General features: G+C 72.6%; 419 protein-coding genes, 6 tRNA genes and 5 pseudogenes (1 of these 430 only partly in view). 160 read left to right on the top strand and 270 right to left on the bottom strand.

Annotated features, from left to right (window positions below):
* The 7 genes from SM611_RS09710 to SM611_RS09740 all read right to left on the bottom strand — a co-directional run.
* On the bottom strand, positions 1-555 hold the 5' end (the start) of the coding sequence (locus SM611_RS09710; RefSeq protein WP_371948897.1) for a cysteine protease StiP family protein. 558 nt of this gene lie to the left of the window's left edge; 555 of the gene's 1113 nt are visible here — the first part of the coding sequence; its start codon is at positions 553-555; its stop codon lies beyond the left edge, outside the window.
* Positions 552-1904, bottom strand: coding sequence for a phosphoribosyltransferase family protein (locus SM611_RS09715; RefSeq protein WP_371948898.1), 1353 nt, complete (start codon positions 1902-1904; stop codon positions 552-554). Before SM611_RS09715 ends, SM611_RS09710 begins: the two co-directional genes overlap by 4 nt.
* A complete protein-coding gene (locus SM611_RS09720; RefSeq protein ID WP_371948900.1) occupies positions 1901-3058 on the bottom strand; it encodes an HpcH/HpaI aldolase/citrate lyase family protein in 1158 nt (385 codons plus the stop codon). Before SM611_RS09720 ends, SM611_RS09715 begins: the two co-directional genes overlap by 4 nt.
* A 17-nt stretch (positions 3059-3075) precedes the next feature.
* Entirely contained in the window at positions 3076-3660 is a 585-nt protein-coding gene (locus SM611_RS09725; RefSeq protein ID WP_371948901.1) for a TerD family protein, read from the bottom strand.
* A 52-nt stretch (positions 3661-3712) separates the two neighbouring features.
* The gene (locus SM611_RS09730; protein ID WP_371948902.1) at positions 3713-4831 is read right to left on the bottom strand and encodes a DUF475 domain-containing protein; all 1119 of its coding nucleotides are present in this window, start codon (positions 4829-4831) and stop codon (positions 3713-3715) included.
* A gap of 62 nt (positions 4832-4893) precedes the next feature.
* Entirely contained in the window at positions 4894-5472 is a 579-nt protein-coding gene (locus SM611_RS09735) for a TerD family protein (RefSeq protein ID WP_371948903.1), read from the bottom strand.
* Positions 5473-5503: 31 nt separating this feature from the next.
* Entirely contained in the window at positions 5504-6079 is a 576-nt protein-coding gene (locus SM611_RS09740) for a TerD family protein (protein WP_371948905.1), read from the bottom strand.
* 194 nt (positions 6080-6273) lie between these two features.
* Between SM611_RS09740 and SM611_RS09745 the strand changes: the two genes are divergently transcribed.
* Positions 6274-7524 carry a molecular chaperone DnaJ gene (locus SM611_RS09745; protein ID WP_371948906.1) on the top strand — a complete coding sequence of 417 codons (1251 nt, stop codon included), beginning with the start codon at positions 6274-6276 and terminating at the stop codon, positions 7522-7524.
* Positions 7525-7528: 4 nt separating this feature from the next.
* Here SM611_RS09745 and efeB read toward each other — a convergent pair whose 3' ends face one another.
* The 8 genes from efeB to SM611_RS09785 all read right to left on the bottom strand — a co-directional run bounded on the left by efeB (position 7529) and on the right by SM611_RS09785 (position 17767).
* Positions 7529-8761 (bottom strand): iron uptake transporter deferrochelatase/peroxidase subunit, encoded by a 1233-nt coding sequence (gene efeB, locus SM611_RS09750; protein WP_371948908.1) that lies wholly within the window; start codon positions 8759-8761, stop codon positions 7529-7531.
* 25 nt (positions 8762-8786) lie between these two features.
* Positions 8787-9917, bottom strand: coding sequence for an iron uptake system protein EfeO (efeO, locus tag SM611_RS09755; RefSeq protein ID WP_371948910.1), 1131 nt, complete (start codon positions 9915-9917; stop codon positions 8787-8789).
* Between the two features lie 133 nt (positions 9918-10050).
* On the bottom strand, positions 10051-10515 hold the full coding sequence (locus SM611_RS09760) for a YbjQ family protein (protein ID WP_371948911.1): 465 nt from the start codon (positions 10513-10515) through the stop codon (positions 10051-10053).
* Between the two features lie 109 nt (positions 10516-10624).
* Positions 10625-11770, bottom strand: a complete 1146-nt coding sequence (gene rpoD / locus SM611_RS09765) for an RNA polymerase sigma factor RpoD (protein WP_371949470.1) — start codon at positions 11768-11770, stop codon at positions 10625-10627.
* 71 nt (positions 11771-11841) lie between these two features.
* A complete protein-coding gene (gene dnaG / locus SM611_RS09770) occupies positions 11842-13806 on the bottom strand; it encodes a DNA primase (protein ID WP_371948912.1) in 1965 nt (654 codons plus the stop codon).
* A 96-nt stretch (positions 13807-13902) separates the two neighbouring features.
* The gene (locus tag SM611_RS09775; protein ID WP_371948914.1) at positions 13903-15441 is read right to left on the bottom strand and encodes a M20/M25/M40 family metallo-hydrolase; all 1539 of its coding nucleotides are present in this window, start codon (positions 15439-15441) and stop codon (positions 13903-13905) included.
* Between the two features lie 80 nt (positions 15442-15521).
* Positions 15522-16163: a Rid family hydrolase gene (locus tag SM611_RS09780; RefSeq protein ID WP_371948915.1), complete on the bottom strand. Its 642-nt coding sequence runs from the start codon at positions 16161-16163 to the stop codon at positions 15522-15524.
* On the bottom strand, positions 16160-17767 hold the full coding sequence (locus SM611_RS09785) for an FAD-dependent oxidoreductase (protein ID WP_371948916.1): 1608 nt from the start codon (positions 17765-17767) through the stop codon (positions 16160-16162). Before SM611_RS09785 ends, SM611_RS09780 begins: the two co-directional genes overlap by 4 nt.
* Positions 17768-18017: 250 nt before the next feature.
* Between SM611_RS09785 and SM611_RS09790 the strand changes: the two genes are divergently transcribed.
* On the top strand, positions 18018-19289 hold the full coding sequence (locus SM611_RS09790) for an ABC transporter ATP-binding protein (RefSeq protein WP_371948918.1): 1272 nt from the start codon (positions 18018-18020) through the stop codon (positions 19287-19289).
* Between the two features lie 112 nt (positions 19290-19401).
* On the opposite strand, the gene SM611_RS09795 is transcribed toward SM611_RS09790, so the two are convergent.
* Complete coding sequence (locus tag SM611_RS09795) at positions 19402-19782, bottom strand: MerR family transcriptional regulator (RefSeq protein WP_371948919.1); 381 nt, start codon at positions 19780-19782, stop codon at positions 19402-19404.
* A 142-nt stretch (positions 19783-19924) separates the two neighbouring features.
* Between SM611_RS09795 and SM611_RS09800 the strand changes: the two genes are divergently transcribed.
* A complete protein-coding gene (locus SM611_RS09800; RefSeq protein ID WP_371948920.1) occupies positions 19925-20794 on the top strand; it encodes an LLM class F420-dependent oxidoreductase in 870 nt (289 codons plus the stop codon).
* Positions 20795-20806: 12 nt separating this feature from the next.
* On the opposite strand, the gene SM611_RS09805 is transcribed toward SM611_RS09800, so the two are convergent.
* The 6 genes from SM611_RS09805 to ppdK form a co-directional block, all read right to left on the bottom strand.
* Positions 20807-21268, bottom strand: a complete 462-nt coding sequence (locus tag SM611_RS09805; protein WP_371948921.1) for a GtrA family protein — start codon at positions 21266-21268, stop codon at positions 20807-20809.
* A gap of 72 nt (positions 21269-21340) precedes the next feature.
* Positions 21341-22513: an MFS transporter gene (locus SM611_RS09810; RefSeq protein ID WP_371948923.1), complete on the bottom strand. Its 1173-nt coding sequence runs from the start codon at positions 22511-22513 to the stop codon at positions 21341-21343.
* A 25-nt stretch (positions 22514-22538) separates the two neighbouring features.
* The gene (locus tag SM611_RS09815) at positions 22539-23765 is read right to left on the bottom strand and encodes an NAD(P)/FAD-dependent oxidoreductase (protein ID WP_371948924.1); all 1227 of its coding nucleotides are present in this window, start codon (positions 23763-23765) and stop codon (positions 22539-22541) included.
* 171 nt (positions 23766-23936) lie between these two features.
* Positions 23937-25211 carry a deoxyguanosinetriphosphate triphosphohydrolase gene (locus SM611_RS09820; protein ID WP_371948926.1) on the bottom strand — a complete coding sequence of 425 codons (1275 nt, stop codon included), beginning with the start codon at positions 25209-25211 and terminating at the stop codon, positions 23937-23939.
* Positions 25212-25243: 32 nt separating this feature from the next.
* The gene (locus SM611_RS09825) at positions 25244-26059 is read right to left on the bottom strand and encodes a YdcF family protein (RefSeq protein WP_371948927.1); all 816 of its coding nucleotides are present in this window, start codon (positions 26057-26059) and stop codon (positions 25244-25246) included.
* A gap of 128 nt (positions 26060-26187) precedes the next feature.
* Positions 26188-28884, bottom strand: a complete 2697-nt coding sequence (gene ppdK, locus SM611_RS09830; RefSeq protein ID WP_371948929.1) for a pyruvate, phosphate dikinase — start codon at positions 28882-28884, stop codon at positions 26188-26190.
* Between the two features lie 316 nt (positions 28885-29200).
* Between ppdK and SM611_RS09835 the strand changes: the two genes are divergently transcribed.
* The 4 genes from SM611_RS09835 to SM611_RS09850 all read left to right on the top strand — a co-directional run bounded on the left by SM611_RS09835 (position 29201) and on the right by SM611_RS09850 (position 34097).
* A complete protein-coding gene (locus SM611_RS09835) occupies positions 29201-31087 on the top strand; it encodes a glycoside hydrolase family 15 protein (protein WP_371948930.1) in 1887 nt (628 codons plus the stop codon).
* Positions 31088-31234: 147 nt separating this feature from the next.
* Positions 31235-32398 carry a DUF4190 domain-containing protein gene (locus SM611_RS09840; RefSeq protein ID WP_371948931.1) on the top strand — a complete coding sequence of 388 codons (1164 nt, stop codon included), beginning with the start codon at positions 31235-31237 and terminating at the stop codon, positions 32396-32398.
* Positions 32395-33495, top strand: coding sequence for a septum formation family protein (locus SM611_RS09845; RefSeq protein ID WP_371948933.1), 1101 nt, complete (start codon positions 32395-32397; stop codon positions 33493-33495). The genes SM611_RS09840 and SM611_RS09845 overlap by 4 nt, the downstream gene beginning before the upstream one ends.
* An 11-nt stretch (positions 33496-33506) precedes the next feature.
* On the top strand, positions 33507-34097 hold the full coding sequence (locus SM611_RS09850; protein WP_371948935.1) for a class I SAM-dependent methyltransferase: 591 nt from the start codon (positions 33507-33509) through the stop codon (positions 34095-34097).
* A gap of 62 nt (positions 34098-34159) precedes the next feature.
* Here SM611_RS09850 and secD read toward each other — a convergent pair whose 3' ends face one another.
* Positions 34160-36430, bottom strand: coding sequence for a protein translocase subunit SecD (gene secD / locus SM611_RS09855; protein ID WP_371948936.1), 2271 nt, complete (start codon positions 36428-36430; stop codon positions 34160-34162).
* Between the two features lie 63 nt (positions 36431-36493).
* A complete protein-coding gene (locus tag SM611_RS09860; protein ID WP_371948938.1) occupies positions 36494-36943 on the bottom strand; it encodes a hypothetical protein in 450 nt (149 codons plus the stop codon).
* A 299-nt stretch (positions 36944-37242) separates the two neighbouring features.
* Here SM611_RS09860 and SM611_RS09865 point away from each other — a divergent pair, with 299 nt between their 5' ends.
* A complete protein-coding gene (locus SM611_RS09865; RefSeq protein WP_371948939.1) occupies positions 37243-37905 on the top strand; it encodes a hypothetical protein in 663 nt (220 codons plus the stop codon).
* A gap of 145 nt (positions 37906-38050) precedes the next feature.
* Here the strand turns inward: SM611_RS09865 and SM611_RS09870 are convergent, their stop codons facing one another.
* The 3 genes from SM611_RS09870 to SM611_RS09880 all read right to left on the bottom strand — a co-directional run bounded on the left by SM611_RS09870 (position 38051) and on the right by SM611_RS09880 (position 41336).
* Complete coding sequence (locus SM611_RS09870) at positions 38051-39439, bottom strand: glycine--tRNA ligase (RefSeq protein ID WP_371948940.1); 1389 nt, start codon at positions 39437-39439, stop codon at positions 38051-38053.
* A gap of 170 nt (positions 39440-39609) precedes the next feature.
* The gene (locus SM611_RS09875; protein WP_371948941.1) at positions 39610-40929 is read right to left on the bottom strand and encodes a glycoside hydrolase domain-containing protein; all 1320 of its coding nucleotides are present in this window, start codon (positions 40927-40929) and stop codon (positions 39610-39612) included.
* 122 nt (positions 40930-41051) lie between these two features.
* Positions 41052-41336 carry an antibiotic biosynthesis monooxygenase family protein gene (locus tag SM611_RS09880; RefSeq protein WP_371948943.1) on the bottom strand — a complete coding sequence of 95 codons (285 nt, stop codon included), beginning with the start codon at positions 41334-41336 and terminating at the stop codon, positions 41052-41054.
* Between the two features lie 29 nt (positions 41337-41365).
* Between SM611_RS09880 and SM611_RS09885 the strand changes: the two genes are divergently transcribed.
* The 7 genes from SM611_RS09885 to SM611_RS09915 all read left to right on the top strand — a co-directional run bounded on the left by SM611_RS09885 (position 41366) and on the right by SM611_RS09915 (position 47058).
* Positions 41366-41683, top strand: a complete 318-nt coding sequence (locus SM611_RS09885) for a DUF6703 family protein (protein ID WP_371948945.1) — start codon at positions 41366-41368, stop codon at positions 41681-41683.
* 32 nt (positions 41684-41715) lie between these two features.
* The gene (locus SM611_RS09890) at positions 41716-42666 is read left to right on the top strand and encodes a metal ABC transporter substrate-binding protein (RefSeq protein ID WP_371948946.1); all 951 of its coding nucleotides are present in this window, start codon (positions 41716-41718) and stop codon (positions 42664-42666) included.
* On the top strand, positions 42663-43412 hold the full coding sequence (locus SM611_RS09895) for a metal ABC transporter ATP-binding protein (RefSeq protein WP_371948947.1): 750 nt from the start codon (positions 42663-42665) through the stop codon (positions 43410-43412). Before SM611_RS09890 ends, SM611_RS09895 begins: the two co-directional genes overlap by 4 nt.
* Positions 43409-44329 carry a metal ABC transporter permease gene (locus SM611_RS09900; protein WP_371948948.1) on the top strand — a complete coding sequence of 307 codons (921 nt, stop codon included), beginning with the start codon at positions 43409-43411 and terminating at the stop codon, positions 44327-44329. Before SM611_RS09895 ends, SM611_RS09900 begins: the two co-directional genes overlap by 4 nt.
* Positions 44326-44712 carry a Fur family transcriptional regulator gene (locus SM611_RS09905; protein WP_371948949.1) on the top strand — a complete coding sequence of 129 codons (387 nt, stop codon included), beginning with the start codon at positions 44326-44328 and terminating at the stop codon, positions 44710-44712. The genes SM611_RS09900 and SM611_RS09905 overlap by 4 nt, the downstream gene beginning before the upstream one ends.
* A 182-nt stretch (positions 44713-44894) precedes the next feature.
* Complete coding sequence (locus tag SM611_RS09910) at positions 44895-46508, top strand: M4 family metallopeptidase (RefSeq protein WP_371948950.1); 1614 nt, start codon at positions 44895-44897, stop codon at positions 46506-46508.
* A 124-nt stretch (positions 46509-46632) separates the two neighbouring features.
* Positions 46633-47058 carry an OsmC family protein gene (locus SM611_RS09915; protein WP_371948951.1) on the top strand — a complete coding sequence of 142 codons (426 nt, stop codon included), beginning with the start codon at positions 46633-46635 and terminating at the stop codon, positions 47056-47058.
* A 152-nt stretch (positions 47059-47210) separates the two neighbouring features.
* Here the strand turns inward: SM611_RS09915 and SM611_RS09920 are convergent, their stop codons facing one another.
* Entirely contained in the window at positions 47211-48017 is an 807-nt protein-coding gene (locus tag SM611_RS09920; protein WP_371948952.1) for an isoprenyl transferase, read from the bottom strand.
* The gene (recO, locus tag SM611_RS09925) at positions 48014-48790 is read right to left on the bottom strand and encodes a DNA repair protein RecO (RefSeq protein ID WP_371948953.1); all 777 of its coding nucleotides are present in this window, start codon (positions 48788-48790) and stop codon (positions 48014-48016) included. Before recO ends, SM611_RS09920 begins: the two co-directional genes overlap by 4 nt.
* A 185-nt stretch (positions 48791-48975) precedes the next feature.
* Here recO and SM611_RS09930 point away from each other — a divergent pair, with 185 nt between their 5' ends.
* Together SM611_RS09930 and SM611_RS09935 are read left to right on the top strand one after the other, a co-directional pair.
* Complete coding sequence (locus tag SM611_RS09930) at positions 48976-50016, top strand: M4 family metallopeptidase (protein ID WP_371948955.1); 1041 nt, start codon at positions 48976-48978, stop codon at positions 50014-50016.
* Positions 50017-50020: 4 nt separating this feature from the next.
* Entirely contained in the window at positions 50021-50275 is a 255-nt protein-coding gene (locus SM611_RS09935) for a protealysin inhibitor emfourin (protein ID WP_371948957.1), read from the top strand.
* A gap of 106 nt (positions 50276-50381) precedes the next feature.
* Here SM611_RS09935 and leuA read toward each other — a convergent pair whose 3' ends face one another.
* The 3 genes from leuA to SM611_RS09950 form a co-directional block, all read right to left on the bottom strand.
* Positions 50382-52094: a 2-isopropylmalate synthase gene (gene leuA / locus SM611_RS09940; protein ID WP_371948958.1), complete on the bottom strand. Its 1713-nt coding sequence runs from the start codon at positions 52092-52094 to the stop codon at positions 50382-50384.
* Between the two features lie 243 nt (positions 52095-52337).
* Positions 52338-53129 carry a dimethylargininase gene (ddaH, locus tag SM611_RS09945; protein ID WP_371948959.1) on the bottom strand — a complete coding sequence of 264 codons (792 nt, stop codon included), beginning with the start codon at positions 53127-53129 and terminating at the stop codon, positions 52338-52340.
* Between the two features lies 1 nt (position 53130).
* Positions 53131-53742 (bottom strand): hypothetical protein, encoded by a 612-nt coding sequence (locus tag SM611_RS09950; RefSeq protein ID WP_371948960.1) that lies wholly within the window; start codon positions 53740-53742, stop codon positions 53131-53133.
* A 100-nt stretch (positions 53743-53842) separates the two neighbouring features.
* Between SM611_RS09950 and SM611_RS09955 the strand changes: the two genes are divergently transcribed.
* Positions 53843-54649, top strand: coding sequence for a hypothetical protein (locus tag SM611_RS09955; protein ID WP_371948961.1), 807 nt, complete (start codon positions 53843-53845; stop codon positions 54647-54649).
* Positions 54650-54652: 3 nt separating this feature from the next.
* On the opposite strand, the gene era is transcribed toward SM611_RS09955, so the two are convergent.
* The 3 genes from era to SM611_RS09970 are packed head-to-tail and all read right to left on the bottom strand — an operon-like array spanning position 54653 to position 61165.
* Positions 54653-55576 carry a GTPase Era gene (era, locus tag SM611_RS09960; protein ID WP_371948962.1) on the bottom strand — a complete coding sequence of 308 codons (924 nt, stop codon included), beginning with the start codon at positions 55574-55576 and terminating at the stop codon, positions 54653-54655.
* Between the two features lie 43 nt (positions 55577-55619).
* Complete coding sequence (locus SM611_RS09965; RefSeq protein ID WP_371948963.1) at positions 55620-58955, bottom strand: ATP-binding protein; 3336 nt, start codon at positions 58953-58955, stop codon at positions 55620-55622.
* Positions 58956-59008: 53 nt separating this feature from the next.
* On the bottom strand, positions 59009-61165 hold the full coding sequence (locus SM611_RS09970; RefSeq protein WP_371948964.1) for an MMPL family transporter: 2157 nt from the start codon (positions 61163-61165) through the stop codon (positions 59009-59011).
* A 103-nt stretch (positions 61166-61268) separates the two neighbouring features.
* Between SM611_RS09970 and SM611_RS09975 the strand changes: the two genes are divergently transcribed.
* On the top strand, positions 61269-61601 hold the full coding sequence (locus tag SM611_RS09975) for a cytidine deaminase-like protein (protein WP_371948966.1): 333 nt from the start codon (positions 61269-61271) through the stop codon (positions 61599-61601).
* Between the two features lie 421 nt (positions 61602-62022).
* Here the strand turns inward: SM611_RS09975 and SM611_RS09980 are convergent, their stop codons facing one another.
* The 6 genes and pseudogenes from SM611_RS09980 to SM611_RS10005 all read right to left on the bottom strand — a co-directional run bounded on the left by SM611_RS09980 (position 62023) and on the right by SM611_RS10005 (position 66489).
* Positions 62023-63354 carry a hemolysin family protein gene (locus SM611_RS09980; protein WP_371948967.1) on the bottom strand — a complete coding sequence of 444 codons (1332 nt, stop codon included), beginning with the start codon at positions 63352-63354 and terminating at the stop codon, positions 62023-62025.
* Positions 63354-63830, bottom strand: a complete 477-nt coding sequence (gene ybeY, locus SM611_RS09985; protein ID WP_371948968.1) for an rRNA maturation RNase YbeY — start codon at positions 63828-63830, stop codon at positions 63354-63356. Before ybeY ends, SM611_RS09980 begins: the two co-directional genes overlap by 1 nt.
* Positions 63827-64177, bottom strand: a pseudogene (locus tag SM611_RS09990) (PhoH family protein); the annotation flags it as partial. The pseudogene SM611_RS09990 and the gene ybeY, both read right to left, overlap by 4 nt.
* Positions 64178-64435: 258 nt before the next feature.
* Positions 64436-65263: pseudogene (locus SM611_RS09995) on the bottom strand (LAGLIDADG family homing endonuclease); the annotation flags it as partial.
* A pseudogene (locus tag SM611_RS10000) lies at positions 65252-65983 on the bottom strand (PhoH family protein); the annotation flags it as partial. The pseudogenes SM611_RS10000 and SM611_RS09995, both read right to left, overlap by 12 nt.
* Before the next feature lie 161 nt (positions 65984-66144).
* On the bottom strand, positions 66145-66489 hold the full coding sequence (locus tag SM611_RS10005) for a histidine triad nucleotide-binding protein (RefSeq protein ID WP_371948970.1): 345 nt from the start codon (positions 66487-66489) through the stop codon (positions 66145-66147).
* A gap of 291 nt (positions 66490-66780) precedes the next feature.
* On the opposite strand from SM611_RS10005, the gene SM611_RS10010 reads away from it, so the two are divergent.
* Together SM611_RS10010 and SM611_RS10015 are read left to right on the top strand one after the other, a co-directional pair.
* Positions 66781-67368 (top strand): SigE family RNA polymerase sigma factor, encoded by a 588-nt coding sequence (locus SM611_RS10010; RefSeq protein ID WP_371949471.1) that lies wholly within the window; start codon positions 66781-66783, stop codon positions 67366-67368.
* Positions 67365-68054: a hypothetical protein gene (locus SM611_RS10015; RefSeq protein ID WP_371948971.1), complete on the top strand. Its 690-nt coding sequence runs from the start codon at positions 67365-67367 to the stop codon at positions 68052-68054. The genes SM611_RS10010 and SM611_RS10015 overlap by 4 nt, the downstream gene beginning before the upstream one ends.
* A gap of 22 nt (positions 68055-68076) precedes the next feature.
* Here the strand turns inward: SM611_RS10015 and SM611_RS10020 are convergent, their stop codons facing one another.
* The 3 genes from SM611_RS10020 to hrcA all read right to left on the bottom strand — a co-directional run bounded on the left by SM611_RS10020 (position 68077) and on the right by hrcA (position 71049).
* Positions 68077-68808, bottom strand: a complete 732-nt coding sequence (locus SM611_RS10020) for a 16S rRNA (uracil(1498)-N(3))-methyltransferase (protein WP_371948972.1) — start codon at positions 68806-68808, stop codon at positions 68077-68079.
* An 88-nt stretch (positions 68809-68896) separates the two neighbouring features.
* Positions 68897-70033: a molecular chaperone DnaJ gene (gene dnaJ, locus SM611_RS10025; protein ID WP_371949472.1), complete on the bottom strand. Its 1137-nt coding sequence runs from the start codon at positions 70031-70033 to the stop codon at positions 68897-68899.
* Positions 70034-70035: 2 nt separating this feature from the next.
* Positions 70036-71049, bottom strand: a complete 1014-nt coding sequence (hrcA, locus tag SM611_RS10030) for a heat-inducible transcriptional repressor HrcA (RefSeq protein WP_371949473.1) — start codon at positions 71047-71049, stop codon at positions 70036-70038.
* Positions 71050-71255: 206 nt separating this feature from the next.
* Here hrcA and SM611_RS10035 point away from each other — a divergent pair, with 206 nt between their 5' ends.
* On the top strand, positions 71256-72068 hold the full coding sequence (locus SM611_RS10035; protein ID WP_371948973.1) for a DUF3097 domain-containing protein: 813 nt from the start codon (positions 71256-71258) through the stop codon (positions 72066-72068).
* Here the strand turns inward: SM611_RS10035 and hemW are convergent.
* Positions 72065-73273 (bottom strand): radical SAM family heme chaperone HemW, encoded by a 1209-nt coding sequence (gene hemW / locus SM611_RS10040; RefSeq protein ID WP_371948975.1) that lies wholly within the window; start codon positions 73271-73273, stop codon positions 72065-72067. The two genes, SM611_RS10035 and hemW, sit on opposite strands and share 4 nt — an antisense overlap.
* A gap of 30 nt (positions 73274-73303) precedes the next feature.
* On the bottom strand, positions 73304-73696 hold the full coding sequence (locus SM611_RS10045) for an antitoxin YezG family protein (RefSeq protein ID WP_371948976.1): 393 nt from the start codon (positions 73694-73696) through the stop codon (positions 73304-73306).
* A gap of 208 nt (positions 73697-73904) precedes the next feature.
* Between SM611_RS10045 and SM611_RS10050 the strand changes: the two genes are divergently transcribed.
* The 3 genes from SM611_RS10050 to SM611_RS10060 all read left to right on the top strand — a co-directional run bounded on the left by SM611_RS10050 (position 73905) and on the right by SM611_RS10060 (position 77002).
* The gene (locus SM611_RS10050) at positions 73905-74816 is read left to right on the top strand and encodes a hypothetical protein (protein WP_371948977.1); all 912 of its coding nucleotides are present in this window, start codon (positions 73905-73907) and stop codon (positions 74814-74816) included.
* A gap of 108 nt (positions 74817-74924) precedes the next feature.
* On the top strand, positions 74925-76325 hold the full coding sequence (locus tag SM611_RS10055; protein WP_371948978.1) for a hypothetical protein: 1401 nt from the start codon (positions 74925-74927) through the stop codon (positions 76323-76325).
* 158 nt (positions 76326-76483) lie between these two features.
* Positions 76484-77002, top strand: coding sequence for a magnetosome magnetite crystal formation protein family (locus tag SM611_RS10060; RefSeq protein WP_371948979.1), 519 nt, complete (start codon positions 76484-76486; stop codon positions 77000-77002).
* Positions 77003-77041: 39 nt separating this feature from the next.
* Here SM611_RS10060 and lepA read toward each other — a convergent pair whose 3' ends face one another.
* On the bottom strand, positions 77042-78916 hold the full coding sequence (gene lepA, locus SM611_RS10065; protein WP_371948980.1) for a translation elongation factor 4: 1875 nt from the start codon (positions 78914-78916) through the stop codon (positions 77042-77044).
* A gap of 204 nt (positions 78917-79120) precedes the next feature.
* Here lepA and rpsT point away from each other — a divergent pair, with 204 nt between their 5' ends.
* Together rpsT and SM611_RS10075 are read left to right on the top strand one after the other, a co-directional pair.
* On the top strand, positions 79121-79390 hold the full coding sequence (gene rpsT / locus SM611_RS10070) for a 30S ribosomal protein S20 (RefSeq protein WP_371948982.1): 270 nt from the start codon (positions 79121-79123) through the stop codon (positions 79388-79390).
* Between the two features lie 57 nt (positions 79391-79447).
* On the top strand, positions 79448-79990 hold the full coding sequence (locus SM611_RS10075; RefSeq protein ID WP_443112131.1) for an RNA 2'-phosphotransferase: 543 nt from the start codon (positions 79448-79450) through the stop codon (positions 79988-79990).
* Here the strand turns inward: SM611_RS10075 and SM611_RS10080 are convergent.
* Positions 79932-80435 (bottom strand): hypothetical protein, encoded by a 504-nt coding sequence (locus SM611_RS10080; RefSeq protein WP_371948984.1) that lies wholly within the window; start codon positions 80433-80435, stop codon positions 79932-79934. The genes SM611_RS10075 and SM611_RS10080 overlap by 59 nt on opposite strands.
* Positions 80436-80529: 94 nt before the next feature.
* Between SM611_RS10080 and SM611_RS10085 the strand changes: the two genes are divergently transcribed.
* Positions 80530-81450, top strand: coding sequence for a LysR family transcriptional regulator (locus SM611_RS10085; RefSeq protein ID WP_371948985.1), 921 nt, complete (start codon positions 80530-80532; stop codon positions 81448-81450).
* Positions 81390-81803, top strand: coding sequence for an SRPBCC family protein (locus SM611_RS10090; RefSeq protein ID WP_371948987.1), 414 nt, complete (start codon positions 81390-81392; stop codon positions 81801-81803). The genes SM611_RS10085 and SM611_RS10090 overlap by 61 nt, the downstream gene beginning before the upstream one ends.
* Before the next feature lie 82 nt (positions 81804-81885).
* Here the strand turns inward: SM611_RS10090 and holA are convergent, their stop codons facing one another.
* The 7 genes from holA to hflX form a co-directional block, all read right to left on the bottom strand.
* Positions 81886-82839 (bottom strand): DNA polymerase III subunit delta, encoded by a 954-nt coding sequence (holA, locus tag SM611_RS10095; RefSeq protein WP_371948989.1) that lies wholly within the window; start codon positions 82837-82839, stop codon positions 81886-81888.
* Positions 82840-82997: 158 nt separating this feature from the next.
* The gene (locus tag SM611_RS10100) at positions 82998-84266 is read right to left on the bottom strand and encodes an IS256 family transposase (protein ID WP_371949476.1); all 1269 of its coding nucleotides are present in this window, start codon (positions 84264-84266) and stop codon (positions 82998-83000) included.
* Positions 84267-84439: 173 nt separating this feature from the next.
* Positions 84440-86830 (bottom strand): ComEC/Rec2 family competence protein, encoded by a 2391-nt coding sequence (locus tag SM611_RS10105; RefSeq protein ID WP_371948991.1) that lies wholly within the window; start codon positions 86828-86830, stop codon positions 84440-84442.
* The gene (locus SM611_RS10110; RefSeq protein WP_371948993.1) at positions 86827-87549 is read right to left on the bottom strand and encodes a helix-hairpin-helix domain-containing protein; all 723 of its coding nucleotides are present in this window, start codon (positions 87547-87549) and stop codon (positions 86827-86829) included. Before SM611_RS10110 ends, SM611_RS10105 begins: the two co-directional genes overlap by 4 nt.
* Before the next feature lie 77 nt (positions 87550-87626).
* Positions 87627-88472 (bottom strand): DegV family protein, encoded by an 846-nt coding sequence (locus SM611_RS10115; RefSeq protein WP_371948994.1) that lies wholly within the window; start codon positions 88470-88472, stop codon positions 87627-87629.
* A gap of 30 nt (positions 88473-88502) precedes the next feature.
* Complete coding sequence (gene hutI, locus SM611_RS10120) at positions 88503-89717, bottom strand: imidazolonepropionase (protein ID WP_371948995.1); 1215 nt, start codon at positions 89715-89717, stop codon at positions 88503-88505.
* Between the two features lie 463 nt (positions 89718-90180).
* Positions 90181-91617 carry a GTPase HflX gene (gene hflX, locus SM611_RS10125; RefSeq protein WP_371948996.1) on the bottom strand — a complete coding sequence of 479 codons (1437 nt, stop codon included), beginning with the start codon at positions 91615-91617 and terminating at the stop codon, positions 90181-90183.
* A 268-nt stretch (positions 91618-91885) separates the two neighbouring features.
* Between hflX and aceB the strand changes: the two genes are divergently transcribed.
* From aceB to SM611_RS10150, 5 genes are all read left to right on the top strand, one after another.
* Positions 91886-93493, top strand: coding sequence for a malate synthase A (gene aceB / locus SM611_RS10130; protein WP_371948998.1), 1608 nt, complete (start codon positions 91886-91888; stop codon positions 93491-93493).
* 48 nt (positions 93494-93541) lie between these two features.
* Entirely contained in the window at positions 93542-94990 is a 1449-nt protein-coding gene (locus tag SM611_RS10135) for an FAD-linked oxidase C-terminal domain-containing protein (RefSeq protein WP_371948999.1), read from the top strand.
* Positions 94990-96186 (top strand): FAD-binding oxidoreductase, encoded by a 1197-nt coding sequence (locus tag SM611_RS10140; RefSeq protein WP_371949001.1) that lies wholly within the window; start codon positions 94990-94992, stop codon positions 96184-96186. Before SM611_RS10135 ends, SM611_RS10140 begins: the two co-directional genes overlap by 1 nt.
* On the top strand, positions 96186-97472 hold the full coding sequence (locus SM611_RS10145; protein WP_371949003.1) for a (Fe-S)-binding protein: 1287 nt from the start codon (positions 96186-96188) through the stop codon (positions 97470-97472). Before SM611_RS10140 ends, SM611_RS10145 begins: the two co-directional genes overlap by 1 nt.
* A gap of 120 nt (positions 97473-97592) precedes the next feature.
* Complete coding sequence (locus SM611_RS10150; RefSeq protein WP_371949004.1) at positions 97593-98312, top strand: hypothetical protein; 720 nt, start codon at positions 97593-97595, stop codon at positions 98310-98312.
* Here SM611_RS10150 and SM611_RS10155 read toward each other — a convergent pair.
* Genes SM611_RS10155 through SM611_RS10170 form a run of 4 tightly spaced genes read right to left on the bottom strand, consistent with a single transcriptional unit; the run spans position 98299 to position 103557 of the window.
* Positions 98299-99954, bottom strand: coding sequence for an ABC transporter family substrate-binding protein (locus tag SM611_RS10155; RefSeq protein ID WP_371949006.1), 1656 nt, complete (start codon positions 99952-99954; stop codon positions 98299-98301). The two genes, SM611_RS10150 and SM611_RS10155, sit on opposite strands and share 14 nt — an antisense overlap.
* A 38-nt stretch (positions 99955-99992) precedes the next feature.
* The gene (locus tag SM611_RS10160) at positions 99993-101765 is read right to left on the bottom strand and encodes a dipeptide ABC transporter ATP-binding protein (RefSeq protein ID WP_371949477.1); all 1773 of its coding nucleotides are present in this window, start codon (positions 101763-101765) and stop codon (positions 99993-99995) included.
* A gap of 20 nt (positions 101766-101785) precedes the next feature.
* A complete protein-coding gene (locus SM611_RS10165; RefSeq protein ID WP_371949008.1) occupies positions 101786-102580 on the bottom strand; it encodes an ABC transporter permease in 795 nt (264 codons plus the stop codon).
* Entirely contained in the window at positions 102577-103557 is a 981-nt protein-coding gene (locus SM611_RS10170; protein WP_371949009.1) for an ABC transporter permease, read from the bottom strand. Before SM611_RS10170 ends, SM611_RS10165 begins: the two co-directional genes overlap by 4 nt.
* Before the next feature lie 413 nt (positions 103558-103970).
* Here SM611_RS10170 and SM611_RS10175 point away from each other — a divergent pair, with 413 nt between their 5' ends.
* Entirely contained in the window at positions 103971-105935 is a 1965-nt protein-coding gene (locus tag SM611_RS10175) for a sensor histidine kinase (protein ID WP_371949010.1), read from the top strand.
* 254 nt (positions 105936-106189) lie between these two features.
* Here SM611_RS10175 and dapF read toward each other — a convergent pair whose 3' ends face one another.
* The gene (dapF, locus tag SM611_RS10180) at positions 106190-107047 is read right to left on the bottom strand and encodes a diaminopimelate epimerase (RefSeq protein WP_371949011.1); all 858 of its coding nucleotides are present in this window, start codon (positions 107045-107047) and stop codon (positions 106190-106192) included.
* Positions 107048-107068: 21 nt separating this feature from the next.
* The gene (gene miaA / locus SM611_RS10185; RefSeq protein WP_371949012.1) at positions 107069-108004 is read right to left on the bottom strand and encodes a tRNA (adenosine(37)-N6)-dimethylallyltransferase MiaA; all 936 of its coding nucleotides are present in this window, start codon (positions 108002-108004) and stop codon (positions 107069-107071) included.
* 101 nt (positions 108005-108105) lie between these two features.
* On the opposite strand from miaA, the gene SM611_RS10190 reads away from it, so the two are divergent.
* Positions 108106-108348, top strand: coding sequence for an antitoxin (locus SM611_RS10190; RefSeq protein ID WP_371949013.1), 243 nt, complete (start codon positions 108106-108108; stop codon positions 108346-108348).
* 36 nt (positions 108349-108384) lie between these two features.
* Here the strand turns inward: SM611_RS10190 and SM611_RS10195 are convergent, their stop codons facing one another.
* A complete protein-coding gene (locus SM611_RS10195) occupies positions 108385-109086 on the bottom strand; it encodes a class III extradiol ring-cleavage dioxygenase family protein (RefSeq protein WP_371949015.1) in 702 nt (233 codons plus the stop codon).
* Positions 109087-109135: 49 nt separating this feature from the next.
* Positions 109136-110662, bottom strand: a complete 1527-nt coding sequence (miaB, locus tag SM611_RS10200; RefSeq protein ID WP_371949017.1) for a tRNA (N6-isopentenyl adenosine(37)-C2)-methylthiotransferase MiaB — start codon at positions 110660-110662, stop codon at positions 109136-109138.
* 300 nt (positions 110663-110962) lie between these two features.
* Between miaB and SM611_RS10205 the strand changes: the two genes are divergently transcribed.
* The 5 genes from SM611_RS10205 to SM611_RS10225 all read left to right on the top strand — a co-directional run bounded on the left by SM611_RS10205 (position 110963) and on the right by SM611_RS10225 (position 116871).
* Entirely contained in the window at positions 110963-111685 is a 723-nt protein-coding gene (locus SM611_RS10205) for an amino acid ABC transporter ATP-binding protein (protein ID WP_371949478.1), read from the top strand.
* Positions 111686-111723: 38 nt separating this feature from the next.
* Positions 111724-112593, top strand: a complete 870-nt coding sequence (locus SM611_RS10210) for a glutamate ABC transporter substrate-binding protein (RefSeq protein ID WP_371949019.1) — start codon at positions 111724-111726, stop codon at positions 112591-112593.
* 187 nt (positions 112594-112780) lie between these two features.
* The gene (locus SM611_RS10215) at positions 112781-113464 is read left to right on the top strand and encodes an amino acid ABC transporter permease (RefSeq protein WP_371949021.1); all 684 of its coding nucleotides are present in this window, start codon (positions 112781-112783) and stop codon (positions 113462-113464) included.
* 229 nt (positions 113465-113693) lie between these two features.
* Positions 113694-114686, top strand: coding sequence for an amino acid ABC transporter permease (locus tag SM611_RS10220; protein WP_371949023.1), 993 nt, complete (start codon positions 113694-113696; stop codon positions 114684-114686).
* 154 nt (positions 114687-114840) lie between these two features.
* Positions 114841-116871, top strand: a complete 2031-nt coding sequence (locus tag SM611_RS10225; protein ID WP_371949024.1) for a S9 family peptidase — start codon at positions 114841-114843, stop codon at positions 116869-116871.
* 72 nt (positions 116872-116943) lie between these two features.
* On the opposite strand, the gene rny is transcribed toward SM611_RS10225, so the two are convergent.
* From rny to recA, 3 genes are all read right to left on the bottom strand, one after another.
* Positions 116944-118515 carry a ribonuclease Y gene (rny, locus tag SM611_RS10230; RefSeq protein WP_371949026.1) on the bottom strand — a complete coding sequence of 524 codons (1572 nt, stop codon included), beginning with the start codon at positions 118513-118515 and terminating at the stop codon, positions 116944-116946.
* Positions 118516-119062: 547 nt separating this feature from the next.
* Complete coding sequence (recX, locus tag SM611_RS10235; RefSeq protein ID WP_371949028.1) at positions 119063-119608, bottom strand: recombination regulator RecX; 546 nt, start codon at positions 119606-119608, stop codon at positions 119063-119065.
* Between the two features lie 218 nt (positions 119609-119826).
* Positions 119827-120945: a recombinase RecA gene (gene recA, locus SM611_RS10240; RefSeq protein WP_371949030.1), complete on the bottom strand. Its 1119-nt coding sequence runs from the start codon at positions 120943-120945 to the stop codon at positions 119827-119829.
* A 244-nt stretch (positions 120946-121189) separates the two neighbouring features.
* Here recA and SM611_RS10245 point away from each other — a divergent pair, with 244 nt between their 5' ends.
* Positions 121190-122059 carry an ATP-grasp domain-containing protein gene (locus SM611_RS10245; protein ID WP_371949032.1) on the top strand — a complete coding sequence of 290 codons (870 nt, stop codon included), beginning with the start codon at positions 121190-121192 and terminating at the stop codon, positions 122057-122059.
* Positions 122060-122077: 18 nt separating this feature from the next.
* Here SM611_RS10245 and SM611_RS10250 read toward each other — a convergent pair whose 3' ends face one another.
* Positions 122078-122272 (bottom strand): DUF3046 domain-containing protein, encoded by a 195-nt coding sequence (locus SM611_RS10250; protein ID WP_371949034.1) that lies wholly within the window; start codon positions 122270-122272, stop codon positions 122078-122080.
* 10 nt (positions 122273-122282) lie between these two features.
* The gene (locus SM611_RS10255; protein ID WP_371949035.1) at positions 122283-123563 is read right to left on the bottom strand and encodes an alpha/beta hydrolase fold domain-containing protein; all 1281 of its coding nucleotides are present in this window, start codon (positions 123561-123563) and stop codon (positions 122283-122285) included.
* 119 nt (positions 123564-123682) lie between these two features.
* Here SM611_RS10255 and SM611_RS10260 point away from each other — a divergent pair, with 119 nt between their 5' ends.
* Entirely contained in the window at positions 123683-128461 is a 4779-nt protein-coding gene (locus SM611_RS10260) for an Lhr family helicase (RefSeq protein WP_371949036.1), read from the top strand.
* Between the two features lie 20 nt (positions 128462-128481).
* Here SM611_RS10260 and secA2 read toward each other — a convergent pair whose 3' ends face one another.
* The gene (gene secA2 / locus SM611_RS10265; protein ID WP_371949038.1) at positions 128482-130824 is read right to left on the bottom strand and encodes an accessory Sec system translocase SecA2; all 2343 of its coding nucleotides are present in this window, start codon (positions 130822-130824) and stop codon (positions 128482-128484) included.
* Positions 130825-131059: 235 nt separating this feature from the next.
* Between secA2 and SM611_RS10270 the strand changes: the two genes are divergently transcribed.
* Positions 131060-131203, top strand: a complete 144-nt coding sequence (locus tag SM611_RS10270; protein WP_371949040.1) for a hypothetical protein — start codon at positions 131060-131062, stop codon at positions 131201-131203.
* A 102-nt stretch (positions 131204-131305) separates the two neighbouring features.
* Here the strand turns inward: SM611_RS10270 and SM611_RS10275 are convergent, their stop codons facing one another.
* Positions 131306-132529 carry an ROK family transcriptional regulator gene (locus SM611_RS10275; protein WP_371949041.1) on the bottom strand — a complete coding sequence of 408 codons (1224 nt, stop codon included), beginning with the start codon at positions 132527-132529 and terminating at the stop codon, positions 131306-131308.
* Between the two features lie 253 nt (positions 132530-132782).
* On the opposite strand from SM611_RS10275, the gene SM611_RS10280 reads away from it, so the two are divergent.
* The 7 genes from SM611_RS10280 to SM611_RS10310 all read left to right on the top strand — a co-directional run bounded on the left by SM611_RS10280 (position 132783) and on the right by SM611_RS10310 (position 139902).
* On the top strand, positions 132783-134054 hold the full coding sequence (locus SM611_RS10280; protein ID WP_371949043.1) for an extracellular solute-binding protein: 1272 nt from the start codon (positions 132783-132785) through the stop codon (positions 134052-134054).
* A gap of 21 nt (positions 134055-134075) precedes the next feature.
* On the top strand, positions 134076-135047 hold the full coding sequence (locus tag SM611_RS10285; RefSeq protein ID WP_371949045.1) for a carbohydrate ABC transporter permease: 972 nt from the start codon (positions 134076-134078) through the stop codon (positions 135045-135047).
* Positions 135044-135937 (top strand): carbohydrate ABC transporter permease, encoded by an 894-nt coding sequence (locus SM611_RS10290; protein ID WP_371949046.1) that lies wholly within the window; start codon positions 135044-135046, stop codon positions 135935-135937. Before SM611_RS10285 ends, SM611_RS10290 begins: the two co-directional genes overlap by 4 nt.
* Positions 135934-137412, top strand: coding sequence for a glycoside hydrolase family 3 protein (locus tag SM611_RS10295; RefSeq protein WP_371949048.1), 1479 nt, complete (start codon positions 135934-135936; stop codon positions 137410-137412). Before SM611_RS10290 ends, SM611_RS10295 begins: the two co-directional genes overlap by 4 nt.
* 119 nt (positions 137413-137531) lie before the next feature.
* The gene (locus SM611_RS10300) at positions 137532-137996 is read left to right on the top strand and encodes an RrF2 family transcriptional regulator (RefSeq protein ID WP_371949049.1); all 465 of its coding nucleotides are present in this window, start codon (positions 137532-137534) and stop codon (positions 137994-137996) included.
* A 3-nt stretch (positions 137997-137999) separates the two neighbouring features.
* Positions 138000-138797 carry a DNA-formamidopyrimidine glycosylase family protein gene (locus tag SM611_RS10305; RefSeq protein ID WP_371949050.1) on the top strand — a complete coding sequence of 266 codons (798 nt, stop codon included), beginning with the start codon at positions 138000-138002 and terminating at the stop codon, positions 138795-138797.
* 196 nt (positions 138798-138993) lie between these two features.
* Positions 138994-139902 (top strand): LysR family transcriptional regulator, encoded by a 909-nt coding sequence (locus SM611_RS10310; protein WP_371949052.1) that lies wholly within the window; start codon positions 138994-138996, stop codon positions 139900-139902.
* 68 nt (positions 139903-139970) lie between these two features.
* On the opposite strand, the gene SM611_RS10315 is transcribed toward SM611_RS10310, so the two are convergent.
* The 5 genes and pseudogenes from SM611_RS10315 to SM611_RS10335 all read right to left on the bottom strand — a co-directional run.
* Complete coding sequence (locus tag SM611_RS10315; RefSeq protein ID WP_371949053.1) at positions 139971-140438, bottom strand: Dps family protein; 468 nt, start codon at positions 140436-140438, stop codon at positions 139971-139973.
* Positions 140439-140566: 128 nt separating this feature from the next.
* On the bottom strand, positions 140567-140920 hold the full coding sequence (locus SM611_RS10320) for a helix-turn-helix domain-containing protein (protein WP_131937264.1): 354 nt from the start codon (positions 140918-140920) through the stop codon (positions 140567-140569).
* 111 nt (positions 140921-141031) lie between these two features.
* Complete coding sequence (locus SM611_RS10325; protein WP_371949056.1) at positions 141032-142327, bottom strand: CinA family nicotinamide mononucleotide deamidase-related protein; 1296 nt, start codon at positions 142325-142327, stop codon at positions 141032-141034.
* A gap of 449 nt (positions 142328-142776) precedes the next feature.
* Positions 142777-142932 (bottom strand): DUF1990 family protein, encoded by a 156-nt coding sequence (locus SM611_RS10330; protein ID WP_371949057.1) that lies wholly within the window; start codon positions 142930-142932, stop codon positions 142777-142779.
* A gap of 43 nt (positions 142933-142975) precedes the next feature.
* Positions 142976-143170 (bottom strand): annotated as a pseudogene (locus SM611_RS10335) (DUF1990 family protein); the annotation flags it as partial.
* A 14-nt stretch (positions 143171-143184) separates the two neighbouring features.
* Here SM611_RS10335 and SM611_RS10340 point away from each other — a divergent pair.
* Positions 143185-143970: an MOSC domain-containing protein gene (locus SM611_RS10340; RefSeq protein ID WP_371949059.1), complete on the top strand. Its 786-nt coding sequence runs from the start codon at positions 143185-143187 to the stop codon at positions 143968-143970.
* Here SM611_RS10340 and SM611_RS10345 read toward each other — a convergent pair.
* From SM611_RS10345 to SM611_RS10380, 8 genes are all read right to left on the bottom strand, one after another.
* Positions 143967-144563 carry a CDP-alcohol phosphatidyltransferase family protein gene (locus SM611_RS10345; protein ID WP_371949060.1) on the bottom strand — a complete coding sequence of 199 codons (597 nt, stop codon included), beginning with the start codon at positions 144561-144563 and terminating at the stop codon, positions 143967-143969. The two genes, SM611_RS10340 and SM611_RS10345, sit on opposite strands and share 4 nt — an antisense overlap.
* Positions 144560-145987, bottom strand: a complete 1428-nt coding sequence (gene rimO / locus SM611_RS10350) for a 30S ribosomal protein S12 methylthiotransferase RimO (RefSeq protein ID WP_371949062.1) — start codon at positions 145985-145987, stop codon at positions 144560-144562. The genes SM611_RS10345 and rimO overlap by 4 nt, the downstream gene beginning before the upstream one ends.
* Before the next feature lie 87 nt (positions 145988-146074).
* Complete coding sequence (locus SM611_RS10355; protein WP_371949063.1) at positions 146075-146827, bottom strand: helix-turn-helix domain-containing protein; 753 nt, start codon at positions 146825-146827, stop codon at positions 146075-146077.
* A 172-nt stretch (positions 146828-146999) separates the two neighbouring features.
* Positions 147000-149660 carry a DNA translocase FtsK gene (locus tag SM611_RS10360; RefSeq protein ID WP_371949065.1) on the bottom strand — a complete coding sequence of 887 codons (2661 nt, stop codon included), beginning with the start codon at positions 149658-149660 and terminating at the stop codon, positions 147000-147002.
* A 109-nt stretch (positions 149661-149769) separates the two neighbouring features.
* The gene (locus tag SM611_RS10365) at positions 149770-151455 is read right to left on the bottom strand and encodes a ribonuclease J (RefSeq protein ID WP_371949066.1); all 1686 of its coding nucleotides are present in this window, start codon (positions 151453-151455) and stop codon (positions 149770-149772) included.
* Positions 151452-152390 carry a 4-hydroxy-tetrahydrodipicolinate synthase gene (gene dapA, locus SM611_RS10370; protein WP_371949068.1) on the bottom strand — a complete coding sequence of 313 codons (939 nt, stop codon included), beginning with the start codon at positions 152388-152390 and terminating at the stop codon, positions 151452-151454. Before dapA ends, SM611_RS10365 begins: the two co-directional genes overlap by 4 nt.
* A 142-nt stretch (positions 152391-152532) precedes the next feature.
* Complete coding sequence (locus SM611_RS10375) at positions 152533-152754, bottom strand: hypothetical protein (RefSeq protein WP_371949070.1); 222 nt, start codon at positions 152752-152754, stop codon at positions 152533-152535.
* A gap of 139 nt (positions 152755-152893) precedes the next feature.
* Positions 152894-153949: a glycoside hydrolase family 18 protein gene (locus SM611_RS10380; RefSeq protein WP_371949071.1), complete on the bottom strand. Its 1056-nt coding sequence runs from the start codon at positions 153947-153949 to the stop codon at positions 152894-152896.
* A gap of 217 nt (positions 153950-154166) precedes the next feature.
* Here SM611_RS10380 and SM611_RS10385 point away from each other — a divergent pair, with 217 nt between their 5' ends.
* Complete coding sequence (locus SM611_RS10385) at positions 154167-154364, top strand: hypothetical protein (protein WP_371949072.1); 198 nt, start codon at positions 154167-154169, stop codon at positions 154362-154364.
* Here SM611_RS10385 and SM611_RS10390 read toward each other — a convergent pair.
* Positions 154354-155298 (bottom strand): DMT family transporter, encoded by a 945-nt coding sequence (locus SM611_RS10390; protein WP_371949074.1) that lies wholly within the window; start codon positions 155296-155298, stop codon positions 154354-154356. The two genes, SM611_RS10385 and SM611_RS10390, sit on opposite strands and share 11 nt — an antisense overlap.
* Here SM611_RS10390 and SM611_RS10395 point away from each other — a divergent pair.
* On the top strand, positions 155297-156706 hold the full coding sequence (locus SM611_RS10395) for an aminotransferase-like domain-containing protein (RefSeq protein ID WP_371949076.1): 1410 nt from the start codon (positions 155297-155299) through the stop codon (positions 156704-156706). The two genes, SM611_RS10390 and SM611_RS10395, sit on opposite strands and share 2 nt — an antisense overlap.
* A gap of 50 nt (positions 156707-156756) precedes the next feature.
* On the opposite strand, the gene SM611_RS10400 is transcribed toward SM611_RS10395, so the two are convergent.
* Positions 156757-157107: a VOC family protein gene (locus SM611_RS10400; RefSeq protein ID WP_371949078.1), complete on the bottom strand. Its 351-nt coding sequence runs from the start codon at positions 157105-157107 to the stop codon at positions 156757-156759.
* On the bottom strand, positions 157104-157391 hold the full coding sequence (locus SM611_RS10405) for a hypothetical protein (protein ID WP_371949080.1): 288 nt from the start codon (positions 157389-157391) through the stop codon (positions 157104-157106). The genes SM611_RS10400 and SM611_RS10405 overlap by 4 nt, the downstream gene beginning before the upstream one ends.
* Before the next feature lie 125 nt (positions 157392-157516).
* Between SM611_RS10405 and SM611_RS10410 the strand changes: the two genes are divergently transcribed.
* From SM611_RS10410 to SM611_RS10425, 4 genes are all read left to right on the top strand, one after another.
* Entirely contained in the window at positions 157517-158074 is a 558-nt protein-coding gene (locus SM611_RS10410) for a CGNR zinc finger domain-containing protein (protein WP_371949082.1), read from the top strand.
* 90 nt (positions 158075-158164) lie between these two features.
* A complete protein-coding gene (locus SM611_RS10415) occupies positions 158165-158701 on the top strand; it encodes a GNAT family N-acetyltransferase (protein WP_371949084.1) in 537 nt (178 codons plus the stop codon).
* 48 nt (positions 158702-158749) lie between these two features.
* Positions 158750-160405 carry an MFS transporter gene (locus tag SM611_RS10420; protein ID WP_371949086.1) on the top strand — a complete coding sequence of 552 codons (1656 nt, stop codon included), beginning with the start codon at positions 158750-158752 and terminating at the stop codon, positions 160403-160405.
* 34 nt (positions 160406-160439) lie between these two features.
* Positions 160440-161306, top strand: coding sequence for a 1,4-dihydroxy-2-naphthoate polyprenyltransferase (locus SM611_RS10425; protein ID WP_371949088.1), 867 nt, complete (start codon positions 160440-160442; stop codon positions 161304-161306).
* On the opposite strand, the gene SM611_RS10430 is transcribed toward SM611_RS10425, so the two are convergent.
* Positions 161270-162277 carry a hypothetical protein gene (locus SM611_RS10430; protein WP_371949090.1) on the bottom strand — a complete coding sequence of 336 codons (1008 nt, stop codon included), beginning with the start codon at positions 162275-162277 and terminating at the stop codon, positions 161270-161272. The genes SM611_RS10425 and SM611_RS10430 overlap by 37 nt on opposite strands.
* Positions 162278-162376: 99 nt before the next feature.
* Entirely contained in the window at positions 162377-163069 is a 693-nt protein-coding gene (locus SM611_RS10435; RefSeq protein ID WP_371949092.1) for a uracil-DNA glycosylase, read from the bottom strand.
* A gap of 112 nt (positions 163070-163181) precedes the next feature.
* Here SM611_RS10435 and modA point away from each other — a divergent pair, with 112 nt between their 5' ends.
* On the top strand, positions 163182-163961 hold the full coding sequence (gene modA / locus SM611_RS10440) for a molybdate ABC transporter substrate-binding protein (protein WP_371949093.1): 780 nt from the start codon (positions 163182-163184) through the stop codon (positions 163959-163961).
* A gap of 206 nt (positions 163962-164167) precedes the next feature.
* Here modA and SM611_RS10445 read toward each other — a convergent pair whose 3' ends face one another.
* The 17 genes from SM611_RS10445 to rimP form a co-directional block, all read right to left on the bottom strand.
* Positions 164168-164617 carry a GNAT family N-acetyltransferase gene (locus SM611_RS10445; protein ID WP_371949094.1) on the bottom strand — a complete coding sequence of 150 codons (450 nt, stop codon included), beginning with the start codon at positions 164615-164617 and terminating at the stop codon, positions 164168-164170.
* Positions 164618-164627: 10 nt separating this feature from the next.
* A complete protein-coding gene (locus SM611_RS10450) occupies positions 164628-165179 on the bottom strand; it encodes a transglutaminase-like domain-containing protein (RefSeq protein WP_371949096.1) in 552 nt (183 codons plus the stop codon).
* 20 nt (positions 165180-165199) lie between these two features.
* Positions 165200-165937, bottom strand: coding sequence for a 4-hydroxy-tetrahydrodipicolinate reductase (gene dapB, locus SM611_RS10455; RefSeq protein ID WP_371949097.1), 738 nt, complete (start codon positions 165935-165937; stop codon positions 165200-165202).
* A gap of 37 nt (positions 165938-165974) precedes the next feature.
* Positions 165975-166598, bottom strand: coding sequence for an FMN-dependent NADH-azoreductase (locus SM611_RS10460; protein WP_371949099.1), 624 nt, complete (start codon positions 166596-166598; stop codon positions 165975-165977).
* 177 nt (positions 166599-166775) lie between these two features.
* A complete protein-coding gene (locus tag SM611_RS10465) occupies positions 166776-168092 on the bottom strand; it encodes a M16 family metallopeptidase (protein ID WP_371949100.1) in 1317 nt (438 codons plus the stop codon).
* Positions 168093-168228: 136 nt separating this feature from the next.
* Entirely contained in the window at positions 168229-170553 is a 2325-nt protein-coding gene (locus tag SM611_RS10470) for a polyribonucleotide nucleotidyltransferase (RefSeq protein WP_371949480.1), read from the bottom strand.
* A gap of 282 nt (positions 170554-170835) precedes the next feature.
* The gene (gene rpsO / locus SM611_RS10475) at positions 170836-171105 is read right to left on the bottom strand and encodes a 30S ribosomal protein S15 (protein WP_021599383.1); all 270 of its coding nucleotides are present in this window, start codon (positions 171103-171105) and stop codon (positions 170836-170838) included.
* Between the two features lie 234 nt (positions 171106-171339).
* Positions 171340-172284, bottom strand: coding sequence for a bifunctional riboflavin kinase/FAD synthetase (locus SM611_RS10480; RefSeq protein WP_371949102.1), 945 nt, complete (start codon positions 172282-172284; stop codon positions 171340-171342).
* A 96-nt stretch (positions 172285-172380) separates the two neighbouring features.
* Positions 172381-173049, bottom strand: a complete 669-nt coding sequence (gene trhA, locus SM611_RS10485) for a PAQR family membrane homeostasis protein TrhA (RefSeq protein WP_371949104.1) — start codon at positions 173047-173049, stop codon at positions 172381-172383.
* Positions 173050-173166: 117 nt separating this feature from the next.
* The gene (truB, locus tag SM611_RS10490; RefSeq protein WP_371949105.1) at positions 173167-174039 is read right to left on the bottom strand and encodes a tRNA pseudouridine(55) synthase TruB; all 873 of its coding nucleotides are present in this window, start codon (positions 174037-174039) and stop codon (positions 173167-173169) included.
* Positions 174040-174054: 15 nt separating this feature from the next.
* Positions 174055-175215 carry a DHH family phosphoesterase gene (locus tag SM611_RS10495; RefSeq protein WP_371949107.1) on the bottom strand — a complete coding sequence of 387 codons (1161 nt, stop codon included), beginning with the start codon at positions 175213-175215 and terminating at the stop codon, positions 174055-174057.
* A complete protein-coding gene (gene rbfA, locus SM611_RS10500; protein ID WP_371949109.1) occupies positions 175212-175736 on the bottom strand; it encodes a 30S ribosome-binding factor RbfA in 525 nt (174 codons plus the stop codon). The genes SM611_RS10495 and rbfA overlap by 4 nt, the downstream gene beginning before the upstream one ends.
* A gap of 104 nt (positions 175737-175840) precedes the next feature.
* Positions 175841-176149: a DUF503 domain-containing protein gene (locus tag SM611_RS10505; RefSeq protein WP_371949110.1), complete on the bottom strand. Its 309-nt coding sequence runs from the start codon at positions 176147-176149 to the stop codon at positions 175841-175843.
* A gap of 230 nt (positions 176150-176379) precedes the next feature.
* On the bottom strand, positions 176380-179430 hold the full coding sequence (infB, locus tag SM611_RS10510) for a translation initiation factor IF-2 (RefSeq protein WP_371949111.1): 3051 nt from the start codon (positions 179428-179430) through the stop codon (positions 176380-176382).
* Positions 179431-179538: 108 nt separating this feature from the next.
* Positions 179539-179880 carry a YlxR family protein gene (locus tag SM611_RS10515; protein ID WP_371949112.1) on the bottom strand — a complete coding sequence of 114 codons (342 nt, stop codon included), beginning with the start codon at positions 179878-179880 and terminating at the stop codon, positions 179539-179541.
* Positions 179846-180895, bottom strand: coding sequence for a transcription termination factor NusA (nusA, locus tag SM611_RS10520; RefSeq protein WP_371949481.1), 1050 nt, complete (start codon positions 180893-180895; stop codon positions 179846-179848). Before nusA ends, SM611_RS10515 begins: the two co-directional genes overlap by 35 nt.
* Before the next feature lie 25 nt (positions 180896-180920).
* Positions 180921-181619, bottom strand: a complete 699-nt coding sequence (gene rimP, locus SM611_RS10525; protein ID WP_371949114.1) for a ribosome maturation factor RimP — start codon at positions 181617-181619, stop codon at positions 180921-180923.
* Between the two features lie 236 nt (positions 181620-181855).
* Here rimP and SM611_RS10530 point away from each other — a divergent pair, with 236 nt between their 5' ends.
* The 3 genes from SM611_RS10530 to SM611_RS10540 all read left to right on the top strand — a co-directional run bounded on the left by SM611_RS10530 (position 181856) and on the right by SM611_RS10540 (position 184568).
* Positions 181856-182806, top strand: a complete 951-nt coding sequence (locus SM611_RS10530; RefSeq protein ID WP_371949116.1) for a ferritin-like domain-containing protein — start codon at positions 181856-181858, stop codon at positions 182804-182806.
* A gap of 96 nt (positions 182807-182902) precedes the next feature.
* Entirely contained in the window at positions 182903-183370 is a 468-nt protein-coding gene (locus tag SM611_RS10535; protein ID WP_371949117.1) for a hypothetical protein, read from the top strand.
* A gap of 97 nt (positions 183371-183467) precedes the next feature.
* Positions 183468-184568 (top strand): TRM11 family SAM-dependent methyltransferase, encoded by a 1101-nt coding sequence (locus SM611_RS10540; RefSeq protein ID WP_371949118.1) that lies wholly within the window; start codon positions 183468-183470, stop codon positions 184566-184568.
* Between the two features lie 30 nt (positions 184569-184598).
* Here SM611_RS10540 and SM611_RS10545 read toward each other — a convergent pair whose 3' ends face one another.
* Positions 184599-185297: an HAD family hydrolase gene (locus SM611_RS10545; protein WP_371949120.1), complete on the bottom strand. Its 699-nt coding sequence runs from the start codon at positions 185295-185297 to the stop codon at positions 184599-184601.
* Positions 185298-185400: 103 nt separating this feature from the next.
* Here SM611_RS10545 and SM611_RS10550 point away from each other — a divergent pair, with 103 nt between their 5' ends.
* The 3 genes from SM611_RS10550 (at position 185401) to SM611_RS10560 (ending at position 188635) form a co-directional block, all read left to right on the top strand.
* Positions 185401-186945, top strand: coding sequence for a hypothetical protein (locus SM611_RS10550; protein WP_371949122.1), 1545 nt, complete (start codon positions 185401-185403; stop codon positions 186943-186945).
* Positions 186946-187058: 113 nt separating this feature from the next.
* Positions 187059-187328, top strand: coding sequence for a hypothetical protein (locus SM611_RS10555; protein WP_371949124.1), 270 nt, complete (start codon positions 187059-187061; stop codon positions 187326-187328).
* A gap of 113 nt (positions 187329-187441) precedes the next feature.
* On the top strand, positions 187442-188635 hold the full coding sequence (locus SM611_RS10560) for a lysylphosphatidylglycerol synthase transmembrane domain-containing protein (protein ID WP_371949126.1): 1194 nt from the start codon (positions 187442-187444) through the stop codon (positions 188633-188635).
* Between the two features lie 7 nt (positions 188636-188642).
* Here the strand turns inward: SM611_RS10560 and SM611_RS10565 are convergent, their stop codons facing one another.
* From SM611_RS10565 to SM611_RS10590, 6 genes are all read right to left on the bottom strand, one after another.
* On the bottom strand, positions 188643-189869 hold the full coding sequence (locus tag SM611_RS10565) for an ROK family transcriptional regulator (RefSeq protein ID WP_371949483.1): 1227 nt from the start codon (positions 189867-189869) through the stop codon (positions 188643-188645).
* Positions 189869-190627: an ATP-binding cassette domain-containing protein gene (locus tag SM611_RS10570; RefSeq protein ID WP_371949127.1), complete on the bottom strand. Its 759-nt coding sequence runs from the start codon at positions 190625-190627 to the stop codon at positions 189869-189871. Before SM611_RS10570 ends, SM611_RS10565 begins: the two co-directional genes overlap by 1 nt.
* Before the next feature lie 222 nt (positions 190628-190849).
* Positions 190850-192133 carry a sugar ABC transporter permease gene (locus SM611_RS10575; RefSeq protein WP_371949129.1) on the bottom strand — a complete coding sequence of 428 codons (1284 nt, stop codon included), beginning with the start codon at positions 192131-192133 and terminating at the stop codon, positions 190850-190852.
* A gap of 12 nt (positions 192134-192145) precedes the next feature.
* Positions 192146-192931 (bottom strand): ATP-binding cassette domain-containing protein, encoded by a 786-nt coding sequence (locus tag SM611_RS10580; protein WP_371949130.1) that lies wholly within the window; start codon positions 192929-192931, stop codon positions 192146-192148.
* A gap of 116 nt (positions 192932-193047) precedes the next feature.
* Positions 193048-194130: a sugar ABC transporter substrate-binding protein gene (locus SM611_RS10585; protein ID WP_371949132.1), complete on the bottom strand. Its 1083-nt coding sequence runs from the start codon at positions 194128-194130 to the stop codon at positions 193048-193050.
* Positions 194131-194563: 433 nt separating this feature from the next.
* Complete coding sequence (locus SM611_RS10590; RefSeq protein ID WP_371949134.1) at positions 194564-194857, bottom strand: hypothetical protein; 294 nt, start codon at positions 194855-194857, stop codon at positions 194564-194566.
* Positions 194858-195043: 186 nt separating this feature from the next.
* Between SM611_RS10590 and SM611_RS10595 the strand changes: the two genes are divergently transcribed.
* Both SM611_RS10595 and SM611_RS10600 read left to right on the top strand, forming a co-directional pair.
* On the top strand, positions 195044-195781 hold the full coding sequence (locus SM611_RS10595; protein ID WP_371949136.1) for a hypothetical protein: 738 nt from the start codon (positions 195044-195046) through the stop codon (positions 195779-195781).
* Between the two features lie 54 nt (positions 195782-195835).
* Entirely contained in the window at positions 195836-198343 is a 2508-nt protein-coding gene (locus SM611_RS10600; RefSeq protein ID WP_371949137.1) for a M14 family zinc carboxypeptidase, read from the top strand.
* A 47-nt stretch (positions 198344-198390) separates the two neighbouring features.
* Here SM611_RS10600 and SM611_RS10605 read toward each other — a convergent pair whose 3' ends face one another.
* Positions 198391-199059 carry a hypothetical protein gene (locus SM611_RS10605; protein ID WP_371949139.1) on the bottom strand — a complete coding sequence of 223 codons (669 nt, stop codon included), beginning with the start codon at positions 199057-199059 and terminating at the stop codon, positions 198391-198393.
* A 102-nt stretch (positions 199060-199161) separates the two neighbouring features.
* Between SM611_RS10605 and SM611_RS10610 the strand changes: the two genes are divergently transcribed.
* The gene (locus SM611_RS10610; RefSeq protein ID WP_371949141.1) at positions 199162-200232 is read left to right on the top strand and encodes an Rv1352/Rv1906c domain-containing protein; all 1071 of its coding nucleotides are present in this window, start codon (positions 199162-199164) and stop codon (positions 200230-200232) included.
* Positions 200233-200709: 477 nt separating this feature from the next.
* On the top strand, positions 200710-201540 hold the full coding sequence (locus SM611_RS10615; protein WP_371949142.1) for an SAM-dependent methyltransferase: 831 nt from the start codon (positions 200710-200712) through the stop codon (positions 201538-201540).
* A gap of 41 nt (positions 201541-201581) precedes the next feature.
* Here SM611_RS10615 and SM611_RS10620 read toward each other — a convergent pair whose 3' ends face one another.
* Positions 201582-202169, bottom strand: coding sequence for an HAD family hydrolase (locus SM611_RS10620; protein WP_371949143.1), 588 nt, complete (start codon positions 202167-202169; stop codon positions 201582-201584).
* 128 nt (positions 202170-202297) lie between these two features.
* On the opposite strand from SM611_RS10620, the gene SM611_RS10625 reads away from it, so the two are divergent.
* Together SM611_RS10625 and SM611_RS10630 are read left to right on the top strand one after the other, a co-directional pair.
* The gene (locus SM611_RS10625) at positions 202298-202966 is read left to right on the top strand and encodes a TetR/AcrR family transcriptional regulator (RefSeq protein WP_371949144.1); all 669 of its coding nucleotides are present in this window, start codon (positions 202298-202300) and stop codon (positions 202964-202966) included.
* 180 nt (positions 202967-203146) lie between these two features.
* Positions 203147-203377, top strand: a complete 231-nt coding sequence (locus SM611_RS10630; RefSeq protein WP_371949145.1) for a hypothetical protein — start codon at positions 203147-203149, stop codon at positions 203375-203377.
* A gap of 129 nt (positions 203378-203506) precedes the next feature.
* Here SM611_RS10630 and SM611_RS10635 read toward each other — a convergent pair whose 3' ends face one another.
* Both SM611_RS10635 and SM611_RS10640 read right to left on the bottom strand, forming a co-directional pair.
* The gene (locus tag SM611_RS10635) at positions 203507-203806 is read right to left on the bottom strand and encodes a Dabb family protein (RefSeq protein ID WP_371949146.1); all 300 of its coding nucleotides are present in this window, start codon (positions 203804-203806) and stop codon (positions 203507-203509) included.
* A gap of 24 nt (positions 203807-203830) precedes the next feature.
* The gene (locus tag SM611_RS10640; protein WP_371949148.1) at positions 203831-204286 is read right to left on the bottom strand and encodes a flavodoxin family protein; all 456 of its coding nucleotides are present in this window, start codon (positions 204284-204286) and stop codon (positions 203831-203833) included.
* Positions 204287-204412: 126 nt separating this feature from the next.
* On the opposite strand from SM611_RS10640, the gene SM611_RS10645 reads away from it, so the two are divergent.
* The 5 genes from SM611_RS10645 to SM611_RS10665 all read left to right on the top strand — a co-directional run bounded on the left by SM611_RS10645 (position 204413) and on the right by SM611_RS10665 (position 209508).
* Entirely contained in the window at positions 204413-206062 is a 1650-nt protein-coding gene (locus SM611_RS10645) for a bifunctional lysylphosphatidylglycerol flippase/synthetase MprF (protein WP_371949150.1), read from the top strand.
* A gap of 68 nt (positions 206063-206130) precedes the next feature.
* Positions 206131-207291 (top strand): serine hydrolase domain-containing protein, encoded by a 1161-nt coding sequence (locus tag SM611_RS10650; protein WP_371949152.1) that lies wholly within the window; start codon positions 206131-206133, stop codon positions 207289-207291.
* A 21-nt stretch (positions 207292-207312) separates the two neighbouring features.
* Entirely contained in the window at positions 207313-208011 is a 699-nt protein-coding gene (locus SM611_RS10655) for an endonuclease V (protein ID WP_371949153.1), read from the top strand.
* 83 nt (positions 208012-208094) lie between these two features.
* The gene (locus tag SM611_RS10660) at positions 208095-208673 is read left to right on the top strand and encodes a TetR/AcrR family transcriptional regulator (protein ID WP_371949484.1); all 579 of its coding nucleotides are present in this window, start codon (positions 208095-208097) and stop codon (positions 208671-208673) included.
* A gap of 73 nt (positions 208674-208746) precedes the next feature.
* The gene (locus tag SM611_RS10665; RefSeq protein ID WP_371949154.1) at positions 208747-209508 is read left to right on the top strand and encodes a glucose 1-dehydrogenase; all 762 of its coding nucleotides are present in this window, start codon (positions 208747-208749) and stop codon (positions 209506-209508) included.
* A gap of 57 nt (positions 209509-209565) precedes the next feature.
* Here the strand turns inward: SM611_RS10665 and SM611_RS10670 are convergent, their stop codons facing one another.
* Entirely contained in the window at positions 209566-210942 is a 1377-nt protein-coding gene (locus SM611_RS10670; RefSeq protein ID WP_371949155.1) for an amidase, read from the bottom strand.
* A gap of 71 nt (positions 210943-211013) precedes the next feature.
* Here SM611_RS10670 and SM611_RS10675 point away from each other — a divergent pair, with 71 nt between their 5' ends.
* The 3 genes from SM611_RS10675 (at position 211014) to SM611_RS10685 (ending at position 212794) form a co-directional block, all read left to right on the top strand.
* Complete coding sequence (locus tag SM611_RS10675) at positions 211014-211571, top strand: TetR/AcrR family transcriptional regulator (RefSeq protein WP_371949156.1); 558 nt, start codon at positions 211014-211016, stop codon at positions 211569-211571.
* A 409-nt stretch (positions 211572-211980) separates the two neighbouring features.
* Complete coding sequence (locus SM611_RS10680; RefSeq protein ID WP_371949158.1) at positions 211981-212202, top strand: hypothetical protein; 222 nt, start codon at positions 211981-211983, stop codon at positions 212200-212202.
* Positions 212195-212794, top strand: coding sequence for a DUF2637 domain-containing protein (locus SM611_RS10685; RefSeq protein ID WP_371949159.1), 600 nt, complete (start codon positions 212195-212197; stop codon positions 212792-212794). Before SM611_RS10680 ends, SM611_RS10685 begins: the two co-directional genes overlap by 8 nt.
* A 59-nt stretch (positions 212795-212853) precedes the next feature.
* Here SM611_RS10685 and SM611_RS10690 read toward each other — a convergent pair whose 3' ends face one another.
* Positions 212854-213585, bottom strand: a complete 732-nt coding sequence (locus SM611_RS10690) for a DUF5919 domain-containing protein (RefSeq protein ID WP_371949160.1) — start codon at positions 213583-213585, stop codon at positions 212854-212856.
* Between the two features lie 168 nt (positions 213586-213753).
* Between SM611_RS10690 and SM611_RS10695 the strand changes: the two genes are divergently transcribed.
* The 8 genes from SM611_RS10695 (at position 213754) to SM611_RS10730 (ending at position 220815) form a co-directional block, all read left to right on the top strand.
* Entirely contained in the window at positions 213754-214032 is a 279-nt protein-coding gene (locus tag SM611_RS10695) for a hypothetical protein (protein ID WP_371949161.1), read from the top strand.
* 95 nt (positions 214033-214127) lie between these two features.
* On the top strand, positions 214128-214475 hold the full coding sequence (locus SM611_RS10700; RefSeq protein ID WP_371949162.1) for a hypothetical protein: 348 nt from the start codon (positions 214128-214130) through the stop codon (positions 214473-214475).
* 2 nt (positions 214476-214477) lie between these two features.
* A complete protein-coding gene (locus tag SM611_RS10705; protein WP_371949163.1) occupies positions 214478-214933 on the top strand; it encodes a winged helix-turn-helix domain-containing protein in 456 nt (151 codons plus the stop codon).
* 49 nt (positions 214934-214982) lie between these two features.
* On the top strand, positions 214983-215540 hold the full coding sequence (locus SM611_RS10710; RefSeq protein ID WP_371949164.1) for an HD domain-containing protein: 558 nt from the start codon (positions 214983-214985) through the stop codon (positions 215538-215540).
* 215 nt (positions 215541-215755) lie between these two features.
* On the top strand, positions 215756-217291 hold the full coding sequence (locus tag SM611_RS10715; RefSeq protein ID WP_371949165.1) for an AAA family ATPase: 1536 nt from the start codon (positions 215756-215758) through the stop codon (positions 217289-217291).
* A 79-nt stretch (positions 217292-217370) separates the two neighbouring features.
* The gene (locus tag SM611_RS10720) at positions 217371-218144 is read left to right on the top strand and encodes an HNH endonuclease (RefSeq protein WP_371949167.1); all 774 of its coding nucleotides are present in this window, start codon (positions 217371-217373) and stop codon (positions 218142-218144) included.
* Positions 218145-218300: 156 nt separating this feature from the next.
* A complete protein-coding gene (locus SM611_RS10725; protein WP_371949168.1) occupies positions 218301-220370 on the top strand; it encodes a GNAT family N-acetyltransferase in 2070 nt (689 codons plus the stop codon).
* Complete coding sequence (locus tag SM611_RS10730; RefSeq protein WP_371949170.1) at positions 220339-220815, top strand: ASCH domain-containing protein; 477 nt, start codon at positions 220339-220341, stop codon at positions 220813-220815. The genes SM611_RS10725 and SM611_RS10730 overlap by 32 nt, the downstream gene beginning before the upstream one ends.
* A gap of 81 nt (positions 220816-220896) precedes the next feature.
* Here the strand turns inward: SM611_RS10730 and SM611_RS10735 are convergent, their stop codons facing one another.
* A complete protein-coding gene (locus SM611_RS10735) occupies positions 220897-221370 on the bottom strand; it encodes an NUDIX domain-containing protein (protein WP_371949171.1) in 474 nt (157 codons plus the stop codon).
* The gene (locus SM611_RS10740; protein WP_371949173.1) at positions 221370-222116 is read right to left on the bottom strand and encodes an XRE family transcriptional regulator; all 747 of its coding nucleotides are present in this window, start codon (positions 222114-222116) and stop codon (positions 221370-221372) included. The genes SM611_RS10735 and SM611_RS10740 overlap by 1 nt, the downstream gene beginning before the upstream one ends.
* 177 nt (positions 222117-222293) lie before the next feature.
* On the opposite strand from SM611_RS10740, the gene SM611_RS10745 reads away from it, so the two are divergent.
* The 8 genes from SM611_RS10745 to SM611_RS10780 all read left to right on the top strand — a co-directional run bounded on the left by SM611_RS10745 (position 222294) and on the right by SM611_RS10780 (position 228190).
* Positions 222294-222503 carry a hypothetical protein gene (locus SM611_RS10745; RefSeq protein WP_371949175.1) on the top strand — a complete coding sequence of 70 codons (210 nt, stop codon included), beginning with the start codon at positions 222294-222296 and terminating at the stop codon, positions 222501-222503.
* Positions 222504-222664: 161 nt separating this feature from the next.
* Complete coding sequence (locus SM611_RS10750) at positions 222665-222853, top strand: hypothetical protein (protein ID WP_371949177.1); 189 nt, start codon at positions 222665-222667, stop codon at positions 222851-222853.
* 29 nt (positions 222854-222882) lie between these two features.
* Complete coding sequence (locus tag SM611_RS10755; protein ID WP_371949178.1) at positions 222883-223227, top strand: hypothetical protein; 345 nt, start codon at positions 222883-222885, stop codon at positions 223225-223227.
* A gap of 59 nt (positions 223228-223286) precedes the next feature.
* Positions 223287-225014 carry an FtsK/SpoIIIE domain-containing protein gene (locus SM611_RS10760; RefSeq protein ID WP_371949179.1) on the top strand — a complete coding sequence of 576 codons (1728 nt, stop codon included), beginning with the start codon at positions 223287-223289 and terminating at the stop codon, positions 225012-225014.
* A 162-nt stretch (positions 225015-225176) separates the two neighbouring features.
* Positions 225177-225365, top strand: a complete 189-nt coding sequence (locus tag SM611_RS10765) for a helix-turn-helix domain-containing protein (RefSeq protein ID WP_371949485.1) — start codon at positions 225177-225179, stop codon at positions 225363-225365.
* 123 nt (positions 225366-225488) lie between these two features.
* Entirely contained in the window at positions 225489-226631 is a 1143-nt protein-coding gene (locus SM611_RS10770) for a tyrosine-type recombinase/integrase (protein ID WP_371949180.1), read from the top strand.
* Positions 226632-227158: 527 nt separating this feature from the next.
* Positions 227159-227620: an SH3 domain-containing protein gene (locus tag SM611_RS10775; protein ID WP_371949181.1), complete on the top strand. Its 462-nt coding sequence runs from the start codon at positions 227159-227161 to the stop codon at positions 227618-227620.
* A gap of 72 nt (positions 227621-227692) precedes the next feature.
* Positions 227693-228190 (top strand): DinB family protein, encoded by a 498-nt coding sequence (locus SM611_RS10780; protein WP_371949182.1) that lies wholly within the window; start codon positions 227693-227695, stop codon positions 228188-228190.
* A gap of 91 nt (positions 228191-228281) precedes the next feature.
* Here SM611_RS10780 and SM611_RS10785 read toward each other — a convergent pair whose 3' ends face one another.
* The 3 genes from SM611_RS10785 to SM611_RS10795 form a co-directional block, all read right to left on the bottom strand.
* Positions 228282-228461, bottom strand: coding sequence for a hypothetical protein (locus SM611_RS10785; RefSeq protein ID WP_371949183.1), 180 nt, complete (start codon positions 228459-228461; stop codon positions 228282-228284).
* A 76-nt stretch (positions 228462-228537) separates the two neighbouring features.
* On the bottom strand, positions 228538-229890 hold the full coding sequence (locus tag SM611_RS10790) for a sensor histidine kinase (RefSeq protein ID WP_371949185.1): 1353 nt from the start codon (positions 229888-229890) through the stop codon (positions 228538-228540).
* Complete coding sequence (locus tag SM611_RS10795; protein WP_371949187.1) at positions 229887-230573, bottom strand: response regulator transcription factor; 687 nt, start codon at positions 230571-230573, stop codon at positions 229887-229889. The genes SM611_RS10790 and SM611_RS10795 overlap by 4 nt, the downstream gene beginning before the upstream one ends.
* Positions 230574-230612: 39 nt before the next feature.
* Here SM611_RS10795 and SM611_RS10800 point away from each other — a divergent pair, with 39 nt between their 5' ends.
* Genes SM611_RS10800 through SM611_RS10815 form a run of 4 tightly spaced genes read left to right on the top strand, consistent with a single transcriptional unit; the run spans position 230613 to position 232757 of the window.
* Positions 230613-231125, top strand: coding sequence for a hypothetical protein (locus SM611_RS10800; protein WP_371949189.1), 513 nt, complete (start codon positions 230613-230615; stop codon positions 231123-231125).
* Positions 231126-231149: 24 nt separating this feature from the next.
* Positions 231150-231749, top strand: coding sequence for a sulfite oxidase-like oxidoreductase (locus tag SM611_RS10805; RefSeq protein ID WP_371949190.1), 600 nt, complete (start codon positions 231150-231152; stop codon positions 231747-231749).
* Positions 231719-232474, top strand: a complete 756-nt coding sequence (locus tag SM611_RS10810; protein WP_371949191.1) for a ferredoxin reductase — start codon at positions 231719-231721, stop codon at positions 232472-232474. The genes SM611_RS10805 and SM611_RS10810 overlap by 31 nt, the downstream gene beginning before the upstream one ends.
* 1 nt (position 232475) lies before the next feature.
* Complete coding sequence (locus SM611_RS10815; protein ID WP_371949193.1) at positions 232476-232757, top strand: DUF6510 family protein; 282 nt, start codon at positions 232476-232478, stop codon at positions 232755-232757.
* Positions 232758-232804: 47 nt separating this feature from the next.
* Here the strand turns inward: SM611_RS10815 and SM611_RS10820 are convergent, their stop codons facing one another.
* Entirely contained in the window at positions 232805-233434 is a 630-nt protein-coding gene (locus SM611_RS10820; RefSeq protein ID WP_371949194.1) for a PaaI family thioesterase, read from the bottom strand.
* Positions 233435-233624: 190 nt separating this feature from the next.
* Between SM611_RS10820 and SM611_RS10825 the strand changes: the two genes are divergently transcribed.
* On the top strand, positions 233625-234116 hold the full coding sequence (locus SM611_RS10825) for a DUF4870 domain-containing protein (RefSeq protein ID WP_371949195.1): 492 nt from the start codon (positions 233625-233627) through the stop codon (positions 234114-234116).
* A gap of 1 nt (position 234117) precedes the next feature.
* Here the strand turns inward: SM611_RS10825 and SM611_RS10830 are convergent, their stop codons facing one another.
* The gene (locus SM611_RS10830; protein ID WP_371949196.1) at positions 234118-234867 is read right to left on the bottom strand and encodes a hypothetical protein; all 750 of its coding nucleotides are present in this window, start codon (positions 234865-234867) and stop codon (positions 234118-234120) included.
* Between the two features lie 62 nt (positions 234868-234929).
* A complete protein-coding gene (locus SM611_RS10835) occupies positions 234930-235613 on the bottom strand; it encodes a cyclase family protein (RefSeq protein WP_371949197.1) in 684 nt (227 codons plus the stop codon).
* A 45-nt stretch (positions 235614-235658) separates the two neighbouring features.
* Between SM611_RS10835 and SM611_RS10840 the strand changes: the two genes are divergently transcribed.
* Both SM611_RS10840 and SM611_RS10845 read left to right on the top strand, forming a co-directional pair.
* Positions 235659-236486 carry a HipA family kinase gene (locus SM611_RS10840; protein ID WP_371949199.1) on the top strand — a complete coding sequence of 276 codons (828 nt, stop codon included), beginning with the start codon at positions 235659-235661 and terminating at the stop codon, positions 236484-236486.
* The gene (locus SM611_RS10845) at positions 236483-236884 is read left to right on the top strand and encodes a DUF3037 domain-containing protein (RefSeq protein WP_371949200.1); all 402 of its coding nucleotides are present in this window, start codon (positions 236483-236485) and stop codon (positions 236882-236884) included. Before SM611_RS10840 ends, SM611_RS10845 begins: the two co-directional genes overlap by 4 nt.
* Here the strand turns inward: SM611_RS10845 and SM611_RS10850 are convergent.
* The 14 genes from SM611_RS10850 to SM611_RS10915 all read right to left on the bottom strand — a co-directional run bounded on the left by SM611_RS10850 (position 236881) and on the right by SM611_RS10915 (position 256212).
* Positions 236881-237789, bottom strand: a complete 909-nt coding sequence (locus SM611_RS10850) for a hypothetical protein (RefSeq protein WP_371949202.1) — start codon at positions 237787-237789, stop codon at positions 236881-236883. The two genes, SM611_RS10845 and SM611_RS10850, sit on opposite strands and share 4 nt — an antisense overlap.
* A 135-nt stretch (positions 237790-237924) precedes the next feature.
* Entirely contained in the window at positions 237925-238851 is a 927-nt protein-coding gene (locus SM611_RS10855; RefSeq protein ID WP_371949203.1) for a helix-turn-helix domain-containing protein, read from the bottom strand.
* A gap of 78 nt (positions 238852-238929) precedes the next feature.
* Positions 238930-239772 (bottom strand): GNAT family N-acetyltransferase, encoded by an 843-nt coding sequence (locus tag SM611_RS10860; RefSeq protein ID WP_371949487.1) that lies wholly within the window; start codon positions 239770-239772, stop codon positions 238930-238932.
* Positions 239773-239907: 135 nt separating this feature from the next.
* Entirely contained in the window at positions 239908-241500 is a 1593-nt protein-coding gene (locus SM611_RS10865) for an alpha/beta hydrolase (protein WP_371949205.1), read from the bottom strand.
* Positions 241501-241652: 152 nt separating this feature from the next.
* Positions 241653-243254, bottom strand: coding sequence for an alpha/beta hydrolase (locus SM611_RS10870; RefSeq protein ID WP_371949206.1), 1602 nt, complete (start codon positions 243252-243254; stop codon positions 241653-241655).
* A 286-nt stretch (positions 243255-243540) separates the two neighbouring features.
* Positions 243541-245202, bottom strand: coding sequence for an alpha/beta hydrolase (locus SM611_RS10875; protein WP_371949207.1), 1662 nt, complete (start codon positions 245200-245202; stop codon positions 243541-243543).
* 291 nt (positions 245203-245493) lie between these two features.
* Positions 245494-246687: a flavodoxin-dependent (E)-4-hydroxy-3-methylbut-2-enyl-diphosphate synthase gene (gene ispG, locus SM611_RS10880; protein ID WP_371949208.1), complete on the bottom strand. Its 1194-nt coding sequence runs from the start codon at positions 246685-246687 to the stop codon at positions 245494-245496.
* A gap of 115 nt (positions 246688-246802) precedes the next feature.
* A complete protein-coding gene (locus tag SM611_RS10885; RefSeq protein WP_371949210.1) occupies positions 246803-248002 on the bottom strand; it encodes a M50 family metallopeptidase in 1200 nt (399 codons plus the stop codon).
* A 39-nt stretch (positions 248003-248041) separates the two neighbouring features.
* Positions 248042-249259 (bottom strand): 1-deoxy-D-xylulose-5-phosphate reductoisomerase, encoded by a 1218-nt coding sequence (dxr, locus tag SM611_RS10890; RefSeq protein WP_371949212.1) that lies wholly within the window; start codon positions 249257-249259, stop codon positions 248042-248044.
* Between the two features lie 93 nt (positions 249260-249352).
* On the bottom strand, positions 249353-250399 hold the full coding sequence (locus SM611_RS10895) for a sensor histidine kinase (protein ID WP_371949214.1): 1047 nt from the start codon (positions 250397-250399) through the stop codon (positions 249353-249355).
* Between the two features lie 680 nt (positions 250400-251079).
* Positions 251080-252339, bottom strand: coding sequence for an ABC transporter substrate-binding protein (locus tag SM611_RS10900; RefSeq protein WP_371949215.1), 1260 nt, complete (start codon positions 252337-252339; stop codon positions 251080-251082).
* 468 nt (positions 252340-252807) lie between these two features.
* Positions 252808-253176 (bottom strand): hypothetical protein, encoded by a 369-nt coding sequence (locus tag SM611_RS10905; protein ID WP_371949217.1) that lies wholly within the window; start codon positions 253174-253176, stop codon positions 252808-252810.
* A 235-nt stretch (positions 253177-253411) separates the two neighbouring features.
* A complete protein-coding gene (locus tag SM611_RS10910) occupies positions 253412-254911 on the bottom strand; it encodes a CoA-acylating methylmalonate-semialdehyde dehydrogenase (protein WP_371949219.1) in 1500 nt (499 codons plus the stop codon).
* Complete coding sequence (locus SM611_RS10915; protein WP_371949220.1) at positions 254908-256212, bottom strand: aspartate aminotransferase family protein; 1305 nt, start codon at positions 256210-256212, stop codon at positions 254908-254910. The genes SM611_RS10910 and SM611_RS10915 overlap by 4 nt, the downstream gene beginning before the upstream one ends.
* 107 nt (positions 256213-256319) lie before the next feature.
* On the opposite strand from SM611_RS10915, the gene SM611_RS10920 reads away from it, so the two are divergent.
* From SM611_RS10920 to SM611_RS10935, 4 genes are all read left to right on the top strand, one after another.
* Positions 256320-257936 carry a PucR family transcriptional regulator gene (locus SM611_RS10920; protein WP_371949222.1) on the top strand — a complete coding sequence of 539 codons (1617 nt, stop codon included), beginning with the start codon at positions 256320-256322 and terminating at the stop codon, positions 257934-257936.
* 62 nt (positions 257937-257998) lie between these two features.
* Positions 257999-258787: an alpha/beta fold hydrolase gene (locus tag SM611_RS10925; protein WP_371949223.1), complete on the top strand. Its 789-nt coding sequence runs from the start codon at positions 257999-258001 to the stop codon at positions 258785-258787.
* 120 nt (positions 258788-258907) lie between these two features.
* Positions 258908-260038: a carboxylate-amine ligase gene (locus SM611_RS10930; RefSeq protein ID WP_371949225.1), complete on the top strand. Its 1131-nt coding sequence runs from the start codon at positions 258908-258910 to the stop codon at positions 260036-260038.
* Positions 260039-260055: 17 nt separating this feature from the next.
* Positions 260056-260679, top strand: coding sequence for a class I SAM-dependent methyltransferase (locus SM611_RS10935; protein ID WP_371949226.1), 624 nt, complete (start codon positions 260056-260058; stop codon positions 260677-260679).
* A gap of 1 nt (position 260680) precedes the next feature.
* Here the strand turns inward: SM611_RS10935 and SM611_RS10940 are convergent, their stop codons facing one another.
* Complete coding sequence (locus SM611_RS10940) at positions 260681-261172, bottom strand: helix-turn-helix transcriptional regulator (RefSeq protein WP_371949227.1); 492 nt, start codon at positions 261170-261172, stop codon at positions 260681-260683.
* 232 nt (positions 261173-261404) lie between these two features.
* Here SM611_RS10940 and SM611_RS10945 point away from each other — a divergent pair, with 232 nt between their 5' ends.
* The 8 genes from SM611_RS10945 (at position 261405) to SM611_RS10980 (ending at position 272234) form a co-directional block, all read left to right on the top strand.
* On the top strand, positions 261405-262607 hold the full coding sequence (locus SM611_RS10945; protein ID WP_371949228.1) for a coiled-coil domain-containing protein: 1203 nt from the start codon (positions 261405-261407) through the stop codon (positions 262605-262607).
* Positions 262604-265054: a tetratricopeptide repeat protein gene (locus SM611_RS10950; RefSeq protein ID WP_371949229.1), complete on the top strand. Its 2451-nt coding sequence runs from the start codon at positions 262604-262606 to the stop codon at positions 265052-265054. Before SM611_RS10945 ends, SM611_RS10950 begins: the two co-directional genes overlap by 4 nt.
* The gene (locus tag SM611_RS10955; RefSeq protein WP_371949231.1) at positions 265051-266301 is read left to right on the top strand and encodes a protein phosphatase 2C domain-containing protein; all 1251 of its coding nucleotides are present in this window, start codon (positions 265051-265053) and stop codon (positions 266299-266301) included. Before SM611_RS10950 ends, SM611_RS10955 begins: the two co-directional genes overlap by 4 nt.
* Complete coding sequence (locus SM611_RS10960) at positions 266301-267638, top strand: vWA domain-containing protein (protein ID WP_371949232.1); 1338 nt, start codon at positions 266301-266303, stop codon at positions 267636-267638. The genes SM611_RS10955 and SM611_RS10960 overlap by 1 nt, the downstream gene beginning before the upstream one ends.
* A gap of 2 nt (positions 267639-267640) precedes the next feature.
* A complete protein-coding gene (locus SM611_RS10965; protein ID WP_371949233.1) occupies positions 267641-268522 on the top strand; it encodes an FHA domain-containing protein in 882 nt (293 codons plus the stop codon).
* On the top strand, positions 268519-270033 hold the full coding sequence (locus tag SM611_RS10970) for a GlnX family signal transduction membrane protein (RefSeq protein WP_371949235.1): 1515 nt from the start codon (positions 268519-268521) through the stop codon (positions 270031-270033). The genes SM611_RS10965 and SM611_RS10970 overlap by 4 nt, the downstream gene beginning before the upstream one ends.
* Positions 270030-270872 carry a glutamate ABC transporter substrate-binding protein gene (locus tag SM611_RS10975; RefSeq protein WP_504230278.1) on the top strand — a complete coding sequence of 281 codons (843 nt, stop codon included), beginning with the start codon at positions 270030-270032 and terminating at the stop codon, positions 270870-270872. Before SM611_RS10970 ends, SM611_RS10975 begins: the two co-directional genes overlap by 4 nt.
* Before the next feature lie 174 nt (positions 270873-271046).
* Positions 271047-272234 carry a hypothetical protein gene (locus SM611_RS10980; RefSeq protein ID WP_371949237.1) on the top strand — a complete coding sequence of 396 codons (1188 nt, stop codon included), beginning with the start codon at positions 271047-271049 and terminating at the stop codon, positions 272232-272234.
* Here the strand turns inward: SM611_RS10980 and SM611_RS10985 are convergent.
* The gene (locus SM611_RS10985) at positions 272198-272770 is read right to left on the bottom strand and encodes a hypothetical protein (RefSeq protein ID WP_371949238.1); all 573 of its coding nucleotides are present in this window, start codon (positions 272768-272770) and stop codon (positions 272198-272200) included. The genes SM611_RS10980 and SM611_RS10985 overlap by 37 nt on opposite strands.
* A 136-nt stretch (positions 272771-272906) precedes the next feature.
* Between SM611_RS10985 and SM611_RS10990 the strand changes: the two genes are divergently transcribed.
* Positions 272907-273425, top strand: coding sequence for a PH domain-containing protein (locus SM611_RS10990; protein ID WP_371949240.1), 519 nt, complete (start codon positions 272907-272909; stop codon positions 273423-273425).
* 215 nt (positions 273426-273640) lie between these two features.
* Here SM611_RS10990 and SM611_RS10995 read toward each other — a convergent pair whose 3' ends face one another.
* From SM611_RS10995 to SM611_RS11020, 6 genes are read right to left on the bottom strand one after another with little or no spacing between them, the layout of a single operon-like run.
* Positions 273641-275053, bottom strand: coding sequence for an NAD(P)/FAD-dependent oxidoreductase (locus SM611_RS10995; RefSeq protein ID WP_371949242.1), 1413 nt, complete (start codon positions 275051-275053; stop codon positions 273641-273643).
* 1 nt (position 275054) lies between these two features.
* Positions 275055-275882 (bottom strand): ABC transporter permease, encoded by an 828-nt coding sequence (locus tag SM611_RS11000; RefSeq protein WP_371949244.1) that lies wholly within the window; start codon positions 275880-275882, stop codon positions 275055-275057.
* The gene (locus tag SM611_RS11005; protein WP_371949246.1) at positions 275879-276739 is read right to left on the bottom strand and encodes an ABC transporter permease; all 861 of its coding nucleotides are present in this window, start codon (positions 276737-276739) and stop codon (positions 275879-275881) included. The genes SM611_RS11000 and SM611_RS11005 overlap by 4 nt, the downstream gene beginning before the upstream one ends.
* The gene (locus SM611_RS11010) at positions 276739-277983 is read right to left on the bottom strand and encodes a polyamine ABC transporter substrate-binding protein (protein WP_371949248.1); all 1245 of its coding nucleotides are present in this window, start codon (positions 277981-277983) and stop codon (positions 276739-276741) included. The genes SM611_RS11005 and SM611_RS11010 overlap by 1 nt, the downstream gene beginning before the upstream one ends.
* On the bottom strand, positions 277980-279134 hold the full coding sequence (locus tag SM611_RS11015) for an ABC transporter ATP-binding protein (RefSeq protein ID WP_371949249.1): 1155 nt from the start codon (positions 279132-279134) through the stop codon (positions 277980-277982). The genes SM611_RS11010 and SM611_RS11015 overlap by 4 nt, the downstream gene beginning before the upstream one ends.
* Before the next feature lie 35 nt (positions 279135-279169).
* Positions 279170-280603: a gamma-aminobutyraldehyde dehydrogenase gene (locus tag SM611_RS11020; protein ID WP_371949250.1), complete on the bottom strand. Its 1434-nt coding sequence runs from the start codon at positions 280601-280603 to the stop codon at positions 279170-279172.
* Between the two features lie 164 nt (positions 280604-280767).
* Between SM611_RS11020 and SM611_RS11025 the strand changes: the two genes are divergently transcribed.
* The 3 genes from SM611_RS11025 to SM611_RS11035 all read left to right on the top strand — a co-directional run bounded on the left by SM611_RS11025 (position 280768) and on the right by SM611_RS11035 (position 281960).
* On the top strand, positions 280768-281229 hold the full coding sequence (locus SM611_RS11025) for an Lrp/AsnC family transcriptional regulator (protein WP_371949251.1): 462 nt from the start codon (positions 280768-280770) through the stop codon (positions 281227-281229).
* 95 nt (positions 281230-281324) lie between these two features.
* A complete protein-coding gene (locus SM611_RS11030; RefSeq protein ID WP_371949252.1) occupies positions 281325-281579 on the top strand; it encodes a type II toxin -antitoxin system TacA 1-like antitoxin in 255 nt (84 codons plus the stop codon).
* The gene (locus SM611_RS11035) at positions 281580-281960 is read left to right on the top strand and encodes an NUDIX hydrolase (RefSeq protein WP_371949254.1); all 381 of its coding nucleotides are present in this window, start codon (positions 281580-281582) and stop codon (positions 281958-281960) included.
* Between the two features lie 38 nt (positions 281961-281998).
* Here SM611_RS11035 and SM611_RS11040 read toward each other — a convergent pair whose 3' ends face one another.
* On the bottom strand, positions 281999-282430 hold the full coding sequence (locus SM611_RS11040) for an HIT family protein (protein ID WP_371949256.1): 432 nt from the start codon (positions 282428-282430) through the stop codon (positions 281999-282001).
* A gap of 144 nt (positions 282431-282574) precedes the next feature.
* On the opposite strand from SM611_RS11040, the gene SM611_RS11045 reads away from it, so the two are divergent.
* Together SM611_RS11045 and SM611_RS11050 are read left to right on the top strand one after the other, a co-directional pair.
* Positions 282575-283243, top strand: coding sequence for an ATP-binding cassette domain-containing protein (locus tag SM611_RS11045; protein ID WP_371949257.1), 669 nt, complete (start codon positions 282575-282577; stop codon positions 283241-283243).
* Positions 283240-283929, top strand: coding sequence for a hypothetical protein (locus SM611_RS11050; protein WP_371949258.1), 690 nt, complete (start codon positions 283240-283242; stop codon positions 283927-283929). The genes SM611_RS11045 and SM611_RS11050 overlap by 4 nt, the downstream gene beginning before the upstream one ends.
* An 18-nt stretch (positions 283930-283947) precedes the next feature.
* Here SM611_RS11050 and SM611_RS11055 read toward each other — a convergent pair whose 3' ends face one another.
* From SM611_RS11055 to rlmN, 3 genes are read right to left on the bottom strand one after another with little or no spacing between them, the layout of a single operon-like run.
* A complete protein-coding gene (locus tag SM611_RS11055) occupies positions 283948-284775 on the bottom strand; it encodes a DUF1963 domain-containing protein (protein ID WP_371949259.1) in 828 nt (275 codons plus the stop codon).
* A gap of 59 nt (positions 284776-284834) precedes the next feature.
* On the bottom strand, positions 284835-285338 hold the full coding sequence (locus SM611_RS11060; RefSeq protein ID WP_371949260.1) for a DivIVA domain-containing protein: 504 nt from the start codon (positions 285336-285338) through the stop codon (positions 284835-284837).
* A 56-nt stretch (positions 285339-285394) separates the two neighbouring features.
* Complete coding sequence (gene rlmN, locus SM611_RS11065; RefSeq protein ID WP_371949261.1) at positions 285395-286540, bottom strand: dual-specificity RNA methyltransferase RlmN; 1146 nt, start codon at positions 286538-286540, stop codon at positions 285395-285397.
* Positions 286541-286654: 114 nt separating this feature from the next.
* Between rlmN and SM611_RS11070 the strand changes: the two genes are divergently transcribed.
* Positions 286655-287800, top strand: a complete 1146-nt coding sequence (locus tag SM611_RS11070; protein WP_371949263.1) for a suppressor of fused domain protein — start codon at positions 286655-286657, stop codon at positions 287798-287800.
* On the opposite strand, the gene SM611_RS11075 is transcribed toward SM611_RS11070, so the two are convergent.
* The 5 genes from SM611_RS11075 to rpsB all read right to left on the bottom strand — a co-directional run bounded on the left by SM611_RS11075 (position 287797) and on the right by rpsB (position 292245).
* Positions 287797-288864 (bottom strand): phosphatidate cytidylyltransferase, encoded by a 1068-nt coding sequence (locus tag SM611_RS11075; protein WP_371949265.1) that lies wholly within the window; start codon positions 288862-288864, stop codon positions 287797-287799. The genes SM611_RS11070 and SM611_RS11075 overlap by 4 nt on opposite strands.
* Positions 288864-289421, bottom strand: coding sequence for a ribosome recycling factor (gene frr / locus SM611_RS11080; protein ID WP_371949267.1), 558 nt, complete (start codon positions 289419-289421; stop codon positions 288864-288866). The genes SM611_RS11075 and frr overlap by 1 nt, the downstream gene beginning before the upstream one ends.
* A 74-nt stretch (positions 289422-289495) precedes the next feature.
* Complete coding sequence (gene pyrH / locus SM611_RS11085) at positions 289496-290197, bottom strand: UMP kinase (protein WP_371943654.1); 702 nt, start codon at positions 290195-290197, stop codon at positions 289496-289498.
* Between the two features lie 152 nt (positions 290198-290349).
* A complete protein-coding gene (tsf, locus tag SM611_RS11090; protein ID WP_371949269.1) occupies positions 290350-291186 on the bottom strand; it encodes a translation elongation factor Ts in 837 nt (278 codons plus the stop codon).
* Between the two features lie 84 nt (positions 291187-291270).
* Entirely contained in the window at positions 291271-292245 is a 975-nt protein-coding gene (gene rpsB / locus SM611_RS11095; RefSeq protein WP_371949270.1) for a 30S ribosomal protein S2, read from the bottom strand.
* 383 nt (positions 292246-292628) lie between these two features.
* Between rpsB and SM611_RS11100 the strand changes: the two genes are divergently transcribed.
* On the top strand, positions 292629-293330 hold the full coding sequence (locus SM611_RS11100; protein WP_371949272.1) for a murein hydrolase activator EnvC family protein: 702 nt from the start codon (positions 292629-292631) through the stop codon (positions 293328-293330).
* Positions 293331-293406: 76 nt separating this feature from the next.
* Here the strand turns inward: SM611_RS11100 and SM611_RS11105 are convergent, their stop codons facing one another.
* Entirely contained in the window at positions 293407-294318 is a 912-nt protein-coding gene (locus SM611_RS11105) for a tyrosine recombinase XerC (RefSeq protein WP_371949273.1), read from the bottom strand.
* 158 nt (positions 294319-294476) lie between these two features.
* On the opposite strand from SM611_RS11105, the gene SM611_RS11110 reads away from it, so the two are divergent.
* Genes SM611_RS11110 through dprA form a run of 3 tightly spaced genes read left to right on the top strand, consistent with a single transcriptional unit; the run spans position 294477 to position 297573 of the window.
* A complete protein-coding gene (locus SM611_RS11110; RefSeq protein WP_371949275.1) occupies positions 294477-294830 on the top strand; it encodes a YraN family protein in 354 nt (117 codons plus the stop codon).
* The gene (locus SM611_RS11115) at positions 294830-296383 is read left to right on the top strand and encodes a YifB family Mg chelatase-like AAA ATPase (protein ID WP_371949277.1); all 1554 of its coding nucleotides are present in this window, start codon (positions 294830-294832) and stop codon (positions 296381-296383) included. The genes SM611_RS11110 and SM611_RS11115 overlap by 1 nt, the downstream gene beginning before the upstream one ends.
* Positions 296380-297573: a DNA-processing protein DprA gene (gene dprA / locus SM611_RS11120; protein WP_371949278.1), complete on the top strand. Its 1194-nt coding sequence runs from the start codon at positions 296380-296382 to the stop codon at positions 297571-297573. Before SM611_RS11115 ends, dprA begins: the two co-directional genes overlap by 4 nt.
* Positions 297574-297807: 234 nt before the next feature.
* Here the strand turns inward: dprA and SM611_RS11125 are convergent, their stop codons facing one another.
* The 28 genes from SM611_RS11125 to SM611_RS11260 all read right to left on the bottom strand — a co-directional run bounded on the left by SM611_RS11125 (position 297808) and on the right by SM611_RS11260 (position 326567).
* Positions 297808-298122, bottom strand: coding sequence for a DUF2469 domain-containing protein (locus SM611_RS11125; protein ID WP_371949279.1), 315 nt, complete (start codon positions 298120-298122; stop codon positions 297808-297810).
* Positions 298119-298844: a ribonuclease HII gene (locus SM611_RS11130; RefSeq protein ID WP_371949281.1), complete on the bottom strand. Its 726-nt coding sequence runs from the start codon at positions 298842-298844 to the stop codon at positions 298119-298121. Before SM611_RS11130 ends, SM611_RS11125 begins: the two co-directional genes overlap by 4 nt.
* Positions 298845-299135: 291 nt before the next feature.
* Positions 299136-300020, bottom strand: coding sequence for a signal peptidase I (gene lepB, locus SM611_RS11135; RefSeq protein ID WP_371949282.1), 885 nt, complete (start codon positions 300018-300020; stop codon positions 299136-299138).
* A 165-nt stretch (positions 300021-300185) separates the two neighbouring features.
* Positions 300186-300536: a 50S ribosomal protein L19 gene (gene rplS / locus SM611_RS11140; protein WP_067632127.1), complete on the bottom strand. Its 351-nt coding sequence runs from the start codon at positions 300534-300536 to the stop codon at positions 300186-300188.
* Positions 300537-300654: 118 nt separating this feature from the next.
* Positions 300655-301599 carry a tRNA (guanosine(37)-N1)-methyltransferase TrmD gene (gene trmD / locus SM611_RS11145; protein WP_371949283.1) on the bottom strand — a complete coding sequence of 315 codons (945 nt, stop codon included), beginning with the start codon at positions 301597-301599 and terminating at the stop codon, positions 300655-300657.
* Positions 301596-302108, bottom strand: a complete 513-nt coding sequence (gene rimM, locus SM611_RS11150; RefSeq protein WP_371949285.1) for a ribosome maturation factor RimM — start codon at positions 302106-302108, stop codon at positions 301596-301598. The genes trmD and rimM overlap by 4 nt, the downstream gene beginning before the upstream one ends.
* Before the next feature lie 11 nt (positions 302109-302119).
* The gene (locus SM611_RS11155; protein ID WP_371949287.1) at positions 302120-302362 is read right to left on the bottom strand and encodes an RNA-binding protein; all 243 of its coding nucleotides are present in this window, start codon (positions 302360-302362) and stop codon (positions 302120-302122) included.
* A 2-nt stretch (positions 302363-302364) separates the two neighbouring features.
* Entirely contained in the window at positions 302365-302814 is a 450-nt protein-coding gene (gene rpsP / locus SM611_RS11160; protein ID WP_371949288.1) for a 30S ribosomal protein S16, read from the bottom strand.
* A gap of 547 nt (positions 302815-303361) precedes the next feature.
* Positions 303362-304939, bottom strand: a complete 1578-nt coding sequence (gene ffh / locus SM611_RS11165; RefSeq protein WP_371949289.1) for a signal recognition particle protein — start codon at positions 304937-304939, stop codon at positions 303362-303364.
* Positions 304940-305076: 137 nt separating this feature from the next.
* A complete protein-coding gene (locus SM611_RS11170; RefSeq protein ID WP_371949291.1) occupies positions 305077-307476 on the bottom strand; it encodes a [protein-PII] uridylyltransferase in 2400 nt (799 codons plus the stop codon).
* Positions 307477-307484: 8 nt separating this feature from the next.
* Positions 307485-307823, bottom strand: a complete 339-nt coding sequence (locus tag SM611_RS11175; protein WP_371949293.1) for a P-II family nitrogen regulator — start codon at positions 307821-307823, stop codon at positions 307485-307487.
* A gap of 2 nt (positions 307824-307825) precedes the next feature.
* Positions 307826-309157 (bottom strand): ammonium transporter, encoded by a 1332-nt coding sequence (locus SM611_RS11180; RefSeq protein ID WP_371949295.1) that lies wholly within the window; start codon positions 309155-309157, stop codon positions 307826-307828.
* A gap of 170 nt (positions 309158-309327) precedes the next feature.
* Positions 309328-310482 carry a signal recognition particle-docking protein FtsY gene (gene ftsY, locus SM611_RS11185; protein WP_371949297.1) on the bottom strand — a complete coding sequence of 385 codons (1155 nt, stop codon included), beginning with the start codon at positions 310480-310482 and terminating at the stop codon, positions 309328-309330.
* A gap of 46 nt (positions 310483-310528) precedes the next feature.
* Positions 310529-311191 carry a DivIVA domain-containing protein gene (locus tag SM611_RS11190; protein WP_371949298.1) on the bottom strand — a complete coding sequence of 221 codons (663 nt, stop codon included), beginning with the start codon at positions 311189-311191 and terminating at the stop codon, positions 310529-310531.
* Between the two features lie 5 nt (positions 311192-311196).
* A complete protein-coding gene (locus SM611_RS11195; RefSeq protein ID WP_371949299.1) occupies positions 311197-311439 on the bottom strand; it encodes a ferredoxin reductase domain-containing protein in 243 nt (80 codons plus the stop codon).
* A 103-nt stretch (positions 311440-311542) separates the two neighbouring features.
* Positions 311543-311956, bottom strand: a complete 414-nt coding sequence (locus tag SM611_RS11200) for a globin domain-containing protein (RefSeq protein WP_371949489.1) — start codon at positions 311954-311956, stop codon at positions 311543-311545.
* Between the two features lie 322 nt (positions 311957-312278).
* On the bottom strand, positions 312279-315932 hold the full coding sequence (gene smc, locus SM611_RS11205; RefSeq protein WP_371949301.1) for a chromosome segregation protein SMC: 3654 nt from the start codon (positions 315930-315932) through the stop codon (positions 312279-312281).
* A gap of 619 nt (positions 315933-316551) precedes the next feature.
* A complete protein-coding gene (locus SM611_RS11210; RefSeq protein WP_083946295.1) occupies positions 316552-316749 on the bottom strand; it encodes a hypothetical protein in 198 nt (65 codons plus the stop codon).
* Positions 316750-316926: 177 nt separating this feature from the next.
* Positions 316927-317220, bottom strand: a complete 294-nt coding sequence (locus SM611_RS11215) for an acylphosphatase (RefSeq protein WP_371949303.1) — start codon at positions 317218-317220, stop codon at positions 316927-316929.
* A gap of 11 nt (positions 317221-317231) precedes the next feature.
* On the bottom strand, positions 317232-318110 hold the full coding sequence (mutM, locus tag SM611_RS11220) for a bifunctional DNA-formamidopyrimidine glycosylase/DNA-(apurinic or apyrimidinic site) lyase (RefSeq protein ID WP_371949305.1): 879 nt from the start codon (positions 318108-318110) through the stop codon (positions 317232-317234).
* Positions 318103-318906: a ribonuclease III gene (gene rnc, locus SM611_RS11225; RefSeq protein WP_371949307.1), complete on the bottom strand. Its 804-nt coding sequence runs from the start codon at positions 318904-318906 to the stop codon at positions 318103-318105. Before rnc ends, mutM begins: the two co-directional genes overlap by 8 nt.
* Before the next feature lie 287 nt (positions 318907-319193).
* Entirely contained in the window at positions 319194-319373 is a 180-nt protein-coding gene (gene rpmF / locus SM611_RS11230) for a 50S ribosomal protein L32 (protein WP_067632153.1), read from the bottom strand.
* A 1-nt stretch (position 319374) separates the two neighbouring features.
* A complete protein-coding gene (locus SM611_RS11235; RefSeq protein ID WP_371949308.1) occupies positions 319375-320022 on the bottom strand; it encodes a YceD family protein in 648 nt (215 codons plus the stop codon).
* 104 nt (positions 320023-320126) lie between these two features.
* The gene (gene coaD, locus SM611_RS11240; protein WP_371949309.1) at positions 320127-320609 is read right to left on the bottom strand and encodes a pantetheine-phosphate adenylyltransferase; all 483 of its coding nucleotides are present in this window, start codon (positions 320607-320609) and stop codon (positions 320127-320129) included.
* Between the two features lie 107 nt (positions 320610-320716).
* The gene (locus tag SM611_RS11245; RefSeq protein ID WP_371949310.1) at positions 320717-322168 is read right to left on the bottom strand and encodes a penicillin-binding transpeptidase domain-containing protein; all 1452 of its coding nucleotides are present in this window, start codon (positions 322166-322168) and stop codon (positions 320717-320719) included.
* A complete protein-coding gene (rsmD, locus tag SM611_RS11250; RefSeq protein WP_371949312.1) occupies positions 322165-322767 on the bottom strand; it encodes a 16S rRNA (guanine(966)-N(2))-methyltransferase RsmD in 603 nt (200 codons plus the stop codon). The genes SM611_RS11245 and rsmD overlap by 4 nt, the downstream gene beginning before the upstream one ends.
* Entirely contained in the window at positions 322764-324962 is a 2199-nt protein-coding gene (gene recG, locus SM611_RS11255; RefSeq protein WP_371949314.1) for an ATP-dependent DNA helicase RecG, read from the bottom strand. The genes rsmD and recG overlap by 4 nt, the downstream gene beginning before the upstream one ends.
* Positions 324963-324995: 33 nt before the next feature.
* Entirely contained in the window at positions 324996-326567 is a 1572-nt protein-coding gene (locus SM611_RS11260) for a DAK2 domain-containing protein (protein WP_371949491.1), read from the bottom strand.
* A 203-nt stretch (positions 326568-326770) separates the two neighbouring features.
* Here SM611_RS11260 and rpmB point away from each other — a divergent pair, with 203 nt between their 5' ends.
* On the top strand, positions 326771-326965 hold the full coding sequence (rpmB, locus tag SM611_RS11265) for a 50S ribosomal protein L28 (RefSeq protein WP_067632165.1): 195 nt from the start codon (positions 326771-326773) through the stop codon (positions 326963-326965).
* A gap of 92 nt (positions 326966-327057) precedes the next feature.
* Here the strand turns inward: rpmB and thiD are convergent, their stop codons facing one another.
* The 3 genes from thiD to SM611_RS11280 form a co-directional block, all read right to left on the bottom strand.
* A complete protein-coding gene (gene thiD, locus SM611_RS11270; RefSeq protein ID WP_371949315.1) occupies positions 327058-327870 on the bottom strand; it encodes a bifunctional hydroxymethylpyrimidine kinase/phosphomethylpyrimidine kinase in 813 nt (270 codons plus the stop codon).
* 66 nt (positions 327871-327936) lie between these two features.
* Positions 327937-328818 (bottom strand): cellulose binding domain-containing protein, encoded by an 882-nt coding sequence (locus tag SM611_RS11275; RefSeq protein WP_371949317.1) that lies wholly within the window; start codon positions 328816-328818, stop codon positions 327937-327939.
* Between the two features lie 101 nt (positions 328819-328919).
* On the bottom strand, positions 328920-329834 hold the full coding sequence (locus SM611_RS11280) for a thiamine-phosphate kinase (protein ID WP_371949318.1): 915 nt from the start codon (positions 329832-329834) through the stop codon (positions 328920-328922).
* A gap of 134 nt (positions 329835-329968) precedes the next feature.
* On the opposite strand from SM611_RS11280, the gene SM611_RS11285 reads away from it, so the two are divergent.
* Together SM611_RS11285 and SM611_RS11290 are read left to right on the top strand one after the other, a co-directional pair.
* Positions 329969-330202 carry an Lrp/AsnC family transcriptional regulator gene (locus tag SM611_RS11285; protein WP_371949319.1) on the top strand — a complete coding sequence of 78 codons (234 nt, stop codon included), beginning with the start codon at positions 329969-329971 and terminating at the stop codon, positions 330200-330202.
* A 97-nt stretch (positions 330203-330299) separates the two neighbouring features.
* On the top strand, positions 330300-330755 hold the full coding sequence (locus SM611_RS11290) for a DUF3515 domain-containing protein (protein WP_371949320.1): 456 nt from the start codon (positions 330300-330302) through the stop codon (positions 330753-330755).
* A 35-nt stretch (positions 330756-330790) separates the two neighbouring features.
* Here SM611_RS11290 and SM611_RS11295 read toward each other — a convergent pair whose 3' ends face one another.
* From SM611_RS11295 to SM611_RS11340, 10 genes are all read right to left on the bottom strand, one after another.
* The gene (locus SM611_RS11295; RefSeq protein ID WP_371949322.1) at positions 330791-331345 is read right to left on the bottom strand and encodes a Cif family virulence factor; all 555 of its coding nucleotides are present in this window, start codon (positions 331343-331345) and stop codon (positions 330791-330793) included.
* Positions 331342-331536, bottom strand: a complete 195-nt coding sequence (locus SM611_RS11300; RefSeq protein WP_371949323.1) for a ferredoxin — start codon at positions 331534-331536, stop codon at positions 331342-331344. Before SM611_RS11300 ends, SM611_RS11295 begins: the two co-directional genes overlap by 4 nt.
* On the bottom strand, positions 331533-332873 hold the full coding sequence (gene cyp51 / locus SM611_RS11305) for a lanosterol 14-alpha demethylase (RefSeq protein ID WP_371949324.1): 1341 nt from the start codon (positions 332871-332873) through the stop codon (positions 331533-331535). The genes SM611_RS11300 and cyp51 overlap by 4 nt, the downstream gene beginning before the upstream one ends.
* Entirely contained in the window at positions 332870-333649 is a 780-nt protein-coding gene (locus SM611_RS11310; RefSeq protein WP_371949326.1) for an SDR family oxidoreductase, read from the bottom strand. Before SM611_RS11310 ends, cyp51 begins: the two co-directional genes overlap by 4 nt.
* Positions 333650-334861 carry a cytochrome P450 gene (locus SM611_RS11315; protein WP_371949327.1) on the bottom strand — a complete coding sequence of 404 codons (1212 nt, stop codon included), beginning with the start codon at positions 334859-334861 and terminating at the stop codon, positions 333650-333652.
* Positions 334862-334871: 10 nt separating this feature from the next.
* Complete coding sequence (locus SM611_RS11320) at positions 334872-335459, bottom strand: TetR/AcrR family transcriptional regulator (RefSeq protein ID WP_371949328.1); 588 nt, start codon at positions 335457-335459, stop codon at positions 334872-334874.
* A 93-nt stretch (positions 335460-335552) separates the two neighbouring features.
* Positions 335553-335639: transfer RNA gene (locus SM611_RS11325), tRNA-Tyr, on the bottom strand.
* A 26-nt stretch (positions 335640-335665) separates the two neighbouring features.
* Positions 335666-335738, bottom strand: a tRNA-Leu gene (locus SM611_RS11330).
* 5 nt (positions 335739-335743) lie between these two features.
* Positions 335744-335817: transfer RNA gene (locus SM611_RS11335), tRNA-Leu, on the bottom strand.
* A 254-nt stretch (positions 335818-336071) separates the two neighbouring features.
* Positions 336072-337448: a protein kinase domain-containing protein gene (locus SM611_RS11340; RefSeq protein ID WP_371949330.1), complete on the bottom strand. Its 1377-nt coding sequence runs from the start codon at positions 337446-337448 to the stop codon at positions 336072-336074.
* Between the two features lie 107 nt (positions 337449-337555).
* Between SM611_RS11340 and SM611_RS11345 the strand changes: the two genes are divergently transcribed.
* Genes SM611_RS11345 through SM611_RS11360 form a run of 4 tightly spaced genes read left to right on the top strand, consistent with a single transcriptional unit; the run spans position 337556 to position 341031 of the window.
* Positions 337556-339016: an aldehyde dehydrogenase gene (locus SM611_RS11345; RefSeq protein WP_371949331.1), complete on the top strand. Its 1461-nt coding sequence runs from the start codon at positions 337556-337558 to the stop codon at positions 339014-339016.
* Positions 339013-339747 (top strand): SDR family oxidoreductase, encoded by a 735-nt coding sequence (locus tag SM611_RS11350; protein ID WP_371949332.1) that lies wholly within the window; start codon positions 339013-339015, stop codon positions 339745-339747. The genes SM611_RS11345 and SM611_RS11350 overlap by 4 nt, the downstream gene beginning before the upstream one ends.
* Positions 339744-340637, top strand: coding sequence for an NAD(P)-dependent oxidoreductase (locus SM611_RS11355; RefSeq protein WP_371949334.1), 894 nt, complete (start codon positions 339744-339746; stop codon positions 340635-340637). Before SM611_RS11350 ends, SM611_RS11355 begins: the two co-directional genes overlap by 4 nt.
* Positions 340630-341031, top strand: coding sequence for a carboxymuconolactone decarboxylase family protein (locus SM611_RS11360; RefSeq protein WP_371949336.1), 402 nt, complete (start codon positions 340630-340632; stop codon positions 341029-341031). The genes SM611_RS11355 and SM611_RS11360 overlap by 8 nt, the downstream gene beginning before the upstream one ends.
* Here the strand turns inward: SM611_RS11360 and SM611_RS11365 are convergent.
* Positions 341028-341588 carry an acetamidase/formamidase family protein gene (locus SM611_RS11365; RefSeq protein ID WP_371949337.1) on the bottom strand — a complete coding sequence of 187 codons (561 nt, stop codon included), beginning with the start codon at positions 341586-341588 and terminating at the stop codon, positions 341028-341030. The genes SM611_RS11360 and SM611_RS11365 overlap by 4 nt on opposite strands.
* 161 nt (positions 341589-341749) lie before the next feature.
* Here SM611_RS11365 and SM611_RS11370 point away from each other — a divergent pair, with 161 nt between their 5' ends.
* Positions 341750-343567 carry a beta-propeller domain-containing protein gene (locus tag SM611_RS11370; protein ID WP_371949339.1) on the top strand — a complete coding sequence of 606 codons (1818 nt, stop codon included), beginning with the start codon at positions 341750-341752 and terminating at the stop codon, positions 343565-343567.
* Here SM611_RS11370 and SM611_RS11375 read toward each other — a convergent pair.
* From SM611_RS11375 to SM611_RS11385, 3 genes are all read right to left on the bottom strand, one after another.
* Positions 343564-344685 carry a D-alanine--D-alanine ligase family protein gene (locus SM611_RS11375; protein ID WP_371949340.1) on the bottom strand — a complete coding sequence of 374 codons (1122 nt, stop codon included), beginning with the start codon at positions 344683-344685 and terminating at the stop codon, positions 343564-343566. The genes SM611_RS11370 and SM611_RS11375 overlap by 4 nt on opposite strands.
* A gap of 68 nt (positions 344686-344753) precedes the next feature.
* The gene (locus SM611_RS11380; RefSeq protein WP_371949492.1) at positions 344754-345743 is read right to left on the bottom strand and encodes an NAD(P)H-dependent glycerol-3-phosphate dehydrogenase; all 990 of its coding nucleotides are present in this window, start codon (positions 345741-345743) and stop codon (positions 344754-344756) included.
* Between the two features lie 17 nt (positions 345744-345760).
* Positions 345761-346609, bottom strand: a complete 849-nt coding sequence (locus SM611_RS11385; RefSeq protein ID WP_371949341.1) for a lysophospholipid acyltransferase family protein — start codon at positions 346607-346609, stop codon at positions 345761-345763.
* A 101-nt stretch (positions 346610-346710) separates the two neighbouring features.
* On the opposite strand from SM611_RS11385, the gene cofC reads away from it, so the two are divergent.
* Positions 346711-347388 (top strand): 2-phospho-L-lactate guanylyltransferase, encoded by a 678-nt coding sequence (cofC, locus tag SM611_RS11390; protein WP_371949342.1) that lies wholly within the window; start codon positions 346711-346713, stop codon positions 347386-347388.
* Between the two features lie 10 nt (positions 347389-347398).
* Positions 347399-347602 carry a hypothetical protein gene (locus tag SM611_RS11395; RefSeq protein WP_371949343.1) on the top strand — a complete coding sequence of 68 codons (204 nt, stop codon included), beginning with the start codon at positions 347399-347401 and terminating at the stop codon, positions 347600-347602.
* Between the two features lie 64 nt (positions 347603-347666).
* On the opposite strand, the gene SM611_RS11400 is transcribed toward SM611_RS11395, so the two are convergent.
* The 4 genes from SM611_RS11400 to leuC all read right to left on the bottom strand — a co-directional run bounded on the left by SM611_RS11400 (position 347667) and on the right by leuC (position 350720).
* The gene (locus tag SM611_RS11400; protein WP_026403810.1) at positions 347667-347945 is read right to left on the bottom strand and encodes an HU family DNA-binding protein; all 279 of its coding nucleotides are present in this window, start codon (positions 347943-347945) and stop codon (positions 347667-347669) included.
* A 158-nt stretch (positions 347946-348103) separates the two neighbouring features.
* Complete coding sequence (locus SM611_RS11405) at positions 348104-348337, bottom strand: SCO5555 family protein (RefSeq protein ID WP_504230277.1); 234 nt, start codon at positions 348335-348337, stop codon at positions 348104-348106.
* 388 nt (positions 348338-348725) lie between these two features.
* A complete protein-coding gene (gene leuD, locus SM611_RS11410; RefSeq protein WP_371949347.1) occupies positions 348726-349313 on the bottom strand; it encodes a 3-isopropylmalate dehydratase small subunit in 588 nt (195 codons plus the stop codon).
* 9 nt (positions 349314-349322) lie between these two features.
* On the bottom strand, positions 349323-350720 hold the full coding sequence (leuC, locus tag SM611_RS11415) for a 3-isopropylmalate dehydratase large subunit (protein ID WP_371949349.1): 1398 nt from the start codon (positions 350718-350720) through the stop codon (positions 349323-349325).
* Between the two features lie 106 nt (positions 350721-350826).
* Here leuC and SM611_RS11420 point away from each other — a divergent pair, with 106 nt between their 5' ends.
* The 6 genes from SM611_RS11420 (at position 350827) to SM611_RS11445 (ending at position 356718) form a co-directional block, all read left to right on the top strand.
* On the top strand, positions 350827-351546 hold the full coding sequence (locus SM611_RS11420; RefSeq protein ID WP_371949351.1) for an IclR family transcriptional regulator: 720 nt from the start codon (positions 350827-350829) through the stop codon (positions 351544-351546).
* 21 nt (positions 351547-351567) lie between these two features.
* A complete protein-coding gene (locus tag SM611_RS11425; RefSeq protein WP_371949353.1) occupies positions 351568-353910 on the top strand; it encodes a beta-glucosidase in 2343 nt (780 codons plus the stop codon).
* A 59-nt stretch (positions 353911-353969) separates the two neighbouring features.
* Positions 353970-354599, top strand: a complete 630-nt coding sequence (locus tag SM611_RS11430; RefSeq protein ID WP_371949355.1) for a MerR family transcriptional regulator — start codon at positions 353970-353972, stop codon at positions 354597-354599.
* 94 nt (positions 354600-354693) lie between these two features.
* Positions 354694-355083, top strand: a complete 390-nt coding sequence (locus tag SM611_RS11435) for a YidH family protein (RefSeq protein ID WP_371949357.1) — start codon at positions 354694-354696, stop codon at positions 355081-355083.
* Entirely contained in the window at positions 355080-355388 is a 309-nt protein-coding gene (locus tag SM611_RS11440; RefSeq protein ID WP_371949359.1) for a DUF202 domain-containing protein, read from the top strand. Before SM611_RS11435 ends, SM611_RS11440 begins: the two co-directional genes overlap by 4 nt.
* Positions 355389-355467: 79 nt before the next feature.
* The gene (locus SM611_RS11445) at positions 355468-356718 is read left to right on the top strand and encodes an NAD(P)-binding domain-containing protein (protein WP_371949361.1); all 1251 of its coding nucleotides are present in this window, start codon (positions 355468-355470) and stop codon (positions 356716-356718) included.
* Positions 356719-356721: 3 nt separating this feature from the next.
* Here SM611_RS11445 and SM611_RS11450 read toward each other — a convergent pair whose 3' ends face one another.
* Entirely contained in the window at positions 356722-357633 is a 912-nt protein-coding gene (locus SM611_RS11450; protein WP_371949363.1) for a LysR family transcriptional regulator, read from the bottom strand.
* Positions 357634-357671: 38 nt separating this feature from the next.
* Between SM611_RS11450 and SM611_RS11455 the strand changes: the two genes are divergently transcribed.
* Both SM611_RS11455 and SM611_RS11460 read left to right on the top strand, forming a co-directional pair.
* Entirely contained in the window at positions 357672-358481 is an 810-nt protein-coding gene (locus tag SM611_RS11455) for an SAM hydrolase/SAM-dependent halogenase family protein (RefSeq protein WP_371949365.1), read from the top strand.
* 5 nt (positions 358482-358486) lie between these two features.
* Positions 358487-358888, top strand: coding sequence for an NUDIX hydrolase (locus SM611_RS11460; RefSeq protein ID WP_371949367.1), 402 nt, complete (start codon positions 358487-358489; stop codon positions 358886-358888).
* Here the strand turns inward: SM611_RS11460 and SM611_RS11465 are convergent.
* The 9 genes from SM611_RS11465 to SM611_RS11505 all read right to left on the bottom strand — a co-directional run bounded on the left by SM611_RS11465 (position 358878) and on the right by SM611_RS11505 (position 366888).
* Positions 358878-360251 (bottom strand): NADH-quinone oxidoreductase subunit N, encoded by a 1374-nt coding sequence (locus SM611_RS11465; protein WP_371949369.1) that lies wholly within the window; start codon positions 360249-360251, stop codon positions 358878-358880. The genes SM611_RS11460 and SM611_RS11465 overlap by 11 nt on opposite strands.
* A 12-nt stretch (positions 360252-360263) precedes the next feature.
* Positions 360264-361745 carry a complex I subunit 4 family protein gene (locus SM611_RS11470; RefSeq protein WP_371949371.1) on the bottom strand — a complete coding sequence of 494 codons (1482 nt, stop codon included), beginning with the start codon at positions 361743-361745 and terminating at the stop codon, positions 360264-360266.
* A gap of 4 nt (positions 361746-361749) precedes the next feature.
* On the bottom strand, positions 361750-363339 hold the full coding sequence (locus tag SM611_RS11475; protein ID WP_371949373.1) for an NADH-quinone oxidoreductase subunit 5 family protein: 1590 nt from the start codon (positions 363337-363339) through the stop codon (positions 361750-361752).
* 160 nt (positions 363340-363499) lie between these two features.
* Positions 363500-363805 (bottom strand): NADH-quinone oxidoreductase subunit NuoK, encoded by a 306-nt coding sequence (gene nuoK, locus SM611_RS11480; protein ID WP_371949375.1) that lies wholly within the window; start codon positions 363803-363805, stop codon positions 363500-363502.
* Positions 363795-364301: an NADH-quinone oxidoreductase subunit J gene (locus tag SM611_RS11485; protein ID WP_371949377.1), complete on the bottom strand. Its 507-nt coding sequence runs from the start codon at positions 364299-364301 to the stop codon at positions 363795-363797. Before SM611_RS11485 ends, nuoK begins: the two co-directional genes overlap by 11 nt.
* 13 nt (positions 364302-364314) lie before the next feature.
* A complete protein-coding gene (locus SM611_RS11490; RefSeq protein ID WP_371949379.1) occupies positions 364315-365178 on the bottom strand; it encodes a complex I subunit 1 family protein in 864 nt (287 codons plus the stop codon).
* Positions 365171-366007, bottom strand: coding sequence for a hypothetical protein (locus SM611_RS11495; protein WP_371949381.1), 837 nt, complete (start codon positions 366005-366007; stop codon positions 365171-365173). Before SM611_RS11495 ends, SM611_RS11490 begins: the two co-directional genes overlap by 8 nt.
* Positions 365998-366342 carry an NADH-quinone oxidoreductase subunit A gene (locus SM611_RS11500; RefSeq protein WP_371949382.1) on the bottom strand — a complete coding sequence of 115 codons (345 nt, stop codon included), beginning with the start codon at positions 366340-366342 and terminating at the stop codon, positions 365998-366000. Before SM611_RS11500 ends, SM611_RS11495 begins: the two co-directional genes overlap by 10 nt.
* Positions 366343-366426: 84 nt before the next feature.
* A complete protein-coding gene (locus tag SM611_RS11505) occupies positions 366427-366888 on the bottom strand; it encodes a hypothetical protein (protein WP_371949384.1) in 462 nt (153 codons plus the stop codon).
* Between the two features lie 93 nt (positions 366889-366981).
* Here SM611_RS11505 and SM611_RS11510 point away from each other — a divergent pair, with 93 nt between their 5' ends.
* The gene (locus tag SM611_RS11510; protein WP_371949386.1) at positions 366982-367512 is read left to right on the top strand and encodes an MMPL family transporter; all 531 of its coding nucleotides are present in this window, start codon (positions 366982-366984) and stop codon (positions 367510-367512) included.
* On the opposite strand, the gene SM611_RS11515 is transcribed toward SM611_RS11510, so the two are convergent.
* From SM611_RS11515 to SM611_RS11575, 13 genes are all read right to left on the bottom strand, one after another.
* Positions 367490-368299 (bottom strand): SAM-dependent methyltransferase, encoded by an 810-nt coding sequence (locus tag SM611_RS11515; protein ID WP_371949387.1) that lies wholly within the window; start codon positions 368297-368299, stop codon positions 367490-367492. The two genes, SM611_RS11510 and SM611_RS11515, sit on opposite strands and share 23 nt — an antisense overlap.
* A 149-nt stretch (positions 368300-368448) precedes the next feature.
* Positions 368449-369138: a phosphatase PAP2 family protein gene (locus SM611_RS11520; RefSeq protein ID WP_371949388.1), complete on the bottom strand. Its 690-nt coding sequence runs from the start codon at positions 369136-369138 to the stop codon at positions 368449-368451.
* Positions 369139-369173: 35 nt separating this feature from the next.
* On the bottom strand, positions 369174-370196 hold the full coding sequence (locus tag SM611_RS11525; protein ID WP_371949493.1) for an NAD(P)-dependent alcohol dehydrogenase: 1023 nt from the start codon (positions 370194-370196) through the stop codon (positions 369174-369176).
* A gap of 125 nt (positions 370197-370321) precedes the next feature.
* Positions 370322-370394, bottom strand: a tRNA-Glu gene (locus tag SM611_RS11530).
* 67 nt (positions 370395-370461) lie between these two features.
* A tRNA-Glu gene (locus SM611_RS11535) sits at positions 370462-370534 on the bottom strand.
* Positions 370535-370558: 24 nt separating this feature from the next.
* Positions 370559-370630: transfer RNA gene (locus SM611_RS11540), tRNA-Gln, on the bottom strand.
* Between the two features lie 102 nt (positions 370631-370732).
* Positions 370733-371371 (bottom strand): DUF2461 domain-containing protein, encoded by a 639-nt coding sequence (locus SM611_RS11545; protein WP_371949390.1) that lies wholly within the window; start codon positions 371369-371371, stop codon positions 370733-370735.
* 3 nt (positions 371372-371374) lie between these two features.
* Positions 371375-372142, bottom strand: coding sequence for a fumarylacetoacetate hydrolase family protein (locus SM611_RS11550; protein ID WP_371949392.1), 768 nt, complete (start codon positions 372140-372142; stop codon positions 371375-371377).
* A 22-nt stretch (positions 372143-372164) separates the two neighbouring features.
* Positions 372165-373457, bottom strand: a complete 1293-nt coding sequence (locus tag SM611_RS11555; protein WP_371949393.1) for a cellulose binding domain-containing protein — start codon at positions 373455-373457, stop codon at positions 372165-372167.
* A 91-nt stretch (positions 373458-373548) separates the two neighbouring features.
* The gene (locus tag SM611_RS11560) at positions 373549-373920 is read right to left on the bottom strand and encodes a tetratricopeptide repeat protein (RefSeq protein ID WP_371949395.1); all 372 of its coding nucleotides are present in this window, start codon (positions 373918-373920) and stop codon (positions 373549-373551) included.
* Positions 373921-374102: 182 nt separating this feature from the next.
* Entirely contained in the window at positions 374103-374507 is a 405-nt protein-coding gene (locus tag SM611_RS11565) for a DUF6292 family protein (protein ID WP_371949396.1), read from the bottom strand.
* 153 nt (positions 374508-374660) lie between these two features.
* The gene (locus SM611_RS11570) at positions 374661-375044 is read right to left on the bottom strand and encodes an ATP-binding cassette domain-containing protein (protein WP_371949397.1); all 384 of its coding nucleotides are present in this window, start codon (positions 375042-375044) and stop codon (positions 374661-374663) included.
* A 44-nt stretch (positions 375045-375088) separates the two neighbouring features.
* Complete coding sequence (locus tag SM611_RS11575; RefSeq protein WP_371949399.1) at positions 375089-375283, bottom strand: hypothetical protein; 195 nt, start codon at positions 375281-375283, stop codon at positions 375089-375091.
* Positions 375284-375529: 246 nt separating this feature from the next.
* On the opposite strand from SM611_RS11575, the gene SM611_RS11580 reads away from it, so the two are divergent.
* From SM611_RS11580 to SM611_RS11590, 3 genes are all read left to right on the top strand, one after another.
* On the top strand, positions 375530-376417 hold the full coding sequence (locus tag SM611_RS11580) for a GntR family transcriptional regulator (RefSeq protein WP_371949400.1): 888 nt from the start codon (positions 375530-375532) through the stop codon (positions 376415-376417).
* Positions 376418-376547: 130 nt separating this feature from the next.
* Entirely contained in the window at positions 376548-377165 is a 618-nt protein-coding gene (locus SM611_RS11585; RefSeq protein WP_371949402.1) for a GNAT family N-acetyltransferase, read from the top strand.
* A gap of 37 nt (positions 377166-377202) precedes the next feature.
* Positions 377203-377451: a GntR family transcriptional regulator gene (locus SM611_RS11590; RefSeq protein ID WP_371949403.1), complete on the top strand. Its 249-nt coding sequence runs from the start codon at positions 377203-377205 to the stop codon at positions 377449-377451.
* Positions 377452-377525: 74 nt separating this feature from the next.
* On the opposite strand, the gene SM611_RS11595 is transcribed toward SM611_RS11590, so the two are convergent.
* A complete protein-coding gene (locus SM611_RS11595; protein ID WP_371949405.1) occupies positions 377526-377816 on the bottom strand; it encodes a hypothetical protein in 291 nt (96 codons plus the stop codon).
* Positions 377817-378159: 343 nt separating this feature from the next.
* Here SM611_RS11595 and SM611_RS11600 point away from each other — a divergent pair, with 343 nt between their 5' ends.
* Positions 378160-379473, top strand: coding sequence for a Crp/Fnr family transcriptional regulator (locus SM611_RS11600; RefSeq protein ID WP_371949406.1), 1314 nt, complete (start codon positions 378160-378162; stop codon positions 379471-379473).
* Here the strand turns inward: SM611_RS11600 and SM611_RS11605 are convergent.
* The 11 genes and pseudogenes from SM611_RS11605 to SM611_RS11655 form a co-directional block, all read right to left on the bottom strand.
* Positions 379470-379757 (bottom strand): annotated as a pseudogene (locus SM611_RS11605) (GNAT family N-acetyltransferase); the annotation flags it as partial. The gene SM611_RS11600 and the pseudogene SM611_RS11605 overlap by 4 nt on opposite strands.
* A gap of 123 nt (positions 379758-379880) precedes the next feature.
* Positions 379881-381458 carry a citramalate synthase gene (cimA, locus tag SM611_RS11610; RefSeq protein WP_371949407.1) on the bottom strand — a complete coding sequence of 526 codons (1578 nt, stop codon included), beginning with the start codon at positions 381456-381458 and terminating at the stop codon, positions 379881-379883.
* 235 nt (positions 381459-381693) lie between these two features.
* The gene (locus SM611_RS11615) at positions 381694-382797 is read right to left on the bottom strand and encodes a branched-chain amino acid aminotransferase (protein ID WP_371949409.1); all 1104 of its coding nucleotides are present in this window, start codon (positions 382795-382797) and stop codon (positions 381694-381696) included.
* 164 nt (positions 382798-382961) lie between these two features.
* Complete coding sequence (locus SM611_RS11620) at positions 382962-384011, bottom strand: 3-isopropylmalate dehydrogenase (RefSeq protein WP_371949410.1); 1050 nt, start codon at positions 384009-384011, stop codon at positions 382962-382964.
* A 43-nt stretch (positions 384012-384054) separates the two neighbouring features.
* Positions 384055-384735: a (2Fe-2S)-binding protein gene (locus SM611_RS11625; protein WP_371949411.1), complete on the bottom strand. Its 681-nt coding sequence runs from the start codon at positions 384733-384735 to the stop codon at positions 384055-384057.
* A 603-nt stretch (positions 384736-385338) separates the two neighbouring features.
* Positions 385339-386928, bottom strand: a complete 1590-nt coding sequence (gene serA / locus SM611_RS11630) for a phosphoglycerate dehydrogenase (protein ID WP_371949413.1) — start codon at positions 386926-386928, stop codon at positions 385339-385341.
* A gap of 208 nt (positions 386929-387136) precedes the next feature.
* The gene (locus tag SM611_RS11635; protein ID WP_371949414.1) at positions 387137-387775 is read right to left on the bottom strand and encodes a thymidylate synthase family protein; all 639 of its coding nucleotides are present in this window, start codon (positions 387773-387775) and stop codon (positions 387137-387139) included.
* A gap of 336 nt (positions 387776-388111) precedes the next feature.
* Entirely contained in the window at positions 388112-389647 is a 1536-nt protein-coding gene (locus tag SM611_RS11640; protein WP_371949415.1) for a DUF2079 domain-containing protein, read from the bottom strand.
* 106 nt (positions 389648-389753) lie between these two features.
* Positions 389754-391724: an FtsX-like permease family protein gene (locus SM611_RS11645; RefSeq protein ID WP_371949416.1), complete on the bottom strand. Its 1971-nt coding sequence runs from the start codon at positions 391722-391724 to the stop codon at positions 389754-389756.
* The gene (locus SM611_RS11650; RefSeq protein WP_371949418.1) at positions 391721-392437 is read right to left on the bottom strand and encodes an ABC transporter ATP-binding protein; all 717 of its coding nucleotides are present in this window, start codon (positions 392435-392437) and stop codon (positions 391721-391723) included. Before SM611_RS11650 ends, SM611_RS11645 begins: the two co-directional genes overlap by 4 nt.
* Complete coding sequence (locus SM611_RS11655; RefSeq protein WP_371949419.1) at positions 392434-393042, bottom strand: PadR family transcriptional regulator; 609 nt, start codon at positions 393040-393042, stop codon at positions 392434-392436. Before SM611_RS11655 ends, SM611_RS11650 begins: the two co-directional genes overlap by 4 nt.
* A gap of 139 nt (positions 393043-393181) precedes the next feature.
* On the opposite strand from SM611_RS11655, the gene SM611_RS11660 reads away from it, so the two are divergent.
* Positions 393182-393994, top strand: a complete 813-nt coding sequence (locus SM611_RS11660) for a hypothetical protein (protein ID WP_371949421.1) — start codon at positions 393182-393184, stop codon at positions 393992-393994.
* A 136-nt stretch (positions 393995-394130) separates the two neighbouring features.
* Here the strand turns inward: SM611_RS11660 and ilvC are convergent, their stop codons facing one another.
* The 4 genes from ilvC to SM611_RS11680 form a co-directional block, all read right to left on the bottom strand.
* Complete coding sequence (ilvC, locus tag SM611_RS11665) at positions 394131-395114, bottom strand: ketol-acid reductoisomerase (RefSeq protein ID WP_371949494.1); 984 nt, start codon at positions 395112-395114, stop codon at positions 394131-394133.
* 42 nt (positions 395115-395156) lie between these two features.
* Positions 395157-395681: an acetolactate synthase small subunit gene (gene ilvN, locus SM611_RS11670; protein ID WP_371949423.1), complete on the bottom strand. Its 525-nt coding sequence runs from the start codon at positions 395679-395681 to the stop codon at positions 395157-395159.
* A gap of 5 nt (positions 395682-395686) precedes the next feature.
* On the bottom strand, positions 395687-397558 hold the full coding sequence (locus tag SM611_RS11675; protein WP_371949425.1) for an acetolactate synthase large subunit: 1872 nt from the start codon (positions 397556-397558) through the stop codon (positions 395687-395689).
* 141 nt (positions 397559-397699) lie between these two features.
* Entirely contained in the window at positions 397700-400531 is a 2832-nt protein-coding gene (locus tag SM611_RS11680) for a putative bifunctional diguanylate cyclase/phosphodiesterase (RefSeq protein WP_371949426.1), read from the bottom strand.
* 433 nt (positions 400532-400964) lie between these two features.
* Between SM611_RS11680 and SM611_RS11685 the strand changes: the two genes are divergently transcribed.
* On the top strand, positions 400965-402065 hold the full coding sequence (locus tag SM611_RS11685) for a PQQ-dependent sugar dehydrogenase (protein WP_371949428.1): 1101 nt from the start codon (positions 400965-400967) through the stop codon (positions 402063-402065).
* 27 nt (positions 402066-402092) lie between these two features.
* Here the strand turns inward: SM611_RS11685 and gatB are convergent, their stop codons facing one another.
* The 5 genes from gatB to gatC are packed head-to-tail and all read right to left on the bottom strand — an operon-like array spanning position 402093 to position 407163.
* Positions 402093-403577 carry an Asp-tRNA(Asn)/Glu-tRNA(Gln) amidotransferase subunit GatB gene (gatB, locus tag SM611_RS11690; RefSeq protein ID WP_371949429.1) on the bottom strand — a complete coding sequence of 495 codons (1485 nt, stop codon included), beginning with the start codon at positions 403575-403577 and terminating at the stop codon, positions 402093-402095.
* A gap of 14 nt (positions 403578-403591) precedes the next feature.
* Complete coding sequence (locus SM611_RS11695) at positions 403592-404194, bottom strand: hypothetical protein (RefSeq protein WP_371949430.1); 603 nt, start codon at positions 404192-404194, stop codon at positions 403592-403594.
* Positions 404191-405351: an AAA family ATPase gene (locus SM611_RS11700; RefSeq protein WP_371949431.1), complete on the bottom strand. Its 1161-nt coding sequence runs from the start codon at positions 405349-405351 to the stop codon at positions 404191-404193. Before SM611_RS11700 ends, SM611_RS11695 begins: the two co-directional genes overlap by 4 nt.
* 23 nt (positions 405352-405374) lie before the next feature.
* Positions 405375-406862: an Asp-tRNA(Asn)/Glu-tRNA(Gln) amidotransferase subunit GatA gene (gene gatA / locus SM611_RS11705; RefSeq protein ID WP_371949433.1), complete on the bottom strand. Its 1488-nt coding sequence runs from the start codon at positions 406860-406862 to the stop codon at positions 405375-405377.
* A 1-nt stretch (position 406863) separates the two neighbouring features.
* Positions 406864-407163 carry an Asp-tRNA(Asn)/Glu-tRNA(Gln) amidotransferase subunit GatC gene (gene gatC / locus SM611_RS11710; RefSeq protein WP_371949434.1) on the bottom strand — a complete coding sequence of 100 codons (300 nt, stop codon included), beginning with the start codon at positions 407161-407163 and terminating at the stop codon, positions 406864-406866.
* A gap of 164 nt (positions 407164-407327) precedes the next feature.
* Here gatC and SM611_RS11715 point away from each other — a divergent pair, with 164 nt between their 5' ends.
* Positions 407328-407576, top strand: a complete 249-nt coding sequence (locus tag SM611_RS11715; RefSeq protein ID WP_371949436.1) for a DUF6458 family protein — start codon at positions 407328-407330, stop codon at positions 407574-407576.
* On the opposite strand, the gene SM611_RS11720 is transcribed toward SM611_RS11715, so the two are convergent.
* From SM611_RS11720 to mnmA, 6 genes are all read right to left on the bottom strand, one after another.
* A complete protein-coding gene (locus tag SM611_RS11720) occupies positions 407570-407914 on the bottom strand; it encodes a hypothetical protein (protein WP_371949437.1) in 345 nt (114 codons plus the stop codon). The genes SM611_RS11715 and SM611_RS11720 overlap by 7 nt on opposite strands.
* Before the next feature lie 423 nt (positions 407915-408337).
* Complete coding sequence (locus SM611_RS11725; RefSeq protein WP_371949438.1) at positions 408338-410431, bottom strand: putative bifunctional diguanylate cyclase/phosphodiesterase; 2094 nt, start codon at positions 410429-410431, stop codon at positions 408338-408340.
* A gap of 256 nt (positions 410432-410687) precedes the next feature.
* Positions 410688-412856 carry an NAD-dependent DNA ligase LigA gene (gene ligA / locus SM611_RS11730; RefSeq protein WP_371949439.1) on the bottom strand — a complete coding sequence of 723 codons (2169 nt, stop codon included), beginning with the start codon at positions 412854-412856 and terminating at the stop codon, positions 410688-410690.
* 83 nt (positions 412857-412939) lie between these two features.
* A complete protein-coding gene (locus SM611_RS11735) occupies positions 412940-413944 on the bottom strand; it encodes a methionine synthase (RefSeq protein WP_371949440.1) in 1005 nt (334 codons plus the stop codon).
* Positions 413945-413969: 25 nt separating this feature from the next.
* Entirely contained in the window at positions 413970-414788 is an 819-nt protein-coding gene (locus SM611_RS11740; protein WP_371949442.1) for an LLM class F420-dependent oxidoreductase, read from the bottom strand.
* Positions 414789-414994: 206 nt separating this feature from the next.
* Positions 414995-416071, bottom strand: a complete 1077-nt coding sequence (gene mnmA, locus SM611_RS11745) for a tRNA 2-thiouridine(34) synthase MnmA (protein ID WP_371949444.1) — start codon at positions 416069-416071, stop codon at positions 414995-414997.
* A gap of 67 nt (positions 416072-416138) precedes the next feature.
* Between mnmA and SM611_RS11750 the strand changes: the two genes are divergently transcribed.
* Positions 416139-417221 carry a DUF695 domain-containing protein gene (locus SM611_RS11750; protein WP_371949445.1) on the top strand — a complete coding sequence of 361 codons (1083 nt, stop codon included), beginning with the start codon at positions 416139-416141 and terminating at the stop codon, positions 417219-417221.
* Here SM611_RS11750 and SM611_RS11755 read toward each other — a convergent pair.
* Complete coding sequence (locus SM611_RS11755) at positions 417209-418045, bottom strand: DUF1206 domain-containing protein (RefSeq protein ID WP_371949447.1); 837 nt, start codon at positions 418043-418045, stop codon at positions 417209-417211. The two genes, SM611_RS11750 and SM611_RS11755, sit on opposite strands and share 13 nt — an antisense overlap.
* A gap of 44 nt (positions 418046-418089) precedes the next feature.
* Complete coding sequence (locus SM611_RS11760; protein WP_371949496.1) at positions 418090-419265, bottom strand: cysteine desulfurase family protein; 1176 nt, start codon at positions 419263-419265, stop codon at positions 418090-418092.
* 131 nt (positions 419266-419396) lie between these two features.
* Between SM611_RS11760 and SM611_RS11765 the strand changes: the two genes are divergently transcribed.
* The 3 genes from SM611_RS11765 (at position 419397) to SM611_RS11775 (ending at position 423192) form a co-directional block, all read left to right on the top strand.
* Complete coding sequence (locus SM611_RS11765) at positions 419397-419930, top strand: TetR/AcrR family transcriptional regulator (RefSeq protein ID WP_371949449.1); 534 nt, start codon at positions 419397-419399, stop codon at positions 419928-419930.
* A 158-nt stretch (positions 419931-420088) separates the two neighbouring features.
* Complete coding sequence (locus SM611_RS11770; protein ID WP_371949450.1) at positions 420089-421294, top strand: MFS transporter; 1206 nt, start codon at positions 420089-420091, stop codon at positions 421292-421294.
* A gap of 77 nt (positions 421295-421371) precedes the next feature.
* A complete protein-coding gene (locus SM611_RS11775) occupies positions 421372-423192 on the top strand; it encodes a serine/threonine-protein kinase (RefSeq protein ID WP_371949451.1) in 1821 nt (606 codons plus the stop codon).
* A gap of 49 nt (positions 423193-423241) precedes the next feature.
* On the opposite strand, the gene SM611_RS11780 is transcribed toward SM611_RS11775, so the two are convergent.
* From SM611_RS11780 to SM611_RS11815, 8 genes are all read right to left on the bottom strand, one after another.
* Positions 423242-424192 (bottom strand): electron transfer flavoprotein subunit alpha/FixB family protein, encoded by a 951-nt coding sequence (locus SM611_RS11780; RefSeq protein ID WP_371949452.1) that lies wholly within the window; start codon positions 424190-424192, stop codon positions 423242-423244.
* Positions 424193-424213: 21 nt separating this feature from the next.
* A complete protein-coding gene (locus tag SM611_RS11785) occupies positions 424214-424993 on the bottom strand; it encodes an electron transfer flavoprotein subunit beta/FixA family protein (protein WP_371949453.1) in 780 nt (259 codons plus the stop codon).
* A 275-nt stretch (positions 424994-425268) separates the two neighbouring features.
* A complete protein-coding gene (locus SM611_RS11790) occupies positions 425269-426567 on the bottom strand; it encodes a serine/threonine-protein kinase (protein ID WP_371949454.1) in 1299 nt (432 codons plus the stop codon).
* 15 nt (positions 426568-426582) lie between these two features.
* Positions 426583-428544, bottom strand: a complete 1962-nt coding sequence (locus SM611_RS11795; RefSeq protein ID WP_371949455.1) for a serine/threonine-protein kinase — start codon at positions 428542-428544, stop codon at positions 426583-426585.
* 51 nt (positions 428545-428595) lie between these two features.
* Complete coding sequence (locus tag SM611_RS11800) at positions 428596-429423, bottom strand: serine/threonine-protein kinase (RefSeq protein WP_371949456.1); 828 nt, start codon at positions 429421-429423, stop codon at positions 428596-428598.
* Between the two features lie 54 nt (positions 429424-429477).
* Positions 429478-430428 carry an acyl-ACP desaturase gene (locus SM611_RS11805; protein ID WP_371949458.1) on the bottom strand — a complete coding sequence of 317 codons (951 nt, stop codon included), beginning with the start codon at positions 430426-430428 and terminating at the stop codon, positions 429478-429480.
* A gap of 215 nt (positions 430429-430643) precedes the next feature.
* Positions 430644-431426: an SDR family NAD(P)-dependent oxidoreductase gene (locus SM611_RS11810; protein WP_371949459.1), complete on the bottom strand. Its 783-nt coding sequence runs from the start codon at positions 431424-431426 to the stop codon at positions 430644-430646.
* 130 nt (positions 431427-431556) lie between these two features.
* On the bottom strand, positions 431557-432339 hold the full coding sequence (locus SM611_RS11815) for an enoyl-CoA hydratase/isomerase family protein (protein WP_371949460.1): 783 nt from the start codon (positions 432337-432339) through the stop codon (positions 431557-431559).
* 138 nt (positions 432340-432477) lie between these two features.
* Between SM611_RS11815 and SM611_RS11820 the strand changes: the two genes are divergently transcribed.
* Positions 432478-435492 (top strand): DEAD/DEAH box helicase, encoded by a 3015-nt coding sequence (locus SM611_RS11820; RefSeq protein ID WP_371949461.1) that lies wholly within the window; start codon positions 432478-432480, stop codon positions 435490-435492.
* Positions 435492-436262 carry an SWIM zinc finger family protein gene (locus SM611_RS11825; RefSeq protein ID WP_371949462.1) on the top strand — a complete coding sequence of 257 codons (771 nt, stop codon included), beginning with the start codon at positions 435492-435494 and terminating at the stop codon, positions 436260-436262. The genes SM611_RS11820 and SM611_RS11825 overlap by 1 nt, the downstream gene beginning before the upstream one ends.
* Positions 436263-436325: 63 nt before the next feature.
* On the opposite strand, the gene SM611_RS11830 is transcribed toward SM611_RS11825, so the two are convergent.
* Both SM611_RS11830 and SM611_RS11835 read right to left on the bottom strand, forming a co-directional pair.
* Positions 436326-437198: an alpha/beta fold hydrolase gene (locus SM611_RS11830; RefSeq protein WP_371949464.1), complete on the bottom strand. Its 873-nt coding sequence runs from the start codon at positions 437196-437198 to the stop codon at positions 436326-436328.
* 51 nt (positions 437199-437249) lie between these two features.
* Positions 437250-438416, bottom strand: a complete 1167-nt coding sequence (locus SM611_RS11835; protein ID WP_371949465.1) for a sensor histidine kinase — start codon at positions 438414-438416, stop codon at positions 437250-437252.
* A gap of 210 nt (positions 438417-438626) precedes the next feature.
* Here SM611_RS11835 and SM611_RS11840 point away from each other — a divergent pair, with 210 nt between their 5' ends.
* Positions 438627-438887, top strand: coding sequence for a helix-turn-helix transcriptional regulator (locus tag SM611_RS11840; protein ID WP_371949466.1), 261 nt, complete (start codon positions 438627-438629; stop codon positions 438885-438887).
* Complete coding sequence (locus SM611_RS11845; protein WP_371949468.1) at positions 438884-439429, top strand: hypothetical protein; 546 nt, start codon at positions 438884-438886, stop codon at positions 439427-439429. The genes SM611_RS11840 and SM611_RS11845 overlap by 4 nt, the downstream gene beginning before the upstream one ends.
* Here SM611_RS11845 and glgP read toward each other — a convergent pair.
* Entirely contained in the window at positions 439426-442020 is a 2595-nt protein-coding gene (gene glgP / locus SM611_RS11850; RefSeq protein ID WP_371949469.1) for an alpha-glucan family phosphorylase, read from the bottom strand. The genes SM611_RS11845 and glgP overlap by 4 nt on opposite strands.
* A gap of 276 nt (positions 442021-442296) precedes the next feature.
* On the opposite strand from glgP, the gene SM611_RS11855 reads away from it, so the two are divergent.
* Positions 442297-442440 (top strand): maltotransferase domain-containing protein (locus SM611_RS11855; RefSeq protein ID WP_371949498.1); only part of this gene is annotated, 144 nt, incomplete at its 3' end.

A 442440-nucleotide genomic window follows, 5' to 3' on the forward strand; every position in this document is an offset into this window, starting at 1 on the left:
GAGGACGGCGAGGTCGGGCGGGAACGGGGACCCGGCGACGGCGGCGGCCAGCTCCCGCGTGATCGCGCCCTTGCCCGTCCAGCCGTCGACGAACATCACGGACGCGGGGTCGTGGTGCTCGGCGAGGTAGCGCAGCGCCGCGGTGTCGATGCCACGGTCGCGGACGATGCTGACCGCGTAGTGCGGGAGGTCCAGGCCGCGGGCGTGGCGGGCCCAGCGCCGCATCAGGATCCCGACCGGGGTCCCGGCGCGCGCCAGCGACACCAGGACGGCGTCCGGGCCGCGCTCGGCGAGGATCATCTCGGTGACCAGCCCGGTCGCGTACGCGAGCCGCTCCGCCGACGCCTCCAGGGCGCGGTGGAACAGCCGCCGGTACTCCGGGCCCGGCTGGTACTCGACCGGCAGCGACTCCGAGTAGTGGGCGCGGCCCGCCTGGATCGCCGCCTCACGCTCCTCGGTGGGCGCCTCCAGCCGCGCATGCGAGAGGTCCTTGAGCAGCCACGCGACGTCCTCCGCCGGGTAGCTGCCGAAGGACGGCCCGTACAGCGGCTTCACGCGTCCCTCCCGTAAGCGGGGACGGTGGCGACCAGCACGGGCGCGAGTGCCCGCAGCCGTCCCAGGAGGCCGTCCGCCAGTGCGGCCGTGTCGCCTGCGTCGTCCACGACGAAGACGATCCGGTCGAACCCGCGCCGGCCGGACCCGGGAGCGACGTTGTAGGCGTACCGCTCCCCCGGCCCATCGGCGGGGTCGTCATGTGAGGGGAACACCAGGCGCGTCCTTATCGCGTACCCGGGGTCGTCTACGGCGAGGACGGGTGAACGCGTGGTCGTCGAGTATCGGACGTCCACGCCTGGCAGCGCGTCAGCGAGCGCCTCCGCCAGGCGCAGCGGCGCGTACATCAGCTCCTCGAACCCCAGTACGAGGACGCGCGACGCGTCGCCGAGCCCCGCGACGAGGACGTCGCCCATCCGGGCGAGGTCCTTCTCCAGCCGCGCACGGTGTTCGGGGAGGAACCCGTGGCGTCCTCCGTCCGGCAGCCCGGCCGGCCACTCCAGCGAAGCGCGCGCCACCTCGAACGACCCTTCGCCCACGGCGGAGGAACCGCCGGAGAGGCCGGCGACGAGCGCCTGGCCCGCCTCCAGGATCCCTTCGGGGAGTTCGACGTGCCCCCCGGCCAGCGCCACCGCGTCGATGCGGGTGCCGAGCCGGTCGGCGAGAGCGTCCATCCGCGCCCGGTCGGCGGAGCCGCGCAGGTCGACGAGGGCCGCCAGGACGTAGTGGCCCCTCGGACGGACGGCGTGCAGGGCCTCGATGGTGTTCAGCACCGTCCGGCCGGTGGAGAGCTCGTCGTCCACCAGCACCACCGGCACGTCCCGGTCGAGCGTGGCCGGGTCGGCGGGCAGCAGCAGATGGCTCGTGGCGTGGCTGTGCTCCTCCTCGAAGCCGCCGTAGGTGGCGAACCCGGGCACGGGACGCCGTGTCGAGTGCAGGTAGTAGGCGCCGCCCAGAGCGTCCGCCACCGAATGGCCCAAGGCGGTCGCGGTCTCGGCATAGCCCAGGACGATCGCGTCCACGGGCACGCGGGGTGCGCGCATGAGGTCGCGCAGCCCGGCGGCGGCCCCCGGCGCACCGTCCAGGGCGTCCGCGAGAAGCGAACCGGGACGGGACGGCTCCTCGCCCCGCAGGCGCGCGCGCACAAGCTCGCCTAGCAGCAAACCCGACCCGTACACGAGCCGAGGATCCGTCGGGACGTGCTTGCCCAGCACGGCCGACACCAGCAGATGCGCCCGCCGCGGATTGCGCCGCACGGCGAGCCCCACCAGAGACGACAGCCCGGCCCCCACCGGGCGGGGACCGTCCACGAGCCGCACCCCGAGGCGCGACGACACCCACGAAGCGGTCACCGGCTGCCCGCCGCTTCCAGCAGCTCCACGAACGTGACGCCCTCCGCCGCGACCCCGAAGACCCGCGCCCGCAGCATCAGCCGCTGCGCCCACGCGCGGTGCGGTTTCGCCTCGTTCATCTTGTTGGCGTAGGAGCTGGCCATCGCGCCGCCCCCGGCGACGCCCAGGATGTCGGCGGCGTCGCAGTACTCCTCGTGGGTCACCACCGACAGGGCGTGGACGGCCGCGACATGGCTCGGATGGATCACCGTCTTGCCGGTGAGCCCGTTCGCCTTGTCCAGGTGCACCTCGCGGATCAGCCCGTCCAGGTCGGAGGTGATCAGCCGCTGCCGCAGCGGCGCAGCCTGCTGCGCGTCGAACGGCGACTGGCGCAGCTGCGGCTTGAACATCCGCTCCCCCGCCGAGAAGTACTCCCACACCGGGCCCGTCACCACGTACCCGGTGCCGTCGGCGCGGCCGAGGACGTTCACCACGTCGCAGATCACGCCCGCGACCGGCCGGATGTCGTAGATCGTGAGGTCCGGCGGGCGGCGCAGCCCGTACGCGGCCGACATGTCCGTCGCGCCCAGCCGGACGGCGAGGATCCGCGGCCGGTGCTTGGCCAGCAGCCGCGCCACGTCGTCCAGCATCTCCGCGCGGGTCTCCGCGTACACCGCCTCCGGGCTCTCGATCACCGGCATCGCCAGCAGCCGCAGCCCGGTGCGGGCGGCCGCGTCCTCCAGCGCGTCGAGGAAGGGCCCGCCGTCCGCCGGGGTGAACTTCGGCAGCACGAACCCGCTGACCAGCTCGGCGGCGCCGCCGAGCCGGCCGATCAGGTCGCCGATCTGCCGGGGGTCGCGGACCCGGACGAACAGCAGCGGCACCTCCGCGCCGCCCTCGCGCAGCGCGCGCAGCTGCGCCACCAGGTTCGCCTCGCCGGCCTCGACCTCGTCGTCGGCGATCGCGTCCTCCAGGCACAGGACCATGCTCATCACGCCGCGCCGCGCGGCCCGCTCGACGTCGGCGGCGAGCTCCGGCCGGGTGGCGGGGCTGTACAGCGTCGCGCCGAGCGCCACCGCCAGCACCGCCGGGTCGTCGTGCCGGTCGAACGGGCGCGGGTGCCGGTAGAACAGGTGCTTGCGACGCGCGGCGTCGATGTGGTCGAAATGCCGCATTGACCCGCTCGTCGGGCTCAGAGGTGGGACGACACGGCGGGCAGCAGGTGCTGGAACGTGCGCCCGGTCGCGGTCGCGCCGATCGCCGTCATCGACCAGCCCTGCCCGTCCCGCGACACCTTGGCCATGATCTGCGCGTTGTGCTGGCCGGCGCCGCTCAGGTCGTAGCGGGCGATCTCCTGTCCGGTGCTCTCGTCCACGAGCCGGCAGAACGCGTTCGCGATCTGCGAGAAGTCCTGCCCGGTGAAGGAGTTCACCGTGAACACCAGCTGGGTGACGTTGGCGGGCAGGCCCTGCAGGTCGACGTTGATGACCTCGTCGTCGCCCTCGCCCTCGCCCTCGCCGGTCAGGTTGTCGCCGGTGTGCTGGACCGATCCGTCCTTGCTGCGCAGCTGGCGGAACCACACCTGGTCGGCGAGGTTCCCGGCGGCGTCGAACAGCAGGCAGGACGCGTCCAGGTCGATCGACTGCGCCTTGCCCTTGCCGAACAGGCCCTTCTTGGCGACGGCGTCCCAGCCGAGCCCCATCCTGACCCGGCTGAGCGTCCCGCCGCCGGGTTTGGCGAGCGAGACCTTCTGCCCTTTCTGCAGCGAGATTGACATCGTTCGGCTCCTTTGGTGAATCGATGCTGGTCGCGGGGACGGGACGCGCCGGTCAGACGTTGCTGGAGTGCAACTGCTTGTCGCCGCCGGACGGCGTCCCGGACGCGCCCCCGTCCTCGCCCCGGTTGCGGACGACGGAGCTGACGAACGCCGCGATGATCAGGCCGGCGCCGAGCCCGCCGGTGATCCACTCGGGCACGTGGTGCCCGATGCTGATCAGCATGCAGGTCGCGAGCGCGCCGATCGCCCAGTGCGCGCCGTGCTCCAGGTAGACGTACTCGTGCAGGGTCCCCTTGCGGACCAGGAAGACCGTCAGGGACCGGATGTACATGGCGCCGATGCCGAGCCCCAGCGCGATGACGATCGGGTCGGTGCTGATCGCGAACGCGCCGATGACGCCGTCGAAGCTGAACGAGGCGTCCAGCACCTCCAGGTAGAGGAACAGGAAGAACCCGGCCTTCCCGGTGGCCAGCGCCAGCGGGCTGGGGCCGGACCGCCCCGCCGGGGCCTCGGCCGCCTCCTCGCCGTCCTCGTCCCCGTCGTCCTCGCTCGCCTCCGAGAACAGCTCGCCCAGCCCGTTGACCAGGATGTAGGTCACCATGCCGAGCACGCCCGCGATCATGACGTTGCCCGGGTCGTCCGCCGACAGCCACGCCACGAGCGCCAGCGAGCCGCCCGCGACGACCACCGACAGCTGGTCCAGCTTGCCGATGCGGGCGAGCGGCTTCTCCAGCCACGGCAGCCACTTGTCGGCGCGCTCCTGGAACACGAAGTCCAGGAACAGCATCATCAGGAACATGCCGCCGAACGCCGCGATCATCGGGTAGGCGTCGTTCATCAGCTCGTGGTAGCGGTGCGAGTTGTTGAGCGCGAGGTCGAACGCCTCGACGGGCCCGAGCTTGGCGGTGATGCCCACGATCAGCAGCGGGAAGACCAGCCGCATGCCGAACACCGCGATCGCGATGCCGACGGTGAGGAAGATCTTCTGCCAGAAGGGGCTCATCCTGTCGAGCACCTTGGCGTTGACCACGGCGTTGTCGAACGACAGCGAGACCTCGAGGATCGCCAGCACGGCCACCAGGGCCAGCCCGGTCGGCCCGTCGTAGAAGAAGGCGGCCACCAGCCCGAGAGCGGTGATGCCGAAGGACCAACCGAAGGTGCGAAGAATCATGCGCGTATTTCTGCTAGTGAGGACGGCCGGGCGAGGCGGCCGAGGTGCGGGGTGGCCGGCCTTCAGCCGACGTTGACGCCGAAGTCCATCGCGATGCCCGCCAGACCGGAGGCGTACCCCTGTCCGACGGCCCTGAACTTCCACTCGCCGCCGTGCCGGTACAGCTCGCCGAAGACCATGGCCGTCTCGGTGGACGCGTCCTCGGTCAGGTCGAAGCGGGCGAGCTCGTTGCCGTCGGTCCGGTTGACGATCCGGATGAAGGCGTTGCGGACCTGGCCGAAGCTCTGGTGCCGGTTGTCGGCGTCGTAGATCGAGACCGGGAACACGATGCGCTCGCACTCGGCGGGCACCGCGGTGAGGTCCACGTTGATCGACTCGTCGTCGCCCTCGCCCTCACCGGTCAGGTTGTCGCCGGTGTGCTCCACCGAGCCGTCCGGGCTCTTCAGGTTGTTGAAGAACACGAAGTGCTGGTCGGACATGACCTTGCCGGTGGAGGCCAGCATCAGCGCGGACGCGTCCAGGTCGAAGTCGGCGCCGGTGGTGGCGCGGACGTCCCAGCCGAGGCCGACGGTGACCGCGGTGAGGTTGGGCGCGGCCTTCGTCAGCGAGACGTTGCCGCCCTTGGCGAGTGAAACTCCCATGTTCGGGCCGTTCCCTTCCCTGTGTGCGTGTTCAGAGGTTGACGCCGAAGTCCGTCGCGATGCCCGCCAGCCCGGACGCGTAACCCTGGCCGACCGCGCGGAACTTCCATTCCGTCCCGTTGCGGTACAGCTCGCCGAAGACCATCGCGGTCTCCATCGAGGCGTCCTCGGACAGGTCGTAGCGCGCCATCTCGGCCCCGCCGGCCTGGTTCAGCACGCGGATGTAGGCGTTGCGGACCTGCCCGAAGTTCTGCCCCCGGCTGTCGGCGTCGTAGATCGACACCGCGAACGCCACCCGCTCGGCGGCGGCCGGCATCGCACCGAAGTTCACCTTGAGCTGCTCGTCGTCGCCCTCGCCCGCGCCGGTGGTGTTGTCGCCGGAGTGCTCGACGGCGCCGTCGGGGGTGCGGAGGTTGTTGAAGAACACGAAGTGCTGGTCGGTGATGATCTTGCCGGAGGCGTCCAGCACCATGGCGGAGGCGTCGAGGTCGAAGTCCGTGCCGGTGGTCGTGCGGAGGTCCCAGCCGAGACCGACGGTCACCGCGGTCAGTCCGGGCGCCTGCTTGGTGAGCGAGACATTGCCGCCTTTGCTCAGGCTGACGGGCACGATGGGCCTCCAAGATCGCATGCCTACCGGACGCCGACCCGGCGCCCAGCCTTATCGACGTAGCAGCGATGCTATCCGTTCCATCCGTTGTCAACCCGTGATGCCGACCGATATGCCCGAGAAGCGGTGGCGCACCCGGGGCGCGAACATCCGGCCGTCTGGGCCAGACTGGGCAGGGACGAAGGGAGGCAGCGTTGCGCGGACCGGGCGACCAGCGCCGCCGGGGCGGCGGCAGGGGGGCGCAGGCGGCCGCGGCGGCCGTCGAGGCGAGGGAGGCGGCGGCGGCCGCCTTCTACGACATGGACCAGGCGCAGAAGTTCATCGACGGCCGGGTCACCGTGTTCGAGGACCTGGACGCGGCGGCCGCCGCGCCCGTCCGGCGCGAGTTCGCCGGGCTGTCGGAGTCCGCCGACGCCGCGTCCGTCGCCTACATCTCGGTCCTGGACGCGCACGACCTCGATGACCGGGACCGGTCACCCGCCGAGTACGACGCTGCCCGCCGCGCGTTCATCGCGTCCACCGAGCGGCTGCAGCAGATCACCCGGAACCTGAACGGCTTCGCCGAGCGGCTCGCCCCGCGGATGGCCCGGCTGGAGGCCGCGCTCGACCAGCTCCCGCCCCGGCTGAGCGCCGCCCGCGCCGCGGTGGGCGCCGCCGACGCCGCCGTCACCGCGGCCAGTGACGCGGGGATGGACGCGTCCGAGCCCGAGGCCGAGCTGGCCCGCGCCCGCCAGGTCCTCGCGCAGCTCGGCTCCAAGGGGCTCGGCGGCCTCGGCCTGGACGGCGCCATCCGCAAGGCCGAGGAGGTCCGCGAGATCGCCGAGCGGGCCCGGGAGGCCGCGGCGGAGCTGCCGCAGCTCGCGCAGAAGGTCCGCAACTCGCTCGCCTCCGTCCGGACGCGGGCGGACGCCGCGGCGAACCGCGTCGGGCTCGTCCAGGAGGCGATGCGGGTGCTGGTGCGCGGCTACTCGCAGGCGTGCTGGCAGGACCTCAAGGGCGCGCCGGAGTCCATCGAGGCGGCCGTCACCCGGGCCCGGGAGCGGCTGAACGAGGCGTCCGCGCACATCGCCCGCACCGAGTGGAAGGACGCGCAGCGGGCGCTCACGGCCGCGCGCACCGAGCTGAACGCCGCCGACCGCCGGGCCGGCCAGGTCACCGGGCGGGTGGAGGAGCTGAAGGCGGTCGCCGCCGACCCGGCGCGGCCCGCGGAGAGCGCCCGGTTCGCCGTGCGGGACGCGCAGCGGCTCGCCATGGCCCAGCCCGGCGGCGCCGCGCCGCAGCACGCCCGGGTGCTGGACGCGCTCGTCGGGCGGCTGGAGGACGCGCCGAAGCGGCTCACCGGCGCCCACCCCGACTACTGGGCCTACCTCCAGGAGCTGGAGTCGATCAAGACGGCCGCGGGCGACGTCGTGGCCCGCATCCGCTCGGAGCGGGCGCAGGGCTGAGGCCCTAGGCGAAGAGGGTCTCGCCCCAGTAGCCGCCCTCGCCGACCCCGGGCGGGCACGCGTAGACGCCCGACCCGACGTGCTGGATGTACTCGTTCAGCGCGTCGGTGGCCAGCGACTCCTGGACGGGGATGAACCCCTTGCGCGGGTCGCGCTGGAACGCGATGAAGAACAGGCCCGCCTCCAGCCGCCCGAGGCCGTCGGACCCGTCGGTGAAGGAGTAGCCCCGCCGCAGGATCCGGGCGCCGTGGTTGGAGTCGGGATGCGCGAGCCGGACGTGCGCGTCCGGCTTCATCCGCGCCAGGACGGGCTTGTCGCGCTCCTTCTTCCGCCCGACCGGGGCGCCCTCGCCCTTGCTGCGGCCGAAGATGTCCTCCTGCTCGCGCAGCGACGTGCGGTCCCAGGTCTCGATGTGCATCCGGATGCGGCGGGCGACGAGGTAGGAGCCGCCCGCCATCCACGCGGCGCCGTCGCCCTTCCCCGCCCACACGTGCTCGTCGAGCAGCGCCCCGTCGTCCGCGCCGATGTTGTTGGTGCCGTCCTTGAACCCGAACAGGTTGCGCGGGGTCTGCGCGTCCGGCGTCGTCGAGGACGTCTTGCCGAACCCGAGCTGCGACCAGCGGACCGAGACCGTCCCGAACCCGATCCGCGCCAGGTTCCGGATCGCGTGCACCGCGACCTGCGGGTCGTCCGCGCACGCCTGGACGGCGATGTCGCCGCCGCCGCGGTCGGGGTCGAGGTTGTCGCCGGGGAAGTGCGGCAGGTCGACCAGGGCGGCCGGGCGGCGCGCCTTGAGGCCGAACCGGTCCTCGCCGTCCTTCTCGAACAGGGTCGGGCCGAACCCGATCGTCAGCGTGAGCCGGGACGGCGGCAGGCCGAGGGCCTCGCCGGTGTCGTCCGGCGGGGCCACCGCCGGCCCGCCGACCGCGCCGTCCCCGACCGGCCTCCCGGCGGTCATGGCGGCGGCCGCGGCCGTCCACTCCCTGAGCATCCGGACGAGCCGGCCGCGGTCGCCGGTCGTCACGTCGAACGCGGCGAAGTGCAGCCGGTCCTGGACGGGGGTGGCGATGCCCGCCTGGTGCGCGCCGTGGAACGCGACGGCCGCGCCGGCGTCGGCGTCCTCCTCGGCGAGCGCCACCCGGTCCAGGCCCGCGCCGGCGGCGGCGCCGACCACCAGGCTCGCGCCGGAGAAGCCCAGCATCCTGCGCCGGGACATCCCCGGCCGCACCTCGGTCATCTCGCCGCCACCCTTCCGTTCCCGTTCACTTCGCGACGACTTCGGCGAGCCTGGACAGCGGCTCGCCCAGCGCGTTCACCGCGTCGGCCAGGTCCTTGCGGTCGTCCTTGCCGACCTTGTCGTAGGACACGTAGCCGTCGCCCTCCTCGTGCTTCTTCAGCAGCTCCTCGACCTTGGCGAAGTTGCCGTCGAGGTCCTTGGCGAGCTGGGCGTCCCGCTCCTGGACGACCGGCCTCAGCAGCTCGTGGATCTTCTTGGCGCCGTCGACGTTGGCCTTGAAGTCGACGAGGTCGGTGTGGCTGAACGCCTCCTCCTCGCCGGTCACCTTGCCGGTGGCGACCTCGTCCAGCAGCTCCTTCGCGCCGCCCGCCATGTCGTTGACGGGGTCGAGGGTGAGGCCGGGCAGCCGCGACTTCAGCGTCTCCAGGTCGGCCAGGAGCCGGTCGCCGTACTCCGCCTTGCCCTTGACGGAGCCGTCCTCCCAGAGGGCCTTCTCCAGCAGGTGCCAGCCGGACCAGTCCTTCTTCTCCTCCGGCTTGAGGTCGGCCTCGCGGGCGTCGACCTTCGGGTCGATGTCGCCGAACTTCTCCGCGACCGGCTCGATCGTCTCCCAGCCGACGCGGGACGGCGCGTACAGCTCCTTGGCCTTCTTCACGTCGTTCGCCTTGACGGCGTCGACGAACTCGCGGGTCTTGGCGATCGTGTCGTCGAGCCGGACGATGACGAACGCCTTGTAGTCGGCGGCGGCCTTGGCCAGCCGCGCGTCGCCGCCGCCCGCGGAGGCGCCGGTGACCGTCACGTTCTGGGTCGGGCCCTTGCCGGTCTGCCCGGCACTGCACAGCAGCGTGAACTGGCCCGCCGGCAGGTTCACGACGAAGTCGACGCTGGTGCCGGGGCCGATGTTCTCCCGCTCGGCGAGGATCTTGCCGTCGGCCTTGAGGACCTCGAACTCGTTGACCTTCGAGCCCTTGTTGGTGACCTTGAAGGTGGTCTTGCCCGCGGTGAGGTCGGTCTTGGCCACCTCGCAGGTGTCGTCGGTCGCCGTCACCGGGATGGCGCCCGCGGCGTCCGCCTCGTCGTCACCGCCGCAGGCCGAGAGCAGGGACATCGACACGGCGGCGGCGCCGGCGAGCGCGAGGACGGACACAGGACGCATCAGGGACTCCAGAGGGCGAGCAAATGGTTAGGCTTACCTAAATTAGCGAAGCCTCTCCTCACCCCGTCAAGTGGCCCCCCCGGCCAGTGCGTCGGCGCCGTCCGTGCCGCCGTGCCGCCGGGCCGCCGCGCCGTCAGCGCGGGCGGTCCTGGAGGCCCATCGTGAGGTTGCGCGCGGCCATCGGCGGCCCGCCGGGCTGCGGCTCCCCGTAGGGCGGGACGTGCCCTGGCTGCGCGGGCCGCTGCTGCTGGTACTGCGGCGCCTGGTCGCGCTGCTGGCCCGCCGGCTCCGCCCAGACGGCCGTCCCGTACGCGCAGACCTCGAAGCCCCCGCCCACCTGGGCGGTGTCGAAGCGCATGCCGACGACCGTGTTGGCGCCCTTGCGGCGCGCCTCCTCGCCGAGCCGGTCCATGGCCTCGCGGCGCGCCGCCGCGAGGCTGGCCGCCGGCCGCTCCCCCGTCACCCGGAACGTCGCGCTGCTCCCGCCCCCGGGCTGCGGCGCCGGCGCCTGGTCGGCCTGCAGGGCCGTCCCGAGGACCTCCCCGAGCACGCTCCTGATCTCGTACCCGGGCACGCCGTCAGTCGTCACGATCAGCATGCCACCACGGTAGATGACCGCTCGGACGAAAAGCGACGAAAACGCCAGGAGTCGCCCGTCCTCGCCCGTCCTCCCGGCGATGCGGCCGGGGGGACGGGCGGACCGGCCGTCACTCCAGGTATTCGCGGAGCATCTGCGCGCGGGACGGGTGGCGCAGCTTCGCCAGCGTCTTGGACTCGATCTGGCGGATCCGCTCCCGCGTCACGCCGAACTCGCGGCCGACCTCCTCCAGCGTGCGCGGATGGCCGTCGGCCAGGCCGAAGCGCAGCTGGATGATGCGCTGCTCCCGGTCCGACAGGGTGCCGAGGATGTCCTCCAGCTGGTCCTGGAGAAGGATGAACGCCGCGGCCTCGATCGGCACGACGGCGTCCGCGTCCTCGATGAAGTCGCCGAGATCGGAGTCCTCCTCACCGATCGGCGACTGCAGCGAGACCGGCTCCTGGGCGATGCGCTGGATCTCCACCACCCGGACGGGCGACAGGCCCATCTCCAGGCCGATCTCCTCGGGGCTCGGCTCCCGGCCGAGGTCCTGGTGCATCTGCCGCTGCACCCGGACCAGCTTGTTGATCGTCTCCACCATGTGGACCGGGATGCGGATCGTCCGGGCCTGGTCGGCGATCGCCCGGGTGATCGCCTGCCGGATCCACCAGGTGGCGTAGGTCGAGAACTTGAACCCTTTCGTGTAGTCGAACTTCTCGACCGCGCGGATGAGTCCGAGATTTCCCTCCTGGATCAGGTCGAGGAAGAGCATTCCCCGGCCGACGTAGCGTTTCGCGATCGAGACCACCAGCCGCAGGTTGGCCTCGATCAGGCGTTGCTTCGCCCGCATGCCTTCGCGGGAGAGCTGTTCGAGGTCGAGCAGCTCGCCGCGGGCGAGGACGGCGGTACGCGCCATCTTCTCCTCGGCGAACAGGCCCGCCTCGATCGATTTCGCGAGTTCTACTTCATCTTCTGCCGTGAGAAGCGGTACGCGACCGATCTCTCTCAGGTAGATCCGAACCAGGTCGCTCGTCGGCGCCCGCTTGCCGAGGTCTCCCTCATCCGCTCGCGCGACGTCCTCGGTCTCCTGCTGAGACTCGAGGACCTCCACCCCCTGCTCTGCGAGCATCCGGACGACCCGCTCCAGGGAGTCGTCCGGCAAGTCCGAGCGATCGAGTGCGGCAGCAACGTCCTCGACGGTCACACCGCCGCGTTCTCTGCCACGTGCGACGAGGTCCGCCACCTGATCAACCGATGGCGCCTCGCTTGGCAGCACCGAAGGGCCCACGCAGACAGTCTGCGTCAAAGGAGGCCTAGATCACAGGACCCATTTTGCGGTCTCTTGACTTACTGTGATCCAAGCCCTCGCTCCCGCAACACCCGTCTCTGCTGCTCAAGCGCGACAAGATCGCCGAAGAGCTTGTGGTACTCCTCCTGCGCCTCGACCGGATTCAGCCGCCCGAGTTTAGATTTCGCCTCGGCGATCATGCGGGTGAGCTGGCGTTCCTGTATCCGGGCCAGCAATTCCCCGGCATAACGGTCATCCGATTCCTGGGCGGACCGGACCGGCTCCACGCCAAGTTTGGTGATCAGGTCCCTGAGCTGGTCGTTCGGCGCGCTCTCCAGGAGGAGCGCGACCCACTCGGCGACGCCCCCGGCCGCCGTCACGCCGCCGGCCGCCGCGATCACCGCGCGCACGCCCGCGTGCGGCGGCGCGATGAACGCCTCCGCCGGGACCTCGTCGAACGCCGGCCCGAGCAGCGCCGGCCGCTGCACGGCCAGTTTCAGCAGCTCCCGCTCGCGCTGCACCTCCGGGTCGGACGGGTCGAACGCCGGCCGCGGCGGCGCCTGCGGTTCGCCGTGCCCGTTCCCGGGCCGTCCGTTCCCGGGCCGTCCGTTCCCGGGCCGTCCGTTCTCGTGGCGCCCGTTGCCGTCGTGGCGGTCGTGGCGCCCGTTGCCCGCCTGGGCGCGGGCGTGCCGCCGGTTCGCGAGCTCCCGGACGCGGCGCAGCACGAACTGCTCGTCCATGATGCCGACCCAGCGGTCGAGGTTGACGGCGTACATGTGCCGGCGGGACCGGTCCTTGATGGCGGCGACGACCGGGGCCGCGGCGTCCAGCGCGGCGAGCCGCCCCTCGACGGTATCGAGGTCGTGCTGCTCGATCGCGCTGCGCACCGCGAACTCGAACAGCGGCAGCCGGGCCGCGATCAGGTCGCGCACCGCCGCGTCGCCGTGCCGGATGCGCAGGTCGCAGGGGTCGAGCCCGTCCGGCTGGACGGCGACGAACGTCTGCGAGACGAACTTCTGCTCGTCGTCGAAGGCGCGCAGCGCAGCCTTCCGGCCGGCCGCGTCGCCGTCGAAGGTGAAGATCACCTCACCGCGGAACTCGTCCTGGTCCATGAGGAGGCGGCGCAGCACCTTGATGTGGTCGTCGCCGAACGCCGTCCCGCAGGTGGCGATCGCCGTCGGGACGCCCGCGAGATGGCAGGCCATCACGTCGGTGTAGCCCTCGACCACCACGGCCTGCCGGCGCCGCGCGATCTCCTTCTTGGCGAGGTCGGCGCCGTACAGCACCGAGCTCTTGTGGAAGAGCGGAGACTCGGGGGTGTTCAGGTACTTGGGGCCGTCGTCGTCCTCGTAGAGCCGGCGCGCGCCGAACCCGATGACGTCGCCGGACAGGTCGCGGATCGGCCACATCAGCCGGCCGCGGAACCGGTCCATCGGGCCGCGCCGCCCCTCCTTGGCGAGGCCGCCGGCGACGATGTCGCGGTCGGCGAACCCGCGGCCGCGCAGGTGCCGGACGAGGCCCTCCCACTCGCGCGGCGCGAACCCCACGCCGAAGCGGTCGGCGTCGGCGGCCTCGAAACCGCGCTCGGACAGGAACGTGCGCCCGATCGCCCCCTCGGGGGACTGGAGCTGCCCGGCGTAGTACTCGGCCGCGGCCCTGTGCGCCTCGATCAGCCGGGCGCGCTGCCCGCCGTCCTGCCGGGGGCCGCGCCCGCCGCCCTCCTCGTAGCGCAGCTGGATGCCGGCCTGCGCGGCGAGCCGCTCCACCGCCTCGGAGAACGACAGGTGCTCGATCTCCTGGACGAACTTGATGACGTCGCCGCCCGCCTCGCAGCCGAAGCAGAAGTACAGGCCGCGCGAGGGCGTCACGTTGAACGACGGCGACTTCTCGTCGTGGAACGGGCAGAGGCCCTTGAGGTTGCCTCCGCCCGCGCTGCGGAGCTGCAGGTACTCGCCGATCACGGCGTCGATCGACGCCCGCTCCCGGACGAGCGCGATGTCCTCATTGCGAATCCTGCCTGCCACGACAAGGGAGTCTACGGCGGCCCCGTGACACCGGAGCCATCACAGCCGCACCGGCATCGGCGGCGGACGGCGCCCGTGCCGGATCTGCCCGTGCCGTCAGCGGACCCTGAACCGGTCGAAGAGCCGGTACATGAACTCCGTCCCCCGGCCGAGGGCGGCGACCGAGATGCGCTCGTCGTTGCCGTGCATGCCGATCAGCTGGTCGTTGTCCAGGACATACGGGTAGACGCCGTAGCCGGGCACGCCGCGGGACGTCCAGGGGGACAGGCTCGTCCCGGCCTCGAACAGCGCGGGGGCGAAGACGGCCTCGGGGTAGGTCTTCCGAGCGGCGGTCTCGATCGCGGTGAACAGCGGGGAGTCGATGCTGGACGGTGGCTTCGCGAAGGTGTCGTCGAGGCGTTTCAGGGCGTCCGCCTCGCTCTCGCCCGCCGCGCCGACCAGCCTGACCTCCACATCCCGGTCGGCGAGCAGTTCCCGGACCTCGGCGAGGAAGTCCCGCGGGCGCTGGCCCCCCGGGACTCCGCGGCAGTTGACGCGGGCGGTGGCCGTCGAGGGGATGACGTTCTCCTTGTAGCCCGCGTCCTCGATCACGAAGGCATGGGTGGTGCGCAGCAGGGCGCGGTGGAGCCAGGGATACGAGCTGCGCCGGACGACGACGGCCGCGGCCCGTTCGCGGGCCGCGGCCGATTTCGCGTCCAGCAGCAGCCCGATGGCGCGTTCGAACGGACGGTCCTCGGTGGCCTCGGCCAGGGCGGAGAAGTACTCGCGGGTCACCGGGGTCAGGGTGACCGGGGCCAGCCAGCCGTCGAGCTCGGCGATCGCGCGCGACAGCCTGGCGATCGCGGACCCGGGGGCGGGCTTGGACGAGTGCGTGGCGGTGCCGCCGGCGACGAGGTCGAGGTTGAAGTAGACCTTGTCCTGGCGGGTCACCGTGATGAGCATCGGGGTCGTCCGGTCCTTCTGCGCGAGGAACCAGCCGCCCTCGGTGAGCACCATCCCCGCGTCGATCTTGTCCCAGTGGTTCTGGGCGAGCCAGCGGGAGCCGTACTGCCCGGCCTCCTCGTCGCAGTCGGTGAGGACGATGATGTCCCGGTCGAACCGTCCGTCCTCCTTGAGGTGGCGCAGGAGCGCGGCGACGAACGCGGCGTTGGCGCCCTTCATGTCCAGGGCGCCGCGGCCGTAGATCTCACCGTCCTGGACGACCCCGGCGAACGGGTCGACCGACCACTTGGCGCGCTCGACCGGCACGACGTCGGAGTGGCCGAGCACGAGCAGCGGCGGCGCCGCGGTGGTGCCCTTGATCCGGGCGATGAGGTGGACGTTGTCGGCCTTGGGCGTGGGGACGATCTCGGCGGAGACGCCCGCCGACTCCCAGACCGCCTTGAGCATCTCGGCGTGCGGGCGGGTGACGCCGCCCTCGCCGAAGTTCTGGGTGTCGAACGACAGCATCTTCTTGAGCAGGGCGAGCGGGTCGAGATCGGGCGCGGCGATCCGCCGGGCGCGCGCCGGAGTCCCGCGGGCGGGCGCGGCGGCGGCGGTGCCGCCGGCGAGGACGCCGCCCGCGAGCAGGACGGCGCCCGCGCCGGTGCGGTACAGGAAGTCGCGGCGGGAGACGGGGGACGGGGAGTCGGACAAGGGGCTCCTCCTTCGACGGACGGGAGCGCCCGGCGGAGGGCCCGCAGGACGCTCCCGGACCTTGGACGGACGCGGCCGCGCTACCGGAAGGCGGCCACGACCTCCACCTCGACGAGCCAGCCCCGCACCGGGAGGTTCTCGATCTCCAGGGTGACCCGTGACGGCCGTGCGGGGTTGACGTACATGGGCGGGGCGGGCGGCGCGGTGCCGAGCGGGACGTTCACGGGCGCGCCGGTGGAGAGGTCGGTGTTGGCGAAGTACTGCCGGTAGGCGCGGTTCCATCCGGCGAAGTCCGCCGTGTCGGTGCCGGGGGCGTTGGCGAGGTAGGCCCGCATGGAGATCACGTCCCGGAGCGTGAGGCCCTGCGCCTTGAGGTTGCCGGTGATCTCTTTGAGGACGTTGAGCGACTGGGCCTCGGTGATGGTGACGCCGGGCGGCGGCGTCGGGTACTCGCTGTAGCGCTCGGGGCTGCCGGCCGGGGCGGAGGTGTCGGCCTCCCTGGGGCCGAGGCCGCTCGCGGTGTAGGTCGCGACGCCTCCCCCGACGGCGACGCCGCCGGCGATGGCCGGGTTGTTCTGCCCCGCGGGGAGCGCGGGGCGCACCTCGTGGGGGCGTGGCGGCTTCACGGGGCGTTCGGGCGCGGCGGACGCGACCCCCGTGGCCCCGACGAACGCGGCGACGAGGAACCCGCCGACGAGAATCCTGCTTGAACGCACGGTCATCCCTTCAGTACGCGCTGGTGGAGCTCGGTCACGACCTTGCGCGCGGACTCGAAGGAGCCGTGCTGCCAGGCGATCTCATAGCTGAGCCAGTCACCGGCGTAGTAGACGTTCCCCTGGGGCTGGTTGAGGAGCTTGTACTCGGCGCCGCGGGACGGCCAGCCCACCCAGCCGCCCTCGATGTGCGGCTGCCGGATCCAGGCGATGGACGCGGACGAGGCGAGGCCCTTGCGGTAGCGGTCGCCGTGGATCTTCGCCCCCTGGTCGAGGGCGCGGGCGAGGCGTCCGGCGTGCCCCATCTTGGCGTAGGTGTCGGCCTGCGCGCCGAAGTTGTAGTAGCCGACGACCAGGCCGGAGCGGCCGTGGTAGTCGTACGAGGGGTACCAGATGGTGGAGAGGTCCAGATCGGTGTTCGTGATGCCGCCGTAGATCTTCTCCTCGGTCTCCCACCAGCGGTTCCGGTACTCCAACCCGATCTTGCCGGTGGAGACCGGGACGGGCGTTCCCAGCGCGGACTGCACCGCCGCGCCCAGGTTGTGCGGGATCTTCGCGAGCACCTGCGGCGGCAGGGTGGCGATGCAGTAGTCCGCCTCCAGCACGCGGGTGCGCCCGGCCGCCTCGTACTGGATCCGCACGCCCGCGGCGAGGTTCGTGATCTCGGTGACCTTGGCGCCGGTGCGGATCCGGTCCGGCCCGACGGCCTTGGCCAGCGCGCGCGGGATGGCGTCCATGCCCCCGACGGGCTGGAACATCAGCATCGCCTGGCTGTAGCCGAACTCAAAGGAGAAGTAGCGGCCCACGCCGCTGGCCAGGACGTCCGAAAGCGAGGGCGGGGGGCCGAGGATCGTCCCCTCCACGTCGCCCGCGCCGGGGTCGACGGTGAAGCCGCGCCGGTCGCTGCCCTTGTACGCGTATCCGTCGGTCTTGGCGCCGATGGCGCCGAAACCCGACAGGAACGACAGCAGCCTCTCCTTGTCGGTCGCGGTGAGCCGCTCGTTGAGGGCGCCCTGGTCGGTGGCCTTGGCGAGCAGCTCGGAGATGTACCCGTAGACGTCGGCCTTCGCGGTGCGCCACCGGACGGGGGACTTCATCCCGGCCGACTCGTTGTAGAGATATGCCTGGGCGTTCTCGTTGGTGAAGACCTCCAGCGGGACGCCCAGTTCCCGGCAGTAGTCCATGGTCGTCATCCACTGCGCGATGCGAGCCGGGCCGGCGTTCATGTAAGTGCCGTCGCCGAACCCGACCCGCTGGGTCTCGCCGCCCGTCTCCGTGAGGCGGTCGCCGCCGCGCAGCGTGCGGTTGCGCCCGCCCACCCGGTCCTGTGCCTCCAGCACGGTGACCCGGTAGCCGGCCTTGCCCAGTTCGTACGCGGTGGCCAGCCCGGCGACGCCGGCGCCGAGCACCACGATCTTGGCGGCCGCACGGCCGCGCAACCGGAAGTCCGATTCCTGCGGGGGCTGGAAGGCGAACCGGGTGCGCGCCTCCGCGCTCGGGGCGAGGCCCAGCGCGCCCATGGTGGCGAACATGGCGCCCGCCCCGCCGGTGGCCCCGACCCTGGTGAGGAAACCACGTCTGCTGACACCCGTCGGCTCTGCCGAAGTCGCCAAGGAGCACCTCCAAGATCTTGTCGTCCGGGAAGTCTGGGACCGTTCCATTTCGGCTGGCGCCGCGAGGTGTTAGAGGCGTGTTGCCGACCGGCTCCGCCGGTAATCAACCGGTTTCGCAACCCTCACCGGCGACCCCCATGGCCGGACCCGGCCTGGCCGGCGATCGGTGACTCCCGGGGGGGTATGGACAAAGGCGCCATCGCGCGGTGTGATGACGGACCGAGATTTTGCTCACACCCAGGCGGACGCGATGACGGATGTTGTGCTCGACGGCGTCGACAAGGTGTATCCCGGCGGGCAGGTCGCCGTCCGGAAGGTCCGCCTGCGCATCAACGACGGTGAGCTGTTCGTCCTGCTCGGGCCGTCCGGCTGCGGCAAGTCCACCATCCTCCGCATGATCGCCGGGCTGGAGGAGGTCAGCGGCGGGGACCTGTGGCTGAACGGGTCGGTGGCCAACGACCTGCCGCCGCGCGAGCGGAACGTCGCCATGGTGTTCCAGGAGGGCGCGCTCTACCCGCACCGCACGGTCAAGGGCAACATGATGTTCCCCCTGGAGGTGTCCGGCGACGACCGCGCCGAGGCCAGCGCGAAGGTCGTCGAGCTGGCCCGCGCCCTCGGCCTCAACACGATGATCGACCGGCTGCCGCGCACGCTGTCCGGCGGCCAGCGGCAGCGCGCCGCGATCGGGCGGGCCCTCATCCGCGAGCCGTCCCTGTTCCTGATGGACGAGCCGCTGTCCAGCCTGGACGCGGGGCTCCGCGCCGAGCTGCGGGTCGAGATCGCCGCGCTGGTCCGCTCCACCGGCACCACCACCGTCTACGTCACGCACGACCAGGTCGAGGCCATGACGATGGCCGACCGGATGGCGGTGCTGCGCGACGGCGTCCTGGAGGACGTCGGCACCCCCGAGCAGATCTACGAGGACCCCGCGACGGTGTTCGTCGCCGCGTTCCTCAGCTCCCCGCCGATCAACCTGCTGCAGGCCACCCTGTGGGCCATCGAGGGCGAGGGGCTGCTGCTCGACTTCGGGTCGCAGCGGCTCATCGTCCCCTGGGAGGACCCCCGCGCGTCCGCGCTGATCAGCCATCACGGCCGGTCGGTCATCGTCGGGATCCGCCCGGACACCCTCGTGCCGATCTCCCCGGGCCACCCGGCGCCGCACGGGACGGTGCTGTCCGGGCAGGTCCGGGCGCTGGAGTTCCACGGGCACGAGTGGCTCGCCTACGCCGGGGCGGGCATCCCCACGATCGACGCGACCGAGGTCGGGCGCCCGCCGGCGCCGCCGCACGAGGCGGAGCGTTCCGGCTGGCGCGACCGGATGCGGGAGATGCTCGGCAGGCCGTCCCGCGAGGAGGACGTCGCCGAGGAGCACGCCGGCCACCACCGGCGGTCCGACCTGGTGTTCCGCATCGCGCCCGGCGACCGCCCGAACCGCGGCGACCACGTGGCGCTGACCGTCGACTTCGGCCGCGTGCTGTTCTTCGGCGCCGACGGCCGCCGCATCACCCCCGTCCAGCGCTAGCCGCGGCGCCCGTGAGTCGTTCGCACGAAGGCTGGAGCCGGCGCGGGCGGCGCGGAGCCCCGGGAGCGGCTGCCGGCGCTGCTCGGCCGCGATCCGGCCTGGCGGTGACCGCTCATACGGGGGCGATCTCGCAGGCGGTCATGTCCTGGTAGTAGGCGATCTTCATCCGGATCTGCTCCTGCTGGACGCGCAGGGCGGCGATCTGCTCCTCGACGCGGCGGTCGTGGTCCTGCAGCAGTTCGAGGCGCTCCTGGAACGTCTCGCCGCCGCCGCGGGCGAGTTCGGAGTAGCGGAGCATCTCCGCGATCGGCATGCCGGTGCCGCGCAGGCAGCGGAGCATGTGCAGCCAGGCCAGGTCGTCGTCGCTGAAGACGCGCCGGCCCGACGCGTTCCGGGCGATGTCCGAAAGCAGCCCGATCTTTTCGTAGTAGCGCAGGGTGTCGATGCTGAAACCGCTCTTCTCGGCGGTCTCTGCCGGGGAGTAGGAGCTCACGCCCACCAGGATTCCACCTGGAGCGCACTCCAGGTCAACATCCGCCCGGCGGGGCCGCTTGACCTGGAGCGCGCTCCAGGTCGCAGAGTGGAGGGGACGGCCTATCACGACGGCGCACCACGAGGGACAAGAGGGATTCGCCATGCGCATCGGACTTCAGGTTCCCAGTTTCACCTTTCCCGGCGGGCCGGAGCAGATCGCCCCGGTGTTCGGCCGGATGGCCCGCGAGGCCGACCAGGCGGGGCTGCACTCGTTCTGGGTGATGGACCACTTCTTCCAGATCCGCGGCGTCGGCCCATCCGAGGAGCCGATGCTGGAGGGGTACTCGGCGCTGGCGTACGCGGCGGCGCTGACGGAGCAGATCACCCTCGGGACGATGGTCACCGGCGTCACGTACCGGCACCCCGGCATCCTGGTCAAGACCGTGACCACGCTGGACGTCCTGTCCGGAGGGCGGGCGTGGCTCGGCATCGGCGCGGCGTGGAACGAGGAGGAGTCGCGCGGTCTCGGCGTCCGGTTCCCGCCGGTGGCCGAGCGGTTCGAGCGGCTGGAGGAGACGCTGCGGATCGCCCACCGGATGTGGAAGGGGGACGAGTCGGCGTTCGAGGGCGAGCACTACGCGCTGGAGCGCCCGCTGAACTCGCCGCCGGCGCTGCGGACCCCGCATCCGCCGATCCTGATCGGCGGGGGCGGCGAGAAGAAGACGCTCCGGTTCGTCGCGGAGTACGCCGACGCGTGCAACCTGTTCGACGGCGACGACCTGCCGCGCAAGCTCGACGTCCTGCGGGGGCACTGCGAGCGCGCCGGACGCGACTACGCCGAGATCGAGAAGACGTCGCTGAGCCTGTTCACCGGCGAGCCGTCCGTGGACGAGGCCGTGGAGACGATCGGGCGGCTGGCCGAGCGCGGCATCGACCACGCGATCTTCTCCCAGGGCACCGGGCAGGACCTCGCGGGCGTGCTGGCCGAGGCGCTGCCGCAGGTCGAGAAGATCGTCCCGGCCGGACGCTGACGGGCGCCCCCGTCAGGCCGTGGCGGGGGTGAACACCCACTTCTTGTAGGACCAGTAGCGGAACGCCGAGCCGAGCCCGACTCCGGCGAGCAGCCCGAGGTTGTAGGCGACCCCGCCGTGCAGGCCGAGGCTGTAGTAGGTGAAGCCGGTGCACAGCACCTGGATGAGCAGCCCGACGCCGTTCAGCGCGAAGAAGATCGCGACCTCCCGGCCGGAGCCGTCGCTGTCCCGGTGCCGGAACGTCCAGTGCCGGTTGAGCAGGTAGGACGTCAGCGTCGACACGACGGTCGGCACGACGACGCTGGTGACCGGGCTGCCGCCGAGCCACGCGCGCATCAGGTTGGCGCCGAAGATCATGATGAGCGTGCCGACGCACCCCACGAAGCCGAAGCTCAGCAGTTCGCGGATGAATATCCGGTAGGCCGGGGCGGACGGGACCGATTCGACTGGTCTCGTCCGCTGCAAAGTGCTCACTCGCCCAGACCTTACCTGAGTAGGACATATGCGAAAGTCACAACCGCGCTAAAAGATCAGCGTCCGTTCCGGTCACCGCTCGGCGGTGGCCGCGGCCGGGGCCAGCAGGACGATCAGGCCGACCAGCGCGACGGGCACGGCCAGCGCCCACCCGAGCCCGACGCCCTGCGCGACGAACCCGATGACGGGCGGGCCGCCGAGCAGCCCGGCGTACCCGATCGCGGTGACCCGGGAGATGCCGGCCGCGGCGGGCACGCCGGGCAGGTTGCCGGCCGCGCTGAAGGTGACCGGCGCCACGAGCGCGGCACCGAGGCCGAACAGCGTGAACCCGGCCACGGCCGCCGCCGGGTGCCCGGCGGCGAGGCCGAGCCCGAGGCCGGCCGCGGCGGCCAGCGACCCCGCGCGCAGCACTTGGACGGGCCCGAACCGGGCGACGACCCGGTCCCCGCCGAGCCGCCCGGCGGTCATCGCCACCGCGCAGCCGGCGTAGCCGAGGCCGGCCGCGCCGGGGCCCGTGCCGAGGTCCTCCCGCAGGTAGACCGCGCTCCAGTCGGCCATGGCGCCCTCGCCGACGAAGGAGCAGAGCCCGATGACGCCGAGCATCGTCAGCGGCCACCGGGACGAGGAGCGCGCGGGCCGCGCCTCCCCGGCGTCCGTCCCGGGCATGGCGTCGGCGGACCGGTCCAGCAGCCCGCGGAAGCCGGCCAGGACGAGGACGCACAGCAGCAGGGCCGCGGCCGACAGGTGCAGCGGGACGGGGACGCCCGCGTGCGCGGCCGCCGCCCCGGCCAGCGCCGAGAGCAGCGTCCCGACGCTGTAGGCGCCGTGCAGGCCGGACATCAGCGGGCGCCCGTAGCCGCGCTCGACGGCCACGCCCTGGGCGTTCATCGCGACGTCCATCAGCCCGAGCGAGCCGCCCATCAGCAGCAGGGCGGCGACCAGCGCGGGCAGGTTCCAGGCGAGGCCGAGCGGGACCAGCGACAGCGCGGCGGCGAGCCCGGCGGCCACGGTGGTCGCCCGGCTGCCCCACCGCGCGACGGCCCGGCCCGCGAGCTGGACGGCGGCCACGACGCCGACCGGGGCGCCGAGCAGCGCGACGCCCATCGCGCCCTCGCCCAGCCCGAGATGCTCCTTGATCTGCGGGATGCGGGCGACCCACGCGGCGGCGACCAGACCGTGCGCGGTGAACGCCGCCGTCACCGCCGCGCGCGCCCGGCCGGGCGCCGCGATCTCCTCCGTGGCCATCCGGCCGACTGTACGTGGCCCCGGCTCAGGCGAGGTCGGCGAGCGGCGCCTTCGGGTCGGTGAGGCGGGCGGCGTCCACGGGGCGGCCGGAGCGGATCAGCGCCTGGACGTCACCGGTGACGTCCCACACGTTGACGTTCATCCCGGCGACGACCCGGCCGCCGGACAGCCAGAACGCGACGAACTCGCGGGACTCGCGGTCGCCCCGGTACACGACCTCGTCGTACTCCCCCGGCGTGGCGACGCCGGACATCTCCATGCCGAGGTCGTACTGGTCGCTGAAGAAGTACGGAATCCGGTCGTAGACGACGTCCCGGCCGAGCATGGCGCGGGCGGCGGCGGGCCCGCCGTTCAGCGCGTTCGCCCAGTGCTCGACGCGGATCCGGCGCCCGAGCAGCGGGTTGAAGGCGTTGGCGACGTCGCCGGCGGCGAAGATGTCGGGGTCGGACGTGCGCAGCGACTGGTCGACGAGGATCCCGTCGGAGACCTCCAGGCCCGCCGCCTCCGCCAGCGCGGTGTTGGGCCGCACCCCGATGCCGACGACCACGACGTCGGCGGGCACCTCGGCGCCGCCGGAGGTGACGACGGCCGACACCTGCCCGGCGCCCCAGAACCCGGCCACGCCGTCGTCGAGCCGCAGGACGACGCCGTTCTCGCGGTGCAGGTCGCCGAACATGCCGCCGAGCTCGGGCCCCAGCGCGGCGTGCAGCGGCGTCGGCTCCGGCTCGATGATCGTCACGTCGTTGCCGTACGAGCGGGCCGCGGCGGCCGTCTCCAGCCCGATCCAGCCCGCGCCCGCCACCACGACGCGCCGGCCGCCGTGCGCGAGCGCCTGCTTCAGCGCCGCCGAGTCGGCCATCGTGCGCAGGTAGTGGATGCCCTGCAGCTTGGAGCCGGGCGCCTCCAGCGTCCGCGGCGACGCGCCCGTCGCCAGCAGCAGCTTGGCGTAGCCGATCGGCTCCTTCGTCGACAGCCGCACCTCGTGGGCGTCCCGGTCGATGGAGGCGACGGACGTGCCGAGCCGCAGTTCCACGTCGTGCTTCTCGTACCAGTCCGCGTCATGGACGTGCGCCTTGTCGCGGGCCTCCTTGTCGAGGAGGAAGCCCTTGGACAGCGGCGGACGTTCGTACGGCCGCTCGATCTCGTCCCCGACGAGGACCACCCTGCCCGCGAAACCCTCCTCGCGGAGCGTCTCCGCCGCCTTGGCTCCGGCCAGGCTCGCTCCGGCGATGACGAACGTCTCCTCGGGCATGGCGACCTCCTGTAGTTGACCTGTAGCCATCCCTACAGTGCCCCCCGGGACGAGACAAGGGCGTCGCCGGGCGCGTCCACGCGTATTTCCGCGCCCCGACCGCGCCTGACCGCGCCTGACCGCGCCTGACCTCGCCTGACCTCGCCTGACCTCGGCGAGGACGCGCGCCGATCAGCGCGGGCGCCCGCCCAGCATCCGGTGCCGGGCCATCGCGGACAGGTCGGTCAGCGAGGCGATCTGGTCGATGACGGCGCGGAGCCGGGCCGCGTCGTCGCCGGCGGCGGTGAAGGCCTCCCGGAACCCGGGGTCGAGCGTGTCCGGCGCGCCGGCGAGCATCATCTCGGCCAGCTCGGTGATCAGCGTCCGCTGGCGGGCCCTGATCTCCTCGTGGCTGATCCACACGTAGTGCGCGGTGATGCCCTTGAGCAGCGCGTTCTCCAGCCGCTGCGTCCGCGGGACGATCAGCTCGGCCGCGTACCGGGTCAGCGGACGGTCGCCGTAGGCGTCCCGGGTCGCGGTCTCGGCGGCCAGGCAGAACCGGCCGATCAGCGTGCTGGTCAGGTTCTTCAGGGCGGCGAGGCTGCGCGGCGTCCCGTCGTAGCGGTCCGGCCAGCACGGTTCGGCGAGCAGCGCCGCGAAGGTCTCCTCCAGCTCGGCGATGCCGGCGCCCGGGCAGTACAGCTTGGCGGCGGTGACGGCGACGAGGCGGCGCTCGGTCGGATCGGCGAGCCGGGCGAAGTCGACGTGCCCGGCGACGAGCGCGTCCTCCAGGTCGTGGACGGAGTAGGCGACGTCGTCGCTCCAGTCCATGACCTGGGCCTCGAAGCACGTCCGGTTCTCGGGCGCCTCCTCGCGGACCCAGCGCGCGACGTCGGTGTCGTCGTCGTACACGCCGAACTTGCCGTTGACCGCGTCGGCCTGCGACCACGGGTACTTCATGGCGGCGTCCAGCGCGGCGCGGGTCAGGTTGAGGCCGACGCTGCGCCCGTGCAGGGGCGGGCCGTCCGGCGCGAACGACTTCGGCTCCAGCCGGGTCAGGACGCGCAGGCTCTGCGCGTTGCCCTCGAAGCCGCCGCAGCCGCGCGCGACGATGTCCAGCGCGTACTCGCCGTTGTGGCCGAACGGCGGGTGCCCGATGTCGTGCGACAGGCACGCCGCCTCGACCAGGTCGGGGTCGCAGCCGAGCGACTTGCCCAGCTCGCGGCCCACCTGCGCGCACTCCAGCGAGTGGGTCAGCCGGGTGCGCAGGCTGTGCACGGTGTCGGCCGCCGCGTCCGCGCCGGGCGAGGCGACCTGGGTCTTGGCGGCGAGGCGCCGCAGGGCCGCGCTGTGCAGGACGCGGGCGCGGTCGCGTTCGAACGCCGTCCGGTCCCGGCGCTTCGCCGGCTCGGGCGCCCACCGCTTCAGGTCGCGCGCGGTGTAGCCCTCGGTGATGTTGCTCGTCATGGCCCTACCCAGGGTAAGCGCGCCGGCCGGGTTCAGCGGGTCGGCGACGCGGAGGCGGACGGGCCGGGCGTCCCGGAAGAGCCGGGCGTCCCGGACGGGCCGGGCGTCCCCGACGGGTCGATGCGGATCCGCTTGATGGTCTCGTCCGGCACCTGGACGCTCTTGCCGAGCAGCACGTACGACAGATAGCCGCCGGTCTCCCGGACGATGTAGTTGAACTGCGTGTCGCGGGTCTGCACGCTCGGACCGCTGCGGGTCGGCGAGGCGGCGGCCTCGATGCCCTGGTCCCCGGCCATCTTCTTGGACCGCAGCCCGTGCCACGGGTCGGTGACGATCACGGCCGACTCCCAGTGGTGCCGGTCGAACTCCCGTCCGACGGCCTTCAGGCTCTCCAGCGTGTCCCGCCCGACGGGCACCGCGAACACCTTGGACGCGGGCACCCCGCCCTCCCCGATCAGCCAGGCGCGGCCGGTGCCGGCCTCGGTGTAGTTGTCCCCGGGCGCCTTGCCGCCGACGGTGACGATGTTGGGCGCGACGCCGTCGCGGTAGAGGTCCAGGGCGTGTTGCAGGCGCCACTTGAGCGTCGGGGACGGCTTCCCGTTGTACTGCGCGGCGCCCAGGACGATGATCGCGTCGGAGCGGGGCCGCTCGTCCTGCCGGGCCTGGTACCAGATCCGCGTCCCGACGGTCAGCGGGGTCAGCACGGCGACCGCGAGCAGCCCGAGCACGACGCACAGCGGAACCGTGACCCACAGCGGCTTCCGGCGCCGCTCGCGGGGACCGTCCTCCCGCTCCTCGGCGTCGTGCTCTTCGTGCTGGGACTCCGGCAATTCCACTTCCAACGTCATCGCATCGGACACACTATTGAGATGGTCCGGCGCGCGTCCGAAGTTCACGGATACCGCGTGTCAAGTAACCCGCACCCGTACCGGCGGCCGATTCCCCGCCTGCGGGAACCGGCCGCCGGTGCCGTGCGTCAGCGGCTGTCGCTGCTCGGCGCGTCCCCCGCCGCGATCGCCGCGCGCCCGGCCTCCAGCCGCGCGACGGGGATGCGGAACGGCGAGCAGGACACGTAGTCCAGGCCGACCTCGTGGCAGAAGTGCACCGAGTCGGGGTCGCCGCCGTGCTCGCCGCAGATGCCGAGCTTGATCCCGGGACGCGCCCTGCGGCCCTCCTCGGCGGCGATGCGGACGAGCCGCCCGACGCCCTCCCGGTCCAGCGTCTCGAACGGCGACACCCCGAAGATGCCGAGCTCCAGGTAGCGGGAGAAGAACGCCGCCTCGACGTCGTCGCGGGAGAAGCCCCACGTCGTCTGGGTGAGGTCGTTGGTGCCGAAGGAGAAGAACTCGGCGGCCTCGGCGATCTGCCCGGCGGTCAGCGCCGCCCGCGGCAGCTCGATCATGGTGCCGATCAGGGCCGGGACGTCGACCCCGGTGGCCTCCCCGACCGAGGCCAGGATGCCGCGGGCCTCGTCGCGGACGGCCTCCAGCTCCTGCACGGCGCCGACGAGCGGGATCATGATCTCCGGGCGCGGGTCGCCGCCCGCCCGCCTGCGCGCCGCCGCCGCCTCGGCGATCGCGCGCACCTGCATGGCGAACAGCCCGGGAATCACCAAACCGAGCCGCACGCCGCGCAGTCCGAGCATAGGGTTCTGCTCGTGCAGCCGGTTGACCGCTTCGAGGAGCCTGCGGTCCGTGGCGTCCGCGCCGTCGCCCGCGAGCGCGACCCTGACCGACAGCTCGGTGATGTCGGGGAGGAACTCGTGCAGCGGCGGGTCGATGAGGCGGATCGTGACGGGCAGCCCGTCCATCGCCTCGAAGATCCCCTCGAAGTCGCTGCGCTGCAGCGGCTCCAGGGCGTCCAGCGCGGCCTGCCGCTCCGCGCCGTCCTCGGCGAGGACGAGCTTCTCGATGAGCTGCCGGCGGTCGCCGAGGAACATGTGCTCGGTGCGGCACAGCCCGATGCCCGCGGCGCCGAACCGGCGGGCCCGCGCCGAGTCCTCCGGGTTGTCGGAGTTCGCGCGGACCTTCAGCGCGGCGCGCGCGTCGGCGTGCTTCATGATCCGGTCGACGGCCTTGACGAGGTCGCCGCCGTCCTCCGGGGTCAGCTCGCCCTCGAAGTACCGGACGACGGGCGAGTCCTCGACGGGCACCTCGCCGAGGTAGACGTCGCCGGACGACCCGTCGATCGAGATGACGTCGCCCTCGCCCACGGTCACCCCGCCGGGGGCGGTGAAGTGCCCGTTCCTGACGTCGACGTCCAGCTCCTCGGCGCCGCACACGCAGGTCTTGCCCATGCCGCGCGCGACGACGGCGGCGTGCGAGGTCTTGCCCCCGCGGGACGTCAGGACGCCCTTCGCGGCGACCATGCCGGCGAGGTCGTCGGGGTTGGTCTCGCGGCGGACGAGGATCACGTCCTCCCCCCGCTCCGCGAACTCCACGGCCCGCGCGGAGGTGAACACGGCCTTGCCGACGGCCGCGCCCGGCGAGGCGTTCATGCCCTTGGTGAGCTTCTGGACGCCGTCCACCCTGCTGGCGAACCGGGGGAACATGAGCTGCGCGAGCTGGTCGCCGGTGACGCGGCGGGCCGCCTCGTCCATGTCGATGAGGCCCTGGTCGAGCAGCTGGCAGGCGATGCGGAACGCCGCGGCGGCGGTCCGCTTGCCTACTCGGGTCTGCAGCATCCACAGCTTCCCGCGCTCGATCGTGAACTCGATGTCGCACATGTCGCGGTAGTGGTTCTCGAGCGTCTCCATGATCTCGAGAAGCCGGTCGTAGGACGCCTTGTCGATGCGCTCCAGCTCTTTCAGCGGCACCGTGTTGCGGATGCCGGCGACGACGTCCTCGCCCTGGGCGTTCTGCAGGTAGTCGCCGTAGACGCCCTGCTGGCCCGACGCCGGGTCGCGGGTGAACGCGACGCCCGTCCCGGAGTCCAGGCCCAGGTTGCCGAAGACCATCGAACAGATGTTGACGGCGGTGCCGAGGTCGACGGGGATGCGCTCCTGCCGCCGGTACAGGATCGCGCGGTCCGCGTTCCAGGAGTCGAACACGGCCTTGACCGCGAGGTCCATCTGCTCGCGCGGGTCGCTCGGGAAGTCCCGCCCGGCCTGCTCCCGCACGATGGCCTTGAACCGCTCGACGAGCCGCTTGAAGTCGTCGGCGACGAGGTCGGCGTCCTGGTCGCTGCCGCGGGCGCGCTTGGCCTCCTCGATGGCGTCCTCGAACGGGTCCCCGTCGATGTCCAGGACGGTCTTCCCGAACATCTGGATCAGCCGCCGGTAGGAGTCCCACGCGAACCGCTCATCGCCCGCCTGCGCCGCGAGCCCGTGCACGGACTCGTCGTTGAGGCCCACGTTGAGGACGGTCTCCATCATCCCCGGCATGCTGAACTTGGCCCCGGACCGGACGCTCACCAGCAGCGGGTCGTCGCTCTGGCCGAGCTTCTTGCCCATCGCGGACTCCAGGGCGGCGAGGTGGGCGTTCACCTCGTCCGCCAGCCCCTCGGGCAGGTTCCCGTGCTCGAGGTAGTGCCGGCAGGCCTCGGTGGTGATCGTGAACCCGGGGGGCACGGGCAGTCCGAGGTTGGTCATCTCGGCCAGGTTGGCGCCCTTGCCGCCCAGCAGATCCTTGAGGTCCTTGTTTCCCTCAGTGAAGTCGTACACGAACTTCGGCACGGGGAGCTCCTTCTCGCTCCGGTTCCACCCAGTGGCAGATCCGGGCCCGCGCCGCCGGGGATGCGCGCCGTCGCGTTCCCCCAGGCGGAAACGGGTCCGCTGCCCTGTTTGCGGGGACTGTACCCGCGCAGCCCGCGGTTGCTCGGCGCCCGGTGCCCCGAGGGGAGTTATCCCAGCTCAGACCGCAGATAATGGTCTATTCCAATACGGAGACCACCGTCACACCGCGCCCCGGGACGTCGCCGGGGAGGCGGTCGCGCGCCCAGGGCGCGCCCATGGCCACGGAGAGGGAATGATGGATCGAGGAGGTGAGGTTGTGAGGCCGAAGGTCGCCGGCGGCCGGGCGGGAGACCCGTTCGCCCCCATAGCCGATTTCGGGTTCCTGTCCGACTGCGAGACGACCGCGCTGGTCGCGCCGAGCGGAAACATCGAGTGGATGTGCCTGCCGCGGATGGACTCGCCGAGCGTGTTCGGGTCGATCCTGGACCGCGACGCCGGGTACTTCCGGGTGGGGCCGGCGGGCGTGGAGGTGCCCGCCGCGCAGCGCTACATCCCCGGCACCATGGTCATGGAGACCACCTGGTGGGTGCACGGCGGCTGGCTCGTGGTGACGGACGCGCTGCTCATGGGCCCGTGGCACCACGAGACGGAACGGTCCCACACGCATCGCAGGGCCCCGACGGACTACGACGCCGACCACGTCCTGCTGCGGATGGTGCGGTGCGTGAACGGGCAGGTCCAGGTCCGGCTCGACTGCATGCCGGTGTTCGACTACGGGCAGACGCCGGCGCGCTGGGAGCACACCGGCGCCGGGTACCACGAGGCCGTCGCGCGCGGCAACGGGGTCGGGCTGCGGCTCACCACCGACATGAACGTCGGGTTCGAGGGGTCGCTCGCCACGTCCCGGACGCTGCTGAAGCAGGGCGAGTCCCGGTTCGTCGCGCTGTCGTGGAGCGAGCACGCGGCGCCGTCGTCGTGGGAGGAGGCGCAGGAGCGGCTCGTCTGGACCGTCCACCACTGGCAGCACTGGCTCGACCGGGGCCGATTCCCCGACCATCCGTGGCGCAGCCACCTGCAGCGCAGCGCCCTCACGCTCAAGGGGCTGACGTTCGGGCCGTCCGGCGCGGTGGCGGCCGCGGCGACGACGTCGCTGCCGGAGGCGCCGGGCGGCGACCGCAACTGGGACTACCGCTACACGTGGATCCGCGACTCCACCATGGCGCTGTGGGCGTTCTACACGCTCGGCTACGACTGGGAGGCCAACGACTTCTTCTACTTCATCACCGACGTCGCCGAGGCCGCCGAGGGCAAGCTGCAGATCATGTACGGGCTGGACGGGCGGGAGGAGCTGCCCGAGTCCACGCTCGACCATCTCACCGGCTACGACAACGCCCGGCCCGTCCGGATCGGCAACGAGGCGTACATGCAGGCGCAGCACGACGTGTGGGGCGCCATCATCGGCTCCATCTACCTGTTCGTGCGCAAGCGGGACCGCCTCGACGACCGGCTCTGGAAGATCATCATCAAGCAGGTGGAGGACGCGCTGGCCAGCTGGCGCACCCCCGACTGCGGCATGTGGGAGGTGCGGGGCGAGCCGCAGCACTTCACCTCCTCGAAGGTCTTCTGCTGGGTGGCGGCCGATCGCGGCGCCCGGCTCGCCCGCATCCGCGGCGACCAGGACCGGGCGCGCCGCTGGCAGGCCGCCGCCGACGAGATCCACGCGGACGTGCTCGCCAACGCGCTGGACGAGCGCGGCGTCTTCACGGCCCACTACGGCGCGACGGCGCTGGACGCCTCGGCGCTGCTGATCCCGCTGCTGGGCTTCCTGCCCGCCGACGACAAGCGGGTCCGGGAGACCGTCCTCGCCATCGCCGACGAGCTGTCGGAGGACGACCTGGTGCTGCGCTACCGGGCGACCGAGACCGACGACGGCTTCGAGTCGGAGGAGGGCACCTTCACGATCTGCTCGTTCTGGCTGGTCAGCACGCTGGTGATGATCGGTGAGCTGGACCGGGCGCGGGCGCTGTGCGAGAAGCTGCTGTCGTATGCGAGCCCGCTGCAGCTGTACGCCGAGGAGATCGACCCGCACACCGGGCGGCACCTCGGCAACTTCCCGCAGGCGTTCACCCATCTTGCGCTGATCAACGCGGTCATGCAGGTCATCAGGGCGGAGACCGACCAGCCGCAGTCGCCGCTGGCCTGACGGCGCCCGTGGCCGGGGCGGGCCCCCGGCCACGGGTCCCTGATCGCGGGTCCTGATCAGGGGTCCTGATCAGGGTCCCTGATCACAACTTGATCGACATCCGCCGGATATGCGCCTTTTGTTGAACGTCCCGGTTAGCGTTCCGCCGTGACCACGCCACCCCCCACTGATGACGTTCCCGACCCCTCCGAACCCTCCTCCCCCTGGGCGCCGCCCGACGCCCCCGCCGCCGACGCCCCCGCCGGCACGCCGGCCCCCGTCCCCGCCCTGCCCCCGGGCCCGCCTCCGGGGGTGCCGCCCGTGCCCGGGGCACCGCCCGTGCCCGTCCCGCCGCGGACGAACCGGTTCGCGGTCTTCGCGATGGTCACCGCCCTGGTCGGCATGGTCGTCCTCGCGGTCGGCTTCGCCGTCGCCGCCCTCGTCCAGGCGGCGCGGCGCGGCGACGAGAAGGGCGTGGGCCTCGCCATCGGCGGCCTCGGCGTGTCGGCCGTCTGGGTGCTCGCCGCGGTCGTCCTGTTCGCCGTGCTGCCGTCCGCCCATCTCGGCGGCGGCCGCGCCGGCGCGGGCCGCGGCGGCGCCGCGCCCGTCACGGAACTCGGCATCGGCGCCTGCTTCACCGGCTTCGGCGACGACGGCTCCGGTGGTCTCCGGGCGAAGGAGCTGCCCTGCGCCAAGCCGCACGAGGGGGAGGTCGTCGCCCGCTCGGAGGCGCCACTCAGCGCCCGGCTGAGCCGCGCCGCGATGATCCAGTGGGCCGAGAACCTCTGCCAGGACAAGACGAGGTTCCTGCTGCGGAGCCGGTACCGCAAGGACCTGGAGCCCTACTACGACTGGTCCGGCGACGAGTTCTCCGACGGCAAGGCCCTGACGCTGACGTGCGTGATGCGCTACACGGGCTCCGCGCCCCTCACGGCGCCGCTCGCCGCCACCGTCGACACGAAGCTGAAGACCTACGAGCAGCTGAGCACGGGCGACTGCGTCGAGGAGTGGGACGAGACCGATCCGGTGACGGCCACCATCTCCTGCAAGAGGCCGCACCGCTTCGAGGTGTTCGCCAGTTTCACCATCCCTTCGGAGGACTTCCCCGACAAGGAGTTCAACGAGTATCCGGGCGAGAAGGAGATCGACAAGAAGGCGGCGCGCGGCTGCGGCAAGCGCGGGGACAAGGTCTTCCGGAACCGTTCGATCGATCGCGACCTGGAAGTGATGTACGTCATGCCGGCCCAGGAGGACTGGGAGAGCGGCATCCACGACGTCGTCTGCCTGGTCTCCGCCGCGCACGGCAAGCTGAAGGAGTCGGTGCTCCCGTGACCGCCCATCCGCCTTCTGACGGCGGCGCCTCCGACGGCGTCCCCGCCTGGGCGCCGCCGGACGCGCCGCTCACGCAGACGCCGCCGGCAGCAGGGCCGCCGCCGGTGGACGCGCGACCGCCGGCGGACGCGCAGCCCGTGCCCGTGCGGCGGCGGACGAACCGGTTCGCGATCGTCGCGCTCGTCACGGGCCTGCTCGGCCTGATCCCGGTCGCGGCCGGCTTCGCCGTCGCCGCGTTCGTCCGGACCGGGCGCCGGGGCGAGACGGGCAACGGCCTCGCCGCCGGCGGGCTCGCCGCGTCCCTCGCCTGGGCCGCCGCGATCGCCGTCGTGGCGGCCGTCGGGGCGCCCTCCCTGGACGCCTCCGCCCCAGCCGCCCGCGCGGACGGCAAGGTCCCGGTCGGCGGGATGCGGCCCGGCGACTGCTTCAGCGGGTTCGAGGAGACGCCCGCCGGCGTGGTCGCCCTCCCGCTGCCGTGCACCACGCCCCACCAGGGCGAGGTCAGCGCCGACGCGGAACTCCCGGACATCCCCTACCCGGGCGCGCAGCAGGCGGCCGACCGGGCGTGGGCCGTGTGCCGCGAGCGGACCGGGTTCCTGGAGCGGAGCCGCTACGGCAGGGACCTCCAGCTCCACGTCGTCCCACCGGACGAGGACGACTGGAACGACGGGAACCGGGCCGCGAGATGCGTCCTGCGCTACACCGGGCCCGGCCTGCTCCCGGCGCCCCTCGACCAGACCATGAGGACGAAGAACGCCGCCCAGCTCATGCCGGGAGACTGCGTCGGGACCTGGAACGACGACGACGGCGGCGACCAGGTCCTCGTCGCGTGCACCAGGGAGCACGAGTACGAGGTTCTCGCCGTCTACACGCCGCCCGGCGGCGACTACCCGGGGGACAAGGCCGTGGCGAAGGAGGCGCGCGACGGCTGCGCCGAGCGGGCGGCCCGGGTGTGGAGGTCCGATCCTCCGTCCGACATCGCCGAGATGGCGTACGCGACGCCGCGCAAGGACGCGTGGGAGGCGGGAAACCGCACGATATTCTGCCTGGTCACGGGCAGGAAGGGGCCGCTGGCGCGGTCCGTGGTCCCGCACTGAGCGGAGGCGATGTGAGAGTCCCCGGAACGGCGGGCTACGACACGGCCGCGGCCGACCTCGCCGACCAGTACGAGAGCGTCACGTTCGCCGAGGTCCACGCGGACGCGCTGCACCTCATGCCCGCCGCCCCCGCGCGGGTCCTGGACGTCGGCGCGGGGACGGGCCGCGACGCCGCCGCGCTCACCGCGATCGGGCACCGGGTCACGGCCGTCGAGCCGGCGGCCGGGCTGCGCGAGCGCGGCCGGGCGCTGCACGCCGACCGCGCCATCACCTGGGTCGACGACCACCTGCCGGCGCTGGCGTCCCTCGGCGGGCGCCGATTCGACCTCGTCCTCCTCACCGCCGTCTGGATGCACCTCGACACCGCGGAGCGCGATCCCGCGATGCGCCGCCTGGCGGCGCTGCTGGCACCCGGCGGCACGGCGCTCCTGGTGCTGCGGCACGGGCCGATCCCCGCCGGGCGGCACATGTTCGACATCCCCGACGAGGAGACGGTCGGGCTCGCCCGCGCGTGCGGGCTGCGGGTCGTCCACCGGCGCATCCGTCCCGACCTGCACGGCCGCCCCGGCGTGCGCATGACCACCCTCGGCCTGCGGGCCTGACGGACGACGGCCGCGCGTGCCGCCGGCGCCCGGACACGGGGCGCCGGCGGCGCGCACGGGCGCTAGACGACGGCGCCGGAGCTGTCGCCGGTGCGGCGGACGGGCTTCTTCCTGTCCTTGCCCTGCGGCGGCGGGGCCTTCGCGAACCGCTCCAGGACGACGGCGATGGGCGTCGCGGTGAAGACGCTGGAGTACGTCCCGACGACGATGCCGATCAGCAGGGCGATCGCGAAGTCGGTCAGCGAGTCGCCGCCGAGGACCGCGAGGGCCGCCAGGATGAACAGCGCCCCCATGCCGGTGTTGATCGTCCGCGGGACGGTCTGCAGCGTCCCCCGGTTCGCGATGTCGGCGAACCTGCCCTTCGGTTCGTTCCCCCACAGCTCCCGGACGCGGTCGAACACGACGACGGAGTCGTTCACCGAGTACCCGATGATGGTGAGCAGCGCGGCGAGGTAGACCCCGTCGATCGGTTTGCCGAGCCAGGCGAACACGCCGGTGACGACCGTGATGTCGTGGAACATGGCGAGCACCGAGCCGGCCGCGAACGTCCAGCGGAACCGGATCGTCAGGTAGGCCAGCTGCACCAGCAGGGCGACGCCGAGGGCGATCAGCGCCTTCTTGCGCAGCTCGTCGCCGAGGCTGGGCCCGATCAGCTCGTCGCGCTGCTTGGTGGCGCCGCCGCCCTCCTTCGCGAGGGCCTCCTGGATCCGCTTCTCCTCGTCGTTCGTCAGCTCGGTCGTGCGGACGGAGATGTCGTCCTGACCGGACGTCTGCACGACGGCGCGCGGGAACCCGGCGTCGGTGACGGCCGCGCGGGCCTTGTCGATGTCCACGTGCCGGCTGGTGGAGTACTCGACGAGCCGTCCGCCGGTGAACTCCACGCCGAAGTTCAGCCCGCGGGTGAAGATCCCGGTCATGGCGATGACGACCGCGAGGACGGAGATCCCGATCCACATCCGGCTGCGCTTCATGATGTCGGGGCCGCTGGTCTCCAGCCAGGTGCGGATCCGCCCCGCGCCGCCGAGCCCGCCCATCTTCCCCTTGCTGAGCTTGGGCATCCGCGCGGCGGCGGCGTCGGTGAGGACGCGGCTCAGCAGCATCGCCGAGATCAGCGAGCCGATCACGCCGATGGTCAGCGTGACGCCGAAGCCCTTGACCGGCCCGGACGCGAGGAAGAACAGCAGGCCGCCGGCGAGCAGGGTGGTGACGGCCGAGTCCGCGATCGCCGACCACGCCTTGTTGAACCCGATGGACAGCGCCGCCCGCGCGCTGCGGCCGGGCGCCGCCGCCCGTTCCTCCCTGGCGCGTTCGAAGGCGAGCACGTTGGCGTCGATCGCCATGCCGACGGCCAGCACGAAACCGGCGAGGCCGGGCAGGGTCAGCGTCGCGCCGATCGCGACGAGGGCGCCGTAGGAGATCAGCGCGTAGCCGGCGAGCGCGACCGTGGCGAGCAGGCCGACGAGGCGGTAGACGGCGATGATGAACAGGCCGGTCAGGATGATGCCGATGACCGCGGCCTTGGCGCTGGCGTCGATCGCCTCGTCGCCGAGGGTCGGGCCGACCACCCGCTGCTCGATGATCTTCACGGGGACGGGCAGCGAGCCGCCCTGGATGAGGGCCGCGAGGTCCTTGGCCTCGCTCGCGGTGAAGTCGCCGGTGATCTGGGTGGATCCGCCGGTGATGCCGACGCCGCAGGGCACGCTCTGGGTCACCTGCGGAGAGGAGATGACCTTGCCGTCCAGGACGATCGCGACGCGCCGCTCGTCGCCTACGGCGCAGGCGGCCTTGGCGGTCAGCTTCTCCCAGGTCTTGCCGCCGCTGCCCTTGAAGTCGACGTTGACGGCCCAGCCGCCGAGGTTCTGCGCGTCGTAGGAGGCGCTCGCCTCGCCGATGCCGGCGCCGGTGAGGGCGGCGGGGCCGATGAGGATCTGCCGCCCGCTCTCGTCCGGGATCAGCTGCTGGCCCGACCCGGCTTTGCCGGTGTTGGGCAGCACGGGGTGCGCGGTGAGCTGCGCGGTCTTGCCGACCGCCTCGGCGGCGCGGGTCGGGTCCTGCACGTCGGGCAGCTCGACGATCAGCCGCCGGTCGCCCGACCGGGTGATGGACGACTCGGCGACGCCGAGCGCGTCGATGCGCCGGTGCAGCACCTCCCGGGCGCGGTCGGTGGACTCGCGGTCCGCCTTCACGGTCGGCGAGTCCTGGGTTTCGAGGACGATCTGGGTGCCGCCGCGGAGGTCGAGGCCGAGGCGGGCCGGTTTGGACCAGGCGAAGTAGAACGATGTGGCGAGCACGGCGAACGCCAGTACCGCCCGCACCACGTTGGCGCGCGTCAAGAGGGAACCTCCACACGGGGTTTCGGCGCCGCGCCTCAGCGTGCGGCACCGCGGACAGGTGACTCAGATCCGTCCGGCGGAGGGTGGTGCGCGCCCGCGCGGGACGGCGCGCGGCGCGAGGTCGGGCGCGGCGGGCGCGGCGGCGGGCACGGCCGGGAGTCCCGGCGGCCGCGGGACGCCGGTGCCGGACGCCGGGAGGACGGCGTGGACGGGCTGCGCGCTCGGCGCGGCGGCCCCGGCGGCGTGCCGCACGACGGCGTCGACGGCGGCCTGCGCGTGCCGGGCCGTCCGCACCTTGGCGGACACCCGGTTGCGGGCGGGCGCCTTCTGGGCCGGGACTCTCTCGGCGGGCACGGTGCGGACGCCGGAGATCGCCGCGGTGGCGGACGTCCCGCCATGGGTTCCGGCGCCGACCGGCCCGACGACGAAGCCGAGCGTGCCCAGCAGCAGGACGAGCGCCCGGGCGGCGGGCAGCCGTGACCAGGACAGCAGGGAATGCCGCATATCGCGCATTCCGCCCTCCCGGATCGTCGTGGCGGGCCGCCCCGGTCCACCCGTCCCGCCAACCTAGCCCAGGTTCTCCAAGCGGGAGACGTCCTTGGTCCTCGTCCGCCACAACACGCAAGCAAGAGGCCGTCAAGGCGGCCCGGCGCGACATTGCCGTCACCCGCCCGGCGCGCGCGGCCCCACCAGCAGACACTCGGTGGTGTCCCAATCCGGCCAGGCCGCTGTCGGCCGCCTGCCATTGCCGGGCGGTTCAACGCGAATTACTTTCGCGTATGCCCACCCCGAACCGGACAGAGGAGTTTCCGGTGGCACGTATCAGACAGACCGCGATCGTCGGGACCGCCGCGCTGGCCGTCCTCGCCGCGGGGGTCGCCCCCGCGTACGCCGCGGGCACGACCATCCGCAAGGGCTCGGCCTCGGCCGGCGCCTACTCCGGCAACGTCCAGGCGTCGCTGCTCGGCAACGCGACGGTCGCCACCTCGATCGGCAGCGGCTCCTGCAGCCAGTCGACGATGACCGGCTCGATCAACTCCGACGGCAGCGGCCTCAGCATCGCCAGCGCCAACTTCAGCAGTTGCACCGGCACCGCCAACGTCACCATCACCCCGCAGAACCTGCCGTGGAGCGGCGGCAGCGTCGCCTACGACTCCGGGCACACCGGCAACCGCGACGCGGCCGTCACGATCGCCAACTTCAAGGTCAAGGCCGTGGTGGACCTCTTCGGCGGGATCACCTGCGTGTTCGGCGGCTCCCTCACCGCCAACGGCTACAACCCCGACAACGCCAACCGGCCCGTCACCAGCAACAACCAGGCGCAGGTCGGCGTGAACGGCGCCACGGTGAGCAAGCAGTCGGGCAGCAGCTTCCTCTGCCCGTCGACGGCCACCGTCACGGCCACCTACCAGCTGCGGGGCGAGACCACCGCCGGCTCCGGCACCTTCAACCAGACCCTGTACGTCACGAGCTGATCCGAGAACGCTCCCAGCGGTACGCTCCCAGACAGATCGCTCCCACGAGGACACGCTCCCAGAACGTGCTCCCACGTGAGACGGGCCGCCCCCAGCACGCGGGGGCGGCCCGTTTCGCTCTTGCCGCCGGTCCTGCCGGCGGGTGTCAGCAGCCGACGAGCTGGGCCGCGAGGAACGACTCGACCTGGCCGATCGCGATGCGCTCCTGGCTCATCGAGTCGCGCTCCCGGACGGTGACCGCGTCGTCCTCCAGGGTGTCGAAGTCGACGGTGACGCAGAACGGGGTGCCGATCTCGTCCTGGCGGCGGTAGCGGCGGCCGATGGCGCCGGCGTCGTCGAAGTCGACGTTCCAGTTCCGGCGCAGCCGGGCGGCGAGGTCGCGGGCCTTCGGCGACAGGTCGGCGTTGCGCGACAGCGGCAGCACCGCGACCTTGACCGGGGCGAGCCGGCGGTCGAGCCGCATGACGGCCCGCTTCTCCAGCTTGCCCTTGGCGTTGGGCGCCTCGTCCTCGGCGTAGGCGTCCATCATGAACGTGAGCGTGCAGCGGTCGACGCCCGCCGCGGGCTCGATCACGTACGGGGTGAACCGCTCGCCGGACTCCTGGTCGAAGAACGACAGGTCGGCGCCGGACGCCTTGGAGTGCGTGGTCAGGTCGTAGTCGGTGCGGTTGGCGATGCCCTCCAGCTCGCCCCACTCGCTGCCGACGAAGTCGAACTTGTACTCGACGTCGACGGTGCGCTTGGAGTAGTGGGACAGCTTCTCGGCCGGGTGCTCGTACAGCCGCAGGTTCTCCTTGCGGATGCCGAGGTCGACGTACCACTGCATGCGCTCGTCGATCCAGTACTGGTGCCATTCCTCGTCGCTGCCCGGCTTGACGAAGAACTCCATCTCCATCTGCTCGAACTCGCGGGTCCGGAAGATGAAGTTGCCCGGCGTGATCTCGTTGCGGAACGACTTGCCGATCTGCCCGATGCCGAACGGCACCTTGCGGCGCGCGGACTGCTGGACGTTCAGGTAGTTGATGAAGATGCCCTGCGCGGTCTCGGGACGCAGGTAGGCGAGGCCGGACTCGTCCTCGACGGGGCCGAGGTAGGTCTTGAGCAGGCCGTTGAACATCTTCGGCTCGGTGAAGGAGCCCTTGACCCCGCAGTTCGGGCAGGAGATGTCGGCGAGGCCGTTCGCGGGCGGGCGGCCGTGCTTCTCCTCGTAGGCCTCCTCCAGGTGGTCGGCCCGGAAGCGCTTGTGGCAGGACTGGCACTCGGTGAGCGGGTCGACGAACGCCTGGACGTGGCCGCTGGCCTCCCAGACCTCGCGCGCCAGGATGACGCACGAGTCGAGGCCGACGATGTCGTCGCGGCCCTGCACCATGGACTTCCACCACTGGCGCTTGACGTTGTTCTTCAGCTCGACGCCGAGCGGCCCGTAGTCCCAGGACGCGCGGAGTCCGCCGTAGATCTCGCTCGACGGGTAGACCAGGCCCCGCCGCTTGGCGAGATTGACGATCGTGTCGAGCACATCGGAACGGCGTGCCATGAAATCTTCTCCATCCGGCTGGCGGTCGGCGGGACAGTGAGTGCGCCCCGGTCCCGCGCTGGCGCGGCGGGCGGCGGCGAGTGTGATCCCCGGTGATGAGCCCCGGCGCGGTCGTCGCCGGCGCCGGAGAGCGTTCCCCAGCTTAGGGCACACGGCCGGTTGGAAGGCCCCTAGTAGACGCGCCCGTCCACGATGTTGCTGTCGATGTTGAGCGTGACCCCGCCGTGCGTCTCCTTGTGGCCGCCCCGGTACTGCTTGATGCGGCGGTGCGGGGACCACCAGTGGTCGGGCAGGTAGGGGTCGTCGCGGACCGAGGCGCGGCCGTTCCAGTTGGCGAACCAGACGGCCGCGGGCTTGCTGATCCCGGTCGCCCGGCCGACGTCGCGGATGCCGGACTTGGCGCTGCTGTAGAGGCAGGGGACGTAGCCCTCGGCCTCCAGCCGCTTCACCCACCGGTCGACGAACCGCAGGACGGCGGCCCTGCACGCCCTCTTCCTGCTGTTGTACGCCTCCATGTCGAGGTAGATCGGCTTGCCCTCCGGGATGCCGAGGCCCCTGGCCTTGCGGGCGGCGTCCCCGGCGGCCTTCGCGCCCTGCTCGGCGGCGTTCCGGGCGGTGAAGCGCTGCGGCCGGGTACCGCACGGCGCCTGGAGGCCGACGTAGGTGGGCGTGATGCGGTACCCCATCGCGCGGACCCGCCTCACCCAGGACGCGGTGAGGTTCGGCTGCGCGCAGCCGCGCGCCGCGCCGCCGATGTAGATGTTGGTGACCTTGAACGACGGCCGCCACGCCTGCATGGTCGCGAGCGACGGCGCCGTGCACGTGTCGAACCCCTTGCCGCGCACCCACGGACGTTCCAGGCCGGCGCCGGGCACCGTGGCCTCGTCCGGGGCCTCCCGGCGGACGTCGGGCCTGGACGACGCGGGGGACGCGCCCGGCGCCGCGGTCCATTTCGCGGAGAGCCGGGCGCCGCGCAGCATCCGCTGGAGCCGTCCCGGGTCGCGCCCGTACACGCCGGTGATCATGACGCCGGCCTCGGGGAGCGTCAGCCGCGTCTCGTGGCCGGCGTTCGGCGCGATGGTGAGAGCGGCGAGCCTGTCGGCGTGCACGATCGTCCGCGAGCCGCGACCGTGGCCGGCGGGCTCGATGTGGACGGCCTCGGTGCGCCCGACGATCCGGGCCGGGCAGTCCTGCTGCGGCCCGGGGCGCCCGAGGTAGACGGCGTGCCGGTCGTAGCGGACGCACCGGGTCGGGTCCGCGTCGAGCCGGTGGACCTCCCAGCCCGCCGGCACGGGGACGCGCAGCCCGCGGTACTCGACGGCGCGCGGCGCGGCGTCCCCGGCCGGCCGGACGGCCCCGGCCGGCGCGGCGTCGGCCGCCGGTCCGGCGGGCCGGACCGCGAACCGGTCGGCGTCCGTCCCGGCGACGGCGAGGACGGGCATGACCGCCGCCGCCCCGGAAAGCACGCTGAACAGGACGGCATGGCGCATCGCAACTCCCCCGAGGACCGCGGCGTGATCGTGTAGGGGCAAAATGACCATGGTCGCGGGGGCCGAAACCGGGGCAGGGCGCTTCTTGCCCGGCGATTGCCCCGCCCGTGAACCGGCCGGGCTCAGGCCGAGCTGACGACCTCGTAGGCGCCGGGCTCGTCCACCGCCAGCACGGCGAGCGGCATGAACTCCAGCCGGACCTCGTACGCCCCGAGGGCGCGCCGGTAGTGCCCGGCGCCGTCCCACTCGGTGACGAGCGCCCACAGGCCGGGGTCGTCGACGGTCCGGGCGAGGCGGCCGGAGCGGAAGCCGGGGCTCGCGGACAGCATCGCCAGCACCGCGGTCATCCGCTCGGCGAACCCGCCGGCCTGCTCGCCCGGCACCCGGTACCGGGTTATCGCGATCATCCGTCCATCCTGGCAGTACGTTGGGGACCGTGGAGACGAAAGGTGAGCGGGGTGAGCGCGGCGGCGGCCTGCGGGCGGCCGTCGAGCGGCGGAGCGCGGCGCCGGTGGTGTTCCTGCACCGGCTGCCGCGGTGGACGCTGCTCGCCGCAGTGTTCGTGCTGCTGGTGGTCGGCATGGCCGGGACGGGCTGGGTCGCGGCGGCCGGGCTGCTGGTCCTCGCCGCCGCGCTGGGCTGGTTCGCCTACCTGAACTGGCCCGCGCTGGACGGTTCGGGCCGGCTGCTGCGGATCGCGGCGCTGGCGGTCCTGGTCGGCTTCGCCCTGGGACGCGGCATCGGCCGGTTTTGACAACCGTTTTCATCTTCGTCCATAATCGTTCCGTGCTCCGCCTCCGCCCCTCCCCGCGCGCCCTCCCGGCGGCCGCCCTGGCCCTGGCCGGGCTCGCCGCGGGCCTGGCGGGGTGCGCCGGCGCGGACGCCGGCGTCCCGCCCGGCAAGACCGCCGTGGTCGCGTCGTTCTATCCGATGGCGTGGCTGGCGGAGCGGGTCGGCGGGGACGACGCCTTCGTGCGGACGCTCACCGAGCCCGGAACCGAGCCGCACGACCTGGAGCTGACCGCCCGGCAGGTCGCCGACATCGAGGACGCCGACCTCGCCGTCTACGTCGGGGGCGTCCAGCCCGCCGTGGACGACGCCGTCGGCAGGCACGCCAGGGGCAGGTCGCTGGACGCCGCGGACCTGGTGGAGAAGCTGCCGCCGCCCGGCGAGACCGACGATGAGGAGGCGCACGACGGCGTCCGCCACCGCGAGTCCTCCTACGACCCGCACGTGTGGCTCGACCCGAGCCGCATGGCGACCGTCGCGACCGCGCTCGGCGAGCGGCTGGCCGCCGCCGACCCCGCCCGCGCGGCCGGGTACCGGCGGCGCGCCGGGGCCGCGGCCGGCGAGCTGACCGCGCTCGACCGCGCCTTCCGGGACGGCCTGCGGACCTGCGCGCGCAGGGACATCGTCACCGCGCACGCCGCGTTCGGCTATCTCGCCGACCGCTACGGGCTGCGGCAGATCCCGGTCGCCGGGGTCGACCCGTCCGGCGGGCCCTCCCCCAAGCGGCTCGCCGAGCTGACCCGGCTGGTGTCCGCCTCCGGCGCGACGACGGTCTTCACCGAGACGCTGGCCAGCCCGAAGGTCGCCGAGGCGCTGGCCCGCGAGGCGGGCGTGCGGACCGCCGTGCTGGACCCGGTCGAGGGCGTCGAGGACGGCTCGTCCGGCGACTACCTGACGATCATGCGAGAGAACCTGCGGACCTTGCGTCCCGCCCTGGAGTGCACATGAACCGCCCGGCAGGGAAGACGGCACCGCCGTTCGCGATGACGGGCGGCACCGTCCGGCGGGACGGCCGCGAGGTCCTCGCGGGCGTCGACCTGCGGGTCGAGGCCGGCGACGTGCTGGCGGTCCTCGGTCCGAACGGCGCGGGCAAGTCCACGCTGGTCAAGGCACTGCTCGGGCTGATCCCGCTGGCCGCCGGCCGGACCGAGATCTACGGCGTGCCGGCCGCCCGGTTCCGTGCCCGGCACCGCGTCGGATACGTCCCGCAGCGGCTGCCGATGGGCGGCGGGGTGCCGGCGACCGTCCGGGAGGTCGTGGCGTCGGGACGGGTGGCGCGGCGGTCCCGGCTGCTGCCCGCCCTGTTCACCGACCGGGCGGCCGACCGCGCCGCCGTCGACCGCGCCCTGCGGACGGCCGGGCTGACCGGGCGGGCCCGCGACTCGGCGCACCTGCTGTCGGGCGGCCAGCAGCAGCGGGTGCTGATCGCCCGCGCCCTCGCCGGCGAGCCGGACGTGTTCGTCCTGGACGAGCCGACCGCCGGCGTGGACGCGCGCAGCCAGGCGGCGCTCGCCGCCACCCTCCACGAGCTGGCCCGGGCCGGGCGCACCGTGGTCCTCGTCGCGCACGAGCTGGGCCCGCTGGAGCCGCTCGTCACCCGCACGGTCGAGCTGGACCACGGCCGCGTCGTCCGCGAGACCACCGCCCGCGCCGCGACGGCCGGCCGGACCGCGACCCCGGGAGGTCCCGCGTGAGCGAGATGCTGCAGTACGACTTCATGCGCGTCGCCCTGGTGATGGCGGTGCTGATCGGGCTGACCGCCCCGGCGGTGGGCACGTTCATCGTGCAGCGGAAGCTGTCGCTGCTCGGCGACGGCATCGGCCACATCGCGCTGACCGGCATCGGGCTGGGGCTGCTGACCAGCACCTCCCCCGTGCTCGCCGCGCTGGTCGTGTCGGTGCTCGGCGCGGTGGCGATCGAGGTGCTGCGGGCCCGCAGCCGCAGCGGCGGGGACGTCGTGCTCGCCCTGCTGTTCTACGGCGGGCTCGCGGGCGGCGTGATCCTGACGAACGCCAACGGCGGCGGCTCGGCGACGCTGGCGTCCTACCTGTTCGGCTCGATCAGCAGCGTGACGGTCGCCGACCTGTACGTGGTGGCCGGGCTCGCCGCCGCCGTCCTGGCGATCATCGGGGTGTTCGGCCGCGAGCTGTTCCTGCTGTGCCTGGACGAGGAGGTCGCGCGGGCGGCCGGGCTGCCCGTCCGGTTCCTCAGCGTGCTGATCGCCGCGACCGCCGCGGTCACCGTGGTGATCTCCATGCGCGCGATCGGGCTGCTGCTGGTCAGCGCGCTGATGGTCGTCCCGGTCGCGGCGGCGCAGCAGCTCACCCGGGGGTTCTGGGGGACGATGCTGGCGGCGATGGGGATCGGGGTGCTGTCGGCCGTTTCGGGCCTCGCGGGGTCCTTCGAGTACGATCTCCCTCCGGGCCCCTCGATCGTGCTGCTGGCCCTCGCGGTCTTCACGGTCGCGGTCGCCGGGGGCTCGGTGGTGCGCCGCAGGCGGGCCCGCGCGGCCGCGGGCGGCGCCGTCCACGCCGGGCCCGGTGTGCAGGGCCGGGTGGACGGTCGCGTGGAGGCGCGCGTGGATGCCGAGGCGGAGGTGCTCAGAGGATGACGACGGCCCGCCGGGACGCGGTGCGGCAGGTGCTGGCCGGCTGCGAGGGGTTCCGCAGCGCGCAGGACATCTACGCCGACCTCCGCGCCGACGGTTCCAAGATCGGCCTCACCACCGTCTACCGGGCGCTGCAGGCGCTCAGCGACGCGGGCCAGGTCGACGTGCTGCGCACCGACGAGGGCGAGGCCGTCTACCGCGCCTGCCGGACCGAGCAGCACCACCACCACCTGGTCTGCCGCGGCTGCGGCCGGACGGTCGAGGTCGAGGGCCCGGCCGTGGAGCGCTGGGCGGACGCGATCGCCGCCGAGCACGGCTTCACCGACATCACGCACACCGTCGAGGTGTTCGGCACCTGCGGCGGGTGCGCCGCGAAGCCGCGCTGACCCGGCGACCCGCACCTACTGATCAGTAGCAAGACGCGTAGTTCACACGCCCTGTAGGCGATTCTTGGCGAATTATCACATCTACAACCGTCCTGCCCTATGTCATAAATGACCCCGTCGCCACGACGAGGCCCGACGGCGGGCCTCTCGGGGGTGCGTGGCGCCCGCACGAGAGGGCGTTCATGACAAGACGGGCGTTCACCAGCCGAAGGACCCTGCTCCTGGCCTCGGCGACCCTGCTCGCGACCGCGAGCACCGCGCTGCCCGCGTCCGCGCGGCAGGCGCCGACCCCGCCGACCCCGCAGAAGGCCGCCGAGCGCGCGCTCCACGCGCTCGCCGAACGCGGCGCGCAGGTGCGCGCCGGGGACGGCCAGGCGTTCAAGGTCGTCCGGGTCTCCATGGACCGGGACGGCACCTCCCACACCCGGATGACGCGCACCTACGCCGGACTGCCGGTCCTGGGCGGCGACATCGTCGTCCACCAGACGGCGTCCGGCGCATGGCGCGGCAGCAGCGGCACGCTCGCGAAGGCGCCGGCCGACGCCACGCCGGAGGTCTCCGCCAAGACCGCCAGCGAGCGGGCCGTCACCAGGCACCGCAAGGCGGAGGGCTCCCCCGCGCTCGTCGTCGAGGCGCGCACCGCCGACCACCAGCCCCGGCTCGCCTGGCGCGTCCAGACGGCCGGCACCCAGGCCGACGGGACGCCGAGCCGCGTGTTCACGTCCGTGGACGCCGCGACCGGCAAGGTCCTCCTGCGCGAGGAGACGATCCGCACGGAGGCGGGCGACGGCAGGTCCCTCTACACCGGGACCGTGCCGCTGAACACCACCCTGTCCGGCGGCGCCTACCAGCTGAAGGACCCGTCGCGCGGTAACACCTACACCGGCGACGCCGAGAACGAGACCGACCTCTGCTTCCTCATCTGGTGCTTCTCGCGCGCCCCCGCCACGCTGTTCACCGACGCCGACAACCACTGGGGCAGCGGCACGACGTCCGACCGCGCCACCGTCGCCGTCGACGCCCAGTTCGGCACCGACATGACCTGGGACTTCTACAAGAACGTCTTCGGCCGCATCGGCATCGCCGGGGACGGCAAGGGCTCGTTCAACCGCGTCCACTACGGCGACGGCTACGCCAACGCCTTCTGGGACGACTCGTGCTTCTGCATGACCTACGGCGACGGCGACGGCGTCCAGCTCGGCCCGCTCACGTCGCTGGACGTCGCCGCGCACGAGATGAGCCACGGCGTCACCAGCTCCACCGCGAACCTCACCTACTCCGGGGAGTCCGGCGGGCTGAACGAGGCGACGTCCGACATCATGGCCGCCGCCGTCGAGTTCTACGCGAACAACGGGGGCGACGTCGGCGACTACCTGGTGGGCGAGGAGGTCGCCCTGCCCGGCCTCGGACGGGCCGCGCTGCGGTTCATGGACCGGCCGAGCCGGGACGGCAACTCCGCCGACTCCTGGTCGTCCAGCACCAAGAACCTCGACGTGCACTACTCCTCGGGCGTCGCGAACCACTTCTACTACCTGCTGTCCGAGGGCAGCGGGGCGAAGACGATCAACGGCGTCTCCTACGACAGCCCCACGTCCAACGGCTCGACGATCACCGGCATCGGCCGGGACGCCGCCACGAGGATCTGGTACCGGGCGCTGACCACGTACATGACGTCCTCGACGAACTACCAGGGCGCGCGCACCGCGACCCTGAGCGCGGCGGCGGACCTCTACGGCGCGGGCAGTACGCAGTACAGCACCGTGGCCGCGGCCTGGTCCGCGGTGAACGTCACCTAGTGGACGTCATCCAGGACCCCGTTCCGGGGAGAACGCCCCGCGTCCGCGTCCGATGTGCCGCGCGGACGCGGGGCTTTACCGGGTTGATGATCCACCCGGCGCCGCCATGGTGAAGAATCGGGTCATGGCTACGACACGCACCGCAAACGCACACTGGGAAGGCTCGCTCCTGGAGGGGCAGGGGACCGTCTCGCTGGACTCCTCCAAGCTCGGCACCTACGACGTGACCTGGGCGTCGCGGTCCGAGGAGCCGGGCGGGCGGACGAGCCCGGAGGAACTGATCGCCGCCGCGCACTCCACCTGCTACTCGATGGCGCTCTCGCACGCCCTCGCCGGCGCCGGGACGCCGCCGGAGAAGGTGGACACCAAGGCCGAGGTCACCTTCCAGCCGGGCGAGGGCATCACCGGCGTCCACCTGACCGTCCGGGCGAGCGTGCCCGGCCTGTCCGCGGGCGACTTCGAGAAGTTCGCGCAGGACGCCAAGGCCGGCTGCCCGGTCAGCAAGGCCCTCGCGGGCACCACGATCACCCTGGACGCGGCCCTCGCCTGACCACCTGCCGCAACCGTCTGCCCAGCCACGGACCGACCTAGATCGTCGCGATCGCGTCCGAAGGCAGATTCGAGCGAAGCGAGAATCTGATCGCGCAGCGAGCCCCCTGGGCGAGCCGGAGCGATGCAGCGATCGCACGCAGTTGTTGCGGGTCAGGCGCCCCCGGGCGCCTGACCCGCAACAACCGCATTGGGTACGGCGCCGCCGTACCGGCGGTCGCGGGAGGCGTAGAGCTCGCACGCGTGCCACAGGTGCCGGCGGTCGAAGTCGGGCCAGAGCGTGTCGAGGAACACCATCTCCGCGTACGCCGACTGCCACAGCAGGAAGTTGGACGTGCGCTGCTCGCCCGACGAGCGCAGGAACAGGTCCACGTCCGGGATGCCGGGCTCGTCCAGGTAGCGGGCGAAGACCTTCTCGTTGATCTTGTCGGGGTTGAGCCTGCCGTCGCGGACGTCGCGGGCGATCGCCGCCGCCGCGTCCGCGATCTCGGCCCGGCCGCCGTAGTTCACGCAGAACTGCAGGGTGAGGACATCGTTGTCGCGCGTCATCTCCTCCGCCGTCTCCAGCTCCTTGATCACGCTGCGCCACAGCCTCGGCCGCCGGCCCGCCCACCGGACGCGGACGCCCATCGAGTGGAGCTGGTCGCGGCGGCGGCGGATCACGTCCCGGTTGAAGCCCATGAGGAAGCGGACCTCGTCCGGCGAGCGCTTCCAGTTCTCGGTGGAGAACGCGTACGCCGACAGGTACGGGACGCCCAGCTCGATCGCGCCCATGATCACGTCGAAGAGCGAGTCCTCGCCGCGCTTGTGCCCCTCGGTGCGCGGCAGCCCGCGCTCCTTCGCCCAGCGGCCGTTGCCGTCCATGACGATGGCGATGTGCCGCGGCACGAGGTCCGCGGGGATCGGGGGCGGGGTGGCGCCGTCGCGGTGCGGCTCCGGCGGCGATACGGCCCTTCTCAAACTCGCTCCCTGTCGGTGTCTTCGGTGTGTTCGCCGGGATGCGCGTCGCGCTCAACATGGCGGAGCGACCTGATCCCGTGTTCCAGATGCCACTGGAGGTAGGCGGCCACCAGCCCGCTGGTCTCGGCGCGGTGGCGCTGCTCGCTGCCGTCGGCGTACTCCCAGTCGCCGCGCAGCAGCGCCAGCATCAGCGCGAACGTCGGCGGCGCCGGGGTCGCGGCGCCCGGTGTGCGGCAGTTCGCGCAGACCGCGCCGCCCGCCGCGATGGCGAACCCGCGCAGCCCGCCGCGGGTGCCGCAGCGGCAGCACTCGTCGAGCGCGGGCGCCCAGCCGGCGACCGACAGCGAGCGCAGCAGGTAGGCGTCCAGGACGAGCCGGGGGTCGTGGCGGCGCTCGGCGAGCGTGCGCAGCCCGCCGACCAGCAGCAGGAACTGCCGCAGCGCGGGCTCGCCCTCCTCGCTCGTCAGCTTCTCCGCCGTCTCCAGCATCGCCGTCCCGGAGGTGTAGCGCGGGTAGTCGGTGACCAGCGCCTCGCCGTACGGGCGCAGCGTCTCGGCCTGCGTGATGAGGTCGAGGGAGCGCCGCTCGTACAGCTGGAGGTCCACGTGCGTGAACGGCTCCAGCCGCGCGCCGAAACGGGATCTGGTCTTGCGGACCCCCTTCGCCGCGGCGCGGATCCGGCCGGTGCGCCGGGTCAGCACCGTCACGATGCGATCGGCCTCGCCCAGCTTCTGGGTGCGCAGGACGATGCCTTCGTCGCGGTAGAGGGTCACCCGTTCATTCTGACGCACCCGGCGCGATGCCCCGGCGCTACGTCCGGACATCTCCCCAGGTTCTTCACAAGGCACCCGAGTAGTGCCGCTGCGCTCCACAACAATCACGTACCGTGACCGGATTCGGCCGCGGTGTCCCCGCGAAAGTCATGGCTCGAACCATCCGGAGCTGGCAGCGTTGGGGCATGAGATGCCACATCGTGCCACCGCACATGCTGGAGCGGATCGCCCGCGACGCCGATGACCCGGCCCTGCGCGAGCGCGCCCGCCGTACGCTGGCGCTCACCTCCGCGCAGTTCGCCGACCGGAGGACGACCGCGGCCGGCGTCCCCTCCCCCACCGAGGACTTCGTCCCCGACCGGACGATCGGCGACGCGCAGAACCGCGAGGAGCTGCCCGGCCGCACCGTCCGCGCCGAGGGCGCGCCCGCCTGCGGCGACGAGGCCGCCGACCAGGCCTACGACTGGCTCGGCGCGACCTTCGACTTCTTCGAGGCGGCGTACCGGCGCAACTCGATCGACGGGGCGGGGCTGCGGATGGTCTCGACCGTCCACTACGGCGACAAGTACGACAACGCCTTCTGGAACGGCGAGCAGATGGTGTACGGCGACGGCGACGGCGTCGTGTTCACCTCGTTCACCGGCTGCCTGGACGTCACCGGGCACGAGCTCACCCACGGCGTCACCCAGCACACCGCGAACCTGGAGTACTACGGCCAGGCGGGCGCCCTCAACGAGTCCATGTCGGACGTGTTCGGCTCGCTGATCAAGCAGTGGCATCTCGGGCAGACCGCCGACGCGGCCGACTGGCTCATCGGGCAGGGCCTCCTCGCGCCCGGCGTCGACGGCGTCGCGCTCCGCTCGCTGAAGGAGCCCGGCACCGCCTACGACGACCCCCGCCTCGGCAAGGACCCGCAGCCCGCCCACATGGACCACTACGTCGAGACCTACCGCGACAACGGCGGCGTCCACATCAACTCGGGCATCCCCAACCGCGCCTTCTACCTCGTGGCCACCGCCATCGGCGGCAGCGCGTGGGAGAAGGCCGGGCGCGTCTGGTACGACACGCTCACCGGTGGCACCCTCGCCGCCGACATCGACTTCGCCGGCTTCGCCGCCGCGACCGTCCGGACCGCGACCCGTCTGTACGGCGCCGAAGCGGTCGAGACGAAGGCGGTGAACCGGGCCTGGACGGGGGTAGGCGTCCCCCTGGAGGCGAACGGATAGCGCAGTGAAAGTGACAATCGTCCGCAGCGGAGGGTTCGCGGGGATCGAGCGGCGCGCCGAGTCCGACAGCGCCAGCGACCCCATGCTGATGAGGCTCGTCCACCGGGTGGACCTCAAGAGCGTGCCCCCGCCGGGCCGGATCCCCGACCAGTTCCTGTACGAGATCGACATCGACGGCGACCGGACCACCGTCGGCGAGGCGCAGCTCAACGGGCCGCTCCGCGAGCTGGTCCACCACGTCCTCGGGCGCGCACGCTGAGTCGATCGCGTCGCCCCCGGCCCGGCGGGCCGGGGGCGGTGGAGCCGGGCCGCGACGGAGCGGGGGCTACGCGGCGTCCTTGTCGAACTCGTCCCGCGCGGGACGCTCACGCTTCCTGCGCGCGGGACACCCGGTTCACGGCGGACAGGATCGCCTTCAGGGACGCGGTCACGATGTTGCCGTCGATGCCGACGCCCCACACGGTCGCGCCGTTCACATCGCACTCGACGTAGGCGGCGGCGCGCGCGTCGCCGCCCGCGCTCATCGCGTGCTCGGCGTAGTCCAGCACCCGGACGTCGATCCCGATCGTGGCGAGCGCGTCCTCGAACGCGGACACCGGGCCGTTGCCGACGCCCTCGATCTCGCGGATCTCGCCGTCGACGCGGATGTCGCAGCTGAGCGCGTCCTTCTCGTCCACCCGGGACGTGGCGCGGTGGGCCAGCAGCCCGGCGCGCGGCCCGTTGGCGAGGAACTCGGCCTGGAAGATCTCCCACATGCGCTCGGGCGTGACCTCGCCGCCCGCGCTGTCGGTGTGCTCCTGGACGACCCGGGAGAACTCGATCTGCAGCCGGCGCGGCAGCTCCAGGGAGTGCTCGGTCTTCATGATGTAGGCGACGCCGCCCTTGCCGGACTGGCTGTTGACGCGGATCACGGCCTCGTACGTCCGGCCGACGTCGTGCGGGTCGATCGGCAGGTACGGGACCTCCCAGCGGTGCTCCTCCACCGTCGACCCGGCGGCCTCGGCGTCCCGCTTCAGGTGGTCGAAGCCCTTGTTGATGGCGTCCTGGTGGGAGCCGGAGAACGCGGTGTACACCAGGTCGCCGCCGTAGGGGTGCCGCTCGTGGACGGGCAGCTGGTTGCAGTACTCGACGGTCCGGCGGATCTCGTCGATGTCGGAGAAGTCGATCTGCGGGTCGACGCCCTGGGTGAACAGGTTCAGGCCCAGCGTCACCAGGCAGACGTTGCCGGTGCGCTCGCCGTTGCCGAACAGGCAGCCCTCGATGCGGTCGGCGCCCGCCATGTAGCCCAGCTCGGCGGCGGCGACGGCCGTGCCGCGGTCGTTGTGCGGGTGCAGCGACAGGATGACGGAGTCGCGGTGGGCGAGGTTCCGGTTCATCCACTCGATCTGGTCGGCGTACACGTTCGGCGTCGCCATCTCGACCGTCGCCGGCAGGTTGACGATGACCTTCTTCTCCGGGGTCGGCTTCCACACGTCGTTGACGGCGTTGCAGACCTCGACGGCGTACTCCAGCTCGGTGCCGGTGAACGACTCCGGCGAGTACTGGAAGAAGATCTCGGTGTCGCCCATGTCCTCGGCGAGCTTGGCGCACAGCTTGGCGCCCTCGACGGCGATCGCGGTGATGCCGTCCTTGTCCTGGCCGAACACCACGCGGCGCTGCAGCGTGCTGGTCGAGTTGTACAGGTGGACGATCGCCTGCTTGGCGCCGCGCACCGACTCGAAGGTCCGCTCGATCAGCTCCGGACGGGCCTGCGTCAGGACCTGGATCACCACGTCGTCGGGGACCCGGCCCTCCTCGATGATCTGCCGGACGAAGTCGAAGTCGGTCTGGCTGGCCGCCGGGAAGCCGACCTCGATCTCCTTGTAGCCCATCCGTACCAGCAGCTCGAACATCTTGAGCTTGCGGTGGGCGTCCATCGGGTCGATCAGCGCCTGGTTGCCGTCCCGCAGGTCGACGGCGCACCAGCGCGGGGCCTCGGTGATGACCTGGTCGGGCCAGGTGCGGTCGGCGAGCCTGATCGGCGCGAAGGCGCGGTAGCGCTGGAAGGGCATGCCGGAAGACTGCTGTTGCGGATACATCCGTTGAGATCTCTCTGCTCGAACCTCGCGGCCGACGTCCACGTCAAAGTCCCGCAGCGAGGGAGCCGACCTGTCTTACAGGCCCCCGCTGCGGCCGCTAAGGAGGAGCAGCTCACGCAACACGTTCGCCAAGTTAACAGATGCCATCCGTGTTACGGAAACCGGCGTCCGGATGTTGAGACAACTGGGGCCTCCTCCGTCTCATCGAACGCCCGCCGGCGCGCGCCGCATTCCCCGGACGGGTCACGGGACGAGCACGGAGAGGCAGGTCACGCACCCGTCCAGTGCCTCGAACTCGCTGATGTCGACGCTGGTGACGCGCAGGCCGTCCGCCGCGAGCTGCGCCGCCGTGCGCGGCGCCGACGCCGCCATCAGGACGTGGTCGGGCCCGATCGGCACCACGTGGGCGCCCGACGGCTCCGGGGCCACGCGCAGGCACGGCAGCACGGACGTGTCCACCATGTCGGGCATGCCGATCAGGCCGCCGTCCGGCAGCGCGGTCAGCGCCGACTTCAGGTGCAGGCAGCCGCGGGTGTCGACCGGGACGACCTTCCGCCCGCCCAGCAGGTGCGCGAGCTGGCAGATGCCCTCCTCGTTCGTGCGGGCGCCGCGCCCCACGTAGACGGTGTCGCCGACGCTCAGCACGTCGCCGCCGTCCAGGGTGCCCGGGTCCTTGATCCGCTCGATGCGCAGGCCCAGCCGGCGCGCCGCCTGCTCCGCGCCGGGCCCCTCGCCGCGGCGGCGCTCCTCGCCCGACCGGCACAGGACCGCGAGGTCGCCGGCGACGACCAGGGCGTCCTCGACGAACACGGCGTCGGGCCAGTCGTCGGCGGGCGGCACCGCGCGGACCCGCCAGCCCGCCGACCGCAGCGCCGCCACGTACGCCTCGTGCTGGCGCGCCGCGAGCGCCGCGTCCACGGGACGGCGCGCGGCATGGGTGACGATCCCCTCGGCGACGCGCGGGCCGGGGACCCGGACGAGCGCCGTGCCCGCCACGCCGAACCCCGCCGCCGTGTCAGCGCCTACCGGCTCCATGTCAGCGCGACGCCCCCTCGGTGGTCACGATCACGCCCAGCGCGTACGCGCGGGACATGCCGAGCAGGTCGGCGATGCCGTGCAGGGTCTGCCGCTCGCCCTCGCCGAGCGGGCCGTCCGCCAGCCCGATCCGGACGGCCTGCGCGAGGAACCACTCCTTGGCCTCCACCGCCAGCTGGGCCCCGGCCTGGACGACCTCCCGCTCCAGGAACGTGCGGCGCAGCGCGAGGTCGGCGTTGACGGCGGCGCCGTCGTAGTCGGGCTCGCCGTACCCGGTGACCGTCGCGATCGCGCGGGCACGAGCCGCCGGGGCGGACGGGTCGCCCGCCCGCAGTACCAGGGCCGCGGCCGCCCGCATGCCCGCCGCGAGGGTCTCCGCCATCTGCTGCGCGGTCGCGGTCCGCAGCACCGAGACGGGGAACCGGCCCCGGCACGTGCGGCACTCCACCACGTGGCCGAGCCGCCACAGCGGGATCATCGGGACGAAGAACACCGAGAACCAGCGGCGCCCGGCGCGCCTGCGGTAGGCGCGGTCGCCGCCGCACTGCGGGCAGTGGAACGTCCCCTCGCTGACCGTACGGAACACCGCCGTGAGGCCGAAAACGAGCAACACCGGGGTTCTCCTCCCATAACGGACTTCGTCCAAAGTACCGACCCGCGGGCGCCGACGTGGCCGTCCCGGCCAATGCCGTTCCTGCCTTTACGCTGGGTTCATGACCGGTGACCTGGGTTCCGACGCGGGACGCGCGCGCTCGCGCCCGTCCTTCCTGCCGCCCGTCGACGGCTACCCGCCGCCCGCCGCCGATCCGGCCTGGGCCGCCCCGGAACCGCCCGCCGGGCCGCCGGCGCGGAGCGGCGCCCCGTGGATCCTCGCCGTGATCGCCTCCGCGTCGGCGCTGCTCGTGTCGGCGTTCCTGCCGTGGGCGCACGCGGCGGTCGTCGTCGACCTGTTCGGCCGCTCGCTCAGCCGCGACCTCGGCAGCGTCGCCGGCATCGACGCCGACGACATGGTCCTCGCCGTCCCGGTGCTGGCCGTCATCGCGATCGCGCTCGCCTTCTGGGACCTGATCGGCCGGGACGCGCGGATCGGCGGGCTCGCCGCCGTCCCCGGCACGCTCGCCCTGCTCGTCTGCGGGATCTTCGTGCTGCGGCTCGACGACGTCCGCGACGACCTGCCCGAGACCGGTCTCGACCTCGGCTACCAGATCACCGTCCGCTACGGCTGGTACCTCGGGGTGGTCGCGTCCCTGTTCGTGGTCGGCTTCAGCCTCGCCCGCCCCATCGGGGAGCGCGTGTCGCGGCCGCGGCGGCAGGACCGGTACCAGCCGCAGTACGCCTACCCGGAGCAGTACGCGGAGCAGTACGCGGAGCAGTACGCGGACCAGCAGGGCGGCGCGGCCTGGCCGGAGGAGGACCGGGCGTGGGGCCGCCGGGAGGAGCCCCGGCCCGCCGGAGAGGAACCCGGGAAGGATCGGGACCGCTCCGAGGGGACGGCCCCCCGGCAGGAGGCCGACGACTGACCGTCAGTCGTAGAAGCCGAGGCGGCGGAGCTGCTTGGGGTCGCGCTGCCAGTCCTTCAGGACGCTGACGCGCAGGTCGAGGAACACCTTGGTGCCGAGCAGCGCCTCGATCTGCCGCCGCGCCGCCGCGCCGACCTCGCGGAGCCGCGACCCCTTGTGCCCGATGATGATGCCCTTCTGGCTGGAGCGCTCGACGTACAGGTGCGCGTAGACGTCGACGAGGTCGTCGCGGCCCTCGCGCGGCGCCATCTCGTCCACCACCACGGCGATCGAATGGGGCAGCTCGTCCCGGACGCCCTCCAGCGCCGCCTCCCGGATCAGCTCGCCGATCAGGACCTGCTCGGGCTCGTCGGTGAGGTCGCCCTCCGGGTAGAGCGGCATGCCCTCCGGCAGGTGGGAGATCAGCAGGTCGCCGACGAGCCCGACCTGGAAGCCGTCCACCGCGGAGCACGGCACGATGTCGGCGAACTCGCCCAGCCGGCCGACCGCGAGGAGCTGCTCGGCGACCTGCTCGGGCGCGGCCAGGTCGGTCTTGGTGACGATCGCCACGACCGGTGTCTTCCGGACGCCGGCCAGCTCGCGGGCGATGTACTTGTCGCCGGGCCCGACGGGCTGGTCGGCGGGCACGCAGAACCCGATCGCGTCGACCTCCGTCAGCGTGGACCGGACGAGGCTGTCGAGCCGTTCCCCGAGCAGCGTCCGGGGCTTGTGCAGGCCCGGCGTGTCGACGACGACCAGCTGCGCGTCCGGCCGGTGCACGATCCCCCGGATGGCCCGCCGCGTCGTCTGCGGGCGGCTGCTGGTGATCGCCACCTTGGTCCCGACGAGGGCGTTCATCAGGGTCGACTTCCCCACGTTGGGCCGCCCGATGAAGCAGGCGAAACCGGCCCGGTGCCCCGCGGGCGCCCCGTCTCCTGAACTCGTCACCGTCCAATTGTCGCCCACCCGGACGAGCGGACGGGACGTCCGGTCAGGCCGCGGGGGTCCCGCGGCGGTCCAGGGCGGCCTGTGCCTGCTCGACCCAGAAGCGCGCGCCGACGCGGCCGGCCACGGCGGCGGCCTCGCGGTAGTGGTCCGCGGCGACCTCGGCGGGGCGCTCCAGGAAGCGGGCGAGGTCGCCGAGGACGTGCGCGACCGGGCCCACGGTCGCGACGGCGGTAGCGCCGCCGGTGAAGTGGTCGCGGTAGGGCAGCAGGGCCGCGTAGGCGTCCGCGGCCAGGGCCCGGTCGCCGAGGGCCACGGCACGCAGCCCGCGCAGGGCCATGGTGAGGTCGAAGAAGTAGTCGAGCCGGACGGGCCCGGCCCCGGCGACGGCCCGGCGCGCCTCGGCGGTGCGGCCGGCGGCGGCCAGCGCGAGGGCGTACAGGTCCGCGGTGGCCGCGACATGCCCCCACTGGTCGTGCAGCCAGGCGGCCTCGTCCAGCATCTCCTCGCCGCGCCCCTGGACGATCCGCAGGCAGAACGGGCCGAGGACCGCCATGCCGCGCTCGCTGAACCAGATCCGGGTCCGGCCGATGGTGCCGCCGACCTCCGCGAACGCGCGTTCCGCCTCGTCGGGCCGGGCGGTGAGGGCGCGCATGAGCGCCCCGTGCCAGCCCGAGATCCGGGCGAGCAGCGGCAGCCCGTACTGGTCGGCCAGCCGCCGCCCCTCGGCGAGGTGCCGGTGCGCGGCGGGCATGTCGAGCATCGCGGAGTTCGTCTGCTGCAGCTGCAGGTGGGCGAGGACGCGGTAGGTGCCGAGGTCGTGCTCGGTGGCGAGGCCGAGGAGCTCCGTCGCGATGCGGTGCCGCTCGTCGTGGCCCTCCGCGTTCCGGTAATGGTTGAAGTAGGAGCCGTTGAGGGCCCCGGCGATCAGCTCGGGGCCGCCCAGGGCGCGGGCCGCGCGCAGCGCCTCGCCGGCGGCCCGCAGGCCCCCGTCGTGCTGCTCGCCCTCCAGCTCCATCGACAGCGTGGTCAGCAGCCGGACGCGCAGTTCCGGCTCGTCCGCCGGGAGCCGCGCGAGCGCCTCGCCGGTCGCGTCCACGACGCTCTCGTCGAGGCTCCCGTACTCGCGGCTCGTCCACAGCGTGGGGACGTCGAAGGCGGCGATGATCAGCGCGAGCAGCCGGACGTCGCCGAACGCGCGGGCATCGGCGATGGCGGCGCGGCGCCGCTCCCGGGCGTCGACGACCTGCCCGGACAGCGCGCTCGCCCGGATCGCGGCGGCCTCGGCCTCCAGCCGGTCGCGGGTCGCCGCGGGCCCCTGCGTGCGCAGGGTGTCGGCGGCGCGGGCCCACAGGTCGGCCGCGACGCCGTGCGCGTAGCGGGCCTCGGCGGCGCGGGCGGCGCGGCGCGCGTACCGGACGGCCCTGGCCGGGTCCGTGCCCGCCTCCAGGTAGTGGTGCGCGATCGCGGCGGCCTCGTCGGGGACGTGCCGTTCGAGGGCGGCGGCGACCCGGCCGTGCACGCGGGTGCGGCGGGCCCGCGACAGGCCCGTGTACAGCGTGTCGCGCACGAGGGCGTGCGCGAACCGCATCCGGCCGGGCGCGGGTTCGGTGACGAGGCCCCCGGCCATGCCCGCCTCCACGGCGTCGATCACCGTGTCCTCGTCCCCGGCCAGGTCGGCCAGGACGCGCAGGTCGGCGTCCCGGCCGATGACGGCGGCGTCCCGCAGGACGGTCTGGACCGGTCCCGGCAGCCGCGCGATGCGGCGGCGCAGGACGTCGCCGACGCCGGCCGGGACCCGGCGGGTGGCGGCGGGCAGGCCCTCGGCGTCCAGGAGCCGGGCGGTCTCGCGGGTGAAGAACGGGTTGCCGCCCGTCCGCTCGGCGATGACGGCCAGCTCGGCGTCGCCGAGGCCGGTGCCGCAGGTGCCGCGGACGAGGGCGGCGACCTCGGCGGCGGAGAGCCCGCCGAGCTCGATCCGCGCGGGCTCGTGCCGGGCGAGGGCGGCGAGCGCGGCGGCGAGGCCGTCCGGCACCTCGGTCTGCCGGAACGTGGCCAGCAGCAGGACGGGCCGGTCCCGGAGCCGTCCGGCGAGCCGGACCAGCAGGGCGAGCGTCTCCTCGTCGGCCCAGTGCAGGTCGTCCAGGACGAGCAGAAGCGGCGCCGCCGCCGCGAGCCCCGCGAGGTAGTCGCCGACGGCCAGGTGGAGCCGGAACCGCCCGGTGCTGACGTCGGCGTCGCCGGGGCCGGTGACGGAGTCGTCCAGCAGCGGGCCGAGCCGCGCGGCCAGAGCCGCGTCCGGCGGCGCGGCGGCGGCCAGCTCGCGCAGCAGTTCGGCCCAGGGCCAGGCTGCGGGCGCCCCGCCGGTCTCCGGGGCGCGGCCCCACGCGCAGGTCCAGCCCCGTCCGGCGAGGTCGCGGGAGAACCGCTCGGCGAGCGCGGTCTTGCCCATGCCGGCGTCGCCGCCGACGATGACGACGCCGCCCCGGCCCGACCGGGCGTCGCGGGCGGCGGCCTCGAGCCGGGCCAGCTCCTGGACGCGCCCGACGAACCCGGAACGGTCGGCGGGCTCGGGCTCGGGCGTCGGCCGCAGCACCAGACGCGCCGGCGCGGGCTCCCCCAGGTCGGGCGCCTGCGCGAGGATGTCGGCCTCCAGGCGCCGCAGCGCCGGGCCGGGGTCGACGCCGAGTTCCTCGGTCAGGGCGGCGCGGGCGCGGCGGAGTGCGGCGAGCGCGTCGCCCTGGCGTCCGGCCCGGTAGAGGGCGAGGGCGAGCAGCCGCCACGCCTCCTCGCGCAGCGGGTTGGCGGCGGCGTGGGTCTCCAGGTCGGGGACGGCCTCGGCGGCGGCCCCGAGCCGGAGCACGGCCTCGGCGCGGCGCTCCGCGGCGAGGCGGCGGCGCTCGTCCAGGCGGGCGGCCTCGGCGGCGGCCCACGGCAGGTCGGCGAACTCGGCGTAGGCGGGCCCGCGCCACTCGGCGAGCGCCGCCTCCGCCCGCCTCCGAGCCTGCGCCGGGTCCCGGTCCAGCAGGTCGGCGGCCGCGTCGATCAGCGCGTCGAAGCGCCACGCGTCGACGCCGTCGTCCGGCAGCCGCAGCGCGTACCCGGGCGGCTCGGTGACGAGGACCCGCGCGGGCGTGCGCGGCGGGCGGTCCGGTTCGAGCGCGCGGCGCAGGTGCGACACGAACGACTGGAGGCCGGCGGCGGCGCGGGGCGGGGCGTCCCCGGCCCAGAGATCCTCAACGATCCGGCCGGCGGGCACCATCCGGCCCCGCGCGGCGACGAGACGGGCGAGGACCGAGCGCTGCCGGGGGCCGCCGAGGTCGGCGGGCGCTCCCGCCACCTCGGCGCCGAAGGCCCCGAGAACGCGCACGACAGGCGACATGTCCCGATCAGCCTAACCGGGACATGCCGGACCATCGTGATCACTCCCCCGGGTTACGCGCGGCTGGGTTCGTGCTCCCGCCCGGCCGCCCCGGCGGGGGCTCCGGCGGAAGCTCCGGCCGGGGCCCCGCCACCGTGCAGATCGATGTCCGGAAGGACGCGGGCGAGCGGCCCCGGCAGCCACCAGTTCGCCCGTCCGAGCAGCGACATCGTCGCGGGCACGAGGACCAGCCGGACGACGGTCGCGTCCAGCGCCACGGCGACCGCGAGCCCCACCCCCATCTGCTTGATCACCAGACCGGGGTCGGCGGCGAAGCCGAGGAACACCGCCACCATGATGAGCGCCGCGCTGGAGATGACCCGCCCGGTCGCGGCGAGGCCGGAGGTGACCGAGCCGCGCGCGTCGCCGTGCAGCAGCCACTCCTCCCTGACCCGCGACAGCAGGAAGACCTCGTAGTCCATCGACACGCCGAACAGGACCGCGAACAGCAGCAGCAGGATGAACGACGACACCGGGACGCTGTGCGGGAGCCCCAGCGACTCGGCGCCCCAGCCCCACTGGAACACGGCGGTGAGCACCCCGTACGCGGCGCCGATCGACAGCAGGTTCATCACGGCGGCCTTCAGCGGCGCCACCAGCGACCGGAAGACGATCATCAGCATGACGAAGGACGTGGCGACGACCACGCCGATCACCGGCCACAGCCGGTCGGACAGCATCCGGGACAGGTCCACATAGGTGGCGGTCAGCCCGGTGATCTCCGCGCCGGGCGGCAGCGCGTCCGCGCGGATCCGGTCGACGAGGCCGGTCACCCGCGCGTCCTGCGGCCCGTAGTCCGGCGTCACCGTGATCACCGCGGCGTCGCCGCCCGGGGACGTCAGCGGCGGCGCGACGGCCGCGACGCCGTGCGTGCGCGCCAGCCGCTCGCCGAGCCCGGGCAGGACGCCCGGATCGGTCCGCTCCAGGTCGACGGCGACGAGCAGCGGCCCGTTCGCGCCGGGGCCGTAGGCGTCCGCCACGATGTCGTAGGCCTGCCGGACGGTGTTGGACGCGGGTTCGCTGCTGGCGTCGCTCGGCCAGGTCCGCATGCCGAGCGCGGGCGCGGCCAGGGCGAGCATCAGCACCGACGCGGCGAGCAGCCACGGCCACGGGTGCCGCCCGACGTGCCCGGCCCAGCGCCGCACCCGCGGCGACTCGACCGTGATCGCCGCGCCGGCGGCGCGGTCGCGGCGGCGCAGCACCCGCCGTCCGGCGAGCCCCAGCACCGCCGGCAGCAGGGTGAGCGCGCTCAGCACGGTCGCCGCGACGACCAGGCCGGTGGTGAAGCCCATCGTCATGAAGACCGGGACCCGGGACAGCACCAGCCCGCACAGCGCCAGCAGCACCGTGAACCCGGCGAAGAGCACCGACATGCCGGCCGTGGCGATGGCCCGTCCGGCGGCCTCGGGCACGTCCAGGCCCGCGGCGAGCCCCTCCCGGTGCCGGGTGAGGATGAACAGCGCGTAGTCGATGCCGACGCCGAGCCCGACCATCGTCGCCAGCGTCGGCGCGGTCGTCGCGACGTCGGTGACCGCCGCGACCAGCGTGATCCCCGACACGCCCGCGCCGAGCCCGGCCAGCGCCACCGCGAGCGGCAGCCCCGCGGCGACCACCGACCCGAACGCCAGGAGGAGGATCACCAGCGCGGCCGCGATCCCGATCGCCTCGGCGACGCCGCCGGGCGCCGTCACGTTCTCGGGGACCTGCCCGCCGAACTCCACCTGGTACCCGGCCGCCTTCAGGCCGCCCGTCGCCGACCGCAGCAGGTCGAGGGTCTCGCCCGGCGCGAGGTCGGTGACGGGGACCGAGTAGCGGACGGTCAGCAGCGCGGTCGCGCCGTCCCGGCTCGGCTGCGCCGGGCCGACCTCGCTGACGTGCGGCAGCTTCCGCAGCTCCCCCGCCGCCGCGGCCAGTCCCGCCCGGTCGACCGTCCCGGACTTCGCGTGCACCACCACCCGCGCGTCCGCGCCCGACAGTGCGGGGAACCGCGCCCGCAGCAGGTCGGTGGCCCGCTGGGACCCCGTCCCGGCCAGTGTGTAGTCGTCGTGCAGCGCGCCCCCGGCGACGCCCGCGAACCCGGCGACCGCCGCGACGAGCGCCAGCCACACGACGATGAACCGCCAGGGCCGCAGCGCCGCGGCCCTCCCCAGGCGGTAGAGCAGACGGGACATCACTTCTCCCCCAGAACGGCAGTGTCCGACCGTCCGAGGGTGGCGCGGCCCCCTTGCCGCCCACTTGCCGGTGACTTGCGGGCGACCCCGTACGCTTGGCGGCGTGAGCGAGCTGAACGCCGAGGACGCGAAGATCATCACCCTGGCCAGATCGGCGCGGGCCCGCACGGGCGCCGCCGAGGGCGCCGCCGTGCGCGACGAGACGGGCCGCACCTACAACGCCACGAGCGTGGACCTGCCGTCCCTCAGGCTCTCGGCCCTCAAGGTCGCGGTCGCCATGGCCGTCTCCAGCGGCGCCGAGGACCTGGAGGCCGCCGCCGTCGTCACCGCCGCCGAGGCCCCCGACCCGTCCGACGTCCAGGCCGTCCGCGACCTGGGCCCCAAGGCCCTCGTCCTGGTGGCCGCCCCCGACGGCACCCTCCGCACGACCCTCTGACCCACCCGCCGCCAGCACCCCGACCCCGGCAGATCGAACCTACGGCCCTGCCGGTTGAAGCTCAGCCGACGCTCAGGGGCAGGCGACCACAGCACGCCCCACCAGCACAGGCACAAGACGGCGTGGGGACCGCCTGCTGTGCGGGTGCAGCGCCACCGACGGCGTCCCAAGGAACGGCCCTTGGACATGTCACTCCGCCCCTCTTGGACTGGACCCGAGCTTGAGCACGAGCGGAAGCGACAAACACGGGCAGGCACGCGGAGGGAGCGCCAGCGACCGCAGCGGGCATGCCCGCCGACGCAGGCGACCACAGCGACGCCCCACACGTCAGAAACGGGCACGACAGACCGAAACGGCGGCGTGAGGATCGCCTGCGTCGCTGACGGGGGTTCCAGGGGGTCGCCCCCCTGGGCCAACACAACTAGCGACCGGAGCGAGGAGACCCGTGCCGCGCGGCCGGGGGGTTCGGGGGGTCGCTCCTCCGGACCAGCACGGTGCCGATCCGGTTGCGGCGGCCGGCGATCGTCTCGGCTTTGAGGGACAGGACGGGCCCGTTCTCGCCGGAGCCGACCTCGGCCGTGGAGCCCTCGATGGGGACGCGGCCGAGGGCGTGGGCCAGCAGCCCGCCGACCGTCTCGACGTCCTCGCCGTCGAGCTCGACGTCGAACAGCTCGGCGAGGTCCTCGACGGGGAGGCGGGCGGTGACGCGGGCGGCGCCGTCGTCCAGCCAGGTGACCGGCGGCGTCTCGCGGTCGTACTCGTCGGTGATCTCGCCGACGATCTCCTCCAGGATGTCCTCGATGGTGACGAGGCCCGCGGTGCCGCCGTACTCGTCGATGACGATCGCGACGTGGATCTGGCGGGCCTGCATCTCGCGCAGCAGTTCGTCGATCGGTTTGCTGTCGGGCACGTAGGTGGCGGGCCGCATGACCGAGTCGACCGTCTCGACCGACTCGCCCTCGCGGTGCTCCTGGCTGCGGCGGACGACGTCCTTCAGGTAGGCGATGCCGACGACGTCGTCCTCGTTCTCGCCGACGACGGGGATGCGGGAGAAGCCGCTGCGCAGCGCGAGCGACATCGCCTGCCGCAGCGTCTTGGTGCGCTCGATGAACACGATGTCGGTGCGCGGCACCATCACCTCGCGGACGAGGGTGTCGCCCAGCTCGAACACCGAGTGGATCATCTCCCGCTCGACCGGCTCGATGAGGCTGCGCTGCTCGGCGAGGTCGACGAGGTCGCGCAGTTCCGCCTCGGACGCGAAGGGCCCCTCCCGGAACCCCTTGCCGGGGGTCAGCGCGTTGCCGAGCGCGATCAGCAGGGCGGGCAGCGGCCCGAGCACCCGCGTCACCGGGTGGATCACCGCGGCGCCGGCGAGCGCGATGCGGTCGGCGTGCTGGATGCCGAGCGTGCGCGGCCCGACCCCGATCACCACGTAGCTGACCAGGATCATGATCGCGGCGGCGGTGACGTAGGCGCGCCACGTCTCGTCCAGCCAGGAGATGCACAGGTCGGCCACGATCACGGTGGCGACCAGCTCGCAGCCGATCCGCAGCAGCAGCACCATGTTGACGTAGCGGGCCGGGTCGGCGACGACCTCGGCGAGCCGCTTCGCGCCGCGCCGCCCCTCCCGGACGACCTCGTCCACGGTGACGCGCGAAACCCGGGCGAGCGCCGTCTCGGTGCCGGCCAGCAGGCCCGCCATGAACACCAGGCCCACCGCCAGGGCGGACAGCCACGCCTGCGCCGTGCTCATCAGCCGCCGCGTTTCTCCCGCCAGGAGGTGAGAAGCCCGGCCTGCAGGCCGAACATCTCCTTGTGCTCCTCCGGCTCGGCGTGGTCGTAGCCAAGGAGGTGGAGGATGCCGTGCGCGCACAGCAGCTCCAGCTCCGCCTCGGTGCTGTGCCCGGCCTCGCGCGCCTGCCTCTCCGCCACCGACGGGCAGAGGACGACGTCGCCGAGCAGCCCCGGGTCGGTCTCGCCGTCCTCGTCGGCGCCGCCGGACATGTGGCCGGGGCGCAGCTCGTCCATGGGGAAGGACAGCACGTCGGTCGGGCCGGGCTCGTCCATCCACTTCTCGTGCAGCTCGGTCATCGCGGCCTCGTCGACCAGCAGGATCGACAGCTCGGCGAGCGGATGGACGCGCATCCCGTCGAGGACGTGCCGGGACAGCTCCGCGAGCGCCTTCTCGTCGACCGGGGCGCCCGACTCGTTCAGCACCTCGATGCTCACTGCCGCCCCCGCTTGCGGGACCCGCCCCGCCCGGCCGCGCCCTGCTTGAACTCCGGCACGCGCGCCTCGTCCCAGCGGTTGTAGGCGTCGACGATGTCGGTGACGAGCTTGTGCCGGACGACGTCGCGGCTGTTCAGCCGGCAGAAGTCGATGTCCTCGACGCCCTCCAGGATGTCCTGGACGACGCGGAGCCCGCTCGTCTGCCCGTTCGGCAGGTCGACCTGGGTGACGTCGCCGGTCACGACGACCTTCGACCCGAAGCCGAGCCGGGTGAGGAACATCTTCATCTGCTCGGCCGAGGTGTTCTGCGCCTCGTCCAGGATGATGAACGAGTCGTTCAGCGTGTTGTGCGTGAGGAGGAAGTCCTCGGTGACGTAGAGGGAGTCGGCGGCCGCGACCTGGATGCACACGGCCTCCGCAGTACCGGCGGATTCGATGCTGTCGATGAACCGCATCGGCCGCCCGCCGCCGGTCGCCCGGTACTTGTCCGCCTTCCGACCGAGCCTGAATGGAATAACATCGGGTGGCAGCCGCAGGTCGAGGGCGAAGGCGTCATGCCGGTGGGGCACCGGACGACCGTTGGCCCATCCTGGAGCACGGCCCCCCATCGGACGCACACGGTAATAGGCGACACCACCCAGTGACCTGACCAGGAAGAGCACGTCATCGCGCAGCCGCCGCGAGGTGGTGGTGTACTGGATGCGGCAGGTGCGCGCATCCTGTGCCACGGGCCCGCCGTCGGCGTCCAGCAGCCCCTGCAAGACTGCGAGCCGCACCTGCGCGGAGTTGTAGAGGTACTCTTCCGGCACGAACTTCGTCTCCGACCTGGTACCGCACAAGCCCAGTCGGCGCAGGACACCCGTGATCGGGTTCTCGATCGTCATGACTTGGCCGGGTTCGGCGATCCGGTTCAGCACATAGTCCGGTCCGCTCTTGTGCCGGACTGACACACCGGGGAGGATCTCGCCGAGCGTATCCGCCAATTCCGGATCTCCGGTGGCGAAGCTCGGTGTCGTGGAACCCGTCAGACACCCGTCGCCCAGCAGTAGCCCCAGTGCGTAAGGGTCTACCGGGACATCCCGGGCCGGGAACTCAACGGGCCGACTGAGCAGAGGCAACTCATACCTGCGGGCGTGCGCGGCCCGCAGGTTGCCGATCATTTCACGGGTCTCCAGGACTCGCGGAGGCTTCCCTCTCCGGCGGTCGGCTCTGGTCGTGACCGACCAGAGATGGTCGGCCGTACACAGAGTGGAAGCTCCGTCCTGGGCGGTCAGCCGGAAAATCTCCTTCTCGCCCTGCGGATAGACGCCCAGGACCGGCGTCGGCTCCCCGTTCGAACCGATCACGGGGTCCCCGACCTCCAGGTCTCCGATCGGGCGGAATCCGTCCGGGGTCAGGACCTGGGCGAAGATTGGTTGCGCCCGCCCGCGCATGTAGGCGAGGGGCGCGACCTCGATGGTGCCGGCGGCCATCAGGCGCGGGATCGAGTCGGGGTCGACCATGTCGTGCAGCGCGTCGTACAGCGGCCGCAGGTACGGGTCGATCTTCTCGTAGAGCGTGCCGGGCAGGAACCCGAGCCGCTCCCCCGCCTCGACCGCGGGACGCGTCAGGATGATGCGGTTGACCTGCTTGTCCTGCAGCGCGCGGACGGCCTTGGCCATCGCCAGGTACGTCTTGCCGGTGCCGGCGGGGCCGATCCCGAACACGATCGTGTGCTTGTCGATCGCGTCGACGTAGCGGCGCTGGTTCAGCGTCTTCGGGCGGATCGTCCGGCCCCGGCTGGACAGGACGTCCAGCGTCAGGACCTCCGCCGGGCGCGCGTCGCCCTCCCCGCGCAGCATCGCCAGGCTGCGCTCGACGGCGTCGGGGGTGAGCTGCGTGCCGCCCTTCAGCAGTTCGAGCATCTCGGTGAAGAGCCGGGACACCAGGTCGGTGTCGGTCTCCGGGCCGGTCACGGTGATCTCGTTGCCGCGGACGTGGATGTCGAGGTCGCTGCCGAACGCCTGCTCGATCGCGTGGAGCAGTTCATCCCGGGAGCCGAGCAGGCTCACCATCGAATGGTCGTCCGGCACCACGATCTTGATCTGCGAGCGCGAGCCGTTCCGGTCGTCGCGCCCCGTGCGAGTTGCCCTCGTGTGAGTTGATTCGACCATCAGCCGGGCCTTGCGGCCTTTCGGACCTGCCTTCTGTCTGCTCCGGGTGCCTGGGTACGTCGGTTCCATCGTACTGGGCACCCCCGGCAAGGCGCCGAAAGGTTTTCGCGTGGCGAGACGCGCTCCGGGACCCCGGCGCCGCCTCCGGCCCGGACGCGGGGTCAGCCGGGCGGCCAGTTGAGGCCGCGGCCGCCGAGCACGTGCGCGTGCACGTGGAAGACGGTCTGCCCCGCCTGGGCGCCGGTGTTGAACACGACCCGGTAGCCGCTCTCGGCGATGCCCTCGTCGACGGCCACCTGGTGGGCCTCGCGGACGACCTCGGCCAGCAGCCCGGCGTCGACCGCGGCCAGCTCGCCCGCGGTCGGGTGGTGCTCGCGCGGGATGACCAGCACGTGCGTGGGCGCCTGCGGGTTGATGTCCCGGAACGCCACCGTCCCCGCCGACTCGCGGACGATCTTGGCGGGCACGTCCCCGGAAACGATCTTGCAGAACAGGCAGTCGGTCATCTGTCTCCCCTCGCAGCGGCCCGCGGCCGCCCCGGAATCCTATCCGGGCACGCGGCCCCCGCCCCGCCCCGGACGGGTTTTCCGGCGATCGACCTCCGATTGACGTCACCATCGCGGCCGGTCACTGGCTAAGGTTGTCAGCTCAGGCGTACCCCCCCGGTTCGCAAGGCATTGCGGCATGTTCGGCCCCGGGCGGGGACGCCCGATTTCGTGCCACCCCGAGGGCGCTCGTCGAATGGACGGCCGGGGGCCGGCAAAGGCGGCGGACAGGTGACCGAGGCAGACCAGGACATGCCCTTTCGTAAACCGGGCGAGGAGGGCGCGCGTCGAACTGACGTGACCGAGACCCTCGTGGCCAGGGGCACGGCGGGGGCGGTGGCCGTCGCCTGGGACGCCGATCAGGCGGTGACCGCGCTCTACAGCGCGAACTACCGCTCGCTCGTACGCCTGGCAGCCATGCTCGTACGGGACGCCGGGACGGCCGAAGAGGTCGTCCAGGACGCGTTCGTCGCCATGCACGGCGGCTGGCGGCGCCTGCGCGACCCCGACAAGGCCCTGTCGTACCTGCGCCAGTCCGTGGTGAACCGGTCGCGATCGGTGCTCAGGCACCGCGCCGTCGTCGAGAAGTACGCCCCGAAGGGCCTGCCGGACGCGCCGAGCGCGGAGGCGGGGGCCATCGGGGAGCTGGAGCGCTCGGCGGTCATCGACGCGCTCTCCCGGCTTCCCGCGCGCCAGCGGGAGGCACTCGTCCTGCGCTACTACGCCGATCTCTCCGAAGCGGAGATCGCGGGCGCCATGGGCATCTCACGCGGCGCCGTGAAGAGCCATACGGCGCGCGGAATGACCGCGCTACGCAACGTCCTGGAGCAGTTCTCATGACCACCGACCCCCACGACGAGCACGGCGAGATCCTCCGCCGCGCCCTGCACGCGGAGGCGGACTCGGTCAACCCCGCGGGCGACGGCCTGGAGCGCATCCGGGCCCGCATAGCCGACGGCCGCGGCCGCAGGCTCGGTCTCGGCCGGTTCGGTCCCGCCCGGTTCGGGTTGGACCGGTTCGCCGTCAACTGGGCGCGGCCCGTCCTCGCCGTGGCCGCCGCCGTGGTGATCGCCGCGCTCGGCGTGACGGCGCCGCAGACCATCCACCTGATCCAGCAGACGGTCGGCAACAACGGGCCGTCCGGCGGCGGTCAGAACGACAGCGACGGCGACCGCACCGACGCCCAGGGCAACCCGGAGTTCCCCGACCCGTCGTCGCCGGGGAGCAGCGTGTCCGGTTCCTCGTCGGCCTCCTCGCCGGGGAGCCCGAGTTCCACGCCGGGGCTGTCGTCCTGCCGCATCCCGCCGCCGGCGGGCGCGGTCTCCGCCTCGCCCGGCGCGACCGACTCGCCGACCCCGGCGACCACGCCGTGCCCGAGCGAGACGCCGACCACGGCGCCGACCTCGCCGCCGGTGACGACGCCGACCTCGCCGCCGACCTCGGACAAGCCCACCGACACGCCCACGCAGGCGCCGACGAGCGAGCCCGCGAACACGACGGAGCAGGGCGCGGCGACCACGCCCTGACGCTAGCCCGCCCGCGGCCCGGTCACCAGCGTCCGGTGGCGGCCAGCAGGACGCTGGCCGCCGCCACCCCGGCCGTCGACGTGCGCAGCACGGTCGGGCCGAGCCTGGCGGGACGCCCGCCCGCCGCGGCGAACCGGTCGAGCTCCGCGTCCGTGATCCCGCCCTCCGGGCCGACGACGAGGACGATGTCCCCCTCCGCGGGCGGCCGGACGGCGCTCAGCGGCGCCTCGGCCCCCTCGTGCAGGACCAACGCGAGGGACGCCGCGGCGATCCGCGCGGCGACGTCCTCGGTGGACGCCAGGTCCGGAATTTCGGGCAGCCGGCCGCGCCGCGCCTGCTTGCCCGCCTCCCGCGCCGTCGCGCGCCAGCGGCCGAGGGCCTTGTCGCGGCGCTCCGGGCGCCACCGGGTGACGCAGCGGTCCGCCGCCCACGGGACGATCATGTCCACGCCGGCCTCGGTCATGACCTCGACGGCCAGTTCGCCCCGGTCGCCCTTCGGGAGGGCCTGGACGACCACGAGGCGCGGCGCCGGCGGCGGCTCCCGGTGCCGGGCCAGCACGTCCAGCGTCAGGGACGCGCGGTCGGCGGCGGTGACGACGCACTCGGCCAGCAGGCCCGCGCCGTCGGTCAGGTCGACGCGCTCGCCGGGCCGCAGCCGCCGCACGGCCGCCGCGTGCCGCCCTTCGGGCCCGTCGAGGACGACCGTGTCCCGCTCCAGCGCGTCCGTCCCGGCGAGGAACACCGGCGGGCTCATGTGGGGCCTCCGCCTCTCAATGGTGGGAGTCGCCGCGATGCTGGGGGTCGCCGCGGCGGCCTTCCCGGTAGGCCGCCGCCACGGCGCTTCAGTGCTGGTTGAAGACGTCCTTGATGCGGGAGAACATGCCGTTGCGCTGCCCGGGCGCGAACTTGCCGGGCGGGCGCTCCTCGCCGCGCAGGACCGCGAGGCGGCGGAGCAACTCCTCCTGCTCCTCGTCCAGCCGGCCCGGCGTCTCCACGTTCACGTGGATCATCAGGTCGCCGCGGCCGCTCTCGTTGAGGTGCCGGACGCCCCGGTTGTAGAGCGTGATGACCTGCCCGGACTGCGTACCGGGCTTGATGTCGACGCTCTCGGCCGCGTCCAGCGTCTCGATGGTCACGCTGGTGCCGAGCGCCGCCGCGGTCATCGGGATCTCGACCGTGCAGTGCAGGTCGTCGCCCTCCCGCTCGAAGATCGGGTGCGGCTTCTCGACGATCTCCAGGAACAGGTCGCCGGGCGGGCCGCCGCCCGGGCCGACCTCGCCCTCGCCGGCGAGCTGGATGTGGATGCCGTTCTCCACCCCGGCCGGGATCTTGACCTTGACGGTGCGCCGGGTGCGGACCCGGCCGTCGCCGGAGCACTCGGTGCACGGGTTGCGGATCACCGACCCGAACCCGCCGCACGCCGGGCACGGCCGGGCCGTCATGACCTGGCCGAGGAACGAGCGCTGCACCTGCTGCACCTCGCCGCGCCCGTGGCACGTCTCGCACGTCTCCGGATGGGTGCCGGGCGCGCAGCCCGACCCCTCGCAGGCGCCGCAGGCGACCGCGGTGTCGATGGACAGCTCGCGGGTCGTGCCGAACGCGGTCTCGCCGAGGTCGAGCTCGACCCGCAGCGTCGCGTTGCGCCCGCGCCGCGCCCGCGACCGCGGGCCGCGCGAGGTCGCCGTCCCGAAGAAGGCGTCCATGATGTCGCTGAACGGGAACCCGGCGCCGCCGAACCCGCCGGCGCCCGCGCCGGCCCCGGACGCGAACGGGTCCGCGCCGAGGTCGTACATCTCCCGCTTCTTGGGGTCGGAGAGCACCTCGTACGCCTGGGTGATCTCCTTGAACTTCTCCTGGGTCTCCGGATCCGGGTTGACGTCCGGGTGGAGTTCCCGTGCGAGCCGGCGGTAGGCCTTCTTCACCTCGTCGGCGCTGGCGTCGCGCCGGACGCCCAGGGTCGCGTAGTAGTCGTTCGCCACTTTCACGACCCCGCCAGGATCTGTCCCACGTAGCGTGCCACTGCCCGTACCGCTCCCATCGTGCTGGGGTAATCCATGCGTGTAGGCCCGAGCACTCCTAGCCGGGCCAAGGTGAGGTCGCCCACCCCGTAGTCCGCGGCGACGACCGAGGTCGATCGGAGCCCCAGGTCGGGGTTCTCGGTGCCGATCCGCACCGTAACTGTAGAGGAGTCTCCCGTCTCGCCGAGCAGCCGCATGAGGACGACCTGCTCCTCAAGGGCCACCAGCACCTCCCGCAGGCTCTGCGAGAAGTCCACGGCGGCGAGGTTGGCCGCGCCGGCGAAGACGATCTTCTCCTCGTGGTTCTCGACGAGCGTCTCCAGCAGGACCGACAGCACCGCCGCCGCGACCGGCCGGTCGTCCGCCCCCACCTTCTCGGGGAGGTCGGCGAGCGCGGCCGGCACGTCGCCGAGGCCGAGTCCGTCCAGGCATGTGTTGAGCAACGCCCGCAGGTGGCCGATCGATTCCTCGGAGACCGTGCCGGGCGTATCGATGACCCGCTGCTCCACCCGCCCGGTGTTGGTGATCAGGACGAGCAGCAGCCGCCCCTCGGCGACCGGGACCAGCTCGACGTGCCGCACCGACGAGCGGGTCAGCGACGGGTACTGGACCACGGCGACCTGCCGGGTGAGCTGCGCGAGCAGCCGCACGGTGCGCCCGACGACGTCGTCGAGGTCGTAGGCCCCGGACAGGAACGTCTCGATCGCGCGCCGCTCGGCGACCGACAGCGGCTTGATCGTGGACAGCCGGTCGACGAACAGCCGGTAGCCCTTGTCGGTGGGGACGCGGCCCGCGCTGGTGTGCGGCTGGGCGATGTAGCCCTGCTCCTCCAGCACCGCCATGTCGTTGCGGATGGTGGCGGGCGACACCCCGAGGTTGTGCCGGTCCGCCAGGGCCTTCGACCCCACCGGCTCGTTGGTGGAGACGAAGTCCTCGACGATGGCGCGCAGGACCGCGAGCTTGCGGTCGTCCAGCACGGCGTCACCTCCCTCGTCCGGCCGGGCCCCTGCCGCTGGCACTCATTGCTCCTGAGTGCCAAGTGTACGGCCCCCGGAGCCCCGGTCGGAGGGCCCGCGCACTCCCCGCCGGGCTGCGCGATCCTATCCGTATCGGACGCGGGCGCCACGCCGAGGGACGAGGGGCGACGCCGCGCGGGCGTCCCGGCGGGTTAATGTGCGGACCCGTGCGCAGTAAGGACTACGGAAACGACGTGCTCGCCGGCGACTGGCGCAGGCCCCGCAAAGGCCAGATTCCCGAGGTTCCGGCGGAACCCGGCCTGGTCGCGGAGGATCCGGACAGCGGGTTCTGCGGCGCGGTGGTCGGCTGCGACAAGTTCGGCGTCACCCTGGAGGACCGGTTCGGCAAGCGGCGCGTGTTCCCGCTCACCAAGTCGGGCTTCCTCATCGACGGCGAGCCGGTGACGCTGGTCAGGCCGGGCGCCGCGCCGGCGGGGCCGGCGCGGTCGGCGTCCGGCTCCCTCGCCGTCCGGGGGCTGCGCGCCCAGGTGGCCAAGGAGAGCCGCATCTACGTGGAGGGCGTCCACGACGCCGAGCTGGTCGAGAAGATCTGGGGCCACGACCTGCGCGTCGAGGGCGTCGTCGTGGAGTACCTCGAAGGCGTGGACGACCTGCCCGCCATCGTCGAGGAGTTCGGCCCGGACGAGGAGCGCCGCCTCGGCGTCCTCGTCGACCACCTGGTGGAAGGGTCCAAGGAGTCCCGGATCGCGGCGCGGGTGTCGTCGCCGCACGTCCTCGTCACCGGGCACCCGTTCATCGACATCTGGGAGGCGGTCAAGCCCGCGGCCGTCGGCATCGAGGCGTGGCCCCGCGTCCCGCGCGGCGTCCCCTGGAAGGAGGGCGTGGTCGCCGAGCTCGGCTGGAACGACGGCACCGGCGCCGCCTGGAAGCGGATCCTGAACTCCGTGAACACCTACACCGACCTGGAGCCCGCCCTCCTGGGCCGGGTGGAAGAACTGATCGACTTCGTCACGTCCTAGGTCAGGTCGCGGACCAGGGCGTCCGCCAGGAGGCGGCCGCGGAGAGTCGGGACGGCCCGGCCCCGCTCGTAGGGGGCGCCTTGCAGGAGGCCCTCGTCGACGGCCCTGCGGACGGCCCTGTCGTCCAGGAGTTCCGTGGGGCAGCCCTGGGCCAGGCGCAGTTCGAGCATGATGCGCTCGATCCGGCGGTCCTCGTCGGACAGGACCTCCCTGGCGTGGGCGGGCGTGACCCCCTCGGCCAGGCGGGAGGCGTAGGCGGCGGGGTGCTTGACGTTCCACCAGCGGGTCCCGCCCACGTGGCTGTGCGCGCCCGGCCCGACGCCCCACCAGTCGGCGCCCGTCCAATAGAGCATGTTGTGCCGGCAGGCGGCGGACGGGTCGGCGGCCCAGTTGGAGATCTCGTACCAGTGCAGGCCGCGGGCGCTGAGCATCTCGTCGGCGATGAGGTAGCGGTCGGCCATGGCGTCGTCGTCCGGGGGCGTGAGCTCGCCGCGCCTCACCTGCGCCGCCAAACGGGTCCCCTCCTCGACGATGAGCGCGTAGGCCGACACGTGGTCGGGCTCAGACGACAGGGCCGCCTCCAGGGAGGCCCTCCAGTCGTCGTCGGTCTCCCCCGGCGTGCCGTAGATGAGGTCGAGGTTGATGTGCTCGAAGCCGGCCTCGCGCGTCCACTCCACAACCTGCGGGACGCGTCCGGGCGTGTGCGTGCGCTCCAGGACGGCCAGGACGTGCTCGCGCGCGCTCTGCATGCCGTACGAGATGCGGGTGAATCCGGCTTCGCGGAGCTTGGCCAAGTAGGCCTCGTCCACCGACTCGGGGTTCGCCTCGGTGGTGACCTCCGCGTTCTCGGCGAGCCCGAACTCGGCGTCGATCGCGGCGAGGACGCGGCCCAGGTCGTCCGGCGGAAGCAGCGTCGGCGTGCCGCCGCCCACGAAGACCGTTTCGACGGGGAGATCGGCGTCCCCGAGCACGCGCCGCGCCATCCGCACCTCGCCGATGGCGGTGTCGGCGTAGGAGTCGCGGCCGGCGCCGGGCCCGAGCTCCGTCGCCGTGTAGGTGTTGAAGTCGCAGTACCCGCACCGCGTCACGCAGAAGGGCACATGGACGTAGAAGGCGAAGGGGCGATCGCCCAGGCCCGCCAGGGCGCTGCCGGGCAGCGCGCCGTCGGCCGGTACGGGGTCGCCGTCGGGAAGCGTGGATGGCACCCCTCAAGTCTGCCTCCCGCGCCCGGCTGCTCAGACCTCGTCGAGCTTCGCGCGGAGCCAGTCCGGGATGTGGGCCTCCGCGCGGGGGAAGCGGTCGAGGTCCAGGGCGTAGGCGGACGGGGTGAGCGGCGGCGTGAACTCCGGCTCGCCGTCGTAGTCGAACTCGGCGCTGAACCGGCCCGACCGCTCGATCTGCAGGCGCGCGGTGAACCAGGCGCCCTTGCCGCTCCGGTACATGACGCGGCGCAGCTCGTCCATCCTCCCGATGGCCTGGCCGGGCGGGATGGCGGTGCGGCGGCCGCCGGACGCGTCCTCGACCTCGAAGGACGCGCTGTCGATGCCGACCGTCGCGCGGAACTCGAAGTCGAGCCGCTCCCAGCCGTCGGGGGCGGCGGAGCGCAGCGCGCGGACGGCGCCGTTCACCGTTTCCCGTTCCTTCGCAGAACGCAGAACCTGCTCGGGGTGGGTCACGCTACCTCCGGGAGGTCGGGTCGGGACCGTCTGGCCGCTGCTCCGACCGTACCGACATACGCGCCGAGGTCGAGCAACCCCCGCCGTGTCGTCGGGAAACCACCCGCCGGGCGGCCGGAATGGAGCCTGCCGACCCTCTTGGGTGGATAGTGTCATCGGGATGGTGGACGAGGGTGCGGCCGAGCGGGGACGTGCGCCGGCGCGGGTGCTGCTGCAGGGCGGGCCGGACGGCTGGCACTGCGTCGTGGTCGACGGGGCGGGCGGCGAGCGGCGCAGCGACTTCGCCGGCGCGGGGACGCGCTGGGCGACCGGCGGGTCCGGCGACCCGGAGCCGCCGTGGTGGCGCCGCCGGCTCGCCGAGACGGCCGACGGGCTGCGCGAGGCGGTCGCCGAGCGGCTGACCGACGCGACGTTCCGCGCCCTCGGCGTCGAGGCCGTGATCACCTGGTTCGCGGTGGACGAGCCGGTCGCGTGGGAGGGGCTCGTCACGCTCCGGGAGGCCGATCCGGCGCGGTTCCCCGGCCGGGTCAAGCCGTTCGTGGTCACCCTGGAGCCGGGGCGCGGGGCGCTGCTGCCGGACGCGGACCTGCTGTTCAGCACGGACGCCCCCGACGCGTGGACGGCGCTCGCCGCCGTCGCCGAGCGCTGCGGCACCCCGCCGCCGAAGACGTCGCTGCTGTGCGGGTGGGCCGGCCACCGGAGCGTCCGGGTCGGGCGCGGGACGCTGGCGCTGTCCACCGACCGGGGCGAGGACGGCGTGGAACGGCTCGCTGAGATCTGCGGGACCCGTTCACCCGGCTGGAGCGGCAACCCGGAGCTGCGGTTCCGGCTGGACGGCGTCGACCTGCTCGACGAGCCCGCCGCCGACGTCGTCGCGCTGCTGCGGGAGCTGGGGCACGACGTCGTCCGGCGGGGGCGGACGGTGCGGCTGGGCGCGTCCGGGCTCACCCTCTACGGGCCCGACCTGCCCGGCGAGGCGGAGCGGTTCACGACCGCGTCGCTGCAGCCCCCCGCCGCGCTCGCCCCGCTCCGGACCGCGTCGCGGCGGGCCCCGTACCGGAGCCCCGCCTGAACCGCGCCTGAACCTCGCCTGAACCTCGCGCCGGGCTCACCGAGCCGACACCGGCGGGCGACCGCGCCGTCACCGGATCGCGACCCGGCCGCCCTAGTTTCCCTGATCATGAGAAGCCGCGCGCGTCATGCCGTGCTCGCCGTGTCCGGCGCCGCCCTCGCCGGCGCTCCCCTCGCGCTCACCGCCCCGCCCGCGAACGCCGCCGTCCCCGCGGGCGCGATCACCGTCGTCCGCGGCGGCCCCGCCAGGTCGCTCCCGTTCACCGCCCGTCGCGCCGGTGAGGCGGTGATCTCCTTCACCGCGTCCGCCCCCGGCGTCTCATGGGTGCGGACCGGCGCCGAGTCGGCCGTGGTGTCGGTCTCGGTGGACGGACGCCATGTGACCGATCTCGTCGTCCCGTCGTCCGACCCGGTCCCCCGCAGCCTCGGACTCGGACAGGTCGGGAAGGGCCGCCACAAGGTGACGCTCCGTTTCGCGAAGGGCAGCGCGCCCGCCGCCCGCCGCGTCACCCTCCGGCGCGCCGGGGTTCGGATGTCGGACGCGCTCGCGCTGCGGCACGCGCCGATCGTCGTGGGCCGGACGGGCTGGCCGTTCGGCGACCCCTACCAGAACGCCGCCACCGACACCCCGCTGATCGCCTGGCACGAGACGCGGGCCGCCGCGACGCCGGGGCACCGCGTCATCGAGTACTCGCTCGTCTGGAGCAACGAGGACGGCGGCACCGACACGCCCGCCCTCATGGCCCGCTGGGGCCGGACGACCGACATCGAGTGGGTGTACCGGGTCGAGGTCGACGCGTCCGGGAACCGGGTGGACGGCACCGCCGTCTACCAGGCGCCCCTGCACCTGACGCTGAAGTTCGCCGGCCGGTACGAGGGCGACCATCCGGTGCTGCAGACCTGCACGCAGAACAACAACATGTGCGACGTGATCTCGCCCGACCCGCCGCTGCGCTTCCTGCTCGACGCGTCCGCGACACGCCCGGACGGGCGCGCCCGCGAGATCGTCATGGACCGCGAGCCGTGGACGTACCGGATCGCGGCGCAGGAGATGGTGCGCGAGGGGAAGATCGAGGACCCGTCCGATCCGGCGACGCGGCAGGTCGGCGACCAGCGCACCTACCTGTTCGTGGAGTTCGCCAAGGCGACCGGCGCGGCGGCCGGGAGCGGGTCGGCGCCGGGTGTGGCGCTCGGGGTGCGGCTGAAGTCCGCCCCGTCCAGGCTGTACCGGTCCGATCACGACGAGCCGACCTGGTCGATCGACCGCGACGGCGCCGTCGCCACCACCGTCGAACTGCCCGAGGGCACGCGGATCGCCGACATCGCGGGCATCGAGGCCGTCCGCCGCCCGACCGGATGGGGCGACAACGGCGCGCCGGTCACGGTCACGTCCGTGAACCGTGGGTTCTTCCTGGACGCGTCGTACCTGCCGCAGCCGTCGTCCATCACCTGGACGGGCTCGGTCACGCTCACCGGGGCGAACCCGTCCGCCGTCATCTGGCGGCCCTGACCGTGCGGGCCGGCCGCCCGGCCCGTGGCGCGAAACGGCCACGGACCGGGAGGCCGGAGGGAACCCGTCCGAACCTCTCGGACGTCCAAGGAGTCATACACTTCGCGCAATAGCTCGCACGGCGAACGCGCAGCGAACTAGAGGAGAGGACTTCCGCCATGGCCTACGGGCCTCCCCCGTCGCCCGGCCAAGGACAGCAGCCCGGCCAGGGCTGGCAGCAGCCGCAGCAGCAGGCCCCCTGGCAGCAGCCCGGAAACGCGTGGCAGCAGCCCCAGCAGCAGCCCGGCGCGGGCTGGCAGCAGCCCCAGGCGGGCGGAGGCACCGCCCAGATGCCCGGCCACTACGGGCCCGTCAGCGACGACGACAGGACATGGTCGCTGATGGCGTACGTGGGCCAGTTCCTCGTGGGCGCGGTCGCACCGGCCATCGTCTACTTCGGCAAGGCCGGATCGCCGTTCGCGCGGCGGCACGCGGCGCAGGGCCTCAACATGGGCATCGCCGCCATCGCCGTCTGGTTCGTCTTCGGCCTGCTGTCCCTGGCCGTCGACTTCTTCATCTGGGTGCCGCTGCTGTTCACGGCCGCCGTGATGTTCTTCCTCGTGTACGCGGGGCGGGCCGCCAACCGCGGCGAGTTCCGCCGCGTCCCGGCCGCGGTGGCCTGGCCCATCCTGAAGTAGCCGGCCGCCGGGCCGGACGCTACCTCTTGGGGCCGGGCGCTACTTCTTGCCCTTGTCGGCGTCGCCGCCACCGGTGGAGAGGGCGGCGACGAAGGCCTCCTGCGGGACGTCCACCCGCCCGATGGTCTTCATCCGCTTCTTGCCCTCCTTCTGCTTCTCCAGCAGCTTGCGCTTGCGGGAGATGTCGCCGCCGTAGCACTTGGCGAGGACGTCCTTGCGGATGGCGCGGATGTTCTCGCGGGCGATGATCCGGGCCCCGATCGCGGCCTGGATGGGCACCTCGTACTGCTGCCGGGGGATGAGCTCCTTCAGCTTGGAGGTCATCATCAGCCCGTACTCGCGCGACTTGTCCTTGTGCACGATCTGGCTGAACGCGTCCACCGACTCGCCCTGCAGCAGGATGTCGACCTTCACGAGGTCGGACTCCTGCTCGCCGCTGGGCTCGTAGTCGAGCGAGGCGTACCCGCGCGTCTTCGACTTCAGCTGGTCGAAGAAGTCGAAGATGATCTCGGCGAGCGGCAGCGTGTAGCGGATCTCGACGCGGTCCTCCGACAGGTAGTCCATGCCGAGCAGGACGCCGCGGCGGCCCTGGCACAGCTCCATGATCGCGCCGATGTGCTCGGCCGGGGACAGCAGCGTCGCCTTCACCACCGGCTCGTACACCGTGCCGATCTTGCCCTCGGGGAACTCGCTGGGGTTGGTGACGATGTGCTCCGACCCGTCCTCCATCAGCACGCGGTAGACGACGTTCGGCGCGGTCGAGATCAGCGACAGGTCGAACTCGCGCTCCAGCCGCTCCCGGACGATCTCCATGTGCAGCAGGCCGAGGAAGCCGCAGCGGAACCCGAACCCGAGCGCCGCCGACGTCTCCGGCTCGTACACGAGCGCGGCGTCGTTCAGCCGCAGCTTGTCGAGCGCGTCCCGCAGCTCCGGGTACTGGTCGCCGTCCACCGGGTAGAGGCCGGAGAACACCATCGGCTTCGGGTCGCGGTAGCCGCCGAGCGCCTTGGGCGCCGGGCGGGACGCGATGGTCACGGTGTCGCCGACCCGCGCCTGCCGGACGTCCTTCACCCCGGTGATCAGGTAGCCGACCTCGCCGACGCCGAGGCCCCGCACGGGCTTGGGCTCCGGGGAGATCACGCCGACCTCCAGGGTCTCGTGCGCGGCCCCGGTCGACATCATCAGGCTCTTCTCGCGGCGCGACAGGTGCCCGTCGATGATCCGGACGTAGGTGACGACGCCCCGGTAGGTGTCGTAGACCGAGTCGAAGATCAGCGCGCGGGCGGGGCCGTCGGGGTCGCCGACCGGGGCCGGCACCTCCTCGACGATCTTGTCGAGCAGCTCGCGGACGCCCTCTCCGGTCTTGCCGGACACGCGCAGCACGTCCGAGGGGTCGCAGCCGATGATCCCGGCCAGCTCCTCGGCGTACTTGTCGGGCTGCGCGGCCGGGAGGTCGATCTTGTTCAGCACCGGGATGAGGTGCAGGTCGGCCTCCAGCGCCAGGTACAGGTTCGCGAGCGTCTGCGCCTCGATGCCCTGCGCCGCGTCCACCAGCAGTACCGCGCCCTCGCACGCCGCCAGCGACCGCGACACCTCGTAGGAGAAGTCGACGTGCCCGGGGGTGTCGATCAGGTTCAGGACGTGGTCGACCCCGCCGGACGTCCACGGCAGCCGGACGGCCTGGCTCTTGATCGTGATGCCGCGCTCGCGCTCGATGTCCATGCGGTCGAGGTACTGGGCGCGCATCTGGCGCCCCTCGACGACACCCGTCAGCTGCAGCATCCGGTCCGCGAGGGTCGACTTGCCGTGGTCGATGTGCGCGATGATGCAGAAGTTGCGGATGATCGCGGGATCGGTCTTGTCGGGCTGAGGCGCTGGCACCGGGGTCCGTTCGCAATACTCACTGGTGGGCATGGCTGGTGTGCTTCCATAGTCCCATGCCGGGCGCGATGCTCCGTGCACGGCCCGGTTTGGGGCGGGCCCCGGTGATTGGTAGGCTGTGCGACTGCGTGTGGCGTAGCGTCGTGCCCCGGGGGCACCGTCCCGCCCCCGTTCAGACATCTGTTGGAGCCTGCCGGCGAGCAGGCGAGGATCGCTACCAAGCTGAGGCACTACGACGTGGCTAACATCAAGTCCCAGATCAAGCGCAACAAGCAGAACGAGAAGGCCCGGCTGCGCAACAAGGCCGTCAAGTCCGAGCTGAAGACGGCGATCCGCAAGTTCCGCGAGGCCGCCGACGCCGGCAACCTCGACGAGGCCGTCGCCGCGCAGCGCGCCGCCGCGCGCAAGCTGGACAAGGCCGCCAGCAAGGGCGTCATCCACAAGAACCAGGCCGCCAACCGCAAGTCGGCGATCGCCAAGCGCGCCGCCGACCTGCAGGCCAAGTAGGCAGCGCCGCACGCCCGGGGCCGGCCGTTCCGCGTGCCGGCCCCGACGCATGTCCACATGCCCATGGACCAGCGCCGCGCGGTGAAGATCTCGAAGTATCTCGCCAAGCATCTGCGGCACCGCCCCGAGCGGATCGGCCTCACCCTCGACGCCGGGGGCTGGGCGGACGTCAGCGAGCTGCTCGACGCCGCCGCTCGGAACGGCTTCGCGTTGACCCGCGCCGAACTGGAACACGTGGTCGACGTCAATGACAAGAAGCGCTACGAACTGGACGGGGAACGGATACGGGCCGTCCAGGGCCATTCCGTGCCGGTCGAACTCGACCTGCCGCCCACGCCCCCGCCGGAGTTCCTCTACCACGGCACCGTTCGCCGTTCCGCGGACGTGATCCTTCGCGAGGGGCTGCTGCCGATGGGCCGGCACGCCGTCCACCTGTCCGCCGACCGCGAGACCGCCGGGCGCGTCGGCGCCCGGCGCGGCCGGCCGGTCGTCCTCACGGTCGAATCCGGGCGGATGGCCGCGGCCGGGCACGAGTTCCGGGTCAGCGCGAACGGCGTGTGGCTGGCCGATTCCGTCCCGCCGGAATATCTCCGCGAATGACCTCCGCCGCCTCCCAGCCGGGAAGGTGCCGCACCCATTCCGGCCCCTCGTCCGGCCCGAACAGGTACCGGTAGGGCACGATCTCGCGAATGGCGCGGTGTACGTCCAGCCGGTCGTCGATCATGTGCGTGATGCCGAGTTCGGCGCAGTGCTCCGCCTTCTCCGCCCGCTTCCGGCAGAACCGGACGTTCTCTCTGGGCAGCCCCGTCCTGGCATAGAAGTCATGGTGGTCGAGCCAAGCCAGCGTCCGCTTCCGTATCCGGTCGCCGCATTTCGAGATGATCCAGGCCCGCCCTTCGAAGGCCTCGACGAGGCCGGGCAGCACGTCGTAGACGCCCTCGGTCGCGGGAGAGGCGATCGCGTCCTCGAAACTCCCGCCAAGGAAGACGGTGTCGTCGTCGCCGGGAGCCAGCAGGCCCCCGTGAATGACCCGGCCGAAATCCACGCCGAGCCGAGGTTCGATGTTCATGTGCTCAACTCTCCGCCCGGCGCTACTAAAGCAGAACTATTAACAAGCCTTTTGGCTATAGTTGCTGCCTATGGACCTGGGTCGCCTGTCCACGGACGCGCTCGCCTCGTTCGCCGTCTTCGCCGACCACCTCAACTTCACCCGCGCCGCCGGCGAACTCCACATCTCGCAGCCCGCCCTCCACGTCAAGGTGCGGAAACTGTCCGAGGCCGTCGGCCGTCCCCTCTACACCCGGCACGGACGCCGCCTCGCCCTGACCCCGGCCGGCGAACGCGTCGCCCGTTTCGCCCGCGACCTCGATGCCCGCATGACCTCGTTCCTCGCCGAGATGGACGGCACCGCCGCGTCCCGCGCCCCGGCCCTGGCCGCCGGCGAGGGCGCCTACCTGTACCTGCTCGGCGACGCCGTCCACCCCGGCGTCCGGCTGATCAACGGCGACCGCGCCCGCACCCTCGCCGCCGTCCGCACCGGCCGCGCCGACGTGGGCGTCGCCGTCCTGGACGTCCTGCCGGCCGACGTGGAGACCGAGCTGCTGGCGTCCTACCCCCAGGCACTGGTCATGCCGGACGACCACCCGCTGGCCGCGCTCCCCCGCCTCGCCCTCTGCGACCTCGCCGGCGCCGCCCTCGTCGTCCCGCCCCCGGCCGGCCCGCACCGCGTCACCCTCGAACGCGCGCTGCGCGCCGCCGAGGTCCCGTGGTCCCTCGCCGTCGAGGCGGAGGGCTGGCCCCTCATGCTGCACTTCGTGGCGCTGCGCATCGGCGTGGCCGTCGTGAACGGCTGCGTCCCGCCGCCGCCCGGCCTGACCGCCCGCGAGATCATCGACCTGCCCGCGGTGCCCTACTACGCTCTGCACCTGCCGGGCCGCGCCGACGACCCCCTGGTCACCGGCCTCCTGTCCGCCGTCCGCACCGCCGTGAGGAGCACACCGTGCATTTCGAGGTATCCGTCGACATCGACGCCACGCCCGAGACCGTCTGGAACCTCCTGAAGGACGTCGAACGCTGGCCCGACATGACGGACTCGATCGACCGTGTCGAACTGCTCGACGCACCCATCGCCCTCTCCAGCCGGGCCCGCGTCCACCAGCCGAAGCTCCCCGCCGCCACCTGGACGGTCACCGGCTTCACGGAGAACGAGACCTTCACCTGGGAGTCCCGGTCCCCCGGCGTCACCACCACCGCCGCCCACGAGATCACCACCCGGGACGGCACGACGACCGTCCGCCTGATCCTCGACCAGACGGGCCCCCTGGCCGGCCTGTTCTCCCTCCTCACGGGCCGCCTCACCCGCCGCTACGTGACCATGGAGGCCAACGGCCTGAAAGCCAAGGCCGAACAGTGACCCCTCGCCACCCACCGCACGACGGCCGCTGGCCGCCCCGTCCCGACCCGCCAGCACCTCGACCTCGGAGGCCCGACTCCGATCAACCGCGGGAGGCGACGATCTCGGCGACGGTCCTCTCCAGGGCGTAGGCCGGATCGGCCGCACCGCCCTTGACCGCCTCGTCGGCCTCGGCGACCGCCGCCAGCGCCCGCGCGACCCCGTCACCGGACCAGCCCCGCAACTGCCTCTGCACCCGTTCGATCTTCCACGGCGGCATGCCGAGGTCCTTCGCCAGCGCCGCGCCCCGCGCCCCGCGCGGTGCCCCGCCGACCTTCGCCAGCCCCCGCACGCCCTGGGCGAGAGCGCTGACGATCAGCACCGGCGCCACGCCCGTGGCGAGCGCCCACCGCAGCTGCTCCAGGGCCTCGGCGAGCTGCCCCTCGATCGCCTTGTCCGCCACCGTGAACCCGCTGACCTCGGCGCGCCCCCGGTAGTACCGGGCGACGGCCGCGTCATCGACCTTCCCCCCGGTGTCGGCCACCAGCTGGCTGCACGCCGCCGCCAGCTCGCGCAGGTCGGTCCCCACCGCGTCGATCAGCCCGCGCGCGCCGTCCGCCGAGATCTTCCCGCCCGCCCTGCGGATCTCGGCCCGGACGAAGTCGACCCGCTCCCCCGCCTTGGTGACCTTCGGGCACGAGATCTTGCGCGCCTTGAGCTTGGTCAGCCCGTCCACCAGCGCCTTCCCCTTGGCCCCGCCGTGGTGGACGGCCACCAGCACCACGTCGTCCGCCGGGTTCTTCGCGTACTTCAGCACCTCGGCGGCCAAGTCCTTGCCCAGATCCTGCGCGGCCCGGACGACCAGCACCTTCCCGCCACCGAACAGCGACGGCGACGTCAGCTCGGAGATCCGCCCGGGCTCCAACCCGCCCGGCGCCAGATCGATGACCTCGACCTCCGGGTCCGCCGCCCGCACCGACGCGACGACCTCCCCGATCGCCCGCTCGACAAGCAGCTCTTCGTCCCCGACGACCAGCACGATGGACTCAACCGACACCCCAGCAGCATCCCACGCCCGCACACCCCCCACCGCCCGAACACCCCCCCGACACCCACGCACACCGCCGCCTTCGACCTCACCTTCGAAGGCCGCCTGGCCGCCGCCCGCACTAGACGGGTGTGTCCAGTTAACGGTGTAACTCGATCTTGCTTGGGTCAGTTGCGGGCGGCGGTGAGGCGGCCTTCGAAGGCGATGTCGAAGGCGTTGAGGGCGGCCTTCCAGCGGGCGATCCAGCGTTTGCGGCCGGTGCCGGTGGGGTCGAGGCTCATCACTGCGAGGTAGACGCACTTGAGGGCGGCCTGCTCGTTGGGGAAGTGGCCGCGGGCCTTGACGGCGCGGCGGATGCGGGCGTTGACCGACTCGATGGCGTTGGTGGAGCACACGACCTTGCGGATCTCGGGGTCGAACTGCAGGAACGGGACGAACTCGGCCCAGGCGTTCTCCCACAGCCGCACGATCGCCGGGTACTTGGTGCCCCAGGTCTCGGCGAACTCCAGCCATCGCTCGGTCGCGGCCGACTCGGTCGGCGCGGTGTAGACGGGCTTGAGCGCACGCGCGATCTTGTCCCAGTCCTGGCGGGCGGCGTACCGGAACGAGTTGCGCAGCAGATGCACGATGCACGTCTGCACCAGGGCCTGCGGCCAGACGTTGCCGACCGCGTCGGGCAGGCCGGTCAGCCCGTCGCACACGACCATGCACGCGTCGCTGACGCCCCGGTTGCGCAGTTCGGTGAGGACCTGCAGCCAGTACTTGGCGCCTTCTCCGCCGTCGCCGGCCCACAGTCCCAGGATGTCGCGGGTGCCGTCGACGGTGACGGCCAGCGCCACGTAGATGGGGCGGTTGGCGACGTGCCCGTCGCGGATCTTGACGTGGATGGCATCCAGGAAGATCACCGGGTAGACGGGGTCGAGCGGCCGGTTCTGCCACTCGGCCATCGAGTCCAGGACCTTGTCGGTGATGGTCGAGATGGTCTGCTTGGACACCGAGGCGTCGTACACCTCGGCCAGGTGAGCCGAGATCTCCCCGTGTGTGAGGCCTTTGGCCGACAGGGACAGCACCATCTCGTCCACGCCGGTCAGGCGCCGCTGCCGTTTGCGGACGATCTTCGGTTCGAAGGTGGCGTCCCGGTCCCGCGGGACGTCGATCTCGATGGGCCCGACCTCGGTGGTCACGGTCTTGGACCGGTGCCCGTTACGGACGTTCCCGCCGCCTTCGTCGGCCCGTTCGTGGCGGTCACGGCCCAGGTGGTCGGTGAGCTCGCCCTCGAGTGCGGACTCCAGCACCCGCTTGGTCAGCTCGGCCAGCAGACCGCCCTCACCGGTCAACTCCAAGCCCTGCTCGCGGGCCTGGGCGACCAGCCGGCCGACCAGCTCCTGCTCGACCACGGCCACCGGACCGCGCTTCTCGTCGGGCTCGGCCACCATGGCCTCCGTCTTCACTTCAGTCGTCATCAGGTGTCACTCCTTGATCAGGAGTTACACCGAAAACCGTACAGTCCCACCTAGACCCCGCAAGATCGAGTTACACCGTCAACTGGACAGATCCGCTGGCGACCACCGGCTGAGTCCAGCGCGCGGAGCGTGCGGACGCGGGTCGCTCAGTGGCGGGTAATGGCCGTTACGCCGGCGTTGGTACGGACTATGGCTATGTCCCCTTCCTGGTCAGTGCGGTGGACTTGAACGTGGAGGTTGCGCAGAAGGGCGAGGGTCGAGGACGAGGGGTGGCCGTAGTCGTTGTGCTCCCCGACGGAGATCAGGGCGATGGACGCGCGGGCGGCGGCCAGGAAACGGGGCTCCTGGGTGTGGGAGCCGTGGTGCGGGACTTTCAGGACCTGGACGCGAGGGACGGCCGCCTCCAGGGCACGCTGGACCTCCGTTTCGATGTCGCCTGCCAGGAGCGCGCTGAAGCCTGGCCTGCGGGCGACGAGGACGATGCTCGCGTTGTTGATCGTGGTGCCGTCGTCCTTCGGGGTGAGGGCGCGGGTGGCGGTGGGCGGGGCCAGGATCGAGAGCGTCAGGTCGCCTACGCGCCATTCTTGGCCCGGCTCGGCGTGGCGGGTTCGCAGGCCGGTGGTGTAGCGCGCCTCGCGGCCTGAGGCGGCGGGCGTCGTCAGGACCCCGTGGACGGTGCGGTGGCGCCGGACGCCCGAGGTGCCGTTGATGTGGTCGGCGTGGGGGTGGGTGAAGACGAGGAGCGGGACGTCCTTCACTCCGAGGCGGCGGAGGCAGCCGTCGACCGGGGCGGGGTCGGGGCCGGTGTCGACGACGACGGCCTGCCCCGGGCCGGCGGACAGGACCAGTGCGTCGCCCTGACCCACGTCGCAGGCGACCATCTGCCATCCGGGCGGCGGCCAGCCGGGGGCCATGGCGCGCATGGCGACGACGGCGGTCAGGACACCGGCCATGGCCGCGGCGGCGACCAGGCGGAGCCGCCGGCTGCGCAGGATCAGGACGGCCACGGCGCCCGCCGCCAGGAGCGCCGTGGCGCCGAGGGCACCTCCGGTCCAGGGGACGGTCGCGTACGGCAGCGCGGCGGCCGTTCGGGCGACCCGGATGATCCAGCCGACGGCAAGGCCCGCGGGCCACACGATCAGCCGGGCGACCGGCAGGCTGACGAGCGCGGTCGCGGCGCCGAGCGCGCCAAGGAGGGTGGCGGGGGCGACGGCGGGCGCGGCCAGCAGGTTCGCGAGAACGGAGACGACGCCCACCTCCCCGGAGAGCATCACCAGTACCGGGGCCACGGCGACCTCCGCGGCGGCCGCGACGGCGAGGGCGTCGGCGAGGGGGCCGGGCAGCCGGCGCCGGAGCCGTTCCCGCCACGGCGGTGCCAGGACCAGCAGCCCGGCCGTCGCGAGGACCGACAGCGCGAACCCGTAGGAGCGCGCGAGTTCGGGATCGATCAGGACGAGGATCAGGACGGCGGCGGCGAGCGCGGGCAGCCCCTGCCGCTCCCGGCCCGTGAACAGCGCGAGGATGCCGATCACGCCCATGACGGCCGCCCGCAGGACGCTCGGCTCCGGCCGCGCGACGATGACGAACGCCAGCACCGCGAGGACGGCGACGGGCGGGGCGCGCCGGCGGCCGAGGCCGGCGAGGCGGCACAGCCCGAGAACCGCCCCGACGACGATCGCCAGGTTCGCGCCGGAGACCACCAGGAGGTGGGTGAGCCCGGCGGTCCGGAAGTCCTCCGCGAGTTCGGGATCGAGGCGGGAGGTGTCGCCGACGACCATGCCGGGCAGCACTCCGCGCCGGTCGGGCGGGAGGCGGTCGACCGCCGCCCGCAGGCTCGCGCGGACGTGCTCGGCGGCGCGCTGCAGCGTGGACGGCGGCCCGAGCACGGTGGGCGGCCCCCTGACGATCACGACCGCGGCCAGCAGGCCGTGCCCTTTCGGCGGCACGAACCGGCCGCGCAGCCGCACCCGCTGGCTCGGTACGAGCCGGAGCCAGCGGGGGTCGCTCGCGATGAGCAGCACCGGGACGCGGACCTTCATGCGCCGCACCGCCTCGGCACGCGCCCGGATGATGATCATCTGGCGTCCGGGGCGGGGCTTGCCCCGCGGGTCCCCGGTGACGACCGCCTCGGCCGTCGCGGTCCGTTCCGCACGCGCCAGTTCCCGTACCGGCCCGCCGGCGACGGCCGTCACCCGGAGGGCCACCCCGCACGCCGACGCCGCCGCACACGCCAGCACGACGCCGGCCACGACCCGCCGGCCGCTCCCCCCGCCTCCATCCCGCACCCGGTTCAGCAGATCCCGCATGGGGGCGCTACCGGCCGCTCCGGCCGAGCGTTGTCGTGAGGACGACGGGCTGCGGGGTGGTGTGCCGCCGCCCGCAGCGGCTGGGTGGTTCGGGCGGGTCAGCAGGTAGAGGGACGTCAGGGCCGCGGCGGCGGCCAGGCCGTAGGTGAGCGCGGAGGGCAGGCTCAGGGTTGTGGCGGCGGTCAGCCAGGTGGCCAGGGCGGGGGCCAGGAGGCGGATGTCGTGCGTCACACGCGGACCATGGGCCTGAGGTCGGCGAAGCGGCGGGCGCCGATGCCGCTGACCTCCTGGAGTTGCTCGACCGAGCGGAAGCCGCCGTGCTGGGTGCGGTAGGCGACGATCCGCTGGGCGAGGACGGGGCCGACGCCGGGGAGGTCGTCCAGCTGGTCGGCGGTGGCGGTGTTGAGGTCGAGCGGAGCGCCGGGCGCCCCGGGCGCCCCGGGGGCGCCCGGGGAGGCGGCCGCTCCCGGCGGAGGTGCCGGGCTGGGGACACCGACCGGGATCTGCTCGCCGTCCACGAGCTTGCGGGCGAGGTTGAGCGTGCCGGTCCCGGCTCCGGGGCGGACGCCGCCGGCGGCCTTGACGGCCTCGGCGACCCGGGAGCCGGACGGCAGCGTGATCACCCCCGGGTGCCTCACCTTGCCGAGGACGTGGACGACCACCGAGGAGCCCGCCGCCGGGCTCGCGGAGACGGGCGCCGGGGCGGGGCCGGGTTCGGTGAGCGCGGCGCTCGCCATCGGCGCCGCGGACGCCTGCGGGCGCGGACGCGCGAGCCACAGGTAGCCCGCGGCGACCAGGGCGGCGACCGTCCCGATGAGGACGAGCGCCCGGACGTGGGAGCGTTCGGGCGTCGAGCGTAGGCGGGCGGACGGCGGGGCGTCGGGTGGGGGGCCGGGCGGCCGCACCCTCCCGATGAGGGTGCTCAGGCGGTCCTGCGCGTCGGGGCTCATGGGATCCGACGCTAGGGAGCCCGCGGCGACGGCCGCGGCGGGTTCGGCGATTGTGGATAACTCTCGGTCCCGCGCCGTCAGAGTTGCGGAGCCACCACCACGCCGAGCATCCCGGGGCCGACATGGACGCCGATCACCGGGCCCACCTCGCCCACGTAGACGTCCTCGACGTGCGGGACGCGCTCGCGGAGGCGGGCCGCGAGGGCCTCGGCGCGGGCCGAGGCGAAGAGGTGCTGGACGCCGAGGTCGACGCGGCGGTCACCGGCCTCGGCGACGGCGAGTTCTTCGAGCCGGGCGAGCGCGCGCGAGGAGGTGCGGACCTTATCCAGCGGCGCTATCCGCCCGTCCGCGATGTGCAGGAGGGGCTTCACCATGAGCGCGGAGCCGAGGAGCGTGGCCGCGGCGCCGATCCGGCCGCCGCGCCGCAGGTGCTCCAGGGTGTCGACATAGATGAGGGACCGGGTGAGTCCGGCCCGGCGGGCGGCGGCCGCCGCGCACGACTCCGCGGTGCCGCCCGACATGGCGGTGGCCGCCGCGGAGAGGGCGGCGAAGCCGAGCCCCATCCCGATGGTCCCGCTGTCGACGACGGTGACCGGCACGGGGGCGTCGCGGACCGCGAGGCGTGCGGCCTCCACCGTCCCGGACAGGGCGGCCGACAGGTGCACCGAGACGATGTGGGCCGCGCCGGACGACGCGACCGCCTTGTAGACCTGGGCGAAGCGTTCCGGCGCCGGACGGGACGTCGTGATGGGGCGCCATTCCTTCAGCGCCTGCGCGGCCTCCGCGGTGGTGATGTCGCCCTCGTCGCGGGCGGCGCCACCGACGGCGATCTGCAGCGGGACGACGGTCAGCCCGTGCCGCTCGGCGAGCCCCGGCGGGAGGTAGGCGGTGGAATCGGTGACGACCGCGACCCCACTGCCCATGGCAGGGACACTACCCCCCGGAAGGGCGCGTCAGGGCTGGACGGGCACGCCGCCGCGCCAGATGCGCAGCGCCCGCAGCCCGAACGCCCACGCGAACGCGCCCTCGTGGTCGGCGTCCCACAGGACGATGTCGGCGAGCATGCCGGGCGCGAGGGAGCCGCGGTCGCCGACCCGCAGGGCGGCCGCGCCGCCGAGGGTGGCGGCGCGCAGGGCCTCGGTCACGCTGAGGCCGAACATGGCCACGGACAGCCCGATGACGAGCGGCATCGACGTGATGCCGCACTGGCCCGGGTTGTGGTCGGTGCCGAGGGCGACGGTGACGCCGCGGTCGAGCATCTGCCGGACGGGCGCCGGCGCGCGGCTGCTGTTGAGGGAGCTGCCGGGGCAGACGGTGGCGGTGACGCCGGCGTGGGCGAGGGCCTTGATGTCGTCGTCGTTGGCCTGGGTGAGCAGGTCGGCGGACGCGCAGCCGACCTCGGCCGCGACCTGCGCGGCGCCGATGCGCTCGTTGGCGCAGGCGTGCATGCGGGCCTTCAGCCCGGCGCGCTTGCCGGTGAGCAGCAGGGCGCGCGCCTCCTCGGCGGTGAAGTGGCCCTCGTCGCAGTAGACGTCGATGGAGTCGGCGCCGGCCACGGCGGCGTCGCCGGCCCACAGCCGGACGGCCTCGATGTAGTCGCGGCGGCGGCCGAAGAACTCGGGCGGCAGGATGTGCGCGGCGAGGAACGTCGCGTGGATGCGCGGCATGGACGGCTCGCCCTCCAGCGACCGCAGCATCCGGATGTCGGCGAGTTCGCCGTCGCGGGTGAGGTGGTAGCCGGTCTTGGCCTCGACGGTGGTGGTGCCGGCGAGGATCCACTGGCGGAGCCGTTCGCGGACGCCGTTGCACAGCGTCCAGGGGTCGGTGCCCCGGGTGACGGTCACGGTGGAGTTGACGCCGCCGCCCGCGGCGGCGATGGCGGAGTGGGACGACCCGCTGGTGCGCATGGCGAGTTCGGCCCAGCGGTTGCCCGCGTAGACCGGGTGGGAGTGCGCGTCGATGAGGCCCGGCGTGACCAGGCCGCCGCCGAGGTTCTCGACGTGGTCGACGTCGACGATGTCGTCGATGATGCCGGGGACGCTCTGCGGGAGGTCGGACGCGGGCCCGGCCCAGACGATCCGGTCGTCGTGGATGAGCACCGCGGCGTTGCTGCAGACGTCGGTGCCCGTCCAGAGCCTGCCGATGTTCGTCAACAGCCGTACCGTCATAGGGTCACCGACCTGGGTGGAGCCGTGCGCGCCTCAGCGCGGAACCGTGCGCCGCAGGGCGCTGGAGCGGGCCGCCCGCCCTCGTTCCCGTGTTCGGACCTGCCATGGCCACCTGCTCTCGATCCGAAACACCGACCGGTGCCGACGATCATGTTCACCAGTGGAGGGTGGGGCGGCCGTGCGGCCACCGCTGGCAACGAGACCGGAGATATCGGTTTCGTCACGGTAGTGCACCGAAGGCCCGTCCGACAACCTCTGGTCGCACCGCATCGACAGCCATCATCCCGCCCCTAGTGCTAAGACCGTACGGGTTTCAACCGCACCGTCAAGCGGATTGGACAAGCTGTCACCGTTCGGCGACCCGGATGATCCTTCACGCGGTTTCGGATAGGCGCAAAGCCCCCTGGCAACCACCCGGAACCAGATGGGCCCCCGGGGAACCCCGGAGGCCCAGCGGTTTCGGTCACACCGTCGGCGAGACGGTCTCGTACAGGGCGAGCTCGCCCGCGAGCCCCGCCGGCACCCGCGCGTGCAGGCGCGTGCCCTCGGCGACGTGCTCCTGTTTGAGCACCTCACCGCTCTCGTGCACCCGCGCGACGAGGTCGCCGCGCTCGTACGGGACGAGGACGTGGAGTTCGCTCTCCAGTCCTGGCAGGTCGGCCTCGATCGCCGCGCGCAGTTCCTCGATGCCGAACCCGGTCCGGGCGGACACGACGACGCTGTGCGGCTCGCGGCGCTGCAGCCGGGCGATCGCGATGTCGTCGGCCGCGTCGGCCTTGTTGATGACGATGATCTCGGGGATCGCGTCGGCGTCGATCTCGCGCAGCACCTCGCGGACGGCGTCGATCTGCGCCTCGGGATCGGGGTCGGAGCCGTCCACGACGTGCAGGACCAGCCCCGCGTCCGTCACCTCCTCCAGCGTCGAGCGGAACGCCTCGACGAGCTGGTGGGGCAGGTGCCGGACGAACCCGACCGTGTCGGCCAGGGTGTAGACGCGCCCCCCGGGCGTCTCGGCGCGCCGGACGGTCGGGTCGAGGGTGGCGAACAGCGCGTCCTCGACCAGCACCCCGGCGCCGGTGAGCCGGTTGAGCAGGGACGACTTGCCCGCGTTGGTGTAGCCGGCGATGGCGACGGCGGGCACGGCCTTACGCCGCCGCTCGCCGCGCTTGGTGTCGCGCGCCTTGGACATCTCGGCGATCTGCCGGCGCAGCTTGGCCATCCGGGTGCGGATCCGCCGCCGGTCCAGCTCGATCTTGGTCTCGCCGGGGCCGCGGCCGCCGATGCCGACGCCGCCCGCGGCGCGCCCGCCGACCTGCCGGGACAGGTTGCCGCCCCAGCCGCGCAGGCGCGGCAGCAGGTAGTTGAGCTGCGCCAGCTCGACCTGGGCCTTGCCCTCGCGGCTCTTGGCGTGCTGGGCGAAGATGTCGAGGATCAGCGCGGTCCGGTCGATGACCTTGACCTGGACGGTCTCCTCCAGGTGCCGCAGCTGGCTCGGGGCCAGCTCGCCGTCGCAGATGACGGTGTCGGCGCCGGTGGAGATGACGACGTCGCGCAGCTCGGCGGCCTTGCCGGAGCCGATGTAGGTGGCCGGGTCGGGGCGGGACCGGCGCTGGACGAGCCCTTCGAGCACCTCGGAGCCCGCGGTCTCGGCGAGCAGCGCCAGCTCGCGCAGGGAGTTCTCGGCCGCCTCGGCCGTTCCCTCCGTCCAGACGCCCACGAGGACGACCCGCTCCAGCCGCAGGGCGCGGTACTCGACCTCGGTGACGTCGGTCAGTTCGGTGGACAGGCCCGCGACGCGGCGCAGGGCCCTCCGGTCCTCCAGGTCGAGTTCGCCCGTCAGGGGCTCGTACTCGGTCTCGAAGTCGTCCTGGATCCGGTCTGCAGAGAAAGGTTGAGTCATATGTCCTCAGTAGAACGCCGCTTCGCGGCCGTATCTTCCCGGCGATCGTCTCACGCGCCTCCCCGGTGGTCACGCGGTTATCTCCATGGTTTCCGTCCTGGACGGACGTAAGCGCGCCTGGGTTGACGCAAGCGGGTTGACGCAAGCGCGCGCGGGGACATGTGGCAGGGGCCACCCGCTTTGACCGGTCCTCGCACCGCCGAGTACCGTTCTCCACGTAACAGAAGTTGACTTTCGCCATACGAAATACGCACGGAAGGGCAGGCAGATGGCTGGACTGGAAGGCATCGAGGTCACCGGACCCCTCGGCGATCGGTACGAGGAGATCCTGACCCCCGAGGCGCTCGGCCTGCTCGCCGCCCTCCAGCGCGAGCTGGGCGCCCGCCGCAAGGAGCTGCTGGAGGCCCGCGCGGAGCGGCAGCGCAAGCTGTCCGCGGGCGGGACGCTGGACTTCCTGCCCGAGACCGCGGGCGTCCGCAACGACGACGCGTGGCGCGTCGCCGAGCCCGCGCCCGGCCTGGTGGACCGCCGCGTCGAGATCACCGGCCCGACCGACCGCAAGATGACGATCAACGCGCTGAACTCGGGCGCGAAGGTGTGGCTGGCCGACTTCGAGGACGCCAACACCCCGCTGTGGACCAACATGATCGAGGGCCAGCTCAACCTGCGCGACGCCCTCGACCGCACCATCGACTTCACCGACGCCAAGAGCGGCAAGACCTACGCGCTCAAGGCCGACGAGGAGCTCGCCACCATCGTCGTCCGGCCGCGCGGCTGGCACATGGAGGAGAAGCACCTCCTCGTCGACGGCGAGCCCATGTCCGGATCGCTGTTCGACTTCGGCCTCTACTTCTTCCACTCGGCCCGCCGCCAGCTGGCCAAGGGCAAGGGCCCGTACTTCTACCTGCCGAAGATGGAGAGCCACCTCGAGGCGCGGCTCTGGAACGACGCGTTCAACCTCGCCCAGGACGCCCTGGAGATCCCGCGCGGCACCATCCGCGCGACCGTGCTGATCGAGACGATTCCGGCCGCGTTCGAGATGGAGGAGATCCTCTACGAGCTGCGCGACCACTCCGCGGGCCTGAACGCCGGCCGCTGGGACTACCTCTTCTCCGTCATCAAGAAGTTCCGCGACCGCGGCGCCGACTTCGTCCTGCCCGAGCGCAACGCGATCACGATGACCGCGCCGTTCATGCGCGCCTACACCGAGCTGCTCGTCCGGACGTGCCACAAGCGCGGCGCGCACGCCATCGGCGGCATGGCGGCGTTCATCCCGTCCCGCCGGGACGAGGAGGTCAACAAGGTCGCGCTGGAGAAGGTCCGCGCCGACAAGACCCGCGAGTCCGGCGACGGCTTCGACGGCTCCTGGGTCGCGCACCCCGACCTCGTCCCCGTCTGCCGCGAGGTGTTCGACGGCGTCCTCGGCGACAAGCCGAACCAGCGCGACCGGCTGCGCGAGGACGTGCACGTCTCCGCCGCCGACCTGCTCAACGTCAAGGACACCCCGGGCGAGATCACCGAGGCCGGCCTGCGCGGCAACGTCGACGTCGCGCTGCGCTACCTCGCCACCTGGCTGGACGGCGCGGGCGCCGTCGCCATCCACAACCTGATGGAGGACGCGGCCACCGCCGAGATCTCCCGCTCCCAGGTGTGGCAGTGGATCTACAACGGCGTCTCCACCGCCGAGGGCCAGAAGATCACCAAGGAGTGGGTGGAGCAGCTGCTGGACGAGGAGCTGGCCAAGATCCGCGAGGAGCTGGGCCAGGCGTACAACGAGCCCCGCTACAACCAGGCCGTGGCCCTCTTCAAGGAGGTCACCCTGGCCGATGAGTACTCCGAGTTCCTGACCACCCCGGCCTACCAGACCTTCCCCTGATCCACCGGGATCTTGCGGCGGGTCGGCGGGCGGGGGATCGTGGAGAGGATGGAGACGATGCTCACGGCGCTCGAGGCCCGGCTGGCGGCGCTGCTCGGGCCGGACCGGGTGATCACCGATCCGGTGCGGCTGCGCACGTACGAGTGCGACGGGCTGACCAACCACCGGTCGACGCCCGGGATCGTGGTGCTGCCCGACACCGCCGAGCAGGTCGCGGCGATCGTGCGGGAGTGCGCGGCGGCCGGCGTGCCGTACGTGGCGCGCGGGTCCGGGACGGGGCTGTCGGGCGGGGCGCTCCCCCGCGCGGACGGCGTGCTGATCGTCACGTCCCGGATGCGCCGGATCCTGGAGATCGACATCCCCGGCCAGCGGGCCGTGGTGGAGCCCGGCGTGATCAACCTGGACGTGACGCGGGCCGTCCGCCCGCACGGGTACTACTTCGCGCCCGATCCGTCCAGCCAGCAGATCTGCTCGGTCGGCGGGAACGTGGCGGAGAACTCCGGCGGCGCGCACTGCCTGAAGTACGGGTTCACCGCGCACCACGTGCTGTCCTGCGAGGTCGTGACGCCGGACGGCGACCTCGTCGAACTGTCGGCGGACGCGCCCGGCTACGACCTGCTCGGCGTGTTCGTCGGCGCGGAGGGCACGCTCGGCATCACCACGAAGATCACGGTGCGGCTGACGCGGGTCCCGGAGACGGTGCAGACGCTGCTCGCGGCGTTCGACTCGATCGAGGCGGGCGGCACGGCCGTGTCGGCGATCATCGGGGCGGGCGTCGTCCCGGCGGCGATCGAGATGATGGACGCCCTCGCGATCGAGGCGGCGGAGGCGGCGGTGCGCTGCGAGTACCCGGCGGGCGCCGGGTCGGTGCTGATCGTGGAGCTGGACGGCCCGGACGCCGAGGTCGCGGCGCAGTTCACCGAGGTCGAGCGGCTGTGCCGGGACGCGGGCGCGTTCGAGATCCGGATCGCCGCGGGCGACGAGGAGCGCGCGCTGATCTGGAAGGGCCGCAAGTCGGCGTTCGCGGCGGTCGGGCGGATCAGCCCCGCCTACCTCGTCCAGGACGGCGTCATCCCGCGGACGGTCCTGCCGGAGGTGCTGGCCAGCATCGACACGCTGTCGGCCGAGTCGGGCGTGCGGGTCGCGAACGTGTTCCACGCCGGAGACGGGAATCTGCATCCGCTGGTGCTGTTCGACGATGCCGAGCCGGGCGCCGAGGAGCGCGCCGAGACGGTGTCGGGCGCGATCCTCGACCTGTGCATCCAGCACGGCGGCTCCATCACGGGCGAGCACGGCGTGGGCGTCGACAAGTCCCGGTACATGCCGCGCATGTTCACCGACACCGACCTGGACACGATGCAGATGGTCCGCTGCGGGTTCGACCCGGCGGGGCTGTGCAACCCGGGCAAGGTCTTCCCCACGCCGCGGCTGTGCGGCGAGGTGCCCGGAAAGCGCAAGGGGCCCCACCCGTACGAGGGAAAGGCGGACATCTTCTGATGCGGCCCCTGGACGCCCTGGCGAAGGTCTGCGCCGACGTACGGCCCGGCGAGGCCGCGGAAGGCGTGCTGGGCGTCGAGCCCGCGCTGGTCGCCGCGCCCAAGGATCTGGCCGAGGCCGCCGACGTCATGCGCGTCGCCGCCGAGAGGGGCCTCGCCATCGTCCCGCGCGGGGCCGAGACCCGCCTGGACTGGGGCAGGCCGCCGGAACGCTGCGATCTGCTGGTCGACACCCACCGGCTGGACGGGCTCCTGGAGCACACCGCCGGCGACCTCGTCGCGAAGGCGGAGGCGGGGCTGCCGATGGACGTCCTCGGCGAACGGCTCGCGGAGCACGGCCAGCGCCTCGCCCTTGACGTGCCCCTGCCCGGTTCCACGGTCGGCGGGACGATCGCGACGGGCGCGGCGGGGCCGCTCCGCACGATGTACGGGACGCCGCGGAATCTGGTCATCGGGCTCACGATCGTCCGGGCGGACGGCCAGGTCGCACGGTCGGGCGGCAAGGTCGTCAAGAACGTCGCCGGGTACGACCTGGGCCGGCTCTTCTCCGGCTCGTACGGCACCCTGGGCCTGATCGTGGAGGCCACGTTCCGCCTGCATCCGATCCCGGCGGCGTCCGCGTTCGTGACGTGCGCCGTGGCCGGGCCGGAGGACGCGCACGACGCCGTCCAGAGCGTCCTCCACTCCCCCGTCGCGCCCAGCGCGGTCGAGTACATCGGCCCGGGAACGGTGGCGGTGCTCCTGGAAGGCGTGCCGGAGGGCGTCGCCGCGCGCGCTGGGCAGACCCTGGAACTCCTCGGTGAGAACGCCGGGATCTCCGAGACCGCACCGGAAGGCTGGGGCCGCTACCCCGACGGGACCACCCTCATCGACATCAGCGCGCCACCGCCCGCTCTGCGGGACGTCCTCACCCTGCTCGGACCCGACGTCCCCATCACGTGGAGCGGAAGCGGGCACGGCCACGTGGCGCTGTCCCCGGAGCTGGCACCGGACGACGTGGCCGACCTCCTCGGCCGTCTGAGGAGCGCCCTGGCCCCGCACAGGGGCCACGCCGTCGTCCGCTACACCCCCGAAGAGGTGCGCGGCGAGATCGACCTGTGGGGGCCGGTTCCGGCGCTCGCGCTGATGCGGCGTGTGAAAGACCAGTTCGATCCGGATCGCAGGCTGTCCCCCGGCCGCTTTGTGGGAGGCATTTGATGAGCGCCCAGGACGACCTCCCGAATCTGCTGAACGACTGCGTCCATTGCGGTTTCTGCTTGCCCACGTGCCCGACGTACGTGCTGTGGGGCGAGGAGATGGACTCTCCCAGAGGCCGCATCCACCTCATGCAGCAGCACGTGGAGGGCGCGCCGATCAGCGGGCCCATGGCGGAGCATTTCGACCGCTGCCTCGGATGCATGGCCTGCGTGACGTCCTGCCCGTCCGGCGTCCAGTACGACCGTCTCATCGAGACCACCCGCGAGCAGGTGGAGAGCGAGCATCCGCGTCCGCTCAAGGAGCGGGTCATACGGGAGATGGTCTTCCAGCTGTTCCCGTACAAGCGGAGGCTCCGGGCCCTGCGCGGCCCTCTGCGCGCGTACCAGAAGTCGGGTCTGGAGCGCCTCGTACGGCGCAGCGGGATTCTTGAGCGCCTCTCGCCGTCCATCGCCGCGATGGAACGGCTCGCGCCGCCCCTGGGGAAGGCGCCGAGGCTGCCCGAGCGGGTCGCGGCGCGCGGCGGGCGCCGCGCCACCGTCGGGATGCTGACGGGCTGCGTGCAGGGCGAGTTCTTCCCCGGCGTCAACGCCGCCACGGCCCGCGTGCTGGCCATGGAGGGCTGCGACGTGGTGATCCCCCGCGGCCAGGGCTGCTGCGGGGCGCTGTCCATGCACGCGGGGCGGGCGGACGAGGCCCGCGCCTTCGCCCGCCGGACGGTCGAGACGTTCGAGTCCGTCGACGTCATCGTGGTGAACTCGGCGGGCTGCGGGTCGGCCATGAAGGAGTACCGGGCACTGCTCGCGGACGACCCCGGCTGGGCGGCGCGCGCCGAGGCGCTGTCGGCGAAGACGCGGGACCTCGCCGAGTACCTCGTGGAACTCGGGCCACGCGCGGAGCGCGGGCCACTTCCGGTCACCGTCGCCTACCACGACGCCTGCCACCTCGCCCACGCCCAGGGCGTGCGCAGCCAGCCCCGGGCGCTGCTGGCCGCGATTCCCGGGCTCACGGTGCGGGAGATCGCCGAACCGGACATCTGCTGCGGCTCCGCCGGAACATATAACCTGTTCCAGCCGGAGGCCGCCGGAGAACTCGGCGACCGCAAGGCGGTGAACGTGGACGCCACCGGAGCCGAACTACTGGTCGCCGCCAACCCCGGCTGCTCGATGCAGATCGCCACAGCGCTGCGCCGCCGCGGCGCCGGCATCGCGGTCGCGCACACCGCGCAGGTGCTGGACGCCTCCCTGCGGGATCTCGGCCGCGACGCCCTCGTCGCGCGCGGTTCGTAACCCGTCTACCTGGAACATCGCCGATCCGGGCGTCAGGTATCCTGTCGAGCCGCCGTTGCATCCCAACCCGATAGGACGCGCTTACTGAGCCTGAGCAGGCCCGAGGGAGCACGCACCATCATGTCCAACAGCTACCAGCCGTACCGTTCGCACCGCCGACGAAAGAAGACCAGCGCCGGGAGGCTCGGCCTCGCCGGGGCGCTGACGGGCGCCGTGGGCATCGCCGCGGTCGCCGCCGGGATCGTCTTCCTGCGGCCCGGCGGGGGCGGCGCCGAGGAGACCGCCCAGCCGACGCTCGCCAGCCAGGGCGACGACGGCCGGGCGGGGTCCGCCGTCCCGGCGCCGAAGGCCGGCCCGCCGGTGAACTTCACGACCCCGGAGGGCTACGGGTACAGCCTCGCCGCGGTCAAGGCCGGGACCAGCCGGCAGCCGCTCGGCGCCACCGAGGCCCCGCCGCCGGGGACGACGTACGCCTACGCCGACTACATCCTGACCAACACCCAGCGGCGTCCCGTCCTGCTGGACTACCCCGGCGACCTGTTCATGCCGACGGCGCAGGTCCCCGCGTCCGCGCGGGAGCGGTGCATGCCGCAGGCGGGCATCCCGGACGACATGTGCACGCTGCCCAACCACACCAAGATCACGGCCCGGATCGACGGCGCGAAGGCGCCCGTCGACGACAACGGCAGCCCGATGATGCCCGCCGGTGCCTCCTATGTGGTCCGGATCGCCTCGGACCTCCCGGTCAACGACGACCTCTCCCCCGACGACCTTCGCCTGTACGTGTGGAACGCCCGCTACACCAGCGACCGCAAGGGCATCCGGCTCACGTTCCCGTGACGGCCCGGGGCCCGGAACGGCTCGTGAACCCGATGTCCTCGTAGTCGGGCTCCAGGAAGCCGCAGGCCCCCAGATTGGCCAGGTCCGCGCGCGCCGCGACGAGCTGCGGACGCTGGTACAGCGGCAGGACCGACGCCTGCCGCCAGATGAGCCGGTCGGTTTCGTTCACGAGGACGTGGACTCTCGCAGGGTCGACTTCCGCGATGGCACGGTCCATCGCCGCGTCTATGGCGGCGGTCCCGGTGCGGGAGTAGTTCTGCTGGACGCGTCCGCCGCGCGGGCGTGCGAACACCGCCCGCATGGGCGAGACCGGGAACGACGTGCCCAGCCATGAGAACGGGACGATGTCGAAGTCCCCTTGCGTGACGTGGGTGTCGAGCGCGTCATCGGCCGGGATCGGCCGTATGTCCAGCCGGACGCCGATCCGTTCGAGCAGCGCCCGCGCCAGTTCCCCTTCGCGTTTGCTCACGGGGACCCCGGCCGGGATCACGAATCGCAGTGCGAGCGTCCGTCCGGCCTTGGCGCGGTACTTGCCGCGCCGCCGCCAGCCGGCCTCGTCGAGGAGCCGTTCGGCGCGGGCCGGGTCGTACGTCCCGAACCCGTCGGAGTTGTCGCGGTAGCCGTCCTGGGTGTTGACGTAGAAGTGGTTGCCGAGGGTCTGGACGGGCACCCCGAGGCCGGACAGGTCGGACCGAGCGATGATCCGCCGGTCGATGCCGAGCATGACCGCCTGCCTTACCCGCACGTCGGACAGGACGGGGCCGGCGGCGTTGAGCGTGAAGTGACGCCAGTCGGGCCCTCCCGCACGGCGCACCTCGGTGCCGGGGACGCCCTGGACGCGTTGCATCGCGCTTGCGTCGAGGCCGATGTCCATGAGGTCGATCTCGTGGTTGGCGAACGCGCCGGGTGTGGCGCCGGGGTCCATGGCGCGGTAGACGATGCGGTCGAGTTTGGCGGGTGCGCCCCACCAAGCCGGATCGCGAGCCAGGACGACGGTCTTACCGGTGCGGTCGATCCGCTGGACTTTGAACGGGCCCGCCGTGGTGGGCATCCGGTTCATCCAGCCGGTGTTGAAGGCGCGTGGGCCCGAGTACGCGGAGGCCGGGTAGAGCGGGCTGAACAGGCTGCGCCAGTCGGCGTACGTCTGGGCGAACGTCACCTTGACCTCGTGTCCGCCCGCGCCGGGTTCGACGCGCTCGATCAGGCGGTAGCCGGAGACGGTGGAGACCTCGTAGCGGGGGTCGCGTCCGGCGAGGGCATGGGCCTGCGCCGCGAAATCGGCGTATCCGATGGGCCTGCCGTCGGACCACGTGGCCCGGGGGTTGAGCTTGTAGGTGACGATCTGGCCCCGCTCGGTGCGTTTCACCGTCGCGGACTCCAGGTACTCCGGGACGGGATGCGGGACGGCCTTCGCGTCAGCCCGCATCAGATACGGCAGCACGCCCTGGACGACGTGCTCGACCGCGCCCTTCATGCCGTTGACGTGGTTGAAGTTCCACTGGGACGGAAACTCCGGCAGCGGCCAGCGGAGCGTCCCGCCGTCCGCGACACGGTCGCGCGGGGTCGGGTTGACGTCGGACGCGGGCAGCCGTCCGGACGCGTTGGACACGTCGCGCTGCTCAGGGCCGCTGCACCCGGTCATGAGCACGACGCCAAGGAGTAGGGCGGCGGGTATCCGTTTCACTGCTCGACCTCGGCTCCGATGAGAGGGTGATGGCAGGCGACCGACCGTTGCGGGCCCCCGCGCCGCTTCGGGTCTTGTTCTTCGCAGAGGCGGGCGTTCTCTGCGGCGAGCGTGGGGTAACGGGGGCAACGTCCACGGAAGCGGCAACCCGTGAGCGGTGACATCGGGTCGGGTGGCTCTCCCCGCAGCAGGACGCGACCACGGCGTCCTGGGACTGGCCGCGGGACCGCGTCCAGCAGCGCGCGCGTGTAGGGGTGCGCTGGAGCCCTGTAGATCTCGTGCACCGGCCCCGCTTCGACGATGCGACCCATGTGCATCACGGCGACCCGGTGGGCGATGCGGTGGACGACGGCCAGGTCATGGGCGACGAGCAGATACGCCAGACCGAGGCGGTCGCGGAGGCTCTCCAGGAGGGCCATGACATTCGCTCGCGTGGAGACGTCCAAGGCGGACACCGGTTCGTCCAGGAGCAGGAGGCGCGGTTCGAGGGCGATCGCCCTGGCGATGCCCACGCGCTGCTTCTGCCCACCGGACAGTGCGTGGGGATGCCGCCGTGCGTGATCGGGTTCCAGACCCACCAGCTCTAACAACTCTTCGACCCGGCCGCCGATCGCCGATGGCGGGACGCCATGCGTGATCAGGGGCTCGGCGAGGATGTCGGCCACGCGCATCCTGGGGTTCAGCGATGCGGCGGTGTCCTGGAACACGACCTGGACGTCACGCCGCATCGCTCTGCGCCGGGCCGCGCTCAATGACGCCGTGTCCTGGCCCAGGACGACCACACGCCCCTTCTGCGGCCGGGACAGCCGAAGGATCTCCATCAAGGCCGTGGTCTTGCCGCACCCCGACTCTCCCACCAGCGCGAGGGTCTCGCCCTCACAGAGGTCGAGGTCGATGCCGTCCACGACGCGTACGGCCCCGATCCGGCGCCGCAGCAGAGTTCCCTTCTCGATCGGGTGGTGTCTCACCAGGCCGTCCACTTGGAGGACGACAGGACGCTCGGGGCGGGGTCGAGGCACGTGCGCGTCGTCCATGCGTGGGATGGAACGCAGCAGTCCGGCCGTGTACGCCGCACGCGGACGCCGATAGATCTGCTCCACCGGCCCCGTCTCGACGACCCGTCCCTCTCGCATCACCAGGACGCGGTCGGCGAACCCCGCGACGACCCCCAGGTCATGCGTGATCAGCACGATCGCGGCGCCGGTCGCCTCCCGGGCGGTCCGGAGCACGTCCAAGACCCGGGACTGGGCGGTCGTGTCCAGCGCGGAGGTCGGCTCGTCCGCCAGGATCACCGCCGGAGCGTTGGCGATCGCCATGGCGATCATCACGCGCTGCCGCATCCCGCCGGAGAACTCGTGCGGGTACGCGCGGGCGCGCCGGGCCGCGGCCGGGACGCCGACCAGGTCGAGCAGCTCCACCGCCCTCGCACGCGCCGCCGCCCGCGTGACCGGGGAGTGGGCCCGGACGGCCTCCGCGATCTGCCCGCCGACGGTGCGGACGGGGGTGAGCGCCGGCTCCTGGAACACCATCGACATTCCGCGGCCCCGGACCCGCGACAGTTCGGCATCGGACCGTCCGGCCAGTTCCTCGCCCCGCAGCCGCACCGACCCCGTCATGGCGGCGCCGTCCGGCAGAAGCCCCATCACGGCCAGCGCGAGCGCCGTCTTGCCCGCACCGGACTCGCCGACGACCCCGAGCGCCTCCCCGGCCCCGACGGTGAAGCTCACCCCGCGCACGGCGCGCACGCCGCCCTCGTAACCGACCTCCATGTCGGTGACCTCCAGCACGGTCAACGCGCGCCCCGCGGCGGATCGAGGACGTCCCGCAGGCCGTCGCCGAGGAGGTTCACGGCGAGGACGATCAGGACGAGGAGCCCGGCGGCGGCCCCGAAGGGCCAGCCGGCCGCCGCGCCCTGCCCGTCCGCGATGATCGTGCCGAGCGAGACGTCCGGTGGGCGGACCCCGAGGCCGAGGTAGGACAGACCGCCCTCCGCGGTGACCGCGGCGCCGGCGGCCAGGCTCGCGTCCGCGATCAGCAGCGACGCGACCTGCGGCAGGACGTGGCGGACGACCACACGCGGCGCGCCCGCCCCGAGGAAACGGGCGGCGAGGACGTACTCGCGCCCGGACGCCGACAGCGCCGCCGCCCGCACCGACCGGGCGGTGAGCATCCACATGAACGCCGCCAGCACCGGCACGAGCACCGGCCACCTCCCGCCCGGCGCCAGCACGGCGACGACGAGCAGAGGCGGCAGCACGAGCAGGAGGTCAGCGCCCCACATCAGGACCCGGTCGAGCAGCCCGCCCGCGACCCCGGCGACCATCCCCACGATTCCGGCGGCACCGGTGGAGAGCGCGGCGGCGAGCAGGCCGATCACCAGCGACTTCCGCGCCCCGTGCAGGACGAGGGCGAACACGTCCCGCCCGCCCTGGGTGGTGCCGAGCCAGTGCCGCGCGGACGGTCCCCGCCGGAACGCCGTGAAGTCCGTCTCGTCCCAGCGCCAGGGTGATACGAGCGGCCCCGCGGACGCCAGCAGGACCACCACCGCGAGCAGCAGGAGCCCTGCGACGCCTCGCCGCGTCATGGCGTGGCACCGGAGCGGACGCGGGGGTCGAGCATGCCGTTCAGGACGTCCGACACGAGACCGGCGAGCACCACAGCGCAGGCGGCGACGCAGTCGATCGCCGCAACCGCGTTGACGTCGCCCCGCCCGATCGAGTCGACCAGCCATTCGCCCATCCCGTGCCGCCCGAAGACCTTCTCCACGAACACGCCACCGAGCACCAGCAGCCCGGTCGAATAGGCGAAGTACGTCGTCATCGGCGTCAGCGCGGTGCGCAGGCCGTGCCGCAGCAGGGCGCTCCGCCTTCGAAGCCCTCTGGCCCGAGCGGTCCGGACGAAATCGGCGTGCAGGACGTCCAGCATCAGGCCGCGCTGGTAGCGGCTGAAGAGGGCGGCCTGGGCCAACGTCATCACGACCGTTGGAAGCAGCAGGTGGCGAGCCTGGTCGACGAGCGCGCCCGACCCCTCCGGCGCGGACTCGCCGGCCCACACGAACACCCGCACCCCCAGGGCCGCGTTCACCGTGACGGCGATCGTCTGCGACAGCACCGCCAGGACGAACACGGGGACGGCCAAGAGCAGACAGGACGCCGCCGTGATGGACCGATCGGCGGCCCGTCCGCGCCTGGCCGCCGCATACGCGCCGAGGAGGACCCCCAGCACGCCCCCTAGGACGGCCCCGGGAACCAGCAACCGCAGGCTCACGCCAAGCCGACGCCATAACTCCGCGTCGACGGGTTCGCCCTCCTGGGTCCGCCCGAAGTCGCCGTGCAAAACGCCCCAGGCCCACACCCGGTAGCGGTCGGCCAGAGGGACCCTGTCGTTGAGGTTGAGGGCGCTGAGCCGAGCGTCGACAACGCTCTCCGGTGGACGCGGCACCCGACCTTCGAACCCGCCCCGGGGGTCGAGCGCGGCGGCGGCGAGCAGATAGGCGAGGCTCCCGGCGAGAACGACCAGCACCCCGCGGCTCACCATCCGCCGCAGCAGAAACCCCGCCAATGCCCAACCTCCCGGACCGCCCAGCACAGACCACGGAATGCTACCGACTGATCACACAACGCGTAGGAAATTCACGAGAATCGGGAGATCGCCGCCCGCCACGCCCCGGCCCACAGGGTCGGCCGCCGCTCATCTCCGCGGATTTTCTCCCCGTCCGATCCTTGCTGGTAGCAATCACATACTGTCGCCGTAAAGGCACTCTTCGTACCGGAAAATCACAATAGTCACTCTGACCTGCGCCTTCCGTTCTCCTGACCGGAATCCGCGGTTACCATCACGGCACGTCCGGGTGCACCGCGCCCCGGGCGACGCCCACCGGCCGGAATCGGTGTCCTGAGGCGGACGCCGCGAACACTGCAGCACGAGGAGCTGGACGCTTTAACATTCCATTACTTTCGGGCGGGGAGCACATGATGGCGACGGCTGGACACGACCGCGCTGCGGGACGCGTGGGCGTCCTGCTCGCGCTGACCGCGGTCGCGTCCGTCGCCGCGTCGCTCGTCCTCGGCGCCCGGCTGCCCTCGGACCTGCGGATGGTCTGGTGGCATCCGGAGATCCTCGTCGCGCTGGCCTGGACCCCCGTCGGCGCCGTCCTGCTGCGGCACCGGCCGGGGCTGAAGGTCGCCTGGCTGATGGTCGGCGCCGGATCCAGCGCGGCCCTGTACGTCCTGACGCTGAACCTCGCCCCGTGGGCGCAGCGGCACGACTGGGCCACGGCCGGATTCCTCGACTGGCTCGGGACGTGGCTGTGGGCGGTCGACACCTACGCGCTGACGCTGGTCCTGCCGCTGATCTTCCCGGACGGGCGGCTCGTGTCCCGCTGGTTCCGGCCCGTGCTCCTGCTGGCGTGCCTGGTGCCGGTCATCGTCTGCGTCCACCTGACGATCGACCCCGGCGTGCGGCGCTGGCACAACGGGGTCTCCACCTACCCGTTCGACGGGATCCCGCTGCCGATCAGCGTCGTCATCATCGGCACCCTGGCCGCGGGCCTGTTCTCGGTCCTGGTGCGGTTCGTCCTGTCACCGCCGGACGTGCGGCGGCAGATCGGGTGGGTCGTCTATCCGGGCATCCTCGCCGAGGCGGTCATCTACGTCGGCGAGAACAGCCCCATCGGCGACCCGCTGCGCAACATCACCATCGTCGCCGTCCCGATCTGCATCGCCATCGCCATCACCCGCTACCGGCTGTACGACATCGACCTCGTCGTCAGCCGGACGCTCGTGTACGCCGGGCTCGTCGTCGTCATCACCGGCGTCTACTTCGCGCTGGTCGGCGGGGCGAGCCTGCTCGCCCACGGCAAGGGCGGCGCCTTCACCGGCCTGGCCGGCGCGATCGCCGCCGGCGCCGTGTTCGAGCCCGTCCGGCGGCGCCTCCAGCGCACCGTGGACGGGTTCATCCACGGCGAACGCGACCCGTACCGGATGGCCGACCACCTCAACCGGCGGCTGCAGACCGCCGCCGACCCCGGCGCCGCGCTCGCCGTGGCCGCCGAGGTCGCCCGCTCCGCGCTGCACGCGACCGGCGTGGTGATCGAGGTACTGGACCGCGACGGCCGGACGGCGTCCGCCGAGGACGGCGTGCTCGGCGCGAAACCGCAGCTCATCCCGCTGGTGTGGCACGGCGAGCCGGTGGGCAGGCTGCTGTTCGGCGTCACCCGCACCCCGGACGCCCGGCTGTCGGGCGTCCTGGCCCGCAACCTCGCCGAGCTGGCGAACGCGGCCCGGCTCGCCGCGGACGTCCAGCGCTCCCGCGAGCACATCCTGCGCACCCGCGAGGAGGAGCGGCGCCGGCTGCGCCGCGACCTGCACGACGGCCTCGGCCCCACGCTCGCCAGCCTCGCCATGACGGTGGACGCGGCCCGCATCACGCTGAAGACCGACCCCGAGGCGGTCGACGCGCTCCTGGAGGACCTGCGCGCCACCATGGGACGCACCATCGGCGACATCCGCGACCTCGTGTACGGGCTGCGCCCGCCCGCCCTGGACGACCTCGGCCTGGAGGGCGCCATCCAGGCGCTCGGCGGCGTCGTCGCCACCGGGGACGGACCGCAGGTCGACGTGCGCGTCGAAGGCGACCTGAAGGGCCTGCCCGCCGCCGCCGAGGTCGCCGCGTACCGGATCGTCCAGGAAGCGCTGACGAACGTCCACCGGCACGCCCACGCCGGCAACGCCGAGGTCACGCTGTGCCTGAACGGCGACCTGCACGTCACGATCGGGGACGACGGGGTGGGGCTCCCCGACCGGCCGCGTTCGGGCATCGGCATGTCCTCGATGCGAGAACGGGCGGCCGAACTCGGCGGATCATGCACCGTCGGCCCCGGCCCCACGGGCGGCACTCTCGTCCGGGCCAGGCTCCCGGTCAACGGCGCCCACTGCTGACGCGCGCTCCCCCGGGGATCTCCGGCCCCACCCCGGTGGGAGGGCCGGTGACCGCCCCCCGCCAAGAAGGTCGCCACCGGCCCTCAGGCTCCGTACGGCTCCGGGGCTCCCATCCCGGTCCGTACGGGCCATTCACCAGAGGGTGTGCAAGAAGAAAATTACGCGGCGCACGGTCCCGTTGGAGAGGGACACCTGTCCCGTTCATGCCGGGACCCTCCGGAAAGTCCACAAACCCCTGGTGAGGAGGCGTTCCGCTAGATCCAGCCGGCCCGGGTCTCGCCCTCGGCGACCAGGACGGCCGGGCCCCGCAGAAACGCGGTCTCCTCGCCGAGGGTGACCGAAACCCGGCCGCCGGGGACGTCCACGGTCCATTCGGACGTTCCAGGCGTCCCGCCCGGGGCCGCCCCGGCCGTGGTCCCCATCGCCGCCGCGGCGGCCACGGCGACCGTGCCCGTACCGCAGGACCGGGTCTCGCCGGAGCCCCGCTCGTACACGCGCATCTCCACGTGCCGCTCGCCGACCGTCCGGAAGAACTCGACGTTCACCCCGTCGGGGAACACGGCGGGGTCGAAGCCGGGGGCGCGGGACAGGTCGAGGGCGGCGACGGGCCCGTCCACGCGGCACGCCAGATGCGGGTTCCCGACCGAGACGCGGCGGCCCTGGAACGTCGTCCCCTGCATGGACGCCTCGCCGTAGCCGAGGAGCTCGGGCGCGCCCATGTCCACGCTGACGTCGCCGGACGCGCCGAGCGACACGCGGCGCAGCCCCGCACGGGTCGCCACGTCCCACTCGCCGGGCGCGGCCAGGCCGGCGTCGACGAGGTAGCGGGCGAAGACCCGTATCCCGTTGCCGCACATCTCGGCGATGCTGCCGTCCGCGTTGCGGTAGTCCATGAACCACTCCGCCTCGGGCCCGTGGTCGGCGGGCTCGTGGTCGGCGGGCCCGTGGCCGGCGGCCTTCGCCCGGACGACGCGCAGGACGCCGTCGGCCCCGATCCCGGCCCGCCGGTCGCACAGCCGCGCGACGGTCTCCGGCGTCAGGTCGAGGACACCGTCCGGGTCGGGCAGGATCACGAAGTCGTTCTCTGTGCCGTGGCCTTTGACGAACCGCATCCCTCGATCGTATTGCCTTCGTCAGGCGCCCCGCCCGCCCTCCTCCGCGATCAGGGCGAGGGCGCGTTCGACCAGGTCAAGTGCGTCGTAGGGCAGCCATCGGACGCGCGGATCGCGGCGGAACCACGACTCCTGGCGGCGGGCGAAGCGCCGCGTCGTCCGGATCGTGTCCTCCTTGGCCTGCTCCTGCGTCCACTCCCCCGCCAGGAACCGGAGCACCTGCGCGTAGCCGAGGGCCCGCCCGGCGGTCAGGCCGTCCCGCAGGCCGCGCTTCTCCAGGTCGCGGACCTCGTCGACGAGGCCCGCGTCCCACATCCGCTCGACGCGCAGCGCGATGCGCTCGTCCAGCGCCTCGCGGGGGACGCTCAGCCCGATCTGCAGGGCGGAGCCGTAGCGGTACCGGTGCTCGGGCAGCGTCGCCGTGAACGGGCGGCCGGTGATCTCGATGACCTCCAGGGCCCGGACGATCCGGCGGCCGTTGCTCGGCAGGATCGCGTCCGCGGCGGCGGCGTCCAGCCCGCGGAGCCGGTCGTGGAGCGCGCCGGGGCCGGCCTCCGCCAGCTCGTCCTCGAGGCGCGCCCGGACGGCCGGGGCGGTCCCCGGGAACTCCAGCCGGTCGAGCGCCGCCCGCACGTACAGGCCCGACCCGCCGACCAGCACCGGCAGCCGCCCCCGGCCCCGGACGCCGGCGATGGCGTCGGCGCTGAGCCGCTGGTACTCGGCGACGCTCGCCGTCTCCGTCACGTCCCACACGTCCAGCAGGTGGTGCGGGACGCCGCGCATCTCCGCCGCGGAAAGCTTCGCCGTGCCGATGTCCATGCCGCGGTAGAGCTGCATCGAGTCGGCGTTGACGGCCTCGCCGTCCAGCCGCAGCGCCAGTTCCACGGCCAGATCGGACTTCCCGGCCGCCGTCGCCCCGACGACCGCGATGACATGGGGCACATCAGGTGAGGTCACGGGATTGATTGTCGCAACAGAACGGGTATGGCCGTGGTTGTACGGGTGCCTCGCGAGGTTCGCGTCGCACCGATCCAGACGACGGATCCGGGGGGATCGGAATGTCCATCGTCGACAAGGTCAAGCAGATGCTGGGGCAGCACCCCGACAAGGCCAAGCAGGGCGTGGACCGCGCCGGGGACACGTTCGACGAGCGAACCGGCGGCAGGCACGCCGACAAGGTCGACCGTGGCCAGGAGAAGGCCGGCGACTACATCGACCGCGAGGGCGGCCAGGGCGGCGGCATGGGCGAGGGCGGCATGGGCCAGGGCGGCGAGCCCGGTCAGGGCGGTCAGCAGCCCTGAGTCCTCAGGCGGGCGCGTGTTCCAGCGGGCAGGCGGTCACGCGGACCGGCGCGACCAGCAGGCCGCGAAGTAGCCGACTCCGTACGGCGCCTCGTCGGCGAGGAGTTCGCCGGTGAGTCCGGGCGCGCCGCCGGCCGCGCCGGCCAGCGCCTGCCACGCCGCGCGCCCGGCCGCCTGGACGTCCCGGGACAGTTCCGGGTCCAGAGCGGCCAAGGCGTCGGCGTCCGCCGTGCCGAGCGCGCGCGCGACGCCTTCGTCGTACGGGCGCGCGCGCACGTCCAGATAGCCCGGAGCCATCTCCGAGCGGCACGCCGACCCGTCGCCCATCACCAGCAGCGCGACATCGCCGCCCTCCACCAGCTCCCGGCCGAGCGCCATGCAGACATCCGGTTCGGCGTCGAACGCCACGGCCTGGTAGCGCGCCCCGTCGGCGAGCCCCTGCCGCTCCAGCAGCCAGCGCCCGATCGTCAGGGACAGCGGGAGCGCCTCCGCTCCGTCCGCGGGATCGGCCGGACTCGTCCAGCCCAGCCCGTAGGGCCTGAGAGACGCGTAGGCGTCCGCGCCGTACGGCCTCGTCTCCGCCGCGCCCCCGACGACGACCAGGGCGTCCGCGCCCGCCAGTCGGCCGACGGCCCGGTCGCAGGCGGCGCGCAGGCCGTCGAGCTCGGGTGCCGCCTCCCCGGCCATCTCAGGGACGAGGACGGGCGGGTGCGGGCATACCGCCGCCGCTACGAGCACGCTGCCTCCCCGCCGTCCAGCGGGGCGGCCCGACCCGCGAGAACCCGCCTCAAGAGCAGCCGCGGGCGGGAGACGCGGGCTCGGCCGGGCGGCCGATCGACGGCATGCCGAGCGCGACCCCGCGGTTCCCGCCGCCCTGGCGGGCCTCCCACGCGTCGCCCGCCCGCGTGCGCCGGACGGCCGGCACGGGCTTGTCGGCGACCAGGTGGTGCGGCGCCGCGTAGGTGACCTCGACGGTGACCATGTCGCCGGGCCGGACCGGCTCGTCCGGCGCGGTGAAGTGGACCAGGCGGTTGTCGCGCGCCCGGCCCGACAGCCGGCGGGTCGCCTCGTCCTTGCGCCCCTCGCCCTCGGCGACCAGGACCTCCAGGGTGCGGCCGAGCTGCTCGCGGTTCTCCGCCCAGGAGATCTCCTCCTGGAGGGCGATCAGCCGCTCGTACCGCTCCTGGACGACCTCCTTCGGCAGCTGGCCGTCCATGGTCGCGGCCGGGGTGCCCGGACGCTTGGAGTACTGGAAGGTGAACGCCGACGAGAACCGGGCCTCCCGCACCACGTGCAGGGTCTCCTCGAAGTCGGCCTCGGTCTCGCCGGGGAAGCCCACGATGATGTCGGTGGTGATCGCCGCGTCCGGGATCGCGGCCCGGACCTTCTCGATGATCCCGAGGTAGCGCTCCTGCCGGTAGGACCGGCGCATCGCGCGCAGCACCGCGTCCGACCCGGACTGCAGCGGCATGTGCAGCGACGGCATCACGTTCGGCGTCTCCGCCATCGCGGCGATGACGTCGTCGGTGAAGTCCTTGGGGTGCGGCGAGGTGAACCGGACCCGCTCCAGGCCGTCCACGCCCCCGCAGGCGCGCAGCAGCCCCGCGAAGGCCGACTGGCCGCCCTCGGTCATGGCGCGCACCTCGTCCGGCGCGGCAGACAGGGCGCCGAACCCCGACCCGTAGGCGTTGACGTTCTGCCCCAGCAGGGTGACCTCCAGGACGCCCTCCGCGACGAGCGCCTCCACCTCGGCGAGGATCTCCCCGGGCCGGCGGTCCTTCTCCTTGCCGCGCAGCGACGGGACGATGCAGAACGTGCACGTGTTGTTGCACCCGACGGAGATCGACACCCACGCCGCGTACGGGGACTCCCGGCGCGTCGGCAGCGTCGAGGGGAAGGTCACCAGCGACTCTTCGATCTCGACCTGCGCCTCGCTCCGCACCCGCGCCCGCTCCAGCAGCGCGGGCAGCGACCCGATGTTGTGGGTGCCGAACACGACGTCCACCCAGGGGGCGCGCTCGACGATGGTGTCGCGGTCCTTCTGCGCGAGGCAGCCGCCGACGGCGATCTGCATGCCCGGATGACCGTCCTTGACAGGCCGCAGATGGCCGAGGTTGCCGTAGAGCCGGTTGTCGGCGTTCTCGCGGACCGCGCAGGTGTTGAACACCACCACGTCGGGCTCGGCGCCCTCCGCGCGGACGTACCCGGCCGACTCCAGCAGCCCGGACAGCCGCTCCGAGTCGTGGACGTTCATCTGGCATCCGTAGGTACGGATCTCGTACGTACGGGAGGCCGTCTCCATTGGCGCACTCATGACGGTAACCAAGGGTACGGGCCCGCCGCGCCCTGACGGAACGCCGCGACGGGACGCCGCGGCGGAACCGTCGGCGCACCGCCCCGACCTGCCCCGATGATCGAGTCCCGCCCCGATGGACCCCGTCCGACATGGGGATTCGTGATCGTATCGGTACCGCTCGGCGACGTTCGCGATTCTGACCATGACGTAAAGTCCGACCGCATGACGGACAGCGAAGGCGGGCTCGACCTCACCAAGGACGAGCCGGAGGACTCCGTGCCGGAGCCGGCCCCCGCGGGTGGCGACCGGCCCCTCGTCGTGGTGGAGAACGTCAACAAGCACTTCGGCGAGCTGCACGTCCTCAAGGACATCAACCTCACCGTGAACTCGGGCGAGGTCGTCGTCGTCATCGGCCCGTCCGGGGGCGGCAAGTCGACCCTGTGCCGGTCCATCAACCGGCTGGAGCCCATCGACGCGGGCACGATCCTCGTCGACGGCAAGGAGCTGCCCAAAGAGGGCAAGGAGCTGGCGAAGCTCCGCGCCGACGTCGGCATGGTGTTCCAGTCGTTCAACCTCTTCGCCCACAAGACGATCCTCGAGAACGTCACGCTGGGGCCGGTGAAGGTCCGCAAGCAGGGCAAGCAGGAGTCGCAGAAGCACGCGTTGGAACTGCTCGACCGGGTCGGCATCGCCAACCAGGCCGAGAAGTACCCCGCGCAACTGTCCGGCGGGCAGCAGCAGCGGGCCGCGATCGCACGCTCCCTCGCGATGAAGCCCAAGGTGATGCTGTTCGACGAGCCGACCTCGGCGCTTGACCCGGAGATGGTCAACGAGGTCCTGGACGTCATGACGGGCCTGGCCCGCGAGGGCATGACGATGATCGTCGTCACGCACGAGATGGGATTCGCGCGCAGGGCCGCGCAGAAGGTCGTCTTCATGGCGGACGGCCAGATCGTCGAGGAGAACACCCCCGACGAGTTCTTCACGAATGCGCGAACCGACCGCGCGAAGGACTTCCTTTCCAAGATCCTCACGCACTGAGCCGCGGGGCTCCGGCAGAGAGCAGAGGTAGGACGAGAATGCGAGTACGTCGTTTCGGCGCCCTCATCGGGGCGGGGATGGCGCTGTCCCTGGCGCTCAGCGCGTGTGGCAGCGACACCGAGAAGACCGAGGCCAAGACGGTCGTCCAGAAGGCCAAGGACGACAAGAAGCTGACCATCGGCATCAAGTTCGACCAGCCGGCGCTGGGCCTGAAGAAGCCCGACGGCACCTACGACGGCTTCGACGTCGACGTCGCCAAGTACGTCGCGCAGAAGCTGGGCGTGCCGGAGAGCGGCATCACGTTCAAGGAGACGACCTCCGCGAACCGCGAGTCGTTCATCGGCGGCGGGCAGGTCGACCTGATCTTCGCCACCTACTCCATCACCGAGGCGCGCAAGCAGCAGGTGACCTTCGGCGGTCCCTACTACGTCGCGCACCAGGACACGATGGTGAACGCCGACAACACCGACATCAAGAAGACCGCCGACCTCAAGGGCAAGAAGCTCTGCAAGGCGGCCGGGTCCAACTCCTTCCGCCGCATCACCGAGGGCCCGCCGGACGGCAAGCTCAACATCAAGGGCGTCACGCTGGTGGACGCCAGCAGCTACTCCGAGTGCGTGAGCAAGCTGAAGTCCGGCGCGCTGGACGCGGTGAGCACCGACGACCTGATCCTCGCCGGGTTCGCCAACCAGCAGAAGGGCTCCTTCAAGGTCATCAACGACCCCTTCACCGACGAGAAGTACGGCGTCGGCATCAAGAAGGGCGACACCGAGACCTGCGAGGCCGTCAACAAGGCCATCACCGAGATGTACTCGGACGGAACCGCCAAGACGCTGCTGGAGAAGCACTTCGCCGGCACCGGGCTGAAGCTCGTCACGACCGCCCCGCAGATGGAGGGCTGCTCCTGATCCGGGGCCGCGCCTGACGCACGCCAGGCCGGTGCGTCCCACGGGAGCGCTTCCCGGGACGCACCGGCCTGACCCGAGATCGGCCCGGCCCGACACCGGCCCGCTCGCTCCCGGCCCGCCCGCTCGCGCGGCGGGCGCGCGACGGGGCCGGCCCGACACCGCTGGAACGCCATGAAACAGCTGAGCAATGTTTGACTTCAGCCCGTTCTTCGACAACTTCGACGAGATCCTCCAGGGGTTCTGGGCGACGATCCGCCTGGCGGCCGCCGCCGCGGTGCTCTCACTCGTCATCGGCACGGTCCTGGCGAGCTTCCGCGTCGCTCCCATCCCGGTGTTGCGCGCCTTCGGCACGGGCTACGTCGGCGTCGTCCGCAACACGCCCCTGACGCTGGTGCTGCTGATGTGCAGCCTCGGCCTCAACGACATCCTCGCGCTGAAGTTCTCCTCGACCTCGTCGGTCAGCTACTACTGGTGGGCCGTCCTCGGCCTCTCCGCCTACACCGGCGCGTTCGTCTGCGAGACGCTCCGGTCGGGGATCAACACCGTCCCGCTGGGGCAGGCGGAGGCGGCGCGGTCCGTCGGCCTGACCTTCACCCAGTCGCTGCGGATGATCATCCTTCCGCAGGCGTTCCGCGCGATCATCGCGCCGCTGGGCAGCGTCTTCATCGCGATGATCAAGAACACCACGGTCGCCGCCGCGGCGAGCTACGCCGAAGTCGCGCTGGTCACCAAGACGATCGTCGACAAGCCCACGTTCGCCAACGGCGTCATCCCGCTGTTCCTCGGCGTGGCCGTCGGCTTCCTGATCCTCACGCTGCCGACCGGCTACCTCTTCGGCTGGCTGGCCAAGCGGATGGCGGTGGCCCGATGACCGCAGCGGAGCGAGGATCGTCGGGCCACCGACTGCGGGGGCCTGGGGGTCGCCCCCCAGAAGGACAGCACCCGATGACCGCAGCGGAGCGAGGATCGTCGGGCCACCGACTGCGGGGGCCTGGGGGTCGCCCCCCAGAAGGGCAGCACCCGATGACCGCAGCGGAGCGAGGACCGTCGGCCACCGACTGCGGGGGCCTGGGGGCCGCCCCCCAGAAGGGCAGGGCTAGGTGAGCAAGGAAGCGACCGTACTCTTCGACATCCCCGGGCCGCGGGCGCAGGCGCGGAACAGGATGCTCGGCGCCGGCGTGACGGTGGCGCTCATGGCCCTCCTCGCGGCGCTGATCTGGCGGCTGGCCGACAAGGGGCAGTTCGCCGAGAACCTGTGGACGCCGTTCACCAAGTGGACGGTCTGGCGGCACTTGATCATCCCCGGCCTGCTGAACACGCTGAAGGCCGCCGCGGTCGCGACGGTCCTGGCGCTGCTGTTCGGCGTCGTGTTCGGCCTGGCCAGGCTCTCCGAGCACTGGTGGATCAGGCTGCCCGCCGGGGCCGTCGTGGAGTTCTTCCGCGGCATCCCGCTGCTGATCCTGATCTTCCTGGCGTTCTTCGTGCCGAACAAGATCAGCCCGGCGATCGCCGAGTCGCAGTTCGGCCAGCTGCAGCGCGTGTCGGTGGACTACTTCTTCTCGATCTTCGGGGTGGAGAGCAACGCCGGCGTGGTCACCGTGCCCGCGTTCGCCGCCGTCGTGTTCGGCCTCACCATGTACAACGGCGCCGTGCTCGCGGAGATCGTCCGGGCCGGCGTGCTGTCGGTGCCGAAGGGGCAGTCGGAGGCCGCCTACTCGATCGGGCTGCGCAAGAACGGCGTCATGCGGCTCGTCCTGCTGCCGCAGGCCATCACCGTGATGATGCCCGCGATCGTCAGCCAGATCGTCGTCCTGCTGAAGGACACCGCGCTCGGGTTCATCATCGCCTACCCCGAGTTGCTGTCCGCGGGCTTCCGCCAGGTCCCCGCCAACTACAGCAACAACGTCCTGCAGGCCGGCATCATCGTCGCGATCATCTACATCGCGATCAACATGTCGGTGAGCCGGGTGGCGACGTGGCTGGAGGCGCGCAGCCGCCGCAGCCGCAAGACGGAGGCCAAGACGATGGGCACGGGCGGGGCGCCTCCCGTGGCCGGGGTCGGGGTCACGCAGCAGGCCGTCCCGTCGACCTGATCTCCTGGACGCGCGCTTCGGGGGCGCCCGCCGGTTCCGGCGGGCGCCCCCGTCCTGTTACCGGTGAGTCCGCTGGTCGCCGCCTTGTATCTTTCCGAAGTCAAAGCGTCCGTCATGGCCCCAACCGATCCCCGTATGCGGGACGATTCCTGTTATGACCGCTCGTGCGACCCTCCCCTACGGCTCCTGGCCCTCTCCCATCTCCGCGGCCGACGTCGCCCGCGCCCGGCTGCGCCTCAGTTTTCCCACCGTCGCGGGCGACGACGTGTGGTGGCAGGAGACCCGGCCCGAGGAGGACGGTCGGACCACGGTCGTCCATCTCAACGGCGGTCGCCGCACGGAGCTGCTCCAGGCGCCCTGGGACGCCCGTACCCGCGTCCACGAGTACGGGGGGCGGTCGTACCTGCCGGTCCGCCACGGCGAGGGCTGGTCGATCGTGTTCTCCAACTACGACGACCAGCGGCTGCACCGGCTCGACGAGGGCGACCCCAAGCCCTACCCGCTGACGCCCGAGCCCGCCGTCCCGGCCGGGCTGCGCTTCGCCGACTACGTCCTGTCCCCGGACGGGACGGAGGTCTGGTGCGTCTGTGAGGGCCACATCGCCGCGCCGCCGCCCGCGCCCGCCGAGGGCGAGGGGGGCGAGCCGGCCCCGGCGGAGGAGCCCGCCACCACGGGCATCCGGCGCGCCATCGTCGCCGTCCCGCTGGACGGGCGCGCCGCCGAGGACGCCGGCGCCATCCGCGAGCTGGTCAGCGGTGCGCAGTTCTACGCGAGCCCCGCCCCCTCGCCCGGCGGCGGGCACCTGGCGTGGGTGCAGTGGAACCACCCGCGCATGCCCTGGGACGGCACCGAGGTGCGCGTGGCGGCCATCGAGGACGGCCGCACGGTCGCGCCCCGGACCGTCAAGGGCGGGCTCAAGGAGTCCGCGCTGTCGCCGCTGTGGCGCGACGACGCGTCCCTGTACGTCATCTCCGACTGGCCCGGCTGGTGGAACATCTACCAGGTCGGCCTGCACGGCGAGTCCCCGCAGGCCCTCTACCCGGCCGAGGAGGAGTTCACCGGCCCGCTGTGGCAGCTCGGCGGCATGCCGTACGCGCTGCTCGGCGACGGGCGCCTCGCCGTCCTGCACGGCGAGGGCGACATGCGGCTCGGCGTCTACGACCCGGAGACGCTCGACCTCGTCGACCTGGAGGTCCCCTACGAGCACTGGGCGACGCAGCTGTCCGCGGACGGGACGACGATCGTCGGCATCGGCGGCGGCCCCGACCTGCCGCCCTCGGTCGTCCGCGTCGACACCACCACCGGGCGGGTCGAGGGGCTGCGCCGCGAACTGGCCGAGCTGCCGGACGTCGCGTACCTGTCCAAGCCTCGCGCCGAGCGCCTGGAAGGGCCGTTCGGACGTCCCGTCCACGCTTACGTGTTCCCGCCCACCAACCCGGAGGCGACCGCCCCCGAAGGCGAACTGCCGCCGTACGTCGTGTTCGTGCACGGCGGCCCCACCGGGCGGGTTTCCAAGGTGCTCGACCTGGAACGGGCCTACTTCACCAGCCGCGGCATCGGCGTCATCGACGTCAACTACGGCGGATCCGCCGGCTACGGCCGCGCCTACCGGGAACGGCTGCGCCGCCAGTGGGGCGTGGTCGACGTGGAGGACGCCATAGCCGCGGCCCAGGCGCTCGTGGACGGCGGCATAGCCGACCCTGCGCGGCTCGCCATCCGGGGCGGTTCCGCGGGCGGCTGGACGACGCTCGCCGCGATCACCCAGACCGACGTGTTCAAAGCCGCGACGTCCTACTTCGGCATCAGCGACCTGCAGAGCTTCGCCGAGGCCACCCACGACTTCGAGTCGCACTACCTGTTCGGCCTCATCGGCCCGCTGCCCGGCTTCGAGCGCGCCTACGAGGAGCGCTCACCGCTCGGCCACGCGGACAAGACCGCCTGCCCCGTCCTGCTGCTGCAGGGCTTGAGCGACCCGATCGTCCCGCCCGACCAGTCCGAGCGCTTCGCCATGGAACTGGCCGCCAAGAAGATGCCCTACGCCTACCTCACGTTCGAGGGCGAGTCGCACGGGTTCCGGAAGGCCGCCACGGTCCTCCGCTGCCTGGAGGCGGAACTCGCCTTCTACGGCCAGACCCTCGGCTTCGAGCCCCGCGGCGTGGAACCCATCAACCTCACCGTCGGCTGACCCGCCGCCCGTCCGCCCACCGGCGGACGGGCCCGGCCCGGGGCCGGCTCCCGCTCCGGCTCCGGCTCCGGCTCAGCGGGCGAACTCGATGGCGCGGGACTCCCGCACCACGGTCACGCGGATCTGGCCCGGGTAGGTCAGCTCGTCCTCGACCTGCTTGGCGATGTCGCGGGCGATGACCTGCGCCTGGATGTCGTCGACCGAGTCGGGCTTGACCATCACGCGGATCTCCCGCCCGGCCTGCATCGCGAAGACCTTCTCCACGCCCTCGTGCTTCTCCCGCGCGATCTGCTCCAGCCGCTCCAGCCGCTTGACGTACGCCTCCAGCGACTCCCTGCGCGCACCCGGCCGGCTGCCGCTCACGGCGTCCGCCGCCTGCGTCAGCACCGCCTCGACCGTCCGGACCTCGACCTCGTTGTGGTGGGCCTCGATGGCGTGGACGACGTCCTCGTGCTCTCCGTAGCGGCGCGCGATCTCGGCGCCGATCAGCGCGTGGCTGCCCTCCACCTCGTGGGTGAGCGCCTTGCCGATGTCGTGCAGCAGTGTGCACCGCTTGGCGACCTCGACGGGTAGCCGCAGCTCGCCCGCCATGACGCCCGCGATGTGCGCGGACTCGATCAGATGCTTCAGCACGTTCTGCCCGTAGGACGTCCGGTACCGCAGCTGGCCGAGCAGCGCGATCAGCTCCGGGTGCATGTCGGCGATGCCGACCTCGACCAGGGCGTCCTCGCCGGCCCGGACGCACAGCTGCTCCACGTCGCTCTTGCTGCGCTCGTAGATCTCCTCGATGCGCTGCGGGTGGATGCGCCCGTCCAGGACGAGCTTCTCCAGCGTCAGCCGCCCGACCTCCCGCCGCACCGGGTCGAAGCAGCTCAGCAGCACCGCCTCGGGCGTGTCGTCGATGATCAGGTTGACGCCCGTCGTCGTTTCGAACGCCCGGATGTTGCGGCCTTCGCGGCCGATGATGCGGCCCTTCATCTCGTCGCTCGGCAGATGCAGCACCGACACGACCGACTCGGCCGTCTGCTCGCTCGCGACCCGCTGGATCGCCAGCGTCACGATCTTGCGGGCGCGCTTCTCGCCCTCCGCCCGCGCCGTGTTCTCGATCTCCCGCACGATCGGGATGGACTCCCGCTTGGCCTGGTTCTCGATCGCCGCGACCAGCTCGCTCCTGGCCTGCTCGGCGGTGAGCCCCGCCACCCCCTCCAGCACCTTGCGCCGCTCCTCGGCGACGCCCGCCAGCTCCTCCTTGCGGGCGTCGAGGGCCCGCCTGGCCTCGGTGAGCCGCTCCTGCCACTCCTCCAGGCGGCGCATTTCGGCGTCCAGTCTCTGCTCGCGCTCGGCGAGCCGGGCCTCCCGGCGCTCCAGATCCTCCCGGATGGTCCGCAGGTCGTCGCGGAGGGCCCGGCCCTCCTCCTCGATCTCGGCGCGCGCCTGCGTGGCGGCCCGCTGCGTCTCCCGCTCGGCCCGCTCCAGGAGTCCCTCGGCGTCCTCCCTGGCCTTCGCCCTGACCTCGTCGGCCTCGCTCTGCGCCCGGGCGATCTCCGCCGCGGCTCTGCCGGGCACGCCGGGACGCCACAGGACGACGACGATGAGAGCGACCAGGGTCACCAGCAGCGCTGCACCCAGCAGGACGCTCTCCATGAGGCAGATCCTTCCTCGCCGCGGGCCCGTCCGGACTTCGGGGCCCTGCCTAGCGAGGATTTACTCGCGCGCGGATGCACGACATCGCGGGACCGCGCACGCTGCGCCCCCGGCGACTCGGCCGAATCCGGTCGACGAACCTGCCCTGTCCGCCTCTCAGCTGCTGGAACGTGCTCGGTCGTATGGCAATCCGCGAGACGCGGAGTAACTCCTCACTACCGTTACGGTAAGCGGCATAGAGGTAATGAGCAAGCAAACGGAGGGCATTCCGGACTAACCGAACGTCAACGTGAGTCCTTCCTTACCGCCCCTCCTGACCCTCCGCACCCCCTCCCACCAGCACCGCAAGGCTCCGGTCAGACCCGCCCCGGCCGCACCTCCCACGACCCCTACTCCCCTGCCCCCGGCGTGTCGTCTCACGACCTAACCGACCGCCCCGTGCGGCCGTCCGCGGCCCGGCCGTCCACGGCCCGGCCGTCCGCCTCACCGGCCCCCGCTCCCGGTGCACGCTCCGCTGCCATCCGAAGGCGACCGGGTGGAGGGCGGGTCAGTCGAAAGGGTCGTCGGGGGCGAGGTCCAGGTCGGCGCCCTCTTCGTCAAGGGCTTCCTTGACCACGCGGTAGGCGAGGCCGGGCGGGTAGCCCTTGCGGGCGAGCATGCCGACCAGGCGGCGCATGCGTTTGGCGGGGTCGGCGCCCCGGGTCGCCGGGAGCTTGCGGCGGACCAGGGCGCGGGCGGTCTCCTCCTCCTGGGCGGGATCCAGCGAGTCGACGGCCTCGTCGATGGTGTCGCCGGCCACGCCGCGGCGGCGGAGCTCGGCGGCCAGGGCGCGTCTGGCCAGGCCGCGGCCGGTGTGGCGGGACCGGACCCACGCCTGCGCGAACGCCTCGTCGTCGATGAGGCCGACGTCGGTGAAGCGGCCGAGGACGCGTTCGGCGACGTCGTCCGGGATGCCTTTGCGGTGCAGCGCGTCGGCCAGCTGGGCCCGGGTGCGCGGCGAGGCGGACAGCATGCGCAGGCAGATCTCGCGGGCCCTGGACTCGGGGTCCGCGTCGGCGGGCTCCTTGCGCGGGCCCCGCGACGCCACGCTCACCCGCCCCCGCCGCGTGCCGCGCACCCCGGAACGTCGCGCGGTGTGATCGCGGAGGCGTCCGGGGACTCCGGCGGGCGGGCGGCGTCCGTGGGAGCGGCGGCGCCATCGGGGAAGGTCCGTACACCGATCGTGCGGTGCCGGGTAAGGCGCCGCCGCCCTGCATAGGAGATCATCGCTTACTCTTCGTCAGGAAGTCACCCATATCAGGGGATTCCCGGTCAGGAATCACCCACCTTGGCGGCCTTCGCCCCCCTTTTCGTGGAGACGGGCTTGGGGGCGCTGGTGAGCGGCGGCGGAGGCGCGTCGGCGTCCGGGGCGGCGGGCTCGGCCTCCTTGTCGACCTTCGGGCCGATGCCCAGCTTCTCCTTGATCTTCTTCTCGATGCCGTCCGCCATGTCGGGGTTGGCCTTGAGGAAGTTGCGGGCGTTCTCCTTGCCCTGGCCGAGCTGGTCGCCGTCGTAGGTGTACCAGGCCCCGGACTTGCGGACGAAGCCGTGCTCCACGCCGAGGTCGATCAGGCCGCCCTCGCGGCTGATGCCCTGGCCGTAGAGCAGGTCGAAGTCGGCGACGCGGAACGGCGGAGCCATCTTGTTCTTGACGACCTTGACGCGGACGCGGTTGCCGACCGCCTCGGTGCCGTCCTTCAGGGTCTCGATGCGGCGGACGTCGAGGCGGACGGAGGCGTAGAACTTCAGCGCCCGGCCGCCGGTGGTCGTCTCCGGGGAGCCGAACATGACGCCGACCTTCTCGCGGAGCTGGTTGATGAAGATGGCGGTGGTCTTGGTCTGGTTGATGGCGCCGGTCAGCTTGCGCAGGGCCTGCGACATGAGGCGGGCCTGGAGGCCGACGTGGCTGTCGCCCATCTCGCCCTCGATCTCGGCGCGGGGGACGAGCGCGGCGACGGAGTCGATGACGACGACGTCGATCGCGCCGGAGCGGATCAGCATGTCGGTGATCTCCAGGGCCTGCTCGCCGGTGTCGGGCTGGGAGACCAGCAGGGCGTCGATGTCGACGCCGAGCTTGGCGGCGTACTCGGGGTCGAGCGCGTGCTCGGCGTCGACGAACGCGGCGATGCCGCCCTTCTTCTGCACGCTCGCCACGGCGTGCAGCGCGATGGAGGTCTTGCCGGAGCCCTCGGGGCCGTACACCTCGACGACGCGGCCGCGCGGCAGGCCGCCGATGCCGAGCGCGATGTCGAGGGAGATCGCGCCGGTGGGGATCACCTCGACGGGGGCGCGCGCCTCCTCGCCCATCCGCATGACCGACCCCTTGCCGAACTGCCGCTCGATCTGGGCGAGTGCGGTCTCGAGAGCCTTCTCCCGGTCGTTCGCTGCCATTGAGATGTCCTTCTCGTCGTGACTGTCGGCTCTCGGCCGCTGCTGGCGATGTCGAGGGCGACGTTACGGCGGGCCACCGACACTTTCGAGCCGCCGGCGCGATTGTGGATGACGCCGCGTGCCGGGGACCAGCCTACCGAACATCCGTTCGATCATCGTCCGGTATGGCGATTTGGGCGGGAATCTCCGTGCGTTCCATGGTCTGAACCCCGTACGCTGGCGCCGTCCACGGAGGGTTCCAATCATGACGCTGACCGTCCTCTTCTGCGTCGATCCGCTCCACCCCCGGCGCGTTGACCCCCATTTCTCCCGCGAGGCCGCGGCCGTACGGGACCATTACGGCGAGATCGCCCTCATCGACCACGACGCGCTGCGACGCGGGGACGTCGAGGACGCGGTCGAGGCGGTTCCCCCCGGCCTTGGGCCCGTCTGGTATCGCGGCTGGATGCTGTCGGCGGACGAGTATGCCGCGATGGCCGCCGCCCTGAAGGAGCGCGGGACGATCCTGCTGACGCACCCGGACGACTATAGGCGCGCGCACGAGCTGCCGGGCTGGCACGAGACGTTCGCCGGGCTCACCCCGCACAGCGTGTGGCGCCCGCTCGGCACCGGTCAGGATCCGGGCGACCTCGGCGAGCTGGCCGAGCTGGTCCGGCCGCTGCGCGGCGGCCCCGCCGTGGTCAAGGACTACGTGAAGTCGTGCAAGCACGAGTGGGAGGAGGCGTGCTTCGTCCCGGACGTGAAGAACGTCGCGCAGCTGCACGACATCGCCTCCAAGATGGTCGCGCTACGGGACGACCATCTGGCGGGAGGTCTCGTGGTCCGCGAGTTCGAGGAGTACGACGGCGGCGGCGAGGCGCGCGTGTGGTGGGTGGACGGCGAACCCGCGCTGGTGGGGCCGCACCCGGACAGTCCCGGGCTGGACCCCGATCCCGACCTGGACGCCGTGGCTCCGGCCGTCCGCGCCCTGGGCTGCCGCTTCATCACCACCGACCTGGCCCTGCGCACGGACGGCGCCTGGCGCGTCGTGGAGGTCGGTGACGGCCAGGTCAGCGATCTGCCGTCGTCCGTGGACGCGATGGACCTCTACGCGCATCTGCCCGTTCCGGACTGACCGCGCCGGGGCCGGGCTCTACCGGAGGGTCGAGGGGACGTCGAACGTGGCGACGACCGCCTGCCAGACCTTCTTGGCGGGCACGCCCTCGGTGAGGGCCTGCTCGATGGTGCGTCCGCCCAGTTCCGCCATGACGTAGTCCTTGGCCACGCTCTGGGCATAGCTCTCGCCGAACTGCTGGTTCATCCGATCCCAGAACACTGTGAGCCGCACGTCCTCCACGCTATCCGACGGAGGGTTCCTCCAAGGACTGCTCGATCTCGCCGGGGACGGCGGGTCCGGCGCCTTGGCGGTACTGGCGGTGCAGGCCCGTCAGGTAGCGCTCGACGCCTTCGATGACGCGGGCCGTCCGGTAGGAGGGGAAGACGTCGAACCCGTGCTGGGCGCCCTTCATCTCGGCGTAGACGACCGGCGCCCTGGAGACGTCACGGAGCCGCTCGACGAACCGCCTGGCCTCCGCCACGGGGATGAGCGAGTCGCGGCTTCCGTGGATGACGAAGAAGGGCGGCGCGTCCTCGCTGATGTAGGTGACCGGGGACGCCTTGGCGTACACCTCCCGGTTCTCTGCGAAGGGCTTCTTGACCACCATCTTCTCCAGGATGCGGGTGGCTCCCATGGGAACCGGCCAGGGCCCCGCGTCGATGAAGTTGTAGACCCCGTAGAAGGGGACGGCGCCCTGCACGGTGGTGTCGGCGTCCTCGAAACCGGGCTGGAAGCCGGGCTCGTTGGCGGTCAGCGCCACCATCGCGGCGAGGTGCCCGCCGGCCGATCCGCCCGTCACGCAGAGGAAGTCGGGGTCGGCCCCGTACTCCTCGGCGTGCTCCTTGTACCAGGCGACGAAGTGCTTGAGGTCGACCAGGTGCTCGGGCCATGTCGCGCGTGGGCTGAGCCGGTAGTTGACGTTGAAGCCGACCCATCCCTGAAGGGCCATGTGGTTGAGCAGCGGCAGGCCCTGCTCGCGCTTGTCCCCGATGACCCACGCACCACCGTGAATCTGCATGAGCCCGGGGCGCGGCCCGCCGTCAGGCTCGCCGTCACCGGCGGGACGGTAGACGTCCAGTTTCAGGCGGAGCCGCCCCTCCTCCCGGTAGACGACGTTCCGCTCGACGCGCACGCCTTTGCGCGGGATCAGGCAGAGCTGCGGGACGATCAGGTGCGCCAGCGGGTAGCGGGGAGCGCCCTCCGGGTCCAGGTCGAGGGGCGCGCCGCTGTCCCGCAGGGTGACGACCGTGCGGCGGGACGCGACGATGGTGGCCGCGATGCCGGCCATGGCGGCGAGCGCCAGGCCGAGGCCCGTCCAGCCGGGCCAGCCGTCCAGTCCCCCGAAGGCGGCCGCGAGGGCGGTGGCGGCGGCCCAGGTGACGAGCACGTGCGGCGCCATCTCGATCGTCAGCCAGCCGAGGAAGAAGCTCGGCGCGAGGAGGACGGCGCTGCGCCGGGGTGCGTGCGCGTTGGCGGCGGCCAGCGCGAACAGGATCCCGAGCGCGAGGAGGACGTAGGGCATCGAAACTCCCGTGGGGGTGAGTGTCCTACCGGTAGACCATGCCCGTACAAGTGCTTGCTTACAACGTGACGCACGCCACAGTGGAGCATTCTGTCGTACCCGCGAGGCAGGATGGCGCCATGGGCGATGACGTGCTCGAACGCTTCTCCCCGGCGACCCGCGCCTGGTTCGCCGGGGCGTTCGCCGCGCCCACCCCGGCCCAGGCGGGGGCGTGGGAGTCGATCGCGGGCGGCGACAACACCCTCGTCGTGGCGCCGACGGGGTCCGGCAAGACCCTCGCCGCGTTCCTGTGGTCCCTCGACCGGCTCGCCCACGAACCCGTCCCCGACGAGCCGCTGCGGCGCTGCCGCGTCCTGTACGTATCGCCGCTGAAGGCCCTCGCGGTCGACGTCGAGCGCAACCTGCGCGCCCCGCTGACCGGCATCCGGCAGGCGGCGCGGCGCCTCGGCCTGCCCGAGCCGGGCGTCCGCGTCGGGATGCGGTCGGGCGACACCCCGGCCGACGAGCGTCGCCGGCTCGCCGTCAAGCCGCCGGACATCCTGATCACGACGCCCGAGTCGCTGTTCCTGATCCTCACCTCGCGGGCGCGCGAGTCGCTGCGCGGCGTCGAGACCGTCATCGTGGACGAGGTGCACGCGGTGGCGGGCACCAAGCGCGGCGCGCACCTGGCGCTGTCCCTCGAACGCCTCGACGCCCTCCTCGAACGGCCCGCGCAGCGGATCGGCCTGTCGGCGACCGTCCGCCCCACCGGGGAGGTGGCGGCGTTCCTCGGCGGGACGCGGCCCGCCGCGGTCGTCCAGCCCCGGTCCGACAAGGTCTTCGACCTCGACATCGTCGTCCCCGTGGAGGACATGGGCGAGGTCGGCCAGTTCGTGGACGACTCCGGTGCGGCCGACCCCCGCCAGCGCAGCATCTGGCCCCATGTCGAAGACCGCCTGCTCGACCTCATCCAGGCGCACCGGTCGACGCTGGTGTTCGCGAACTCGCGGCGGCTGGCCGAGCGGCTCTGCGGACGGCTGAACGAACTCGCCTACGAGCGGGCCACGGGCGAGCCCCTGCCCGAAGACCACTCCCCCGCCGCCATGATGGCGCAGGCGGGCGCGGCCAGGGGCGCGCCCGTGGAGATCGCCAGAGCGCACCACGGCTCGGTCTCCAAGGAGGAGCGGGCCGGCATCGAGAACGCCCTGAAGGAGGGCCGGCTCCCGGCGGTCGTGGCGACGTCCAGCCTGGAGCTGGGCATCGACATGGGCGCCGTCGACCTGGTCGTCCAGGTGGAGTCGCCGCCGTCGGTGGCCAACGGGCTCCAGCGGGTCGGGCGCGCGGGCCACCAGGTCGGGGCCGTGTCCAAGGGCGTGATCTTCCCCAAGTACCGCGGCGACCTCGTCCAGACGACGGTGGTGGCCGAGCGCATGCGCGGCGGCGAGATCGAGGAGCTGCGCTACCCGCGCAACCCCCTGGACGTCCTCGCGCAGCAGATCGTCGCGATGGTCTCCATGGACGAATGGACGGTCGACGACCTCGAATCGCTCGCCAGGCGCGCCGCCCCCTACGCGACCCTCCCGCGCACGGCGCTGGAGGCGACCCTCGACATGCTCGCCGGCCGCTACCCCAGCGACGAGTTCGGCGAACTCCGTCCCCGCCTCGTGTGGGACCGCGTCACCGGCGTCCTGCGCGACCGCCCCGGCGCGCAGCGCCTCGCCGTGACGAGCGGCGGCACGATCCCCGACCGCGGCCTGTTCGGCGTGTTCCTCGTCGGCGAGAAGTCCTCGCGCGTGGGCGAGCTGGACGAGGAGATGGTCTACGAGTCGCGCGTCGGCGACGTGTTCGTCCTGGGCGCCAGCTCGTGGCGCATCGAGGACATCACGCCCGACCGCGTCCTCGTCTCCCCCGCCCCCGGCCAGCCCGGCAAGCTGCCGTTCTGGCACGGCGACACCCTCGGGCGCCCGGCCGAGCTGGGCCGCGCGCTCGGCTCGTTCACCCGCGAGCTGGCCGGCCTGCCCGCCGAGGAGGCCCGGAGCCGCGTCTCCGCCGCCGGGCTGGACGCGTGGGCGTCCGCGAACCTCGTCTCCTACGTGACCGAGCAGCGGGAGGCCACCGGGCACGTGCCCGACGACCGCACGATGGTCGTCGAGCGCTTCCGCGACGAACTCGGCGACTGGCGGATGGTCGTCCACTCCCCGCTGGGCGCGCGCGTGCACGCGCCCTGGGCGCTCGCCATGGCGGGCCGCCTGCGCGAGCGGTACGACGTCGACGCGCAGGCCATGCACGCCGACGACGGCATCGTCATCCGCATCCCGGACATGGACGAGCCGCCCGGCCTCGACCTCGCCGTCTTCGACGCCGACGACATCGAGCGCGTCGTCGTGGACGAGCTGGGCGGCTCGGCGCTGTTCGCCGCCCGGTTCCGCGAGTGCGCCGCCCGCTCGCTGCTGCTCCCCCGCCGCCGTCCGGACAAGCGCATGCCGCTCTGGCAGCAGCGCCAGCGCGCCGCGCAGCTCCTCGCCGTCGCGAGCAAGTACCCGTCGTTCCCGATCGTGCTGGAGACCATGCGCGAGTGCCTGCAGGACGTGTTCGACGTCCCCGGCCTCGTGCAGCTGATGCGCGACCTGTCGGGCCGCAAGGTCCGCATGGTCGAGGTGGAGACGCCCGAGCCGTCGCCCTACGCGCGCTCGCTGCTGTTCCACTACGTCGGCGCGTTCATGTACGAGGGCGACTCCCCGCTGGCCGAACGCCGCGCCCAGGCGCTCGCGCTCGACTCGGCGCTGCTCGCGGAGCTGCTCGGCCAGGCCGACCTGCGCGAGCTGCTCGACCCCGACGCCGTCGCCGAGACCGAGCGCGAGCTGCAGCGCCTGGCGGCCGACCGCCGCGCCCGCGACCTGGAGGGCGTCGCCGACCTCCTCCGCACGCTGGGGCCCCTCACCACGGCGGAGGCCGCCGAACGCACCCTCCTCCCGGCCGCCGCCGTCGCCGCCGTCGACGTCAGCGCCTACGGCGTCCGGCCCGGCGACCCGTCCCCCGACGGCGAGGACGGCCGGCCGGGCGCCGATGACGGCGGTGCCTCCCCGGCCGATGGGGGACAGCCGGCACGGGACGACGCCGAAGGCGGCCATGGCGAGGCGCTGGCCGGTCCGGGCGCCGCCGGGCGCGCGGAACGGCCCGCCGCCACGGCCGTGGCTCAGGTGGCGCGGTGGCTGGTGGAGCTGGAGGGGACGCGGCGCGCGATCAGGGTCAGGGTCGCGGGCGAGGAGCGCTGGGCCGCGATCGAGGACGCCGGGCGCCTGCGCGACGCGCTCGGGGCGCCGCTGCCGGTGGGCGTCCCGGAGGCGTTCCTCGAACCGGTGGACGACCCGCTCGGCGACCTGGTCTCCCGGTACGCGCGCACGCACGGGCCGTTCCGGGCGGGCGATGCCGCCGCGCGGTTCGGGCTGGGCGTCGCCGTGGTCGTCGAGACGCTGCGGCGGCTGGCCGGCGCGGGCCGGGTGGTCGAGGGCGAGTTCCTGCCCGTCGAGGCCGTCGCGGGCCCGCTCACGACCGAATGGTGCGACACCGGGGTGCTGCGCATGCTGCGGCGCCGGAGCCTGGCGCGGCTCCGCGCCGAGGTGGAGCCGTCCCCGCCGGAGTCGCTCGGCCGCTTCCTGCCGGTCTGGCACGGCATCTCGGGCGGGTCGCGGCTGCGGGGCGTCGACGCGCTCGTCCAGGCGATCGAGCAGCTGCAGGGCGCGGCCGTCCCCGCGTCGGCGCTGGAGTCGCTGGTCCTGCCGTCCCGGGTGGCCGGCTACACCCCGGCCATGCTGGACGAGCTGACGTCGGCGGGCGAGGTCGTGTGGGCGGGCCAGGGCGGCCTGCCCGGCGGCGACGGCTGGGTGGCGCTCTACCTGGCCGACACCGCGCCGCTCCTCATGCCGGAGCCCGCGGAGATCACGCTCACGCCGGTGCACCGGGCCGTCCTGGACGCGCTGGGCGACGGCGGCGCCCACTTCTTCCGCACGCTGTCCGACCGGGTCAACAGGGACGTCACCGCGAACGACGCCGACCTCGTCACCGCCCTGTGGGACCTCGTGTGGTCCGGGCGCCTCACCAACGACACGATGGCCCCGCTGCGGGCCGCGCTGGGGTCCGGCCGCCCCGCCCACCGTTCCAGGACGACGCGGCGCGGGCGGCCCGTCCTGCCGTCCCGGACGGGCCCGCCCACGGTCGCCGGACGCTGGTGGCCGCTCCCGCAACGGGAGACCGCGGCGACGCTGCGCTCGCACGCCCTCGCCGAGGCGCTCCTGGAGCGGTACGGCATCGTCATCCGCGGAGCCGTCGCGGCCGAGCGCACCCCCGGCGGGTTCTCGGCCGTCTACCCGGTGCTGCGCGCGTTCGAGGAGACGGGCCGGTGCCGCCGGGGCTACTTCGTGGAGGGCCTGGGCGCGGCCCAGTTCGCCCTGCCCGGCGCCGTCGACCGGCTCCGCGCCCTCCGCCCCGCGGCCGCCGCCCCGGACGACATCTCCGCGCTCTGGGAGACGCCCCGCAAGCCCGACGTCCGCGCCCTGGTCCTGGCCGCCGCCGACCCCGCCAACCCGTACGGGGCCGCGCTGCCCTGGCCGGGACGCGACGACGAGGTCGCCAGCGGCCACAAGCCCGGCCGCAAGGCGGGCGCGCTGGTGGCGCTGGTCGAGGGCCGCCTCGTCCTCTACGTCGAACGCGGCGGGCGGACGCTCCTCACCTGGGACGACAACCCCGACGTCCTGCGACCGGCGGTGGACGCGCTCGCCCTGGCCGTCCGCGAGGGCGCGCTCGGCAAGCTGACCGTCGAACGCGCCGACGGCGAGGCGATCAACGACTCCCCGCTGGCCGCCGCGCTGGAGTCGGCGGGCTTCCACCCGACCCCCCGCGGCCTCCGCCTCCGCTCCTGACCCGCCCGGGTGGGGTGGGGTCAGCGGCGTTTGAACATGGCTATCAGGCCGCGGAGGGCGCGTTCGTCCAGGGAGCCGAAGGGGTTGTCGTGGACGAGGTAGGTCCAGGTGGCCGACGGGCGCCGCAGGCCGGCGGAGTCGAGGTCGATGCCGTCCTCGGTGGCGGTGAGGGCCTCGAAGGCGGCGACGGAGCGTTCCCGGGCGTCGGGGAGGAGGCGCTTGCCCGCCGGGACGGCCTCGCGGTTGAACTCGACCAGCGGGTCGAGCCCGCGGCCGAGCGACCGCAGGTGGATGCCCTCGCGCAGGTCGGCGAGGTAGGCGAGGTGCTCGGCCCAGCAGCGGTCCAGCTGGTAGAGGACGATCTGCCGCGCGGCGGCGGCCACCGCGTCCGCGCCGGCGGCCTTGGCGAGCTCGGCGTGCTTGGCGGGGGCGGACTCGGCCATGGCCCGGTCGGCGGCGTCGCCGGTCAGGACGGCGTCGCGTTCGGTGAGCAGCTCGCGGCGCTGCAGCCCGATCAGGTGGTTGTAGCGCCAGGTGTTGCGGTGCAGTTCCAGGTCGACGCCCTCGGCGACGCGCTGGGCGTGGCCGACGATCCAGTGGGCGCCCTTGTCGGTGATGAGGCCGTCGTCGTCCGAGGCGGCCTTGGTCTTCTCGTCGGGGGCGTAGCGGGCGACGAGGTCGTCCTGGAGGCTCGTGAAGAAGACGGAGGCGCCGGGGTCGCCCTGGCGGCCGGCCCGGCCGCGGAGCTGGTCGTCCAGGCGGCTGCTGTGGTAGCGGCCGGTGCCGATGACGAGCAGGCCGCCGGCCTCGGCGACGCGGTCGTGGTCGGAGCCGGGCGTGTCGGCGGGGGCGGTGCCGGGGGCGGCGGGCGGGCTGCCGCCGAGGCGGATGTCGGTGCCGCGGCCCGCCATCTGCGTGGAGACGGTGATCGCGCCGGACGCGCCGGCCTCGGCGATGATCGCGGCCTCCTCCGCGTCGTTCTTGGCGTTGAGGACGACCCGGTCGAGCCCGGCGCGGGCGAGGCTGCGGGCGAGCCGCTCGGACTCGGCGACGTCGCCGGTGCCGACGAGCACCGGGCGGCCGGCGGCGTGCGCGGCGGCGATCTCCTCGACGATCGCGACCTCCTTGTCGGCGGCGGTCGCGTAGAGGCGGTCGGGGCGGTCGTCGCGGACGCACGGCCGGTTCGGCGGGACCACCGCGATCTGCAGCCCGTAGAACTCGGTGAGCTGGCCGGACACGGCCATCGCGGTGCCGGTCATGCCGCACCGGACGGGATACCGCCCGATCAGCTCCTGCACGGTGATCGAGTCGAGGATCTCGCCGCTCGGGGACGCCTCCAGGGCCTCCTTCGCCTCGACCGCGGCCTGCAGGCCGTCCGGCCAGCGCTGCAGGAGGGCGACCCGCCCGCGCGACTCGCTGATCAGCTTGACCGCGCCGTCCCGGACGATGTAGTCGACGTCGCGGTGCAGCAGGACCTCGGCGTGCAGGGCCACGTTCACGGCGGTGAGCGTGCGGAGGTTCTCGGGCGCGTAGAGGTCGAGGCCGAGGACGCGTTCGACCTCGCGCGTCCCGGCGGGCGTGAGCTGGACGTTGCGCGCCTCGTCGTCGGCCGCGTAGTGCAGGCCGGGCCGCAGCCGGCGGACGAGGTCGGCGTACCGGGGGTCGGCGGCGTCGAGGTCGGCGGCGCCGGCGAGGACGAGCGGCACCATGGCCTCGTCCACCAGCACCGAGTCGGCCTCGTCGATCAGCGCGACGGACGGCGGGGGCAGCACGGCGTCGGCGGCGTCGGTGACGAGCCGGTCCCGGAGGAGGTCGAACCCGACCTCGCTGACCGGCGCGTACGTCACGTCGGCCGCGTAGGCGGCGCGCCGCTGACCGGGCGTGGACGACTGCCCGACCCAGCCGGCGGAGACGCCCAGCATCGCGTAGAGCGGCCCCATCCACTCGGCGTCGCGCCGGGCCAGGTAGTCGTTGACCGACAGCACGTGGACCCGCCGGCCCCGCAGCGCGTACCCGGCGGCGGCCAGCGCCCCGGCCAGTGTCTTGCCCTCGCCGGTGGCCATCTCGGCGACGTGCCCGGACAGCAGCGCCAGCGTCCCGATCAGCTGGACGTCGTACGGCCGCTCCCCGAGCGTCCGGCGGGCGGCCTCCCGGCCGAGGGCGCACAGCTCGGCGAGGTCCTGGTCGCCGTCGCGGCCCTCCTCCGCGCGCAGGGCGGACGCGGCGGCGGTCAGCTCGCCGTCGGACAGCTCCCGGACGCGGGACTCGCGCTTCCCCGCCTCGTCCACCAGGGCGCGGAAGGGCGTCAGGTCGGCGCTGCCCGGCTTCTGGACGAGCCGCCGCAGCCGGTCACGCAGCGCCATGGCGGCCCTTCGGTTCTTCGCTCACGGTTTCTCCCAACGGGTGGGTTCGGGACGGCGTTCCCCTCCATGATCCCAGGGGCGGCGCCGGTGCCGCCCAGGGCGTCCTACGCTGGAGGTCTTACCTCGATTTCATTCCTCGGACGGATCCCCCGCCCTCTCTCGTTTGAGAGCATGAGGGCATCACGGGGTTTGCGGTGGCCAAGGGGAAAGCGTCACCGCGGAACGGGGTTTCGCCATGACACCTACGGCACGGAAGGCCGCCGCGCTCCGGCGCAAGCGCCAGATCATCAGCCAGACCGTCATCGACCGCGCGTTGAACGACCCGCGGCGCCGCAAGGAGGCCGCCGTCGCGGCGCCCTACTTGGCGGCCGCCAAGTAGGGCGCCGCGCAGGGAACGCGCAGAGGAACGTTCCACGCAAGGAAAGTGCCTCCGCCGTCACGGCGGAGGCACTTCCTTTTTCGGCACGGGCCCGGAACCTCCCTAGGACTTCCCGTCCGCCGAGAACACGTCGTCGCGGGCCTGCTGCAAAGCCGCGTGCAGGGCGCCGCGCAACACCGGGTTGCCCTCCACCTCGGTCACGGCCACGGTGGGACGGGTCGGACTGATCCGGCCGACGATCCGCTCTATCCGGGCGGCGAGCGGGCGCCCGCCGGCCCGGCCCAGGCTGCCCGACACGACGACGAGCCCCGGGTCCAGGACGATGTTGACCGAGGTCACGCCGTAGGAGATGCGGGTGGCGAGCTCGTCCAGGAACGGCCCGCCGCGGTCCTCGTCGGCGGCCGCGGCGCTGACGCAGTCGAACGCGGTGGCCTCGGCGATCCCGTGCTGGTGGGCGAGGGCCCGGACGGCGTCCGCGCCGACCAGGGCGCCGTACCCGCCGGAGAGGGTCGGGATGTTCCAGGACATCGACTCGGTGACGCCCTCGTCCTTCGGGCCGCGCCGGGCCGCGCCGAGCGGCAGCGGCGCGCCGGGCACCGGCAGGTAGCCGATCTCCCCGGCACCGCCCCACCGGCCGCGGTGCAGCCGGCCGCCGAGCATGATCGACAGGCCCATGCCGCGGTCGAACCACATCAGCGCGAAGTCGTCGGCGTCCCGCGCGGAGCCGTACGCCCGTTCGGCGATGGCGGCGAGGTTGACGTCGTTCTCGATGGTGACCGGCCGGCGCAGGTCGGTCCGCAGCGCGGCGAGGACGCCCTCGTGCCAGGACGGCAGGTCGAAGGCGAACTGGACGTCGCCGGAGCGCGGGTCGACGACGCCGGGCGTCCCGATGACGAAGGCGCTCAGCTTCGACACCGCGACCTTGGCGGAGCGGCACGCCTTGACGACGGCGTCGTGCACCGTCCTCACCGGCTCGTCGGCGCCGTTCGGGTCCACGGTGACCTGGGCGGCGATGTGCCCGGTGATGTCGGCCACCCCGGCGGTGATCCCGTCCGGCCCGACCTCCAGGCCGGCGACGTAGGCGCTGGACGGGACGACGGCGTACAGGGCGGCGTTGGGCCCCCGCCCCCCGGCCTGCTCGCCGACGACCGACACCAGCCCGCGGTCCTCCAGTCTCGACAACAGCTGCGAAGCGGTTACCTTCGATAGCCCGGTGTGCTCGCCGATCTGCGCGCGGGTCAGCGGGCCCTGCTCGACGAGCAGGTCCAGCGCCGCACGGTCGTTGAGCTCACGCAGCAGCCTCGGTGTTCCCGGGCGTCTGGCCATGCCGGTCCCCTCGATGTCTCAATCCGCTAACGAGCAGTTTTGTTTAGGAAAGTTTCTTGTTAGTTTACGCCCAAGCGCCGACCGGACCGGTACCCCGGCCGGGGGCGCGCGCAGAGCGCGGACTGGCGAGCAGGGCGCCCGCGAGCGATGCGAACGCGAGGAGGGCATGGCCAGGACCCTAAAGGGTCCGGGCCGCCTCCCTCGCACCGCAGGCCACAAGGCCGCGCGAGGCGACGCCGGAAAGGATCCCCCAGTGAAGTACATCAAGATTGCGGCCGCGGCGGCCGCGATCGCCCTGGCCGCCACGGCCTGCGGCGGCGACAGCAAGGACGACGAGGCCGGCGCCGAGAAGGACCCGGCGCAGCTCAAGGTCTGGATGATGGGCGACGGGACGCCGGAGCAGACCAAGTTCCTCGACGACGTCGAGACGGAGTTCAAGCAGAAGCACCCGGGCACCGACGTCCAGATCAAGTACGTCCCGTGGCCGCAGGTCGCCACCACCTTCCAGAAGGCGGCGGCGGGCGGCGAGGGCCCGGACGTCACCGAGCTCGGCAACACCGACGTCCAGTCCCACGTCGAGCAGGGCAGCCTCGCCGACGTCAGCGACGAGTTCAAGGGCTGGGCGGACGGCAAGACGCTCAGCAAGACCGCGCTCGAGAACGACACCGCCGACGGCAAGACCTACGCGGTGCCGTGGTACGGCGGCGTCCGCGGCGTCTGGTACCGCACGGACTGGTTCCAGGAGCTCGGCATCCAGCCGCCGAAGAGCTGGGCCGACCTCAGCGCCGCCGCGAAGAAGGTGCAGGACGAGAAGAAGGTCCCCGGCATCGGCATCCCGAGCGACCAGACCAACGCCCTGCTCAGCTTCATCTGGGGCAACAACGGCGAGGTGGCCGCCGCCGACGGCGGCGGCGGCTGGAAGGGCCAGTTGGACCAGCCCGCGGCCGTCGAGGCCGTGAAGTACTACGCCGGGCTCGTCGCCACGGAGAAGGTCGCGCCCGAGAAGTACATCGGCAAGAACGAGCTGGAGGGCCCGCAGCGCGACTTCGCGCTCGGCAAGCTCGGCATGTACATCGACGGCAGCTGGGCGCTCAAGGAGATGAAGAAGGTCTCCGACAAGAACGCCGACAAGTGGGGCGTCTTCCCGATCCCGAGCAAGGCCGGCGGCAACGCCCCGGTCATGGCGGGCGGCTCCGACCTCGCCGTCTGGAAGGACAGCAAGGCCAAGGCCGCGGCGTTCGACTACATCACGGTCCTGAACAACGCCAAGAACGCCAAGGCGTGGGCCGACTACAGCGGCTTCTCGTCCATGCGCTCGGACGTGAAGTTCTCCGACCCGAAGCTGGAGATCTTCACCGAGATCGCGACCACCACCAAGTTCCCGCCGATCGGCGCCGGCTGGGCGGAGTTCGAGCAGGCCAAGAAGGTGCTGCCGAACGCCGTCAAGGCGATCATGCAGGGCAAGGACGCCGGCGCGGAGATGAACAAGGCGAACGAGCAGGCCAACACGCTGCTGAACCCGTAGTCCAGGCTGATCGGAACGTCCATGCTCGACACCGCACCCGCGGTGCGGAGAGCGCCCGGCCGGAGGTCCTCCGGCCGGGCGCGCCCCCGCCGCCGGCCCCGCCTCGGGCCCTACCTGCTGATCGCGCCGACCGTGCTCGTGATCGCCGTCCTGATGTTCTGGCCGATGATCCAGATCGGGATCATGTCGTTCCAGAAGGTCGGCAACCGCCAGCTGCGCGGCGAACCGGCCGAGCAGGTGGGCGCCGAGAACTTCGACAAGATCCTCAACGACCCGTTCTTCTGGCAGACCCTGCGGCACACGGTGCTGTTCGCCGTCGTCGCGGTGAGCCTGACGCTCCTCGCCGGGACGCTCGTGGGCCTGCTGCTCCACAAGCTCGGCACGAAGATGTCGGGCTTCGTCGCCGGCGGTGTGATGGTCGCCTGGGCGACCCCGCCGGTCACCGCGGCGATCATCTTCAGCTGGCTCTTCGGCACCACCGGCGGCCTCGTCAACTGGTCCCTGGACCTGCTGCCGGACTTCCTCGTCGGCGGCGGCTGGCTCGACTACAACTGGTTCGCCACGCCGCTGTCCACCTACACCGTGCTGACCGTGTGCGTGGTGTGGCAGGCGTGCCCGTTCGTCGCGGTGTCCGTCCTGGCCGGCCTGAAGAGCGTCCCCGGCGAGCTGTACGAGGCGGCCCGGGTGGACGGCTCCGGCCCGTGGCGGACGTTCTGGAGCATCACCTACCCGATGCTCAAGCCGATCTTCATGGTGCTGCTCGTCATGTCGATCATCTGGGACTTCAAGGTCTTCACGCAGCTGTTCATCATGTCCGGGCTGGCGAACCGCGACGCGTTCAACCTGTCGCTGTACGCCTACTCCGAGGCGTTCGGCTCGCTCAATCCGAAGCTCGGCATGGGCTCGGCGATCGCGCTCGTGCTCACGTTCATCCTGCTCATCGTCACCGCCCTGTACGTGCGGGTCATGGTCCGACAGGGGGAGACGCGATGAGGCTCACCACCGCGCAGCGCCCGGGGGGCGCGGGGGGTCGTCCCCCCACGATGAGACGCCTGCCGCGCAGGGTGCTGCTGAACGGGACGGGGCTGCTCGTCTTCGCCGTCGCGGTGTTCCCCGTCTTCTGGATGGCGTCCACCGCGTTCAAGCCGAACACCGAGATCTTCAGCACGACGCCGAAGCCGCTCCCCGCCCACCCGACGCTGGAGCACTTCGACCTGGTGCTGAACGGCGGCATCGCCGAGGTCTCCTTCTGGGAGTACTTCGCGAACAGCGCGGTCCTCGCCCTCGTCACCGTCCTCGCGTCCGGCCTGCTCGCGCTGATGGCCGCCACCGCCGTCGCCCGGTTCCGCTTCCGGTTCCGCACCACCTTCCTCGTGATGCTCCTGGTGGTGCAGATGGTGCCGCTGGAGGCGCTGGTCATCCCGCTGTTCCTCGACCTGAAGCAGCTCGACCTGCTCAACAGCCTGGCGGGCCTCTCGCTCGTCTACATCGGGTTCGCGGTGCCGTTCGCGATCTGGATGCTGCGGGGCTTCGTCGCCGCGGTGCCGCGCGAACTGGAGGAGGCGGCCGCCATCGACGGCGCCGGCCCGGTCCGGACGTTCTTCACGGTCATGCTCCCGCTCGTCGCGCCCGGACTGGTCGCGACCAGCATCTTCTCCTTCATCACCGCCTGGAACGAGTTCATCTTCGCCTACACGTTCCTCGAGGACCAGAACAAGTACACCCTGCCGATCATGCTGCAGTTCTTCTTCGGCCGCAGCGGCAACGCCTGGGGGCCCATCATGGCAGCGTCCACGCTGCTCACCATTCCCGTCATCGCCTTCTTCCTGCTCGTCCAGCGCCGCATGGTGTCCGGCCTCACCGCCGGGGCGGTGAAGGGGTGACGACCGACGACATCGCGACCACGGCGGAGATCGCCCGGCTGGCGCGCGGCACGCTGCTCCCGTCGTTCCCGGGGGCGACCGCGCCGCGCTGGCTGCTGGACGAGCTGGAGTCCGGCCTCGCGGGCGTGACGCTCTTCGCCCTCACCGGCAACGTGCCGAGCCCGGAGTCGCTCGCCGCGCTCACCGCGCGGATGCGCACGGCGGGCGACCCGTTCATCGCGATCGACGAGGAGGGCGGCGACGTCACCCGGCTCGGCGGGCACGCCACGGGCAGCCCCTACCCGGGCAACGCGGCGCTCGGCGCCGTGGACGACCCGGAGCTGACCCGGCGCATCTACCGCTCGCTGGGCGCCGAGCTGGCCGAGGTCGGCGTCAACGTCAACTTCGCGCCGTCGGTGGACGTGAACACCGCCGACGACAACCCCGTCATCGGGACCCGCTCGTTCGGCTCCGATCCGGAGCTGGTCGCCCGGCACGCCGCCGCGTCCGTCACCGGGACGCAGGAGGCGGGCGTCGCGGCCTGCGCGAAGCACTTCCCCGGGCACGGCGCGACGGTGGACGACTCGCACCTGTCGATCCCGCTCGTCGACGCCGACCTGGAGCTGCTGGACCGCCGCGAGCTGGTCCCGTTCCGCGCCGCGATCGCCGCCGGCACCCGCGCGGTGATGACCGGCCACCTGAACCTGCCGTCGATCACGCGGGGCGCGCCGGCGACCCTGTCGCGCGCCGCGATCACCGGGCTGCTCCGCGAGCACCTCGGCTACCAGGGCGTGATCGTCACCGACGCGCTCGACATGGAGGGCGCGAGCGGCGCGATCGGCATCCCGGAGGCGTCCGTGCGGGCCCTCATCGCGGGCGCCGACCTGCTGTGCCTCGGCCCGCGCGAGCACGCCGCGACCGTCGAGGCGACGCTCGCCGCGATCGACGCCGCGGTGCGGACCGGACGGCTGCCGGCCGCCCGGCTGCTGGACGCGGCGGACCGCACCGCGCGCCTCAGGGAGTGGCTCGCCGGGCACAGCCCCGCCGCCGTGGACCGCGCCGCCGGGCTGGAGGCCGCCCGCCGCGCCGTGCGGGTCACGGGAGCGCTCCCAGGCTGGGCCGGGCCGCCGCTGGTCGTCGAGACCGAGGCGAGCGGGAACATCGCCGTCGGCCCGACCCCGTGGGGGCTGCACCCGTGGGCGCCCGACGCCGTCCGGGCCGCCGGCGGGGACGGGGCGGCGGACCGGATCCTGGACCGCGCCAAGGGCCGCGGACTGATCGTCGTGCTGCGCGACGCGCACCGGCACGCCGGCCAGCGGGCCCTCGCCGCGGCCCTGCTGACCGCCCGCCCCGACACGGTCGTCGTGGAGATGGGGCTGCCCGTGTGGCGTCCCGGATCGGCCGTCTACCTGGCCACCTACGGCGCCGCCGCCGCCAACGCCCAGGCCGCCGCGGAGCTCCTCGGGCTGACCGGCTCCCCGGGCTCGGCGGGCTAGACCCGTGGCGCGCCCGCCGGAGACGGAGCCCGGTCCCGGCGGGCGCGCCACGCCGCGCTCCGGGCCCGGCCCGCGGGCCGGATGCCCGACCGGTCCGATCGGCAAGGGATAATACGACCATGCGATTGTCCGCCCGGGTCGATTACGCGTTGCGCGCCGCGGCCGAACTGTCGGTCGCCGGGAGTCACCCGGTGACCGCGGTCCAGCTCGCCGAGGCCCAGCAGATCCCGCCCAAGTTCCTGGAGAACATCCTCGGCCAGCTGCGCCGGTCCGGCATCATCAGGAGCCAGCGCGGCCCCGAGGGCGGCTACTGGCTGGCGCGGCCCGCCGAGCGGATCTCCCTCGCCGACATCATCCGCGCCATCGACGGGCCGCTGCTCGGCGTCCGGGGCGAGCGCCCCGAGCACGTCGGGTACGAAGGGCCCGCGCGTTCCCTGCAGGAGGTCTGGATCGCGCTGCGCGCGAGCGAGCGGGCCATCCTGGAGCAGGTCACGCTCGCGCACATCGCGGCCGGGGAGCTGCCCGACCCCGTCCGCAAGCTCACCGAGGACCCGTCCGCCTGGGAGAGCCCCTCCTACATCTGAGCCATGCCGGAAGGAGACGTCGTCTGGCTCACCGCCCGGCGCCTGCGCGAGGCGCTCGCCGGGCGGGTGCTCACATGCTCGGACTTCCGCGTCCCCCGGCTCGCCACCGCCGACCTGCGCGGGCGGACGGTCCTGGACGCGGTCTCGCGGGGCAAGCACCTCCTCACCCGGGTCGAGGGCGGGCTCACCGTCCACACGCACCTCATGATGGAGGGGCACTGGCAGATCCGCCGGGCGGGGCCGGTGCCGCGCTACCACGCGATCCGGCTGGTGCTGGCGAACGCGGAGTGGCAGGCGGTCGGCTACTCGCTGGGCGTGGTCGAACTGCTGCGCACCGCCGAGGAGGACGGGGCCGTCGGGCATCTCGGCCCCGATCTCCTCGACCCCTCGTGGGGAGCGGAGACGGCCGCCGAGGCCGTCGCGCGGCTCGCGGAGCGGCCCGAGCGCGCCGTCGGCGACGCGCTGCTCGACCAGACGCGGCTCGCGGGCATCGGCAACGTCTACAAGGCCGAGGTGCTGTTCCTGCGGGGCGTGAACCCGTGGACCCGGGTCGGGGACGTCCCCGACCTGCCGGCGCTCGTGGAGCTGTCTCACCGCCTGCTGGACGCCAACAAGGAGCGGCACGGCCACATCACCACCGGCGACCGGGGCCGCGGGCGGGAGCACTGGGTCTACGGGCGGGCCGGGCGGCCCTGCCGGCGCTGCGGGACGCGGATCGAGCGCGCCGGGCAGGGCGGCCGGGCCGGGCAGGGCGAGCGCACCGCGTTCTGGTGCCCGCGCTGCCAGCCCGCTCCGAGGTGACGGCCGCGAACCGGCGGCCGCGCGTGACGGCCGGAGCGGCGGGGTCGGCGCCCGCCCGGCCCCCCGGGGCCGCCGGGGCGGGTCGCCGCCTGACCGGGTCGCCGGATCCTGCGCCCGTGCCACGATCTTCGGCCTGCGATCGTTCCAAGTCAATTCTCGGGTTTTCTTATTGATCGCTTAGCTCTAACTTGGGCACATGACCCTCGACGACCTCCGCGTGTTCGTGGCCGTCTGCTCGGTGGGCAACCTCAGCGCCGTCGCGCGGGACCTGTCGTGCAGCCAGTCGGCCGTCAGCCAGCACGTCAAGCGGCTGGAACGGGAGACCGGGCTCGTGCTGCTGGAGCGGCGGCCGCGCGGCGTCGTGCCGACGCGGGCCGGGCGCGTCCTGCACGAGGCGGCGACGGAGGGCATCGCGGGGCTGGACGCCGCGCTGCGCCATCTCGACGACCTGCGCCGCGGCGTCGGCGGCACCGTCCGGGTCGCGACCGGCGCCACGACCGTCCGGCACTTCATGGCGGCGGGCGTGGCGGCGTTCCGCGACCGGCATCCCGAGGCGGCCCTCCAGTTCGAGACCGCCGGCTCCAGCCGGCGCTGCCTGGAGGCCGTCCGCTCGCACACCGCCGACCTCGCCTGGGTGACGATCGGTCCGCCGCTCGACGGCGTGGAGCAGCGCGCGTCGTGCGAGCTGCCGTGGACGCTCGCCGTCCACACGGGCGACCCCCTCGCCGGCCGCACGTCCATCACGCTGGACGACCTGTCCGGGATCCGGCACATCGAACTGCCCGCGCACTCCACGTCGCGCGTCCACCTGGAGATGCACCTCGAACGGCACGGCGTCCGGCTGACGTCCACCACGAGCGTCGCCGACTGGGACACCGCTCTGCTGCTCGCGGAACTCGGGCTCGGGCACGCGATCCTGCCCGCCCTCCCCGGCTGGGGGCGGCGGCAGGGCGACGTCAGACTCGTACCCATCCCCGAGCTGCCGCCGCTGTTCGCCGGCTGGGCCGCGCGGCGCTGGGACGCCCTCAGCCCCCTCGCGATCGAGTTCGCCGAGACCGTCGTGACGCACCTGCCCCAGCCGCCACCTCGGCCGTCAACGACCTGATGTCGTGCGAGCGCGACCGAAGGCAGGTTCGGGCCTTCGAGAACCTGATCGCGCAGCGATGCGGTGAACTACGTCTGCGCCTGGAACATCCAGTGCTGCTTCTCCAGTTCGGCGGTGATGCTGATGAGCAGGTCCTGCGTGACCGGGTCCGGCTCGTCGGTCGCCGCGATGCGCTCGCGGAACCGGGCGATGATCTGCGCCAGAATGTCGGTCACCGCGGCGACGACCTTGTCGTCGTCGAGGTAGCCGGCCTCCAGCTGCGGCAGCTTGGTCCGGTCCGCGACCGTGCGGGAACGGCCGTCCGGGTTCACGCCCACCGCCACGGCACGCTCGGCGACATCGTCCTGGCCCGTGCGAGCCAGTGCGACGACCTCGTCCAGGTGCTCGTGCACGACCTTGAAGTTGCGCCCGGTCAGGTTCCAGTGGGCCTGCTTGGCCACAAGAGAGAGATCGATGAGATCGACGAGAGAGCCCTGCAGGGCCTCCCCCACCGTCTTCACGGCCTGGTCCGAAAGCGGGCTCTTGACCGTCGCCATTATCGGGCTCCTTCCGCGTCATTACGGTTGTCCGTTACAACACAGAGAGATCCCCGCAAATGCCGCGTTCATGCGTGAGGCCGCGCACACCCGCGGCCCCGGTCGTGCATGAACGCACCGAGAACGGGTCAGGCCGCGACCATGTCGGCGCGGAACTCCCCGGTGATCTCCTCCGGAGTCTCCGGAATGCTCTCGGCGGTGATGCGCTCGTGCTCGGGCGCGCCCGCCATGACGGGCTCGTGCTGCAGCTCGGCGAGAGCGAGCTGATCCGCGACTTCCCTCAGGACGTGCGACAGCGGAACGCCCAGGGCCTTGCAGATCGAGGACAGCAGCTCCGAAGAAGCCTCTTTCTGCCCCCGTTCCACCTCGGAGAGATAGCCGAGTGACACCCGCGCCGCCGCGGACACCTCACGGAGGGTGCGTCCCTGGCGCAGCCGCAGCTGCCGCAGTACGTCACCGAGCAGCTGGCGAAGCAGGACCATCGTCTCGCTCCCTCCCTCAGTTCGGACCATCTGCCGGTTCCACCGTACCCGCCTTGACGGCGGCCATGGCAGACCGTTGATTTCGTGTTCGCTCGGAACGTAACGCTGTAATCAGTCCCGGTCTTCCCGATCTGCCTGAGCCTCCCCGCTCCCGCCCTCGGCGTCAAGCCCCATCAGGACGCGTCTCAGCAGCTCAAGGGCGTGCACGACGGTCATCCGCCGGATCACCGCGCGGATCTCCGGCCCGGCGCCCGGCACGGGGAGTTTCGGACTGACCACAGTGTGCGAATTTCCAGGACCGGCCACACCGATGTAGACCGTTCCCACGGGACGGCCGTCCTGCGTGTCGGGGCCGGCGACGCCCGTCACCGCGAGCCCGTAGGTCGCGCCGACCGCGTCCCGGACGCCCGCGGCCATCGCGGCGGCCACGTCCGGATGGACGGCCCCGTGCCCGGCGAGCAGGTCCGCCGGGACGCCCAGCAGCTGCGCCTTCGCCTCCGTCGCGTACGTCACCATGCCGCCCGCGAAGGTGGCGGACGAGCCGGGCATCGCGGTCAGCTCCGCGGCGATGAGCCCGCCGGTCAGCGACTCGGCCGCCGCGACCGTCTCCCCGCGGGCGGCGAGCAGCCGGTGCACGACCCGGTCCAGCGACTCGTCCTCGGCGCCGTAGACGGCCGAGCCGAGCAGCGTCCGGACGCGCGCCTCCACGCCCGCGAGGCGGCTGGCGGCGTCGGCTCCGGTCACCGTGATGCGGATCTTCACCTCGGCGGGGTCGGGCAGGTAGGCGAGCCGCACCCCGTCCATCGCCTCGACCTCGGCGAGCCGCGTCGCGACGACCGACTCCCACATCCGGGCGGTGCGCAACGTGCGGCGCGCGACGGCGGGCGGCCCGGCGATCCGGGCGATCTCCGGCAGCACGACCTCGTCCATGATCGCGCGCATCTCGAACGGGACGCCGGGCAGCGCGTAGACGACCCCGCCGGGCAGCTCCACGCGCAGGCCGGGCGCCGACCCCGCCGAGTTGGGCAGCACCCGCGCGCCCTTCGGCACGTCGGCCATGCGCAGCGCCATCGGCTGGAGCTCGCGGCCGGCCTTGGCCACCCGCTCCCGCAGCCGCCGCTCCAGGTGCGGGTCGCGGACGAGGGCGACGCCCGCCGCAGCGGCGAGCGCGTCCCGGGTGAGGTCGTCGTAGGTCGGGCCGAGCCCGCCGGTGGTGATCACCGCGTCCGCCCGTTCGAGCGCCGACCCCACGGCCGCGACGATGACGTCCAGCTCGTCGCCGACGACGACGCTGCGGGTCACCTCGACGCCGTGGTCGGCCAGCCGGCGGCCCAGCCACGCCGCGTTGCCGTTGATCGTGTCGCCGAGGAGCAGCTCGTCCCCGACCGTGAGCAGTTCGACTCGCATCGCGTCCCCATCTCCGCCGGCGGCCTCGGCCACCGCGAATCTACCGGCGCGGCACGCCGACGGCCCCGCCGCACCACCGGTTCACCGGGAAGGACGGCCGATTCAGGACGCGGCGCCGCCAACGCCGTTCGCACCGGTCCAACCCGCCCCTCCCATTTCCCTCGCGGCGCGAAGGACACGGCCGCGCATTGTCCGGCGCGGCGGGGCGGCGTCCGGCGCGCCGCGCGAAGGGGCCGGACGCGCGGGCGCGCATCGTCGCCGCGCGCCGACGGCCGCCGGTCCGACCGGCACCCGGAAGCGCAGGTCACACTGTGAGTCAAAACTCATGTGATCGATTCGTCCCCCCGAAGGGCGGCGGGGATAATCGAATCGCGTGGCGCCCGCGTGACCGGGGCCGCGGGACCACGACCGGGGTGGGTGTGGCCTCGCGGCCCCCTGCGCGGGCGCCACTACCGCGACAGGCGGCGCAGCACGGCGCCGCAGCGGCGGGCGTACCCGCGCTGGAACACCGGGACGAGCGGTCCGGCCAGCCGCGCCGGCGCCGTCGCCGGGCGGCTGAACAGGGTGACCGTCAGCCACACGTCGTCCTCCTCGTCCCGGTGCACGACGAACGACTCCGCCCCCGACAGCGGATGCCCCGGCGGCGTTCCGGAACGCCGCCGCGCCGTGGCCGACCGGCACGCGCTCGCGCAGGTGCCGGTACCCCGCCGGCCGTTCGGCGTTCCGCGTCGCGCCCACCTCGGCGTACGTGAAGTCCCGTGCGGTCACGGCCCTGCCACCCCCAAGCTGACGAATCGCCGTCAAGTATCGCCGCTTCCACTGGTCAGCGCGGGATGCGGGCACGTACCGTCCCGCACATGATCGCCATCGTCGCGGCCCTGAACGTCTTTCCCGTCAAGAGCGCGGGCGGCGTCGCGCCGGCCGAGGCCGAACTGACGCCGACCGGCCTGCGGCACGACCGCGAGTTCATGCTCGTCCGCCCGGACGGGCGGCACCTGTCGCAGCGGGAGATCCCCGCACTCGCCCTCCTCCGGCCCGCCTTCGACGGCGTCAAGCTCACCGTCTCCGGCCCGTCGGCGGGCACGCCGCTGGTGTGCGAGGCGGTGGACGGCCCGGCGCTCGACGTCACCGTCCACAAGCGCCCGTGCCGGGGCGTCGACCAGGGCGACGACGCGGCCCGCTGGTTCTCGGCCGCGCTCGGCGCCCCGTGCCGCCTCGTCCGGTTCACGGGCACGCGGCCCACCCGGCTCGGCGGCGGGACGCTCGCGTTCGCCGACGGCTACCCGGTCTCGGTGCTGTCCGCCGAGTCGCTGGACGACCTCAACCGGCGGATCGGGGACCCGCTGCCCATCTCCCGGTTCCGGCCCAACATCGTCCTGCGCGGCCTCGGCCCGTACGGGGAGGACGCCGCCACCCGGCTGCGCGGCGCCGCGGCCGAGATCGAACTGGTCCGGCCGACCGGCCGCTGCGTGATCGTCAACATCGACCAGGAGACGGCCGGGCGCGCGCCCGGACCGCTCCGTGCGCTCGCCCGCCACCGCACCGCCCGGTTCGACGGCGCCCGCGAGATCATGTTCGGCCGCCTCGGCGTCCCGCGCGCGACGGGCGTCCTGCGCGTCGGCGACGAACTGGCCGTCTCCTAGCGGTCGGACGCCTCGGGCCTGCGGCGCATCCGCCACGCCTGGACGACGTAGTCCACGCCGGTAACGACCGTGACGACGAGCGCGGCGCCCATCGTGACCCAGCGCACGTAGTCGAGCGGGCCGGGCAGGATGTAGAAGCCGATGGCGATGACCTGCAGCATCGTCTTCAGCTTCCCGCCCTTGCTGGCGGGGATCACGCCGTGCCGGATCACGACGAACCGCATCACCGTGATGCCGATCTCGCGGACCATGATGGCGGCCGTCACCCACCACCACAGCTCCCCCATCACCGACAGGCTGACCAGCGCGGCACCGGTGAGCGCCTTGTCCGCGATCGGGTCGGCGATCTTGCCGAAGTCGGTGACCAGGCCGCGGGCGCGGGCGATGTCGCCGTCGATCTTGTCGGTGACCGAGGCCGCGGCGAACACCGCGAACGCGGCCAGCCGCCAGCCGGTGCCGTCCAGGAACAGCAGCCACACGAAGGCCGGCACCAGCACGATCCGGAGCATCGTCAGCGCGTTCGCGATGTTCCAGACGCCGGCCGGCGGCGGGTCCGAGGCGCCCGCGACCGGTTCCGGGATGCCGGCGATCATGCGACCTCCGCGCTCAGGTCCACGCCGTCGCTGCCGGTGACGCGGGCCTCGACGATCTCGCCGAGGGCCAGGCCGGCCCCGCGGACGAGGACCGTGCCGTCCACCTCGGGCGCCTGGTGCTCGGCGCGGCCCTCGAAGCCGCCGTCCCCTTCGTTCCCGGCCGGCTCGGCCTTGTCCTCCAGCAGGACGCGGACCACCGAGCCGACGCGGTCCTCGGCCCGCTGGGACGTCAGCTCCTCGGCGAGGCCCGACAGCTCCTCGACGCGGGCCGCGACCTCGGCCTCGTCGAGCTTGCCGTCCAGGTCCGCGGCCTCCGTGCCGTCCTCGTCGGAGTAGCCGAACACGCCGACCGCGTCGAGCCGCGCGGCGGACAGGAACTCCGCCAGCTCCTCGAAGTCGTCCTCGGTCTCGCCCGGGAAGCCGACGATGAAGTTGGACCGCACGCCCGCGTCCGGCGCCAGCTCGCGGATCTGGGCGAGCAGCCCGAGGAACCGCTCGCGGTCGCCGAACCGCCGCATCGAGCGCAGCACCGGGCCGCTGGCGTGCTGGAACGACATGTCGAAGTAGGGGGCGACGCCGGGCGTGCCGCAGATCGCCTCGATGAGGCCCGGGCGGGTCTCGGCCGGCTGCAGGTAGCTGACCCGGACGCGCTCGATGCCGTCGACGGCCGCGAGGCCCGGCAGCAGCTTCTCCAGAGCGCGCAGGTCGCCGAGGTCCTTGCCGTAGGACGTGGAGTTCTCGCTGACGAGGACCAGCTCGCGGACGCCGTGCCCGGCGAGCCAGCGCGCCTCCTCCAGCACCTCCGCCGGCGGGCGCGACACGTACGCGCCGCGGAATGCGGGGATCGCGCAGAACGTGCAGCGCCGGTCGCAGCCGGACGCCAGCTTCAGCGGAGCCACCGGGCCGCCGCCGAGCCGCCGCCGCAGCACGCGCGGGCCGGACGCGGGAGCCACCCCGTCCGGCAGGTCGGCCGGGCCGTGCCCGGGGACCGCCACGCGGGCCGCCGACCTGTCCACCGGGCTGATCGGCAGCAGCGTCCGGCGGTCGCGCGGGGTGTGCGCGTCCCGCCTGCGGCCCGCCATGACGTCGTCGAGCCGCTCCCCGATGCCCGCGTAGTCGTCGAAGCCGAGCACGGCGTCGGCCTCCGGCAGCGCCTCCGCCAGCTCCCTGCCGTACCGCTCGGCCATGCAGCCGGCCGCCACGACCTTGGCGCCCGAGTCGTGCGCGGCGAGCAGCGTGTCGATGGAGTCCTTCTTGGCGGCCTCGATGAAACCGCAGGTGTTGACGACGACCACGTCCGCGCCGTCCGCGCCGTCGGCCAGGTCCCAGCCCGCGTCCTCGATGCGCGCGGCGAGTTCCTCGGAATCGACCTCGTTGCGGGCGCAGCCGAGCGTGATGAGCGAGACTTTGCGGCGAGTCGACATGCCCTAACGGTAATGGGCCGCGGCGCCAGGACGTACCAGCGACCCCAACACGAGTCATTGCGGGGGACGCCCCCCACATCCCCCGTGCTAAGCGGGTTCGGGGTCGTTCTTGTCGAAGCTGAGCCGCTGCACGCCCTTGCCCTTGCCGGGCGAGCCGATGTCCTTGCCGTTGACGGTCAGGTTGACGCTCCCGCCGACGCCGACCACCAGCTTCACCTTCTTCTTGGCGGTGAAGTCCTTCGTGTCGCCCTTGCGCAGCGTGCCGATGAACAGCGTCCTGCCGTTGTCGCCGATGACGTTCAGCCACGTCGTGTGCTTGGCCTCGACCCGCACGTCGACCTTGGTGCGCGGCGCCTCCGCTATCGGCGCGCTGTTCTTCGGCGGCGCGGACGCGGAGGCCGACGCGGACGGCGCGGGCGTCCCGGCGACCTGCCGCGCGGTGCGCTGCTCGCCGCCGCCGCCGTGCCCCACCACCTGGACGACCCCGTAGATGACGACGAGGGCGAGGGCGAGGGCCATCGCGGCGCTCCAGTTCGGCGCCTTGCGCTCGCGGAACGCGATGGGCTGCTCCGGCTCGAACGCCGACACCGCCGACACGGGCTGCGGCGCGCCGCCGTGCCCCTCGTCGAACTCGGCGACGAGCGGCTCGGGGTCGATGCCGATGACCCGGGAGATGCTGCGGATGTGACCGCGGGCGTAGAAGTTGCCGCCGCACGCGGAGAAGTCGTCGGCCTCCATGCCGCGGATCACGGTCTCCCGTATCCGGGTCTGGAGACTCACCTGTGTCACCGAGAGACCGGCCCGCTCACGCTCCTCCGCCAAGGTCTCACCGATGCTCACCTCGGGCCTCCTTCGGGGGCGCTCGTGGCCGATCTTCAGGGACACCAGTCTAGGAACGGCAATGCCCGCTGGGCGACAGCCGACACGTTCGAAACAGGGCAAGATTTCGCATCATTCCGCAATGCCCTGGCGGGGCGGGCCGCGCCCGGCCCGCCGCCCGGCCGGCCGCCGCTCAGCCGCCCCCGCGCAGTTCCGCGAGGACCCCGGGAAGATCGTCCGGCTTGGCCAGCACGTCCCGCGCCTTGGAGCCCTCGCTCGGCCCGACGATGTCGCGGCTCTCCATGAGGTCCATCAGCCGCCCGGCCTTGGCGAACCCGACGCGGAGCTTGCGCTGCAGCATCGACGTCGACCCGAACTGGGTGGACACGACCAGCTCGATCGCCTGGACGAGCAGGTCCATGTCGTCGCCGATCTCCTCGTCGATCTCCTTCTTCGGCTTGTTCGACTCGGCGACGTCGTCCCGGTAGTTCGCCTCCATCTGCGCCTTGCAGTGGTCGACGACCCCGTGGATCTCCTTCTCCGACACGTAGGCGTTCTGGAGGCGCATCGGCTTGCTCGCGCCCATCGGCAGGAACAGCGCGTCGCCCTGCCCGACGAGCTTCTCCGCGCCCGGCTGGTCGAGGATGACGCGGCTGTCGGAGAGCGACGAGGTCGCGAACGCCAGCCGGGACGGCACGTTGGCCTTGATGAGCCCGGTGACGACGTCCACCGACGGCCGCTGCGTCGCCAGCACCAGGTGGATGCCGGCGGCGCGGGCGAGCTGGGTGATGCGGACGACCGAGTCCTCCACGTCGCGGGGCGCGACCATCATCAGGTCGGCCAGCTCGTCGACGATGACGAGCATGTACGGGTACGGGGTGTAGACGCGCTCGCTGCCGGGCGGCGGCTTGAGCTTGCCCGCCTTCACCGCCTTGTTGAAGTCGTCGATGTGCCGGTACCCGGACGCGGCCAGGTCGTCGTAGCGGCGGTCCATCTCGCCGACGACCCAGTCGAGGGCCTCGGCGGCCTTCTTCGGGTTCGTGATGATCGGCGTGATCAGGTGCGGGATGCCCTGGTACATCGTCAGCTCGACCCGCTTGGGGTCGACCAGGATCATCCGCACCTCGTCGGGCGTGGCGCGCATCAGGATCGAGCTGATCAGCCCGTTGATGCACGTCGACTTGCCCGCGCCGGTGGCGCCCGCGATGAGGATGTGCGGCATCTTCGCCAGGTTCGCCACGACCGTGCGGCCCTCGACGTCCTTGCCGAGCCCGACGATCATCGGGTGGTGCTCGTTGGTCGCGGCCGGCGAGCGCAGCACGTCGCCGAGGCTGACGATGTCCTTGTCGGTGTTGGGGATCTCCACCCCGATCGCGGACTTGCCGGGGATCGGGGAGATGATCCGCACGTCGGCGCTCTTCACCGCGTAGGCGATGTTCTTGGTCAGCGCGGTGACCTTCTCCACCTTCACCGCCGGGCCCAGCTCGATCTCGTACCGGGTGATCGTCGGGCCGCGGGTGAACCCGGTGACCTGCGCGTCGATGTCGAACTGCTCCAGCACCCCGGTGAGCGCGTTCACCACCGTGTCGTTGGCCTTCGTCCGCGGCTTGGACACGCTGCCCGGCCGCAGCACCGACGGGTCCGGCAGGACGTAGATCTCGCCGGACGACGACAGCGGCAGCTGCTCCGAGCGGCGCGGCGCGGGCGTCGGGTCGCGCGGCTCGTGCGGCTCGATCGGGGCGTCGTCGGCCATGACCCCGTCGGCCATGGACTCGCCGGCCATGGACTCGCCGGCCATGGACTCGCCGGCGACGTGGGCGTCCATCGGCCCGTCGTCGGCGGGCGGGGCGGGCGGCGGGACGCCGGCGCCGAACGGGTCGGGCTCGAACAGCTCGTCGGCGAGGTCGCGCCTCGGGCGGTCGGCCTTCTTCGGCTCGTCCTCCAGCAGCGGCGTGTCGTAGGGCCGGGAGTGCTCGCCGACCTCCAGCTCGCCGTCGGCCTCGTCGGGCTTCTTCTTGCGGCGCCGCTTCTTCGGCTCGTCCGCGCCGTCCTTCTCGCCCTCGGACGGACGCTCGGGACGGCCCTGCAGCGTCGCCATCGCCCACAGGTCGGCGACGCGCTCGGGCACCTTCGCGATCGGCGTCGCGGTGACGACCAGCAGCCCGAACCCGGACAGGAGCAGCAGCAGCGGGACGGCCACCCACCCGCTGAGCGCCGCGTCGAGCGGCGCCGACACCAGCCAGCCGATCACGCCGCCGGACTCGCGGACGCCGTCCATGTCCGCGGCCGGGGACGGGACGCCGGCGGCGATGTGCAGGATGCCGAGCACCCCGACGCCGAGCGCGGTGATGCCGATGACGATGCGGCCGGTGTCCTCGTGGTGCTCGGGATGGCGCAGCGTCCGCCACGCCAGCAGCGCCAGCAGCACGGGCAGCACCATCGCCATGATGCCGAGGCCGCCGCGCACGATCTTCTCCAGCGCGATCGTGACGACGCCGTCGGGCCGGAACCAGGTGACGGAGGCCAGCACGATGGACGAGCCGAGCAGCGCCAGCCCGAGGCCGTCGCGGCGGTGCTCGGGGTCGAGGTTGCGGGCGCCGTGCCCGTAGGCGCGGAAGACCGACCCGACCGCGACGGCGGCGAGCAGGTACAGCCTGAACAGGAGCTTGAAGAACCCGAGGACGGCCTGGGAGATCGGGTCGGGCTTCTGCGGGGGGCGGCCCCGCCCCGAGCCGCGGCCGCCCTTGGAGGTGCCGCTCGGTCGCTTCCGGGGGGACGAACCTGCGGGCTTGCGAGCCCCACTGCCCCCCGCACGCGAAGAGGTTCTCGCACCCCCGGACGCACGTGTGGCCATGGTGATGAGAGTAACCAAGGACCCTGGAGGTTCCAGGGAGGGCGCGAGGCGTGTTGGAGAAACGGACAGCCGCGGGGCGCGCGCCCCGCGGCCGTCCGTGAACGTGCTCCTAGACCTCCACGACCACCGGGACGATCATCGGGCGGCGCCGGTAGTTGTCGCTCACCCACTTGCCGACGGTCCGCCGGATGAGCTGGTTCATCTGGTGCGGGTCGTTGACGCCGTCGGCGGCGGCGCCCCGCAGCGAGGCCTCGATGCGCTCGATGATCTCGTCGAAGTCCTCGTTGAGGATGCCGGCGCCGCGCGCGTGCACCTCCGGCCCGGCGACGACCTTGCCGGACGTCGAGTCGATGCCGACGACGATGGAGACGAAGCCCTCCTCGCCGAGGATGCGCCGGTCCTTCAGCGAGGTCTCGGTGACCTCGCCGACCGACAGCCCGTCCACGTACACGTAGCCGGCGGGCACGGCGCCGACGATCTTGGCGCGCCCGTCCACGAGGTCGACGACGACGCCGTCCTCGGCGATGACGATGCCGTCGGCGGGGACGCCGGTGAGCGCGGCGAGCTTGGCGTGCGCGCGCAGGTGCCGCCACTCCCCGTGGATGGGGACGAAGTTGGCCGGCTTGGTCACGTTCAGCACGTACAGCAGCTCGCCCGCCGACGCGTGCCCGGACACGTGCACGAGCGCGTTGCCCTTGTGCACGATGCGGGCGCCCCACCGGGTGAGGCCGTTGATGACGCGGTTGACCGCGTTCTCGTTGCCCGGGATCAGCGAGGACGCCAGCAGCACGGTGTCGCCCTCGGTGATGCGGATCGAGTGGTCGCGGTTGGCCATCCGCGACAGCGCCGACATCGGCTCGCCCTGCGACCCGGTGCACACCAGCACCAGCCGGTCGCCGGGGATGTCGTCCAGCTCCTTCTGCTCGACCATGATGCCGTCGGGCACGTTCAGGTAGCCCAGCTCGCGCGCGACGCCCATGTTGCGCACCATCGAGCGGCCGACGAAGCAGACCTTGCGGCCGTTAGCGACGGCGGCGTCCAGGACCTGCTGGACGCGGTGGATGTGCGAGGCGAAGCAGGCGACGATGAGCCGCTCCTGCGCGGTGCGGAACACCTCGTCGACGACCGGGCCGATGTTGCGCTCGCTGGTGACGAACCCGGGCACCTCGGCGTTGGTCGAGTCGGCCATCAGCAGGTCGACGCCCTCGGCGCCGAGCCGGGCGAAGCCGGGCAGGTCGGTGAGCCGGCCGTCCAGCGGGAGCTGGTCCATCTTGAAGTCGCCGGTGTGCAGGACGAGCCCGGCCGGCGTGCGGAGGGCGACGGCGAGCGCGTCCGGGATCGAGTGGTTGACGGCGAGGAACTCGCAGTCGAACGGCCCGAAGGAGCGGCGCTCGCCCTCCACGACCACGTCGGTGACCGGCTTGATGCGGTGCTCGGTGAGCTTGGCCTCCAGCAGCGCGAGGGTGAGCCTGGAGCCGACGATCGGGATGTCGCGGCGTTCGCGCAGCAGGTAGGGCACGGCGCCGATGTGGTCCTCGTGGCCGTGCGTGAGTATGACCGCCTCGATGTCGCCGAGGCGGTCCCTGATGTACTCGAAGTCGGGCAGTATCAGATCGACGCCGGGCTGCTCGGTCTCGGGGAACAGCACGCCGCAGTCGACGACGAGCAGGCGTCCGCCGTACTCGAACACCGTCATGTTGCGGCCGATCTCCCCCAGCCCGCCGAGCGCGACGATGCGAAGCCCTCCCGCGGGCGGGGCGGGCGGGTCCGAGAGCTCCGGGTGAGGATGGCTCACCGGGCGACCTCCGGGATGACGACCTCCGGCACTTTGACTCCCCCTATCGTGAGGTCTTCTCGCAGGCGCGCCGCGAACTCCGGCGAGGCCTCCACCAGCGGCGCGCGGAGCGGGCCGCCGCCGGGGAGGCCGAGCAGGTTCAGCGCTGCCTTGACGGCGATGGCGCCCTGCGTACGGGTCATGATGGCGGTGACCACGGGCAGCAGCCGCCGGTGGATCTCCAGCGCCCGCCCGTGCTCACCGGCGCGGTATGCGTCGATCATCTCATGGAGTTCGGCGCCGACGACATGGCCGACCACGCTGACGAACCCCGCCGCGCCGACCGACAGCCAGGGCAGGTTGAGGTTGTCGTCGCCGGAGTACCAGACGAGGTCGGTCGCGGCCATCACGCGGGACGCGCCGAACAGGTCGCCCTTGGCGTCCTTGACGGCGATGATGCGCGGGTGCTCGGCGAGCTTGACGAGCGTGTCGTTCTCGATCGGCACCCCGGTGCGCCCCGGGATGTCGTACAGCATGCAGGGCAGCCCCGTCGCGTCGGCCACCGCGGTGAAGTGGCGGACGAGGCCCTCCTGCGGCGGCTTGTTGTAGTAGGGGGTGACCACGAGCAGCCCGTGCGCGCCGGCGGCCTCGGCCTGCCGCGCGAGTTTCAGGGTGTGCTCGGTGTGGTTCGTCCCGGCACCGGCGACGACCACGGAGCGGTCGCCGACCGCCTCGATGACCGCGCGCAGAAGTCTGCTCTTCTCGTCGTCGCTCGTCGTGGGCGACTCGCCCGTCGTCCCGTTGACGACGAGGCCGTCGTGGCGCCGCTCGTCGACCAGGTGGGTCGCGAGGCGCGCGGCGCCGTCGTAGTCGACGCCGCCGTCCGGGAGGAACGGAGTGACCATGGCGGTCAGCATCCGTCCAAACGGAGCGTCAGTCGTTGTGCTGGGTGCCATGCAACGAACGGTACCGTTCCGGCCGTTCGACTTGGACCCGCAGGTCGTACGGAAAGGGGAGAAGCCGCCGCCACACGCTCGGGGGTACGCGTGGCGACGACTCCCACAGCACATCGTGGCACGCAAATGCCGCGTTACGGGGTCAGTCCGGCCACTTCCGGGACTCGGTTGGATAACGTGACCCAGCGGTCATCTCATGGAGCCGGACGCGCAGCTCCTCGACGTCGGGAGTGCGCACGAGATCGTTGCCGCGGACGGCCCACCAGAGTCCGGACCCGCCCCGGCCGATCCGCCAGCCGGCGAACTCGGCTGACAGCTCGCCGATCCGGTCGGCGTCGCACCGCGCGGTCTGCTGAACGCCCATCGGCCTCGTCCCCACTTCCTTTGCCATCCGCAGGCCCTGTCTTGACTTCCGCACGGGGCAATACCCCCGAAGGTGAAGAGCTACCCAACCCTTTCTACCTGCGTGTACAAGAGAATCGGAACGTGGCCGGGCAGGTTTCTCAACCGGCAGGACTTTCTGTCGTGCGAGGCAGCCAGGTGGATCGGTAACGGGCCCATTCGTCGTCGCGGGTCGTCCAGCCCGCGTACACGGCGACGCCGTACGGGCGCCGGGGCGGACGGTCCAGCCCGTCGATCCCGCGCCGGACGCCGCGCAGCGCGACCTGCTGGTCCTCCGCCCACTCCATGAGAGGGCGGTAGGTGGGAACGCCGATGAAGACGGTCGTGCGGTCGCCGATGAGCTCCAGCGTCGCCCGGGTGTGCCGGGCGTAGTGCCATCCGGCGAGCGAGCGCGTCGGCAGCGACACGTCGTAGGTCATGATCGCGACCTGGTCGGCGCGGGCGGCGACGGCGCGCAGGAAGTCCCCGGTCGGCCGCGGCGGGTAGTGGACCGCGCCGGTGCGCGGGATCAGCGCCTTGTAGACGGGCTGGAGCCGGTCGGCGAGCGTCGGCTGCTCCAGCGCCACCGACAGCAGCCGGCCCCGCCTCCGGGTGAGCTCGCGGGTCTGGTCCATGAGCGTCATGAACGCGCGGTCGTCGGGGTAGACCGGCTCGAAGTCGTAGTGGACGCCGTCGAACCCGAGGTCCAGGAAGGCCGCGTCGGACTCCAGGACCCGCTCCCGCACGGCCGGGTCGTCGAGGTCGATGACGCCCTTGCCGTCCACCACCCGGATCTGCCCCAGGTACGCCTGCGCGCGGACGCCCGGCGCGTACTCGCGCATGGCCTCGATGAGCTGCGGCGCGTAGCGGTACCTGGCGGCGGGGACCGTCCCGTCCGCCTCGAAGGGGCCCGCGTGGAAGAACACGTCGGTGATGCGGTTGCGCTTGAGGAGGTCGCCGAACGCGCGGTACTCGGCGTCGGTGTGCGGCTCCCCCACCCACTGGTGCCGGGCCCACAGCCCGTTGGCCTCGGTGCCCCGGGCCTGCGGCTCGGGCTGCCACCACACCCACGCCCCGGCGAGGACGAGCGCCGCGAGGCCGAGCAGGTAGGCCGCGGTCCACCCGGCCCAGCGCAGCGCCCTGCCCAGAACACCCGCGACCCGCCCTTTGCGCTCCATAGCGCAATGATCCCGGATCGGCGCGGCGCTCCGGACACCCGCGACCAGGGATCACCCATGAAACGATCATGGTTTGGGCGCTGATCGCGCGGCGCGCGCGGCAACCGTTGACATCCGGGGAACCCTGTGACCACGAGGCGGCTCAGCGGTGTCGCCCGTCGTCCCGACGGGAAGCCGCCCCGGTCTTACCGTCCGTCCGGATGGAGGTCGAACCGGCATGCGAGTACCACCGGAATCGCGGGTGCCGCCCGAGCGGCACGGCGAACCGCGCCCCATGATCAGCACCCGCGCACTCGTGATCATCATCGTCGCGGCGGGGGCCGCGGCACTGACCGCCGCCGCCCCGCGGTTCGCGATCCCCATCGGCGTCGGCGTCGGGGTCGTGACGCTGCTGGCCCAGATCGTCAAGGACTGACGGCGCGCCCGGCGGCCGGGACGCGGCCCACGCGGGCCCGCTGGGTGAGGGCCACGCAGACCAGCACGGCGACGGCGGCCAGCGCGGTCGTGGCGTCGACCGGCTCGGCGAGGAGGAGCCCCGACCAGAGCAGGGTCAGCATCGGCTGGACGAGCTGGACCTGGCCGCCGCGCGCGATCCCGGCCCGCGCGAGTCCCTCGTACCAGGCGAAGAACCCGAGGTAGGCGGAGAGCGCGGAGACGTAGCCGAAGCCGAGCACGGCGCGTCCCGTCCAGTCGGGGTGGGTCGTGGCGAGCAGCCACGCGGTCACCGGGACGGTGATCGGCGCGGCCAGCACCAGCGCCCACGAGATGACGCGCCAGCCGGGCATGTCCCTGGCCAGCCGGCCGCCCTCGGTGTAGCCGGCCGCCGCGGCGACGAGCGCGCCGAACAGCAGCAGGTCGGCCGCCGTGACGCGGCCGGCGCCGCGGACCACCGCGAAGCCGGTGACGCAGCCGGCGCCGGCCGCGCACGCGAGCCAGAACACGCGGGAGGGCCGCTCCCCCGCGCGCAGCACGCCGAACGCGGCGGTGGTGGCGGGCAGCAGCCCGACCACGACCGCCGAGTGCGCGGACGAGGCGCCGTGGTCCAGCGCGAGCGTGCTGAGCACCGGGAAGCCGAAGACCACTCCGGCGACGACGACCGCGAGTCCGGCCCACTGGTCGCGGCGCGGCGGGCGGGCCCGCACCGATAGCAGTGCCGCGGCGGCGAGGACGGCCGCGGCGGCCGATCGTCCGACGCCGATCACGTACGGGTCCAGGCCGTCCAGCCCGAAGACCGTGGTGGGGAGGGTGAAAGAGAAGATCAGGACGCCGAGTGCGGCCAGCCAGAGCCCCCGCCCGGGGGCGTTCTCCGCTATCGGCGCGATGACAGTAGCGCTATCCTTGGTCTTCATGAAGAACGATAGCAGTGTGGCGGCGCTCGCCGACGCGCTGCGCTCCGACGTCCGCCGCATGGGCCCCGGCGAGCGGCTGCCGTCCAGCCGGGCGCTGGTCGAGCGGCACCGGGTCAGCCCGGTGACGGTGTCGCGGGCGCTCGGGCTGCTGTCCGCCGAGGGCCTCGTCGTGACGCGGCCGGGCAGCGGGGCGTTCGCCGCCGGCCGGCGGCCGGCCACGGCGGAGCCCGCCGACTTCGGCTGGCAGGCGGTGACGCTCGGCGACCGGTCCGTGGACCCGTCCGGCGTCTCGTGGCTGCTCACCCCGGCGCCCGACGGCGTGGTGCCGCTCAGCGGCGGCTACCTGCATCCCGCGCTGCAGCCGGTGCGGGCGCTCGCCGCGGCGGCGGCGCGGGCCGCCCGGCGCCCGGACGCCTGGGCCATGCCGGCGCTCGGCGGGCTGCCCGAGCTGCGCGCCTGGTTCGCCCGGACGGTCGGCGGCGCCGTCTCCCCCGCCGACGTGGTGGTCACCAGCGGCGGGCAGCAGTCGCTGACGACCGTGCTGCGGGCGCTGCTGCCGCCCGGCTCGCCCGTCCTGGTCGAGTCGCCGACCTACCTGGGCGTCCTCGCGATCGCGCGGGCGAGCGGCCTGCACCCGGTGCCCGTCCCGGTCGACGCGGACGGGATCCGCCCCGACCTGCTCGCCGAGGCGTTCGCGGTGAGCGGGGCACGGGTCCTGTACTGCCAGCCGGCCTTCCACAACCCGACCGGCGCGGTGCTGAGCGCCGGGCGGCGCGCGCGGGTCCTCGACGTGGCGCGCGCGGCGGGCGCCTTCGTGGTGGAGGACGACTTCGCGCGGCACCTCGGCATCGAGCCGCCACCGCCGCCGCTGATCGCCGAGGACACCGAGGGCCGGGTCGTGCACATCGCGTCGCTCACCAAGGCGACCGCGCCGAGCCTGCGGATCGCCGCGGTGGTCGCGCGGGGCCCGGTCGCCGAGCGGATCCGCGCCACGCAGCTCGTCGAGGAGTTCTTCCCGGCCCGGCCGCTGCAGGAGACGCTGCTCGAACTGGTCAGCTCGCCGGGCTGGCCGCGGCACCTGCGGACCGTCCGGGCGGCGCTGCGGGCGCGCCGCGACGCGCTGCTCGCCGCGTTCGCCCGCGACCTGCCGGAGCTGCGGGTGAACCGCCCGGCGGGCGGCCTGCACCTGTGGGCGCGGCTGCCGGACGGTGTGGACGACACCGCGCTGGCCGAGGCCGCCCTGCGCGCCGGTGTCCTGGTCAGCGCGGGGCGGCCCTTCTTCCCCGCCGAGGCCCCCGCCCCGTACCTGCGGATCAGCTACGGGACGGCGGCCTCGGAGCCGGAACTGGCCGAGGGCGTCCGCCGGCTCGCCACGGTGGTGCGGTCGGACCCGGTGGTGCGGTCATGACCGCGCGCTGACCGGCGGCCGGTGCCGGCCCTCGCGGCCGGGGCCGCCGGTCAGATCGTGCAGAAGCAGAACTCGTTGCCCTCGGGGTCGCGCCAGACCTGGAACGGCCGCTCCGGGTGTCCCATCGGCTCGCCGGCCGGGACGGCGCCGAGCCCGGCCGCGCGGTCGCCCGCGGCGCGGACGTCGGGGACGTCCAGGTCCAGGTGCAGCCGGTTCTTGATCGTCTTGCCCTCGGGGACGAGCTGGAACGACAGGATCGGCCCGTGGCCGCCCAGGGGCTCCAGGTCGAGCCAGTCGTCGTCCTCCGCGGTCGTCTTCATGCCGAGCAGCTCGCCCCAGAACGCCGCCATGGCGCCCAGGTCGGTGCAGTCGATGACGAGGTTGCCCACCTTCGGGGTCATCGGGCGCCTCCCGCCAGCCGGACGGCTCCGGCCGAGTGCGCGGCGGCGCGCGCGCAGTACGGCGCGGCCTGCGGACGGCGCCGCGGGCGGGCGGCGCGGCGCCGTCCGCCGATCCGGTCGGGCACGCCGTCGAGGAGCCAGCGGCGCATCCGGGTGCCGCGCTCGGCCTGGCGTGCGCGGGCGGTGAGCCGCGCCTCGACGATGTCGGCGTGCAGCCGCGCGTACTCGCGCTCCGCCCATGCGTGCCGCATGGCGAGGCTCGCCAGGTATGGCAGCGGATTCATCTCGTGGCTCCCGTTCGTTGACACCATCTAAACCGTAACGCCGGTGTTTCCAAGACGCAACCGGTCAAACCTTAATGACGGTGTTGCGCGTTGGTAGAGTTCTCAGTGGACACGCAGGAGGGGTTATGGCCGACGCTCACGCCGAAGGAGACCCCGCGCTGCTCCTGGCGGACTTCGTCAACACGCTCGACGTCGAGTCGGCGACGGACGACATCGCCACGCCGGCCGCGCTCGGCGGCTGGCTCGCCGAACGCGGGCTCGTCCCGGCGGCCGCCGGAGCGGGAGACGCCGACCTGCGCATGGCCGCGGCGCTCCGGGAGGGGCTCCGCGAGGCCATGTCCGCCCACCACGGGCCGCAGGAGGCCGGCTTCCCCGACGACCTGGAGGACGCGCTGGCCGCCCTGCCGCTGCGGATCACGCTCACCGGCCCGCGTCCCGCGCTCGTCCCGCTCGACCCGTCCGGCACGGCCGCCGCCGGCCTCGCCCGCCTCGCCGCCGCGATCATGGACTCCGTCGCCGCCGGCACGTGGCCCCGGCTCAAGGTCTGCCAGGAGGACACCTGCCGCTGGGCGTTCCTCGACACGTCCAAGAACCGGTCCCGCGCCTGGTGCTCGATGAGCGTCTGCGGAAACCGCACCAAGACCCGCGCCTACCGCGCCCGGCGGAAGACCGCGCCCACCTGAGGACCCCGTCCACGGGAAGGCCGCGTCCGGCTGATCGGTCCGAGATCGCTAAGGTGGGCGGCGGGTTTCCAGCGATCGGACGGGGGCGGCATGGCCGATGTGGGGGTGCGGCCCGCGCGGCGGGCGGACGCGGCCGCCGTCGCCGACATCCAGGTGCGGGCGTGGCGGCAGGGGTACCGCGACCTGCTGCCCGCGGGCGTCCTCGACGAGGTGACCGCGCCCGCCGCGGTGGAGACGTGGCGGGACCGGTGGGCGCAGGCCGCGACCGCGCCGCCGACGCCCCGGCACCGCCTGCTGGTCGCGGTCGCGTCCGACCTGGTCGTGGGGTTCGCCGCGCACGGCCCCGCCGAGGACGACGATCTCGACGCCGCCGCGGCGGAGCTGATCACGCTGCTGGTCGACCCGCTGCACACCCGCGCCGGGCACGGCAGCCGGCTGCTCGCCGCGACCGCCGACCTGCTCCGCGAGGACGGCTTCACCACCATGGTCAGCTGGGTCTTCGAGGACGACGAGGTCACCCGGACGTTCCTCGGCTCGGCCGGCTGGGCGCCCGACGGGACGGCCCGCACGCTGGACATGGGCGAGCCCGTCCGGCAGATCCGCCTGCACACCGACATCAGTGCGTAAGCAGGGGTCGGTGAGGTGCACACCCGGCCCGGCAATATCTTTGAAGCCGTGCCCGAGCCCACCTTCCTGACGCCGCAGCGCGCCCCCGCCGCGGCGGCGCCCGCCGTCCGGCACCGCCGGCTGGGCATGCTCGTCCTCAGCCTCGGCGTCTCGCTGATCATCGTGGACGCCACGATCCTCGGCGTGCTGATGCCCCGGATCGTCACGGACCTGGGTCTCACGACCTCGGACGCCGAATGGGTGACCTCGGTGTACGCGCTGGTGTTCGCGGCGCTGCTCATCCCGTTCGGGCGGGCCGGGGACCTGTTCGGGCGCCGCCGGCTGTTCGTGCTCGGCACCGCGGTGTTCGCGGCGGCGAGCGTCGCCGCCGCGCTGGCCGGGGGCGGCACGGCGCTCATCGGCGCGCGGGCCCTGCAGGGCGTCGGCGCCTCGATGATCATGCCGGCGACGCTGTCGACGCTGAACGCCGTCTTCACCGGGCGGGACCGCGCCGTCGCCTTCGCGTTCTGGGGCTCGATGATCAGCGGCATGGCCGCGCTCGGCCCGCTGCTCGGCGGGGCCGTCGCGACCGGCGGCGGCTGGCGCTGGGCCTTCGGGATCAACCTGCCGCTCGGCGCGCTGCTCGTCGCCGGGGCGCTGTGGCTGCTGCCCGAGACGCGGCGGCCGGGCTCCGCGAGCGCGCGGCGGGAGATCGACTGGGCGGGCGGGCTGCTGTCCGCGCTCGGGCTCGGCGCGGTCGTGTGCGGGATCATCGAGGGCCAGACGTACGGCTGGTGGACCCCGACGCGCACGTTCACGGTGGCCGGGTTCGACTGGCCGGAGACGGCGCTGTCGCCCGTCCCGGTCGTCCTCGCGCTCGGGGCGCTGCTGATCACGGCGCTCGTCGTGGTGGAGCGGTCCCGGGCGGCGGCCGGACGCCCGGTGATGCTCGACCTGGAGCTGTTCCGCATCCCGAACTTCCGGCGCGGCAACCTGGCCTCGTCCCTCATCAACGTCGGCGAGTTGGGGCTGCTGTTCGTCCTGCCGCTGTTCCTGCTGGGCGTGCACGGCACGAACCCGCTGGAGATCAGCGTGGCGATCCTGCCGCTCGCCGCGGGCGCGTTCCTGTCCGGCGGGTTCGCGGGCAGGCTCGCGAACAGGCGCGGCGCCCACCGGGTCGTGCAGATCGGCATGGTGCTGGAGGTCGCCGCCGTCGTCGCGCTGGGCCTCACCGTGTCGGCGACGACCGGCGGGCTCGGCCTCGCGCCGTGGATGCTGCTCTACGGGCTCGGCCTCGGCCTGACGTCGGCGCAGCTGACGAACGTGTCGCTCGCGGACGTCCCGCCGGAGCAGTCCGGGCAGGCGTCCGGGACGCAGTCGACGGCCCGGCAGGTCGGCGCGGCGCTCGGCATCGCCGCCATCGGGACGGTGTTCGCGACGAGCCTCGGGCACGCGATGGCCGACCGGCTCGCCACCGACTCGGCGCTGCCGCCCGACCGGCAGGCGGCCGTGGCGCACGACCTGCGGGAGAGCGCCGGGACGTACGGCCGCGACCTGCACGCCGCCCCCGGCATGGCGGCGGAGGCGCGCGCCGCCGACGCGAGCCTCGCCGTCGCGACCAGGCACGCGGCGCTCACCACCGCGGCGATCCTCGCGGTCGGGCTCGCCGTGTCGCTGCGGCTGCGCCCGAGCGGTGATCGCCATCGGGAAGAATCGAAGCGGTAGTCCCCCTGTCGTCCCACGAGAACAAGCGGTAACTGTGGCCACGCTCACCCAATGGGTCGCCGGATCCCGGCCCCGCACCCTGCCCGCGTCCCTCGTCCCCGTCGTCGTCGGCACCGGCGTCGCGGTCGGCGAGGGCGAGCCCGTCTGGTGGCGCGCCGTCCTCGCCGCGTTCGTCGCCCTCATCCTGCAGATCGGGGTGAACTACTCCAACGACTACAGCGACGGCGTCCGCGGCACCGACGAGGACCGCGTCGGCCCGCTCCGCCTCGTCGGGTCGAAGGTCGCGCCGCCGAAGCAGGTGCTCGGCGCCGCGCTGGCCTGCTTCCTCGCCGCGGCCGTGGCCGGGCTGGTGCTCGCCGCCGTGACGACCTGGTGGCTGCTGCTGGTCGGCGCGTTCGCGATCCTCGCCGCCTGGTTCTACACGGGCGGCAAGAAGCCGTACGGCTACCGCGCGCTCGGCGAGGTGTCGGTGTTCGTCTTCTTCGGCCTCGTCGCCGTCGTCGGGACGGTGTACGTCCAGGTCGAGAAGCTCCCGTGGGAGGCGTGGGCGGCGGCGGTGCCGATCGGGCTGCTGGCCTGCGCGATGCTCGTCGCGAACAACCTGCGCGACATCCCGACCGACCGGGAGTCGGGCAAGCGGACCCTCGCCGTGGTGCTCGGCGGCCCCTGGACCCGCATCCTGTACGCGGCCTGCACCGCGCTGCCGTTCATGTTCGTGCTGGCGCTGTCGGCGCCGCACCCGTGGGCGCTGATCGCGCTGCTCGCGGCGCCGCTTACGCTGCCGCCGACGCAGAAGGTGCTGCAGGGCGCGTCCGGCCCCGCCCTCATCCCGGTGCTGGGCGAGACCGGACGCCTCCAGATCGCCTACGGCGTGCTGCTGGCGGTCGGCCTGGCGCTCTGACGCTCGGTGAGCAGGACCGCTCCGGCAACCCCCATGAGCATCCCGGCGAGCAGCCCGCCGAGCGCGGTCAGGTTCGCCGCCGCGGTCGTGCCGGACGCCAGGAAGCCCGGCTGGGCGAGCGTCACGAGGAGCGAGTAGAGCGACCAGGCGAACGTGGCCGCCGCCCCGACCCAGGCTGCGGCCAGCGGCACCAGGAGGCGTTCCGGACGGCCGCGGCGCCGGACGATCGCCAGGAGGGCGGCGGCCCCGGCGAGCGCCAGCACGCCCCACACGCCGTCGGCCAGTTGCTGCGTCACGGTCCTGTGGGCGAGTTCGTCCCCGCGGAGCCCCGCCGTCCCGCCGAAGGCCCAGAAGAGGTGCGCGGCCGCGAAGACCGCGGCGAACACGCCCGCCGTCCGCGCCATGAGCAGTTGCAGCGGCTGCGTGGCGCCCTTGGGGACGTCCCTCGTGCGGACGGTGAAGACGTCCGCCCACCGTTCCCGCGCGTACAGGACGAAGGCCGCGAGCAGACCGAGCCCCTGCACGGTGAAGCCCGTGTAGACGACGCCGTACACCCAGCCCTGGACCGGGCCTTCGCCGCCGGTGAGCGGCTCGGTGGAGAACAGCGCCTGCAGCAGCGTCCCCAGCGGTACGGCCAGGACGATCGGCGCGAGCAGCCCGACCGCGACCCAGATCGGCGCCAGCACCAGCCAGGCCGGGATCCGCCGGCCCCACCGGAACGTGAACGCCAGCGCGACCGGCACGGCCACCGCGTCCATGCCCATGGTGATCGCGTTGCCGACGTACAGGGCCGAGTCCCGCGCGGCGGCGGCGTCGTTCCACCCGGCCGTGCTGCCGGACAGCCACGCGATCTTGATCGTGAGGTAGGGGACGCAGGCGGCGATCGTCGCCGCGCACACCGCGAGGCGCAGGGGCCCCGGCCCGCCGGGGCGGGCGCGCGGCAGGGCGAGCGGCTGAACTGAAACGGTCATGGCACCGACGATGCCCGGACCGGCGCCCGCCGCTCTTCCCGCCGCCGGGTGAAACCGCACCCGCCCCTCCCCCGCGCGGGTGAGGCCCCGCGCCGCGCCTCAGCCGGTGACCGGTTCGGGGCCCCAGGTGATCTCGGGGAGGCCGGCGTCGACGAGGGCCTTGTTGACGGCGCTGAACGGGCGCGTCCCGAAGAACTTCTTGGCACTGAGCGGGCTCGGGTGCGCCGACTCGATCACGGTGTGCTGCGGCCCGGTGATCAGGCGGGCCTTCTTGCGGGCGTAGGCGCCCCAGAGCACGAAGACGACCCGCTCGCTCTTGTCGTTCAGCGCGCGGATCGCGGCGTCGGTGAAGTCCTCCCAGCCCTTGCCGGCGTGCGAGCCCGCCTCGCCGGCGCGCACGGTCAGCACCGCGTTCAGCAGCAGGACGCCCTGGTCGGCCCAGCGGGTGAGGTCGCCGGACGCGGCGGCCGGGACGTCGAGATCGGTCGCCAGCTCCTTGTAGATGTTGCGCAGCGACGGCGGCAGCCGCACCCCGTCGCGGACGCTGAAGCTGAGCCCGTGCGCCTGGCCGGGGCCGTGGTAGGGGTCCTGCCCGAGGATCAGCACGCGGGCGCGGTCGAACGGGCAGTGCCGGAACGCGCTGAACAGGTCCTCACGCGGCGGGTAGACGGTCTGGGCGGCGTACTCCCCCGCGACGAACGCGCCCAGCGCGGCGGTGGCGATCGGGTCGAGCAGCGGGTCGAGCCGCTCCCGCCAGTCACCGGGCAGCAGTTCCATCAGGTCGAGGGACATCGTCGGGCCTCCGAGGACGTGATCTCCAGTTGCCGGAAACATTAGTGCGCGCCACTGACACGCCACGCCGAATCACGGGCGCGCGAAGGGCCCGACCCTAGGATGAGGCCATATGCCCGATTCCCCCCGACGGCGGCGGCTCCGCGCGTCCGCGCTGCTCGCCGCGCTCGTCCCGGCCGGCCTCGGCGCGGGCTGCGGCGGCACGTCCGGCCCCGTGACGCTGACCGTCCTCGCGTCCTCGTCGCTGACGGAAGTGTTCGGCGAGGTGGGGACGGCCTACCACCAGGAGCATCCGGGCGTGCGGGTGCGCTTCGAGTTCGGCGGCTCCCCCGAGATGGTGGACCGGCTGTCCGAGCACGTCTCCGGCGACGTCCTGGTGACCGGCGACCCGGCGAGCATGCGGGACGCCGCCGAATACCTGGCCGGACGCCCCCGGATCATCGCCCACGACACGCTCACCATCGCGGTCAGGCCGGGCAACCCGCGCCGCGTCCGGGACCTGCGCGACCTCGGCCGGCCGGGCCTGCGCGTCGTGGTCGGCGCGGCCGGCGTCCCGGTGGGCCGCTACACCCGCCAGGTCCTCGCGAAGGCGGGGCTGACCGTCCGGTGGAGCTCCGAGGAGATCAGCGCCCGGGCCGTCCTGGACCGCATCCGCTCCGGCGGGGCCGACGCGGGCATCGTCTACATCACCGACATGCGCTCGGCGGGCGTCGCGGCGAGCAGCGTCCCCATCCCGGCGGACATGAACGTCATGACCTCCTTCCCCGCCGCCGTCGTCGAGGACTCCGAGCACCAGGAGGCGGCGAACGCGTTCGTGTCCTGGCTGCTGACGCCCACGGCGCAGAAGCTGTTCCACAAGTACGGCTTCCCGAACCCGGCCTCGCCCCGCTGAGCGGCTACCCGACGCGGGGCAGGCCGATCGGGTTGGGGAACGGCATCTCGCCCGACGTCCCTGTTGGCCGCCAGGCACTCCTCCGCGAAGTACGACACCGCGTGCAGCGGCTCGACGACCTTCCACATGTCCCGCGCGAACTCGGCCTCCACCCGGCGAACGCTAGGCCCCGGCCCTGAACGCGCACAACCCCCGTTCCGGCGCGGTCAGCGGGAGGTGGGGAGGGACCGGTGGAAGAGCACTCGGCCGGTCTCCGGGCCGTCGTGGGACGGGGCCGGGGTCGCGGTGAAGCCCATGGACGCATGGAACGCGATCGAGCCCGTGTTCTGCGGGGAGGTGAGGGCGCGGACAGTGGTGCGGCCGTCGGCGCGGGCCAGGGCGAAGAAGGTCCCGTAGAGGCGGCGGGCCAGGCCGGCGCCGCGGAAGCGGGGGTCCACGCCCACGAAGTGGATGTAGGCGGTGTCGGGAAGGGACGGGGACATGAAGCCGACGAGGAACCCCGCCAGATCGTCCGCCGCTTCCGCGACGAGGCTGGTGCGGTGGAAGTGGTCGAGGAAGAGGCGGGGAAGGATCTGGTGGACTTCACGGCCCCACCAGTCGTCCACGACGGTGATGATGCGGTCGTAGTCGGCGGGTGTCGCCGGGCGCAGGTTCATGGGAGCAGGCTCATGGGCGCAGGGCCGGGAGGCCCGTGGGCTCGGGCATGGCCTTGAGGCCCTCCAGGACGGCGTCGGGCGGCGCCGCGTAGACCGTGGGGTAGATCGGGTCGCCGGGGTAGGCGAGGCGGTCCTCGGACGCGGAGAACTCCACGTCGACGCCCGGCTTGTTGCCCCTGGGGTCGAGGCGGACCCAGCGGTCGTCCACCAGGGCGGCGGTGAGGCCGTGCAGGACTCCGGACGACTCCTGGTAGCAGAGGCCCGCCTGGATGCCGCCCGCGCGGAGCAGGGCGACGTAGGCGTGGGACTTCGCGTAGCAGAGGCCGGTGCGCTGGCCGAGGACGTCGGACGCGCGCCAGGGGACGCGGTGGTCGCCGGTGTCCATCGAGTGCGGCACCTGGTCGCGGACGTAGTCGAACGCGGCGTGCGCGTAGGCGATGTCGTCGCCGGTGCGCAGCTCCGAGGCGATCGACTGGACGAGCGGGTGCTCGATGTCGATCGCCTCGGACGCGGCGAGGTAGTCCCAGGGGTCGGCGGCGAAGTCCATCACAGGGTCCGTCACAGGGTCCGTCACAGGGTCCGTCACAGGCCGAGGAGCGACTCGATGCCGAGCGTCAGGCGGTCCATCTCGGGGACCTTGCGGACGGCGAGCAGGACGCCCGGCATGAACGACTCGCGGTTCATCGAGTCGTGCCGGATGGTGAACAGCTCACCGTGGCCGCCGAGGACGACCTCCTGGTGCGCGACGGCGCCCGACATGCGGACGGCGTGCACGCGGACCCCGTCGACGTCCGCCCCGCGCGCGCCGTCGATCTCGGACGTCGTGGCGTCCGGGGGCGGGGACACGCCGGCCTCCGCGCGGGCGGCGGCGACCAGTTCGGCGGTGCGGTAGGCGGTGCCGGACGGGGCATCGGCCTTGTTCGGGTGGTGCGTCTCGACGATCTCGACGGACTCGAAGAACGGGGCCGCCTTCTGCGCGAAGTGCATCATCAGCACCGCGCCGATCCCGAAGTTCGGGGCGATGAGCACGTTGCCGGACGACTCGTCGGTCAGCCAGGAGCGGACCGTGTCGAGCCGGGACGGGTCGAACCCGGTGGTGCCGACGACCGCGTGCAGGCCGCGCTCGACGCACCACTTGAGGTTGTCCATGACGACGCCGGGGTGGGTGAAGTCGACGACGACCTCGGCGGCGGTGAGCGCGTCGAGCGCGTCCCCCTGGTCGACGGCCGCGACGAGCTCCATGTCGCCGGCCCCCTGCACGGCGCGGCACACCTCGGCTCCCATGCGTCCCCGCGCGCCCAGCACCCCGACCTTGATCACGTGTTCCTCCCGGTTGGCGTCCGGCCCGAGCCTACCGTCAGAAGCGCTTGCCGAGTTCGCGCGCCATCGCGTGCGCGGTACGGCGACCCACGTCGGCGTCGGGCGTGGCGAGGTTGGGGCGGAACTCGACGCGGGCGAGGTCGGCGATGCCCGCCCAGCGCAGCCAGCCCTCCAGGAACGGCGCCTGGTGGTCGCGGCCGAACGCGCTCGGGCGGTCCTCGCCGTAGACGGCGCTGGTGTAGGCGATAACGGCCTTCTTGCCGCGCAGGAGGCCCGTGTACCCCTCCTCCGGGTCGAAGGCGAACACCCAGCCGGGCTGGGAGACCACGTCGATGAACTGCTTGAGGATGTACGGGACGCCGGAGTTCCACATCGGGACGCTGAACAGGTACCGGTCGTAGGAGTCGAACCGCTCGAAGACGGCGCGGGCGGCCCGCCACGCGGCGGCCTCCTCGCCCGCGGGGTCCGCCCCGGCGAACACGGCCATCTTGGCGCCGGCCCCGGCGGGCCCGAACTCGGGGAGCGTGCCGTCCCACAGGTCGAAGTGGTCGACGACGTCGCCGTGGACCTCGCGGTAGGCGTCCGTGAACGTCCGGGCGATCGCCAGGGACTCCGATTCGGCGCCTCGGGGGGACGCGGAGATGTGCAGCAGGCGTGACATGGGGGCCTCTCGACAAAGGGCATGCGGACCACAGTCCGGTTACCCTTCGAAGATTAGCGGACCCCGGTCCGCTTAACAAGCGTCAGTCGTCGTCGGCGACCAACAGGGTGAGCAGCCGCCGCGACGCCCGTTGGAGGAGGGCGCTCTAGCGCCCGGCGCCGAGGGCGGTGCGACAAGTCACGTGAAGTCGCGGTCGCCGACCGGGCCGATGACGGTGAGGGCCTGCGGAGCCGCGAGGACGTCCCGGGCGACCGCGCGGACGTCGTCGAGCGTGACGGCCTCGATGCGCGCGAGGACCTCGTCCACCGGCAGCAGCGACTCGTAGACCAGCTCGCTCTTGCCGATGCGGCTCATGCGGGAGCCGGTGTCCTCCAGGCCGAGGACCATGGCGCCGCGCAGCTGGCCCTTGCCGCGCTCCAGCTCCTCGTCGGTGAGGCACTCCGCGGCGGCCTTGCCGAGCTCGTCCCGGCAGATCGACAGGACCTCCTCGGCCTTGGCCGGCTGGCAGCCCGCGTAGACGCCGAAGATGCCGGAGTCGGCGTACTGGGCGGTGTAGCTGTAGACCGAGTAGGCGAGGCCGCGCTTCTCCCGGATCTCCTGGAAGAGGCGGGACGACATGCCGCCGCCGAGCGCGGCGTTCAGCACGCCGAGCGCGAACCGGCGTTCGTCGGTGCGGGACACGCCGGCGCCGCCGAGGATGATGTGCGCCTGCTCGGTGTCCTTGTCGATCACCACGCTGCGCGGGTCGAGCGGCGCGGGCGCGCCGTCCAGCCGGGGCGCGGCGGGCTCGGCGTCGCCGGTGAGGTGCTCGGCGAACGCCCGCGACACCAGGCCGACGACCTCGTCGTGGTCGATGTTGCCCGCCACCGACACGACCAGGTTGGACGGGACGTAGTGCTCCCGGTAGTAGCCGTGGATCCGGTCCCGGGAGAGCGCGTTGATCGAGTCCTCGCTGCCGAGGATGGGGCGCCCGAGCGGGGTGTCGCCGTACAGCGCGGTGGAGAACTCGTCGTGGATCAGGTCGCCCGGGTCGTCGTCGCGCATGTGGATCTCTTCGAGGATCACGCCGCGCTCGGCCTCGACGTCCTCGGGCCGGTTGACCGACTCGGCGACCATGTCGGAGACGACGTCCACGGCGAGCGGCAGGTCGGCGTCCAGCACCCGCGCGTAGTAGCAGGTGTACTCCTTGGCGGTGAACGCGTTGAGGTCGCCGCCGACCGCGTCGACCGCCGCCGAGATCTCCAGCGCCGACCGCCGCCGCGTCCCCTTGAACAGCACGTGCTCCAGGTAGTGGCTGGCGCCGGCGTCGGCGGGCGCCTCGTCGCGGGAGCCGACCGCCGACCAGATGCCGAACGCGGCGGACCGCACGGTCGGCATCGTCTCGGTGATGATCCGCAGCCCGCCGGGCAGCACGGTGCGGCGCACCGCGCCGGCCCCGTCGATGTGGATCGTCGTGGTGGTGCCGGGCTCCTGCGCCCGCGCCGGCAGGGTCACGTGTCGCTCACATTCCGTCGTTGGAAAGTCGGTGAGAGCGGCCGACCGGCGCGCCCCGCAGCCGGCGCCCGGCCGGTCCTCGGAGGAGGACGGCCGGGCGGAGGCTGCGGGACGGCCGGTCGGTCGTCGAACGGGATCAGGAGTTGCGCTGGCCCGCGTCGTCGCCGCGGCGGGTGCGGCGGCGGCGCGGGGCGCGCTCGCCGTCGTCCCGGCGCGGGCGCCGCTCGCCGGACTCGCCGCCGGCCGGCGTCTCGGCGGCGTCGCCGTCCGCGTCGCCCTTCTCGGCGCCCTCGCGCTCGACCACCTCGACCGGCACCAGCGACAGCTTGCCGCGCTGGTCGATCTCGGTGACCTCGACCTGGATCTTCTCGCCGACGCCCATGACGTCCTCGACGTTCTCGATCCGGGCGCCGCCGTGCAGCTTGCGGATCTGCGAGACGTGCAGCAGGCCGTCCTTGCCGGGCAGCAGCGACACGAACGCGCCGAACGTGGTGGTCTTGACGACGGTTCCGAGGAACCGCTCGCCGACCTCCGGCATGTGCGGGTTGGCGATCGAGTTGATCGCCTGCCGCGCGGCCTCGGCGGACGGGCCGTCGGTCGCGCCGACGTAGATGGTGCCGTCGTCCTCGATCGTGATGTCGGCGCCGGTGTCGTCCTGGATCGAGTTGATCATCTTGCCCTTGGGGCCGATGACCTCGCCGATCTTGTCGACCGGAACCTTGATCGTGATGATCCGCGGCGCGTTCGGGCTCATCTCGGCGGGCGCCTCGATGGCCTCCTGCATGACGTCCAGGATCGCGAGGCGCGCACCCTTGGCCTGCTTCAGCGCGGCGGCCAGCACCGAGGCGGGGATGCCGTCGAGCTTGGTGTCGAGCTGCAGCGCGGTGATGAGGTCACGGGTCCCGGCGACCTTGAAGTCCATGTCGCCGAACGCGTCCTCGGCGCCGAGGATATCGGTGAGCGTGACGTACTCGTCGCCCTCGTTGATCAGGCCCATCGCGATGCCCGCCACCATCTGCTTCAGCGGGACGCCCGCGTCCAGCAGCGACATGGTGGACGCGCAGACCGAGCCCATCGAGGTGGAGCCGTTCGAGCCGAGGGCCTCCGACACCTGCCGGATCGCGTACGGGAACTCCTCGCGCGACGGCAGCACCGGCAGGATGGCGCGCTCGGCGAGCGCGCCGTGCCCGATCTCGCGGCGCTTCGGCGAGCCGACTCGGCCGGTCTCACCGGTGGAGTACGGCGGGAAGTTGTAGTTGTGCATGTAGCGCTTGGTGCGCTCGGGGTTCAGCGTGTCGATCGTCTGCTCCATGCGGAGCATGTTCAGCGTCGTCACGCCCATGATCTGCGTCTCGCCGCGCTCGAACAGCGCCGAGCCGTGCACGCGCGGGACGACGTGCGCCTCCGCGGTGAGCTGGCGGATGTCCTTCAGGCCGCGGCCGTCGATGCGCACCCCGTCGCGGATGACCCGCTCGCGGACCAGCTTCTTGGTGACGGCGCGGTAGGCGGCGGAGATCTCCTTCTCGCGCCCCTCGAACTGCTCGGCGAGCTTCTCGGCGGCGGCCGCCTTGATCTCGTCGAGGCGGGCCTCGCGCTCCTGCTTGCCGGCGATGGTCAGCGCCTGGGCGAGGTCGCCGCCGACGGTGTCGGTGACGGCGGCGAGGACGTCGTCCTGGTAGTCCAGGAAGATCGGGTACTCGCGGGTCTCCTTGGCGGCGACGGCCGCGAGGTCGCTCTGCGCCTTGCACAGGACCTTGATGAACGGCTTGGCCGCCTCCAGGCCCTCGGCGACGGTCTCCTCGGTCGGGGCGGTCGCGCCCTCGCCGACGAGCTTGATCGTGTCGCGGGTGGACTCCGCCTCGACCATCATGATCGCGACGTCGCCGTCCGGCAGCACGCGGCCGGCGACGACCATGTCGAAGGTGGCGCGCTCCAGCTCGGGGTGCGTCGGGAAGCCGACCCACTGGCCCTCGATCAGCGCGACGCGGACGCCGCCGATCGGGCCGGAGAACGGCAGCCCGGCCAGCTGCGTGGACATCGAGGCGGCGTTGATCGCCACGACGTCGTACAGGTGGTCGGGGTGCAGCGCCATGATCGTCTCGACGACCTGGATCTCGTTGCGCAGGCCCTTGGTGAACGACGGGCGCAGCGGCCGGTCGATCAGCCGGCAGGTGAGGATCGCGTCCTCGGAGGGCCGGCCCTCGCGGCGGAAGAACGAGCCGGGGATGCGCCCGGCCGCGTACATCCGCTCCTCGACGTCCACGGTCAGCGGGAAGAAGTCGAGGTTGTCCTTCGGCTTCTTGGACGCGGTGGTCGCCGACAGCACCATCGTCTCGTCGTCGAGGTAGGCGACGGCGGAGCCGGCCGCCTGGCGGGCCAGCCGGCCGGTCTCGAAACGGATGGTGCGGGTGCCGAACGTGCCGTTGTCGATCACGGCTTCGGTGCTCTGCGCACCATCGATGCGCACGGCTTCAGTCACGGGAAACCTCCTCAGGGTTCCATGTCGGTCCTCGCGGCCGTTTCCCGTTGGCTTGTCACGCTGCCGGTCTTCGATCGAAGCACCCGGATCGACAGGTCCGCCGATGCGGCGGAACGGATCCGGAAGCCACTACCGAGGACCGGCCCGCACCAGCGGTGTCCGCGAGGCTTGTCTGCAGTTTTGCGGGCCTGGCGGGCGCGCCCAACGCGGGCCCGCCGGCCGTAAAAGGAAGGGAGCGGCCCGGCGGGCCGCCCCCTCGCCCCGCTAGCGGCGCAGGCCGAGTCGCTCGATCAGCTGCCGGTAGCGGTTGATGTCCTTGTTGCTCAGGTACTTCAGGAGCCGGCGACGACGGCCGACCAGCAGCAGGAGGCCGCGGCGGCTGTGGTGGTCGTGCTTGTGCTCCTTCAGGTGCTCCGTCAGATCGTTGATGCGGCGCGTCAGCAGCGCGACCTGGACCTCCGGCGATCCGGTGTCACCCTCAGTGGTCGCGTACTCGGCGATGATCTGGTTCTTCGTGGCGGTGTCGAGCGACACGTGGCTCCTTCGATGGGATCGTCACCCGCAGATCCGGGCCCGGAGGGCGCACGGGTCCGCATGGTGCGTTGGAGAGGGTGGCGGGCCGCATGAGGGTGCAGCCAGCCGCGCCGGGGCCCTTCCCGGCGACTATTTACCGTACCACGTCGGAAACCCACCCCGTCACGAAGCGAGAACCCCTGTTATCGCAGGGTATGCACCATGAGGGGGTGGTGAGGGAGTGGTTCGCCGGGGTCACTCCGCGGTGATCTCCCTGATCCGGTCGACGTCCAGGTGCATCTGCTCGATCAGCGCCTCCACCGAGTCGAACTTCAGCGTGTCGCGGACGCGGGCGGTGAAGTCCACGCCCATGTGCTCGCCGTACAGGTCGAGGTCGTCGCGGTCCAGCGCGTACGCCTCGACGGTCCGCTCCCCCGCGCCCTCGAACGTCGGGTTCGTCCCGATGGAGATCGCGGCGGGCCAGCGGAAGCCCGGGTAGCGGTCGGAGTCGCAGACCAGCCAGCCGCCGTACACGCCGTCGGCCGGGATCGCGGTGTTCGGCGGCATCTCCAGGTTGGCCGTGGGGAAGCCGAGCGCGCGGCCCCGCTGGTGGCCCCGGACGACGATGCCCTCCACCCGGTGCGGCCGGCCCAGCGCGCGCGCCGCCGCGTCGACCTCGCCCTCGTCGAGCCGCCCGCGGATGTAGGTGGACGAGATCGTGTCGCCGTTGGCCACAAGCGGCATGCCCACGGCGGTGAAGTCGTACTTCTCGCCGAGCTCGCGCAGCAGCGCGACGTCGCCCTTGGCCTTGTGGCCGAACCGGAAGTCCTCGCCGACGATGACGTGCGCCGCGTGCAGCCGGTCGACCAGCACCTGCCGGACGAACTCGTCCGGCGGCGTCTTCGACAGCTCAAGGGTGAACGGCACCACGACGACGGCGTCCGTGCCGAGGCCCTCCAGCAGCTCGACGCGCCGCCTGGTGGTCGCGAGCACCGGCGGATGGGTGCCCGGCCGGACGACCTCGTCGGGATGCGGGTCGAACGTGATGACCACCGAGCGCAGGCCGCGGCGGCGCGCCTCCTCCGCCGCGGCGCCGACGATCCGCTGATGGCCGAGGTGCACGCCGTCGAACACCCCGATGGTGATCACTGAACGGCCCCAGTCCCCGGGAACCTCGTCGAGGCCATTCCAACGCCGCACCATTCTCTCCCTGCGTAGGACGTGCCTGCCCGTCTACTTCTGCCGTCCTTAAGAGTGCCATGCGCGGGGCGCTCCGGTCGCACCGAGGGGTACCCGTCAGCCCGACTGGTAGACGACGAGCGACACCGCGATGTATTGCAGGATGTACGCGGCGAGCGTGCAGGCGTGGAAGACCTCGTGAAAGCCGAACCAGTGCGGGGACGGGTCGGGGCGGCGCAGCCCGTACACGATGCCGCCGACGCTGTAGCAGATGCCGCCGGTCGCGACCAGCACGCACGCGGCCACGCCCGCGCCGTCCAGGAACTGTGGCAGGAAGAACACCGCGACCCAGCCCAGCACGATGTAGAGGCTCACGTAGAGCGCGCGGGGAGCGCCGATCCAGGTGGTGCGGAAGACGACGCCGGCGACGGCGCCCGTCCAGACGGTGACGAGGACGGCGATGCGCACGCCCCCGTCCAGCGCCAGGACGGCGAACGGCGTGTACGTCCCGGCGATGATCAGATAGATGTTGGCGTGGTCGAACCGGCGCAGCACCTCGATCAGCCGGTGCGACCGCTGCCGGTGGTACGTCCCGGAAATCCCGAACAGCATCCCCGATGTCGCCACGTACAGCGCCGACGCGAGCCGCGCCTCCACGCTCGGACCCAGCGCGACGAGCACCAGCCCGGCGACCAGCACCGCGGGGAACGCCCCGAGGTGCAGCCAGCCGCGCAGCCGCGGACGGGTCGGGGACGCCACCGGGGGGTGGTCCTTCACAGTGCTCACGGACACCTCCTCACCTACGAACCTACGCTCACGTAGGTTACGCGCGCGTAGGTTGCCGCGCATCCCCTTCGCCCGGTGACGCTCGCCACGGGCGGAGGGCCCGCCGGCCCGGCGCCGTCAGGGCACGAACACGGCGAGGGGCTTGGCGACCCGGCCCTGCTCCTCGACGAGGGCGAGCAGCGCGCCGTCCGGGCCGAAGACGCCCACCGGTCCCGGCCCGAGCCCCGCGGCGGGAAGCCGGCCGCCGTGCGCGATCTTCCGGGCGTCGTCGTCCGAGACATCCCTGCGCGGGAACACCGCGGCGACCGCCTCCCCCATCGGGAGGATCTCCAGCTTCTCGGCGAGCTGGTCCAGCGTCCGCGCCATCGGCAGGTCGTAGGGCCCGACACGGGTGCGGCGCAGCGCGGTGAGGTGGCCGCCGCAGCCGAGGGACGCGCCGAGGTCGCGGGCCAGCGCCCTGATGTAGGTGCCGGACGAGCAGGAGACCGACGCGTCCACGTCGATCAGGTCACCGTCCCGCCGGACGTCCAGGACCGTGAACTCGTGCACGGTGACCGGCCGGGCCGCGAGCGCGACCTCCTCGCCCTTGCGGGCCATCTTGTAGGCCCGCTCCCCGTTCACCTTGATCGCGCTCACCTGCGGCGGGACCTGCTGGATCGGCCCGGTCAGCGCCGCGACGCCGGCCAGCAGCGCCTCGTCCGCGACGGACGCGGCGGACGCCGTCGCGGTGATCTCGCCCTCGGCGTCGTCGGTGTTCGTCGACTGCCCCAGGCGGATCGTGGCGTCGTACCCCTTCCGCGTCAGCGCGAGATGGCCGAGGAGGCGGGTGGCCTTGCCGACCCCGAGGACGAGCACGCCCGTCGCCATCGGGTCGAGCGTGCCCGCGTGCCCCACCCGCCGGGTCTTGGCCAGCCGCCGCATCTTCCCGACGACGTCGTGCGACGTCCAGTCGGCGGGCTTGTCCACGATGACGAGTCCCGAGTTGTCCACGCGCGCTCCGAAAGGTCAGTCGTCGGGGTCGCCGGGCACGCGCAGCGCCGCGCGCAGCCGGTCGATGATCCAGGCGGGCTCCCCGCCCATGGTGAACGCGGCGGCGGTCCGGTGGCCGCCCCCGCCGAGCTCGACGCAGGCGCGGCCCACGTCGACCGCGCCCTTGGAGCGGGTGGACACGTACCACTCGCCCCGGTCGTTCTCCTTGCACACGACCGCGACCTCGGCCTCGTCCGTGCGCCGGAGCTGGTCGATGACCCCTTCGAGCTGGTCGTAGTCGACGTCGCGGGCGTCCCGGTCCGCACGCGCGATCGCCGTCCACACCAGGCCGAGGCCGCCGGCGGCGTCGCGCTCCAGCCGGGCCCGCGCCAGCGCGCCCGCGAGGACCTGCAGGTAGCCGAACGGCGCCCGGTCCCACAGCTCGCGGCTGACCACGTCCGGGCGGACGCCCGCCGTCAGCAGCCGTCCCGCCAGGTCGTGGACCTCGGGGGTCGTGCACGGGTACTTGAACGAGCCGGTGTCGCTGGCGAGCCCCGCGTACAGGCCCTGGGCGATGTCGCGGTCCAAGGGGACGCCGAGCCGGCGGATCAGCTCCTCCACGAGCACGGCGGTGGCGGCGGCGTCCGGGTCGACGAGCCGCACGCCGCCGAACTCGGTGTTGGACGCGTGATGGTCGACGACGATCAGCGCGCCCGCCCGGTCGGCGTGCCCGGCGAGGCAGCCGAGCCGCGCCCGGCCCGCCGCGTCCAGCGAGATCATCAGCTCCGGCGCGGCCGGCACCCGCGCAGGCTCCACCAGCATCTCCTGGCCCGGCAGGAACCGCAGGATCGCCGGCACGGTGAACGGGTCGCCGAAGGACGCCACGCACCGCTTGCCCAGCGCGCGCAGCGCCCGCGCGAGCGCCAGCATGGACCCGAGCGCGTCGCCGTCCGGAGCCACATGGCAGGCGAGGCAGACCTCATCCGCCTGGCGGATCAACTCGACCGCGCGGTCCCATTCGAGGTCGGCGGACGGCCCGGCGGGCACGTGCGCCCCGGCGGGCCCGCCGCCGCGCACGCCGCCCCCGCGAGGGACGACGTCGTGGCCGCTCACGGCGTGCCCGTCCGCGTCGTGCAGGTGGAACTCCTCCGGCCGGCCGGCGCCCGGCGTCTCCGCGCGGCCCTCAGGGCCGCTCACGACGACGGGCGTCCGGAACGGCCGTCCTCACCGTCCCCCGCCGCGTCGTCGCCGTCGAAGTCCTCGTCGTCCGGGTCCTCGTCGTTTACGTCCTCGTCGTCCGGGTCTGCCGCGCGGTACGGGTTCGCCTCACCGGCCGGGGACGCGCCCTGCGCGGCGCGCGCCACCTCGGCGTCCCGCGCGCGCGCCTTGGCCAGCAGGTCGTCGATGTGCGCCGCGTTCTCCATCAGGGAGTCCATGACGAAGGTGATGCTGGGCGTGTGCCGGACCCCCGTCTTCCTGCCCACCTCCGACCGGATCACGCCCTTCGCGCTCTCCAGCGCGGCGGCCGTCTCGGCGCGCTCGCCGTCCGACCCGTAGACCGTGTAGTACACGGTCGCGTCGCGCAGGTCGTTGGTGATGCGGGTGTCGGTCACGGTCACGAAGCCGAGCCGCGGATCCTTGATCCGCCTCTCCAGCATCTCGGCCACGATCTGCTGGATGCGGTCGGCGAGCTTGCGCGCCCGGGCTGCGTCCACCATGATCGCACTCCCTTTCTCTGGTCTGCCGACCCCTCTATGGTCCGGCGACGCCCCGGTCCCCATGGCGTGATCGCCGGGGAACGTCCCCGTTTCCGGGATCCGGGTCAGTCGTCGTCGTGGAAGATCCGCTGGCGGGCGGCGAGGAGTTCGACCTCCGGCCGCCCGGCCACCAGGCGTTCGCACTGGTCGAGCACCTGGGTGCAGTTCGCGGCGGTGCCCGACACCACCGCCACCCCGATCTCCGCCCTGCGGTGCAGGTCGTTGCCGCCCGTCTCGGCGACGGCCACCGCCGGGAAGTGCTTGTGCACCTCGGCGATGATGGGCCGGACGACGGACCGCTTCTGCTTCAGCGAGCGGACGTCCCCCAGCAGCAGGTCGAGTGTCAGCGCACCCACGTACACCTGGTCGATCACCTCGGGATCTTTGAAGATGGAACGACGGGCGTCGCCCGCCGTGTTCCCGGCACGCCGCGGGCGGCGGACGGGCCGGACATGACGGACGCCAGGCTAGAAGATCCGCCTGGCGTCGTGTCATCCGATTAAACGATCACACCGGTGCCGAGCGAGCGCACCGGTGCCGAGCGGGGCCGCCCGCGCCGGGCCCGGCCTTGGGGGCCGGGCCCGGCGCGGGCGTGCCGCCGACCTCAGACGCGGGGCTTCTCCCGCATCTCGAAACACTCGATGACGTCGCTCAGCTTGAGGTCGTTGTACCCCACGCCGATACCGCACTCGAAGCCCTCGCGGACCTCGGTGGCGTCGTCCTTGAAGCGGCGCAGCGACGACACCGTGAGGTTGTCGGCGACCACGACGCCGTCGCGGACGAGGCGGGCCTTGGCGTTGCGCTGGATGATCCCCGAGGTGACCATCGAACCGCCGATGTTGCCGATCCGCGGCACCTTGAAGATCTCGCGGACCTCGGCGGTGCCGAGCTGGACCTCTTCGAACTCCGGCTTGAGCATGCCCTTGAGGGCGGCCTCGATCTCGTCGATCGCCTGGTAGATGACCGAGTAGTACCGGATGTCCACGCCTTCGCGGTCGGCCAGCTCCTGCGCGTTGCGCTCGGGCCGCACGTTGAAGCCGATGATGACCGCGCCCTCCTCGGACGCCAGCGACAGGTTGACGTCGTCCTGCGTGATCGCGCCGACACCGCGGCGGATGATCCGCAGGCTGACCTCGTCGCCCACGTCGATCTTGAGGAGCGAGTCCTCCAGCGCCTCGACCGAACCGGACACGTCGCCCTTGAGGATGAGCAGCAGTTCCTGCCGCTTGCCCTCCTGGAAGTCCTTGAACAGTTCCTCGAGGGAGCTGCTCTTGCGACTCTTCAGGAGTTCGGCGTTGCGCTTGCGCGCCACCCGCTTGTCGGCGATCTGACGGGCGACCCGGTCGTCCTCGACGACGAGGAAGTTGTCCCCGGCGCCGGGCACGGCCGCGAGGCCGAGCACCATCACCGGACGGGACGGGCCCGCCTCCTCGACGTTGTTGCCGTTCTCGTCGAGCATCGCCCGGACGCGGCCGTTGGCCACGCCGCAGACGATCGAGTCGCCGACCCGCAGCGTGCCGCGCTGCACCAGCACGGTCGCCACGGCGCCCCGGCCCTTGTCCAGGTGGGCCTCGATGGCCGAGCCCTGGGCGGGCATGTCGGGGTTGGCCTTCAGCTCCAGCTCGGCGTCGGCCGTCAGGACGATCGCCTCGAGCAGCCCGTCGATGTTGGTGCCCTGCTTGGCGGACACGTCGACGAACTGGGTCTGACCGCCGAACTCCTCGGCGACCAGGCCGTACTCGGTGAGCTGCGCCCGGACCCGGTTCGGGTCCGCGCCCTCGACGTCGATCTTGTTGACCGCGACGACGATCGGCACCCCGGCCGCCGTGGCGTGGTCGATCGCCTCGGTGGTCTGCGGCTTCACGCCGTCGTCGGCGGCGACCACCAGCACCACCAGGTCGGTGGTGTCGGCACCGCGGGCGCGCATGGCGGTGAACGCCTCGTGGCCCGGGGTGTCGATGAAGGTGATCTTGCGCTCTTCGCCGTCGACCTCGGTCTCGACCTGGTAGGCGCCGATGTGCTGGGTGATGCCGCCGGCCTCGCCCGCCTGCACGTTGGCGTGCCGGACGGCGTCCAGCAGCTTGGTCTTACCGTGGTCGACGTGGCCCATGACGGTGACCACCGGCGGACGGGACACGAGGTTCTCCTCGCCGCCCTCGTCCTCGCCGTACTCGATGTCGAACGACTCGAGCAGCGCGCGGTCCTCTTCCTCGGGGCTGACGACATGGACCTCGAAGTCGAGCTCCAGGCCGAGGGCCTGCAGGTCGTCGGGGTCGACCGACTGGGTCGCGGTGACCATCTTGCCGAGGTGCATCATGATCGCGACGAGCGACGCCGGGTTGGCGCCGATCTTCTCGGCGAAGTCGGTCAGGGTCGCGCCCTGCGGCAGCCGGATGGTCTTGCCGTTGCCGCGCGGAGCCGAGATGCCGCCGGCGGCGGGCGCCTGCATGTTCTCGAACTCTTGACGGCGCGCGCGCTTCGACTTGCGTCCGCGTGCGGGGCGTCCGCCGGGACGGCCGAACGCGCCCTGCGTGCCGCCGCGGCCGCGACCGCCGCCACCGGGACGGGGACCGAAGCCGCCGCCACCGCCGGGACGACCGCCGCCGCCCGCGCGGGCACCGCCGAAGCCGCCGCCACCGCCGCCGGGACGACCGCCGCCGCCACCGCCGGGACCACGGCCGCCGCCACCTGGACGACCGCCGCCGCCACCGCCGGGACCGCGGCCGCCACCGCCGGGACCGCCGCGCCCGGGGGCGCCGGCGGGCCGCGAGGACGGCATGTTCATCGGGCTCGGCCGCGGGCCGCCCGGACGGGGCGGCATGCTGCCGGGGTTCGGGCGGGGACCGCCCGCACCGGGCGCGCCGGGACGGCCGCCGCCGGGACGCGGGCCGCCGGCGCGCTCGCCGCCGGGACGGTCACCGCCTGGGCGGTCGCCGCCCGGCCGCGGACCGGGGCGCGGGCCCGGCTTGGGCGCCTGGCCCATGCCGGTGTTGGTCGAGCTGAACGGGTTGTTGCCCGGACGCGGCCGGCCGCCGCCTCCGCCGCCCTGGCGCGGGCCGGGACGCGGGCCCGGCTTGGGCGCGCGGGGACCCGGCTTCGGGCCGGCGGGCGCACGGTTCCCGGCGCCATTGCCGGCCGCGGGGCCGGCCGCCGGACCGGCCGGGGGGCCGGCCGCGGGCGGGGCGCTCGGGCCCTGCGCCGCGGGCGCGTTCACCGGCGTGCTCGGCGCCGGCGGGACCGGCGGGCGCGGACCGGGCTTCGGCATGCCGCCGCCCTGGCCGCCGACGCCCTGGCCACCGGGGCCACCGGGGCCACCGGGGCCACCGGGGCTCGGCTTGGGCGCGGGCGGACGCGGCGCGGCGGGCCGGGGGGCCTGCGGGCGCGCGCCCTGACCGTCGGAGGCGCCGCCGCCGGGCGGACCCGGACGCGGCGCGGCGGGACGCGGACCCGAAGGTCGCTTCGGCGCGCCCCGCTTGTCCCCCTGCTTGGGGGACGAAGAAGAATTGAAGGCTTCTGTCAGCCTGCGAACGACCGGCGCCTCGATCGTGGAGGACGCCGACCGGACGAACTCGCCCATCTCCTGGAGCTTGGCCATGACGACCTTGCTCTCTACACCGAACTCCTTGGCGAGTTCATATACCCGGACCTTGGCCACTGCACTCCCTACTCGGTCCGGGGGTGCGGCCTCCGGACCGTCGCTAACTTGCCGTACTCATCGCGGCGTGCTCATCGAGCGCTCATAGCAATCTCGACCTGCTTCCGACTAGACGTCGCTTACCATTCGGCCATCCTGCTGCTGCGCGGCGCGTGCCGCAAGCCGCTCCCGCAGCGCACTCACATCGAGCGGCCCCGGAAGGCGGAACGCCCTCGGGAACGCCCGGCGTCGCTCTGCGAGCTCGAGACACGCCAGATCGGGGTGCAGATGCGCACCCCGTCCCGGCAGCCGCCCACGGGGGTCGGGGACGATGACGCCCTCGACCACCACCAGGCGCAGCAAGTCGGACTTGGCCGTACGAACCCGGCAGCCCGCACACGTGCGGACAGGGGCCGTCCGGCCACGTTTCATGAGTCTACCGCGCCGAGGCGTCGGCGGGGCCGGTCGCATGCTCTCCTGACGTAGAAGATCCGGTTTGACCGGTCTCGGCGGACTTCACGGGCGTCTGCTCCGGCTCGGTGTCGGACCGGATGTCGATCCGCCAGCCGGTCAGCCGGGCGGCGAGCCGCGCGTTCTGCCCCTCCTTGCCGATAGCGAGGGACAGCTGGTAGTCGGGCACGATCACCCGGGCGACCCGGGCGTCGGCGTCGACCACCTGCACACTGGAAACCCGCGCCGGCGACAGGGCATTCCCGACGAACTCCGCGGGCTCCTCCGACCAGTCCACGATGTCGATCTTCTCGCCGTGCAGCTCGGCCATCACGTTGCGGACCCGGCCGCCGAGCGGGCCGATGCAGGCGCCCTTGGCGTTCACGCCGGCCTTGCGCGAGCGCACCGCGATCTTGGTGCGGTGGCCGGCCTCGCGGGCGATCGCCGCGATCTCCACGGTGCCGTCGGCGATCTCGGGCACCTCCAGCGCGAACAGCTTGCGGACGAGGTTCGGGTGCGTCCGCGACAGCTGCACCGACGGGCCGCGGTGGCCCTTGCGGACCTGCACCACGTAGGCGCGCAGCCGCTCGCCGTGCTCGTAGCGCTCGCCCGGCACCTGCTCCTGCGGCGGCAGCACGGCCTCGATCTTGCCGAGGTCGACCAGCACGTTCCGCGGGTCCTTGCCCTGCTGGATGATGCCGCTGACGATGTCGCCCTCGCGCCCGGCGTACTCGCCGAACGTCAACTCGTCCTCGGCGTCGCGCAGCCGCTGCAGGATCACCTGCTTGGCCGTGGTCGCCGCGATGCGGCCGAATCCGGTCGGGGTGTCGTCGTACTCGCGGAGGTCGCCGCCCTCCTCGTCGGTCTCGGTCGCCCACACGGTGACGTGCCCGCTCTGCCGGTCCAGCTCGACGCGCGCCTTGGTCGCCGCGCCCTCCGTCCGGTGGTAGGCGATCAGCAGGGCGTCTTCGATGGCCTTGACGGCCACGTCGAGCGAGATGTCCTTCTCGCTCTCCAGGCCCCGCAGGGCGGTCATGTCGATGTCCACGAGGTTCCCCCCTCTAGTCCGGCTCAGCCGGAGAACGCTTTTCCTCGGCCTTGTGGTCCAGGGGTCTGAACTCCACCTGCACACGGCCGCGCCCCAGCTCGTCCAGGCCGAACCTGCGCCGCACCGTCTCGGCGCCCTTCGGCCCGGCGGACGTGCCGCCGCCCTTCGACCCGCCCTTCGCGCCGGGCTTCGAACCGGGCTTCGAGCCGGCTCCCTTGCCCCGGCGCTTCTGGACGACGTCGATCTCGACGGCCTCGTCGTCGGCCGCGACCACGCGGCCCTCGACCTGGCCCCCCTCGGCCAGCGGGGCGACGACCAGCCGGCCGACGGCGCGGCGCCAGTGCCGCGGCTCGGTGAGGGGACGGTCGACGCCGGGCGAGGTCACCTCCAGCACGTAGGGGGAGGTGCCCATGACGTCGGACTCGTCGAGCAGCCGGGAGGCGATCTCGCTCACCCGGGCGACGTCGTCGAGCCCGACGCCGTCGTCCCCGTCCACCACGATCTTGACGAGCCGGCGGCGGCCGGCCGGGCGCACGTCGACCTCCTCCAGGTCGAGGCCCTCCTCGGCCACGGCGGGGCCGAGCAGCCGGGTCAGCTCGGTGACCGCGGTGTCGCGCGTGGGGCGCGCGGGGGCGTCGGGGCACCGCTCGGGGGCGCGCCGCGCCGGGCCGCGCCCGCCCTGAGCGCGGCCGCCACGGGACTCGACGCTCATGGGCACTCCTCGCCTTCCCTCTGTTGTCAGGCCCGCGTTCGCGGATGTCGCCGTTCGTCCGCCGACACCATCAAGACTATCGACAGCCGGGGACCGCGGCGGTCTTTCGGACGCCTCACCGGCGCGGCGGATATGGAATGCTTGAGCTGGCCTGATGGACGCGGCCGGGGACGGCGGCCGCGGCGGGCCGCCACCACCTCCACCACGAGTCTCCACCACCGGGTGAGGAGTCTGCCTTGCCAGAGGCGATGCCGCGGCGCGCGCTGCTGCTCGGCGGCGGGGCCGCGCTGGTCCTGCCGTGGCTCTCGGGATGCGCCGCGGAGGCGGCCCCGCGCGCGGACGTGCCCCTGCTCGTCGCCGCGATCGCGGCCGAGCAGGGCCTGATCGCCGCGTACGGGGCGGCGCGGTCGGCCGAGCCCGCGCTGGCCGGGCGCCTCGATCCCGTCCTCGCGCACCACCGGGAGCATCTGGCGGTGCTGAAGCGGCACTATGTGCCCGGCTCCGGCGACCGGGCGGACGAGGGCGGCGCGATCCCGCCGTCCGCGAGCGCGCCCGCGGTCCCGGCCGGCTCCGCCCTCGCCGTCCTGCGCGACGCCGAGGGCCGCGCCGCGCGGGCGCGCGCGGCCGACGCCGCCAAGGCCGATCCCGCGCTGGCGCAGCTGCTCGCCAGCATCGGCGCCTGCGAGGCGGGTCACGCCGGGACGGTCAAGGGCGCGGCCCCGGCCGTCCGCTCCAGGTCCGGCGCGCAGGCGGTGCAGAACGCGCTGGCCGCCGAGCACGCCGCCGTGTACGGGTACGGGGTGCTCGGCGCGCGCCTGACCGGCGCGCTGCGCGCGACCGCCAAGGACATGTGGAACGAGCACCGCGCCCAGCGCGACGAGCTGGAGTCGATCCTCACGGCCGAGCCCGTCCCGGCGGCGGCCGCCTACCGGCTGCCGGTCAAGGTCACCACGGCCCGCAGCGCCGCGCGGCTCGCGGCGGCGCTGGAGGACGGCCTCGTCTCCGCCTACGTCGGCCTCGCCGGCGCCTCCTCCCCCGACCTGCGGGCGTTCGCCGCCGACAGCGCGCAGCGGGCGATGGCGCGGTCGGCCCGGTGGCGGGCCAGAGGCGGGGCCGCGGCGCCGCGCGAGGCGTTCCCCGGGCTGCCGTCCGCGGCCCTGTCGCCCCGTCCCGAACCGGGTGAGTGATCTTCCGCACGGCGGGAACGATGCGCGGGATCGATCGCGTTGGTCCCTGTGCACGGACTGATCGGTGCAGGGACCACTCGGGGGAGGAGCCCAGACGTGACCACGACTCCGCGCGGGAGCGGGCGGAGCGCGCTCGACGAGCTGCGGGACGCCTACCACGAACAGCTGAACCGGCTCGCGGCCGAGCGCGACGCCGCGCGGCGCCAGGCGCGCAGGGCCCAGGCGCAGGCGGACGTCGCGCGGGCCGACCTCGCGAGCCTGAAGAGCCGGGTGCGGGAACTGCTGGCCGCCGCCTCGCGGCACCTTCCCGACCTGCCGGCGCCGGAGGGCACGGCCGGGCCGGCGGAGCTTCCCGCCGGTGAGGCGCGGGCGCTGCCCGCCGCACCGGACGCGCCCGAGGACCGCGCGCCCGAGGACCGCGCGCCCGGGGAGCGCGCACACGAGGACCGCTCACCCGAGGAGCGCGCGCGCCAGAACAGCGACGGCCCGGATGACGCGGGCCAGGACGACACTGCCGATAACGACGGCGCGACGCGTCCGGAACGTCCCGTCCGGGCGGCCTGACCGGGGAGGAACGGCCCACCCAAGGGCCGTTCGGAGGCCGCCGGGAGCGTCCCGCTCCCGGCGGTCTCCGCTCGCGGCATCCAATACAGTTCTGCGAATGACCGCGTACGGCCTCCTCGTGTCTCCCTCGTACAACCGCGTCTACGCCCAGGCCGCCGCCGGCCTGGTGAAGGCCGAGCTGACCGTGTTCAGTGAGAGGGCCCTGGGCGGGCGAGTCCGCGACGTCCGGGAGACGGTGATGGGCGGCGTCCCCTACGTGACGTTCTCCGCCGACGAGCTGACCGAGCAGGACGTCCGGCTCCTGTCGAACCTGTCGTCGCTCTACGCGCTCTACCAGATCGAGGGCGAACTCCTGCGTCCTGTCGCTCTCCAGCCCCTCGACCTGTTCGGCAGTGACCTGCTCACCATCCAGAAGTACTCCGGCAAGACGAACGAGTACTTCACCAAGCTGCTGCTGAACGTCACCGCGATGGCGATGGATTCGCCCATGGACCTGGTGACCGGCCGTCCGCGTGTGCTCGACCCCATGTGCGGACGGGGCACGACCCTCAACCAGGCCATGATGTACGGCCTGGACGCCGCCGGGATCGACATCGACGGCAAGGACTTCGACGCCTACGCGGCCTTCATCAAGACCTGGCTGAAGAACAACCGGGTCAAGCACCAGGCCGAGATCGCCAACGTCCGGCGGGAGAGGGCGGTCATCGGGCGCCGCCTCCATGTCACGTTCGGGGCGTCCAAGGAGCGCTACAAGAGCGGCGAGACGATGGAGATCACCGTCGTGAACGCCGACTCCACGGAGGCCGGGAGGTTCTTCCGCCCCGCCTCGTTCGACCTGATCGTCACGGACGCGCCGTACGGGGTCCAGCACGGCAGCCGGCACGGCCGCGCGGGGGACGCCGCCCGCACCGCCGCCAAGGGCGCGCAGCCCGGCCGCAAGGGGAGGCCGCAACTGTCGCGCAGCCCCGTCGAGATGCTGGCGGCGGCCGTGCCCGAATGGGCGCGGCTGCTGCGTCCGGGCGGCGCGATCGGGATCTCCTGGAACACCTTCGTCGGCCGCCGCGAGGAGCTCGCCGGGATCCTCGCGTCCGGCGGCCTCGACGTCCAGGACTCCGACGCCTATCGCGGCTTCCGCCACCGCGTGGACCAGGCCATCTCCCGCGACCTCATCGTCGCCCGCAAGCCGTCGGGCGAGTAGTCCTGGGGGGCCGCCTCCCGGCCCCGCCGGTCAGGCGTGCCAGCGCTCCACGTGCGAGAGCAGCTCGTCCAGGCCGTGAATGAGGGCGTCCGGGGGCTCCAGGCCGGGGCGCTCGAAGGCATGGGTGGTCTGGTGCCGGATCTGGACGGCGCGCAGGCCGGCGGACTTGGCGCCGTGGATGTCGTCGTAGGGGCGGTCGCCGACGAAGACGCAGGAGGCGGGGTCGGTGGCGCCGACGGCGTCCATGGCGGCGCGGAACGCCTCGGCGTGCGGCTTCGTCCAGGGGATCTCGCTGGAGTAGACGGCGCCGTCGAGGAGGTCGAGGACGTCGTCGCGGGCGAAGACGCGCTCGTGCCAATCGCGGGTCCAGATGGTGTTGGACAGGACGCCGATCTTGATGCCGCGCTCGCGGAGGGCGTGGAACAGGCCGGGGACGGCGGGGTCGGTGTGGGTGTGCGGGGTCCACGTCTCGAAGTGCGTGTCGAGGAGCTCCTCGGTGGGCTCCACGCCCGCCATCGCGAACGCCTCGGCGAGCGTGGCGCTGCGGTGCTCCTCGGTGCCGCGCCGCCACAGCTCGTCCTCCGCCTCGCAGAGCGCCGCGACGGTCGTCCCGACCGCGTCCGGGGGGAGGTGGGCGGAGCAGATCGCGTGCCACATGTCGGCGAGTTCGAGGTCGTGCCAGGGGGTCAGCGTGCCGCCCCAGTCGAAGATCACAGCTTGTACGCCCATGCCCGGATCGTAACCATACGGGCGGGCCGGACGATCACCCTTTACGCTGTGGATCGTCCCGGAGGGCGCGACCGGGCCGGAGCCCGCCCGTCTAGGAGCCTTCATGCGCAGACCCCTGCTGGCCGCCCTCCTCGCCGTCGCCCTCGCGGGTGTCGCCGCACCGGCGGCGGCGGACCCGATCCCCGACGGGCCCGGAAGGGGCCTCGTGCCCGCGTACACCGGCGGGCCGGCCACGCCGGAGCCGCTGGCCGGGCGGCCTGTTCCGGCCAACCCGCACCAGGGGCCGGTGGGGACGTCGTCCATGCACGCCGACAGCTACGCGTCCGACACCTACCCGTTCCCGGGTCCGCTCGGCCGCGATCCGGAGGTGCTCGGCGAGGCCAAGGGCGGCGGCCTGCCGGGGCTGTGCTCGACGGTGACGTTCGCCCGCCGGACGGGCCTGATCGTCGCGCAGTGCACGCGCGGGCAGAACTTCGTCCTGCGGCTGATCGACCCGGCGACGCTGAAGGACCTCGCGACCTACGACCTGCCGCCGAGGCCGTCGACCGTCCAGGCGGTGTTCTCGCTGAGCCTCGACAAGGTGCTCACCGACACCTCGGGCGGGGCGTACTACTACCTCGACCCGCAGGACCGCGCCGTCCTCGCCGACTCGGCGTTCCATCTGCGCCGCTTCGCGCACGACAAGGGCCCGGACGGCACGTGGCGCTTCACCGTGACCGACGACTGGGACCTGAGCGGGCACCTCCCCCACGACTGCGCGACGTGGACGAATCCGTGGCCGAAGGGCGAGTGCGATCCCATCACGGCGGTCGGGCCCGACTGGGACGGCCTGATCTGGTGGATCACGCGGAACGGGCGGATCGGCACGGTGAACCCCGAGTCCGGCGCGGTCCGGATGACGCGGCTCACGGGCGAGGGCATCCAGAACTCGTTCGCCGCCGCCGAGGACGGCGTCTCGATCGTCTCCGACCACGCGCTCTACCAGCTGCGGGCGGACGCGAGCGGCCTGCCGGAGGTCGTGTGGCGCCGCCCCTACGACCGCGGCACCGGACGCAAGCCCGGCCAGATCGACCAGGGTTCGGGGACGACCCCGACCCTCTTCGGCGACGGCTACGTGGCCATCACCGACAACGCCGACGACCGCATGCACGTGATCGTCCGCCGCCGGGGCGACGGCGGGCTGGTCTGCCAGGTCCCCGTGTTCGGCAGCGGGGCCAGCGCGACGGACAACTCGCTCGTCGGCTACGGCGACAGCCTGTTCGTCGAGAACAACTACGGCTACCGCAACTTCTTCGAGCTTCCCCCCGGAGGGTCGTCCGTCGGCGGGGTGAGCCGCGTGGACGTGAAGCCGGACGGGACGGGCTGCGAGACCGTCTGGACGAGCACGGAGCGCTCGCCGTCCACCGTGGCCAAGGTCTCCGTTCCCGCCGGGCTGCTGTACCTCTACACGAAGGAGCCTCGCAAGGACCTCCTCGACGCCTGGTACTTGACCGCGGTGGACGTCCATACGGGACGGACCGTCTACAAGGTGCTCACCGGCATGGGCAAGTGGTTCGACAACAACTGGGCGCCCATCAACATCGGCCCGAACGGCACCGCGTACGTCGGCGTCATCGGCGGGCTCGTCGCCGTCCGCGACCGCGCGTAGCAACCACCGGCAGGCAGCGCGGGCAGGGACCGCGGGCAGGGACCGCGAGTAGGGGCCCGGACAGCGGGGATACCGGTTCGATCAGGCAAAACCGATGCGAACCGGGAGGAAATATGAGGGCACGCAGGCCCGGGGAGGCCCGTGACTTCCGCGAGGACATCGACGACATGGGGGACAACGACCAGGACGAGGAGATCGCCCTGACCGAGGAGTACGTGACGGATCCGCCCGAGGATCTGGTGATCGAGGAGCCCGAGCAGAGCAGGGACGGCCTCGGCATCACCGAGTACGAGGAGCAGGAGGCCAGGGACGGCGACGACGAGCGCCCCCGTCCGAACACCGCCGCCGAGTCCGACGCGGTGAACCCCACCCGCAGGCCGTGACCCGTGACGCCTGTGGCGGGGGTCTCTTTGCGGTTCGTTTCCACACCCGGGGGAATGTCATAGGCGGGTCATAGGTTGCGCCATGCGGGGCGAGCTTGCGAGGTGACCGGGACATGCATGAGACAGTCACGGCACCGGTCCGCCCCCCGGCCGACGCCGACACCCCGTTCCCGCTCGACGGCGAGCCGGCCGACGCGCGTCCGTGGTGGCGGCGCAGAGCGGGCCTGATCGCCCAGTGGACGCTGGTCCTCGGGGCCCTTGCCGCCGTTCCGCTCTACCGCGACGAACTCCCCGACCTCGGCGCGATCTGGTCGGCCGCGTCGCACGCCGATCCCGGCTGGCTCACCATGGTCGTGCTGGCCGTGGCGGGGTCGATGGGCGCCTTCGCCCGGCTGCAGCGCCGGCTGCTGCGCGTCGGCGGCCTGCGGATGCCGCTGCGCCGCGCGTTCGCGATCACCTACGCGGGCAACGCGCTGTCCACCACGCTGCCGGCGGGTCCCGCGGTGAGCGTCGTCTACACGTTCCGGCAGTTCCGCCGGGGAGGCGCCTCGGCGCGGCTCGCCACGGCGGTGATCCTGGTCGGCGGCGTCATCACCACGACCGCCTACTCGCTGGTCGCGCTGCTGGCGCTGCTCGCCGACCCGCACGCGCGCGGGCCCGCGCTGATCGCGCTGGCCGTCCCGCTGGCCCTCGCCGTGCTGCTCGTGCCCGTCCTGCGCCGCCCCGGGCCGCGCGCCCTGGTGACGGCGCCGCTGCGGCGCGGCTACCGGTTCGCGCTCGCCCACCCCCGGATCGCCCCGTACGCCGAGCGGCTGGCCGGCGTCCGCGACGTGCTGCGCCCGACCCGGCGCGACTGGGCCGCGCTCGCCTCGCTCGCCCTGCTGAACTGGGTGTTCGACATCCTGGCGCTGCTGTCGGCGGCGCACGCGGTCGGCATCGACGTCGCGCCGAACGGCGTCGCCCTCGCCTACTTCGCCGCCCAGGCGGCGGGCAGCATGCTGCCGCTGCTGCCGGGCGGCCTCGGCGCGATCGAGGGAAGCATGGCCGCCTCCCTGGTCGCGTTCGGGGCGACCCTGTCCCCCGCCGCCGCGGCCGTGGGCGTCTACCGCCTCGTGTCCTACTGGGCGGTCGTCGCGGTCGGCTGGCTGGCCTGGGCCGGCCTGCACGAGCACGCCCGGCTGGGCGCCCGGCTCAAGTCCTGGCTGGCCACCGCCGGCGACCTGCTGATGGACGGCCTGGCCGCGTTCGCGTTCCTCACCAACTACACGACCGTCCCCGTGCAGACCCCGGAGGCCCGCCGTCCGTGACGGGGGCTCAGACGGGCGTGTCCTCGGGGGCCCGCAGCCGGGTCAGCACCTGGACGGGGTCGGCGAGGACCTCGGCGAAGGCGAACTCGGCCGCGCCGACGAGGGTGGTGTCGTCGCCGAGGGCGGCGGTGCGGAGCTTGACCTTCTCGCGGGGCGCGGCGAGCGCGCCGGTCGCGAGGACGCTGCGGACCTGCGCGGCGGCGCCGAGGTAGATGTCGCGGAGCGTCCCGCCGAAGACGACCATGCCGGGGTTGAACACGTTGACGAGGCTGGCGACGCCGAGGCCGAGCCACGTGCCGACGCGGTGCAGCGCCTCCCGCGCCACGATGTCGCCGGCGTCGGCGGACGCCAGGACGTCGCGGACCGCGTCCCGTCCCGCCTGCCCCGGTATCTCGTCGCGGCCGGCGTGGTGCAGCAGGGCCCGCTCGCCGACCTCGGCCTCCAGGCAGCCGCTGGAGCCGCAGGCGCAGCGCCGGCCGCCCGGATTGATGATCATGTGGCCGATCTCGCCGCCGAAGCCCTCGTCGCCGCCGAGCAGCCGGCCGTGCGCGATGATCCCGCCGCCGACGCCGACGTCGCCGTGCAGGTAGATGAGGTTGTCGCAGTTCACCCCGGCGCCGCGCTCGTGCTCGGCGAGGGCGCCCAGGTTGGCGTCGTTGCAGACGGAGACGGAGATGCCGAGGCCGAGGCGGCGCGACAGCGCGTCGCCGAGCCGCAGGTCGCCGACGTCCAGGTTCGGGCCGAACATGATGGTGTCGTCGGAGCGGCGGACGGTGCCGGGGAACCCGAGGGCGGCGCCGACGCAGACGGCGTCCCGCTCGGCCTTGCGCACCAGCGACCGGGCGCCGGCGACGAGCACGCCGAGCAGCTCCGCGGAGTCGGAGTCGCGGGCCCGCACGCCCTCGCGGCGGTCCAGCACGACGCCGCCGAGGCCGACGCGGGCGACGACGAGCCGGTCGACGCCGACCTCGAACGCCAGCACGTACACGCGGGTCGACTCGGGCCGGACGACGAGGGACGGCCGCCCGGCGCGCCGCCCGGGGCCGCGCGGCAGCTCCTCCCGGACGAGGCCGGCGGCGGTGAGGTCGGAGGTCAGCGCCATGATCGTGCTGCGGTTGAGGCCGAGCGACTCGGCGAGCGTCGCCCGCGACGCCGGGCCGCGCAGGTGCACGAAGCGCAGCAGGGTTCCGAGGTTGTGCCGCCGGATGTCCTCTTGTGATGGGCCCGCCTTCATCATCGGCGCAGCCCCAGCTCTCCCCCGGTGCCCGAGGTGATCAGCTCGACGACCTGCCGGTGGGTGACGTCGGCGGTCCTGACCTGGGCGACCATCCGGCCGAGGTAGAGCGCCGCGATCCGGTCGGAGACCGCGAAGACGTCGTTCATGTTGTGCGAGATCAGCACGACGGCGAGACCCTTGTCGGCGAGCCGCCGGACGAACTCCAGCACCTGCTGGCTCTGCGCGATGCCGAGCGCGGCGGACGGCTCGTCCAGCACGACGACCTTGGCGTCCAGCAGGACGGCGCGGGCGATCGCGACGATCTGCCGCTGCCCGCCCGACAGGGTGGCGACGCGCCGCCGGACCGAGCCCAGGGTGCGGACGGCGAGCCCCGACAGCGCGGTGCGCGCCGTCTCCTCCATGAGGTCCTCGTCGAGGGCGAGGCCGCTGCGCCGCTCCCGGCCGAGGAAGAGGTTCTGGACGATGTCGAGGTTCTCGCAGAGCGCGAGGTCCTGGTGGACGATCTGGATGCCGAGCCGGGTGGCGGCGCGCGGGCTGGAGACCTTCACCGGCTCGCCCTCGAACCGGTACTCGCCCCGGTCGATCCCGTGGATGCCGCCGATGCAGTTGACGAGCGTGGTCTTGCCGGCGCCGTTGTCGCCGACGAGCGCGGTGATCTCACCGGGGTAGGCCGAGAACGACACGTCGTTCAGGACCGGCACGGAACCGAAACTCTTCTCGATGCCGCGCAGGTCGATGGCTGGCGTCACTGACATGCCGAGGGGCTCCCACCGTGCCGCACCGCCGCCGCGCGCCAGGCGGGCGTGATCAGTGAGGGTATCAGCCGCGCTCAGGGCCCCAGAACCGCCGGAACCGCCGGAATCGCCGTCCGGCCGGCCGCCGGGACCGGCGTCCGGCCACGCCCGGGAGCCGATGGTGCGGGCCACCGGCTCCCGGGCGTCCCCGGCCGCGTTCACGGGATCACCGCTCCCGCGGCCTCATCGGCCGGCGGACGTGCGCCGGCGCCTGGCCAGCGCGTCCATGGTGGCTGCGAGCAGGAGCACCACCCCGGTGATGAGGAAGCTCAGGTAGGCCTTCGTGCCGAGCAGGCCCAGCCCGTTCTCGATGATCGCGATGACGAGCCCGCCGAGGATGGCGTCGCGGGCCTTGCCGCGCCCGCCGAACAGGCTCGTCCCGCCGATGACGGCGGCGCCGACCGCGTACAGCAGCGTGTTGCCCGCGCCCGCGTTGACGGCGACCGAGTTCAGCCGGGACGCGGCCACGATGCCGCTCACCGCCGCCAGCCCGGACCCGATCATGAAGACGGAGATCCGGATGCGGACGACGTTGATGCCGGCCCGGCGCGCGGCCTCGGCGTTGCCGCCGACGGCGTAGATGTGCCGGCCGTAGGCAGTGCGGCCGAGGACGAACGTGCAGACGATCAGCAGGATGCCGACGAGCAGGACGCCCCACGGGATGCCGCCCAGCGTGATCAGCGGGCTGGGCGCGCGGTCCTGGCTGAGCACGAAGGTGCTGATCAGCAGCGCGGCGGCGACGACGCCGGACTGGGCGAGCACGAACTCGATCGGCTTGGAGTGCAGCTCGCGGGCGCGCTGCCGGCGCCAGCGCAGCACCTGCGTCGCGGTGTAGCCGACGGAGCAGGCCACGGCGAGCGTCCAGCCGAGCCAGATCGGCATGTTCTTGGTGGCGAGCGCCACGATGACCTCGTCGCGGACGGGCACGGTGCCGCCCTCGCCGATCAGCCGCAGCGTGATGCCCTGCAGGCCGAGGAAGAACGCGAGCGTGACGACGAACGACGGTATTCGCAGGACGGAGACGAGCCAACCGATCACGGTGCCGATGATGATGCCGGTCGCCACCGCGCTGATGATCGCGACGTACCAGGGCTGGCCGCCGTCCACGAGGAGCTTGGCCATGACGGCCGCGCTGAGGCCGCTCGCCACGCCCGCCGCCAGGTCGATCTCGCCGACCAGCAGCACGAACACCAGGCCCATCGCGAGGATCGTGATGGGCAGCGCCTGGGTGGACAGGTTCGCGATGTTCGCCTTGCTGAGGAACGTGTCGGGCTTCAGCGCGGTGAACAGGATGACCAGGGAGATCAGGCCGAGGATGGCGGGGAGCGCGCCCAGCTCGCCGGCCTTGATCTTGTTCCAGTAGTCCAGCGCCGCCGACTTCATGTCGTGTTCGCGCCGGTCGGTCGCGAAGTCCGAGTCCGCCAGCTTCATGGCGGTCTCCTTCGGGCTCGGGATGTCGGTGGACACGCGGGTCCCCCCTCAGATGCTCTCTGCGGCGGTCGTCGGCGCGAGGCCGAGATCACCGGAACGGCCGGCGGTGATGAGCTCCACGACCTGGCCGTGGGTGACCTCGGAGCGGGCGACGTCGGCGGCGACGCGGCCGAGGTACAGCGCGGTGATGCGGTCGGCCACCTCGAAGACGTCGTTCATGTTGTGCGAGATCAGCACGACGGCGTGGCCGCTGTCGGCGAGGCGCCGGACGAGGTTGAGCACCTGCTGGGTCTGGGCGACGCCGAGCGCCGCCGTGGGCTCGTCCAGGATCACGACCTTGGACTCCCACAGCGCGGCCTTGGCGATGGCGACGGTCTGCCGCTGCCCGCCGGACAGGCTGGACACCTGCTGGCGGACGGACTTGACGGTGCGGACCGACAGCCGGGCGAGGACCTCCCGGGCGGACTCCTCCATCGACGCCTCGTCCAGGACGAGGCCGGAGCGGCGTTCGCGGCCGAGGAACATGTTCTGCACGATGTCCAGGTTGTCGGCCAGCGCGAGGTCCTGGTAGACGACCTCGATGCCGAGATCGGCGGCGGCCCGCGGCCCGTCGATCGACACCGGCCGGCCGTCGAACTCGATCCGCCCCGAGTCGAACGGGTAGATGCCGGCGATGCACTTGATCAGGGTCGACTTGCCCGCTCCGTTGTCGCCGACGAGGGCCATGACCTCGCCGAGCCGCAGCGTGAAGTCCACGTCGTGCAGGACGTGGACGGCACCGAAGCTCTTGTTGAGCCCGGTCAGGCGGAGGACGGGGTCTCCGTTTTCAGCCACGTGGTTCCTTCCAGGTTCTGCCGTGCGCCCGTGGCGGGCCCCTGGCGTCCCGGGTTTCCGGGGACCCGGGACGCCCTCAGCGGTACGGGGCCCGCCACGAGGTCGGGCGGGGGTCGTTACTGGACCGTGATGCCGGCGGCCTCGCACTTGGCCGCGTACGCCCCCTTGCAGAGGTCGGCCGCCTTGACGGCGCCGTCGTCGACGACCTGCTTGACGTTCTCCTTGGTGATGCCGATCGGGGTCAGCAGGACCGACGGGACGTCGCGCTTGCCCACCGGGTCGTGCTCGGTGGCGGTGGTCGCGCCCTTCTCACCCTTGATCAGGGAGATGGCGAGCTTGACGGCGGCGTCCGCCTCCTGCTTGGTCGGCTTGTAGACCGACATGCACTGCGTGCCGTCGAGGATGTTCTGCAGGCCCTGCGTGGTGGCGTCCTGGCCGGTGACCGGGACCTTGCCCGCGCGCTGGTTCTTCTTCAGGATCGAGATCACGGCGTTGGCGAGGTTGTCGTTCGCGGCGAGCACACCGTCGATCTTGCCGTGCTGCTCGGTCCACATCTGCTCGAAGAGCGTGGCGCCCTTCTCGGCCTCCCAGTCCGGGACGGGCTGCTCGGCGACCTTCTTGTAGGTGGAGACCTTGTCGAGGACGTTGTGCGAGCCCTTGGCGAAGAGCGTCGCGTTGTTGTCGGACGGGGCGCCGTTCAGGTAGACGATGTTGGCGTCCTTGTCGCCGAGGCACTTCTGCAGGCCCTCGCCCATCGTCTCGCCGACCTTCACGTTGTTGAAGGAGACGTAGTAGTCGGCGACGCCGCCGAGGGTGAGGCGGTCGTAGTCGATGGTCTTGACGCCCTGCGCCTGCGCCTTGCGCTGCACCGCGGCGGCGGAGTTGGAGTCGAGCCCGGTGACGAGCAGGACGGTGACGCCGCTGGTCAGCATCTGGTCGGCGATGGTCTGGAACCGCTGGGCCGAGCCTTCGGCGTTCTGGATGTCGCTCTCGACGCCGGCAGCCTTGAAGGCCTGCTCGAGGTAGGGCCGGTCGAAGTTCTCCCAGCGCGCGGACGAGGCGGTGTCGGGCAGGATCACGCCGACCTTGCCCTTGGCCTCTCCGGAACCGCCGGAGTCGTTGCCGTCGTCCCCGCACGCGGTGAGGCTGAGCGCCGCGGCCGTCGTGAGGGCCATCAGGCTGAGGATCCCCTTGCGCATTGCCCGGGTCCTTTCTGGGGGGGGCGGCCGCCGTGCCGCGGCCGGGTTCTTCGGAACCGGTGAGCGAGGTCAGGCGTCCACCGGGGGTGAATGTTGTGTCCCGCAACTTATGTCGCACTTGTCCGTCGCGCCAGACCCGGCGGCCCGTTGATTTGTTGTCGGCGGTAACAATCACGTAACACGAGATCAACATGGGTGGAACGCGGCATGGCGCGGATGCGGGAGTCGGGCGCTCGGCGATGGCCGGGAGCGGACCCGCTCCAGGCCGCCCAGGCGTAAATGTTCCGCGGCTCAACATTCACCGTGACGCCGGTCACGCCGCAGGGGAAGGCCCGCCCGACCGGCGAGGCGCGGGCGGGCGGAAGGACCGGTCAGGCCGGACGGGCGGAGAGACCGGTGCGGCGGAAGAGGCCCGGCGGCCGGAGGCCGCCCGTCAGGCGGACAGGACGAGGGCCACGCGGTCGGCGGCCGCGGCGACGTCGTCGGCGGGCGCGATGCGCTCGGCCCACGACCACCAGTACCACCAGCCGTCGGCGCCCTGCTCCGCCAGGATGTTCTCGGTGAGGGCGGCGGCGTCGGGGTTCATCACGTGCAGGCTCGGCGACTGGCCGCGGGGCAGCGTGAGGCGCACCCGGAGGCCGCGCTTGACCAGCTCTCCCCCGAGCTCTTCCAGATATTCGATCCGCGTCTTCGACGGCGCGGCCGTTCCCGTATCGTCAGGCGTCATCCTTGTTCCCTCACGGACTCCGCGCGGCCCGACGTTCCCTCACCCTCCCGCTTCACCGGCCGGGGCGCAAGCACATCGGCTGGTCAGCGCGATGCGTCTCCGGCACGTCCGGCGACACGGGGGGTGGGGGCGGCCCGCGTTTCGGAGGTCCCCGGGACCCTATCCGGGATATCTTGCGCGTAACACATGAACGGGAACATGGGGGCGAAGATGACGGTGGGCTCGGGCCCCGGTCCAGGATCCGACCCGGACGCCACTCCGGCCCTCGGCGTCACGCCGCCGGCCGCACCCGGCCCGGCGGGGAACGCGGCGCCGAACACGCCGGCGAACCTTGCGCCCGGCCCGGCGCGGGGCGGCCCGGCACAGGGCGGGCGGCCGGCGCAGGGCGCGCGGACGTGGCACCGGTTCCACTACGCGGTGGGCGTGTTCATCGTCGCCTACGGCGTGGCGGGCCTGGTCGGCGCGGTGCTGCTGTGGGGCGACCGGCAGGACGAGATCGAGGGCTACTTCGGGTCCGGCCCGGCGGCGGGCGTGCTGGTCCTCGTCAAGGCGGTCGAGGCGCTGCTCGTGCTCAGCGCGGCGGCGGGCGTGCTGCTGCGCCGCGACGTGCTGTTCGTGCCGCCGCTCGCGGGCTGGATGGCCGGGTTCGCGATGTTCGCCGTCCTGGACGTGTTCAAGGGCAGGTGGGGCGGGCTGATCGAGCACCTGGTCTACCTGGCGGCGTTCGTCGTGCTGCTGTTCCTGTCCTACGGGCTCAGCGCGAAGGCGCAGCTCGCGGGCACGCCGGCGAACGCCGAGCCGGGCTCGTCCCCCGTCGGGCCGCGCGGGCTCACCCGCACGCAGGAGTTCGCGCTCCAGGCGATCAACCGGGCCGCCGCCCTGACCGGGCCCCGGCCGCGCCCGCACCCCGAAAGGCACGACTGATCTTGGCAGATGTTGCCGTTGGTGCGGCCTCCGCCCGATGTCACGTTGAGCCTCATGAGAGCCCGAGAACTGGCGATGCCGGTGGTCCTGGCGGCGTCCCTGGCGGTGCCCGCGGCGCTCGCGGCACCCGCGTCGGCGCGGCCCGCGACCGCCTGTGACCCGACCCGGACCGCACCGGTCTACCGGGGCGAGGTCCCCGCTCCCGAGCAGGTCCTCGGCTTCGACCTCGGCGAGCGCCCGGTCAGCGCCGCCGAGTCCGACACCTACCTGGAGGCGGTCGCCGCGAACAGCGAGCGGGTCGTGTCCGGGACGCTGGCCACGACCGCGCGGGGACGCCCGCTCAAGTACGCGATCGCGGGACGTCCCGCGCTGATGTCCAAGGCGGGGCTCGCCAAGGTGCGGCTGGAGGCCGGGCTCCTGCGCGACCCCCGCACGCCGGAGGCGCTCGCGCGGCGGATCACCGAGCGCGGCGTCCCGATCCTGTGGATCAGCGGCAACGTCCACGGCGACGAGCCGAGCGGCACGGACGCGGCGCTGCGGGTGCTCCGCGACCTCGGCGACCGCCGCGACTGCGCCGCCACCGCGATCCTCGACAACGCGCTCGTCGTCGTCCTGCCGAGCCAGAACCCGGACGGCCGCGAGCTCAACACGCGGCAGAACGCCTACGGGTTCGACATGAACCGCGACTGGTTCGCGCGCACCCAGCCGGAGACGGACGGCAAGCTGGCGATGCTGAACGAGTACCCGCCGGCCCTCTACATCGACGCGCACGAGATGGGCGGGACGTCGTACTTCTTCCCGCCGAACGCCGACCCGATCTACCACGAGACGCCCGAGCAGGCCGTCGGCTGGATCAACGACCTGTACGGCGCGGCGATGGCCGCCGAGTTCACGCGGCAGGGCATCGACTTCTTCAACCGCGACGTCTACGACCTCTTCTACCAGGGGTACGGGGACTCGGTCCCGACCAGCGCGTTCCACGCCGCCGGCATGACGTACGAGAAGGGCGACGGCAGCCCGTACCCGGAGCGGGTGCGGGAGCAGTACCTCACCCAGTGGGTGTCGCTGTCGGCGGCGGCCCGCGAGCGGCGGCGCGTCCTCACCGAGTGGCGCCAGATGACCGTGGACGCCTACGCGCAGGGCGAGGCCGGGAAGCTGGAGCCCAACCAGATCTACAACCCGCCGAACCAGATCGACCGGCAGGTGCCGGACGGGGCGGTGCGGAGCTACTTCCTGCGGGACGACGATCCGGCGAAGCGCGCCGAGGTCCGGCTGATCGTGCGGCGGCTCCAGCGCATGGGGGTGCGGGTCGAGCGGCTCGTCCGGCCTCTGGCCGTTCCGGACTTCAAGGCGTACGGGCATCCCGAGGCCAGGGCGACCCTTCCCGCCGGCACGTACTGGATCTCGATGGCGCAGGGCCAGAAGCACTGGATCCAGGCCATGCTGAACGAGGACTCCTACACGCCGTTCCCGTACTTCTACGACGTGACGGCGTGGAGCCTGCCGCTGCTCGGGAACGTGTCCGGCGGGTCGTCCGGGGCGGTGCTGCGGCCGCACGCCGTGCCCGTCCCGCCGCTGCCCGCTCCGCGTCCGGGGCATGACGGGAAGGCGCCGAAGCTCGGCGTCCTGCAACTGTCGGCGACGTCATCGTCCGCGCGCCAGTCGGCGGGCTGGCTGCGGCACCGCCTCGACCGCGACTGGAAGCTGCCGTTCACCCCGCTCACCCCGGCGGACGTGGTGGCGGGCGGGCTCGACGGCATCGAGGTCCTGGCCGTGCCGGACGGCCCGGCGTCGTCCGCCTACACCGCGCTCGGCGACGGCGGCCGGGCCGCGCTCCAGCGGTGGGCGCGCGACGGCGGCCGCTACGTCGGCTGGCAGGGCGGCACGCAGCTCGCCGCGCGGCTCGGCCTGACGACCGCGACGCTCGCGGAGCCGACGTCCGACATCCCCGGATCGCTGTTCCGCGTGAAGGTGGACGGGTCGAGCCCGCTGGCGAGGGGCGTCGGCGCGACGGCGTGGAACTTCACCTCCTACGACCTGGTGATGACCGCCTCCAGCGGCGTCGCCGTGTCGTATCCGCGGGCCGACTCGCCCGACTGGTTCGTGTCCGGGTTCGAGCGGGGCGCGTCCGAGCTGGGCGGCACCGCGGCGGTCGTCGACCAGCCCGTCGGCAAGGGACGTTCCGTGCTGTTCGCGGCGGAACCGAACTTCCGGGCGTTCAGCGACGGCACGGCCAAGCTGCTCTACAACGCGATCGCCGGGTCCGACCCGGCGGAGGCCCCGGCCGCGCAGGGCACCGCGAAGGCCGCGCGGGAGGCGGCGGAACTTCCGTCGTACGAGTCGCCGATCCGCGTCTCGGTGAAGGCGGCTGACGCGTTGAAGGCCGCGTCGGTGCTGCGGTCGGTCGGCGCGAGATGGGCCGAGACCCGCTCCGGCGGGGTCGTCCACTACGTGGTCGACAACCCGCGGGGCCTGCCGGTGGACCACCACCCGTTCGCCGGGCGCCTGCCGTCCCTGATCCGCGACGCCGGCATAGCGCCGGTCGCCGTCACCCTTCCCTGACCGTCCGCAAACAGGCGCGGTGTGCCGGTACGTCCGGCACGCCGCGTCTACTTGCGGACGATCCAGGCGATCGCGGTCATCGTGCCGGGTGGGACCTCGGTGAAGCCGCCGTCCCGCACGGCGACGGTCGCCTTCCGCACGCACTCACTCCACGGGACGTCCCGCGCGAGGCGCACGGCCGCGCCCGCCTCCACCCACGCGGCCACGTCCTTCCGGCGGCCCTGGCGGAGCAGCAGCTGGGCGGCGTGCCCGCACTGCGCGGCGGCCTTCCCGGTCGTGATCGTCACGTCCGGGTTGAGGGCGATGGCCGCGTACGGCGGCTCCGGCGGCGGCTCCGGCTCCCCCGCCTCGGCCAGATCCAGGCCCGCTACCTGCAGCTTCGCGAGCTGCGGCGGGACGTCCGCCACGGGTCCGGGCGGGAAGGCCCGCACCTGCGCGCCCGCGTGCTCCACCGTCACCCCGGGCAGCGCCTCCGCCTCCGGCCACCGCACGCCGCGCGCACGCCGCGTCACCTTCCGTATGCGCCGCGCCTCCCATTCGCGGACGGCGGCCCGCCACTCGCCGTCGACGGCGCGCGGGTCGGTGAGCAGCCGGACCACCGCGGTCGCCGCCGCCTCGCAGACCGCCGCGTGACTGGGCGGATCGGCCTTCTCGGCGCGTACCACCAGTTGCATCGCCCAGGGCGGATCGTCGAGGGGGTCGTAGTCAGGTCGCACCCGAGGAGTATTCCAAAACCCGATCCGGCTTTTCCCGGGCGGATGCGGGGTAATGCAACTCTTACCGTCCCCCGGACGTCGTTCAGGTACGGGAGGTCGCCGGTGACCAGTGGCGCATGGAGTGATTCCATACCGGGTATCGGAACGTACTTCGTCGGTATCGACATCGCCCCCGGCCGCTACAGATGCGACGAGGGGAAGGGCGGCTGGTGGGTGCGCTTCACCGGCCCGGGCGGAGGCGACCCCGTCGGCTCCTGGCCGCTGCCGCCCGGCCCGACCGAGATCGAGGTCGCGCCGACCGACTTCGCGTTCGAGACCCACGTCTCCACGCCCTGGCGCCGCGTCGCGCCGCCGCGCGCGCCCGAGGACGGCTCCCCGGCCGAGCCGCGCCCGGTCGCCGACCCGACCCTGCGCGCCGAGCTCGACACGATCGTCGGCCGCCGCCGCCCGCTGCTCTGGCTGGCGCCGCTCACCGTGCTCGCCCTCGGCCTGATCGGGTCCCCGCTGCTCGGCTCGCTCTGGCTGATCGGCCTCGGCATGCTCGCCGTGCTGGTGGCGCTCGGCACCCCGTCGGTCTCCCTCGACCTGCGCCGCGCCCGCGAGCTGGAGCAGCGCCGCGACCGCTACCTGACCCCCGAGGACCTCGACGACGAGGGCCGCGCGCTGCTGGCCCGCGTCCAGGCGGCGGTCGACACCGTCCGCGACTCCGCCGTGAACCGCGAGGGCCTGCTGGACGCGGTGGACAACGCCGTCACCCTCCCCCGCCAGGAATGGGAGATCGCGCAGGTCCTGGCCAGGCAGTCGAAGCTGCGCGCCGACCAGGCGGAGATGTCGGGGGCCGAGACGATCCCCGAGGTGCGGGCGGCGCTCCGCCCGCTGCGCGAGAAGCTGGACATCTCCGTCGAGGCGGTGACGCGCCGCATCGAGGCCCTCGAACGCTACGCCGAACGGGCCAAGTCGGCCGACGAGGTCCTGCGCGCCCAGCGGCACCTGGAGGCGATCGCCGAGAAGGCCCACGAGTACGACGAACTGCTCGCCGACACCGTCCGCGACGACCTGGCCCTCCCCGCCATCGAGCGCCTCACCGAACAGGGCGACGAACTCCTGCGCACCCTCCGCGACCGCCTCGCCAAGGCCGCCGAGGCCGCCACCGAACTCCCGCCCCCGCACTAACCGGTCCTACCCGGCGTCGAGATCCTGCTGGAGCCGCTCAAGCTCCCGCATCCTCTCCCCGATCTCCCGCATCGTGGCGCGCACCTCTTCTGTATGCCCAGGCCGATCTGCGCCATGGGCCTTGCGAACGACATAGAGATGACGACAAAGACTTCGCGTTCGCAACGGGTCCGCCGGCATTGCCCTAGGTACTGTCCGTTGATCAGAGGGGATCGAGGAGAACGCCGCGCCATCCCCGGTGCCTCCCAGGCCCCGCAGAAACCAGAGTCCGAAAACCCGAATAGCATCAGCCCCGATCACGTTACACATTTGGTGACCGTTATTGACAGTCATCCGGACTCCTCGCGACCTGACTGTCCGCATCCGGACACGTCGCGCGGACCTGATGCCGTTCGCGTGCCGGGATGACTGCCATACACACCACGGGTTTAGGGTGATGTGCTGATGTTTGTCGGAAGTCTGCGGAAAGGATCCGTCATGGAGGACGCTGCCGGCCAGCCGGGTCGTGTCATCGACAAGACGCGGCCCCACCAGGCCCGATTGTGGAACCACTGGCTCGGCGGCAAGGACACCTATCCGATCGACCGGGAGATCGGGGACCGGATCGCGGCGGTGTATCCGGAGATCGCGGACGTGGCGCGGCAGTCGCGGGCGTTCCTGATCCGGGTCGTCCATTTCATGACGGGCCAGGGCATCAGGCAGTTCCTCGACATCGGGACCGGGCTGCCCGCCGTCGACAACACCCACGAGGTGGCGCAGCGCGACGTGCGGGACTCGCGGGTCGTCTACGTGGACAACGATCCCCTGGTCGTGGCGCATGCCCGGGCGCTGCTGAAGAGCGTCCCGGACGGAGTCTGCTCCTACATCGAGGCCGACATCCGCGACCCCGAAACGATCATCGGGGAGGCCGCGTCCGTCATCGACTTCGGCGAGCCCGTCGGGCTGCTGCTGCTCGGCGTCGTCGGGAACATCGCGGACGAGGACGATCCGCCCGGCGTCGTCCGGCGTCTCGTGGACGCGCTGCCGTCCGGGAGCCTCGTGGCCGTCAACGACGGGACGAACGTCCTGGGCGTGGACGAGTGGACGCCCGCCGAGGCCACCGCCCGGGGCGAGGCGCTGCGGCTGTGCGCGGAGGCGGGCACCGTCCCGTACCACGCGCGCACCCCTGAGTACATCGAGGCGCTGTTCGAGGGCCTGGACCTGGTCGACCCCGGCGTCGTGTCGACGCCGCTGTGGCGCCCCGACTTCCCGCAGGCCGGCGAACCGCGCCCCATCGACTCCTTCGGCGGGGTCGCCCGCAAGCCCTGACCGCACCCGGACGCGGCGGCGACCCGGCGGGCGCCGCCGCGTCAGGCGAGCAGGGCGCGGATCTGGTCGGGGCCGGTGAAGAGCTCGGCGCGCATGCCCGCTTCGCGGGCGGCGGCGATGTTGCGTTCGGTGTCGTCGAAGAAGAGGACGTCGGCGGGCGTGACGCCGAGGCGCTCGGCGCAGATCTCGAAGGCGCGCGGGTCGGGCTTGGCGACGCCGATCCGGCACGAGTAGACGAGCGCGTCGAAGCGGTCGAGGAGGGCGCCGTGCCTCGCCTCGATTCGGGGCACCAGGTCGCCGATGATGTTGGAGAGCAGGCCGAGCGTGCGTCCCTCGTCGGCGAGTTCGCCGACGAGGGCGGCCATCTCGTCGTCCACGTCCGTCCAGCTGTCGAGGTCGGCCTCGATCAGCGCGGGGACGTCGGGGAACCGCGCGCCGAGGCGGGCGGCGACGGCCGCCCAGTAGGCCGCGCTCTCCTGGCCGGCGTCGTAGGCGGGCCGGCAGGCCCAGTAGGCGTCCCAGAACGCGGGGCCCGGTGCCCCGGCGATCCCCTCGATCCGCCGGATCGCCTCCGGGGTCTGGGTGCGGGCGATCACTCCGTACAGGTCGAACACGATCACGTCGGGCATGGGCCCGAGCCTATGCGGCGCGCGGGAGATACCTCGTCCGCAGACGTAGCAAGCGCTTGGTAATTGACCGTAACCTGGGGCGGCGGCCGAATCGAGCAAGCGGTTGGGCGGCACGGCATAATGAGAGGGTGACGACCACGAGCGCTAAGTCCGGAGGATCCCGAACCCGTGCCGCGGGCGAGGGCGGCTCCCGCCGCCGGGGCAGGGGCTCGCCGGCCCTGGCGTCGGAACGGCGCGAGCACCTGGTCAAACTCGCGGCCGAGCTCTTCGCGGAGAAGGGCTTCCAGGCCACCACCGTCCGCAACATCGCCGACGAGGCGGGCATCCTGTCCGGCAGCCTCTACCACCACTTCGACTCCAAGGAGTCGATCGTGGACGAGATCCTGGCCGGCTTCTACACCGAGATCATGGCGTCCTACAAGGCGGTCATCGACGAGCGCCGCGATTCTCGCGACACGATCGCCGGGCTGGTCCGGGTCGCGTTCGGCACCCTGGAGCCGCACCGGGCGGCCATCACGGTGATCCAGAACGACTGGAACTACCTGAAGGGCATGGACCGGTTCACCTACCTGATCAAGTCCGAGGACGAGGTCGAGAAGATGTGGGTGGACACGCTCCAGACCGGTCAGGAGGAGGGGCTCTTCCGCCCCGACCTCGACCCGAAGCTGACCTACCGGATGATCCGCGACACGGTGTGGGTGGCGGTCCGCTGGTTCCGGCCGGGCGGCAAGCTCAACGCGCAGGGCCTGGCCGAGCACTACCTCAAGGTCATGTTCGACGGCATCAACCTGCACTAGCCCCCTGGCGCCGCCTCTTTCGGCCCCCCGAATATGTCCATTCGGGTGCATCCGGCGCGGTATCCCACAGTGAGCGGCCACTACCCCCCATAGTGTGCTTAGTCACAAATCGTCGAGTAGGGGTGACGCATTGGGCCGTGGGGACGCTGTTACGGGAGAGATCTACGGGGGGAGGGCGACATGACGGCTCAACGGGGCGCCGCCGGTCGCGACGAGCCCACGCCCGCGGCCCTGCGCGCCGCCACGGCGCGGACCCTTCAGGAGCAGTTCCCGGGGGTGCGCGTCTGGTACGGCGAGGCGACCGGATCGTGGTGGGCGCTGGTGCCGCTGCGGGACGGTCCGCGGCTGCTGGAGGCGCCGTCGCCGCAGCAGCTCCGCGACGAGCTCATGAGCCTGCGCAACCGGGGCTGACCGGCCCCGGACCGCAGCGATTCATGCCGCCCGCCGGGGACGGGGCGCGATCCGTCCCCAGCGGGCGTCTCTGGTGAAACTAACCCGAAATGCGTTCGGACACAAGCGCTTGCTCGGTTTTATTCTCCATCACGTCTCATACTGGATCGCGGCGCGCTCCGCGACGATCGGAGCGATGTACGCGTCGATCACCGCGCGGTGCGCGGGATGGTCGCGGTAGACGAGATAGGCGGCGCGGTCGGCGAAGTCCGCGACGACCACGAACTCGTAGGAGCCCGGGTTCACGCCCGCGTCCACCCCGATGCTGTACGCCCCGATCTCGGGGATGGCGGCGGGCAGCTCCCCCAGCTTCGCCGCGACCTCGTCCTGCTGGCCGGTCGTCGTCCCCTCGGCCCACTTGAACATCACCACATGACGGAAACCACTCATGCGGGAAAACTACCGGCCGGACCCTCAGACCTCGCCGAGCTCCGCCGCCGTGATCGCGCCGAGTTCCCAGCACGCCTCCAGGTCGGCCTTGCCGGGCTCGCCGGTCACCACCACCGGCGGCTGGACGGCCTTCCACTTCAGCCCCGCGGTGATGGAGTCGAGCGCGCGCAGGGCGCCGGTCGCGTCGCTGTTGCCGTGCAGGAAGGCGCCGAAGGGGCGGCGGACGGTCTCCTCCAGGCACGGGTAGTAGACCACGTCGAAGAAGTGCTTGAGCGCCCCGGAGAGGTAGCCGAGATTGACGGGCGAGCCGAGCAGGTAGCCGTCGGCCTCCAGGACGTCCACGGCGGACGCCGTCAGCGCCGGGCGGGACACGACCTCCACGCCCTCGATCTCGTCGGTGGACGCGCCCGCGCGCACCGCCTCGAACATCGCCTGCACGGACGGCGACGGCGTGTGATGGACGAGCAGGAGCCTCTTCATCACCGTGAACACTACCGGTGTCGCCCCCCGCTGGCCGGGTATGGCCGTCCGGAGGGATACTCAACGCCCGGCCGGGGGAATGAGTTCCAAAGGATCTTGGTTGGGGACTCAGCGGAGGTGTCCTTCGTGCAACCAGGGAAACCCGCCGTGCACGCGCCCGCACGGCCCGTCTGGCCGCTCGCGGTGGCCGCGGCGCTCGTCGCCGCCCTCATCGCGGTGCCGGCGCTGCCCGGCGCCCCGCAGTGGCTGGGCCGGCTGTCCCGGCTCGTCACCGGCAGCCCGCTGGCCCCCGCGCACGCCATCGTGATCGGGCTCGCACTCGCGCTCGTCGCCCGCGGCGTGCTGCTGCTCCGCCGCGCCGCCTGGTACGGCCTCGTCGTGCTGACCGCGCTCGGCCTGCTCGCCGTCGTCACCGGCGAGGACCCGCTGTGGCGGCTGCCGATCCTCGCCGCCGTCCTCGGCGGGCTGTGGCTGGAGCGCGACCGGTTCCCGGTGCGCACGCACCACGAGCGCGTCCGCACGGCCGTGAAGACCGGCGCGCTGCTCGTGATCGCCGCGATCGCCGTCTCGCTGCTGTTCGGCGGCGTATCGGTCCGGTCGGTCGGCGCCGTCGCCGCGGGGCTCGGGGCCACCGGCGCGCCACTGGACGGCGCGTCCTGGCTGCCCGGCCTGCTCGGCCTCGCCGGCGCCGCCGGGCTGCTCGTCCTCATCACCACGCTGCTCGCGCCCGACCCCGCGCCGCCGCCCGGCGACGAGCCTGAGCGCCGCCGGGTCGCCGGCCTCGTCGCGCACCCCGGCTCCGACACCCTCGCCCCGTTCGCGCTGCGCCGCGACAAGGCGTACGTGTTCAGCGCGGACGGGCGGGCCGCGATCGGCTACCGCGTCCTGTTCGGCGTCGCGGTCGCGGGCGGCGACCCGGTCGGCGACTCCGCCTCGCACGCCGACGCCGTCCGCGCGTTCCTCGCGATGTGCCGGGCGGCGGGCTGGCGCCCGGCCGTCCTCGGCGCGAGCGACGAGATGCTCCCCGCCTGGGGCCCGTGCCGCACGATCGGGTTCGGCGACGAGGTCGTCGTCCGCCCCGGCGACTTCACGCTGACCGGGCGCCGGATGCGGAACGTCCGGCAGGCGGTGAAGCGCACGGAGAACGCGGGCGTCACGACCCGGATCGTCCCGGAGCGCGAGCTCACCCCGGCGATGCGCGAGCAGCTGCTGGACGTGGCGTCCCGCTCCCTCGACGGCGCGGCCGAACGCGGGTTCTCCATGAACCTGGACGAACTGCTCACCGGCTACCATCCGGGCGCCGTCGTCGCGATCGCCTACGACGAGGCCAAGGAGCCCATCGCGTTCCAGCGCTACGTCACCGCCGGGCAGGGCGTCAGCCTGGACGCGATGCGGCGCAGCCCCGGCGGGCCCAACGGCGTCAACGAGCGCCTCATCGTCGAGATGATCGAGTACGCGGCCGGGCAGGGCCACGGCCTCGTCTCGCTGAACTTCGCCGCGTTCCGCGAGCTGCTCGACAACGACGAGCGCGGGCTCCTGGAGAAGGCCGGCTACCAGGCGCTGCACCTGCTGGACCCGTGGATCGCCGTCGAGTCCCTGTACCTGTTCAACAAGAAGTTCAGGCCGTCCTACAGGCCGCGCAACGTCGTCTTCCGCTCGTGGCTCGACATCGCCCCGCTGGCGGCGGCGCTGCTGACGCTGGAGTTCGGCCGCAGCCGCCCGGCCGCGTCCGAGGCGGAGCCGCTGACCGAGCCCGTCCACCATCTGGGCCGCTGACGGCGTCCCTCTCCGCGGCGAATCCTAGAACGTGATTCTATGGAGTCCCCGTGGAGAGGAATGCGGCAATGAGCACTGTGCAGGGGCACTGCGACCCGGCGTTCGCCGGCGTCCGCGAGGTGTTCGAGCGGAACTTCGCCGACGGACGCGAGCTGGGCGCGGGCATCGCCGTCTACGCGGGCGACCGCAAGGTCGTCGACCTGTGGGGCGGCGTCGCCGACCGCCGCACCGGCCGCGCGTGGCTGCCCGACACGCCCTGCTTCGGGTTCTCCTGCACCAAGGCGGTCACGGCCGCCGCCGCGCTGCTGCTCGCCGAGCGCGGCGCTTACGACGTGGACGGCCCGGTGACGGACTGGTGGCCCGAGTTCGGCGCCGCGGGCAAGGACGGCGCGACCGCCGCGCACCTCCTGTCGCACCAGGCGGGGCTGCCCGCGTTCGCGCGTCCCGTCTCGGCGGAGGAGGCGGCGGACGCCGAGGCCCTCGCCGCCGAGCTGGCCGCGCAGAAGCCGGAATGGACGCCCGGCGAGGCGCACGGCTACCACGCGCTGACCTACGGCTGGCTCGCCGGAGAGATCGTCCGGCGCCACTCCGGCCGGACGGTCGGGGCGTTCGCGAAGGACGAGTTCACCGGCGGCCTCGACATGTGGATCGGCTCCCTCGACGACGTCATCGAGCGCGCCGCGAAGATGTCGGCCGCGCGGCGCGGCGCGTCCGACGCCCCGAGCACGACCGACCACGACCTGCTGACGCGGCTCGCCGCCGCGTACGGCGACCCCGGCAGCATCATGAACCGGTCGCTCAACAACCCGCACCCGGGCAAGGGCGGCTACAACAACCCCGTCGTCCTGCGCGCCGGCTGGCCGTCCGCCGGGATGCTCGCCACCGCGCCCGGCTTCGCCGGCTTCTACCGCGACCTCGTGGCGGGCCGCATCGTGCGCCCGGACACGCTGCGGGAGGCGCTGCGCCCGCGCGTCAGCGGCCCGGACCGGACGCTGCTCGTCGACAGCGCGTTCGGGCTCGGCTTCATGCGCCCCGCCCAGACGTTCTTCGTGCCGGCGGCGGGACGGGAGACCGCGTTCGGGCACACCGGCGCGGGCGGGTCCATCGGCCTCGGCGACCCGGACGCCGGGCTCGCGCTCGCCTACCTGCCGAACATGATGGGCGACCAGGTGTCCGGCGACCTGCGCGCCTACCGCCTGGTCCAGGCCGCCTACGCGGCGCTGTCCTGAACGGGCGGTAGCGTCCCGGGCATGGTGATCCGGGAACTGCACGGCTGGCCGTCGACGGCGGAGGAGGCGGAGGCGATCCAGGACCGGCTGCGTCCGATGCTCGAACTGGACGTCCCCGGGCCGGTCGCGCCGCGCACCGTCGCCGGCCTGGACGTCTCCTACGCGGGCGACGGCGGCGGGACCGGGACGCCGCTGGCCGCCGCCGCGGTCGTCCTGGACGGCGCGACCCTGGAGGTGGTGGAGGAGTCGGTGGCCGTCGGCACGGCCGCGTTCCCCTACGTCCCGGGGCTGTTCGCGTTCCGCGAGCTGCCGACGCTGCTGGAGGCGCTGCGCGGCCTCACGACCACGCCCGACCTGCTGGTCTGCGACGGGTTCGGGGTCGCCCACCCCCGCCGGTTCGGGCTCGCCTGCCACCTCGGCGTCCTGACCGGCCTGCCGGCCATCGGCGTCGGCAAGACCGCGTTCGTCGGCGCCTACGAGGAGGTGGGCGCGCGGCGCGGCGACGCGAGCCCGCTGCTGGACGGCGGCGAGGTCGTCGGGCGCGTGCTCCGCACGCGGGACGGCGTCAAGCCGGTGTTCGTGTCGGTCGGGCACCGCACCGATCTCGACACGGCGTGCCGGAACGTCCTCGCCCTGACGCCGGAGTTCCGGCTGCCGGAGACGACGCGCAGGGCCGACCGGCTGTCCCGGGACGCGCTGTCGTCTCGCGGCATCGGGTAGCGCACCCGCCCCGGATGATGGCAGGCTCGTCCCACGCCAGGCGGCGCCCACCGCAGGTCGCCGCTAACCGCTGGACGGTGCCCATGGACACCCGCCCGATGCGGGCCGACGCCCGCCGCAACTACGAACGGCTCATCACGACCGCCCGGACCGCCTTCATGGAGAACGGCACGGGCGCGTCCCTCGACGACATCGCCAAGCGCGCCGGCGTCGGTTCGGGGACGCTGTACCGGCACTTCCCCACCCGCGACGCGCTGCTGCACGCCGTCCTGCGGGAGCGGATCGACGGCCTCCTCGCGCACGCCGACGAGCTGCTGGGCGAGCCGGACCTCGCCGGCGCCGAGGCCGCGCTGGGCCGCTGGCTGCGCACCTACCTCGCCGGCGCGGCGACCCCGCGCGGCACGTCCACCGTGATCACCGAGGCGATGTCGGCGGAATGGGCCGACACCGGCCTCGGCGCCGCCGCCGCCTCGATCTGCGACGCGCTCGGCCGGCTGCTGGACCGGGCCCAGCGGGCGGGGTCGGTCCGCGCCGAGATCGACCCCCGCGACCTGCTGCGGCTCACCAACGCGATCGGCGTCGCGTCCGAGCGGACCCCCGATCCCGCCGCGTACTCCGACCGGATGCTGACCCTCCTTTTCGACGGGCTGCGCACCGGATAGGAGCCGCCTTGTTCGCTTGACCAAGCGTTCGCTAGGTTGGCGTCCGTGGCAACCGGCGACGAGGAGCTTGTTGATGGGGCAGCTTGACGGCAAGGTGGCGCTGATCACCGGCGGTGCGCGCGGGATGGGCAAGTCCCACGTCCGCCGGTTCCTGGACGAGGGCGCCAAGGTCGTGTTCGGCGACGTCCTGGAGGAGGAGGGCGCCAAGCTCGCCGCCGACCTCGGGGACGGCGCCCGGTTCGTCCGGATGGACGTGACGTCCCCGGACGACTGGCAGGCGGCCGCCGAGACCGCGACGTCGGAGTTCGGCGCGCTGAACGTCCTCGTCAACAACGCCGGGATCATCCGGCACAAGACCATCGAGGACATGTCGCTCGAGGAGTTCCGCACCATCCTCGACGTGAACCTCGTCGGCCAGTGGCTCGGCGTCAAGACCGTGACCGCGCCGATGCGGGAGGCGGGCGGCGGCTCGATCGTCAACATCTCCTCGACCGAGGGCTTCATCGGCGCGTCCGGCCTCGCCGCCTACAGCGCCAGCAAGTTCGGCGTCCGCGGCCTCACCAAGTCCGCCGCCCGCGAGCTCGGCCAGTACGGCATCCGGGTGAACTCCATCCACCCCGGCGGCGTGGTGACCCCGCTGTTCATGCAGGACGACATCATCGCGGCGAAGGCCGACAGCGCCGACGCGTTCATGAAGTCCCTCCCCCTCGGCCGGATGGCCAAGTCCAAGGAGGTCTCGGGCCTGGTCGTCTACCTGGCCTCGGACGACTCGTCCTACTGCACCGGCAGCGAGGTCCTGGTCGACGGCGGCATGCTGACCGGCGCGGGCTACTGAGCGCGGCGGGCCGCCGGTACCGGCTCGGACCCCCGCACCGGCGGCCCGCCGCGTGCCCTAGGGACGCCGCTCGACCCATCCCTCGACGGCCTCCAGCTGCGCCGCGAGCGAGATGAGCGTCGCCTCGTCGGAGTCGTGGCCGAGGAGCTGCGCGCCGATCGGCAGGCCGCGCTCGGTGAACCCGGCCGGGACGTTCACGCCCGGCCATCCGAGCACGTTCCACGTCCACGCGTAGGGGCAGGCCGCGGCGACTCCCGACTGGGTCTTCTGGTAGCCGGCCCCGTCGAACGCCCCGACCCGCAGCGGCGGCTGGGCGGTGGTAGGGGTCAGCACGACGTCGGCGGCCTGGAAGATGCGCCCGACCTTCCTCCTCAGGTACGGGTCCATCCTCTTCGCGAGCGGCAGCAGCCGCTTCCCGGCGATCCGCCCGATGCGGGCCTCGGCCTCCGTCCGCTTGTCGGGCCGCGGATTCGGCAGCGAGTCCAGCCAGTCGGCGACGCCCGCGGTGCCGCGCGGAATGAGCCCGAGCCCCACCAGCCCGTAGTCGGGATCGGCCGGGAAGACCTTGTGCCCCAGGTCGGTCAGCCGCCTCGCCAGCCGCTCGACGGCCGCGCGGATCTCGGGATCGAGCTTCCCGCTGACCCCGAACGCCGTCCTGAACGAGACGGCGATCCGCAGCCGCCGCGGCTCCCGCCTGGCGGCCTCCAGGAAGGGCGTCACCGGCGGATCGATCTGGTACACGTCGTCGGGGTGGCTTCCGCTGATCACGTCGAGCATCAGGGCGGCGTCCTCGACGCTCCTGGCCAGCGGCCCCCACACCGTGATCCCGTTGAACGGATCGGTCTGCGGGTACCCCGACACCCGTCCCCGCTGCGGCTTGATGCCGACGAGCCCCGTCCACGCCGCCGGGATGCGGATGGACCCGGCCCCGTCCGACCCGACCGCCGCCGCGACCATGCCCGCCGCCACGGCCGCGGCCGACCCGCCCGACGACCCGCCGGGCGTGTACGCGGGGTTCCACGGATTCCTCGCACATCCGTACTCGGCCGACTCGCTGAACGGCCACAACCCCAGTTCGCACGTCGTGGTCTTCCCCACGATGACGGCTCCCGCCGCCCTCAGCCTGCGCACGACCTCCGCGTCCCGCGTCGCCGGACGATGGTCGCCCGCCACCGCGAACGGCGTCGTCTCCCCCGCGAGGTCGGTGTCGTCCTTGATGGCGACGGGCACCCCGAGCAGCGGCAGCCGCTCCCCCTCGGCGAGCCGCTTGTCGGCCTCCAGCGCCTCCTGCGCGGCCGCCTCGGAGCGCACCACCCGGAACGCCCCGAGCGACTCCTTCCGCCCGATGCACTCCAGGCTGTCCTCGACCAGCTCGCTCGCCGAGATCTCCCCCCGCGCGAGCGCCTCCGCCTGCCCCGCCAGCCCCAGCACCACACGACCTCCCGGTATCGTTCGTTCGAACGAACGATACTGAACCGACCGAACGTAGGGAAGACTGTGCACCGATGAGCGCCCGCGACCGGATCCTCCAGGCCACCCTCCGAGTCATCGGCGAGCGAGGGATCGGCGCCGTGACCAACCGCGCCGTCGCCCGCGCCGCCGGCGTCTCCCTCGGCTCCCTCACCTACCACTTCCCGAGCCAGGAGGACCTTCTCCGCGAGGCCCTGCACACCTTCGTGGAAGAGGAGATAGCCCGCATCACCGCCTACTGCACGGCCCTCTCCGACGCCGGCGTGGCCCCCGCCCAGGCGCCCGACCAGGTCGAGAAGGCGATCGCCGACTTCGCCGACGGCCCGGAGCAGATAGCGAACCTGGAACTCCACCTGCACGCCGCCCGCGACCCGGCCCTCCGCGACACCTCGCGGCGCTCGGTGGAGGCCTACGACCGGCTGGCCGCCGCCGTCCTCGGCGCCCTCGGCATCCCGGACGCCGACCGGCACGCCGCGACGATCGTCGCGATGCTCTACGGCCTGGCCGTCCGCCGCCTCGCCACCGGCGACACCACCGGCGGCGGCACCGCCGACGCCTTCCGGCTCCTCCTCCTCGGCGCACTCCCCCGCTGAAAAAGGATTCTGGCCCGCACGGCCCCAGAGCGGGGTTACGGGGCCATGCGGGCCAGAAACCTGTCTCAATCAGGAACCTCAGTCGGAACCTCAGCCGACGTTCGCTTCGCTCTCCGCCTGTGCACCTCCGCCGTCTCTTCAATCTGACACTCGCAACGCTAGGCCGCCGAACGCCCCAGCAGAACGCCCTTAAGCCTCACTTAGGGAACCCCTGAGCAAGCCTTATTCAGGCTCCGTCCGGGGCCGTCCGAGGAAGTCGGGTAGAGAGCCGCTCACCTGCGAAAACAAGGGAAGGAGACCAGGGGAACCGTCCGGCACAGTCGAGCGCCGTCGGCATGATCCGACTGTCGTTGGCTCCCGGGATTGGCTCCCCTGGCTCCCTCCCTCTCAGCAGGGAGGAGGGGTCTCCATGGCCCTGGAAATCACCGAGACCACGATGACCGCGACGGCAAACGGCCAGGTCATCGCCACCGCGACCCGACAGGCGAACGCCTGGTACGTCACCACATGGCCCCAGCCACTCGACCGGAACGGCGCCATCACGGCCCTGACACTCGCCGAACGCCTCATCACCCACGGCGAGGACGACCCGTGCGTGATCTCGTTCCGCGAGGAGCTGGCCAATGGCTGACCGCCTCATCCGCATCACAACCGCGCTCGCCGTGGTGGCGGTCGCCGCAGTGGCCGCCGTCATCTCGTACCGGCACGCGTACGAACTCGTCCACTCGCACGGCGAGTCCGGCCCCACGGCGCGCCTCGTCCCCTTCACCGTGGACGGCCTCATCTGGGCAGCGTCCATGGTGATCCTGGACGCAAGCCGCCAAAAGCACCCCGCACCACCGCTGGCTAAGTGGAGCCTCGCCGTAGGCATCGTGGCGACGGTAGGCGCCAACGTGGCGCACGGCGCCTCCCACGGCCCCATAGGCGCGATAGTCAGCGCCTGGCCGGCACTCGCCCTCGTCGGCTCCTTCGAACTTCTGATGACCCTCACACGCGCCGCAGCCCGCTCGGACCTTGCTCAAGACGAGCAGCGCACCGAACCGGAGCGCCCCCGTACCGAAGTGGAGCAGACGCCGGAAGAAGCGGTGCTGGAGGAGTACAGGGCGAGCCTGGAAGGCCCAGGCCGCCCGCTCTCCCAGCGCTACCTAGCCGAGAAACACGGCATCGACCGCCGTAGGGTCAAGCAGATCATCACCGGAGTGGAGCAACCAACCGCACCGTGAACCAGGCAAGCCCCAGTCACGCCCTGTTCCGGGGCGTGACTGGGGCTTCTGCGTGCCTGCTACGCCATCGGCGATGCGCCCGACCACACCCGCTCAAAGCTCTCCAGGTACGTGCTCGCCATGTCTCCGTCTTCTGCCCTCCGTAGGTGAAGCACGGGAGCGTGGGACGCGGCGATGCCGTAGGCGTGCGGGTTGATCAGTAGATCGTCGTCGGCGCGATAGACGGAGTTATAGAGCACGGTGTCATGTAGCCGGATCTCAACGCCGTCCACCTCGCGCAGCGCGCGGTAGTGGACCAGGGCGTTCCGGATCTTTGCGGCCATGGATTCACCTACTCCCTCGTCACAGCCACGCTCAGCAACGCACGTGCCATCCGGGTCGCCAAGCAAGATGCGAACAGCGACGCCGTCACGTGCTCGCTCTGCGAGCGCCCGCATGATGCCCATGTCTTCCGCGAGGAAGAGTCCCGCATAGGCCAGTACGCCGATCTCGTCACGGGCTGCACGGAAGAGTTGGTGCCACACCGGACGAGGGACGGCCCAGCGGTGCGGGTAGGTGGCCAAGACATCGATCACGGGCGGCTCTGCTCGCATGTTCGCCACGGCGAGCTGCGGCCACAAGTCGGCCTCGTCTCGTCCGACCAGTGACGCGACCCTCGTCCTGTGACGCGGGTAGGGCACGCGCCCCGCGACCCACCGCTGAACAGTCTTGGGGTCCACACTCAACCGCGCTGCAACGTCGGCTTCGGTGAGGTGCGCGTCTGCAAGAGCACGCCGCAACAGGTCGTTCACTGGGCCTCCCGCGATGCAAGTGAGAACGACACACAAACGACGCTAACAGAAGACGTCCCTAGACGTCCCTAGATGCCGATGGAGAGGTCCCACACCGGACGGAAGGCTCAAGACACAGGCGAACACGCCACCCCGTACCAACGGAGCATGCAAGTCGAGGAGCCCACCATGTCCACCGAACGGCCCACTCAGGCCACCCCCGATACCTACAAGGCCGACACAGAAGCGGCGGAGAAGGCGCTCGCCGAGTTGCGTCGCGACTTCACCGGCCACCGCATATGGCGCGCCACGCGGTGGGACGGACGTCTCGGAGACTGGGTGGCGAGCCTGCACGACCCGCACGCCGGCGTGGACCCCACCGTGATCGCTTCGGACCACGCCGCGTTGCGCGAGGCCCTCGTCAACGAGGCCGAGCGCGCGAAGACCGCACGCCCGAGGACCCGGTGATGGCACGGGATCGAGCCCCGCAGCCGTCACCGGACGAGGCCGTGATGGGGAGCACGGCCTCATGGGGTGGGGAGGAGGTAGCGCGGTGGGTGCTCATGCCCCCAACCGCACCGACCGCGCTGCCTCCGCCCACCTACAGCGGCCTATGGCGCGCACGCTGGCACCTCATGTGCCTCGCCCTCGTCCTGCGCGCTGACGGCTGGAAGACGCAACTCCGCACCGAGACTCCCCGCACCCTCCTGCGCGTCTACTCCGAACACAGCCCCACCGTCGGCGAGAGCATCTCCGTGGCCTGGGGCAACGGCACCTGGTGGTACCTGTCCAGCACGGGCCTATGGCTCTCGCCGTGCAAGCGCGTCCGCTCCGCCGCGGACAAGTTGAGCATCCTGCTCAAACCATCGGTTGCAGCGTCGTTCGACGCCATGAGAGGCGAGCAGTTCTAGACATGACCCGCCGCACGGCCTGGGGCACCTACGCGCACATCAGCGACGTACTACGCCGCCGCCTCATAAACGGCGCCTACGCGCCCGGCACCCGCCTACCGAGCGAGGCCGCCCTCTGCGCCGAGTTCAGCGTTGCCCGCAACACCGTGCGGCGGGCCCTGTCCAGCCTGAAAGCCGAGGGCCTCATCACCGTCCACCCCGGAGTAGGGCGCTTCGCCCTGGACACGGACTCCCCACCGCGCACACGCACGGAGCACATCGCCGCGCACCTGCGCCACCAGATCGAGACAGGACGCCTCCAACCCGGCGATGCGCTCCCCAGCGAGACACACCTCGCCCGACGCCACGGCGTGTCCCGCACCACCGCCCGCGCGGCCCTCATCACCCTCGAAACTGCCGGCCTGGTCACCTGCGTCCACGGCAAAGGACGCTACGTCGGCCAAGACGTCCCCAGATGAGCCCCTTACGCCCGTGGAAGTCCACCCGCCTCCCCGTAACGTCGATCCCATGAAGAAGAACACCGCAGCATGGGCACGCGACCTCGCACGGAAGCATCTAGAGACCCCACTCCCCCGCCGCTGGGCCCACACCCAGGGCGTAGCCCGGCAAGCCCGCACGCTCGCCCCCATACTCGGGGACAAGGCCGAGCTCCTAGAGGCCGCCGCCTGGCTTCACGACATTGGCTACGCCCCGGACCTCGCAGACACCGGCTTCCACCCGCTAGACGGCGCCCGCTACCTCCGAGCCACGCACCACGCCGAAGAGCACCTCTGCCGCTTGGTGGCCAACCACTCCTGCGCCCCAGTCGAAGCCAGAGAGCGCGGGCTAGCCGAGCATCTAGCCAGGGAGTTTCCTAACACTGACCTAGGTCTGGTCCGTGCGCTCACTTATTGCGACATGACTACGGACCCGGATGGCCGACCGTCCACGGTAGACGACCGCCTCGCTGAGATACGCGAGCGCTACGGACCTTCTCATCTGGTAACCCGCTTCATCAGCAAGGCTCAAGCGGATCTCCTCCAAGCCGTCCACACCGTACAACGCCAGACCCACGTCGCCGGGTAACCCCCAGACCTCAGCACCATCTGAGGCAAGCGGCTCGGCTCGTATGTTGCCTGTCACAGGACCGACACAAGATCTAAAAGTGTCTGACCAGACGCAAACGGTCCCCGTATACTCCGAACGATCATTGCCACAACCATCCGGAGCCACGAAAGCCGCCACCAAGCACAAGCCAAAACAATAGCGCCTTAATCGAACACTGGAAAGGCATCCGCGGAATGACGTTCGCAGTTCTACCAGCGGGCACTCGTTCTGAGTTGCAAGAATTCCCGCCCGGATTCTATCTCATCACCGACAACTGGGACGATTGGTTCACCTACAAAACACAGTACGACCTGGCATATCGGAACCCAGACGGAAATGTAATGCATATTGGTCAGATAAAAATAGGCCAATTCAGTATGCGCAAAGAACAGGAACGCCCAGAAATACCAGAAATATTTGATAAGCTCGACAACAGATTCTTCTCCCTAGGTCAAGACGACAGCTATTACCAGTCACTGAACTCTCTCGGAGAAGAGACTCGCGATACTGTACTACGCGCTCTGCGTGATGTGGCTCTTGACCAGAATCTCTTCCGGCGTTGTCTCAGGGAAGAGGTTACAGGAATGTCTCTTCTTCGGTCGGTTCCAAAAGCCATGGTGGAAGGTCAACTACGTCGCCTCGCACAAGGCGGCACCCGTCTTTCAGAATACCATTTCACTTACACGTCCGCGACCGGAGACGCGTATGGAGAAGAGCCGATAACACTAGAATTCGACGTAATTCCAGATTCGCAGCCACCGACAAACATACATGTACTAATAGGCCGGAACGGTGTCGGCAAGACTCACATCCTTCACCACATGGCACTAGCGTGGGCGGGCGATAGATCAGAGGGAGATGTAGGAGAGTTCAATATTCTTGGAGACGGTGGATTCGTCAACCTCGTATCAGTTACTTTTAGCGCCTTCGATCCTTTTGAACCCATCAGCACTCCACGCAACAAAGTAGACTCAATACAGTATGCATATATAGGATTGAAAACAATAAAAAGGGCTGGCGAAAAGGGGCCAAAACCCCCGAAAGACTGGCGGGCTTTGGCGAAGGAGTTTAGCGAAAGCGTGAAATCCTGCCTTAGAGGAGCCCGCCTGGTCCGCTGGAGGCGGGCACTAGAAATGCTCGAGGCCGATCCAATATTCAATGATGCCGGCGTCGCTGACCTGGCTGATGCAACGGCTGATGACGACGAACTGCGTAAACAAGCTACGCTCCTATTCCGCCGCCTGAGTTCGGGGCACAAAATCGTCTTGTTGACGATAACTCGCCTCGTGGAAACTGTTGAAGAGCGCTCCCTCGTACTTCTAGATGAACCCGAGGCCCATCTTCATCCGCCACTACTCAGCGCATTTGCACGGGCACTGTCAAATCTACTGATAGATCGAAATGGGGTTGCAATAATTGCTACACATTCTCCAGTCATCCTCCAGGAGGTTCCTCGGAGCTGTGCATGGAAACTTCGTCGTTCTGGAAGGGAGATTGTTGCAGAGCGCCCTGGGCTGGAAACTTTCGGAGAAAACGTTGGAATCTTGACCCGAGAAATTTTCGGGCTCGAGCTTACAAGATCTGGATTCCACCGGATTCTCGGAGAATTGGTCAGCGATGGATGTGCCTACGAAGATATATTGGCCCGATTCAGTGACCAACTAGGCGGGGAGGCGCGTGCGCTCGTTAGAGCACTCATAGCGGCTCGGGATGTGGAGAACGAAATCTAGTATGTGGCGTACCAGTCCCCCAACCCACACAGCGATAAGTAGCTTCCAAGAATGCACCAGCCGGATTAAGAACCAATCCTTGAAGAGCCGCCTGAAGAACGTCGAAGGCGACATTGTTGCCTCCGATCAAATGTACGTTGAGGCAGCCAGAAGCAACTCCCTTCATACACTGAACCCCCGACAGTTTTCCTCTGACCCCGAGGTCACCAATCCGGAAATGATCAGTCTATACAAAAACGGCATGGTAAGAAGACAAGGTCCTGGGAGACCCATTTATGACGAAATCATCCTCGCGGCCCGACACGGCCTATGTCCACTATGCGGACAACGACAGGTTTCTACCCTTGACCATCATCTTCCAAAGTCACTTTTCCCCCATCTCGTTGTCAACCCACATAACCTGGTGCCGGCCTGCAGCGACTGCAATAAGGCGAAACTAGACACAGCTCCTTCGTGCAGTGAAGATGAAACTCTTCATCCATACTTCGACGATATTGAGAACGACCTTTGGCTGAAGGCGAAAGTTCTTGAAAATAAGCCGACTGCACTCGTCTTCTATGTCTCCCCACCCGAAGAGTGGGACGACACTATGAAAGAGCGCGTCAAACGCCATTTCAGGACATTTGGCTTGGCGAGCCTCTATGCCGCTCAAGCCGCCTACGAACTGAATAACATTAAATTCCATCTAGAACAGCTTTACCACTCCAACATTGCCAATGGGGCGGTTCTGATTCGAGATCACCTTAGAAGCCAGGCGGCAAGTCGACATCGGGTGCATATCAATAGTTGGCAATCTGCCACTTATCATGCACTGGCGGATAGCGATTGGTATTGCGACGGCGGATTCTCGTAGCTGAGAAAGTTATCAACAATCAAACTTCCGATGACCCTCCGCTCTGCCGGCTTACCGCCGCGCTACGGTCGACGGCCCGGGGGAGCGCAGGTGGACATCCAGAAGGCTGGAAACTCCGCCCCTTTGATGCTATGAAGTGAGGAGGGAGGTGCGAAGGTGAGCGACTACCGGCTTGAGCGGATTACTCCGTCCGATGAGCATATGGGAGAAGTAATCACGCTTGGCGATCGAGCGAGGCGGACCATCGGTCTTCTGCCGCGAGCTGCATTCTTCGAGGCCGCCCGCAAGGGAGGTCTTCTGGCAGCGCTTCAAACAGACGAAGTTGTTGCCTACGCGCTCTACGGCCTTCCTCGAAACGAAATCACTCTCACACACTTAGTTGTCAGGGAGGATCACAAGAAGAGAGGTCTAGCACGTGCGCTAGTCGAAAAGATAATCGAGCTCTACCCGGAGCGTTCGGGCATTCGCGCAAGCTGCCGGGAAGACTACGGCCTTGGTGAAATGTGGAGTGCTATTGGTTTCTATCCCCGCTCAGAAAAGATCGGTCGCGGCGCGGATCGCGCAAAAGTCATTGTCTGGTATCGACCTAACCCAACTCATGCTGACCTATTCACAGGCAACTTCCAGCCCCTCATAAAAGCCGCTCTCGACTTCAATATACTGCGCGATCTCTGCGATAAACCAAAGCGGGAGAGTGCGCATGAAAGTCTCACTCTAATAGAAGATCATCTACTCGAGAAGCTTCAACTTCTGGCCACTCCGCAGCTATTCAGAGAGGTCAGCAAATCACCTAACGCTTCTCGACGTCGGCTTTACCTCTCCTCGCTTGATCAAGCTTACTTGAAGCCCAATTTCGATCGGCAGTTAGCCGACTCTTTCAATAACGCACTGAGGCGGGGGGTCGTTGAACAATCTCTTCCTCTGCGTATCAGGAACACATTCTCCGAGCATGTTCGCTATCTTGCCGAAGCGGCGGCGTGTGGCGCAGACGTATTCGTAACTCAGGACGATGACCTGATATCTACTTACGGTCCTGTGTCTGATAGCGCGCTGGGCCTAAGAATAATGCGTCCCTCTGATGTAGTGGTCAAAATCGATGAACTCTCGAGGTCGGAGGTCTACCGACCGTCCGATGTAGAAGGCACCAGTTTCAGGTCGGCTAAAGTCACAGCGAGCGACCACGCGGAGCTATCAATCTTCCAAAATTCCGCAGACCACGAGTCGTCATCTGACTTCTTGAAGACCCTCCGTGCTGCCCGACTGCATCCAAGTCACTGGAACCGAACCCTGGTAAGAGATTCTGAAGATAGGCCCGTTCTACTCACCGTCTCGGGGGCAGTCGCCGACCGATTCCAGATCCCTCTTTTTCGCGTGGATGGCCGACATCCAGTTAGCCCTACGCTCGTGCAACATGCTCTTTTCGAGTTTCGTCGGGAGTGCAGAGAGAATGGTCTGACCGAAGTCGTTATCACTGACAGGCACCTGCCGTCCCAGATCAGACGGGCTGCGCTCCTGGACGGATTCATGCAGGTCAACGATTCTCTCGTCGCCCTTGTCGTGGATGTTATTGGACCGGCTTCAGATGTGCTCAGCGCCGCAGGCCACGCGACTGCTAGAGCGGGCTTGAAAGTCAATTTTGACGTGCGGGTAGGTCTTTCCCGGTTTGCGACCGCAGAAATCGAGCGAATTCTCTGGCCAGCAAAGATTGTCGATTCGGAAATTCCTAATTTCATCTTGTCCATTAAACCAACGTTTTCGTCTATGCTATTCGGATTTCCGACACCCCTGCCTCTTTTCAGGAAGGATGAATTGGGGCTCGGCCGGGAGCATGTGTACTACCGCACTCCAGGCGGACTTCAGCTATCTGCTCCGGCGCGTCTACTCTGGTACAAAAGTCAAGGACGAGAGAAGAGCGAAGCGGCAGTATTTGCATGCTCTTTGCTCGAGGAGGTAGAAGTCGATTCTCCCCAGGTACTTCATTCCAAATTCAGTAGATTGGGGGTATGGAATCTCCAGGATATTGAGAGAGCTGCAAAAAACGGGAAGGCGCAGGCACTAAGGTTTACACGAACAGAGATCTTCCGCAGACCGATTGCTGGCAAGAGGCTGAAGGAGGCATTTGCTAGAGATCGGTTCGCCGGTAATGTGCAGGCTCCCCGTAATGTTACTCCGACGTTGTTCGCTTCTATCTACCATGAGGGCACTCGTGCAGACAATAACCCCTAGAACAGCTTTGCTCGCGCTTAAACCCAGGTTCGCTGAAGCAATCCTAGGTGGAAGCAAAACAGTCGAGCTGCGGCGGCAACGAGTAGGACTTCCAACGGGCACAATCCTGCTCATCTACGCCAGCTCCCCTGTGATGGCGATTCTTGGAACCGTACGAGTAGTTAAGGTCGACCATGCCACACCTGCGGAGATCTGGTCTGCGCATCGTCGGGCCCTTGGACTTAGCAGAACCGAGTTCGATTCGTACCTTGAAGGCACGGCCACCGCATCGGCAATTTCGCTCGAGCACCCCAATGCTCTCGATCAGCCGATTTCTCTGAGCGAACTAAGAGGAACGAGTTCGTTCCACCCTCCCCAGAGCTACTGTTTTGTCAGCCCCAGATCTCCCGAGGCGCTGAGGGTACTCGCCGCTCTCGATCACCCTGGGATTCCTCGAGATGAGTGACAACTTAGTGGCCAGGTGCTCCGGCTGGGCGCTCAGTAACCAAACCTAGGATTTAGTTCTCTAGGATGTTTTCAGTCTCGTCTACATAATCGCCGGACTTGTTTTGTTGATGTAGTGCTTAATGCGGAGTCGCATAGAACGATCTAGCCGAAGCTTCTCAATGTCACGAGGGGCAATCCATTTGACTTCTCGCGATTCATCACTGGGTGTTGGAACCCCTCCGAGACCTCTGCCTGCAAGGCATATTGAGAATTCCTGGCGAACTTCGTCATTGCTGGTGTAGTGAATAACATGCTTGGGGTCGCTATAGATTCCAATCAAACCGATTATTTCTACCTCAATTCCGGTTTCTTCTCTAGTCTCCCGGATAGCAGCGTCAGTCACTGATTCGCCTAGATCAATCGCGCCTCCCGGCACGGCCCAGTTGTCGTTGTCAGTGCGGCGGATCATTAGAATCTCGCCCTTGTCGTTCTCTACCACGACGTTGACGGATGGGACGATGCTGTTTGCTGCTGGGGCATTGGGGTCGTCGTAGTAGTCGATCCTGCGGCCCATCAGTCCCCCGGTGGTAGTGGTTTGGCAGCTTCCCAGACGCGTTCGAAGCTCTGTAGGTAGGTGTTGACGATGTCTCCGCCGGCTACTCGGCGTAGGTGCCAGAAGGGCGCGTTTGAGGCCGGTAGGCCATAGACGTGTGTGTTGACGAACAGTTGATCGTCGGCTCGGTACATCGAGTTGTATAGGGTCGTGCTGTGTAGGCGGAACTCAACGCCTTCGACTGCACGGAGAGGCCGGTAGAGCACGATCACGTTGCGGATTTTGGCTGCCATGGCCTCGTCGATGCCCTCGTCAGCACCGCGTGTGGCGACTTGGGGTGAATCGGGATCGCCGAGGAGGATTCGGACGCGGACGCCAGCGCGTGCCTTGTCGGCGAGGATGTTCAATGCGCCGTTGTCCTCGGCGAGGAAAAGGCCGCTGTAGACCAGGACGCCGATCTCTTCCTTCGCTGTGGCGAAGAGACGTCCCCATGCGTCCCTTGGGACCGCCCAACGGTGCGGGTAGATCGTGATGACCTCGCTGCTGGACGCGGCTGTGACCTGTTCCTCTGAGAGGGCCTCGGGCCATAGGTAGGACTCGTCCAGGCCGAGCCGTGAAGCTACTGCGTATCGGTGTCTTCGGTAGGGCGTCCGGTCCTTGGTGATCCACCGTTCGACCGTCTTGGGGTCGACATCAATGGACTCGGCGAGCGTGGCAATCGTCAGACCTCGCTCAAGCAATGCTGCCCGCAAGCGTTCGTTCGGCATGCACCCGTCCGGATTCCGGGACGTCCAAGGACGCAGTCAACCCTATGAGGACGTCATGAACACGTCCAGTCATGTAGTGATCTCGTCCCCCAGCTCAGGCGCACTCTCTTTCTCGTAGTCACCGACCGCCCGGACCGTCCTCGCCGGATACGGGCCTTACGAGAGGAGGGGTCACACGTGATCCTCGTTCTGGCTTCGATCCTCGCCGTCTTCCTCGCCGGTTCCACCTGCGGAATCTTCGCCATGCTCGTCATCGGCATCCACGCCGAGGAGCGCCGGACCGCGGGCCGGCGCGCCGAGTCGTCCCGTGTCGGTACCGCCTCCAGGCGGGTGCTCAGTACCCGAACGTGCGATGACGCGCCGGCCCGGGTACCGGCGGGGCGGTGAACATGCGGATGCCTCGCGTCATCACCAGTCACACGTGCCCCTGCGGCGCACGCGTCGAGCCCGGTAGCCGGAGGTGCCGCAAGTGCCGCGCTCGCGCCCGGTGGCTTCGGCGTGGGCGCGGCCCGCAGTATCCGACTCCCTGGCTGTGAGGAGGTCCGTCAGTGAACGTCTCTCTTCCCCTGGTAGCGATCCTCGGCGCCGTGGTGTGGGTCGCGTGGCGGTACATGGGACTTCGCGGCTGGCACATCGCGGTGTGTCTGCTGTTCGGGTTCTTCCTTTCCGCGACCAGTGCCGCGCCTGAAATCCGCCGACTGGTGACCGTCCTCGTCCGGTCCCTTTCTCAGCACTGACGTCCCCGAGCGAAGGGAGGGATGCCCTGGTGCCTGAAACTCCGCCGCACGTCAAGGTCAACGTGCCAGAGGTCCGAACGCGCAGCCTTGCCGCGCGTGAGATCCTCTCCAGCCTTTCCGACGCGATGCCGTCCATCGAAGATCTGTGGGTGCGGCTTTACGCCGCGCTCGCCGATGTTCCTGCGCTCCTCTCCGAAATCTCCCGGCTCTCGACCCTGCTGGCGAAAGTCCGGCGGGACCGCGCGAATCTGGCGGCTGCGGGGCGTGCCACCCTCCGAGCCGAACGTGACGGCGAACCGGATCCGCTGTACTACCTGCGCGACGAACTACGCGCGCAAGGCCACCTTCCCCCGGAGTCATGGGGGCGCTCGTGAGCCGGACGCGTCAAATGCGGCGGCACGCTCACAAGATGCGGCGCCATGGGCTGCAACCCATGGTGATCATCGACCGTGACGACCAGTTCCCGGACATGGCCGCCGTACTCGTCGCGCGGGCCCTGTGGCGGTACCGGTCCGAACTGGGCCCGCTCCATCTGGTGGCCGCGCTCGCCCTAGGCGGCGCCGTCTTGCACGTCGCACACCCGGAGTGGTGGCCGTGGCTGTTGAGCGTCTCCGCCGTGACGGCCTGGGCTCTCGCCATGTTCGGCGAGAGATTGGGCCTCTCACCGCGAATCGAGCGGCTCTATGCGGCTGCTGTCGCACTGGGAGCGGGCGGGTGGCTGACTGCGGCTACCGCGCTCGGCCCCACGGTTCCGCCGCTTCCCCTCGTACTGGCCGGGGGCGGAATCGTGCTCGCCGCGCCATGGTGGGTGCACCGGAGACGACGTGCAAGAGTCCGAGTCGATCGGCAGATAGCCGCGTGGCCGGACATCGCGCGGGACGTCGGCCTCGCCGGATCACGCGCACAATCCGCGGTAGTGGACGTGTGGGGATGGCGCGCACGGTTCGCCCTGGCACGCGGCCAGACGATCCAGGACGTCATCGCCAAGGTTCCGGCTATCGAGTCGGCACTCGGGACGTTCCGGGGTGCTGTGCGCGTCGCACCGACGCGCGACGGCAAGGCCAACCGGTTCGAGTTGCGGGTACTCGACAGGGACCCGCACGCCGATGCGATTCCGTGGCCGGGGCCGTCGGTCTCGTCCATTACCGAACCGATCGACCTCGGCCCGTTCGAAGACGCGACCGGCGCGCGTGTTCTGCTGCTGCGACGTCACGGGCTCTTCGGGGGCGTGGCCGGCTCTGGGAAAAGCGGCGGGATCAACGTCCTGATGGGCAACCTCAGCGCGTGCCGAGACGTCGTCATCTGGGCCATCGACCTCAAGCGCGGGATGGAACTCCAGCCGTGGGCGTCCTGCATCGATCGACTCGCCACCACACCGGAGCAAGCCCGCGCCATGCTGCGCAACGCCGTCACCGTCCTGGAGGCTCGCGCCGAATGGCTCGCGACCAACGGGCGGCGCGTGTGGGATCCGACGCCGGAACATCCGGCGCTTGTCATCGTCGTGGACGAGTACGCCGAACTCGCCGATGACGCTCCCGACGCAGCGAGCGACACGGACTCGATCGCACGGCGAGGGCGCGCCGTCGCCGTAACGCTCATCGCGGCCACGCAGCGGCCTACGCAGAAAGCCATGGGTAAGGGCGCCGTCCGGTCACAGATGGACGTACGAGTGAGCTTCCGCGTCCGGGAGCGCAAGGACGTCGATCTCATCCTCGGGCAGGGGATGCTCAGCGCCGGATGGCACGGCCACACCCTCGACGCTCCCGGCAAGTTCCTGCTGTCCGCGCCCGAACACGACACACCTCGGCGAGGCCGCGCCTACCTGCTCACCGATGCCACCGTGGCCGACACGGCAGAGCGCCACGCGTCCACTCGTCCCGCGCTGGACGAGGTCTCCTCGCGCGCGTTGGACGAGGCCCACATGACGCCCGTCTTGGAGCCGTCCGCCCTCGTCACACCGACCCACGAAGACCGCGCCGAGACGGCGCTGAGGAAAGCCCTGGACGGCGCGCCGGAGGAGGGCCTCCCGATCGCCCATCTTCTGATGCTCACAGAGCTGAGCCGTCCCACCCTCTACCGGCGCCTCGCCGAGCTGGTGAAGGCCGGCCACGCCGTTCAAGTCGGACGAGGCCGCTACAAGGCGTCCGATCACACCGGGTGATCGTCTCAACGTCTCGTCTCGCGCGCGTCTGCGCGTATGGGCGGCTGAGACGTCCATGAGACGAGACGAGAGACGATCACACACCGCAACCGAGGAGATGATCCCCACCCACATCCACGCACGGCCCCGGGACGAAGCCCGGGTGAGAGGAGGTGGTGTCCCCTGCAGGCGTACACCGTCGAGCAAGTGGCCGAGATCCTCAGCATCGGACGGGACAAGGTCTACTTCCTGATCCGCACCGGCCAACTCCGCAGCATCAAAATCGGCAAGCTGCGCCGCATCACTGACCGGCACCTCGCCGAGTTCGTCACCTCCCTGGAAGAGCCCTCCCTCGAAGACGCCAAGCGCTGACATCCGCGCGGGAGGCCCGTCCGGACACCTCGCTCCGCAGAACGGGCCTCCCAACCTAGGGACGTCTTGGGACGCCTTGAGTTATGGTCGGTGGTGACCTCGATCGACACGAGGAGGGATCCGTTGGCAAAGATCCTGGTCGGCAAGTACGAAGGGTCGATCTACGAGGAGGGCGACGGGTACACCGGCGCGCTCTCGCTCGGCTTCGGCCCGGACGGCAAGCGCAAGCGGCTCAAGAGGAAGGGGCGCACCAAGACAGAGGTCAAGGACAAGCTCAAAGAGGCCGTCGAAGAGCTGGACAAGGGCGTCAAGACGGACCGGAACTACTTCGTCCGGGACGCGGTAGAGGAGTTCCTCGCCGCGTTCGCCAAGTCCGGCAAGTCGCCGAAGACCAACGAGGTCTACCGGTCACTCGCCGATCACCAACTCATCCCGTTCATCGGACGGACGCGCCTCAAGGAACTCACGGCCGACGACGTCGAGACGTGGCTCAATGGCAGAGCCGAACACCTCACCTCGTCCTCGCTCGGCATCGTTCACAGCATCCTCAAGCGATCGATCCGCAGGGCGGCGCGCCATGACCGCATTGGCCGGAACGTCGCCGAACTGGTGGACACCCCAGACGGCAAGCCCGCCCGAAAGTCGCGCTCGCTCAGCCTGGTGCAAGCGAGCACGCTGCTCGAAGAGGCAAGCAGGCCGAAGCACCGGTTCGGCGCGTACGTCGTCCTGGCGATCGTCTCGGGGCTTCGCACGGAGGAACTCCGCACCCTCAAGTGGAGTGACGTCGATCTCGACAAGGCAACCGTCTACGTCCTGCGAGCCGACCGCCATAAGGGCGAGACCAAGACGGCGCTCAGCCGACGCGGACTCGGCATCGCGGACATGGGCGTGGATGCGCTCCGCAGCCACAAGACGAGGCAGGCGGCCGAGAAGCTCAAGGCCGGCGAGGCGTACCAGGACAACGATCTCGTGTTCTGCCACGAGGACGGACGCCCCTACACCGCGCAACACGTCCGGCACCGGTTCCGCAGGCTGCTCACAGCGGCGAACCTCAACCCCGCCGAGTGGTGCCCCCGCGAGCTACGGCACACGTTCGTGTCCCTCATGAGCGACCACGACGTCCCCATAGAGAAGATCAGCATCCTCGTCGGGCACTCCAGCACGAAGATCACCGAAACCGTCTACCGCCACCAGCTCAAGCCGGAGATCCGCGACGGCGCTGAGCACATGAACGACATCTTCACCCGCAAGACCAAGTCCGCGTAGGGACGAGCGTGCTCCCGACCTGGCTCCCCAAGACATCGGACGCAAAGGCGCCCCTCCCCCACCTGGATCGACACAGAATCCAGGCTTGGGCCTCACTTAGGGAACCGCTGAGCAAGCCTTATTCAGGGGGAGTCGGGGGTCGTCCGGGCAAGTCGCGCGGAGTCCTGTTCGGCTGCGAGAACGGCGAAAGAAACGCGGAGGAAGCGTGCGGCGCGGCCGGACTTCCCGGAGTTGTCCGGGGCCGCTCCGACTCCCGGAATTGGCTCCCGGTGGTTTCGACGTCACCGAAACAGCACCGGCCTCGCGGGTAAACAACAAGGTCATGGCCTCGGCCGTCCTCCCGCGCGCACGACCTGGCGCGCCGGGTCCGCTCGGCCTGAACTCCGCCGTCAGCGGCGAGAGGACCGCCCGGCCGTGGAGAGCGGAGTCCCGGCTCAGGGCAAGAAGAGTCTTCGTCACATTGTGTCTCAGCAGAGTTACTTTGGGTAATGTTCCGACTGCAAGACGGACGACTCTGGAGGAGATAGATGCGCGTAGGTACGAAGCTCGGTGCGGGGCTGGTGGCGGGTCTGCTCGCCGCGGGGACGCTGAGCGTCGGGGCGGCCGCCCAGGCTGAGCCACCGCCGCAGCCGCAGCCGGGTCAGCAGCAGCTGCAGGAAGAGGAAGGGCACGGCCCCGGGGCCATCGTCGTCGGGCCCGAGGGCGCCGCGAAGGCCATGGACCGGCTCCTCAGCCGGGACGAGGAGCGCACCCACTGGTGCCGCGGGACGGTGCTCCCGGTGAACGGGCTGAACGTCCGCACCGGGCCCGGCCTCCATTACCGCAAGATCGGCGCCCTGGCGCACGGCACGCAGGTCTGGACGGACTGGGACACCATCCAGCGCCGTGACGGCTACCTGTGGGTGCAGATGAACAACCACCGCTGGATCGCCGACTACAAGCTCGGCAACGGCAACGGCAAGTGGTACGTCAGGTACTCCAACTGCTGACCGCGGTCGGGCCGGCGGCCGCCATGGCCGCCGGCCCGCTCCCGCCGCCGTACCGCTGATAGCGTCCCGGGCATGGAGGACGTGCCGTACACCGGCGGTGAGAAGGAGAGCCTGCGGGTCGCGCTCGACCGGCATCGCGACGTGGTGCTGTGGAAGCTCCAGGGGCTGGACGAGGAGCAGGCGCGACGGCCGATGACGCCGTCCGGGACGAGCCTGCTCGGGCTGGTCAAGCATCTGGCGGCGGTCGAGTACGGATGGTTCTGCGAGACGTTCGGGCGCGAGACCGAGCCGCTGCCGTTCGACGACGACGACCCGGAGGCCGACCTGAGAGTGGAGCCCGGGGAGACGACGGCGGAGATCGTCGCGTTCTACGAGCGGGCACGGGCGGCGTCGGACCGGGTCATCGGGGAACTGGACGTCGAGGCCCTCGGGACGGCCTGGCACGGGGCGGCGGTGACGCTGCGGTGGGTGCTCATCCACATGGTCGAGGAGACCGCGCGGCACGCCGGTCACATGGACGTCCTCCGGGAGCTGATCGACGGCGCGACCGGCGACCACGTGCGCGACTAGGCGAACGCCCCGCTGAAGGCGAGGGGCCGCCGGCGGACGTCACGAACGCCGGCGTGAACGACGTGACCCCGGCCGCCTCCGCGACGTCGGCTTAAGGAGCGAACTCCGCACCCGTGCCCGCGACGCGGACGATCTGGACCCGGTACGAGCTGGGCGCCGTCGGGATGTTGCCGCTGGCGAGGACGCCGGCGACCGCGATGAGGGCGGCGACGAGCAGGCCGACGACGCCGATGAGCGCGGCGGCCACGTGCTGGGGGCGGGGGCGCTTCATGGCGCTCAAGGTAGGGCCGGAGAGAGGCGCGCCTCTCGCGGTTAAGGCGCGCTTAAGCTCCCGCTAGGGCGGGCCGCTACGCGCGGGAGTGCCGGCGGCCGACGAGGCGGCGGGAGCGGCGGGACCGGCGGGAGGGCGGCAGCCAGCGCGTCCGGAACCACATCTGCACCTGGGCGCCGCCGAGGACGCTGCGGTGGATGCGCAGGTAGCCGCCGCTCGACTCGGCCGCGCGCCGGGCGATGTCCAGGCCGAGGCCGGTGGACCCGCCGCCGCTGCTGCCGCGCTTGAGCGCCGCGTCCGGGTCGGCGATGCCGGGGCCGCCGTCGGCGACGAGGATGCCGGTGACGCCCTGCCCCTGGTGGAGGGTGACGACGAAGCCGGTGCCCTCGGCGGTGTGCCGGAAGATGTTGCCGAGCAGCGCGTCGACGGCGGCGGCCAGCTCGGTGCCGGGGACCGGCAGCGGCGCGGGCCCCTCGGCGCCGATCAGCTCGCAGGAGCGCCCCTCGTCCTCGGCGAGGACGGACCAGAACGCGACCCGGTCGCGCAGCACCTTGGACGCGTCGCAGCTACCGCGCCCGGTGGGTCGCCGGACGGTCCGGATGATCTGGTCGACCTCGCGTTCGAGGCGGTCGACGGCCTCGCGGGTCTGCTCGGCGACCGGCCCGTCGCCGAGCGCCTCGGCGTTGAGGCGCAGCGCCGCCATCGGGGTGCGGAGGCGGTGCGACAGGTCGGCGGCCATCTCGCGTTCGGCGGACAGGAGCTGGACGACGTGGTCGGCCATCGCGTTGAACGCGAGCCCGGCCTCGACGAGCTCGGGCGGCCCGTCCGGTTCGATGCGGACCGACAGCTCCCCGTCCCCGAACGCGCCCGCGGCCTCGGCGAGCCGCCGGGTGGAGCGGATCATGCGGTTGCCGAGCCGGTCGGCGACGGCGACCGACCCGGCGACGAGCGCGCAGGCGACCGTCGTCATGACCAGCCACGCCTTCCAGACGCCGCGCGACAGGTCGTCGTCGGGGAGGAACACCTCGACGACGGCGGTGCGGCCGGCGTCGAGGGACACCGGCTGGAGGAGGGCGTAGCCGCCGTTGACGCGGGCGGTGTAGGAGCGCCCGCGCCGCCCGGCCTCGGTGAGCTGCTCGTCGCCGGCGCTGAAGTCGCCGCGGGTGGTCCTCGGGACGAGCCCGCCGTCCGGCAGGTGCACGGTCATCCGCCCGGCGGCGCCGGCCTGGGTGCTGGCGACGGCGCGTTCGAGGGCGGCGGGGTCCTCGGTGACGACGAGGACGGGACCGAGCGCGCTGGCCTGCCGCTCGGCGGTGGTGAGGGCGCGGTCGCGGGCGATCTCCCGGACGGTCAGCGCGAGCGGGATCAGGAACGCCAGCGCGACCATCGAGGTGACCGCCAGCGACACCAGGACGAGCGTCTTCCTCATGACCGCGGGTCGGGTTCGGCCAGCCGGACCCCGACACCGCGCACCGTGTGCAGGTACCGGGGGGCGGCGGCGGTCTCGCCGAGCTTGCGGCGCAGCCAGGACAGGTGGACGTCGATGGTCTGGTCGTCGCCGTACGCCTGCCGCCACACCTCGGCGAGCAGTTCGCGCCGGGCCACGACCCGTCCCGGGCGGGCGGCGAGGTAGGCGAGCAGGTCGAACTCGCGGCGGGTCAGTTCCAGCGGCTCGCCGTCCAGCAGGGCCTCCCGCCGGTCGAGGTCGATGTGCAGGCCGCCGACGCTCAGCTCCGCGGTGGGTCCGGAGCGCGCCGACCGGCGCAGCACCGCCGCAAGCCGGGCGCTGAGGTGCTCGATGGAGAACGGTTTGATGAGGTAGTCGTCGGCGCCGGCGTTCAGTAACCGGACGATCTCCGGCTCGTCGTCCCGCGCCGTCGCGATGATGACCGGGACGTCGGAGATGCCGCGCAGCATCTTCAGTACCTCCGCGCCGTCGAGGTCGGGGAGCCCGAGGTCGAGCACGACCACGTCGGGCGGCGACTGCGTGACCTCGCGCAGCGCGTCCATCGCGGTTCCGACGCTGCGCACGACGTGCGACCGGGCACTCAGCTCCCGAATCAGGGCGGTCCGGACATTCGCGTCATCCTCGACCACCAGAACACTCGCCATGGCGGAACCGTATGCCACCATGTGCCCATGCGTCGCGCAATGTCGTATGTTGCCCCGTGGGCGGGGGTGACCGCGCTCGCGGTGGCCTTCTCGTGGCTCGGGGTGCGCGACGTCGTGCGCAGCGCGGTGTCGGAGCGGTCGACGCCGCCGCCGATCGCCGGGCCCGTCATCCACTCCAGCCCCGCGACGCCGCCCGGCCCGGCGACGTCCGGTCCGCCGGCCTCGCCGCCGAGCCCGCCGGACAGCGCGGACAAGGCGCCGAAGCCGTCCAAGCCCGCGCAGCCTCCGCCCGAGAGCCCGGACAAGCCGGAGAAGACCCCGAAGACGCCCGACAACGTGCGCAGTTACTCGACCCGGGGCGGGCGCGCCGCGATGTCGATCGAGAAGGACCGGGTCAGGCTCGTCTCCGCGACGCCGAACCCCGGCTACGAGACGCGCGTGACGCAGGCCGAGGGCTGGCTCCGGGTCGACTTCCTCGACGACCGGCACACCTCGTCCGTCATCGCGTCGTGGTACGAGCACGCGCCGACCGTGAAGGTCTACGAATACTGAGCGCACCCGGGGAAGGACAAGGGCATGCCAATCATTTCTCGGGGATTCCGCGGACGGCGTCCCTCCGGCGACCACGAACTGCCGCCCGGCCAGTACGAGACGTTCGATTTCCCGGTGCTCTCGGCGGGCCCCACTCCGCACGTCCCGCTGGACGAGTGGGAGTTCACCATCAGCACCGAGAGCGGCGCCGAACACCGCTGGAGCTGGGCCGACCTGAGAGCGCTGCCAGCCGAGACGCCGACCGTCGACCTGCATTGCGTGACGAAGTGGTCAAAATTCGAGACGGAGTGGCAGGGCGTTTCTTTGGACGTACTTTTCGAAGACGTGGAGAGCACGGCCGACTTCACGCTCGTCCACTCCTACGGCGGCTACACAACGAATCTCCCGCTTGAGGATCTGCTCGACGGCAAGGCGTGGATCGCCTACGGGTACGACGGCGGGGAACTCCCTCCCGAGCACGGCGGCCCGGCCCGGCTCCTCGTCCCGCACCTCTACTTCTGGAAGTCGGCGAAATGGGTGCGCGGCATCCGGCTCCAGGCCGACGACGAACCGGGGTTCTGGGAGAGCGCCGGCTACCACGACTACGGAGACCCATGGCGGGAGCAGCGGTACCAGGGCGACTAGGCGGCCGGCTGCGCTGGCACGCCGCCGAACTGCTGGAGCGGCGCGCCGAGTCCGCGACGGCCGCCACGCTGGTCTTCGCCGTGCCCGGATGGCCCGGCCACCTGGCGGGCCAGCACGTCGACGTGCGGCTCACCGCCGAGGACGGCTACAGCACGCAGCGCAGCTACTCGATCGCGTCCGCGTCCGGCGGGGAGCGCGTCGAGCTGACGGTGCAGCGCGTGGAGGACGGGGAGGTGTCTCCGTACCTGACCGACGACATGATGCCGGGCGACCGGGTGGAGTTCCGCGGGCCGGTGGGCGGCTGGTTCGTGTGGCGTCCCGAACAGTCCGAACCGGTCCTGCTGGTGGCGGGCGGCTCCGGCATCGTCCCGCTGATGTCCATGGTCCGTACCCGGCGGGAGGGCGGGAGCAGGGTGCCGTTCCGGCTCGTGTACTCCGTGCGGAGCCCGGACGACCGGCTCTACGCGAGCGAGCTGGGCCGCGATTCGCCGGGCCTCGACGTCACCCACCTCTACACCCGGCGCGCACCGGACGGACGGGGGCGCCCGCCGGGCCGGCTCACCCCGGACGACCTCGTCCGGCACGGCTGGCCCGCGGGCTTCGAGCCGGCCTGCTACGTGTGCGGGCCGACCGGCTTCGTCGAGAGGGCCGCCGCCTACCTGGTCCTGCTCGGCCACGCGCCGGGGAAGGTCCGGACGGAACGCTTCGGCCCCAGCGGAGGATGACATGGCGATCTCTGACGACCGGCGCGACGACTTCACCGACGGCAACGCCATCGCGGGCCCGCTCGCGGAGGTCTTCGCGGTCGACGTGACCGCCGCCGGCAGCCGCTGCGCCCACTGCGGGCGCACCGGGCCGGTCGCCGAGCTGCGCGTGTACGGCCGCGCGCCCGGCTTCGTGGCCCGCTGCCCGGGATGCGACCACGTCGTGCTGCGGCTCGTGCGCGGCCGGGACACCGTGTGGCTCGACATGCGCGGCACGGTCTCGCTGTCGATCCCGGTCGACTGACCCGCCCGCATCCGGCCGCGAGGGCGGCGGCGTGCGCCGCGGGACGGTCAGGAGTGCTCGACGAACCGCTGCGGCATGATGAACATCGCGGTGGCCTCCACCGTGACGCGGCCGTCCGGCCCGCAGATCGTGCCGGACGCGTAGACCTTGCGTCCCTCCACCCGGCTCGCCTTCGCCTCCACCGAGAGCGGGACGCCGAGCGGGGTCGGGCGCCGGTAGCGCGTCTCCAGGGTCGCGGTCATGCCGGGCGTGCCGGACGCGGCGGCCGCCATGCCGAGCACCTGGTCGAGCACCATCGCGGACACGCCGCCGTGCACGTACGACGGCGGCCCCTCGTAGACGGAGCTCAGCGTGAACTCGCCGCGGACGATGCCGTCCGAGCTGACCCTCAGCCGGACGGGCGGCGCGAGGGGGTTGAGCGCGCCGGTGACGGGGTTGCCGATCTGCCGGTCCATCCGCCGCTCGCCGGACGGGACGAACGGCGGCGCGTCCCGGCGCCCGGCGGAGAGCCGCGCGGTCAGCGCCTCGATCTCGGCGGCGACGGCCGCGGCCTCGGCGGTGCCGACCGCGGTGAGCACGGTGGCCTCGGCCAGCTCGCGGACGCGGGCGGCGAGGCCGGTGAGGGCCGCCGCCTCGTCGTCCCCCAGTTCGGGCCGTTCCATCGGGATCGTGCTCATTCCGCCTCCTCGCGGCGGCGCCCCCGGCACGCCGCCCCTGACTCGAACGAAATTCTAGAAGAGGTGGGCAGCCGCCCGGGACACCGGGTCCCGCTCAGCGAGCACCGGCGAAACCCGCGGCGGCGAGTCCGGTTCAGATAGATTCCTGCGGTATCTCCCAGAGCCGGACCGAAGACCGCGAGGACGACACGTGACGGACCAGCCCCCGCCGCCCGGACAGCAGCCGCCCCCGTATTCGCAGCCCTACGGGCAGCCGCCCGGCGGGTACGACCCGGCGTGGGGGTACGGCCCGCCGGGAGTGCCCTACGGCGTGCCCCGGCAGGGCCCCCAGGAGGAGACGACGTGGGCGATCTTCGCCTACCTCGGGAACGTCCTGATCGGCTTCCTGCCGGCGCTGATCATCTACCTGGTGAAGAAGAACACCTCGCCGTTCACCCGGTTCCACGCGGCGCAGTCGATGAACCAGCAGCTCACCCTGCTGATCCACGTGCTCGCCGTGGTGGCGGTGTGCGTCCCGCCGGCGATCCTCCTGGACGCGCCGGCGATCCTCATACTGCTGGTCCTGCCGTACCTGGAGCTGCTGATCGCCGGGTGGACGTTCATCATCCTCGGCGCGGTGAAGGCGGGCAAGGGCCAGTACTACCGCTTCCCGACCTTCTTCTGCTTCCGGATGATCCGCTAGCTCACCGGCCGAAGGAGCACACCGCCACGGTCGCGTCGTCGTGCACCTTGGCGCGCGGCCAGCGGACGGCCCGCGGGTCGCCGCGCTCGATCTCGCGCGTCCGCTCGATCAGGCCGGCGGGGCCCGGGTCCACGGCCAGCGCCGCCAGCCCGGCCCAGTCGGTCACCCCGAACATGTCGGCGAGCCGCGTCGCCCCGTCGGTGAGCAGCAGCGCGCGGTCCAGCTCGGCGGCCGGCACGGTGCCGGTGAGCGCCGCCTCCGCCACCGCCGGGTCGGCCGCCGCGTAGTACGGTCCGCCCGTGATCTCGCACACGCCGCCGGGGCCGGCCAGCAGCACGGTCGAGTCGGCCAGCACCAGGTAGTCGACCAGGTCGCCGCGCAGCCGCAGGGCGAGGACGGTCGCCGCCGGCGTCGTGGGCGCGCGCAGGTCGCAGGTGCCCGCGTGCGCCGCGGCCACGTCCGCGATCGCTCCGGCGAGCCGCGCCACCAGCGGGCGGCCGGCCGGGCGGTGCGCCCCCTCGGGCGGGCCGACCGGCGGGGCGGCCGGCGGGCCGAGGCCGTCCAGCATCCGCGCCAGCAGGCGGGTGCCGAGCGACCGCGAGTACCAGGCGGTCCCGTGCCGGCAGCCGAGGTCGGTGCCGAGGGGCAGCCCGCATCCGTCGAGCACGACGACGGCGCCCGGCGCCGCCGCCACGAAGTCCTCGTTGAGCCGCTCGTCGCTTCCCTGGTCGGTCGCCCACTGAACCCGCACGGCACCCGTCCCTCCGTCGTCCGGCCATCAGTATGTGCCGTCCCGGACCGGCGTCCGGGGGTTCAGACCAGAATGGCGCGGTCGTCCACGCGGGCCACGGCGCGGACGGGAGCGCCGTCCGCGCCGGCCAGGGCGATCGGGAACAGCGAGACCTCGATCGCGCAGCCGCCTTCCTGCGCGTCGACGACGCGGCCGAGGCCGGTCAGGTTCTCGGCGATGACCGCGCCCGCCCCGCAGAGGACGCGGTGCGCGGCCAGGGAGAAGTCGTCCGCGCCGGGCGGCGGGGTGCGGTCCACGCTGAGGGCGTCGACGCCGACCGTCCGGACGCCGGCGGCGACGATCGCCTCGGCCGTCTCGGGGGCCGGGTACGGGTGGGCCAGGTAGCGGTCCGTCCCCCAGTGCTCCGACCAGCCCGTCGCGATGAGCAGGACGTCGCCGGGTCCGAGGCCGCGCGGCACCGCGTCCGGCGGGATCGGCGCGCGGGGCGGCAGGCCGCGGACGTCCATGACCACGGCCGGGCCGGTGAAGCGGCTCAGGGGCAGCTCGTCCAGGCGCGGCAGGGCGTCGTCGATGTGGAACGGCGCGTCCACGTGCGTGCCGGTCTGCGACCCCATGTGCAGCCGCAGGACGTTCACGCCGGACTCCGCGGCCGTGAGGGCGGGGACCGCCTCCACCTCGGGGTCGCCCGGATAGACCGGCATGCCCGTGATGATCGGCACCGATAGGTCGAGCAGCTCAACGCCCATGTCATCGATTATCCCGCGCGCTCCCCCACCCGGTAGCGTTGCGGCGTGTTGCCACATGTGACGGCCATCCGATACGTGACGCCGCTCCGCGAGGGCGGCTCCCTCCCGGGCGTCGTCGAGGCCGACGACCTCGGCACCTACGTCATGAAGTTCCACGGTGCCGGGCAGGGGCGCAAGGCGCTGATCGCCGAGGTGGTCGCGGGCGAGCTGGCCCGCCGGCTCGGCTTCCGCGTGCCCGACCAGGTGCTCATCGACCTGGACCCGGCCATCGGCCGGCACGAGCCCGACCCCGACGTCCAGGACCTCCTCAAGGCCAGCCCCGGCTGGAACCTCGGCGTCGACTTCCTGCCGGGCTCGCTCGGCTTCGACCCGCTGGGCTGGAGCCCCGACCCGGACTTCGCGTCCCGGGTGCTGTGGTTCGACGCGTTCATCGGCAACGTCGACCGCAGCTGGCGCAACCCGAACATGCTCGTCTGGCACGGCGACGTGTGGCTGATCGACCACGGCGCGAGCCTCATCTTCCACCACGCGTGGACGAACGCGGCCCGGCTGTTCTCCGGCCCGTACGACGTCGACGACCACGTGCTGACCCCGTACGCGACCCGCCTGGAGGCCGCCGAGGCCGACCTCGCGCCGAAGATCACCGAGGCGCTGCTGCGCGAGGTGACCGGGCTCGTGCCCGACCGCTGGCTGGAGGGCGAGCCCGGTTTCGCCGGGCCGCAGGAGCTCCGCGACGCCTACGTCGGCATCCTGCTCCCGCGCGCCGGCAAGCCGCGCGACTGGCTGCCCGACCTGGACGTGGGCGGCCGCACGCCGGACGCGCCGGCGCGGCGCGGCCAGAACCGGCCCGACTGGCTCGGTGGTCCGGCATGAGCAACATCAGGACGGCCGGTGAGCCGACCGTGTTCGAGTACGCGGCGCTGCGGATCGTGCCGCGCGTCGAGCGGGGCGAGTCGATGAACGTCGGCGTCGTCGTGTACTGCCGGGCGCTCGACTACCTCGGCTGCCGGACGCACCTGGACGAGCGCCGCCTGCTCGCGCTGGACCCCTCGCTCGACCTGGAGGGCGTCCGGGCCTCCCTCAAGGGCGTGGACGCGGTGTGCTGCGGCGGCGAGCGCGCCGGGCAGGCCGCGGACGAGTCGCCGGGCCGGCGGTTCCGGTGGCTGACGGCGCCGCGCAGCACGATCGTCCAGCCCGGCCCGGTGCACGCCGGCCTGACCGCCGACCCGGCCGCCGAGCTGGAGCGGCTGCTGCGCCTGCTCGTCCTCTAGTCCCACTCCCAGCGGATGCCGTGGTAGCCGGCGGCCATGCCGAACTCGATGAAGTGGACGCTGTGGTAGCTGGACAGGCGCAGGTCCGCGGAGTCCTTCAGCGCGGTGTGGCCGTCGGGGCGCCACGTCCGGTGGCAGCGGGCGGGCAGCGCGGACGGGTGGAACCGCACCTCGATGAGGAACTCGTGCTGCGGGGTGCGGAAGCCGCGGCCCTCCTCGGTGATGGGCGGGCCCGTCTCGTCGAACCCGAAGCCGTACTCCAGCAGGTACGTCTCGCCGCGGCCGAGGGCCCGGTCGAACAGCAGCTCGGCGGCGATGAGGCCGCTCGCCTCGTCCATCCGGACCCGGCCGAACCGGCAGCCGCGCACCGTCCGCGACGACGGCAGGACGCCCTGCGGGTGGTGGTAGACGGCGATCCAGCGGTCCACGCCGCGCTGCTGCGCCTGGAACACCGCCCGGCAGCGGACCTCGCGCAGCTCCCGGCGGCGGCCGATGACGTACTGGTCGTGCAGGCTGAGCCCGGTGAGCAGCCGTTCGCCGCGGTCGCCGATCTCGTCCAGCAGGTCGCGGACGCCCGGCTCGGGGCACAGCTCCTCGACCGGCAGCCACGGCCCGGCGGTCCGCTCGGTCGTCGGCCTGAGCAGCGTCAGCAGGGAGTGGCGCGGCAGTTCGAGGATGACCTCCAGGCCGCGGACGGCGCGCAGCGAGTCGGCGCGCTCGGGCCGGGTCCGGCCGCGCTGCCAGTAGCTCAGCGTCGACAGGCTGACGGCGATGCCCTGCTCCTCCAGCCGGCGGCGCAGCGAGTCGAGGCTGAGGCCGCGCGCCTGGATGGCGGCGTGCAGGGCGACGTTGAACGGACCGTACTGGAGGACTTGTAGGAGATCGTCCTCTGCGACACTCTGCACCTGTGGCCTCCGGATCCGCTCCGGCCGGCCCCCGTACAACGGCCTTGACTCCCGCAATTGCTGCTTCCGCGCTCACTGTAAGGCTCATGGCCCCCGTTGCCAACAGGCAGCGTGTTACAACCAGTGGTCCAAAAGCTAGTGCCACTCCCATTCGATGCCGACGATGCCGCGCCGGACGGAGCCGGCGGCGATGTTCGCGCTGCCGGACGTGCCGACCCACAGCTCGCCGAGCCGCCGCCGGGGCGCGTGCGAGCTCTCGGCGGTGAACCCGTAGCAGCGGGCGGGGAGCCGGCCGCCGTCGAACTGGATGATCGCCACGTAGTCGCGGACGGGATGGGGGAAGCGCCGGTCGTAGCTGTCGGACGGCGGCTCCCCGGCCGGCCCCAGCTCGTACTCGACGACCGCCGTGTCCCCCGCCGCCAGCACCCGGTCGAAGACCAGCTCGAACGCCATCAGGCCGCCCTCGGCGCGGACGCGTCCCGGCCGGCAGTACCGCACGCCGGCGAGGGCCGCCGCGCCGCCGCCCGCCCGGCCGTCCTCGTGCCCGGCGGCCGTCTGGTGGACGCAGACGACGCGGTCGATGTCGTCGCCCGCCGCGCGCAGTACGGTGCGGACCGACAGCGTCCAGGAGCGGCGCGCCTCGTCCAGCCGGTAGACGTCGTGGATGCTGAGCCGCTCCAGCCGGTGGTCGCCGGACCGGTCGAGCTGCCCGACGAGGCCTGCGTAGCGCTCGGGGTCGGGCCACAGGTCGCGCGCGGTGCGGCCGCGGTCTCCCGGGCCGGGCCCGCCGGGGGGCCCGCCGCGTCCGGCCGCCGCCCGCGCGGGCACCGCGGTGGGCGCGGGGTCGTCCAGCAGTTCGGTGAGGGTGCCCGCGGGCACCTGGAGGATCTCCTCCAGCGCGGCGACCACGGTGCGCGAGCGCGGCCGGCTGCGGCCCCGCTGCCAGTAGCTGAGCGTGGCGACGCTGACGGTCAGGCCCCGCCGCCCGAGCCGGTGGCGGATCCGTTCCAGGGTCAGCCCGCTCGCCTGGACGGCCTGCCGCAGTGCCCCGGCGAACTCCACGGCGGGATGGTACCCGGCGGGCAAGATCAATTCAGGTACCGGGGCAGATCGGGCACGCAGCGACAAGCCGGGCGCGGCTCAGAAGAGGATCGACATGAAGGAACCGAGTTCGCCGAACCCGACCCGGCGGTAGGCGGCCCGCGCCCGCGTGTTGTAGTCATTGACGTACAGCGAGACGGTCGGCGCGACGCTGCGCAGCGCCTCCCGCACCACCGCGGACATCCCGGCCACCGACAGGCCCCGGCCGCGCAGGTCGGGCGGCACCCACACGCCCTGCACCTGGCAGGCGCGCGGGGTCACGGCGCCGATCTCGGCCTTGAACATGACGCGGCCGTCCTCGATGCGGGCGAACGCGCGGCCGTCGCGGATCAGTTCGGCGACGCGGGCGCGGTAGAGGACGCCGCCGTCGCCGGAGTTGGGCGACACCCCGACCTCTTCGGTGAACATCGCCACGCAGGCGGGGTAGACGATGTCGAACTCCTCCATCCGGACGCGCCGGACGCGCGGGTCGGCGGGCGCGTCGGGGACGGCCGAGGTGGCCATCACCGGCTGGGACGCGCGGACGGCCCGCGGCGGCCCCCAGTACGGCGCGAGGATCTCCCACAGCTCGCCGACCGCGTCGACGGGGCCGACGATGGACGAGCAGCGCCTGCCCTGCGCCTGCGCCCGCTCGGCGAACGCGCGGACCGCCTCCGGACCGGCCGCGACCGGGATCAGGTTGGCGCCCGAGTAGCACAGCGAGACGAGCCGCCCGTCGCGCAGGTAGCCCCACATCTGTGCGCCGAGGCGCCGCGGGTCGAGCCCCGCGGCGTGCACGCGCGAGCTGACGAACACGTTGGACACGGGGTCGGCGTCCAGGATCGCGAGGGCCTCCGCCCGGTACCGGTCGTCCAGCACGCGCACCGGCATCGAGCCCAGCATGCGCATGGCTACCGGCCCCTGCGCGGGAGCGGTCCCCGTCCGGCCCTCACCACTGAAAGCTCCACGTGGACAAGCCTATGTGCTCCGGGACGCGCGCACCCCCGCGGGATCGATACCGGCCGGGCGGGGGCGGGTTCAGCGCCGTGCCGCCGCCCGTTCCGCGCGGTCGTGCCTCTTGCCCGCGGCGGGCTGGGGCGGCGGTCCCGCCTTGCACGTCGCGTCCGCGCCGGGCCGGTTCGGGGGCAGCCCGCCGCCGGCGAGGTAGGCGGCGACCTTCCCGTCCACGCACGTGTCACCGGACAGTGCGACGCCGTGGTTGTGCCCGCCGGTCTGCACGAGCAGCCTGGACGTCGGGAACCTGCGGTGCATCTCCAGCGCGCCCGGGTACGGGGTGGCGGCGTCCTCGGTGCCCTGGACGAGCAGGATCGGCGGCAGCGACGCCGCGCCCCGCACCCGCGGCGGCGGGCCGCCCTGCGCGGGCCAGAACGCGCAGGGCGCGTTGTACCAGGTGTTGCTCCAGGTCTCGAAGCGGTAGCCCGTGCGGAAGAGGCGCTCGCTGTCGGCGTGCCAGCGGGCCCAGCCGCGCGGCCAGGCGGCGTCGCGGCACTGGACGGCGCCGTAGACGGTGTAGTTGTTCAGGTCGAGCCGCGTCGGCGGCTGCCATGCCTTGCGCAGCGGCCCGGCGTCGTGCCGGACGGCGAGCGCCGACAGGGCGCGCGCGTGCGCCGGCCAGGAGTAGTCGGCGTAGCCGTCGGCGAGGAACACGTCGTCCAGCTCCGAGGGGCCGATCTTCCCGTCGACCGGCTTCGCCTTGAGCGCGGCCCGCGCCCTGGCGTAGGACGCGGCGACCTTCTTCTCGGTGTCACCGAGCCCGTAGAGCCGGTGGTGGCGGGCGATCCAGGCGAAGTAGGCGCGGATGCGCTTCTCGAACGCCACGTTCTGGTCGAGGTTGTTCTCGTACCAGACGCCGCTCGGCTTGACGACGCTGTCGAGCACCATGCCGCGGACGCGTCCGGGATACATCGTCGCGTACACGGCGCCGAGGTAGGTGCCGTACGAGTAGCCGAAGTAGCCGATCTTCTTCTCGCCGAGGGCGCGCCTGATGGCCTCCATGTCGCGGGCGCCGTCGGCCGTCCCCATGTGCGGGAGGACCTTCCCGTACCGGCGGCCGCAGTCGCGCGCGTACGCGCCGGCCCGCGCCGTCCAGGCCCTCTCCTCCCGCGCGTTCGCGGGGATGGTGTCGGCACGCGCGCGGCCGGGGTCCTGGTAGGACGGGTCGCAGATCAGCTCGGGCCTGCTGGCGCCGACGCCGCGCGGGTCGAAGCCGATCCAGTCGTAGGACGCGGCGACCTCCGCCGGCAGCGACCGCTTGAAGAACGCGGGCAGGTCGCGCCCGTGGGCGCCGGGCCCGCCCCGGTTGAGCAGCACGGCGCCGCGGGACTTCGCCGCGGTGTGCCGGGCGCGGGTGAGTTCGAGCGTGATCTTCTCGCCCGCCGGGCGGGCGTGGTCGAGCGGCACCCTGAGGGACGCGCACTGCAGGCCCTTGAGCCGGGCGCCCTCGACCGGGTCCTTGTCCGGGCACGGCTTCCAGGCGAGGGCGGGCGGCTTGAGCACGGTCCGCGCGGCGGGGAGGGCGGCGGCCGCGGGCGCCGCCATGGCGGCGGCCCCGAGCGCGACCGCGGCGGCGGCCGTCCCGGCGGCGGTCCTTCTTCCAGCGTCGTTCAGCACCCCCGCTTTCTACCGGCCGGACGCCCGGAAGAGCGGGAACCCCGGATCGCGCGATTCCGTCCGGAACCGGGGGTCACCGGACCGAAACGAATCGCGGCGCGCCCGTCCCCATGCGGGGCGGGCACGCCGCGAGACGGCGTGCTGTCCGGGCCTTACCGGCGTCCGACCGGAAGGTCCTTGCCCGTGGTGCGGGCGGCCTTCAGCGACATGGCCGTCGGGTCCGGGTCGTTCAGCGCGGGGATCGCCGCGCAGGAGGCGTCCGGGCCGCGGCGGCTCGCCGGCAGCGCACCCGTGTCGAGGTACGCGGCGACCTTGTCGTCCAGGCAGGCGTTGCCGTTGAGCGTGTTGGCATGGGTCTTGCCGCCGACCTCGAACACGAGCCGCGAGGACGGGAAGACCTTGTGCATCTCCAGGCCGCCCGCGACCGGCGTGGCCGCGTCCTGGGTGGACTGGACGAGCAGCATGCCCGGCAGGTTCCGGCTGCCGTGGAGCCGGAACTCCGGCCCGCCCTGGAACGGCCAGAACGCGATCGGGGCGTTGAACCAGACGTTGCCCCACGTCTCGAACTTGTAGCCCTGCCGGTAGAGCTTCGCCGCGTCGTTGTGCCACTTGCTCCAGTTGCGGGGCCAGCGGGCGTCCGCCGCCTGGACGGCGTTGTAGACGGCGAAGTCGTTGTCATAGCCGCCGGTGTTGAGCCAGTCGAGCAGGCCCGCCGGGTCCTTGTCGTTGACCCACGCCGAGAGCGCCTCGGCGAACGGGATGTAGTAGCCGGTGTTGTAGCCGGCGCTCAGCACGATGTCGGTCAGCTCGGCCGGGCCGATCTCGCCGCCGATCGGGGACTTCTTGGCCCCGTCGAGCGCCTCGTAGTACTTGGCGCGGACGGCCTTCTCGGACGTGCCGAGGTGGTAGAGCGAGTCGTACTTGGCCATCCAGGCGAACCAGGCGCGGATGTTGCGCTCGAACGCCTTGTCCTGCTCCAGCTGGGCGTCGTACCAGACCGTCTTGGGGTTGACGTTCCCGTCCAGCACCATCCGCTTCACGCGGCCGGGGAAGAGCGTGGCGTAGGTGGCGCCGAAGTAGGTGCCGTAGGAGAAGCCGTACCAGCTGATCTTGTCCTGGCCGAGGGCGGCGCGGATCGCGTCGACGTCGCGCGCGGCGTCGGTGGTGCGCATGTGCGGCAGCATCCAGCCGAACTTCTCGGCGCAGTCCTGCGCGTACTTCTTCGACTTGGCGATCCAGGCGTTCTCCTCCTTCCGCGAGCTCGGCACGTAGTCGGGGCGGATCGGGTTGTTGACGTTCGGGTCGCAGGTCAGCGCCGGCTTGCTGGACCCGACGCCGCGGGGGTCGAACCCGATGATGTCGTACTTGGCCGCGACGTCCGCGTGGCCGACGCCGCCGATCCAGCGGGCGAGGGCCGGCGCGTACGCCAGGCCGGAGCCGCCGGGGCCCCCGGGGTTGACGAACAGGACGCCCTGGTAGTTCTTCTCGTCGGTGTGCTTGAAGCGCGACACCGCGATGGAGATCTTGCGGCCGTTGGGCCGGCTGTAGTCGACCGGGACCTCGACCTCGGCGCACTGGGCCTTGTTCATCGGGTCGTTGGGCCCGCTGACCTCGCACGCGCCCCAGTCGATGCCCTGCGCCGCGACCGCGGCGGTACCGGACCGTCCGGTGTCCGCGCTCGCTGAGACGGCGGCCACGGTGCCGCCGCCCGCCGCCGCGACCACCGCGGTCGCGACGAGAACGATCTTTCTCACTTGACCCCCTCAGATCGGCGGCTCCGGATGCCCCGTCATTGGGCCGGAGGGGGGAGCCACGCCGATGCATAGCGGATGCGGATTGCGTGGAGATTGTGGCGGTTATGTCGCTTATGACGGCAGTGCGCTGTGCGACTGGATGCGAAATCGTGACAAGATCATCGGAACTTCGTGACATCGCTGCGCGTTTGCCCCGATTTCGCACGGGCGGGCACCGGCCGGGCACGCGGAAGGGCCCCGGGGATCGCCTCCCCGGGGCCCTCGCGATGGTCGCCGCCGGTCCGCGTCAGCGGATGACGTCGGCCTCCAGACGCGCGGCGTTCGGCGCCGCGGTGCCGCTCAGCGTCCGGGCCGCCGCCTGCGACGGCGGGACCGGGTCACCGAGCTGCGGGACGTGCACGGTGCGCGGCCCAGGACGCTCTCCCCGCAGGAAGTAGGCGTCGAAGTAGGCGTCCACCTGGGCGGACCCGCGGTGCACGATGCAGTGCGTCCGGTCCCCGTCCTGGACGACCAGGCGCGAGCCCTTCAGCCTGCGCTGCATGTCCAGCGCGCCCTCGTACGGGGTGGCCGCGTCGTTGGTGGACTGGAACATCAGGATGTTGTCCGGCAGGTCCCGGGTGTGCCCGATGTTCACCGGCACGCCGGCCTTGGCGGGCCAGAACAGGCACGGCGCGTTGAACCAGGCGTTGCCCCAGGTCTCGAACGGGTGCTTGCGGTTGATCCGCGTGTTGTCGCGGTGCCACTTGGCCCAGCTCGTCGGCCACTGGACGTCCGTGCACTCGGTGGCCAGGTACATCGCGGTGCCGTTGTCGTCGGACTCGCCGGTCGTCGGGGCGCCGAACGTCCCGGCGAACCCGGCGGTGTCGCCGGTCTTGTAGGCGGCGAGACCGGCCGCGTAGCCGTGCCAGATGGCCTGGCTGCGGCGGTACCCGGCGTTCAGGATGACGTCGGTCAGCTCGTCCGGCCCGACGGCGAGGGTGTCCCCGCTGTCCGGGTCGGTGTAGTAGACCGGCTTCTTCTTGAGCGTGGCGCGCAGGTCGTAGAAGAAGTCGCGCACCTTCTGCTGCGTCGCGCCCAGGTGGTACACCGAGTCGTACTTGGCGATCCAGCCGAAGTAGTAGTCGATGTTCTTGTCGAATGCGACGTCCTGATTGAGGTTGGCGTCGTACCAGACGTCGGACGGGCCGACGTTGCCGTCCAGCACCATCCTGTCGACGTTCTTCGGGTACACGGTGGCGTAGGCCGACCCGAGGTAGGTGCCGTAGGAGGCGCCGTAGTAGTCGATCTTGTCGTTGCCCAGCGCCTTGCGCATCGACTCGATGTCGTTCACCGAGTCGATCGTCTTGACGTGGTTCAACAGCCCGATCTCGTCGCCCGCGGCGCAGTCCTCCGCGTAGCCCTTGGACAGCTTCAGCCAGGTGGAGACGGACTTCCGGTCACCCGTGCCGTAGTCGGGGCGCGGAGCGTTCGACCAGGTCGGGTCGCACCTGATGGCCGGGACGCTCATGCCGACGCCGCGCGGGTCGAACCCGATGACGTTGTAGGCGTCCCGCATCGGGGCGGAGTTCTGGGCGAACACCCGCGGGCCGAAGAGCGCGCCGCCGCCGCCGGGTCCGCCCGGGTTGACGATGATGTCGCCCTTGGCCTCCCCGCCGCCCGTGTGCGGCGTCCTGGTGAGCTGCAGCGTGATCTTCGTGCCGTTCGGCTTGGCGTAGTCGAGCGGCACCGACAGCTCGGCGCACTGCACGATCTTGGAGACCGGGTACAGGGCGTCGTAGAAGTCGTGCACCGTCTGGACGAAGTCCGCGGGGCAGGCGTGCCAGCTGACCGCGGCGGGGTCGAATCCTCCGGCCGTTCCGGCGGAGGGGCCCGCGGCCTGCGCGCTTGTGGCGCCGAGGCCGGTGAGACCGAGCCCGGCCACCGCGGCCACGACAACGATCCTCTTCACATATCCCCCTATCGTGCCGACTCAGGTTGAGTCAGACATACGGGTAAATGACAGGAGATTGTGACGCCCTTGACGCGAGCCGGGACAGGGCCCGTCGCAAGTGGATGCCGAATCGTGACAAGATCAGCGGAACTCCGTGACCCGTCCGGACGTTCCGGTCGCGGGGGCGGATACGGCCCCCCAAACGCACCTTCCAGGCACGCGTGAAAGGGCCCCGGGTTCGCACCCGGGGCCCTCTCAGCGTTCGCTACCGCGTCAGGTCAGCCGGCCCGCGCTCGGCCGGCCCATCGCTCAGCCGACCACGACATCGGCGCCCGGCCCGGTCAGCGAGCCGTCCTCGGCGATCTCGATGCCCATCTCGTCGGCGATGCGCATGGCCTCCTCGATCAGCGTCTCGACGATCTGCGCCTCGGGGACGGTCTTGACGACCTGCCCCTTCACGAAGATCTGGCCCTTGCCGTTGCCGGACGCGACGCCCAGGTCGGCCTCACGGGCCTCGCCGGGCCCGTTCACGACGCAGCCCATCACCGCCACGCGCAGCGGGACGGGGAAGTCCTTCAGCCCGGCGGTGACCTGCTCGGCGAGGGTGTACACGTCCACCTGCGCGCGCCCGCACGACGGGCACGACACGATCTCCAGGCCGCGCTTGCGCAGGCCCAGCGACTCCAGGATCGCCGTGCCGACCTTGACCTCCTCGACCGGAGGCGCCGACAGCGACACCCGGATCGTGTCGCCGATCCCCTCCGCCAGCAGGGCGCCGAACGCCACCGCCGACTTGATGGTGCCCTGGAACGCCGGGCCGGCCTCGGTCACGCCCAGGTGCAGCGGGTAGTCGCAGGCCGCGGCGAGCCGCCGGTAGGCGTCGATCATCACGACCGGGTCGTTGTGCTTGACCGAGATCTTGATGTCGCGGAAGCCGTGCTCCTCGAACAGCGAGCACTCCCACAGCGCCGACTCCACCAGCGCCTCGGGGGTGGCCTTGCCGTACTTCTCCAGCAGCCGCTTGTCGAGCGAGCCGGCGTTCACGCCGATCCGGATCGGCACGCCCGCGTCCGTGGCGGCGCGCGCGATCTCCCCGACCTTGTCGTCGAACTTCTTGATGTTGCCGGGGTTCACCCGGACGGCCGCGCAGCCCGCGTCGATCGCGGCGAACACGTACTTGGGCTGGAAGTGGATGTCGGCGATGACGGGGATCGGCGACTTGCGGGCGATCGCCGGCAGCGCGTCGGCGTCGTCCTGGGACGGCACCGCGACCCGGACGATCTGGCACCCGGACGCGGTCAGCTCCGCGATCTGCTGGAGCGTGGCGTTCACGTCGGCGGTGAGGGTGGTGGTCATGGACTGCACCGACACCGGCGCGTCGCCCCCGACCGGAACGTTCCCGACCATGATCTGCCGGGACGTGCGGCGGGGCGTGATCGGACCCTGCGCCCCCTGCCCGTCGCCGTCGCCGCGGACATTAGGCATTCCCAGTGAAACGCTCATCCCTCTCCTCTTACTTGCGGCCCCGTACAAAGCCTAAGCGCCCGGCGCGACTGACGTGACGGCACCCGGTACCGAACAGTGTGACCGTCCGGGTACTCTCGGTAAACATTTCCGGTCACTCCGGTAGCCGGAGCGGATTGAACAGGTCCGCGAGGATCAGCAGCACCCCGAACCCCACCAGCAGCAGGACCGCCAGGTACGTGAGCGGCAGCAGCCTGGTCATGTCGACCGTGCCCGGATCCGGCCGCCCCCGGATCCGGTTGACGCCCGCGCGCGCCCGCTCGTACGCGACGACCGCGAGGTGCCCGCCGTCCAGCGGCAGCAGGGGCAGGACGTTCAGCGCGCCGAGGAAGATGTTCACCGACACGACCAGCGACAGGAACAGGGCGACCTTGTCCCGGGCGGTGTCGTCGGACGAGAAGATCTGCCCCGACACCTCGGTCGCGCCGACCACGCTGCCGACCTGGCCGCCGGGCGTGCTCTCCCGCTCGGGTGAGAACAGCTTCGGTATCGCCGAGGGCAGGTCCGCCGCGACCGTGCCGATGCCCTGGAGCGTCCGGCCGATGGCGCGCCCGGCGAACACCGCGGCGTCCACCGGCCCGGCCCGGTCGTACCCGCCGCCGACGACCTTCGCGGAGATGCCGACGAACGGCTCCCCGCCCGCGTCGGCGAGCGTGACCGGCACCGTCAGCGGCCGCGCCGCGCCCGGCCGCTGGACCGCCACCCGCACCGTCTGCCCCGGCTTCGCCTTGTCGATCGCCTCGGTGAGGTCGTTCCAGTCGGAGACCGGGACTCCGTTGAACGCGACGATCCGGTCGCCGGCCCGCAGTCCGGCGCGCGCCGCCGGCGAGGGCGGACGGCCGCCGTCGCAGCCGTCGCGCATCGTGGCCGGGACGCAGGGCGACACCTCCTCGACCGTGCTGGACACCGTGCCCGCCCGCGGCATGCCGATCGTCAGGGCCATCACCATGAGCAGGACGAACGCGAACACGAAGTTGGCGACGACGCCCGCCCCGATGACGATCGCGCGGCGCCCGGCGGGCTGCCGGAAGAACGCGCGGCCCCGGTCCGCCTCATCGATCTCCTCCAGCGGCGTGTAGCCGACGATCTTGACGAAGCCGCCCAGCGGGATCGCCTTCACGCCGTACTCGGTCTCCCCCCGCCGGGTGGACCACAGGGTCGGGCCGAAACCGACGAAGTACTGCGTGGCCTTCATCCCGAACCGCTTGGCGGTGAGCAGGTGCCCGCCCTCGTGGAGCATCACCGACGCCAGCAGCGCGACGACGAACGCCACCGCGCCCAGTAGGAAGGCCATCCGGGGGTCCCCTCGGGCTCGTTCCCGGGGGTTCCCGGGTCAGTCGGTTCCGGTCAGTTCCCTGCTCCTGGCCCGCGCCCACCCGTCGGCCGCGAGGACGTCGTCCAGCGTCAGCTCCCCGGGCGTGCCCGAACCGTGCTCCTCCACTACCCGCGCGACCGTGTCGACTATCCCGAGGAACGGGAGCCGTCCCGCGCGGAACGCGTCCACACATTCCTCGTTCGCGGCGTTGTAAACGGCGGGCACGGTCCCGCCCAGCTCACCGGCGCGCCGCGCCAGCGCGACGGCGGGGAACGCCTCGTCGTCGAGCGGGAACAGCTCCCAGGTGTGGGCCCTCGTCCAGTCGATGCCGGGCGAGGCGTCCGGGACGCGGTCGGGCCAGTCGATGCCGAGCGCGATCGGCAGCCGCATGTCGGGCGGGCTCGCCTGCGCGAGCGTGGCGCCGTCGGTGAACTCGACCATCGAGTGGACGACCGACTGCGGGTGCACCATGACCTCGATGCGGTCCATCGGGACGTCGAACAGCAGGTGCGCCTCGATGACCTCCAGGCCCTTGTTGACCAGGGTCGCGGAGTTGATCGTGACGACCGGGCCCATGTCCCACGTGGGGTGGTTCAGCGCCTGCTCGGGCGTGACGTCGGCCAGCTCCTCGCGGGCGCGGCCGCGGAACGGGCCGCCGCTCGCGGTCAGCACGAGCCGCCGCACCTCTTCTGCGCGCCCGCCGCGCAGGCACTGCGCGAGCGCCGAGTGCTCGGAGTCGACCGGGACGATCTGTCCCGGCCGCGCCCGCTCCTTGACCAGCGGGCCGCCGACGATGAGCGACTCCTTGTTGGCGAGGGCGAGCGTCCGGCCGGCGTCCAGCGCGGCGAGCGTCGAGGCGAGGCCGAGCGCGCCGGTCACCCCGTTCAGCACCACGTCGCACTGCCAGGCGGCGACCTCGGCGACCGCGTCCGGCCCGGCGACGATCTTCGGGATGGCGAAGTCGCCCGAGGCGTAGCCGCGCCGCTTGGCCTCCGCGTAGAACGCGAGCTGCAGCTCCTGCGCGGCGGACGCCTTGGCCACCGCGACGATCTCGGGCCGGAACTCCAGCGCCTGCTCGGCGAGCAGCCCGACCCGCCCGCCGCCGGCCGCGAGCCCGGTCACCCGGAACCTCCCCGGGTTGCGGCGGATCACGTCCAGCGCCTGGGTGCCGATCGAACCGGTGGAACCGAGGACGACCACCTCGCGGGCGGGCGGCTCGGGGCTTGAGGGAGACATCACCGCTCCATTCTCGGGCATCGTCCCGCTCAGGTCTGCCCCGCGTCGCGGGCGCGTGCCGATTCCCGGCTGCGCGCGTGCGCGTCCGGCGTGTCAGCGGGCGAGCGGCAGGCGCAGGACGAGGCGGGCGCCGTGGGCGCCTTCGGCGACGTACAGGCCGCCGCCGTGGGCGATGACGATCTCCCGCGCGATCGGCAGGCCGAGGCCGCTGCCGCCCTTGTCCCGGCTCCTCGCGGAGTCGAGCCGGGCGAAGCGCTCGAAGACGCGGTCGCGGTCGGCGAGCGGGATGCCGGGGCCGTCGTCGTGCACCTCGACGACGGCCTCCTCGGCGTCCGCGCGCACCTCGACCTCGATGCGCGACGCGGCGTAGCGCTCGGCGTTGGCGAGCAGGCTGAGCACCGCGCGGCCGAGCCGCCGCCGGTTGCCGCAGACCAGGACGGCGGGCTCCGCCTTGACGGTCGTCGGGAGGCTGGGCGCGAGCCGCGCGACCTCGGCCTCCACCAGCGTCCCGAGGTCCAGCCGCTCGCGGAGCCGCCGGCTGCCGGAGTCGAGGCGGGTGAGGACGAGGAGGTCATCGACGATGTGGTGCAGGCGGTCGACGTCGTCCAGCGAGTGCCGCAGGGTGTCCTCGATGTCGCCGCCGGGGTCGTCCAGGGCCAGTTCGAGGCGGGTGCGCAGGCCGGTGAGCGGTGTGCGCAGCTCGTGCGAGGCGTCGGCGATGAACGCGCGCCGCTGCTCGGCGGAAGCCTCCAGCCGGTCGAGCAGTACGTTGACGCGGCCGGCGAGCCGCTCGGCGTCGTCGCCGGTGGCCGGGACGCCCACCCGGCGGCCCAGGGCCGTCTCGTCGAGTTCCGCAAGCTCCGCGAGGAGGCGCTCCACCGGCAGCATCGTCCGTGCGACGGCGCGCCGGACGCCCCAGGCGGCCAGGGCGATGGCGACCACGCCCAGCACGGCCGTGACGGCGACGAGGACGCCGGCGCGGCCGACGTCGGCGAGCAGGAGCAGCACGACGTCCGCCACGACCACCGCGGCCACCAGCAGGAAGCCGAGCACGGTGGCCGTGACCAGCATCACGCGTGCCCGCGCGGAGCGGGGCCGGTGCGGCCGGACGCGCGGAAGACCGCCCTTCCGTGCCGACATGTCTCCTTTGTACGCAACTCGCCACCAAAGGACGGCAAAGCGCCTGGCCGGTGGGCGCATAGCCCTGGTCCGCGGAGTCCCCCGGCCGGGCCGGGCCCGGCCGCTTCCGACCCGCGCCCATAACCCGGCTCCCGCACGCCCCCGGAGACCGACACGTGAGGCTTTGCCGCCCTTTTCACCTTGGGTAACGATGGCAACACCCGCCCCCGCCTATAAAGGAGTCACGTGAAGGCGACTCCCTTCAGGGGGATGGGACATGGGCCGGACAGGCGAGCCGTTGGTCGACCCGGACGGGCTGAGCGCAGCCCAGCTCCTGGGCGACGCCTGCGTCGTCTGCCGCAAGAAGTGGCCCCGGCCGCGCGTCCGCGTCGGCCGCCTGCCGGACTCGTCCGGGGTGTTCGCGTGCGACGACTGCGCACCCGCCCCGCCGGCACCCCGCCCGCGGCGGGGCCCACGGGAGCCGCGCACGGACGCCGGACGGACGGCCGCCGGGCCGCCGCCGGCGAAGGCGGCGGGCCTGGAGTCCGTCGTCGTGGAGGTCTCTCCAGGGAGGAGGGTGACCCGGGCATTCGGGGGGAAGCCCGGGACCACCCCGCAGGCGCGCCCGGCTGGGGGCGGCCGGGCGCGCCGGAGAGACCTTTAGGGGCCGACCCGGCCCGCCGCCGCGGCCGAGCCGTTCACTACGGCTTGGCCTGCGGCTTCACCGACTGCGGCCGCGTCGCCTCGATCCAGGTCTTCGTCCACTCGGCGTAGTCGGTGCAGTCGTTCTTCTTCGACTTGCCGCCGCACGCCTTCGACGGCGCGTGCGCGAAGATGATCTTGTCGAGGTGGTTGCGGTCGCCCACGTGGTAGGCCGCGCAGAACCCGGACCGCAGCCGGTCGCCCGAGCACGCCTGCGGGTTGGCGGGCGCCACGCCGGTCCACTCGGCGACCTGCTGCTGGACGTCCGGCGACGCCGTCCACTGCAGCCACTGGTACATGCAGTTCGGGTGCTGGGCGCGGGCGCCGATCATCCAGGCGTCCATCCAGCCGGTCACGCCCTCGGACGGGACGACGCCCCGGACGGGCCGGCCCGCGCGGTTCAGCACGTCCACCTGGTAGGGCCACGCCTGGCCCAGCACGGCGCGTCCGCCCGCGAACGCGCTGACCGCGTCGGCGGGCAGCTCCCAGTACTCCTCGACGTGCTGGCGCTGCCTGGCCAGCACGCGCCCGGCGGCGGCGAGCTGCTTGTGGGTCAGCGAGTACGGGTCGCGGATCTTGAGCTTGCGCTCGGCGCCCTTGAGGTAGAGCGCGGCCTCGGCGATGGCGAGCGGGCTGTCGCGCATGATGATCCTGCCGGAGTGGCGGCGGGCCTGCCCCGGGTCGAAGACCGCGGCCCAGCTCGCCGGCGGCGGGACGGTGCGCGAGTCGTACATGAGGAGGTTGGACCCCCACACGTACGGGATGCCGTAGTGCCTGCCGTCCCGCTCCAGCAGCCCGCGGAGCTTCGGCTCCAGCTTCTTGTAGCCGTCCACGAGGTCGGTGTTGACCGGGACGACCTGCTTCTCGGCGATCAGCCGGCCGGCGACCTCCGGCGGCGCGGCGATGCCGTCGTACCGGCGGTCCTCGTCGCGCATGAGGCCGGCCATCTCCTCGGGCGTCTTCGCCACCTTCAGGCCGACCTTGCAGCCGGTGCGCTCCTGGAACGGGGTGACCCAGTCGACGCGCGGGTCGGTGCTGCCGCTCTCGATGGAGCCGGGCATCGCGACGAGGTTCAGCGCCCCCTCGCCGGGGCCGAGGGTGCTCGCCACCTTGGCGACGCCGACCGGCTCGTCCGCGTCCTCGCTGCAGCCGGCGAGGCCCGCCGCGGTGATCGCCGCGGCGGCCACCAGCGCCGCCGCCCTGGCCCGAGCCGCCCCGGCCCGCGCCACCGTGACCCGTGCCGTGGCCGTCCGCCGCATGTCGCTCCCGATCCGTGCCCAGGGCCCTCCCCCTCGTGAACGGGCCCATCGGCGCAGCGTAGCGTGTCCGGCCCGGCGGGACGGCCGGTACCCGCCGGGAGCGGGCGCCGGCGGGCCGCCCGCGCCGCCATTCCGGTCGCGGCGGCGGGCGGGCGCGATTCGATCGGCGGTTTCCCGCGCTTTTCCTTCCGGCTGGCACCGGGACGGCGGTCAATTACCGAAGACCGCGACCCGGTCCCGCGGCCGCGCTGTTTCTTGGAGGTAAGAAGCACCTGACCATTGCCGCACCATTCTGTGCGGCATTTCGGACGGGGCGTTAACGGAGAAACCGCCGGGGCCCCGGAGGACGGCTGGGTGCTGGCGTCCGCGCCATACACGGAGGTTGCTGGAGAGGGATATGGCGCGGGCTGCCGTCCTACCGGGACCGCGGCGGCACCGGCGGGCGTGGCGAGGGTGGGGAACAGCGGATCACCGTGCGGTGCTGCCCGGCCACGCGATCACCGGTACCCGGCCGAACGGCGACGGTGTGACGCCCTCGAGACGGAGGAGGTTCGAGGGACGCCGCACGTCCGGCCGGGTGTCGCGGGACGGCCGCGGGCGGCCGTGGGACTGGAGTGCCGGCCGCTCCGCCGGCGGGCGCCGCGGCGCGGCGCGCGTGACCACCTCGATCCGTGCGATGAGCCGTTGCGGGGTGTCGGCCTCCAGGAGGTCGCCGACGTCGCGGTCCTTGGGCGGCAGTGCCCACCAGTGGCCGGTGCACAGGCCGAACCAAATGGTCCAGCCCGGAAATCGCCTTCCCAGCGCGTCCACCTCTGCGGCGTGGTCGCCTGCGGTCATAGCGCGGCTCCCCTTGACTGCCCACCCTGACTTTTCAATTTCGCCCCAATTAATTGAGACAGTCAGATTGTGTCGCCGGACACAGAGCCCGTCAATGGGTGTTGGCATTATTCGCACAACCGTGCCGGACAAAAATTAACGACGAAATGCGGGGGCGGTGGGAAACTCCCAAACCTGCGCGCGCGCACGGCCGGTGCCCGCGCGGGGCACCGGCCGTCAGCAGCGTCGACGCGGCTCAGCCGCTGGTCGGGAAACCGAGGTTCACGCCGCCGTGGCTGGGGTCGAGCCAACGCGCGGTGACGGCCTTCGTACGGGTGTAGAAGTGGACGCCTTCCATACCGTGGGCATGACTGTCACCGAACAGCGAGTCCTTCCAGCCGCCGAAGGAGTAGTACGCCATCGGCACCGGGATGGGGACGTTCACGCCGACCATGCCGACCTCCACCTCGTTCTGGAAGCGGCGCGCCGCCCCGCCGTCGTTGGTGAAGATCGCCGTCCCGTTGCCGTACGGGTTGGCGGAGATCAGCTCCATGGCCTCCTCGTAGGAGCCGGTCCGCACGACCGACAGCACCGGGCCGAAGATCTCGTCCTTGTAGGCGTCCATCTCCGGGGTGACGTGGTCGAGGACGGTCGGGCCGAGCCAGAACCCGCCGTTCGCACCGCCGAGGACGTCCGGGTCGCGCCCGTCGATCGCGAGCGTGGCGCCCTGCGCGACGCCGCCGTCGAGGTAGGACGCGACCTTGTCGCGGTGCGCGCGCGTGACCAGCGGGCCCATCTCCGACCGGGGGTCGTCGCCGGGACCGACCCTGAGCTTCGCCACCCGCTCCCGGATCTTGGCCATCAGCTCGTCCCCGACCGGGTCCACGGCGACGACGACGGAGATCGCCATGCACCGCTCCCCCGCCGAGCCGAACCCGGCCGACACGGCCGCGTCGGCGGCGAGGTCGAGGTCGACGTCCGGCAGGACGAGCATGTGGTTCTTCGCGCCGCCGAGCGCCTGCACCCGCTTGCCGTTCGCCGCGGCCGTCGCGTAGACGTGGCGGGCGATCGGCGTGGAGCCGACGAAGCTGACCGCCTTGACGTCGGGGTGGTGCAGCAGCCCGTCCACCGCGGCCCTGTCGCCGTGCAGGACGTTGAACACCCCGTCCGGCAGCCCCGCCTCGGCCCACAGCTCCGCCAGCCGGACGGACGCCGACGGGTCCTTCTCCGACGGCTTGAGCACGAAGGTGTTCCCGCACGCGATCGCGACCGGGAACATCCACATCGGCACCATCGCCGGGAAGTTGAACGGCGTGATCCCGGCGGCGACGCCGAGCGGCTGCAGGATCGAGTAGGCGTCCACGCGGGTGGACACGTTCTCCGAGAAACCGCCCTTGAGCAGGTGCGGGATGCCGCAGGCGAACTCGGCGACCTCCAGGCCGCGGGCCACCTCGCCGGCCGCGTCCGAGATCACCTTGCCGTGCTCGGCCGAGATCAGCCGGGCGATCTCGCCGCGGTGCGCGCTGACCAGCTCGCGGAACCGGAACAGCACCTGGGCGCGCCGGGAGAGCGGGGCGTCCCGCCAGCCGGGGAACGCGGCCTTCGCGGCGGCCACGGCCGCGTCGACCTCCTCCCGCCCGGCGAAGTCGACCGTCCCCGCGACGCGTCCCGAGGCGGGCTCGTAGACGTCGCCCCGGCGCGCGGCCTCCCCGTCGAAGGGCTTGCCGCCGATCCAGTGCGTGACGTGCGTGGTCATCGGGCTCCCTCGGCGACGGTCTCCAGCGATGCGATCAGGATGCCCAGCCCCTCGGCGGCCTCGGCGTCGGTGAGGGTCATGGGCGGGGCCATGCGCACCACATTGCCGTACAGGCCGCCCTTGCCGACCAGCAGCCCCCGCTCGCGGGCGGCCTCCATCAGCGCGGCGGCGAGCGGCGGGCTCGGCTCGCCGGTGCCCGGGTCGGCCAGCTCGACCGCGAACATGAGGCCCTTGCCCCGCACGTCCTTGACGATCGGCAGCCGCCCGGCCGCCCTGCGCAGCCCTTCGATGATCGTCGTGCCCTGCTTCGCGGCGTTCGCCTGCAGATCGTGGTCGAGGACGTGGTCGAGCGTCGCGTTCGCGGCGGCCATCGCGACCGGGTTGCCGCCGAACGTGGAGATGCCGAGCGCGGGCAGCGCGTCCATCAGGTCGCCGCGCGCCACGACGCCGCCGACGGCGAAACCGTTCCCGAGGCCCTTCGCGAACGTCATCATGTCCGGCGAGACGCCGTGGTTGTCGATGCCCCAGAAGCCCTGGCCCGTCCGCCCCCACCCGGTCTGAACCTCGTCGGAGATGAACAGGATGCCGAACTCGTCCAGGACGCGCTTGTAGGCGGCGAACAGGCCGTCCGGCGGCATCGTGAAGCCGCCGACGCCCTGGATCGGCTCGGCGATCAGCGCGGCGACGTCCGGGCCGGCCGCGGTGGCGAGCACGTGCCGCAGGTCCTGCGTGCACGCGTCGACGTACTCCTCGTCGGACATCCCGGCGAACTGCGGCAGGTGCCGGTCGGCGCCGTGCAGGAAGTGGACGTCCAGCGGCGAGAACGACAGGTTCGTCCAGGCCCGGTTGCCGGTGACCCCCGCGGCGGCGAACGAGCGGCCGTGGTAGCTCTGCCGCATCGCGAGGATCTGGTCGCTGCGCCGCGCGTACGCGGCCAGCAGCAGCGCCGTCTCGTTGGCCTCCGTCCCGGAGTTGGCGAAGAAGACCTTCGCGTCCGGGATGCCGGACAGCCGGGCGATCTTCTCGGCCAGCTCGACCTGGCCGCGCAGCAGGTAGGCGGTGGAGGTGTGCACGACGCCGGTGGCGAGCTGCCGCTCCACCGCGTCCCGCACCTCGGGGACGTCGTAGCCCAGCATGTTCGTGAGGATGCCGGTGAAGAAGTCGAGGTAGCCGTTCCCCTCGGCGTCGGTCACGCGGGCGCCCTTGCCGCCGACGATCTCGATGGGGTCCGTGTAGTTGAGCGCCATCCACGACGGCATGACCGCCCTGTGGCGCCGGAGCAGGTTCGCGTGTTCCGACATGGCACAAGTGTCGGACGCCCGGACGTCCCGGACCACCCGCAGAGTGTCAGGACCAGGCGTTCCCCGTTAACGGTCTGCCTGCGGAGGCGCGGATATCATCGCGGGCGATGCTGCCCACACTCGACGACGTCCTCCAGCTCGACGCGGTGCGCCGCGGCCAGCCGCGCGTCGTCACCGGCGCGGACCGCACCGGCAACCGCGTTCGCTGGGTGCACGTCGCCGAGGTCACCGACATCGCGCACCTGCTGCACGGCGGCGAGCTGGTCCTGACGACCGGGATCGCGCTGCCGGACGAGCCGGAGCGGCTGCGCGCCTACATCGCCGAGCTCGCCGAGGTCGGGGTCAGCGGGCTGATGATCGAGCTGGGCCGGCGCTACGCCAGCGTGCTGCCGCCCGCGCTGATCGCCGCCGCCGAGGATCACGGCCTCCCGGTGGTCGTCCTCGCGCACGAGCCCGCGTTCGTCGACATCACCGAGGCCGTGCACGCCCGGATCGTGCGGGAGCAGTTCGCGGAGCTGCGGGCCTCCGAGCGGCTGCACGAGATCTTCACCCGGCTGTCGGTCGAGGGCGCCTCGACCGACGAGGTCGTCCGGCAGGTCGCCGCGCTCGGCGGGCACCCCGTCGTGCTGGAGAACCTCGCCCACCAGGTGCTCGCCGCCGACGCCGACGGCTCCGACCCGTCCGAGCTGCTGTCGGCGTGGGAGACCCGCTCGCGCGCCGTGCGGCCCGGCCGCCGCACCGGCTACGACCCGACGTCCGGGTGGCTCGTGACCATGGTCGGCGCGCGCGGCGAGGACTGGGGCCGGCTGATCATCGACCTCGGCGCGCCGCCGTCGCCGCGCGACACCGTGCTGATCGAGCGGGCCGCGACCACCCTCGCGCTCGGCCGGCTGCTGGACCGGCACGCCGAGAGCGTCGAGCGCCAGGCGCACGGGACGATCATCGCCCGCATCCTCGCGCACGCCTACTCCGACCCGCAGGAGGCCGCCGCCCGCGCCCGCGCGCTCGGCGTGCCGCTGTCCGGCCGCCGGCTGCTCGGCGTGGTGCTCCGGCACCGCGGGCCCGGCACGCCCGCGCCGCCCGTCGGGGAGCTGTCCGCGCTCGCCGAGGCGGCCGCCGCCGCCTGCAAGGACGCCCGCCTCGCCGCGCTCGTCGGCGTCCTGGACGAGGGCGGCCCGCACGCGCGCGTCGGCGTCCTCGCCTCGCTGCCCGCCCGCGCCGACGTGGAGACGGCGCTCACCGAGGTCGGCACCCGCGTCCGCAAGCAGTCCGGCGGCACGGTCATGGCCGCCGGGTCGGTGGTGGAGACCATCCAGGACGTGCGGCGCTCGTTCCTGGAGGCCGAGCAGGTCGCCGACGTCGCCGCCCGCGGCTCCGGCGGACGGCTGTTCTACCGCCTCCCCGACCTGCGGCTCCGCGGCCTCCTGCACCTGCTGCGCGACGACGCCCGCGTCCAGACGTTCGTGGAGCGGGAGCTCGGGCCGCTGCTGGAGTACGACGCCCAGCGCGGCAGCGACCTGACGCGCATCCTGGAGCTCTACCTCGAATCCGGGCGGAACAAGGCCGTCGCCGCGCAGCGGGCGCACCTCTCCCGCCCCGCCTTCTACGAGCGGCTGCGGCGCATCGAGCGCGTCCTCGACGCCGATCTCGACGACGTGGAGTCGTGCGTGTCGTTCCATGTCGCGCTGCTGGCGTTGAGCTCCGTCCGGTGGGAGCGCCCCTGACCGGTCCCCCGTGGCCGGTGAAGGACGTCCGGGAGCCGCCCTTCGCGCATACGCTTCACTGCATGACGGACGCGGCGTTGCATGTGCACCGATATGGAGACCCGGCGGGGGAGCCCGCCGTCCTGCTGCACGGGGTGACGGGCCACGGGGCGCGCTGGCGGCGGACGGCGGAGTCGTATCTGGCCGACCGGTCCGTCCTGGCGCCCGACCTGCGCGGGCACGGGCGCTCGCCGCACGAGCCGCCGTGGACGGTCGAGCGGCATGTGGCGGACGTCCTGGCCCTGCTGGACGCGGAGGGCGTGGAGCGGACCGACCTCGTCGGGCACTCCTACGGCGGGATGATCGCGCTGCACCTCGCGCGGACGGCGCCGCGCCGGGTGCGGCGGCTCCTGCTCCTCGACCCGGCGATCGGCCTCACCCCGGAGTACGCCGCGCGGGAGGCGCGCGCCTACCTGGCCCCGCCCACGTACGCCGACGCCGCGGAGGCCCGCGCCGACCGGGCGGCGCGCTGGTCCGGGGCCCCGGCCGACCTGGTGGACGAGGAGGTCGCCGAGCACCTCGAACCCGCTCCCGACGGGCGGCTGCGGTGGCGGTACGAGCCCGCGGCCGTGGTCACGGCGTACTCGGAGATGGCCCGCCCCCTCCTGACGCCGCCGGCGGACCTGCCCACCCACCTGGTCATCGCGACGCGGGCCGACCTCGTCCGGCCCGAGTTCGTGGTGGACTGCCGCGCCGCGCTCGGGCCCGGCCTCGTCATCAGCGAGATCGAGGCCGGCCACATGCTCTACGTCGACAGGCTGGAGGAGACGGGGGCCCTGCTCGCCGGCTGGCTCGGCGAGCCCGCGAGCTAGGACGTTCCACCGCCCTTCCACCAAGGCCCGGTCAAGAGCGCACATCGCGGGCACGGCTCTCTGACCAGGACGACCCCTTCCTCGTACGTACATCGGCGCACTCCCGGGAAGGAGACTCTGGTGAGAGTGCACAGGGGGCCGCGCACGTTCGGAGTGGAGGAGGAACTGCTCCTCGTCGACCCGGCGGACGGCGCGCCGCGCGCCGCCTCCGGTTCCGTCATCCGCTACGCGCGGCGCCACGACGAGCTGTTCCGGACGGACGGCCGCTGGTCCACGCCCCTCGAGACCGAGCTGCAGCGCGAGCAGCTGGAGACGGCGACCCCGGTGTGCACCTCGCTGTCCGAGCTGTCCGACCAGCTCCGCTCGGCGCGGCTGGCGGCGGCCGACGCCGCGGCGGGCGTCGGCACCGCCGTGGCCGCCCTCGCGACGTCCCCGGTGAGCGTCCGCCCGTCGCTGACGCCGTCGCACCGCTACCTGCGGATGGCGGACGCGTACGGGCCGGCCGCCGACGAGCAGCTCACCTGCGGCTGCCACGTGCACGTCGGCATCGAGTCCCCGGACGAGGGCGTCGCCGTCCTGGACCGCATCCGGCCATGGCTGCCGCCGCTCCTCGCGCTCAGCGCGAACTCGCCGTTCTGGCAGGGCGCCGACACCGGCTACGACAGCTGGCGGCACCAGGTGTGGAACCGCTGGCCGTCCAGCGGGCCGACCGAGCTGTTCGGCTCGGCCGCCGCCTACCGGACGACGGTCGAGGCCATGCTGTCGACCGGCGCGCTCGTCGACGAGGGGATGATCTACTTCGACGCCCGGCTGTCCCGGCACTACCCGACCGTGGAGGTCCGGGTGCCGGACGTGTGCCTGGTCGCCGACGACGCCGTGCTGATGGCGGCGTTCGTCCGGGCGCTGGTCGACACCGCCGCCCGCGCCTGGCACGCCGGCGAGCCGCCGGACCCGGTCCGCGCCGACCTGATGCGCCTCGCGATGTGGCGGGCCTGCCGCTCCGGGCTGCGCGACGACCTCGTCGACCCCCGCACCCGCCGCGCCGCGCCCGCCGCCGCGGTCGTGGGCGCGCTGCTCGACCACCTCACCCCGGCCCTCGACCGCGCCGGGGACCTGGAGACCGCGACCCGCCTCCTGCACGACCTGCTGGAACGCGGCAACGGCGCCCACTTCCAGCGCACCGTCCACACCCGCGCCCACAACGTCGCGGCCGTCGTGGCCGCCGCCGCGGACCGGACGGTCGCCGTCTGATCCGCCAGAATCCCTCCATGCTGGACGACATCGCTCTGGAGAGATCCCCGGTCGTGGCGAACTGCGCCATGAACCGGGAGCGCACGCTGAAGGGCTACGTCCGCGAACTGGGCGTCGACGTACTGGCCGAAGCCGGACGCCGCTGGCTCGACCTCTGCTGCGGCACCGGCCGCGCGCTGACCGAGGCCGCCGCCGCGAACCCCCGCCTGGAGATCATCGGAGTGGACCTGGTCGACCACTTCGTTCCCGCACCGGCCTCACTCCACCTCGTCACCGCCTCCATCACCGCCTGGGCCCCGGCCGGCCGGGCCGACCTGATCACGTGCGTCCACGGCCTGCACTACGTGGGCGACAAGCTGGGCGCCCTCACACGCGCCGCGTCCTGGCTCACCGAAGACGGGCTCCTGGTCGCGAACTTCGACCCGCGAAGCGTCCGCCTGCCCGACGGCTCCCCCGCCGGCCGCCGCCTCACGGCCGCCCTCCGCCGAGCGGGCTTCACCTACGACCCCCGCCACCACCGCATCTCGCTACGCGGCCACCGCACGATCGCCCTCCCCTACGCCTACGAAGGCGCCGACGACCGAGCGGGCCCGAACTACACGGGCCACCCGGCCGTCGACTCCTTCTACAAGCCCACCTGAATCAGCTCTTGCCCCAGGGCAGGTAGCGGTCGGCGCGGCGGGGGCGGGAGCGCAGGCCGGTGGACTCGACGGCGAGGATGCGGTCGAAGCGGAAGGCGCGGACGCCGCGGCGCATGCGGCACCAGCCGACGAGGTACCAGTGGTCGCGGTGGACGAGGCAGGTCACGGGTTCGACTTCGCGGATCGTGACGTTGGCGCCGGCGTCGCCGTAGCAGAGCCGGACGACGCGGTGGTCGGTGATGGCCGCGGCGATCACGCGGGCGCGGTCGGAGGTGGCGGTCTCCAGCGGCGTGGTGAGGGTCGCGAGGGTGGTGGTGACGACGTCGTCGTGGGGGGCGGCGTCGAGGAGGGTGTGCAGGGCGCGGCGCGCGGTCGTGGCCTGCGGGCCGGTGCCGAGGTGCGCGAGGGAGAGCGCGAGGGCGGCGATCTCGGCCGCGGTGAGGGGGGCCGGCGCGGTGGGCGCGGTCTGGGGGTGCGTCGCAACGTTCGCCATGGTTCGATCATACGTTCGAACACTGACATTGTGGAGGGTTCGGGTGCGGCCGGATCGCGTCGTGTGACACAGCGCGGGAGGGGCGGAGGACCGATGATCGCTACCGGTTGAGAAGGCGGCCGTGCATGGGGAAAACTGAGGCTCCGAAACGTGCTCTATTCGGGGGAATCGGGGGCGAACATGGGCCAAGCGTGGACCGGTCTTGAGTGACGCGCGCGTGAACGGCCCCCCGATGAGCCGTGAGGAGGCGGACCGTACGCTCGCACGGCTCCGGGACGAGAAGGAGCGCATCGGCGCCGCGCTCCTCGAACTGGAGGCCCACCAGGGGTACCAGCTGCTGGAGGGCGCGACCCTGAGCGGGGAGTCGCAGCGCGTCCAGGCGGACGTGCGGTCGCGCTCGGGGTCGCTGTGGAGCCTGTTCGACCTGTACGGGCGCACGGTCGACGCGGCGGAGGAGCTGCGGGCCCGCCATCCGAAGCCCGGGCCGGCGCAGCTCGCGGAGCTGACCCGGCTGCTCGCCGGCGCGTCGGTCGAGCTGCCCGTCACGGAGGTGCCGCTGGAGCGGCGGACGCTGCTGGCCGTCCCGGCCGGGGAGCGGCTGACGCTGCGGGCGGCGGTCGACCGGATGACGGCCCTGTACGAGGAGATCGCGCGGTCGGTCGCGGCGCTCGACACGGTCTGGTCGACGCTGCTGTCCCGGCTGGCGGAGGTCGAGGCGGAGCGGCGGGCGGCCGGCGAGCTCCTGGAGTCCTTGGGCGGGACGGAGCCGGAGTTCGAGCGGCTGCGCGGCGAGCTGGAGTCCGCCGCGGCCGTCGTACGCGGCGACCCGCTGTCCCTGGCGCGGGACGGCCGTGCCGACACCGCGCGGCTGGACGCGGTCCTCACCGGCCTCGCCGGGGTGCGCCGCAGGCTCGCGGAGGCGGAGCGGCTGCGCGACGGGTTCACCGACCGGATCCGGGGCGTCGCCGCCGTCCTGGAGCTGCTGCGCGAGGCGGAGGCGGAGGCGCGGGGCGTCCGGGACGAGGTGCTCGCCAAGATCGCCTCCCCCGTCCTGCCCGATCTGCCGGAGATGTCGGCGACGCTCGCCGACCGGCTCGCCGCGGTCGGCGCGCCGGGGCGCGGCGGCTGGCACGACCTGGCGGAGCGGGTCGCCGACCTGGAGCGCGCGGCGGCCGCGGCGCTCGACCGGGCCCGCGAGACCGCGGGCGTGATCCGCGGGCTGCTGGACCGCCGCGAGGAGCTGCGCGGACGGCTGGAGGCCTACCGGGTGAAAGCCGCGCGGCTCGGGCACGCCGAGGACGCCGACCTGGCCCGGATCTACGAGCAGGCCCGCGAGCTGCTGTGGACCTCGCCCTGCGATCTGCGGAGCGCGACCGTGTCGCTGTCCGGATACCAGCGGGCCATCATGTCGCGGGCGAAGGGAGCGGAACGATGAGCCAGTGCACCGAGCCGGGCTGCGGCGGAACCGTCGACGGCGGCTACTGCGTCCTATGCGGCGTGGCAGCCTCCCCCGGAACCCCGGCCTCCGGAGGCCCGGCGCCGTCCGCGCCGGGCGCGTGCGCGCAGCCGGGCTGCGGCGGGACGATCACCGACGGCTACTGCGACGTCTGCGGCAGTCCGCCGGAGAGCGCCGCGCCGGCCGTGCCCGCGCCGCGCCCGGCCGCCGAGCGGGCCGACGCGTGCGCGCAGGCGAGCTGCGCCGGGACGATCATGGACGGCTACTGCGACGTGTGCGGCTCGGCGCCCGCGCAGACGGCCCGCGTGGCGGCCACCGGCCGGAGCGCGAGCACGGGCGGCACGTCCACGGGAAGCACGCGGACCGGGAGCACCCGCACCGGGTCGTCGCGCACGGCCGGCCGCCGCGGCATGCTCGGCGCCGGCCTGGTCGAGGTGCCCCGCGTCCCGTACCGGGACCCGTCCAGCGCGGTGATGCGCGACCCGCAGGTCGCCGAGAGCAAGCGGTTCTGCAGCAGCTGCAGCGAGCCCGTCGGCCGGGGGCGCGGCGACCGGCCCGGCCGGACCGAGGGGTTCTGCCCGAAGTGCGGCACCCGGTTCTCCTACACGCCGAAGCTCAGCCCCGGCGACCTCGTCGGCGGGCAGTACGGCGTACTCGGCTGCCTCGCGCACGGCGGGCTCGGCTGGATCTACCTCGCCAAGGACCGCAACGTCAGCGACCGCTGGGTGGTGCTGAAGGGCCTGCTGGACAGCGGCGACGCCGACGCGATGGCCGCGGCGGCGGCCGAGCGCGCCTACCTCGCCGAGGTCGAGCACCCCAACATCGTCAAGATCTATAACTTCGTCCAGCACGACGGTGACGGCTACATCGTCATGGAGTACGTCGGCGGCGAGTCGGTCAAGGACATCCTGCTGCGCCAGCCGCAGCCGCCGGGCGAGAGGCACCTGCCGCTCGCGCAGGCCATCGCGTACGGGCTGGAGTCGCTGCGGGCGTTCGAGTACCTGCACGCGCAGGGCCTGATCTACTGCGACTTCAAGCCGGACAACGTGATCCAGTCCGAGGAGCAGCTGCGGCTGATCGACCTCGGCGGCGTCCGCCGGCTGGACGACCCGGACGGCGCCATCTGGGGGACGGTCGGCTACCAGGCGCCCGAGATCGCCGACGCGGGGCCGTCCGTCTCCTCCGACCTCTACACGGTCGGCCGCGCGCTGGCCGTGCTGAGCTTCCCGTTCCGCGGCTACACCAGGAAGTACGTCCACTCGCTGCCGCCGCGCTCCGAGGTCCCGGTGTTCCAGCGGTTCGAGTCGTTCCACCGGTTCCTGCTGCGCGCGACGCACCCCGAGCCGGACGAGCGGTTCCAGGACGCGGCGGAGATGGCCGAGCAGCTCACCGGCATCCTGCGGGAGGTCCTCGCCGCCGAGGACGGCACCCCGCGGCCCGCCCCGTCGGGCCTGTTCGGGCCGGAGCGGTTCACGATGCGGATGGCGGGCGGGGACGCCGACCTGGAGGCGCTGCCGCCCGTCCCGCCCGAGGTGGCCGCGGCGTCGCTGCCGGCGCCGCTGGTGGACGGCGCCGACCCGGCCGCCGCGTTCGTGTCGGGGCTGTCGGCGCTGGAGCCCGCGCAGGCCGCGGAGGCGGCGGCGAACGCGCCGGCGCGCACGCCGGAGGTCCTGCTGGCGCACGCCCGCGCCAAGATCGAGCTGGGCGCGGCCGGCGAGGCCGACGCGCTGCTCGACGAGGCCGGCACCGAGCGTCCCGGCGACTGGCGGGTCGGCTGGTACCGCGCGGTCGCGCTGCTCGCGCGCGGGCAGGTCGCCGAGGCCGAGCCGCTGTTCGACCGGCTGTACGGGCTGCTGCCCGGCGAGGCGGCGCCGAAGCTGGCGCTCGCCTACTGCCGCGAGCGGTCGGCGCCCGCCGACGCGGTCCGGCTGTACGAGACGGTGTGGCGCACCGACCAGAGCTACCTCAACGCGGCGTTCGGGCTGGCCCGCGTGCATCTCGCGGCGGGCGACCGGCGCGCGGCGGTCGCGGCCCTCGACTCGGTGCCGACGATCTCCATCCGATTCGTGCCCGCCCAGGTCGCGGCGGTGGCGACGGCGGTACGCGGCCGTCCGCCGGCCGAGCTGTCGGCGGCCGAGCTGGTCGCCGCCGGGGACCGGCTCACCGCCCTCGACCTGGACGCCGAGCGCCGCGACCGGCTCGCCGCCGAGGTGCTGGAGGCCGCGCTCGACTGGCTCCTCGCCGGCTCGGGCGGGGCGGGCGGCGCGCGGGGCGGGTCGCTGCTCGGCGCCCCGCTCACCGAGACCTCGCTGCGCCGCCTGCTGGAGGCGACGTACCGGGAGCTGGCGCGCCGCACCCGTGACCGCGACGAGTGCCGCCGGCTCGTCGACTCCGCCAACGCCGTACGCCCGAGGACGCTGCTGTGACCGATGACCAGACCGGAGCCGACGCCGAGCACGCCGCGGCCGAGCACGCGAAGGCGGCGGAGCTGTCCTGCCCCGAGTGCGGCGAGATCGTCTACGCGGAGGAGGTCTTCTGCGAGAAGTGCGGGCACCGGCTGACCGACGCGCCGTCCCCGGCGGAGCCCGCGGCGCCGGAGCGCGCCCCGGGACGGCCGTGCGCCGGCTGCGGCGGGACGGCGATCGACGCCGACGGCTACTGCGAGCAGTGCGGGCTGCGCCAGCCCGCCGAACGCGACCACCTGGAGTTCGAGCTGCCGGCGGCCGGCGGGAGCGGCGGCCGGCCGCCGCTCGCGGCGGGCGCCAGCGACCGCGGCCGCCGCTACAGCCGCAACGAGGACGCGATCGCCGTCGCCGCGCACGCCGCCGGGGTCGCGGCCGTCGTGTCCGACGGCGTCGGGTCCTCGCAGCGCCCCGAGGACGCCTCCCGCACGGCCGCCGACACCGGTGCCGCGGAGCTGGTCGCGCGGCTCGACGCCGGCGAGGACCCCGAGGACGCGACCCGGCACGCGGCGCTGCGCGCGGCGGCGGCCGTCGCCGCGCTGGCCACCTCCCCGTCGGACGCGCCGTCCTGCACGTACGTGTCGGCCGTGACGCGAGGCACGACGGTGACGGTCGGCTGGGTCGGCGACAGCCGCGCCTACTGGCTGTCCGCGGACGGCGCCGCGGGGCCGGGCGAGAACGATCCCGCGGGCCCGGCGCCGGACGCCGCCGACACGGAGGTCAGCACCGGCGACATGGCCGAGCTGGGCCCGTCCCGCCGGCTCACCGAGGACGACTCGTGGGCGGCATTCATGGTCTCCGAGGGCTCGCTGACCGAGGCGGAGGCCGAGGCGCACCCGAACGCGCACGTCATCACCGCGTGGCTGGGCGTGGACGCCGGGGAGGTCCGCCCGCACGTCGCGACGTTCCGGCCCGCCGGCCCCGGCACGCTCCTCATCTGCAGTGACGGCCTGTGGAACTACTTCCCCGCGGCGGGCGACCTGGCCGCGCTGCTGGGCGGCCCCGGCGGCGCGAACGGCGCGCCCGACCCGGCGTCCGACCCGCTCGAAGCGGCGCGGACGCTCGTGCGGCACGCCCTGGACGCGGGCGGCCGCGACAACATCACCGTCGCCGTGATCCCGCTCCCGTCCCCCGCCGCTCCCGCCTCCCGCGCCGACCACCGCCGCACCGCCCAGAGCCTCGATACCCCGCAGAGCACGGAGCAGCCCTGATGAGCGAGCAGCCGCAGTTCACCGTCAAGATCGACCAGAACCGGTACCTGCCCGAGGGCGGACGCGAGATGCACGCCATCGTGTCCGTCGAGGCGACCGCGGCGGACGGCGCGCCCGTCCCGTCCGCGACCCGCGCGTCCGAGGTCGTCATCATCGACACCTCGGGCTCGATGTCCTACCCGGAGACGAAGCTGCGCGCGGCGGTCGCCGCCGCGCAGGTCGCGATCGACACGCTGCGCGACGGCGTGGAGTTCGCGGTCGTCTCCGGCTCCAACCAGGCCAAGATGATCTTCCCGAAGCACACCGGGCTGGTCCCCGCGAACCCGGAGACCCGCGCCGAGGCCAAGCAGGCGCTGAGCCGGCTGTCGGCGGCGGGCGGCACCGCGATCGGGTCGTGGCTGCAGCTCGCGAACCGGCTGTTCGACACCGTCCAGGGCGGGATCCGGCACGCGATCCTGCTCACGGACGGCAAGAACCAGCACGAGACGCCCGCCGAGCTGGACGCGGCGCTGGCGGAATGCGGCGGCCGGTTCGTCTGCGACTGCCGCGGCGTCGGCACCGACTGGGAGGTCGCCGAGCTGCGCAAGGTCGCCTCCGCGATGCTCGGCAGCGTCGACATCGTCGCCGACCCGGCCGGGCTCGTCGCCGACTTCCGGGCGATGACGGAGGCGGCGATGGGCAAGTCGGTCGCCGACGTCGCGCTGCGGGTGTGGACGCCGCAGACGGCGACGCTGCGGTTCGTCAAGCAGGTGCTGCCCTCGGTGGAGGACCTGACCGGCAAGCGCGTCGACTCCGCGCCGCAGGCGGGCGACTACCCGCTCGGCGCGTGGGGCGCCGAGAGCCGCGACTACCACATCTGCGTGGAGCTGCCCCCCGGCCAGGTGGGCGGCAAGGAGCTGCGCGCGGCGTGGGTGCGGCTCGTCGTGCCCGGCGGGCCGGGCGAGGAGGCGCGGGTCCTGGCGTCGGGGAACATCCTCGCCCAGTGGACGGACGACGAGGCCCTGTCCACCAAGATCAACCCGCGGGTGGCGGACGCCACCGGGCAGGCCGAGCTGGCATCCGTCATCCAGGAGGGGATGCAGGCCCGGCGGGACGGCGACCTCGACACCGCGACGGCGCGGCTCGGCCGCGCCGTGGTGCTCGCCGACGAGGTCGGCAACGAGGCGATCACCGCGATGCTGCGCAAGGTCGTGGACGTCGTCGACCCGGCGACCGGCACCGTCCGGTTGAAGCGCAACGTCGACAAGGTCGCCGAGATGGAGATCGAGACGCGGTCCACCAAGACGGTCCGGACCCGCAAGGACGAGACCGTGACCACGCGGCGGGGCGAGGGCTGAGCATGGCGAGCTGCCCCAGCGGACACACCTCGCAGTCGACGGACTACTGCGACGTCTGCGGCGAGGCCATCGGCGGCGCCTCCACCGGCGGGGCCGCCCCGCACCCCGCCCAGGGCCCACCGGCCGGGCAGGGCGGCGCGGGCGGCGCGGGCGGCACGCGGCCGTGCCCCGACTGCGGGACGCCCGGCGCCGACCGGTTCTGCGAGGCGTGCGGGTACGACTTCGCGACCGGTGGCGGCCTCCCCACGCCCCGGACGGCTCCCGCGCAACCCGCCCCGCCCGTCCAGCCCGTCCAGCCCGCGCCGGTGCCCGATCCGGCGCACCGGGGGCCGTCCGATCCGCGGCCCGCGCCTCCCATGCCGGCTCCGCCGGTGCCCGCGCCGCCGGTCCCCCGGCCGCCCGTCCCGCAACCGCCGGTGCCCGCGCCTCCGGTGCCGGCGCCGCCCGTCCCGTCCCCGCCCGTCCCGGGCGCGGTCTGGACGGCGGTGGTGACGGCCGACCGCGAGTACTTCGGCACGGTCATCGCCGAGGAGGGGCCCGACTCGGCCTCCCTCGCGTTCCCGCCGTACGCGCCCGAACGGCGGATCCCGCTCACCGGGCGGGAGGTCAGGATCGGCCGGCGCAGCTCCTCGCAGCCGTCCCCGCCGGAGATCGACCTGCGCGAGCCCCCCGAGGACCCCGGCGTCTCGCACGTCCACGCGGTGCTGCTGGCCAAGCCGGACGGCACCTGGACGCTGGTCGACCCCGGCTCCACCAACCGGACCTGCGTCAACGGGTCCACCGACCCCATCCCGTACAACGTGGAGGTCCCCGTCGCCGACGGCGACCGCATCCACGTGGGCGCCTGGACCACCATCACGCTCACCCGAGGCGAGGCGACATGACGGCCGTAGAGCAGGCTCCCCCGGCGGGCCCGCCCGCCGTTTCCACACCGGCGGCGCCGCCCGCCCGGCGCGACTCCGCCGGACGGCTCCGGTCGGCGTCCGGCCCGCCGCCCACCGGCGCGGCGCGGCTGCTGCCCCGCACCGTCGCGGCCCGCGTCCGGACGCTGACCGCCATGTCGCTCGTGCTGCTGGTGGTCCTGCTCGGCCTCGGCTGGGCGGCGGTCGCGAACGCCCGCGAGGGCGTGCGGGTCATCGGCCACGACGCGGGCCCGCAGGTCGTCGCGACCGGCGACCTGTACTTCCAGCTCACCGACATGGACGCGCAGCTCGCCAACGCGCTGCTGATCGGCGGCGCGGCGGGCGGCGGGCGCGACCAGGCCCTCGCCCGGTACGAGGAGAACCGGCGGAAGGCCGGGGACGCGCTGCTGAAGGCGGCGAAGCTCGCCGACGAGACGACGGAGGACAACACCGCCCGGGACGTGCTGGACGCGCTCGGCCGCTACGAGCGCCTCGCCGGACAGGCGCTGCTGCTCGACCGGCAGACGCCGCACGCGTCCGGCCCGCCGTCGCAGAAGGTCACCGACCTCTACCGGGAGGCGACCGACCTGATGAAGCTGGACCTGCTGCCCAAGGCGTACAACCTGACGCTCGACAACGGGACGCTCGTCCGGCACACCTACGAGGAGAAGCGGTCGGCGGTCCTGATGGGGCGCACCGGGCTCCTCGTGGCGGGCGCCGCGCTGCTGGCGACCCTGGTCGGCTTCCAGCTGTACCTCGCGAAGCGCTTCCGCCGCCTGCTGAACGTGCCGCTGGCCCTGGCCACGCTCGGCACGCTCGTGCTGGTCGCCGCGGGCGCGCTCATGCTGTCCGGCCAGGCGAGCCATCTGCGCAAGGCCAAGGAGGAGGGGTTCGACTCGATCCTCGCCCTCTCGCGGACGCGCGCCATCAGCAACAGCGCGAACGCCGACGAGACCCGCTTCCTCCTCGATCCCGGACGGGCGGACGCCTACGAGCAGGTGTACCTGAGCAAGTCCCAGACCGTCCTGTACCTGAAGGCCGGCAACCTGACCCAGTACAACTCCGAAGTGCAGAAGGACCTGTCGTTCGAGCCCGGACGGGCGCCGTTCCTCGGGTTCCTCGGCACCGAGGCCAACCGGCCGACCGGATCCGCCGCGCGGGAGGCGCAGCTTGCGGACGCCATGGACAGGACCCTGAGCGCCTACCAGAAGGTCCAGGCGAACGACCGCCGGATGCGGGATCTCGTCAAGGCCGGGCAGCGCGACCAGGCCGTCGCCGCCCGCGGCACCGCCGCCGCCGACTTCACCGCGTACGACCGTTCCCTCCAGGACCTGGCCGGCATGCACCAGAAGGCGTTCGACGAGGCGGTCGAGGACGGGGACGGCGGCACGACCGGCTGGTACGCCGTGCTGCCCGCGGCCGGCGTCGTGATCGCCCTGCTCGTGCTCGCCGGGGTGCGCCCCCGCCTGGCCGAGTACCGGTGGTCGAAGTGAGGGCGCGCCGCGCGGCGGCGGCCGTGCTCGCCGCCGCCGCGGTCCTCGCCGCGGGCACGGCGTGCGGCATCGCGGACGCCGAGGACGGCTCCGTCGCCGGCAAGGACCGGCTCGTCATCGGCGTGAACGGCGACCAGCCCGGCGTCGGCGAGCTCAAGGGCGGCCGCTACGAGGGATTCGACATCGACGTCGCCAAGGAGATCGCCGGGCGGCTCGGCGTCGGCGGCGCGGACGTGGTGTTCAAGCGGGTGTCCTCGGCGACGCGCGAGAAGATGCTCCGGAACGGCGAGGTGGACCTCGTGGTGGCGAGCTATTCCGTCACCCCCGAACGCAAGGTGGAGGTGTCGTTCGCGGGCCCGTACTACGTCGCCCACCAGGACATCCTCGTCCGCGCGTCCGACGCTGAGAGGATACGGAGCATTCACGACCTGAAAGGGCGGCGGCTCTGCCGGGTGCGCGGGTCGGTGTCGTTCCCGCGCGTCCACGACGAGCAGGGAATCGCGGCCTTGCCGGTCGACGCGGACGGCTACTCCGGCTGCCTCGCCGACCTCGTCTCGGGGAGGCTCGACGCTGTCTCCACCGACGACCTGATCCTCGCGGGGCTCGCGGGCAAGGCGTCCGGAAGCGGCCAGAGGCTCGGCATCGTCAACGCGCCCTTCACCGACGAGCCGTACGGCGTCGGCATCCGGAAGGGCGACGTGGACGGCTGCGAGGCGGTGAACAAGGCGATCACCGGGATGTACCAGGACGGCACCGCGCCGCGCTTGCTGGAACGGTGGTTCGGAAAGTCCGGGCTGAAGATCACTCCCACCGTCCCGCAGTTCGAGGGCTGCGTCTGAACGGCCGCCACCCTTAGCACGGAACCGGTTACGGAATGACACGGAAAGGGCCGCTGAGACCGCTGGGTCATGGAGATCAGACGGTTACGTAAGTTCCGGTCGGCGCGCGTGATCGTAAGTTATGGTCGCGATCAAAACCCGATCCGGAAATCACCGTCCCGCCCGAGGAGTGCCATGACGACGGTCATCCTGGTGGTGATGTGCGTCGTGGTGGGGGCGCTGGAACTCTACGCGGGCAAGCAGAGCCGCGACCAGGCCAACGCGTTCACCCGCCGGATCGACGAGCTGAACGACCAGGTCACCAAGCAGAACAACGTGCTGGTCACGGTCGGGGAGCAGCTCACCGCCGAGCTGTCGCGGGTCAAGCAGGACGTGCTGCCCGCGCTCGACAACCGGCTCCGGCAGAACACCGGGCAGGTCGAGGAACTGGCGGGCCTCGTCCACCAGGCCGACGACTACCTGCGGACGCAGGCGGGCCGGCTGCGCGAGCTGGAGCAGCAGCGGATCACCCTCGCGGCGCTGCGCCGCAAGCTCGGCGAGGTCGAGACGTCCGTGCGGGCCGTCACCCGCGCGCACGGCGAGTCGGCCTCCGGAAAGGTCGACGCGGCCCTCGACCGGCTCGGCGAGCTGGAACGCGGCGGCGCGGAGATCCTGGAGCTCCAGCGCACCCTCACCCGCACCCTGGAGGACGTCGAGGACGTCGTCGCCGAACTGCTGCGGTTCACCGAGGGCGAGCTGGACGACACCGTCACCGCCGCGCTCACCGGCCGTCCGCGCGCCCACGGCGACGCCGTCACCGCCACCGGCCGGCTCTGGACGCGCGACGACCAGCTGGAGGAGATCCTCAGCGAGATGTACGAGCGGTGCGTGCGCGCGAGCCGGCTGAACGTCCGGTTCCGCACGGCCGAGGGCTCGGACGACCCCGCCCCCGGTTCGCCGGAGCGGCGCCGCTACTTCCTCGGCGGACACGCCTCCGAGGACCTCGCCGGAGTGTTCAGCGCGCTGCTCATCTCCACCGGCGCCGACCTCCCCCACAACGGCACCCACGAGTCGAAGCGCGGGCTGGCCAGGGTGGAGCCGGGCGTCCCGTCAGGGGTGGAGCCGGTCCGCCCGCCCGAGGACGAGGCGGCCCTCAAGTCGCTGCTGCGGACGCTCGCGGAGTGCTCCGGCGCCGTCGCGCAGATCGGCCCGCTCATGGCCGTCCGGACGCGGGACGAGCTGCTGTGCGCGGTCCTGACGGCGGCCCAGTCGCTGGAGCTGGAGAGCGACGAGGTGTTCTGGGACCCGGCCGCCGCGACCGTCCGGCTGCGGCGGCTGCCGTCGCATCAGCTGTGGGACCTCACCGGCTGGGGCAGGGCGTAGGCGCGCACGGTCCGCTGCGCGGGGCTCCCGATGCGCACGTACAGCGGGCAGCCGGCCGTGCGGGTGAGCGGGTCGACCTCGGCGCACAGCCCGATCCCGGCCGCGCGGTCGAGGAACACCACGTTCTCCACCGCCCGCGCACCGCGGATCGCGTACGGGACGGAGTCGGCGTCGCCGGTGTCGAACAGCTCCTCGAACGTCAGCCGCCGCGCGAACCGCATCAGCACGCCGGCGTCCACGACCCGGCTGCCGATCGCCGCCGCCGGGCCCGCGACGACGATGCCGAAGCTCGGGTCCTCCCGGCCGCGGACGTAGATCTCCCGGTCCGGCTCCAGGCCGCGCCGGCGGTCCGGGATCTGCACGCCGAAGCCGGCGTCGCCGTCCAGGTAGGCGGGCGGACCGAAACCGCCGGCCGTCGTCCCGGGCCGGACGCGCAGCGCGCCCGCCGGCATCTCCCAGCCCGGCAGGTACACGCCGAGGCCGCGCAGCAGCAGCCGCCAGATGGGACGTCCCGTCACGTCCGGCGTGAACTCCATGGGTTCCATCATCGGGCGCGAGATCTCCCGTCCACAAGATCCTCTCGGGAGCCAGAGCCCTTACCGCGCGGCCCCTGCGCGGCCGGCGGCGCGTCGGCTACCGTTGGACCAACCGGATCATGACGAGGACGCCGCCGTGAATCTGCAGGACATGATGGTGCACCGCGACAACTCCTCGCGCACCGTCGACAAGTATCTGATGTCCTACGAGGGGCGCGTCATCGCGGTGCGCCGGCACCCCGCCGTCCTCCTCCCGCCCGTCGCGGCCGTCGTCGCCGGGCTCGTCGCGTGCGCCTCGGTCAGCGCGGTGACCGGCATCGCCTGGATCTGGTGGCTGTGGCTGATCGCGATCGCCTACCTGGTCTGGAAGGTCATCGCCTGGTCGCTCGAGTTCTTCCTGGTCACCGAGCACCGGGTGATGGTGATCAAGGGCGTGCTCAACCGGGACGTCGTGATGATGCCGCTGGCCAAGGTCACCGACATCACCCTGAACCGCTCCATGACCGGCCGCGTGCTCGGCTACGGCGAGTTCCGCACCGAGAGCGCGGGCCAGAAGCAGTGGCTGCAGAGCATCCCCTTCATGCCATACCCCGAGCAGCTCTACCTGGAGGTCTCCTCAGTGATCTTCGGCAGCACCGAAGCCTCCCCCGACTGACAAGAAGTCCCCGTGCTGACCTCTGGGTGGACGTCCGTAAGCCCGCCCGGCGACGACCTCCACGTTGCGATCGCGTGCGAAGCCAGGTTTCGAGCTTGCGAGAAACCTGATCGCGCAGCGAGCCGCAAGGCGAGCCGGAGCGATGCTGCGATCGCCGTTTCGCCCGTTGAAGGGAAGGCGCGCCAGCGCCTGACCGCCGAGGGCGAACCAACGAACTACGAGTCGAAGCCGAGGCCGAGCCGGTCGAGGGTGCGGAGCCAGGGGCCGCGGCGTCCGGCGTTGCGGTCGGCGCGGGCGATTCCGCGGCGGGTCAGTTCGATGACGCCGTACCTGAGCGGCTCCGGCGGAAACGGGACGGGTCTGGTGCGGACCATCTTCAGCCGTGTCCGTTCGGTCTCCTCGCCGGGTGCGAGGCCGACGTGCAGAAGGTCGAGCATGACGTCCGCGCCGAAGCGGGTGGCTCCGACGCCGAGGCCGGTGTAGCCGGCCGCGTAGGCGAGTCTGCCGTCATAGGCGGTCCCGAAGAAGGCGCAGAAGCGGCTGCACGTGTCGATGACCCCGCCCCAGGAGTTGGTGAAGCGGACGCCTTCCAGTTGCGGAAACGTGGCGTAGAAGTGCCGCGCGAGGGTCTCGAACGTGGCGGGACGGTTCTCCAGTTCCGGTCGTATCCCGTTGCCGTAGTGGTAGATGGCGTCGTAGCCGCCCCAGAGGATCCGGTTGTCCGCGGTGAGCCGGTAGTAGTGGAACTGGTTGGCGCTATCGCCGACGCCTTGGCGGTTGCGCCAGCCGATCGCGTCGCGCTGCCCCCCTGTGAGGGGTTCTGTCATCAGCGCGTAGTCGTACACCGGGACGACGTAGTTGCGCAGCCGTTTCACCAGCGGCGGGAAGGCGCCGGTGCCGAGGACGACGCGGCGGGCGGTGACCGTCGCCCCGCCGGGCGCGGTCAGACGCAGACCGTCCCGCTCCGCGCGCAGGCCGGTGACGCGGGTGTTCTCGAAGATGCGGACGCCGAGGGAGCGGCACGCGTCGGCGAGCCCCCAGGCGAGCTTGGCGGGGTGCACCATCGCGGTGGATGCCGGGTTCCACAGGCCCGCGCGGTACGTGGGCGAGTCGACCTCGGCCCGGACGGCGTCGCGGTCGAGGAGGACGGGGTCCCAGCCGAGGCCGGACGCCGTCTGCGCCGCCTCTTCGAGGGCCGGGACCTGCCATTCCTCGGTGGCGACGTCCATCTCGCCGGTGAGCTCCCACTCGGCGTCGATCCCGTACTTCGCGAGGGTGTCGCCGATGGCGCGGAGGTTGGCGCGGCCGAGGCGTTCGAGGGCGGGCATGTCGTCCGGCCAGCGTCCGGCGCCGTTCTCCACACCGTGGGTGAGGCTGGCGGCGCAGAAGCCGCCGTTGCGCCCGGACGCGGCGGCGCCGATCCGCCCCGCCTCCAGCACGGCCACGTCCAGGGACGGGTCGCGCTCCTTGGCGAGCAGGGCCGTCCACAGGCCGCTGTACCCGCCGCCGATGACGGCGAGGTCGCAGGCCCGCGCGCCGTCCAGCGGCGGCCCCGCGTCCGGACGGGCCCCGTCCTGGAGCCAGAACGGCTCGCGCTCGGCATCCGCGAGCGCCTTGACGATGTCCATGTCAGCGGGACGCGCGGACGTTGCGCCGGGCGGAGACGACCGCGATGACGATGCCGACCGCGAAGATGAGCGTGCCCATCACGTTGACCTGCGGCGGCGTGCCCGTCCGGGTGGAGCCGTAGATCCACAGCGGGAACGTGACGGTGGCGCCGCTGGTGAAGTTGGTGATGATGAAGTCGTCGATGGACAGCACGAACGCCAGCAGCGCCCCCGCCAGCACCCCCGGCATGATCATCGGCAGTGTGACGAGGCGGAACCGCGTCCACGGGCCGGCCCCGAGGTCCTGCGCCGCCTCCTCCACCGCCGGGTCGAGGCCGACGACGCGGGCCCGGACCGTCACCGCGACGAACGCGATCGAGAACATCACGTGCGCGACGAGGATCGTCAGGTACCCGCGCGGCAGGTTGAACGTGACGAACATCGACAGCAGCGAGGCGCCCATCACGATCTCCGGGCAGGAGATCGCCATGAACAGCACCAGGTTCGTCGAGCCCTTGCCGCGGAACCGGTAGCGGCCGAGCGCAAGGCCCGCGAACGTCCCGAGGACCGTGGTGATCAGCGTGCTGAGCAGCGCGATCGTCAGCGAGTTGACGACCGCGGTGGTCAGGTCGCTCTTGTCGAACAGGTGCCGGTACCACTTGAGCGTGAAGCCCTGCCACTCGAAGTTCTGCTTGCTGCGGGTGTCGTTGAACCCGAACAGGATCATGATCGCGATGGGCAGGATCAGCCAGGCGATCAGCACGAGCGTGTAGACGTGCAGGCCGGAGCCCCTGCGCCGCGGGCGGGCGGGCCGGTTGGGCGCCGGCGCCTTCGTCGTGAGCGTCGTCATCGTCCCGCCGCCTCCAGAACGTCCTCGGTGCCGAGGGTCCGCGCGTAGGCGAAGATCCCGACGAGCAGGATCGCCATCAGCGAGAACGACAGCGCCGACGCCGTCGGGTAGGCGCTGTTGTTGAAGTACTCGGTCTGGATCACGTTGCCGATCATGGTGTTCTGCGGGCCGCCGAGGACCTCGGCGTTGACGTAGTCCGACGACACCGGCACGAACGTCATGATCACGCCGGCGAAGACGCCGGGCAGCGACAGCGGCAGGATCACCCGCGTGAACGCCTGCAGCCGGCTCGCGTACAGGTCGTAGGCCGCCTCGACGACCCGGTGGTCGATCCGCTCCAGCGCCACGTAGATCGGCAGCACCATGAACGGCAGGAAGTTGTAGGTCAGCCCGGACACGACCGCGACGCCGGTGTCGAGGATGTGGAAGTCGTCCGGGAGGACCGTGCCGCGCAGCGGCCCGAGGAGCGGCCCGTTGTCGGTCAGCACCAGCTTCCACGACACCGTCCGCAGGATGAACGAGACGAAGTACGGAAGCAGCAGCAGGAACAGGTACGTCGACTTGTGCCGCCCGCCGCGGAACGCGATCCAGTACGCGGCCGGGTAGGAGATCGCGATGCACAGCACCGTCGCCAGGAACCCGTACCAGAGCGACCGGACGAACTTGTCGCCGTAGGTGTCGATCCCGTCGATGTAGTTCTGCCAGTGGAACGTCTGCCGGAACCCGTCGATGAGGTTCCCCGTCTGCAGCGACAGGGACACCATCAGCACCATCGGGATGAGGAAGAACGCCGCCAGCCACAGCCCGCTCGGCAGGATCATGAGGTACGGCGTGAGCCGCCCCCGTCCCCGCGCCATCACGACCCCTTGGAGATCGGCTCGAAGATCTTCTGGTACTCGGCCTCCTCGGCCTGGGTGAGCCGCCGGTAGTGCCGCAGCCGGGCCAGGTCCGCCTCGGACGGGAAGATCAGCGGGCTGGTGCTCAACCGGTCCAGGTCCTTCTTGTCCGCCCCCGTGGCCTGCGCCGCCTTCTGCTTCAGGATCTCCTGCGTGGCCGGGATCGGCGGCATGTAGTTGATGAACTCGGTCAGCGGGGCGTTGTTCTCCGGGACGTACAGCCAGTCCATGAGGGTCAGCGCGTCCACCGGGTTCTCGGCGGTCTTCGGGATGCACATGTTGTCGGTCCAGATCGTGCCGCCCTCCTCGGGCACCACGAACTTCACGTCCGGGCTGGTGAGGCTGTAGACGTCCCCCGACCAGGCCATCGTCATCCACACGTCGCCCTTGCTGACGGCGTCGACGTAGTCCTGGCTGTAGTACTTGCGGACGATGCCCTTGTCGCGCTGCTCGCGCAGCTTCGCGGCGGCCTTCTCCCAGTCGGCCGTCGTCGACTTCTCCGGGTCGATGCCGAGCAGGAACATCCCGAAGTTCCCGAGTTCCTGGGAGTCGCCCATCATGCCGACCTTGCCCTTGTACTTCGCGTCGAAGAGCTGGGCGATGCTCGTGATCTCCTCGTCCACGTACTTGGTGTTGTAGGCGATGCCCGTCACACCCGACTCGTACGCGATCGTGTGCGCGTTGCCGGGGTCGTAGGACGGGTTCTTGAACGACGCGCCCGCGTTCTTCTGGAAGTTCGGCAGCTTCGCCAGGTCGAGCGGCGCCAGGTAGCCGAGCTGGCGGCACTGCTCCAGCTGGATCCCGTTCGTCATGATCATCAGGTCGAACCCGATGGACTGGCCCGCCGACAGCGGCGCCTGGATCTTGCCGAACCACGGGCCCATCTCCTGGATGACCTCCTTGTAGGTCACCTTGATGCCCGTCTCCTTCTCGAACGCCTTGATGGTCGAGCGGTCGTCCTGCATGTAGCCCGGCCAGTTCGCCCAGTTGAGCCTGCCGTTCTTCGCCTTGCCCGCCCAGAACTTCTGCACGTCGGACTGGCTGACCTTCTCCTTGCCGCCCTGCCCCTGCACGCCGCAGGCCGAGAGGGCGAGCCCCGCACCGGCCGCCCCCATGAGCCGCAGGACGTCCCGCCGGGCCATGCCGGACCGTGCCAGGCGCGGCCGGGTGAGTCCGCGGAGGAAAGCGGGGTCGATGTTGCTCACTGGGGGGCTCCTATGGCGTAAGAGTGGCGCGGCTCCCACGACAGCCAGACGCTGTCGCCGCGGGTGGCGATGTCGTCGGCGGACGTGGCGTTCTGCAAGAACACGACGACGTCGGCGCCGGCGGAAGTGGTGACGTTGTAGTTCGTCGACGTGCCGAGGTACACGACCTCGGTGACGGTGCCGCGGACGCCGCACAGGTCGTCCGCGGGCCGCTCCAGCGCGATGCCGATCTTCTCCGGCCGGACGGTCAGCTCCAGCCGCTCCCCCGCCGCGACCTTCCGGCCGCCCCTGACCGGGACCTCGATCCGCCCGTCAGCGCCGTAGGAGATCACGGCGGTGCCCGCCGCGGCCTCGGCGACCTCGCCGCCCAGCAGGTTGGACGTCCCGATGAACCCGGCCACGAACCGCGTCGCCGGATGCTCGTAGATCTCCCGCGGCGTCCCGAGCTGCTCGATCAGCCCGTCGTTCATGACCGCGATGCGGTCCGACATGGTCAGGGCCTCGCCCTGGTCGTGCGTCACGTACACGAACGTGATGCCGACCTCGCGCTGGATCCGCTTCAGCTCGACCTGCATGGCCTGCCTGAGCTTCAGGTCGAGCGCGCCGAGCGGCTCGTCCAGCAGCAGGGCCCGCGGCCGGTTCACCAGCGCGCGGGCCAGCGCGACCCGCTGCTGCTGGCCGCCGGACAGCTCGCCGGGACGGCGCTTCTCCCGCCCCGCCAGGTCGACGATGCCGAGCATCTCCCCGACCCGCGTGGAGACCTCCGCCTTCGGGACGCCGCGCCGGCGCAGGCCGAACGCGACGTTCTCGAAGACGCTCATGTGCGGGAACAGCGCGTACGACTGGAACACCATGTTCACGTCGCGCCGGTTCGGGGGCACGCCGGTGACGTCCTGCCCGTGCAGATGGACCGTGCCCGCCGTCGGCTCCTCGAAGCCGGCGATCATGCGCATGGTCGTCGTCTTCCCGCAGCCGGACGGGCCGAGCAGCGAGAAGAACTCGCCCTGCGCGATCTCCAGGTCGACGCCGCGGACCGCGGGCACGGTCTCGCCGTGGGCCTGGTACGCCTTCTCCACTCCCGTGAGCTCGATGGCGGGAACTGCGCGACCCGGGTCGTCGCGCGCCGGGGCCTGCTGCTGGGTCTCGGTCATGGGCGGGGTTCCTTCACGGGCTCGTTCGACGGTGGTCAGCCGCCGATGTAGTGCATGACGTGCTTGACGCGGGTGTAGTCCTCGATTCCGTACATCGACATGTCCTTGCCGTAGCCGGAATGCTTGAAGCCGCCGTGCGGCATCTCCGACACGAACGGTATGTGGGTGTTGACCCACACGGCGCCGAAGTCCAGGGCCTTGGTCATGCGCATGGCGCGGCCGTGGTTCTGCGTCCACACGCTCGCGGCGAGGCCGTACTTGACGCCGTTCGCCCACTGGACGGCCTGCTGCTCGTCCGAGAAGCCCTGGACGGTGATGACCGGGCCGAACACCTCGTTCTGCACCATCTCGTCGTCCTGCTTCAGGCCGGCGACGACGGTGGGCGCGAAGAAGTAGCCGCGGTCGCCCACGCGTTCGCCGCCGGCGAGGACCCTCGCGTGGCCGGGCGCCCGCTCGACGAACCCTTGGACGCGGGCGAGCTGGGCCTCGCTGTTCACCGGGCCGTAGTAGGCGTCGGCGTCGCTCGGCGGGCCGACCGCGGTGCCCTTCGCGGCCTCGACGAGCGCCTCGGTGAACTCGCCCCGCAGCCGTTCGGCGACGAGCACGCGCGTGGCGGCGGTGCAGTCCTGGCCCGCGTTGAAGTACCCGGCCTCGGCGATGCCGGTCGCCGCGGCCTCGACGTCCGCGTCGTCGAAGACCACGACGGGCGCCTTGCCGCCGAGCTCCAGGTGGACGCGCTTGAGATCGCTGGCCGCCGCGGCGGCGACCTCCATGCCGGCCCGGACGCTGCCGGTGATCGACACCATCTGCGGCGTGGGGTGCTCCACCAGCGCGCGGCCCGTGTCGCGGTCGCCGCAGATCACGTTGAAGACGCCCGGGGGCAGGAACTCGGCGGCGATCTCGGCCAGCATCAGCGTGCTCGCCGGGGTCGTCTCGGACGGCTTGAGCACGACGGTGTTGCCCGCCGACAGCGCCGGCCCGAACTTCCAGACCGCCATCATCATCGGGTAGTTCCAGGGCGTGACCTGCGCGCACACCCCGATCGGCTCCCGCCGGATCGAGGACGTGTGGTCCGCCATGTACTCGCCGGTGGCCTTGCCCTCCAGCACCCGGGAGGCACCGGCGAAGAAGCGGAGGTTGTCCACCATGGGCGGCATCTCCTCGTCCAGGGTGAGCTGGACGGGCTTGCCGGTGTCGCGGACCTCGGCCTTCACGAGCTCCTCGGCCCGCGCCTCGACCGCGTCCGCGAACCGCAGCATCGCGAGACTCCGCTCCGCCGGCGTGGCGTCGCGCCAGGCGGGGAAGGCGCCGGCCGCCGCGCGGAACGCGGCGTCGACGTCCTCGGCGCCGGACACGGGCGCCTCCGCGTACGTCTCGCCGGTGCTGGGGTCGACCACCTCCAGCGTCCGCCCGTCCTTGGCGTCCACGTACTCGCCGCCGATAAAGTTGCGCAGCCGCTCGCCGCTCATCCTCAGGTCCCTCCTGGGCACCGTCGCCCGTTGTGTCCTGTTGGCCCGACCCTTACAGAGGTTTCAGCCCAACACAAGTGATTCCGTTGTTACGATCCAGTTTCACGACTGATTCACTTGGCCCAGACGCCTCACACCCCCGATGCCGCAGCTAGGAGACATTGATGGAACGCGCAACCCGCGTCCAGCTCGACGAGACCGCGAAGCACATCATCGAGCAGCTCCAGCAGGACGGCCGCCGCTCCTACGCCGCCATCGGCAAGGCCGTCGGACTGTCCGAGGCCGCCGTCCGCCAGCGCGTCCAGAAGCTCCTCGACGCCGGCGTCATGCAGATCGTCGGCGTCACCGACCCGCTCATGCTCGGCTTCTCCCGGCAGATGATGATCGGCGTCAAGTGCGAGGGCGACCTGGAGAAGATCGCCGACGAGCTCGCCGACCTCCCCGAGATCGACTACGTGGTCATCACCGCCGGCTCGTTCGACATCCTGCTGGAGCTCGTCTGCGAGGACGACGAACGGCTCCTCGAACTCCTCGGCCGCATCCGCGCCGTCCCGGGCGTGGTGTCCACGGAAAGCTTCGTCTACCTCAAGTTGCGCAAACAGACTTACTCCTGGGGAACGCGCTGACTCCACCGCACACCCGACGATTCTCGTTCTCAATGGGGATGTCCTGGCAACACCTCGCGGCGTACTTTTAGATGCCGTAAGGAGGGAGACCGGCCATGCCCGAGTCGGTTCGCCAGGACCTTCCCGCTACCGAGCAGATCGCCTTCCGCATCTCCGCCGACCAGTTCCTCGTGATCCGCAAGGCCGCCGAGCTGGTCGGCTGGACGGTCGACGACTTCGTCCTCTCCACCGTCCTGGACCGCGCCGAACGAGACCTCTACGAACACGCCGCCGCCCAGCAGACCCCCGCCGCCCCCGCCGACCCGGACCCGTCCGGCCCGTTCGTCGCGCTCCTAACGGCCCTGACCTGAATGGACCGGCCGCTGGCGCGCGACGGCCATGGCAACACCCTCCTCGCCTTCGTCCCGGCGCCCTGCACCCCGCCGACCGACGCGCCGACCTCCGTTGCCCTCACCGTCCTCTGGCACGGCCCGCGGGTGCTGCTGGTCTTCGACCGCCGCCGCTCGCAGTGGGAACTGCCCGGCGGCATGATCGAGCCGGGCGAGACACCACTGCGGGCGGCCATACGTGAACTGCACGAGGAGTCGGGCCTGCACGTCCCGGCCCTCGTGCTCGCCGGCTACGCCCACTTCCACCTCCCGGCCCCACCCCGCCACGAGTACGCCGCCCTCTACACCGGCCACGCGCTCCCAGGCCACGCCTTCACCCCGAGCCGTGCGGAGCTTCCCTAACCGGACCTCGGCCGTGAGGACTTCCGCCTACGAGGGCGCTAGCCGGTGATGGCTTCCGCTAGACGCGCGGCATAGCCGGCGGCCTCGGCGTCGGAGTCGTACTTCTGCCGCGGCCAGAAGAACCCGCGGAGCCCGTCCTTGCGGTTGCGCGGAACGACGTGCACATGCAGGTGCGGGACGCTCTGGCTCACCCGGTTGTTCATGGCCACGAACGATCCCGCCGCGCCGAGAGCCGACTCCATCGCACCGGCGAGCCGCTGCGCATGCCCGAAGAACGGCCCCAGCCGCTCACCGGGCAGATCCGTGAGCATCTCGACGTGCTGCCGCGGAACCAGCAGCGTATGCCCCTTGAACAAGGGCCGCGCATCCAGAAACGCCATCACGTCCGGCGCGTCCAGCACGACATGCGCTTCGCGCTCCCCGTTGATGATCTCGCAGAACAGACAAGCCTTATCACCCACGGCGCTCATCCCCCCATCCTCCCAACTGCGGAAGCCGACCGAGCGCCCCACGCAGGACGTGGCCTAACACCGTCCTTACAGGGGTGTCCCTAGCGTGTGGGTCCCATGCGGCTGGAGAATGTCGCCTTCCGATATCGGCGCAGAGATCCCTGGGTGTTCAGGGATGTGTCGCTGTCCCTGGCGGCCGGAAGCGTGACCGAGGTGACGGGGCACAACGGGGCCGGTAAGTCCACGCTGCTCCGCGTGATCGCGGGCCTGCGCAGGCCGCGCCTGGGCGTCGTCACGGACCGTCCAGCGCGGGTCGGGTATGCGCCCGAGCGTTTCCCCGTGGACCAGCCGTTCAGCGTCCGGGCGTATCTGGGGCACATGGCCGCCCTCCGCCGTACGCCAGGGGACGCGGTCGGCGCCTGGGCGGAGCGGCTCCGCTTCGATCACCTCCTCGACGTGCGGCTGCCCGAACTCTCGAAGGGCAGCGCGCAGAAGGTCGGGCTCACGCAGGCCCTGATGGACGACCCGGAACTCCTGATCCTGGACGAGCCCTTCGCGGGCCTGGACGCCGCGACCCGTGACGCGCTCCCCGGCCTGATCTCCGATCTCGCGGCGGGCGGCACCACCGTCGTCATCAGCGACCATCAACGGTGCATCGAAGCCCTGCCGGGCATCGACCGGCTACGGGTGGCCGATGCCGCCGTGACCCCCCTCACGCCCAGCGGGACCACGGACTGGACCGTCCTCGAGGTCGAGGTGCCCGGCGACGAGGCCGACGCCCTGGAGACCAGCCTGCGCGCGGACGGCTACCGGGTGCGGAGGCCCGGACGATGATCGCGCTCGTCCGGTTCCAGATCGCGGGGTATGCGCGCTCGCTGCGCATCCTCCAGCCGTTCATCGTCGTGGCGCTGTTCGTCGTGCTGATCCTCGTTCAGGGACCGTCCGGCCCGGACGCCTCCGATCTCGCCGTCAGGACTTTCGCGGACGTGGCGGCCATCATGTTCCCCGTGTGGGCCTGGGCGGCGCGCGCCCTGCTCGATACGCAACCGGACGAGCAGCGCGCATTGACGGCCACCGCCGTCCGCCGCCCCTCCACCCCGATCTGGGCGGGACTTCTCGCGGCCTACGCGACAAACGTCCTCCTCGGGCTCCTGGCGTTGGCCCTCCCCCTCGTGCAGGCCGTCCAGGCGGGCTCCCCCGGCTTGGCCATCTCGGCCGGCTGCGCCCTGAACCTTCTGGTCGCCGTCCCGGGAACACTGCTCGGCGCCTGGACGAGCCGAGCGCTCATCCCCGACCCCGGCATCTCCCTACTCGCGCTCCTCGGCGGCGCCGCCGCCCTTCTCCTGCTCGGCATGGGCCCCCTCTCCTGGCTCTCCGTCCCGATGATCGAATGGCTACGCGCCGCCCACGGCGGCCCCGACGCCTTCACCTCCGCATTCCCGGCGATCGCCCTCCACCTACTCCTCTGGTCCGCAGCCGCCGCCACCCTCTACACCACAACCCCCCGCCACCACCCCTGAGGCTGCTGGGCGTGTGTTCTAGGCGGCTTGGAGGGTCAGCCAGGTTTCCTCCAGCGGGGTGTCGTGGCGGTTGGCGAAGTAGACGCGGCCCGGGTCGCCCCAGTACCAGCCGAGGCGGGGGTCGGAGTCGAGTTGCAGGAGGAGGCGCCAGTCTTCCGCCTTGCGTCGCTCGTCGGAGGTGAGGGGCGGGGAGGCCGGGGAGTCGAGGGTGCGGCCCGTGGAGGCGTAGAGGCAGTCGGGCCCGATCGGGCGTTGGACGAGGGTCGGCCATCCGCCCAGCTGGTGCGCCGGTGCGTTGTCCGGCCAGGTGTGCCGGGCCCAGGCCGCGTGGAGTTGCGCGTAGACGGGCAGGATCCCGCTGTAGATCGTCTCCAGCCGCTGGACGGCGGGCTCCTGAGGTGAGGGCATGGAGAGGAACGGGGACGCGCCCAGTTCGGTCTTCGGGTACGAGGCCGCCTTGGGCGGGGGCTTCGCCGTCCGCAGGGGGCCGGTGTAGACGCGCCAGCCGTCCCGTTGTGCGGTCTCGTCGCCCCAGGGCCGCGGGATCCCGGAGGCGTAGTAGAACGTCATCGTGCCAGTGGCGGGCAGGCCAGGTATCTCGCCGAAGGACGCGAAGTCCGAGAAGTCGACCGCGCCGAGGAAGTCGAGGGGGCGGCCGTTCCATTCGGGCCACGGTTCGTCCGGTGGGAGCAGCGCCGTGCCGCCGAGGTGCACGGGTACGCCGTCCCCGGCACCGAGGCGCAGCGCCGGCCTGGCGAGGGGCAGCAGGACGGCCGTGGCCTCCGGGGCGAGGAAGGCGTCCAGCAGGAGGCGGAGCCGGCGGAAGTGCGCGATGAAGTAGTCCATGCACGTAGCGTCACTCAGCCGAGCGGCGCCGCGCAGCGTCCGGCGAAATTGTGGATAACTCAGCGTTCCAGGGCGCTGGCGAGTTGCACCAGGAAGCGGTCGACCTCCTGCTCCTCGTACCCGGGCCCCAGCCGGACGACGCGGAAGGCGCTCTCGCGCACGTCCCGGGCGGTCACGGGCGGGGCGGTGCCGCGCAGGCCCGCGACCACGCGGTCGAGGAACGCGTCCACGTCCCGGACGTCGTAGCCGGTGCGCAGGCCGGCGCCGGAGAACCGGGCGTTCTGGATCCAGCTGATCAGCCAGGCCGGTTGCGCGCGCGGCCGCCCGGGACGTTCCGCGATCGGCGCCCTGGCCTGGAGTTCCCTGATGCACTCGCGCAGCAATTCGTCCACCGCGCGGTTGTCGTAGCCGCGCAGGACGACGTCGAAGCGGACGCCGCGCACCTCGTCGGCGGAGATCGGCGGCCCGCCGTTCAGCGCGTGCGAGATCCGTTTGAGAAGGGTGTCGACCTGCGACCGGTCATAGCCGCGCATGACCACCGGCAACCGCGCACCCGTCTTCACCGGTACCGTGCTCCTCCGCGCGCCCGCGGGACGCCGGGGGAACGCCCGCGGTGCGCTCAGTCCTCGGTCGACGCGGCGAGCTGGCCGCAGGCCCCGTCGATCTCCCTGCCCCGAGTGTCGCGCACCGTGACCGGGACCCCGTGGGCCTCCAGGCGCCGGACGAACTCGCGCTCGTCCTCCGGCCGGGAGGCGGTCCATTTGGAGCCCGGCGTTGGGTTCAACGGGATCAGATTGACGTGTACGAGATTCCCGCGCAAGAGCCTGCCGAGAAGATCGGCCCGCCACGCCTGGTCGTTGACGTCCTTGATGAGGGCGTACTCGATGGAGACGCGGCGGCCGCTGCGGTCGGCGTAGGCCCACGCCGCGTCCAGCACCTCGGACACCTTCCACCGGTTGTTGATGGGGACGAGGTCGTCCCGCAGCTCGTCGTCCGGCGCGTGCAGGGACACCGCCAGGCGGACGGACATGTCCTCCGCGGCGAGCTTCTCGATGGCCGGGACGAGCCCGACCGTGGAGACGGTCACCGAGCGCTGGGAGATGCCCAGCCCGGCGGGTGCCGGATCGGTGATGCGCCGTACCGCGCCTATCACCGCCTTGTAGTTGGCCAGGGGTTCGCCCATGCCCATGAAGACGATGTTGGAGACCCGGCCAGGGCCGCCTGGGATGCGCCCGCGGGCGAGTGCGCGCGCGCCGGCGGTCACCTGCTCGACTATCTCGGCGGTCGAGAGGTTGCGTGTGAGCCCGGCCTGACCGGTCGCGCAGAAGGGACAGTTCATGCCGCACCCCGCCTGGGACGAGACGCACATCGTGGCCCGGTCGGGGTAGCGCATCAGGACCGATTCGAACAGGACGCCGTCGAACGCCTTCCAGACCGTCTTGAGCGTGGTCCCGCCGTCGCAGTCCAGTTCGCGGACGGGGGTCAGCAGCGATGGCAGCAGTTCGGAGACCAGGCGTTCGCGGACGGCCGCCGGCAGATCCGTCATCTTGCCGGGATCGTCCACCAACCGGGCGAAATAGTGGCGTGAGAGCTGGTCGGCGCGGAACGGCTTCTCACCCAGCTCGGCGACCGCCTCGCGGCGCTCCGCCGTGGTGAGGTCGGCGAGGTGCCTCGGCGGCTTGCCGCGCCTCGGGGCGGCGAAGACGAGCTTCGCCGGGGTCTTCTCGGGCGCGGCGCCGGTGGTGGCGGGCTGGGTCGTAGACATGGTCCTTCCAGTGTCGCAAACGACGGACCGTGCATTGTCCGTCTGCGGACGGCTGCCCACCCGCGTAGGACGACATTCCTGCACATGACCTTGTGTGCGACTAAGGTCTCGATCATGTCGGTTTTGCGTAGGGGCGGGGTCTCGTCCCGGGGATCCGCGGCCAAGGTCGTCCACGCCGCGGCGAGCCCGTACGGCAGTCGGCGGCTCGTCGTCGAGACCGACGGCGACGTCACCGTGGCCTACCTGAAGGACGCGCGGGACTCGGTGGTCGGGGCGACATGGGTCGCCAACCACAGGAAGGCTCCCCAGGAACTCGACCAGGGCCGGCTGGACGCCGGCCGCGCGCCCCTCCTGCCCGACTCCCATGTGCGCCATCCGTCGGGACGCAAGGCGCTGGACGCCGAATCCCTTGAGGTCGTGTGGTTCGAGGAGGGCGACGGCGTCGCCGTCCTGGAGGCGGGCGACCCCCTGTTCGTGATCCCCGGCTGGTCGGACATGGGACGCGGCATCCCCGGATACGCCCGCGACGCCGCGCTCCAGAGCCCGTTCGCGTTTCCCCTGGACGAGGAGATCGAGGACTTCGGACCGCGCATCGACCAAGCGCGCGAGCACTGGAAGCGGTGCCGCGCCGACGGTTCCTGGGCCGAGTTCCAGCAATCGGTGCTCGGCCACCTGCTGCAACGGCTCGGCCCCAGTGGCCACTACTGGCACGACGTCGGGCGGCAACTGGCGAGCGGCAGGGCCGGTGTGGCCCCGACCGTAGGCGTGTCGGAACGTCCCGCCAGAGGCGGCCGGGACTTCACCGTGCTGAGCACCGTCGGGATGAGCCGCCAGCGCATGCCCACGGTCGAACTCTACGAAGACGACGTCGCCCCATACGGACGCATCGAACTCGCCGTCGCCAGCACGCTCCCCAGCCAGAAGGCCGGCAGCATCTTCCCCTGGCTGGCGCAGTACCCATGGCGATCGGTGACATGGTTCGCCCCCGGAGACGTCGTCAAGTGGTATCACGAGGCCCGCACGTTCCCGCTCAGCAGCGGCGAGTCGGCCTGGGAAGGCGTCCTGCTCCTGGACGATCCGAGCCGTCTGGCAGGTCCTGAGGCTCCCGCGCTGGCCGGGCACACGCTCAACGGCGACGCCGTCCGGTGGCTGTGGCTCGTGCCCATCACGGGTGAGGAGCACCGCTACGCGAAGAGCGAGGGATCGGACGCGCTCATACGCCGCCTCGCGCAGCAGGGCCGATCCTGGGTCATCTCCTAGGTCGGGAGGAACAGCTCCAAGAGCAGCCACACGACGGGGGCCGTCGCGACGAGGGAGTCGAGGCGGTCCATCACCCCGCCGTGGCCCGGAAGGAGCGTTCCCATGTCCTTGATGCCGAGGTCGCGCTTGACCATCGACTCGACGAGGTCGCCGGCCGTCGCGGTGACCACGGCCGCGAGCCCGATGATCACGCCCTGCCAGACCTGCCCGCCGTCCAGCAGCCACCAGACCAGCCACCCGCCGACGGCCATGCACGTGATCGCCGACCCGGTGACGCCCTCCCACGTCTTCTTGGGGCTGATCGTGGGCGCCAGCTTGTGCTTGCCCAGGAAGGAGCCCGCGAAGTATCCGCCGATGTCACTGGCGACGGTCGTGGCGATGAAGATGACGATGCGGTGGTCGCCGTCGTCCGGGCGCATGAGCAGCGCGACGATCCCGCCCATCAGGACCAGGTAGCCCGCTACGAACGCTCCTGCGGCGACGTCACGCACGTACCCCGCCGCGCCCTCCATCATCCGCGTCATCAGCAGGGCCAGCACCGTCAGGGACACCGCGGCCACCGTCGCCGTGGGCCCCCAGACGTACGCCACGACCGGCGTGCCGACCATTCCCGTCGCGACCGGGATGAACGGGACGCGGATGTCACGGCTCTTCAACGCCTCGGTCAGCTCGCGCATACCGAGGAAGAGGAACACGATCATCACGGCAAGGAAGATCTCCTTGACCGTGTAGAGCGACCCCAGCACCAGTGCGCCCAGCCCGACGCCCACGCCGATGGCCAGGGGCAGGTTGCGTCCGGTCTTACTCTCCCGTTTGCCTTCGGCGTTCGCAGAAGAGGCTTCGGGAGGCGCCTCGGACGGCGCCCGGTGATTCGGTTCGGAGGGCGCCCCGAACGGCGTCGCGACGGTGGCGCCGGCGGGCGGCACGTCCGACAAGGGGGCGTCCTCAGGGGGACCGTCCTGCTCGGAGGGCGAGTCGAGTGCTTCTCCGGGGGGCGGGCCGGCCATGTCGACCTCCGGCTCGTCCGGGGAACCCGAGGGCTCCCCGGCATCGTCGAGTTTCATCAAACCTCGAGCAGTTCAGCCTTCTTGTGCTCGAGCAGCTCGTCGATCTGCGCCACGTAACGGTGCGTCGTGTCGTCGAGCTCCTTCTCCCCGCGCCGGACCTCGTCCTCGCCGGCCTCGCCGTCCTTGGCGAGCTTGTCGAGGGTGTCCTTGGCGCGGCGCCGGATGTTGCGGATGGAGACCCGGCTCTCCTCCGCCTTCGTCCCGGCGACCTTGATGAAGTCCTTGCGGCGCTCCTCCGACAGCTCGGGGAACACGACCCGGATCACGTTGCCGTCGTTGGTCGGGTTCACCCCGAGGTCGCTGTCGCGGATCGCCCGCTCGACCGCCTGCATGGACGACTTGTCGAAGACCTGGACGATGACCATCCGCGGCTCCGGCAGGGTGAACGACGCGAGCTGGTTGATCGGCGTCGGCGTCCCGTAGTACTCCGCGGTGATCTTGTTGAACATCGCGGGGGTGACCCGGCCGGTGCGGATGGCCTGGAAGTCCTCCTTGGCGACCGCGACAGCCTTCTCCATCTTCTCCTCTGCTTCGAGGAGGGTCTCGTCGATCACTGTGACTCCCATGTCATCTGGTCGGCCCTGGTCCTGCGGTTGCACGGCGCGCTCGGCGCCGTCGCGGGCTGCGGTCAGCCCTGTGCCGGGCTGACCAGCGTGCCGATCTTCTCACCCCGGACGGCCCGGACGATGTTGCCCTGCCCCATGAGGTCGAAGACCACGATGGGGAGCACGTTGTCCATGCAGAGACTGATGGCCGTGGCGTCCATGACCTTCAGGCCCCGCTGTAGAACTTCACCGTAATCCAAACGGTCGAACTTGACCGCGTCTGGATTCTTGCGTGGATCGGCGTCGTACACACCGTCCACTTGGGTTGCCTTCAGTACCGCCTCCGCACCGATCTCCAGCGCGCGCTGGGCGGCGGTCGTGTCGGTGGAGAAGAACGGCTGTCCGAGGCCCGCGCCGAAGATGACCACGCGGCCCTTCTCCAGGTGCCGGATGGCGCGCCTCGGGATGTACGGCTCGGCCACCTGGCTCATGGTGATGGCGGTCTGCACCCGCGTGTCCAGGCCGAGCTTCTCCAGGAAGTCCTGGAGGGCGAGGCAGTTGATGACGGTGCCGATCATCCCCATGTAGTCGGCGCGCCCGCGGTCCATGCCGCGTTCCGCCATGACGGCGCCGCGGAACATGTTGCCGCCGCCGCAGACGACCGCCACCTGCACGCCGTCCCGGACGGCTTCGGCGATGGCCTCGGCGACGTGCTGGACGACCTCGGGGTCGATGCCGAGCGGATCGCGTCCGGCGAAGGCCTCGCCCGAGAGCTTCAGCAGCACCCGCTTCCATCCGGCCCGGGGCGCGTGCCCGCCGGCGGTGGGCCCACCGGACGACGAGGCCGCCGTCGCGCTAGTGGTCGTCTTGTCCGGCACGTCGGCGGCCTCCTCGTTGCGTTGCACTATCTCTCGGGTACCCCGTCTCCAGAGTGCCCCTACGCCTGCCCGACCTTGAACCGGGCGAAGCGGACGACCTTCACGCCGGCCTCGTCGAGGATCTTGGCGATGGTCTTCTTGTTGTCCTTCACGAACGCCTGCTCCAGGAGCACGAAGTCGCGGAAGTAGGCGTTCACCCGGCCCTCGACGATCTTGGGGATGGCCTGCTCGGGCTTGCCCTCGTCGCGGGTGAGCTGCTCGGCGAGCGCCCGCTCCTTCTCGACCGCCTCGGCGGGGATCTCCTCGCGGGTGAGGTACTTCGGCGCCATCGCGGCGATCTGCTGCGCGACGTCCTTGGCGACCTCGGTGTTCTCGGTGTCCAGCTCGACCAGCACGCCGGTGCTCGGCGGCAGGGACGGGTCGGACTTGTGCAGGTAGCTGGCCACGTAGGCGCCCTGGAAGTGGGCGAAGCGGCGCAGCTCCAGCTTCTCGCCGATCTTGGCGCTGTTCTCCTCGATCAGGGCCTGGACGGTCTTGCCCGGCTCGATCTCGGCGGTCAGCAGCGCGGCCGCGTCGCCGGCACCGCTGCCGGCGGCGAACTCGACGAGGCGCTGGGCCAGCTCGATGAACTGCGCGTTCTTGGCGACGAAGTCGGTCTCGCAGTTGAGCTCCAGGAGCGCCCCGTCGCCGGAGTTCGCAAAGTGCTCGGCGACCAGGCCGTTGGCGGCGGTGCGCTCGGCGCGCTTGCCGACGTCCTTGGCGCCCTTGAGGCGCAGCAGCTCCGTCGCCTTCTCGAAGTCGCCGTCCGCCTCGGTCAGGGCGTTCTTCACGGCCATCATGCCGGAGCCGGTCAGGTCGCGCAGCCGCTTGACGTCAGCGGCGGTGAAGTTGGCCATCGCTCTCTTCGCTTCTCTCGTCGTTGATCGTGGGATCCGCGACGGTCCCGGCGGCACCCGTGCGGGGCCGCCGGGACCGCGGGATCAAGCCTGCTCGGCCTCGGCGGGCTTCGGGGCCTCCTCGGCCTGCTCCGCCTCGGGGGCCTGCTCCGCCTCAGGGGCGGCGGCGTCCGCCTCGGGGGCCTGCTCCGCCTCGGGAGCGGCGGCGTCCGCCGCCGGAGCCTCCGCCGGAGCCTCGGCCTCGGCCGGGGCCTCCTCGGCCGGCTTGTTCTCCAGCAGGTCGCGCTCCCACTCGGCCAGCGGCTCGGCGCCGCCGGTGGCGGCGGCGCCCTCGGCCGGCTTCTCGTCCCCGCCGGTCGCGGCGCCCGCGCGGGCGAGGAGGCCGTCGGCGACGGAGTCGGCCACCACGCGGGTCAGCAGGCTGACGCTGCGGATGGCGTCGTCGTTGCCCGGGACGGGGTAGTCGACCTCGTCGGGGTCGCAGTTGGTGTCGAGGATCGCCACGACCGGGATGCCGAGCTTCTTGGCCTCGTTGACCGCGATGTGCTCCTTCTTGGTGTCCACGATCCAGATGGCGCTCGGAACCTTCGCCATGTCGCGGATACCGCCGAGGGTGCGCTCCAGCTTGTCCTTCTCACGGCGCAGGCCGAGGAGCTCCTTCTTGGTCATGCCGGAGCCGGCCACGTCGTCGTAGTTGATCTCCTCCAGCTCCTTGAGCCGGGTGAGCCGCTTGTGGACGGTGGAGAAGTTGGTGAGCATGCCGCCCAGCCAGCGCTGGTTGACGTAGGGCATGCCGACCCGGGCGGCCTGCTCGGCGATGGACTCCTGCGCCTGCTTCTTGGTGCCGACGAACAGGATCGTGCCGCCGTGGGCCACCGTGGCCTTGACGAACTCGAACGCGCGGTCGATGTAGGACAGCGACTGCTGCAGGTCGATGATGTAGATGCCGTTGCGCTCGGTGAGGATGAAGCGCTTCATCTTCGGGTTCCACCGGCGGGTCTGGTGGCCGAAGTGGACGCCGCTCTCGAGGAGCTGCCGCATGGTGACGACGGGTGCCATTGCCCGTGTTCTCCTTCTCTGGCCCTGCCGGGCCGCATTTGGTTGTCTGCCTGCGCCCGGGTGCGGCCCCACCGTCGCCTTCGCGACGGACCAAGGGACTGCGCCCCACCATGTGCGGTGGCATGCGGACGCGTGAAATCAGCCGCCGTGGGCTGTCCCAGGCGGCTGGCCCGTTGCCGGGTCTGGACCTGTCCGTTCTGGAACGGCTTCTCGTCTCCCCGCCGGGGCGGATCGATGACGGCCTGGCCCTGGCCGGTGTCCTTCCGGGCACGGTTACAGATTATCAGGGCGCCGACGCGTCCGGGCATCAACGGTTCCGCGGGGTTATCCACAGTTCGGCGATCCTGTCGACGCGCCGCCGGGGGCCCGGCAGGCTGCCGTGCATGACGCTGCTCACGGTTCTGCTGACCTGCATGATCGCCACCGGCGCACCGGGCCTGGACGCCTGGCGATGGCCGTTAGGCCCGCCCGCTCCGCGGGTGCTGCGGGCCTTCTCGCCGCCGTCCAGCCCGTGGGGGCCCGGCCACCGCGGGGTGGATCTCGCGGGGCGTCCCGGGCAGGCCGTCTACGCCGCCGGGCCGGGACGCATCTCCTACGCCGCCCACCTGGCCGGACGCGGTGTCGTCGCGATCGACCACGGGACGCTCCGGACGACGTACCTGCCGGTCAGGCCGAGCGTGCGCGCTGGGCGGCGGGTCGCGCCGGGCACCCGGATCGGCGTCCTGGAGGGCGGCCCGCCCCACTGCCGGGTGCCCTGCCTGCACTGGGGGCTGCGCCGCGGCGCCCTCTACCTCGACCCGCTCGACCTCGTCCAGCGGCGGGTACGCCTGCTGCCTCGCTGGCCGCGCCCGTCCCCGTCCCCGTCCCCGTCCGCAAGCGCAGCTCCCGAGCCGCCGCGTCCCCGGATGGCCCTGCGCGACGCCACGACGGCGACGGGCGGTGCGCTGACGGGGATGGTCCTGACGCTGACGGTGGCCTTCGCCTGGCGCCGTACCCGCATCCGTTTCCGCCTTCACCGCCGCCGGCATCCGCCGCCGGGTGTGATCAACCTGTCCCAGGAACGCCGCCTGCGCCGCGCTCCCTGACCACCGCGGTCGCCACTCGGCCCCCTCGCGTGGGCCGGGCGGCGATTCCTCGCCGCGCCGTTTCCCCGGGGTCAGGTCAGTCGGACTGCGTGCCGCGGGGGTGCGCCTGGCGGTGGACCTGCTTCAGGCGTTCGGCTGAGACGTGCGTGTAGAGCTGGGTGGTCTGCAGGGAGGCGTGCCCGAGGATCTCCTGGACGCTTCGCAGGTCCGCGCCGCCCTCCAGCAGGTGGGTGGCGGCGCTGTGGCGCAGCCCGTGCGGGCTCAGGTCCGGCACCTGACCGACCTCGGAGATCCGGGTGTGGACGAGGCGGCGTGCTGTCGTCGGGTGCAGGCGTCCCCCGCGAACGCCCAGGAACAGGGCCGGGCCGCTGTCTTCGTTCGCGAAGGAGGGACGTCCTGCGCGCAGCCAGTCCTGGACGGCGCGGACGGCCGGTTCCCCTACGGGGACGATGCGTTCCCGTCCGCCCTTGCCCAGGACGCGGATCGTCCTGCGTCCGGTGTCCAGATCGTCGATGTCGAGCCCGCACAGTTCGCTGACGCGGACGCCCGTCCCGTAGAGAACTTCCAGGACGGCCAAGTCGCGGAGCCCGAGAGGGCCATGGGCATCGATGGTGTCGAGCAGGCGCGCCGCGTCGTCCTGGGTGAGGACGCCGGGGAGGTCGCGTTGCCGCTTGGGGGTGCCCAGCAGGAGCCCTGGGTCGTCCTGGAGAACGCCGCGCCTGTGCAGATGCCTGGTGAACGCGCGGGCGGCGGCCGTCCGGCGGGCCAGGGTGGCGCGGGAACGGCCAAGTGCGTGCTGGCGTGCCAGCCAGGCCCGCAGTAGCGAGACGTCCAGGTCCGCGGGTTCGGCAACGCCCGCGACGGCGGCATAGGCGCACAGGTCGGCCAGGTCCCCGAGGTAGGCGCGCAGCGTGTGCGGCGACACGTCGCGTTCGGCGCGGAGATGTCGCCCGAAGTCCGCTACGGCGTCCTCCAGCGCGTTGGTCACAGCCGCCACGCTGCGCCACCGGCCCCGCCGGCGCAAGCACCGAGCGGCGGGTCCCCGTGAATCGCCGCTGATCTCCGACCGGGTTATCCACAGAACGTCGTTCACCGACGACGCTCCGTCATGGTCCGGCAACGTCGGAGGCCGGAGGTGAGGCACCCATGAAAGCTCACATCAGTCTCGGCCGGCGGGGCGAGGACGCCGCCGTCGACTACCTCGTCGGCCTCGGCTGGACGATCCTCGACCGCAACTGGCGATGCCGCGAGGGCGAACTCGACATCGTCGCCCACGACGGGCGCCGGCACGTCGTCTGCGAGGTGAAGACCCGCCGCTCCACGCGGTTCGGCGACCCCCTCGAAGCGATCACCGCGGACAAGGCGGCCCGGTTACGGCGATTGGCCTGGCAGTGGGCGGCCGCCCACGGGGTCGGCGGCACGCCCGTGCGGGTGGACGTCCTCGGCCTGATCGGCGACGGCGACGGCTTCTCGGTCGACCACCTGAGGGAGGTGTGCTGATGACGCTCGCGAAGACACGCTCGGTATCCCTGGTCGGGGTCGACGGCTTCGTCGTGGACGTGGAGGCGGCCATCACCAGCGGCGTCCCGGGCCTGCACCTGGTCGGCCTCCCCGACACCGCGCTCAGCGAGGCCCGCGACCGCGTCCGCGCCGCCATCTTCAACTCCGGCGAAGACTGGCCCAACCGGCACGTCACGGTGTCGCTGTTCCCGGCGAGCATGCCGAAGAAGGGCTCCACCTTCGATCTGGCCATAGCGATTTCGCTGCTCGCGGCGGCGGAGGTCGTCTCGCCGCGCAGCTGCGCGGGGCTGGTGCTGATCGGCGAACTCGGCCTGGACGGCCGCATCCGCCCGATTCACGGCATCCTGCCCGCCGTGCTGGCCGCCGCCAACCGGGGCTGCCGCACGGTCGTCGTGCCGCAGGCGAACGCCGCGGAAGCCGCACTCGTCCCCGACATGGAGGTCGTGTCCGCGAGCACGCTCCGCGGCCTGCTGTGCCTGCTGCGGGACGAGCCGCCGCCCATCGAGGAGGACGTGGACGACGACCTCGCCCTCCCCGCGGCCAGATACGCCATCAGGCAGCAGGAGATCCCGCCCGACCTGGACCTGGCCGACGTCCGGGGGCAGGCCGAGGCGCGGCGGGCGCTGGAGATCAGCGCGGCGGGCGGGCACCACCTCTTCTTCGCCGGGCCGCCGGGCTGCGGGAAGACGATGCTCGCGGAGCGGCTGCCGACGCTGATGCCGGCGCTGGAGCCCGAGGTCGCGCTGGAGGTGACCGCGATCCACTCGGTCGCGGGAACCCTCCGGCCGGGCCAGCCGCTGATCACCCAGCCGCCGTTCTACGCCCCGCACCACACCGCCTCGCGGGCGTCGATGGTCGGCGGCGGTTCGGGCCGGGTGCTCCAGCCGGGCGCCGTGTCCCTCGCCCACCGGGGCATCCTCTTCCTGGACGAGGCACCGGAGTTCATGACGGGCACCCTCGACGCCCTGCGCCAGCCCCTCGAAGAGGGCGAGGTGCGGATCTCCCGCATCGAGGGCATAGCGCACTTCCCGGCGCGGTTCACGCTCGTCCTCGCGGCGAACCCGTGTCCGTGCGCCGCCGCGAAGCAGATCGACTGCTCCTGCGCGCCGGGCGTCCGCCGCAAGTACGCCGGCCGCGTGACCGGCCCGCTCCTTGACCGCATCGACCTCAAGCTGGAGTTGGCGCCGGCCAGCCGGGCCGAACTCCGCTACGACCTCGAATTCGCCGAGTCCAGCAAGGTGGTGGCCGAACGCGTCGAACTCGCCAGGGAACGGACACGGCACCGCCTTGCGGACACCCCGTGGCGTTCCAACTCCGAGGTTCCCGGCCCGGAACTGCGCAGACGATTCACACCGTCCGCCGAAGCGATGACCAGCGCGGATGAGGCGCTGCAGAGGGGCACGCTGAGCGCGCGCGGCCTCGACCGCATCCTCCGCGTCGCCTGGACCATCGCCGACCTGGCGGGGCACGACGAGCCCGGCCCGGACGACATCGGCGGCGCGCTCGCCCTCTGGTCGGCGGGGCGCCAATGAGCGACCAGAGAACCGCCCGCGCCACCCTCACCGCCGTCGCGGAGCCCGGCGACGCCTTTCTCAACCGGATCATCGACCACTGCGGTCCGGAGGAGGCGCTCGACACGATCCGCACCGGCCGCCTCCCCAGCGCCGTGGAGGCCACGCCCAAGGAGGTCCGGCGTCTCGGACAGTGGCGGATTCGGCTGATCGCCGCCGAACCCGACCAGGACCTGGCCGTCTGCGCCCGGTTCCGCGGCCGCCTCATCTGCCCGGGAGACCCCGAATGGCCGACGACCCTCGACGATCTCGGCGCGGGGCGCCCCTACGCCCTGTGGCTGCGCGGCCCCGGCGACCTGCGCTACTGCTGCCTGCGTTCGGTCGCCATCGTCGGGTCCCGCGCCGCGTCCCCCTACGGCCTGCGCGCCGCCGCCGACTTCGCGTCCGACCTCGCCGACGGCGGCTGGACGGTGATCTCCGGCGGCGCCCTCGGCATCGACGCCGCCGCCCACCGCGGCTCGCTGGCCGCCGACGGCCCCACCGTCGCGGTCCTCGCCAACGGCGTCGACGTCCCCTACCCGGCGTCCAACGAGGGGCTGTTCGCGGAGATGGCGCGACGGTCCCTGCTGGTCAGCGAGTCGCCGCCGGGCACCCATCCGCACCGCCTCCGGTTCCTCGTCCGCAACCGCGTGATCGCCGCCCTCTCCCGGGGCACGGTCGTCGTCGAGGCGGAGGCGCGCAGCGGCGCCCTGAACACCGCCGCCTGGGCGGCCAAGCTCGGCCGCGTGGTCATGGCCGTGCCGGGCCCGATCACCTCCCGCTCCTCGGTCGGCTGCCACCGGCTCCTGCGCGAGGAGGGCGTCACGCTGGTCACCCGCCCCGAGGAGATCATCGAGGCCGTGGGACGGATCGGCGCCGACCTCGCACCGCCGCCGGACACCCCCGTCCTCCCCCGCGACCGCCTGGAACCGGTGACGAGATCGGTCCTGGAGGCGTTCCCCGCGCGCGGGGCGACCGGACCCGCGCAACTCGCCGTCAAAGCGGGCGTGGCCCTGACCACGGTCAACGCCAAGCTGGGCCTCCTGTCGGCGGCCGGCTTCATCGAGCGCACCTCGTCCGGCTGGCGCCTGACGAAGTCCGGGAAATCCCCCAAGGGCCCGGCTCCGGAAGCCGAGCCCTTGCAGCCCGCCCTCCCCGAGGAGCCGAGATGACCTGACCACCGACCCAGGCGACAGAGGCGGCCGACCATGCCCGGCCGCCACCACCGCCGCCGGCCGCCCAGCGCGCCGAACACGAACACCGGAGCACGGATGATCCCTGAAACGCGCACGCCCTCCCGCGCCCCGACCACAAGAGAGCGAGCCCACGCGACCGAAAGGCGGGGCAGGCGCGTCCGAGGGCAGGTCACGCGTCCGGGGGTGAGTCATGTGTTCGGAGGGGGCGGGTTACGTGTCCGAGGGGAGTTCGAAGTCGCTTTTGGCGAGTTCTTCGACGTTCACGTCCTTGAAGGTGACGACACGCACGTTCTTGACGAAGCGGGCGGGGCGGTACATGTCCCAGACCCATGCGTCCTGCATCGTGACCTCGAAGTAGATGTCGCCGGTGTCGGCGCCGCGCACCTGCAGGTCGACGGAGTTCGTGAGGTAGAACCGGCGCTCGGTCTCGACGACGTAGCTGAACAGCCCGAGGACGTCCCGGTACTCGCGATAGAGCTGCAACTCCATCTCGGTCTCGTACTTTTCGAGATCCTCCGCGCTCACGCTCGTGCCCCTTCCGCGCGGCCTTCGCCGGAGACCTCCCCTTCGGTCTCCTCCTCCAAGGCCACATCCCCATTGTTACGCAAGGCCCGCCCGACATTGACGTAGGAGAACCGATGCTCCGGACATGGACCGTGCTCGGCGAGCGCTTTGCCGTGCGCGCGGGTCACATAGCCCTTGTGGACGTCGAAGCCGTACTCGGGGTAGCGCTCGTGGAGTCCGACCATGATCCGGTCTCGGGTGACCTTCGCGACGATGGACGCGGCGGCCACGCAGGCCGCGGCCTGGTCGCCCTTGATCATCGCGAGACCGGGGACGTCCAGGCCCGGCACGGGGAAACCGTCGCTCAGCACGTAGGCGGGCCGGTGGTCGAGGGCGGCCAGGGCCCTCCGCATCCCGGTGATGTTGCAGCGGTGAAGCCCGATCCGGTCGATGTCGTGGCACGGGATGACGGTCGCGCTCCACGCGTACGCACGCTCGGTGATCTCCATGTACAGCTCTTCGCGGCGGCCCGGAGTGAGCAGTTTGGAGTCGGCGAGGCCGTCGATCCGGCCACGTCCGCCCTGCAGGATCACCGCGCCGACCACCAGCGGTCCCGCGCAGGCCCCGCGCCCCGCCTCGTCGACACCGGCGACGGGGCTGAACCCGCCGTGCGCCAGGGCGCGCTCGTAGGCGAACAGCCCGGCGTCCCGGCGCGGCGTGAAGCGGAGTGGACGTCCCTTCATGCTCCGCAGCGTACGTCCCCGCCCCCGTCCGCCGCTCCCCGAATGACCGTGATCACCCATCATGCCCGCCGCCCTCCACGGCCGGCTCCCGTCCGGAGATGCCGCTACTGGTGCCGGCCCTGTTCAGGCATCGCGAGGCGGCCCTGGCGGCGTTCGGCATGCGTCCACGGCGTTGGCGGTGCGCGGTGGCATGGGGAGTGCCCGGTTCGTACGCTTTGTCGCGGCACGCCGGTGTGGCGGGGCGCCCCTGCCCAGAGGGATCGAGCCCGCCACGGGTCGTGCGGACGACGGTCAGGTGGTTCTCAAGCGGTGGCGGCGGAGATACGCGAGCGGGAGCGTGAAGAGGACGCCCAGGGCGTACGGGGTCGCCGGAACCGCGACGGCGGCGGATTTCTCCAGGCCGCGTTGCTTGAAGGTGTCGGGGATCGGGAGGGTGCCGAGGCGGTCGAGGGGCCACACGATGACGAAGGCGCGGCCGATGACGCGGTCGATCGGGATGGTGCCGCCGCCGGGATCGCCGCGGTGGGAGCGGGAGTCGTAGGAGAGTTCGCGGTGGTCGCCCATGACCCAGAGCTGGCCCGGCTTCACGGTGACGTCGAACGGGTCGTTGGACGGCTTGTTCTGCTCGTGCGTGATCGGGTCGGTGAAGAGGTAGGACTTCTCCTCCAGCGGGACGCCGTTGACGGTGACGCGGCCCTGGGCGTCGCAGCATTTGACGTGGTCGCCGGGGATGCCGATGACGCGCTTGATGTAGTCCTTCTCGTTGGGCGCCACGCCGAACGCGGTGCCGACGGCGCGCAGCGCCTTGGAGACCGGGTTGCTGGGCTCCTCGACCTGGACTTCCGGATCCCAGGAGTCCAGGCCGTTGAAGACGATCACATCACCGCGGGCGATGTCCCGGGTGTGGTAGACGATCTTGTTGACGAGGACGCGGTCGCCGACCTGGAGGGTGTTCTCCATGGAGCCGGACGGGATGTAGAACGCCTGGACCGCGAACGCCTTGATGACCAGTGCCAGCACCACGGCGACGACGATGAGGACGGGGAGCTCTTTCCAGAAGGAGCCCTGCTTCTTCTTGCGCTTGCCGTCGTCCTCGGAGTCGTCCTCGGCCGACTCGTCGGCCGGGTTCACGGGCTCCTTCTCTTCGGGCACCGCGCCCTCGGCCTCGGATCGCACGTCTCTCCGATCGTCCTCGTCAGTCATCAGAGTAAAAGCCTAGCGGCGCGGGCCCCGCGGGACGCCGCCCACGGGCGTGTCGCCGCCGGAGCCCGTCCCGCCCGTCCGGAAAGGGCAACGCCCCGGTCACCGTCGCGGGTTCCCGGGGCGTCCTCGTTCATCGGCTCAGTGCTCGCGCTTCTCCTTGATGCGCGCGGCCTTGCCGCGCAGGTTGCGCAGGTAGTAGAGCTTGGCGCGGCGCACGTCGCCGCGGGTGACGACCTCGATCTTGTCGATCGAGGGGCTGTTGAGCGGGAACGTCCGCTCGACGCCGACGCTGTAGCTGACCTTCCGGACGGTGAACGTCTCGCGGGCGCCGCCGCCCTGCCGCCGGATCACCACGCCCTGGAAGATCTGGATACGGCTACGGTTGCCCTCGGTGACGCGCACGTGCACCTTCAGCGTGTCGCCCGGACGGAAGTCCGGGACGTCGGCGCGCATCGCGGCCTTCTCGATCTCCTGGATCAGGGTGTGCATCGCAGCGGTTCCTCATGGTCGAACGCGGGCGTCGAGAGGCCCCAATGGGACTTTCGTGGGGGCGTCGCGCCGCGGGAAGTGGTCTTCGGGTGCCATGCGCTCTGGACGCACGGACGCTCTAGTCTGCCATACCTTCGGAGTCAACCGGAAAACCGGCCTCGCGGAGGACGGCGCGGTCCCGCTTGTCGAGGTCCTCCAGCGCGAAACGGGCGAGCAGTTCGGGACGGTGCCGGGCCGTCCGCCGGAGTGCCTCGTCGCGCCGCCAGCGGGCGATCGCGCCGTGGTGACCCGACAGGAGCACGTCCGGAACCGGCCGGTCCCGCCACACGGGCGGCTTGGTGTACACGGGGCCTTCCAGGAGCGACTCCATCGCGCCGGGGGCGAAGGAGTCGTCCGCGACCGAGTCGGCGTTGCCGAGGACGCCGGGCAGGAGACGTCCGATCGCCTCGACCATCACCAGGACGGCGACCTCACCGCCGGCGAGGACGAAGTCGCCCAGGCTGACCTCGTCCACGGGCATCCGCGTTCGGGCCTCCTCGGCCACGCGGGAGTCGATCCCCTCGTAGCGTCCGCAGGCGAACACGAGCCAGGGCTCGGCGGCGTACCGCACCGCGTCCGCCTGCGTGAAGGGCCGCCCGCTCGGCGTGGGAATGATCAGCCGCGGCACGGCCCCGGCGCCCGCCGCCGCGGTCACTTCGGACGAGCCCGCGGTCGCGCCGCCGGACGTCCCATCGGATACCGGCGCCACGCCAGGCTCCGGCCCGCTCCGGCCGGACGCCGGGCCGAGCGATGATTCGTCAGGCTCCGAAGGAAGCGTTCGTGATCCCTCAACCGGCGGAGGGACCAGCATGTCGAGGGCTTCGCCCCAGGGGTCGGGTTTCATGACCATGCCGGGGCCGCCGCCGTACGGGGTGTCGTCGACGGTGCGGTGCCGGTCGTGGGTCCAGTCGCGCAGGTCGTGGACGCGGACGTCCAGCAGGCCGGCGCGCCGGGCCTTGCCCAGGAGGGAGATGTCCAGGGGGGCGAAGTACTCAGGGAATATCGTGACGATGTCGAGTTTCATGATTCGTCGAGCAGTCCGGGGGGCGGGTCGATGACGAGCCGCCCCCCGGGAACGTCCACCTCGGGGACGAGCGCGGCCACGAACGGCACGAGCTTCTCCCCGCCGGGCCCGCGCACGACCAGGAGGTCCTGGCCGTGGTGCAGGACGTCCGCGACCTCGCCGACGCCGACGCCGTCCGCGGTGAGCACGGCGAGGCCGATCAGCTCCTGGTCGTGGAACTCGTCCGGGTCGGCGGACGAACGGATGTCACCGGGGTCGACGACGAGCCAGGTGCCGCGCAGGGCCTCGGCGGCGTCGCGGTCGCCGACCCCGGCGAAGCGCACGAGCAGGCGTCCCGAATGCCAGCGGATCCGCTCGACGGTGAGCGGACCGGCGGCGCCGGGGTCGGTGGCGATCTCTGTGCCCGCGGCGAACCGGATGTCCGGCTCGTCCGTGCGGACGTCGATGGTGACCTCACCGCGAACCCCGTGCGGCCGTCCGATCCGTCCCACTACGAGCGGTTCGCTCATCGGAACGCCACTCAGCGGACCTCGTTGACGTCGAGCAGGTCAACGCGCACGTAGCGGCCCCCGGAGAGGGCGCTGATCACCGTGCGGAGGGCCTTGGCGGTGCGGCCGCCGCGGCCGATGACCTTCCCGAGGTCCTCGGGGTGCACGCGCACCTCGAGGACCCGGCCGCCCCGGATCCGGCGGGCGCGGACCTGGACGTCGTCCGGGTTCTCCACGATCCCGCGGACCAGGTGCTCGAGCGCTTCTTCGAGCACTGTCAGCCCTCGCTCTTGGCTTCGTCGGTCTCGGTGGCCTTGGCCTCGGACTTCTTCGGCTCGGCCTTCTTCTTGCCACGGGTCGCGGTGCCGGCGGCCTCGTCGTCGCCCAGGGACTCCTTGACGGCGGCCTCGAAGGCGGCCTTCTTGTCGGCCTTGGGCTCGGCGACCTTGAGCGTGCCCTCGGCGCCGGGCTCGCCCTTGAACTTCTGCCAGTCGCCGGTGATCTTGAGCAGGTTCAGGACCGGGTCGGTCGGCTGCGCGCCGACGCCGAGCCAGTACTGTGCGCGCTCGGAGTCGATCTGGATGAGCGACGGCTCCTGCTTGGGCTGGTAGAGCCCGATCTCCTCGATGGCGCGCCCGTCCCGCTTGGTGCGGGCGTCCGCGACGACGATCCGGTACTGCGGGTTCCGGATCTTCCCCAGGCGCTTGAGCTTGATCTTGACTGCCACGGGTGTGGTGTACTCCGATTTCATTACTGGGTGGACGAGCCCGCGCCAGGTGGGGAACACCGGCTCACGGCCATCCGATGGACTCCGGCCGCGCAGGACGAGAGAGGGCGCCTCGCGATTCCGGTTTTCCAGCCTGTCATTCTGCCAGACGTTCGGTGTAAAGGTGCAATCGCACGACGCCGTGTCCACACGGCGCCCGGCCCCGTCCACCGACAGCCGCAGGCTACCCGGCGCGCGCCGTCCAGCAGACCCCGCTGGCGGCGAAGCGAGGACCGGCGACGCCGCCCGCCCGACACCGAACCCGGCCGAGACCATGCACCGCACCGCCGCCACCACACGGCACCGCCGGCAGCACGCACGACGCCGAATCCCGAAGGAACGCACACCAGCGCCGCCCGTCCCACGGTGAACCCGGCCGCGACCACGGCGGAAACGGCGGCACCGGCGGTGCGGGATGCCAGGGGGACGTTGGGCGGCGGGTCCGCACGGCGGCTCCAGGCCACCGGGACGATGTCGCGGATGGTCGGCTGGAGCGCCGCTGGGGTGGCTACTTCTTCTTGCGGTCCTGGAGTTTGCCCAGGTCGGGCATCTGGAAGCCGGGGGGCAGCTGGCCGGCGAGGCCGGGCGGGAGGCCGCCCGAGCCGCCGCCGAGGCCGGGAGGCAGGCCCTGGGGCATGCCGTCGGCCGCGGGCTGCTGGTCCGGCCGGCCCTTGCCGGCGGCGCGCTTGCGCGGGTCGCCGCTGCGCTGCTTGCCCTTCCGGTTCTTCTTGGCGGCCGCCTTCGCCGCCTTCTTGCGTCCGCCCGGCATGCCCGGCAGCCCCATGCCGCCGGCCATCTGGCGCATCATCTTCTGCGCGTCGAAGAACCGGGTGACGAGGCTGCTGACCTCGCCGACGCCGACGCCCGAGCCCTTGGCGATACGGGCCCGCCGCGAGCCGTTGATGATCTTGGGCTGGGCGCGTTCCTGCGGGGTCATCGAGCGGATGATCGCGGCGATGCGGTCGAGGTCCTTGTCGTCGATCTGGCTGATCTGATCGCGGACCTGCCCCATGCCCGGCATCATCCCGAGCAGGTTCCCGATCGGGCCGAGCTTGCGGATCATCATCATCTGCTCGAGGAAGTCCTCGAGCGTGAAGTCCTCGCCCGACGCGAACTTGGTGGACATCTTCTCGGCCTGCTCGGCGTCGAACGCCTGCTCGGCCTGCTCGATCAGGGTGAGGATGTCGCCCATGTCGAGGATGCGGCCCGCCATCCGGTCCGGGTGGAAGACACTGAAGTCCTCGAGCTTCTCCCCGGTCGAGGCGAACATGATGGGACGTCCGGTGATGTGCCGGACCGACAGCGCCGCACCGCCGCGCGCGTCGCCGTCGAGCTTGGTCAGGACGACCCCGTCGAAGCCGACGCCGTCCATGAACGCCTGGGCGGTGTTGACCGCGTCCTGGCCGACCATGGCGTCGACGACGAACAGGATGTCGTCGGGCTGGACGGCGTCACGGATGTCGATGGCCTGCTGCATCATCTCCGTGTCGACGCCGAGCCGGCCCGCGGTGTCGATGACGACGAAGTCGTGCTGCGCGTGCTTGGCCTGGTCGATCGAGCGGCGCGCCACGTCCACCGGGTCGCCGACGCCGCTGCCCGGCTCGGGCGCGAACACCGGCACCCCGGCCCGCTCGCCGACGACCTGGAGCTGCTGGACGGCGTTGGGCCGCTGCAGGTCGGCGGCCACCAGCATCGGCGTGTGGCCCTCCTGCTTCAGCCACCGGGCGAGCTTGCCCGCGAGCGTGGTCTTACCGGCGCCCTGCAGGCCGGCGAGCATGATCACGGTCGGCGGTGTCTTGGCCAGCCGGATCCGGCGGGTCTCGCCACCGAGGATGGCGATGAGCTCCTCGTTGACGATCTTGACGACCTGCTGGGCCGGGTTCAGCGCCTGCGAGACCTCCGCACCCGCCGCCCGCTCCTTGACCTGCGCGATGAAGTCCTTGACGACGGGGAGCGCGACGTCGGCCTCAAGCAGCGCGATCCGGATCTCGCGGGCCGTCGCGTTGATGTCGGCCTCGGAGAGCCGGCCCTTGCTGCGCAGCGACGAGAAGACCGTCGTCAACCGGTCGGAGAGCGTCTCGAACACGTGTCTGGACCGTCCTTGGAAAGCTTCTGGGATCGCCTATCAGCGTATCGGGTCACCCCCTTGCTTGCGTCCCCTCGCCGGCGGGCCTCTGGACCGCCCCGTCCACGACGTCCCCGGGGCCTCTACGGCGATCACCGTTACTGGAGGGCCTCGAGGATTCGGGCTTGGACGGTTTCCAGGGCCGGGGGGGCGGTGAGGGGGCCGCCGTCGTCGTCCACCGCGTAGAAGACGTCGACGGCTTCGGCTCCCAGGGTGTCGATCTGGGCGGCGCGGATCTGGAGGCCGCAGGCGCCGAGGGCCTGGCCGATCCTCCAGAGGAGGCCGGGGCGGTCGTGGGCGCGGACTTCGATGACGGTCGCCGTCTGCGACGCGTCCTCGATGATCATGACGCGGGGCGGCGGGACGGTCACGCCGGGGCGCAGCCGGACGGAGCGGGCCCGGCGTTCGAGGCGGTCGGCGATGTCGAGGCGTCCCGCGAGCATGCGGCGCAGGTCCGCCTCCAGGCCGGCCGGATCGGGCGGGGTGCCGTACTCCGGCACCGCCGTGAAGTCCAGGACCGCCGTCTCCGCGGGGCCGGTCGCCCCGTCGGCCGCGGGCGCCGGGTGGGGGGCGGAGATCGTGCGGGCGGTCTTCACGGCCAGGCGGTGGAGGGCGAGGACGCCGGCGGCGCGCCAGAGGAGGCCCGGGCGGTCGGGGGCGGCGATGGTGATGCGGGAGCCGGTGACGCGGACGGCCGCGCCGTCGTGGCGGGCCAGGGCCAGGTGGGCGGGGTCGAGGGCCGGGGGCGGCGGGGGCGTGCCGCCGGTGAGGGCGGCGGCGCAGCGGCGGGCGAGTTCGGCGACGAGGCCGGCCTTCCAGGTGGTCCAGGCGGCGGGGCCGGTGGCGTTGCCGTCCGCGATCGCGAGGGCGGCGAGGAGGTCGAGGATCTCGCGCTCGCGGCCCGGCACCTCGGATACGGCGGTGACCACGGTCTCGATGGTCACGGGGTCGTCGATGTCGCGGCGGGTGGCGGTGTCGGGGAGCAGGAGGTGGTGGCGGACGAGCGTCTCCAGGACGCGCACGTCGTCCCCGGGGAGGCCGAGGCGTTCGCCGATGGCGCGGACGGCGGCGGCGCCGGCGGTGGAGTGGTCGCCGGGCCGGCCCTTGCCGATGTCGTGCAGGAGCGCGCCGATGAGGAGCAGGTCGGGCCGGGCGACCTCGCGGGTGAGGGCGGCGGCGCCGGCGGCGGCCTCGACGAGGTGGCGGTCGACGGTGAAGCGGTGGACGGGGTTGCGCTGCGGCCGGTTGCGGACGTGCTCCCAGTCGGGCAGCAGCCGGACGATCAGCCCGGCCTGGTCCAGGGCCTCCCAGACGGCGATGGCGGCGGGTCCGGCGCCGAGCAGGGAGATGAGCGCGTCGCGGGCGCCGGCGGGCCACGGCACCGGAAGCGGCGGGGCGTGTTCGGCGAGCCGGGCGACCGTGGCGGGGGCGAGCGGCAGGCCGGCCTGCGCGGCGGCCGCGGCGACGCGCAGGACGAGGACGGGGTCGCGGAGGTCGGCGCCGCGCGCGAGGACGACCTCGCCTTCGTGTTCGACGGCGCCGTCCCCGACGGGCCGCCGCTCGACGCCGCGGCGGCGGCCCTGCCCGGCGGTGGGGAGCGGCGTGGGATGGACGGTCCTGGCCCTGGTGAGGCGGTCGACGCGGCGCCACAGGTTGGAGCCCGCGTAGGTGATCGTGCGGGCCGCCTCGACGATCGAGCGCTGCAGGACGCCGGCGTCCGGCAGGGCGAGAGCGCGGGCGACGGCGTCCTGTTCCTGGAGGACGAGGCGGTCGGTGGAGCGGCCCGTGACCTCGTGCAGCGCGTGCCGCACGTCGAGGAGCAGGTCATGGGCGGCCCTGACGCGGCCGTCGGGGGCCGAGGCCACCCAGGACGCCGCCACGGCGTGCATCACGTGGACGTCGCGGAGCCCGCCATGGGCCTCCTTGACGTCGGGTTCGAGCAGGAAGGCGAGCTCGCCCTGGGTCTCCCACCGTTCCCGGCACATCGCCGACAGTTCGGGCAGCCGGACGGCGGCGTCCGCGCGCCAGTCGGTGAGGACGGCGGCGCGGAGTTCGTCCACGAGCGTGTGGTCGCCCGCGATGCGGCGCGCGGACAGCAGCCCGAGCGCGGCCTTCATGTCGCCGCGCGCGACGGTCCGCGCCTCGTGGACGGTGCGGACGGAGTGATCCAGGCGCACCCCGGAGTCCCAGAGCGGATACCAGACCCGGTCGGCGATCCCGGCGACGTCGGACAGGCCGCGGTGCAGGAGGACGAGGTCGAGGTCGCCGCCGGGCGTCAGCTCGCGGCGCGCGTGGCTGCCGACGGCGACGAGCGCGACCCCGTCCGGCGCCGGCGGGGAGCCGGCCGTGAGGAGGGCCGCGAGCCGGCGGTCCAGATCGGCGGCACGCTCGGCCCGCGCCGCCGCGAGGGCTGCGCGGGCCGTGTCCACCGCTCCGGTGCCGCCGGCCGGGGCGGGCGCGGGCGCCCGCTCTCCGGCCGGCGGGTGGGCGAGGCTCACCGTGCCCCCTAGAGGGCTTCCGGGCCGGTCTCGCCGGTGCGGACCCGGACGACGTTGTCGACGGGGACCGCCCACACCTTGCCGTCACCGATCTTGTCGGTGCGGGCGGCGCGGACGATGACGTCGATGATGTCGTCGGCGTCCGCGGCTTCGACCAGGACCTCGACCCGCACCTTGGGCACGAGGTCGACCTGGTACTCGGCGCCCCGGTAGACCTCGGTGTGGCCCTTCTGCCGTCCGTAGCCGCTGGCCTCGCTGACGGTCATGCCCTTGACCCCGAAGGTCTCCAGGGCCTTCTTGACCTCGTCCAGCTTGAACGGCTTGATGACCGCCGTGATGAGTTTCATCCCTACGCCTCAACCTTCTTCGCGGGGGCGGCGGGCGCCGCCGCGGTCGCCCCGGAGCCGATGCCCGCGCGGATGGTGCCGAAGTCGTAGGCGGTCTCCGCGTGCGCCGTGCTGTCGATGCCGGTGGCCTCGTCGTCCTCGCTGACCCGGAAGCCCATCACCAGGTCGATGACCTTCGCGATCAGGTAGGTCACGACGAAGGAGTAGGCGAGCGTCGCGACGACGGCGACGGCCTGCTTGCCGAGCAGTTCGACGCCGCCGCCGGCGAACAGCCCGTCCGCGCCGCCGTCGTTGACGGCGGTGGTCGCCAGGAAGCCGATCAGGAGGGCGCCGACGATGCCGCCGACCATGTGGACGCCGACCACGTCGAGCGAGTCGTCGTAGCCGAGCCGGTACTTCAGGCCGACCGCGAACGCGCACACCGCGCCGGCGATGAGGCCGAGGGCGATGGCGCCGAGCGGGGTGATGTACGCGCAGGCCGGGGTGATGGCGACCAGCCCCGCGACGACGCCGGAGGCGATGCCGAGCGTGGTGGACGCGCCGTCCCGCAGCTTCTCGACGACGATCCAGGCGAACGCGGCGGCGCAGGTCGCGACGAGCGTGTTGATGAACGCGACGGCCGCGGTCGACCCGGCCGCCAGCGCGGACCCCGCGTTGAACCCGAACCACCCGAACCACAGCAGCCCGGCGCCGAGCAGGACGAACGGCAGGTTGTGCGGGCGCATCGGCTCCTTCGGCCAGCCCTTGCGCTTGCCGACGACGAGCGCCAGCGCGAGCGCCGCGACACCGGCGTTGATGTGGACGACCGTGCCGCCCGCGAAGTCGAGCGCGCCGAGGTCGAACAGCCAGCCCGCCTTGCCGCCGTCCTCACCGTCCGACCACCACACCCAGTGCGCGATCGGGAAGTACACGAGCGTGACCCACACCAGGGTGAACACGACCCAGGCGCCGAACTTGACGCGATCCGCGACGGCGCCGCTGATCAGCGCGACGGTGATGATGGCGAACGTCGCCTGGAAGGCCACGAACACCAGTTGCGGGATGCCCGTGCCGTCGTCGGCGGTGGCCACCTTCTCCAGGCCGACGAGCCCCCAGTCGCCGAACCCGCCGATGAACGAGCTGAGCGCGCCGCCGTCGCCGAAGGTGAGGGAGTAGCCGTAGACGACCCAGGCCATGCCCACCACGGCGATGCTGACGAAACTCATCATCATCATGTTGAGCACGCTCTTCGCGCGGCTCATGCCTCCGTAGAAGAAGGCCAGCCCGGGTGTCATCAGCAGGACGAGCGCCGTGCTCGTCAGCATCCATGCGGTACTACCGCTATCGATCTTCATCTCTGAGAGAGTCCCTCCTCGCCAGGAACTTCGAACTGCTCAGAGACTCGACCTCGGCGGTTTCGCGCGCGGGGCTCCCGCGTTTCGCAGGTGTGAAAACCGACCCCCGGGTGTTTCACAGGTGTTACTAAATCCTCACATGCCATATTTTTCGGTCATTGGGCCCGTTTTCACTCGCCCAGGATCGCGTCCACGAACGCCTCCGGCTCGAACGGCGCGAGGTCGTCCGGCCCCTCCCCCAGCCCGACCAGCTTGACCGGGACGCCCAGCTCCCGCTGGACCTGGACGACGATGCCGCCCTTCGCGGTCCCGTCCAGCTTGGTCAGCACCACGCCGGTGACGTTCACGACCTCCGCGAAGACGCGCGCCTGCTGCATGCCGTTCTGCCCGGTCGTCGCGTCCAGGACGAGCAGGACCTCGTCCACCGTGGCCTGCTTCTCCACGACGCGCTTGACCTTGCCCAGCTCGTCCATCAGCCCGGTCTTGGTGTGCAGCCGACCCGCGGTGTCGATGATCACCACGTTGACCTTGGTCTCGATGCCCTGCTTCACCGCGTCGAACGCGACGCTCGCCGGGTCGGCGCCCTCGTCCTTGCGGACGACCTGCGCCCCGACTCGCGTCCCCCAGGTCTCCAGCTGGTCGGCGGCGGCGGCGCGGAAGGTGTCGGCGGCGCCGAGCAGCACCGTGTTGCCGTCGCCGACGAGGACGCGGCCGAGCTTGCCGCAGGTGGTGGTCTTGCCGGTGCCGTTGACGCCGACGACCATGAGCACCGCCGGGCGGTCGCCCTGCGCCTCGGTGCGCAGGGAGCGGTCCAGGTCGGGGCCGATCTGCTTGACGAGCTCCTGCTTGAGCAGCTCGCGGATCTCCCCGGCGTTCCGGGTGCCGAGCACCTGCACCCGGGTGCGCAGGTCGTCGGTGACCTGGCGGGCCACGGAGGTGCCCATGTCGGCGGTGATCAGGGTGTCCTCGATCTCCTCCCAGGCGTCGTCGTCGAGCGTGTCGCGCGAGAGCAGGCCGAGAAGGGTCTTGCCGAACGTGTTCTGGGAGCGCGCGAGCCGCGCCCGCAGCCGGACCAGCCGCCCCGCGCCCGGCGGCGGCTTCTCGATCTCCACCGTGGGCCGCGGCGCGGGCACCTCCGTCGGCGGCGCCCGCTCGATGGTGGGGGCCGCGGCCTCCGCCTCGTCGACGGCGGTCGCGCCGCCCGTCCGGTCCGCCTCCCGCTCGACCGGCGGGCGCGGGCGTGTGCGGCGGGGCCGCAGCAGCGTGATGCCGCCGACGATCAGAGCGACGGCGGCCAGCGCGGCGATGACGATCACATATTCCATAGCGCCCCCAGTTTTCCATGCCGGCCCTGGGGGACGGGCCATGTGATCAGTCCGGCACTCCCCGAGGCAGCGATGCCCGCTCGGACGTCTCCCATTCGTCGACGTTGCGCAGAAGTGCCTCCAGGTAGGAGCGCAGGTGGGTGCGGTAGACGTCGCTGTAGGTGCGCAGGTAGGCGATCTCCCGCTCCATCGCGCGGCGCTGGTCGTCCGGCAGGGCCGCACGGCGGGCGTGCGCCGGCTCGGCGGAGCGGACGGCCGCGTCGGCGACGGCGGCGGCCTTGCGGTGGGCGTCCTCCAGGAGGTGCTCCGCCCGCCCCTTGGCGTCGGCCAGGATCGCCTCCCGGTGCAGCCGCGCCTCGTGGGCCAGCTCGCGGGTGTAGCGCTCGGCGTCCGCCACGTACAGGTCGGCGGTCTGCTGGGCCTGCGACAGGATCCGGACGGCCTGGAAGTGGGCGTCCTCCGGCGCCAGCACGCCGCGCGCGCCGCCCTTGGCCGCCTGGGCGCGCAGCCGGTTCACCTCGTCGGCGAGGGCGGCCTTGTCGCTGAAGATCTGGACGAGCTCGCCCTCGACGTACTGCAGGAAGCTGCGGACCTGCTCCTCGTCGTAGCCGCGGCGGCCGAGGGCGGCCCGGGAGAACACCACCGAGTGGAGCTCGCCCGGGGTCAGCCGCGACCCCGTGGAGACGACGGGAAGGTTCGGGGAGTTCAACGCGCTCACCTCTGTGCGTCTGCGAAGGTTTCCAGGCGGATGCGGTCGCGGGCGACGCCGAGCCGCGCGAGCTGCTCGACGGTGTGGCCGACCATCGCGGACGGCCCGCACACGTAGGCGTCGTGGCCGTCCCAGGGGCCGTGCGCGGCCACGACGCTCGGCAGGTCGCCGTACTCGACGTCGCCGCCGCCCGAGCCGAGCGGCGGCGAGAAGCCGTGGCCGCCGGGCTCGTCCGACACCGCCGGCACGACGGTGAGCCACGGGAACCCGCCGGCCAGCTCGGTCAGGTCCTCCAGGTCGTACAGGTCGTACAGGCCGTCGCGGGTGCGGGGGCTGGGCGTCCACGCCGGATCAGGAGACGGGCTCCGCGGCGGCCTCCGTCATGACCCGCGCGACGACGCCGTAGGCGGCCGTCCAGTCGCGTTCGAGGTCCTCGTTCCAGGCGGGGCCGCTGAAGCGGGCGAGGGTGGCGAGGAGGCTCGCGCCGACCGGGGCGTAGTGCTCGGCGACGACGCCGAAGCCGTGGTGGCGGCGGCCGAGGTCGCGCAGGAAGGGGACGAGCGCGTCCGGGTCGTCGACCGACGAGACGATCTGGGAGAGCGCGGCGAGCAGCACCTCGTGCTGCTTGGCCATCGCCGCGGGGAACATCGACCTGAGCTGCGGGGAACGGGCGAAAAGGTCGGCGTAGAAATAATCGGCGACGTCCATGCCGTTCGTTCCGACCTGGGCGAAATTGTCTTTGAGTTTCTGCGAGTCCACAGGCATCACGCCTCTCCGGATCCTCCGTACCGGGCGGGGAAGGCCCGGTGAGCAGCCGAAGGACCACGGTGCACATGGGTAGTGGATGCCTCCCGCAGCGCACAAGTCCGCCAGCGTGCTCGCCGCGTCACGGTCCGTGCGTGCGGATCATTTCACTTCGCCGCCACCGGCGAGAATGCACTGTAATCCATCGGTTATTGGCCGCGGAAGAGATTGTGTCACCGTCCGAATTGCGACGGATGGACGCTGCAACGTTCCAAGGAATCCATGACGGATATTACGGCCATATGAAACACGTAACACCCTGGATGATCACTCGGCCGGCGGATCAGCTCAGCCGCTGGCTGACCACCTGGGTCACGCCGTCGCCGCGCATGCTGACGCCGTAGAGGGCGTCGGCGCCCTCCATCGTGCGCTTCTGGTGCGTGATGACGATCAGCTGGGACGACTCGCGCAGCTCCTCGAACACGGTGATGAGCCGCTGCGTGTTGGTGTCGTCCAGCGCGGCCTCGACCTCGTCCAGGACGTAGAACGGCGACGGGCGCGCCTTGAACACGGCGACGAGGAAGGCGATGGCGACCAGCGAGCGCTCGCCGCCGGACAGCAGCGACAGCCGCTTGACCTTCTTGCCGGGCGGGCGCGCCGCGACCTCGACGCCGGTCGTGAGGATGTCGTCGGGCTCGGTCAGCGAGAGGCTGCCCTCGCCGCCCGGGAACAGCCGCGCGAAGATCCGCTCGAACTCGCGGGCGGTGTCCTCGTAGGCGGCGCCGAACACCTCCTGGACGCGGTCGTCGACCTCCTTGACGAGGCCGAGCAGCTCCCGCTGGGTCTTCTTGAGGTCCTCCAGCTGCGAGGTGAGGAACGCGTGCCGCTCCTCCAGCGCGGCGAACTCCTCCAGCGCGAGCGGATTGACCTTGCCGAGCTGGTTGAGCTGCCGCTCGGCGACCTTGGCGCGCTTCTCCTGGACGGCCCGGTCGTAGGGGACGGGCCGCGCGTCCTCCCCCTTCTCGGGGTCGGGCGGGACGAGCTGGTCCGGCCCGTACTCGGCGACCAGCGACTCGACCTCCAGGCCGAACTCCTCCAGCGCCCGCTGCTCGTACTGCTCCAGCCGCAGCCGCTGCTCGGCGCGCGCGACCTCGTTGCCGTGCACGACGTTGACCAGGCGCTCCAGGGTGGCCGACAGCTCGCGTACCTGCGTCCGGACGACCTTCAGCTCGGCCTCGCGCGCGGCCCTGGCCTGCTCGGCGGCCTCGCGGCGGCGGACCGCGGCGGCCAGCGAGTGCTCGATGCGCTCCAGCGCCGTCCGGGCGCCCCGGTGGACGGCCTTGGCGACCCGGGCCTGCTCCTCGCGGCGGGCGCGGCGCCGGGCGGCGCGGGCGCGCTCCTCGCGTTCGCGGCGGGCGCCGCGTTCCAGGGCGTCGGCGCGGCCGGAGATGGCCTGGACGCGCTCCTCGGCGGTGCGGACCGACAGCCGCGCCTCCATCTCGGCGGAGCGCAGCTCCTGGCAGCGGGCGTTCAGCTCGTCGCGCGCCTCGGTGTCGTGCCCGGCCTCGTCGGCGACCTCGGCGGCCTCCTCCGACTCGGCGAGCCGCATCGCCAGCTCCTCGGCCGCCTGCGTGTCGCGCTCCAGCGACTCGGTCGCGGCGTCGAGCGCCTTCGTGAGCCGCTCCACCTCGCCCCGCGCGGCACGGGCGTCGGCCTCCAGACGCGCGGCGCGCTTGGCCTCCTGCGCGGCCTGCGCGTCGAACTCGCGCAGGCGGGCGCGGACGCGGTCGAGTTCGGCCTGGGCCCGGTTGACGCTCGACTGGGATTCCCCCGCGGCGGCCTCCGCGGCCTCCACCGCCGCCTGGGCGGACTGCTCCCGCTCCACCGACGCGCCGAGATCGGACGCGGCGGCCCCGGCGGCCGTCTCGGCGGCGGCGAGGTCCTCGGTGGCCTCGTCGAGGGTCGCCCGCATCCGCAGGAGGCTCTGGCCGCCGCCGGCCGCGCCGCCCTGGGCCCAGTGCGCGCCCACGAGCTCGCCGTCGCGGGTCACGGCCCGCAGCGACGCCTCCCGGCGGACGAGCGCGGCCGCCGACGGGACGTCGTCGACGACGGCGACATCCCGCAGCAGATGCTCCACGGCGGGGCGGACGCCGTCCGGGACGGTCACCGCGTCGATCGCGTAGTCGACGCCGGGCACCCGCGCGGGCGCCGCCGGCGCTCCCCCGCCGATCAGCAGCCCGGCGCGTCCGGCGTCCCGGGCGCGCAGCAGCGCCAGGGCGGCCTCGGCCGTGTCCAGGGAGCCGACGGCGATGGCCTCGGCGGCGTTGCCGAGCGCGGCGGCGATCGCCGTCTCGTAGCCGGGACGGACGTTGAGCAGCGACGCGACCGTGCCGAGGACGCCGTCGAGCGTCCCGTCCGCGCCCGCCGCCAGCAGGGCCTCGCCGCCGTCGGCGGCGCTGGCCAGCGTGAGGTTCAGGGCCTCGATGCGCGCCTGCAGCGCCGCGACCTTCTTCTGCGCGGCCTGGTCGGCGGAGCGCGCCGACCCCACGGCGGCCCGCGCCTCCTTCAGCGCCCGGCGCGGACCGTCCACGGCCGCGCGGGCCGCCTCGGCGGCGTCCTTCGCGGTCGCGAGCGCCTCCTGGGCGGCCTCGTGCTCGGCGGCGAGCGCCGGGTCCTCGACGACCTCGGCCTCGAACGCCTCGAACTCCTCCCGGGCGTCGTCGGCGCGCTGCTCGGCCTCCGCGCGGGCCTCGGCGAGCCGCCCGATCTCCGACCGCCCGGCCTGCGCCTTGCTGCGCAGCGCCTCGACGCGGCCGCGCAGCCGGGCCAGCTCCTCGCGGCGGTCGGCGGCGGCGCGCGCGGCGGCCTGCAGGCGGCGCTCCTCGGCGGCGAGCGCCTCCTCGACGCCGGTCCGCTCCTGGACGGCGTCGGCGAGCCCGTCCTGCGCCTCGTCCAGCGCGGCGCGGAGCATCTCCTCCTGCTCACGGATCTCGGCGGCCTCGCGCTCCATGTCCTCGGGGTCGCGGCCGCGCCGCTCCTCCTCGCGCGTCTCGGCGGCGTTGCGGTGCCGCTCGGCGGCGAGGTCGGCGACGCCGCGCAGCCGCTCCTTCAGCGCCGACAGCCGGAACCAGGTGTCCTGGACCTGCGCGAGCTGCGGCGCCTGCTCGGCCTCCTCCGCCTCCAGGACGGCCTCGCGCTCCTGCGCCCCGGCCAGCGCCCGCTCGGTCTCGGTGCGGCGCTCGCGGATCGCGGCCTCGTCGGCGGCCTCCTGCTCCAGCTTCGTCCCGAGGGTGACCAGGTCGTCGGCCAGCAGCCGCAGCTTCGCGTCCCGCAGGTCGGCCTGGATCACGGCGGCCCGGCGCGCGATCTCGGCCTGCCTGCCCAGCGGCTTGAGCTGCCGCCGCAGCTCGCCCGTGAGGTCCTGCACGCGGGTGAGGTTGCCCTGCATCGCGTCCAGCTTGCGGAGCGCCTTCTCCTTGCGCTTGCGGTGCTTGAGGACGCCGGCCGCCTCCTCGATCACCGCCCGGCGCCCCTCGGGGCCCGAGTGCAGGACGCGGTCGAGCTGCCCCTGGCCGATGATGACGTGCATCTCACGGCCGATGCCGGAGTCCGACAGCAGCTCCTGGATGTCCAGCAGGCGGCACCCGTCGCCGTTGATCGCGTACTCGCTCGACCCGGACCGGAACATCAGCCGGCTGATCGTCACCTCGGTGTAGTCGATCGGCAGCGCGCCGTCGGAGTTGTCGATCGTCAGCACGACCTCGGCGCGCCCGAGCGGCGCCCGGTTCGCCGTCCCGGCGAAGATGACGTCCTCCATCTTGCCGCCGCGCAGCGACTTGGCGCCCTGCTCCCCCATCACCCAGGCCAGCGCGTCCACGACGTTGGACTTGCCCGACCCGTTCGGCCCGACGACGGCCGTGATCCCCGGCTCGAACTTGAGCGTGGTGGAGGACGCGAAGGACTTGAAGCCGCGCAACGTCAAGGTCTTCAGGTACAAACCCTCGCCATCCTCCCTGCTCCGCATCGGCGCCCCGGGGCCCGAACGCAACGCTAGAGGCTATCGCGTACCTGCGCCGACGGCCCGGGACGCGGCCCACTCCGCCCGCTCCAGGGCGGCACGCGCAGCCGCGGCGGGACCGCACCGTCCGCCGCCGCACCCCTCAGATGCCACGATTCCAGAGATCAACACAGAACGACCGTATTCGGCCAGCCCGAAACCCCGAAAAGCTTTACCGACCCTTGACCAGACCCCGCCCCAACCGGCAGCCGCCCAGAACCGCGGGGAATGGGTCCTCCATTGGCGGCGCCGACGCACGCACGCACCGAACCGCCGGCCGCGTCCATCGGCAGAATGATCGCAGGCCCAGCGCCACCGTAAGGCGGCTCTGGGCCTTGGGTTCTGAGTTGAGCCTGGCGATGACCGCCAGATGAACGTCCCTGACCTGAGTTTGCGACGACCTCAGCGTTGCGATCGCGTGCGAAGCCAGGTTTCGAGCTTGCGAGAAACCTGATCGCGCAGCGAGCCGCCAGGCGAGCCGAAGCGACGCAGCGATCGCCGCTTCGCCCGTTGAAGGGAGGGCGCTCCAGCGCCCGACCGCCGAGGGTGAAGCAATGAACTAGGTCAGCGCGGGTTCGCGGTCCTTCACCGCAAGCGACATCACATCGTCGTCCGGCGCCGTCGCGAGCGCGTCGTTCTCTGCCTGAAGCCGTACGAGCTCGGCCTCCAGATCACGTACGCGCTGCTGCAGGCGCCGCATCTCCGCGACCATCCGGGGGTCGGGACCGCCGACGTGGCCGAGTAGAGCCTTCGCCATGACTAAGGGTCCTCCACGCTGAGTAACCAGCAGGGATCGCGCACGGAATCAGCTGAAGTCGGTGCGCGTATCAACTAGAGTCGCACCGGCCGGTGTCCTGGTCAAGACGCACATCACAGGCCGGTAACAACCTTCCTCTACTAGTTTAGCAGGTGCGAACCGGAACCCCCTACCCGGTCACCGCTCCAGGAAGCCGGGGCCCTCGCCGCGCGGCCCGCTCCAGCGTTCGGCCACCCCCGTCACCTTGCCCGGACGCCCGCCCGCGTCGCCGCCCAGCAGGTCGAGCAGGCGGAGGCAGTCGCCGCGCGGGCCCTCCGCCACGACCTCCACGCGGCCGTCGGCCAGGTTGGTCGCGCTGCCGGCCAGGCCGAGTTCGAGCGCCTTCGACCGCACCCACCAGCGGAACCCGACCCCCTGGACGCGGCCGCGCACCCAGGCCGTGAGCCGCACGGTCTCCTCGTCGTCCGTCACGTTCCGGAACCCTAGTAGCGCGCCCGGCGGGGGCGGGGCTGGCACGCCGGGCAGGTGTAGGACGAGCGGTTCATGAACTCGTCGCGGCGGATCGGGGTGCCGCAGCGGCGGCACGGCTCGTCGCGGCGGCCGTAGGCGTCCAGGGAGCGCTCGAAGTAGCCGCTCTCCCCGTTCACGTTGACGTAGAGGCTGTCGAAGGACGTGCCGCCGACCGCGAGGGCGGCGCTCATGACCTCCCGCGCGGCGGCCAGGACGCGGGCGGCCTCCGCCCGGGTCATCGTCTCGGTCGGGCGCGCCCAGTGCAGCCCGGCCCGCCACAGCGCCTCGTCGGCGTAGATGTTGCCGACCCCGCTGATCAGCGACTGGTCGAGGAGCGCCCGCTTGATCCCCGTCCTGCGGCGGCGCAGCGCGCGGAAGAACGCCTCGGCGTCGAAGGCGTCCTCCAGGGGGTCGGCGGCGATGTGGACGATCGGCTCCGGGACGAGCGCGCCGGCGTCGAACGCGTCCGGGACGAGGTCGGCCAGCATCAGGTGGCCGAACGTCCGCTGGTCGACGAAGCGCAGGTCGTGGCCGCCGTCCGTGAAGTCCGCCCGGACGCGCAGGTGCTTCTCACGCTCGCGGTCCGGCTCGCCGACGAGCAGCTGCCCGCTCATGCCGAGGTGCGCCAGCACCGCCTCGGACTCGTCGTCGAGGGGGATCCACAGGTACTTGCCGCGGCGGCGCGGCGCCCGCATCGTGCGGCCGGCGAGGCGGGCGGCGAAGTCGGCCGGGCCCGCCGCGTGGCGGCGCACCGCGCGCGTGTGCAGCACCTCCGCGGACGCGATCGTCCGGCCGGTGGTCCAGCGGTCGAGGCCGCGCCGGACGACCTCGACCTCGGGCAGCTCAGGCACCGGCCTGCGCCGCCTGACCGTCCTGTGCGGCCTGTGCGTCCTGTGCGTCCTGTGCGTCCTGGCCGCCCTGCGCCGCGGTGTCCCGCTGGACGACGATCGCGCGGATCTCGTTCCAGGCGGCCTCGGCGGCGTGCTGCTCGGCCTCCTTCTTGCTGCGGCCCTCGCCCGACCCGTAGGTCTTCCCGCCGACCCGCACCGCGGCGCGGAACGTCTTCTGGTGGTCGGGGCCGCTCTCGGCGACGTGGTACTCGGGGACGCCGAGCTCCTCCACGGCCGTGAGCTCCTGCAGCGAGGTCTTCCAGTCGAGCCCGGCGCCGAGGCCCGCCGACCGGGTGATCAGCGCGTCGAACAGCCGGTGCACGAGGGCGGACGCCTCGCCGAGGCCGCGGTCCAGGTAGACGGCGCCGATCAGCGCCTCCAGCGTGTCGGCGAGGATCGACGCCTTGTCGCGGCCGCCGGTGCCCTCCTCGCCGCGGCCGAGCCGGATGTGGGCGCCGACGCCGAGGCCGCGGGCGACGCCCGCGAGGGCGCGCATGTTGACCACGGCGGCGCGCAGCTTGGCCAGCTGCCCCTCGGGCAGGTCGGGATGGCCGCGGAACAGGGTGTCGGTGACGACCAGGCCCAGCACCGAGTCGCCGAGGAACTCCAGGCGCTCGTTGGTGGGCAGGCCGCCGTTCTCGTAGGCGTACGAACGGTGCGTCAGCGCCCGTTCGAGCAGGTCGGCGGTCACGTCGACGCCGAGCGCGGCGGTCAGTTCCGCGCGGTCCGGCGCGGGTTCGCTCTTCTTGGCGCTCACAGGCCCTCCTCGCAGGCCGTGCACCGCGCATGGCGCGGTCGCTGATGCGGCGCGCCGGCCGCGGGGGCCGGGACGGCGAGGACGCGCGGCGGGGAGGATGTCCGCGAAGACGAGGTGCGCGCCGGTCTGCTGATCCCGGCGTGCACCACGGCTCCGGGCGCGGTCTCCGCGCCGGTCACCACGCCGACGTCACGCGCCGGGGTGGTCGGGGTTGGGGGTCCGTCCCGCACCTTGGGGGGCGGGCCGCGCCGTGCGCGCGGATCCGCCCCCCAGGATGCGAGAAGGTCTCAGGCCGACGGGGCGATGACCTGCCGCCGGTCGTAGGTGCCGCATGTCGCGCACGCGGTGTGCGGCAGCTTGTGGTCGCGGCACGTCGGGCACTCGACCAGGTTCGGCGCCGCGGTCTTCCACTGCGAGCGCCGGTGCCGCGTGTTGCTGCGCGACTTCTTCCGCTTGGGGACGGCCACGTCAGCCCTCCTGCTTTCCTTCTCGTCGGTCGAATGAACCATGGGAGCCGGAGCTCCCGTTCCCCCGGTCGGGGGAGGCCGGCGCCATGTCGCCGGCGAGGTCCCGCAGCGCCGCCCACCTGGGGTCGGCGACGTCGTGGTGGTGCTCCGGCCCGACGTCGGCGAGCCGTGCACCGCAGTCCGGGCAGAGGCCCGGGCAGTCGTCCCGGCACAGCGGGGACAGCGGCAGCGCGAGCACCACCGCGTCCCGCAGGACCGGTTCGAGGTCGATGAAGTCGCCCTCGAGGCGGAGCTCGTCGTCCTCGGCGTTCCCGCCCGAGCGGGTGTCGTCGTAGACGAACAGCTCCTGGAAGTCCGCCTCGAAGGACGAGGCGATCGGGTCGAGGCAGCGGGAGCACTCCCCCCGCAGGGGGACCGTCGCCGTGCCGGTGACGAGCACCCCCTCCAGGACCGCCTCGAGCCGGAGGTCCAGCTCGATCGCGGCGCCCTCGGGGACGCCCACCATCTCGACGCCGAAGTCCTCCGGTGCCGGCACGGTCAGGTGCTCCTCCCGCGACGACCCGGGTTGCCTTCCCAGAGCCCGGGTGTCGAGCACGAGCGGGGCGTTGGGGTCGAGGCGAGTCAGCGGATTCCTGCTTCCGTGAGGCATGGTGAACAGCGGCGCCTGTGATGGCCGATGTCCCAGGATACCGCCCCCGAAGCACTGGCCCAACTCGCGGCCCGTGCACCGGCCCCGCCGGGTGGGCGCGCCGGTCAGCCCTGCTGCTGGAGCCGCTCGACGAGGCGGTCGTGGACGCTGTCGGGGACGAGACCGGAGATGTCCCCGCCGAACTTCACGACCTCCTTCATGAGGCTGGACGACAGGAACGCGTACTCCGGGTTCGTCGCCATGAAGAGCGTCTCCACGCCGGCGATCCGGTGGTTCATCTGGGCCATCTGCAGCTCGTACTCGTAGTCGCTGACGGCCCGCAGCCCCCGGACGATGACCGGGATGTCCTGCTCCTTGCAGTAGTCGACGGTGAGCCCGTAGAACTTGTCGACCTTGATGTTGCCGTACTCCCGGGTGACCTCGGAGATCATGTCGGCCCGCTCGTCCACGGTGAACAGGCTCTTCTTGTTCTTGTTGATGAGCACCGCCACGACCACCTCGTCGTACAGACGGGAGGCGCGGCTGATGATGTCGAGATGCCCGTTGGTAACGGGGTCGAACGATCCCGGACAGACGACACGGCGCACGGCGCGAACCCCTTCGGTCCCGGTTTCTGACCTGCGGCGTGAACGTACCAAATCGCATTCGGCCTGGTTTCACCCGGGCTCGCCGGGGGCCGCCGCGCCGCCCCCGCTCAGTCCCCCAGCGCGTCGATGATCTTCGCGGCGATCGGGCCGGACTCGATGCCGTAGCCGGGCGCCTCGGTCATCACCGCGACCGCGTACTTCGGGTCGTCCCGCGGCCCGAATCCGATGAACCAGCGGTCGTTGTGGGCGGCGCCCTCGACGTCGGCGGTGCCGGTCTTCCCGCCGAGGATGGACGTCCCCTTCAGGGACTTGCCGGTGCCGCGCTCGACCACGGCCTCCATCAGGTCACGCATCTGCCTGGCCTGGCCGGGCGTCAGCGCCCGCGACATCCGCTTCGGCGAGACGGAGTCCACGGTGGCGCCGCTCGGCGCCCGCAGCTTGTCGACGAGATGCGGCTGCATGACCTCCCCGTCGTTGAGGACCCCGGCGGCGACCATGGCCATCTGCAGGGGGCTGGCGACCGTGCTGCCCTGCCCGATGGAGCCGAGCGCGCTGAGCACCGGCTGGTCCGTCGTCGGGAACGAGCTGGGGGCGCTCAGCAGGCCGTCGGCGTACTCGATCCGGTCGCCGAACCCGAACCCGCCCGCCTCCTCGTGGACGGCCGCGTTCCCGGGCCGCTCCGCGCCCATGTAGGCGAACGTGGTGTTGCAGGACTGCGCGTACGCCTCGATGAGCGGGATCCGGCTCAGGTCGCAGGAGCCGCCGATGTCGCCCGCGTCGTTGCTGATCGGCTGCCCGCCGCCCGGCGGCCTGTAGCTGCGCCCCGCCCTGACGTTCGAGCTCGCGCTCGCCCCCGCTTTCAGCGCCGACGCGGCGACGATCGTCTTGAACGTGGAGCCGGGCGGGAACACCTCCCGGGTGGCCTTGTCCAGCAGCGGCTTGAGCTTCTCGGCGTTGAGGCGCCTGAAGGCTCTTTCCGCCTTCTCCCCGCTCAGCGTCGAGACCTCGTTGGGGTCGTAGGACGGCGTCGACGCCATCACCAGCACGGCGCCGGTCTCGGCGTCGAGGACGACGGCCGCCGCCCGGCGGGCGCCGCTGGACGCCAGCGCGTTGTAGGCGACGCGCTGCGCCCTGACGTCGACGGTCGCCTCGACCGTCCCGCCGGGGACGTGGTCGCCGACGAGCTTGTCGATGAAGTTCGAGGTGGCGAGCCGGTCGTCGGTGCCGTCGAGGAAGTGGTTCGCGGCCTCCTCGAGGCCGGTCTGGGAGAACACGGAGAAGTAGCCGGTGACCGGGGCGAACACCGCGCCGTCCTTGTAGCGGCGCTGGTAGCGGTCGTCGCCGGTCTTCTCCGACCAGGCGAGCCGCTCGCCGTCCGCCGTGATCGGCCCGCGGTCGATCTTGAAGCGGTCCGCCAGGCGGCGGGCGTTGAGCGAGTCGTCGCGGAGATCCTGGGCCTCGAAGCCCTGGACGTAGGTGATGTTGGCCATCAGCGCCAGGGCCATCGCCACGGCGAGGACCCAGGTGCGTCCCACGGCGCGGTCGATCCCCGGCTTCATGGGCATGCCTTTACCCGCTCTTCTCCCGTGTCAACGCGCCCTTCCGCGCGGCCGTACCAGAAGACGGCCTCGCCGTAGCGCCGGTCGCGCTCGGCCTCGTAGCCGGCGGGCCAGTCCAGGGCGGGCCCCCGCGCGGCGCGCTCCACGACGACCAGCGCGTCGGGCGCCGCCCAGCCCTGGTCGCGCAGGTCTTCCAGGAGGCCGGTGACGGACGCGTCCGCCAGCGCGTACGGCGGGTCGGCGAAGATCAGGTCGTAGGGCTCGTCCGGCTTCCCGCGGACGAGCCGCTCCACCTTGTCCGCGCAGGGGACGGCGCCGGGCAGCCCGAGCGCCGCGGCGTTCTGCCGGATGACCTTCATCGCGCGCGGATGCGACTCGACGAGCAGCGCGTGCGCGGCTCCCCGGGAGAGCGCCTCGAACCCGACCGCGCCCGACCCGGCGTACAGGTCGGCGACGCGCAGCCCGTCCAGCGGGCCGAGGAGGGCGAGGACGGTGGAGAACAGGCCCTCGCGCGCGCGGTCGCTGGTCGGCCTGGTGTCGCGCCCCGGCGGGGCGGCCAGCCGGCGCCCGCCCGCGCTGCCCGCGATGATCCGGGTCACGCCTTCTCCAGGAAGTCGGCGCGGTCCTCGTCGAGGAGTGAGGCCAGGACGGTGGCGAGGCCCGGATGAGCGGACAGGTCGGGATCGTCCTCGACGAGCGCCGTCGCCTCGTCCCGCGCGTCGCGGATCACGTCCTCGTCCTTCTGGAGGGTGAGGAGCCGCAGGCTGGACGCGCGGCCGGCCTGCGCGGCGCCCAGCACGTCGCCCTCGCGGCGCTGCTCCAGGTCGAGGCGCGACAGCTTGAACCCGTCCGTCGTGGACGCGACGGCGTCGAGCCGCTCGCGGGCCTTGCTGCCGGGCTCGGCCTCGGTCACCAGCAGGCAGAGGCCGTGCAGCGAGCCGCGACCGACGCGCCCGCGCAGCTGGTGGAGCTGGGAGACGCCGAACCGGTCGGCGTCCATGATGACCATGACGGTGGCGTTGGGGACGTCCACGCCGACCTCGATGACGGTGGTGGCGAGCAGGACGTCCAGCTCCCGCTCGGTGAAGCGGCGCATCACCGCGTCCTTCTCGTCGGGGTGCAGCTTGCCGTGCAGGACGCCGATGCGCAGCCCGGAGAGGACCTCCTCCAGCTTCGGCAGGACCTCCATGATGCCGAGCGGCGACCTGCGCTCCCCCTCGTCGGCGGCGACGGCGTCGCCCTCGTCGCCCTCGTCGCCCTCCTGCTCGCCGATGCGCGGGCAGACGATGTAGACCTGCCGCCCCTTGCCCGCCTCCTCCTTGATGCGCTCCCAGATGCGGGCGAAGAACGCGGGCTTCTCGGGCGGCACCACATGGGTCTGGATCTCCGACCGCCCGGCGGGGAGCTGCCCGAGGACGGACGTCTCCAGGTCGCCGAAGACGGTCATCGCGACCGTGCGCGGGATCGGCGTGGCCGTCATGACCAGCACGTGCGGGCGTCCGCCGCCGGTCTTCTCGCGCAGCGCGTCCCGCTGCTCGACGCCGAAGCGGTGCTGCTCGTCCACGACGACGAGGCCGAGCTCGGCGAACTGGACGCTCTCCTGGAGCAGCGCGTGGGTGCCGACGACGATCCCGGCGGCGCCGGACGCCGCGTCGAGCAGCGCCTCCTTGCGCGCCTTCGCGCCCAGCGAGCCGGTCAGCAGCGCGACGCGGGTGGCGTGCTCGGCGCCGCCGAGCTGCCCGGCCTGTGCGAGGTCGCCGAGCATCCCGGTGATCGACCGGTGGTGCTGCTGCGCGAGGACCTCGGTGGGCGCGAGCAGTGCCGCCTGCCCGCCCCCGTCCACGACCTGCAGCATCGCCCGCAGCGCGACCACGGTCTTGCCGGAGCCGACATCGCCCTGGAGGAGGCGGTGCATCGGGTGGTCCTTCGCGAGGTCGGCGGCGATCTCGTCGCCGACCTCGCGCTGGCCCTTGGTGAGCTCGAACGGCAGGCGCGCGTCGAACTCCGCCTGGATGCCGCCGAACGCCGGCGGGCGCGGTGTGGCGGGGAGCGCGGCGGCGGCGAGGCGGCGCTGGGCGAGAGCGATCTGGACGACGAACGCCTCGTCCCATTTGAGGCGCGTCCTGGCGCGGCCCAGCTCGTCCCAGCTCTTCGGGCGGTGGATGCCCTCGTACGCCTCCCGCAGCCCGATCAGGCCGCGCCGCCTGAGCAGGGCCTCCGGCATCGGGTCGGCGGGCAGGTCCAGGTGCGTCAGGACGGTCTCGACCGACGTGCCGATCGTCTCGATGGGCAGCGTCTTCGTGGACGGGTAGATGGGGATGATCTCGTCGGCCCACTCCTGCGCGGCCTGCTCGGCGCTCCGCTCGTGGACGACCTTGTACTGCGGGTGCGTGAGCTGCCGGACGACGTTCCCGCTGCGCGGCCGGTAGGTGCTGATCTTCCCGGCGAACAGGCCGCGGGTGCCCGGCGACAGGTCCTTCTCGGCCCGGTAGGAGCCCTTGCGGCCGAAGAAGCTCAGCTTGAGCTGCCCGGTCCCGTCGGTGACGGTGATCTCCAGAACGTAGCCGGGGCTGCGGGTGAGGGTGCGGCCCTGGACCTTCACGACCTCCGCCATCACCGTGACGTGCTCGCCGTCCTCCAGCCCGCTGAGCTGGGTCAGCTCGCCGCGGTGGGCGTAGCGGCGCGGGTAGTGGTGCAGCAGGTCGCCGACCGTGTGCAGGTCGAGGCCCTTCTTCAGCGCGTTGGCCGTCTTGTCGCCGAGGACCTTGCGCAACGGCTCGTCGAGGTTCGCCACGCACTCTTTTCTAGCCCATGGGCCGGACGGGAATCACTCGACGCCGATGAGCAGTGGATACCGTTCCTGCCCGCCCTCGTACACGCCGACCTCCACATCGGGGTGCTCGCCGCGGAGGTGCTCTTCGAGGACCTCCGCCAGGCCGGGCGGGGCGTGCACGCCCGCGATCAGCGTGACGAGCTCGCCGCCACCGGACAGCATCCGGCCGAGGACGCGCCGCGCCACCTCCGCGATGTCGGCGCCGATCGTCGCGACATCGCCCTCGATCAGGCCGAGGACGTCGCCCGGCTGGCACAGCCCGACGCTCGTCACCGCCTCCTGGCCGGCGACCTCCAGATGGCCGAACCGCGTCGCGCCGGCCGCGCGGGTCATCTCGATCACGTCCTCGCCGAAGCGGCGCAGCGGGTCGTGCACCGCCAGCGCGGCCATCCCCTGGACGGACGCCTTCGTCGGCACGACCGCGATGTGCGCGCCGCTGTCCCGCGCGCGCTCCGCGGCGGCCTCCGCGAGCGCCAGGACCTCCGGTTCGTTCGGCAGGACGGTCACCTCGTTCCCCGCGGCGAGGATCGCCTCCGCCAGCACCGCGAGCGGCGGCGCCTCGCCCGGCTCCCGCCGGACGACCCGGGCGCCGCACTCCTCGAACAGCGCGGCCAGCCCGTCGGCGGCCGTCACCGCGATCACCGCGCGGCCGGTGTGCGGCGCGTGCGGCCCCTCGCCGCCCCGCAGGTAGCTGACCCGGATCCGGTGCGGGCGGCCCGCAGCCATGCCCGCCTCGATCGCGGCGCCGGCGTCGTCCACGTGCACGTGGACGTTCCACAGGCCGTCGCCGCCCACGACGACGAGCGAGTCGCCGAGGCCGTCGAGCCGCTCGCGCAGGGCGTGGACGGCGGCGTCCGGCGCGTCCAGCAGGTACATGACCTCGTAGCCGGGGCCTTCCGGGCGCTCCCCGGCGGGCGCGGGCGTCCCGGCGGCGCGGGCGGGCACCTCGTACCGCTCCGGGTACTCCTCGGTGACGACGGCGACCAGGGCGTCGAAGACCACGCAGAGCCCGGCCGCCCCCGCGTCGACCACGCCGCTGCGGGCCAGCACGTCCAGCTGGGCGGTCGTGCGGCGCAGCGCCCGCCGGGCCCCGCCCGCGGCGGACCGGCACGCCTCGGGGAGCCCGCTCCCCGAGGCCGCGCACGAGGCGGCGGCCTCGGCGAGGACGCTGAGGATCGTCCCCTCCACGGGATGCTCGACGGCGCCGCGCGCCAGCCCGGACGCGTGCCCCAGCGCCCCCGCGAACGCCGCGCCGTCCGGCGGCGCCTCCAGCGGGCCGAGGACGTCGGCGAGGCCGCGGAACACCTGGCTGAGGATCACGCCCGAGTTGCCCCGGGCGCCGAGCAGCGCGCCCTGCGCCAGCGCCCGCCACGTCTCGGCGGGGCCGGCGGCGGCCGGCAGCTCGTCCAGCGCGTCCGCCGCCGCGATCACGGTCAGGTGCAGGTTGGTACCGGTATCCCCGTCGGGGACGGGGAACACGTTGAGCGCGTCGATCTCCCCCCGGGTGCGGCCGAGGGCGTCCGCCGCCAGCCTGCACCACCGCCGCACCGCCGCACCGTCGAGCATCTCGCCCACGAACCCGCTCCCTGCTCGCTCTCCGGCCGCGGGCGATGCGCCCACGTGATTCGCCTACGGCCGGGCTGTCGGCTAGTCTGATCCGTGCGCCTCGTCCGAGGCGCTCGTCAGTGAGCACCCATGATGCCCGGCCCGCCCGTCGGCGGCACCGGGCGGCGCTCCGGTCAGAGCATCGACACCACTTGGAGTTTCCCGTGGCTTCCGTCTGCGACGTCTGCGGCAAGGGACCCGGTTTCGGCATGCGCGTCTCCCACTCGCACCGCCGCACCCCGCGCCGCTGGAACCCCAACATCCAGCGCGTCCGCGCCGTCGTGAACGGCAGCACCAAGCGGATCAACGCCTGCACGTCCTGCATCAAGGCCGGCAAGATCGTCAAGCCCACGGTCTGAGCCGCGCGGACTTCGTCGGCTCATCGGTGTGATCCGGTGAGCCGACTTTTGCGTGTCCGGGGTCTCCTCGCTCCGCACGCCCGCCCCCGCCATCAGGAGCGCTGCCGCCAGGCGTGGTCGACCGGGCCTATCCCGGAGCCCAGCGGGAAGCCGGCGGCGATGGCGCCGGTCACGTAGTCCTTGGCCTTGCCCACCGCCGTGGGGACGTCGTCGCCCAGGGCCAGGTTGGACGCTATGGCGGACGCGAGGGTGCAGCCGGTGCCGTGCGTGTGGCGGTTGTCGTGCCTGGGCGCGGTGAAGCGATGCTCGTGCTCGCCGTCGAACAGCAGGTCGGCGGGCTCGCCCGGCAGGTGCCCGCCCTTGATCAGCACCCACCGGGGGCCGAGCGCCTTGACGGCCTCGGCGGCCTCGCGCAGCCCCGCCTCGTCCACGACCTTGACGCCGGTGAGCTGCTCCACCTCGTACAGGTTGGGCGTGACGACGGTCGCGGCGGGCAGCAGCGCGGCGCGCACGGCGTGGACGGCGTCGGGCGCGAGCAGCGGGTCGCCGTGCTTGGAGACGCCCACCGGGTCGACCACGGAGGGGGCGTCGGAGGCGGCGAGGGCCTCGGCGACCGTCTCGACGAGGACCGTGGACGCCAGCATCCCGGTCTTGAGCGCGTGCACGCCGATGTCGGACAGGACGGAGTCGAGCTGCGCCCGCACCGCCTCGGCCGGCAGCTCCCAGTAGCCCTGGACGCCGAGGGAGTTCTGCGCGGTGACGGCGGCGACGACGCTCATCCCGTGGACGCCGTGGGCGAGCATCGTCTTCAGGTCGGCCTGGATGCCGGCGCCGCCGCCGGAGTCCGAGCCCGCGATGGTGAGCACGAGCGGCGGGGCCTGGGGCGAGGACGGAATGCGCGACATGCCGTCCAGCCTATGGCGGTTCGCCCGGTCCGGCGCCGTCAGACGGGCGTCCTCGGACGGGCGTCCTCAGACGAGGGCGCAGGGCAGCTTGTTCAGGATGCAGGCCGACGGCCTGGACGCGGTGCCCCGCGCGGTGAACACGATCCGGACGGTGTCGCCCGGCGCGATCGCGCTGCGGCCCCGGACGAAGGCGAGGCCCCCGATCCGGACGACGGTGGCGCCGCTGATCGCGGTGACCGACGCGTTCGGGATCTTGAAGGCGAGCGCCCACGTGGGCACGGGCTGCGTGCCCTTGTTGGCGATGGTGGCGGTGGCCTTGAAGCCGCCGGGCTCCTCGGAGGCGACGCGGAAGGCGATGATGAGGCCGTCGGCGCGGGCGGCGCCGCGGCCGGCGCGCTCGCCGGGGCCGCGCTGGGAGACCTGGCTGTCGCGCGGGTTGGTCACGGTGTCGCGGGGGGCGCCGCCGCCCGCGAAGTTGAGCGAGATCTGCTGCGTGCTCAGCGCGTAGGAGACGATTCCCACCGCGATGACGAGCGCGACGATCGGCAGCAGCGGGAGAGGCAGCAGCGAGATGAACTTCGTCCAGCCGCGTCCGCCGGACGGTTCCGCGCGGTCCTGGGACGGCGGCCGTTGCGGCGGCGTCTCGGCGGCGGCGGGGTCGGGGGCGAAGCCGGGAGCGGTGCCGGGGGCGCCGGGATAATCGCCCGGATAGTCCCCCGGGAGGGGATCGAACCGGTACCCGTCGGGCGGGCCGTGCGGGCGGCTCACCGCGGGCGGGGGGCCGGACCTCGGCCGCTCGTACGACGACACGAACACCCGGTCGTCGGTCGGTCCGGAGAAGGCGTCGTAGGACGGGTCGGCGGGAGCCCCGAAGTACGGACCCTGGGACGCGGGGGCGCCCGGTAGGGGTTCGTCCTCCGGTTGCTCGTGCCTCGTGTGTCGTCCCATCCCATCCCTCTTCGATCACAGGATGTATACCAAACCTGTACCAAACCTGCCTACCGGATGCGGCAACGCACACGGCCGTACGCGCTCAGTGCACGCGCCGTTCAGCGGGCGAAATGATCCCAGGCGCCGGACGGCGGTTCGCGTCCGTCCACGCGCACCCCCGAACCCGCGGTCACGACGCCGATCCGCGACCAGGACGGCGGCACGGCCCCGGGGAAGGTTCCGGCGAACGCGTGGTCCTCGCCGCCGGTGAGCGCGTGCCGCAGCCCGTCCGGGCCGAGGGCCTCCGGGACGGGGACGGCCGCCGAGTCGATCTCGATCCGGACGCCGCTCGCGGCCGCGATGTGCCCGAGGTCCTGGACGAGCCCGTCGCTCACGTCCAGCAGCGCGGTGGCGCCGTGCGCCCGCGCCTCGTCCCCGGCGCCGTAGGGCGGTTCGGGGCGCCGGTGCGCCGCGATCAGCTCTTCGGGCGCGTCGCGCCCCTCGGTGAGCAGCGCCAGCCCGGCGGAGGCGAACCCGAGCCGTCCCCGGACGGCCACCAGATCGCCCGGACGGGCCCCGGACCGGGTGAGCGGGGCCGCGCCGCCCAGGTCGCCGAGCGCGGTGACCGCCAGCGTGATCAGCGGCGCGGACACGACGTCGCCGCCCGCGACGGACGCGCCGGCGGCGGCGCACTCGTCGGCGAACCCGTCGTAGAGCCGCTCGGCCCACTCCGCCGCGGTCCCGGCGGGAGCCGCGAAGCCGATCAGGAGGGCGGTCGGCCGGGCCCCCATGGCGACGACGTCGGCGAGGTTCTGCGCGGCGGCCTTGCGCCCGATGTCGTAGGGGCCGGACCAGTCACGGCGGAAGTGCCGTCCCTCCACGAGGAGGTCGGTGGTGGCGACGACGCTGCCGTCCGGCGCGGCGACGACGGCGGCGTCGTCGCCGGGGCCGAGCCGGACCGCCGGGCCCGGCGGCAGCCGCCGCGTCAGCCGGCCGATCAATCCGAACTCGCCCAGCTCGCCGATCGTGCCCATCCGCGCCCGTTCCCCCGTGTTCCGCCTGGTCGGCCCGCCCTGCCGCGGCACCCGGCACCCCGGGCCCCCGTAGCGGCGCGTAACACGATACGGTGAACCGTCCGACGGTTGATTCTCCGCTTGGGGAGGACGTGATGGTGCAGGCCTACATCCTCATCCAGACCGAAGTCGGTAAGGCCGCCGAGGTGGCGGGCCACATCTCCGGCGTGCAGGGCGTCACTCTGGCGGAGGACGTCACGGGACCCTATGACGTGATCGTCCGAGCGGAGGCGCGCAATGTCGACGAGCTGGGCAAGCTCGTCGTGGCGCAGATCCAGGCCGTCGAAGGCATCACGCGGACCCTCACCTGCCCGATTGTTCACATCTAAAGGGCACTTGCCGGGGGGTCTGGGGGGTCGTCCCCTCAGACAGGCAGGGCACTTGCCGGGGAGTCTGGGGGGTCGTCCCCTCAGACAGGCAGGGCGCTTGCCAGGGCGGCGGTTCGCCGTGCTCGCCGGGACGTCGCTGCTCGCGGCGGGGTGCGGCGGCGGGGCCGTGCAGGTGCCCGTGCCGAGCCCGGACGCCGCGGTCACCCGGCTGTGCGAGGGCCTGCGGCTGCCCGAGAAGGTGCACGGGCGGGAGCGCCGCGACACCTCCCCGGACTCGCCGCTGACCGCCGCGTGGGGCTCGCCCGCGATCGCGCTGCGCTGCGGCGTCCCCCGGCCGCCGCAGCTGCGGCCCGAGTCGGAGCTGGTGACGATCAACGGGGTGGACTGGTTCGGGGTGCCCGCCGACCGCCCGGTGACGTTCACCGCGGTCGGCCGGCAGGCGTACGTCGAGGTGACGGTCCCGCCGAAGTACAACCCGGCCGGGGACGTGCTGATCGAGCTGGGACCGTCGATCAAGGCGACGATCCCGCCGAAGCCCGAGGGCCAGATCTGACCGCGCGGGCCGGGACGCGGGTCACCCGGCGCCGGTCACCAGATCGGGACGGGGCTCTCCCCGCGCGGGTAGTAGCCGGGGATCGGCTCGCCGGCGGCGGCCCGGTCGAGGCGCCGCTTCATGCCGTCCGACAGCACGCCCGCCTTCATCATCTCGACGAACACGGACGTGACGTTGCCGAGGTCGAACCAGTCGCGCTGCCACGACCACCGCCGGTCCCCGGCGTACCGGAACCAGGATCCGCCGATGCCGAGCACCTCGTAGGGCGTCCCGTCCGGGCGGACGGCGTCGGCGACCTGCTTCCAGAAGCCGACGACCTCGCCCTTGGCCTCGTCGATCAGGATGCTCTGGTACGGGTACGTCCAGCCGTCGAGGCCGCCCATCTCGGAGCCGAGCGCGAGGTCGCGGATCTCGTCCCGGCCGACGGCCATGAAGTCCTGGTCGGGGCCGATGTTCCAGCCGTAGGTGGCGTCCTCGGTGTAGAGGTCGGCGAGCGGGCGCCAGTCGCCGAGCTCCTCGCAGCGGCGGTTCTCCGCCAGCCAGTGCTCGACCATCGCGTCGAGTTCTTCTCGGGGGAAGGACGGCATCATGTCTCCAGCAGTCTGAGGGCCTGGGTGGGGCAGTAGCGGACGGCCGCGGCCACCTCGCGGCGGGCGTTCTCGGGGGGTTCGGCGTCGAGGATCCGCACCTTGCCCTTGGACGGGACCTCGAAGACGTCGGGGGCCTCCAGCTCGCACATGGCGTGTCCCTGGCAGAGGTCCAGGTCGGCCTCGATCCTCACCGGCGCCTCCTGCGGTAGCGGACGGCGCACGGCTGCGCCAGCTGGACGACCATCTTCGAGTGGTCGTTGCGGTAGGTCTCCGGCGGCTGCGCGGGCTCGAACTCCCAGTCCCGCAGCAGCACCGAGAAGATGGCCTTGAGCTGCATCATCGCGAAGTTCGCGCCGACGCAGCGGTGCCGTCCGGCGCCGAACGGAACCCACGTCCAGCGGTTGAGGAGGTCCTCCTCGCGGGGCGCGACGTACCGGTCGGGGTCGAAGGCGTCCGGGTCGGGGAAGTCGGACTCGATCCGGTTGGAGACGGCGAGGCTGCAGCCCACCATCGTCCCGGCCGGGACGCGGTGGCCGCAGACCTCCTGGTCGGACTGCGCGACCCGCAGCAGCAGGATCAGCGGCGGATGCAGCCGCAGCGCCTCCTTGATCGCCGACTCCAGCCTCGGGATGGCGCGCAGCGCCTGGAACGACACCTCGCGGCCGTCCTCGTACAGCTCGTCCAGTTCCCGGACGACGCCGTCCAGCACGCCGGGGTGGCGGAGCAGCTCGATGAGGGTCCAGGCGGCGGTGCCGGACGTGGTGTGGTGCCCGGCGAACATCATCGAGATGAACATGCCGGTGACCTGGTCGGCGTCGAACTTCAGCGTGCCGTCCGCGTCCTTGACGGACATGAGGACGTCGAGGAGGTCGCGGTCCTCCTTCGGCGGGTTCGGCTCGCGGCCGTCCATGATGCCCTGGACGAGCTCGACGAGCGCCGCCCGCGCCGCGTCCCGCCGCCGGAAGCTCTCGATGTCGGCGTACGGGTCGACGTAGGCGATGGCGTCGGTGCCGCGTTCGAGGTCGTGGTACAGGTCGGCGAACCGGCGGTCGAGCTGCTCGCGGAACTTGCGCCCGATCAGGCACGCGGACGAGGTGTAGATCGTCAGCTCGGCGAACCAGTCGAGCAGGTCGATCTCGCCCTCGTCGCCCCAGCCGGCCACCATCCGGTCGACCTCGGCGGAGATCGTCGCGGCGTGCCCCTTCATGAACGAGCCCTTGAGCGCCTGGTTGTGCAGGGCCTCGCGGCGCTGCTCGGGGGTGGCGTCGAACACCACGCCCTCGCCGAAGATCGGCGTCATGAACGGGTAGGCCTCGGCCTGGTCGAGCTCCTCGTCCGGCGAGCGGAAGAAGAACTCGTTGGCCTCGGCGCCGGACAGCAGCACGACGCGCCGCCCCGCGATCCGGAACTCGCCGACGTCCCCGCACTCCTCCCGGACGCGGCGCATCAGCCCGATCGGGTCGGTGCGCAGCTCCTCCAGGTGGTCGGGCCCGCCCGACACCGCGCGCGGCTCCACCAAAGCGGTCATGATTCCTCCAGGGGGGCTTCGGGCTGTACCTCGACGAGCCGGAGATGGGCGCCGCGCGGGGTCGCGACGATCGCGGCGACGGCGGCGGCGACGTCGGAGGGGCGCAGGAAGTAGGGGTGGCGGGCGTGGCCCCACTTGGCCCAGTCCTCCAGGACGGCGCCGGTGGTGTCCGCGTCCCAGGTCATGCCCATGCCGGTCGCGGTGGGTCCGGGACGGACGATGGACGCCCGCACCCCCGTCCCCTCCAGCTCCATCTGCATGGTGCGGGCCATGCCCTCGACGCCGTTCTTGGCCGCGACGTAGGCGCCCGTCCAGGAGCGGGGGGCGGGGACGGTGTCGGACGAGATGAACACGATGTCGCCGCGCCGCCGCGCCACCATCTGCGGGACGAAGTGCGACACGAGCCGGTGCGCGCCGACGAGGTGGACCTCGATCTGCTCGGCGAATTGATCGGAGCCGATCTCGTGGAGGCGTCCGGCGGCCAGGTCGCCGGCGCTGGAGACGACGACCTCGATGGGGCCGAGCGCGTCGCCGGCCGCCGCCGCGAACGCCTTGACGGAGTCGGAGTCGCCGACGTCCAGGGGGTGCGCGAACGCCTCTCCCCCGCCGGCCCGGATCGTGGCGGCCAGTTCCTCGCACTTGCCGGTGCGCCGCGCGCCGAGCGCGACGGGGTGCCCGGCCATCGCCAGCGCCGTCGCCGTCGCCGCGCCGATGCCGGAGGACGCGCCGGTCACCACGGCCGGGCGCCGCTCGGGATGGGGGTCGAAGCGGGGCATCTAGCTCTCCTTCCGGCCCCGGCGCGCGACGCGCACGGGCAGGGCCGCGAATCCGCGGACGTTCACCGAGTGCACCCGCTCGGCGTTCGCGAAGTCGATCTCGTAGTCGGCGACCTCGCGCACGAACTCGGTCAGCGCGATCCGGGCCTCCAGCCGGGCCAGGTTGGCGCCGAGGCAGAAGTGCCGTCCGCCGCCGAAGCTGACGAGCTGGGAGGTGTCGCGGTCGAGGTCGTAGGCGTCGGCGTCGGCGAACACGCGCGGGTCGCGGTTGGCCGATCCGACCAGCAGCAGGACCCGGTCGCCCGCGGGGACGCGCCGCCCGTGCAGCTCGACGTCCCGGACGACCTTCCTGGCCAGCATCTGGCTGGAGGTGTCGTAGCGGAGGGTCTCCTCGATCCAGTCGTCCACGCGCGCCGGGTCGCCGAGCGGCTTCGCCGCCTGCTCGGGGTTCCGCGCGCCCCAGTACAGGGCGTTGGCGAGCAGCTTGGTCGTGGTCTCGTTGCCGGCGACGACCATCAGGAACAGGAACGCGATGACCTCGGTGTCGTCCAGCCGGTCGCCGTCGATCTCGGCGTCCAGCAGGGCCGAGGTCAGGTCGCCGGTCGGCCTGCGGCGGCGCTCGGCCACCATGTCCTGGTAGTAGCCGACGAGGGTGAGGGCCGCGTCCATCCCGGCGGGCGGGACGTCGTTGAGGCCCTCCTCGCGGTGGACGACCGTGTCGGCGAGGCGGCGCACCTCCGCCCGGTCGGCCTCCGGGACGCCCATCATCTCCGAGATGACGTCCATGGGCAGCAGGCCGGCGAAGTCGGCGACGACGTCGAACTCGCCCTTCTCCAGGGCGGGTTCCAGATGGCGCCGGGTCAGCGCCCGGATGCCGTCCGTCATCTCCTTGACCCGGCGGGGCGTGAAGCCCTTGGAGACGAGGGCGCGCATCCGCGTGTGCCGGGGCGGGTCGAGGGCGAGGAACGACATCGTCCGGTGCGCGTTCGGCCCCCACGCGCTCGGTTCCACCGAGACGCCGTGGGAGTTGGAGAACGTCGTGTGGTCGCGGAAGGCCGCCGAGACGTCGGCGTGCCGGGACAGCGCCCAGAAGCCGATCTCGTCGTTGCGGTACAGCGGCGCCTCCTCGCGGAGGCGCGCGTAGACGGGGTAGGGGTCCTCATGGACGGCGTAGTCGAACGGGCTGTAGGAGACCTGCGCAGCAGGGTCCACGGCCGTCACCTCACTCGGGGGGTTCGGGCAGGATGAGCTCTGCCATCTCGGCGAGCCGGTCGGCCATGCGGGCGTAGGACGTGTAGCCCATGCCCGCGTGCACGAGCGCGCCGGTGTAGGCCAGCTCCAGCGCGCCCAGGATCTTCGGGTCGTCGTGGTCGCGGAGCGCGGCCTGCAGCCGCTCGCGGATCGCGACGCCGATCCGCACCCGCAGCTCGCGGACGTCGGGGTCGGTGCCGAGCAGTGCGGTGGTGCACGCCGCGGCCAACTCGGGCTCGTCCGACACCAGCAGCGCGATGTCGCGCAGCACCTCCACCACGCGCTCCAGCAGCGTGCCGTCCGCCTCCACGGGCGGCAGCGCGCTGAGCCGCCGCCAGAACACCTCCGTGATCAGATGGTTCTTGGAGGCGAAGTAGGTGTAGGCGGTCGCGGGCGCGACTCCGGCGCGCTTGGCCACGTTGCGGACGGTCAGTCCCTCGTAGCCGCTCTCGCCGACCTCCACCACGGCGGCGTCGGTCAGCCGCCGCACCGTGTCGGCCTGCCGCTCGGTGAGGCGGCGGCGGGTGGGTTCGGTCGTCAGCTGCTCTTTACCGGACACGTGTCCAGACATTAGTTCAGAAGTGTGCGGCGCGCAACGGCGGCGCACCGGTCGCGCCGGGGGCGCGCGCGGGCAGTCCCCCAAGGATCATCGTGGTGGGGCGGGTGGGATTCGAACCCACTCAGCGCGAGGCACCTGGGTTACAGCCAGGCCCGACTCTCCAAACGTCGGCGCCGCCCCGTGCGCGGGCCGGACGGCCCGCGTCGTACCTCCGGAGGGATTCGAACCCACAACACACGGCACCTCATGCCGCTGTCTCTACCGTTGGACTACGGAGGCTTGCGTGCGGCTCCCGGGATTCGAACCCGGAGCGTCCACTTCCTGAGAGTGGCCCCTCTGCCGGTTGGGGTAGAGCCGCGCGGATCGCGAGGAAGGCGTCACTCGCGGCGGCTCGGCCGGGGTCTCCTACGAGGCGGGATACCGGCCGGGGCGGGCGTGCGACGCCGAGCGCAGTCGGAGTCGATAGCGCTCCAGGGCCATGGCCGGTCCTCCTCTCGAACCCTCGTGGACGGGCTGACGTGATCTACGGTGCCAGCGGCTGCCGGAGGGCCGCAACATGTTTTCCGGCAGGCTCAGGGCTCTTCCGGCAGGCTCAGGGTTCTTCCGGCAGGCTCAGGGTTCTTCGGGGAGGGACCAGCCGAAGGCGACGAGCGCCCAGAACGCGACCATGATCCAGCCGAGCGCGATCCCGGTCACCGCGAGGCCCAGCCCCCGCTCCCCCGAGCGCCGCACCCGCACCCAGGCGATGTGCCCGGCGACGATGGCGGGGATGGACGGCAGCCCGCACGTGATCAGCCCGACCGCGCCCATGGACACCGCGTAGATCGCGAGGCTGTTGACCGGCGGCTTGCCGCCGTGCGCGGGCGGGTACGCGTGGACCGCGTGCGCCGCGTGCGGCGGGCGCGTCGGGTGGCCGCCGTATCCGGCCGGCCGCCGGTAGGCGGCGGGGCGGACGGCGATCGCGTCGGCGTACCGGTTCCAGGACTCGGCCTCGGCCGTGCGCCCCTGCCCGGTCAGCAGCGCGGCGAGGTTGCGCATCGCGGCCGGGTCGCCCGCCTGCGCGGCCTGCCGGTACTGGCTCTCGACCAGCGCCTCGGCCTCCCCGGCGGCGAGCCGCGGGGCGGGCGCCGGGGTTGGCTCCGGGGTTGGCTCCGGGGCGGGCTCCGGGGCGCGGGCGGGCTGCCGCCGCCGGACGCCGCCGGAGATGAGCCGGTCCAGCAGCGCCTGCGCGGACGGGCGCCTCGCCGGGTCCTTGGCCAGCGCGTCCCGGACGGCGCCGAGCAGCATGCCGTCCAGCCCGCTCAGGTCCGGTTCGCCGCTCATGATCTGGTGGATGACCGCGGGCAGCGAGTTGCCGCCGAAGCACGACCCGCCGCGCGCGGCGAACGCGACGGTGGCGCCCCACGCGAACACGTCCGACGCCGGGGCGGCGCCGCGCCCGTCCAGCTGCTCGGGGGCCATGAACGCGGGCGTGCCGACGATGCCGCCGGTCGCGGTGAGGCGCGTCCCGTCCAGGGAGCGGGCGATGCCGAAGTCGATGACCCGCGGCCCGAACGTGGACAGCAGGACGTTGGCGGGCTTCAGGTCGCGGTGCACGACGCCCGCGTCGTGGATGGCGGTCAGCGCGGTCGCGATGCCGACCGCGACGGCCTCCAGGTCGGCGCCGCGCAGCGGCCCGTCCTTCGCCACGGCGGCGTCGAGGCTCGGGCCGTTCACGAACTCGGTCACCAGGTACGGCGGGTCGGCGGCGGGGTCGGCGTCCAGCACCGGCGCCGTGCAGAACGGCCGGACGCGCTGCGCCGCCGCGACCTCGGCCTCGAAGCGCGCGAGGTAGCGCCGGTCGGCGGCGAACTCCCGCCTGATCACCTTGATGGCGACCGTGCGCCCGGACGCGTCCAGTCCCGCGTACACGGTGCCCATGCCGCCCTCGCCGAGCCGGTCCACGACCCGGTAGGGGCCGATGCGTTCCGGCGGACCGGGGTAGGACACGGGGCGTTCTCCTCTAGGCGGCGGCAGCGCACCAAGCCTGTCACATCTCCGAATTCACCGGATCTTTCCCTTGCATTTCGCCCTGCCCTGAACTGTAGTCTGGACAGGTGTCCAGAACTACCGATCGCTTGCTTCTGCTGGACGGGCGGCTCGTCCCCGGGGCGGGCGGCGCCTTCGAGACGATCGACCCCGCGACCGAGGAGGTGCTCGGCACCGCCGCCGACGCCACCGCCGCCGACATGGACCGCGCGATCGGCGCCGCCCGGCGCGCGTTCGACGAGACCGCGTGGGCGACCGACCACGCGTTCCGCGTGCGGTGCCTGCGGCAGCTCCGGGAGGGGCTGCGGCGGCGGGCCGACGAGCTGCGCGAACTCACGATCAAGGAGGTGGGCGCGCCGCGCTTCCTGACGTTCGGGGCGCAGCTGGACGCGCCCGTCGACGACCTCGGGTGGTTCGCCGACCTCGTCGAGTCCTACGAGTGGGAACGCGATCTCGGCCGCGCCGAGCCGATGGGGATGCCCAGCCACCGGCGGGTCGCCCGGGAGGCGGCGGGCGTCGTCGGCGCCATCACCCCGTGGAACTTCCCGCACCAGATCAACCTGGCCAAGCTCGGCCCGGCGCTGGCGGCGGGGAACACGGTGGTGCTGAAGCCCGCGCCCGACACCCCCTGGTGCGCGGCGGTCCTCGGCGAGGTCATCGCCGAGGAGACCGACATCCCGGCCGGCGTCGTCAACGTGGTGACCTCGTCCGACCACGGACTCGGCGCGCAGCTGGCCCGGGACCCGCGCGTCGACCTGGTGTCGTTCACCGGGTCCACGGCGACGGGCCGGAACGTGATGGCCGGCGCCGCCGCCACCCTCAAGCGGGTCTTCCTGGAGCTGGGCGGGAAGTCCGCCTTCGTGGTCCTGGACGACGCCGACCTCAGGGCCGCGTGCTCGTACGCGGCGTTCTCCGGGATCACGCACGCCGGGCAGGGGTGCGCGATCACGACCCGGATCCTCGTCCCCCGCGACCGCTACGACGAGGCCGCCGAGATCACGGCGGGCACGCTCGCGAAGCTCGGCGCGGGCGACCCGCAGGACGACCGGACGATCTGCGGCCCGGTCATCTCCGCCAAGCAGCGCGAGCGCGTCGAGGGCTACCTGGAGCTGGCGGCCAAGGAGGGCGGCGCGTTCGCCTGCGGCGGCGGGCGCCCGGAAGGCCGCGACAAGGGGTTCTGGATCGAGCCGACGCTGATCACGGGGCTGACCAACGACGCCCGCACGGCGCGCGAGGAGATCTTCGGCCCGGTGCTGGTGCTCCTGCCGCACGACGGCGACGACGACGCGGTGCGGATCGCGAACGACTCCCCGTACGGGCTGTCGGGCGCGGTGCACGGCGGCGACGCGGAGCGGGCGCGCGGGGTCGCGCGCCGCCTGCGCGCCGGGACGGTCAGCGTGAACGGCGGCGTCTGGTACGGCGCGGACGTCCCGTTCGGCGGCTACAAGCAGTCCGGGATCGGCCGCGAGATGGGCGTGGCCGGCTTCGAGGAGTACCTGGAGACCAAGGCGATCGCGGAGGGCGCATGAGGTTCGAGGGAAAGGTCGCGGTCGTCACCGGGGCCGCGCAGGGCATCGGCGAGGCGTACGCGCGGGCGCTCGCCTCCGAGGGCGCGCACGTGGTCGTCGCCGACGTGGACGAGCGCGGGCAGGGCGTCGCCGACGACGTCAAGGGGCTGTTCGTCCGGACGGACGTGTCCGACCCCGCATCGGTGGAGGCCATGGCGGCGGCCGCGAAGCAGCGGTTCGGCGGCATCGACCATCTCGTCAACAACGCCGCCATCTTCGGGACGATGAAGCTGGACTTCCTCTTCACCGTCGACTGGAACTACTACAAGAAGTTCATGTCGGTGAACATGGACGGCGCGCTGCTGTGCGCGCGGGCCTGCTACCCGCACATGCAGGCGCGCGGGGGCGGTTCCATCGTGAACCAGTCGTCCACGGCGGCGTGGCAGTACTCCGGCTTCTACGGGCTGGCCAAGGTCGGCGTCAACGGGCTCACGCAGCAGCTCGCGCACGAGCTGGGCAGCATGAACATCCGCGTGAACGCGATCGCGCCCGGCCCGATCGACACCGAGGCCAACCGCACCGTCGTGCCCGGCGGCATGTCGCAGAAGATCGTCCGGGACAAGATGGCGCTGAAGCGCATGGGGTCGCCTGAGGACCTCGTCGGCGCGTGCCTGTTCCTGCTGTCGGACGACGCGGCCTGGATCACCGGCCAGATCGTCAACGTCGACGGCGGCGAGGTGTTCCGCGCATGAGCGAGGCGAACCGGGGGGCGCCGGAGGGCGCCCTCCCGCGGGACTCCCGCATGGCGGTCGGGTTCATCGGGCTCGGCCAGATGGGCGCGCCCATGGCCGGCCACCTGGCGGGCCGGGGCCTGGTCGTCTACGACACCCGCCCGGACGCGATGGCGCCGCTGGTGAAGGCGGGCGCGCGGGCGGCCAAGAGCGTCGCCGACGTCGCCGCGCACGCCGAGCTCGTCTCGATCATGGTGCGGGACGACGACCAGGTGAACGAGGTCGGCGACGAGGTGCTCGCGAGCGCCCGGCCGGGCACGGTCCTGGCGATCCACTCGACGATCCGCGCGAAGACGGCCGAGGACCTCGCGGCGCGCGCCCGGCGGTACGAGATCGAGGTCGTGGACGCGCCGGTCAGCGGCGGGTTCATGGGCGCGAGCGCGGGCAGCCTGGCGGTCATGGTCGGCGGGACGGACGCGGCGTTCGAGCGCTGCCGGGAGCCGTTCGGCGCCTGGGCGGACCTCGTCCTGCACATGGGCCCGGTCGGCGCGGGCACCCGCACGAAGCTGGCCCGCAACATGCTGCACTTCATCTCGTTCACGGCCGCCGCGGAGGCGCAGCGGCTGGCGGAGGCGTCCGGGGTGTCGCTGCGGAAGCTGGGCCGGGTCGTCCGGCACACCGACGCGATCACCGGCGGCGCCGGCTCGATCATGCTCCGCCCGACGACCGCGCCGCTGGACCCGGGCGACGACCTGTACGACATCCTGTGCCACACCCGCGACCTCGGCGAGAAGGACCTGTCCCTCGCCCTGCAACTGGCGGACGAGCTGGGCGTGGACGTGCCGCTCGCCCGGATCGCCCGCGACCGCTTCGGCCCCGGCCTCGGACTTCCCGGAGACACCGATGGATGAGCGAGGGGGCCCCGCGGGGAACGGGAACGAGCGCCGCGAGCGCGGGCTGGAGATGATGCGGCAGGTCTACGGCTGGGACATCGAGGACGCCCCCGGCGCGTTCTTCGGCATCACCGTCGACCACCTCTTCGGCGACATCTGGACCCGTCCGGGCCTCAGCATGCGCGACCGGCGGCTGCTGCTCATCGGCGTGCTGGCGGGTCAGGGGCTCAACGACGTCCTGGACATCCAGATCCCGGCGGCGCTGGCCAACGGGGAGCTGTCGCCGGACGAGCTGCGCGAGATCGGCATCTTCCTGACCCACTACGTCGGCTGGCCGCTCGGCTCCCGGCTGAGCGTCCAGATCGACACCCTGATCGCCAAGCACGAGAAGCGCAAGCGGAGGGACGGCTAGCAGGGGCTCGGCATCAGCATCGGCCCGGTCACCCCGAAGCGCTCGGTCCCCTGCCGGGTGAGGTGGACGCGCAGGTCGATCCAGCCCGGCCGTCCGGCCCCGTCGCAGCCGAGGCTTCCGCGCGCGGGGAAGTGCAGGTCGCCGGCGGACAGCTTGGCGCCGCGCACCCGCACCGGCAGCAGCACGCGCGAACCGGCGGTGAGCCGGGCGATGCGGCAGCCGCCGACGTCCCGGTCGCGCGCGTCGCCGGGCACCGCCACGGGCGCGGACGGCGCGCAGCCGATGATGCCGGGATGCCCGCCGGCGTCGCGCATGCCGCCGGGCCGTCCGACGCCGAGGACGTCCACGACGACGACGTCGCCCGGTTCCGCGCCGACGACGACGAGCGGGCCGCACAGCAGGACCCCGGCGCCGGCCTCGCGGCCGGGGCATTCGAGCCGGACGGACCCGCCGGTGATGACCTCCGCGACGGCGGGGATGTCGGGGTGCCAGTGGTCGTGGCCGCGGACCTGCCGGGTCCCCTCGTCGTCAAGGTCGAACACGGCGGGTGACGTCATCGGGAGCGATCCTCTCGGTCGGCGGGCGATGGCTCGATCGTGCCCGGCCCCTGTTACCGGGCGGTTTCAGCGGCCCGACGTCCGCGTTAGCCCGGCATCACCGCGGAATGCGGAATGCGGGAATCGCGGAACCGGGCGGGCGGTGCGGGCGTCGAACGTCCATGCGTGGTCGCATCTCCGCACCGGCCGCGGCGGTGCTGCTGCTGGCCGGGATCGCCGGCTGCTCCGGGTCGTCCGGTCCCGGCGCCCCGCCGAGCCCGGCTCCGGCGGCGCGGCTCGTCGCCTATGACGGCTGCGACGCGCTCCTGGAGGATCTGCGCAGCGCCACGGCCGACCGGGTCGGCCCGGTCGGGCTGGACGATCCGCCGCCCATGCCGAGGGACGGGCTCTGGGCGCTGCGGAAGGGCCGGCTGCCCGCCGAGGCCGCGGGACCGCAAGAGCATTCCACGACGAACGCCCACGAGCCGGACGCCGACGAACCCGACCTCGTGAAGACCGACGGCCGCAGGATCGTGACGGTCGCGAAGCGGCGCCTGCGGGTCATCGATCCCGCCACCCGCACGATCACGCACACGCTGGAGTTGCCGGGCGCCGACCGGTACGACCATGACGAGTTGCTGCTCAGCGGCGACCGCGCGCTCGTACTGACGGACCGCACCCCGGCGCTCCCCGTCGACGGCGACCCCCCGCCCGGGTACACGGGCCGGGCGATGCGGCTCACGCTGGTCGACCTCTCCGGCGCCCCGAAGATCATCGGCACGCTGACGTCCGACGTGCAGTACCTGGACGCGCGGCAGACCGGTTCGACGGTGCGCGTCGTGGTCCGGTCCGAGCCGAAGATCGACTTCCCCGGCGGAACGGACGGGAAGGACGCCACCGAGGAGAACCGGGTCGAGGTCTGGAAGGCCCCGCTCGACGCCTGGCTCCCGGCGTTCCGGCTCAGCGACGGCACGGCGTACCGGACGCCGTGCGACCAGGTCAGCTGCCCGGCCTCGGCCAAGGGCTCGACCATGCTGACGGTGCTGTCCATCGACCTGGGCAAGGACCTCGGCGACCCGCAGGCCATCGGGATCACCGCCGACGGCTCCACCGTCTACGGCAACGGGAAGAGTCTGTACGTCACCGGCACGCCCAGGCAGCAGTTCCGGTGGTCGACCAAGAAGGCGCCCGAGCCGGACACCGGCATCCACAAGTTCGACCTGGGCGGCGGCGGACGTCCGCGCTACGCCGCGTCCGGTTCGGTCAAGGGGTACCTGCTCAACCAGTACTCCATGTCCGAGCACGACGGAAACCTCCGCCTGGCGACGACCACCGACCGGGACGGCGCCAAGTCCCAGAGCTCGGTGCACGTCCTCGCCCAGCACGGCGACCGCCTCGACCGCATCGGACGGATCGACGGGCTCGGCAGGGGCGAGCGTGTCCACTCCGTCCGGTTCATCGGCCCGAAGGCGTACGTCGTGACGTTCCGGCGGACCGACCCGCTCTACACGCTCGACCTGGGCGACCCGCGCCGCCCCCGCCTCACCGGCGAGCTGAAGATCACCGGCTACTCGGCCTACCTGCACCCCACGGCGGACGGCGGGCTGCTCGGCGTCGGCCAGGACGCGGACGTCTCCGGCACCACGACCGGCCTCCAGGTCTCCCTCTTCGACGTCTCCGGCGCACCCCGCAGGATCGACGCCTACACGCTGCCCGGCGTCACCTCGCAGGTGGAGTTCGACGCGCACGCCTTCCTGTACTGGCCGAAGTCCGGCCTGACCGTCGTCCCGGCGGCGCCCGAATACGGCGCCGCCGCGAAGGCCGTCGCCCTCAAGGTCACCGGGACGTCCATCACCGAGATCGGCACCGTCCGGCAGCCGGAAGGCGGCATCGTCCGCTCGCTCATCGTCGGCGACACCCTCTGGACGTTCTCCGACGACGGCGCGTACGCCGCCGACGCGTCGACGGTGAAGCGGGCCGGCTGGCTCCCCTACCGCTAGCGCAGGCCGGTCGGGCGCTTCAGCGCCGTCTGGATCAGCCGGTCGACGAGCGCCGGGTAGTCCAGCCCGGTCGCCGCCCACATCTGCGGGAACGCCGACGCCGGGGTGAAGCCCGGCATCGTGTTGATCTCGTTGAGGACCCAGCGGCCGTCGGGGGTGTGGAAGAAGTCGACGCGGGCGAGGCCCTCGCAGTCGAGCGCCTCGAACGCCTGCACGGCGACGCGGCGGACCTCCTCGATCGCGGCGGCCGGCAGGTCCGGCGGGATCATCAGCCGGGTGGAGCCGTCGAGGTACTTGGTCTGGAAGTCGTAGAAGTCCTGCTCGCCCGCCATCAGCACCTCGGCGGGCAGGCTCGCCTCGGCCGGGCCGTCGTCCTCGCCCTGCAGGACGCCGCACTCGATCTCGCGGCCCTCGATCGCGGCCTCCACGATCACCTTCGGGTCGTGCTCGCGGGCCGCGTCGACCGCGGCCTCCAGCCCGGATTCCTCGGTGACGCGGGTGATGCCCATGCTCGACCCCGCGCGGGCCGGCTTGACGAACACCGGGGTGCCCGCCGCGAGGCCCAGTTCCTTGATCTCGTCGATCTTGCGCTTGCGCTCGCGCCGCCACTCCCGGTCGCCGACGAGGACGTACGGACCGACGGGCAGGCCGCGCGCCTCCCAGACGAGCTTCATGTAGCCCTTGTCCATGCCGACGGCGCTGGCCAGCACCCCGGCGCCGACGTACCGGATGCCCGCGAGGTCGAGGAGGCCCTGGATCGTGCCGTCCTCGCCGTAGGGGCCGTGCAGCAGCGGCAGCACGACGTCGACCTCGGCGAGCGTCTCCGGGACCTCGCCCTGCCGGACGACCATCAGCCCCCGGCCGTCCGGGTCGAACGGCAGCGCGAGGACGCCGCCGGCGCCGGTCACCTCGGGCAGCCGGCCGTCCTCGATGCCGAGTCGCAGGTCGGCGGAGGGGAGCACCCACCGTCCGTCGCGGGCGATGCCGATCGGCACCACCTCGTAGCGGTCCCGGTCGATGGCGGCCATGACGGCGCCCGCGGTGACGCAGGAGATCGCGTGCTCGGAGCTGCGCCCGCCGAACACCACGGCCACGCGGATCTTAGAAACCTGGGACATGAGGTCCGACCTTACCGGTGATCAGTCCGGCTCGGCCACGAGCGATCCGGGGGCGGCGCGGCACCGCGTCACACCCCGTACCGCTCGGGCTTCGGCGAGCGCGAGATCAGCGAGACGCCCGCCTCCTTGATGGGCATGCCGTGGTGCAGGACGGCGGTGACCGCCTCGGTGATCGGCATCTCCACGTTGTGCTTGCGCGCCAGCTCCAGCACCGCCTCGGACGACTTGACGCCCTCCGCCGTCTGCTTGGTGACCGCGATGACCTGGTCGAGGGTCATGCCGCGGCCGAGGTTCTCGCCGAACGTCCGGTTCCGCGACAGCGGCGACATGCACGTCCCGACGAGGTCGCCCATCCCGGCGAGCCCGGCGAAGGTGTGCTCGTCGGCGCCGAGCGCCGCGCCCAGCCGGGCGATCTCGGCGAGCCCGCGCGTCATCAGCACCGCCTGGGTGCTCGCGCCGAAGCCGAGCCCCACGGACATGCCCACGCACAGCGCCACGACGTTCTTCACCGCGCCGCCGAGCTCGCAGCCGACGACGTCGGTGGAGGTGTAGACGCGGAAGTACGGGGTCATGGTCGCGGCCTGGAGGCGCTGCGCGACGGCCTCGTCCACGCAGGCGGCGACCGCGGCGCCCGGCTCCCCGCTCGCGATCTCGCGGGCCAGGTTGGGGCCGCAGAACACGCCGACGCGCTCCTCGGGGACGTCGGCGACCTCCTGGATCACCTCCGACATCCGCCGGGTGGTGCCCATCTCGACGCCCTTCATCAGGCTGACGAGCACCGCGTCCGCCGGCAGGTGCGGCACCCAGCCGCCGAGGTTGCCCCGCAGGGTCTGCGCCGGGACGGCCAGCGCGACGAAGTCGGCGCCCTTCAGCGCCTCCGCCGGGTCCAGCGTGGCGCGCACGCCCTCCGGCAGGGTGACGCCGGGCAGGTAGTCGGGGTTCTCGTGCCGCTCGTTGACCGCCTCGACGACCTCGGGCCGGCGGCCCCACAGGACGACCTCGCCGCCGGCGTCGTGCAGCAGCTTCGTGAACGTCGTCCCCCAGGATCCGGCGCCCATCACCGCGGTGCGGAAGGTCACGAGTCGGCCGCCTTCCGCTCCGCCGCGGGCCCGGTCTCCGGCGCGGCCGGCCGCGCCGGCTCGGGCACCGCCGCATCGGTCCCGCGGGCCGCGCGGCGCCGTTCCTCCAGGACCTTGTGGTGGTCGTAGCGCTCCTCGGGCGGTTCGGCGCCGCGCAGCTCGCCGAGGAGCCCGGCGATCGCGGACATGATGTCGTCGGTGGCGGCCCGCAGCGTCTCCTTGCTGAGCGGCAGCCCCGCGTACCCGGACAGGTCGACGGGCGGCCCGGCGATCACCTGCATCGTCTTGCGGGGCAGCGGGTGGAAGCCCTTCTTCAGGCTCCCCGCGAGGCCCCTCTGCTCGCCCTTCTTGTACGGCATCAGCTCGTGCGCGCCCCAGCTCGCCACCGGGACGACCTTGGCGCCCGTCTTCAGCGCCATGCGGGCGACGCCCGTCTGGCCGGTCATGGGCCACAGCTCCGGGTCACGGGTGCAGCTGCCCTCCGGGTAGAACATCAGGCATTCGCCGTCCAGGAGCGCCTGCTCCGCGGCCTCCAGGGCGCGCGCCGCGTCCTCGCGGTCGCGGTACACGGGGATCTGCCCGGTGCCCCGGAACACCGCGCCGACGAACTTCACGTCGAACAGCGTGGACTTGGCCAGGTACACCGGGTACCGGCCCGACTCGTAGACGAAGTGGGCGAGCGCGAGGGGGTCGGACTCGGAGATGTGGTTGGCGGCGATGATGACGCCGCCCTCCCCGGGCACGTTGCCCCGGCCTCGCCAGTCCCGCTTCAGGAGCCCGAAAAGCAGCGGCCGCAGGATGACGATCGTGAGCTTCCGCCAGCCCGGCGAGTACCCGTGGCTCATGCCCGTCCCCTCCTCATTCCGTCCCCTCCTCGGTTCATCCCCCGGATGAACATGGGGTGTCATCAAGTGTCGCGGTTGCGTGCGCATAGTGTCGAGTTGCCATGTCTACAGCAGCAGGGTCCCCCGCGGCGCACCGCGCGCCCCGTCTCCATTGGTCGCTCGTCGTCCCCGTCAAGGTGCTCGCCAGGGCGAAGACCCGCATGGCCGGGGCCGCGGGCCCGCACCGGGAGGCGCTCGCGCTCGCGGTGGCGGCCGACACGGTCGCCGCCGCGCTGCGCTGCGACCGGGTCCGCGACGTGATCGTAGTCACCGACGATCCCCTCCCGGCGGCCGACCTCGCCGCCCTCGGCGCCCGCGTGGTGCCCGACGCGCCGGACGCCGGGCTGAACCCGGCGCTCGTGCACGGCGCGGGCCGGGGCCGCGAGCTGTCCCCGGACGCGGGCGTCGGCGCGCTGTCGGCGGACCTGCCCGCCCTGCGGCCGGATGAACTCGCCCGCGTTCTCGACGCCGCGGCGGCCGTGCCCGAGGCGTTCGTCCCGGACGCGGCCGGCATCGGCACGACGCTCTACACGGCGCGTCCGGGCGTCCCGTTCGCCCCGGCGTTCGGCGGCGGCTCCCGCGCCGCGCACCGGTCCCGCGGCGCGGCGGAGATCCTCCTGCCCGGCACCGACAGCGTCCGCCGCGACGTCGACACCCCGGACGACCTCCGCGCCGCCCTCGCCCTCGGCACCGGCCCCCGCACCGCCGAGGTCGCGGCCCGGCTGCCGTCGTTGGCCTAGAGTTCCGGTCATGCAGGGGACGGTGAAGGCGTTCGACGCGGAGACCCGGTCGGGGAGCGTGCTGCTCGACGACGGGACGGAGCTGGAGTTCGACGCGGCGGCGTTCGCGGCGGGCGGGCTGCGGCTGCTGCGTTTCGGCCAGCGGGTGAACCTCGCCCTGGACGGCGACCGCGTCTCGGTGGTGACGCTATCGACGTTCCCGCTGCCCTCGTGAAGCGCCCGTGACGCGACAGCGCCCGGGACCGTTTGGCACGGTCCCGGGCGCTGTCGCGGTGAGGCTACTTCTTGCCGGCCACCAGGTTCTTGAAGTCGGCGCCCGCCTTGAACTTGGGCACGGACGTCGCGGGAACCTCGATGGTCTTGCCCGTTGCGGGGTTGCGGGCCGTACGGGCAGGCCGGTCGGCCTTCTCGAACGAACCGAACCCGGTGATGGCGACCTTGTCACCCTTGGCGACGGCGGTCTGGATCGCCTCCAGGATGGCGTCGACGGCCTCGGCTGCGGCCTTCTTGCTGCCCAGCCGGTCAGAGATCGCGTCGACCAGCTCACGCTTGTTCATGGGTTACTCCTCTAGTTCCCCCCTTGCCCGAACGAAACTATGGGACCCTCAGCATGGACACAATCACCTGCACGCAAGAGTTGGCGTGTCGCTGGCGTTTTTGTCGGCCTCGCCCCCGTCTCGCCGGGTGACCGGACCGGATCCGGCCACTGCGCACGCTAACCGACGTCGGGGCCGTCTTGGAAATCGGCGAGGAACGACTCCAGCCTGCGGGCGGCCAGTCCGGCGTCCCGTTTCGCCAGATCGGTGATCGCCAGCAGGTGCCGGATGAGCCGCTGCCTGCTCTCCGGCGGAAGCGGCGCGACCGCCTTGTGAGCATCACGCAACTGTCGCGCGAGCTGGGTCAACGCAGGATCTTCCCACTCGGGCCCACTCCACAGGACCGCAGCCAATTCCACTCCCCCAAACGGTCGGCGAGCATGGCACACGGAAATTGTCCCTGGTGCCGCCGACGACCGCCACGCCCGGGGTGCGTGTGAGCACGACCGCACGAATTCCGAGGGAACCCGACCGAGCTCACACCACGCCCTCCGCCGCAGGTGGACGCCCCTGGACGAGTCACAACCGCCCCCCTCCTGGACTGGGCCCGAGCGTCCCCGCAGACCGAAGCGACAACCACGGGCAGGCACGCGGAGGGAGCGCCAGCGACCGCAGCGGGCCTGCCCGCCGACGCAGGCGACCGCAGCGACGCCACACAAACAGCAACGGGCACAATGACCGAAACGGCGGCGTGAGGATCGCCTGCGTCGCAACGGGGGTTCCAGGGGGTCGCCCCCTGGGCTAAACAGTCCTGGGGAGCCAGCTCCCGCGGGATTCTTCGAAGTCGTTGATGGCGTCGGCGTGGCGGAGGGTGAGGCCGATGTCGTCCAGGCCCTCCATGAGGCGCCAGCGGGTGTAGTCGTCGATGTCGAAGGCGGCGACTTCGCCGGCGTAGCGGACCTGCCGCTTGTCCAGGTCGACGGTGATCTCCAGGGTGGGGTCCTTCTCGACGCGCGCCTGGAGGTCCTCCACCTGTTCGCCGGTCAGGATGACCGGGAGCAGACCCATCTTGGTGGAGTTGTTGCGGAAGATATCGCCGAAGCGCGGCGCGATGATGACCCGGAACCCGTACTGCTGCAGGGCCCAGACGGCGTGCTCGCGGGACGAGCCGGTGCCGAAGTCGGTCCCGGCGACCAGGATGCCGGCGCCCTCGTACTGGGGCTGGTTCAGGACGAAGTCCGGGTCCTCGCGCCAGCCGGAGAACAGGCCCTTCTCGAATCCGGTGCGGCTGACCTGCTTGAGCCAGACGGCCGGGATGATCTGGTCGGTGTCGACGTTGCTGCGGCGCAGCGGGACCGCGCGCCCGGTGTAGGTGGTGAAGGCTTCCATCGTGGTTCCTTAGAGGTCGGCGGGCGCGGCCAGGCGGCCGGTGACGGCGGTTGCGGCGGCGACGGCGGGCGACACCAGGTGGGTGCGGCCGCCGGGTCCCTGGCGTCCCTCGAAGTTGCGGTTGGACGTGGAGGCGCTGCGCTCGCCGGGCGTGAGCTTGTCGGGGTTCATCGCCAGGCACATGGAGCAGCCGGCCTCCCGCCATTCGGCGCCGGAGGCGGCGATGACCTGGTCGAGGCCCTCCTCCTCGGCCTGCTGCTTGACCTTCATGGAGCCGGGGACGACCAGCATGCGGACGCCGTCGGCGACCGTGCGGCCCCGCAGCACGCCGGCGACGGCGCGGAGGTCCTCGATGCGGCCGTTGGTGCAGGAGCCGACGAAGACGGTGTCGACCTTGATCTCGCGCAGCGGCGTGCCGGCGGTGAGGCCCATGTAGTCCAGGGCGCGCTCGGCGGCCTGGCGCTGGACCGGGTCGGCGTAGGACGCGGGGTCGGGCACGGAGTCGCCGAGCGGCAGGCCCTGGCCGGGGTTGGTGCCCCAGGTGACGAACGGGCTCAGCTCGGCCGCGTCGATCACGACCTCGGTGTCGAAGACCGCGTCGTCGTCGGTGCGCAGGGACGTCCAGTACTCGACGGCCTTGTCCCATTCCTCGCCCTGGGGGGCGTGCGGGCGACCCTTGAGGTACTCGAAGGTGGTCTCGTCCGGGGCGATCATGCCGGCGCGCGCGCCGGCCTCGATGGACATGTTGCAGACCGTCATGCGGCCTTCCATCGACAGGGAGCGGATCGCCTCGCCGCGGTACTCGATGATGTGCCCCTGGCCGCCGCCGGTGCCGATCCGCGCGATGATCGCGAGGATGAGGTCCTTGGCGGTGACGCCCTCGGGCAGGGCGCCCTCGACGGTGACGGCCATCGTCTTCGGCTGGATCTGCGGCAGCGTCTGCGTGGCGAGGACGTGCTCGACCTCGCTGGTGCCGATGCCGAACGCGAGGGCGCCGAACGCGCCGTGCGTGGAGGTGTGCGAGTCGCCGCAGACGACGGTCATGCCGGGCTGGGTGAGGCCGAGCTGCGGGCCCATGACGTGGACGATGCCCTGGCCGGCGTCGCCCATGGGGTGCAGCCGGACCCCGAAGTCGGAGCAGTTCTTGCGCAGCGTCTCGACCTGGGTGCGCGACACCGGGTCGGCGATGGGCTTGAGCAGGTCCGTGGTCGGGACGTTGTGGTCCTCGGTGGCGATCGTCAGGTCGGGGCGGCGGACGGGGCGGCCCGCCATCCGCAGCCCGTCGAACGCCTGCGGGCTGGTCACCTCGTGGACGAGGTGCAGGTCGATGTAGAGGAGGTCGGGCTCACCCTCGGCACGCCGTACGACGTGCGCGTCGTAGACCTTTTCGGCCAGTGTTCGGCCCATCACTCCCACCTCACCTGTCATCGTCGGCACCGGTGCCGGTCGCCCGTCGCCGTGGTCTCTGTCACCTTGACTTGCATCTCATATTACGAGACGGCAATATCAAGACATGGACAACTCTAGCGGAGTCGGCGTACTTGACAAAGCCGTACTCGTTCTGAACGCGCTGGAGGCCGGCCCGGCCTCGCTCGCCCAGCTCGTCCAGACGACCGGTCTCGCCCGCCCCACGGCCCACCGGCTGGCCGTCGCGCTGGAGCACCACCGCCTCGTCCACCGCGACACCCAGGGGCGTTTCATCCTCGGGCCGCGGCTCGCGGAGCTGGCGGTCGCCGCCGGGGAGGACCGGCTGCTGGCGATCGCCCAGCCCATTCTGGCCCACCTGCGCGACCTCACCGGCGAGAGCGCCTCGCTCTTCCGCCGCCAGGGGGACGTCCGGGTCTGCGTCGCCGCCGCCGAGCGGACCAGCGGCCTGCGCGACACCATCCCGGTGGGGGCCGCACTCCCCATGACGGCGGGTTCGGCCGCGCAGATCCTGCTCGCCTGGGAGGAGCCCGACCGGCTGCACCGGGGGCTGCGCAACGCCAAGTTCGAGGCCACGACGCTCGCGTCCGTCCGGCGGCGGGGCTGGGCGCAGAGCGTCGGGGAGCGCGAGCAGGGCGTCGGGTCGGTGTCCGCGCCCATCCGCGGCGCCGGCGGACGGGTGATCGCCGCCGTCTCGGTGTCCGGCCCGCTCGAACGCCTGTCGCGCTCCCCCGGCCGGCTGCACGCCGCCCCCGTCGTCGCCGCCGCCGAGAAGATCTCCGAGGGGATGCGCCGCACCGCCTCCTGACCCGGAACGTAGAGTCGGCGGATGGACGAAGCCCGGCTGCGCGCCCTGCTGGCGGACCTCACCCTCGCGGAGAAGGTCCACCTGCTCACCGGCGACGGGTTCTGGACCCTGCGCCCGATCCCGAGGATCGGGCTGCGGGGTCTCGTCATGTCGGACGGGCCGTCCGGCGTCCGGGGCACCGCCTGGGACGAGCGCCGCCCGAGCCTGCTCTTCCCGAACCCGACGGCGATCGCCGCCGCCTGGGACCCGGCGCTCGCCGAGCGGATCGGGCGGCTGAACGGCGCCCAGGCGCGCGACAGGGGCGTGCACGTCCAGCTCGCGCCCACGATCAACCTGCACCGGACGCCGCTCGGCGGCCGGCACTTCGAGAACTACTCCGAGGACCCGCTGCTCACCGCCCGCGTCGGGGCCGCGTTCGTCCGGGGCGTCCAGTCGGCCGGCGTCGCCGCGACGGTGAAGCACTTCGTCGGCAACGACTCCGAGACCGCCCGCATGTCCTACGACGCGCGGATCGGCGACGAGGCCCTGAACGAGCTGTACCTGCGTCCGTTCGAGGCGGCGGTGAAGGCCGGCGCGTGGGCGGTCATGGCCGCATACAACAAGGTCAACGGCACGTCCATGACGGAGAACCGGGCGCTGCTGACGGGCGTGCTGAAGGAGCGCTGGGGCTTCGACGGCGTCGTCGTGTCCGACTGGACGGCGATCCGGTCGACCGAGGAGAGCGCCAACGCGGGCATGGACGTCGAGATGCCCGGCACGCCCGCCAGCCCGTGGCGGGACAGGCTCGTCGGCGCCGTCCGCGCCGGCGGGGTCGCCGAGGAGCTGATCGACGACAAGGTCCTGCGCGTGCTGCGGCTGGCCGCGCGCGTGGGCGCGCTCGACGGCTTCCCCGAGCCGCCGCCCGCGACGACGCCTCCCGACGCCCGTGACCAGCTCCGGGAGGCGGCGGCGAGGGCCGCCGTGCTGCTGCGCAACGAGGGCGGCGCGCTGCCGCTGAGCCCGGTGCGCAGGCTCGCTGTGATCGGCCCCAACGCGGTCCGGTTCAGCGCGCAGGGCGGGGGCAGCGCGCACGTCAATCCCGAGCACGTCGTGACCCCGGTCGAGGGGCTGCGGCGGGCGCTCGGGGACGGGACCGAGCTGATCGTCCGTCCCGGCGTCTACCCGCACCGCCGCCTGGCTCCGCTGCCGCTCTCCCTCACCACCGACCCGGAGACCGGTGAACGCGGGGTGCGGCTCGACTTCTTCGACGCGGACGGCGCCCTGGTCGAGTCGGAGCACCGCAGGGCCGCCGATTTCGTCTTCCTCGGCGGCATACCCCGGGGCACCGCCCGGATCGTCGCCCGCACGCAGGTGACATCCGACGAGGACGGCGTGCACACGTTCGCGATCGCGGGCGCGGGTGATTTCGAGCTGCGCGTGGGCGAGGCCCGCGCGGCGGTGACGCTGACCCCCGGGCACGGCGATCCCGTCGAGGCGCTGCTGCGCCCGCCCGAGCACCGCGTCGAGGTGGAACTCACGGCGGGCGCGGCGATTCCGGTGGAACTGCACTGCTCCCACGCACCCGGAAGCTTCGCGACGTCGTTCGGCATCGGCCACCACGGGCCGCACCCGTCCGAGGACGACGCGCTCGCCGCCGCCGTGGCCGCCGCGCGCGGCGCCGAGGCCGCGGTCGTGGTCGTCGGCACGAACGACGACGTGGAGAGCGAGGGCTTCGACCGCGCGTCCCTCGCCCTGCCCGGCCGCCAGGACGAGCTCGTCTCCGCCGTCGCCGCCGCCAACCCGCGCACGATCGTGGTCGTGAACGCGGGCGCGCCCGTGCTGATGCCCTGGCGGGACGAGGTCGCCGCCGTCCTGTGGGCGTGGCTGCCGGGCCAGGAGGGCGGGGACGCGATCGCGGACGTCCTCACCGGCGCGGCCGAGCCCGGCGGGCGGCTGCCCACCACGTTCCCGGCCTCGCACGACGGCGTCCTGTCGCCGGTCCCCGCCGCGGACGGGACGCTCGACTACGCCGAGGGCGCCGCGATCGGCTACCGGCACTACGCGCCCGCCCAGGTCGCGTACCCGTTCGGGCACGGGCTCGGCTACACGGCCTGGGAGTACGGGCCGCTGACCGTCTCGGGCGGGGACGCGGAGGTGACCGTCCGCAATACCGGGAGCCGGGCCGGGCGCGAGGTCGTCCAGTGCTACGCCGCCGCGGACGGGGCCGTCCGGCTCGCGGGCTTCGCGGTCGCCGAGGCGGCCCCCGGCGAGGCGGTCACGGTCCGGATCGCGCTGGACGAGCGCCTCCCCGGCCGGTGCGACTTCTGGGCGGGCCGGTCGGTCACCGATCCACGAACCAGTACAACTCAGACAGACATTGGATAGTGCCAGTATCCATTCCCTCGACCTCGCTACCGTTGGCCCCCGGTAAAGGGGGTTCGACGGTGCAGATCTCCGAGCTCAGCGATCGGAGCGGGCTGACGGTCCAGACGATCAAGTTCTACATCCGGGAGGGCCTGCTCCCGAAGGGCTCGGCGGTGAGCGCCACGCGCTCGGAGTACGACGGCGGCCATCTGGAGCGGCTGCGCCTGATCAGCGCGCTGCGCGAGGTCGGCGATCTGCCGGTCGCGGCGATCCAGCAGATCATCGCCGCCGTCGAGGACGAGCGGGTCGGCCTGCACGAGCTGTTCGCCACCAGCCGGCGGGCCATCGGCCCGCACGTCGCCGCGCCGCACGACCCGCACTGGCGGGCCGCCCGCGAGGACGTGGACGCCCTCGTCCGCGAGCTGGACTGGACCGTCGGCGCGGACGCCCCCGCCCGCGACCTGCTCGCGCACACGTTCGTGGCGCTGCGCCGCCTCGGCTTCCCCATCACGCTCAAGGACCTGCGCCCCTACGTGCGGGCCGCGGCCGACGTGGCCGAGCACGAGATCGGCCGGGTCGCCGAGGGCGCCCCGCGCGGCCGGACGGCCCACGCGCTGCTCGTCTCCACCGTCCTGTACGAGCAGGTCCTCACGGCGCTGCACCGGCTCGCCCAGGAGGACGCCGCCGCCCGCCGCTTCGGCGCCCGCTGACCCCGCTTCACTCCATTTCCGGGATAATCAATCGGAATTGGTATTCGCGGCCGGTCAATTAAGCATTCACTTCGATCGCCTAACATGAACGGCGATGACCACGACACAGCCACCGCGCGCCCCCGGCGGCGGGTGGGCCGACCGCCTGCTCGCCGAGGGCAGCGACCCCGATCCGCGCTTCAGCCTCGCCAACGAGCGCACGTTCCTCGCCTGGATCCGGACGGCGCTGGCGCTGATCGCGGGCGGCATCGGCGTCGCGCTCGCCGGCGACTTCGTCGAGCCGGTGCTCCGGCACGGCCTCGCGGTCGTCTTCGCCGCGACCGGCGCGGCCGTCGCCGCGTTCGCGTTCCGCCGCTGGCTGCGCACCGAGCGCGCCCTCCGCCGGGACGAGACGCTCCCGCCGCCCGCGCTCGCCCCGGTCATGGCCTACGGCATCGCGGTCGCCGCGATCGTGCTGCTGGTGGCCGTCCTGGTCACCCGGTGAAGCTCTGGGACCGGGGAGCGCAGCCGGAACGGACGGCGCTCGCCTGGTCGCGGACCACCCTCTCGCTCATCGTCGCGGGGCTGCTGTGCGTGCGGCTCGCGCCGGCGGCGCCCGGCGCGGCCGTCGCCGCCGCCGTGGTGTGCGGCGCCGCGGCGCTGCTGGCCCGCCGGGCCCGGGTGAGCCTGCGGCTCCGGCGGCACCGGCTGCCCGCCGGGCATGGCGCGGCCGACCCGGCCTCCGTCCTCGTCATGACGGGCCTGGCGATGCTGCTGGCCGGAGTGGTGCTGCTCTTCGCCCTCTTCTGAGGCATGCGCGCTGCGCATGGCTCCCGTGCGAAGTCTTCGCTGGTGTCATGTCTTCACGGCATTTAACGTCGATTCCGCCATGACAAGAATCGCCTTTCTCGGACTGGGGCGCATGGGCGCTCCGATGGCCGGGCGGCTCGGCGCCGCCGGCCACGACCTGACCGTCTGGAACCGGACGCCCGGCCGGGCGGCGGCGCTCCCGGGCGCCGCCGAGCGGGCCACGCCCGCGGAGGCCGCCGCGGGCGCCGAGTTGGTGATCACGATGCTGACCGACGCGGGCGCCGTCGAGGACGTCCTGTTCGGCCCCGGCGGCGCGGTCCCGGCGCTGGAGCCCGGCGCCGTGATCGCCGACATGTCGACGATCGGGCCGGACGCCGTCCGCCGCGTCCGGGACCGGCTGCCGGCGGGCATCGGCCTCGTGGACGCGCCCGTCTCCGGGAGCGTCCCGCAGGCGGAGGCGGGCGGGCTGGTGATCCTCGCGGGTGCCGCGCACGCCGATCTGGCCCGCTGCGCCGAAGCGTTCGCCGCGCTGGGGACCGTCCGGCACGTCGGCCCGCCCGGCGCCGGCGCCGCGCTCAAGGTGGTGGTGAACAGCGTGCTCGTCGGGAACTTCGCGGTCCTCGGGGAGGCGCTCGGCCTCGCCGGCCGGCTCGGCGTCGACACTCGCCTGGCCCTGGACGCGCTGGCGCGCATCAGCCCGCAGGCCCGGCGGCTGCTGGAGGACCCCGGCCCGCCGCGCTTCACCCTCGCCCTAGCCGCCAAAGACCTCGATCTCGCCCTGGACGGCTCCAGCGGAGACGGCTCCGGCGGGGACGGCTCGGGCGCAGGCGGCGTCCTGCCCGCCGTCCGGGCGCGGACGCGGTCCGCGCTCGCCGCCGGGCTCGCGGACCACGACCTCACCGCACTCGCAGACCACATCAGGAGGACCACGCAGATGCGCGTCACACTCGACAACCCGGCGACCGTCCCGGCGCCGCCGAACCCCGCCTACTCCCACACCGCGTATGTCACCCAGGGGCCGATGCTGTACGTGTCGGGGCAGATCGCCCTGGACGAGAACGGCAAGGTGGACGCGCCCGGCGACATGACCCGCCAGTCCGAGGTCGTCTTCTCGCTGCTCGAACGCATCCTCGCCGCGCACGGCGCGGGCTTCGCCGACGTCGTCGGCATCCGCACGTACCTCACCGACATGGACCTGCGCGGCGAGTACGGGGCCGTCCGGATGCGGCACTTCACCGGCGCGCCGCCGACCAGCACGACCGTCGAGGTGCCCCGGCTGTTCCACCCGGACGCGCTGATCGAGGTCGAGATCGTCGCCGCGGTCCCGTAGCCGTCAGGGCCGCAGGTCCCCGGCCACGTCCCGCAGGTCCGCCAGGAACGCGGTGACGGCCGGGGACCTGCGCGCGTGCCGCCCCACCGCCGCGTAGACGGACCGGCGCGGCCGGCCGGACGACACCGCGCGCAGCACGACGCCCTCCCGCGCCAGCCCGGAGGCGGCCAGCGCCGGGACCAGGGTGACGCCGAACCCCTCGGCGACCAGGCCCAGCTTGGAGATCCATTCGGCGACCCGCAGCGGCGTCTCCGGGACGAACCCGGCGGCCTCGCAGCGGGCGCGCAGCGCGGCGACCGCGTCGGGGTCGTCGGCCACGATCCACGGCTCGCCCGCCAGCTCGTGCAGCGGGACGCGGTCGCGCCCGGCGAGCCGGTGCCCGTCCGGCAGCGCGACGAGGAGCGCGTCGTCCAGCAGCGGCACCAGGTCCTCGGCGTCGATCGACGGATGCTTGTGCGTGCTGACCAGCACGATGTCGAGGTCGCCCGCGTCCAGCATCGGCAGCAGCCGCTCGGTCGTCCCCTCGCGCAGCAGCGGCCGGACGCCCGGATGGCGGGCCCGGAACCGGGCGAGGGCGCGCGGCACGAGCACGGCGTTCGCGGTGGGGAAGGCGCCGAGCCGCAGCGTCCCGGTGTCGAGGCGGCGCAGCCCGTCGAGGGCGCGGGCGGTCTCGGCGAGCCGGTCGAGGAGGCCGCGCGCGTGCGGCAGCAGGTACTCCCCCGCCGGTGTCGGCCGGACGCCCCGGGCGCCGCGCGCGAACAGCTCCACGCCGCAGACGTCCTCCAGCGCCGCGATCTGCCGGGACACGGCGGACTGCGTGTACCCCTCGGCGGCCGCGGCGGCCGTGAAGGACCCGGCGTCCGCGACGGCGACGAAGGTCCGCAGCAGCACCGGATCGAGAGCCTCTGCACGCATCCGCGAAGGATACGGGCCGGGCTCGGTAGGCTCGGCCCATGCCCGGCAGCCGCCCGTTCGTCAGCCTGGCGACCGACTTCGGCGCCGCGTACACCTCCATCTGCGCGGGGGTCGTCTACACGATCGCGCCCGCGGCGAACGTGCTGGTGCTGAGCGACGAGATCACCCCGTTCGGCGTCCGCGAGGGCGCGATGCTGCTCCGGCAGGCGCTCCCGTACCTGCCGCCCGGCGTGCACACGGGGATCGTGGACCCGGGCGTCGGCACGCCGCGCCGGCCCGTCGCGATCGAGACGGGGCGCGGGGACGTGCTGGTCGGCCCCGACAACGGGCTCCTCCTCCCGGCGGCGGAGCGGCTGGGCGGCGTCGTCCGGGCGCACGCCCTGGAGAATCCGGCGTACCGCCTGCCGGAGGTGTCGGCCTCGTTCCACGGCCGCGACGTCTTCTCCCCCGCCGCCGCGCACATAGCCACCGGCGTGGACGTGGCCGATCTCGGCGCCCGGGTCGACCCGCTGCCGCTGGACCTCCCGCCGCCGGCGATCGCGGACGGCGAGCTGACGGCACCCGTCCTCTACACCGACCGTTTCGGCAGCCTGATCCTGGGCGCCGAGCCCTCCGACCTGGCCGCCGCGTTCGGCGACCTGCCGCCGGGAACGCCGCTGCGCGTCAGCTGGGAGACCGGCACCGCGCGGCTCACGTTCGAGGAGACCTTCGGCAGCGTCGCCCCGGGCGAGCCGCTCATGTGGACCGACTCGTCCGGCTGGCTGGGCCTGGCCGTCAACCAGGGCTCGGCGGCGGGCGCGCTCGGCCTCGGCGGCGCCGAGGCGGTCACGGTGCGGCTGGCACACTGAGCGTCGTGACGTTTCTCGATGTGGTCGCATGGGTCGAGGTGTCGGACGGGCGGATGCTCGCCGTCCGGTCCCGGGGGCGCGACCTGCTCTACCTGCCCGGCGGCAAGCGCGAAGCCGGGGAGGACGACTGGTCGGCGCTGTCCCGCGAGGTCCGCGAGGAGCTCGCGCTCGAACTGGACAGGGCGTCCTTCCGGGATCTGGGCGTCATCTGGGCGGCCGCCCATGACCAGCCGGGCTTCTCCCGCGTGCGGATGGCCTGCTTCACCGCCGCCCACCGGGGCGCCATGACGCCGGCCGGCGAGGTGGACGAGTACCGCTACGTGGGGCGCGACGACCGGCACCTGCTCGCCCCGGCGTCCCAGGCCGCGCTCGACCTCGCGGGAGAGCGCGGGCTGCTCAGCTCGTGAGCGCGAGGCCGCTGCCGATGCCGAGGGCCAGCGAGAGCAGTGCGGCGGCGACGGCGACCGCGGTCGCGCCGCGCGCCGGACGGGACGGGCCGTCCGGACACCGGAACAGCGGGACGATCCAGCGCAGGTAGTAGAACACGCTCGCGACGGTGTTCACGGCGGCGGCGACGGCGAGCCAGAGGTAGCCGCCGTCGAGGGCCGCGCCGAACATCAGGACCTTCCCGACGAACACGGCGGTCGGCGGGGTGCCGACGAGGCCGAGCAGGCAGACGACCAGCGACAGCCCGAGCAGCGGGGAGCCGCGCATCAGCCCGGTGTATCCGGCCAGGTCGTCGCGTCCGTGGGCGACGACGACCGCGAAGGCCCCGAGGTTCGTCACCGCGTAGGCGGCGACGTAGTACAGCAGCGCCGGCTCGGCCAGGCCGGTGCGGCCCGCCATCGCGACGGGGACGAGGAGGTAGCCCGCCTGGCTGACGGTCGAGTACGCCAGCAGCCGCCGCACGTTGTCCTGCCCGAACGCGGCGAGGTTGCCGAGCGTCATCGTGGCCGCGGCGATGACGGCGACGAGCACCGGCCAGGACGTCCCGGGAGGGAGGGCCTCGGCGCCGAAGCGGTAGAGGGCGGCGAACGCCCCGATCTTCGGGACGGTCGTGACGTACGCGGCGATGGCGGGCGGGGCGCCCTCGGTCACGTCCGGCACCCAGTAGTGGCCGGGGACGGCGCCCGCCTTGAACAGCAGCCCGGCGAGCAGCCCGACGACGCCCACGGCGACCGCCGCCGAGGGGGCGCCGGCCAGGCCGGCGCGCAGCGCCGGGTACGCGGTGCCGCGCCCCACCCCGGACAGGACCGTCACCCCGGCGAGCATGAAGACGCCGAGCAGCGCGCCCATCAGGTAGTACTTCAGCGCGGCCTCGGTGCCGGGCGCGTCCTTGCCGAACCCGGCGAGGGCGTAGCCGGGGATGCTCGCCAGCAGGTACGCGGCGACGAGGACGAGCAGGTCGGACGTGGCGCCCAGCACGATCGTCCCGAGCGCCGACAGCAGGATCAGGACGTAGTGCTCGCTCTCCCGGGGATGGCCGCGGACCCGCCCGGCGGCCAGAGCCAGCACGCCGAGGGTCGCGCCCAGCACGGCGATCCGGGTGACGTGCGTGATCGGGTCGACGCGGAACGCGTCGAACACCGCCAGGTCGGCGCGGGTCGCGGCGGCACCGGCGGCGGCCAGCCCCGCGGCGAGCCCGGCCGCGCAGACCGCCGCGACCCGCCGCTGCCGCTCGCGGGGCAGGAACAGCCCGCCGACCAGGCCGAGCACGGCCGCGATCAGTACGCACAGCTCGGGGGCCAGGCCGGCGGGGTTCTCGTTCATCACCGGGCCGCGTCACCGTCCCACGAGCGCGACGACGGCGGCCGACAGCGGCTCGATCGTGTCGAGGAGGGCGCGCGGCGCGACGCCGATGAGCAGCGACAGGAGCAGCAGCGGGACGAGCGCGGCCAGTTCGGGCCGCCGCACGTCGGTGACCCGCGCGGTCAGCTCGCCGGGCGGCCCGAGGACGGCCCGGTGCAGGACGCGCAGGAACAGCGCCGCCGTGACCAGGATCCCGGTGACCGCGAGCGCGCCGGTCACGGCGGCCGCCGCCGTGCCGCTCCCGATCGTCCCGGCGAAGATCTGGAACTCGGCGATGAACCCGGACAGGCCGGGCAGCCCGAGCGACGCGAACGCCGCCACGGCGGTCAGCCCGGCGAACACGGGCGCGCCGCGCGCGATGCCGCCGAACCGGCCGAGGTCGTAGCTCCCGGCCCGGTCGTGCAGCACCCCGCACAGCAGGAACAGCGCGCCGGTGACGAGACCGTGGCTGACCATCTGCGTCACCGCGCCGGTCACCGCGAGCCGCCGCGCGCCGGCGTCCCCGGAGGCGTACCCGGCCGCGCCCAGCGCCAGGACGATGTAGCCCATGTGGTTCACGGACGTGTACGCGACGAGCCGCTTGACGTCGTCCTGCGCGAGCGCGACCAGCGCCCCGTACAGGACGCCGACCAGCCCGACGACGAGCATGACGAGCGCGTAGCGGCGCCAGGCGTCCGGCAGCATCGGCATCGCGATCCGGACGAGCCCGTACGTGCCCATCTTCAGCATGACCCCGGCGAGGATCGCCGACCCGGCGGCGGGCGCGTCGGTGTGCGCGGGCGGCAGCCAGGTGTGGAACGGGACGACGGGCGTCTTGATGCCGAGGCCGATCCCGACGGCGAGGAGCGTGAGCCCGGCGAGGCCGCCGTGCAGGGGCGGGCTGCGGGTCAGCTCCACCATGTCGAACGTGCTGGGGTCGGCGCCCAGGTAGAGGCCGATGAACCCCAGCAGCAGGATCAGCGACCCCAAGAACGTGTACAGGAAGAACTTCAGCGCGGACCGCGACCGGTCGCCGTGCCCCCACAGCAGGATCACGAAGTACATGCCGACGATCGACAGGTCGAAGAACACGAAGAACAGCAGCAGGTCGAGGGCGGCGAACAGCCCCAGGCACACGGTCTCCAGGAAGAGGAACAGGATCGCGAACGCCCGCACCCGGTGGGTCTGCCTCAGCGAGTACACCGCGCACGCCGCGAACAGCACGGCGGTCAGCGCGAGGAGCGGCAGCGACAGGCCGTCCACGCCGACGTGGTAACCGGCGCGGACGGACGGGATCCACCGCACGTTCGTCTCGAACGACATCCCGCCGCGCGTCCCGTGCGAGACCCACATCCAGGCGACGAGGGCGACCTCGGCGAGGGCGGCGGCGACCCACGTCCACGGCACCGCCCGGCGCGGGACGGCCGGCAGCGCGAGCGCCACGGCCAGCGGCAGGAAGACCACCAACGTCAGCACCGGCTCACCCGGCCAGGATCGCGACGACGGCGAGCACCGCGAGGACGACCGCGGCCTGGGCGTAGTACAGGTGGACCTGCCCGGTCTGCGGGCGGCGGGCCAGCGCGGCGAGGGCCTGGGCCGCGCGCACGACCAGGCCGGTCAGACCGTCCACGCGGATCTCGATCCGGCGCCCGGCGAGGCCCGCCGCCCACCGGCCGCCCCGCACGGCGCCCCGGACGGCGCCGTCCACGACCCGGTCGTCGAAGCGCGCCAGCCACCGCGCGACCGCGAACGCCGGACGCACCACCACGGCATCGGCGGCCCGCTCCAGATACAGCCACTGCGCCGCCCACGCGGGCGCCGGGACCCGCCGGACGAACCCGGCCGCACCGACCGTGACCACCGCCAGCACACCGGAAAGGGCGAGCAGCCAGGCATCGGGCCCGCCCTCGACCGGCACCCCCGGAAGCCCGGCGGCGCCGAGCACGGCCGCCGCGACGGCCAGCGCGACCAGGGGGACCTGCTCCAGGACGGGCACCCGCACGGCGCCCCCCTCGGCCGGGCGGAACACGACGAGCAGCGCCTTCGCCGCGTAGGCGGCCGACAGCACCGACGCGGCGAGCCCGACCGCGAGCAGCCCGCCCGGCAGCCCCCTCAACACCTCGTCCTTCGTCACCCACAGCGACAGCGGCGGGACGCCCGCCAGCGCCAGCGCCCCCACCCCGAACGCGGCGCCGACGACCCGGTGCCGCCGGGCCGCGCCCCGCAGCCCGTCCAGCCGCTGGGTCCCGAGGACGGTCAGCCAGGCGCCCGCGCACAGGAACAGCAGGCTTTTCACCGCCGCGTGCGCGACCAGCTGGGCCGTCCCGGCGCCCACCGAACCGGCGCCGGCCCCCAGCACCATGAAGCCGATCTGCGAGCACGTGGACGCGGCGAGAAGCTGCTTGAGGTCGCGCTGGGCGAGCGCGACCGCGCCGAGGACCAGCGCGGTGACCGCGCCCGCCCACGACACGAGCGCGTCCGCCCAGCCGGTGGCCGCCAGCAGCGGATGGACGCGCATCAGCAGGTACGCGCCGGCGGCCACCATCGTCGCCGAATGCAGCAGAGCCGACACCGGGCTCGGGCCGGCCATGGCCCGCGCCAGCCAGAACGAGAACGGAAGCTGCGCCGACTTCCCCAGCGCGGACACGACGATCCCGGCCGCGATCAGGTCCCGCCACGGGCCGTCCGCCTGCGCCAGCGCGTCGAGCCTCAGCGAACCGGCCCCGGCGACCGCGAACCCGGCGGCCGCGTACAGGCCCATGTCGGCGGCCCGCGTCGTCAGGAACGCGACGCCGGCCGACCGGACCCGCTCCGCGTCCGGCCACGCGTAGCCGATGAGCGCGTACGACATCGCGCCCATGACCTCCCAGCCCATCAGCAGCATCAGCAGGTCGGTCGCGGTGACCGTGACCGCCATCGCCGCCGCGAACAGCAGCATCAGGCCGTAGAACCGAACGCCGTACCGCTCGCCCGCCGCGAAGAGGAGCACCGCCAGCAGGACGGTCGCGAGGGTCGCCAGCAGCACGGCGGACAACCCGTCCACCGCGAGCCCGCCCAGCCGGATGCTCATACGCCCGCGCCCCGCGGGGGGACGACCCCCCGCACCCCCCGGCTCGCTCCGCTCAACCCCGCCCCCCGCGGGGGGACGACCCCCCGCACCCCCCGGCTCGCTCCGCTCAACCCCGCCCCCCGCGGGGGGACGACCCCCCGCACCCCCCGGCTCGCTCCGCTCATCCTTTGAGCTCTCCCGCGTCATCGGTCATGTCCACATCGCGGGCGCGGAACAGCGCGGTGACGACGGCGAAGCCCATCGCCATCTCCAGCGCCATCACCGTGATCGCGACGAGCACGAGGACCTGCCCGTCCGCCATGCCGGGCGACACCCAGAACCAGAACCCGGCCGCCGCGACGACGATCCCGTTGACCATGAGTTCGAGGCCCATCATCAGCATCACGATCGACTGCTGCGACAGCGCCCCGAACAGCCCGACGCAGAACAGCGCGGCGGCGAGGAGCAGGAACGTCTCAAGCGTCACGGCCGTACCGTCCCCGCCGCGTCGCCAGCACCACCGTCGCGATCATGGTGGCCAGGATCGCGATCCCGATCACCATCATGACGAGCATCTTCGGACCCATGATCGACTCGCCCAGCGCGAACGTCGGGTCGGGTGGCGGGCGCCCGGCGCGCTCCGGCCACGGGATCGCGAGGATCCCGGCGGCCAGCGCCCCGAACAGGGCGCCCGAGATCCCCAGCGCGCCGCGCCTGTTGTGCACCATCGTCATCGGCATGAGCCCCGCCGGGTTCATCATGTACATGACCATGAAGACGGCCATCACCAGCATCTCCATGATCATCATCAGCACCACCAGCACGCCGAGGTAGTGCAGGTCGACGAGCAGCAGCTCCGCGCCGACGCACAGGAAGGACGCGAGCAGCGCGAACGTCGCCCGCGCCATCGAGTCGACGGCGAACACCGCGGCGCCCGCCCCGACCGCGGCCACGGCGAGCACCCAGAACGCGACGGCCTCCACCCGCTCCCCTCCTTCAGACGACGACGATCCCGACGACGAACATCTGCAGCACCGTGGCGGGGATCAGCACCGCCCACGCCGCCGTCATGGCCCGGTCCATGCGCACTACCGGAACGCGGCCCCGCGTCCACACCAGCAGGGCGAGGACGGCGCAGGTCTTCACCAGCGACCACAGCCATCCCGGCAGCAGCGGGCCCGCCCCGCCGCCGAGGAACAGCGGGACGGAGACCGCCGCCGCCACCGCGAGCAGCCCGTACCGCCCGGCCAGGAAGACGAGCCGGTCCGGCCCCGACAGCTCGGACATCGCTCCCCCGGCCACGTCGCCGCCCACCGGATGCTCGAACGGGCCCCAGAACGCCATCGCGAGCACCGAGACCAGATAGGCGGCGAACGCGACCGGCATCCAGACCGCGAACCACAGCCCGCCCTGCGCGTCCGCGATCACCCGCAGGTCGAGCGAGTGCGCGCCCAGCGCGGCGGTGATGAGCGCGAACATGTGCGGCAGCTCGTAGGCGAGGCCCTGCGCGATGAACCGGTACCCGCCGACGAGCGCGTACGCCGAGTTGACCCCCCACCCCGCCAGCCACACCGAACCCCAGGCCACAACCTCCATCGCGTTGAACCAGACGACGCCGACGCTCGTCCCCACGGCCGCACGGTCGCCGAACGGCACCACCAGCGCCGCGAGCGCCGCCGACACCGGCAGCGAGATCGCGCCGATCCTCGTCAGCATCCGGTCGGACGCCGCCGTCACGCGGCGCTGCGTGGTCAGCAGCCGCACGGCCTCCCGGAACGGCGCGACGGGACGTCCCGCGAACGCGCCGCTCAGCGCCGCCGCCGCGACCGCCAGCACACCGAGGACGGCGACCTCAGCCATCGATCGCCCCGAGGTCGGGATCGAGGCTCGCCACGATCAGCCGCGCCTCGGCCAGCCCCGCCCCCTCCAGCAGCGCCGGCAGCGCCTCCAGCGCCTCCAGCGCCTCGAGCGCCGCCGGCCGCGGCCGCCCGTCCGCGCCCTCGATCTCCCGCAGCCACTGCTCGACACGCGCACGCACGCCGCCGACGTCCCGCGTCATCCAGCGCAGGACGGCCGACCGGCGAACCTTCCGGACGAACGGCCCGAATCGCGCGGTGGGCGCCCCGTCCAGGGCCTCGTCCCGCAGCACCGCGGCCCGTTCGGCGGCCGCCTCCCACCCGGCGACGCGCAGGAACCGCGAGAGGCCGTCGAACCGGGCGGCCACCCGCCGCTCCTCCGTCCAGAAGGTCCCGTCCGCGCGGTCGACGACGGCGACCTCCGCGGCCTGGACGACGTCGCCCTGCAACGTCAGGTCGACGCGCAGCCCGGCGGGCCAGTACGGCAGGACGGGCCCGAGCGGCACGCGCAGGACGTCCAGCCGCAGCCCGTCCCGGTCGTCGGCACGGTCGGCCATGCCGGCGTCGAGTTCCAGCGGGGGACGCCCACGCCCGCCGCCGCGGTCGCCGTCCAGCCCCCGGACCCGCGGCTCCGGCATGTCCCGCCACACGGTCTCGATGGCCTCCGCCAGCGCCGGGCCGGGCTCGCCGCACACGACGAGCATCCCCGTCTCCGCCGGGGAGAGGGCCGGGCGCCACCGGCGCCGCCGCAGTTCGGCCTCGACCGCGAGCCTGTCCCGCGTCCCGTCCGCGGCGGACACCACGAACGGGCGCGGATCGCGCCTCAGGCCCACCGCAGCGCCCCCTCCCGCCACGCGTAGAGGACGCCGACCAGCAGCAGCGCGAGGAAGACGAACATCTCCACGACCGCCTTCACCCCGATGGACGCGACGACGAGCGCCCACGGGAACATGAAGACCATCTCCATGTCGAAGGCGAGGAACACCATCGACACCGCGTACCAGCGCACGTGGAACCGGGACAGCGCGTGCTCGGCCGGACGGCCCCCCGCCAGGAACGGCCCGGCCTCGAACGCGCGCGGCGCGACGGCGAACGACACCGCGTAGACGGCCGCGACGAGCGCCCCGACCAGCCCCATCACCGACAGGACGACGGCGTACGGCGGCATGGCGGCTCCCGGCTGGACTGCTAGTCCGCCCTTACCTGATCGGGATGGCGGCGAAACATCGCCGCCGCCCGCGGCGCCCGCCTGCTACACGTGGCGCTGCCGGTCGGCCGCCGCGGCGGCGAGGATCATCTCGTCCACGACCCAGCGGGCCCGCGGCGAGAGGTCGACGAGGGCGCGCAGCACCTCCGGCCGGATGACGCCCTGCCGCACGTCCCGCTGCAGGGCCTTGATCGTGAGGTCGTCGCCGATCGGCTCGGACTCGCCCGCGAAGCCGAAGTAGCCGATCGGCACGCCGAAGAACGTGGCGAGCGCGGTCAGCGTCTTCAGCTGCGGGTTCTCCTGCCGCCCGGTTCGCAGCTTCCAGACCGTGGTGGACGAGATGTCCTCCCCGGTGGCGCGCGCGATGGCGGCGGCCGTCTCCACGTTGTTGCGCGGCGGCCCCGCGTCGGCCGGCCACAGGTTCTGGATCAGCCACTCGACCTTCTCGGCCAGCGACGCCCCCGGCGAGACCCCGTCCGCGTGCTCCCGCATGTCGCCCCTCCCCATGTCAATGATTTTAGTTGACCACATCGGTGCTCGTCAGCCAAGGACACGCGACACCCGCGACCGTCGTGGCGGCCCCCGCCGCCCGCCCTCCTCGTGATCTTCGGGCGCTGGATCTTCTGGCCGCGCATCCCCCGCTACGGCGGCGCCCCGCCCGCGCGCGGCGCCTGGGACCGCGCCGGGCGCCGCATCGCGGCACGCCCCCGCCTGGTCTGGGTGGGCGGCCTGGTCGTCCTCGGCGCGCTCGCGTCCGGCTGCCTCGGCATCCACACCGGCCTCGACCGCGCCCACTTCCTGGCCAGCACGCCCAGCTCGACCGTCGGTGAGCGGCTGCTGGCGGAGCACTACCCGGGCGGCCAGGGGCGTCCGGTGCAGGTCATCACCGCGAAACCTGCGTCCGTGACCGGCGCGCTCTCGCGGGCGCCCGGCGTCGCCCGCGTCGGAACCCCGCAGACCTCCGCGGACGGGCGCCTGACCAGGCTGGAGGTGGTCCTGACCTCCAGCCTGCCCGACAGCTTGGCGGCGAAGCGGACCGTCCGCGGCCTCCGCGATGCCGTCCCGGACGCCCTGTTCGGCGCGAGCACGGCCGGCGAGATCGACCCGCCTACAGGACGGCGACGCCGCTGAAGTGCGGGACCTCCGGCTCACGCCACGGTGACGGGTCGGGACGCCACCGCGAGCACGACACGACCCCCGGCTCCAGCAGCCGGGTGCCGTCGAAGAGTGCCTCGATCCCCTCGGGGGACCGGGCGCGGATCGGCGTCCCGCCGCGGTCCATCACCTCCCGCACCGCCCGGCGCATCGCCTCGCCGTCCAGCTCGTCGGTCGTCGCGTCGCAGGTGTGGGAGATGACCAGGTGGCTGCCGGGGGCGAGCCCGCGCAGCAGGTCGGCGACGAGCCGCAGCGCCTCGGCGTCGTCCAGGATGTGGTTGAGCACGCCCAGCAGCATGAGCGCGACCGGACGGTCCAGGTCGAGGGTGGCGGCGGCCCCTTCGAGCACCGCCGCGGTGTCCCGGATGTCGGCCTGGATGTAGTCGCAGGCGCCCTCGGGACGGCTCGTCAGCAGGGCCCGCGCGTGGGTGAGCACCAGCGGGTCGTTGTCGACGTAGACGATCCGGCTGTCCGGCGCCAGGCGCTGCGCGACCTCGTGGGTGTTGTCGACGGTGGGAAGCCCCGTGCCCAGGTCGAGGAACTGGCGGACGCCCTGCGAGATCAGGAAGCGCACGGCGCGCCCGAGAAAGGCCCGGTCCTGCTTCGCCGAGACGGCGATTCCGGGCAGCACGCGCAGGACGGCGTCGCCCGCCTCCCGGTCCACCGGGTAGTTCTCCTTGCCGCCCAGCCAGTAATCCCAGATGCGGGCCGAATGCGGCACGCTCGTGTCGATCTCCGGTTCCGGCCGTGCCATGTCCGGCATGCGCTGGCTCCCTCACGCGTCGATGATCGCCCTCATCATTCACCCGATCCGCCGCGTCAGGCCGCCTTGTGCCAGATCAGGGGATCACTGGCCGTCGGGCCAGCCGATTCGCACGCGTGGACGGCGAAAAGGTTCCCGCACGCGGACTCTCATCGAGGTGGCGGCGGCTGGCCGACACCCGTCCTCCTCGGCAGGGCCGGACGGCCGAGTGATCGAGAACGTTCGCTGAACGGGGAAGCCGCGACGAGAAGCGCCAGCAGGACGGGCCCCAGCGCGAGACTGAACAGCACGTCCGTGAGCCAATGCTCGTCCGCCACGGTCAGGGCCGCCGCCGTGGCCCAACCGGTCACCAGCGAGACGTCCCGGCGCCGGCGCGCCGGCAACCGGACCGACGGAAACGCGACGACCACCAGTTCGAGGACGACCCAGACCAGCACGAACGCGTTCAGGGTGTGGCCGGACGGATAGGCGTTGCCTCCGTCGAACAGAACATCGGCGTCATGGTACGGATAGGTCCGAGGGATCACCGCCTTCAGCCCCGCCTGCAGCAGCGAAAGCCCGAACACGATGGCCGCACTCAGCACCGGGTACCGAAGAGACCGCCTCCGCATCCCGGCGATGACGGCCAGCGGGACGATGACGACCACCAGGTCACCGCGCTGGCCGAGCTTGGTCACCAGGTGCACGGCGGTGAGCAGTGCGCCCCGGACGTGCGCGTCGCAGAACGCGTGGACGGCCCAGTCGACGCGCCTGAGCGGGCCGCCGAGAAGGACGTCCGCGGTGACGAGCACCATGGCGCCGGAGAGCAGCGCGCACCAGCCCCTCGAACCCCACCGCACGGATGGATCATTCCCCCGCGCGGCGCGTCCGCACATCACGGCGTCAGGACCGCTCGCCCCCGCACCCGCCCCGCGTCCAGATCGTCGATCGCGGACTGGAAGTCGTCCAGCGCGTACTTCCTCGTGTGCAGCGTGACCGCGCCGCGCGCCGCGAGAGCCATGAGGTCGCACAGGTCGTTGTAGGACCCGACGAGGTTCCCGATGATGTTGATCTCGGCGGAGATGACGTCGATCGTGGGCACGTCGATGTTCTCGCCGTACCCGACCACGTGGTAGTCGCCCGCCTCCCGCAGCATCCGCAGCCCCTCGGCGGTGGTGCCGCCCTCGCCGACGAAGTCGATGACGACCTCCGCACCGCCGCCCGTGAGGTCGAGCACCTCCTCGACATGCTCCCCGCCGGCGACGACCCCGTGGTCGGCGCCGATCTCGTTCGCCAGCCGCACCGCGTCCGCCCTGCGGTCGACCACGATCACCTCGGCCGCGCTGATCGCCTTGAGCACCTGCACCCCGATGTGCCCGAGCCCGCCGGCCCCGATGACCACGCACCGGTCCCGCGGCGTGAGCCGCCGCGCCGCCTTGGCCGCCGCGTGGTAGGCCGTCAGCCCCGCGTCGGCGAACGCCGCCACGTCCGCCGGTTCCAGCGACGCATCCAGTTTCACCACGCTGCGCGCGGACGTCTTCAGATACTCCGCGTACCCGCCATCGGCGTCGATCCCGGGGAACCGGCCGTTCTCGCAATGGACGTCGTCCCCCGACCGGCACGCCCGGCACAGCCCGCACGTGACCAGCGGATGCAGGATCACCTTGTCGCCTTCGGCGACGTTCGTCACCGCGGACCCGACGGCCCGCACCCACCCGGCGTTCTCATGCCCGATCGTGTACGGCAGCGCGACCCCGGACTTCTCCGCCCACTGCCCCTCCAGGATGTGGAGATCCGTCCGGCACACCCCGGCCCCGCCGACCTTCACCACGACGTCGAACGGCCCGTCCACCTCCGGCACCGGAACCTCCGCCATCCGAAGATCCTCGCCGTACCCGACGACCCGCACAGCCCGCATACCGCTCATGCACCGCTCCTCGTGGACGTGGGCTTGCCTACCCGCGCCTCCCCGAGAAGACGTGACCTATTCGCGAACACGAAAAAACCGCAGATCGCCATATCGGCGCTCTGCGGTTTCGCCTGTACCCCCGAGCGGATTCGAACCGCCGTTACCGCCTTGAGAGGGCGGCGTCCTAGGCCACTAGACGACGGGGGCCGGACACGTGCACCCGAGTGATCTCTCGCTCGGACCTGGCCGAAGGCCGACGAGCAGCCCAGCCGAGTACCCCCGAGCGGATTCGAACCGCCGTTACCGCCTTGAGAGGGCGGCGTCCTAGGCCACTAGACGACGGGGGCGTGTGTCCGCCTGAACGGACGCAGCTGGGGTACCAGGACTCGAACCTAGACTAAGTGAACCAGAATCACTCGTGCTGCCGATTACACCATACCCCAGTGAGGTACGGGCTTCCGTGCCGTTTCCGACCCGGTCGCTCGCGCCTCGATGAGAATACAGGACTGCGGGACAACGACCAAAACGATTGCGCGGGGCGGCGGTCAGCGGTCGGGGTCGGGCGGGCCGAGGTGTTCGCGGCCCCAGTCGACGAGGGGGCGCAGGCGGCGCCAGGACGTCCGGACCCGGGCGACGACCTGGCCGGGGTCCTCCATCCACGGGTCGGCGGGCCAGCCGGTGCGGGCGTAGAGGGAGCGGTGCCGGAGGAGTTCGAGCCGCGGGTGGTCGGGGGCGGTGCCGCGGGGGCGGGTCTTGAGCCGGTCGCCGGCGATCTCCATGCCGGCGGAGCGGAGGTCGTCCACGATGGCCTGGAGCTCGCGGCCGTAGGTGTCGGACCCGGCGGCCTCGCGGTAGCGGCGAAGTTGGCCGGGGGTCGGCGCGTACATGCCGCCGGCGACCATGAGGCCGTCCGCGTCGACCTGGATGTAGAAGCCTTCGCTGGTGTGGCCGCCCTGGTGCGTCTTGTAGGGCGTCTTGTCCTTGCTGAAGCGGACGTCACGGTAGGGCCGGAAGAGCTTGACCGCGCCGAACTCCTCTTCGAGTTCGGCGCACAGTTCGGTCAGGGGCTCGCGCACATGGCGTTCGTAGGTCTCCTTGTGGGACGTCCAGTAGGGCTTGCCGTTGTCGCTCTGCAGGCCCTCGTAGAACGCGAACGCCTCGTCGGTGAAGCCGCCGAACGCCATGGCTCAGTCTCGCGCGATGACGCGGTTGGTGAGGCTGCCGATGTTCTCGATGGTGACGGTCACCTCGTCCCCGATCTGGAGGGGGCCGACGCCGGCGGGGGTGCCGGTGAGGATGACGTCGCCGGGCAGCAGCGTCATGACCTGGCTGACGTACTCGACGAGCGTGGGGATGTCGTGCAGCAGGAGGGACGTGCGGGCGTCCTGGCGAACCTCGCCGTTGACGGTGGTGGAGATCGCCAGGTCCGCGGGGTCGATCCCGGTCTCGATCCACGGGCCGATGGGGCAGAACGTGTCGAAGCCCTTGGCGCGCGTCCACTGGCCGTCCTTCGCCTGCAGGTCGCGGGCGGTGACGTCGTTGGCGCAGGTGTAGCCGAGGATGACGTCGGCGGCGCGGGCCGCGGGCACCTCGCGGCACAGGCGGCCGATGACGACGGCCAGCTCGCCCTCGTGGTCGACACGCTCAGACAGCTTCTGCGGGTAGGCGATCGCCTCGCCGGGACCGATCACGGCGGTGGACGGCTTGGAGAAGATCACCGGCTCTGCGGGCGGCGCGTCTCCGCCCATCTCGCGGACGTGGTCGGCGTAGTTCTTCCCGATCGCGATGACCTTGCTGGGCAGGATCGGCGCGAGCAGCCGGACGTCGGCGAGCGGGAACCGCTGCCCGGTGAACGTCAGCTCACCGAACGGGTGGGCCGCGATGGCGGCGACGGTGTTCTCCTCCACCACGCCGAAGGACATGCCGTCGTCGGTGGAGAACCTGGCGATACGCATGACCGAAAGCCTAGTACCCCGGTCAGAAGCCGCACGCCTTGCCGTTGAGCTCGCAGCCCTTCGGGGTGGACGCGGGCCCGGCGGCGCCGTACTGGACGTCCCAGGTGCCGCCGGGCGGGATCGCGGGCGCCCCGTCCAGGTTCCTGATCTCCACCTTCGCGCCGCCGTGGACGAGCCGCGCGCCCCAGATGTTCTTCACGTCCGCGCCGGGCGCCCGGAACGTCAGCTTCCATGTCTTCATGGGGCGGTCGGTGCGGTTGGTGATGACCAGTTTGCCCTCGTAGTACCCCTCGTCCTGCTGGACGAGCTGGTAGGTGATCCCCTTGCCCTGCACGAGCGGGCCGATCGGGGCCGTGGTGGCGGGCGGCGGCATGGCGGGCTGCTCGGCGGGCGGCTGCCCCGCCGACGGCGGCGTCGCCTCGGGGGGCGTCCCCTCGCCGGGCGCGGGGGTGCCCGGCGCCGTCGGCTGCGGCCCGCCCGTCGCTCCCCCGGGTGCCGCCGGGGCGGACGCGGCCGGCGACGGGTTCTTCGCGCTCCCGCCCTCGTCGTCCGGACCGCCGCCGGCGAGCAGCAGCGCCGCGAGCGCGGCGGCGGCGAGGAGCACCACCGCGGCGATCACCGCGATGAGGATCACCGGGAACCGCGGCCGGGACGACGGCGCTCCCCCGGACGGCATCGCCGGGGCGGTCGCGTCGGGCTGCGGTCCCGGTCCAGGGCCGGCGGAGGGCATGGCGCTGGCGAACGCCGGAGCGCCCGTGCCGGAAGGTGCCGTTTCCCACTCGGCGCCGAACTGCGCCGTCCAGGGCGCTTCTCCGACGACCGGAGCGGGCGCGGGTTCAGGCGCGGGTTCAGGCGCGGGTTCAGGCGCGGGTTCAGGCGCGGGTTCAGGCGCGGGCTCCGGTATCGCGGCCTGCTCGAACGCCGCCGCCTCCGCCGCCTCCGCCGGGGGCGCGACGAGCGGAGCGTGCTTCTCCAGCCGGATGTCGGTGACGGTCGCGGACGCCTTGGCCGGTTCCGGCGGGTCGAGGAGGGTCGCGTCCGGGCCGTCCGAGGGGAGGTCCTGCGCGGTCTCCTCGGGATCGTCCTCCGGGTCGTCGGCCGGAAGGTCCTGGAACGTCGCCTCCGGGTCGTCCTCGGGGGCGTCGTCGGGGAAGTCCTGGACCGTCGCGTCGGCGAGGTCGTCCACGGGCTCGTCGACGAGGGTCGAATCGGCCTCGGTCCCCGCGCCCGGCGCGGCGGCGGCCCGGCCGGGAACGCGGAACTCGGCGGTCGTCTTGTGGTCCGGGGGCACGTACCCGGGCTCCTCGCCGCTCAACTCGTCCACCCTCCGCTGTCGTCGATCTCATGGACTCCGACGACGGGTGAAGCGGTTCGGTTCACGACGAACCGGACGTGTCCGGAAGGCGTCAGCCCGCGGCGGCGGGCTCCAGGCCGCGGCGCGCGGCCTGCCGCAGCTGCCGGTTGAGCATGTCGGTGATGAGTTCGATGGCGTCGGGAGTGGTGGCGTCGTGGGCGCCGCTCAGCCAGCGGGTGGCCTCGGCCAGCAGGTCCTCGGCCGATTCGCCGGCGGGCCCCGCGTCGGCCATCCGCCCCAGCACGGCGCCGAGGCGCAGCGCGGCGTCGGCGCGCCCGGACTCGGCGGCCCGCCGGTACCAGCCGGCGGCCTGGCGGAGGTCGCCCTCGCGCTCGTACATCTCCCCCAAGCCGAAGGCGACGTCCGCCCAGGTCCCGTCCGTAGGACGCCCAAGGTCCTCAGGGGTCCAGGGTCGAACGGACATACGATCACTCCGGCGATTCGGTTCGGTGGGGACGGCACGTGCGGACACCGCGCCTGCCGTACGGGTCCCTATAGTGGACGCTTCAACTGAAATCCGCCACCACTTTCGGTCGGTTTAGCGAAATTTCTGCGTAACCGTACCGATACTGGTGGAAACCTCCTCGTTCTTTCGAACGACCGGTTTCAGCTGCTGGAGTGGCGGACCAGCGCGTCCTCGAAACCGTCGTGTCCCGCACTGTACGACCGCGGCGGCTCGGGCGCGCCCGCCGCATCACGGTTCAGCAGCCGCGGGACGGACCGGGGATCGGGCAGCACGCCGCCGCCGAGCCGCACGGGGTCGCGCAAGACCGTACGCACACCGGGCTCCCCGGAGACGAACTCGCCGAGCACGAATCCCTCGGACTCGTTCCACACGAGGGCCTTGAGCCCGAGGACGAAGGTGGCGTCGCGCGGGTCGCACGGGTCGAGCCAGACGTTCGAGAGCGGCACCCCGCCGGCCTGGAGCGCGTCGCCGACGCTGGTGATGTATCCGCGGGTGACGTCGACGAACGGGTCCGAGTGAGGCAGGGGCCGAATGCGGTCGATCACTGGTTCATCCCTCTCTTCGGTCTCTTTACGAAGTATGAGGGAAGTTGATCCTGATTGTCCTGTTTTTGAGGGAGAAATCTGACTGAAGGCAGGCCAAACAGGCCCTTTCGCCACATACCTCCCTTCAGCCTCCTTGGTCGCTCCTGTTCCCCCTCAGCCAGCCCGGGTCGCGGCGAACCGGGGGGCGGCCGGCGCGGCCGGCACCGGACCGAACTGCGAGGCGAGCCACGGACCGACGACCACGGCGCACGCCCCCGCCGAGCAGAGCGCCGTGAGCCGCACCGGCGCACCCGCCCGCCGGCCCAGCTCGGCGGTGATCACGAGGACCGTGGCCCCGGTGACCGCCATCCGCACGGCCCCGGCCCACGGCTCCCGCGCCGCGAGGAGCTCCGGCGCCGGTGATCGCCACAGCTCGGGATCAGCCGCGGCGCTGGGCTCGTCCGCCAGGACCAGCTCTCTGCGAGCGACCGGTCCGGCCGGCTCGAACGCGATCGGCTGCTGCGGCGCGCCGGGCGCCGCGTCCATCCGCTCTTCCACCTCGAACTCCCTAGGTCAGCGGCCCGCTCGGCGGCGACCCGAGATCATGCGCGCGGCTCGTTCAGGCCCCGGACGGTGAGCAGCACCGGCCGGTACGAGGGGCCGGCCTCCGCCTGCGCGGGCGGCTCACCACGGAGGTCCACGTTCCTCGTCCGGAAGCCGAGGCTGACGACATAGAGCGCCAGGCTCAGGAAGAGCGCCGCGGGAGGGACTACCCACAGCATGATCATCGCGGTCATGTGAACCTCCTCCGGGTGGTTCGCGATATCCCTTACATCCAGCACATCCTGCTGCTACTGTTGTCAAAGTTTTTCAGTAGTGGACTTGTCCCAACAAGTCGCTCACCCAAGGTGTACCCTTTTTTGAGATTGCAAACACGTTGGGCGGGAAGTACTTATTCAGAAGTCCGGTTCTGTGCACTGTCTCGCTCGTCCGGCGGTCGGCACAGGCCCGGAAGCGGACCGGCTGGGAAGGGAGCGGATCCGATGGCTCGCACAACGCCTCTCCGCTGGCGTGACATCGCCGATGACCTGCGCCGGCGCATCGAATCGGGCGACCTCGCCCCCGCGGACGGCGCGTCCGACCGGCGGCCGCTGCCGCCCGAGAAGGACCTGGAGCGGCACTACCGCGCGTCCCGCAACACCGTCCGGGACGCGCTCGCCTGGCTCCGCCAGCAGGGGTACGTCGTGTCGGAGCAGGGCAAGGGGACGTTCGTCGTGCCCCAGCCCGACATCGTGCACGTCACGCTCCGCGCGGTCGAGCTCGGGCTCGCGCCCGGCGCCGTGTCGGAGGAGTGGTACAACCGCGACGCCGCCGTCCCCGCGACCTGGAACGCGTCGGTGTCGCAGGTCAAGGTGGAGGTCCAGGAGGGCACCAAGGTCATCGCCCGGTACCTGCAGATGAAGACCGGCTCGGAGTTCATCTCCCGGCACCAGGAGATCTTCCTCGACGACAAGCCGTGGGTCCTGCAGACGTCCTTCTACCCGCTCGAGTTCGCCACCGACGGCGCGTCCCGCCTGCTCCTCCCGCGCGACATCCCCGAGGGCGCCGTCGCGTACCTGGGCAAGACGCTCGGCTACCGCGAGGTCGGCTTCCACGACGAGATCAAGGCCCGCGTCCCGGACGAGAACGAGAAGCGGTTCTTCAGCCTCGGCGACTCCGCGGCGAGCATCGTCTTCGAGACCGTCCGGACCGCCTACTCCGCCGACGGCAAGGCGTTCCGCGTCACCGTGACGGTCTGGCCCGCCGACCGCACGCGGCTGCACTACAACGACGGCGACGTCCCCGCCGCCGTCCTCAAGACCCCCGGGCTGGCGTCCACCGAGGCCGGGCCGGACGAATCCCCACCGGACGACGACGCCGGAAGCGGGTAGCCCGCCGCCCGACCACGGCGGCCGTCACGACTTGTCCATACGCCCCCCTTCCCGACCGAAAGGGAGCCGCAGTGCTCCCATGACCCGGCCGGGAGGCGGGGGCCTCGTTCTTTCTCGGAGTCAGGAGCACGTGGACACAGACACCGGGGCCCGCCAGCGCAGCCGGGCCGCAGACCGCAGCTACCGCATCCGCATCGCCCGGCCGGACGAACTCGACGTCGTCCTGGGGCTCATCGACCACGCGGCCGACTGGCTGCGCGAGAACAAGGACACCACCCAGTGGGCCACCCCTTGGCCCCACCCGGACGGCCGCATGAAACGGGTCCACGATGCCCTCGTCAACGGGGAGACCTGGCTCCTGTTCGACGGCCAGGACGCGATCGGCACCGTCTCCATCAAGCTGGCCGGCCACGAGGAGCTCTGGACTCCGGAAGAGCGGGAGACCGAGGCGGTGTACCTGCACCGCCTGGTCATCGACCGGGACCACGCCGGCATCGGGCTGGGAGCCGAACTCATCGACTGGGCGGCGCGCAAGGGCGCGTCCCGGCTGCGCCACGCGGAGCTGGTGCGGATCGACGTGTGGACCGACAATCACGCACTCCACGAGTACTACTGTCGCCAGGGCTTCAAGGACGTCGACGTACGCGAGACCAGCGACCGCACACCTTCGGGCGCCCTCTTCCAGCGAGCCATCTCCACTACCCCGCAGACCGAGCCGCAACGCATCATCGAACACGACGCAACATAGCCAGACCGCCTCCCACCCCCGACGAGGAGGGACCCCCATGCCAGGCGCCCGGCCCAAGTACGTCGAGATCGTCCAGGACCTCCAGGCCCAGATCGACGACGGGCGCCTGGCACCGGGCGACGCGCTGCCGTCCGAGACGGAGCTGGCCGAGCGCTGGCGCGTCCCGCAACACGATCAAGGCCGCGATCCTCGAGCTGCGCAAGGCCGGCCGCGTACGGCGACGCCTTCCGGCACACGGTCACCGTCCACAGGCCCGGCGCGAACAAGATCCGTTTCCTCTCCGTAACCCTCCCCTACGGCGTCCGGCCGGTCGGCTTCTGACGCGGGCGCGAGGGCGAGCGGGCGGGGGCTGGAGGACGGTCAGACGAAGCGGACGAGCATCAGGTCGCTTTCGGGGGTCTCGCGCCAGTAGAAGGCGCCGGGGTCGCGGGACATGCCTTCGATCTCGCCGGCGATGATCAGTGCGCGGTTGATGCAGTCGGTCTTGTTGTAGCCGGTCTGCTCCTGGAGGCGCTGGAGGGCCTGGACGGCCTTGCCGGTCAGGTTGACCGTGACGCGCTCGCTCTGCGGGGCGGCGTCGGCCCGGCGGCCCGGATCCTCGGCGTCCGCGGATCCGCCCGCGGCGTCGGAGGCTGCCCGAGGGTTCGTCATGAGCGCTCACTCCAATCCGGGGCGCGCAGCCCGGCACGCCCCCATGCGTTCCGGCGCCGGGACCGGGTACCTCGCCGGTCAGGCGACCATACAGCCCTCCGTCAGCAAATCCATGCCCCGCGTACAGCATGTACGTGAGAGATTCCCCCGCCGCGCGGCCGGGAAACCTCCGGAACTTGGCGACTTGCCATCAAGTGACAGAATCATCACTGACTTCCGAGCAGTTTTCATATGGTCTTCATATGCATTCTAGCCTAATCTTAGTTCTGGGAGACGTGGGGACCTGACCAACGCCGGGGGCCGGCGGCACTGCGCCGCACCTCCCCGGGGGAAGGAAGACTCCGTGGGATTCAACCGTTGGGCCGCGCGGCTGCGGAGGCGGACGGCCTCGCAGGCCGGCGCGGGGCCGGTGAACGCGAAGACCATGACGCCCGTGACGCTCGGGGCCGTCGCGCTGGGCTACGCGCTGGACGGTTCGGGCACCGCCGCGATCAGCGGCGTCCTGACGTTCCTGACCTTTCCCGCGGTGGCGATGACGAACGCGGTCGTCCAGCACCTGCGGGCGGGCACCCTGCAGGACTCGTCCGGGCCGCCGTCGACGCCGCCGCCCGTTCTCGCCCCCGAGCTTCCCGCGATGGCGGCCGCCACCGAGGTGGCCGTGCCGCGCGGGGCGGCGACGTTCTGGGACGCGCTGACGCCCGTGGAGCGGCACGACCTGCTCGCGCGGGCGCGCACGCACCTGTACGCCAGGGAGGACGTCCTGTGCCGGGAGGGAGGACCCGCGGCCGAGGTCGTCGTGATCCTGTCCGGCTGGACGCGCGTCTGGGTGCGGGAGGGCCCCGAGCAGCGGATCATCGCGTTCCGCGGCGCCGGTGAGCTGGTCGGCGAGCGGGCGGCGCTGATGGTCCGGGACCGGTCCGCCACGGTGACGGCGGAGAGCGACGTCCAGGCGCTGCGCGTCGACGCCCACGAGTTCGGGGCCTTCCTGGAAGCCAATCCGCGCGTGCGGGCCGTGCTGGAGCAGCAGGTCTACCGGAGGCAGATCGAGAGGCACGACTTCCAGGCCGTCCAGGGCAACTGCTCGATCCTCATCACCGACATCACGCGGTTCAGCGCGCCGACGCGCACCGACGCCGACCGGCAGTACGTCCTGGACGCCATGTACGACCTGATGGGCGGGGCGTTCACCGCGTCCGGCCTCGACTTCGGCCGCCTCTACCAGGAGGACCGCGGCGACGGCGCGCTCGTCATCGTCCCGCCGACCACGCCGACCGACAGGGTCGTCGACCCGATGCTCGCGCATCTGGCGGCGGATCTGCGGCGGCACAACCGGCGCGCCGCGGAGGCGACCCGGCTGCAACTCCGCGCCGCGCTGCACGTCGGGCCCGTGCAGCGCGGGCCGAAGGGCGTGGCCGGCGTCTCCATCATCACGACGCGGCGGATGGTGGACGCGCCGGCGGTAAAGCGGCGCGTCGCCGAGACCGGCGCCGACCTCGCGTTCGTCACGTCCGACTTCGTGTTCGACACGGTGATCACGCCCGCTCCCGGCCTCGTCGACCCGGGCCGCTACTCGCGGGTCCGGGTCAGGCTGAAGGAGGCGTCGCTGTCGGCGTGGCTGATGCTGGAGGGCGGCGGCTCCCGGCTGCGCGCCGTCTAGCGGACGAGGTCCTGGTAGTCGGGGTGCTTCTGGATCCACTTCTTGATGAACGGGCACAGCGGGACGACCTTCAGCCCCTTCCCGCGGACGTCGTCCAGCGTGCCGCGGGCGAGGGCGCTCCCGACGCCCTTGCCCTCGAACGCGGAGTCGACCTCGGTGTGGATGAGGACGACGGCGTCCTCCTCCGTCTCGTACTCGACGAACCCGGCGAGGTCGCCGTCCACCCTGATCTCGTAGCGGCTCTTCGCGGGGTTGTCGGTGATCTCAGTGCTCATGCCCCGATCATGCCCGACCGGCCCCGGCCGCTCCCGCTCAGCATCCCTTGTAGGGGGCGGCCCCCCGCACCCCCGGAAAGAGCGGGCTGACCGCCGCCCTCCGCTCCGCCGGAGCTCCGCTCCGGGCGTCGGTCAGCCTGCCTCGTGGCCCGCGCGGAGCAGGCAGTAGGTGACGGCCTCCTCGAGGGCCTGCCAGGACGCGGCGATGACGTTGTCCTCGACGCCGACCGTCCCCCACTCGCGCTCGCCGTCGCCGGACTCGATCAGCACCCGCGTCCGCGCGTCGGTGCCGTGCGCGCCCTCCAGGATGCGGACCTTGTAGTCGACCAGCTCCAGCCGCGCCAGCTCCGGGTAGAGGCGGCCGAGCGCGAGGCGCAGGGCGTTGTCGAGGGCGTTGACGGGGCCGTTGCCCTCGCCGGTCGCGATGATCCGCTCGCCCTTGGCGTGCAGCTTGACGGTGGCCTCGCTGACCATGGACCCGTCCGGGCGGCGCTCCACGATCGACCGCCACGACTCGACCTCGAAGTGCCGCTGCCGGACGCCGGTCAGCTCCTCGCGCAGCAGCAGCTCGAAGGAGGCGTCCGCGGCCTCGAAGGTGTAGCCGGTGGACTCCAGCTCCTTGACCTTGTCGACGACGGCCTTGGCCTTCTCGCCGGACAGGTCGTAGCCCAGCTCGCGGCCCTTCAGCTCGACGGACGCGCGCCCCGCCATGCTCGACACCAGCATCCGCATGTCGTTGCCGACGGCGGCGGGGTCGATGTGCTGGTACAGGTCCGGGTCGATCTTGACGGCGGACGCGTGCAGCCCCGCCTTGTGCGCGAACGCCGACAGGCCCACGTACGGCTGCTGGGAGCTGGGGGTGACGTTGGTGACCTCGGAGACGGCGTGCGCGATCCGGGTCATCTCGGCGAGCTGCGCGTCCGACACGAGGTTCATGCCCCGCTTGAGCTGGAGGTTGCCGACGACCGTGAACAGGTTGGCGTTGCCGCTGCGCTCGCCGTACCCATTCGCGCAGCCCTGGACGTGGGTGGCGCCCGCCTTCACGGCGGCGAGCGTGTTGGCGACCGCGCAGCCGGAGTCGTCGTGGCAGTGGATGCCGACCCGCACCCCGTAGCCGACGACCTCGTTGACGACGTCGGCCAGCTCGTCCGGCAGCATGCCGCCGTTGGTGTCGCAGAGCGCGACGACGTCCGCGCCGGCCTCGGCGGCGGTGCGGACGGCCTCCAGCGCGTAGGCGCGGTTGGCCTGGTAGCCGTCGAAAAAGTGCTCGGCGTCCAGGAAGACCCGCTGGCCCTCCGCCCGCAGATGGGAGACCGTGTCGCGGATCATCGCGAGGTTCTCCTCAAGGGTGGTGCGGAGGGCCAGTTCGACGTGCCTGTCGTGACTCTTGGCGACAAGGGTCACGACGGACGCGCCGGATTCGCGCAGTGCGGCGACCTGCGGGTCGTCGGCCGCCTTCACCCCGGCCCGGCGGGTCGCGCCGAACGCGGTGAGCCGCGCGTGCCTCAGGTCGAGCTCTGTTCGAGCGCGCCTGAAGAACTCGGTGTCCTTGGGGTTGGCGCCCGGCCAGCCGCCCTCGATGAAGCCGACGCCCAGGTCGTCGAGGTGCCGCGCGATGGCGAGCTTGTCGGGCACGGAGAGGTTGAGCCCCTCCTGCTGCGACCCGTCGCGCAGGGTGGTGTCGTAGACGTGGAACGCGTCGCCTTGCATAGGTGAGAACCCCCAGAGGGTGGCGCCAGGGCACAAAAAAGACCCCTCACGGACGTGAGAGGTCTGCGCGCCGGCGGTGTCCCGTTAGCTGCCGGCGCGCCAGCCGATAATGACGAGGCTGTTGCGCATGATGCTCTCAGTCTGCCACACGATCCCCATGCTCGGGACACCCATCTCAGACCATGAGACGGCACGGCCCCGGCGCGTATCCCGCCGGGGCCCGCGAACGCGCAGGTCAGACGATCTTGTGCACCCAGCCGTAGGGGTCGGGACGGGTGCCGTACTGGATGCCGACCAGCTCCTGGCGGAGCCGCATCGAGATCTCGCCGGGCTCGCCGTCCCCGATCGTCCACTCGCGGTCCCGGCCCTTCACCCGGCCGACCGGGCTGATGATCGCGGCGGTGCCGCAGCCGAACACCTCGGTGATCTCGCCGGACTCGCAGCCCGCCTGCCACTCGTCGATGCTGATCTTGCCCTCCTCGGCGGGGACGCCGAGGTCGGGGGCCAGCTTGAGCATCGAGTCGCGGGTGACGCCGGCGAGCAGCGTGCCGGTGAGGGCGGGCGTGAGCAGGCGGGCCCCCGCGCCGGAGCCGTAGACGAACATGAGGTTCATCGAGCCGACCTCCTCGACCCAGCGGTGCTCCACCGCGTCGAGCCAGACGACCTGGTCGCAGCCCTGCGCGACGGCCTCGGCCTGCCCGGCGAAGGACGCCGCGTAGTTGCCGCCGAACTTGGCCTCGCCCGTCCCACCGGGCGCCGCGCGGGTGTAGTCCTGCGACAGCCACACCGAGACGGGCTTGATGCCGCGCGGGTAGTACAGCCCGGACGGCGACGCGATGACCATGAACAGAAACTCGTTCGCGGGGCTGTTGACGCCGAGCGCGCGGGTCGTGGCGAACATGAAGGGCCGCAGGTAGAGGCTGTGGCCCTCGGTGTCCGGGACCCAGTCCCCGTCGGTCCGGACGAGCAGTTCGATCGCGTCCACGAACAGCTGCTCGGGGATCTCCGGCATCGCCATCCGCTTCGCGGAGCGGTTCATCCGGGCCGCGTTCATGTGCGGCCGGAAGGTGACGATCGAGCCGTCCGGCTGCTTGTAGGCCTTGAGTCCCTCGAAGAGCTCCTGGGCGTAGTGGAACACCTGCGAGGCGGGGTCCATCGGGATCGGCCCGTACGGTTCGAGCTTCGCGTCGTGCCAGCCGTGCTCCGCCGAGTACCTGATCGTGACCATGTGATCGGTGAAGTACCGGCCGAAGCCGGGATCGGCCATGATCGCCGCGCGCTCGGCGGCGGTCGCGGCCCGCTCGGTGCGCGTGATCTCGAACTCCAGGGTGTCGCTCATCGCGGTTCGTCCTCTCGCGGATCGCCGGGCGGCCCCATCGCCGCTGTGGCGTCTCTAGTCCCTATTGTCGTACTTCGTCTAGACCTGCTCCTCCACGCGGCACATGCCGAAAGACCGGGCGCGCCGCGAGGGCACGCCCGGTCCGGCCGGACAGGCGGCGTGCCCTATCCGGATACTCGCTTGGCGATCGCGTCGCCGACCTGGGACGTGGACCGCGCGCCGAGTCCGGCGCGCTCGGCCAGGTCGTCCGAGACGGCCTGCTCGACCCGGCGGGCGGCCTCGCCCTCGCCGATGTGGTCGAGCAGCATGGCGACGGACAGGATCGTGGCGGTCGGGTCGGCCTTGCCCTGCCCGGCGATGTCGGGCGCGCTGCCGTGCACGGGCTCGAACATCGACGGCGCCGTCCGGTCGGGGTTGACGTTGCCGGACGCGGCGAGCCCGATCCCGCCCGCGATCGCGGCGCCGATGTCGGTGATGATGTCGCCGAACAGGTTGTCGGTGACGACCACGTCGAACCGCTGCGGCTGGCTCACGAAGAACATGGTGGCCGCGTCGACGTGCACGTAGTCGGTCGTGACCTGCGGGTACTCGGCCCCGACCCGCTTCAGCACCCGCTGGTAGAGGTCGCCGGCGAACGTCAGGACGTTGTCCTTGTGCACCAGCGTGAGCTTCTTGCGCGGCCGGGACGCGGCGACCTCGAACGCGTACCGGATGACCCGCTCGACCCCGTACGCGGTGTTCACGCTCTCCTGGGTGGCGACCTCGTGCGGCGTGCCCTTGCGCAGCACGCCCCCGACGCCGGTGTAGGGGCCCTCGGTCCCCTCCCGGACGACGACCATGTCGATGTCGTCGGTCGTCACGCCGGCCAGCGGCGTCCGGACGCCGGGGAACAGCTTCACGGGCCGCAGGTTGACGTAGTGGTCGAGCTCGAACCGGGTCCGCAGCAGCAGCCCGCGCTCCAGCGTCCCGCTGGGGACGCTCGGGTCGCCCACCGCGCCGAGCAGGATGACGTCCTGCCCGCGCAGCTCATCGAGGACCGAGTCGGGCAGCGTCTCCCCCGTCCGGTGCCAGCGGGCGGCGCCCAGGTCATAGGAGGTCTGCTCGAACGTGAGGTCGCCGGACACCGCGTCGAGGACCTTGAGCCCCTCGGCGACCACCTCGGGGCCGATCCCGTCACCGGGAATGACGGCCAGACGAATGCTGCGCGAAGCCATGCGCGCACTCTACTGCAAACGTCTCAGTGCGTGGGCTCTCGTCTCACGATCCGGTCAAGAGCCCGCAATCCCCGCACATGCCGCCGCCGGGCACCCGGTAGTAGAGACAGCAACTTCTCCGGACGAACCCGTCGGCACCGAAGCTCCCCGTCCCCGCCAGCGGCGCGCGCCCGAGCAACTCACGCACGAGCGCGGCCCGCTCCGGCTCGACCGCCCCGACGTTCAAGCTCCCCGCCAGCGCGGACGCCGCGTTGCCCCAGACGAGCCCGTCCGCGAGACTCACGAAGCTCAGCAGCGCCTCCCGAAAACGCCGCAGATGCCCGTCCACCACCACGGCGTGAGCAAGCGAGGCGGCCTCCGCGACGCCCTCGACCCGCCACCCGCGCGGCTCCGCAAGCCCCAGGGTGATCGACTCACCTGGCGCCCAACGCCACCGCAACCCGCTCAGATCCGGGACGACGCCACCCGCCCCGGCAGCCACGACGGGCGACCACAGACGAGCCGCGAGCCCCTGGAACACCAGCGAGGCCGCGACCCGGCGCTCCACCGTCCCGAGCCGCTCGCAGTAGTCACGGGTGAGCGTCCGCAACCGCTCGGCATCACCGGCGAGAGGACGCCACCCGGGGCCGTCCAGCCCCTCTACCACGATCTCGAAGTACGGCCCGAGCCGTGCGACGTCACGCAACGCCCGCACAACGTCAGCAGAGGCGATCTCCGGCGGCATGAACCCCAGTCTCACACGCCCAACCACGGCACCAGGTCACCGGGCGACCGGCCATCGGGCCGGCCACGCACCGAACCGAACCGTCGCGATCGCCTCCGAAGGCAGGTTCGAGCTTGCGAGAACCTGATCGCGCAGCGAGCCCCCAGGCGAGTCGGAGCGATGCGGCGATCGCACGCATCGCCCGTTGAAGGAAGGCGCCGCAGCGCCTGACGCCAAGGGCGATGCAGTTAATCCGCGCGCCGGTCCAGGGCGGTCTGCAGGGCGCGGGCGGCTTCTTCCTCGGCCTCGTCCGCGGGAGTGTCGGTCCAGGTGTCGTTCATGAGGATGCTCCAAAAGATCGCTGAGCTGTGTGGCGTGAGGGCCGCCGGTCGGCGTGGTTCGCACGATCCGGCTGGGGATCGGACTCACGGCCAGGCAGAACCTCCGCAGCGGGCGCCGGCCTGCCGATGATCAGGCCCCGCTGCGGCAGCGAAGGATTACCACGAAGCGCCGCATGACTACCTGCGAGATTACCTCCGGCCCGGCGGAATTGTCCCGACCCGTGGCAAAGAATCTCAAAGTGTGAGATGAGCGGGCGTCCGACGGGCGGACGCCCGCTCCCGGTCAGCCTTCGAGGTCGACGCGGCGGCCCATGTCGGCGCCCACCTCGCGGGTGATGGCGTCGACGAGCTGCGGCGCGATGGCCGAGTCGACGGTCAGCGCGATGAGCGCCTTGCCGCCCTTGACGTCCCGGCCGACCTGCATGCCGGCGATGTTGACCTGCTCGTCGCCGAGCAGCTTGCCGACGGCGCCGACGATGCCGGGGCGGTCGACGTAGGAGAAGAACGCCATGTGCTCGGTCGGGACGAGTTCCATGTTGTAGCCGTTGATCTCGATGATCCGCTCGGCGTGCTTGGGGCCGGTGAGGGTGCCGGAGACCGAGACGACGGCGCCGTCCGCCATCGTGCCGCGGACCTGGACGACGTTGCGCCAGTCGGGGCTGTCCTCGGAGGTGGTGAGGGTGACCTCGACGCCGCGGTCGCGGGCGAGGAGCGGCGCGTTGACGAACGTCACGGTCTCCTCGATGACGTCCACGAAGACGCCCTTGAGCGCGGCGAGCTCCAGGACCTTCACGTCGTGCTCGGCGATCTCGCCGCGGACGACGACGTCGAGGCGGACGGGGACGCCGCCGGCGAGGGCGGTGAAGATGCGGCCGAGCTTCTCGGCGAGCGGCAGGCCGGGCTTGACGTCCTCGGCGACGGCGCCGCCCTGCACGTTGACGGCGTCCGGGACGAACTCGCCGGACAGGGCGAGCTTCACCGAGCGGGCGACCTGCGTGCCGGCCTTCTCCTGCGCCTCGTGGGTGCTGGCGCCGAGGTGCGGGGTCACGACGACGTTGTCGTGGTGGAACAGCGGGCTCTCGGTGCACGGCTCGGTGCTGAACACGTCGATGCCGGCGCCGGCGACGCGGCCGTCCTTGATGGCGAGGTCGAGGGCCGCCTCGTCGACGATCCCGCCGCGGGCGGCGTTGACGATCCGGACGGACGGCTTGACCCGCTGGAGCTCGCGGTCGCCGATGAGGCCGAGGGTCTCGGGCGTCTTCGGCAGGTGCACGGTGATGAAGTCGCTGTCGCCCAGCAGCTCCTCCAGCGTGACGAGCTTCACGCCGAGCTGCGCGGCGCGGGCGGCCTGCACGTAGGGGTCGAACGCGATCACGTTCATGTCGAAGGCGGCGAGGCGCTGGGCGACGAGGACGCCGATGCGGCCGAGGCCGAGGACGCCGACGGTCTTGCCTTGCAGCTCGACGCCGGTGTACTTGGAGCGCTTCCACTCGCCCTGCTTGAGCGCGGCGTGCCCCTGCGGGACGTTGCGCGCGGTGGCGAGGAGCAGCGCGATCGCGTGCTCGGCGGCGGTGACGATGTTGGACGTGGGCGCGTTGACGACCATGACGCCGGCCTTGGTGGCGGCCTCGACGTCGACGTTGTCGAGGCCGACGCCGGCGCGCGCGACGACCCGCAGCTTCTTGGCGTGCTGGAACACCTCGGCGGTGACCTTGGTGGCGCTCCGCACGATCAGCGCGTCGACGTCGGCGACGGCCGGGAGCAGCTGCTCGCGGTCGCCGCCGTCGACGTGCCGGACGTCGAAGTCGGCCTCCAGCACGGCGATGCCGGCCGGGGAGAGTTCTTCTGCGACGAGGACGACGGGCTTGCTCAAGAGGAAACAGTCCTTCGAAGAGTGTGGGTTCTGTGTGCTTTGCAGGTGAAGTCGCGAGTCACCTCGTCGTGGCCCTCGCCCCCGGCAGCCGAGTCTATAACCCGTGGACGCCGCCGGTTCCCGCCAGGGAGAGACTCACCGGTAAGTGCCGACTCTTACCCGTTCGCCCTGGTCTGTCATCTCATGCGGCCGTGACGTCCAGCGGCGGTCAGGCCGCGTTCGGCTCCGGCACGGCGGCGAGCACGGACGCCACCCGCTCGGCGTCCGCGACGTGGACGTGCGGGACGTCCACGAAGACCCGCAGCGGCCCCGCCGGCAGCCCCAGCTTCTCGGCGACGCCCACCTGCACCTCGCGCAGCGGGATGTACATCAGGTAGCCGCGGTGGACGTTCTGCGACCGGAACATCGCCGTCATGATCAGCCGGTAGCCGCGGATGCGGAACGACAGCGCGGTCAGGGCCGGCAGCCCGTCGGCCGGCTCGCCCGGGATCGTCAGCGAGATCCACGCGCTGGTCGTCCACGGCCTGTCCCGCAGCAGGTCCACCACCCACCGGATCTGGTCGTGCCCGTCCAGGTCGTGCAGCCTCGGCCAGTACCGCCCGCGGACGACGCGCCGGGTGCGCTCCTGGGCCCGCCGGACCAGCCGCGCCCGGTCGCCGTGCTCGTGGAGGATCGGGTCCTCCCAGCTCAGCGAACTGATCTCGAACAGCAGCGGGGGCCCCTCGATGATGGGCCCGCCGTCCTCCAGCCCGGCCTGCCCGGCCGCCCAGACGTACCGGAGCACGCCGATCCACGCCTGCCCGCACGTCTCCCAGCGCCGGACCTCCTCGTCCCCTCGCGCCGGCATGTCATGACTCCGCACCGTTATTCAAGGAATTTCCTAGCCGCGGAACTGTCGCACCGGCGGGAAATTCCGGGCCGCCTCCGGCCGGTGACCTTCCATCGTCCCCGATCAGCATCGCACCGCTCATGCACTCCACCCAAGGCCCGCTCCGGCGGCGGCCACATGAGTGTTCGCGCAGGTGGCTCCCGCACCGGCCGCGCCGTCACGGCTTTCTTCAAGTATCAGGCAAAGTACCCAGAAACGGTAGGTGTATTTATCCGAACGGTATCTTCACCGGCATTCTGACCGTGATCTCATCAACCGGTCACCGGACAATCCGTCCAAACGATCGCGGTCGCCTCACCACGGGGCGGGGACGTCCCGGTGCAGCACGACGTATCCGTCCCGCCGGAAGACCTCCCGGTACCCCGCGGCCTCCAGTTCGCCGACCCGCCGCCGCTGCTCGGCGACCGAGGCGAAGGGGAACTCCAGCCGCCCGACGCAGGCGACCACCCAGGGGGCCCCGCGCGACCGCTCGTCCCACAGCAGCACGCGGGCGCGCGACGTCAGCGCCGGCCCGACGCCGTTGGCCGCCTCGACGAGCGCGCCGTCGGGGACCCTCGCCGCCGCCGCCGACGCCGCGCGGGCCCGCTCGTTCGGGCTCCACAGCGCCGGATCGGCCAGGTGCCGGTAGGCGAAGAACGGCACGCAGGCGAGCGTGGCGGCCAGCACACCCGCCATCGGCAGGACGGACGGGACGCTCCGGCCCGGCCGCGGCCGCCCGCGCAGCCGCGCCGCCCCGTCCACCGCCGCCAGGACGAGCACGGCGATGACGAACGCGTTGTAGTGGTAGTGCGGCTCCCACCAGTTGCCGAAGCGGCTCGCGAGCATCCGCTCGGCCAGCAGCGGCACGGCGGCGAGCGTCAGCGGGGACGCCAGCGGCAGCAGGAGCAGCGGCAGGACCACCAGCGCAGTCGTCGCGACCTTCTGCGGCGGGTCCACGAGCACGGCCGCGACGTCCCACGGCCGGGTGAGGGCGTGGAAGGCCGCGTGCGGCACGTCCGGACCGAGCGCGCCGTACGCCCAGTAGTAGTCGTTGTCGCCCCCGAAGGCGGCGATGAGCACGCGGGAGGAGACCCAGGTGGCGGCCAGCCCGACGGCGAGGTAGGCGAGCCCGGCCCGCCGCTCGCCGCGCGGCAGCAGGTCGCGCGGCAGGCGGCGCTCCCCGTCCTGCTCGTCGGGACGGGTGAGCAGGTAGAGGCCGAAGCCCGCGAGGAGGAGCCCCATGTCCTCCTTGACGAGCAGCAGCGCGAACGCCGCCGCGGCCGCCTGGCCGCGCCGTCCGGCGTCGTACCGCTCGACCAGGAGCGCCGACAGCAGCGGCACGAACGCGGCCTCGTGGAAGTCGAACGCGAGCGCCTCGGCGACCGGCCAGGACAGCGCGTACGCGCCCGCCGCGAAGTAGGCCGCGCCGGGGCCCAGCCTGCGTTCGGCGTACCGCCAGACGGGCCAGATCGCGAGGGCGAACAGCACGGCCTGCGCGACGAGCAGCGTCTCCGGGCCGTCGTGGATCCAGTAGAGCGGGGCGAGCAGGGCCAGGATGGGCGAGAAGTGGTCGCCGAGGACGGAGAACCCGGGCCCGAAGCCGTTGTGGACGCCCTTCACCATGGCGACCGGCAGGTCGAAGCGGCTGTAGGAGCGGACCGCCTGGTCGAAGATCACCAGGTCGTAGCTGCCGGTCCGGAAGGCGCGCAGCCGCATCAGCGCGTACGCCGCGTACAGCAGCGCGCTCGCCGCGATCAGCGCGGCGAGCGGCAGGCTGCGGCGCCGGCCGCCTGCCCCGGTGCCGGCGGGCACCTCGCGAGCGGGCCCCTGCGCCACGACGACCTCGGCCACGCGCCGGACGCTACCACCCGTCCGGCGCGCGGCCGGGTTCCGGCCCGCGCGTCTCCCGCTGTCCGCGCGGGTCCATGACCGCGCCTTTCCCTTAGGGCGGCAACGCCTAGGCGGCGCCGCGGGTCGCCGGGAGCCGGGAGGAGGCGGTCGCCCCGGCGACGAGCGCGACGAGCAGCGGGATGCCGGCGCCGACCGCGAGGAGCAGCGTCCACGGGATGTCGATGATCACGCCGTGCGCCGCCGCGCCGGTCTCCTCGACGTCCCCGGTGAGCGGGTACGCCACCGAGATGCCGGGGACGAGCCCGCCGGCGATGCCGAGCCAGCAGCCGAGCGCGGCGATGAACGCGGCGCGTCCCATGGCCAGCAGCCGCCGCGTGCGGGGCCGGGCGCCGACGGCGCCGAGCGTCGCGAGGTCGGGCCTGGCGTCGGCGGACGCCAGGCCGGTCGCGATCAGCGCACCGCCCAGCGCGAGCACGCCCGCCGCCCCCGCCAGCATCAGCGTGACCTTGCCGAACGACCCGGTGAAGCCGCGTTCGACGTAGACGGACCCGTCGTCCCGGGTGAAGGAGTCGAGGGTCGCGCCGAGGCGCGCCCGCTCGGCCCGGGTGACGCGGTGGTCGGCGCGGTCGACGCCGAACGCCTCCGTCCGGACGGGCAGCCCGATCTTCGCGGCGGCCGCCGGCGGGACGATGGCCCGCACGTGCGGGTCGCCGGGAGCGGCGACGGCCGGCAGGTCCGCGATCGTCCGGACCGTGTGCTCCTCGTCGCCGGCCCAGTAGGACACCGTGGCCGTGGTCGTCCCTCCGGCCGGGGGCCCCGCCCGGAACAGCACGATCTTGCCCGCGGCCAGCGCGGACGTGACGGCGGGGTCGTCGCGGCCGAGGACGAGCCGGGCCTCGCGGGCGCCGCCGACCACGTTGTCCATGAGGTCGAAGGAGGCGTTCTCGTCGTGTTCGGCGGCGAAGCTCACGGCGGGGCACTGCGACGAGTCCGCGGACGCGCAGACTCCGTCCGGCCCCGGCAGGGCCTTCAGCGGCAGGACGGGCACGCCGGGCAGGTCGCGCCGGACGGCGGCTCCGACCTCGTCCGCCCGGTCCAGCGGCGGCCGGATCAGCGCCGAGCCCATGGGCAGCCGCGCCTGGTACTCGACCCGCTCCTGCCGGAGGTCGCTGGCCCCCCCGATGGCCAGCGCGGTGATCCCGGCCACCGCCGCCATGATCGCGGCGACCGCGGGCGCGGTGCGGGCCCGGTTGCGGGCGCCGTCCCGGACGGCGAGGCGGAGCGGCAGCGGCAGCCGGTGCGCGAGCCGCCCGGCGGCGCCGACGAGCCACGGGCAGGCGAGCACGAGCCCGATGATGATCGCCGCCGCGCCGATCGCGGCGCCGAACTCGCGCCATCTCCGGACGCCCTCCAGGCACAGCGCCACGCCCGCGGCGACGAGCACCGCCCCGGCGACCGGCCAGCCGCGGCGGCCCGGGACGGGCGCCTCCCGGCGCTCGGCGAGGGCCGCGACGACGTCCATCCGGGCGGCCTGCGCGGCCGGGACGAGCGCGGCCATGAGCCCGCTGCCCGCCCCCAGCAGCACGGTGGCGGCGAGCACGGGCCACGGCACGGTGAAGGGGCCGGGCGGGGCGGCGCCCCTGGCCTCGGCGATCCACGTGACGGCCGCCGCGGCGGCGACGCCGAGCACCGCCCCGCCGACCGCCGCGGACCCGCCGAGGAGGAGGCCGCTCGTCAGCACGACGGCGCGCAGGTGCCGGCCGGCTCCGCCCGCCGCCGCGACGAGCGCGAGGTCGCGGCGGCGGCGCCGGACGTCCACCGCGAACGCCGGCCCGGCCAGCAGCACGACCTCCAGGACGGCCATCGCGACGATCAGCGCCAGCACGCCGGCCTCGGCGGCGGAGGCGCCGCCCGGACCGCCCGCGCCGTCCCGCGCCGCGGCCGTCGCCCGCAGCACCGCCAGGGCGCTGACGGCGCCGACCGGCAGCCCGATCATGCAGAGCACCAGCGCGGTGCGGCCCTTCGCCCGCAGCGCGTCCTGCCGGGCGAGGCGGAAGGCGAATCCGCGGCGGCTCACGTCGTCTCCTGCAGCAGGGTCTCGGGGCCGGTGCGGCCGGGGGTGGCGTCGACGAGCCGGCCGTCGCGCAGGAACACGACCCGGTCGGCCCAGGCGGCGTGCCGCGACTCGTGCGTGACCATCAGGCAGGACGCGCCCGCGTCGCAGCGGTCCCGCAGCACCCGCATGACGTCCTCGCCGGTGCGGCTGTCGAGCGCGCCGGTCGGCTCGTCGGCGAGGACGAGCCGCCGGTCGCCGACGAGGGCGCGGGCGATCGCGACGCGCTGCTGCTGGCCGCCGGACATCTCGTCGGGGTACCGGTCGGCGAGGTCGCCGACGCCCACCTCCTCCAGCGCGCGCAGCGCCTCGCGGCGGGCCTTGCGGGCGCGGACGCCGTCCAGCTCGCGCGGCAGCATGGCGTTCTCGGCGGCGGTCAGGCTGGGGATGAGGTTGAGGTCCTGGAAGACGTAGCCGACGGCGCGGCGGCGCAGCGCGGCGCGGGCGGCGCGGCCGAGGGCGCCGACATCGGCGCCGTCCACGAGGACCCGCCCGGACGTCGGGGTGTCGAGCCCGCCGGCGAGCGTCAGCAGGGTCGACTTGCCGGAGCCGGACGGGCCCATCACCGCGACGAACTCGCCCTCGGCGACGTCCAGCGTCACCCCGGCGAGGGCGTGCACGAGGGCCGGGCCGCGGCCGTGGTCGCGGGAGACGTCCCGCAGGGACAGGACGGTCATCGCCGCGCCTCCTCGCCGGTCTTGTCCGGCGCCTCGGCGTCCGGGGCGTCCGGGGCGGCGGAGGCGGCGGAGGCGGGGGGCCCGGCGCACGCGACGTAGGACTCGCAGTGGTCCAGCCAGCGCACCTCGGCCTCCGCCTGGAAGATCATGGACTCCAGGACCAGCCGCCACGCGCGGTCGCCCTGGTCGGCGGGGACGGCCGGCGCGTCGGCCTTCATCCGGGTGAGGTCCTGGAGGGCGCGCAGCGTGGCGGTGCGCTGCGCCTGGACGACCCCGGCGACGTCGACGCCCGGCGTGGTGACGGCCATCGCCAGCTTGATCGCCAGCTCGTCGCGGGGGCGGTCGGACCGGACGAGCGGGGTGGCGAACCACCGCCGGACGTCGGCCTCGCCCGCCGGGGTGATCCGGTAGACGAACCGGCCCTCGTCGTCGGCGCCGACGCGCGTGACGAGCTCGTCGCGTTCGAGGCGGGACAGGGTCGAGTAGACCTGGCCGATGTTGAGCGGCCAGGTGCCGCCGGTGGAGGACTCGAATTCGGCGCGCAGCTGGTAGCCGTAGCGGGGCCCCTGGGACAGCAGTGCCAGCAGGCCGTGACGGATCGACATGCCTACCAAGTATGCATACCGCGTATCCCCCTGGCAATACCGAGTATGCATCCAGGAGGACACACCGCCGGGATTTCACTGTGAGCGACGGCACCGAGCCTTAACGTGACCGTTGTCCCCGGCCGATCAGGAGAGACCCGTGACCTCGGACCGTCCCTCGGACCCGACCTCCGACAGCCTCGTCAGCGTCCTGCGCGACGTGCTGCGCGTGTACGACCACCGCTACCTGAGCCTCGACCGCCTCCAGCGGGAGCGGCTCGTGGCGGGCACCCGCCGCGCCATCGGCGAGGAGGGGCTGAGCGAGGCCGCCCGCGCCGCCATGCCCGCGTCCCTCCGGCTGCGGGCCTTCTGCATCCAGCACGGCCTGGGCGAAGAGCTGGAGCGGCTGATCCGCGACGAGGCCGAGGGCAGCCCGGCGGGCGCCGTCGTGGTCGGCGGCCGGATCTACGCGATGTACCCCTACCTGCGCGGCGTCCCCCGCCAGGACGCCGACATCACCGCCGAGGTCGGCGTCGAGCACCGGCTCGACGCGGTCGGCTGGCAGGGCCGCGAGGTGCGCATCCGCGGCGTCGCCGCGCTCCAGCGCGTGGAGACCAACCACACCGCCGTGGACGTCGTCCTCCGGGAGCGGACGACCGGCAAGGAGCACGGCTTCCCCGCCGGGCCCCGCCCGGACGGCGCCCGCGGGTTCGAGGCCGTCGCCGACCCCGCCGCCGTGGAGCCCGGACGCTGGGACGTCCACGTGGCGGCGACCTCGCACGGCGTCACCCGCGAGGCCCGCTTCGGCTCCGTCCGCGCCGACGGCCTGCGGACCGGCCCGCAGCGCCGCTCCGCCGGGCAGAAGGACGTCGCCGTCTACTTCACCAGGGGCGGGCACCTGGCGCTCTTCGTCACCGAGACCGCCGGCCGCGCCTCGCGGCGGGCCAGGCTGCTGCGCCGCTTCGGCCTGTGACGCGCAGGCCGTGACGCGCGCAGGCCGTGCGCAGGCCGTGCGCAGGCCGTGCGCTGGCCGTGCGCAGGCCGTGCGCTGGCCGTGACATGCGCAGGCGCGGGGGGCGCGTCCGCTCCCCCGCGCCTCCGGACGGCTGCTAGTCGTTCAGCCAGCTCATCATCGGGCGCAGCTCGGCGCCCGTCTTCTCGATCGGGTGCTCGGCCATCTCGTCCCGGTACTGCTGGAACTGCTTCTGGCCGCCCTCGAACTCGTCCACCAGCTCCTTGGCGTACTGGCCGGACTGGATCTCGCCGAGGATCTTCTTCATCGCGGCCTTGGTCTCCGGCGTGATCACGCGCGGGCCGCGGCTGTAGCCGCCGTACTCGGCGTTGTCGGAGACCGACCAGTACATCTTGGAGATGCCGCCCTCGTAGATGAGGTCGATGATCAGCTTCAGCTCGTGCAGGACCTCGAAGTAGGCGACCTCCGGCTGGTAGCCGGCCTCGGTCAGCACCTCGAACCCGGTCTTGATCAGCTCGGAGACGCCGCCGCACAGCACCGTCTGCTCGCCGAACAGGTCGGTCTCGGTCTCCTCGGTGAAGGTGGTCTTGATGCCGCCCGCGCGCAGGCCGCCGATCGCCTTGGCGTAGGACAGGGCCAGCGGCCAGGCGTTGCCGGACGGGTCCCTCTCCACGGCCACGATCACCGGCACGCCGCGCCCGGCGACGAACTGGCGGCGGACGAGGTGCCCGGGGCCCTTCGGCGCGACCATCGCCACGTCCACGCCCTCCGGCGGCTGGACGAGGTCGTAGCGGATGCTGAAGCCGTGGCCGAAGAACAGCGCGTCGCCCTCGACGAGCGCCGGCTTGATGTCCTTCTCGAAGATCTCCCGGTGGTGGTGGTCCGGGGCCAGCAGCATGATGAGGTCGGCCTCCTCGGCCGCCTCCGCCGGGGTGACGACGCGCAGGCCCTCGGCCTCCGCCTTCTCCCGGCTGGCCGACCCCTCGCGGAGGCCGACCCGGACGTCCACCCCGGAGTCGCGCAGGGAGAGCGCGTGCGCGTGTCCCTGGCTGCCGTAGCCGATGATCGCCACGTGCCGGCCCTGGATCACGCTCAGGTCGGCGGCGTCGTCGTAGAACATCTCAGCCACAGTGCTGTCGCCTTTCGTCGTTAACAGTTGAGATCACGCGCTGCGCTCGATCGCCCGCAGCGAGCGGTCGGTGATGGAGCGGGCGCCGCGGCCGATGGCCACCATGCCCGACTGCACCAGTTCCTTGATGCCGAACGGCTCCAGGACCCTGATGAACGCGTCCAGCTTGTCGCGGTTGCCGGTCGCCTCGATGGTGACGGCGTCCGGCGCGACGTCCACCACCTTGGCACGGAACAGGTTGACGGTCTCCAGGACCTGCGACCGCGTCTCCGCGTCGGCGCGCACCTTGACCAGGACGAGTTCGCGCTGGACGGACGCCGAGGAGTCCAGTTCGACGATCTTCAGGACGTTGATCAGCTTGTTGAGCTGCTTGGTGACCTGTTCGAGGGGCAGGTCGGCGACGTTCACCACGATCGTCATCCGGGAGATGTCCGGGTGCTCGGTGACGCCGACCGCGAGGGACTCGATGTTGAAGCCGCGCCGGGAGAACAGCGCCGCGACCCTGGCGAGGATGCCGGGCTTGTTCTCCACCAGCACCGAGAGGGTGTGCAGGCTCATCGGGGTCAGTCTCCGTTCTCCCACTCGGGCGCCATGTCCCGTGCGATCTTGATGTCGTCGTTGGTGGTGCCGGCCGCGACCATCGGCCAGACCATGGCGTCCTCGTGCACGACGAAGTCGATCACGACCGGCGCGTCGTTGATCTCCATGGCCTTGCGGATGACCTCGTCGACGTCCTCGGCCCTGTCGCAGCGGAGGCCGACGCAGCCGTACGCCTCGGCGAGCTTGACGAAGTCGGGGATCCGCTTGGCCGCGTGCAGGTTGGTGTTGGAGTAGCGCTCGTTGTAGAAGAGCGTCTGCCACTGCCGGACCATGCCGAGGTTGCCGTTGTTGATCACGGCGATCTTCACCGGGATGCCCTCGATCGCGCAGGTCGCGAGCTCCTGGTTGGTCATCTGGAAGCAGCCGTCACCGTCGATCGCCCAGACCGTCGTGTCGGGCGCGCCGGCCTTGGCGCCCATCGCCGCCGGGACGGCGTAGCCCATCGTCCCGGCGCCGCCGGAGTTCAGGAACGCGCCCGGCCGCTCGTACTTGATGAACTGCGCGGCCCACATCTGGTGCTGGCCGACGCCCGCGACGTAGTAGGCGTCCGGCCCGGCGATCTGCCCGATCCGCTCGATGACGTACTGCGGGGACAGCGAGCCGTCCTCCGGCGTGTCGTAGCCCAGCGGGTACGTCTCGCGCCACGCGTCGAGCTGCCGCCACCAGTCGGTGTAGTCGCCCTTGTGGCCCTGCTCGTGCTCGTTCTGCACGGCGACGATCAGGTCGGCGATGACCTCGCGGGCGTCCCCGACGATCGGGACGTCCGCGTGCCGGTTCTTGGAGATCTCCGCCGGGTCGATGTCGGCGTGCACGACCTTGGCGTTCGGCGCGAACCCGTCGAGCTTGCCGGTGACGCGGTCGTCGAACCGGGCGCCGAGGGTGACCAGCAGGTCGGCGCGCTGCAGCGCGCCGACCGCGCCGACCGCGCCGTGCATGCCGGGCATGCCCATGTGCAGCGGGTGGCTGTCGGGCAGCGCGCCCTTGGCCATCAGCGTGGTGACGACGGGCGCGCCGGTCAGCTCCGCGAGCACCTTCAGCTCGGCGGACGCGCCGGCCTTCAGCACGCCGCCGCCGACGTACAGCACCGGGCGCTCCGCGTTGACGATCAGCCGTGCCGCCTCGCGGACCTGCTTGGAGTGCGGCCGGGTCACCGGCCGGTAGCCGGGCAGCTGGAGCTGGACGGGCCACGCGAACTCGACGGTGGCCTGCAGCGCGTCCTTGGCGATGTCGACGAGGACCGGCCCGGGACGGCCGGTGGAGGCGATGTGGAACGCCTCGGCGATCGTCCGGCCGATGTCGGCGGCCTTGGTGACCAGGAAGTTGTGCTTGGTGATCGGCATCGTGATGCCGGCGATGTCGGCCTCCTGGAAGCCGTCCGTCCCGATGAGGGAGGACGCGACCTGGCCGGTGATCGCCACGATCGGCACCGAGTCCATGTAGGCGTCGGAGATCGCCGTGACGAGGTTGGTCGCGCCTGGCCCGCTGGTGGCCATGCAGATGCCCACCTTTCCGGTCACCATCGCGTAGCCCTGGGCGGCGTGGCCGGCGCCCTGCTCGTGCCGGACGAGGATGTGGCGCAGCTTCTTGGAGTCGAACAGCGGGTCGTACGCCGGGAGGATCGCGCCACCCGGAATGCCGAACACGGTGTCGACGCCGACGTTCTCCAGGGCGCGCACCAGCGCCTGGGCTCCCGTCATCTGTTCGGTCGTCATGATTCTGCGGTTCCTTGGGGAGTGAGTCTTGGCTCGCCGGGCAACAAAAAACCCCCGCCGCCGTGAAGCGGTCGAGGGGAGGCGCGCAGGACGAGAAGCTTGGTCAGCCCGCGCGCCGGCCAAGTACTACGAGGATGGTGGAAGTGCTCTGCACGGGCCTACTTTCGCCGATGTCCGGCTCCCGGTCAAATCCGTGGACACTAATTCTCATTATGTGAGACATCTGTGCTGCGTCTCACTCCGCCGCGACCCGTCCGGCGGGGGTCAGCCCGGGAGCGGGAGCGCGACGTCGCCCGGACGGTTCCGCCCGGCGAGGTTCGTCCGCACGAGCGACTCGGCCCGCCCCGCCGCCATCGGCCGCGCCACGAGGAAGCCCTGGCCGCGCGGGCAGCCCATCTCCCGCAGCAGCTCCAGCTGCTCGGGCCGCTCGATGCCCTCCGCGACCACGGTCAGGCCGAGGTCGCTGCCGAGCCGCACGATCGTGCGGGTGAGCAGCGTCAGCGTCTCGTCCGAGCCGAGGCCCGCCACGAACGACGGGTCGATCTTGATGATGTCCACCGGGAGCTGCCCGAGGTAGGCGAGCGAGGCGTACCCGGTGCCGAAGTCGTCGATCGCGAGCCGGACGCCGATGTCGCGCAGCTCCGACAGCCGCGCCACGTTCTGGCCGGCGTCCTCGACGAGGACCTCCTCGCGGACCTCCAGCGTCAGCGCGCTCGGCGGCAGCCCGGTCTCCTCCAGCGCCGCCGCGACCGACTCGGTGAACCGGGGCGCGGCGATCTGCCGGGCGGTGAAGTTCACCGACAGGCCCACGTCCCACGAGTCGCCGCGCCACCGGGCGACCTCCCGGCACGCCTCGCGCAGCACCCAGCCGCCGAGCGGGATCATCAGGCCGGACTCCTCCGCCGGGCCGATGAACTCCTCCGGCGGCACCGCCTCGCTCCCCCGCCACCAGCGCAGCAGCGCCTCCACCCCGGTCACCCGGGACGTCGCGAGGTCAACGACCGGCTGGAACTCCACCGCGAACTGCTCCTCGGCGAGCGCCGTCTGCAGGTCGCTGCCGAGCTCCAGCCGCCGGACGACGTCGGCGTGCATGTGCGGCGCGTACACCTCGACGCGGCCGCCGCCCGCCTCCTTCGCGCGGGCCATCGCCAGGTCGCCGTTGCGCAGCAGGTCGGCGGCGGTGCGGCGGACCCTGCGGCCGGTGTCGGAGCCGCCGCCGGCGGCGCCGGGCTCCTCCTCGTCCCCGGCGAACGCGATCCCGACACTCGCGGTCAGCACGATGTGCTTCTGGCCGACCTGGTAAGGGTCGACCGAAAGTACGCGCAGGAGCCGCCCGGCCAGTTCGACGGTGGCGCGCGTCTCACCGTCGTCCGGCGGCAGCTGCACGAGGACGGCGAACTCGTCGCCGCCCCAGCGCGCCACCGTGTCGTCGGACTGGACGTTCGCGCGCAGCCGCCGGGCCGCCTGCGCGAGCACCTGGTCGCCGGCCGCGTGCCCCTCCGAGTCGTTCACCGCGGTGAACCCGTCCAGGTCGACGAACACGACCGCGACCTTGCCGCCGGACGGCTGCCGCGACAGCACCTCCCGCGTCCGCTCCTCGAAGTAGGACCGGTTCGGCAGGCCCGTCAGCCCGTCGTGGAACGTCAGGTGCGCGACCTGCCGCTGCAGTGCCGCCTGCTCGCTGAGGTCCCGCGTCGTGACCAGCAGCCGGCCCGGCGCCCCGTCGGAGCCGCTGTAGCGCGAGATCGTCGACTCGGTCGGCAGCCACGTGCCGTCGGCGGCCCGCACCCGGCACGACACCCGCAGCACGTCGTCGGGCCCGCCGAGGCCGGCCTGCTCGTCCAGGAACTCGGTGAACACCGCCTGGACGTGCGGCACGTCCTCCGGATGGACGAGCTCGTTCAGCGGCCGGCCGAGCAGCTCGTCGGTCGTGTAGTGGTACATGCGCAGCGCGCCCGCGCTGGCGTACTGGACGGTCGCGTCCAGGTCGCAGATGAGCACCGCGTCGTTGATGCTCTCCGACAGCGCCCGGAAGTGCTCCTCGCCGGTGTCCACGGCGCGGCGCAGCGCGTCGTTCTCCCGCAGCAGCCCGGCGAGGCGCGCGATCAGCACCAGCGCCGCCGAGCCCGCCGCGATCGACACGCCGGGCTCCAGCCCGTTCCGCCCGGTGAGGGAGTGGCCCGCGATGAACAGCGCCGCCGCGGCGGCGATCGCGGCCGGCGCGATCCCCGGGCCGATCATGCGGCCGCACTCCTCGCCGTCGATCTCGACGCCCGCGGGGATGTCGTCGACGGGCAGGTCCGGTTCGGCGTCCGGCCCCGTCCACGGCACCAGCAGCAGGAGCAGCAGCCCCGCGAGCCGCAGGATGTCGGAGGGGTCGTCGGCCGGCCCGCCGCCGTCCAGCCGGACGAACGTCGTCACGATGTCGGCGACGGCGATGGCCGCCAGCGCGCCGTACCCCATCCAGGCGAGCCGGCGGTGCCCGCGGGCGGCGCCGAGGACGAACGGCAGCGCGCCGCAGACGAACACGATGTCGATCAGCGGGTACAGCAGTTCCAGCGAGAACTCGGTCGGCGACTCGCCCGACCGGTCGTACAGGGCGCCGAACAGCGCGACCCAGCCGAGCACGAACAGCGCGCAGGCGCAGACATAGGTGTCCCCGGCGTAGCGCAGCCACGTCCCCGCGTCGCGCGGCAGCCTGATCGGGACGACGAGCCCGGTGACCAGCGCGACCAGCGCGACCAGGTAGAACAGGTCGGGCACCGACAGGGACAGCGCGCTGCGGCCGGTGCCGTCCGACAGGGCGCTGCCGACCGCGCCCACGAACCAGGACGCGGCGGCGATCCCGTACCAGCGCCACGACGCGCGCCACAGCCCGCCCGGGGCGCCCGGCTCCGCCGGCGCGCCGTCCGGCCGCCGCGACGACAGCAGCAGCGAGACCGCGGCGGCGCCCGCGGCGGCCGCCTCCGCCCAGGCGATGAAGGCCCGGCCGCCCCAGCCCAGCAGCGAACCGGTGGCGTAGAGCACGCCGACGACCGCGGCCATGGCGACCGGCAGCGCACGCGGCGGTATCCGCCTGGCGTAGTCGCCGCTCATCGCGCCGTGTCCCTTCCTGCCCCCGTGGAGCTGATCGGCCCCTGCGAACGGTGACGCCGAACGCCGGGGAGAGTGGGTCCACGACCCTCGCCGCTCGTACAACGGCCGGAAGGTCAAGGATCGTGCCCCGCGCAGGGTCGGCGCAGGGCTTTGGCGAGCGAACCGGCCTGCCTGGGGGAGCCTGCCTGCCGGAGCCGCCTGCCGGATCAGCGACGTTGCTGCACTACGGGATCACCGTGTCGCTCAATGTACGTTCGGTAGGTCACGGAGCGATTGAGGCTGAGCGTCCTCCCGGCGACAAACGACCGCGCCGCGGATCCGTTTGGGACGTCCGAAAGCCGATCGTCACCGATCCGGCGGCTTGCCCCGGCATGACGCTCGGTGACGGGGAACGACCTGCCCGCCGGATCCGTACTACCTACGGGAGGCGTTCATGCGACTGCACACGATCGTCCTGGTCTCGGCCGCCGTGGTCCTCGCGGGCTGCTCGTCCTCGTCCGGCGGGGACGGCGACGACAACGGCGGCGGCGCGAGCACACCGCCGCCGCTCTCGTCCAGCGCGCCCGCCGGGACGGAGGGCAAGCCGCGCACGGTGGCGGCGGATCTGGAGGTGCCGTGGGCGGTGGCGTTCCTGCCCGGCGGGGACGCCCTCGTCACCGAGCGCGACTCGGCGCGCCTGGTGCGGGTCGCGCCGTCCGGGAAGAAGACGACGGTCGGCACGGTGCCCGGCGTGGAGCCGCAGGGCGAGGGCGGGCTACTGGGCGTAGCGGTGTCCCCGTCGTACTCCACCGACCACCTGATCTACCTGTACTACACGGCCGCGTCCGACAACCGTGTCGTCCGCGCCACCTATGACGGGCGGCTCGGTACGCCCCAGCCGATCGTCACCGGCATCCCGAAGGGCCCCAACCACAACGGCGGGCGGCTCGCGTTCGGGCCCGACAAGCTGCTGTACATCGCCACCGGCGAGACCGGCGACGGCAACCTCGCCCAGGACAAGAACTCCCTCGGCGGCAAGATCCTGCGCGTCACGCCCGACGGCAAGCCCGCGCGGGGCAACCCGTTCGGCACCCGCGTCTGGACCTACGGGCACCGCAACGTCCAGGGCCTCGCCTGGGACGGCGACGGCCGCCTCTACGCCACGGAGTTCGGGCAGAACCGCTTCGACGAGATCAACCTGATCCAGAAGGGCAAGAACTACGGCTGGCCCGACGTCGAAGGCGACGAGGACGGCGGTGGAGGCTTCACGAAACCGCTGCTGACGTGGACGACCGACGAGGCGTCCCCGTCCGGGCTCGCCTACGCGGACGGCTCCCTCTGGGCCGCCGCCCTCCGCGGCGAACGCCTCTGGCAGGTCCCCCTCGACGACGGCAAGGCCGGAAAGCCGGTCGCGCACTTCGAGAACGGCTACGGGCGCCTGCGCGCCGTCGTGAAGGCCCCCGACGGCTCCCTGTGGCTGACGACCAGCAACCGCGACGGCCGCGGCGACCCCGCCCGCGACGACGACCGCGTGCTCAGCGTCCCCCTCGGCTGAGACCCCGAGGGGGACGGCGCCGCGCCGTCAGGACGCGCCGAGCTTCTCCAGGATCAGCTCCCGCGCCCGCCCGGCGTCGGCCTGCCCGCGGGTCGCCTTCATCACGGCGCCGACGAGGGCGCCCGTCGCGGCGACCTTCCCGGCGCGGATCTTGTCCGCCACGTCCGCGTTGTCGGCGATGACCTGGTCGATGACCGAGGACAGCTCGCCCTCGTCGCTGACGACCTTCAGGCCCCGCTTCGCGACGACCTCGTCCGGCGCGCCCTCGCCCGCGAGGACGCCCTCGAACACCTTCCGGGCCAGCTTGTCGTTCAGCTCCCCGGCCGTGATCATCGCCTGCACCCGGGCGACCTGCTCCGGCGTGATCGGCAGATCCGCCAGCTCGACGCCCTGCTCGGTCGCGCGCCGCGACAGCTCGTTCATCCACCACTTCCGGGCCGCCGCCGCGTCGGTGCCCTGAGCGATCGTCGCCTCGATGAGGTCGACGGCGCCGGCGTTGACGACGTCCCGCAGCTCCAGGTCGGACAGCCCCCACTCCCCCTGGATGCGGCGGCGGCGCGCGGCCGGCAGCTCCGGCAGGCTCGCGCGCAGCTCCTCGACCCACTCCCGCGACGGCGCCATCGGCACGAGGTCGGGCTCCGGGAAGTACCGGTAGTCCTGCGCCTCCTCCTTGCTGCGCCCGCTGGTCGTGCGGCCGGTGTCCTCGTGGAAGTGGCGGGTCTCCTGGATGACGCGCCCGCCGCCGTCCAGCACCCCCGCCTGCCGCTCGATCTCCGACCGGACGGCCCGCTCGACCGACCGCAGCGAGTTGACGTTCTTCGTCTCCGTCCGCGTGCCCCACTCCCGCGCGCCGCGCGGCATCAGCGACACGTTCACGTCGCAGCGCATCGAGCCCTGCTCCATGCGGACGTCCGAGACGCCCAGCGACCGCACCAGCTCGCGCAGCTCCGTCGCGTAGGCCCGCGCCACCAGCGGCGCCTTGTCGCCGGTCGCCGGAATCGGCTTCGTGACGATCTCCACCAGCGGGATGCCGGCCCGGTTGTAGTCGACCAGCGAGTACTCGGCCCCGTGGATGCGCCCGGTCGAGCCGCCCACGTGCAGCGACTTCCCGGTGTCCTCCTCCATGTGGACGCGCTCGATCTCGATCCGGTACGTCTCGCCGTCGACCTCGACGGCCAGGTGGCCGTCCACGCACAGCGGCTCGTCGTACTGCGAGATCTGGAAGTTCTTCGGCATGTCCGGATAGAAGTAGTTCTTCCGGGCGAACCGGCACCACTCCACGATGTCGCAGTTCAGCGCCAGGCCGATCTTGATGATGCCCTCGATCGCCGCGTGGTTGGTCACCGGCAGCGCGCCCGGCAGCCCCAGGCACACCGGGCACACCTGCGTGTTCGGTTCCGCCCCGAACTCCGTCGGGCACCCGCAGAACATCTTCGACGCCGTGCCCAGCTCGATGTGCGTCTCGATCCCGAGCACCGGCTCGAACTTCGCCAGCGCCTCGTCATAGCTCATAAGCGTGTCCACGCTCACAGGTATCCCAGTCCCTTCAACGCCTCTTCCGTCTCGGCCACCCAGGCTGCGTACGCCGGTATCCGCACGAGCACGTCGAGGTCGACGTTCTGTCCTATGTAATCGAAGTAGTCGGCCCGCGAGCGACGGCCGCTCCCCGGGCGCACCGCGTCCAGCACGGGCTTGGGGTCGAGAATCTTCTCCACGTCGCGCGGACGTGCGGGCAGGCGCGTGAGATCGCTACCCCGCAGCCCCGCCCAGACCTCACGGTCGGCGAGAAGCCATGCCTCGGTCTCCCGCACCGGCACCAGTGGGACCACCGGCGTACTCAAACCCTGTTCGCGCAGGACCGCCACGACCTTCTCGGCCTTTCCCCGCTCATTGTGGTCGTTGTGGACGCAGATCAGGTGGCAGTCCTCGGCCAGTTCCACCACGGCCCGGCAGACCCGGTCGGCGTCCTTGATCGTCCAAGACTCGCCGATCTCGGTCTTCCCCACGTCCACGACGTGCCGGGTGCCCTTTTCCGTCAACGCCCTCAGCTGGCGGAACACCACGGCACCGAGGAACCGCTCGTCGGTGGTGTTCTCGGCTACGAGTCCAGGGACCAGGGGACGGCTCACGACTCGTCCTGCCGCACGGTGCCCAGATACTTGCGAACCTGCCTGGGCGACACGTATGTTCCCGGTTCGCCTTCGTCCCGAACGGGCTTCGCCACGCTCACCCGGGAGACCCGCTCCTTTTCGGGATCGACGCGGACCGCCGTATCCATGAACACGAGCGACTCGGGCCGCGTCCGGTACAACTCGGCCACGACCACAGGCGAGTGACTGGTGACGATGATCTGCCGCAGCGGCCGTTCCAGCGACTCGGGGTCGTTCAGATCGGTCACCCGCTCCTGGATCCGCCGCAGCAGTTCCGCAAGCCGGCCCGGGTGGAGCCCGTTCTCGATCTCCTCGACCAACAGGACGCCGGAGTGGTCGGGATCGTGAAGCGCGGCGAGCAACCCGAGGATCCGCAGCGTCCCGTCGGACAGGAGAGTGCTGGGGACAGCCCCCTGGCCCTCCAAGACGAGATCGAACGACCACTCCTGGCGCTTCTCGTCCAGTTCGCTCCTGACCTCCCGCACGTCCGGCACCAAGGCCACCAGATCGACCATGAGGTCGTCCAGCGCCCCCGACGAATTCATCCGGCCCAGCACGGCGGCGAGATTGCCCCCGTTGGTCACCAGCGGCCGCCGGTCCACCAAACTTGCGACCGCCCGCATCGCCCGCGGGTCGGGAACGTAGTGTCCAAGCCTCTGCATCTCCCGTTCGAGCAGATCGGCCGCATGCCAGAACGCTTCGTCCTCATCAGCGCCAGCCAGCTGCGACTCCCGCTCCCGCACCGGACCGGGCAGATCCGTCTGCTCCTGCAGGTCAAGAATCGCAGTGTGGGACGGTTTGGGTTCGGGGACGCCTCCCGCCAACTCGGCGCCCTCGCGGTATTGGGCTCCGGCAAGCCCATCCGCCAACTTCAGCAGACAACGAGTCACAACTGTGAAGACCTCCACCGAGCGCCCTTCGCTGACCCGGTGAAAGAGCTCTTGCGGGCGCCCTCGCCGCGCTTCCAGGAGTGCCTCGTAGGGAGGCCGACTCCTGGAGTCCTGGATGAAATCGATGGCGTCGAAGAGGTTGGATTTGCCACTGGCGTTGGGGCCGACGAGGGCGAGGAACGGCGGGACGTCCAGCGTGAAGTCCAGGAAGGACTTGAAGCCGTCTATCTCGACGCGGGTGATCACTGACGTTCCGCCGTTCCGGTCGCCTAGAGTTCCGGGGCCTGGGTCAGGAGGGGGCCGCCCCAGCGGTCTTCGAGGGCCCGCTCGACGGCGGCGCCGACCCGGTAGACGCGGTCGTCGCCGAGGACGGGGGCCATGATCTGCAGGCCGACCGGGAGGCCGTCCGACAGTCCGCACGGCACCGAGATCGCGGCGTTGCCGGTGAGGTTGGCCGGGATGGTGCACAGGTCGGCCAGGTACATCGCGATCGGGTCGTCGGCGCGCTCGCCGATGGGGAACGCGGTCGTCGGCGTCGTCGGCGAGACCAGCACGTCGACCTGCTCGAACGCGGCCTCGAAGTCGCGCTTGATCAGGGTGCGGACCTGCTGCGCCTTGCCGTAGTAGGCGTCGTAGTAGCCCGAGGAGAGCGCGTAGGTGCCGAGCATGATGCGCCGCTTGACCTCGGGACCGAAGCCCTCGGCACGGGTGAGCGCCATGACCTCCTCGGCACTGCGGGAGCCGTCGTCGCCGACGCGCAGGCCGTAGCGCATGGCGTCGAAGCGGGCCAGGTTGGACGAGCACTCCGACGGCGCGATCAGGTAGTAGGCGGGCAGCGCGTATGTGAAGTGCGGGCAGGAGACCTCGACGACCTTCGCGCCGAGGGACTCCAGGAGTTCGACCGCCTCGGTGAAGCGGGCCGAGACGCCCGCCTCGTAGCCGTCGCCGGCGAACTCCTTCACCACGCCGACGCGCAGGCCGTTGACGTCGGCGTGGCGCGCGGCCTCCACGACCGGCGGGACGGCCTGGCTCACCGAGGTCGAGTCCATCGGGTCGTGGCCGCTGAACGCCTCGTGCAGCAGCGCGGCGTCGAGGACGTTGCGCGCGAACGGGCCGGGCGTGTCGAGCGACGACGCGAACGCGATCACGCCGTACCGGGACGAGCCGCCGTAGGTGGGCTTCATCCCGACGATGCCGGTGACGGCGGCGGGCTGCCGGATGGAGCCGCCCGTGTCGGTGCCCGTCGACAGCGGCGCCTCGTACGCCGCGACCGCCGCCGAGGACCCGCCGGACGAGCCGCCGGGGATGCGCTCCAGGTCCCACGGGTTGTGCGAGGTCTTGTAGGCGCTGTTCTCCGTGGACGAGCCCATGGCGAACTCGTCCATGTTCGTCTTGCCGAGGATCACCAGCCCGGCCTGCCGCAGCCGCGCCGTGACGGTCGCGTCGTACGGCGGCCGCCACCCCTCAAGGATCTTGGACCCGGCGGTGGTGGGCATGTCCGTGGTCGTGAAGACGTCCTTGTGCGCGATGGGGACGCCGGCCAGCGGGCCGAGCTCCTCCCCCGCCGCGCGCCGCTCGTCCACCTTGCGCGCCTGGGCGAGCGTCGCCTCGCGGTCGACGTGCAGGAACGCGTTCACCCGCCCGTCGACGGCGGCGATGCGGTCCAGATGCGCCTCGGCCACCTCGACGGCCGACGCCTCGCCGGCGGCGAGCAGCTCGCCGAGTTCCGCCGCGCCCTTCCTGACCAGCTCGCTCATGTCAGGCCTCCTCGTCCAGGATCCGCGGGACGCGGAAGCGCTGCTCCTCGGCGGCCGGCGCACCGGAGAGGGCCTGCTCGGGCGTGAGGCACGGGCGCACCTCGTCCGTCCGGTAGACATTGGTCAGCGGCAGCGCGTGCGAGGTGGGCGGGATGTCCTCCGCGGCGACCTCCTGCACCCGCGCGACCGCGGAGATGATCTGGTCGAGCTGGGCGGCGAGATGGTCGAGCTCATCGTCGCCGAGCGCCAGCCGGGACAGCCGGGCGAGGTGCGACACCTCGTCACGGGTGATGGCGGACATGATGGGAAACCGTTCCTGCGATGAAGTGGGTTCCCGCCCATCCTATGGGCCGGGGCCCTACGGCCCGACTGGTTTACGCAGGCATGATTTCGGCGCGCCGTTTCATCTCCGCACACGGGGAACGCTTCTCCCGTCCACCCCCGGGACGACGAGAGGAGACCGCCGTGACCATCGGCGGCAGCATCGCCCTGATCATCATCGGCGCGATCCTGGCCTATGCGGTCAATTACGAGTTCAGCGGCATCGACATCCGGCTGGTCGGCGCGATCCTGATGATCGGCGGCCTGATCGGCCTGGTCATCGGCATCGTCCGGATCGTGTCCGCCCGCCGCTCCGTGGAGCGCCGGCCCCCGCCGCGCGTCCGCGAGGAGTACTACGAGGACGACTACGAGGCCCGGCGCCGCGGCTACTGACGGCCCTCATCCTGCCGCGGCTGCTGCGGCGGAGCCCCGTACTGCTGGGGCGAGTACTGCTGCGGGTAGGGCTGCCCCTGCGGCGGGGCGGCCCCCTGCGGCTGCTGGAACGGGAACGTCACCGTCTTCGCCGGCGACTCCGATGCGCTCATCCCGGCCAGCGCGCCCGCCCCGATGACCGCGGCCGACAGCATGACGAACCCGCCGAGGATCACGGTGGCGAGGTCACCGGCATTGGTGTCGCTCTGGTTGTCGGGCAGGTCCGAGATCACACCGAAGAACACGCCTCCGGCCACCAGGATGCACAGTCCAAAGATCACTCCGCGCGCGGCGTTCATGACGCGTGATGGTAGCGCCCCCGCCGACACCGCGTAATACCAACAGCAAACAGACCAGTCATGCCCCCCAGCGGCGGAGGGCGCTCCAGCGATCACAGCGACGCCCCACACACCCGCACAGGCACAAGACGGCGTGAGGAACGCCTGCGTAGCGACCGACGTCCCGAGGAACGGCCCCTGAAGGAACGGCCCTGGACGTGTCACTCCGCCCCTCTTGGACTGGGCCCGAGCTTGAGCACAGGCGGAAGCGACAACCACGGGCAGGCACGCGGAGGGAGCGCCAGCGACCGCAGCGGGCATGCCCGACGACGCAGGCGACCACAGCGACGCCACGCACGTCAGCACGGGCACGACAGACCGAACCGGCGGCGTGAGGATCGCCTGCGTCGCAACGGGGGGAATGGGGGGTCGCCCCCCAATAGATCACGCAGCCGGTTCCGGGGTTCTCTGGGCGTGGCGGCGGAGCCAGGCGGTGGCGGTGTCGGCGTCCATGGGGCGGCCGAAGTGCCAGCCCTGTGCGGCGTCGCAGCCCATGTCGCGGAGGGTCTGGGCGGTGGCGGGGTCTTCGACGCCTTCGGCGACGGAGCGGAGGCCGAGGGTGCGGACGAGGTCGACGATGGAGCGGACGATGACGGCGTCGTCGGGGGAGTCGGCGAGGCGGCGGACGAACGAGGCGTCGATCTTGATCTCTTCGACGGGGAGGCGTTTGAGCCGGACGAGGGAGGAGTAGCCGGTGCCGAAGTCGTCCAGGCTGAGCGGGATGCCGAGGTCGGCGAGGGCGCCGACGGTGTCGGAGGCGTAGGCGGGCTCGTTCATCAGGATCCGCTCGGTGATCTCCAGTTGGAGCGCGGCGGCGGGCAGGCCGCGGGCGAGCAGGCCCTCCTCGATGGTCTCGGCGAGGCCGGTGTCGAGCAGGTCGCGGCCGGAGGCGTTCACGGCGACCTGGACGGCGAGGTCCTCGCGCCACCAGGCGGCGGTCTGGGCGAGCGCGACGGTCACGACGTGGTGGGTGATGGAGCGCATCAGGTACGTCTGCTCGGCGATGGACAGGAACGCCTCGGGTTCGAGGACGCCCTTGTCGGGGTGCCGCCAGCGGAGCAGCGCCTCCATGCCGACGAGGTGGCCGTCGCGCAGCGAGACCTTCGGCTGGTAGAAGAGTTCGAGTTCGGAGCGGTCGATGGCGCGGCGCAGGTCGCCGAGCATGCCGAGCCGCTCCGGGGAGTTGCGGTCCTTTCGGGGGGAGTAGATCTCGACGCCGCTGCGCGCCTCCTTGGCGTTGTACATGGCGACGTCGGCGCGCTGGAGGAGCAGTTCGAAGTCGGGCGCGTGGTCGGGGAACAGCGCGATGCCGACGCTGGCCTCCAGGTCGAACGACATGCCGTCCAGCCGGACGGGTTCGCTGAGCGCGGCGCGCAGCCGGGCGGCGACCTCGCGGGCGGCGGCCTCGTCCCGGACGGTGGGCAGCAGCACCGCGAACTCGTCGCCGCCGAGCCGGGCGACGAGGTCGCCGGGGCGGACGCTGTGGGTGAGGCGGTGCGCGACGAGTTGCAGCAGCCGGTCGCCGGTGGGGTGCCCGAGGGTGTCGTTGACCTCCTTGAAGCGGTCGAGGTCGAGGAGGAAGAGGCCGGCGCGGTGGTCCTGCGGGTCGGTGGCCTTGCGGCGGCCGAGGCCGGCGCGGCGCCGGTCGGCGCCCCGCGCCGCGGCGAGGGCCTCCTCGGTGCGGACGATCAGCAGCTTGCGGTTGGGCAGCCCGGTGAGTCCGTCGTGCAGGGCCTGGTGCTCGCGCCGGACGGACACCGAGGCGTTCATGTAGACGGCGATGAACGGCAGGACGATGAGCGGCACGAACAGGGCGGAGCGATCCATCGCGACGACCATGAGCGGGGCGAGGCCGAGCAGCGCGAGGTGGACGAGGATCTGGTAGCCGAGGTCGAGGCGGAGCGCCTTGGCGAGGGGGATCCGCGCGTGCAGGGCGACGGCGGAGCCGACGAGGGTGTCGTTGCAGGCGAAGTAGACGGCGCCGGCGAGCGCGATGGCGGGCAGGTCGGAGCCGTGCGGGACCCACAGGCCGGAGGGGGTGGCGAGGTCGCCGGACAGGGCGAGGACGAGCTGGGCGGCGGCGAGGCTGAGGGTGTACTGCGCGGCGTTGAAGGCGATCCGGTGCGGGGCGCGCCCGCGGAAGATGCCGCAGGTGATGACGGCGATGGCCTGGAGGGCGGCGGCGATCGGCAGGCCGGCGTAGAGGAGGGCCGCGAAGGAGAACGTGGTGGAGGTGGTGGCGCCGTTGTTCTCGGTGGAGCCGGGCGTGATGATCGGGCGCAGCTCGCCGAAGATGATGAAGCAGCCGAGGATCCAGAAGACGGGCGTGCTGACGAGGGCGTCCAGGTCGGCGGCGCTCAGCCCGGAGAACGCGGCCCCGCCGGCGGTGATGCCGAGCAGGATGACCACGAGGAAGTAGATCCACAACGGGGAGCCTCGGCGCGGGGCCGTGTTCCGGGTGTTGTTCGGGTCCTTCATCACATCCTCGGGGGGTTCGGGGGGCCGTCCCCCGGCACCGGAGCGTCCCCGACCTCGGGGGACACCCCCCGGGTGTTACGTCCGGAGATTCAGGTGTAGGTCGTGATGAGAGGGAGGGTACGGCCTTCGCTCAACTTCGCGAAACCGATTGCGTACGTTCCGTTATGCCGCTCCGCACCCGCCGCTCACCGTTGGGTAGTTGAAGTGTACCCCTGAGTAACGCAAACCTGGTGGAACCCACGCGAACACGCGGGGTTTATTCATCGGCGCGCAAAGTTACGGTTTTGGCCGCATCTGGCCCATCGGCGAGCAGGACACGGAAGCCGTCCTCCGCTAGTACCGGTACGCCCAGCTTGACGGCTTTGTCGTATTTCGACCCTGGACTGTCGCCCACGACCACGAAGCCGGTCTTCTTCGACACCGAGCCGGACACCTTGCCGCCGAGCCGCTGCACCGCCTCGGTCGCCGAGTCGCGGCTGTACTCCTCCAGCGAACCGGTGATCACCACGGTGACGCCCTCCAGCGGGCGCGGGCCCGCCGCGCCCTCGTCCTCCATCCGGACGCCCGCCGCCCGCCACTTGTCGACGATCTCCCGGTGCCAGCCGACCGCGAACCAGTTCTTGATGGACGCCGCGATCGTCGGCCCGACGCCGTCGACGGCCGCCAGCTCCTCCTCGGTGGCCTCCGCGATCGCGTCCATCGAGCGCATCTCGCGGGCCAGGTCGCGCGCGGCGGACGGCCCCACGTGCCGGATCGACAGCGCCACCAGCACCCGCCACAGCGGCTGCCGCTTCGCCTTCTCCAGCTCCTCGAAGAGGATCTCGACCGTCTTCTTCGGCTCGCCCTCCTTGTTGGCGAAGAACGACACGACCTTCGGCTCGCCGGTCTTCGGGTCGGTCTTGGCCGTGCCGGTCTTGGAGTCGAGCACCAGGCTCCTGATCGGCAGCAGCCGGTCGACCGTGAGGTGGAACAGGTCGCCCTCGTTCTTCACCGGCGGGTCGTCCGGCTCCAGCGGCTGCGTCAGCGCGGTCGCGCCGACGTAGCCGAGCGCCTCGATGTCGAGGGCGTTGCGGCTCGCGACGAAGAACACCCGCTCGCGCAGCTGCCCGGGGCAGAACTGCGCGTTCGGGCAGCGGATGTCGGCGTCGCCCTCCTTCTCGTACGCCAGATCCGTCCCGCATTCGGGGCAGTTCGCGGGCATCTCGAACTCGCGCTCGGAACCGTCCCGCAGGGCGGTCACCGGCGCGACGATCTCGGGGATCACGTCGCCGGCCTTGCGCAGCACGACGGTGTCGCCGATCAGCACGCCCTTGCGCTTGACCTCGCCCGCGTTGTGCAGCGTCGCGCGGTCGACGGTCGAGCCCGCGACCTTCACCGGCTCCATGACGCCGTACGGGGTGATGCGCCCGGTACGCCCCACCCCGACCTTGATGTCGAGGAGCTTGGTGTTGACCTCCTCGGGCGGGTACTTCCAGGCGATGGCCCAGCGCGGCGCCCGGCTCGTCGACCCGAGCCGCCGCTGCAGCGAGAACTGGTCGACCTTGACGACGACCCCGTCGATCTCGTACGCGGTGCCGTGCCGGTTCTCGCCGTACTCGGCGATGTACTCGCGGACGGCGTCCAGCCCGCCGACGACCTTGTAGCGGTCGCTGACCGGCAGCCCCCAGCCGCGCATCAGCTCGTACGCCCCGGACTGGCTCTCGGGCTGCGTCCCGCCGCGCCAGGCGCCGAACCCGTGGACGAGCATGCCGAGCGGCCGGTGCGCGGTGACCCGCGGGTCCTTCTGCCGCAGCGAACCGGCCGCCGCGTTGCGCGGGTTGGCGAACGGGTCCTTGCCGGCCTCGATCTGCGCGGCGTTGACCTGCTCGAACCCCTCGACCGGCAGGAACACCTCGCCGCGGACCTCCAGGACGTCCGGCCAGCCGTCGCCGGCGAGCCGGTCCGGGACGTCGGCGATGGTGCGGATGTTGTTGGTGACGTCCTCGCCGGTGCGCCCGTCGCCGCGGGTGACCCCGCGCACCAGCCGCCCGTTCTCGTAGGTCAGCGCGATCGCCAGCCCGTCGATCTTCGGCTCGCACAGGTAGCCGGCGACCTCGCCGACCTCCTTGACGACGCGCTCGTCCCACGCGAGCAGCTCGTCGGCGCCCATCGCGTTGTCGAGGCTCTGCATCCGCTCCAGGTGCCGGACGGTCGCGAAGTCGGTGACGATCGCCGCGCCGACCTTCTGCGTCGGCGAGTCGGGGGTGACCAGCTCGGGGTGCCGCTCCTCCAGCGCGCGGACCTCCCGCATCCGCCGGTCGTACTCGGCGTCGGTGAGCGTCGGCTGGTCGAGGACGTAGTACCGATAGTTGGCGTCCTCGAGCTCCTGGCTCAGCTCGAGGTGCCGCTGCCGTGCCTCCGCGGGAACGCCGTCGCTCATGGTCATGCCCTCATTGTCGCCAACACGTCCGACATTACGACGTGACGCACCGTGCCACGACGGGGAACCCCCCTGCCCCTGGGAAACCCTTACTGGTCGGCGGCCTCGTAGAGCATGCGCGCCGTGTCGCGGCAGCGCTTCAGCGCCTCGCGGACGTAGCGGGGCGACGCGCCCGCCATGCCGCACGCAGGGGTGATCACGACCTGCTCCGCCAGCCGGGCGGCCGGGAACCCGAACCGCCGCCACAGCTCCTTCACCGGCCGGCCGGTCGCCTGGAGGGACGGCAGGACCGCGTCGGTCGCGGACACCGCGCCGAGGAACAGCGCCGTCCCCGCGTCGATCGCCTCCCCCACCGCGTCGTCGTCCCGCTCGGGGATCAGCCGCAGGTCGAGCGAGATCGCCTTCGCGCCGGCGCCGCGCAGCAGCCCGTACGGGACGTTCCGGGCGCAGCAGTGCACGACCGGGTAGGCGCCGGCCGCGTCGATCACCGTGCGCAGGGCGTCCTCGGCGACGGGCTCCTCGACCGCGCGCAGCCGGGAGAAGCCGCTGGCGGTCGGCACCGTCCCGGCGAGGGCGGCGGGCAGGCCCGGCTCGTCGAGCTGCAGGACGATCTCCGCCGCGGGCAGCCGCCGCCGGACGTCCGCGACGTGCGCGGCGACGCCCTCGGCGAGCGAGGCGGTCAGGTCGCGGACGGCGCCCGGGTCCTTCAGCGCCCGTTCGCCGTTGCGCAGCTCGATCGTGGCGGCCAGCGTCCACGGCCCGCACACCTGGAGCTTGAACGGCCCGTCGTGCCCGCCCGCGACCTCCTCCAGGACGTCCAGGTCGCGGGCCATGTGGTCGTGGGCGCGCAGGGTGTCGCGGCCCGGCCGGTCGGAGAACCGCCACCCGGACGGCTCGACCCGGACCGGCATGTCGACCAGCAGCCCGGCCGTCCGCCCGGTGAGGTCGGCGCCGGGGCCGCGCGCGGGCAGCTCCGGCAGGTGCGGCAGCTCGGGCAGCTCGCCGAGGACGACCCGCAGCGCCTCCGCCGGGTCGTCGCCCGGATACGACCCGGTACCGGTCGCCGTCCCCGCCGGCCAGGGATGACTCGTCACGCCACGAAGCCTACCGGCGCGGTGATCACACCAGTTCCGCGAGCCGGTCCAGGTAGCGGAGCGTGTCGGCCTCGGGCTCGGTCTTCAGGTTGAACAGCACCTCGTCGACGCCCGCGGCCTCCAGCTCGGCGACCGCCTCGGGCCTGCCGGGCGCCCCGAACACCGTGACCGGCACCCGCGTCCCGGCCCGGTCCCGCAGTTCGGCGATCCTCGCGGCCAGCACGTCGGTGCCGCGCCCGTAGATCGGCATCCAGCCGTCGCCGAACTCCACGACCCGGTCGAACGTCGTCGGCCCCGCGCCGCCGATCATGACGGGCGGGTGCGGGTCCTGGACGGGCTTCGGGTAGGAGAACACCGGGTCGAAGTCGACGAACTCGCCGTGGAACTCGGCCTCGTCCTTCGTCCACAGCTCCTTGACGGCCAGGACGCGCTCGCGCAGCAGCCGCATCCGCGTCGCGGGGTCGGTGCCGTGGTTGCGCATCTCTTCCCGGTTCCAGCCCGCGCCGACGCCGAGCACGGCGCGCCCGCCGGAGACCAGGTCGAGGGAGGCGACCTCCTTCGCCAGGAGGATCGGGTCCCGCTGGATGACCAGCGCGATGCCGGTCCCGACGCGCAGCCGCTCGGTGACCGCCGCCGCGGCGGTCAGCGCGACGAACGGGTCGAGCGTCCGGTAGTACATCCGCGGCAGCTCGGCCCCGCCCGGCCACGGCGACTCCCGCTTCACCGGGATGTGCGTGTGCTCGGCCAGGTACAGCGACCCGAGCCCGCGCTCCTCCAGCGCCCGCCCGAGCGCCGCCGGCCCGATGCCGTCATCGGTCACGAACGTCGAAACACCGAAATCCACGTGCCTACTGTAGTGCCCTCGGCGTCGGGCCTTGAGGGCCCTCCTTCGGCGGGCACCACGGTGCGATCGCTGCATCGCTTCGAACTCGCCTTGGCGGCTCGCTGCGCGATCAGGTCTCTCGCTTCGCTCGCAACCTGCCTTCGGACGCGATCGCAGTGGTTCCGGTTTTCGCGGGGTTGCTGAGGTGGCTGAGGTCCGTGCCTAGGTCAGGCGGGGACGGTCGCGGTTTCCGCGATGGTGGATGAGGCCAGGACGCGGTCGCCCTCGTACAGGACGGCGGTCTGGCCGGTGGCCACGCCGCGGGCCGGGGAGGCCAGGCGGATGCGCAGGGTGTCGCCGTGCCGCTCGGCCGTGCAGTCGTGGACCTCGCCGTGCGCGCGGAGCTGGACCTGGCACGGGAACGGGCCGGCGGGCGCGTCGCCCAGCCAGACGGGCCGCTCGCCGGTGATCTCCTGGACGTCCAGCGACTCGCGCGGCCCGACCGTCACCGTGTTCGTGACCGGGGAGACGTCGAGGACGTAGCGGGGCCGCCCGTCCGGCGCGGGGGTGCCGATCCGCAGGCCCTTGCGCTGGCCGATCGTGTAGGCGTAGGCGCCGTCGTGCTCGCCGACCTCGTTGCCGTCGGCGTCGACGATCGGGCCGGGCGCGGCGCCGAGCCGCTCGGCGAGGAAGCCGCGCGTATCGCCGTCGGCGATGAAGCAGATGTCGTGGCTGTCGGGCTTGTCGGCGACCTGGAGGCCGCGCCGCCCGGCCTCCCGCCGGATGTCGGCCTTGGACGTGTCGCCGAGCGGGAACAGCGCGTGCGCGAGCTGGTCGGGCGTGCAGACGGCCAGCACGTACGACTGGTCCTTGGCCTGGTCGACGCCGCGGCGCAGGACGCCGTCCTCCAGGCGGGCGTAGTGGCCGGTGCAGACGGCGTCGAAACCGAGGGCCAGCGCGCGGTCGAGGAGGGCCGCGAACTTGATCTTCTCGTTGCAGCGCAGGCAGGGGTTCGGGGTGCGGCCGGCCGCGTACTCGCTGACGAAGTCCTCCACGACGTCCCGGTGGAACCGCTCGGCGAGGTCCCACACGTAGAACGGGATGCCGATCGCGTCGGCGGCGCGGCGGGCGTCCCGGGAGTCCTCCAGGGTGCAGCAGCCGCGCGCCCCCGTACGGTAGGACTGGGGGTTGCTGGACAGGGCCATGTGGACGCCGGTGACGTCGTGCCCGGCCTCGGCGGCGCGGGCGGCGGCCACTGCGGAGTCGACGCCGCCCGACATGGCGGCGAGTACGCGGAGAGTCATAGTCCTTCGAGCGTACGCGGCGTGGTCCGGTCCGCAGCCTGCATTTCCGCGTACGATTGGGGCCGCTATGGGAATCTTCCGACGTCCGCGCGAGGCGTCCGCCGTCGCACCGCCCGCCATCAGCGAGTTCTGGGAGTGGTGGGCGCAGGCCCGCCCGACGATCGAGGCGTCGCTGGCCGCCGGGCCCGAGCCCGGCGCGCCGGAGGCCGCCGTGCCCGGCGAGGGGCTGTCGGCGGAGACGATCGAGGAGCTGTCCCGCCGCGTCCACAAGATCCACGCGGGGCTCCAGTGGGAGATCGGCGGCGCCGACGACCGGAACCCGTCGCTGACCGTCACCGGCGGCGGCGACCCGGGGCTGCGCGGGATCACCGAGCGGTGGGCGCGGGCGGCGCCGACGGGGTCCGCGGCCGCCGGGTGGAGCTTCCATCCGGCGCGCCAGGCCGACCCGGAGATGCTCGCCCAGGACCTCATCCTCGGCGACCACGAGTTCGACCTGGAGTACGTCCGGCTGGGCATGCGCGCCGACACCGACCGCGCCCGCGTGCACATCACCGCCTACCATCCCGACTTCCTGTTCGTCGCCGAGGAGCAGCAGCTCCAGGTGGCGCTGAACGTCCTGTACTGGGCGCTCGGCGAGGACGACGTGGCCCGCTGGATCGGCGAGGTGTCGATCGCGACGGAGGCGCCGATCGACTCCCTGGCCCCGTCGATGCTGCCCGCCGTGGTCGAGCAGGTCGCCGAGCCGTTCGCCGAGCCCGCCTGGCTGACCGGCGAGGGCCGCACGCCGCGCGGGCATCCGGCCCGCCTCGGCGCCCGGTTCCCGCTGCACCGCCAGGACTACCCGCTCTGCGACCTGCACGTGGCGGTCAGCGTCCCGTACGCCAACAGCAACCCCGACCGGCTGCCGGTCGAGCCGTCGTCGGGCGCGCTGCGCGCGTTCGAGAAGAAGCTCGCCAAGCTCGGCGACCGGGCGGTCCTGGCCGTCCGGGAGACGGGTGACGGCCTGCGCGTCTTCCACCTGTACGCCGACCCCGACTCGGGCGTCGTCTCCGAGCTCGACCAGCTCGCCGCCGGCTGGCCGGAGGGCAAGGCCAAGGTCGCCTCCACCGCCGACCCGGCCTGGAAGGCCCTCGCGCCCTACCAGCCCTGACGGGTCGGGTCGAGCTTGCCGTAGCGGGCCTGGCAGAAGGAGTACAGGCCGAAGGTGAGGACGCCCGCGGCGACGGCCGCGAGGCCCCACGGACCGGCGGGGGTGTCGGCGAACTGGCGGAGGGCGCCGTCCAGCCCGCGGGCCTTGTCCGGTTCGAAGGTGATGGCCGCGTAGGCGAGGAACGCGCCGACGGCGAGGCCGAGGAGGCCTCGGGCGGTGTTGCCGGCGATCCCGAGGAACTGGACGAGGCGGCGCACCGTCCGACTCATCTCCGCGGTCCTGAGCTCGTCGAGGAACGTGCGCCGGACGGCGCCGGCGATCACCACGACGCCCCAGACCACGAAGCCGGCCGCGATCGCGAGGACGAGCCAGCGCCCGCCCGGCTCGCTCATCAGCCGCGCGGTGATGGTCTTGGACTGCTTGTCGCTCGACGTCCCCTGGTGGCCGAGGAGGAACGCCAGGGTCCCCGCGCAGCCGGCCGTGTAGACGACGCCGCGCGCGGCGGAGCTGAGCCGCTTGGTGGGCTTGTCACCGTCCGACACGGGACGCCCGTACACGGCCTCGGCGTACTGCCAGAGGGCGAGCGCCGCGAAACCGGCGGCCATCAGCCACAGGACCACCGGACCGCCGGGTTTCTCGGCGACGGCCTGGAGCGCGCCCGTCCGGTCGGCCTCCTTCCCGCCGCCGCCGAAGGCCACCTGCAGGGCGAGCCAGCCGATGAGGAAGTAGAGCAGCCCGCGGGCGACCAGCCCCACGCGGGCCATGTGGTGGAACCAGGGATGTCCCGCCGCCTGCTTGATTCCGTCCTGCACGTCCGTCGTCACGGACAACGCAGTCCCCGGTCAAGGGACGGTCAAACCTGGACAGGTCAGCTGAGACCGGCGCGACGTGCGCGTTCGACCACGGGGCCGATGGCGTCGGCGAGCGCCTTGACGTCCGCCTCGGTGGAGGTGTGGCCGAGGGTGAAGCGCAGCGAGCCGCGGGCGCGCTCGGGGCTCGCGTCCATCGCGAGGAGGACGTGGCTGGGCTGCGAGACCCCGGCCGAGCACGCGGAGCCGGTGGAGCAGGCGATGCCGCGCGCGTCCAGCAGCATGAGCAGGGCGTCGCCCTCGCAGCCGGGGAAGGAGAAGTGCGCGTTGCCGGGCAGGCGGTCGGCGGGGTCGCCGTTCAGGACGGCGTCGGGCACGGCGGCGCGGACGGCCCCGATCAGCCGGTCGCGCAGCTCGGCCAGGCGGCGCGCCTCGCCCTCCCGGCGCGCGACGGCGGTCTGGACGGCGGCGGCGAACCCGGCGATGGCGGGCGTGTCGAGCGTCCCGGACCGGACGTCCCGTTCCTGTCCGCCGCCGTGCAGCAGCGGCACCGGGTCGAGGAACACCGGCTCCTTGGGCTTGGCGAGCAGCAGCGCGCCCGCGCCGATGGGGCCGCCGAGCTTGTGGCCGGTAACGGTCAGGGCCTGCGCGCCGCTCGCCGCGAACCCGACGGGGAGCTGCCCGGCGGCCTGGACGGCGTCGGTGTGCAGGGGGACGCCGCGCTCGCGGGCGACGGCGGCGAGCTCCGCGACGGGCTGGACGGTCCCGACCTCGTTGTTGGCCCACATGACAGTGACGAGCGCCACGTCGTCGCCGGAGCCGAGCGCGTCGCGGAGCGTCTCGGGGCGGACGCGGCCGACCCCGTCCACCGGGAGCCACTCGACCTTGGCGCCCTCGTGGTCGGCGAGCCACTGCACCGCGTCCATGACGGCGTGGTGCTCTATGGCCCCCGCCAGCACGCGCGTGCGCGCGGGGTCGGCCCCGCGCCGGGCCCAGTACAGGCCCTTGACCGCCAGGTTGTCGGCCTCGGTGCCGCCGGAGGTGAACACGACCTCGCTCGGGCGGGCGTCGAACGCCTCGGCGATGACCTCGCGGGACTCCTCGACGACGCGGCGGGCGCGCCGGCCCACCGCGTGCAGGGAGGAGGGGTTCCCCAGCTCGCGCAACTCCGCCGTCATCGCCTCGACGGCCTCGGGCAGCATCGGGGTCGTCGCCGCATGGTCGAGGTAGGTCACCACGCGGACAACAGTATCCGCGCCCGACCTGTTCCCCTCCGGTGCCCGTGCGGTTGCGCGATGGCCGGGAATAGCCGTGCCCGGGACCGGGTTCACCGTGTGTACCGTCCAGCCGGTACAGTGGAGGAATCATGAAGAGGGAAGCCCTCCTGGACGCCGCCGAGACCGTCCTCTCCGAGCAAGGGACGCAGGCGCTGACGCTCACCGCGGTCGCCGACCGCGCCGGCGTCAGCAAGGGAGGGCTGCTCTACCACTTCCCCACCAAGGAGGCGCTCGTCCGGGCGATGGTGGCGCGGGTCATCGAGGAGTTCGACGACCTGATCGCCTCCTACATCGACTCCTACGGGGACGGCGCGCCGGGCTCCTACACCCGCGCCTACGTCGAGGCCACGTTCGAGATCCTCACCGGTGAGGCCCGCGCCTACCGGCGCTGGTCGGCCATCACGGCCGCCGCCGCGGACCCGGAGCAGGCCGAGCCGCTGAACGAGGCGATGCGCCGCTGGCACGGCCGCGCCCCCGCGGACGACCCCGACCCGGGCATCGCGATGGTCGTCCGGCTGGCCGCCGAGGGCCTCTGGGAGGTCGTGAGCCACGACCCCGGGCTGTACGACGCGGAGCAGCTCGAAGCGCTGAAACGGCGGCTGCTGGGCCTGCTGGAGCGCTGACGCCGGGACGCCCCGCGTCCCGCCCCCGAATCCACCCGATCCCTGTGCGGGCACGCCCGCACCGCCCCGGGCCGCCGCGCGGTCCGGGGCGACGTCCGTCACCACGCCGCGCGAGCGGCACCGGGGCGCGCCCCGCCGAGCCGAGAAAGAGGTGAACCATGCTGTTCCGTGCCCGTTCGGGGACGTTCCTGACCTTCGCGCTGGCCGGTCTGCTGACCGGAGTGTGGGTCGCGCGCATGCCCGCGCTGGCCGCCAAGTTCGGGGCGACCGAGGGCGAGATCGGCATCGTCGTCCTCGTCTGGGGGCTCGGCGCGATCGCGGCCATGCAGGCGCTGCGCGGCGTCATGGCGCGCGCGGGCAGCCGGGCGGCGCTGCGGGTCGCCCTCCCGCTGACAGCGCTGTCGTACGCGGCGGTCGCGCTGGCGCCCGGCTACGGGGTGCTGCTCGCCGCCGTCGCGGTGTTCGGCATGACGTTCGGGATCACCGACATCGCGATGAACGCGCAGGGCAGCGTCGTCGAGCAGGCGTACCGGCGGCCCGTCATGAGCGGCATGCACGCCGGCTGGTGCGTCGGCGCGATGAGCGGCGGGCTGTTCGGCGTCGCCACGGCCGCCACCGGGTTCGGCTTCACCGAGACCGTGCTGGCCGCCGCGCTGCTGTCGCTGCCCGCGGGTCTCGCGCTCGGCCGCACCTACCTGCCCGACCCCGCGGCGCCCGCCGCGTCCGGGACGGGACGCGGGGCGCGCCGCATGCCGCCCGCCGTCTACCTGATCGGCGTCCTGGGCTTCATCGCGTTCATGGCGGAGGGCTCGATCGCCGACTGGAGCGGCCTGCTCCTGCACGAGGAGCTGGGCGCCACCGAGGCCGTGGCCGCGATCGGCTACCCGGTGTTCGAGCTGGCGATGCTGCTCGGCCGGCTGGTCGGCGACCGCGTCCGGGCGCGCGTCGGCACCCGCCGCCTGCTGACCGGCGCGGGCCTCGGCACCGCGGCCGGCATGACGGTCGTCGTGCTGGCGCCGACCCCCGCCGTCGCGATCGCCGGGTTCTTCCTGACCGGGCTGGTCGTCTGCACGGTCGTCCCGACGACGATCTCGCTGGCCGGGACCGCCGCGCCGGACCGTCCCGCCGCGGCCGTCGCCCAGGTCGGCGCGATGGGCTACGGCGGCCTGCTGCTGGGCCCCGTCGTGGTCGGCTTCCTCTCGGACGCCACGTCCCTGCGCGTCGGCGTCGGCACCGTCGTCGTCCTGGCCCTCCTGATCGCGGCGGGCGCCCGCTTCGTGCCCCTCCGCGGGACCACCGACGTCGCCGCCGCGGCCGGGGCCCCCGCCCCGGAGGACGCCCGGCCCGAACCCGTGGCCGCCTGATCCCCCGGACTCTCGTGGTCGCGGGGCGTGATCCGGTATAAACCCATCGAGATCATCGCGGGCGATGGGGGCGGTTGATGGACGGGTGGCGGGTTCCCGGGTACAGCGAGCTGCGCGTGCTCGGCGAGGGGGCGCAGGGGCGGGTCGTGCTCGCGCGGCACGACGGGACCGGACGGCCGGCGGCGATCAAGTACCTCGGCGAGCGGCTCGCCGGGGACGCGGGGTTCCGGGAGCGGTTCCGGGCCGAGGCCGGGCTGCTGAGCCGGCTGCGCAACCCGTTCGTCGCGCAGCTGTTCGGCCTCGTCGAGTCGCCGGACGGCGCCGCCATCGTCATGGAGGCCGTGGACGGCGCGTCCCTCAAGGCGGTGCTCGCGGAGCGGGGGCCGCTGGAGCCGGAGGCGGCGCTGGCCGTCCTCAAGGGCTCGCTGCTGGGCCTCGCCGCCGCGCACGACCTCGGGATCGTCCACCGCGACTACAAGCCCGCCAACGTGATCGTGCGCGGCGACGGGCTGAGCAAGCTGATCGACTTCGGCATCGCGGTGGACGCGGGCGCGGCGGGACGGTCCGGCACGCCCGTCTACATGGCGCCCGAGCAGTGGCGGGACGAGCCGGCCTCCCCCGCGACCGACGTGTACGCGGCGGCCTGCGTCTTCTTCGAGTGCGTGACGGGGCGCCGCCCGTACACGGCCGAGGACCAGGCCGGGCTGATGGGCCGCCACCTCACCGCGCCGGTCCCGGCGCAGGACGTCCCCGAGCCGCTCCGCCCGCTGATCGAGCGCGGCCTGGCCAAGAACCCGTGGGACCGTCCGCTGGGGGCGGCGGCGTTCGTCGCGGAGCTGGAGTCGGCCGCGGCGGGCGCGTACGGGGCCGACTGGGAGGGGCGCGGCGTCCGCACACTCGCGGGCGCCGCCGCCGCGCTGTCGATGCTGTTCCCGCTGACCGCGCTCGCCCTCGGCTCGGGCGGCGCGGCCGCGGGCGCGGCGGGCGCGGGCGCGGCGGGCGCGAGCGGCGCGGCGGGCGCTGGTGCCGGTGCGGGAGCCGCCGGTGCGGGCGCGGGAGCCGCGGGGGCGGGTGCGGGGGGCGCCGGCGCCGCGGGCCAGGGGGTCGTCGGCGCGCTCGGGGCGAAGGGCGTGGCGGCCGTCGCGGGCGGCGCCGCGGCCGTGGCCGTGGGCGGCGGCGCGGCCGTCTACGTGGCCGTCGCGGACGAGGCGCCGGAGGCGAGGCCGGTCACCGTCCAGCTCGCCTCGTTCACCGAGCCGCCGCAGGACATCGGCGCCGGTGCGACGTTCCAGGCGCGCGGCCGGCTCGTGCGGGTCTCGGGCGGGGACGCCGCGCTCACCCGGAAGATCAACCAGGCGCTGCGGGCGCCGCTGGAGCAGCGCTGGGCCAAGGTGCGCAACGGATTGAGGGACACCGCCCGCGGCGGCTACACCGACGTCGTGACGCCGCAGGTCCTCATGCACAACGACCGGCTGGTGTCGGTCTGGTACACCGTCGCCCTGAACGGCGACCGCGGCACGGGCTGGGACCAGTCCCAGGCGGCGACCGTGGACCTGCGGTCCGGCGCGTCCTACCGGCCGCTCGACCTGTTCCGCGATCCGTCCGAGGCCGGCCTGAAGCCGCTGGACGCGAAGATCGAGCCCCATCTGCGCGGCGGCGCCTACTGCGCCGGCGACATCCTGGACGGCACCGACAACCCGTCCGCGTTCGTGAAGTCGGGCGACGTCACGATGGCCCTCACGGTGCAGGGGCTCCGTGTGGCCTTCTACGGCTCGCTGCTGGGCTACCCGTCGGCCTGCGGGCTGCAGGAGGCGGTCGTCCCGTACGCCGAGGTGAGCGGGATGCTCAAGCCGGCGCTGCTGAAGGCCGTCCCGTACCCGTCGCCCGCGCGCTCGTAGACGCGGGAAGGCCCCGGCGACGGGCGTCGCCGGGGCCGTCCGCGGGAGGTCACTTGCGCTTGGTGATCTCCTCGGTGAGCTGCGGCGCGACCTGGAAGAGGTCGCCCACGACGCCGTAGTCGACGAGCTCGAAGATCGGCGCCTCGGGGTCCTTGTTGATGGCGACGATGGTCTTCGAGGTCTGCATGCCGGCCCGGTGCTGGATGGCCCCGGAGATGCCGACCGCGATGTAGAGCTGCGGCGACACGGTCTTGCCGGTCTGGCCGACCTGGAACGAGTGCGGGTACCAGCCGGCGTCGGTCGCGGCGCGGGAGGCGCCGACGGCCGCGCCGAGCGAGTCCGCCAGGCTCTCGATGATCTTGAAGTTCTCGGCGCCGCCGACGCCGCGGCCGCCGGAGACGACGATCGCGGCCTCGGTCAGGTCCGGGCGCTCGCCCTTCTCCTGGACGACCTTCTCCACGATCTTCGTGGCCTTGTCGTTGTCCGACAGGGCGACCGACACCTGCTCCTCGGCCGGGGTGGCCGCGGACGCCTCGGGGGCGACCGAGTTCGGCCGGACGGCGATGATCGGCGTGCCGGTCTTCACCTTGGCGTGCGCGATGATGCCGCCGCCGAAGATGGAGTGCTCGGCGACGAAGCCGTCGGTGACGTCCACGACGTCGGTGAGCACGCCGGAGCCGGTCTTGACGGCGAGGCGGCCCGCGACCTCCTTGCCGTCGGCGGTCGCGGCCACCAGCACGGCGGCCGGCGACCTGTCCGTCACGAGCTGGGCGAGCAGCGCGGCCTTCGGCGCGACGACGTAGGAGGTCAGCTCCTCGTCGGCGGCCACGTAGACCTTGCCGGCGCCGTACTCGCCGAGCTTGTCCTTGGCGCCCTCGTAGCCGGGCCCCACCCATACCGCGGCGGCCTCGCCGAGCCGGTTCGCCAGCGTCAGCAGTTCGAGCGTGACCTTCTTGACCTCACCGTCGACATGGTCGACGAGGACGAGAATCTCAGCCATTGGTCCAGTCCCCTTCCCCGGTCAGACGAACTTCTTCGACGCGAGGAACTCGGCGATCTTCGCACCGCCGTCGCCCTCGTCGGTGGCGATCTCGCCCTTGGCGCGCGGCGGCGCCTCGGCGAAGTCGATCACCTCGGTGGCGGCGTTCGCCAGGCCCACCTGGGACGCGTCGATGCCGGCGTCGCCCAGGCCGAGCGTCTCGACCGGCTTCTTCTTGGCCGCCATGATCCCCTTGAAGGAGGGGTAGCGCGGCTCGTTGATCTTCTCGACGACGCTGACGACGGCGGGCAGGCTCGCCTCGACCCGGTCGAAGCCGTAGTCGGTCTGCCGCTGCGCCTTGACGGACGTCCCGTCGATCTCGACCTTGTTGGCGAGCGACACCTGCGCGACGCCGAGCCGCTCGGCGAGCATCGCGGCGAGGACGCCGGTGCGCGCGTCGGTGGACTCCGAGCCGAGGATCACCAGGTCGAACCCGGTGCGGCCGAGCGCCTGCTGGATCGCGTAGGAGGTCTGCAGCGCGTCGGAGCCGGCGAGGCCGTCGTCGATGAGGTGCACGGCCTTGTCGGCACCCATGGCCAGGGACTTGCGGATCGAGTCGGTGGCCTTGTCGGGGCCCATGGTCAGGACGGTCACCTCGCCGCCCTGGGCCTCCTTGATGCGCAGCGCCTCTTCGATCGCGTACTCATCGAGCTCGTTGATGACGCCGTCCGCCGCGGCGCGGTCGAGCGTGCTGTCATCGGACTTCAGCTTGCGCGGGCTCTCCGTATCGGGAACCTGCTTCACCAGGACGACGATGTTCATGGCCGGTGGCCGACCTCCCTGCACTCAGTTGGCCGCTGGGTGAGCGGCAGAGGGGCGCCGCCCATGACGGGTCGACGCGGACGTGCGCTTTCGAAGTCACAGCCTGCCAAATCCCCGAACGTCCTTCGGACCCGGGTCCCTGATTCGGCCGTGCGCGATCAATGTTACTCGTCAGTAGCCCGCTGGCAAATCCCAGTTCGTGAGACCTTACCCACGCATCCGGGGCGTTCACGGGCCTTTCCGCGTCCCGAACCGGACGTGACGCACTTCACGCCTCACCACCGGTTGACGGCGTGCTGCAGGCGGTCCATCGAGGTCTCCAGCGTCTGCTGCAGCCCGTACATCGGGGCGAAGCTGGGCGTCAGCGTCATCGCCCCGGCGCCGGCGAGCAGCGCGAGCACGCCGAGCCCCACCACCGCGGCGGCGATCGGCCGGGGCCGCCGCGCGAGCGGCAGGAACATCCGCTCCAGCTGCCGGCGCGGCCCGTGCACGCCCGGCGCCGTCCACAGCACCGCCGCGCCGGCCCCGGCGCCGAACGCGCAGGCGGTGAGCGAGTCGATCGTCCCGCCGACCGCCGCGGCCGCGGCGAGCGCGACCGGGACGGCGACCGTGAACGCCGCCGCGTACGGGACGGTCAGCAGCGTCCGGCCGAAGGCCCCGGCCCAGCCGCGCGCCCACGTCCCCACCGGCGTGCCGGCGAGGCGCAGCAGCGTCACGGCGGCGAGCGACAGCACGAGCCCCGCGACCGGCGCCATGATCACGACGGCGACGGCGATCACCACGACCATGGCCGCGAGCAGCCGCGCCCAGCCGAGCGCCACCGCCGTCTCGGGCGCCCTGGCGTCCCCCCGCGCCCGCGGGACGGACGGGAGCGGGCGGTCCGGCCGCTCGGGCGCCGGACGCGGCGCCGGGACGGCGGCGGGAAGGTCGAGCCGGGACGCCGCCTCGGCGAGCTCCTCCGCTGCCGGGCGCGCACCCGGATCGGGGTGCGAGGCGGCCTCCACCAGCGGGCGCAGGCCGGCGGGCAGCGCGCCGGCCGCGGCGTCGTGCCGCCCGGTCGCGGCGAACGCCACCGTCGCGGCCCACGCGCGGACGTCGCCGGACGCGTCGGCGCCCGCGGCGACCGCGGCGACCGCGAAGTCGATGACGACGGGCGCGTCGTCCACGACGAGCACGCTCCCCGGCCCGAGGCCGCCGTGCGCGAGGCCCGCCCGGTGGATTGCGGCGAGCGCCCTGGCCAGGCCGGAGGCCATGCGGCACAGCGCGTCCCCCGCCATGGGGCCGTGCTCGGCGACGGTCTCCGCCAGCGGACGGCCCGGGACGAACCGGGACACGACGTACGGGCGCGGGCCGCCGGGACCGCCGGGGCCGCCGTCCAGGACGTCCACCACGTAGGGGCTGGCCACCTCGCGCATCCGCGCGACGTCGGGGACCGCGCCGGGCGGGAGCAGCCGGATCGCCACGTCGCGCCCGTCCGGCCCGGCGGCGCGGTGCACCGCGCCGCGCCCCTCGCTCAGCCGCCCCAGCAGCCGGTACGGGCCGATGTGCTCCTGGCGGCTCGTCTCACCGTTCATGGGGGACGGACCCGCTCACATGCCGGGGATGCCGGACACGAGGTCGCGGACGTCGCTCCGCAGCCCCTCAAGGCTCTGGCTCATCCCGTCCAGCGGGGTCGTGTCGGGCGGCTGCCGCTGCGACAGGCTCACCAGCACGCCCGCGAAGATCCCGAGGATCAGGGCGGCGGCGAGGGCGGCCCCCGCGCGCGGCAGCAGCGCGCCCCAGACGCGGGCGAGCTGCCGGCGCGGCGCGCCGCTGCCCGGCGCGAGGCACAGCAGCCCGATCACCGCCATGGACGAGTACGCGATCGCGTTCGAGGCGGTCATGTCGGACTGCGCGAAGATCAGCACGCCGAGCATGATCAGCCCCGCGATCAGGCTGAGCGACGTCCACAGGACCGTGGACATCAGCGCGGCCGGCAGGTGCAGCGGCGTCCGGAACGCGGCGGCGACGGCGTCGCCGGAACGCGGGCCGCGCCGGGTCTGGCGGCCCTCCATGCCCTTGGCGGCCTTGTCCCCCGCCCGCAGCACGAACACGCCCGCGATGGTGACGCCGAGGGCGAGCAGCGGCGCGATGTTGGCGAACCCGAGCAGCGCCACGAGGACGATGAAGCTGAGGACCCGGTACCAGCCGTAGGGCTTGCGGCGGTCACGGTCGGCGCGGTCACGGTCGGCGCGCTCGCGGTCGGCGCGGGCCTGGTCGGCGACGCGCCGCTGCGCGTCCTGCGCGGGCTGCTGCTGCGGGTCGTACGGGCCGCGCTGGAGCGCGCCCGGTGGCGGCTGGTTCGGCGGCGGGCCGTACGGCGGCGGGTATCCGCCCTGGGCGTAGGGGTCGGCCGGGACGTGGCCGCGCTGCCCGAACTGCTCGCCCGCCTTGAACCGCGCGGGCGGCGGCGGGCCCGGCGGTGGCGGCGGCGGAGCCGCCGGCGGCAGCTGGCCGACGAAGTCGCGGGGCTGCGCCGGGACGGGCGCGGGCGTCGGGACGGCCGTCCCGCCGGGGGCGGTGGGCCGCGCCGGGACGTCCCCGGACCGGGAGTCCCGCGGACCGGCCGGCGGCATGGAGAACAGCCGGGAGTGGTCGGGGGCCGGCTCGTCCAGCGACGTGCCGGCGGCGGCGCCCGCGGCGGCCGCCGCTCCCGCGCCCGGCCCCGGGTAGTGGTGGTCGACGCGGGTCTGGTCGGTGATCGTCGCTTCGAGGTGGATCCGCCGGGTGAGCTGCACCAGGTTGACCGCGGTGGGACGCTCGGCCGGGTGCCGCGCCATCGCCGACCGCAGCACGGGCAGCAGCGCGTCCGGCACGCCCTCCAGGTCCGGCGCGCCCTGCATGATCTTGTAGAAGATCGACTCGAAGGTGCCGGAGCCGAACGGCGGCCGGCCCGTGGCGGCGTAGGCGACCGTGCCCGCCCAGGCGTGCACGTCCGACGGCGGGCCCGCGTCCTCGCCCTCGATGATCTCCGGGGCGAGGTAGCCGGGCGTGCCGATGACCATCCCGGTCGCGGTGAGCCGGGTCGCGTCGGCGGCCTGCGCGATGCCGAAGTCGATCACGACGGGCTCGCCGTCCACCAGCATCACGTTGCCGGGCTTCATGTCGCGGTGCACGATCCCGGCGCCGTGGATCGCCGACAGCGCGGACGCGAGCCCCACCCCGAGCCGCTGCAGCCCCGGCCCGTAGATGGGCCCGGCGTCCTCGACGACCTCTTCGAGCGTGCGGCCGGGCACGTACTGGGTCACGATGTAGGGCTGGTCGGCCGTCACGTCGGCGTCGAGGATCTCCGCGACGTGCGGGCTGTGCACCCTGCGCATCGAGTCGACCTCGCGGGCCAGCCGGCGACGCGCCGTGGCGTCGCCCGCGACCGCGGGCCGCAGCACCTTGATGGCCACGTTGCGCCCCTCGGGGTCGGCGCCGAGGTAGACGACGCCCATGCCCCCCTCTCCCAGGGTCTGCTGGACGCTGTAGTGGCCGATTCGGTCCCCGGACGTGACGGCTCCCTTCATCGTTTCCGAAACCCTACCCTCGCCCATCCGGCCCGGAAGATCTAATCCGCATCAGGCCGCCGCCCCCGCGGAGGGACGGCCCCCCGCGCCTCCCGGCACCGGGGAGAGGGCCCCGGCGAACCAGCGGGCGGGCGGCCGTGCCGCCGGATCGCGCCGCAGCGCCGCGCGCAGCAGCCCGGCCAGCCGCTCAGGGACGCCCTCCAGGTCGGCCTCGCCGCGCAGGATGCGGAAGCACACCCCGTGCAGCGAGCCCCGCCCGAACGGCGGGCGGCCCGTCGCCGCGTACGCGACGGTCGACGCCCAGGAGAACACGTCCGACGCGGTGGTGGCGCGCTCCCCCTCGATCAGCTCGGGGGCGAGGTAGGCGGGCGTCCCGACGACCATGCCGCGCCGGGTGATCTGCTCGGCGCCGGACTCGTGCGCGATCCCGAAGTCGATCAGGGTCGGCCGGTCGCCCAGCACGATGACGTTGCCGGGCGACACGTCGCGGTGCAGGACGCCCGCGTCGTGGACGTCCCCGAGCGCGAGCGCCAGCCGCCGCGCGAACCGGACGAGCCGGTCGCCGCGCAGCGGCCCGTAGGCCGGGATCAGGTCGTTCAGCGGGCAGCCCGGCACGTACTGCATGACCACGTGCGGCCGCTCCGCCGTGATCGCCCCGTCCAGCAGGCCCGCGACGTAGGCGCTGCGCACCCGCGCCTGCGCCCGCATCTCGCGCGCCAGCCGGTCGATCGCCTCCGGCACCCCCGTGAGCTCCGGGACCAGCTCCTTGACGGCGACCTCGCGGCCATGGGAGTCCATGGCGAGGTACACCACGGCGGTGCTCCCCCGGCCGATCTCGTCCAGCAACCGATACCCGCCCAGTCGCCGATGTTTCCCCATGTCCCCTTTGACGCCGGAAATGGGGGTCGCGTTCCCCTGAGCGGGCCTCCGCGGTCAGCCCTGGCGCGCGGCCTGGCGGGCGCGGCGCTCCTCGCGGCGGGTCTCGAACTTGGTGGCGGACGCGTCGAGCTGCTCCAGGAACTCGGAGAGCTCCTCGCGGGCCTTCTCGCCGTCGCCGGACAGGTCGGTGCGGTCGAACACGCCCCACTTGCGCAGCACCGGGACGAGGACGTCGTCGTGGTGCAGCCGCAGGTCGTAGATGCCGGCGTTGGCGATGATGACGGACTTGCGGAGGAAGCCGTCGATGCTGTGGCCGGGCATGTGGAACGTCGTGACGACGTCGGTGATCGCCCGCATCGTCTCGTTCGGCGCGGCCTCCAGCGCGGCGCCCAGCAGGTTCCGGTAGAAGATCATGTGGAGGTTCTCGTCGGCGGCGATGCGGGCCATCATCTGCTCGCAGACGGGTTCGCCGGACGCCTTGCCGGTGTTGCGGTGCGACACGCGGGTGGCGAGCTCCTGGAACGACACGTAGGCCGTGCCGTGCAGGAACGAGTCGCCGTGGTCGGCCTCGTAGCCGGCCTCCATGTGGTGCATGCGGGCGCGCTCGAGGGCGACCGGGTCGACCGCGCGGGTCACGGTGAGGTAGTCGCGCAGGGCGATGCCGTGCCGGTTCTCCTCGGCCGTCCAGCGGTTGACCCAGGTGCCCCAGGCGCCCTCGCGGCCGAAGACGGTCGCGATGGCGCGGTGGTAGCCGGGAAGGTTGTCCTCGGTGAGCAGGTTGACGATGAGCGACTCGCGCGCCTCCGGGGTGACCTTCGACTGCTCGATCGACCAGGGCTCGCCGTCCAGGGGCCCGTCGAAGTCGCGGCCCTCGCTCCACGGGACGTACTGGTGCGGGAACCACTCCTTGGCCATCGACAGGTGCCGGTTCAGCTCCGTCTCGACCACCGGCTCGAGGTCGAGCATGAGACCGGTCTGGAACTTCTCTTCGGGGGTCACGGACATGGGTTTCCTTCGCTGGACGACGTGGTCTTGCCGGACGTGCCGCCGCGACCGCGGCTCGATCGGGGCGCCCAGCAGGCCCTACACAACTTACTCAAGCGTAGGTTCGATCGTCGCCACTCACCGTGACCCCCGTCAAGTCGCCCGCGCGACAATCAAGGCCCGGGGTCTTTTGTAGACCTGAGCAAGAACGCGTGACGTCTTGTCACCGCGCGTCGTCACCGCGTGTCGGCGGCCTGGTGCCACATGCGGTTCACGGCGGCCCTGAGCAGCGGCCTCGGGACGAGCTTCAGCGCCGGGAGCGCCGCCTTGTACTGCATGCCGGGGACGCACAGCGCGCGTCCGGCGGCGACCGCGTCCAGCCCGGCGCGGGCCACGTCGTCGCGCCGCAGCCACAGCAGGTCGGCGGGGCCGTGCGCGCCGGGCCGCTCGTCCTCCGTCCGGGTGAAGCCGGGGCACAGCGCCGTCACGTGGACGCCGCGGCCCGCGACCTCCGAGTGCAGGCTCTCCGAGAACGACGCCACGTACGCCTTGCTCGCCCCGTAGGTGGCACTGCCCGGGGACGGGGCGAACCCGGCCATCGACGCGACGTTCAGCACCCCGCCCCGGCCGCGCGCGACCATCCCGGGCAGGGCGGCGTGCGTGAGCCGCACCAGCGCGGTCACGTTCAGTTCGATCTGCGCGAGGTGGTCGTCCAGCGGCAGGTCCGCGAACGCTCCGAACGCGCCGTACCCGGCGTTGTTCACCAGCAGCTCGACCGGCTCGGCGCGCAGCCGGCCCTCCACCTCGGCGCGCTGCGCGGGGTCGGTGAGGTCGGCGGCCACCACCTCGACGGCGACCCGGTACCGCTCGACCAGCTCGCGGGCGAGCCCGTCCAGCAGGTCGGCCCGGCGCGCCACGATCACCAGGTCGGTGCCGCGGCCGGCCAGCAGGCGGGCGAAACTCTCCCCGATCCCGCTGGACGCGCCCGTCACGAGCGCGGTTCGGTACGCGTGTCGCATGGCGGGAGATGCTAGCGGCCGGCCCCCGTGAACCCCGGCAGCACACCCAAAAACACAAATAACGGTTTAACCGTCATTCATCACGGCGACGGCCTGGCTCCGCACGTCCCCGACGGGCGGGAGCGGGCGTTCAGCGGCCGCTGAACTTCGCCTTGCCCGGGCCCTCCTCCATGAAGCTCTTCATGCCGTTGGCCTGGTCCTCGGTGGCGAACAGGGCCGCGAACTGCGTCCGCTCGATCTCCAGGCCCGTGTCGAGGTCGACCTCCAGGCCGCTGTCGATGGCCTGCTTGGCGGCGCGCAGCGCGATCGCGGGGCCGCCCGCGAACGTCGCGGCCCACTCCCTGGCGGCGGTGTAGACGTCGGCGTCCGGGACGACCCGGTCGACCAGGCCGATCGCGAGGGCCTCGTCGGCCTCGACGTGCCGCCCAGAGAAGATCAGGTCCTTCGCCTTGGCCGGGCCGACCAGCCGGGACAGCCGCTGCGTGCCGCCCGCACCGGGGATGATGCCGAGCTGGATCTCCGGCTGCCCCACCTTCGCGCCCTCGCCCGCGACGCGGAAGTCGGCGGTCAGCGCCACCTCCAGGCCGCCGCCGAGCGCGTAGCCGGTGATCGCGGCGATGACCGGCTTCGGGATCGCGGCGAGCGCCTTGGCGAAGTCCTGCAGGAGGCGCGAGTGGCCCGCCGACATCTGCGCGTAGGACATCGGGGCCATCTCCTTGATGTCCGCGCCGGCCGCGAACACCCTCTCCCCGCCGTACAGGACGACCGCGCCCACCGCGTCGTCCTGGGTGACCTGCCGGGCCGCGTCGATCAGCTCGCGCTGCATCTGCGCGTTCAGGGCGTTCATCTTCGGGCGGTCCAGCCTGATCGTCGCGACCCCGTCCTCGACCTCGACCCGTACGAACTCGCCCACGGCGACCCTCCTGTGCAAACTCGGTGGCGGACGTCCCGAGCCTAACCAGAGGGCCGCCGTGCGTGAGTGGCGCCCGCCGGTTCGGGCGACGGCTGTGACGACCGGTGATGTCGGAGGCTGCTGGTAGCTTCGGGGACCATGCTCGTCGCCCACGCCACCTGGCATGGCGGTGCGCTCTGCCTGTGGGCCGAGCGCACCGGCGCGTACGAGCCCTCCGCGGACGTCCACCCGTTCGCGACCTGCGACTTCGGCGGGACGTCCTACGAGCCGCTCGTCCGGACGGCGTTCCGCGTCGAGCTGGCGATGTCGCTGCCCACGATCGGCGACCACCCGCTGCCCTCGGCCGAGCTGGGCCCCGAGCCGGTGTCGGAGGAGCCCGGGCTGCGTCCGTGGCGGGTTCCGGCGCTGGTCCTCGAACCGTTCCCCGCGATGGCGCTGCTCCAGGCCGCCGAGCACGGCGCCGACGTCGTCCCCGGCACCGACCTGCGGTTCCTGTGCCTGCTGGCCGAGGAGGCCGTGCACCTCGCCTCGCGCGGGCACGTCCTGCCCGCCCTCCTGCGCGAGGACGGCGACCTCGTGGCGCGCTGGCGCCCGGTGATCGACGACCCGGCGCGCTTCCGCGCCCTGGCGCGGGCCATGCCGGCCGCCTGCCGCGCCGCCGACGGCGGGCGCCCGGCGGCGGGCGTCCTGCGCGAGGCGCTGTCCGCGCTGGTCGACACCGCCGTGCGCGGCGTCGTGCCGCATCCGCTGCTGGTGTCGCGGCGCAAGGAGCCCGACCGGCTGCCGCTCGCCGAACGCTGGGTGCTGGCGCTGACCGGGCCGTCCGCCGCCGTCGCCCGCGAACCCCGCGACGACCCCGCCGACCTGATCGCCGAGCTGGACGCGTGGGCCGCCGCCGCGCGCCGCCCGTCCGGCCCGCTGCGCGTCTGCTTCCGCCTCGCCGAGCCGGGCGCCGAGGAGTTCGGCGACGCCGGAGAGGCCGGCGACGCGGTGGAGCCGCGGGACGACGCCTGGCGGGTCGAGTTCGCCCTCCAGGGCACCGACGACCCGAGCCTCTACGTCCCGGCGGCCATGGTCTGGGGCGGCGAGGCCGCCTCGGTCCCCGACGCGGAGGAGACGCTCCTCGCCGGGCTCGGCCGCGCGCTGCGCCTCTTCCCCGACATGGCCCCGGCCCTCGACGGCCCGTCCCCGCGCGAACTGGTCCTCGACACGGCGGGCGCGTTCCGCTTCCTGCGCCAGGCCGCGCCGATGCTCGCCGCCGCCGGCTTCGGCGTGCTGCTCCCCCAGTGGGCCGGCAAGGCGAAGCTCGGCATGAAGCTGACGACCGGCGGCGACGACCCGGAGGCGTCGTCCGGGTCGGCCGCGCCGTCGGGCTTCGACCTCAAGGCCATGGTCGACTTCCGCTGGGACCTGGCCATCGGCGACGCGAGCATCGACGAGGCCGAACTGGAGGAACTCGCCCGCCTGAAGACGCCCCTCGTCCGGCTGCGCGGCCAGTGGGTCGAGCTCGACGAGCGGCAGCTGGAGGCGGCCCTCGACTTCCTCCGCAACCCGCGCCGCGGCCGCATGACCGCCGCCGAGGCGATCCGCGCGATCGTCCACGCCGGCGACGAGGACCTCCCCCTCACCGGGGTCGACGCGCGCGGCCCCCTCGGCGACCTGCTGTCGGGCGAGGCCGACCGCCGCCTCACCCCCATGCGCACCCCGGACGAGCTGGACGCCCAGCTCCGCCCCTACCAGGAGCGCGGCCTCGCCTGGCTGGCCTTCATGGACGGCCTCGGCCTCGGCGCCCTGCTCGCGGACGACATGGGCTTGGGCAAGACGGTCTCGGTGCTGTCACTGCTCGTCCACGAGCGGGAGGGCGGCGCCCGCCCCGCCCCGACGCTCGCGATCCTGCCGATGTCGCTGGTGGGGAACTGGCAGCGGGAGGCGGCGCGGTTCACCCCCAAGCTGCGCGTGTACGTCCACCACGGGACGGGGCGGCATCGCGGCGAGGAGCTGGCCGAGGCCGTCGCGGGCGCCGACCTCGTCCTGACCACCTACGGGACGGCCGCGCGCGACGCGGAGACGCTCGCGCCGATCGAATGGCGACGGGTGATCTGCGACGAGGCGCAGGCGCTCAAGAACAGCGGGACGCGACAGGCCAGGGCGGTGCGGAGCATCCCGGCGCGCACGCGGATCGCGCTCACCGGCACCCCGGTCGAGAACCACCTCACCGAGCTGTGGTCGATCATGGAGTTCGCGAACCCCGGGCTGCTCGGGCCGCGCGCCGAGTTCCGGCGGCGGTTCGCGATCCCGATCGAGAAGGAGGGCGACGAGCAGGCGGCGCTGGCGCTGAAGAGGGCGACGGGCCCGTTCGTCCTCCGCCGCCTCAAGACCGACCGGTCGATCATCTCCGACCTGCCGGAGAAGCAGGAGATCAAGGTCTACTGCAACCTCACGACCGAGCAGGCGTCGCTCTACCGGGCGACCGTGGACGACATGCTCCAGCAGATCGCCGAGGCCGAGGAGACGAAGCGGCGCGGGCTCGTCCTCGCGACGATGGCCAAGCTCAAGCAGGTCTGCAACCACCCGGCGCAGCTGCTCAAGGACGGCTCGCGGCTGCCCGGCCGCTCCGGCAAGCTCGAACGGCTGGAGGAGATCTGCGCCGAGGTCCTGGAGCGGGGCGAGAAGGCGCTCGTCTTCACCCAGTACGCCGAGTTCGGCTCGATGCTCCAGCCGTACCTCGCGGCGCGCCTGGAGCGTCCCGTCCTGTGGCTGCACGGCGGGACGTCCAGGCAGGCGCGCGACGACCTCGTCCGGCACTTCCAGGACGACGCCGAGCCCTCGGTCTTCCTGCTCTCCCTCAAGGCCGCCGGGACGGGCCTGACCCTGACCGCCGCCAACCACGTCGTGCACGTCGACCGCTGGTGGAACCCCGCCGTCGAGGACCAGGCCACCGACCGCGCGTTCCGCATCGGGCAGACCCGCAACGTCCAGGTCCGCAAGTTCATCTGCGTCGGGACGATGGAGGAGCGCGTCGACGAGATGATCGAGCGCAAGAAGGCCCTCGCCGAGTCGATCGTCGGCACCGGCGAGGACTGGCTCACCGAGCTCTCCGTCGCCGAGCTCCGCGACGTCCTGCGCCTGTCCCCCGAGGCGGTGAGCGACTGATGGACGAGGGCATCAGGGCCCGCAACAGGCGCGGGTCGATCGGGACGCAGTGGTGGTCGCGCCGCTTCATCGACCTCGTCGAGTCGTTCGCCGACGCGGGCCGCCTCCAGCGCGGCCGCACCTACGCCCGCAAGGGCCACGTGTTCGACCTGAGGGTCGAGCCGTACGAGGTGAGCGCGAAGGTGCGGGGCTCGGCGCCGGACCCGTACGAGGTGGCGCTGACCATCGACGCCATCGGCGCCGACGACTGGCGGGCCGTCGAGAAGGAGCTGGCGTCCCGCGCGGTGTTCCGTGCCCGGCTCCTGGCCGGGGAGATGCCGCCCGAGATCGAGTGGGTGTTCGCCGAACTGGGCCTCGCCCTCTTCCCCGGCTCGGCGTCCGACCTGCACCTGATGTGCGACTGCCCCGACTGGGGCGACCCGTGCAAGCACGCGGCGGCGGTCCTGTACCTGCTCGCCGAGGCGTTCGACGACGACCCGTTCCTGATCCTCCAGTGGAACGGGCGGGGCAGGGACCAGCTGCTCGGCGCGCTGCGGCGCGCCACCGCGACCGAGCCCGACCCGCTGTCCATGGAGGACGAGCCGCTCACCGCCGCCGGGTTCTGGACGCCGCCGTCCGGGCTGGCCCGGCTCCGCGAGCGGCCGCCCGCGCCGCCCGTCCCGCCCGGTTTCGTCCTCCAGGTCGCGACGCCGCCGCCGATCAGGATCCGCCGCCGCGCGCTGACGGACGTCCTGGCCCCCGCCTACGAAGCCCTCGCCGAGGGCGACTAGGCGGGGGCACCGGGCTCCGGTCGGCTCCAGCGAGGCTGAAGACGGCTCTGCTCGGCGGCCTCGTCAGCCGGCGCCGCCGAGGATCTCGCGGAGCCTGCGGGCGAAGGCTTCGGGCTGCCCGGTCTGGCCGAACTCGCCGCCGAGAAAGCCGCCGTGGTTGCTGGGGAACACCGCCGCCTTCCCGCCGAGCAGGTCCGCCGCCGCCACCGAGGTGCGGGCGGTGAGGGTGCCCTCCGACTCCTCGCCCACGGCGATCACGATGCGCGTGGGCGCCGCGGCGAGGGCGGCGGCGTCGGGCCGGTAGTCGCTGACCGCCCACGACCGGTCGGAGAGCAGCGGGTCGTCGCGGGTGCCGTCGTCCTCGGCGGGCATCCCGAACATGGCCGGGTCCGGCGCGGGCTGGGCGAAGAACTCGTCGGTGAACTCGCCCTGCCACGACGTCATCGCGATGAAGGCCGCCATCGCGGCGCCCCAGCCCTTCTTCTCGTACACGTCCCGGACGCCGGCGCGGGCGCGGGCGGCGGCCTCGGCGTCGGGGAGCACCGCGATGAGCGGCGGCTCGTGGGCGACCAGGACGGCGACGTCGTCGGGGTACGCGGCCACGAGGGCGAGGGCGGTCACCGCGCCGCCGCTGCTGGCGAACATGTCGACCGGCCCCGCGCCGAGCGCCGCGATGACGGCGTGGACGTCGGCGGCCTGCACGACGGGGTCGTGGTCGTCCCGGCCGTCCTTGCGGACGCTGCGGCCGAGGCCGCGCGGGTCGTAGGTGATCACGGTGCGGTCGCCGAAGTGCGAGGCGAGGGTGCCGAAGCCGGTGGCGTCCATGGGCTGCCCGATCATCACCAGGGGCCGCGGCCCGCCGGCGACCGGCAGCGGGCCGTGGACGTCGTAGACGAGGTCGGCTTCGGGCGTTTCGAGAGTCTGCACGGTAGTCATGGCCATATCGACCAGGTCAGGTCCGGAAACTCATCGGTCCCCGCGGCCGGTTCAGAGCGGGAGGTGGGCCCGGACGGTGAAGCCGCCGTCGGGGCCCGCGGCGGCCTCCAGGGTGCCGCCCAGGGATTCGGCCCGGTCGCGCATCCCGCGGATGCCGCTGCCGTCGCCCGCCGGCGAGGCCGCTGGGGTTCCGTCGTCCTCCACGCTGACGGTCACGCCGTCGTCGGTGTAGCCGATGCGGACGGCGGCGGCGGACGCGGTGGAGTGGCGGGCCACGTTCGTGAGCGCCTCCTGGACGATGCGGTACGCGGCCAGGTCGGCCTCGGCGGGCAGGGTGCGCGGCTCGCCCACGACCTCGGTACGGATCTCCAGGCCGGCGGCGGCGATGCCGTGCGTCAGCTCGTCCAGGCGGGCCAGGCCGGGTGCGGGAGAGACGGGCGCCGCCTCGTCGACCCGGCGGAGGACGCCGAGGGTCGCGCGCATCTCGCGGAGCGTGTCCTTGCTGGCCTGCTTGATCGCGGTGAGGGCGGCCTCGGCGCGTTCGGGCTCGCGGCGCAGCCCGTGCAGCGCGGCGGCGGCCTGCACGTTGATCAGCGAGATGTTGTGGCCGAGGACGTCGTGCAGTTCGCGGGCGATGCGCAGCCGCTCCTCGACGGCGCGGCGGCGGGCCTCGGCCTCGCGGCCGCGCTCGGCGACCCGGGCGCGCTCCTCGGCCTCGCGCAGGTAGGCGCGCCGGTTGCGGACGACGCCGCCGATGGCGATGACGGCGACGAACCAGCCGGCGAGCAGGAAGGACGCCGCGTCCGCGAGGTGGTTGATGTCGTCGCGCCGGTCGGCCTCCACGGACGCGGCGATCGAGAGGCCGGCGAGCACGGCGGCCGTCGCGAGATGCCCCTCGGCCGCCGCCGTGTACAGCGCGATCACGAAGGTGATCACGAGGGGGCCGTCCGGTTCGGTCAGCGGGTAGAACAGGCCGCAGGCGACGAGCGTGACGACGGCGACCGCGACCGGATGGCCGCGGCGGAAGTACAGCGCCCCGCACCCGGCCGCCATCAGCGTCCAGCCGTAGACGGGCATCCGCGTGGGGGCGCCCGTCCGCGTGGACACGACCGACAGCACGGCGAGGACCGCGAACGACCCGCCGGCGAGGAGCGCGTCCGCCGTGCGCCCGCCCGGCAGCCGCAGGACCGGCCGGTCACGTCGGTTCGCTAGTCGCACATGTCCATCCTGCCAGGATCCGCCCGCTTGCATCTCTGCGATGAAATGTAGTACTCCTACTATCAACAGATAGAGAGCTACGACGATCGATCCGAGATCCCGTACAGAAGGGGAGCGCATGAGCGAACCGGTGGTCAGGGCGCGGCACCCGCGGACGCGGTACGGCCGCGCGGGGCGCGTACCGGTGCGGGCGGCGCGCGGGGACGGGCCGTGATCCGCAAGACCGGCGCGGCGTCCGCCGACAAGGAGGCCGTCCACAACAGGATCCCGGTGCTCAGGGCCGAGCGCGGCGTCTCCCGCCGCGACCTGGCCGCCGCACTGGGCGTGCACTACCAGACGGTCGGTTACCTGGAACGGGGCGAGTACAGCCCCAGCCTGCACCTCGCCCTGCGCATCGCCGAGTACTTCGAGGTGCCGGTCGAGGTCGTCTTCTCCCTGAAACCCTTCCCGAGGATCGGAGGCACGTCATGACGAAGCGCGCGGACCGTCGCGCCGCCCTCGACGAGGAACTGGAGCGCCGGCTGCCCGCCCGTTACGCCCGGCGGCGGCCCCGCCGGATCCTCGCCGGGGCGGGCGCGGTCACCCTGGGCCTGTTCTGGGTGGACGCCGCCGTGTCGTGGGCGCTGGCCCCCAGCGACACCGCGATGATCGCCAACTTCGTGATCCTCGGCGTGCTGGTGGTGGTCGGGTTCCCGCTCGCCGGCCAGCTCATCGCGGTCACCCGGGGGCTCATCTCCAAGCGGGAGCACGAGCTGGACGAGCGCCAGCTCGTCGCGCGGCTCCGCGCGTTCGCGTCCGCCCACCGGGCCACGACCTTCGTGCTCGTCGCGGTGCTGGTCGCGACCATGATCGCCGACCGCGACGGCCGCGAGTCGCAGATCCCCGGCGCGGCGGTCTTCCTGATCCTGTTCGCCCTGCTGGCGACGCACGTCCTGCTCCCCCTCGTCGTCGCGGCCTGGCAGGCGGCCGACCCGCCCGACGACGAGGAGGAGGACGAGGGCGTGGCGGTCTAGCGCAGGTCGCCGTTCGTCATGCCCTGCGGGGCGGGCGGCAGCGCGACGAGCCCCATCTCGGCCCGTCCCGACAGGAGCGGGTGGGTCGGCACCACCCGGACGCTGTAGCCGAACGCGCCGCTGCGCCCGAGCGGGACCTCCCCGGTGTAGCGGCGCCGCCCGTTCTCGGCCGGCTCCACCTCGTCCAGTTGCAGGTAGTCCGGGTCGACGAGCGCGTCGGCGTCGTCGACCCGGCCGTAGGCGACCTCGACGGCGACATCCTCCGGGTCGAGGCCGGCGAGGTTCACGACGACCCGCACCGCGAGCCGGGCGCCGACCTGCGGGCTCTCCTCCCCGTTGGACTCGACGTGCTCGACGGCGACCCCCGGCCACGCCCTGCGGACCCGCTGCTTCCACGCCGCCAGCGCGCGGGCGCCCGCGTACTTGTCGGCGACCATGGCCTGCTCGGACGCGGCGGCCGGGGTGTAGAGGCGCTCGACGTAGTCGCGCAGCATCCGGGACGCGAGCACCTTCGGGCCGAGGGTGGCGATGGTGTGCTTGACCATCTCCAGCCAGCGGCGCGGCAGGTCCGCCGAGTCGCGGTCGTAGAACGTGACGGCCACGTGGTCCTCGATCAGCTCGTACAGCGCGGCGGCCTCCAGCTCGTCGCGCCGGTCGGGGCTGGACAGGCCGTCGGCGGACGGGATCGCCCAGCCGTTCTGGCCGTCGTACCACTCGTCCCACCAGCCGTCCAGGATCGACAGGTTGAGCCCGCCGTTCAGGGCCGCCTTCATCCCGGACGTGCCGCTCGCCTCCAGCGGGCGCAGCGGGTTGTTCATCCACACGTCGCAGCCCTGCACCATGAGCTGCCCGAGCGCGATGTCGTAGTCGGGCAGGAACACGATGCGGTGCCGGACGTCCTCGGAGTCGGCGAACCGCACGATCTTCTGGATGAGCCGCTTGCCGCCCTCGTCCGCCGGGTGCGCCTTCCCGGCGATGACGATCTGGACGGGGCGCTCCGGGTCGAGCAGGATCGAGCGGAGCCGGTCGGGGTCGGTCATCATCAGCGTGAGCCGCTTGTAGGACGGGACGCGCCGCGCGAACCCGATCGTCAGGACGTCGGGGTCGAGCGCGTCGTCGATCCAGGAGACCTCGGCCGCGCTGGCGCCGCGCTGCCGCCACGACTCGCGGAGCCGGCGCCGCGCGTCCTGCACGAGCCGGCGCCGCAGCAGGCCGCGCATCCGCCAGATCTCCGCCTCGGACACGGCGCGGACGCCCTCCCAGCCGCGCCCGGTCTCCATTACCGACGGCAGCTCGCGGGCGGTGAACTCCAGGACCTCGCGCGCCACCCAGGTGCCCGCGTGCACCCCGTTGGTGATCGAGCCGACGGGCACCTCGCCGGTGTCGAAGCCGCCCCACAGGCCGCCGAACATCTCGCGGCTGACCTCGCCGTGCAGCTCGCTGACACCGTTGACGCGCTGCGCGAGGCGCATCCCCATCACGGCCATGTTGAACACGGTGCGGTCGCCGCCCGGGTAGTCCTCGCTGCCGAGCGCGAGGACCCGGTCGACGGGGGCCTGCTCCTCCTCGTTCGCGCCGCCGAAGTACCGGCTGATCAGGTCGCGGGGGAACCGGTCGATGCCGGCCGGGACGGGCGTGTGCGTGGTGAACACCGTGCCCGCCCGCGTCGCCTCCAGGGCCTCGTCGAACGTCAGCCCGTCCTCCGACACCAGCTCGCGGATGCGCTCCAGGCCGAGGAACCCGGCGTGGCCCTCGTTGGTGTGGAACACCTCGGGCTCGGGGTGCCCGGTGATGCGGCAGTAGGCGCGGATCGCCCGCACGCCGCCGATGCCGAGGAGCATCTCCTGCAGCAGCCGGTGGTCGCCGCCGCCCCCGTACAGCCGGTCGGTGACGTCGCGCGCCGCCTGGTCGTTGTCCTCGACGTCGGAGTCGAGGAGCAGCTGCGGGACGCGCCCGACCCGCGCGAGCCACACCTGCGCGTGCAGGTCGTGCCCCTTGGGGAGCCCGATGGCGACGCGGACCGGCGTCCCGTCCCGCTCGCGGAGCAGCGTCAGCGGGAGCCCGTTCGGGTCGATCGGCGGGTAGCGCTCCAGCTGCCAGCCGTCCGGCGACAGCGACTGGGAGAAGTAGCCGTGCCGGTACAGCAGTCCCACCCCGAGGATGGGGACGCCGAGGTCGCTCGCCGTCTTCAGGTGGTCGCCGGCGAGGATGCCGAGGCCCCCGGAGTACTGCGGCAGCGCGGCGGTGATGCCGTACTCGGGCGAGAAGTAGGCGATGCAGGCGGGGCCGTCCGCCCGCGACTGGTACCAGCGCGGCGCGGTGAGGTACTCGCGCAGGTCCTCGGCGGTGTCCTGGAGGCGGCGCAGGAAGCGCCTGTCCTCGGCCAGCCGCGCCAGCCGCTCCGGCGCGACCTCGCCGAGCAGCCGGACCGGGTCGTGGTGGACGGCCTTCCAGAGCGCGGGGTCCACGGCGCGGAACAGATCGAGCGTCTCGTGGTGCCACGACCAGCGCAGGTTGAGGACCAGCTCCTCAAGCTGCCGGAGCGGCTCGGGAAGGACGGTGCGGACCGTGAAACGTCGGATTGCCTTCACACAGAGCCACGCTATGCGCTCGGATCGCGTGAGCGCGACGGCGGGCAGCGGACCGTCACTTCCCGGATCGGTCGCCCGGCGGGCCGCCGGGGCCGCGAGAACCCCCGCCTGCGCAGGGACTTCGGCCCGTCCGGTCCCTCACTTTCCGCGATCGGAATGCCACGTAAAGTTATCCAAAACTACAGGGCGGTAGGAGCCGCTATGCGGGCATGGGACGTTTCGTAAGTCTCGCTCGGGTAGGGGTGACACATGCACGTCGAGTCCGGAACGTCTTGTATGACCGGCTTTCCGGGGCTAGGTCGCATTCCGATTCTGGACGTGGCGCCGGTGGTGGGGTGCGGGCGGTGGCCGGCGAAGGCCGTGGTGGGTGAGACGGTCGAGGTGTCGGCGACGGTGTTCCGGGAGGGGCACGAGATGCTG

It is taken from the genome of Actinomadura monticuli (assembly GCF_041463655.1).
GTDB lineage: Bacteria > Actinomycetota > Actinomycetes > Streptosporangiales > Streptosporangiaceae > Spirillospora > Spirillospora monticuli.

What these genes read in the sequence shown, in the direction of transcription:
- ddaH (WP_371948959.1), bottom strand. Translation starts at nt 53,129, where the DNA reads ATGGAGCCGGTAGGCGCTGACACGGCGGCGGGGTTCGGCGTGGCGGGC.
- SM611_RS11795 (WP_371949455.1), bottom strand. Translation starts at nt 428,544, where the DNA reads ATGAAGGGAGCCGTCACGTCCGGGGACCGAATCGGCCACTACAGCGTC.
- SM611_RS11055 (WP_371949259.1), bottom strand. Translation starts at nt 284,775, where the DNA reads ATGGACTACTTCATCGCGCACTTCCGCCGGCTCCGCCTCCTGCTGGAC.
- SM611_RS10165 (WP_371949008.1), bottom strand. Translation starts at nt 102,580, where the DNA reads ATGACGCGGCGAGGCGTCGCAGGGCTCCTGCTGCTCGCGGTGGTGGTC.
- SM611_RS10615 (WP_371949142.1), top strand. Translation starts at nt 200,710, where the DNA reads ATGGAGGACGCTGCCGGCCAGCCGGGTCGTGTCATCGACAAGACGCGG.
- SM611_RS10785 (WP_371949183.1), bottom strand. Translation starts at nt 228,461, where the DNA reads ATGAAGCGCCCCCGCCCCCAGCACGTGGCCGCCGCGCTCATCGGCGTC.
- SM611_RS10980 (WP_371949237.1), top strand. Translation starts at nt 271,047, where the DNA reads ATGACGACGGTCATCCTGGTGGTGATGTGCGTCGTGGTGGGGGCGCTG.
- SM611_RS10940 (WP_371949227.1), bottom strand. Translation starts at nt 261,172, where the DNA reads ATGGCGAACGTTGCGACGCACCCCCAGACCGCGCCCACCGCGCCGGCC.
- SM611_RS11375 (WP_371949340.1), bottom strand. Translation starts at nt 344,685, where the DNA reads ATGTCCCAGGTTTCTAAGATCCGCGTGGCCGTGGTGTTCGGCGGGCGC.
- SM611_RS10325 (WP_371949056.1), bottom strand. Translation starts at nt 142,327, where the DNA reads ATGCGAGTCGAACTGCTCACGGTCGGGGACGAGCTGCTCCTCGGCGAC.
- gatB (WP_371949429.1), bottom strand. Translation starts at nt 403,577, where the DNA reads ATGAGCTATGACGAGGCGCTGGCGAAGTTCGAGCCGGTGCTCGGGATC.
- SM611_RS10055 (WP_371948978.1), top strand. Translation starts at nt 74,925, where the DNA reads ATGAGAAGCCGCGCGCGTCATGCCGTGCTCGCCGTGTCCGGCGCCGCC.
- SM611_RS10710 (WP_371949164.1), top strand. Translation starts at nt 214,983, where the DNA reads ATGAAGAAGAACACCGCAGCATGGGCACGCGACCTCGCACGGAAGCAT.
- leuA (WP_371948958.1), bottom strand. Translation starts at nt 52,094, where the DNA reads ATGTATCCGCAACAGCAGTCTTCCGGCATGCCCTTCCAGCGCTACCGC.
- rlmN (WP_371949261.1), bottom strand. Translation starts at nt 286,540, where the DNA reads ATGTCTACGACCCAGCCCGCCACCACCGGCGCCGCGCCCGAGAAGACC.
- SM611_RS11400 (WP_026403810.1), bottom strand. Translation starts at nt 347,945, where the DNA reads ATGAACAAGCGTGAGCTGGTCGACGCGATCTCTGACCGGCTGGGCAGC.
- SM611_RS09870 (WP_371948940.1), bottom strand. Translation starts at nt 39,439, where the DNA reads ATGGCACGCCGTTCCGATGTGCTCGACACGATCGTCAATCTCGCCAAG.
- SM611_RS10965 (WP_371949233.1), top strand. Translation starts at nt 267,641, where the DNA reads ATGGCGAGCTGCCCCAGCGGACACACCTCGCAGTCGACGGACTACTGC.
- SM611_RS10320 (WP_131937264.1), bottom strand. Translation starts at nt 140,920, where the DNA reads ATGGTCCTGCTTCGCCAGCTGCTCGGTGACGTACTGCGGCAGCTGCGG.
- SM611_RS11545 (WP_371949390.1), bottom strand. Translation starts at nt 371,371, where the DNA reads ATGGCGTTCGGCGGCTTCACCGACGAGGCGTTCGCGTTCTACGAGGGC.
- SM611_RS11505 (WP_371949384.1), bottom strand. Translation starts at nt 366,888, where the DNA reads ATGGGGAGGGGCGACATGCGGGAGCACGCGGACGGGGTCTCGCCGGGG.
- SM611_RS10140 (WP_371949001.1), top strand. Translation starts at nt 94,990, where the DNA reads ATGCGGCCCCTGGACGCCCTGGCGAAGGTCTGCGCCGACGTACGGCCC.
- SM611_RS11820 (WP_371949461.1), top strand. Translation starts at nt 432,478, where the DNA reads ATGCTCGTCGCCCACGCCACCTGGCATGGCGGTGCGCTCTGCCTGTGG.
- SM611_RS10110 (WP_371948993.1), bottom strand. Translation starts at nt 87,549, where the DNA reads ATGAGCCCCGACGCGCAGGACCGCCTGAGCACCCTCATCGGGAGGGTG.
- SM611_RS10215 (WP_371949021.1), top strand. Translation starts at nt 112,781, where the DNA reads ATGTTTGACTTCAGCCCGTTCTTCGACAACTTCGACGAGATCCTCCAG.
- SM611_RS10730 (WP_371949170.1), top strand. Translation starts at nt 220,339, where the DNA reads ATGAGGGCACTCGTGCAGACAATAACCCCTAGAACAGCTTTGCTCGCG.
- SM611_RS11235 (WP_371949308.1), bottom strand. Translation starts at nt 320,022, where the DNA reads ATGCCTCACGGAAGCAGGAATCCGCTGACTCGCCTCGACCCCAACGCC.
- SM611_RS11015 (WP_371949249.1), bottom strand. Translation starts at nt 279,134, where the DNA reads ATGACCGAGACCCAGCAGCAGGCCCCGGCGCGCGACGACCCGGGTCGC.
- SM611_RS09815 (WP_371948924.1), bottom strand. Translation starts at nt 23,765, where the DNA reads ATGCCCGAGGAGACGTTCGTCATCGCCGGAGCGAGCCTGGCCGGAGCC.
- SM611_RS11075 (WP_371949265.1), bottom strand. Translation starts at nt 288,864, where the DNA reads ATGAAACTCGACGATGCCGGGGAGCCCTCGGGTTCCCCGGACGAGCCG.
- SM611_RS10245 (WP_371949032.1), top strand. Translation starts at nt 121,190, where the DNA reads ATGACGCTGACCGTCCTCTTCTGCGTCGATCCGCTCCACCCCCGGCGC.
- SM611_RS11475 (WP_371949373.1), bottom strand. Translation starts at nt 363,339, where the DNA reads ATGAGCATCCGGCTGGGCGGGCTCGCGGTGGACGGGTTGTCCGCCGTG.
- SM611_RS10550 (WP_371949122.1), top strand. Translation starts at nt 185,401, where the DNA reads ATGCGCAGACCCCTGCTGGCCGCCCTCCTCGCCGTCGCCCTCGCGGGT.
- SM611_RS11040 (WP_371949256.1), bottom strand. Translation starts at nt 282,430, where the DNA reads ATGAGCGCCGTGGGTGATAAGGCTTGTCTGTTCTGCGAGATCATCAAC.
- SM611_RS10715 (WP_371949165.1), top strand. Translation starts at nt 215,756, where the DNA reads ATGACGTTCGCAGTTCTACCAGCGGGCACTCGTTCTGAGTTGCAAGAA.
- SM611_RS10305 (WP_371949050.1), top strand. Translation starts at nt 138,000, where the DNA reads ATGCCGGAAGGAGACGTCGTCTGGCTCACCGCCCGGCGCCTGCGCGAG.
- SM611_RS11455 (WP_371949365.1), top strand. Translation starts at nt 357,672, where the DNA reads ATGCCCGGCAGCCGCCCGTTCGTCAGCCTGGCGACCGACTTCGGCGCC.
- nusA (WP_371949481.1), bottom strand. Translation starts at nt 180,895, where the DNA reads ATGACCGCCCTGCGGGGCCTGGAGAGCGAGAAGGACATCTCGCTCGAC.
- SM611_RS10020 (WP_371948972.1), bottom strand. Translation starts at nt 68,808, where the DNA reads ATGAGCCCGCCGGTGTTCCTCGCCGGGACGGACGCGCTGGAGCGGGAC.
- SM611_RS10985 (WP_371949238.1), bottom strand. Translation starts at nt 272,770, where the DNA reads ATGGAGTTCACGCCGGACGTGACGGGACGTCCCATCTGGCGGCTGCTG.
- SM611_RS11580 (WP_371949400.1), top strand. Translation starts at nt 375,530, where the DNA reads ATGGCTCGCACAACGCCTCTCCGCTGGCGTGACATCGCCGATGACCTG.
- SM611_RS09970 (WP_371948964.1), bottom strand. Translation starts at nt 61,165, where the DNA reads ATGTCCCGTCTGCTCTACCGCCTGGGGAGGGCCGCGGCGCTGCGGCCC.
- dapA (WP_371949068.1), bottom strand. Translation starts at nt 152,390, where the DNA reads ATGGCACCCAGCACAACGACTGACGCTCCGTTTGGACGGATGCTGACC.
- SM611_RS10630 (WP_371949145.1), top strand. Translation starts at nt 203,147, where the DNA reads ATGACGGCTCAACGGGGCGCCGCCGGTCGCGACGAGCCCACGCCCGCG.
- SM611_RS11280 (WP_371949318.1), bottom strand. Translation starts at nt 329,834, where the DNA reads ATGGGCACGATCGGCGAGCTGGGCGAGTTCGGATTGATCGGCCGGCTG.
- SM611_RS09930 (WP_371948955.1), top strand. Translation starts at nt 48,976, where the DNA reads ATGAGATGCCACATCGTGCCACCGCACATGCTGGAGCGGATCGCCCGC.
- SM611_RS11245 (WP_371949310.1), bottom strand. Translation starts at nt 322,168, where the DNA reads ATGAAGCCGGGGATCGACCGCGCCGTGGGACGCACCTGGGTCCTCGCC.
- SM611_RS11100 (WP_371949272.1), top strand. Translation starts at nt 292,629, where the DNA reads ATGACGCTGCTCACGGTTCTGCTGACCTGCATGATCGCCACCGGCGCA.
- SM611_RS10600 (WP_371949137.1), top strand. Translation starts at nt 195,836, where the DNA reads ATGAGAGCCCGAGAACTGGCGATGCCGGTGGTCCTGGCGGCGTCCCTG.
- cyp51 (WP_371949324.1), bottom strand. Translation starts at nt 332,873, where the DNA reads ATGACCGCTTTGGTGGAGCCGCGCGCGGTGTCGGGCGGGCCCGACCAC.
- SM611_RS11780 (WP_371949452.1), bottom strand. Translation starts at nt 424,192, where the DNA reads ATGGCTGAGATTCTCGTCCTCGTCGACCATGTCGACGGTGAGGTCAAG.
- SM611_RS11020 (WP_371949250.1), bottom strand. Translation starts at nt 280,603, where the DNA reads ATGAGCGGCGAGCGGCTGCGCAACTTTATCGGCGGCGAGTACGTGGAC.
- SM611_RS10915 (WP_371949220.1), bottom strand. Translation starts at nt 256,212, where the DNA reads ATGTCGGAACACGCGAACCTGCTCCGGCGCCACAGGGCGGTCATGCCG.
- SM611_RS11180 (WP_371949295.1), bottom strand. Translation starts at nt 309,157, where the DNA reads ATGAAGATCGATAGCGGTAGTACCGCATGGATGCTGACGAGCACGGCG.
- ispG (WP_371949208.1), bottom strand. Translation starts at nt 246,687, where the DNA reads ATGAGCGTTTCACTGGGAATGCCTAATGTCCGCGGCGACGGCGACGGG.
- SM611_RS11680 (WP_371949426.1), bottom strand. Translation starts at nt 400,531, where the DNA reads ATGAGCGGCGACTACGCCAGGCGGATACCGCCGCGTGCGCTGCCGGTC.
- SM611_RS11590 (WP_371949403.1), top strand. Translation starts at nt 377,203, where the DNA reads ATGCCAGGCGCCCGGCCCAAGTACGTCGAGATCGTCCAGGACCTCCAG.
- SM611_RS11110 (WP_371949275.1), top strand. Translation starts at nt 294,477, where the DNA reads ATGAAAGCTCACATCAGTCTCGGCCGGCGGGGCGAGGACGCCGCCGTC.
- SM611_RS11275 (WP_371949317.1), bottom strand. Translation starts at nt 328,818, where the DNA reads ATGGGACGACACACGAGGCACGAGCAACCGGAGGACGAACCCCTACCG.
- SM611_RS11070 (WP_371949263.1), top strand. Translation starts at nt 286,655, where the DNA reads ATGTCGGTTTTGCGTAGGGGCGGGGTCTCGTCCCGGGGATCCGCGGCC.
- gatC (WP_371949434.1), bottom strand. Translation starts at nt 407,163, where the DNA reads ATGTCCGCCATCACCCGTGACGAGGTGTCGCACCTCGCCCGGCTGTCC.
- SM611_RS11655 (WP_371949419.1), bottom strand. Translation starts at nt 393,042, where the DNA reads ATGTCGATCCGTCACGGCCTGCTGGCACTGCTGTCCCAGGGGCCCCGC.
- SM611_RS11310 (WP_371949326.1), bottom strand. Translation starts at nt 333,649, where the DNA reads ATGCCCCGCTTCGACCCCCATCCCGAGCGGCGCCCGGCCGTGGTGACC.
- SM611_RS10655 (WP_371949153.1), top strand. Translation starts at nt 207,313, where the DNA reads ATGGTGATCCGGGAACTGCACGGCTGGCCGTCGACGGCGGAGGAGGCG.
- SM611_RS09825 (WP_371948927.1), bottom strand. Translation starts at nt 26,059, where the DNA reads ATGACGTTGGAAGTGGAATTGCCGGAGTCCCAGCACGAAGAGCACGAC.
- SM611_RS11130 (WP_371949281.1), bottom strand. Translation starts at nt 298,844, where the DNA reads ATGAAGGGACGTCCACTCCGCTTCACGCCGCGCCGGGACGCCGGGCTG.
- SM611_RS11725 (WP_371949438.1), bottom strand. Translation starts at nt 410,431, where the DNA reads ATGAAGGACCCGAACAACACCCGGAACACGGCCCCGCGCCGAGGCTCC.
- SM611_RS10270 (WP_371949040.1), top strand. Translation starts at nt 131,060, where the DNA reads ATGACACCTACGGCACGGAAGGCCGCCGCGCTCCGGCGCAAGCGCCAG.
- SM611_RS10665 (WP_371949154.1), top strand. Translation starts at nt 208,747, where the DNA reads ATGGGGCAGCTTGACGGCAAGGTGGCGCTGATCACCGGCGGTGCGCGC.
- SM611_RS10810 (WP_371949191.1), top strand. Translation starts at nt 231,719, where the DNA reads ATGGCGGGAGCAGCGGTACCAGGGCGACTAGGCGGCCGGCTGCGCTGG.
- SM611_RS10760 (WP_371949179.1), top strand. Translation starts at nt 223,287, where the DNA reads ATGGTGATCATCGACCGTGACGACCAGTTCCCGGACATGGCCGCCGTA.
- SM611_RS10545 (WP_371949120.1), bottom strand. Translation starts at nt 185,297, where the DNA reads ATGGGCGTACAAGCTGTGATCTTCGACTGGGGCGGCACGCTGACCCCC.
- SM611_RS09875 (WP_371948941.1), bottom strand. Translation starts at nt 40,929, where the DNA reads ATGCGCCATGCCGTCCTGTTCAGCGTGCTTTCCGGGGCGGCGGCGGTC.
- SM611_RS10340 (WP_371949059.1), top strand. Translation starts at nt 143,185, where the DNA reads ATGATCGCCATCGTCGCGGCCCTGAACGTCTTTCCCGTCAAGAGCGCG.
- efeO (WP_371948910.1), bottom strand. Translation starts at nt 9,917, where the DNA reads ATGCGTCCTGTGTCCGTCCTCGCGCTCGCCGGCGCCGCCGCCGTGTCG.
- SM611_RS11200 (WP_371949489.1), bottom strand. Translation starts at nt 311,956, where the DNA reads ATGCCTGTGGACTCGCAGAAACTCAAAGACAATTTCGCCCAGGTCGGA.
- SM611_RS10405 (WP_371949080.1), bottom strand. Translation starts at nt 157,391, where the DNA reads ATGAATCCGCTGCCATACCTGGCGAGCCTCGCCATGCGGCACGCATGG.
- dprA (WP_371949278.1), top strand. Translation starts at nt 296,380, where the DNA reads ATGAGCGACCAGAGAACCGCCCGCGCCACCCTCACCGCCGTCGCGGAG.
- SM611_RS11575 (WP_371949399.1), bottom strand. Translation starts at nt 375,283, where the DNA reads ATGACCGCGATGATCATGCTGTGGGTAGTCCCTCCCGCGGCGCTCTTC.
- SM611_RS10570 (WP_371949127.1), bottom strand. Translation starts at nt 190,627, where the DNA reads ATGTCAGTGACGCCAGCCATCGACCTGCGCGGCATCGAGAAGAGTTTC.
- SM611_RS09730 (WP_371948902.1), bottom strand. Translation starts at nt 4,831, where the DNA reads ATGATTCTTCGCACCTTCGGTTGGTCCTTCGGCATCACCGCTCTCGGG.
- SM611_RS10445 (WP_371949094.1), bottom strand. Translation starts at nt 164,617, where the DNA reads ATGAACCTGCGCCCGGCGACACCCGCCGACTACGACCGCATCATCACC.
- SM611_RS11750 (WP_371949445.1), top strand. Translation starts at nt 416,139, where the DNA reads ATGGGAATCTTCCGACGTCCGCGCGAGGCGTCCGCCGTCGCACCGCCC.
- SM611_RS10100 (WP_371949476.1), bottom strand. Translation starts at nt 84,266, where the DNA reads ATGGTGGCCGAGCCCGACGAGAAGCGCGGTCCGGTGGCCGTGGTCGAG.
- aceB (WP_371948998.1), top strand. Translation starts at nt 91,886, where the DNA reads ATGGCTGGACTGGAAGGCATCGAGGTCACCGGACCCCTCGGCGATCGG.
- SM611_RS10555 (WP_371949124.1), top strand. Translation starts at nt 187,059, where the DNA reads ATGAGGGCACGCAGGCCCGGGGAGGCCCGTGACTTCCGCGAGGACATC.
- SM611_RS09800 (WP_371948920.1), top strand. Translation starts at nt 19,925, where the DNA reads ATGCGCATCGGACTTCAGGTTCCCAGTTTCACCTTTCCCGGCGGGCCG.
- SM611_RS11620 (WP_371949410.1), bottom strand. Translation starts at nt 384,011, where the DNA reads ATGGCTTCGCGCAGCATTCGTCTGGCCGTCATTCCCGGTGACGGGATC.
- SM611_RS10740 (WP_371949173.1), bottom strand. Translation starts at nt 222,116, where the DNA reads ATGCCGAACGAACGCTTGCGGGCAGCATTGCTTGAGCGAGGTCTGACG.
- SM611_RS10085 (WP_371948985.1), top strand. Translation starts at nt 80,530, where the DNA reads ATGGACCTGGGTCGCCTGTCCACGGACGCGCTCGCCTCGTTCGCCGTC.
- SM611_RS10260 (WP_371949036.1), top strand. Translation starts at nt 123,683, where the DNA reads ATGGGCGATGACGTGCTCGAACGCTTCTCCCCGGCGACCCGCGCCTGG.
- SM611_RS09735 (WP_371948903.1), bottom strand. Translation starts at nt 5,472, where the DNA reads ATGGGAGTTTCACTCGCCAAGGGCGGCAACGTCTCGCTGACGAAGGCC.
- rimP (WP_371949114.1), bottom strand. Translation starts at nt 181,619, where the DNA reads ATGAGCGTCGAGTCCCGTGGCGGCCGCGCTCAGGGCGGGCGCGGCCCG.
- SM611_RS11770 (WP_371949450.1), top strand. Translation starts at nt 420,089, where the DNA reads ATGCTGTTCCGTGCCCGTTCGGGGACGTTCCTGACCTTCGCGCTGGCC.
- SM611_RS11175 (WP_371949293.1), bottom strand. Translation starts at nt 307,823, where the DNA reads ATGAAACTCATCACGGCGGTCATCAAGCCGTTCAAGCTGGACGAGGTC.
- SM611_RS10800 (WP_371949189.1), top strand. Translation starts at nt 230,613, where the DNA reads ATGTCGTATGTTGCCCCGTGGGCGGGGGTGACCGCGCTCGCGGTGGCC.
- cofC (WP_371949342.1), top strand. Translation starts at nt 346,711, where the DNA reads ATGTCTACAGCAGCAGGGTCCCCCGCGGCGCACCGCGCGCCCCGTCTC.
- rny (WP_371949026.1), bottom strand. Translation starts at nt 118,515, where the DNA reads ATGGAGAGCGTCCTGCTGGGTGCAGCGCTGCTGGTGACCCTGGTCGCT.
- SM611_RS11420 (WP_371949351.1), top strand. Translation starts at nt 350,827, where the DNA reads ATGGACAACTCTAGCGGAGTCGGCGTACTTGACAAAGCCGTACTCGTT.
- SM611_RS11370 (WP_371949339.1), top strand. Translation starts at nt 341,750, where the DNA reads ATGCGTGGTCGCATCTCCGCACCGGCCGCGGCGGTGCTGCTGCTGGCC.
- SM611_RS11550 (WP_371949392.1), bottom strand. Translation starts at nt 372,142, where the DNA reads ATGCGTATCGCCAGGTTCTCCACCGACGACGGCATGTCCTTCGGCGTG.
- ligA (WP_371949439.1), bottom strand. Translation starts at nt 412,856, where the DNA reads ATGACCATGAGCGACGGCGTTCCCGCGGAGGCACGGCAGCGGCACCTC.
- SM611_RS10805 (WP_371949190.1), top strand. Translation starts at nt 231,150, where the DNA reads ATGCCAATCATTTCTCGGGGATTCCGCGGACGGCGTCCCTCCGGCGAC.
- SM611_RS10650 (WP_371949152.1), top strand. Translation starts at nt 206,131, where the DNA reads ATGAGCACTGTGCAGGGGCACTGCGACCCGGCGTTCGCCGGCGTCCGC.
- SM611_RS11365 (WP_371949337.1), bottom strand. Translation starts at nt 341,588, where the DNA reads ATGACGTCACCCGCCGTGTTCGACCTTGACGACGAGGGGACCCGGCAG.
- SM611_RS11030 (WP_371949252.1), top strand. Translation starts at nt 281,325, where the DNA reads ATGCCCGAGTCGGTTCGCCAGGACCTTCCCGCTACCGAGCAGATCGCC.
- SM611_RS10300 (WP_371949049.1), top strand. Translation starts at nt 137,532, where the DNA reads ATGCGATTGTCCGCCCGGGTCGATTACGCGTTGCGCGCCGCGGCCGAA.
- SM611_RS10385 (WP_371949072.1), top strand. Translation starts at nt 154,167, where the DNA reads ATGCGAGTACCACCGGAATCGCGGGTGCCGCCCGAGCGGCACGGCGAA.
- SM611_RS10540 (WP_371949118.1), top strand. Translation starts at nt 183,468, where the DNA reads ATGACCGCGTACGGCCTCCTCGTGTCTCCCTCGTACAACCGCGTCTAC.
- SM611_RS11625 (WP_371949411.1), bottom strand. Translation starts at nt 384,735, where the DNA reads ATGCCGCCGGAGATCGCCTCTGCTGACGTTGTGCGGGCGTTGCGTGAC.
- SM611_RS11615 (WP_371949409.1), bottom strand. Translation starts at nt 382,797, where the DNA reads ATGAGCGACACCCTGGAGTTCGAGATCACGCGCACCGAGCGGGCCGCG.
- SM611_RS10115 (WP_371948994.1), bottom strand. Translation starts at nt 88,472, where the DNA reads ATGGGCAGTGGGGTCGCGGTCGTCACCGATTCCACCGCCTACCTCCCG.
- SM611_RS09720 (WP_371948900.1), bottom strand. Translation starts at nt 3,058, where the DNA reads ATGCGGCATTTCGACCACATCGACGCCGCGCGTCGCAAGCACCTGTTC.
- SM611_RS10515 (WP_371949112.1), bottom strand. Translation starts at nt 179,880, where the DNA reads ATGCGACCGGCCCCGCCGACGCCTCGGCGCGGTAGACTCATGAAACGT.
- SM611_RS10795 (WP_371949187.1), bottom strand. Translation starts at nt 230,573, where the DNA reads ATGGCGAGTGTTCTGGTGGTCGAGGATGACGCGAATGTCCGGACCGCC.
- SM611_RS11025 (WP_371949251.1), top strand. Translation starts at nt 280,768, where the DNA reads ATGGAACGCGCAACCCGCGTCCAGCTCGACGAGACCGCGAAGCACATC.
- SM611_RS10255 (WP_371949035.1), bottom strand. Translation starts at nt 123,563, where the DNA reads ATGCCCTACGTCCTCCTCGCGCTCGGGATCCTGTTCGCGCTGGCCGCC.
- SM611_RS10595 (WP_371949136.1), top strand. Translation starts at nt 195,044, where the DNA reads ATGAACGGGAACATGGGGGCGAAGATGACGGTGGGCTCGGGCCCCGGT.
- SM611_RS11775 (WP_371949451.1), top strand. Translation starts at nt 421,372, where the DNA reads ATGGACGGGTGGCGGGTTCCCGGGTACAGCGAGCTGCGCGTGCTCGGC.
- cimA (WP_371949407.1), bottom strand. Translation starts at nt 381,458, where the DNA reads ATGCAAGGCGACGCGTTCCACGTCTACGACACCACCCTGCGCGACGGG.
- SM611_RS10970 (WP_371949235.1), top strand. Translation starts at nt 268,519, where the DNA reads ATGACGGCCGTAGAGCAGGCTCCCCCGGCGGGCCCGCCCGCCGTTTCC.
- SM611_RS09955 (WP_371948961.1), top strand. Translation starts at nt 53,843, where the DNA reads ATGACCGGTGACCTGGGTTCCGACGCGGGACGCGCGCGCTCGCGCCCG.
- leuC (WP_371949349.1), bottom strand. Translation starts at nt 350,720, where the DNA reads ATGGGCCGAACACTGGCCGAAAAGGTCTACGACGCGCACGTCGTACGG.
- miaB (WP_371949017.1), bottom strand. Translation starts at nt 110,662, where the DNA reads ATGAGTGCGCCAATGGAGACGGCCTCCCGTACGTACGAGATCCGTACC.
- SM611_RS10885 (WP_371949210.1), bottom strand. Translation starts at nt 248,002, where the DNA reads ATGGCCTTCCTACTGGGCGCGGTGGCGTTCGTCGTCGCGCTGCTGGCG.
- SM611_RS09760 (WP_371948911.1), bottom strand. Translation starts at nt 10,515, where the DNA reads ATGCTGATCGTGACGACTGACGGCGTGCCCGGGTACGAGATCAGGAGC.
- SM611_RS11685 (WP_371949428.1), top strand. Translation starts at nt 400,965, where the DNA reads ATGCGACTGCACACGATCGTCCTGGTCTCGGCCGCCGTGGTCCTCGCG.
- SM611_RS10935 (WP_371949226.1), top strand. Translation starts at nt 260,056, where the DNA reads ATGCTGGACGACATCGCTCTGGAGAGATCCCCGGTCGTGGCGAACTGC.
- SM611_RS10920 (WP_371949222.1), top strand. Translation starts at nt 256,320, where the DNA reads ATGCTGCCCACACTCGACGACGTCCTCCAGCTCGACGCGGTGCGCCGC.
- SM611_RS11805 (WP_371949458.1), bottom strand. Translation starts at nt 430,428, where the DNA reads ATGTCCGTGACCCCCGAAGAGAAGTTCCAGACCGGTCTCATGCTCGAC.
- SM611_RS11560 (WP_371949395.1), bottom strand. Translation starts at nt 373,920, where the DNA reads ATGTCCGTTCGACCCTGGACCCCTGAGGACCTTGGGCGTCCTACGGAC.
- SM611_RS11350 (WP_371949332.1), top strand. Translation starts at nt 339,013, where the DNA reads ATGAGGTTCGAGGGAAAGGTCGCGGTCGTCACCGGGGCCGCGCAGGGC.
- SM611_RS10160 (WP_371949477.1), bottom strand. Translation starts at nt 101,765, where the DNA reads ATGGAGGTCGGTTACGAGGGCGGCGTGCGCGCCGTGCGCGGGGTGAGC.
- gatA (WP_371949433.1), bottom strand. Translation starts at nt 406,862, where the DNA reads ATGAGCGAGCTGGTCAGGAAGGGCGCGGCGGAACTCGGCGAGCTGCTC.
- SM611_RS10410 (WP_371949082.1), top strand. Translation starts at nt 157,517, where the DNA reads ATGGCCGACGCTCACGCCGAAGGAGACCCCGCGCTGCTCCTGGCGGAC.
- SM611_RS11260 (WP_371949491.1), bottom strand. Translation starts at nt 326,567, where the DNA reads ATGCTCGACGGTGCGGCGGTGCGGCGGTGGTGCAGGCTGGCGGCGGAC.
- mnmA (WP_371949444.1), bottom strand. Translation starts at nt 416,071, where the DNA reads ATGACTCTCCGCGTACTCGCCGCCATGTCGGGCGGCGTCGACTCCGCA.
- SM611_RS10960 (WP_371949232.1), top strand. Translation starts at nt 266,301, where the DNA reads ATGAGCGAGCAGCCGCAGTTCACCGTCAAGATCGACCAGAACCGGTAC.
- SM611_RS11810 (WP_371949459.1), bottom strand. Translation starts at nt 431,426, where the DNA reads ATGCGACACGCGTACCGAACCGCGCTCGTGACGGGCGCGTCCAGCGGG.
- SM611_RS10145 (WP_371949003.1), top strand. Translation starts at nt 96,186, where the DNA reads ATGAGCGCCCAGGACGACCTCCCGAATCTGCTGAACGACTGCGTCCAT.
- SM611_RS10775 (WP_371949181.1), top strand. Translation starts at nt 227,159, where the DNA reads ATGCGCGTAGGTACGAAGCTCGGTGCGGGGCTGGTGGCGGGTCTGCTC.
- SM611_RS11360 (WP_371949336.1), top strand. Translation starts at nt 340,630, where the DNA reads ATGGATGAGCGAGGGGGCCCCGCGGGGAACGGGAACGAGCGCCGCGAG.
- rpsB (WP_371949270.1), bottom strand. Translation starts at nt 292,245, where the DNA reads ATGGCACCCGTCGTCACCATGCGGCAGCTCCTCGAGAGCGGCGTCCAC.
- SM611_RS10905 (WP_371949217.1), bottom strand. Translation starts at nt 253,176, where the DNA reads ATGACCGCAGGCGACCACGCCGCAGAGGTGGACGCGCTGGGAAGGCGA.
- rimM (WP_371949285.1), bottom strand. Translation starts at nt 302,108, where the DNA reads ATGAGCGAACCGCTCGTAGTGGGACGGATCGGACGGCCGCACGGGGTT.
- rplS (WP_067632127.1), bottom strand. Translation starts at nt 300,536, where the DNA reads ATGCACACCCTGATCCAGGAGATCGAGAAGGCCGCGATGCGCGCCGAC.
- SM611_RS11825 (WP_371949462.1), top strand. Translation starts at nt 435,492, where the DNA reads ATGGACGAGGGCATCAGGGCCCGCAACAGGCGCGGGTCGATCGGGACG.
- SM611_RS11845 (WP_371949468.1), top strand. Translation starts at nt 438,884, where the DNA reads ATGACGAAGCGCGCGGACCGTCGCGCCGCCCTCGACGAGGAACTGGAG.
- SM611_RS09965 (WP_371948963.1), bottom strand. Translation starts at nt 58,955, where the DNA reads ATGTCGCCTGTCGTGCGCGTTCTCGGGGCCTTCGGCGCCGAGGTGGCG.
- SM611_RS10705 (WP_371949163.1), top strand. Translation starts at nt 214,478, where the DNA reads ATGACCCGCCGCACGGCCTGGGGCACCTACGCGCACATCAGCGACGTA.
- SM611_RS10925 (WP_371949223.1), top strand. Translation starts at nt 257,999, where the DNA reads ATGACGGACGCGGCGTTGCATGTGCACCGATATGGAGACCCGGCGGGG.
- SM611_RS10835 (WP_371949197.1), bottom strand. Translation starts at nt 235,613, where the DNA reads ATGGGCGTTGAGCTGCTCGACCTATCGGTGCCGATCATCACGGGCATG.
- SM611_RS11295 (WP_371949322.1), bottom strand. Translation starts at nt 331,345, where the DNA reads ATGATGCCGTCCTTCCCCCGAGAAGAACTCGACGCGATGGTCGAGCAC.
- SM611_RS10175 (WP_371949010.1), top strand. Translation starts at nt 103,971, where the DNA reads ATGGCGACGGCTGGACACGACCGCGCTGCGGGACGCGTGGGCGTCCTG.
- ftsY (WP_371949297.1), bottom strand. Translation starts at nt 310,482, where the DNA reads ATGGAATATGTGATCGTCATCGCCGCGCTGGCCGCCGTCGCTCTGATC.
- SM611_RS09895 (WP_371948947.1), top strand. Translation starts at nt 42,663, where the DNA reads ATGAACCGCCCGGCAGGGAAGACGGCACCGCCGTTCGCGATGACGGGC.
- SM611_RS10075 (WP_443112131.1), top strand. Translation starts at nt 79,448, where the DNA reads ATGCCCATGGACCAGCGCCGCGCGGTGAAGATCTCGAAGTATCTCGCC.
- SM611_RS09910 (WP_371948950.1), top strand. Translation starts at nt 44,895, where the DNA reads ATGACAAGACGGGCGTTCACCAGCCGAAGGACCCTGCTCCTGGCCTCG.
- SM611_RS11790 (WP_371949454.1), bottom strand. Translation starts at nt 426,567, where the DNA reads ATGAACGGTGAGACGAGCCGCCAGGAGCACATCGGCCCGTACCGGCTG.
- SM611_RS11515 (WP_371949387.1), bottom strand. Translation starts at nt 368,299, where the DNA reads ATGCCGGACATGGCACGGCCGGAACCGGAGATCGACACGAGCGTGCCG.
- ilvN (WP_371949423.1), bottom strand. Translation starts at nt 395,681, where the DNA reads ATGAGCCTGCACACCCTCTCGGTGCTGGTGGAGAACAAGCCCGGCATC.
- SM611_RS10695 (WP_371949161.1), top strand. Translation starts at nt 213,754, where the DNA reads ATGTCCACCGAACGGCCCACTCAGGCCACCCCCGATACCTACAAGGCC.
- SM611_RS10700 (WP_371949162.1), top strand. Translation starts at nt 214,128, where the DNA reads ATGCCCCCAACCGCACCGACCGCGCTGCCTCCGCCCACCTACAGCGGC.
- SM611_RS10860 (WP_371949487.1), bottom strand. Translation starts at nt 239,772, where the DNA reads ATGCTGGGCTCGATGCCGGTGCGCGTGCTGGACGACCGGTACCGGGCG.
- SM611_RS11285 (WP_371949319.1), top strand. Translation starts at nt 329,969, where the DNA reads ATGGTGCAGGCCTACATCCTCATCCAGACCGAAGTCGGTAAGGCCGCC.
- SM611_RS10660 (WP_371949484.1), top strand. Translation starts at nt 208,095, where the DNA reads ATGGACACCCGCCCGATGCGGGCCGACGCCCGCCGCAACTACGAACGG.
- tsf (WP_371949269.1), bottom strand. Translation starts at nt 291,186, where the DNA reads ATGGCCAACTTCACCGCCGCTGACGTCAAGCGGCTGCGCGACCTGACC.
- SM611_RS10380 (WP_371949071.1), bottom strand. Translation starts at nt 153,949, where the DNA reads ATGGAGCGCAAAGGGCGGGTCGCGGGTGTTCTGGGCAGGGCGCTGCGC.
- SM611_RS09790 (WP_371948918.1), top strand. Translation starts at nt 18,018, where the DNA reads ATGACGGATGTTGTGCTCGACGGCGTCGACAAGGTGTATCCCGGCGGG.
- SM611_RS10590 (WP_371949134.1), bottom strand. Translation starts at nt 194,857, where the DNA reads ATGACGCCTGACGATACGGGAACGGCCGCGCCGTCGAAGACGCGGATC.
- SM611_RS11210 (WP_083946295.1), bottom strand. Translation starts at nt 316,749, where the DNA reads ATGGCGAAGGCTCTACTCGGCCACGTCGGCGGTCCCGACCCCCGGATG.
- SM611_RS09905 (WP_371948949.1), top strand. Translation starts at nt 44,326, where the DNA reads ATGACGACGGCCCGCCGGGACGCGGTGCGGCAGGTGCTGGCCGGCTGC.
- SM611_RS10680 (WP_371949158.1), top strand. Translation starts at nt 211,981, where the DNA reads ATGGCCCTGGAAATCACCGAGACCACGATGACCGCGACGGCAAACGGC.
- SM611_RS10950 (WP_371949229.1), top strand. Translation starts at nt 262,604, where the DNA reads ATGAGCCAGTGCACCGAGCCGGGCTGCGGCGGAACCGTCGACGGCGGC.
- dxr (WP_371949212.1), bottom strand. Translation starts at nt 249,259, where the DNA reads ATGTCTCCCTCAAGCCCCGAGCCGCCCGCCCGCGAGGTGGTCGTCCTC.
- thiD (WP_371949315.1), bottom strand. Translation starts at nt 327,870, where the DNA reads ATGTCGCGCATTCCGTCCTCGCCCCAGGCCCCGCCGCTCGTGCTCACC.
- SM611_RS10375 (WP_371949070.1), bottom strand. Translation starts at nt 152,754, where the DNA reads ATGGGCGTTCAGCAGACCGCGCGGTGCGACGCCGACCGGATCGGCGAG.
- SM611_RS10900 (WP_371949215.1), bottom strand. Translation starts at nt 252,339, where the DNA reads ATGCGGCGGACGGCCACGGCACGGGTCACGGTGGCGCGGGCCGGGGCG.
- SM611_RS09880 (WP_371948943.1), bottom strand. Translation starts at nt 41,336, where the DNA reads ATGATCGCGATAACCCGGTACCGGGTGCCGGGCGAGCAGGCCGGCGGG.
- efeB (WP_371948908.1), bottom strand. Translation starts at nt 8,761, where the DNA reads ATGACCGAGGTGCGGCCGGGGATGTCCCGGCGCAGGATGCTGGGCTTC.
- SM611_RS10675 (WP_371949156.1), top strand. Translation starts at nt 211,014, where the DNA reads ATGAGCGCCCGCGACCGGATCCTCCAGGCCACCCTCCGAGTCATCGGC.
- SM611_RS11115 (WP_371949277.1), top strand. Translation starts at nt 294,830, where the DNA reads ATGACGCTCGCGAAGACACGCTCGGTATCCCTGGTCGGGGTCGACGGC.
- SM611_RS10685 (WP_371949159.1), top strand. Translation starts at nt 212,195, where the DNA reads ATGGCTGACCGCCTCATCCGCATCACAACCGCGCTCGCCGTGGTGGCG.
- SM611_RS10910 (WP_371949219.1), bottom strand. Translation starts at nt 254,911, where the DNA reads ATGACCACGCACGTCACGCACTGGATCGGCGGCAAGCCCTTCGACGGG.
- SM611_RS11500 (WP_371949382.1), bottom strand. Translation starts at nt 366,342, where the DNA reads ATGCCGCCGTACGCCGTCGTCCTGTCGGTGATGGGGCTGGTCGGGGCG.
- SM611_RS11765 (WP_371949449.1), top strand. Translation starts at nt 419,397, where the DNA reads ATGAAGAGGGAAGCCCTCCTGGACGCCGCCGAGACCGTCCTCTCCGAG.
- SM611_RS10735 (WP_371949171.1), bottom strand. Translation starts at nt 221,370, where the DNA reads ATGGGCCGCAGGATCGACTACTACGACGACCCCAATGCCCCAGCAGCA.
- SM611_RS11425 (WP_371949353.1), top strand. Translation starts at nt 351,568, where the DNA reads ATGGACGAAGCCCGGCTGCGCGCCCTGCTGGCGGACCTCACCCTCGCG.
- SM611_RS10060 (WP_371948979.1), top strand. Translation starts at nt 76,484, where the DNA reads ATGGCCTACGGGCCTCCCCCGTCGCCCGGCCAAGGACAGCAGCCCGGC.
- SM611_RS09810 (WP_371948923.1), bottom strand. Translation starts at nt 22,513, where the DNA reads ATGGCCACGGAGGAGATCGCGGCGCCCGGCCGGGCGCGCGCGGCGGTG.
- SM611_RS11000 (WP_371949244.1), bottom strand. Translation starts at nt 275,882, where the DNA reads ATGACGACGCTCACGACGAAGGCGCCGGCGCCCAACCGGCCCGCCCGC.
- SM611_RS09860 (WP_371948938.1), bottom strand. Translation starts at nt 36,943, where the DNA reads ATGCGCGATATGCGGCATTCCCTGCTGTCCTGGTCACGGCTGCCCGCC.
- SM611_RS10290 (WP_371949046.1), top strand. Translation starts at nt 135,044, where the DNA reads ATGAGGCTCACCACCGCGCAGCGCCCGGGGGGCGCGGGGGGTCGTCCC.
- SM611_RS11465 (WP_371949369.1), bottom strand. Translation starts at nt 360,251, where the DNA reads ATGAACGAGAACCCCGCCGGCCTGGCCCCCGAGCTGTGCGTACTGATC.
- SM611_RS10560 (WP_371949126.1), top strand. Translation starts at nt 187,442, where the DNA reads ATGCATGAGACAGTCACGGCACCGGTCCGCCCCCCGGCCGACGCCGAC.
- SM611_RS10565 (WP_371949483.1), bottom strand. Translation starts at nt 189,869, where the DNA reads ATGAAGGCGGGCCCATCACAAGAGGACATCCGGCGGCACAACCTCGGA.
- SM611_RS10585 (WP_371949132.1), bottom strand. Translation starts at nt 194,130, where the DNA reads ATGCGCAAGGGGATCCTCAGCCTGATGGCCCTCACGACGGCCGCGGCG.
- hutI (WP_371948995.1), bottom strand. Translation starts at nt 89,717, where the DNA reads ATGACGGTACGGCTGTTGACGAACATCGGCAGGCTCTGGACGGGCACC.
- SM611_RS10640 (WP_371949148.1), bottom strand. Translation starts at nt 204,286, where the DNA reads ATGAAGAGGCTCCTGCTCGTCCATCACACGCCGTCGCCGTCCGTGCAG.
- SM611_RS11450 (WP_371949363.1), bottom strand. Translation starts at nt 357,633, where the DNA reads ATGCGTGCAGAGGCTCTCGATCCGGTGCTGCTGCGGACCTTCGTCGCC.
- SM611_RS11355 (WP_371949334.1), top strand. Translation starts at nt 339,744, where the DNA reads ATGAGCGAGGCGAACCGGGGGGCGCCGGAGGGCGCCCTCCCGCGGGAC.
- SM611_RS10845 (WP_371949200.1), top strand. Translation starts at nt 236,483, where the DNA reads ATGAGCAACATCAGGACGGCCGGTGAGCCGACCGTGTTCGAGTACGCG.
- SM611_RS10050 (WP_371948977.1), top strand. Translation starts at nt 73,905, where the DNA reads ATGGTGGACGAGGGTGCGGCCGAGCGGGGACGTGCGCCGGCGCGGGTG.
- SM611_RS11380 (WP_371949492.1), bottom strand. Translation starts at nt 345,743, where the DNA reads ATGGGCGCCGGATCCTGGGGGACGACGTTCACGAAGCTGCTGCACGAC.
- SM611_RS11445 (WP_371949361.1), top strand. Translation starts at nt 355,468, where the DNA reads ATGACAAGAATCGCCTTTCTCGGACTGGGGCGCATGGGCGCTCCGATG.
- SM611_RS10790 (WP_371949185.1), bottom strand. Translation starts at nt 229,890, where the DNA reads ATGAGGAAGACGCTCGTCCTGGTGTCGCTGGCGGTCACCTCGATGGTC.
- SM611_RS10190 (WP_371949013.1), top strand. Translation starts at nt 108,106, where the DNA reads ATGTCCATCGTCGACAAGGTCAAGCAGATGCTGGGGCAGCACCCCGAC.
- SM611_RS11385 (WP_371949341.1), bottom strand. Translation starts at nt 346,609, where the DNA reads ATGAGCCACGGGTACTCGCCGGGCTGGCGGAAGCTCACGATCGTCATC.
- SM611_RS10360 (WP_371949065.1), bottom strand. Translation starts at nt 149,660, where the DNA reads ATGGCCACACGTGCGTCCGGGGGTGCGAGAACCTCTTCGCGTGCGGGG.
- dapF (WP_371949011.1), bottom strand. Translation starts at nt 107,047, where the DNA reads ATGCGGTTCGTCAAAGGCCACGGCACAGAGAACGACTTCGTGATCCTG.
- SM611_RS10210 (WP_371949019.1), top strand. Translation starts at nt 111,724, where the DNA reads ATGCGAGTACGTCGTTTCGGCGCCCTCATCGGGGCGGGGATGGCGCTG.
- SM611_RS11395 (WP_371949343.1), top strand. Translation starts at nt 347,399, where the DNA reads ATGCAGGGGACGGTGAAGGCGTTCGACGCGGAGACCCGGTCGGGGAGC.
- SM611_RS10135 (WP_371948999.1), top strand. Translation starts at nt 93,542, where the DNA reads ATGGAGACGATGCTCACGGCGCTCGAGGCCCGGCTGGCGGCGCTGCTC.
- SM611_RS10435 (WP_371949092.1), bottom strand. Translation starts at nt 163,069, where the DNA reads ATGTCCCTCGACCTGATGGAACTGCTGCCCGGTGACTGGCGGGAGCGG.
- SM611_RS10780 (WP_371949182.1), top strand. Translation starts at nt 227,693, where the DNA reads ATGGAGGACGTGCCGTACACCGGCGGTGAGAAGGAGAGCCTGCGGGTC.
- SM611_RS10315 (WP_371949053.1), bottom strand. Translation starts at nt 140,438, where the DNA reads ATGGCGACGGTCAAGAGCCCGCTTTCGGACCAGGCCGTGAAGACGGTG.
- SM611_RS10460 (WP_371949099.1), bottom strand. Translation starts at nt 166,598, where the DNA reads ATGTCACGCCTGCTGCACATCTCCGCGTCCCCCCGAGGCGCCGAATCG.
- SM611_RS10995 (WP_371949242.1), bottom strand. Translation starts at nt 275,053, where the DNA reads ATGGACATCGTCAAGGCGCTCGCGGATGCCGAGCGCGAGCCGTTCTGG.
- SM611_RS09820 (WP_371948926.1), bottom strand. Translation starts at nt 25,211, where the DNA reads ATGACGAGCAACATCACCGAGGGCTACACCGCGCGCGACCTGAAGCGG.
- SM611_RS10015 (WP_371948971.1), top strand. Translation starts at nt 67,365, where the DNA reads ATGACCACCGACCCCCACGACGAGCACGGCGAGATCCTCCGCCGCGCC.
- SM611_RS11720 (WP_371949437.1), bottom strand. Translation starts at nt 407,914, where the DNA reads ATGAACGCCGCGCGCGGAGTGATCTTTGGACTGTGCATCCTGGTGGCC.
- trmD (WP_371949283.1), bottom strand. Translation starts at nt 301,599, where the DNA reads ATGAAACTCGACATCGTCACGATATTCCCTGAGTACTTCGCCCCCCTG.
- SM611_RS10635 (WP_371949146.1), bottom strand. Translation starts at nt 203,806, where the DNA reads ATGAGTGGTTTCCGTCATGTGGTGATGTTCAAGTGGGCCGAGGGGACG.
- SM611_RS10005 (WP_371948970.1), bottom strand. Translation starts at nt 66,489, where the DNA reads ATGACCGACTGCCTGTTCTGCAAGATCGTTTCCGGGGACGTGCCCGCC.
- SM611_RS09980 (WP_371948967.1), bottom strand. Translation starts at nt 63,354, where the DNA reads ATGAGCACGGCGCAGGCGTGGCTGTCCGCCCTGGCGGTGGGCCTGGTG.
- SM611_RS10155 (WP_371949006.1), bottom strand. Translation starts at nt 99,954, where the DNA reads ATGACCGGGTGCAGCGGCCCTGAGCAGCGCGACGTGTCCAACGCGTCC.
- SM611_RS10400 (WP_371949078.1), bottom strand. Translation starts at nt 157,107, where the DNA reads ATGACCCCGAAGGTGGGCAACCTCGTCATCGACTGCACCGACCTGGGC.
- rbfA (WP_371949109.1), bottom strand. Translation starts at nt 175,736, where the DNA reads ATGGTGGACGCAGCCCGGGCGCGCAAGCTCGCCGACCGCATCCAGCAG.
- SM611_RS10010 (WP_371949471.1), top strand. Translation starts at nt 66,781, where the DNA reads ATGCCCTTTCGTAAACCGGGCGAGGAGGGCGCGCGTCGAACTGACGTG.
- SM611_RS09780 (WP_371948915.1), bottom strand. Translation starts at nt 16,163, where the DNA reads ATGACCGTGCGTTCAAGCAGGATTCTCGTCGGCGGGTTCCTCGTCGCC.
- SM611_RS09725 (WP_371948901.1), bottom strand. Translation starts at nt 3,660, where the DNA reads ATGTCAATCTCGCTGCAGAAAGGGCAGAAGGTCTCGCTCGCCAAACCC.
- SM611_RS11830 (WP_371949464.1), bottom strand. Translation starts at nt 437,198, where the DNA reads ATGACTACCGTGCAGACTCTCGAAACGCCCGAAGCCGACCTCGTCTAC.
- SM611_RS10945 (WP_371949228.1), top strand. Translation starts at nt 261,405, where the DNA reads ATGAGCCGTGAGGAGGCGGACCGTACGCTCGCACGGCTCCGGGACGAG.
- SM611_RS11650 (WP_371949418.1), bottom strand. Translation starts at nt 392,437, where the DNA reads ATGACCGTCCTGTCCCTGCGGGACGTCTCCCGCGACCACGGCCGCGGC.
- SM611_RS11785 (WP_371949453.1), bottom strand. Translation starts at nt 424,993, where the DNA reads ATGAACATCGTCGTCCTGGTGAAGCAGGTTCCCGATACGGAGAGCCCG.
- rimO (WP_371949062.1), bottom strand. Translation starts at nt 145,987, where the DNA reads ATGTCGACTCGCCGCAAAGTCTCGCTCATCACGCTCGGCTGCGCCCGC.
- SM611_RS10820 (WP_371949194.1), bottom strand. Translation starts at nt 233,434, where the DNA reads ATGAGCACGATCCCGATGGAACGGCCCGAACTGGGGGACGACGAGGCG.
- SM611_RS10285 (WP_371949045.1), top strand. Translation starts at nt 134,076, where the DNA reads ATGCTCGACACCGCACCCGCGGTGCGGAGAGCGCCCGGCCGGAGGTCC.
- SM611_RS10275 (WP_371949041.1), bottom strand. Translation starts at nt 132,529, where the DNA reads ATGGCCAGACGCCCGGGAACACCGAGGCTGCTGCGTGAGCTCAACGAC.
- SM611_RS11435 (WP_371949357.1), top strand. Translation starts at nt 354,694, where the DNA reads ATGACCACGACACAGCCACCGCGCGCCCCCGGCGGCGGGTGGGCCGAC.
- SM611_RS10620 (WP_371949143.1), bottom strand. Translation starts at nt 202,169, where the DNA reads ATGCCCGACGTGATCGTGTTCGACCTGTACGGAGTGATCGCCCGCACC.
- hflX (WP_371948996.1), bottom strand. Translation starts at nt 91,617, where the DNA reads ATGACTCAACCTTTCTCTGCAGACCGGATCCAGGACGACTTCGAGACC.
- SM611_RS10310 (WP_371949052.1), top strand. Translation starts at nt 138,994, where the DNA reads ATGACCCTCGACGACCTCCGCGTGTTCGTGGCCGTCTGCTCGGTGGGC.
- SM611_RS10395 (WP_371949076.1), top strand. Translation starts at nt 155,297, where the DNA reads ATGAAGAACGATAGCAGTGTGGCGGCGCTCGCCGACGCGCTGCGCTCC.
- SM611_RS10430 (WP_371949090.1), bottom strand. Translation starts at nt 162,277, where the DNA reads ATGACCGTTTCAGTTCAGCCGCTCGCCCTGCCGCGCGCCCGCCCCGGC.
- lepA (WP_371948980.1), bottom strand. Translation starts at nt 78,916, where the DNA reads ATGCCCACCAGTGAGTATTGCGAACGGACCCCGGTGCCAGCGCCTCAG.
- SM611_RS10345 (WP_371949060.1), bottom strand. Translation starts at nt 144,563, where the DNA reads ATGATCGCCGGCATCCCGGAACCGGTCGCGGGCGCCTCGGACCCGCCG.
- modA (WP_371949093.1), top strand. Translation starts at nt 163,182, where the DNA reads ATGCCCGATTCCCCCCGACGGCGGCGGCTCCGCGCGTCCGCGCTGCTC.
- SM611_RS11490 (WP_371949379.1), bottom strand. Translation starts at nt 365,178, where the DNA reads ATGGCTGAGGTCGCCGTCCTCGGTGTGCTGGCGGTCGCGGCGGCGGCG.
- SM611_RS10390 (WP_371949074.1), bottom strand. Translation starts at nt 155,298, where the DNA reads ATGAAGACCAAGGATAGCGCTACTGTCATCGCGCCGATAGCGGAGAAC.
- SM611_RS11035 (WP_371949254.1), top strand. Translation starts at nt 281,580, where the DNA reads ATGGACCGGCCGCTGGCGCGCGACGGCCATGGCAACACCCTCCTCGCC.
- SM611_RS11525 (WP_371949493.1), bottom strand. Translation starts at nt 370,196, where the DNA reads ATGCGGGCTGTGCGGGTCGTCGGGTACGGCGAGGATCTTCGGATGGCG.
- SM611_RS11800 (WP_371949456.1), bottom strand. Translation starts at nt 429,423, where the DNA reads ATGGGGAAACATCGGCGACTGGGCGGGTATCGGTTGCTGGACGAGATC.
- SM611_RS10150 (WP_371949004.1), top strand. Translation starts at nt 97,593, where the DNA reads ATGTCCAACAGCTACCAGCCGTACCGTTCGCACCGCCGACGAAAGAAG.
- SM611_RS11595 (WP_371949405.1), bottom strand. Translation starts at nt 377,816, where the DNA reads ATGACGAACCCTCGGGCAGCCTCCGACGCCGCGGGCGGATCCGCGGAC.
- SM611_RS10415 (WP_371949084.1), top strand. Translation starts at nt 158,165, where the DNA reads ATGGCCGATGTGGGGGTGCGGCCCGCGCGGCGGGCGGACGCGGCCGCC.
- SM611_RS10225 (WP_371949024.1), top strand. Translation starts at nt 114,841, where the DNA reads ATGACCGCTCGTGCGACCCTCCCCTACGGCTCCTGGCCCTCTCCCATC.
- SM611_RS09915 (WP_371948951.1), top strand. Translation starts at nt 46,633, where the DNA reads ATGGCTACGACACGCACCGCAAACGCACACTGGGAAGGCTCGCTCCTG.
- SM611_RS10895 (WP_371949214.1), bottom strand. Translation starts at nt 250,399, where the DNA reads ATGTCGGCACGGAAGGGCGGTCTTCCGCGCGTCCGGCCGCACCGGCCC.
- recA (WP_371949030.1), bottom strand. Translation starts at nt 120,945, where the DNA reads ATGGCAGCGAACGACCGGGAGAAGGCTCTCGAGACCGCACTCGCCCAG.
- secA2 (WP_371949038.1), bottom strand. Translation starts at nt 130,824, where the DNA reads ATGGCGCTGCGTGACCGGCTGCGGCGGCTCGTCCAGAAGCCGGGCAGC.
- ilvC (WP_371949494.1), bottom strand. Translation starts at nt 395,114, where the DNA reads ATGTTCTACGACGACGCCGCCGACCTGAGCGTGATCCAGGGCCGGCAC.
- SM611_RS10815 (WP_371949193.1), top strand. Translation starts at nt 232,476, where the DNA reads ATGGCGATCTCTGACGACCGGCGCGACGACTTCACCGACGGCAACGCC.
- SM611_RS11635 (WP_371949414.1), bottom strand. Translation starts at nt 387,775, where the DNA reads ATGCCGGCGCGAGGGGACGAGGAGGTCCGGCGCTGGGAGACGTGCGGG.
- SM611_RS11005 (WP_371949246.1), bottom strand. Translation starts at nt 276,739, where the DNA reads ATGGCGCGGGGACGGGGGCGGCTCACGCCGTACCTCATGATCCTGCCG.
- SM611_RS11050 (WP_371949258.1), top strand. Translation starts at nt 283,240, where the DNA reads ATGATCGCGCTCGTCCGGTTCCAGATCGCGGGGTATGCGCGCTCGCTG.
- leuD (WP_371949347.1), bottom strand. Translation starts at nt 349,313, where the DNA reads ATGGAAGCCTTCACCACCTACACCGGGCGCGCGGTCCCGCTGCGCCGC.